We start from the raw sequence: 347,107 nt of genomic DNA on the forward strand, positions 1-347,107 counted from the left end.
GTCGCACCGACGTAGGGCTGGCCCGGGGTGTAGGTCACCCGGAACGGCTCGTAGTCCATGCAGACGTGGTTGGTGGGGACGTAGAACAGGTTGGTCTTCGGGGAGAAGGCCGCGGGCTGCTCGTCCTTCGACCCGAGGGCCGCCGGGCAGATGCCCTTGGAGTTCACGTCCTCGCCGTTCTGCTCGGTCGAGTATTTCGCCTGGACGAGCGGGCGGCCATAGTTCTTGGAGCCCTTGTCCATGTCGACCTTGGACGCCCAATTGACGGCCGGGTCGAACTTTTCGGCCACCAGCAGCTCGCCCGTGTCGCGGTTCAGCGTGTAGCCGAAGCCGTTACGGTCGAAGTGGGTCAGGAGCGGGGTCTCCTTGCCGTCGACCTTTTGATCCGTGAGGATCATCTCGTTGATGCCGTCGTAGTCCCACTCATCGTGCGGGGTCATCTGGTAGACCCACTTGGCCATGCCGGTGTCCGGGTTACGCGCCCAAATGGTCATCGACCACTTGTTGTCGCCCGGACGCTGCTTCGGGTTCCAGGTCGAGGGGTTGCCCGAGCCGTAGTACACGAGGTTCAGCTTGGGGTCGTAGGAGTACCAGCCCCAGGTGCAGCCGCCGCCGGTCTTCCACTGATCGCCTTCCCAGGTCTTCAGCGAGGAGTCCTTGCCGATGGGCTTTCCGAGCGAGGTGGTCTTCTCCGGGTCGACCAGGAGCTGGTCGTCCGGGCCTTCCGAGTAGCCGCGCCACACGCGCTTGCCGGTCTTCAGGTCGTAGGCGGTGATGGAGCACTGCACGCCGAACTCGCCGCCGGAGATGCCGACGAGGACCTTGTCCTTCACGGGGAGGACGGTGGCGGTGTTGGTCGCGCCCTTGCCCGGGTCGCCGTTCTTCACCGACCAGTTCACCTTGCCGGTCTTGGCGTCTAGCGACACGACGGTGGTGTCGGCCTGGTGCAGGATGAGGGCGCCGTCGGCGTAGGCAAGGCCGCGGTTGACCGTGTCACAGCACATGACCGGGATCACGGACGGATCCTGCTTCGGCTCGTACTTCCACAGGATCTTCTGCTCATGCTCAAGGTCGAGCGCGTAGACGATGTTCGGGAACGGCGTGTGCACGTACATCACCGAGCCGATGACGAGCGGCGCGCCTTCGTGGCCGCGCAGGACGCCGGTCGAGAAGGTCCAGGCGACCTGGAGATCCTTGACGTTCTTCGTGTTGATCTGGTCGAGCTTCGAGAAGCGGGTGTTCGAATAGTTCAGCCCCGGGAACGCCCAGTCGTTGGGGTTCTCCATCATCTTCATCAGGTCGTCGTTGGCCGAGGCCGGCAGCAGGGTGGCGGCATAGGCAACTGACGCCGCGAGGGCGATCTTTTTCATGAGCGTTCCTCCGTTCAGACGCCGCGGCCAGAATTCGGCGTGGCCACGCGTCATGTCACGCGTTATCGCCACTTTTCTATCCCTGAATTTCCTCCGTTCAGGTCGAAAGCGAGCAATGCAGGTCTATCAAGACCATTAGAGATTACAATAAGATTCTTCTAAGTGCGACAGTTTTTCTTGTGCCGTCAGCACATTTACTTGTTAAGGCATGGATAATCTACCCGGCAAGCGATGCGCTTTCCAGGACCAAGTAAAACCGGCTTTTAAAAAGATCTAAGATGCCAATTTTCTTCGATTATCGGCCTGTTACCGTTGACTCGAAGCTTGTTCTAGCTATCCTGACCTCTCCGACAAGTAAGACTGAGATCTAGCGAACGACTTAAGTTACCGCTCGGGAAGTTCGCTGGGTGCGGCGGGGTCTTCGGACCTCGCCGTTTTTTTTCGTTCGAGCACGACGAAACGCGCGCGAAATCGCGCGCGTGGGTCAGGCTCAGAGCGGCGGTTGGTGGGATCGCATCGGCACACGGCTCACGCAGGATCCCGGTGAAGGGATCGGGTTACGGGAGGTGCGCGGCCGGATGTGGGGACAGGCACAGCCCTACCCGCGCCCGGAAGCGCACGGTAGGAGCTATCGTCCGGGCGTAGGGCCCGGCAGTTGTCGGGGAGCTCCATCCCCATCCCACGTCCGGGAGAGTGGCTTAATCCACGGCGGCCGTCAATTCTGACGCAGGTGACAAGGCCGTGACGGCGCCAGTCCGCCTTTCGCGCCGCCCGGTCAGCCGTCCGTGAGCGCCGACGCGAGGAAATAGGAGCCGTAGGCGACGACCATGAAGGCAGCGGCGCCATCCAAAAGGAATGGCGGTACGCTTCGGAAAACCCCCGTTCGGCCCAACGTCGCCGCCAACGCGCCGATGATCGCGACGCCGAGCGCGACCCCGAGCGTCGCGGTCGCGGCCCCCTCACGCAGTGCGACGCCAAGCCAGACGACCAGGACTTCCAGCCCTTCCGTGACCAGCGCCCAGAACCCGACGCCGATGCCGGCCAAGTTGAGTGGACGCGGCCAGTTGCCGGAGAATACAGGCGGTTTCGGGCTGGTCCCGTCCCACTGACTAAGACCCTGGAGGAACTCCCAGAGCAGGTAGATCCCGAACGCCAGCAGCAGCGCGGCGGCGATGGCGTCGAGGAGATGCAGCGCGAACCGGTAGGCCGCAGCCTGTAACACCCAAGCCAGCACGGCGACGGCGGTTCCGCCGAGGACGCCGCCCAATAGGAGGCTCCGCCAACCGAAGCGGTAGGCTCCCGCGATCAGGACCGTGGCCGCGATGAACAGTTCGGTGAAGGTGACCTGGAAGGTGATGACCACGCCGAACCAGGAGACGTCGCCCATGCGCTCACCCCCGGAAAGCGACGAGGATCGCGCCGGCTGCGATCAGGCCGACGCCGAGCCAATTGGGTCCGGACAGCCGCTCCCCCAGGAACACGACCCCGAACACGGCGACGAGCACGACGCTGAGCTTGTCGATGGGTGCGACCCGCGCCGCATCGCCTAGCTTGAGCGCCCGGAAGTAGCACAGCCAGGAGCCCCCGGTGGCCAAGCCGGACAGGACTAGGAACAGGTAGGTCCGGCGGGAGACCGACGAGAGCGGCTCCCACTGGCCGGTCGCAATCAAGATGCCGCCGAGGACGAGCAGGATCACGGCGGTACGGACGAAGGTGGCGAAGTCCGAGCCCACCGCCTCGATGCCGACCTTGGCGAAGATCGCCGTCAGCGCCGCGAAGCCGGCCGAGAGCAGGGCCCAGGCCTGCCAGGACTGCAGCAGGCCCCTCACGGCGTTATCGGCTCGGGGCCGGCCGCCCGGTGGCGTTCCACGGCCGCCGCGATCATCGCCCGCGCCGCGGCCGCCGTGTCCCAGCCGGTGATTCGGACCCACTTGCCGGGCTCCAAGTCCTTGTAGTGCTCAAAGAAGTGGTGGATCTGGCTGCGGGTAATTTCCGGCAGGTCGGTATGCTCGTGGATGGCGTCGTAGCGGCGCGTCAGGCGTTGCGCCGGGACCGCGACGATCTTCTCATCCGGACCGTGCTCGTCTTCCATCAGCAGCACGCCGACGGGCCGGACCCGCAATACCGCACCGGGCAGAACCCCGCGGGTGTTAGCCACCAGCACGTCGCAGGGATCGCCGTCCTCCGAAAGGGTGTTCGGAATGAAGCCGTAATTGCCCGGGTAGCGCATCGGCGTGTGCAGGAATCGGTCGACCACGAGCGCGCCGGCGGCTTTGTCGAGCTCGTATTTGACCGGCTCTCCGCCGACCGGCACCTCGACCAGTACGTTGACCTCGTGGAAGGTCGGATCGCCGACTGCGATGGCTTCAAGCTTCACGTTAAAAACTCCTTCTGGGCCGGTTCAGGGTTGGGTGACGATCCAGACGGAGGCGAGCGCCAGGATCAGCAGGACGGCGACCGCGAACACGATCAGGGCGGTGCTGCCGTGACGCACGCGTGCGCTCGATCGCTTGCGCTCCCGCTCGGCGCGCCGCAGCGCGTCGACGTCGCTCAGTTCGGGGTCTGGGTCGTTGCTCTCGGGTCGATTGGTCATCGCGGCCTCCCTTGCCGGATTGTCCACGCCTCGCCGGAGGCGGCGGACGGGGTGTTGCCGGCGTACCGGCCGGGCTCACGTCGGCCCCATGCCCAGGAGGCCGCGCACCAGCGCCAGGGCCGCCAGGAGGCCGAGCAGTGCCGCGATCACGGAAGCGAGGACGTAGGCGAAGGCCGCCCCGGTCTGGCCCCGCTCGTAAAGCGTGATCGCGTCGAGCGAGAAGGTCGAAAAGGTCGTGAAGCCGCCGAGCACCCCGGTGGTCAGCAGCAGGCGCAGGGGATGCCCGCCGGAGCCGCGGAGCACGAAGCTCTCGGCGATGATGCCCATCAGGAACGAGCCAAGGACGTTGATGAACAGCGTGGCGACGGGGAACGTGACGCCGGGCAAGAGGCGCGACGTGGCGAGGTTGATTCCGTGGCGGATGGCTCCGCCGACACCCGCACCCAGGAATACGATCAAGAAGTTCACAGGTCGCCTCTCGTCACATCGAGCGAGGGCAACAAAAAACCCGCCTTGCGGCGGGTTGCGTCGGAAACGCTCCCGCCGCGAGCGGGCACGCGGTGCCCTCGCAGCAGGAGCCATCAGCCCTCACGGGCGGTTGTCGGGAAGCTCCATTCCCATCACACGCTAGCCCTTTAACAGCGGGCGATGCGAAGGGTCAATGACTTTCGGTCGCGGTTCGAAATCCCAGCATCCAACACTGCTCATCCAGTCCGCACGAGCGGCCGCTTTCCCCCTGCCTCTGCTCAAACGGACAAGCGGCTTTCGGCCAGCTTCGGCCTCGCCGTTAGGCGATCGGGATGACTGGGGTGGGTGGGACGCAGCTTGGCTGCTTTCGGTCGCAAGACGTTCTAAAGCGGACCTAGGATGAATCGCCGTCTCCGGATGGACGGTCCAACCCATCTCAGGGTCGAAGTTCGTTAAAGCCGGATGCCGTTTTCATCAGAGGCGATGCGACCGACGCGAAAGTGCGTTGCCTTGGGAGACAGAGTGATTCACGATCGCAAAGCCCCAATCACGCGACGTCTCGTGCTGGTCCGGCATGGCCAGAGCGTAGCCAACCGATCCGGTCTGTTCACGGGATTGCTGGACTCGCCCTTGACCGAGCAGGGTCGGATAGAAGCCGTGGCAGCCGGGCGGCGTTTGGCCGAGCGCAGCTGGCGCTTTTCCGATGCCTTCACCTCGACGCTGACGCGGGCCGTCGTGAGCGGCCGGCTTATCCTCGATACGCTCGGGCAACCCGGATTAATCCCTCAACGCTTCGCCGCGCTCGACGAGCGAGACTACGGCGACCTCAGCGGGCTCGACAAGACCGCCGCCGATGCGCGCTGGGGGGCGGAGCGGATCGAGACCTGGCGGCGCTCCTACGCCGAGGCGCCGCCGAACGGTGAGAGCCTGCGCGATACCGTCGCCCGCATCGTGCCATGCTACCTCCGATCCATCCTACCGGCGGTCATGGGCGGGGACGTGCTCGTCGTCGCCCACGGTAATTGCCTGCGGGCGCTCGTTATGGCGCTCGACGACCTCAGCCCGGCGGAGGTCGAGCAACTCGAACTCGCGACGGGCTCCGTCAGGATCTATGAGTTTGCTGCGGACACGACGATCGAGGCCCGCTGGATCGACGGTTGAATCCGCCTGTAGGCCCCCAAGAATGGGTCGCCTCACGCTTCGAGGGGATCCCCATTTGATCTAATTAAGTGATTGGAATTATCTAATCATTCCGTTGGAGTGAATGAAAGGGAAGTGGGATTCTCCGGCATCACATCGGAGCCACCCATGTCCGCCCCCAGACTTGTCTCCCACCCTCGATCGATGCGTGCCCTGGCCGGCACGAGAGCCATCCTTCCAGGACTGGGCCTCTGCGTGGCAGTTACCGCCGCAGCGGTCGGCTTCGAAGCCGTCGAGACGCACCTGTTCGGTCGCGCTTGGCTCGAAGCCCTGGTGCTGGCGATCCTCCTCGGGAGCGCGATCCGCACCGCCTGGACCCCGTCGCAGCGTTTCTTTCCCGGCATCGCCTTCGGGGCCAAGACCGTGCTGGAGATCGCGGTCGTAATGCTAGGCGCGTCGCTCAGCCTCGCGACGATCCTCGCCGCCGGCCCGGGCCTGCTCTTCGGCATCGCGGGCGTCGTCGTGGTCGCGATCCTGTCGAGCTACGGCATCGGCCGGGCGCTCGGACTGCATTCGCGCATGGCGATCCTCGTCGCCTGCGGCAACTCGATCTGCGGCAACTCGGCGATCGCCGCCACCGCCCCGGTGATCGGCGCCGACGGCGAGGACGTCGCCGCCTCCATCGCCTTCACCGCGGTGCTGGGCGTGCTGGTGGTGCTCGGCCTGCCGCTGCTGGTGCCGCTGCTCGGCCTGTCGCCGATGCAGTACGGCGTGCTCGCCGGCCTCACCGTCTACGCCGTGCCGCAGGTCCTCGCCGCCACCGCGCCGGTCGCGGCGCTCAGCGTCCAGGTCGGAACCCTGGTGAAGCTCGTCCGGGTGCTGATGCTCGGGCCGGTCGTTCTGATGCTCTCCCTCGGCGCGAGCCGGCTGCGCGAGGAGACCGACGAGGCCGCCCCCGGCGTCACAACCGGCGACCGCCCGGCCCCCGGCGGCCTCGCGATCCACCGCCTGGTGCCGTGGTTCATCCTCGCCTTCCTGGCGCTCGCGGGACTCCGCTCGGCCGGGCTGATCCCGCAAGTCGCGCTCGCGCCGATGTCGGAGACCGCCAACGTGCTGACCGTAGTCTCGATGGCGGCACTCGGCCTCGGGGTCGACGTGCGCAGCGTCGCCAAGGCCGGGGCGCGGGTGACCCTCGCTGTGGTCGCCTCGCTCCTTGCCCTCGGCGCCGTCAGCCTCGGCCTGATCCATGTGCTCGGCCTCGTCTGATCCACGCTATGGCATCGATCCGACCCCTTGATGGAAGAATTGCCGTGACACGTTCGTCCCAATCTTCATCCGAGGCAGTCGCGCAGGCGACGGGATGGTTGATGGGGCCGGGTCGCGAAGCGGTGGACGCGGCAGCCCTTCTCGATGGGTTCAGTGCGTGCCTCTCGGGGCTTGGCCTGCCGCTGGCCCGCGCCACCACCCACGCGCCGACCCTGCATCCGTCGTTCCGGTGGGTGATGCGCGTCTGGCATCCAGGAACGTCGAGCCTAGCCCTGCGTCGCCGCCACGGCATCGAGGGCACGCCGACCTTCCACGGCAACACCGTCGAGCACGTGGTCGAGACGCGGACCCCACTCCAATGCCGTCTCGACGGGGATGGGCCGCTGCCGTTTCCCGTGCTTGGCGAGCTTCGCAACGAGGGTCTGACCGACTACCTCATCGCGCCGCTGCATGCCGCGCGTGGACGCATGGGTGCCGCCTCCTGGGCCACGGCGAGACCGGGCGGCTTCACGCCGATCGAGATCGAGACGTTGCTAGCGCTGGTCGAGCCGTTCTCGCTGCTGTTCGAAATCAAGGCGCTCGACGACATGCTTGGCGCGGTCCTGAGCGCCTATGTCGGGCGCGACCCGGCGCGGCAAATCCTGGCCGGCACAGTGCGGCGCGGCGACGTACGCCTCATGCGGGCCGCGATGATGCTGACCGATCTGCGCGGGTTCGGTGAACTGTCCGACCGGCAAAGCCCCGACCATGTCGTGGCCGCCCTCAACCGGATGTTCGATGCCATCGTGCCGGCCGTCGAGGCGGAAGGCGGCGAGGTGCTAAAGTATATTGGTGACGGGCTGCTGGCCGTGTTCGATGCCGATCGCGACGAGGCCGAGGCGCGCCGTGCCGCCTTGCGTGCCGCCGAGGCCGCACTCGATGCGCTTGCGACCCTGCGCGACGGTGACAGGGCTGCCTTTGAGGTCGGCGTCGCACTTCATGTTGGGGAGGTCGCCTACGGCAATATCGGCGGCGGCGACCGGGTCGACTTCACGGCGATCGGCCGCGATCTCAACGTGCTCGCTCGCGTCGAGCGCCTGTGCAAGACCTACGACACGCCGCTGATCGCCACCGACACCTTCTTCCACGGCCTGGCGCATGCCCTCGAACCGCTCGGCATTGTCGCCCTTCGCGGTTTCGCCGAGCGTCACGCCTTGTTCGGGTGTCGCAGGACCGCGCCTGTCGAAGCACCGGCGGTCTGACGTCGAGACGATATCTGGCACCACCGGCGCGGAGATCCAAAATTCTCAAATCATCGCATTGGGAGATCGTTCGCATCGCGAAAGACCGTTGGTGGGAGTTAAACGCATCCCGTAGCATCTCCCTAGTCGCAAGGAATCGCCACGGGTCCGGTGCCCTCGAACGCATCGACGCCGACGAACTTTGAAGGGAGAGACCATGCACGGATTGGAAAGACCGACGAACCGCCGCCTCCTGTTGGGCGGGCTCGGGCTCGGCAGCCTTGCCGCCGCGATGCCGGCCTGGGCCGCGGGCTCGGTGAAGCTGCCGCTACCCGGCGGCCCGGATGTGCGGGATCTCACGACGGCCTTTCCCGGCAAGGGCGAGATGATCCTCCAGCGTACCCATCCGCCGCTGCTGGAGACGCCGTTTGCGGTGTTCGATGAGGGCGTGTTCACCCCCAACGACCGCTTCTACGTGCGCTGGCACTGGGCCTCGATCCCAACCGAGGTTGATGCCGGCACCTTCCGTCTCAAGGTCCACGGTCATGTCGAGAAGGAGCTCTCGCTCTCCCTCGATGCCATCGCCGGCCTGCCGCGCTTCGAGATCGCCGCGGTCAACCAGTGCTCGGGCAACTCCCGCGGGCTGTTCGAGCCGCGGGTTCCCGGCGCGCAATGGGCCAACGGCTCGATGGGAAACGCCCGCTGGACCGGGGTGCGCCTCAAGGACGTGCTCGAAAAGGCCGGGGTGAAGGCCGGTGCCGTGCAGGTGCGCTTCAGCGGCCTCGATGAGCCGGTCGTGGACGACGCGCCGGACTTCAAGAAGTCGCTCGATCTCGACCACGCCAACGACGGTGAGGTGATGATCGCCTACGCGATGAACGGCGAGCAATTGCCGCTTCTCAACGGCTTCCCGCTTCGCCTCGTGGTGCCGGGCTGGTACTCGACCTACTGGGTCAAGATGTTGTCGGAGATCGAGGTGCTGGACAAGCCCGACGACCAGTACTGGATGAAGACCGCCTACCGCATCCCGGACGTGCCGGGCGCCAACATCAAGCCCGGCCAGACCGGCTTCAAGACGGTGCCGATCAACAAGATGGTACCGCGCTCGTTCGTCACCAACCTGCAGGATGGCGCCAAGGTGACGGCCGGCGCGCCGGTGGCGTTGCGCGGCATCGCTTTCGGCGGCGATTGCGGGGTGAAGGCGGTCGACTTCTCCGGCGACGGCGGCGCGACGTGGTTTCCAGCACAGCTCGGCGCGGACGAGGGCCCCTACAGCTTCCGCCGCTTCGAGGGCAGCCTGCCGGCGTTGGCCGCCGGCACCCACACGGTGAAGGTCCGCTGCACCAACACCAACGGCGTCGCGCAGCCCACGGACCGGGTCTGGAACGGGGCCGGCTTCATGCAGAACGGTATAGAAACCGTGTCCTTCCAGGCCGCTTGAGGAGAACAGCCATGACCCCGATCCGCTCTGCAGCCCTCAGCGTCGCGCTCATACTGTCTCCCCTGGTGGCGCTCGCCGCCCCGGCTCCCGAGCCGATGCGCTTCACCTCGCAATCGATCGAGATGCCGACCTCCGACCGGATCTTCCCCGACGGGCCCGGGGCCGAGGCGGTCAACAACAACTGCCTCGCCTGCCATTCGGCCGGGATGGTGTTGACCCAGCCCAAGCTCACGAAGGCGCAGTGGACCGAGACCGTGAACAAGATGGTCCACATCTACAAGGCTCCGGTCGATCAGGCCGACGTGCAGACCATCGTCGACTACCTCACGGCGTTGAAGCCGACCCCCTGAACTCCCGAATCCCGAGGCCGCCGCGTTTTTTCGCCGGCCTCGGGGAATAGACCGCCCTCGCTGGCATCTCCTTAAGGCGATGCATGGCCGGACCGGTCCCGCACGACGCAATCCGATTTCGAACCCGCCCGCACGGCTGGCCCCGGCCGCCGAACGAGCGCGCATGCCCAAGAGACCCGCTTCATGACCCATATCCGCACCAGTCTCCGCGCCTTCCTCGCCGGAGCTGCCTTGCTTCTCGCCCAGGGCCAGCCCGGGTCCGCCGCTGGTTTCGACGGCGCGATCAAGAACAACGCCTTGGCGCTGAACGCTGCCGGGACCGTCGCCGCTGTATCGAACAGCGAGGAGAGCGCCGTCGTCGTCTACGACGTCGCCAAGGGCACGGTGCTGCGCCGCCTCGACGGCTTCGTCACGCCGCGCAACATCGTGTTCGCGCCGGACGGCGCCCGCTTCTACGTCTCCGACAGCGGCACCGGCCGGATCACGGTCTACGAGACCGGCACCGGCAAGGAAGCCGGCGTTCTCGCCGCCGGGCCCGGGGTCTTCGGCACCGTGCTCTCGGCCGACGGGGGCAAGCTCTACGTCAACAACGAGGCCGCGAGCACGCTGACCGTGTTCGACACCAAGACTATGCTGGCAGATGCCGTGATTCCCGGCTTCGCGCAGCCGCGCCAGGGCGTGAAGCTGTCGCCCGACGGCAAGACCGTGTTCGTGACGAACTTCCTCGGCGACAAAATCACGTTGGTCGATACCGCCACCAACAAGATCACCGGCGAGATCGCTGGGTTCGACAAGCTGCGCGCCATCTCGATCACCAAGGACGGCAAGACGCTGTTTGCCGCCAACAGCGGCCGCAATACCATCGGCGTGGTCGATATCGCCGCCCGCAAAGTCACCTCCGAGGTGGAGGTGGGCAAGGACCCCTACGGAGCCGCACTGACACCGGACGGTCGCTTCGTCTATTCCGGCAACCTCAAGGACAACTCACTCTCAGTGATCGACACCGGCACCCTCAAGGTTGTCGCCACGGTGACCGGCCTGAACGAGCCGCGCCAGGCGATCGCGTTCTCGGCCGACAACGCCCGCGCCTACGTCCTCAACCGCGATCTCAGCGTCGCCGTGGTCGATCGCGCGAAGAATGCGGTGGTCTCGACAATGAAGCCCTGAGGCGACGCGCGCCGGGGGCCTTATCGCCCCCGGCGCGTTCTCGTCGTCGACATGTCAAGTACGCAGGACAAAGACCCCATGCTCCGCCTGTTCCAGCGCAAGGACCGCCTCATCGTCCACGGAAAGGCGCCCTACAACGCCGAGCCGCCGCTCGATCGCCTGCGGGCGGCGTTCCTCACCGAACAGGCCGACTTCTACGTCCGCAGCCACGGCGACATCCCGGACCTCGACGCCGACAGCTACCGCCTGACGGTAGATGGCATGGTCACCATGCCGCTCGAACTCTCCCTCGCGGAACTCAAGGCGCGCTTTGCGCACGCCACCGTCACGGCGGTGATGCAATGCGCCGGCAACAGACGGGCCGACATGCTGGCGGTGGCGCCGGTCTCCGGTGACCCGTGGGCGCCCGGTGCCATCGGCAACGCGGAATGGACCGGCGTGCGGCTCGCCGAGGTGCTGCGCGCGGCCGGCATCGATGCAGATGAAGAGCGCTACGTCGCCTTCGAGAGCCACGACCGGATCGCGGACACGGACACGCGCTTCGGCGCCTCGATCCCGCTCGCCAAGGCGCTGGCGCCCGAGACGCTGCTTGCCTTCGCGATGAACGGCGAGCCTCTCGCCCCCGAGCACGGCCATCCGTTGCGCGTGGTGGTGCCGGGATTTGCCGGCATCCGCAGCCCGAAATGGCTCGCCCGGATCACGGTGCAGGACCGGCCCTCCGACAACCCGATGCAGGCCGACGACTACAAGCTGTTTCCGCCCGACGTGACGGCCGAGACCGCGGACCCCGCCCACGGCATCACCATCGAGGCGATGCCGCTCAACAGCGCGATCTGCGAGCCCGCCCGCGGCGCGGCGTTGAAGGCCGGCCGGCACGCGATCCGCGGCTATGCCATCGCCAGCGACCGCGCGGTCGCCCGCGTCGACGTCTCGACGGATGGCGGCCGCAGCTGGGCGCAGGCCCGGATCGACCGCGATGCCGACGCGCCCTACGCGTGGACATTCTGGGAGATCGAGCGCGAGCTGACGGCCGGCGAGCACGAACTTGCGGTGCGGGCCTGGGACTCCGCCGGCCAGACCCAGCCGGCCGCCCCCGACGACACCTGGAACTACAAGGGCTACCTTAGCGCCGCATGGCACCGGGTGCGGGTCACCGTGGCCTGATCATCACGCCCAGAGCAAGGCGGTGGCCGCGAGGCCCGAGATCGCGATCAGCAAGGCCGCGATCCCGATGGTGAGGATGCGCGGCATCATCGGGATCTCGGCATGGGCGAGACGCGCCCGGATCGCCCGGTCCCGCCATGCGGCGCCGGCGAACGAGGCAAGCGCGCAGCCGATCAACGTGAGCGACAGCACCTTCAGCGGCCAGACCGCCAGCACCTCCCGCAGGAAGCGCTGCGCGGCCAAGCCGACGCCCAGAAAGGCGAGCCCGGTTCGAAGCCACGCCACGAACGTACGCTCGGCTGCCAGCACCGTCCGGTCCTCGGCGAGCCTCACCCGCGGGTCGTCGGGGGGCACTGGTTTCGCGGGCTCGCTCATTTGATGTTCGCCGTCGCGATCAGGTCGAGAAGCGCGTCGGCGGCCCGGCTGCGGTAGCGCTCCTTGTGGCGCAGCACCCGGAACGGCCGGCTCGGTAAGTCGAACGCCGCCCGCACCAGGGTCCCGGTTCGAAGCGCTGCGGCGACCACGGTCTCGGACAGGACGGCGGCCCCGCCCCCGGCCTCGACGGCGGCGCGCACTGCCTCGTTCGAGGGCAGTTCGAGCATGACCCGGAGCTGGGCCGCGGCAAGGCCGGCCGCACCCAGGGTCGCCTCGAAGGCCGAGCGGGTTCCCGATCCCGCTTCGCGCAGCACCCAGTCGGCCCCGGCGAGGTCTTCGGGTGCGAGTGCAGCCGCCCCGGCGAAGGGATGGTTTGGGGCGACCACGAGGACGAGTTTGTCCTGGGCGATGGTCGTGCTTGCGAGCGTCGGGTCGTCCAGCGCCCCCTCGACGAAGCCGAGTTCGGCCTGCCCCGCGCGCACCGCGTCGGCGGCGTCGGTGGTGTTGCCCACCGCCAACCGGATAGCGATCTCAGGGTAGGCCCGGCGGAAGGCGACGAGGTGGCGAGGCAGCCAGTCGCTGGCGATGGTCTGGCTGGCAAAAAGCGCCAGCGTCCCGCGTCGTAGGCCGCTGAGGTCGGCGAGCACAAGTTCGGCGGCCTCGGCCCGGGCGAGCACGGCGCGGGCCTCGACGAGGAACACGCGCCCTGCTTCGGTCAGCTCGATCCCGCGGCCAACCCGGTGAAACAGCTTCGTCGCGTGCCGCCCCTCGATGTTGGCGATCGCCGTGCTGACCGCCGACTGGACGAGGTTCAGCGCCTCGGCGGCCCGCGTCACGTGCTGTCGCTCGGCCACCGCCACGAAGATGCGAAGCTGATCGAGGGTCATGGCTGCCGACGATCCGGCGCGAGGCCGCGGACGTGCGCATCGACCGCCTGCGCGACGGAGAGCAGCCGGGCCTCGTCGGTGCGGCCGGTGACGACGTATGACATGCCACCATCGACCCAGGAGAAGGCAGCGATGTCGCCCTCGCGGGCGAAGCGGAAGAGCGTGCGGCCGTCGCCGTCACCGACGCGGCTGTAGAGCGTCAGCCGGGTGCCGCGGTCGTCGTCGTACATCAACATCGCCGCGGGCTCGGTGCCGGCCGGCAACAGGCGCCCGCCCATCAGCCGGAAGCCCTGCGCCGAGAGGTCGGGGGCCGCGACCGCGTGACCGAGACGCTTCGAGAGCCACGTCACGAGGTGGGGCTTCTCGTCGGCGCGCACCTCCACCGGATGCACCGCCTCGACCACGAAGGTGCGGAAGGCTGCGACCGCGTCCTGCGTCGCCGGTGCCTCCGCCACCGCCGCCGCCGCGGGCACACCGTGCAGGGCATGGCCAACCCAGCCGCCGGCACTGCCGAGCGCGAGGCAGAGCACGGCCGCAGCCGCCATGGGGAACCAGCGTGCGCCAGGGTACAGGTGTCGCGAGCGGATGTTGGCCACCCGCAGTCGCGCCGGGATCGCCTCCTCGGCGATCGGCGCGAGGCGGGCGCGCAGGCGCTCGCGCAGAACTCGGTCCGTCGAGACTTCAGCCGCACGCGCGGGGTTCCCCACGAGCCACGCCTCGACCAGCGCCTGCCGCTCCGGTTCAAGGCGGCCGTCGATCAGGCCGTGCAGATCGTCCTCGCCGACCGGGCGCGGATCCCCGCTCATTTAACCCTCCTCAGCAGGCCTGTCCGGCCCGTCTCCACAAATCCGCGCATCCGCGTGCGCGCCCGGCTCAATCGTGACATCACCGTGCCGAGCGGCACCCCGAGCACCTGTGCCGCTTCGGCATAGGACAGGTCCTCCACCGCCACGAGGAGCAACACCGAGCGCTGCTCCTCGGGCAGGGTGTCGAGCCCTGCGAGTACGTCACGGGCTCCCAAAGCTGCCCCCGGGTCGGCGCTCGGATCGGGCACCTGCTCCAACGCTTCCGCGCCGAGATCGGCGCCGCGCCGGCCCCGGCGTCGGACGGCGGCGAGGAACAGGTTGCGCTCGATCGTGAACAACCACGCCCGCAGGTCGCCGTCGCGGCGACGCCCGGACCAGGCGGACAATGCCCGCTCCAGGGTGTCCTGGACGAGGTCGTCCGCCGCTTCGCGATCCCGAAGAAGCGCGACCGCGTAGCGCCGCAGGGCCGGGATCTGCGGTTCGATCAGGGGGGCGATCTCGTCCAACGACGTGTCCCAATCAGAGGGAGCCGATCCGGGCATTCACCGATCAGGGCTTTGCGATGTGCCACGCACCGTTGAGGAAGCCGTCACCGGTGGTGTCGCCCGGCTTGGTGTCCTTGGCGAAGGTGTAGAGCGGCTTGCCCTTGTAGGCCCACTGCATCGTGCCGTCGTCCCGGGTCACCGTCGTCCAATCGCCGGAGGCCGCCGATCCGGAGGCAGCCGTCAGGGCCGGCCAGTTGGCGGCGCAGGGGCCGTTGCACATCGACTTGCCGCCCATGTCCTTGTCAAAGGTGTAGAGGGTCATGCTCTTGGCATCCACGAGCGCCGGCCCCTTGGCGGTCTCGGCCGTCATGGCGGGCGCGGCGGCCTGGGCGGCCACGGCGGAGAAGGCGATAGCCGCGAAGGCGGTGCGGATCAGCAGATTGCGCATGGGTGAAGTCTCCCGCGGTCGAGCATGACCGCATCGGGAGGGATGCGAAACGGGCGCCTTTATTCCGCTGACACACGAAAAAAGGCGATCCCATCGGCGCGAACGCTTTTTCGGCCCCGCCGCGGAATAAAGGCGGTCCTCTGGCATCCCTTCCATTGATACCGGATCGCGAGGAGGCCGCATGCGCGGAGCACTGGGATTTGCCGTGACGTCGGCGCTGATGGCGAGCGGCCTCGTCGGCGGCCGGATGATGATGCGCCCGACGCTGGCCGCCAGCGAGCCTCCGGCCGCGTCGTCAACGTCGTTCGACGCGATGATGGCGCAGTCGATGACGCGGATGCACGCCGACATGATGGTCCCGCCCTCGGGCGATCCCGACCGCGATTTCGCCGCGATGATGATCCCCCACCACGAGGGCGCGATCGCGATGGCCAAGGCGGAGCTGCTCTACGGCAAGGATCCGGTCCTGCGTCGCCTCGCGCAGGGAATCGTCGTCGAGCAGGGCCAGGAGATCGATGTGATGCGCCGTGCGCTCGCCAGTCTTCCTAAAGCGCCGCAGCCATCGACTGGTGCGGCCCATTCCCACGACCACAGTGCAGCCCCCGCCGCCATGCCCTCGGAGACCCGCCGATGAAGACCGCCCTGACTATCCTCGCCCTCGCGCTGCTCTCCGGCCCGGCGCTCGCCGGGCAGGCCCCGGGCGCAGCTTCCGCCCCGGACGTGCCGGTTAGCGGCAAGGATCGGTTCTACACCTCCGACCAGTTCTCCAACACGGTCTCGGTGGTCGATCCCGCCGCCAACACCCTGCTCGGGGTGATCCGGCTCGGCGACCCGACGCCGATGAACCTGAGCCCGCTCTATCGCGGGCAGCTTCTGGTTCACGGCATGGGCTTCTCGCCGGACCACAGGACCCTGCTCGCGGTCTCGATCGGTTCGAACTCCGTGAGCTTCATAGACACGGCGACCAACGCGGTCCGCCACACCGCCTATGTCGGCCGCTCGCCGCACGAAGCCTTCTTCACGCCGGACGGCCGAGAGGTTTGGGTGAGCGTGCGCGGCGAGGACCATATCGCGGTGCTCGATGCCGCCACCGCCAAGGAGACCCGCCGGATCACCGTACCGAACGGGCCCGGCATGACGATCTTCTCGCCGGACGGCGCCTACGGCTACGTCTGCTCCAGCTTCAGCCCCGAGACCGTCGTCATCGACACCAAGACCCACACCATCGTCGGCCGCGTGAAGCAAGAGAGCCCGTTCTGCCCCGACATCGCCGCGACGCCGGACGGCAAGCAGGTGTGGTTCACCCTTAAGGATGTCGGCCGCACCCAAGTGTTTTCGGCGCGTCCGCCCTTCGCGCCGCTGAAGACGATCGAGACCGGGCCGATCACCAACCACGTCAACATCGTCTCGACCAAGGCCGGCCAGTTCGCCTACGTGACGATCGGCGGCCTGAACCAGCTCAAGGTGTTCCGCACCGACGACTTCTCTCAGGTCGCCACCATCGCGACCGGCGCCCTGCCGCACGGGCTCTGGCCCTCGGGCGACGGCAGCCGCGTCTATGTCGGCCTGGAGAACGCCGACATGGCGGCGGTGATCGACACGGCGTCGAACACGGTGATCGCTGAGGTGCCGATCGGGCAGGGTCCGCAGGGCGTCGCCTACGTCCCGAACGCCGTGCCGGAGGGCGACGGAAAGCAGAACCTCCAGCCGCTGGGTGCTGCCGGCAAGACCAGCGCGCTGACGCTCACCGGTTCCGATGACAAGCCGGCGACGCAGGTCACCCTGTTCGACCAAGGCGTGCTGCAAACGCTACAGGCCGCGGTCACAGGACTGCCCGCGAAAATGCCCTTCGTGCTGGCGCTCGCCGCCAATCCGAAGGGAGCGACCGGCCTGGAGCCGCTCGCCGCCTTCATGACCAACCCGGCCGGCGCGGCCATCGTCAACGCGATCGGCCCGATCCGACAGGTCACCCGCACGGATGCCGGCGCTAGCCGGCGCTACCTCGTGGTGGTCTCGGGCAAGCCCGGTGAACTCGGCAGTGTCGTCCAGATGCAGACTGTGGATTGATCGAGTGGGGGGCGCTAGTTCGGAAGGCGAACACTCATAAGAGTACCTTGGCGGCGCGAGCCCAGTTTCGATGTCTGCTTTCGAGAACGACGTCGGACTGCTTCTACGGCGCAGTTGGGTCGATAGGAGGCTGTCCGCTTTTCCAGCGGGCCTACTCCAAAGCGGTCATTCCGTTTTCGGCCACAACCGGGCATGACAACTGTCCGTAACGGGATCGCTCTACGGACACCCGTCAGGCACTGCCGCGATCTCTGCCCGTCCAGGGAAGTCGCCGTCTCATAGGACCCGTACGCTGATCCTTTCGATGAGGGAGCCCTAAACGTACACTTCCGGTCATGACGACGATTCTGATCGGCTACGCCCGCTGCTCGACCGACAGGCAGGACCTCGCGGCTCAACGCGCTGCGTTGGAGGCGTTGGGCGTCGAGCCGGACAGGATCTACACCGACCATGGGCTCACCGGCACGAACCGGTCCCGTCCCGGTCTGGACCAGGCGCTGGCCGCAACGCGGACAGGCGACACGCTCGTGGTGCCGAAGCTCGACCGCTTGGCCAGGTCGGTGCCGGACGCGCGGGCGATCGCCGACGCACTCGTCGCTCGCGGGGTGAGGCTGGCCCTCGGCGGGAGCGTCTACGATCCGGCGGACCCGATGGGGAAGATGTTCTTCAACGTGCTGGCGACCTTCGCTGAGTTCGAGAGCGACCTGATCAGGCTGCGTACGAAGGAGGGCATGGCGATCGCCCGCTCCAGGGGCAAGCTGCGGGGCAAGCAGCCCAAGCTGTCGGCGAAGCAGCAGCGCGAAGTCCGACGCATGCACGGCGCCGGGGAGCACACGATCGGCGACCTGGCCGACTTGTTCTCGGTATCCCGCCCAACGATCTACCGAACCTTGGAAAGGTCATTGCCCGAGGGGTGATAAGGAGCGACTTCCCGGTCTGTGCCGGACCGCAATTCGAGGTTGTGCCGGGGACGGACGTCCGGTATCGCCGACGACCGGTCAAGCTTCGTCATTCGCACCATGCCAGCACCCCTCGGCCACCACCCCGGCGCGGTATGGATCAAGCTCGACTTCCAGTGTCACACGCCGCGGGACCGCGGATGGATTGGCTCCCCGGGATTGGCTGGGGGCACACCCGAGCTTGAAGCCGGACGGCATGCGTGGGCGGACGCCTTCGTCGCGGAGGCGGTCCGCCGGGGCCTCGGGGCCGTGGCTGTCACCGATCATCACGACGTCGCGTTCCTGCCCTACGTCATCGCGGCCGCCGCACGGCTCGGGCCTGACCCCGGGCTCATCGTGTTTCCCGGCATCGAGGTCACGTGCAGCGATAACGTCCAGTGTCTGGCGATCTTCGAGCCTGGTACGGAGCAAGCGGACTGGAGCCGGCTTCTGGCGCGGCTCGACGCCGTGACCGAGACGCCGGCCGAGTCGCCCAAGACCGACCAGATCAGGCACTGCGGCCTTACCGTCGAGGCCCTCTTCGCCGTTGCGGCCGCAGACGCCATGCTCGCCACGCGCATGATGCTGGTGCCACACTTCTCCAACGAGGGGGCGCACAAATCGCTCAACGCCGACGGATTCGGCCCGCGCTTCGCCGCGCTCCCATGCGACGGCGTCTACATCGAATGCCCCCATGCCGATCTCGATCGGGTGACGCTCGAAAAGGCGCAGGGCAAAATCGACGAGTGGGGGCGGCGCCGGCGCGCCGTTCTCGCGACGGGTGACAACCGGAACGCGTCTTGGGAGCGGCTCGGCGCGCACGATTGTTGGGCTCGCCTTGGCGAACCCACGTTGGAGGCGCTGCGCCAGGCGTTCCTGGCGGACGAGGCGCGCATCGCGCATGTGCCGCCACAGCTGCCGGCCAACCGTGTCGTCAAGCTCGCGATCCAGTCCCGCATCACCGGTCCCGCCCCCATGGAGATCCTCATCAATGAGGGCTTCACGGCGCTGATTGGTGGCCGGGGATCGGGCAAGAGCGCCGCGTTGGAGTTCCTGCGCTTCGGGCTCGGCAAGGCCGACGTCGACATCGGTCAGGAGGAGCTTACCGGTCGCAAGGCCCGTGACCGGGAACGGACCCTCATCGAGGAAACGCTCGTCGGCGGCTGGGTCGCCGTGGACCTTGACCGTGGGGGCCTGCTTGAACGGTGGATGCGGACCGGCGACGCGTCGGCGACGATCACCGTAACGACCGCGGCTGGTGACGAGGTTATCACCATTGCGGATGCGCAGCGCCGTTTCCCGGCGCGGGCCTTCCACCAGAAGGAACTGTCGACGACGATGGTCGACCCGGCAGCGGCGGCCGAGAACATCACCGGCATCGCGGCGGCAGAGGTCATAGAGGAGCGCCGGCGCCTCGACCGCGAGATCACCGCGGTCAAGCGCGAGGTGACCTCCGCGCTTCAGGACCTTGCCGCGCATTGGCAAGCGGAGCTTGAGCTGCAGAGGGCGCGTGGGCAGTCCGCAGACGTGCGCCGTCGACTGGAAGCCATCCGGGACCGGATGACCCAGGGTGGCGTCCGGCAGGCCGACCTGGAGATCATCCGCGAGGCGCCGCGCTACGCCCGCGCCCGCAACTACCTTGATGACGTGGAGCGCCGCGTCGTCGCTGACGCCGAACGGATCCGGACCAGCCTGGCGACCGTCCTCCGATTTGACCGTGAACGTCACGCGGAGGCACTGGCCTTCCCACCCATTGCTGAGCTCGACGCTCGTGCAAGCGCCGTCCGTGCCTCCGTCGTCGGTCGTCTCGACGAGGTCCTGCGTGAGCTCGGCGAACTCACGGTTGCCCACGAAGCTGGACAGGCAGCCTTCGAAGCACTGCGCCAGGTCTTCGAGGTCGATTACACGGCCGCGAAGGAGCGGCAGGCGGCGCACGGTGCGCTTATCAAGGAAGCAGAGGCATTGGCCCGGCAAGCGGCCGAGGCCGAGGTTCAAGTCTCGCAGTGCCAGGATCGGTACAACTTGAGTTTGGCCGCCCCGGTGGGGTTACAGGACGCCAGGGCACGCCTTGACGGCCTAATCGAGGGACGGCGTGCCCTTCTCGCACGTGCATCCGAGGAGGTCGCCGTCAAGTCGAATGGGACACTCCTCGCCCGTGTCTCGCGGGATCGGAAGCCCGTCGAGTGCGTCCAATCACTCTGCGCCTGGATGGAAGGATCGATGATCCGTCATTCGGATCGTGGCTGCTCGGAATGGGTCGCTGATACGTGCCGCGACGGAGGGCGAGGATGGCCGGACCTCTGCGATGCGGTCCTGGCCGTATACCGCGCCAAGATCATGGCCGGCAGCCCGCAGGACCCAGGTCCCGACGCGGTCGCCACGCTGAACGGCCTCGTGTTCGGCGGTGCGGGCATCACCGACAACCAGGCCGGGCGGCTGTATGCTCGCCTGACCGACCAGACCGTCGAGGTCATGCTCTCGGCGGTGCCACGAGATTCGATCGCGTTGACGTACGTCAGCGAGGGACAGCGCATCGCCTTTCATAGAGCGTCGCCGGGCCAGCAGGCATCGGCGCTGCTTGAGCTGCTGCTCCGGCAAGAGGCGGGAACGCTCATCGTCGACCAGCCCGAGGACGACCTCGATAACCGCGTGATCATGCGGATCGTCGAGGGGATCCGCACCTCCAAGTCGGCCCGGCAGATCATCTTCGCCACCCACAACGCCAACCTCGTCGTGAACGGCGACGCCGACAAAGTCGTCACTATGGCATCGACCGTCGCGGAGGACCGGGAGCCGGAAGGGACGGTCCGCATACGGGTGGCGATCGATGGCGCGATCGAAACGCCGGCTGTGCGCGGGGAAGTGACGCGCATCATGGAAGGAGGCATGGAAGCCTTCGACCTACGCGCTCGCAAGTACGGGTTCGACGGGATCTAAAAAAATTCTAGACCCAAGCGATGGTATAGGTTGGTAGGGCGGACTTGGAATATAAATGGACGTTGATTCGAAGACCACAGGCGGATCCGTGCAAGCATACGCATCCGATCGCTGACGAACTCAGTCATTGACGCAGCGAATTTGGCCGACGCAGCAATTGTGCAACAGAGCGAACAGACGACATGCCAAGATCGTCACCGCGGACGACCACTACGCGTGAGTATTTTCCGTTCGTACGCTGGCCTGACTTGCTAGACAGTGTAGCCGTCGGCCAAGTGGTCCGAGACCATCCTATTTCGAGAGATAGCGAGCGATGAAAACCAGTTCGTTTCCAAACTCGGCAACTACCTGACGGGCCATCTTCTTTACGTATCGGCAGGAAACGTAGGGTCCCGACCGCCCCCGGGGGAGGGGGGTCCCGGGGGGCAGGCTCCCCTCGTCGAGGCAGGGTCACCCTCCGCCGACGGCGGCCGTCCACTCCACGCGCGCATGCCCTCGACCCCGGCTTCCCTGACCACGGGGCCGACCGTGCCGGGCGAGGCGTGTCCCGATCCAGGTCACGGCGCGCCTGGCTGACGGGCGCGCCGATTCGCGCGCGGGATGGCCCCTGTCGGGGTGGGGCAGCCCCCATCCATGGGGCGCCTCCTAGGGCGGGCAGGCCTCGGTAGTCCCCCGCAAGCCCGGCTGTTTGGTGGTTTCCAGCGACGCGCGTACCTTCATGGCGTCGGCGGGTGTGCTGCCCCGGCGACGACCAGACCCTCGCTGTAGATGACCGCCACCATCCTCCCGTTCCCCGACCGTCTCGCTCTAGCCGAGGCCCATCTCAACCGGCTGCACCCTGTTGGGTCGCCGGGGCTGCTCGCGACTGCGCGACAGTCGGCCGACGGCGTCTGGGACGAGGGCATGATTCCGGCCACGACGCGCGCCATCGCCAGGCAGGTCGCCGAGGCCGAGGTCCAGTACGTCTCGATGAACCGGTTTACCCGGCGCCGGCACAGCTCGCTCGTCAGGTCGATCCGTGCTGGCTTCCTCGACCTCGACTACACGCGGGATGGCCTGCCCCATGCGCACAGGCCGCACGCCGAGGTGGTGTTCCTCGTCCTCGCCGCGCTTGAGTCCGCTGGCATCCCGAAGCCGTCGTGGATCACGTACAGCGGCCGGGGCATCCACATCGTATGGACGTTCGACGGCGTGTCAGGGCAGGCCTTGTGTCGCTGGCAGCGCGCCATGAAGGGCCTGCGCGGCCCCCGGCTCGATGCCGACGGCAACCTACCCAAGCGCAAGGTCGAGCCCCGCGTCCAGGATTTCCAGCAGAGGCTGCTGCCCCTCTGGCAACTGCTGAAGGGCCTCGGCCTTGACCGCGGCTGCTGCGATGCCGCCCGCGTCCTGCGGGTGTGGGGCAGCATCAATCATAAGAGCGGCGAGATGTGCCGGCCGGCGTGGCCCGCCTCGATCGCGGACATCAGCACCGTCCCGTTCGACGCTTGGGCCGACGCGACTTGTCCCTACACCCGGCGCGAGATCGCCGAGATCCGCGACGCCCGAAAGTTCGAGCCGACCCAGGTCAAAACTGACACGGCTGTACCCCGCAGGCCTCGGCCGTTCGCCGCCAACAAGTGGCGCCTGGTCCTCGACGACTTAATGGCTCTCCTCGACCACCGTGGGTTCATCGCTCGCGGCAGGCGCATGCTGTGGGCCGTGTTTGCAGCGACTGCCATGTCCCAGACCGATGGCGGCGACGCTGAGATCTGGGCCGAGCGCATCGCGCCCCTGTGCGGCCTGCCCGAGCGCGAGCTCGTCATGGCGTTCTCCGGTGTCGAGGCGGGCATGCACGCCCATGCCGCCGGCGAGAAGCGGGAGTACGAGGGGAAAGAGAGGCCGGCCTACTACGACTGGTCCTACGCGCGCATGGTCGACGAACTCGGCATTAGCCAGGACGAAGCGGACGCGGCGGCCGTCCTGGTCCTGCGACCCGACGGGTCCAAAGCCGGGCGCTCCGCCGCCGAGCGCCAGCGCGACAGCCGAGATGCCCGCGAACCGGACCGCATGACGCGCGACATCGCCCTGCAGCAGAAGGCGCAGGACGGGATCACCGCGATCGAGGCTCTTGCGTCCGGCCTGACACTGACGCAGATCTGCGCGGGGCTGCGCGCAGCCGGCCGGCCCTCGTCCCTGAACTGGCTGAAGCAGGCCATCTTCTTGGCCGAGGGCGAACTCGTCCGCATCGCCGCCATCGAGGCAGCCTCTATCCCCGCCTCGGCTCCCGTTCCGGCCGAGGACGCCCTCCCGGCCTGTCACGGAAAGTCACGGCGTATAGTGGCCTCTGGCCCGGGAGGCTCCTCCACCTCTGCCGATGCCTCCGGTTCGGTTCCCGAGGGCGAGGTTCGCGTCCGCCGGTACAGCCCACGCTTGGCGGAGTACCGCACGTCGACGGCGCATTGGACGATCCTCCGCATTGGCGAGGGACGGTGGACCGACGAGATCCGAGAGGACCTGCCCCTCGATGCGCCCGACCTGGTCCCGGAGGGTATCGGTCACCGCATCCAGGCGTCGGATGCAGGCCTCATCGACGCCGTCCTGGCCGATCTTGCCCGCGAGGCTGCCAGGGACCGTCGGCGGGGTGGGCGGGCCTCTTCGGGCCGTTCCCGGGCCCGCATTGCCCTGGCTCCGCTAGATCCCGCCCGCGAGGCCGAGGCCTATCTCGACGCATCGGGCGGGAGCACCCGTCACCGGCGTGCCCTTGTCGCTGCCTAGGGTGGACGGTATAACTGGAGTGCCTTCAGCGAGGCGGATGCAGCACATCCGACACGCCCGTCCTGGTCCGCCGGGGCGGGCGTTGTCATGTCGGGCCCATGCGTGGCGCTGAACGGGACACGGGCCCCGTGGCAGCCTCCCCGGCATGGCACGCAAGCGGCAGAACAGCTCCGGCTTTAACCTCGACGGCTTCGACGGCGTCGACCTCGCCGTCGACCTCGGCGAGGCCATCGACCGCTGGAGGGATGAGTTCGTCCGCACCGTCGGCATGACGGACCCGAACCGGGGCATGGCCAGGTCCGCAGGGCGGCTGGCTGGGCGGTCGACGAGGTCGCCAAGACGGCTGTCCAAGGCCGAGCTGAACGCCCTGGAGCGGGGCGAGCGCAACGCCGAGGACGTCTACGCCCAGGTCTTCGTGAAGGCCAAGCAGTCGGCGTACCTGAAGTACCTCTTCGGCACGGAGCCGAACATCCGCCTCCCGGGCGACGTCGGGCTCGCGCAGAACCGGATCCTCATCCCCTGGTGGGACAAGATCACCCGCACCCAGGGCGTCAGGCCCACGAAGGACGGCGGAGTGCCGAGGGCATTCCTGTCCCGGCTGGCACGCGAGGTCTCGGCCGACCGGGCGCCGAAGAAGTCCGGCACGCAGGGCCGCTGGGGCGTGTATTACGGGGCCATCACGATCCATGGGCAGGCCCACGAGGGCTACATCGCCCGGTCGCCGCGGGTGCCCGTGACGGATCAGGACGTCCTCCATCGGGGGCACTCGGCGCTGGACCAGGTCATCCAGACCCGGGGCGGGGACCTCAAGCGCATCGGGCGTCGGCTCAAGGACGTCGATCACCCCCGCGTCCTGTTCCTCGCGGTCGACAAAGCCCGATACAGGCCGATCCTGCAGAAGCCGTGGACGGAGGCCTGCGAGGACGCGGCGGCGCGGATCCCCGAGATCATGGGGCAGCAGCTTAACGAGAACCTGGCGTACATGATGAAGAAGGGCACCTACCTCCGCTGAGCCCCCCCGGCCGGGACCGGGACGCCCACGACATGGGGAACCCGGGCTATCCGAATACCGCGGCCGGGGGGACGCTCGGGGCACAGGAGCGATCCCCGTGCCGCCAGCCCCTACATCCGTCTCAGCCTCCTCCACCTTCGTCAGCCAGCCCCAGTGCGGCAACCCGCGCGGGATCCACGCCCGGGCCACCGACCATGCCGTCAGACGCTTCGCCAAGCGCACCGTCGGCGTCATCGTCGACGAGGGCATGGACGACACCGCGGCGCTGGCCGAGCTCGGCCGCCGCGGCGTGAACGTCCGCTGGGTCCGACAGACCCTCTCAAAGTTCGGTGGCATCGGCGTCGCGAACCAGGCGCAGGCCGTCATCGTCAACGGCTTGAAGCTCGTCATCCGGAGCGGCGCCGTCGTGACGGTGCTGGCGAAGAACCAGATGCGCGAACCTAGGGCCCCGGACGAGGCCCCGGCCCCGACGGCCCGGTGCGTGCTCCACGCGGACTACAGGCCATGACGGACGCTCCCTTCAACTTCGAGGGCTGCGCCGACGCGGCCGCCTGCCGGGACGGGATCCGTCCCCTGCTCGCCACGGGCATGGACTGGAGCGAGGTCCACTGCGGCCGCTGCGGCCAGCGCGGCATCGTCCGCCACGCCGACCTCGACTCGGCCGAGCCCGCCAAGCCCGCGGCCGCTGCGAAGGCGAAGCCCGCCCCGGTCGCCGAGCCCGAGGCACCGGCCGCGGCCCCCGCCGTCGAGTCCGAGGCTAAGCCATGACGTGGGGCCCCTACAACCCGCACCGCATCCCGCACGTGTCGCGCGAGGGCGAGTGGCTCTCGGCCGCGATCCTCGCGGCTTTCGCCACGGCCCTGCTGCTGCCCGGGCCGACCTTCGCCCGGCCGATCTTCGTCAACCTCGCCGCCGTGGCGCCCCAGGGCACCTGGGGCATGGCCCTGATGCTTGTGGCCGTCGTGCGCGACATCGGCCTGTGGGTGAACGGCAACTGGCGGCGCAGCCCGACGCTCCGCTTCGCCGGGGCCGCGGCCGGAGCCCTCATCTGGTTCACGCTCGTTCGGATGTTCTCCGACGACGGGTACCCGGGCCTGAACACGGCCTGCCTCGTCTACGCGGCTCTCGGCACCTTCGACGTCCTCGCCGCCGGACGCTCCCTCCTCGACCAGGGCCGCAACGACCAGCGCGCCGCCATCCACCGCCGGGAGACCGTTTGATGCTGGCCGATGCGTACGCGCTGCTCGTCGCCATCCCTGCCGACGTCCTGAACGCGCTCGGCGTCGTCGCCGGCGGGATCGGCACGGCAGTCTTCCACCTGTGAGGCCGGTTCCGGAAGCTCCCGGCCGCCGCGACCGCGGAGCCACCGCGCGCCGCCCTGTCCGAGACCGACCGCGAGCTCGGCTTCACCTTGGTCCGGACCGGCACCGACCTGACCCGCGCCCTCCACGAGCGCGGCGACCTGCTGCGCGACGCGCTGCCGGCACAGTCCGGCCGCCGGAACCGCCCGAGGACCTGACATGGCCCGCAACACCTTCAACCCGGCGATCGAGTACGTCCTCGCCCACGAGGGCGGGTACGTGAACGACCCGAAGGACAAGGGCGGGCCGACCAATCTCGGCATCACGCAGGCGACCCTCGCCGCGTGGGTCGGTCACGCGGTTTCGGCCGACGATGTCCGTCACCTGACCCGCTGGGACGCCACGGCCATCTACAGGGCCGGGTTCTGGGACCGAATCCGCGGCGACCTGCTGCCGGCCGGGCTCGACTACGCGCTGTTCGATTTCGCGGTGAACTCGGGCGCCGGGCGTGCCGCACGGTTCCTGCAGACGCTCCTCAAGGCCCGCGGGCTGTACGCCGGGGACATCGACGGCGGCATCGGGGCCAAGAGCCTCGACGCGCTGCGCAGTGTGAACGACATCGCCCGCTTGGTCGATGACCTTTCGGCCATGCGCCTGAAGTACCTCCGCACGCTCGACGGCTGGGGCCGGTACGGCAAGGGCTGGTCCCGGCGCGTGGCCGAGGTCCAAGCTGATGGTGATGCTGTGCGAGGCGTTCCGCGCGAACCCCGGCCTCTTCACCGCCGGGTCCCGCCCCGCCAAGGGCGTGGCGTTCTACTCCCGCACCCACGACCTGGACGGCTGGATCGAGCTCGCCGACGGCCGCGTCCTGCCCTGGCTCTACGCCCCCGGCGGCGTCGGGAAGTCCGCCATCGCCAAGGCCAGCCGGTACGTCGATGGCACGCCCGGTGTCGACCGCGCCCTCGTCGTCGGGACGCACGTGCGCGCCGGATTCCTGCTCCCCGACGAGCTGACCTTTATCTGCCTCGCCGTCGACACCGTCGCCCCCGTCACCCCCGTCACCCCCGGTCCGAAGGTCGCCTGACATGAACGCGCTGACCCCTGCCCTGATGGGCGCCCCCGTCGCCACTCCCGCCGTGTCCGAGGCCGATGTCGAGCGCTTCCGGCTTGAGGTCCGGGACGGTGTCCCGCGCCTTGACAGCCGCGTCATCGCCGAGCGGTTCGAGAAGAGGCACTCGGACGTCCTCCGGAGCGTCGACCTGCTCATCCAGCGCCGCCCAAAGCTAGCCCTCCGCAATTTTGCGGAGGGGTCCTACACGACACCGCTGACCGGTCGGCAGCTCCACCGGTGCTACCTTGTCGATCGAGATGGCTTCGCCCTGCTCGTCATGGGCTTCACCGGCGACGCGGCGCTGGCCTGGAAGCTGGACTACTTGGAGGCCTTCAACAGGATGGAGGCGATGATCTGGAGCCGCCAGGCGCCGGCGCTCGACGTCGACGACAACCAGCTCTTACGCCGCATGCTGGTCAGCAAGATCGATGAGGTCGACAGCCTCCGCGCCGTAGCCGAGGCCGAGCGCCGCGCCCGCATCGAGGCCGAGGACATCGCCTCGCTGTCGGATCAGGAAATGTTTGACATGGGGCGCGCGCTCACGGTCGTGACGCACCGCGCGGAGGCCTCGGCCGCCCGCGTCGACTCCCTTCAGCTTAAGGCGCTCGCCTATGACAGGATCTCCGCGGCGCGGACATCGAGGGTCATATCCGAGTACGCCAAGGACATCCGGATGCAGCCCAAGGCGCTGTTCGAGCTGCTCGACAGCTGGGACTGGATTTTCCAGCGCGGGTCCCGCGACGTCGGGTCCCGGAAGGGGCGTTGGGTCGGCGGCTACCGTGGCCTCAGCCGCGGCTACGTGGAGCACGACACGGGCACGGTGAAGACAGCCGCCGGGACCGTCGAATCCCGGCAGGTTATGATCACGGCTGCCGGGCAGAAGGTCATCGAGAACATGCTCGCGCAGGGCCGTCTCAACCTGCGCCGGCCGATCAAGGCCTGAACCACGCTTGGGGGCGGCCCCGCGCCGCCCCCGCCGACCGATGCAGCGAAATGATACCGAAGCGAACTTCGCTTCCTTTGCCCTCGATACCGCCAGCCTCCGCGAGGCCTCCAAGGGCTAGAATCCCACGAACCCGTCGGGCGTAGAGATCCCGACATCGGGCAATTCATGCCGGTCCGGGACAGGCTCGGGCGTGCCGTCATCGGCCTCGGGCTTCGTTGGGATCCGGAGAGGGTCCCGGGTCGCGTAAAACCGCGACTCCGTGCGGATCCAGCCCGGCCCCCTGGCGAGGATCGGGCTCGTCGTCATTGGCCCCGGGGGCAGAAGGGGATGCCCGCTGACGTAGCCGTATAGGCATGGCGTGTCCGTGCCGGGATACGTCGTCTCTACGTAGTCCGAGAGGATCGGCGCTTCGGCGAGCGTGCGCGCGTCCGGCCTCCAGCCCGAGCTGAGCAGGTCGATGTCGCGGCTGGCATCCGCCCGGCGCCGGGCGAGGTCACGAATGGATAGGGGACGCATAAGGATCTCCTGCGCGGATCTTCTGCTCGGGTCCTGAGAGGCACCAGAGGCCTCAATTCGCGTGGCACATGCCGGGATGGGGCACCCGCCGGAACAGCGTGCCGTAGCGGCTGAGCTCGCCGGTTGGCAGGACCTCCAGATCCAGGGCGTATGAGCCGCCCGTGTCGCTTGCGCTGTTCGTAAAACAGGTTGCCCGGATCTTGCCGTCGACCTTGCGCGCATCATGGCAATCCATCCCATCGATCGCGAGGTCGCGCGGGCCTGGGCCGACGAAAATCGGCCCGTAGCCCTCGCCGACCGGGCAGAACATCCCGGGGGCGGGGAGCGGGCCAGAGGAGGCGATGGCGACGGCGAGGGCGAGGATACGCATCACTGGATCTCCGAACAGGGGGACAGGCACCACGCGCGGCCGTCCTGATCGAACCAGGCGGCGGCCGCGGCGGTGAGGATGGTGCCGTCCGGGAGGCGGAAGCCCGGGCGGTCGAGTCGGTACGTGAATGGGATGGCCGCAGACGGTCGGGGCACGCCGACGAGTGGGATGCCTCGGGCCCAGGCGTGGACGTCCCGGGCTCCGGTCCGGAGGCAGTGCAGGCGGGCCGCCTCCGAGGCACGGACCGTCACGCCCGCGAGGGCAATTTCCGCGACGTGGTCGACGACTCGACCGCCCTCGCGGACTGACCAGCAGCGGCGACGAAGGTTGCGATAGACATCAGCCACCCTTCTTCGACTTGTTCTTGGCCGCCTTGCGCTCGGCCTCGCGTACTTCATGGCAGGCGTCGCACAGAATGATGTGCCACCCCCCGGGGCGGTGGAGCCCGGGCGCACCGCAATGCTCGCAGACCACGACAGAGAGCGTCTCCAGCGCAGAGCGGATCAAATCAAGCATTTCGCCGTCGACATGGTTCTTGCCGCTCATGTACCAGCGCAAGGATGCGAACTTGCTCTTGAGCTGCAATGTCACGATGCCGTTCAGGACACCGTGAAACCGCATGGTAGATGCGCCGGCGCAGGCAAGTTCTTGCCACGGCACACCGACTTCGACGGTGCCTGGCGGGAATAGCTCACCGAATTCCACCCACATGTGCTCGCACATGCCAGCGTGATCTTCGGATGCGAGGCCGCCCCCGGGGAGGTACCTGTCCGATCGAATCGCCACGTACCGCTCGGCGATCTGCGCGACGAGGTCCATGTGCTGCTTCGTGTAGGCCCCGGCCGGGCCCCCATACGTCTGGCCGTCGTCCCCTGTGTCGCCCGGCATGGGCACCGTCAGCCCTGTGCATGAGAGCCGAATGAAGGTCTGGCCCTCCAGGCTGGGGTTCTGCACGATGCGCAGCGCTGGCTGAGTGCCGTAGCGCCGTTCCAGGTAGCCGCGCAGTTCGCGCGCGGCCCGACGGGCGCGGTGATCCATTTCGGCCTCCTCAGTGCGCGAAGCGGCGATTGGAACGGAGCGCGACAAGGTGCTCGATGGCGCGGCGGAGGGGTCGGATCGAGCCGCCGCGCCATGACGCGAGGGAGTTGATCTCAGCCTCGTCCAGGTCTCCAAGCCATCGTCCATCGGCCATTTCCTGGCGCATCTTGTCCATGACGCCGCGGGCGACAACCGGAAGGTCTTGGCGACGTGGGCCGGGGATCTCGACGACCATAAAGCGGTCGAGCAGGGCACCCCTAAGCTGGCTCACGTCGTTCGCGGTCGCGATCAGGCTCACTCCACTGATGTCAACCTGACCATCAAGCCCCAAATCGAAGAAACGACGCCGGGCAGAAAGTTCGCCCACAGCGACGATGGCCTCCCTGAGGGATCCATTGTGCCCACCGGTTGCACCTGACTTGTCGAGCTCATCAAGGACGATGACGCCGTCAGCGCTCTCGTTGTCCACGAGAAGCTGCGTGAAGACCGAGTAACGAGCTGAGGACCATTGCTTGCTGGTGCCCTGGATACTTGAGTCCGCGATCCCGGCGCAACCATAGACCATATTGGGCAGGCGAAGACCTTCGGCGAGGTCGCAGGCTAGCTCGGTCTTGCCAGTGCCAGGTGGACCGACAAACAGCATGTTAGGAACAGCTGCGGTCTCGCGTCCGGCGAGCGTGCCCATGATCCGAGAGATCTGAGGCACGAGCCAGGGCCGCCGCGCGACCAAGCGCTCGCCGAGCGCGGCGAGGTCCGGCATCGGGTGAAGGGGGAGGCCCTTGCCGATGAGCGGCTTCGCGGCGCCGGTCGGCTTCTTCGATTCGAGCGCCTGGGGCAGCACGACCCGTGTGGGATGCCGGGCGTCCGCAAACCCAAGCGCGGGGCCGTCATTTGGATCGGGGATGACCCGAGCGTCCGCGTACTTGTCCTCAAGGGGCCCGGCCGCACGGAGCAGCTCCTCCGGCGGGGCGGCCACGCTGGCGATCATCTCCAGGACGCGGCGTGCCGTTGAGCGCGTCAGCTGCCACGATGGAACCAGCTCCAGGTTGATCGGCGGGACGACGTCACGCTGGCAGAGCGCAACGCACTGGAGCATCGTGACGACGATCTCGCGTACCGCGACGGGATCGCTCTGCGCCACGTGGGCGTAGCTCTGCAGTGTGTCGCTTAGCAGAGCGACAGCCCGTCCTGCTGCCTGCGGGTCGCCAAGCATGGCGCCGTAGAGCGTCGCCCGATCTGCGATCTCGCCACACATATCCTCGACGGCGATGTTCGGATTGAACGTCGCGCCTTCCTGTAGCGCAAGGGCCTCGACTTCTTCAGCATAACGGGGGCAGGCCTCGGATCCGAGCAGCTCCAGGGCGTCCTTGAGCGCGTCGGACAGCTGCTGGCCAGTGGGTGACCTCAGCAGGTCTGAGGTCCAGCGTCGGGCGTCTTCCGTCACCGTCCCGTCTGCGGGCATCGCGCCGGCGAACAGCTGTCCCAGCGTAGGGAAGCCATTCGACGCGTAGACGATGTCGCGCCGGTAGTGCTCCTCGCTATCCTTGAATGCGGCCTGTCGGGCAGCACGCCGGGCGAGGCGCTGATAGTCGTCTGAAGTCGTCACGGGGAGGCTCGCTGGAAACGGGGGGCACGCGCAGGCGGGCGCCGAGCAGGGCTCAGGCGGGGCGGCGGGCTATCCGTTTTAAGCAGCGAGCGAGGTTCACGGGGGCGATCCCTTCGGTGAGGCTCCACCATGCCCGGGGAGGCCCGGACGTGCAATCGGAAGCCTCGGAAAAGGTTAGCTTATCCCTGGGCGATGGGTTGCCGCGCCGTGCCATTCCGAATCGGCCAGAGTGCTACCATCGCGGGTAAGCGGCGGAGGACGGCTATGGCCAAAAAGATCGAGGCGCGGCGGCACGGCAGGGCGATGCATGCCCTCCCGCTCGCGGCGAAGTCCCATTTCCGGCGCCGCGTCGCCGAAGCGCGCTGGGGGCGAGAGCAAAGCTGCGCCGCCTTTGCGGCGGTCGGTGTCGATGACGTGGTCGTGCACACGCTGGACCTGTTCGACCGCGTCGCCGAGGGTATCGGCAGGCTCCCTTGGCAGGACCGCGCCGAGGCCGAGGTCGTGCTGTTCGGGCAGGCGTTGCCGACCGGGCTGGCCCCTTTGGTCTACCAGGTCCTCGACCGGGGACGCGCCGACGGTCTCGACGATCGCCAGCTCGCTGGTGCCCTCACGATCGTCCTGGAGAGCCACGGGCTCCCGCAGAGGGACCCAGCCTGGTGCGCGAACTCACCGCTATGGAGAAGTACCGTCTGGCCGAGGTGGACAGGGGCGGCATGAAGGCCGCCTTCGCCGGTGGTCTCGTCGGCTGCCGGAAGTCTGACAAGGTCTTGCTCAAGTACATGGCAACCGCCTTGGTCGATGCGATCCAGAGCCCGGATGATCCCTTCGCAGCGGCTTGCTTGGTGTCTTTCGAGAAGGCGATCGCCTTCAGGGTGTCGCTGGGCGCCAGGACCGGGAAGGGGGACGGCCCAGAGGCCCTGTCTGAGCGGTACGCGAAGGTTGTCGCCAAGAAGTTCAGCAAGGCCGGCATCCGGCTTGGGGACGTCGGCTGATGGGCGAGCTCACCACCTTCGTATGCTCGGCCGGGTCGGCTGTCCTGCTGCTGAGCGTCCTCGCGACGGGGATCCTTTCGGCCCTGGACCGCGCGGTCGAGGCCCAGCCATGATCCGGCCCGCGCCCTCGGCCGACCTACTCGCGCGGCTCGCCCGGCAGACGGGCCCGGATCACCGACTCGACGGCGGCCGCGGCGACGTCGGCCTCTCGGCCGTGCGGGAGGACCTCGTGGGTCAGGGCGCGCCCGGTCACCGGGTCGACGACTAGAACGGTGGACCGCTCCATGCCGACGAGCACGCGCACGCTGAGCTCGACCCGGGTGCTGGATCCGGGGCCGTCCTCGACGGGGTAGCGGGCCTCTCCGTCGGGCAAGCCGTCAAGGGAATAATCCGGCCCCACGAGACGGCTGGCCATGATCATGGTCATCTCCGCGTCAGTGAGGTCCTCGACGGTCAGGGCGACGCGCTCGCCCGGGCGGGGGGCGCCGGACTTGGGCAGGCCCAGAAACTCTTGGGACCACCGCACGATCGGGTCGGAGGGATCCCTGACCGGAGGCTCCATCCCGGCGAGAATTCGGACGCTGTCGGGGTCGTACTCGTCGTCGGGCATGCTTCGGACTCTCGGCCGGCCCCCTCGGGGAAGCAAGCCCGACACGTGCCGCGGCACGTGCCAGAGCACGTAGACGGCGAGGCGGGATCCCCGGCCCCGCGGGGCGGGCACACGGAGCTGGCGCTGTAGCGCCTAGCCGTCAGGGACGCTCGAACCCGGACGGGGACGAACCTTTCGGCGGTCTGGTCGGCCTACAGCTGAGAGGAGGGGACGGATGTCAAAGTCGAGCACCGAAGCGAGGATCGCCGCCGCCCGGGACGCCGTCGAGAAGGCGGCCTGCCTGCTGCTCGATCACGCCGAAGGTATCGGCCTGCTAGCGATGATGGCACGTTACGCCGAACCGTCGGGTCCCGCCACGATCTCCTTCGAGGATGCCGGGCGGGCGACGATCCGTGATTGGCCGGCCGAGCAGGCTTTCTGGCAGGCCGCGGTTGCGGCCGCCACGTTCGCCGGGCGCTTCGAGACGTTCCGCGAAACGCGGGACCGCCTGTGGCCCACTAACCGCGAGACGGCAATGCGGGATGCGGTGGAGCGGCTCGTCGGGCCCGACGGCGGCTTCCCACCACCTTTAGAAAGCATGCCGGAGAAGATCGGCGATGGTCGATCAGGGCTTACCCCGGCGCGCGTCCACGCCCAAGCCTGGCGATCCCACTTGGCGGCTTCCGCCTCGAAGGCGACCATGGCGAGACTGTTCTGAGGATCGGCGATGCGGATCTACACCGAGACGCCGCTTCGCCTGGTGCCGCCCCGCGGCGTGGTCATCGCGCCGGAACGGGACCGCCCGACGCCGCCGGCGCACCGGCCCGACGACGTTGCGGACGTCCGGAGCCGGCTGGTCGCCGCCTTTGCGGTGGAGGTCATTCGGATGCTGGCGGGTTGGGTGTCGGAGTGCGAGCCGGCGATCGTGCACGGGCTTTACGGCCTGATGCGCGGCCTGGCGCTCGCCGGGGATCCGGAGGCCCGGATCGTGGTGCCGTCCCGGCGCTCGACCCTGGAGGCCTGCGCGGCCGCGATCGCTGGCGGGGTGGTGCCAGACTAAGGCAAAGTCCGAAATTGCCTTAGACAAGTGCCCTGAAGCGCTTCGCCTCGCTGTAGGCGGCGCGGAACCTAAGGTAGGTGTCAGGTCACACGGGTGCGGCGTTCCTTCGTGTGGTTCTTGATTAGGGGCTTTCTCGCCTCTTCGAACAGACGCTCGACGCGCTCGGCGTGCTCGTAGCCGAACGCGCCGCGGACGAGCTCGGGCCACAGGATCACGTAGGGATGGATGAGGGAACGCCTGGTGGTGTCATGCAACTTGGCCAGCAGCTGGCACATCGCCAGCACATGCCGGTTCGTGATGCGCACGCCCTCCTCGATCGGCTCGCCATGGCCGAATCTCGCCAGCTCCCGGCGCCACGTGGGGCGCATGGGGTCGATTGGATCGTCGCGCTGGTCCCTTACTCCCTTCAAGGCCTCCTTCATTCGCTTGCGGTCCTCGCTCGTCAGGTGCCCGAAGACCCGACGGCCGATGGCCTCGTAGTCGGCAGGCCCGAACAGATCGTCGATGGCGTCGAGGTAGAGGCCCGACACGCGTTCGCGATGGAGAAGTCCGAACGCCCGAATTGCCCGATCAAAGTCGCGGTGACTCAGCAGGGGGACGAGGGCCACGCACGTCTCGCGCAGGTCGTCGTCCGTGACCTCCTCGTCCCGCTTGCCGAGGCCCGGCAGGTCGATCCGGTTCTGCAGCATGCAGCACAACCAGTCGTCGGACTGCTCGCCGTAGTACGAGGCCCTGGCCGTCCGGATGGACCGGGCGAGCATGGCCCGCTCGTCGTCCGTGAGCGCCGCGTATACGGCGCCGCCGATGTCGTAGGGTGGAGTAGGCATGGGTGAAAACCTCGCGCGTTGCGTTGCGCCCGAGGTTCGTCACTGGCGGCCGAAAGTCGATGGAGAATAGGGTCCGTGGTTAACGGGGGAAGCCTTCATCCACACGGTTGAGCATCGTCATGAGGCGGCGGCGGGCCATGTCCTCCTGCGCGGCGCCCCGGCCGTCGGACCACCCGGCCGCCCCGCGCGCGAGCCCACGCCTTGAGCGCATCTTTTCTTCAGGGCTTCTGGGCGTGGGCCGGCGCTCGCCCGGGACGTCCCTTGGATCGCTCGACGGCGTTCGCGCCACGTTCCCCGGGCCACAGGTCGGCCACAGGTTGGGGGTTTCGGGCCACGGATTGCGGAGGACGGCGGGCCACTGGCGACCACGGCCGGCGAACTTGCTTCAGAGCGGAAACGGGCCTACCAGGGCGCGGCGTACCCGTTCGTCCCCCCGTTCGGGACGTGGGGGTCGCAGGTTCAAATCCTGCCACTCCGACCAAAATTCCCGCGATCTCAAGCTCGGTGAGAACGGAAAGCTGCCCTGCGTCCGCGTGCAGGTGATGCGCGACCGTCCAGCTCAGATCGCGCGACGATGCCACTGCTCCGAAGTGCTCGCGAACGCGGCCATCGGCAAAGGTCCGAGGGCGTCGAGGCTCGCCGGTACCGCGTCATTCCGGATCAGGTGTGCCGGGACCAGCCGGGCCGCGTTTCTGAGACGGCACTTCGTCGACCTCCGCAATTCTTGGGATCCTCTCCGGCGGCGTGAGCGGCGCGATGGGCACGCTCTCCACGAGAAGCGCTATCATCTCGGACCGCGAATTCAGGAGAATGGCCGGCGGCTCGCCGGTGATCTGCCGCCATCGCCTGACGAAATCGCCCGCCGGCAACTCGGCGAGGGTGTCCTGGTCGGTTGCGGGGTGGTCCGTTCTGGGCAACGCGGACTGGTCCATGCGCCTCAACGGCGCGGACCACGATTCGGCCTCAGCGTCTGCCCGGGATGGTGAAGCGCGCGTTGCCCCGATCGGGGAAAAATGTGCCCGCCACGGCGAACCGGGCGGGCGAGGTCAGGGGCGCTCGATGCGTTGGCGAGCACCGCGACTCTTCCCAACAGCGACAGGCGAACCGGTAAGCCCGTCGGCGTGACAGATCGGGGCGCTTGACGGCGGGTCTCTCACGATTGCGGCTCCGAGAGCTGTCATCGGTCTCGCGCGGCACATTTCACGCGCTCCCACGCGGGCCTGAGCGCGGTCAGGCTGCGCACTGGTGCCCGCTGCCGCGGACGCTGCGAGGCACGACCATCGACCTGTCCCGAGGCGGCAGCAGGTCCATCTGCGAGCAGTGCAGCGCCAGGACGGTCTGCTCTTCCGCCAGGGCGCGCGCCGCGACGCTGAAGCGGCCGTTGGCCATCACGCACGCCTCGGCCGATCCGGCACGCGCCGCCGCCGCCGCGTCGCCCGAGATCGGGAGGTACGCGACGTCGCGATCCGCCGATTGCAGGCACACCCCGACGCGCGTCCGGGCCCGGAGGAGGACGAAGGACTTTTGATCCTGGTACTCCACACCCCAGGCCGCCGCTTTCAGGCGCCGCAGCATCGGCGCCTGGTAGCCTGCTTGCGCGGAGCTGGCGCGGTCGACAAAGGTCCAGGACGCGATCCCGGCCGGCAGGAAGGACGCGAATTCCGCCCGGACCAGCCGTCCGAAGCTGCCGATCCGGACGACGGCGCGGAGCGGCCGCGAGAGATGGGCGCGGTGCAGCCGGACCAGTACCCGTTACCAGAGCGCCTCGAACGCGGCCGCATCCCGGGCAAGGCGCTCCATCCAACGGTTCTCGACGAGCAGGCGCTCAATCTGCGTTCGGGTCGTGCGGCGACACCGCTCCCTCACGCGCACGCGAAGATGCGGCCAAGCAAGCAGAAGCAGGATGGCTGTCACCCACAGAGCGACGCTCGTCGCGAACACGACTGCGGGACTTCGCGAAATAAGGATGATGCTGCGATTCACTCGCCGCAGTAATCAAGCGGACATCGCTGATCAGGTTCGTGGTAGCCCGGGTGGCGCAAGTCTTCGTGGATAGGAAGCTCAGAATCGACGCGGGCGACTGCGCCGCTCAGGTCCGCATGGCCACGAACATGCCTCGGCCCTGCTGGTGGTAGTAGCCACTCTCCATCGAACCGCGGATGTCGAGCCCGAGCATGTCGTACTGCTCGTAGATCATGTCGAAGCCGCACGCCTTCAGGAGCTGGATCAGGGCCGGCTTGGTCGGCCAGAAGGAGCGCTTGTTGCTCCACGAGGTCCATTTGTGAGCTTCGAGCTGGCTGGTGTCGTCGAGATCGTGCTCGTGCATCCAGCGGCCGGGCAGGCCTTCGTTCTCCGCCGGCGGCGAGAGCTGGAACAGGTCTCGGTTCTCGTCAGTCGCGAAATGCGTGTGCAGGATGATCACGTCGCGCACGCAGTCAGCCATGAGGCGGATGAAGGCGGCCGGTCTGTCGAGGTGGTAGAGCAGCCCGCAGCAGAACGCGGCATCGAAGGGACCGTGGGCCGCGAGGTTCCAAACATCGTCGTTGACGAAGCCGAGGTCCGGGACGCCGGCCCCATCTTTGACCCGTAGGCAGTTCTCGAAATTGGAGCGGCGCACCTCGACACCCGTGGCGCGCATTCCGGCGCGGGCGAACTCGAGCGTGTACCCGCCCTCGAGGCAGCCCAGATCGACGATCGAGCGGCCGGCCAGCCTGTGCCCGTAGAACAGCCGGAGCGAGCGCAGCGCCGCCTGGGTCCAGGGGCTGTCGGCGATCAACCAGCCCGCCTCTGGCAAGGTCTCGGACCCGTCTGCGAGGCGGATGTTGTGTGCCGTGAACGTCATGCCGCCTTTCCACGCCGCACACCCTCACCGAGCGGGGACGCCCTGAGTCTATATGGGCCGCGGCCGATCGGTTCACGTGGTTTGTCGATTTGCCCGTGTGGAACGGCCCGCGCGCGGATTCGAAATGCGCGCGCGGCGGCGCGCGTTAGCGGCGCGCCCGTTCGAAGAAGCGACGGATGGGATTTCGGGCCAGGAACTCTCTTCCGGCCTGCGAAGGCTCCTGAGAAGCTGCTGCCGCCAGCGCTGCATCCTCCGGCTCGGCGGTCCAGCCATCCTGCCAGCGCAGATGCCGGATTGTGCCCCTGGCGGTACCGGCCCGCTGTCTCAGCGCCAGCGTGTTGAGGAAGCGGCTGGCGCGATGGCTGAACGTGTTCCCGTCGCGAACGACCCGCGCGGCTGCCGCCGCGAGCTTCTGTCTCAGCCGACTACTGCCGTCGAGCTCCCGATGTAGATGAAGCGCCTCGGCAGGGTTATTAAAGTACAGGGCCGCCTCACCGTGCGGGAAGAGGGCGGTGCAGTCGCGGTTATATTGGGACAGGCACGGGACGCCGTGCGAAGCGGCGTCGAAGCTTCTGAAGTTCGGGCCACCGTTCATATTCTGAATGTGAAAGATATTCAGGCAGATGCGGTAGCGGGCCATGTAGGCCCGCATCTCCCGCTCGCCGGCGACGCTGTTCACGGAAAACTTGTGAAGGAGGTGAGGGGCTGCCGTCCAGAGTTCCTTGTACCAGCTCGGCGGTCCCTGGATCTCCAGATCGGTCGCCGAGAAGTAGGAGAGGAGTTCCAGTCGGTGCATCGATGACTGGAAATTGAAGTACTCCATCGCGTTGACCGGCGTGCCGTCGGGTAGACTCCACGTCTCGTCGATCATGAAGAATGGCGAACGCATACGATCACGGAGCTCGACCCCCACCGGGAGAGGGCCGGTGCGGGAACCGACGAGGCCGTCCTGCGAGCGCGCCGCGTAGAGCGCGATGTGATGCAGCGACCCGAGGAAGCCGACCGAGGTCGCGGCTCGGTTCTGGGATGGCCGGGGCTCGAAGCCCGCGAAGGGCAGCCAGTCGGCCCGGGTCGCCTGCGGATGCTCTGCGAAGTTGCTGCACGCGACGCTCAGCAATACGCTCTCGGGGATCTCAAGGCCGGAGAAGTAAAAGGGGCTGTCGACGAACCACGCCGCGTGCGCCGCGCCGCGCCGCGCGAGACCCTCATAGATCGGCGCGGAAAGCCCGACCGCATTGATGCTCAGGGCGCCGTCGATCGCAACGCCGTCGGCCTCCAAGAAGGCGAGCAGGGTCTCGGAAAGCTCCTCCGACTGGCTGAGGTGGGTATAGGCAAAGTTCGCGACGACGACGTCGCATCCGGCCGCCGCGAAGGCGTCGATAAGCCCGCTGCGGCTCGCATCGAGGATGCCGAAGACATCCATCAGCAACAGGGTGGGCTTCGACATGCGCTCAGGCATCTTCTTCTGTCTGTCTGAAGATCAGGATCCGGTCGCGCGTCGTCACGGTCAGCGGATCGCTCTGCACTACCAGACCGGGTTTGCGATCCGTGCAGCGCGCGCCGACCTCCGGAGGCTGCAAGACCCGGAAGCGCCGATCGCTGACCGTGATACGCGCGTACAGGTTGGGCGGGAACAGGTAGGCGCGCACGTGCCGGTCGATCTGGGCCGCCGTTCGGTTGAAGTCGATCTCTGTCCGCGCGTAGTCGATATCCGTCTTGCTGAAATAGGTCGCCGCCGCGTCGTCTTGGACGGCGGCCATACCCGACAGGCCGCGCGTCGCGGTAACGGCCCCGAATATGGCCGCGTTCCGCTCGATCAGTCGCACGCCGGCCTGCTCGCAGAGGCTGTAGACCTCGCGATTGGATCGGCCCTCGATCGCGAAGGTCTCCTGATCCACGAGGGCTCCCGTGTCGATCCCGGCATCGATGATGTGGAGCGACACGCCGAAGGTCGCGTCGCCGTTAAGGATGGCGAGCGTGATGGGCGCCATCCCGCGGTAGCGCGGTAACGGCGAGAAGTGGAGGTTGATGAGTCGGTCGCCGCCGTGCTCGATGATGTCGTGTCTCAAGATGATCGAGAACTGAACCGACAGGAGCAGAGTGGGATCGATCTCGAAATAGGTGCGTGCGAAGGCCTCGGCATTTCGGACGCCGCGGCTCTCGATCCCGAGGCGGTGCGCCACGTCGCGCGCGACCCGCGCGGAAGTCTCATCCTTGTCGGCGAAAACGTACACGATCGTGTGATCTGGCAGCTTACGACGAAGGACCTCGAGTGTGTCGGCGCATACCTTGTTTTTCCCGCACACGAGGATCGACGGCGTCTTCGACATCGCTACTGGATCACTGAGTGTCGTTGCTAGATTGTTCGCGCGGGCTGCGTGCCGTGATCATCATCAATTTCATCGAAATCAAATCGTCAAGCGCCGGCAATCGACCCGTACTCATATACATAGCAGCAGAAGTGCAGGAAGCGCTGTCGCGCCGGAACAACATGTTTCCGTTGCCCTTTTGTCGCAGGCTCTACACCCAGCCGTTGTATCAGGGGTCTGCGCACGGTGTCTGGCGCCCGGCCGGTTGCGCGCCTGCGACGTGGCCGGCCAAACGGCGTATGAAGCCGCCCGATGGATTCGCCTTCACACGGTCAAGCCGGCTCCCGGCCCGCAGGATGGGTCGGCTTCGCGCGCAGCTTCCTCGTCAGCGCCGTCAGCATGGGCGTGGCGCTGGCCGTTTTCGTGGCCGCGGTCGATCCCTACGGTCTGCGGGCGGCGCCCGGGCATCCGCCGGGACCGATCATGGACGCCAATCAGCGGCTCTCCTATCCGCAGATCGCCCGCGGCGGGCCGTTCGACGCGGCGGTCTTCGGCACTTCGACCGCGCGGCTGCTCGACCCGCAGGCGCTCGACGCGGCCTTCGGCGTCCGGTTCGCCAATCTGGCGGTGAATGCCGCGACGCCCGATGAGCAGGCTCGCCTCGCAGCGCTGTTCCTGGCCCGCCGGCCGGTCCGCGCGGTCCTGTTCGGCCTCGACGCCTCCTGGTGCGCCGCCGATCCGCCGGCCCGAACCGCCCACGCCTTCCCCGACTGGCTCTATGCGGACCCGGCGCCCGGCGACGTCCTGCGGCAGGTCAGCCTGCGCGCGGTCACGACGGCCGTCCGAATCGGGCTCGCCGATCTCGGACTGGCGCAGGCGCGGATCCGCGGCGACGGCTACGCGGTGTTCACGCCACCTGAGGCGCACTACGATCTCGTTCGCGCCCAGGCCCACATCCGCGCCGGTGCCGTCGATTCGTCGGCCGCGGAACCGCCCGACGCGCCGATGCCGGCCCTCGACCGCCTGGACGATCTTCTCGGACGCGTGCCCGTCGAGGCCCTGAAGATCGTGGCCTTCATGCCGGTTCACGCGGCGGCGCAGGGATCACCGGGCTCGGCGGTCGGCTTGCGCGAGGAAGCATGCAAGGCGCGCGCCGCGATGATCGGGACGCGTCACGGCGCGGTCGTGGTGGATTTCCGCCGAATCTCGCCGCTCACGACCCGGGACGCGAATTACTGGGACGCGCTGCACTACCGCCTGCCCGTGGCGGCGCGCATCGTCTCGGATCTCGCGAGCGCCGTCGCCACCGGCCGCGACGATCCGGATGGGGTCTACCGGGTGCTCGCCCACCCGTGATGCCCGGTCAAGCGGCGGCGCGCTCGGCGCTGGCCCAGCCCGCACGGGTCGAGGCGCAGTAATCCGCGTAGCGGCCGTCGCGGATCGCCGCGCGGGCGCCGGCCATCAGGTCCTGGTAGTAGGCGAGGTTGTTCCACGTCAGCAGCATCATCCCGAGAATCTCGTTCGAGCGCACGAGGTGGTGCAAGTAGGCCCGGGAATAGTCCCGCGCGGCCGGACAGGTCGAGGCCACGTCGAGCGGCGCGGTGTCTTCCGCGTGGCGGGCGTTGCGCAGGTTGACCCGTCCGTGGCGCGTGTAGGCGAGGCCGTGCCGGCCGGCGCGGGTCGGCATCACGCAGTCGAACATGTCGATGCCGCGCCCCACCGCGCCGAGGATGTCGTCCGGCGTGCCGACGCCCATCAGGTAGCGGGGCTTCGCGGTCGGCAGGTGCGGCTCCACCGTCTCGATCATGGCGAACATGACGGCCTGGGGCTCGCCCACGGCGAGGCCGCCCACCGCGTAGCCCTTGAGATCGAGATCGGTCAGCGCGCGGGCGCTCTCGACGCGCAGGGCCGGCACGTCCCCGCCCTGGACGATGCCGAACAGGGCTCGCCCGGGCTGGTCGCCGAACGCGACGCGGCAGCGCTCGGCCCAGCGCAGGGACAGGTGCATGGCCTTCTCGATGGCCGCGTGATCCGCCGGCAGGCGGACGCACTCGTCGAGCTGCATCTGGATGTCGGAGCCGAGCAGACCCTGGATCTCGATGGAGCGCTCCGGGCTCATGTGGTGCGCTGTGCCGTCGATGTGTGAGCGGAAGGTCACGCCCTGCTCGTCGATCTTCCGCAGGGCGGAGAGCGACATCACTTGGAAGCCGCCGGAATCCGTCAGGATCGGCCGGTCCCAGTTCATGAAGCGGTGCAGGCCGCCGAGCCGGGCCATGCGCTCCGGGCCGGGCCGCAGCATCAGGTGATAGGTGTTGCCCAGCACCACGTCGGCGCCGAGGTCACGGACCTGGCCGGGATACATCGCCTTGACCGTCGCGGCGGTGCCCACCGGCATGAAGGCCGGGGTCCGGATCTCGCCGCGCGGCGTCGCGATCATGCCGGTCCGGGCGGTGCCGTCCCGGGCCAGCAGGTCGAAGCGGAAGGGAGCGCTGTCGGTCATGGGGTGTCCGCGCGCGGGCCCGGGAAGAGCAGGCTGGCGTCGCCGTAGGAGTAGAACCGGTACCCGGCGCCGATCGCGTGCGCGTAGGCCGCGCGCATCGTCTCGAGGCCCGAGAAGGCTGAGACCAGCATGAACAGCGTCGAGCGTGGCAGGTGGAAGTTGGTCACGAGAGCGTCGACCGCCCGGAACTGGTAGCCCGGGGTGATGAAGATCTCGGTCGGTCCGGAAAAGGGTGCGAGTGTCCCGTCCGGGCGGGCCGCGCTCTCCAGCAGGCGCAGAGCCGTGGTTCCGACCGCGACGATCCGGCCGCCGGCGGCCCGCGCGGCATTCAGGGCGTCCGCCGTGGCGGCGTCGAGGATGCCGATCTCCGCGTGCATGCGGTGCCCGTCGGTGTCCTCGGCCTTGACCGGCAGAAAGGTCCCGGCGCCGACATGCAACGTGACGTGATGGCGCTGCAGACCGGCGGCGTCGAGATCGGCCAGCAGGGCGTCCGAGAAGTGCAGGCCGGCCGTAGGGGCCGCCACCGCCCCGGGATTGCGGGCGTAGACCGTCTGGTAATCAGTGGCGTCGCGGGCATCCGTGGCGCGCTTGCCCGCGATGTAGGGGGGCAGCGGCAGGGCGCCCTCCGCGGCGATGGCCGCGTCGAGCTCGGGCCCGGCCCGGTCGAAGGCCAGGACGATCTCGCCGGCCTCGGCCTTCTCGAGAACGGTCGCCGTCAGATCGCCGAAGCGCAGCGCGTCGCCCGCCGTGAGCCGCTTGGCCGGACGCGCGAAGGCGCGCCACCGGTCGGGGGCCTCGCGCAGGTGGAGCATCACCTCCGTGCGCTGGCCGGGGGCGCCGGGGCGGGTGCGCACGCCGTTCAACCGGGCGGGGATCACCCGCGTGTCGTTGAAGACCAGGGCGTCGCCCGCCCGGAGGGCGTCCGGCAGGTCGCGCACGGTCCGGTCGGCCAGCGGGGCGCCGGGGCGGACCACGAGCATCCGCCCGGCATCGCGCGGCTCGGCCGGGCGCAGGGCGATGCTGGTCTCCGGCAGCTCGAAATCGAAGAGGTCCACGCGCATCGCCGGCTGCCTGCACCGAACAGCACGCGGTTTCAACCGCGGAACCGCCGGGGAGCGCGTCCGTTTCCAGCGTCACCGAGACGCGAGGCCCCCGATCCATGCCCTGGTACGCCGTTCGCCCCCGTGACGTCGCCGATCCCCGCTGGCCGCTCCCCGGCACGTCCGAGATCGTGCTGAAGGCCGAGGATCCCGACACCGCCCGCGCGAAGTTCGAATCGGCCTATCCGAGCCAGCCCTTCGGCAGCCCCGGAATCCCGGTGCCGAATACCGGCGCCGGCAGCTTCCGCGGCGATCCGGACGCCCTGGTCGTGGCCGAGACGGGCGTGCCGCCGGCGCCGCGGGGGAGCGACGCGTGACGCCCCGCGGTCGCCCCCGGCGGGTCACCCTCGACGGGCAGCTCCTCGGGTTCTGGGAGCGCGAGGCCGCCCGGCTGGAGACCCTCGCCGCCGGAGCGCGCTTCGCCTGGCAGCGCCGTCGCTACCTGCGCAAGGCGGAGGCCGCGCGCGCCAGGGCGGAGCCGAGCCGCCGACGCGAAGCCGCCCGGGACAACGGTGGTTCGTCGGAGACTTAGCCGCGGCTAACACGTTTTCGACGGCGTCGAACCTTTGCCGTGGCCTTGCCCATGGCCGGTGCCGTATGGGCGCGGCGACACCCCAACGGCGCGAACCATGGACCGCACCCAGAAAGCTGCCCTCTTCAGCGCGGGCATCGGCCTCGCCGTCACGGCGATGAAGTTCTACGCGGCGTGGCTCACCGGCAGCCTCGCCCTCTACTCCGACGCGCTGGAGAGCATCATCAACGTGGTCGCCGCGGTGGGCGCCTTCGTGGCCCTGAAGGTCGCCGCGCGACCGGCCGACGAGGACCACCCCTACGGTCACCACAAGGCCGAGTTCTTCTCGGCGGTGATCGAGGGCGCGCTGATCGTGGTGGCGGCGCTGCTGATCCTGCGCGAATCCTATTTCGGCCTGCTCGCCCCGAAGCCCCTCGACGCGCCCGCGATCGGCCTCGCGATCAACTTCGCGGCCGGGATCGTCAACGCGGTCTGGGCGGCGGCGCTGATGCGCTGGGGCCGGCGGTGGCGGTCGCCGGCCCTGATCGCAGACGCGCGCCACGTCTTCGCCGACGTGGTCACGTCCTGCGGCGTGCTTGCCGGCGTCTGCGCCGTCGTGCTGACGGGCTACCCCGTCCTCGATCCCGTGGTGGCCGGGCTGGTCGCCCTGAACATCCTGTGGTCCGGCTTCCGCATGGTTCGGGAGTCGGTGGACGGCCTCATGGACAGGGCCGCCCCGGCCGAGATGGTGAGCCAGATTCGGTCGCTCATCTCCCAGCACGGCGAGGGCGCGCTGGAGGCGCACGACGTGCGCACGCGCTCTGCCGGTCAGGCGACCTTCATCGACTTCCACCTCGTCGTCCCCGGCGCGATGACCGTCGAGGATTCGCACGCGATCTGCGACCGGCTCGAGACCGCCCTGGAGACGACGATCCCCGGGGCGGTGGTGACCATCCATGTCGAGCCCGGCGAGGAGGCCAAGGCGCGGGGATTGCCGGTGCTGTAGGCCGCCGATCAGCTCCAGGCGTGGAGCGGCGGGTTCACGCCGTTGAGGGCGTGGTTGCCGACGATCGCGTATTTCCAGCGGACCGGGTCGTGCAGCGTGTGCGTGCGCGCGTTCCGCCAGTGACGGTCGAGATTCTCCGCCGCCAGGGTCGAGCGGGTCCCCGACAGCTCGAACAGCTTGTTCGACGCCGCCAGGGCGACCTCGGTGGTCAGCACCTTCGCCTCGGCGACCGCGATCTGCGCCGCCGCGACCGTCTCGGCGTCCGGCCGCGCGACGGCCGCGTCGAGGGCGAGTCCGGCCCGGTCGAGCAGCGCCTCGGCGGCGTGCTGCCGGATGGTCAGGTCGCCGATCGCCTGGATCGTGTAGGGATCGTCGGCGGCCCGCTCCAGCCCGCTGTCGATCCAGGGCCGGGCCTTCTCGCGGACGAAGCCGATGGTGTCGTCGAGGGCCTCGCGGCCGATCCCGGCATCGACCGCCGCCTGGATGATCTGGAACACGGCGCCGTCGGCGCTGGGCGCCGCGTAGCCCTTCCAGGCGGGCACGAGATGCGTCCTGGGCACGCGCACGTCGTCGATCAGCACGGTCCCGCTCGCGGTCCCGCGCTGGCCGAAGCTCGACCAGTCGTCGATCACAGTGAGCCCGGGCGCGTCCCGCTCGGCGATGGCATACCAGGCGCGCCCATCCTCATCGAGGGCGACGATCGGTACCAGATGCGCGAGGAGGGCGCCCGTGGCGTAGAACTTCTGACCCCGGACCACGACGTGGTCGCCGTGATCGGTGAAGCGGGTATCGAAATCGGCGGCCCGCTTGGTGCCGCGCTCCGAGAAGGCGTTCCCGAAGCGCGCGCCGCGCAGCACCTCGCCGAACAGCAGGTGCTTCTGCGCCTCGTCCGACACCGTCCGGATGGCTGCCAGGATGCCGAGATGGTTCTGGGCGATCTGCGCGATGGCCGGATCGGCGGCCGCCACGATGGCGATCACCTGCGCGAGGGTCCGGTAGGAGACCTCGGGGCCGCCATAGGCTCGCGGCACGTTGATCGACCAGAGCCCGCTCTGCGAGAAGGCGTCGAGCTCCGCCAGCGGCCGCACGGCGTGGCGGTCCCGCTCCGAGGCGCCGGCGCGGAAATCGGCCGCGAGCCGGTGAGCCGCGGCCAGCGCCTCGGCGTCGTCACGGATCACGTGGGCGGGGGAGGGCGGCCGCGCGGGGCCGGGGGCGCCCGGGCGGCGCTCCGGCTCGAGTGCGCGCGCATCCACGGCGATGTTCATGGCTCACTCCGGTCAGGCAAGTTTCGATCGAGTCTGCGGCGCTCAGGCCGCCTCGGCACGCCGGTCGCGGGCGGCCTCGAGGGCGCGGACCCGCGGGATCACGTGCGCGCCGAAATACGCGACCTCCTCCTGGAAATGCAGGAATGCCAGCAGGGCGAGGTCGGCACCGGCATCCTTCAGCGCGAGGATCCGCTCGGCGATCTGGTCGGGCGTGCCGATCAGATTGGTCTTGAAGCCGTCGTTGTACTGGACGAGATCCTCGAAGCTCGATTTCGCCCAGTTGCCTTCACCTTCGGGAGAGGCCTTGCCGGCATTCTTCACCTCGTGGCCGAAGGCCTTCACGGCGTCCGGATCGGCGTTGTCGATGATCTCTTGGAGAACGGCGCGGGCCTCCTCCTCGGTGTCGCGGGCGATCACGAAGGCGTTCACGCCGATCCGCGGATGATTGCCCGTCTCGGCCGACTTGGCGCGGATGTCGTCCACTTGGGCGCGGATGGTCTCCGGCGTGCCGCCGTTGGTGAAGTACCAGTCGGAGACCCGGGCCGCCATGTCGCGCGCGGCGCGCGACGAGCCGCCCTGGAAGATCTCGGGCAGCGGATCGACGGGCTTGGGTTTCAGCGTGTAGTCGCTGTAGCGGTAGAAGTCGCCGCGGAAGGTGAAATTGTCCCGCGTCCAGATCCCGCGCAGGCTCCGGATGAACTCCTCAGACCGGCGGTAACGCTCGTCGTGGTCCAGCCATGGCTCGCCGATCGCCCGGAATTCGCCCGAGAACCAGCCAGAGACGATGTTCACCGCGATGCGGCCCTCGGTGAGCTGTGAGATCGTTGCGATCTGCTTGGCGGCGAGCGTGGGATGCCACGGCCCGGGCAGGAGGGCGGCGATCACCTTGAGCTTGGTGGTCGCGGCCAGCAGATCGTGGCTGAAAGCGACCGATTCGTGCTGGTGCTCGGCGCCGTAACCCGCGGTGAACCGGATCTGCGTCAGCCCGTAATCGAAGCCCGCTTCCTCGGCGATCTGGGCTAGCTTCCGATTGTACGCGGCGTCCCAACTCGTGCGCTGGGGGATCTTACTGATCACGAGGCCCCCGGAGACGTTGGGCACCCAGTAGGCGAAGCGGATCGGCGCGCGCGCCGCCGAGTTGGCGAGATGGCTGGTCATCCGGCGTTACCTCAGTTGCACGGCGGTCAGGCGCCGTGACGTCTTCGGATGATCGCCGCGAACTGAATACACTATGCAGAGCGCGGCCGATCGCTCAAGAACACAGAAAGTATTCCGGGGCGATGGCCGTCGGTCAAAGGAACGGGTTGCCTTTTTTGGGCTGATCCCGGCGAGACTCTTCTTCGCCGAGATCCTGCGCGTGCGGCTTTATTCTAGGCGGCGCGCACCGCGGGCGAATCGTGCAGGCGACGCCACGCGAAGACCGAGAACACGCCGATCAGGCAGGCGGCGAGGCCGAACCACGTGAACGCGTATTGCAGGTGGTTGTTCGGCAGGTCGACCCGCAGCTGGCCGCCGCGCGGCCAAGTCGTCTGTCCGGGAACGGCGTCCGCCTCGATCAGGTAGGGCTCGACCGTTCCGAGACCGCGCGCCGCCGCGATGCCGGTGATATCCCGGTTGAACCACTCCCCGCGTGCGGGATCCGGCTCCGGCACGAACATCCCCCGGGCCTCGCTCGCGCGAAGGATACCGGTGACCGTCGTCGGCCCGTCGATCAGGCCGTCCTGGCGATCGCCCTGCGCCTTCAGTTCCGTGGGAACGAAGCCCCGGTTGACCAGCACGAGCCTGCCATCCTCGCGGCGGAACGGCGTCAGCACGTAGTACCCCTGCAGGGCGCGCCCCGGCGTCTCGCCGGGCGCCAATCCGTGGACCAGGGTCTCACGATCGTTGAGGAACTGGCCGGCGACCCGGACATGGCGAAACTCGTCGCGTGCCGGATCCCAGGACTCCGCGGCCGGCGGCGCTACCGGCTCCGCGCGGGTCTGACGGACGAGCCGGAGGATGAGATCTTCCTTCCAGGCCTTGCGCTCGAGCTGCCACGTTCCGAGGCCCAGCAAGATGGCCAGCGCGATCAGCGAGGCGAGTCCCGGCGCGACGAGGTCGCGCCAGGCAGCCCGTTGCGGTTCGGTCGCGGTCACGGCTTGAAGCGCCCTTCTTCGGCCCGGTTGCTGAACTGCAGGGCGATCAGCAGACCCTTGAGGGGCCGCACCAGGATCAGGCTCAGTCCGACCGAGAGCGTCAGCGCCACGAGGGCGTGGACCCAGATCGGCGGCTCGTAGGTGATCTCCAGCCACAGGGCGAGGCCGACGACGACCAGGCCGACGATCGACATGACGAAGAAGGCTGGCCCGTCCGCCGAGTCGAAATGCGCGTAGTCGAGGCCGCAGGCCTCGCAGGACGGGCGCAGGGTCAGGAAGCCCTTGAACAGATGACCCTCGCCGCAGCGCGGGCAGCGGCCGCGCAGGCCGGTGGGGATCGGCGGCGGCGGCGAATAGGTTCGGTCGTCCACGGGCACACTCCAGACCTGTTCCGCGCGGGCGCCATGCCCCGCGTCGGGGCCGCCCCCTCGATATGGGGATCGCGCGGCGTCGGAAATGCAGAAGGGCGGCCTGAGCCGCCCTTCGCAGGTCCGCCATGCAGCGGCGAGATGGTTCCGCTCAGTGAGCGCCGCCGCCGTGGAACACGCCGGAGCCCCACACGTAGATGGCGGCGAACAGGAACAGCCACACGACATCGACGAAGTGCCAGTACCAGGCGGCGAACTCGAAGCCGAGGTGCTGACGGGGCGTGAACTGGCCCGCGTAGGCGCGGAACAGGCACACTGCCAGGAAGATCGTGCCGATGATCACGTGGGCGCCGTGGAAGCCCGTCGCCATGAAGAAGGTCGACGAGTAGATGCTGCCCGAGAAGCCGAATTCGGCGTGGCTGTACTCGTAGGCTTGGCAGGCGGTGAACAGGACGCCGAGGATGATGGTCAGCCACAGGCCGTACTTCAGGCCCTTGCGGTCGCCCTCGATCAGCGCGTGGTGCGCCCAGGTCACGGTGGTGCCCGAGGTCAGCAGGATCAGCGTGTTGAGGAGCGGCAGGTGCCAGGGATCGAACGCCTCGATGCCTTTCGGCGGCCAGACACCGCCGGTGAACTCCACGCGCGAGACCTGGATCGGGTCGGCGGTGTAGAGGGCGGCCTCGAAGTAGGCCCAGAACCACGCGACGAAGAACATCACCTCGGAGGCGATGAACATCATCATGCCGTAGCGGTGGTGCAACTGCACGACGCGGGTATGGTCGCCGGAATTGGCCTCGTGCGCGACGTCCTTCCACCACGCGTACATGGTGTAGAGAACGCCGATCGTGCCGGCCCCGAAGATGTAGGGTCCCGGGCTCAGGGTGCCGATCTGGAGGCTCTTCATCCAGAACACAGCGCCGAACGCCATGAGGAAGCCCGAGAAGGCCCCGAGCAACGGCCACGGGCTCGGATTCAGGATGTGAAAGTCGTGATTCTTGGCGTGCGCCTCGGCCATCGTCCCGTCGCTCCTCACCCTCGCGCCCTGCGCCGTTCCCGGCCTTACGCTGTTCGTTGCTTGCTCTTGGCCGGGCGCGGCACGCACCACACCCAAGCTTGCCCGCAGCTTTAGTCGGTGCAGCCCCGTGTTGTCACGAGGCCGCGATCAGAAATCGCCCTTCGTGCCCGGAGAAGACGATTTCGCCACCGTCGCCTTGACCGGCTGGCCGTTCTTGGAGGCGAAGTACGTGTAGGATAGCGTCATCTCCGAGAGATGCGCGGTGTTCGAGTCGTCCCGCACGGCCGGATCGACGTAGAAGACCACCGGCACGTCCAACGTCTCGCCCGGCTGGAGCGTCTGCTCGTTGAAGCAGAAGCAGGCGATCTTGACAAAATAGCCGCCCATCAGCCCCGGCTGGACGTTGAAGGTGGCGACCCCCGCCGAGGGCGTGCTGCCGGTATTCTGCACACGGAAGAAGACCGTCTTGGTCTCGCCGAGCTTCGCCTCGACGCTGCTCACCTCCGGGATGAACTTCCAGGGCAGGCCCGGCGCGACGTTCGTGTCGAAGTGGACGACCATGCTGTCGTCGGTCCGCGCCGCTGAGGCCGAGAGCGCCGGCCCCTGCCGGGGCGTGCCGTCGTAGCCGGTTGCCTTGCAGAAGGCGTCGTAGAGCGGCACCGACGCGAAGGCGAGGCCGACCATGCCGATGGCGAGACCCGCGCAGGCGAGGGCTGTTCGCGTCGCGGCCCGGCTCGGTCCTGAAGGAGGAAGTGTCATCGCGAACGCCTCAGATCGGCCGGCTCAGGATCTGCGGTCCGAGCTTGACGATCGTCAGCACGAAGAACAGCAGAACCCAGGCACCGAGGGCCAGCGCGATCGCGATCGACCGCTTGCGGCGCCGCGCCTCCTGCTCGGGCGTGAGCGGCCGGTACTGGATCTCGGGATCCGCCATGGCGCTCAACCCAGGACCGGGCGGAACAGGCCGAAGCTCTGCTCGGCCAGGAGCGCCGAGAACAGCGCGAACAGGTAGAGGATCGAGAAGCCGAACATGCCCATGGCGGCGCGCCGCTCGGCATCGCCCTCCGGGTTCCGAAGCACCCGGATGCTGAAGGCCACCATGCCGAGGCCGCCCACCAGGCCGACCACAGCGTAGACGAGCCCGCCGAAGCCCAGCGCCACCGGGACGAGGCCGAGCGGCGCGAGGAGCAGCGAGTACCACACGATCTGGCGGCGGGTGGAGGCCGGGCCGGCCACGTTGGGCATCATCGGGATGCCGGCGCGGGCGTACTCGTCGGCCTTGATCAGGGCGAGCGCCCAGAAGTGCGGCGGGGTCCAGATGAAGATGATGGCGAACAGGATCAGCGACTCGATGCCGATCGACCCGGTCACCACCGCCTGGCCGATGACCGGCGGCAGGGCGCCCGCGGCGCCGCCGATGACGATGTTCTGAGCGGTCGCCCGCTTCAGCCACATCGAGTACACCACCGCGTAGAACACGATGGTGAAGGCGAGGAGCGCGGCGGCCAGGAGATTGGCGGCGAGCCCGAGCACGACCACCGAGGCGACCGACAGGAACAGCCCGAAGCCCAGCGCCTCCTCCGAGGTGATCCGGCCCGACGGGATCGGCCGGGTGGCGGTCCGGCTCATGACCGCATCGATGTCGGCGTCCCACCACATGTTCAGGCAGCCGGACGCCCCGGCTCCGACCGCGATGGCGAGGAGCGAGATCGCGCCGATGGCCGGCTGCACGTGGCCCTGCGAGACCACCATGCCGACCAGCGCGGTGAAGATGACGAGGACCATCACCCGGGGCTTCAGCAGGGCGAAGTAGTCCGGAACGTCGCCGCCGGCGGTCGTGAGGGCCGGACCCGGAACGTCCGGTCCGATCGTGTTCGTCAGGCTCGTCATCGCGTCTGCCGCTGCTGTGTCGGCGCCCGGCCGCGCGCGTCACGGCCGAGTCGTGTCTCGAATTCGACGTGTTCCAAGGATCGGCGTGAGCGGGGCCCAGGGAGTCTACCTCGGCCCGTGCGGATCGCCCTCATCGCTCGCCCTTGCCGGGAGGTCGGCCGACCGGCCTCCGGGTAAGGGCGAGGGCCGCGGATGCGGCCCTCGCGGGGTGTCTATCAGTGCGCGCCGGGCTCGTCGACGATGCGGGGCAGCGTCTCGAACTGGTGGAACGGGGGCGGCGAGGAGAGCGTCCACTCGAGGGTGGTGGCGCCTTCACCCCACGGGTTGTCCGCGGCCCGCTCCTTCGAGCGGAAGGCCAGGACCACGCCGATCACGAACACGAACATGCCGAGACCGAAGATGTGGCCGCCGTAGGTCGACACCTTGTGCCACTGGGCGAAGGCGTCCGGGTAGTCGGCGTAGCGGCGCGGCATGCCGGCCAGTCCGAGGAAGTGCATCGGGAAGAACAGGATGTTCGCGCCGATGAAGGCCAGCCAGAAGTGCAGCTTGCCGGCCCATTCCGGGATGATGTGGCCGGTCATCTTCGGGAACCAGTAGTAGATACCGGCGAAGATGATGAACACGGCGCCGAGAGACAGGACGTAGTGGAAGTGCGCCACCACATAATAGGTGTCGTGCAGGTACTTATCGACCGCCGAGTTGGCGAGCACGACGCCGGTGACGCCGCCGACCGTGAAGAGGAAGATGAAGCCCACCGCCCAGTGCATCGCGGCGGTGAAGCGGATGGAGCCGCCCCACATGGTGGCGATCCACGAGAAGATCTTCACGCCGGTCGGGACGGCGATCACCATCGTGGCGAACACGAAGTAGGACTGCGTCTGCAGCGACAGACCGACGGTGTACATGTGGTGGGCCCACACGACGAAGCCGACCACGCCGATCGCCACCATGGCGTAGGCCATCGCGAGGTAGCCGAAGACCGGCTTGCGCGAGAAGGTAGCGATGATGTGCGACACGATGCCGAAGGCCGGCAGGATCATGATGTACACTTCGGGGTGACCGAAGAACCAGAACAGGTGCTGGTACAGGATCGGGTCACCGCCGCCGGCCGGATCGAAGAAGGTCGTTCCGAAATTGCGGTCGGTCAGCAGCATCGTGATGGCGCCCGCGAGCACCGGCAGCGACAGCAGCAGGAGGAACGCGGTCACCAGCTCGGCCCAGGCGAAGAGCGGCATCTTGTGCAGCGTCATGCCCGGGGCGCGCATGTTCAGGATGGTCGTGATGAAGTTGATCGCGCCGAGGATCGAGCCCGCGCCCGACAGGTGCAGGGCGAAGATGGCGAAGTCGACGGCCGGGCCGGGATGGCCGGCGGTCGAGAGCGGCGGGTAGACGGTCCAGCCGGTGCCGGCGCCGGACGCGCCGGGAGCGCCCTCGACGAACAGCGAGCAGAGCAGCGAGCAGAAACCCGCGACCGTGAGCCAGAACGAGATGTTGTTCATGCGCGGGAACGCCATGTCGGGCGCGCCGATCATGAGGGGCACGAACCAGTTGCCGAAGCCGCCGATCAGCGCCGGCATCACCATGAAGAACACCATGATGAGCCCGTGGCCCGTGACGAAGACGTTGTAGGTCGCGGGATTCGAGAAGTACTGCAGGCCGGGCGCCTCCATCTCCATCCGGATGCCGAAGGAGAGGAACGCACCGATCATGCCGGCGCAGAAGGCGAAGAGCAGGTAGAGCGTGCCGATGTCCTTGTGGTTCGTCGACAGGAACCAGCGGGCGAAGAACGACGGCTTATGGTCGTGGACCTCGTGGGCCTCTGCATGGGCTGCGGCTGTAGCCATGGATTCGGATGCCTTGTGGATCTGATGGGTTCGGGTCGGTCAGCCGGGGCTCAGCGCGCCTCGGCGACGCTCGTGCCGGTGTCGATGCGGGCGTACTTGGTCTTCGCCTCCTTCAGCCAGTCGGCGTAGGCCTGCTCGCTGACCACGCGAACCACGATCGGCATGTAGGCGTGGCGCTGTCCGCACAGCTCCGAGCACTGGCCGTGGAACGTGCCCTCCTTGTCGGCCTTGAACCACATCTGGTTCAGCCGGCCGGGGACGGCGTCGATCTTGAAGCCGAAGGCCGGCATCGCCCAGGAATGCAGCACGTCGGCGGCGGTGACCTGGATCTTCACGATCTTGTTGACCGGAACGACCATCTCGTTGTCGGTCTGGAGCAGGCGCGGCTGCTTGTCCTCGTCGAGGTTGGCATCGAACGTGAAGCCGCCGCCGGCCTCCGTCTGCGGGTACTCGTACGACCAGTACCAGGCATGGCCGATGACCTTGACGATCATGTCGGCCTTCGGATCCGAGAGCTGCGTGCGCAGCAGGCGGAAGGACGGGATCGCCACGGCGACCAGGATCAGCACCGGCACGATCGTCCAGGCGATCTCGATGGCGGTGTTGTGCGTGGTCCGCGAGGGCGTCGGGTTCCGCTTCTCGCCGAAGCGGTAGACGCACCAGAGGATGAGTCCGAGGACGAAGACCGAGATGGCAAGGGACAGCCAGTGCAGTCCGATCTCGAAGTTCAGGATGTCGCGCGCGTTCTCGGTGACCGGGATCTGCCGGTCCATCTCCCACGGCACGGGCTGACCGAAGCCCGCGGCCTGCGCGCCGGATATCGGGAAGAGCAGGGCGCCGAGAGCGGCGAGGCTCCAGAGTGACCGGTTGATCGTCCGCACCGTCCGCATCTGCCTCTCGTGGCTCCCCTGAACTATCTGGCTGCCGCCGGACCTTCCCGTCTTGACCGCGTGCGGGATTGTACCGACGTGACGGAGTACCGGTTGTGTTACCCGGCATTATCCGACCGGCGCTTCAGACCACAAGGGCCGGCCACGTGCAACCGCACAAGCGTCGCATCGCGCGCTTTCCAGCCAGTTGACGGCGCCTCGTGGCGTCGGCGCACTAGGGGGGCGGCAAAATTGTTCCCCGTCGCGTCGCGCCGGGGATGAAGCGTCGCGACGCGTTCGTGTCACGCCTGCGGAGTCCACGATGTCCACGCAAACCGGCAGCCTCACGTCCGGTCCTCTGCCCTGCGCGGTGCCGGCGCCCATGCAGGTGATGCCCTATACGGCTTCGGCGCCGAGATCGGGCACGCGGCCGCTCGCCGTCGAAGCGCCGGTCAACCTCGTCTACGGCAGCGTGCCGCACGCCGTGATGATGGCGACGCCCGCTGACCTCGAGGATTTCGCCTACGGGTTCAGCCTGACGGAGGGCATCGTGGACAGCGCGGAGGAGATCCGCGCGACCCGGGTGGAGGCCGGGCCGGACGGACTTCGCCTCCACGTCGATCTCGCGCCGGGACGGCTCCGCGAGCATCTGGCACGCAAGCGCGCCATCAGCGGCCGGACCGGCTGTGGGGTCTGCGGCATCGAGGATCTGGCGCAGCTGCCGCGGGCCGGAGGCCGGGCGGCCTCCGAGGTCCGGGTCGCGCTGCCGGCCATCGCGCGCGCCCTGGCGGACCTCGACGGCGCACAGCGGCTCGGTGCGGAGACCCGCGCGGTCCACGCCGCGGCCTGGGCTCGCCTCGACGGCGGCCTCGCCGCGGTCCGCGAGGATGTCGGCCGCCACAACGCCCTGGACAAGCTGATCGGCGCCCTGATGCGGACGGACACGGCCGTGGACGCCGGGTTCCTGGTCATCACCAGCCGCTGCTCGTTCGAGATGGTCGAGAAGGCCGCGCGCCTCGGGGCGGCCGTCATCGTCGCCATCTCGGCGCCGACGTCCCTGGCCCTGGAGCGCGCCCGCTCCTACGGCATGACGCTCTGCGCCATCGCGCGGGCCGACACGGTCACGGTGTTCACGGGCGCCGAGCGGCTGACCGACGGCGCGTGACGCGCTCGCCTCGGTCTCCGAGACTACTCGGCCTGGCCCGGGACGACGGTCGCGCCCCCGATCACCCGGACCGGCTTCTTGTCGGTGGGCGGGTCCTTCCAGTCCTTCGCGGCCGGCTTGGGCGCTCCTGCCACGGCGGCGTCGGCCGGCTTCGACGGCGTGGCGGACGGTGGCGCGGGAGCCGCGGCGGGCGTCTTCTCGATCGACGCCGCCTTGGTCTCGGGCGCCGGCCCGGCATTCGGATCCGCCTTGGCCGCATCGGCCGGCGCGAGCTTGGGGGCCGGCGCCTGGGGGGAGGTTCGGGGCGGCGGCTTCAACTCCGGGGTCCTGGCGAGCGCCCCGCGCGCGACCCGCTTCGGCGGAGCGGTCCGGCCGACATTGTCAGGATTCACGCCTTCCGGGTTGGCGTCAGGCCGCAGCGCCTCGCCGGCCGGCCGGCGCTGCGGCCGCGCCACCGGGCCGTCCTCGGAGGGGACGGGGCGCATCGCGCGACGGGGCACCACCTCGTCCTCGGTCCAGCCGAATCCCGGTGCGGGCCGCTCCAGCCGCGCGACCGTCTCGGGCGCGCCGATCGGGCGGCGGCCCACGATTGCACCCGTCATGGGATCGACGAACAGCCGGACGGGCGCGCCGGCGGGACCGACGGCGTCGACCACGTAGACCCGCCCGTCGAAGCGCGGACGGCTCAGGCCGCTGAACCCGCGGTCGGCGAGGCGCCAGGCCACGACGCGCGGCGGAAGGACTTCGTCCTCGAAGGCGAACTGCGCGCGCGCGTCGGCGCTCGCTCCCACGAGAGCGAGCGCCGACATGAAGCCGGCGCGAAGCGTTCTGATCAACGGGGATTGAAGGCGTGCAGCGACTCTGCTCGTCATCGTCACTCTTGTGCGTTCTGGGTTTGGAGACCCGGCAGAGTGTCCGGTTCCGGCATGGTCCGGGCCGGTGGACCCGGACCTCGACCATGCCGGCGAGGTCGTTGCCCCGCATGCCGCTTGTGCTCGGCCTGCCCGGTAGACCCCGCGATTCGGGCGAGATTGCGGAGGCGCGATGCGTGCCGCGACCCGTCGTCCAGAGCGGCGACACCGTGCCCGCCGGCTGTCTCTTGCTGAAAACATTTCAATCTGGCAGTTTCGCGACTTAGGACAGCACAACTGTCCCATCGGCCGTGCATCCCGGCCGTCGCCGTCTCGCGCGCGGGCGAGAGAGAACGGTAGACGGACACGGGCGCGCCAGCGCGCCGCTCCTCGAGCGGTCCGGGTCCTCGATGAACGCGAGCCGACGGACGGGTCTTCCGGGACCGGCCGGATGGCCTGCGGCAAGAGGCCGAGCGCGGGGCGCCGACGGCTTGCGGGCATGAAACATGCTCGCGGGTTCTTGGCTGCGGACGGGTTCGAGGGAAGGACGAGACGAAGCATGTCACAACGCAGACCCGCCGACGAGTTTGCTGCGTCCACGGCCCAGGCTGCCGCCCCCCGCGGCGGCGCCATGCCGCTCATCGTGCGCGACCCCGCCCTTCCGAAAGCCCAGGGTTCCTACGATCCGGCTCACGAGCGCGACGCGTGCGGTGTCGGCTTCATCGCCGATATGCACGACCGCCGCACCCACGCGATCGTCGAGCAGGGTCTGAAGATCCTGGAGAACCTCGATCACCGCGGCGCGGTGGGCGCCGATCCCAAGATGGGTGACGGCTGCGGCATCCTCACGCAGATCCCGCACGGCTTCTTCGCGGAGGAGTGCTCGCGTCTCGGCTTCGAGCTTCCGCCCGCGGGCTCGTACGCCATCGGGCAGTTCTTCATGCCGAAGGCGGAGGAGCCCCGGGCGATCATTCAGGAGATCGTCGAATCGGCCCTGGCCGCCGAGGGCCTTCCGCTCCTCGGCTGGCGCGACGTGCCGGTGGACCCGGAGGATCTCGGCGACGCCGTGAAGGCCACCGAGCCGCATCACCGTCAGGTGTTCATCGGCCGGCCCGCCTCGGTCACCGACCAGGACGCGTTCGAGCGCCGGGTCTACGTCGCCCGCAAGGTGATCTCCAACAAGGTCTACGGCCTCGACGACCCGCGGGTGAAGGAGTTCTACCCGGTCTCCGTGTCGACCCGGACCATCGTCTACAAGGGCATGGTGCTGGTCACGCAGCTCGGCGGCTACTTCCTCGACCTGAAGGACGACCGGTTCGTCTCGGCGATCGCCCTCGTCCACCAGCGCTTCGCCACCAACACCTTCCCGACCTGGCGGCTGTCGCATCCCTACCGGATGGTCGCGCATAACGGCGAGATCAACACGCTGCGCGGCAACGTCAACTGGATGGCGGCCCGCCAGGCGAGCGTCGATTCCGACCTGTTCGGCAACGACATCTCGAAGCTGTGGCCGATCTCGTACGAGGGCCAGTCCGACACCGCCTGCTTCGACAACGCCCTCGAGTTCCTCGTGCAGGGCGGCTACCCGCTCGCCCACGCGATGATGATGCTCATCCCGGAGGCCTGGGCCGGCAACCCGCTGATGAGCGAGGAGCGGCGCGCCTTCTACGAGTATCACGCTGCCCTGATGGAGCCGTGGGACGGCCCGGCCGCCGTGGCCTTCACGGACGGCCGCCAGATCGGCGCGACCCTGGACCGCAACGGCCTGCGCCCGGCGCGGTACATCGTGACCGACGACGGCCTCGTGGTGCTCGCTTCCGAGATGGGCACCCTGCCGATCCCGGACGAGAAGATCGTCCAGTCCTGGCGCCTCCAGCCGGGCCGCATGCTGCTGATCGACCTCCAGAAGGGCCGCATCGTCTCCGACGAGGAGATCAAGGGCGAGCTGGCCGCCGCGCACCCCTACGCCGACTGGGTGAAGAACACCCAGATCGTGCTGGAGGATCTGCGCCCGGTGCAGCCGCGCGAGTCGCGGGGCGACGTCAGCCTGCTCGATCGCCAGCAGGCCTTCGGCTACACGCAGGAAGACCTCAAGCTGCTCATGCAGCCCATGGCCGTCACCGGCCAGGAGGCGGTCGGCTCGATGGGCACGGACACGCCGCTCTCGGCGCTCTCCGAGAAGTCGAAGCTCCTCTACACCTACTTCAAGCAGAACTTCGCGCAGGTCACGAACCCGCCGATCGACCCGATCCGCGAGGAGGCCGTCATGAGCCTCGTCTCGTTCATCGGGCCGCGGCCGAACCTGCTCGACATGGAGGGCGCGTCCCGGCGCAAGCGCCTGGAGGTCCGCCAGCCGATCCTGACCAACGCGGATCTGGAGAAGATCCGCTCGATCGGGCATTTCGAGGACCGGTTCGACACCAAGACACTCGACATGACCTACCCGGCCGAGACCGGCGCGGCGGCCATGGACGGGGCGCTCGACCGGCTCTGCGACCGCGCCGAGGCGGCGGTGCGCGGCGGCTACAACATCATCGTGCTCACCGACCGGGCGGTCGGGCCGGACCGGATCCCGATCCCGGCGCTGCTGGCCACGGCCTCCGTGCATAACTACCTGATCCGCAAGGGACTTCGGACCTCGGTCGGCCTCGTGGTCGAGTCCGGCGAGCCGCGCGAGGTGCACCACTTCGCGTGCCTCGCCGGCTACGGCGCCGAGGCGGTCAACCCGTACCTCGCCTTCGAGACGCTGCTCGACATGAAGGACGAGTTCCCGCCGGACCTCACCGACGACGAGATCATCTACCGCTACATCAAGGCGATCGATAAGGGCCTGCTGAAGGTGATGTCCAAGATGGGCATCTCCACCTACCAGTCCTACTGTGGCGCGCAGATCTTCGACGCGGTCGGCCTGAACTCGACCTTCGTCGGCCGCGACTTCTTCGGCACGGCCACGACCATCGAGGGCGTCGGCATGGCGGAGATTGCGGAGGAGACCGCGCGCCGTCACCGCGACGCCTTCGGCGACGCGCCGGTCTACCGCAACGCCCTCGATGTCGGCGGCGAGTACGCCTACCGCCTGCGCGGCGAGACCCACACCTGGACGCCCGACACGGTGGCTACGCTGCAGCACGCCGTGCGCCTCAACGTGCCTGAGCGCTACCGGGAATACGCCGAGCTGGTGAACCGCCAGGAGCACCAGCTGAAGACGCTGCGCGGCCTGTTCCGGATCAAGTCCGCCACCGAGATCGGCCGCGTGCCGGTCCCGCTGGACGCGGTCGAGCCGGCCTCCGAGATCGTCAAGCGCTTCGCCACGGGCGCCATGTCGTACGGCTCCATCTCCAAGGAGGCGCACGAGACGCTCGCCATCGCGCTCAACTCCTTCGGCGGCCGCTCGAACTCGGGCGAGGGCGGCGAGGAGGTCGAGCGGTTCAAGCCCCTGCCGGACGGGCGCTCGCGCCGGTCGTCGATCAAGCAGGTCGCCTCCGGGCGGTTCGGCGTCACGACGGAATACCTCGTCAATTCCGACATGATGCAGATCAAGGTCGCGCAGGGCGCCAAGCCCGGCGAGGGCGGTCAGCTGCCCGGCCACAAGGTCGACGCCAAGATCGCCAAGGTCCGCTACGCGACCCCGGGCGTCGGCCTGATCTCCCCGCCGCCGCACCACGACATCTACTCGATCGAGGATCTGGCCCAGCTGATCTTCGACCTGAAGAACGTGAACCCGTCGGCGGACGTGTCGGTGAAGCTCGTCTCCGAGGTCGGCGTCGGCACGGTCGCGGCCGGCGTCGCCAAGGCGCGCGCCGACCACATCACGATCTCCGGCTTCGACGGCGGCACCGGCGCGGCGCCGCTGACCTCCCTCAAGCACGCGGGCGGTCCCTGGGAGACCGGGCTGGCTGAGACCCAGCAGACACTGGTGCTCAACGGCCTGCGCGGCCGCGTCGCCCTCCAGGCCGACGGCGGCATCCGGACCGGGCGCGACGTGATGATCGCGGCGCTGCTCGGCGCCGACCAGATGGGCTTCTCGACGGCGCCGCTGATCGCCGCCGGCTGCATCATGATGCGCAAGTGCCACCTGAACACCTGCCCGGTGGGCGTCGCCACCCAGGATCCGGTGCTGCGCAAGCGCTTCAAGGGCACGCCCGAGCACGTGGTGAACTACTTCTTCTTCGTGGCCGAGGAGGTGCGGGAGATCCTGGCGTCGCTCGGCTTCACGAAGCTGGAGGAGGCGGTCGGCCGCTCCGACGTGCTCGACAAGGTCGAGGCCATCGCCCACTGGAAGGCGCGCGGGCTCGACTTCACGAAGCTGTTCCACCGGCCCAAGGTGGCCGAGGGCACGGCGATCCGCCACGTGGAGGTGCAGCACCACCCGATCGACACGGTCCTCGACCGGCGCCTGATCGAGAAGGCGCAGCGCGCCATCGAGACCGGTGAGCCGGTGGTGATCACCGACACCATCCGGAACTCGGACCGGGCCGCGGGCGCGATGCTCTCCGGCGCGGTGGCGAAGGCGCACGGCCACGAGGGCCTGCCCGACGACACGATCGTGGTGAGGCTCGCCGGCACGGCAGGCCAGAGCTTCGGCGCGTGGGTCGCTGCCGGCGTGACCGTCGAGCTGACCGGTCACGGCAACGACTACGTCGGCAAGGGCCTGTCGGGCGGCAAGCTGATCATCCGGCCGAGCGACGCGCTGAAGTCGCCGCAGGACCGGACCATCATGGTCGGCAACACCGTGCTGTACGGGGCGATCGCCGGCGAGTGCTACATCCGCGGCTCCGCGGGCGAGCGCTTCGCGGTGCGCAATTCGGGCGCCATCACGGTGGTCGAGGGCATGGGCGATCACGGCTGCGAGTACATGACCGGCGGCGTGGTCGTGTCGATCGGCGAGACCGGGCGCAACTTCGCGGCCGGCATGTCCGGCGGCATCGCCTACGTGCTCGACGAGGACGGCTCGTTCTCGGCGCGCTGCAACCTGTCGATGGTCGACTTGGAGCCGGTCGAGGAGGAGGACGACCTGATGCGTCGCTTCCACCAGGACGGCGATCTGGAGACCAAGGGGCGGGTCGACATCCTGGCCGACATGTCCGGGCACGACGAGGAGCGGCTGACGCAGCTCATCACCAACCATCTCAAGTACACGGGCAGCCCCCGCGCCAAGGCGATCCTCGACGACTGGAGCGGCTACCGCACCAAGTTCGTGAAGGTGATGCCGGTGGAGTACCGCCGGGCCCTGCGCGAGATGGAGATGGCGCGGATGCCGGTGGCCGCCGAGTAGGCAGCTTCCTCAGACCGGGCGGTCTGCCGCCCGGTCACGCACTGACACGAGACGACGACGCGGGCAGCGCAGTCAGAGACTGGCCGGCCCAGGGGCTGACCAATGGGCAAGATCACAGGCTTCCTCGAGTTCGACCGGCAGGAGCAGAAGTACCAGCTCGCTGCCGACCGGGTCCGGCACTTCCGCGAGTTCACGCTGCCGCTCGATGAGCACGACCTGACGAAACAGGCCGCCCGCTGCATGGATTGCGGCATCCCGTTCTGCCACGGGCCGACGGGCTGCCCGGTCCACAACCAGATCCCGGACTGGAACGACCTCGTGTTCCAGTCGGATTGGGAGGAGGCGTCCCGCAACCTCCACTCCACGAACAATTTCCCGGAGTTTACCGGCCGCGTCTGCCCCGCGCCCTGCGAGGAGGCCTGCACGCTGAACCTCGAGAACCAGCCGGTCGCCATCAAGACGATCGAGCAGGCGATCGCCGACCGGGCGTGGAACATGGGCTGGGTGAAGCCCGAGCCGGCACAGGCCCGCACCGGCAAGCGCGTCGCGATCGTGGGCTCCGGCCCCGCCGGGATGGCGGCGGCCCAGCAGCTCGCCCGTGCCGGGCACGACGTCCACGTGTTCGAGCGCGAGCCGAAGGCGGGCGGCCTGCTCCGCTACGGCATCCCGGACTTCAAGATGGAGAAGCGCCACATCGACCGGCGCGTGCGCCAGATGGAGGCCGAGGGCGTCGTCTTCCACTACAACCAGAACATCGGCGTGACGAAGTCGGTGGACGAGCTCAAGGCCGAGTTCGACGCCGTGATGTTCTGCGGCGGCGCCGAGGATCCCCGCAACCCGCAGCTGCCCGGCCAGGACCTCGAGGGCGTGCACTACGCGATGCCCTACCTCGTCCAGTCCAATCGGCGCGTGAGCGCCGAGCCGATGCGCGGCAACGGCGAGCAGCCGATCCTGGCCTCGGGCAAGAACGTGGTCGTCATCGGCGGCGGCGACACCGCCTCCGACTGCGTCGGCACCGCCTTCCGCCAGGGGGCGCTGTCGGTGACGCAGCTCGACATCCGCCCGCGCCCGCCCGAGCGGGAGGACAAGCTCACCGTATGGCCCTACTGGCCGACCAAGATGCGGACCTCGTCGAGCCAGGCCGAGGGTGCGGAGCGCGAGTTCCAGGCCGCGACCCTGCGGCTCGAGGGCAACAAGAAGGGCCAGCTCACCGGCGTGGTCTGCGCCCGGGTCGATGCCAAGCGCCAGCCGATCGCCGGGACAGAGTTTGTGCTGCCCGCCGACCTCGTCTTCATGGCGATCGGCTTCGCCGGCTCGGTGCAGAAGGGGCTCCTCGAGCAATCCGGGATCGGCGTCAGCAAGCGCGGCAATGTCGAGGCGAACGAGGAGGACTACCGCACCTCGGACGCGAAGATCTGGGCCGCGGGCGATATGCGGCGCGGCCAGTCCCTGGTGGTCTGGGCGATCCGCGAGGGACGTCAGGCGGCGCGCGCCATCGACGAGACCCTGATGGGCGCCAGCGTCCTGCCGCGCTGAGGGCGCACGGAGGATCCACCCGGCTTAGCCGGGCGGCCAGCGGAAATCGTCGGCGCGGCCGGGCTGCGGCATCGGTGCGTTGCCGCGCAGCAGCGTCCGCTCCACGGTCCCGGAATTGTCGGGGTCGCGCGGCCGTCCGTTGAGCAGCGCGCCGCCGGGCGACACCTCGCTCCGGCTCAGCGGCACCACGGGGCCGGCCGCGGGCTTCACCGGAAGCGCCGGCACGCCGGGCGGCTCGGGCAGGCTCGGCAGCATCGCGGTGATCTGACGATCGATCGCCGCGGTGTCGGTGGCCGGCGCGGTACCGTCGAGGCTGGGCCCGGGGGTCGAGGACGGCGCGGTCGGCGCCACGGTCGCGGTCGGCGACGGCTCGGTCGTGCCCGGCACCGCGCCCATCAGCCGCTTCAGCTCGACATCGGCGAAGTGGGCGAGCTTCCGGTCGCCCGCTTTGGTGAAATGCACGCCGTCCGCGGTGCGGAGCTTGGCGATCTGGCCCTCCGGATCCGGGCCCGACGCGGCGTACCGGTCCCGGTCGTCGACGAAGCCCGGCCAGATGTCGACGTAGGTCCCGCCGGCCTTGCCGACGGTGTCGCGGACAATGTCGTTCAAGGACGCGAGATCCCGGCTGAGCGTCTCGCTCTGGACGGGCGGCAACCCGACCCAGATCAGCGGGATCTTGCGGTCGGTGAAGACCTTCACGAGCGCCTCCACCCGCGCGCGGTAGAGCGCGCGCCAGCGGTCCGTGAGGGGCTCGGCCGTCTCGTCGCCCTCGCGGATCGGCTGTCGGTCGTTCGCACCCATCATCACCAGGGCGTAGCGCACCTTCCCGTTGCTCTGGAGGTAGTCTTGCGCGACCTTCGGCCAGTCGACGACGTCCTTGCGCACCAGACCGCTGTCGCCCTTCGCGCGGTCGATCACGGCGACGTCGGCATTGTCCTCGAACACGTCGTCGAGGCCCTTGGCGAGGTGGTCGGCCAGGGAATCGCCGAAGACGGCGATCTGGACGTTCGGCTCGGTCTTGGCGACCGCGGGTTTCGGCGGCGTCGGTGCCCGGGCCGGACGGACCCGCCGTTTCACCGCGGGGGCCGGTCGCTGCGCCTCGCCGGTCGCGTAGGGATTGCGCTGGCGCGGCGCCCGGTAGGTGCGCTCCGGCTGCGGCGCCACCGGCTGCGGCCTGTCCTCCCAGGGCCAGTAGAACTGGCGCGGCGCCTCCTGCTGCGGCGCGTAACGGGGCTGACGCCCGTACGTCCCGTCGTCGCGGTAATAGGCGTCCCGCGGCCGCCGACGCGGCGGTGCCTCGTAGTAGGTGCCGCCCTGCTGCTGCTGGTAGCTGTCGCCCCATTGCGCGCGGGCCGGACCGCCGATGGCCGCCAGCCCCGCCAGCCCCAGCAGGGCTGCGAGCCCGAGGAGCAGCGGACGCTCCGAGTGACGCCGACGAGCGAGGACCATGCGCATTCCGTACGCTTCACGCCGAACCGGACCCGTTCGGAACGCGGCCACTATAGGCGGAAGCAGCACGCGGGTCTAAACCTCTCGACGGGCTCAGCGTCGCCGTGCCGCCTTGCCGGTGACGCGGTCGAGCAGGGCCGGCGTGGCGTAGCCGTCGGCCGGCAATCCGGCGCTGATCTGGTAGCGCCGCACCGCCTCGCGCAGCTTCGGGCCGGCCCGTCCATCCGTCGGCCCGTCGTAGAAGCCGGCCGCCGCGAGGCCGGTTTGCAGGGCGCGGAGGCCCGGCCCGTCGAGGCGGGCGCCGGCGGCTGGCCAAGGCGCGGCCAGCGGCGGACCGCCGGCGAGTCGGTCTGCGAGGTGTCCCACCGCCAGCGCGTAGGAATCCGAGGTGTTGTAGCCTCGGATCACCTCGAAATTGTCGGTGATCAGGAAGACCGGCGCCCCCAGGCCACCGGGCAGGAACAGGCTGGCACGTCCGGTCCCCGGCAGCGGCTTCCCGTCGGTGCGGCGAACGCCTCGCTCGGCGAAGCTGCCGAGATCGCCCGCGTAGCGGCTCAGGTCGAAGTCCTTCGGCAGGAGCACCTCGTAGCCCCAAGAGAGCGCCGGATTCCAGCCGAGATCCTTGAGGTAGGCCGCGATCGATGCCAGCGAGTCCGGCTCGCTGGTCCAGATGTCGCGGCGGCCGTCGCCGTCGAAGTCGACCGCGTGGGCCAGGTAGGTGGAGGGCAGGAACTGCACCTGACCCATCGCGCCGGCCCAGCTGCCGCTCATCCGGTCCGGCGCGATGTCGCCGCGCTGCAGGATCGTGAGCGCGGCCAGGAGCTCGTCGCGGAACAGGCCGCCGCGGTGCCGCGCCTCGGCGAGCGTCGCCAGCGCCCGGACCGTCGGAACGCTGCCCGCGCTCGCTCCGAAGTCCGATTCGACGCCCCAGAACGCCATCGCCATCCGCCCCGGAACGCCGTAGCGGCCCTCGATTGCCGTCAGGGTCGACGCGAGGGCCGCCGCACGGGCGCGTCCGCGCGCGATGCGGCCGGCCGAGACCGCGCCGACGAGGTACTCCCAGACCGGCCGGACGAACTCGCTTTGGCGGCGGGTGCGCGCCAGAATGCCGGCATCGGGTCCCGTGATCCCGCGAAACGCCGCGTCGAAAGTCGCCGCGGTGACACCCCGCGCCGCCGCGTCCGGACGCAGGGCCTCGATGAACGCCCGGAAGGCGTCCTCGGCGCGGGCCTCCCCGGTGGCGAGGGACGCCGCCGCGGCCAGAAACCATCGGCGGGAGAGCATCCGGTCAGATCCGATTGCGCTTCTCCAGGCGCTGTTCCCAGGCGAGCGCCTGGTCGACGATGGCGTCGAGGTCGTCGTGCCGGGGCTGCCACCCCAGGCGCTCGCGGATGCGCGCCGCCTCGGCGACGATCTGGGCCGGATCGCCGGCTCGGCGCGGGCACAGGCGCACCTCGAAATCGCGGCCGGAGATCCGCTTCACGACTTCGACCACCTCGAGCACCGAGTAGCCGCGCCCGTAGCCGCAGTTCAGCGTCAGGCTCTCGCCGCCGGAGCGCAGGTGGTCGAGGGCGAGGCGATGCGCCTCGGCGAGGTCCGACACCTGGATGTAGTCGCGCAGGCACGACCCGTCCGGGGTCGGGTAGTCGGTCCCGAAGACGTCGAGCCGGGCGCGCTGTCCGAGCGCCGCCTGGGTGGCCACCTTGATGAGGTGTGTGGCATTCGGCGTCGACTGGCCGGACCGCCCCTCCGGATCTGCGCCGGCGACGTTGAAGTAGCGCAGGACCACGTAGGAGAAGCCGTGCGCCGCGGCGGCGTCGGCGATCATCCACTCGCTCATCAGCTTCGAGCGGCCGTAGGGGTTGATCGGGTTGAGCGGCAGATCCTCGGGAACCGGCGTGACGTCGGGCTCGCCGTAGACGGCCGCGGTCGAGGAGAAGATCACGTGCTTGACGCCGGCGCGTACCGCGGCCTCGATCAGCGAGCGGGTCTTCACCGTGTTGGCCAGGTAGTAGCCCAGGGGATCGGCCACGGAATCGGGCACGACGATCTTGGCGGCGAAATGGGCCAGGGCGTCGATGCGGTGCTGGAGGATCGTCTGCGTCACGAGGGCTTGGTCGGCCACGTCGCCGACGACGAGCTTCACGCCCTCCGGGACCGCCCAGTCGAAACCGGTGGACAGATCGTCCAGGACGACGACCTCCTCATGGCCGGCGTCGAGGAGCGCCAGCACCATGTGGCTGCCGATGTAGCCGGCACCACCCGTCACCAGAACCGCCATCTCACCCCCTCTGCCGCCACCCCGGCACCGGCATACGCTTTTGCAGACGGGAAATTTACGCCCCGCCACCTCATACTATCGACGTACATGCTTGCGACGGCTCGCGTTAAGCTATCTCACTGACCGCACAGCTGACCACGTCGTTCCATCCAGTTCCGGGGTTACCGCTCGATGAAACCGATCCGCAAGGCCGTCCTCCCCGTCGCGGGCCTCGGCACGCGCTTCCTGCCCGCCACCAAGGCGGTCCCGAAGGAGATGCTTACGGTCGTCGACCGGCCGGTGGTGCAGCACGTCGTCGACGAGGCCCGCGCGGCGGGGATCGAGCACTTCATCTTCGTCACTGGCCGCGGCAAGGCGGTCATCGAGGACCACTTCGACGTCGCGTTCGAACTGGACCACACCCTGCAGGAGCGGGGGAAGACGGCCGCCTATGAGGAGCTCAAGAAGGACCTGCCGAAGGCCGGCCAGACCAGCTTCACCCGCCAGCAGGCGCCGCTCGGCCTCGGCCACGCGGTGTGGTGTGCCCGCGAGATCGTCGGCGACGAGCCGTTCGCGGTGCTGCTCCCCGACATGCTGAGCCGCGGCTGCATGCAGCAGATGCTGGCCGCCTACGATCGCCACGGCGGCAACATCATCGCGGTCGAGGAGGTGGCCCCCGAGGAGACTCACCAGTACGGCATCGTCAGCGTCGGCGAGACCTACGGCCAGTCGTTCCAGATCACCGGGATGGTCGAGAAGCCCAAGCAGGGCACGGCGCCGTCGAACTTCATCATTTCCGGGCGCTACATCCTGCAGCCCGAGATCTTCGGGATCCTGGAGCACGGCAAGAAGGGCGCGGGCGGCGAGATCCAGCTCACCGACGCCATGATCGACCTGATGGAGACGCAGGCGTTCTTCGGCATGCGCTACGAGGGCCGGACCTACGACACCGGCTCGAAGCTCGGCTTCCTCACGGCGAACCTCGCCTACGCTCTGGAGCGGAACGATCTCGCGGGTCCCCTACGGGCCGAGATCGAGAAGCTGCTGAAGCATCACGGCTGAGCGGCACGCCGGGCGCAGGTCCGACGATTGCGGGCCCGCCGCCGGCACGTTCCGGCGACAGCTCCGACGGTTCAGAACCCCGGTCGCCGGCCGCGGCGGTCAGGGTTCTTCACTATCGATCGAAAGATCAGCCCGCTCTTCGCGGCGTCGGGGGCGACGCTCACGGCGAACGCGGTTCAGGTATGCGCGCAGTGCGGCCGGTCCGGACGTTTTGCGCTTGCTTCTTGTGCGGCGCACTTTAATTTGTGCGTTGCGAGATCGCGATGGCGTCGCGGTCTCGTTGCCCTTCTTGGGCGTTTCCTCCCTAGACTTCGGGCCGCTCCTTCGGGAGTGGCCTTTTTTCTGTCCGGTACAGCGTCACTCTTCTCTAGGAGCGGGTGGGCCGGGACCGCTATTCCGCGGCCATTTGGCGAGGGACCAGCTCGTCGAGCTCCCTGGCGACGTCGGTGATGACAGCGCGCAGGGCTTCGACCAGGCCCGGGAATCCGGCCGTCGTCGCGAGGCTGGCCTCGTTCATGTAGAGGCCCCGGTTCACCTCGATCTGGAGCGCGTGGCGGTCGAGGTTCGGCTCGCCGTAATGCTCCGTGATGAAGCCGCCGGCGTAGGGCTTGTTGCGCACCACGCGGAAACCCCGCGCCCGGAACGCAGCCTCGAACCCGTCGATCAGGACGGGGGCGCACGCCGTTCCGTAGCGGTCGCCCAGGACTACGTCCGCCTTCATGTCTGGATCGCGGCCCAGGCTCGAGGACGGCATCGAGTGGCAGTCGACGAGCATGCAGTGGCCGTGGGTGCGCGCCGTGCGCTGGACCAGTCCGCGCAGCGCGCGGTGATACGGCTTGTACAGATTCTCAATCCGGGCGGTCGCCTCGGCGACCGGCAGGCGGCGGGCGTAGATCTCCTGGCCGTCGGCGACGACTCGCGGCACCGTCCCGAGGCCACCGGCGACGCGCATCGACCGGGTATTGGCGAAGGGTGGAAGACGCCCTTCGAACATGCGCGGGTCCAGCTCGTAGGGCTCGCGGTTCACGTCGAGGAAGGCGCGGGGGAAGTTGGCACGCAGGAGCGGCGCCCCCAACTCGACGACCGACGCGAACAGGCGCTCGACGTGGGCGTCCTCGGAGCGGCGCAGGGTCAGCGCGTCGAGCCGCGAGGCCGCGATGAAGTCGGGGGGGTAGACGGCCCCGGAATGACCGGTATTGAAGACGAAAGGCAGGGTGTGCGCCGCGGGCTCGTCGACCGCGAAGGCCGGGGCAAATCCGAAGGCGTCTGGCTGTACCGGTTCGGTTGCAGTCATCGGCTGTTGGGCACCCCAGCGGTTGAACGAGGACGGCAGGCGCTCACTGTGGTGCGCGAACGATCGCCTGTCCACTCCGCACCGGCGGCTGACGCAGTCGCCCGGGAGACACGCGGCGCCGGCTGCGCGCTCCATCCTAACACCTTGTTTACCATCGCCTCCCTTTATGGGATCAACTTCTCGACTCGAAGGCTCGGATCCGGCCGATGAAAATCCTGCTGGCGGAAGACGACAACGATATGCGCCGGTTTCTGGCCAAGGCGCTGCAGAACGCGGGCTATGATGTCCTGTCCTTCGACAATGGCCTCTCCGCCTACAACCGGCTGCGCGAGGAGCCGTTCGAGCTGCTGCTGACCGATATCGTGATGCCCGAGATGGACGGCATCGAGCTGGCCCGCCGCGCCACCGAACTCGATCCCGACATCAAGGTGATGTTCATCACCGGCTTCGCGGCCGTCGCCCTCAACCCGGATTCGAAGGCCCCGAAGGACGCCAAGGTCCTGTCGAAGCCCTTCCACCTCCGCGACCTCGTGAACGAGGTCGAGAAGCTCCTGGCCGCCTGATCCTGCCCGCGCGTCGCCGACGGCGCGCGCGTTGCCCTGTGACCACAGGGGCATAGGCAAGCCGCGCCCCGCGCTCCTATATGTCGGGCGTTCACGGGCGGGGCGACGATCGCGATGCAGCCGGTCACAATCTACACCACGGCTTGGTGTCCCTACTGCTCGGCGGCCAAGAGCCTGCTGAAGGAGAAGGGCGCCGCCTTCCAGGAGATCGACGTCGAGCGCGTTCAGGGCGCCCGGACCGCGATGGTCGAGCGCGCCGGCGGCCGCACCAGCGTTCCCCAGATCTTCATCGGCGCCACGCATGTCGGCGGCTGCGACGACCTCTACGCCCTGGACCGGGCCGGCAAGCTCGACCCGCTGCTCAAGGACACGGCCGATGCCTGAGTCCCGCTTCACGGCGGCCTGCGTGCAGATGCGGTCGGGGCGGGACCCGGTCGCCAACCGCGACGCGGCCGTGGCGGGCGTGCGCGAGGCGGCGGCCCGGGGCGCCGCCTACGTGCAGACCCCCGAGATGACCTCCCTGGTCGAGCGGAGCCGCGAGCGCCTGTTCGCGCACGTCACCACCGAGGAGGAGGACCAGACCCTGGCGGCGCTCCGCGAGGCCGCGCGTCAGACCGGGACACTCGTCCAGATCGGCTCGATCGCGGTCAAGTCCGGCGACAAGATCGCCAACCGCGCCTACCTGATCGGCGCCGACGGCGAGATCCTGGCGTCGTACGACAAGCTGCATCTCTTCGACGTCGACCTGCCGAGCGGCGAGCGCTGGCGGGAATCGGCGACCTATTCCGGGGGCGCCTGCGCGGTGCTCGCCGAGACGCCTTGGGCCACGCTCGGCCTGACGATCTGCTACGACATCCGTTTCCCGGCCCTGTACCGTGCCCTCGCCGAAGCGGGCGCCGACGTTCTGACGGCCCCCGCCTGCTTCACCCGGCAGACCGGCGAGGCTCACTGGCACGTGCTCCAGCGGGCCCGGGCCATCGAGACCGGCGCCTTCGTGATCTCTGCGGCGCAGGGCGGACAGCATGAGGACGGGCGCGAGACCTACGGGCACTCGCTGATCGTCGATCCCTGGGGCCGCGTCCTCGCCGATGCCGGCGGGGCGGAGCCCGGGATCATCCTGGCGGAAATCGACCTCGCGCAGGTCGCCGAGGCCCGCGCCCGCATCCCCGCGCTGCAGCACGCCCGGCCGTTCACCGTCGACCGCGTGGGTCCGCGCGTTCAGGCCGCGCAATAGGCACCCCAGCAAGCAACAGAATGATCCGGTACAGTCTCGTCTGCGACACCGGGCACGGCTTCGAGAGCTGGTTCCCGTCCTCCGATTCCTACGACACCCAGGTCGCACGCGGCCTCGTGACGTGTCCGGTCTGCGACAGCGCCAAGGTCAGCAAGGCCCTGATGGTGCCGAGCGTCGCCCGCACGGATCGGGACCGCGCGCCCGCGCCGGTTCCCAGGGCGGACGCACCCGTGACCATGGTCGCCGAGCCGGAGCGTCAGATGCGGGCGATGCTGCGCGCGTTCCGGGAGCACGTCGTGGCGAATTCCGAGCATGTCGGGGCGCGCTTTCCCGAGGAAGCGCGCAAGATCCACTACGGCGAGGCGGAGGGGCGTTCGATCTACGGCGAGGCGAGCCCCGCGGAGGCGCGCGCCCTGATCGACGAGGGCATCGAGGTGGCGGCGATCCCGATCCTGCCCGACGACCGGAACTGAGCGGTTCCGCCGGCCGGGACGCGTCAGGGACGCAGGGCGGCGGTCCCCGCGAACGAGGCCAGCACGGCCGAGATCACGGCGCTCCAGCCGGCGAGCGACACGCCCAGCACCCGGAGCGCGGCCACCGAGCAGTCGACGACCTTCGTGGTCTGCAGGCTGTTGAGGAAGTCGCCGATCTGACCCGGATTGGCGCCGGTGCCGCCGCCGCAATCGGCGGGTCCGGGCCAGAAGCCCCATTCCGCGCCGGCGTGGTAGACCCCGATCCCGGCCCCGTAGAGGAGGCCGAGAGCGGCGAGCCCGAGGGCGATCCGCGCCAGACGCTCCGGCAGGAACAGGGCCAGCAGGCCCAGCGGTACGGCGGCGTAGTAGGGCAGACGCTCGGTCAGGCAGAGCTTGCACGGCGCGTAGCCGTATCCGTACTGGAGCACGAGCGCGGCCCCGACCGTGAGGGCGGAGGCGATCGCGAGCCAGAGGCCAGCGGTCTTGAGGCGCAGGGCAGCCGCCGTGTTCATCGCTACAGGATTACCTTAAAGAGCAGGAAGCCGAGGACGATGACGGCGACGGAGATCGCCGCGACCGCGTTCAGGTGTCGGTCGAGCACGCCGCGGATCTGCACACCGTAGCGCCCGAGCAATCCGGCGAGAATGAAGAAGCGGGCGCCGCGGGTCACGATCGACAGGATCGTGAACCAGAACAGGCTGTAGTGCGCGAAGCCCGACGTGATCGTGACGAGCTTGTAGGGGATCGGCGTGAGTCCCTTCAGCAGGATCACCCAGTGGCCGTAGCGCGCGTAGGAATCCTGGAACGTCGCGGCCGAGTTCTGCAGGCCGTAGAGGCGGATGAGCCACTCGCCGACGGAGTCGAACAGCAGGGCCCCGATGGCGTAGCCGACGAGGCCGCCGAGGACCGAGGCGACCGTCGTGATCGTGGCGTAGAGCCAGACCCGGTCCGGCCGGGCAACCGCCATCGGCACCAGCATCACGTCCGGCGGAACCGGGAAGAAGGAGCTTTCTGCGAAGGCCACGGCGCCGAGCGCGTAGGGCGCGGACGGCCGGTCACTGAGGGCCAGGATCCACGCGTAGAGCCGGCGGAGCATTCAAGGTCCCGATTTGAGCGATCGGCCGCCCTTTGAGCATAGGTGCGAGACCTTGGCCAGATCGACGACCCGCGCAAAAACAACACTTGGCCGGAGCTGCCGACCTATGCGAAGAGCCCCTGGCACGCGGGTATGGCGGAATTGGTAGACGCGGGCGACTCAAAATCGCCAGCCGCAAGGCGTGGGGGTTCGATTCCCTCTACCCGCACCAGAGCGCCACCGATCGACGCGGGACGCTGTCGGACTTCTCGACCGGATCCGCGTCGCGACGCATCGATCGATCCGTCGTGCAGCGCGATTCCGTCGCTCTGACGTCGCGCATCGCGTCCTCTATCTTCGCCGCCGCGCGGTCGTCAGGGCCGTTCGGCGAGGCGGGGCAGGGCGTGAACCAGCACGGAATTGTCGCGGTCCTCGGCGCCGGCATGGCCGGCGCGGCCGCAGCGCGCCGGCTCTCTCAGGCAGGGCTCCGCGTCCAGGTCCTCGATAAAGGGCGCGGGGTCGGGGGGCGCATGGCGACCCGGCGGGCCGGTGACATGCAGTTTGATCATGGCGCGCAGTTCATGCGGGCGCGCGGTCCCGCCTTCGCGGCTCAGCTCGAATGCTGGGCGCAGCGGGGCATCGTCAAGCCCTGGGCCGGCGCCGACCGGTATGTGGGTGTGCCCGGTATGACCGAGCCCGTCCGCGCCCTGCTCAGGGGGCTTCCGGTCTCGAGCGCCACGACCGTCGTGCGGCTTCGACGCGCGGGCCCGCGCTGGCACGTCGAGGACGCGTCCGGCACCGTCCACGGCCCGTTCGACGGCATCGCGATCACCTTCCCGGCCCCTCAGGTCGCGACGCTGCTCGACGCGTCGGGTGTCGCCTTGCCCGGCATCGGCCGCGCCTCCTACGCGCCTTGCTGGTCCCTCATGGTGGCAACGGACGCGTCGCCGCCGGATGTCCTGATCGAGCCCCGGACAGATCCGATCGGCCTGATCGCGCACGATGCCTCGAAGCCCGGGCGACCTGCCGGTTGCCGGCTGACGGTGCACGCGACGCCGGAATGGTCCCGCCGACACCTCGAGGCCGCGCGCGAGGCGGTCGTCGCCGAACTTCTCGAGGCGGCCGAGGACGTTCTCGGTACCGGGCTCCGGCCGTCGCACGCGGAGGCGCATCGCTGGCGCTACGCCCAGGTCGAGACGGCGCTCCAGAAGCCCTGCCTGTACGATCCGGACCTGCGCGTCGGCGCGGCCGGGGATTGGTGCCTCGGAGCCCGGATCGAGGCGGCCTACGACAGCGGCGAGGCGCTGGCCCGGGGCCTCATGGCCGATCTGGGCTGCCCCGCGTGATTCCGCCGATCGCCTTTCACCCGGCCTACGAGGCGCCGCTCCCGTCCGGCCACCGCTTCCCGATGCGCAAGTACGGTCTGCTCGCCGAGACGCTGGTCGCCAAGGGCCTGGCACCCCTGGGCTTCGTCACGCCGGAGCCGGCCAGCGCGGACATCCTGCTGCGCGCGCACGATCCCGCCTACGTGGACGCGGTGCTCGCCTGCGATGTCGGCCGCGAGATCGAACGGGCCATCGGCCTGCCGGTCGACGCCGCCCTGGTCCGTCGCGCGCGCGCGTCGGTGGGCGGCACACTCCTGGCCGGGCGCCTCGCCCTCGCGGAAGGGCTGGCGGGCAGCGCCGCCGGCGGCAGCCACCACGCGCGGCGCCAGCAGGGCGCCGGCTTCTGCGTGCTGAACGATGTCGCGGTGGCGGCCCGCACCCTCCAGGCCGAAGGTCTGGTCCGGCGCGTCCTCGTGGTGGATCTGGACGTGCATCAGGGCGATGGGACCGCGGATTGCCTCGCGCTCAGTCCCGACCTGTTCACGCTCTCGATCCATTGCGAGAACAATTATCCCGCCCAGAAGATCGCCGGCGACCTCGACATCGGTCTGCCCGACCGGCTCGACGATGCCGGCTACCTCGATGTCCTGCGCGCCCGACTGCCGCCGCTCCTCGACGCGTTCGCGCCGGATCTCGTCTTCTACAATGCGGGCGTCGATCCCCATCGCGACGACCGCCTCGGCCGTCTCTGCCTCACCGATGACGGCCTGCTCGCCCGCGATCGGTTCGTCGTGGCCCAGGCTCGTGCCCGCGGGATCGCCCTCGCCGCGGTGATCGGCGGCGGTTACACGCACGATGTCGATGCTCTGGCGCGGCGCCACGCCCTGGTCTTCGAGGCTCTGGCCGCCGAGGCGGCCGCGGAGTCGACTGTCGGGTGAGACCCCGCGCCTGGCGCCTGCGTGAGATGTGGAGTGAGACCCGATTGCATCACGCGATGGTCGATATGCAGTCTCCGGCTCCGCGAGAAAGGTTTTGGGAAGGGCTGCGGTCGAGGATGCAGGTCGGGCGGATAGATGAGGCGGATCCGCCGCTCGCATTCGATGACGCCGTTGAGGTTCGACCATGCTGGCGCGGGTCTGGGATGTGGTGAAGGCGACGCTGGCAGTGTCGGCCCTGATCGCTGCCGCGCTCGTCTCGGCGGACAAGCTCGATCGTCAGAAAACACAGGCGGTCGTCGGCGCAGCTCTGGTCGAGCCCGCGACGACCGGAGCGATCCTACCGGCCGGACGGCCGTGAGGGTGCCGGTCCCGGGCCACTGGCGACGCCCTGCGTCAGATTGAAACAAGCACGACGGGATATCTTCTCCGGCCTCGGCGTTCTCGCCGGACGCCGAGGCTTGGCCGCTCGCTGCACCCGATCCGCTCAGGAGACCTACCGCGATGAAATCTGCCCCCTTCGCTCTGGTCGCCGTCCTCGTCGGCGCGTCACCGACGCTGGCGGAGACGAGCGCCGACCGGGCTGCCTGCACGCCGGACGTGATGCGCCTGTGCGCGGCACAGATCCCGAACGCGGGAGCGATCACCCTCTGCCTGCGCGAGAAGCGGGGGGCGCTGAGCGGTGCCTGCCGGACGGTCGTCGACCGGTCCGAGCGGCCGGCACGCGAGATCGCGAATCGCCGATAGCGCGGCGCCTCTCCTGCCGGCGACGTGGCCGACCGCGACCGGTTATCACTGATCCTTCGATAGACCCGTCGCGCAGGCGTGTTCGGGCGGCTGCGACCGTACGAGCCGACCTTCGGGCGGACAGCCGACCGTGTTCTCAGATCGAGCGCTCGAACGCCGCCACGTAGGTCGCGGCGTCGCGGGCGACGTCGGCCGCCGCTTTGCCGGGCCGGTACAGATTGGACCCGAGCCCGAATCCGTCGGCACCCGCCTGCCGCCAGCCCGCGATGCTCTCGGGCATCACCCCGCCGACGGCCAGGACCCGCGTGTCCGGCGGCAGGACCGCGCGATGCGCCTTGAGCGCCAGCGGCGTCGCGACGTCCGCCGGAAACAGTTTCAGCGCGGTGGCGCCGGCCGCCAGGGCCGCGAAGGCCTCGGTGGGGGTCTGATAGCCCGGTAGCGAGACGAGTCCCGCCGCGACCGTCGCGCCGATGACGGCCGGATCGACGTTCGGCGACACCACGAGGGTCCCGCCGGCGGCGGCGACCTCGCCGATCTGCGACGGGGTCAGGACCGTGCCGGCCCCGACCAGCGCCCGCCCGTGCAGGCGCTCGGCGAGCACGGCGATGCTCCGCAGCGGGTCGGGCGAGTTGAGGGGCACCTCGACGAGGGTGAACCCGGCTCCGACCAGGGCCTCGCCGACATCCGGTGCCTCGTCCGGCGTGAGGCCTCGCAGGATCGCGACGAGCGGGCAGGCCACGAAGGCCGCCTCGAACCGCTCGAGGATCGTCATGCCCGCAGACTCCAGATGGCGTGGATACCGGCCGTGGTTGAACCGTCGGGGACGATCACCGGATCCCCGTTCGCTTCGGTGATGGCGGCCGCGTAGAGCGCCGCGAGGTGGCCGCCGCCCAGCAGGTGGACCGGGCGCCGCTGCAGGTCGTCCCGGGTGCCGAGATCGGCGCCGATCAGGATGCCGCTGGCATGGGCGGCGGCATCGCCGGGCCCGAGCCGTTCGAGCAGCAGGCCCGAGCGGACCTCGAACAGGGTAGCGGCGAGGTTCCGGGACGCGAGACCGCGGCGGACGCCCGCGCGGAAGCTCGTCCCGTCCTCGACGGCGCCGTCGAGGGTTCCCGCCAGGATGCCGTGTGTCCGGAGGAGGGCGAAGAATTCCCCGGTCATCACGGTGGTGAAATCGGTGATGGCCCCGTCGACCGTCTCGATCCACTTGTTGTGCGTGCCGGGCTGGCAGAACAGGGCCGTCGCGGGCGCCGCCCCCGCTCCGATCGCTCCGAAGACCTGGATCTCCTCGCCCCGCATGACGTCGGGACGCGCACCGTCCCGCAGGGCCACCCCCGGAACGATCCGGACGTCGGGGGCGGGCTCCAGGCAGGCATCGACCAGGGCGGCCAGGGTCGCCGGCGCGGCCACGTAGGGCGCCGCCTGCCAGCCGCGGTTGGAGCCGACCATGCCGACGGCGATGATGGGAAGCGCCCCGAACCGCGCGCGCAGGGCCGCGATCTCCCCCGGATACGCGTCGGGCGTCAGGGCAAGGATGCCGCGGTCGTCGCCCAAACTGTCGAGGACGGTTCCCGCTTCCGACATGGCGAAGGCCCGCCGGTTCGTCGTGCCCCAGTCGACGGCGATGTAGGCCGCGCGACCGACCATGCTGAAATCCCTCTAACGACCATGGTCTCGAATTGTCTGAGTTAAGTGGGAGCCGCGGCGCGGTCAAGCACGGTCCCGCCGACCGCATGACACGGGCCGCGACTGATATCACTCCCGGGGGATTGTCGCGCCGCCACGAGCGTTTGCGATGGACTGTGCCGTCGCGGATCGGCGATATGGCGGCAAGAAATCAAACCCGGGAGGGACACGCTTGGCACGGGATGTAATCCTGGCGACCGATGGCCTGACGATGGAATTCCGCGGATTCCGGGCCGTCAACGGCGTGGCGTTGCAGGTGGAACGCGGCACCATCCACGCCCTCATCGGGCCGAACGGCGCCGGCAAGACCACCTGCTTCAACTTGCTGACCAAGTTCCTGATCCCCACCGCGGGCACGATCCGCTACAAGGATCGCGACATCACCGGTCTGAAGGCGGCCGACGTCGCCCGTCTCGGTCTCGTGCGTTCCTTCCAGATCTCGGCGGTGTTCCCGCACCTGACGGTGATGGAGAATGTCCGCATCGCCCTGCAGCGGCGGCGGCGCGGCGATTCCTTCGACTTCTGGCGGGCCGAGCGGGTCCTGCGCGCGCTGAACGGCGAGGCGCTCGCCCTCGTCGAGGCGGTGGGCCTCTCGGACTTCGCCGACGTGCTGGCGGTCGAACTCTCCTACGGGCGCAAGCGCGCGCTGGAGATCGCCACGACGCTCGCCCTCGATCCCGAGATGCTGCTGCTCGACGAGCCGATGGCCGGCATGGGCCACGAGGACGTTGACCGGACCGCGGCCCTCATCCGCCGGGTCTCGAAGGATCGGACGATCCTGATGGTGGAGCACAACCTCTCCGTGGTCGCCTCCCTGTCGGATCGGATCACCGTGCTGGCCCGCGGCCAGGTGCTGGCCGAGGGCGACTACGCCACGGTCTCGAAGGACCCGCGCGTGGTCGAAGCGTATATCGGGGCGGGACATGCCTGAGGCGGCTCTCAAGGTACCTCCGGCGGCCGCGACCGGCGCGCTGCTGACCGTCCGCGGCCTCGAAGGCTGGTACGGCGAGAGCCACGTCCTCCACGGCATCGACATCGACGTGCGCGCAGGGGAGGTGATCACGCTGCTCGGCCGCAACGGCGCCGGCAAGACCACGACCCTGCGGGCGATCATCGGCATCCTCGGCAAGCGTTCGGGCTCGATCGTCTACGACGGCGTCGAGACGGTCCGAATGGCCTCGCGCAACATCGCGCGGCTCGGAATCGGTTACGTGCCGGAGGAGCGCGGCATCTTCGCGAGCCTGACGGTCCACGAGAACCTGATGCTGCCGCCGCGGGTGAAGCCCGGCGGCATGTCGGTGGCGGAGATCCACACGCTGTTCCCGAATCTCAAGGAGCGCGCCGGCAGCCAGGGCACCAAGCTCTCGGGCGGCGAGCAGCAGATGCTGGCGATCGGACGCATCCTGCGCACCGGCGCCAAGCTGATCCTGCTCGACGAGCCGACGGAAGGTCTGGCGCCGGTCATCGTCCAGCAGATCGGCCGGACCATCCAGCAATTGAAGTCCCAGGGCTATACCATCGTTCTGGTGGAGCAGAATTTCCGCTTCGCCCAGACTTTGGCGGACCGGCATTTCGTGATCGAGCAGGGACGGGTGGTCGACATGATCCCCAATGCCGAGCTTGACGCCAATATCGACAAGCTGCACGCCTATCTCGGCGTCTGAATCCCGTACGCGAAAACCGTAGAAGCGCCAGAAAACGGCGCCCCGATACTCGGCCGGCGGAGATCCGCCGCGCCGCTGGAGGATGGAAACGAAATGTTCGGACGCATCGCCCGGCCCGTGACCCTCGCTGCCCTCGCAGGTGCCCTGATGATGAGTACTGCGGCCGCGCAGACGAACGTGAAGATCGGCATCCTGGGCGACCGCTCGGGCGCCTATTCGGACATCAGCGGCGAGGGCTCGGTGGTCGCCGCGAAGCTGGCCGTCGAGGATTTCAAGCCGGAGCAGCACGGTCTGAAGGTCGAGATCGTCTCCGCCGACCACCAGAACAAGCCGGATGTCGGCGCGGCGATCGCCCGCCAATGGTACGACCGCGACGCCGTCGACATGATCACCGACGGGGTGACCTCCTCGGTGGCGCTGGCGATCAGCCAGGTCACCAAGGAGAAGAACAAGGTCTTCATCGACACCGGCGCCGGCACGGCGGATCTCACCGGGCCGCAATGCACGCCGAACACGGTCCACTGGGTCTACGACACCGTGGCGCTCGCCAACGGCACCGGCGGCGCGATGGTCAAGCGCGGCGGCAACACGTGGTTCTTCCTCACCGCCGACTACGTCTTCGGCCAGACCCTTCAGCGCGACACCAGCGCGGTGATCACCAAGAACGGCGGCAAGGTCATCGGCTCGGTGAAGACGCCCTTCCCGACCTCCGACTTCTCGTCCTTCCTGCTGCAGGCGCAGGGGTCGGGCGCCAAGGTGATCGGGCTGGCGAATGCCGGTACCGACACGATCAACGCGATCAAGCAGGCGGGTGAGTTCGGCATCACCGAGGGCGGGCAGGCACTCGCCGGCCTCCTGGTCTTCTCGTCGGATGTGCACTCGCTGGGTACCAAGGTCGCCCAGGGTTTGGTCCTGACGGAGCCGTTCTACTGGGACCTGAACGATCAGACCCGCGCCTTCTCGGACCGGTTCGCCAAGCAGATGAAGAACGCCTCGAAGCCGACCGCGAACCACGCGGGCGTCTACTCGGACGTGCTCCATTACCTGAAAGCGGTGGCCGAGCTGAAGTCGACCGCCGACGGGGCCGCCACGGTCGCCAAGATGAAGGCGATGCCGACCGACGACCCGCTCTTCGGCAAGGGCGTGATCCGCGCGGACGGCCGCAAGATCCACGACATGTACCTGTTCGAGGTCAAGAAGCCCGCCGAGTCGAAGGGCGAATGGGACCTCTACAAGAAGCTCGAGACCATCCCGGGCGACCAGGTCTTCCGGCCGCTCAACGAGGGCAACTGCCCGCTGGTGAAGGGCTGACGGTGGGATCGGGGCGCGGAGAACGGCCATGACCACGATCTTCGGTGTGCCGACGCAGGCCCTCTTCGGGCAATTGCTGCTCGGCCTGATCAACGGCTCGTTCTACGCGATCCTGTCGCTGGGGCTCGCGATCATCTTCGGGCTCCTCAACATCATCAACTTCGCCCACGGCGCGCTCTACATGATGGGCGCGTTCGTGGCCTGGATGCTGCTCACCTACGTCGGACTCGGCTACTGGTGGGCGCTGGGGCTCGCCCCGATCGTGGTGGGCGCGTTCGGCATCGTGCTGGAGCGGGTGCTGATCGCCCGGCTCTACAAGCTCGATCACCTCTACGGCCTGCTGCTCACCTTCGGTCTCGCGCTGATCATCCAGGGCCTCTTCCGCAACCAGTACGGCGTCTCGGGTCTGCCCTACGCGATCCCGGCCGAGCTGTCCGGCGGTCAGCGCCTGCCCTTCATGTTCCTGCCGAACTACCGGGCCTGGGTGGTGGTGGCGTCGCTCACCGTCTGCATCGCCACCTGGCTCGTCATCGAGAAGACCAAGCTGGGCGCCTACCTCCGGGCCGCCACCGAGAACCCGACCCTGGTCCAGGCCTTCGGGGTGAACGTGCCGCTGTTCCTGACGCTGACCTACGGGTTCGGCGTCGCGCTCGCGGGCTTCGCCGGGGTGCTGGCGGCGCCGATCTACTCGGTCAATCCCAACATGGGCGCCGACATCATCATCGTGGTCTTCGCCGTGGTGGTGATCGGCGGCATGGGCTCGATCATCGGCTCGGTGATCACGGGCTTCACCCTGGGCCTCGTCGAGGGGCTCACCAAGGTGTTCTATCCGGAGGCGTCGGCCACCGTGATCTTCGTGATCATGGTGCTGGTGCTGCTCGTCAAACCCGCCGGCCTGTTCGGGCGCACGGCCTGATCGCGATCTGAGGCACCCCCATGGCCGACACCGCCGCCCTCGACGCCGCCCCGATCGCCGCCGCCTTGCCGACGAGCCGGGACGACAAGGCGCTCCACCGCCTCATCTTCGTCGGTATCGCCGTGCTGCTCGTCGTAGCACCGCTGGTCCTCTACCCCGTCTACCTGATGAAGGTGCTGTGCTTCGCGCTGTTCGCGCTCGCCTTCAACCTGCTGCTCGGCTACGGCGGCCTGCTCTCCTTCGGCCACGCCGCCTATTTCGGCATGGCGAGCTACCTCTGCGCCTACACGGCTAAGAGCCTGGGCTTCACGCCCGAGCTGGCGATCCTCGCCGGCACGGTCACGGCCGCGCTGCTTGGGCTGGTCTTCGGCGCCCTGGCGATCCGCCGGCAGGGCATCTACTTCTCGATGATCACCCTGGCGCTCGCCCAGATGGTGTTCTTCTTCTCCCTGCAGGCGAAGTTCACCGGCGGCGAGGACGGCATCCAGGCGGTGCCGCGCGGCAACCTGTTCGGCGCGATCAGCCTCGCGGACGACCGGGTGATGTACGCGGTCGTGGCCGTGGTGTTCATGGCCGGGATGCTGCTGATCTACCGGATCATCCACTCGCCCTTCGGGCAGGTGCTGAAGGCGATCCGCGACAACGAGCCGAGGGCGATCTCGCTGGGCTACCGCGCCAGCCAGTACAAGCTCGCCGTGTTCGTCCTCTCGGCGACGCTCGCCGGGCTCGCGGGCTCCACCAAGGCGATCGTCTTCCAGCTCGCCTCGCTCACCGACGTGCACTGGTCGATGTCGGGCGAGGTGGTGCTCATGACCCTCGTCGGTGGCATGGGGACGGTGTTCGGTCCGATCGTCGGCGCGCTGGTGATCGTCACGATGGAGACGTACCTCGCGCAGTTCGGGGCCTGGGTGACGATCATCCAGGGCTGCGTCTTCGTGCTCTGCGTGCTGCTGTTCCGCGAGGGCATCGTCGGACTGATCGCCCGGATGATCCGCCGGCCGCTCTAGGGTCGGGCTTCCGGGCAGGTGCCGGTTGCACCGCCGCAACGCCGCTGTCGAGACCTGCACCAGGGTATGAAGGCTCACAACCCCTGGTGAGCTTTCGTTAACCAAGACTGCCCACCCTGACGGCTCCGCACTGTCAGGGGCTGCCATGAACCAGGATCGAACGCTCAGCATCGACGATCCCGCCCTCGACTGTCCGGTCGAGCCGGACGTGGTGGGCCGCCTGATCAAGGCCGATCCGGAGGGGGCCGCGTTCCTGCTCGACGGGATCCCGGAGGCGACCCGCGCCCGACTCGCCGTCTGGCTCTACGGCCGCAGCCACACCCACGCGATCGGCGTCCGCGTCGCCGCGACCTGCGAGGGCGCGACCCTGCGGCGGACCGCGGGCCTCGTCGGAAACGTCCTCTACGACCTGTCCCGCCGTCCCGTGGCGGCGGCGAGCCGCGGCGCGCGCGGCGGCACCGGCCGCATCTCCCTGGGCGGGTCGCAGCGCCGCGCCTGAAGAGACGGCTCGGCCGCCGCGATTGGATCGTCGCCGCGCAGGGACTATCCTGCGCGCCGATGACATCCCTGTCCGCGCCGTCCGTCCGCCGCCTCGATCCCGTGCTCGTCGACCGCATCGCCGCGGGCGAAGTGGTCGAGCGCCCGGCCTCGGCCGTGAAGGAGCTGGTCGAGAACGCGATCGATGCCGGGGCCCGGGCGATCGAGGTCACCGTCGAGGCCGGAGGGCGCCGGCTGATCCGGGTCGTCGACGACGGCCGCGGCATGACCCCGGACGATCTCGACCTCGCGGTCGAGCGGCACGCCACCTCCAAGCTCCCGGGCGGCGACCTCACGGCGATCGACACCCTCGGTTTCCGCGGCGAGGCCCTGCCGTCGATCGGCGCGGTGTCGCGGCTCGCCATCGTCACGCGGACGCCGGAGGCCGAGGCGGGGGCGAGCCTGACGGTCGAGGCGGGGCTGAAGGGTCAGGCCCTCCCGGCGCCGGCCCAGCGCGGCACCCGGATCGAGGTGACCGAACTCTTCGCCGCCACTCCGGCGCGGCTCAAGTTCCTCAAGTCGGACCGGGCCGAGAACGCCGCCATCGCCGAGACGCTGCGCCGCCTCGCCGCGACGCAGCCCGGAATCCGCTTCACCCTGAGGGCGGATGCCGGGCAGCCCCTGGTCCTGCCGGCCGAGACCGGAGCCGAAGCGGAGCTGCGCCGGCTCGCCGCGGTGCTGGGACAGGACTTCCTCGCCAACGCCCTGCCGGTTTCCCTGGCCCGGGAGGGCTTCGCGGTGACCGGCCATGTCGGCCTGCCGACCTACCACCGCGGCGCGGCGACCCACATCCACCTCGCGGTGAACGGCCGCCCGGTGCGCGACCGGCTCCTGCTCGGGGCGATCCGCGGCGCCTACGCCGATACCCTGGCGTCCGACCGGCACCCGGTCCTCGGCCTGACCGTCGCGTGCGACCCGGGCCTCGTCGACGTCAACGTCCACCCGGCCAAGACCGAGGTGCGTTTCCGCGAGCCGGGCCTCGTGCGGGCGCTGATCGTGAGCGCGATCCACGACGCCCTGCGCCGCGGTGGTGCCCGCTCGGCCACCACGGGCGCCGCGCGGACACTCGACGCCCTGCGGCCGGCCGGCCCACCGCTCGCGACCCACAGCGGCGCCACCGCACCGAGCCTGTTCCGGCCGACCCGTCCCGGCCCGTTCCCCAGCGGCGCGCCCTCGGTCGCGGCGCCGTCCGGTTACCGTCCGTCCACAGCGTGGCGGCCGGCGCCGCAGCCGGCGCGGGTCGAGCCGGCCGGCTTCGGCGAGTCCGCTCAGGCCGTCTGGAGCGGGCCTGAGTCCGTCGCCGTGGCGGCCCCGCCCCAGGCCGATACCCGCGTCGCCGACGAGGTCGCGGAGGCGCTCGATCATCCACTGGGCGCCGCCCGCGCGCAGATCCACGAGACCTACATCCTCGCCCAGACCCGCGACGGCCTCGTGATCGTCGATCAGCACGCCGCCCACGAGCGCCTCGTCTACGAGCGGATGAAGACTGAGCGGGAAGCCGGCGGCATCGCCCGGCAGGGGCTCCTGATCCCGGACGTCGTCGAGATGAGCCCCGAGGAGGCCGACCGGCTCGTCGCGGCCGCCCCGGATCTCGACCGGCTGGGCCTGTCCATCGAGGCGTTCGGGCCGGGGGCGGTGCTCGTGCGCGAGGTGCCGGCCGCGCTGATCGGTGCCTCGACGCGCGATCTCGTCACAGACATTCTCGACGCCCTGCAGGCCAGCGGCGACGAGGAGAGCGGCGTCGCCGCGACGGAGGGCGGCCCGCTCGGGCGGCGTCTCGACGCGATCCTGTCGCGCATGAGCTGCCACGGCTCGATCCGGGCCGGGCGCCGCCTCCGGCCGGAGGAGATGAACGCCCTCCTGCGCGAGATGGAGGCGACGCCCAATTCCGGACAGTGCAATCACGGGCGCCCGACCTCGATCGAGCTGAAGCTCGCTGACATCGAGCGGCTGTTCGGACGTCGTTGAGCGGGCGGGCGCACCGGCCCGGCTGGCGGACCGGACGGCGCCGGTCCACAACAGGTTTCGACGCCGCAGTCCAAGGGCGGCGGCGCGTTCAGGGGGGGGCAGAGCCATGACCGATCCCGTCATCACCGGCGCGTGCCGGGCCGCCACGCGGCGCGTCGCCTCGGCCCTCGCCGCGGTGCGCTGAGATGGCGGGCCCGTTCGACCTCGCCGGCCGCCACGTCCTCGTCACCGGCGCCTCCAGCGGCCTCGGCCGTCACTTCGCAGGAACCCTGGCACGCGCCGGTGCGCGCCTGTCGCTCGGCGCCCGCCGGGCCGATGCCCTCGCCGAGACCGTCGCCCGCGTCGCGTCGGCGGGCGGTGAAGCCCACGCCGTCGTCATGGACGTCACCGACGCCGCGAGCGTCGAGCGCNCGCCGAGGAACGGTTCGGACCGGTGGCGGTGCTGGTGAACAATGCCGGCGTGACGGCGACGAAGCCGGCCCTCGACCTTGCCGAGTCCGACTGGGACGCGGTGCTCGACACCAACCTCAAGGGCGTGTGGCAGGTCGCCCAGGCCACCGGCCGGCGCATGGTCCGGCACGGCGCGGGCGGCAGCATCGTCAACATCGCGTCGATCCTCGGGCTGCGCGTCACCGGCGGGCTCGCGCCCTACGCCACGTCGAAGGCGGCTGTGGTCCAGCTCACCAAGAGCCTCGCGCTCGAATGGGCCCGCTACGGGATCCGGGTGAACGCCCTCGCGCCGGGCTACATCAAGACCGAGCTGAACGACGCCTTCTTCGAGTCCGATGCCGGCCGGGCGCTGATCAGGCGCATCCCGCAGCGCCGGCTCGGGGAGGCGGCCGAGCTCGACGGACCGCTCCTGCTCCTGGCCTCGGAGGCCGGCGCCTACATGACCGGCAGCGTCCTGGCGGTCGACGGCGGCCACCTCGTCTCCGGCCTATAGCGATCGCCCCGGACGAGCTCGTCCTCGGGTCCGACGCGGGTCAGAGATCCCGCGCCTGCTCGCGCAGGACGAATTTCTGGATCTTGCCGGTCGAAGTCTTCGGCAACGGCCCGAACACGACCGTCTTCGGCACCTTGAACCGCGCCATGTGCTCGCGACAGAACGCGATCAACTCCTGCTCGCTCGGCACGCTCGTGCCGGGCTTCACCTCCAGGAACGCGCACGGGCTCTCGCCCCAGGTCGGATCCGGCCGCGCCACGACGGCCGCCAGCATCACTGCGGGGTGGCGCATGAGCACCTCCTCCACCTCCAGGCTGGAGATATTCTCGCCGCCCGAGATGATGATGTCCTTCGCCCGGTCCTTGATCTCCACCGACCCGTCGGGATGCCACACCGCGAGGTCGCCGGTCCGGTACCAGCCGTCGGCGAGGGCCGCCTCGGTCGCCCCCGGGTTGCCGAGGTAGCCCTTCATCACCGTGTTGCCGCGCAGACGGATCTCGCCGACCGTCGTGCCGTCCCGCGGCACCGGCACGTCGGTCGCGGTGTCGGCCACGCTCACCGCCTCGAGGGTCGCCAGGGGCACGCCCTGCCGGGCCATGCGGGCGTAGCGCTCGGTATCGGGGAGGTCGGTCCAGTCCGGCTGCGCCAGGCAGACCGTCGCGGGACCGTAACTCTCGGTGGCGCCGTAGAGATGAGTCACCTGGAAGCCCAGCTCCTCCATGGTGCGGATGATCGTGGAGGACGGCGCCGCGCCGCCGACCGCGCAGCGCACCCGCTGTGGGAACGGCACCCGGTCCTGGGCCGGGGCGTGCGCGATCATCGAGAGGACGATCGGCGCCCCGCACAGATGCGTCACCCCGTGCTCGGCGATCAGCCGGAAGATCGCCGCCGGCTCGACCTTGCGGAGGCAAACCTGCGTGGCGCAGGCCGCGACGCTCGCCCAGGGGTAGGACCAGCCGCTGCAGTGGAACATCGGCAGCGTCCAGAGATACACGCTCTCGCCGGTCAGGCCGAAGGTCACGGCGTTGCCCAGGGCCTGAAGATAGCCGCCGCGATGGCTGTAGACGGCGCCTTTCGGGTCGCCGGTCGTCCCCGACGTGTAGAGCAGGCAGAGCGACTGCCACTCGTCCTCGGGGCCGGCCCAGGCGTAGTCCGGATCGCCCTCCGCCAGCAGATCCCCGTAGGACAGCGCCCCGTCGATCCCGGAATCGCCGATCGCCACGACGAGGATCGGCTCGGCGAGATCCGCCAGGGCGCGCGCGGCCAGACCGGCATACTCGGCCTCGACGAGGAGCGCCCGGGCGCCCCCGTGCCGCAGCGAGAACGCGATCGTCGCTGCGTCGAGGCGGGTGTTGAGCGGGTTCAGTACCGCGCCGAGCATCGGCACGGCGAAATGCGCCTCGATCATCTCCGGGACGTTCGGCGCAAGGATCGCCACGGTGTCGAGCGGCCCGATCCCCCGGGCCGCGAGGCCCGCGGCCAGGCGCCGGCAGCGCGCGTAGAGGTCCGCGTAGGTGAGGCGCCGGTCGCCGTCGATCACGGCGGTCCGCGCGCCCGCCGCGGCGGCGGCCCGCGCCAGCAGGCTCACGGGGGTCAGGGGCACGTAGTTGGCCGCCCGGCGCGCGAGCCCGGCCTCGAACGGGTGGGAGCCGTTCTCACGGAGTTCGGCTCGGGTCGGACGGGTTCCCGTCATCGTGCAGCCTTCTGATCGGGCGGCGGGCGTGGCGTGCGCTCCGCGCGACGATGATTTCGCGGCCGCCCCGCCTGTCAATCGCGGTCGCCGGGACGATGTGGGCCGGGGGCGGATTCTGTTACAGGGCCCGGTTGACGGGGGAACGGCGCTGGCGGATGCCCGTATCCCAGCCATGCGTCGTCGAGGCCGCGTGCGACCGGCCCATCCGGGAGACCATTGTGGGGAACGACAACCTGCCGACGATTTCCGGGGAGACCGGCCGCGCCGTGGCCGAGAGCGGCGTCGCCCGCGCGCGCGAGGCGTACGAGCGCTTCGCCGAGGCGGGCGAGATGGCTCTGAATGCCTTCGAGGCGTCGATGGCGCAGAGCTTCGAGGGCTGGCGCTCGGTGATGGGATCCAGCCGCGAGACCGCGCACCAGCTCACCGACAGCAACGTGGCGGGTGCTCGCCGGATGCGCGAGCAGTGGGATGCCGCCGGCGCCCGGCTCTACAACGCCTTCGAGGACAACGCCGTCCATGCCATGGCTGCGATGCGCGAGATCGGTCACCGGATGCTCGTCGCGTCCGACACCAATGTCCGCGCGAGCCTGGACTTCGCGGACCGCGTCGCCAAGGCGGCCGACGCCCGCGAGGTCGCGGCGCTGAACATCGCGTTCCTGCAGGAGCAGGCCCGTCGGCTGACCGACCAGATGGTCGACCTCCACCAGACGACCGGCCGTCTCGCCCGCGAGGCTGCCGCGCGCATGGAGACCCCGTGACCGCCGGCACCGCGGCGCCGGATACCGGACCCGAGACCATGCCGCGGCTCGACGACCTGAGCCGCGCCGACGTGCCGTTCCGGACCGGCCATTTCCAGGCCTACGCACCCCACGATTTCCACCGCATCGCCTACGTGGAGTGGGGCGACCCGGACAGCCCGCACGTCGTCGTCTGCGTCCACGGCCTCAGTCGCCAGGGCCGCGATTTCGACGCCCTGGGCTACCGGCTGGCGAAGCTCGGCTACCGGGTGATCTGCCCGGACCTGCCCGGGCGCGGCCTGAGCGGCTGGTTGAAGGATCCGGAACTCTACGGCCTGCCGCAATACGCCGCCGACATGGCCGCGCTCATCGCCCATCTCCGGGTTCCCGGGAAGATCGACTGGGTCGGCACCTCCCTCGGTGGCCTGACCGGCATGGTCCTGGCCGCCGCCGCCCGGTCCCCGATCCGCCGCATGGTGATCAACGATATCGGCCCGTTCCTGCCCTGGGCGCCGATCCGCGAGATCGGATCGCGCCTGCGCGACGCGCCCCGGCTCCACCACAACCTCGCATCGGGCGAGTCGCGCCTGCGCACGGTGCTGGGTGCCTTCGGGCCGCTCACCGACGAGCAGTGGCGACACATCGCCAAGCACAGCTTCTTCCAGGAGCCGAACGGCGGCTGGCGGCCCCACTACGATCCCGGCATCGGCGACGCGTTCCGTCCGGGCCGCGTCTACAGCGTGAGCATGTGGCGCGACTGGGACGCGATCACCTGTCCGGTCCTGCTCCTGCGCGGTGCGCACTCGGAACTGCTCCTCGCCTCGACCGCCGACGAGATGACCCGGCGGGGACCGCCGACGCGGCGTGTCGAGATCCCCGATTGCGGCCACGCGCCGGCGCTGCTCGACGACGAGCAGTTGCGAATCGTCGCCGACTGGCTCGGCCCGGCGGCGTAAGTCCGCCGGCATCGCGCGGCGTCGCGCCGTGAATCGACCGTTTCCCATCACGCAGGCTTCGAAGGGATCGGCGCCATGGGCGAGCGCGGCGTAGGCAACCCGATCGCGCCCTACAGTCTTAGAAAGTGATTTTTTGGCCGATCCCACTCACTTATATTTGACTAGGCATGGTATTTGAGTTGTTCCGCTGGCGGGCATTGGAGGGCCCGGATCGCGGTCTTCCGGACCTAAGATTTCGAAAGCGTAACCATTCGTTGCGCGCGCGTCTGACCTGTGGCACTAACAGATGTCAGGTCTGGATCTTGGCCGCGCAATGTTGCACCTGTCGGTTGTGATTGGCGCCCCGGATCCGGGCGAGCAAGCCTGCCAACAGCAAGAACATCCGGACTACCAACTATGGCGAACCCAACCCCCAAGCCGAAGCAGACCACAGCCATCGATCACGGGGTCGGCAGCCGCATCGCGTTCCTTCGGGCGGCGAACGGGCTGAGCCAGTCCGCGCTGGCCAGCGCGCTGGGCGTCAGCTTCCAGCAGGTCCAGAAATACGAGACCGGTAAGAATCGTGTCGGTGCCGGTCGCCTCCAGGCCATCGCCGAGCGGCTCGGGGTTCCGGTCTCGAGCTTCTTCGAGCCGGAGCCCGAGGCGACGACCGATAGCGGTCCTGCGCTCCTGCGCGTTGCCGGCGCCGTCGAGTTGCTCCGGGCGTACAATCAGATTGCCGACGATCAGATGCGCCGCGACGTGCTCTCGCTCGTGAAGTCCGCGGCGCGGATCGGCCATACCCGGTCGGCGGACGAGGCGGCAGCGCAGGCGCCCGGCCCGTCGCGCAGCGCATGACATGCGGCGTCGCCTGGCGCCGAACCGGCGTCACGCGAGCCCTCCAGGCGGGGTCATGGATCCACTCCCGACACGCGTGACCCGTCTGCTCGCCGATCTGCCGCTCCGGGCGGACGACGAGATCGTGTCGGTCCTGGTCTCGGATGCGGGCCTGCGGGTGGAGCGCATCGTCTCAACCGGTCAGGCGAGCCCGCCGGGCTTCTACTACGACCAGCCGCATGCCGAATGGGTCGCTGTCCTGACGGGCGCGGCCGACTTGCGGTTCGCCGATGAGGCTCAGGCCCGTCGCCTGGTCGCGGGCGACGCCGTGCTGATCACGCCCCATCGTCGGCACCGTGTCGAGTGGACCGACTCGCCCACCGTCTGGCTGGCGATCCATTTCGGGCCCCAGGTCGGCGCTGCGGATCCGACCCCGAGCATTCGGGACTAGGGGCAATTCAGGCGGCGAATCGGGCGATCGCTACGGCCGTGTCGCCGTAGACGCGCCGCTCCAGCTCCGCGAAGCCGGCCGGCCAGACGAGCTGAGCGGCCTCGACTTCCTCGACGACGATGAGAGCCCCCGGCGCGAGCCACGCGCCCTCGGCGGCGCTTCTCAGGGCGCGGGGCGCGAGATCGCGGCCGTAGGGCGGATCGCAGAAGACCAGCGAGAAGGTGCCCGCTGTGGAAGCCGGGCCGAGGCGGGTCGCGTCCCGCCGGAACAGGCGCGTCACGCCTTCGGCACCGAGGGCCTCGATATTCTCGCGGATCACCGCGCGCGCCTCGGCGCCCTCGTCGACGAGGAGGGCGTAGGTCGCGCCCCGCGACAGCGCCTCGAAGCCGAGGGCGCCCGTGCCGGCGAACAGGTCGAGGACCCGGGCGCCGGCCACGGCGTCGTCATAGGCGTGCGCGAGCACGTTGAACACCGACTCGCGCAGCCGGTCCGAGGTCGGCCGGATGGCGTCGGTGCGCGGCGCGGCAAGCCGGCGGCCCCGCCACGCGCCGCCGACGATCCTCATCGCGTCCCGCGGGGCGGCCTGCCGCCGCCGGGCCGGGCGCCGCCGCGCGGCGCACCGGGACGGCCGCCCGCGCTCGGGCCGCCGCCCGGGCCGCTGCGCGTGCCCTGGCCGCCCGCCTTACCGGTGAATCCGCCGGGCTTGCCACCGGGGCGACTTCCGCCGGGACGCGGCGCCCCCGTCTTCGGGCCGCCGAACGCGGGCTTGCCCCCAGCGCCGGCCGGCTTCGAGCCGCGGAACCCGCCCGGCTTGCGCGACGTCCCCTCGGTCGGCCCGGCCTCGAACGTCCGTTCGCGCCGTCCTCCGGACTTGCCGCCGCGCTCGTCGAATCGCCGCTCGTCACGCGGTGCGTCGCTCCGCGCGGTCTCGCGACGCGGGCGCTCGTCGCCGCGGCGCTCGTTGCGCGGACCGGCGGGGCGTTCCTGTCGCTCCGGCGCTCCGCGGTCGGCGAAGCGGCGCTTCGGCTTGGCGACGGGGGCCGGCTCCGCCGGTGTGGCGGACAGCCGCTCGACGACGACCCGGCGCTCACCGGCGCGGATCGAGCCGACGCGCTCGCGGCCGCGTTCCGCCGCGGCCGCCTGTGCGGTCCGGGGATCCGCGCCGCGCCGGGGCACGCGCGTGCCCCGGGGCTTCGCCGCGTCCTCATCGCGCCACGTGGAGCTACGCGGTCCGGGACCGGCGCCTCCGGTCGAAACGCGCGGCGCCGGCGCGGGACGCGCGGCGTTGCGCCGGGCCGGCGCCGGCTGCGCGGACTTGGCATCGCGATCCGCCGGGCGGGTGCCGCCGAACGGCGCGATCGGCTCGCGGACCGGGCTGTCGAAATCCACGCCGGCCTGCTCGGCGAGGCTCTTGCCGAGCTGATCCTTGAGCACGCGGGTCCGCACCTCCTCGACCAGACCGACTTCTAGGTCGCCGAGCTGGAACGGCCCGAAGGAGAGCCGGATCAGCCGGTTCACCGAGAGCCCGAGATGCTCCAGGATGCGCTTGACTTCGCGGTTCTTGCCCTCGCGCAGGCCGAGTGTCAGCCAGACGTTGTCGCCCTGCACCCGGTCGAGCGTCGCCTCGACGGGGCCGTACTCCATCCCGTCGATGGTGACGCCCTTGGCCAGCCGGTCGAGTTGGGCCTGATCGGTGTCGCCGTGGGCGCGGACCCGGTAGCGGCGCAGCCAGCCCGTGTCAGGATGCGCGATCACCTTGGCGAGCCCACCATCGTTGGTGAGGAGCAGCAGCCCCTCGGTGTTGATGTCGAGCCGTCCGACAGCCACGACCCGGGGTAGATCCTCCGGGAGCACGTCGAACACCGTCTGCCGGCCCTCCGGATCCCGGGCGGTCGTCACCACGCCCCGCGGCTTGTGGAAGATCCACAGGCGGCTGCGCTCCCGCGACGGCATCGGCTCGCCATCGATCAGGATGCGGTCGTTCTCGGTGACGTTGCGGGCGGGGGACGTCAGCGTCTCGCCGTTGACGCTCACGCGTCCGGCCACAATCATCGTCTCGGCGTCGCGCCGCGAGGCGATGCCAGCCCGAGCCATCGCCTTCGCGATGCGCTCGCCGGGCGGCGTCTCGATCAGGCCCTCGGTGTCGGCGGACGAGGCGGGTTCGGGCTCCGGCGCAGGGACCGTCTGCTGAGGAGGCTGCGGCTTGGCCTTTCGGGCGGCCTTCTTCGCGGCGGACTTGGCGGACCCGTCGCCCTCGGTGTCGGCGCGGCCCGCATCGGTCGGCGGCGCCCAACCCTCGGTGCGCGCTGACTCGGGGGCCGGACGGGCGGTCCCCTCCGGCTTATCGTCGTTCGGCAAGTCGCTCATGCTTGCCGCTTATCAGAGCCGGTCTCGACAGGCGAGACGGGTTGTGCACGGGGGCAGGTGCCCTCAACGCAAAGAGGCGGCCCGCTGGGACCGCCTCGAAGACCGGATCGCGGGTCGGGGACCCGTCGGCGTCAGAGCCTGGGCGAACGCCCGCGCATCACACCGAACACGGCGGAGATCAGGAACAGCGCGATCGCCACGAAGAAGACGATCTTGGCCGCCTCCATCGCCGTGCCGGCGATGCCGCCGAAACCGAGGAGCGCCGCCACGAGAGCGACGACGAGAAACGTGACAGCCCAACCGATCATGGCATCCTCGCGTTATTCGGGTCGGTTCAGTTGTGGAACCCGCGCGCGGCGGGTTCCGTTCCGGTCGCGCTCGACGATCAGAGCTTGTCGGTGGCGGACTTCACCGCGCTCTTGGCGTCGCCGACCGTGCCCTGGGCCTTGCCCTTGAGCTCCTGAGCGGCGCCCTCGGCCTTGAGCTTGTCGTTGCCGGTCACGTCGCCGATGCCCTGCTTGGCCTTGCCGAGGGCCTCGTTGGCGACGCCCTTGATCTTGTCGGTGGTGCTGCTCATGGCGTTGTCCTCTTGCTCGATCTGCGGCGACGCCGCACTGGTTCCTGAAACGGTCACGGTCGGCGGAATGTTCCAGGCCTTAACATTGACCTGGATCAGGCGAGCCCGCTGCCCGATGCCCGTCGCGTCAGTGGGATGAGAACAGCTTGGCTGCCGATCCGATCCATCCGGCCAGGGCGGAAGCGTCCGGAAGCCTGACCGCGCTCGATCACGCTTTCGCGGCCGCCCGCGCCGCGGCCGCGGCCGGGGAGGTCCCGGTCGGCGCCGCGGTGGTCCGGGACGGGACCGTCCTGGCGGTCGCCCACAATCGGCCGCGCGAACTGCACGATCCGACGGCGCATGCGGAGATCCTGGCGATCCGCGCGGCCTGCGCCACGCTCGGCACCGAGCGCCTCGTCGGCTGCGATCTCTACGTCACCCTGGAACCGTGCCCGATGTGTGCCGGCGCGATATCCTTCGCCCGGATCCGGCGGCTCTACTACGGCGCGGCCGATCCGAAGGGGGGCGGGGTCGAGCACGGGCCGCGCGTCTTCGACCAGCCGACCTGTCACCACGCGCCGGAAGTCTACGGCGGTTTCCGCGAGCGCGAGGCGGCGGCCCTGCTCAGGGCGTTCTTCGCGCAACGCCGGGACTGACGTGATGACCGGCGACCGAAAAGGTTCCTATCGGCCCGGGGCGGGCCAGCGGAGGAGGGCACGATGATCCCGACCTATTCAAGAGCCCTGATCGTCGGGGCAGGCTCCGGCCTCAGCGCGTCGCTCGCGCGCGTGCTTGCGGCCGACGGCATGGCGGTCGGCCTCGCCGCCCGGAACGTCGACAAGCTCGCCGCGCTGGCGGCCGAGACGGGCGCGGCGGTCCACGCCTGCGACGCCAGCCAGCCCGCGGAGGTCGAGGCCCTGTTCGCCCGCCTCGAACCCGCGCTCGGCGGCCCCCCGGACGTCGTCGTCTACAACGCGAGCGGCCGCCTCCGCGGCCCGGTCGCCGACCTCGATCCGGACGCGGTTGCCCGGGCCCTGATGGTGTCGGCGTATGGCGGATTCCTGGTGGCGCAGGCCGCGGCGCGCCGGATGCTGCCGCGCCGCCACGGCGCGATCCTGCTGACCGGCGCGTCGGCGAGCGTGAAGGGCTTCGCCGAGTCGTCGCCGTTCGCCATGGGGAAGTTCGCCCTGCGGGGACTCGGCCAGAGCCTCGCTCGCGAACTGCAGCCCCGGGGCATTCACGTCGCCCACATCGTGATCGACGGCGCGATCCGCAATCCGGCCCGCGGCGGCGAGCCGCCGGAGGCGCCCGACAGCCACCTCGATCCCGACGCCATCGCCCGGGCCTATCGCGACCTCCTGCGTCAGGACCGAAGCGTCTGGACCTCCGAGCTGGAACTGCGTCCCTGGACGGAACGGTTCTGACGCCGCCTCAGGGGTTCACCCGCAGGCCGAGCAGGAAGGTGTTCTCCCGGAAGCTGGATCCGGCGACCGTGCTGTCAAACTTCTGATAGATGTAAGTGCCGCGCAGGGTCAGCCAGCGGGTGAAGTGGTAGTCGAGCCGCGCGGTCGCCGAGAAGCCGTTCTCGCGGATGCTGCTGCTCTGGTAGTCGTTCCGGAGATACGATCCGCCGAGGACAATCGAGAGGTTGCGCAGCAGGTCATGCTGCACTTCCAGCGTGGCGACCTCGGTGAGCACGCCGCTGGAGCCCGGGATCGTCGTCTCGGTGACGCCGGTCGCGGCGGTGAACCGCACGGTGGTGAGCGGGCTCGCCGCCCAGACGAGGGCCGCGTTGAGCAGCGGGGCGTTGATGTCGCGCAGGCTCGGATCGACGTAGGTCCGGTGCTGGATGCCGGCCGAGATCTCGCCCGTCACCGAGCGCGCGAGGCCGATGCTCGTTCCGAAGGCGACCGCGATGCCGTCCGAATCCCGTCGGATGCCCGTCGCGTCGAAGCGCTGGTCGTAGACGCGCGTATCGCCGAGCAGATCGATGAACGGGCTGAAATCCGGATTGATCTCGTAGGCCGTGCGCAGTTGCAGGCTGTACTGGTTCAGGTTGCGGTCGGACTGGTTGACGATCGTCCCGTCCGCCAGGCGCGCATTGTCGAACTCGGAGCGGTCGACGGACCCGCGCAGGGTGACCGACAGGCGGTTGAACGTCTCCGTGGCCCCGAGCGAACCGCCGTACACGGCCAGGAGCGGCCGCGTCGTGGCGGTGGCGGCCTGGAGGTTGGCGCTCGAAGTCCGCTGCGTGTCCACCAGGAACCGCCCCTCCGCGTCGATGCGCAGGTCCCGGTTGGCGTCGATGCGCAGCCGGACCACGCCGTCGGCCGCGGGGCGGCTCGCCGCCTCGTTCTGCGGCGTCTCCAGGTAGGATCCCCGGAGAGAGCCCTGGAGCGAGCTGGAGGCCCAGTTGCTGCGGAAGTCGACCGTGGCGTCGGTGCGCAGCGCGACCGAGCCCTTGGCGATCTGGCGGGTGGTCTGGTCCGGATTCGTGTCGTAGCCGACGCTCTGCGCGAAGGTCGGGAGCACCGTGAAGGTCCCGACCTGATAGCCGATCGGCGCGTAGGCCGGGTCGGTCGGGATCGCGCGCGCCAGGTCGGTGCCAAGGATGAAGCCCGGGGTCAGGAGCCCGAGAGCCGGCGCGATGGACTGGAACGGGAGGGTCGGCCGGATCGGCGTCACGACCTGCGGGTTCGGAACGCCGACCACTGCCTGTTGGACCACCGGCGTCAGCCGCAGCGCCGGCGGCGGGATCTGCGTCACGTCCTGGGTCACTCGCCGCGTCGCGGAGCCGATCCGCCGCGGCGGCGCGGCCCGCGTGCGCAGGAGGGTCGACGGCGCGAGGTTGGCCGGCGCCGTCGAGGATCCGCCGGTGCGCCGTCCCCCCGTGGTGACGCGGGTGCTGAGCTGGGACAAGCCGGGCTGACCCGGGATCTGCGTCGGCGCGGGGGGCGAGAGCGGTGATCGGAGGCTGTCGCCGCCGGTCTGCTCGCCGCCGGTCGCGTCGCCGCCGAGCGCGCCGCGGGTCTGGTCGCGGTGCAGGCCGTCCGGGATGCTGCGCTTGAGCGCGGGCAGACCGTTCGGGGCCGTGTCCTGGCCGATACCGGGATTGTCGGGCTGCCCGGTGACAGGGCTCGTCGCATCGAACCGCTGGGCTGCCGCGGGCGCCGCGAGCGCGACACCGAGCGCCGCCGCGACGAGCCGCATCCTCCGCCGTTCCCACCGGTCAGCCGCCGTCCGCACCTGATCCCGGTCTCCGCCAAAGTCCCCGGCACCCGCGTGCGGAGATCACAGGTCACGCCGCCCCAGAACAGGTTGCCGGCATGGTTAACGAACCCTAGCGGCGACGTGGTTAATGGCCCGTCAACGGCCTCGTGGCGGCAGGATCCGGCAGCGACGCAGCGATCTGACTTGTCCATCACGAATACGATTGAGATTTCGCGTATACTATGCTAAAGACGCTCAGACTTCGATCGCATCCGATAGGGATTGATCGACCCGAACAACTGTAACTCCTGAGGTTTGACGTGAGTGAGAACGCAGGCAGCGAGCACGGCCCGGCGATCGGGCTCGCAGTCGATATCGTCGCCGCTTACGTGTCGAACAATTCCGTTCCGGTGTCGGAACTTCCCGGATTGATCGGCGGGATCCACGCGGCGCTGAACGGTTTGACAACTCAAGGTCGCGCCGCGAATTCGGCGGTTGAAAAATTAAGTCCGTCCCAGATCCGCAAGTCGGTCACGACTGATCATATTGTCAGCTTCGAGGACGGGAAGCCGTACAAGACGCTCCGGCGGCACCTGACGCTGCGCGGCCTGACGCCCGAGGCCTACCGCGAGAAGTGGGGTTTGCCGCGGGACTATCCGATGACCGCGGCGAGCTATTCGGCGCAGCGATCCGAGCTGGCCCGCGCCCTCGGCCTCGGACAGCAGCGCCGCAAGACCCGCGGCGGGACCGCGGCCGCACCCGAGGCGCCGCCCGCGCCGGCCGCCAAATCGCGGGGCCGGAAGAAGGTGCTGGCCGAGTAAGGGGACGACCAGGAACTGGGCTGTTCCGCGTTCCCGGCGCGCCGCTCGACCGATCGGCAGCACCCTGATCGGGCCGCGGCGGTGGACGCGCACCGACGTCCCGTGCCCCTGCGCGTCGCGCAACTGTGCGCCGCGCCCCCGACGCTATCCAACGGCGACCGCGCTGCGATGCTGCTCTGCACCATCGGAACCCGCCCGCGCCGAAGGACGTCCCCGTGCCGCCTCTGCCGATCCTCGCCCTCGCCGTCGCCTCGTTCGGGATCGGCACCACCGAATTCGTCATCATGGGCCTGCTCCCGGAGGTGGCGCAGAGCTTCGGCGTCACCATTCCGCAGGCGGGCTATCTGGTCTCGGGCTACGCCATGGGCGTGGTCGTCGGCGCGCCGATCGTGGCCATCGCTACCGCGGGACTGCCGCGCAAGACCGCGCTCCTCGCGCTGATGGCCGTGTTCCTCGCGGGCAACCTCGGTTGCGCGCTGGCACCCAGCTACGGCCTCCTGATGGCCGCGCGGATCCTGACGGCCTTCGCCCACGGCGCGTTCTTCGGCATCGGCGCCGTCGTGGCGCGGGATCTCGTGCCGCGGGAGAAGCGGACGCAGGCGGTCTCGCTGATGTTCGCGGGCCTCACCCTCGCCAACGTGCTCGGCGTGCCGCTCGGCACCGCCCTCGGGCAGGAGGCGGGCTGGCGCTCGACCTTCTGGGCGGTGGTCGTGATCGGGCTCGCGGCGGGGCTCGCGATCCAGCTCTGCGTGCCGGATGGGCTCCCCGGGACGCGCGGCCGGCTCGTGAGCGAGTTCCGCGCGCTCGGGCGCTGGCCGGTGCTGCGGCCGATGCTGATCTCGACCCTGTCCTCGGTGAGCTTCTTCACGGTGTTCACCTATGTCACGCCGTTCCTGACCGGGGTGACCGGATTCACGCCGCAGGGCGTGACCGGCGTGCTGTTCGCCGCCGGCACGGGCCTGACCGTCGGCAATCTGCTGGGCGGCCATCTGGCCGACCGGGGTCCGATGGCGACGATCATCGGCAGTTTCCTGGGCATCGTGGCGGCCCTGCTGGTGCTCGCCGCGGTCGCGCACCATCCCGCGCTCACGGTGGCGGTGGTGGTGCTCTGGTCGGGGCTGGTCTTCGCCCTCGTCTCGCCCCTGCAGATCTGGGTCGTGGAGGCGGCCAGCGACGCCCCGAACCTCGCCTCCACGTTGAACCAGGGCGCCTTCAATCTCGGCAACGCAGCCGGCGCCTGGATCGGCGGCACGGCGCTGACGCTCGGGGCCGGTTACGGCCAGCTGCCGCTGATCGCCGCGGCGGTGTCGCTCGCCGGCCTCGGGCTAGTGCTCACCGCGGTCAGTCGCGGGCGCCAGGGCGCCGCCCCGGCATCCGCGCCCGGGGCCTGATCGCTCAGTCGGTCCGGACGAGGTCGCCGAGCAGGCTCGCCGCCACGGTCGCCTTGGACACCGTCAGGCCGGACGCACTGATCGCGTCGACGGCCTCGCGGATCCGCGCGAGCGGTGCGCCGCGCGCCCGGATCCAGGCCTCTACCGCGTCCGGCCCGGCGCCGAGATCCGCCACCACCTCGGCCGTCAGCTTTCGGTGCGCGGCGGCGATGCTGGCGCCCGCCCGCTCCAGGGCGACGCGGTCGAACGTGTCGGCCACCGGCACGGTCCGGGCCGCGGCGGCGAGATCGTCCAGGCGGAAGGCGTGTTCCAGGGCGAAATGCGTCGCCGCGACCTCCTCGACCGGCCGGCCGCTGGCCTCGGCGACCCGGACGATGTCGGGGCCGGAGACCAGCGCCCCGAGCGAGGCGAGGCGCCGCGCCTGGGCCGGCGCCATGCCGTGCCCGGTCAGCTCAGACTCGCGGGTGCCGATCGTCGCCAGCGCCTCGTCGCCGAGCACCTTGGGCAGGGCCGCCTCCACGGCGGCGATGCCGTCCCTATAGCGGGCGACCACCGGCGCGAGTCCGCCGCTCAGGTCGAGGTTGCGGATGAACCACACGATGCGGTTCGTCAGCAGATCCTGCACCTCCGCGTAGAGGTCGAGCTGCCCCGTGCCGGAGACCCGGCCCGCGAGGCCGTCGATGGCGAGGTTCAGCTCCATCAGGCCGAACGCGTCGCGGGTCACCGCGTAGGCCTTGGCGATGGTCGCGGCGTCGGCCCCGGTGCCGTCGACGAGGCGCGTCACCAGCGACGGGCCGCCGCGGTTGACGATGATGTTGGCGAGTGCCGTGGCGATGATCTCGCGGCGCAGCCGATGGCCCTTGACGGCGTCCGGGAAGCGATCGCGCAGGGCCTTCGGGAAGTAGCGCTGCAGCTCGCGGTCGAAATACGGGTCGTTCGGCACGGCGCTCTCGAGGATCGCGTCGTGCAGCGACAGCTTCGCGTAGGCGAGCAGCACCGCGTATTCCGGCCGGGTCAGCCCCTCGTTCCGCCGCATGCGCTCGGCGAGCGTGCCGTCGTCCGGCAGGAACTCCACCGCCCGGTCGAGCCGCCCCTCCGCCTCCAGCGCCTGCATCGTCCGCATCGCGAAGCCGGTCTCGCCGAGGCCGCCGCGCTGGGCGAGGGACAGGGCGAGCGTCTGCAACTCGTTGTTGCGCAGCACGAGGCGCCCCACCTCGTCGGTCATGTCGGCGAGAAGGGCGTTGCGCGCCTCGTAGCTGAGCCTCCCGTCCCGCTCCGGCGTCATGAGCGCGATCTTGATATTGACCTCGACGTCCGAGGTGTTCACGCCGGCCGAGTTGTCGATGGCGTCGGTGTTGAGCCGGACGCCCGCGCGCGCCGCCTCGATGCGTCCGCGCTGCGTCAGGCCGAGATTCGCGCCCTCGCCGACGACCTTCGCGCGCAGCTCCGGCCCGGTGATGCGCAGGGCATCGTTGGCGCGGTCGCCGGCATCCTCGTCGGTCTCGGTGGTGGCCCGGACATAGGTGCCGATACCGCCGAACCAGAGCAGATCGGCGGGCGCCTTCAGGATCGCCTGCATCAATTCGGTAGGCGTCGCTTCGGACTGATCGAAGCCCAGTGCGGACCGAATCGCGTCCGAGAGCGGCACGGTCTTCAGGCTGCGCGAGAACACGCCGCCGCCGTCCGAGATCAGGCTCCTGTCGTAGTCCGCCCAGGAGGACCGCCCCAGGTCGAACAGACGCCGCCGCTCGGCGAAGCTGCGCGCGGCGTCCGGGTTCGGGTCGAGGAAGATGTCGCGGTGGTCGAAGGCCGCGATCAGGCGGAGGCTCGCGGAGAGCAGCATGCCGTTGCCGAACACGTCGCCCGACATGTCGCCGACGCCGACCGTGACGATGGGGTCGGTCTGCACGTCGACATCGATCTCGCGGAAGTGCCGGCGCACCGCCTCCCAGGCGCCGCGGGCAGTGATGCCCATGCCCTTGTGGTCGTAGCCCTGGCTGCCGCCGGACGCGAACGCGTCGCCCAGCCAGTGGCCCTTCTCCAGCGAGAGGGCGTTGGCGATGTCCGAGAAGGTGGCCGTACCCTTGTCGGCCGCCACCACCAGATAGGCGTCGTCGGGATCGTGCCGCACCGTCTCGGGCGGCGGCACGATGGCGTTGTCGACGATGTTGTCGGTCAGCTCGAGGAGCGTGCGGATGAAGATCCGGTAGCTCTCGGTCCCCTCCTGCATCCAGGCGGCCCGGTCGGAGGCCGGCGGCAGCCGCTTCGGGAAGAAGCCGCCCTTCGCGCCGACCGGCACGATCACGGCGTTCTTCACCTGCTGGGCCTTCACGAGGCCGAGGATCTCGGTGCGGAAATCCTCCGGCCGGTCGGACCAGCGCAGCCCACCACGGGCGACGTAGCCGAAGCGCAGGTGCACGCCCTCGACGCGGGGCGCGTAGACGAAGATCTCGAAGAACGGCCGCGGCAGCGGCATCGCCGTCACCTTCGCGCAGGCGAACTTGAAGCTGATCGTCTCCCGGGGCTGCCCGTCGGCGCCGGTCTGGTAGAAGTTCGTCCGCACCGCCGCCTCGACGAGATTGACGAACCGACGCAGGATCCGGTCGTCGTCGAGGCTCGTGACACCTGCGAGCGCCGTCTCGATGCCGGCGCGCACCTCCGCCTCCTGGGCTGTCCGGTCGCCGGCGAGGGCGGGGTCGAACCGGGCGCGGAACAGGGCCACGATCGCGCGCGCGATCCCGGTGTGGCGGCTCAGCGTGCCCGCGAGGTAGTCCTGCCCGTAGCGTATGCGCAGCTGGCGCAGGTAGCGGCCGAGGGCCCGGAGGAGGGCCGCCTCCCGCCAGGGCAGGGCAGCCTCCAGGACGAGCCGATTGTAGCCGTCGGACTCGGCGATGCCGTCCGCGATGGCGAGCATCGCCGCCTCCAGCGGCCGCTCCAGCGCCGCGAGGTCGATCGGGGCGCCGGTGGCGCGCTCGATCAGCATGTCGTGCAGCCAGACCCGCGCGGCCTCCTCCGTGCCGGACGGCGCGATCTGGTACGTGCGCTCGTTGAGGACGCGGAAGCCGAGATTCTCCAGCGCCGGGACCCGGTCGGACAGCGCGATCGCCGTGCCGCGCGAGAACGCCTTCAGGCGGACCTGCGCGGCGGCGTCGCTGGGGCGCCGATCGAGATGGACAGCCCGCGGCTGCGTCTCACCGAGGCCGTCGAGGATCAGCACGTCCGCGACGGCGCTCTCGGGCTGGAAATCGTCCCGGTAGGCGGCCGAGAACGCGTCGCCGTATCGGGCGGCCAGCCGGCGCGCTCGGTCGCCGCCCTCGGATTCGGCCAGCGCCGCTCGCAGCGCGTCGCCCCAGGTCCGGACCAGGGCGACGATCCCGGCCTCGAGGGAGGCGGGATCGTGCTCGGGGCTGCCCTGATCGGGCAGGCCGATGATGTAGTGGATCCGGGCCAGCGAGCCTTCCGGATAGTCGGGGTAAGCCGCGCTGAGCCGCCCGCCGTAGGTCTCGGCCAGATAGCTGCCGATCCGGCCGCGAACCGCGGAATCGTAGCGGTCCTTCGGGACGTAGACGAGAAGCGAGACGAACCGGCCGAACCGGTCGGGGCGGGACAGCACGCGGACCCGCGGCCGGTCGGCCAGCGCGGCGATCGCCAGGGTGAACCGGTAGAGCCGCTCGCTGTCGATCTGGAAGAGCTCGTCCCGCGGGTAGCCCTCCAGCACGGCGAGGAGGCTCCGGCCGGCATGGCTCGTCGGGTCCAGGCCGGCGCGATCGACCACGGCCTCCACCTTCCGGCGCAGCACGGGCACCTCGCGGGCCGGGCTCGTGTAGGCGGAGGCGGTGAACAGGCCGACGATCCGCACCTCGCCCGAGAGTTTGCCGAGGCCGGAGAACAGCTTGACGCCGACATAGTCCAGGTAGGCCGAGCGGTGGACCCGCGACTTCACGCTGGCCTTGGTGATGATCAGCGGCTGCGGCTCCTCCAGGAATGCGAGGATCTCCGGCGTGTAGTCCACCGGCGTCCGGCCCCGGCGCAGGGGCGTGGCGCCGGGATCGCGGAGCACGCCGAGGCTCGACCCCTCGACCAGTGGGTGGGCTTCGCCGGCGATGCCGTGCTCCTGCATGCCGAGGATGAGGAACTGGCCGTCCGTCAGCCATTCGAGGAAGGCGCGCGCCTCCTCGGTCTCCGTTTCCGGCATCGGCGTCGGCCCGCGCCCGAGATCGGCGGCGAGGTCGGTGAGGCGCGCCAGCATGGCGTCGCGGTCGTCACCCGCCAGGGCGACGTCGCGGTAGACGGCCGCGAGGGCGTTCAGGAGCCGCTCGCCGGTCTCAACCGCCAGGCGGTCGAGATGGATGTGGATGAAGCTCTCGCGCGCGAGACTCCCCTGCGCGTCCGCGGTCGTCTCTCCGACCACCCGGATGAGCCCGCCCGCGCCGTCCCGCTCCACGCCGAGGATCGGGTGCGCGACGAGCTGCGGAGCGAGGCCCTGCTCGGTCAGTTCGGCCAGGGTCGAGTCCAGCAGGAATCGCCGGTTGTCGTTGATGACCTCGAGGACCGTCGTCTCGCGCGGACGGCCGTCGCGCACCAGCTCGCGGTCGCTCAGGCGCATCCGCGCCGGGTCGCCGGGCCTGCGGGGCTCGGACAGGAAGGCGCGGGCGCGGGCGGCGAGGTCCGCCAGGACCGAGGCGTCGTAGGGGGCGAGATCCTCCGGTGTCACGCGGCCGAACAGGTCGCGGACGAAGCCGCCCGGGCCGCCCTGCTCGGTGACGATGTCGGCGGCCGCCTCTATCAGCCCGGTGCGGGCCGTCTTCTGCTCCGAGGAGGACAACGCCGTCGCGGTCTCGAGTGTCATCGCGCTTCTCCCGAACCGGGTCACTCGCCCCAGCGATAGCAGCGTGACCGGCCGTGTCGATGACGGCGCCCGGCCGTTTCCGCGCCGACGGGTGTCGATCGTCGCGAACCGTCAGCGTCGGCTTGCCGGGCGCGCGATGCGTGCATATACACCTATGCCATGAGCGCCCCGTCGCCCGAGCCGTGCACCTGCTCCGCCCTGCGTCGCGCCACGCGGGCGCTGACGGCGAGCTACGACGCCGCCCTGAAGCCGACCGGCCTCCGGGTGACGCAATTCGCGATCCTGCGTCATCTGGACCGGCTCGGGCCAGTCCCGGTCTCGCGCCTCGCTGCCGAGGCGGCGCTGGAGCGGACCACGATGGGCCGCAACCTCGACCCGCTCAAGCGCCGCGGCCTCGTCGCGATCACCCCCGGCGCGGCGGATCCGCGCGAGCGCCGCGTGTCCCTGACCGCGTCGGGCCGGGAGGCTCTCGCGGCCGCGACGCCCTACTGGCGCGAGGCGCAGAGCCGCATCAATGCCCGGGTCGATCCCGCGACCGTCTCCGCGGTGGCGGAGGCCCTGATCTCCGCCGCCTGACCGATCCGCACCGCTTCCGGAGCCCGTCCATGACCGCCCTGACAGAGACGCGCCCCGGCTCGCGCCTGCACTATGCCTGGATCGTCGTCGCGGTGACCTTCCTGGTCCTGCTCGTCGGGGCCGGGGTCCGCGCCACGCCGAGCGTGCTGATCGTCCCCTGGGAGCGGGAGTTCGGCTGGACGGCGGCCACGATCGGCGTCGGCATCGCGCTCAATATCTTCCTCTACGGGATGATCGGCCCGTTCGCGGTGGCGATCATCGAGCGGTTCGGCCTGCGGCGCTCGGTCTGCGGCGCGCTGCTGATCCTGGCGATCGGCACCGCCGCCACGAGCCTGATGACCGCGCCGTGGCAGATGGTCCTGCTCTGGGGCCTGGTCGTCGGATCCGGATCCGGCATGGTGGCCAACGTGCTCGGCGCCACCGTGGCAGGTCGCTGGTTCGCCAAGCGCCGGGGCCTCGTGCTCGGCCTGCTGACCGCGAGCAGCGCCACGGGGCAGCTCGTCTTCCTGCCGATGCTGGCCTCGATCGCGGTGGGGCAGGGGTGGCGGTCCGTCTCCCTTGTGGTCGCCGGCGCGACCCTGGCGTTGATCCCGCTGGCCGCTCTGTTCCTGCGCGACCGACCGGCAGATCTCGGGCTACCCCGCTACGGCGAGGACGCGGTGACGCCGACGCCGGTTCTGACCGAGAACCCGGCCGTGCGGGCGCTTCGCGGTCTGCGCATCGGCCTGCGCTCCCGGGATTTCTGGCTGCTCGCCGGGACGTTCTTCATCTGCGGCGCCTCGACCAACGGGCTGATCGGCACCCACCTGATCCCGGCCTGCATCGATCACGGCATCGCCGAGGTCACGGCCGCCGGCCTTCTGGCGCTGATGGGGATCTGCGACCTGATCGGCACCACGGCGTCGGGCTGGCTCACCGACCGGTTCGACTCGCGCAAGCTCCTCGCCTGGTACTACGGGCTGCGCGGCCTCTCGCTGATCTTCCTGCCCTACTCGTTCGACTACAGCTTCTACGGATTGTCGCTGTTCGCGGTCTTCTACGGGCTCGACTGGATCGCCACGGTTCCGCCCACCGTCCAGCTCGCGGGCAAATCCTTCGGGGAGGAGAACGCCGCGCTGATGTTCGGCTGGATCGCGGCCGCGCACCAGATCGGCGCGGCGTCCGCGGCGTGGCTCGCCGGCATGGTCCGGACCGAGAGCGGCACCTATCTCGGTGCCTTCGTGTCGGCCGGCCTGCTCTGCCTGGTCGCCGCCCTGATGGCCGCCTTCGTCGGTCGGAGACCGAGCGAGCCGGTCCTGCGCCCGCTGCCGGCCTGAACTGTGCGGCGCGGGCAGGGTTGTCACAACTGCGCCGCGAAGGACGAGCCCTGGTCGGCGCGTTCCAGCGCATTCCGAGAGCCCGCCGTGACCATCGCGATTCGGCCCGTCCCGCCGGTCCAGGACGTCCGCGCCCCGCGACCCTGGTCGGGGCCGGGCTTCGCCGAGTTCGTCGCCATCATCGCCCTGATGATGGCGGTGACGGCGATCTCCATCGACAACCTGCTGCCCGCGTTCCCGGCCATCGAGGCGCGCTTCGCCGTGCCCGATCCCAACCGGCTGCAGCTCCTCGTCTACGTCTACATGATCGGCTTCGGCTTCGCGCAGATCGTCTACGGACCGGTCTCCGACGCCCTCGGGCGCCGGCCGGTGCTGCTGGCGAGCCTCGCCATCTACGTGGTCGGCTGCGGCCTCGCCATGGTGGCGCCGAGCTTCGGCTGGCTGCTCGCCGCGCGGATCATCCAGGGCATCGGCGCCGCCGGCGGGCGGGTGCTGTCGGTGGCGATCGTGCGCGACCGGTTCGCCGGCCGCGAGATGGCGAGCGTGATGTCGCTCACCATGATGGTTTTCCTGATCGTCCCGATGATCGCGCCGGCGATCGGCGGCATGATGCTGGCGCTGGGCTCGTGGGTCTACGTCTTCGTCTCGATGCTGGTCCTCGCCTTCTGGCTGACGCTCTGGTTCTCCCTGCGGATGCCCGAGACCCTGCACCCGGAGTACCGCCGGCCGCTCTCGCCGGCCGCGACCTGGGAGGCGATCCGGCTGACGCTGAAGACCCGCGTCGCCGTCGGCTACGCCACCGCGCTCGGGCTGATGACCGGCTGCATCATGGGCTACGTCGGCTCGGCCCAGCAGGTCTTCGATACCGGCCTGTACCACCTCGGGCCGCTCTTCCCGCTGGCCTTCGGGCTCGTGGCCGGCGCCATGGGCGCGGCGACGCTGATCAACGCCCGCGTGGTCCGGCGGCTCGGGATGCGGGCGATGTCGCACAGCGGCGTCATCGCGTTCACGCTGGTCGGCTTGGTGCAGGTCGGCGTCGGCCTCGCCTATCGCGGCCACCCGCCGCTGGCGCTGTTCCTCTCGATCCTCGCGGTGAACCAGTTCCTGATCAGCTTCGCGATGCCGAATTTCAACGCCCTCGCGCTGGAGCCCCTCGGCGCCATCGCCGGCACGGCCTCGTCGTTCCTGGGTTTCTACACGACGATCCTGGGCGCGCTCTGCGGCTTCCTGATCGGCCAGTCCTTCGACGGCACGGTGCTTCCCGTGGCGATCGGCTACGCCAGTCTGGGCGCCCTGGCGCTCCTCGTGGTCGCGTGGACCGAGCGCGGCCGACTCTTCCGCGGCGGCGTCGGCGGTTGAACGGGCGCCCTTAACGCGGTCTTCAGCGGAAAGTTGCAAAGCTCCGGTCCTGATCCCCGCCGACCGGACATGCCGATGCTCGCCCGCGCCCAGGACGGAACCCTCCTCGTCGCGCGCCTGCTGCTGGCCGCCGCGCTCCTGCCGACCGGGATCGCCCGGGCGCTCAACGTGTCGGGATTCGCGCTGACGCTCGCGGGGGCCGGGATGCCGTTTCCCAATGGCGTCGCCACCGCCGCCGTGCTGGTCCAGGTATTCGGACCGCTCGCCCTGATCCTCGGGGTCCTGCCCGGGCTCACCGGCTTGGCGCTCGCGCTGTTCGCCGCCGTGACGGCCTTCGTGCTCCACCCGTTCTGGTACTATGTGGGACCCGCCGCGGTCGCCGAGCGCGCGCTGATGCTGGCCGATCTCGGCCTCGCGGGCGGGTTCCTCATGTACGCCCTGAGCGGTCCGGGCGCCCTCAGCTGGCAGGGCTGGCGCGCCGGAACCCGCGCGGCGGCGCCGAGCGCGAAGCCCGCCGCCGCGAAGGCGTCCGGCAAGGGCAGCGCGCCGCGGAACGGCGGCAAGCGCGCTGCCGGCAGGCCGCCGGCCCGCGCCGCGGCCTGATCAGCCGTGCCGCGGCCTCATCTCGGTCGTCGGGGCGGGCGGCGCGGCAGCCATCTTCCGCCCGGAGATCTCCGCGCCGGCATCCGGCGACAGGTTGCGGAAGGCCAGTGCCGAGGCCGCCGAGATCACGGCGACGGCGAAGAAGGCGGGCCCGAAATCCGAGGCCTGGATCTCCGTTCGACCGTGGAGCCCGGCGGTCCCCTCGAGCGCCAGCGCGCCCAGCGTGACGCCGAGGCTCAGCGACAGCTGCTGGCAGACGCTGGCGAAGCTCGTGGCCGCGCTCATCTCCTTCGATTCGAGATCGGCGTACGCGATGGCGTTGACGCAGGTGAACTGGATGGAGCGCGAGCAGCCGCCGACGAACAGCAGGATCACCATGATCCAGTGGGACGTCTGCGCGGTGTAGAACCCGTTGACCGCCAGGAAGGCCGAGGCGAGCAGCGCGTTCCAGACCATCAGCGCGCGGAAGCCGGTGCGGCGCAGGATTCGCGGACCCAGGGTCTTCACGAACATCGCGCCGGCCGCCGCCGCGAAGGTGATCAGGCCGGACTGCAGCGCGTCGAGCCCGAAGCCGACCTGCAGCATCAGCGGCAGCAGGAACGGGATGGCACCGGTGCCGATCCGGAACAGGCTGCCGCCGAGCACCGCGACCCGGAAGGTCGGCCGCTGCATCAGGTCGAGCCGGACGATCGGGTAGGCCACCCGCCGGGCATGCGCCCAGTAGAGGGGCAGGAGCACCGCGCCCGCGGCGAGGCAGCCCCACGAGACGGCCGCCGGCAGCAGGTGGCGGCCGAGGGAGGCGAGGCCGAGCATCAGGGCGGCGAGGCCGGTCCCGAGCAGCACGAAGCCGAGGAGATCGAGGGGCGGCCGCTCCGGCTCGCGCACATCCTCGAAGTACAGGCTCGCCAGGACGATTCCGGCGCAGCCGATCGGCAGGTTGATGAAGAAGATCCAGCGCCAGTCGAACCACGTGGTGATCAGGCCGCCCACCGGCGGACCCAGCACCGGGCCGACGAGGGCCGGGAAGGTCAGGTAGGCCAGCGCCGTGACGAGCTGCGATTTCGGCACGCTGCGCAGCACCACGAGCCGTCCGACCGGCACCATCATGGCGCCGCCCATGCCCTGGAGGAACCGCGCGGCGACGAACCACGCGAGCCCGTTCGCGGCCGCGCAGGCGAGCGAGCCCGCCATGAACACCACGAGGGCCGCGCGGAACACGGTCCGCGACCCGTACCGGTCCGCCATCCAGCCGCTCACGGGGATGAAGATCGCGAGGCTGACCAGGTAGGAGGTCAGCGCGAGCTTGAGGGCGATCGGGTCCTCGTGAAGGCTCGCCGCGATGCTCGGGAGCGCCGTGGCGATCACCGTGGAATCGGTGTTCTCCATGAACAGCGCGGTGGCGACCGTCAGGGGGACGATCCAGAGCGGTCTTTGGGCGGTGGCAGGCATCACACAGCAGACGCATGGCGCGCCGCCGCGGTTGCACGGCAGCGCGGCCACCTCGCACCCTCGTGTTTCGCGAATGTATCCATCGTGCAACAGAGGTTGAGCAGCGGCGCGGAGCCACCTTTTTCGCGGGTGCTCCAATGGCTAAGTTTCCATCACGCGTCCGTGAGGCCGCTTCAGCCGGCCCGGGGCCGGCGCGCGAGGAACTCGATGCAGTCCAGCCCCAGCAAGATCCGCTCCCTGCCGCGGATCGCCGCCGGCGTCGCCCTCCTGTCGATGGTGGCCGCCTGCGGCACCGTCCTGCTCAACGATCGCGGCTCGCTCACGCGCTACGACCGGCTGAAGTCCAGCGATCAGGTCGCCTCGGCCTCGCGGATCTACGTCGACCGGCCGGCCCTGGCGAAGGCCCGCACGGTGCGCATCATCCCGACGGCGTTCCACGCGGACGTGTCCGGTGCCGCCCCGCTGACCGCGGCCGAGCGGCGCCTCATCGCGAACGCCGCCGACCGGGCGCTCTGCTACGACCTGTCGCTGAAGTACGACATCGTCACGAGCCGTGATGCCGACCTGACCGTGCGGGCGCAGGTCACCCGCGTCGAGCCGACCGATCTCCTCGGGGCCGGCGCGACCATCGCGGGCTCCGCGGGCGTGACCGTGGCGTCGCAGCTCGGCCTGAGCTTCGCCGAGGGCGTCGGGCGCGTGCCGATCCCGCGCGTGCCGATCGGGCTCGGCAGCCTGACCGTCGAGGCCGAGGCGCTGGACCGGCGTCGCGAGCAGCGGGCCGCCATGGTGTGGGGCGGCGCGGCGAACTCCTTCACCAGCCAGCCGCGCTTCTCCCGCGCCAGCGACGCCTACGACCTCGCCGGCGAGTTCGGCCAGGATTTCGGCTACATGCTGGCGACCGGCGACGACCCGTTCACGGCCCCCAACACGATCCCGACCTGGGACCGGATCCGCATCACGACCCTCGGCGAGGCGCCCCTCGACCCCGACTGCGAGGCGTTCGGCCGCGCTCCGGGCATCGACGGCATGCTCGGCGACTATATCGGCCTGCCGCCCGAGTACACCGACAAGGGCCCGGCCGCGCCGGCGATGCGCTAGGCCGCTCGCCGCCGTGCCCGCTCCCCTCGGTAGACGGCGGGGGGCCTCGGTCCTGACGGCTGAGATCCCGTCAGGACGCCGCCGCGCGCCTCGACCGGGCGTGGATAAGCCCCGAGCCATGCGCGTTTTCGCGCTGCGACGCATCAACCGCGCATTGGCGCCCTCGCGGAGCCCGTGATACTGGCACTTGCCAACCCGATCCCGTAGCGCGACCCCCAACGCGCCGCCGTCCGAGGAAAGTTGGCACATGGCCCGAGTAGAAACCGCATCGATCATCGAGGGCCTCACCTTCGACGACGTGCTCCTGCGGCCCGCCGCCTCCTCGGTGATGCCGACCGAGGTCAGCGTCGCCTCGCGGCTGACCCGCACGATCCCCCTGAACCTGCCGATCCTCGCCTCGGCGATGGACACCGTCACCGAGGCGCCGATGGCCATCGCCATGGCGGCCAACGGCGGCATGGGCGTCATCCACCGCAACCTCGAGCCGCCGGAGCAGGCCGAGCAGGTCCGCCTCGTCAAGAAGTACGAGTCCGGCATGGTGATGAACCCCATCACCATCCACCCCGACGAAACCCTCGCCGACGCCTTCGAGGTGATGAAGCTCAATCGCATCTCGGGGATCCCGGTGGTCGAGCGCGGCCCCAACGGCTCGCGGGGCAAGCTCGTCGGCATCCTGACCAACCGCGACGTCCGCTTCGCGACGAACTCCAACCAGCCGGTCGCCGAGCTGATGACCCGCGACCGCCTGATCACGGTCCGCGAGGGCGTGACGCAGGACGAGGCCAAGCGGCTGCTCCACCAGTTCCGGATCGAGAAGCTGCTGGTCGTCGACGACCATTACCGCTGCATCGGCCTGATCACCGTCAAGGACATCGAGAAACGCGTCGCCTACCCGAACGCCGTCAAGGACGAGCAGGGCCGCCTGCGCGTCGCCGCCGCCACGACGACGGGCGACAGCGGCTTCGAGCGGGCCGAGCGCCTGATCGACGCCGGCTGCGACGTCATCGTGGTCGACACCGCCCACGGCCACTCGATCAAGGTGCTCGACGCCGTCGCCCGGGTGAAGCAGCTCTCGAACGCCGTGCAGGTCGTGGCCGGCAACGTCGCGACGCGGGACGGCGCCAAGGCGCTGATCGATGCCGGCGCCGACGCCATCAAGGTCGGCATCGGCCCGGGCTCGATCTGCACGACCCGCATCGTTGCGGGCGTCGGCGTGCCGCAGCTCACCGCGCTGATGGAGGCCGTCGAGGCGGCCGGCGAGGCCGACATCCCGGTCATCGCCGACGGCGGCATCAAGTATTCCGGCGATCTCGCCAAGGCGATCGCGGCCGGCGCCTCGGTGGCGATGCTCGGCTCGCTGCTCGCCGGGACCGACGAGGCGCCCGGCGAGGTGTTCCTCTACCAGGGCCGTTCGTACAAGTCGTACCGCGGCATGGGCTCGGTGGGCGCCATGGCCCGCGGCTCGGCCGACCGCTACTTCCAGGCCGAGGTGAACGACACCCACAAGCTCGTGCCGGAGGGAATCGAGGGGCAGGTCCCCTACAAGGGCCCGGTGGGCAACGTCCTTCACCAGCTCGCCGGCGGCCTGCGCGCCGCCATGGGCTACGTCGGCGGCGCCACGATCCCCGAGTTCCAGGAGCGGGCGCAGTTCATCCGCATCACCAATGCCGGCCTGCGCGAGAGCCACGTCCACGACGTGACGATCACCCGCGAGAGCCCGAACTACCCGTCGCGGACCTGAGGGACCGATGCGCACGCTGATCGTCGGGGCCGGCGCGACCGGCGGCTATTACGGGGCGCGCCTCGCCGAGGCGGGCGCCGACGTGACCTTCCTGGTGCGGCCGGCGCGGGCGGCGAAGCTGGCGGCGGACGGCCTGAACGTCCGCTCGCCGCTCGGCGACCTGCACCTGCCCGATCCGCCCACCGTCACGGCCGATAAGCTGGCCGGGGCCGGGCGGTTCGACCTGATCCTGCTGTCGTGCAAGGCCTACGACCTCGACAGCGCCGTCGCGGACCTGGCGCCGGCCGTCGGGCCCGACACCGCGATCCTGCCCGTGCTCAACGGCATGTCGCATCTCGACGTCCTCGACGCCCGGTTCGGCGCCGAGCGGGTGCTCGGCGGCTCCTGCGCGATCGCCGCGACGCTCGCGCCGGACGGCGCGATCCGCCACATGAGCGAGCTGTGCAGCATCACCTACGGCGAGCGCGACGGGTCGCGCTCGTCGCGCATCGAGGCGGTCGACGCGCTGATGCGCGGCCTCAAGTTCCAGCCGCGCCTGAGCGACGTGATCCTGCAGGAGATGTGGGAGAAGTGGGTGTTCCTGGCGACGCTCGCCGGGGCGACCACGCTCATGCGCGCCGCGGTCGGCGACATCGTGGCGGCGCCCGGGGGCACCGCGCTGATCACCGCGCTGCACGCGGAGTGCACGAGCGTCGCGGCGGCGAGCGGTTTCGAGCCGCGGGCCGTCGTGGCGGAGCGGGCGCGGGCGCAACTGACGGCGGCGGGTTCGACCTTCACGGCCTCGATGCTGCGCGACATCGAGAACAGGGGCCGGATCGAGGCGGACCACGTGATCGGCGACCTGATCGCCCGCGGCGAGCGGCTGGCACCGGAAGTGCCGTTCCCGCTCCTGACCGCGGTCTACACGGGCCTCAAGGCGTACGAGGCCCGCCGGGCGCGGGAAGCGGCCTGAACCGCACCCCCGCGCGGACGTCTCAGTAGCGGCCGGGCGGCGGGGGCGGGTTGCCGTATTCCAGCTGCGTCTTGGCATCGACGCGCGGACGCGGCACCGGCGTCAGCTCCGGCTGGGCGGCGGGCGCACTCGCGCAGGCGGCGAGCGTGGCGGTGACCAGGGCCGCGAGGGCGACGCGAACGGTGGACGTCATGGGCTGGGTACTCCCGGGATGCGCCCGGCGACGGACCGGTCTGGTCCGGCGCGGGCGGATGCCATACGACACGCGGCGGCCCGCACGGCGAGCCGCCCGCAGCACGGTCTGCGCCGCGAAGGTGCAGGAAGCTCGGCCGTAACGTGGCGGCATCGTGGGCCAAGCGTGGCCGTTTCACGTCGTCGTCGACGCATTCCGAAGGATCTGACCCCTGACTCCCGCCGCTCGCTGCTCTGCCGCCATCGAAGTCCTGACCGATATCGCCGAGCGCCGTCGACCGGCCGCCGACGCCCTCAAGGATTGGGGCCTCGCCCACCGCTTCGCCGGCTCGGGCGACCGCGCGGGCATCGCCAGCCTCGTCTACGACGCCCTGCGGCGGCGGGCCTCGGCGGCCTGGATCATGGGCGCGGACACGCCGCGCGCCATCCTGATCGGGACGCTGCGCCTCCAGCAGGGACTCGCCGCCGCTTCGGTCGCGGACCTGTTCACCGGCGAGCGCTTCGCGCCGGCCCCCCTCAGTGGCGACGAGCGCGCGCGCCTCGACGGCGGGTCGCTGCAGGACGCGCCTCCGGAAGTGGCGGGGGACGCCCCGGCCTTCGTGCTCACGGACCTCACGGCCACGCTCGGCGAAGACCTCGTCCCGGAGCTGAAGGCGCTGGCGCGGCGGGCGCCCCTCGATATCCGGGTGAACGCCCTGCGCGGCGACCGCGACGCGATCCTGCCGGCGCTCGCGGCCTTCGACGCGGCGCCGACACCGCACGCGCCGGCGGGCCTCCGCGTCCCGATCGGCGCCGACGGCCGCGGTCCGGCGCTCCACGTCGAGGCGGAGTTCCTTGAGGGCTGGTACGAGATCCAGGACGAGGGTTCGCAGCTCGCCGCGCTCCTCGCCGCGCCCCGCGCCGGGGAGACCATCGTCGACCTCTGCGCGGGCGGCGGCGGCAAGACCCTGGCGCTCGCGGCTGAGACCGGGAACGGCGCCCGCCTCATCGCCACCGACGGCGATCCGCGCCGGCTCGCGCCGATCCACGAGCGCCTGCGCCGGTCCGGTGCGCAGGCCGAGGTGCGGACCCCGCGCAGCGGCAAGGCGCGGACCGATGTCCTCGCGGATCTCGACGGCAAGGTCGACCGGGTCGTGGTCGACGCGCCCTGCACCGGGTCCGGCACGTGGCGCCGGAATCCCGATGCCAAGTGGCGGCTGCGGCCCGGGAGCCTCGCGCTGCGGACCACCGAGCAGGCCCAGGTCCTCGATCGGGCGGCGCGGCTGGTCAGGCCCGGCGGGCGGATCGTCTATATCACCTGCTCGCTGCTCTCGGCCGAGAACGACGCGGCCGTCTCCGGCCTCCTGTCGGGCTGGCGCGGCCGCTTCGACGTCGTCCCCGCCGATGAGGTGCTGACGGCAGGACCGGATTCGCTCCGGGCAGCGGTGCGGAAGACGGCCCACGGGATCCAGATGAGCCCGCTGCGGACCGGGACCGACGGCTTCTACGTCGCGGTCATCGCGCGGAAGGGCTGAGGCGCGCCGCCGCGACGGAACCCGTGCCGCTCCGACGGGCGTTGCACCCGCGCTCCTGCGGGAGCCGGGTTCGCCGCGCGGCGGTCCCGCTCGCGGCCGCATCCGGGAGATGCCCTTGCGCCTCGACCGCCGTTTCCTGCTCGCCGGTCTCGGAAGCGCCCTCGGGCTGCGCGGTACCGGGGCGCGAGGGGCCGCGGAGACGGCACCGCCGCCCCTCCCGCACGAGTCGGTCCGGGCGCTGCCACGCTCGCTCCCCGGCGCGGATCTGCAGGTGATCGAGCTGTGGCCCGGCGCGCCGCCGGGCGGCGGTGACGGACCGCACGCGGACGGCTACCGCTACGTCGAGGGGACGTTCGGCGACATCACGCGCGTGTCGCGACCCTGTCTGCTGGTCATGCGGCCGGCCAATCCCAACGGCGCCGCGATGATCGTCGCGGCCGGCGGCGGGTACGAGTTCATCGCCATCGGCAACGAGGGCGTCCCGGTCGGCCGCGTCCTGAACGCCGCCGGCGTCACCGTCTTCCTCCTCGTCTACCGCCTGCCGGCGGAGGGGTGGGGCTCGGGACCGGACGCACCGCGTCAGGACGCACAGCGCGCCCTCCGGCTGGTCCGGGCACGTGGCGCGGAGTTCGGCATCGATCCCGCGCGGGTCGGCGTCCTCGGCTTCTCGGCGGGCGGCCACCTGATGGGCGAGACCGCGGTCGGGAGCGCCCGGGACCTGTACGCGGGCGTCGACGCGACCGACGCCCAGCCGATCCGGCCCGCGCTGGCTGGTCTGATCTACCCGGTCATCACCATGCGCAAGCCGTTCGACCGGACCGCGACCCGCCGCATCCTGGTCGGCGACGACGTCACCCCCGACGAGATGAAGACCTACTCGGTGGACCTGCAGGTCGGGCCGGAGACGCCGCCGACCTTCCTGGTCCAGGCGATCGACGATCCCGTCGCCGTGGCCGACCATCCGCTGCTGATGTTCTCGGCGCTGCGGAAGGCGCGCGTCCCGGCCGAGCTGCACCTGTTCGAGCGCGGCGGCCACGGCTTCGGCCTCGGCGCGCCCGGCACACCCGCGGCGGCGTGGCCCGGCCTGTTCCTGGCCTGGATCCGCCTGCACGGCTTCCTGCGCGCCTGACCGCTCACTCCCCCCGCGTCTGCAGGCGGTGCAGCTTGGCGACCTTCGGCCGACTGGTCCGGAACTGGCCGCGCTCCACCGCGACGAAGACCACGATGGCGATGGCGAGGGTGGTCAGCCACCACACCGCGGTCAGCCCCACGCTCAGGCAGGCCACCGTGAAGGCGGCCGCGAAGCAGCCCATCGCGCCGGGCACCAGGGCCGGGCCGTCCCGGCCGGCCCGCCGGATCGAGGCGTAGAGGGCGAAGGCGGCGGCGAGCGCGCCGACGATGCCGAGCTCGTACCAGAACTCGAAGAGCGCCGTGGTCGGCGCGTTGGCCGGCAGCAGGCCGACCAGCCGTCCGCGCAGGGCCGTCTCGAAGCCGTGCCCGGTGATCAGCCGCACCGGATCGGAGGTCACGACCTTCTGCCAGCTCTTCAGCGACAGCACCGCGGGGGCGACCGGCCCGAGCAGCGCGGCCCCCACCGGCCGCGCCAGGAAGGGCAGCAGCGGCGCCGCGGCCAGCAGGGCGGCCGAGAGGGTGGCGGTGAGCATCACGCCGAGCCCCTGGCGGTAGCTCGTCAGCGCGAAGGCGACGGCGCCGACCGACAGGGCGGCGATCTGAGTCCCGTCCGGCTGGACCGTGAGGGCGAGGGCGACCAGCAGCGCGAGGCCCAGCGCCTCCCGGTCCCGGCGGCGGGATCGCAGCCACGCGAGGGCCGGCCAGAGCAGCAGGATGAGCAGGACAAGGCCGCGATCGAGCGCGCCGTCATCCTCGACGCCGGACGGCGCGAGGTGGGCGCCGAACAGCCCGAGCATGATCGCCACGATCGCCCCCGCCACGACGCCGAGCGGCAGGAGGTAGAGATTCGCCGAGCGCATCCGGTCGGGGAGGGCGAGGTAGCCCAGGAGGGCGAGGCCGATCGTTGCGCCGAGATTGGCGAGCCGCTCCAGCGCGGGCCCGAGGAAGGGCGTCCAAGTGAGCGACAGGGCCGACCACAGCACGACCAGCATGCCGGCCAGGAAGGCCGGAGCGGTCAGGAGACGGTAGGTCGCCGGGCGGACCGGGCGCTGCCGCCGGTCGATGACGCTGGCGATGATCAGGAGGATCACGGCGATCGGCGCGAGGATCACCGAGGCGCGGCGCGCGACCTGCGCCAGGACCGGGAGAACCACGAACAGGCCGAAGAAGCCGATACGCCGCAGCAGCGCGGCGGCGTCGAGCGCCGGATCGATGGTGGTGGAGTTCGACGCGCGCGGCATCTTGCGCCTTCTCCCGGACCGGGACGGCCGGATCCCTGCTCGATACGCAAGGCTCGCGCAAGCCGCTGTAGACGTTGCGCCACAGTCTTGCCCGCGCGAACCGCGCTCACGCCGCGGTCGCGGATTCCCGCGGGCGCCGACGGACCGCTCGTCGGCCGAAATCCGAGGCGACGCGCCAGCTACCCCACGCCACGAAAAACCCGATCAGACCCGCGGCGAGGCCGTCGGCGCTCGTGGGTACGGCCGGGCGGAACTCGCGGTAGGCGGCCTCGGCCACCGGCAGGTCGGGATCGCGCAGCATCGCCACCACCCGGCCGAGGGGGCTCGTCGCCGCGGCCAGGGCCTGCTGCTGGGCGCTCAGGCGGGCGAGACGGGCGATGTCGGCCTGGGCGGCCTCACCGCGGCGGGCGACGAGCTGGTCCGGGCTGGCGCGCAGCCGGTCGACGGCGCCCTCGCGCGTCGTGCCGGTGGCCTGCGCGTCGAGTTCGAGGACCGCCACCTGCCGACGGAGTTCGTCGGCGGCGCCGCCGAGGCGCTGCGCGTACTGCTGCGCGAATTCGGGGGCCTGCGCGGCGACCACGCCTCCGAGCAGGCCGAGGGCGAGGCCGAAGGTGCGGAACACGCGAAACATGTCTGGCCTCCGGCGGGAAATCGACCCCCGACAAAGAGCACGCACGGGGCCCCGGTTCCAGCCGCGGGCGCGACGACGCTCGCCTCCGTGGTCAGCCCGGCAGCGTCAGGAGACCGGCCTTGCCGTCGGTGCAGCCGAACAGCAGCCGGCCGCCGCGCGCGTCCCAGCCGAGCGCCGTCACGCCGCTTCCCTGGACGGCGGGGCGCACCAGCAGCTCGGCCGCGTCGGTGAAGCGGACGAGCAGGATGCAGCCGTCCTCGTAGCCCATGGCCAGCACCGGCGCCTTCGGGTGGAAAGCCACGCGGGAGACGCGGGCGGGGCGGACGCCGCATTCGCGCGGCGCCTTGCCGGTCGGCCCCTCCTTGGAGTCGAACGGCCACACGATCGCCGCCTCGGCCCCGCTCGTGGCGAGCCAGTTGCCGTCGAACGACCACGACATGGAGCGGACCTTGCCGGGATAGCCCGACATCCGCATGTGGCCGCGGTCCGGCTGCAGGCGCCAGCCGTGCAGGCTGTTCTCCTGCATGGTCGACACCACGAAGCGCCCGTCCGGCGACCACGTCACGTCGATATGCGAGCCCTTCCAGGTGACCACCTCGGCGGGCGTCTCCAGATTGGGGTACCAGAGGCTCACGCCGTTGTAGTGGGCGACACCCAGCCGGTACCCCTTGGGCGCGAAGACGAGGCCGCGCGCGGAGGACGGCGCCTCGAAGGTCTTCTCGCGGCCCTTGGCGTCCCGGGCCACGACGGAGCGGCCGGCCGACCACGCCACGCCACCGTCGGGATGGACCGCCAGCGCGTCGATCCAGGCACCGCCCTTGGCGAGGCCGAGCTGCTCCATCCCCCCGTCGGCGCGGATCGCCACCACGCGCCCGTCGTCGCCCCCCGTGACCAGCCGGTCGACACCGCCGGCCGTGACGAGGATCCCGCTGTCGGGATGCGCGGCGACGCGCGCGATCCCGTCCGCCCGCACCAGCGCGACCGTGCCGTCGCTGAGCGCCAGGGCCGGCACGTCCTTGAGGAAGTGCGCGGCGAGCACGTGCTCGCCGGGCTCCAGCGCGGCGACGTGACTGGTGAGGGACGGGTTGCTGACGGGGCTGCTCATGTCGGGGGGACCTTCGCGGCCGGCGGCGCGGTGCGCAAGACCAGGAACGCGGTAATCAACGCCAGCCCGCCCGAGATCGCCGCCGGGGCGATCAGCGCGTACAGGCCGACCTGCTGGTAGGCGTGCGCGCCCAGATAGGCGCCGAACAGCAGCGAGATCCAGACGGAGGCGTCGCCGAGCCAGCCGAGAGGATCCCCGGTGCGTGTCAGGGCCTGCGCGATCTTCTGGCCGAGGCTGAAGAGCGCGCCGGTCACGAAGGTCGTGCCGGCCCTGAACCCCTTCACCTGCGCCAGCACCGCGTTCTGGGATCCCATCGCCACGGCGACGAAGAAGGCCGCGAGGCCGAGCTCGGGCGACTGGAGGCCGAGTCCCAGACCGGCGAGGATCAGCAGGGACTCGTAGGCGAGGACCGCCGGCGTCGTCCACCGCGGCGGCACGAGGATCGCCAGCCCGCTCCCCAGGACCGATCCCGTGAGGAACGCGAGGATCAGGATCGCGGGGAGGATCATGCGGTGCAGCTCGACCTGGGCGCCGAGAACGGCGAGCTGCGTGGTGTTGCCGCTCATGAACGACGTGTAGAGGCCGCCCAGTCTCACGAAGCCGAGGGCGTCGACGTAGCCCGCCATACCGGTGAGGAGCAGGCCGACGCCCAGCTGCCAGCGGCGGTTCACCGTTCGGCCTCGCCGTCGCGGGCCGGTAACGCTCCGTTAACCATTCGAACGCCTTCGTTCACGGACGCCGGGCCGCGGTTAACGCGCCGCTCACCAAACCCGAGCAATTCGATGCAAACACGGTGAACGCCGCGTCGGAAGGGGCCGTTGCCCCAGCGATCCGGCTCGGGGACATCGTGCCCCCGCCGGGTGAGTGGGAGTTGCGTCATGGTTCCGTTCGCCGCCGCTTTCGTCTGCCCGACCCTGCCCGTCCCGGACCGGGGCGTCGCCACGATCCTGGTCGTCGAGGATGAGCCGACCGTGTGCGAGCTGGCCGCCGAGGCGCTCCTCGACGAGGGGTACCGGGTGCTCACCGCCGCCGATGCCTGGGAGGCCGAGGCGATCCTGTCCCGGGAGAGCGTCGACCTGCTCTTCACCGATATCGATCTGGCCCGCAACACGGACGGCCTGTCGCTCGCCCGGTGCGCCCGCCGGCTCTCGCCCGATCTCCCGGTGGTCTACACCTCCGGGGGCCGGGCTTCCCTGGCAACCTGCGAGGCGGTTCCGGGCTCGGTCTTCGTGCCGAAGCCCTACCGTCCGAGCCAGCTCGTGGCGCTGACGCAGGATGTCCTGCGCACCGCGCCCCTCCGATCCTTCTGAACCGGACCTCCGAGGATACCCGCCATGTGGCGCTCTCTTCCCGCAATCGGCCTCGCGCTCGCCGCCGCGGTCGCCGCATCGCCGGCCCGGGCGGCCTGCGACGTGAAGGGCGCGCAGATCGAGGAGGCGATCGCCAAGAAGAGCGAGCTCCGTGAGGACGCTAACGCGCAGCTGGTCCGCGACCTCCGGACCCTGCGCGACGCCGCCATCGTCCTCGAGAGCTACAAGTTTCCGGGCGAGTGCGAGGTCCTGCTCGGGATCGTGCGCTCCCTCCTGGCCAATCCGAGCAAGACCATCGAGCAGAGCGGCGACACCGACGAGGAGAAGGCCGAGGACCTGATCGAGGCGCGCGAGCCCAAGGACGCGGCGGGCGCCCCGAAGGCGAAGTAGCGAGCCGCGGCCGTCCGGGGCGCGGCGCCCGTCAGCGCTCCTCGCCGGCGCTGGCGCCGATCTTGGCGCGCGCCAGCGCGCGGCTGAGCTTGGCGGCGATCTGCTCGCGCAGCATGTCGGCCATCTCGATATCCACGAGGCGCCAGCTCAGGCCGCGCAGCCGCAGCCGGATCCGCGTGCGTTCCGGGCGGGGCCCCTCCGGCGGGATCGGGATCACGACCGCGCGGAAGCCGCGCATCTCCAGAGCCGCGTAGTAGGGTATGAGCCGCCCGAGGCCGCGGATGACCAAGCCCTCAGGCCGGGTGCCGTCCGGCCGCTCGACGTCGAGCTTGTCGGGCCAGCCGTTGGCCAGCAGATCCATCACCGTCTCCGGCGTCACCATCGTCTCGGCGAGCGCCAGGGCGAGCCCGTAGGCGGCGTCGTTCAGGCGCTGGCGGTCGCGCGGCTCCAGGTCGGGATCGCTCTCAGAGGCCGCGCGCATCGCGGCGGTGATCTGCCGGACCAGCGACAGCCGCAGCGTCCTGAAGTTCACGTGACTCTCGACATAGGTGGCGTCGTGCCGACGCACCGCCTGAGCGAGGTCGTAGAGCGACCAGAGCGGGCTCATCGTGAAGGCGAGCCACGCCAGGGCGAGGACGACCGGGACCGCGAGCCAGCGCACGGCCTCAGCGCCCCGTCCGCGCGGTCATGACCGCGCCGCCCAGCGATCGAGGCCGGAGAAGGCCGCGACGACCCGCTCGTAGACCGGCCGCTTGAAGGGGACGATCAGGTCCGGAAGTTCGGAGAGTTGCGCCCAGCGCCAAGCGTCGAATTCCGCCTTGTGAGCGCCGCCGCCGGGCCGGAGCACGTCGATCAGGTCCTCGCTGCCGACGAAGCCGTAGGCGAACCATTTCTGCGTCTGGCCACGGTAGCGGCCCTTCCAGGCCTGCTTCATCACCGCCGGGGGCAGGTCGTAGGGCAGCCAGTCCGGGATCTCGGCGAGGAGCTTCACCGCCTCCGGCGGGACGTTGGTCTCCTCGTAGAGCTCGCGCCGTGCGGCGGCTTCCGCATCCTCACCGGGATCGATGCCGCCCTGCGGCATCTGCCACATGTGCGGACCGTCGACGTGCTCGGGACCCGCCTCCTTGCTGCGACGCCCGACGAAGACGCCGCCCGAAGGCGCGATCAGGGCGATGCCCACGCAGGGGCGATAGGGCAGGGCAGTGCCCGGGTCCGAATCCGTTACCATCGCGGCGACCATAGGTCAGGGGTGGGCGAGGCGGCAACGTCGACCAAGTCTTCACCGATCCGGACGGTGCCGGATCTACTTGCGCTGACTTTCGACACGGTCGCGTTCAATCAGCCGTGGAGACTCGCTTGTCGCGGGCGCCGCGCAGCGCCACGCTCGCCGGCACGAGGCGCAGCCCGCGGGACTCGATCTCCTTCGCCCAGCGCGCGATCCGATCGACGCTCAGCGGTGTCCCGGTCGCCGAGACCAGGGCGAAGCCGTTGGCGCGGGCCCGAGCCTCGGCCTGGGCGAGTGCGGCGTCGATCGCGTCGGCGCGCGGCGTGGCGTCGAGGACGATCTCGGCGCGGGCGACCGGCGTCTTCCCCTTGTTGGCGGGCGCGACCGCGGGCTTCGGAGCCGTGCCGTCGTCGAGGAACCCCAGACCGCGGGCGCCGATCTCGCGCAGGACTGGCTCGAACGCCGCATCGGCCATGAGCTTCGAGCCCATGTAGTTCACCACGCCGACATAGCCCGGGAAGCGCGCCATCGCCCAGGCCTGCCGATCGGCATTCTCCAGCCCCTTCAACGCGGTGAGCAGCGTCTGCGGGCCCGGGTCGCTGTCGGGATAGTCGAAGGGCTCCATCGGGAGTTGCAGGAATACTTCGTGGCCCGCGTCCCTGGCGCGCGCGGCGGCGCGCTCGACCTCGCCACCGTAGGGCAGGAAGGCGAGACTCACGGCGGCGGGCAGGCGCGCGGTGGCGCCGGCGGTGGCGGCCTGGCCGACACCGAGACCGGTCACCACGATCGCGATGCGCGGCCCCGAGCCGGCCTCTTCCGATCGGGCGTACACGTCGAGGGCGCGGATGCGGCCCTCGCCCAGCTTCGGCATGAGACCGTGGCGGCCGGATTCGCTGATCCGCGGATCCGGGGCCTTGGCGAGACGGGGGGCGCTCGGCGGCGGCACACGGATCACCACCGCCTCGCTCGGCCCGCTGCCGGCCGGGCGCACGACCGTGACGCCGGAGGCGGTCTCGACCTCCTCGGCACTGCGCTGGAGCGGCGCGGTTCCGGGTTCCGTCGTGATCACCTGGGGCTGCTGTGCGGCTGGCGCCTGCGCGGCCGGGCGGGCCGCGGGTTCGCGCATCGTGATCGCCACCTGGACGCGGGGCTCACCGCCGTGCGGGTCCCCCAGCGCGAGCACCAGGCCGGCCGCCACCACGAAGCTGGCCGCGAGCGCGGCGGCCGCGACCCGGGGCCGGCGGCCAGCCGCGACGAGGCGTCCGATCCGGCCTTCGGGCTGCGCCGGCGCCGCCTCCGGCACCCCGAGGGGGCGCGTGAGGATATCGTCGGTGGACTCGGTCAAGCGGCTCTCGATACGGGATCGCGGTTCCTGCGCCGGTCGGCGCGGTCCCAACCCTCGGATCCATTGCGGCCGGGTATGGTTAACGTTCCGCTAATGCCCGGTCCCAGAACGGGAAATCCCGCCCGGGGGTGGCCGGGCGGGATCTGGTCCTGGCGCAGCGCGAGGCCGCGTGATCAGTTCGGCAGGCTCGGCTTCTGCTGCTGCGGCGCGGGCGTCCCGTTGGCGGCGCCCTTCTGGATGCCGTGGAGGAAGTCGACGGCCGAGATCAGCTGCTTGTCCTTGGCCGGGTCCGGCGGGACGTAGGCGGAGGATCCGCCGCGCTCGTCGGTGTCCTTCTGCTTCAGGTGGCCCTTGAGCCCGGCCTCACCCTTCGTCTCGTCCTTGCCCTTGAGCTCGTCCGGCACGTCCTGCGTGACCTCGACGTCCGGCTCGATGCCCTTGGCCTGGATCGAGCGGCCCGACGGCGTGTAGTAGCGCGCCGTGGTGAGCCGGAGGGCGCCTGAGCCGCCGAGCGGGATGATCGACTGCACCGAGCCCTTGCCGAAGGAGCGCGTCCCCATGATGGTCGCGCGCTTGTGATCCTGGAGGGCGCCGGCCACGATCTCGGAGGCCGAGGCGGAGCCGCCGTTGACCAGCACCACGATGGGCTTGCCCTTGGTCAGATCCCCCGCCTTGGCGGAGAAGCGCTGGGTCTCGTCCGGGTTGCGGCCGCGGGTGGAGACGATCTCGCCGCGATCGAGGAAGGCGTCCGAGACCATCACGGCCTGATCGAGCAGGCCGCCCGGGTTGTTGCGCAGGTCGACGATGTAGCCTTTGATCTTGTCGGCACCGATCTCGCCGGTGAGCTTGTCGATCGCGGCCCGCATGCCGTCGAAGGTCTGCTCGTTGAACTGGGTGAGGCGGATATAGGCGACGTCGCCGCCCTCGATCTTCGAGCGCACCGGCTTGATCTTGATGACGTCGCGGGTGAGCGTGACGTCGATCGGATCCTTCGATTCCTTGCGGGTGATCTTGAGCTTCACGCTCGAGTTCACCGGGCCGCGCATCTTGTCGACCGCCTGGTTCAGGGTGAGGCCCTGGACCTGGTCGTCATCGATCTGCGTGATGATGTCGTTCGCGAGCAGGCCCGCCTTCGCCGCGGGGGTGTCGTCGATCGGCGTGACGACCTTGATCAGGCCGTCCTCCATCGTGACCTCGATGCCGAGCCCGCCGAACTCGCCGCGGGTGGTGGTCTGCATGTCGCGGAACGCCTTGGCGTCCATGTAGCTCGAGTGCGGATCGAGCGACGTCAGCATGCCGTTGACGGCCGCCTCGATCATCTTCGACTCGTCCGGCTTCTCGACGTAGTCGGTGCGGACCTTCTCGAAGACGTCGCCGAACAGGCTGAGCTGGCGGTAGGTCTCGGCCGAGGCGGCCACGGCCCGCGGACCCGACAGGAAGTCGGTCTGGGTCGCCACCATGGACGTTCCGGCACCGAGGAAGGCGCCGAGCATGATCAGGGAAGTCTTGCGCATCAGCCGCGAACCTTCTCGCCAAGTACCGTATTATTCGGGCTCTTCGCCCACCACGGCTCCGGATCGATGGAGCCGCCGTCCTTCTTGAACTCGACGTAGAGCGTGGGATCACCCTCGGACCCGCCGGGACCCGCACCCTTGTCGCCCATGCTGCCGACCGGTTCGCCCGCGAGCACGAACTGACCGACCTCGACGCTGATCTGGTCCATTCCCGCGAGCAGAAGATAGTAGCCGTCGCCCGCGTTGATGATCAAGAGTTGGCCATAGGACCGAAACGGCCCGGCGAACTGCACCCACCCGTCGGCCGGGGAGGAGACCGAAGCCTTCGGGCGGGTCGTGAACGACACGCCGCGCGTCGTCCCCCCATTGCCATCGGGCTGGTTGAATCCTCGTGCGACGCGACCGCTCACCGGCCGCGGCACTTCGCCCCGTGCCTCGGCGAAGTGCACTTTGGGGGCCAGCCGCGCGGGATCGCGGAAGCCGGCCGCGGCGAACCGCTCCTGGGTGATGCGCACTTCGCGCTCCGCGGCGGCCTTGGCCTCCTCGGCGGAGCGCTTCGCCGCCGCGACCTCCGCCTCCGTGCGGTCGAGCAGATCCTTCAGGGTCTTGGCCTGCGCGCCGAGCTCGGTGGCCCGGCGCCGTTCGGCGGTCAGGCCGCTCTCAACCTCCGCCTGCCGTGCGCGCCGGGCCGCGACGAGGGCCTGGAGGCGCTGCTGCTCCCTCGCCCAGCCGGCGAGATCGCTCGAGAGCCCTTCCTTGTCCTGCGCGATCAAACCGCGCAGCCTGATCATCTCCGCGAGATCGGCCGCGAGCGTGTCGACCTCACCGCGCAGTTCCGGCACCACCGCGCCGAGCAGCATCGAGGTCCGGATCGCGGCCAGCACGTCCTCGGGACTCACCAGCACGGCCGGTGGCGGACGACGGCCCATGCGCTGGAGCGCCGCCAGGATCTCGGCGACGATGCCGCGCCGACCCTGCAGCGAGTGCCGGATCGCGGCCTCGCTCTCGCTCATCGCCTTCAGGCGCTCCTCGAGGCGGCTCAGGCGATCTTCCGTCGCCTGCGCCTGCCGGTTCGCGTCGAGGAGGGCTGTGTCGAGCTTCGCGCGGTCAGACCCGATCGCGGCGATCTCGGCCTCGAACTGCGCGCGCTGTCCGGCGCTGGCGGCCAGGGCGTCCTGCACGCGTTTCAGGTTCTCGGCCCGGCGCTCCCGCTCCTCGTTGGCCCGCTGTATCGCCTCGGAGTCCGTGGGCTTCGGGGCCTCGGCGCGCGCGGCCACGGTGATCGACAGCACGGCCAGCAGGGCGAATGCCGCGCGTCCGCGCCGCGGCACGGGGTTGGACTCGGCCTCGGTCTCGGACTTCCCCACGGCCGTTCAGCCCGCCTCACCGCGATGGTAGGGGTGTCCGGCCAGGATCGTGAGGCTGCGATAGAGTTGTTCGAGGGCGAGCACGCGAACGAGTCCGTGGGGCAGGGTGGCGGCCCCGAACGACAGGATCAACTCGGCCCGCGTCCGAATTGAGGCGTCCAGCCCGTCCGGCCCACCGATCGTCACGACCAGAGCCGGCCGGGCCGCATCGCGCCAGCCGGCGACGCGTTCTGCCAGGGCCTCGCTGCCGAGATCGGCCCGGCCGCGCTCGTCGTAGGCGACGAGGACTCCGCCGGAGGGCAGATAGGTCGCGAGCGCCGCCGCCTCCTCGGCGCACCGGTCGGGCGCGCGACGGGCCCGGGATTCCGGAATCTCGACGTTGTCGCAGGACGGGAAGCCGAGGCCGCGTCCGAGTTGTGCGGCGCGGTCGCGATATCGTGATGCGAGCTCGCGCTCCGGCCCGGCCTTCAGCCGTCCGACCGCGGCCAGGATCAGGCGCATGGACCTCGGTCCGGCCTAGCCGGCCGCGAGCCCGACGGGACGGTCGGCGCCCCACATCTTCTCGAGATTGTAGAAGCCGCGGACTTCGGGGCGGAAGATGTGCACCAGCACGTCGCCGGCGTCGATCAGCACCCAGTCGCAGGCCGGCATGCCCTCGACCCGGGCATTGCCGAAGCCGCGGTTCTTCATCTCCTGGATGATCTTGTCGGCGATCGACCCGACGTGCCGCTGCGAGCGACCCGACGTGATGATCATCGTGTCGGCGAGCGAGGTCTTGCCGGCCAGATCGATCGCGATCGTCTCCTCGGCCTTCATGTCGTCGAGGCATTCGAGGGCGAGTGCCTTCAGATCGTCCGAGCGCGCCTGACCGGCTTCGACCGGGGCTTGGACGGGGGTGCGGATCGTCTCCGTGCGACTGGTCTCGGGCAGAGTCCTGGTTCCTCGTTCTGCCGCACGGCGACGTCGGGCCTTGCGGGATCAGGTGAAATTGGCGGTATCGCGCCCCGATTGCAACCGCGCAGGCTGCGGTCGCGGCGTCGGCGCGCCCGCGCGCGCGCGGATCTGCGTGGACGAGAGGGTCGAGCGGGGCCCGTGGAGGAACACCCAGGCCGGCGGCGACCGTAGCGCGAGCGTCGATGCCGCCGCCTCGGGGACCCGGGCGTCGGCGAGGCGTTGCGCGGCCCGGGCGCTCAGCGGCGTCATGGTGAAGCCGGGCCGGTCGATGACGGCGATCGGCACGAGTCGCGCGATCTCGGCGAAACCCTTCCAGCGATGGAAGGTGTCGAGGGAATCGGCCCCCATGATCCAGACGAAGTGGACGCCCGGACACCGGCGCGTGAGGAACCGCAGCGTCTGGACCGTGAAGCGGACGCCGAGCGCCGCCTCGATCCCTGTCACGGCGATCCGGGGGTGCCGGGCGATCTCGCGCGCCTGGGCGCACCGCGCTGCGACGGAGGGGAGGGCGCTCCGGCTCTTGAGCGGATTGCCCGGGCTCACCAGCCACCAGACGCGATCGAGCCCGAGCCGCCGCAGGGCCGATAGGGTCACGTGCCGGTGGCCCAGATGGGCCGGATTGAAGGATCCGCCGTAGAGGCCGATCCGCATGCCGGGGGCGCTCGGCGGCAGGGTCAGCCGCACGCCGGACCTTCAGGTCGGATCACGGGCGGATCTGGCCGGTGCCGTGGACCCGGTACTTGAACGTGGTGAGCTGCTCGACGCCCACCGGCCCGCGCGCGTGCATCCGCCCCGTGGCGATGCCGATCTCGGCCCCGAAGCCGAACTCGCCGCCGTCGGCGAACTGCGTGGAGGCGTTGTGCGTGACGATCGCCGAGTCGACTTCGGCCAGGAAACGGGTCGCCTCGGCGTCGTTCTCGGTGATGATCGCGTCCGTGTGATGCGACCCGTAGGTCTCGATGTGCTCGATGGCGGCCTCGATCCCGTCCACCACCCGCACCGCGATGATCGCGTCGAGGTACTCGGTGTGCCAATCCTCCTCGGAGGCGGCCGTCACGCGCGGATCGACCGCGCGCGTCGCGGCATCGCCCCGGACCGCGCAGCCGGCATCGAGCAGGGCCTGGACCAGCGGCGCGAGGTGCGTCGCCGCGCAGGCACGGTCGACCAGCAGGGTCTCGGCGGCGCCGCAGACGCTGGTCCGGCGCATCTTGCTGTTGAGCAGCACGGTGCGGGCCATGTCGAGGTCGGCCGCCGCGGCGACGTAGACGTGGTTGATGCCGTCGAGATGGGCGAAGACCGGAACGCGCGCCTCGGCCTGGACGCGCTCCACGAGGCCGCGGCCGCCGCGCGGGACGATCACGTCCACGCAGCCGTCGAGGCCGGCGAGCATCAGCCCGACCGCGGCGCGGTCGCGGGTCGGCACCAGCTGGATCGCGTCCTCCGGCAGGCCGGCATCGGCGAGCCCGCGGCTCATGGCCCTCGCGATCGCCATGGCGCTGCGATGGCTGTCCGAACCGGCGCGAAGGATCGCCGCGTTGCCGGCCTTGAGGCAGAGCGCTCCGGCATCCGCCGTCACGTTGGGCCGCGCCTCGAAGATCACGCCGACGACCCCGAGCGGCACCGCGATGCGCTCGATCAGCAGGCCGTTCGGCCGCTCGATCGCGGCGAGCTGGCGACCGACCGGGTCGGCCAGCGACCCGACCTTCTCGACGGCGTCCGCGATGGCCGCGAGGCGCCCAGGGTCGAGGGTGAGCCGGTCGATCAGCGCGGCGGTCTGACCCGCGCTCCGGGCCGCGGCCACGTCCCGCGCGTTCTCGCTCAAGATCTCGTCGCGGCTCGCACGGATCCGCTCGGCGATCAGCTTGAGCGCCGCGTCCTTGGTCCGCGCCGAGGCCAGCGCCATGCGCCGCGCCGCCGCCCGGGCGCGACGGCCGATCGCCCCCATCTGCTCCGGGAGGGCATCGGCCTCGGCGAAGTCCGATCTCAGGTTCAGGACGGGCACGCTGGCGTCCTCGGTTGTCGACGGCCGCACGCGCGACCCGGACGGGGGAAAGTGCCGTATTTGCACATCGAGCGCCGTCCCGACAAGAGTGCCGGGCCGGGAATTGTGACGGTAATTGAGAGGAAAAATTGTATATAGACTAGCTTATGTCCGCGACTTCTAGAACAATGCCAAGTCATCGCGGTGCACCATCCAGGCGCGACCGGGATAGTTGAGCAGTTCCGGAATGCGCGCGCTCGGATGACCGATGATCAGCGCGGCCTCGGCGCTGTCGTACGCCACCAGGCCGCGGCCCAGGATCCGGCCCTCCGGATCGCGGATCATCACGGCGTCGCCGCGCGAGAAGCTGCCCTCGATCGCCCGCACGCCCACCGGGAGCAGGCTGGCCCCGCTCCGGAGCGCCTGCTCGGCACCCGCGTCGATCGTCAGCGTGCCGCGTGGCTCGAGGGAGCCGGCGATCCAGGTCTTCCGGGCGGCCGTCGGCGTGGAGCCCGACAGGAACCACGTGCAGCGCGCGCCGTCCCGCACGGCCTTGAGCGGGTTCTTCCCGCGTCCGTCCGCGATGACCAGGTGCGTGCCGCCCGAGGCGGCGATCTTGGCGGCCTCGACCTTGGTGCGCATGCCGCCCCGCGACAGCTCGGAGGCCGGGCCGCCGGCCATCGCCTCGATCTCCGGGGTGATGCGCTCGACCACGGCGAGGTGGCGGGCGTCCGGATCGCTCTTGGGCGGCGCGGTGTAGAGGCCGTCGATGTCCGAGAACAGCACCAGCACGTCGGCGTCGATCATGGTGGCGACCCGGGCGGCGAGCCGGTCGTTGTCGCCGTAGCGGATCTCCGAGGTCGCCACCGTGTCGTTCTCGTTCACGACCGGGACCGCGCGCATCTCCAGGAGCTTCAGCACGGTGGCGCGGGCGTTGAGGTAGCGGCGACGCTCCTCGGTGTCCTGCGGCGTCACGAGGATCTGGCCGGCGACGATGCCGTGATGGCCCAGAGCTTCGGCCCAGTGGCGCGCCAGCGTGATCTGCCCCACCGAGGCCGCGCCCTGGCTCTCCTCCAGGCGCAGGACGCCGGGCGGCAAACCCAGCACCGTCCGGCCGAGGGCGATGCTGCCGGACGACACGACCAGAACGTCGACGCCGCGCCCGTGCAACTCCGCGATGTCCTCGGCCAGCGCCGCGAGCCAGGCATGGCGCAGGCGGCCAGCACTGCGGTCGACCAGCAGGGCCGAGCCGACCTTGATGACCACACGGCGAAATTCTTCGAGGACAGGGATCATGATTCTTGCGGGACGGCGCGTCGACGGCGGGTGTGAACCAAGAGCCGCCCTTTGAACAGTCGGTCGAGGGCTACGGCTGCCAGGCGGCTACCGGCTTCCGCTCGGCCTCGGCGCTGGCGTCGATCTCGGTTTGGAGCGCCCGCAGCGCCTCGGGTACGCCCTTGCGGCTCGCCGAGGACAGGATCAGCGGCGCGCGGCCGGCGGCGCGCTTCAGCTTCGCCACCTGGCTCTTGAGCGTGTCGGCGTCGAGGGCGTCGGCCTTCGAGAGCGCCACGATCTCGGGCTTCTCCGCGAGGCCGTTGCCGTAGGCCTCGATCTCGCCGCGGACCAGCTTGTAGGTCTTGCCGGCATGCTCGCTCGTGCCGTCCACCAAGTGCAGCAGCACCCGGCAGCGCTCGACATGGGCGAGGAACTTGTCGCCGAGGCCGACGCCCTCGTGGGCACCCTCGATCAGGCCCGGGATGTCGGCGAGCACGAACTCGCGCCCGTCCGACCGCACCACGCCGAGGCCGGGATGCAGGGTCGTGAACGGGTAGTCGGCGATCTTCGGCTTCGCCGCGGTGACGCTCGCCAGGAAGGTCGACTTTCCGGCATTCGGGAGGCCGACGAGGCCGGCATCGGCGATCAGCTTGAGCCGCAGCCAGATCCACATCTCCTGGCCTTCCTGGCCGGGGTTGGCGTGCTTCGGGGCGCGATTGGTGGACGTCGTGAAGTAGGCGTTGCCGAAGCCGCCGTTGCCGCCCTTCGCGAGACGGATCTTCTGGCCGACCTCGGTCAGGTCGGCGAGAAGCGTCTCGCCGTCTTCGGAGAAGATCTGCGTGCCGGCCGGGACCTTCAGGACCGTGTCGGCGCCGTTGGCGCCGTGGCAGTTCGAGCCCATGCCGTGCTCGCCCTTCTTGGCCTTGAAGTGCTGCTGGTAGCGGTAGTCGATCAGGGTGTTGAGACCCTCGACGCATTCCACCCAGACATCGCCGCCCCGGCCGCCGTCGCCGCCGTTCGGTCCTCCGAACTCGATGAACTTCTCGCGCCGGAACGAGACGCAGCCGGGACCGCCATCACCGGAGCGGACATAGACCTTGGCTTCGTCGAGGAACTTCACGACCTGAATCCTTTGTCGGGCGCGGATTCGCGACCCGCACCATCACCCTGTGAGCGGCCGCCGGCCAGCCCCGGCGCCGCGGGACCGCCTCAGGCGGCCCGCGTCATCGCCGGCTCCGACGGCGAAGCCTGCCAGCGCCGCCGGTCGAGGCTGAAGAGATCGACCGGCAGATCCGCGCCGCGCGCCGGGAACGGCCGGGTCGCGCTGCCGGCCTGCACGAAGCCGCAGGTCTCCAGCACGCGCCGGGACGCCGGGTTGACCGTGCGGGCGGACGCGGCGAGTTCCGTCCCGCCGGTATAGGCGAAGAAGGCGTGGCACAGGGCCGTGACGGCCTCGGCCATCAGGCCGCTGCCCCAGTAGGGCTGCCCGAGCCAGTAGCCGAGCTCCGGGGCCGCGTCGGTCCGCTCCTCGATGCTGATGACACCGATGAGGCTGCCCGGCGCCGCCCGAGGCGCGAGGGCGAGCGTGAGCGCCGACCCGGCGGCGTTCTGCGAGCGTGCCTGCAGCAGGAACGCGTCCACCGCCGGGGCCGGGAGCGGGTGCGGCACCCGCGCCAGCATCGCGGCCACAGACGGGTCGCCGGCCAGCTTCAGGATCGCGTCCCTGTCCTTGGCTGTCGGCCAGCGCAGCCACAGCCGCCGTGTCTCGATCCGGAAAACGTCATCGCGGGTCAGATCGGGGAACATCGTGCCCTCGCAGGGCGGCGTTCCCGGCTCCGGGCCACCGCCTCAAGACGACGAAGGGGAGGATGGCGTCCCATCCTCCCCGGTGTTCCGTCCGACCTGGCCCGTCAGGGGCTCGGCAACGACGTCTCCGGTCCGGTGTGGGACACCGGGCGGGACGCCAGCTTCGCCACTCAGGGCGCCCGCCTCTTATTCCGCGGCCTCGGCCAGCGGGGTAACACCTACGAAGGCGCGTCCGCGGCGCTTCTCGAAGCGGACATGGCCCGGTACCAGCGCGAAGATCGTGTGGTCCTTGCCCATGCCGACATTGGCGCCGGGATGCCATTTGGTGCCGCGCTGACGCACGATGATGTTGCCCGGAATCACGGCCTCCGAGCCGAACTTCTTGACGCCGAGGCGCCGGCCTTCCGAGTCGCGACCGTTGCGGGACGAGCCGCCAGCCTTCTTGTGTGCCATGGGATGAGCTCCGAATTCTGAGTGGCTTGGATGCGGTCGCGGATCGATCCCTCTCAGGGGACCGTACGCGCCCAGCGTCTGGCGTGCGTCAGGCCGAAATGCCGGTGATGCGCACGACCGTGTGGTCCTGGCGATGGCCGCGCTTGCGGCGGGAGTTCTGCCGGCGGCGCTTCTTGAAGGCGATGACCTTCTTGTCGCGGCCGTGGCGCACGATCTCGCCCGTGACGCTGATGCCCGACAGGGTCGGGGCGCCGACCTGGGTCGCGCCCGCGCCGTCGGCGAACAGGAGGACCTCGCCGAAGGTCACGGCCTCGCCGGCCTCGCCTGCCAGGGAGGCGATCGTGATGGTGTCGTTGGCGGCGACGCGGTACTGCTTACCGCCCGTCTTGATGACTGCGAACATCGTTCTCTCGTGTTCTCGAACGGCCTCCGGGACGGCTGCCCCTGGACCGGCTTCTTGTTTGAAGTCATTGCGCGGGCGTTCGGCCCGGACAACGCGAAACGCGCGGACCCCAGCAGAGGCCGCGCGCCGTGCGAGGTCAGTACGGGCGCGGCGGCGCCGTGTCAATCCGCTGCGGCCTGCCGGGCGGTGTCAGCGGATCGGCGCGCCGGTCGCCAGGATGCCCTTCGCGACGCTTCCCTCCGGGCCGAAGGCGGCGAGCGCCTGCGCGCACCAGGTGTCCCGGCCGTCGGCGGCGAGCTGCTGGCGCACCTGCGTGGCGCGGGTCCGCAGCTTCTCCTCCAGCATCGCCTCCTGCCCGGCATTGACCCGGGCCGCGAGGCGGAGCGTCGTCAGCTGCCCGGCCCGGACCTGTACGCCCGGACAGGCCTGCTCGGCGATGATGGTCGTTGCCGCCGCCGACGCGTAATTGTCGAGGGGCGAGGGCGCCGCCGGCACCTGCGCGGCGGCCGTCCCCGCGAGACACAGCGTCAGGGCAAGAGTGGGGACACCGACACGCCGCACGGCTCTGGCCTCCAGGGTGAGCATCGATCGGCGCGGTGGCGCGCCCCGCTCGGGACAATGTCGGGCGTCGCCCGTGAGGAACGAGGACCTGTGAGGGCCGCCCCCTTGCCGCGGCGCCGCGACGGCGGCTGACTACACCCCCGGCGCCGGGGCGTCACCCGCCGCCCCGGCTCGCATCCGCTGTCCGGCACCGCCGCGGACGCCGCGGGACGCCGGCGCCCCCGGCATCGCCACCCGGGAGAACTCGCGGCCGGCCGGCGGACCGGCCGTCAGGGCGTGGCCTTGAACTCGCCCTCGATGCGCAGGCTGACCTCGTCGCCGAGCTGCGGCAGGTAGGCGTTGATGCCGAAATCCGAGCGCTTGACGACGGCGCGCCCGTCGAAGCCCACCGTGTAGCGCTGATCCACCGGATGGATGCCGGCCTGGTTGAAGGTGGCATCGATCGCGAACGGCCGGACCGTCCCGCGCAGGTTGAGGTCGCCGGTGATCCGCGCGGTCGTCGGGCTGGTCGGCTCGACCTTGGTGGCGGTGAAGGTGGCGGTCGGGAACTTGGCCGTGTCGAAGAAGTCCGGGGCCGCGAGGTGCTCGTTCAGCCGCGCGCTGCCGGTGATGACGCCGCCGAGCGGCACGGTCACCTCGAGGCGGCTCTTCTCCGGCGCCTTCGGGTCGAGCTGGAGCGTGCCGCTGAGTCCGGTGAACTGGCCGTAATAGGTCGAGTAGCCGAGATGCGAGACCGACCACGTGACCTTGCCGTGATCCGGATCGAGGACGTAGCTGCCGGGCCGGACCTGGGTCGGATCGGCACTCGGGGCGACCTGTGCGGGCGGGGCCGCCGGGTTGTCCGCCGCCCGGGCCGGCCCGGCGCAGAGCAGGCCGATCAGGACAAGAAGTGGCGCGCGCATGTCATCCCCCCGTGACCGGCCAAGCTCGACCGGCGCGGGCCCGTGATTTCATGATCTCCCTGCGCGCTCAAGCACGTCTGGCGGAGGCCGCCGCGGTTCTGTAGGCAACCCGGGACAGCGGCAGGCGTGGCATGATCGGCAAGCTCAAGGGCGTCGTGGACTCGTTCGGCGAGGATTTCGTGATCCTCGACGTGTCGGGAGTCGGCTACATCGTGCACTGCTCGGCGCGGACCCTGCAGCGCATGCCCAAGGTCGGCGAGCCCGCGGAGCTGTCGATCGAGACTCACGTCCGCGAGGACATGATCCGCCTCTACGGCTTCCGCTCGGACGCCGAGCGGGAGTGGTTCCGCCTGCTCCAGACCGTCCAGGGCGTCGGCGCCCGGGTGGCGCTCGGCGTGCTCTCGGTGCTCGAGCCCGAGGCGCTGGCGAGCGCCATCGCCACCGGCGACAAGGGTTCGATCAGCCGGGCCCCGGGGGTCGGGCCGCGCCTCGCCGCCCGGCTCGCCGCCGAGCTCAAGGACAAGGCCCCGGCCTTCGCGCCCGTCGACCCGGCGCTGGTCGCCCTCGCGGGCGCCGTCGAGGAGGGCGCCGCCCCGCAGCCGGTGACGGACGCCGTCTCGGCCCTGGTCAATCTCGGCTACCCGCAGGTCCAGGCCGCCGCCGCCATCGCGGCCGCGCTGAAGGGCGCGGGGGAGGGCGCCGAGGCCAAGGTGCTCATCCGGCTCGGCCTGCGCGAGCTCGCCCGCTAAAGGCCCGCCTGACAGTTGGGGCGCACTTAGATCGCACGCCCTTGACCCGCGCGACCCGCGGTGCCATGTCGACCGCGGTCAATAAGGTATTGAAAAGCCAGCTACTTTTCAACTCTTCTAAACTGGCGCGGGTGCTCCGGACGGTCGTCGACGACCGCGGCGGGCACGGGGATGACGGGATTTGCGGCGCGCATGATCGTCTGTTCTTGTAACGTCATATCGGACGGCGCGGTCCGCGGCTGCCTGGCGCCCGGACCCGGCTGCCCGCGCACGCCCGCGCAGGTCTATGCCTGCCTCGGCTGCAGCCCGAAATGCGGGCGCTGCGCCCGCACGATCCGGGCGATCATGCAGAACGCGTTGGGCGAGGCCGCGGCGGCGGAGAGCAGCCATGCTTGCACGACGGCTTGCGCCAGCGCGTGTAGTTTGGTGAAGTTCCAAACTGCGGATGAGGGAGTCGCGGCCTGATGCTTCTACCCCCCGCCTGAGAGCACGGTAAGGAGTACGGGGGCATGAAGGGCGACACCAAGGTCATCGAGTATCTGAATCGCGGCCTGCGCAGCGAGCTGACCGCCGTCAGCCAGTACTGGCTGCATTTCCGCATGCTCAATGACTGGGGCTACGTCGAGCTGGCGAAGTTCTGGCGCAAGGAATCGATCGAGGAGATGAACCACGCCGATCGGTTCATCGACCGGATCCTGTTCCTCGACGGGTTCCCGAACCTACAGGAACTCGACCCGCTGCGGATCGGCCAGAATGTCCAGGAGATCCTGGAATCCGATCTCGCCGCCGAGAACGAGGCCCGCAGCCTCTACCTCGAGGCCGCGAAGTACTGCGACTCGATCAACGACCGCGTGTCCAAGCGCCTCTTCGAGGATCTGGCCGAGGACGAGGAGGGTCACATCGACTTCCTCGAGACCCAGCTGGAGTTGATCAAGCAGATCGGCCTGCCGCTCTACGCGCAGAAGCATATCGGCGGGCTCGAGCAGATCGCTCCCGAGAAGGAGTGAGAGCGACCGGGCTCCCGCCGCCCGTGCGGCGGAGCGGGCGCCCGGACAGCGTGGCGGGCAGGGGCGGGGCCGGCGCGGTCCTGTTCCCGCCTGCGTGTGACGGCTAGCTGGGGAACGGAATGCGGCTCGTGGTAGTCGGCGCCGACGGGCGCATGGGGCGAATGCTGATCCGCGCGGTGGCGCAGGCCGAGGGCTGCACGCTCTCAGCGGCGATCGAGCGCGACGGCTCGCCGGCGCTCGGCCAGGACGCCGGCGTGCTCGCCGGCCTGCCGCCCCTCGACGTACCCGTCACCGACGACGCTCTGACGGCCTTCGCGGCCGCCGACGGCGTCCTCGACTTCACCGCGCCGGCCGCCACGGTGGCCTTCGCCGAACTCGCCGCCCAGGCGCGCATCGTGCACGTCGTCGGCACGACCGGTCTATCGGAGGAGGACTTCGCCAAGCTGAAGGCGGCCTCCTACCACGCCCGCATCGTGCAGTCCGGCAACATGTCGCTCGGCATCAACCTGATGGCCGCCCTGGTCCGCCGGGTGGCCAAGGCCCTGGGCGACGAGTTCGACATCGAGATCGCCGAGATGCACCACCGCATGAAGGTGGACGCTCCCTCCGGCACCGCGCTGATGCTGGGCGAGGCCGCCGCCGAGGGCCGCGGCGTCGACCTGAAGGCGGTCCGGGTCTCGACCCGGGACGGGCATACCGGTGCCCGCCGGCCGGGCGACATCGGCTTCGCTACCCTGCGGGGCGGCAGCGTCGTGGGCGATCACAGCGTGATCTTCGCCGGCACCGGCGAGAGCCTGACGATCAGCCACCACGCCGCCGACCGGGGCCTGTTCGCCACGGGCGCCGTCAAGGCCGCGCTCTGGGCCCATCCCAAGCCGCCGGGGCTCTACACCATGACCGACGTGCTCGACCTGTGACCGGCGGCGCGACGGCGATGGAGCGGCTCCTCGTCCTCGTCCGGCACGGCCAGAGCGAGTGGAACCTCCGGAACCTGTTCACGGGCTGGCGCGACCCGGACCTGACCGAGCGCGGCGTCGCCGAGGCGCGGGCCGCCGGCCGTGGTCTGAAGCGGGACGGCTACGGCTTCGACGTGGCCTTCACCTCCGCACTGATCCGGGCGCAGCGCACCTGCGCGCTGGTGCTGGAGGAGATGGGCCTCTCCGAGATCCCCATCCTGCGCGAGCGCGCCCTGAACGAGCGCGATTACGGCGACCTTTCCGGCCTCAACAAGGACGAGGCCCGCGCCCGCTGGGGCGACGCGCAGGTCCACGCCTGGCGCCGGGGCTACGACGTGCGGCCGCCCGGCGGCGAGAGCTTGAAGGACACGGCCGCGCGGGTGCTGCCCTGCTACGTGGCGACGATCCTCCCGCGCGTGATGGCCGGCCAGCGGGTCCTCGTGGCGGCCCACGGCAACTCGCTGCGCGCCCTCGTCATGGTCCTCGACGGCCTGACCGAGGCGCAGGTGCCGGACCTCCAGATCCGGACCGGCGTGCCGCTGGTCTACCGCCTGAACGCCGACACCACGGTCGCGTCGAAGACCGTGCTGGACCAGGACGTCGACGCGGGCCGCTGAGTGGCGACGGAACTCGCTCCGGGCCTGATGCACCACCCCGGCTTCCTCGACGCGACGGCCCGTGCGCGGCTCGCCTCCGAGATCGCCGCGATCCTCGCCGAGGCACCGCCCGTCACGCCGCGCATGCCCCGCACCGGAAAGCCATTCTCGGTCCGGATGTCCAATGCCGGCCCGCTCGGCTGGGTCTCGGACGTCGCGGGCTACCGCTACCAGCCGGACCATCCCGAGACCGGGCGGCCATGGCCGGCCCTGCCGCCGACCGCCCGCGCGGCGTGGGCGGCGCTCGCGGCCTACCCGGCACCGCCGGAAGCCTGCCTCATCAACCTCTACGCCCCGGGCACCCGCATGGGCCTCCACCAGGATCGCGACGAGGCGGATCTCGCGGCGCCGGTCGTGTCGCTGTCCCTCGGCGCGGCGGCCCTGTTCCGGTACGGCGGCTTGAGCCGGTCGGGCCCGACCCGCTCGATCCGCCTGCAGGCCGGCGACGCGCTGGTGATGGGCGGCGCGTCGCGGCTGGTCTTCCACGGCATCGACCGGCTCTACGCGGACGGCGACCTGCTGGCTGCGGCGGACGGCCCCGCGTTCCTGCCGCCGGGCGGCCGCTGCAATCTCACCCTGCGGCGCGTCACGGTGCCGGGCCCGGCATGACGCGCGAGCGAGACCCGGACGCGGAGCCGTCCGTAACGCCGGTCCCGATCCCGCGCGCGCGCGACAGTGCGGCGGCGCAGTGGCCGGCGCTCGCCGGCTTCGTCGCGGCCGAGGGCCGCCTCCAGGAGGCGGCGCTTGCGCGCGGCCGCGCCGCGGCCGGGCTCTACGAATTCGTCCGATTCGGGCTCAAGCAGGGCTGGGCCTGCCTGTTCGGGGGCCTGCTTCTGGCGCTGATGCTCGGCACGCGCCTCGTCTGGCCGGCCCACGCGCCGATCGCCCGCTACGACGCGCTGTTCCTCGCCGCCCTCTTGCTCCAGATCGCGATGCTGCGGCTTCGGATGGAGACGTGGTCGGAGGCCCGTGTGATCCTGGTCTTCCACGTCATCGGCACGGCGATGGAGATCCACAAGACCGCGATCGGCAGCTGGGTCTACCCGGAGGCGAACCTGTTCCGGCTCGGCGGCGTCCCGCTGTTCACGGGCTTCATGTACGCGGCCGTCGGCAGCTATCTTGCCCGCGTCTGGCGCCTGTTCGATTTCCGTTTCACCCGGCACCCGAGCCTGCGCCTGCTCGCGGTCCTGTCAGTGGCGATCTACGTCAACTTCCTCATCGATCACCGCGGCATCGACCTGCGCGCCGGCCTCATCGCGGTCGCGTTCGCGGCCTTCGCCCCCGCGACCGTGTACTTCAAGGTCTGGCGGGAACACCGCACCATGCCGCTGCTGCTCGGCCTGCTGCTCGTCGCGCTGTTCATCTGGTTCGCCGAGAATCTCGGCACGCTCTCCGGCACGTGGCTCTACCCGAGTCAGCGGCAGCACTGGTCGGTCGTCCCGGTGGCCAAGCTCTCGTCCTGGTTCCTGCTGATGATCGTGTCCTACACCCTGGTCGCCCGGGCGAACGGCATCGCGACCTGGCCGATCGCGCCGACGGCGCCGGCGCGGCGGACTCTGCCGCTGGCGCGGGCGACCCATCTCGGCCTCGCGGCCGCGGTGATCGCCCTGGGATTGCTGCTGCGCGTGCCGCCCTGGCGCCTGCCGCTCGCGATCCACCATTACGGTGGCGGCCTCCTGTGGGGGGCGATGCTGTTCCTTCTGGTCGCGGCCCTGCGACCCGGCAGCTGGGGCCTGCGCACCTGCCTGATCGCCGCCTTCGCGGCCGCCGCGCTCATCGAGACCAGCCGGCTCGTCCATACGCCGGCCCTGGACGCCTTCCGGACGCCCCTGCCGGGTCAGCTCCTCCTCGGCTCCATCTTCTCGCCGTGGAATCTCCTCGCCTACGGCGTCGGAATCGCCGCCGCCGCCGCGCTCGCGCTTTCCCTTCATCGTGAACGCAGGCGCGCCGCGTTGCCGGCTTGACAGAACAGGTCGCCCGGCAGACCCATCGGGTGCGGACTAACCCAAAGTTGGGTCCATCAGGAGAACCGGTTTTCGATGCGGATGCGCAACCTGACGCTGCGTCTCGGACGGGTTCTGTGCGCAGCCGCGCTCGCGGCCAGCCTCGGCTCGGCCGCCCGGGCCGGCGATCCCGTCTATTCCGCGGGCTCGCGCTTCGGCTTCGACCCGCCCGCCGACATGTCGCTGTCGCGGCGCTTCTCGGGCTTCGAGCGGAAGGAGGGCGGCGCGACCGTGTCGGTCGTCGAACTGCCCGCGAACGCCTTCGCGGAGCTCGTCAGCGGCTTCACCGACGCCAACCTCCTCAGCCAGGGCTTCGCGGTCGAGAAGCGCGAGGAGGTCAAGATCGGCGACAACGAGGGCATGCTCTACACCGGTGAGCAGCCCGCCGATCCCGGCTCGTCCGCGCCGGCGATCCGGAAGTGGATCCTCGTCGTCGGCACGCCGACCGTGACCGGGCTGATCATCGCCCAGGCACTGCCCGACGCCGAGACCGAGGCCTCGATGCGCAAGATGGTGACCGGCGTCACGCTCCGGCCGGCCCTCTCGCTGACCCAGCAGGTCGACGCGCTGCCTTTCCGCATCGCCGACATGGCGGGCTTCCGGCCGGTGCGAGTGATGGCCGGCAACTCGGTCCTCCTCACCAGCGGGCCCAAGGACCAGATGCAGAATCTGGAGCAGCCGATCCTGGTCCTGGCGCAGGCGGTGCAGCAGCCGCCCGGGGCCGAGCAGCGCGACGGCTTCGCCCGCGCCGCCCTGGCGTCCAATCAGACCCTCAAGGACTTCGTCATCGAGCGGGCGCAGAGCTACCGCTCGAACGGTGTCGACTGGCACGAGATCGTGGCCCGCGCCCTCGACCAGCCGACCAATCAGCCGGTGGTGGTGATGCAGACCATCCGGTTCGCACCGGACGGCTACATCCGCGCCCTCGGCGTCGTGCGGCAGGATCAGCGCGACGGCGTCCTCGCCAAGTTCCGGCAAGTGGTGGACAGCGTGCAGGTCAAGTAGCGCGTCACCAGACGACGGCCTGCCCGTCGCGGCGCGGGTCGCTCGCGGCCACGTAGCCCTCGACGGCGGGATCGCCCATCCGCCAGATGAACTGGCCGGCGCCGAAATCCTGGTAGCTGTCCTCGATCACCTCGAGTTGGTGGCCGAGGGCCTTCAGGCGCTCCAGCGTCGCGCCCGGCATCGCCGCCTCGACGTTGATGTCGAGGCCCTCGTTGACCCGCCAGCGCGGCGCGTCGCAGGCCGCCTGCGGGTTCTGGCCGTGGTCGATCATCCGCACCAGCGTCTGGACGTGCCCCTGCGGCTGCATGTTGCCGCCCATCACGCCGAAGCTCATCACCGGCGCACCGTCCTTCGTGAGGAAGCCCGGGATGATGGTGTGGAACGGCCGCTTGCCGGGCGCCACCACGTTCGGGCTCTCCGCATCGAGCACGAAGCCGTAGCCGCGGTTCTGCAGGGAGATGCCCCAGCCCGGGAGGACGACGCCCGAGCCGAAGCCCATGAAGTTCGACTGGATGAAGCTCACCATCATGCCGGATTCGTCGGCCGCGGTGAGATAGATCGTGCCGCCCGCGGGCGGCTTGCCCGGCCCGAAGACCTGGGCGCGGTTCCGGTCGATCAGCTTGGCGCGCTCCGCGAGGTAGGCGGGGTCGAGCATGGCCTCCGGCGTCACCTCCATCCCGCGCGGGTCGGCGACGTACCGGTAGGTGTCGCTGAAGGCGAGCTTCATCGCCTCGATCTGCAGGTGCTGCGACTCCGGCCCGTCGACCGGCAGGCCGCCGAGGTCGAACTGCTCCAGGAGACCCAGCGCGATCTGCGCCGCGATGCCCTGGCCGTTCGGCGGGATCTCGTGCAGCGTGTAGCCGTGGTAATCCTTCGCGGTCGGCGTGACCCATTCGGGGCGGAACGCCGCGAGGTCGGCGGCGGTCATCGCGCCGCCGTTGGCCCGCGCGTGCGCGGCGATCGCCTCGGCGATCTCACCCCGGTAGAAGGCCTCGCCCTTGGTCTCGCCGATCAGCCGCAGGGTCTTCTCGGCGCCCGGGAAGGTCACCAGCTCGCCGACATCCGGTGCCCGGCCCCGCGGCAGGAAGAACTCCGAGAAGCCCGGCTGGCGGGTGATCGCCTCGATCCGGGCCGCGGCCGCCCATTTCTGCTGGACCACGACCGGGGCGAGGTAGCCGCGCTCGGCGATGCGGATCGCGGGCTGCATCAGGTCGGCGAAGGGGAGCCGGCCGAAGCGCTCGCTCAGCGCCGCCCAGGCGGCGACCGCGCCCGGCACGGTGACCGAGTCCCAGCCGCGCATCGGCGGCCGCTCGGCGGCGCCGTACTTCTGCAGGAAGTAGTCCCGGCTCCAGGCGGCCGGAGCCCCGCCCGAAGCGTTGAGGCCGTGCAACGCCTTCCCGTCCCACAGGATGCAGAAGGCATCGGAGCCGAGACCGTTGCTGCACGGCTCGGTGACGGTCTTGGCGGCCGCCGTGGCGATCGCCGCGTCGACGGCGTTGCCGCCGGCCTGGAGCATCTGGATGCCGGCCTGCGCTGCCAGCGCGTGCGAGGTCGCCACGCAGTTGCGCCCGAACATCGGCATCCGCAGCGACGGATACCCGGTCACCCAGTCGAACGGCTTCATCGCTCAGTTCCCGGCCTCGGCAGCCCACGCGCTCCCGCGGCACTTGGCATACAGGATATCCGGCCCCGGTGAAGGCGTGGGCGGGCATGCCCGCCAACGAAAAACGCGGGCCCGAGGACCCGCGCTTCGCGAACGTGATCTTATCTGGTCGGGCCGCTCAGTAGGGGCGACCGTAGAGCGGCGAGGTCGGATCCAGCCGGTCGACGAAGGAGAGGTCGACGTTGCGGATGGCCGAGGAGCGGGCGCCGATGAACGGTCCGTTGGTGATCGGGTCCGGAAGGATGCCGCGGCCGAAGCGGTCGGTCGGGCCGTAGGGCGGGGTCAGCTGGTTCGACGCCGCGATCAGGTAGGGGTTCAGGGCCGGGTTACGCGAGCCGCCGGCGCCCGGAACGTTCGAGGTCAGCGGCACGTTGCCGGCGTCGAGCCAGCTGCGCGGACGCACGCGGATCGGCAGGGGCCGGCTGACCCGGTAGATCGGGCCGGTGATGTAGCCATCCTGAGCCTGGGCGGGCGCGGAGGCCAGAGCGCCGAGGCCGGTGGCGGCGACGACGCCGAGAAGGGCGATCTTGAGCGAGCGCATGGCCAACCTTGTCCTTGAGTGCCATCAGTATGGCGACCGAAGCTTAACAGTTCGCCGCCTTTGACGATAAGACGCTTGGGCGAGGCTGTTGTTCCGCCCTTATGGCTGAGCTTGTGCGTTTTGCCACACTCCGGCCTCATTTTTTATTTTGCGGCCGCCGGATTAACGATCCGGCCCTCCCGGGCGGCTCTGTCCCGAACGATGCCGGGCACGCGCCCGCCGGATCGGGCGCGACCGAGAAGGCCGCCGTCGTGGCGGCATCGGCGAGGTCGACGAGGCTCAGCGCGTCGAGCATGCAGCCGAGGGCCTGCGGCTCCGGCGGGCGCGCGAGGGGCGCGCAGAGCCATCCGTCGAGCTGGAACGCCGTGTCGCGGGTGACGAAGCCGGTGCAGGTCCGCTGCGCGGGGCCCGCGAAGGTCACCTCCAGGGTCTCGACCGCACCGAACTTGGTTCGGATCTGGTCGCGGGCGCCGGTCCGGGCCACGGCCAGGGCTGGCCGGTCGAGGGCCGGACCGTTCGCGGCGCGCCGGGCCATGAGGACGAAGAGCGTCGGCGGTGCGCCGGAGCGGAACCCGCGGGTGAGCTGGACCCGCAGCGCCGGCGCCTCGATCGCCGCGACGTCGCCGCGGATCAGGGTGTCCTCGCGCAGCCCGGTCCGCGGATCGACGCGGGCGGACACACGCACCGGATCGAGCCCCGGCTCCGCGAGGCCGAACTGGGCGACCGAGGCCGCGGGCGGCGCCGGCGAGGCCTGCACGGAGGGGACGAAGGCGGTCTCCGCGGCGACCGGCGCGGCGGGCGCGACCCCCGGGGTCTCAGCGGTCCAGCGGGGGAGGGCCCACAGCAGCGTGATCGCCGCGGAGGCCAGGACAATGCGTGCGCCCAGAGAGCCCGGAGAGCCCGGGGTGTCCGGCCCGCGCGCGGCCCGGCCGCCCGGCACGCCGAGCCCGATCCGATCGACGAGGTGCGCTGTTCCGGTCAGGGGCGTGCTCCGTGGCGGCGGGAGGCCGCGGGGATGGGCGGTCAGGGTCGCGCCGAAGGATTGAATTCCCTCTCCCGGCTGGAGGCCGTCACCGGGTTTCCGGAGGCAGGGTGAATCGAGTGTTGCGCTGTCGGCGGCCTTGACAGCGCGCGCCCTTGCGCGCCTTGCTCGACCCGGCCGTCGCCCCCACCTCTGCGGAGGACGGGGTCTGCGGCCGCGCCCGTTTGGCGGGCGCATCCGGCACGAACGATCCTTCGGCCGATTGTACTGGCACAGGCGCGGCACCCGGATCGGTCGGGGTTTTCCGCGCGGAGACGAGAGATGGGTTACAAGGTCGCCGTCGTCGGCGCCACGGGCAACGTGGGCCGCGAGATGCTCGATATCCTGGCCGAGCGGGCGTTCCCCGCCGACGAAGTCGTGGCGCTGGCCTCGCGCCGCAGCCAGGGTCAGGAAGTCTCCTACGGCGACAAGACGCTCAAGGTCAAAACGCTGGACACGTACGACTTCTCCGACACCGACATCTGCCTGATGTCGGCCGGCGGCGAGGCGTCGAAGGAGTGGTCGCCCCGCATCGGCCAGCAGGGCTGCGTGGTCATCGATAACTCGTCGGCGTTCCGCTACGACGCCGACGTGCCGCTGATCGTGCCCGAGGTGAACGCCGACGCGGTCGTGGGCTTCACCAAGCGCAACATCATCGCCAACCCGAACTGCTCGACCGCGCAGCTGGTCGTCGCGCTCAAGCCCCTCCACGAGGCGGCCACGATCAGGCGCGTCGTCGTGTCGACCTACCAGTCGGTCTCCGGCGCCGGCAAGGAGGCGATGGACGAGCTGTTCAACCAGACCCGCGCCGTGTTCACCGCCGGCGAGATCAAGCAGGGCGGCAAGTTCACCAAGCGCATCGCCTTCAACGTCATCCCCCACATCGACGTGTTCATGGAGGATGGCTACACGAAGGAAGAGTGGAAGATGGTCGCCGAGACCAAGAAGATGCTCGACCCGAAGATCAAGCTGACGGCGACCGCCGTTCGCGTTCCGGTCTTCATCGGTCACGCGGAATCGGTGAACATCGAGTTTGAGCAGCCGCTCTCGGCCGAGAAGGCCACCGAGATCCTGCGCGCCGCCCCCGGCGTGCTGGTGATCGATAAGCGCGAGAACGGCGGCTACATGACCCCCCACGAGGCGGCCGGCGAGGACGCGACCTACATCTCGCGCATCCGCGAGGACGCGACGGTGGAGAACGGCCTGAACTTCTGGTGCGTCTCGGACAACCTCCGCAAGGGCGCGGCCCTCAACGCGGTGCAGATCGCCGAGGTGCTGGTCAACCGCAAGCTGCTGAACCGGGCCAAGCGCGCGGCCTGAGACCGGTCCCTCTCCCGGCGGGAGGGGGATCCTTCGAACGGATCCTCGGGATACGATCCTTGGGATCCGTCAGGCGCCTGTCAGTGTCGGGGCTCATGCCGTGGATCGGATGCCGCGCGCTTCCGTCCGCGACGTGAATGCGCGGTGTGCTCGACCAGCAGTCTGCACGGCAGCCCCTCGAGCGTCGCGACCTAGCCGATCATCGACGACCCGAGGCGGGGCGGGGCGCGGTTCACCGACACCCACTCGCTGTCCCCGGCCGTCACCGCGTCGGACACCATCGCGCCGGTGAGCGGCCGGATGGTGGTCGAGGCCGGCCACGTCGGGACACGATCGACATTGCCGTGCAGGTTCCGGCTACCGCTGCGGTGCGGTCCTGTCGGAAGCGGGGCTGCAGATCGGGTGGCCGCTTCGCCGCCCGGTCCGGCTACGCCATGCCGAGGGCCTGCATGTAGAGCTCGAGGATCGCCTCCTGCTCCTGGCGCTCGCTGTGGTCCTGCTTGCGGATGCGCAGGATCGTGCGGACCGCCTTCGCGTCGAAGCCCCGGCCCTTGAGCTCGGCGAACACCTCCTTGATGTCGCCCATGATGCCGGCCTTCTCCTCCTCGAGACGCTCCAGGCGCTCGATGAACTGCTTCAGCTCGTCCGCGGCCACGCCCTCGGCCGACGAGACGTCGCCGCCGGGCCGCTGCGCGGCGGTGGGCATCGAATGGGCGTTCATGGGGCTCTCCCGAATGCACGGCGCGGTTGCGCCCTGGACCCGTGGTTAACGGGCCGGCCTTACCGGAAGCTTAGCCGATTCGCCGCGACGCGGGCGCAGCCTCAGTGGTCCTTGGGCTGCGCGGCCGCGAAGCCGGCCTGCTGCTCCGGACTCGCCTCTGTCTGGAAGCGCGCCTTCCACTCGGCGTAGGGCATCCCGTAGACCGCCTCGCGGCTCTCGTCCTTGGTCAGGGCCACGCCCGCGCCGTCGGCGGCGTCCTTGAGCCAGTTCGACAGGCAGTTCCGGCAGAAGCCCGCCAGATTCATCAGGTCGATGTTCTGCACGTCCGGCCGCTCGCGCAGATGCGCGACGAGGCGGCGGAATACCGCGGCCTCGAGTTCCGTCTGGGTCCGGGGATCGATCTCGCTCATTCGTCGCAACTCTCTTCAGGTCTGGCGGGCCGCTCCCGATTTCGGGACCGGCCGGCCGGAGATCAAGCCGCGAGCAGCGGGCGCAGGATGCGGGCGAAGCGCGCGGCCCACTCGGCCTGACCGTCGGCGCCGGCGATCAGGTCCTGCCGGATCTCGACGAGGGCGTTCGCGAGGCCGCGGGCGGTGGCGTGGCGGTCGATCGTGTCGCCCGGCAGGCCGCCGCCGTAGGGCTGGTTGTCGCCGACGGTGAGCCCGGCCGGATCGGCCTCCAGCGCGCGGATGAGCGGGCGGGCGAAGCGCTCGTCCCGGTCGTACAGGATGCCGACCTGCCAGGGCCGCGCGATCCCGCGCCAGTAGGGCGTGAAGCTGTGCATGGTCAGGAGCACCGGCGGCCGGCCGGCTGACTGGGCGGCGGCGATCGCGTCGTCGATGGCCGCGTCGAACGGCGCGTAGAAGCGGGCGATCCGGGCCTGCTTCCCGGCCTCGTCGATCCGGGCGTTGCCCGGCACGACGGCACCGTCGGACAGGCGCATCACCAGGGTCGGATCGGCGCGCCCGCGGTTCGGGTCGATGATGAGGCGGGAGAAGTTCGTCAGGATCGCCGGGGCGCCGAGCTGCGCCGCGAGGCTGCGCGTTACCGCCGCCGCGCCGATGTCGTAGGCGATGTGCCGGGCATATTCCGACGCGGGCACGCCGAGCGCGATGTCCGGCGGGACGAAGTTCGAGGCGTGATCGCAGGCGATGACGAGGCCGCAGGCGGGATCGCCGGGAATGATCTCGCAGGGATGCGCGGGCGCGACGGCCGTTTCTGTCTCCGGACGGGTCACGGGGCTCCGAGGTCTTGCGAGAGGTCTTCAGATCTGTGCGAGGGCGCCGATGGCGCTTGCCGTCGCGCGGCCGCTCGGGCAGATCACCTATCAAGGATCGTGCGCTCACGGCAAGAAACGGGCCCGCCGCCCTGGGAAGAAACGGGCGGGGATCGCGCGACACAATGGAGAGAGGAGCCCGTTCAACGCCATGACCGAGACCGTTCCGCCCGTCGCCGACGCGGCCACCCGGGACCAGCGCGCGCTTCTCGATTCGATCCTCACGGCCGCGATCCGCGCCGCCCACCCGGATCTCTGCCTGCCGCCGCACCTGCCGGAGCCGAGCCCGGGCCGTCTGATCATCCTGGCCGCCGGCAAGGCCGCCGGCAGCATGAGCGCCGTAGCGAGCCGCTTCTACCGCCAGAAGCACGGCCTCGGGGATGACCGGATCGTCGGCCTCGCGGTGGCGCGCCACGGCTACGGACAGGACGCGCCGGGCATCCACATGGTCGAGGCGGGCCACCCGGTCCCCGACGAGGCCGGCATCTCGGCGACCCGGGAGGCGCTGCGGCTCGCCACCGAGGCCGGCCCGGACGACGAGGTGCTGGTGCTGCTCTCGGGCGGCGGCTCGGCCAACTGGATCGCCCCGGCCGGCGACCTGACCCTCGTGGAGAAGCAGGCGATCACCCGGGCGATGCTCCGTTCCGGCGCGCCGATCGGCGAGATCAACACGGTGCGCAAGCACATCTCGCGGATCAAGGGCGGCCGCCTGGCGGTCGCGGCCCGCAACGCCCGGCGCGTCCTGACCCTGGCGATCTCCGACGTGCCCTTCGACGATCCGGCGGTGATCGCCTCCGGGCCGACCGTGCCCGATCCGTCGACCCTGGCCGATGCCCGGGCCATCTGCGAGAAGCGCGGCATTCCGCTGCCCGAGGAGGCGGTGCGCCTCCTGAACGACCCCAACAACGAGACGCCGAAGGCCGGCGATCCCGCCTTCGCCCGCGCCGAGTACCGCATCATCGCCCGGCCGATCGACGCCCTGAACGCCGCCGCCGAGGCGGCCCGCGCGGCCGGCTACGAGCCGATCCTGCTGGGCGCCGACCTGGAGGGCGAGGCCCGTGAGGTCGCGGCCGAGCACGCGGCCGAGGCCAAGCGCCACAAGGCGGCCGGCCGGCGCGTCGCGCTGATCTCCGGCGGCGAGCTCACCGTCACCATCCGCGGCGAGGGCCATGGCGGCCCGAACCAGGAATACGCCCTGGCGCTGGCGGTGGCGCTCGACGGCGAGCCCGGCATCTTCGGCATCAGCGCCGACACCGACGGGACCGACGGCGGGCGGGGCCTCGCCACCGACCCGGCGGGCGGCCTCGTCGACCCCACGACCCTCGAACGGGCCAGGGCCGCCGGCCTCAACCCGGCCGCGATGCTGGAGCAGAACGACTCCACCGCCTTCTTCGCGGCCCTCGGCGACCTCGTGAACCCCGGTCCGACCTGCACCAATGTCAACGACTGCCGCATCATCCTCGTCAACTAGGTCTCGCGTCTCGGCGGCTCAGCTCCTCCCGGCAGTCACGGTCCTCGGCCTCGCGCTCCTCGGCGCGAGTCCCGCCCGGGCGGACCTGCGCCTATGCAACCAGACCGCCAGCAAGGTCGGGATCTCGCTGGGTTACCGCGACCCGCAGGGGTGGGTGACGGAGGGCTGGTGGGATCTGGCGCCGAAAGCCTGCGAGACGCTGCTCAAGGGCGCGTTGGCGGCGCGGTTCTACTACGTCTTCGCGGTCGATTACACGCGCGGCGGCGAGTGGAGTGGCCGTTCGCTGATGTGCACCCGCGATTCGGAGTTTACGATTCGCGGGATCGAGGATTGTCTCGCCCGTGGCTACGACCGGAACGGCTTCTTCGAAGTCGACACCGGCGAGCAGAAGAGCTGGACCATCCAGCTCACGGATCCGAACCGGGCAGACGCGCCGGCAAAACCGTAATGTGACGACGGCGGCCGTGACTGCGGCCTTGACGCTGTCCGGCCGGGGATGCTCACAGCCGATCGGCGCTCCCTGAGCCAGATCTTCTAACCGCCGGCGCTCGACGCTGCGCGGCAACGAGAACACGGAGGAAATACGCTTGAAACGGTCACGCCGCACGAAGATCGTCGCCACCCTCGGTCCGGCCTCCGATTCGCCGGAGATGATCGAACGGCTGTTCCGCGCGGGCGTCGACGTATTCCGGCTCAACATGAGCCACCTGCCGCGCGAGAAGCTGCCCGAGAAGGTCGAGGCGATCCGCACCATCGAGCGCGAGGCGAAGCGGCCGATCGGCATTCTGGTCGACCTGCAGGGGCCGAAGCTGCGGCTCGGCACCTTCGCGGAGGGCGCCGCGATGATCGAGGCCGGGGGCACCTTCGTGCTCGACGGCGACCCGACGCCCGGCGACGCCGCACGCTGCCACCTGCCGCATCCCGAGATCCTGGAGGCGCTGGAGCCGGGCCACGCGATCTTGGTCGACGACGGCAAGCTGCGGCTGACCGTGCTCGAGACGGCGCACAATCGCGCCGTGACCCGCGTCGAGGTCGGTGGCCGGATCTCGAACCGGAAGGGCGTGTCCCTGCCGCACACCGTGATCCCGGTGCCGGCGATGACCGACAAGGATCGGGCGGATCTCGATGCCGGCCTGAACGCCGGCGCCGACTGGATCGCCGTGTCGTTCGTCCAGCGCCCCGAGGACGTGGCCGAGGTGAAGAAGGTCTGCGCCGGCCGCGCCCTGGTGATGGCCAAGATCGAGAAGCCGCAGGCGCTGGCACGCCTCGACGAGATCATCGAGATCTCCGACGGGCTGATGGTCGCCCGCGGCGATCTCGGCGTGGAGATGCCCCTGGAGCAGGTGCCGGGCGTGCAGAAGCGCATCACCCGCGGCGCTCGGCGCTACGGCAAGCCGGTGGTCGTCGCCACCCAGATGCTCGAATCGATGATCACCGCGCCGGTGCCGACCCGGGCCGAGGTCTCCGACGTCGCCACGGCGGTCTACGAGGGGGCGGACGCCGTGATGCTCTCCGCGGAGAGCGCCTCGGGCGCCCACCCGATCGGGGCGGTCGAGACCATGAACCGGATCGCCGAGCAGGTGGAGCGGGACGCGATCTACTGGTCGATCATCCGGGCGCAGAGCGCGACCCCGGACGAGACGGCCGCCGACGCCATCGCGGCGGCGGCGCACCAGATGGTCGACGCGCTGAGTCTCGACGCGATCATGGCCTGGACCAATTCCGGCTCGACGGCCCTGCGCCTGTCGCGCGAGCGCCCGAACGCCACCGTGATCGCCCTGACGCCGCGGCGCGAGACCGCCCGGCGCCTCGCCCTGGCCTGGGGCACGCACCCGATCGTCACCAAGGACGCCAGCGACGTGGACGACATGTCGTTCCGCGCCGCCAAGTTCGCCGTGCGCGAGAAGTTCGCCGCCGTGGGGGACCGGGTGATCGTCGTGGCCGGCCTGCCGTTCGGCACGCCGGGCGCCACCAACCTCGTGCGGCTGACCTTCATCACCCGCGAGCACGCCGAGAAGGCCTGACGGCACCGGGATACGAGAGCGGGACCGGCCGGCGTGTCAGTGCGCGACGGCCGGCTCCGGGCCGGCCGCGCTCGTCGCGCCGGCCAGCCGGGCCACCTCCTCGGTGACTCGATCGGCGGCGACGTACTGGAGCATGTGGCCGATGCCCGGCAGCAGCACCAGCCGCGCGCCGGGGATCGCGCGGGCCAGCGGCACCGCCTGCGTGTCGGCGCGGACGATCGGGTCCGCCTCGCCGGAGATCACCAGGGTGGGCACGCGGATCGCGCCGTAGCGCGGGCTCTGCGCCGCGAGGGCGCGCGGCAAACCGAGCAGGTCCTGGACGTTGGCGAGCAGCGTTCCAGGCCGCAGGACCAGGTCCGACCGCGCCAGGTCCGGGTAATCCGCCCGCGGCGGTTGCGGCTGGAAGACCCGGCGCGCCGCCTCGGGCAGGAAGTGCTGCGCGATGGGCGGCCCGACCGTCCAGCTGAGTAGCCACGCCACCGGCGGGGTCACGGCGAGCCGCCAGTACCAGGGCAGATCGGGCATCCGGTCCGGCATGGGCATCGCCACCGGCGCCGCGAGGGCGAGGGCCGACACCCGGTCCGGGTGGTCCAGGGCGAGGGCCAGGGCGAGGGCGCCGGCCCAGGAATGGCCGAAGACGAGCGCCGGGCCGACACCCATCCGTTCCAGTGCCTCGGCGATCAAGGCGGCTTGCGCCGCGGGAGGCGCGGCATCGCCGCCGCCGATCCGGTCGCTCCAGCCGAAACCCGGCCGGTCGAAGGCGATGACCCGGAACCCCCGCGCGGCGAGATGGCGGCCGATCCCCTCCATCGGATCCGACGCGTTGGCCGAGGCGCCGTGGAGGAGCACGACGGGTGGCCCGTCGACCGGGCCGTCCTGCAGAGTCGCGAGCCGCCCGCCGGTCAGCGTCACGAACGGGCCCGCGGGCGGGTTGGCGGCGCCGACCCGGAGGGTGATGACCAGCGTCGCCAGCGCGCCGGCCGCGAGGACGAGCCCGGCGAGGGCGAAGGGCAGGGCCAAGAGGGTGAGGAGGACGGCGGTCACCCGGCTCACAGGTCGCGGCCGTCGACCTCCGGAGTGAGGCGGTTGATCGCCTCGCCGATCTTCTCCATCTGCGGGTAGAGCGCCCGCGCCCGCCGGAAGGCGGCGAGCGCCCGCGCCTTGTCGTCGAGCGATTCGTAGATCCGGCCCATCGCGGCCCAGGCCTCGAAGTGGCGCGGCTCCAGCACCAGGGCTCGCTGAAGATCCGCCAGGGCGTCGTCCTTGTCGGACAGGAGCCAGAACACCGTCGCGCGCCGGTTCCAGCCCTCCGACCAGTTCGGCTCGAGGGCGGTGACGCGGTCCATCAGCTCGGCCGCCAGCGGGAAGTCGTGGGCGGTGACCGCCTGCCGGGCACGGTCGGTGAGGAGGTCGGCGGTCGGGCTGCCCGACCCGGCCATGCGCCGCTCGATCAGCCGGGCGACGCCCTTGGCCTCGGCCGGATCCTCGCTGGCGCGCAGGCGCGCGAACAGGTCGTCGAGGCTCGGCGGCTTGGGGGCTGGCTTCCCCTCGGGGGCGGCGCGGCCGGGACGTCCGGCCTCCGGAGCCGCCCGCGCCGCCGGGATGTCCAGGGCGAGGCCCGACAGGCAGACCAGGGCGGCGAGGAGGCGGGTCGGCGTCATGCGGCCAGACTGTGCCCCGGCCCGGGATCCGTCAACGTGCCGCGGTGCCGCGCGCATGCGGAAACGGCCGCGCCCCTTCGGGTACGGCCGTCCCAACGTCGATCGTCGTCCGACCCGGCCTGACCGGGCGGAGCGGCCTCAGCCCTGGCGGGCCTTGAAGCGCTTCTGGGTCTTGTTGATCACGTAGACCCGGCCCTTGCGGCGCACGAGCTGGTTGTCGCGGTGGCGGCCACGCAGGGACTTGAGGGAGTTGCGGATCTTCATGGGTCTCTCGAGCCCGGAGGGCCGTCCGTTGTGTAGGGTGTCGGGAACGTGGTCACGAGGCTGGACGCGGCGTCGCGTCCGGCGATCACGGCTCACGCATCGCGGGATGGCGCGGCCATATCAGGATTCGCCCCCGGAAGGCAAGGCGCGACGGGCATCAAGCGGAGGCGGGGCGGCTCAGTGAACCTTGTCGAGATCCGGCACGGCCGGCGCGAACACGAGCTGCCGGCCGATCTCGTGCAGCAGCACGTCGAGCAGCGGCTTCAGGCGCTCGAACCCCGGCCGGGGCAGGCCGTCCTCGGCGGCGTTGTAGAGAGCCAGGGCCATCTCGGCCACGCGGTCGATGCCGCCGGCCGCCACGTCGGTCGCGCAGAAGGCGGATTCGTCGAGGAAACCGTCGCGGCCGCACTCGGTCACGTCGATGACGATCCCGTGCGCCTCGCTGACGCCGCCCTCCGGGTCCAGGATGAAGCGGCTGCGCGCGAGGATCCACCGGACCTCGCCCGGCTCCGGAACCGTCCGGTACTGCGCGATGTACAGGCCGCCCTGCCGGCGGAGGTCGTCGAGGATCGACGCGATCCGCCGCTGATCCTCCGGGTGGATGCGGTCGAGGAAGGCCCCGAAAGTCGTCCCGCTGCCGCTCTTCGTTCGGGGCAGGCCCAGCATCGTCGCCGCGACGGGGTCGCACCGGAGAACATCGTCGGCGATGTGCCAGGTCCAAGTCCCGACATCCGACACAGCGAGCGCGCGCGCCACACTGCTGCCGCCCCGCCGCTTCGTGCGCACGCCGACGCCCACAGGCCCGATCTCCAGCCATTTTCAGGCGGTCTGCCCAGACCGCTTCGTTGATCGACACAATACTGAGATCACGAATGCGGCACAACGCGCGAGTTCTGCAGGGCTGAGCTGTATCGCATCGGTATCGGCCGGATCAGGGACGATGGTAAACGCCGGTCAATATCCCCTTCGCGAGGACCTGACCGCGCATGGCCTCGATCAGCGCGCCGCGGCCCGGCGCCTCGGCGAGGGCGAGGGGATGCCGCAGCGCGTAGATCTGGAAGAGGTATGGGTGAGGCCCGTGGCCGGTGGGCGGGTCCGGCGGCAGCCATTCCGCGCGCAGGAAGCTGTTCCGGCCCACGGCCTTCACGGTGCCCGCGTGGCCGGGACCCGGCAGCGCACCCTCCAACAGGCCGGCGGGTTCCGGCGGGACCGACCAGGCTATGAGATGGACCAGCGGCCGGGGCGTCGGGCTGCCCGCATCCTCCACGAGGAGGACGAGGGCGGCGGTGCCCGCCGGCAGCCCGCTCCAGGCGAGGGGCGGCGACACGCCCGCGCCGTCGGCCGTGAAGCGGGCGGGCAAGTCCGCCCCGTCGGCGAAGGCCGGGCTCGACAGCGTCACGGTCTCGGGCACGTCGGGGAAGTCAGCGCGGGACGTCGTCTTGTCCAGGCCCGCCTTCAGCCCCGACAGCGCCTCGCCGAGCACACCGGGAATCTTCTCGAGCATCGCCGCGTCCTCCGCCGCGATGGCAACGGCGGCGGACGCGACCGGTTCACGCCGACCGCTCGGCCGCGACCATGTAGTTCACCGCCTTGTCTCGGCCGGTGCGCCACCCGTCCGTCAGCGGGTTGTAGACGACGCCGACCGTGTCGGTGACGTCGAGGCCGCCGGCCCGGATCGCGCGGGCGAGCTCGTCCGGCGTCACGAACTTCTCCCAGTCGTGCGTGCCGCGCGGCAGCCAGCCGAGCACGTACTCGGCGCCGACGATGGCGAGCGCGAAGGAGCGCAGCGTCCGGTTGAGGGTGGCCCCGAACAGCATGCCGCCGGGCTTCACCGCCGCGCAGGCGGTCCGCACGAAGGCCGGCATGTCGGAGACGTGCTCGACGACCTCCATGATCAGCACCGCGTCGAAGCTCTCGCCGCCGGCGACCACCGCCTCGATGGTCTGCCCGCGGTAATCCACCGGCACCCCGGCCGCCTCGGCATGGGTTCGGGCGACCGCGACGTTCTGCTCGGCCGGGTCGAGCCCGGTCACCCGGGCGCCGAGACGGGCCAGCGGCTCCGAGAGAACTCCGCCGCCGCAGCCGACGTCGCAGATCGTCAGCCCGTCGAGCGGGAAGGGGGCTTTCGGGTCGCGACCGAAGCGCCGGCAGAGGGCGTCGCGGATGTAGGCGAGCCGCACCGGGTTGAACCGGTGCAGGACGCGCATCGGGCCGGTCTCGTCCCACCACGTGGCGGCGAGCGCGTCGAAGCGCGCGACCTCGGCGCGGTCGACGAAGCCTTCCGTGACCCGGTCCGTGGCTGACCTGTCCATGCGTGTTCCGTCCTCATGCCGGCGGCCGGGATCCGCCGCGCGGTTTCGTGGCTGCGTCGTGCCCGCGCTCTAGCACGGCGATCGCCCGGAAGTCGCCGCGGCGCGCGGGCGCCATGCTTGGCCGGTTGTTGACACTCCCCCGGGCCGCTTGTACCCGCCGGGCACCGTCCGGACGGGGCTGCAGCGGCCCGTTCAATCGCCACCGGGAACCCGCGACCGAGAGACCATGCCCCGTCTGGTGATGAAATTCGGCGGCACCTCCGTCGCCAACGTCGACCGTATCCGCAACGTGGCGCGCCACGTCGCCCGCGAGGTCGCGGCCGGCTACGACGTCGCCGTGATCGTCTCGGCCATGTCGGGCAAGACCAACGAGCTGGTCGACTGGGTCAAGGACGCGAACCCGCTCTACGATCCGCGCGAGTACGACGCCGTCGTGGCGTCCGGCGAGCTCGTCACCGCCGGCCTCCTGGCGATCGCCCTGCAGAAGGACGGGATCAAGGCCCGCTCCTGGCAGGGCTGGCAGATCCCGGTCGTGACGTCGGACGCGCACGGCTCGGCCCGCATCGCCGAGATCGACCCGAGCAACCTCGAGGCGGGCTTCGCCAAGGGGGAGGTCGCGGTCATCGCCGGCTTCCAGGGCGTCCACGACGAGACCGGCCGGGTGACGACGCTGGGCCGCGGCGGCTCCGACACCTCCGCGGTGGCCGTGGCGGCCGCGATCGGGGCCGAGCGCTGCGACATCTACACGGACGTGGACGGCGTCTACACCACGGACCCGCGCATCGTCCCGAAGGCCCGCCGCATGGAGCGGGTGACCTTCGAGGAGATGCTGGAGATGGCCTCGCTCGGCGCCAAGGTGCTGCAGGTCCGCTCGGTGGAGCTCGCCATGGTCCACCGGGTGCCGACCACGGTCCGGTCCTCCTTCGATCCGCCGGACGCCGCGCGTCCCGGTACCCTCATCTGCGACGAGGACGACATCGTGGAACAGCAGATCATCACCGGGATCGCCTTCTCCCGGGACGAGGCGCAGATCACCCTGCGCAAGGTCAAGGACAGCCCGGGCGTCGCGGCCGCGATCTTCGGGCCGCTGGCCGACGCCAACATCAACGTCGACATGATCATCCAGACCGTGTCGGGTGACCAGTCGACCACCGACATGACCTTCACGGTTCCGTCCGCCGAGTACGAGCGTGCCCGGAAGATCCTCGACGAGGCCCGCGCGCAGATCGGCTACGCGCAGATCGAGGGTGCCACCGACGTGGTGAAGGTGTCGGCGATCGGCGTCGGGATGCGCAGCCACGCGGGTGTCGCCGCGAAGGCGTTCCGGGCGCTCGCCGAGAAGGGTATCAACATCCGCGCGATCACCACCTCGGAGATCAAGTTCTCCGTGCTGATCGACGCCGCCTATACGGAGCTTGCCGTGCGCACGCTTCACTCGCTATACGGCCTGGATCAGGCCTGAGCCTGGGACGCGGGTTCGAGCGGGGCGCGTGGTGTGAACTGAACAGTCACGGGCCGATCCGCCGATCCCAGAACGCCTCTGGGATCAGCGGTCCGGTCCATCCGGCGCCGGCCCGTCCCGGGTTTGGCGCCAAGGTTGCAGGGTGGTCGACGCCAAGGCCACTCACCGACGCTGGAACGACGAACCGATGCCCGCTGCGCCCGGAGGCCCGCGCCTGCTGCTGCGCCGCCTCCGCGAAGCGATGGCGGAGCCGGTCAGCCCCCAGGCGCGCCTCGACCGCATCGTCGTCCTGATCGCCGCCAACGTGGTGGCCGAGGTCTGCTCGGTCTACGTGCTGCGCGACGACAACACGCTCGAGCTGTTCGCCACGGAAGGTCTGAACCGCGAGGCGGTGCACCAGACCCGCATGCGCACCGACGAGGGCCTCGTCGGCCTCATCGCGCGCACGGCGGAGCCGCTCTCCCTCTCGGACGCCCAGAACCACCCGGCCTTCTCGTACCGGCCTGAGACGGGCGAGGAGGCCTACCACGCCTTCCTGGGCGTGCCGCTGCTGCGCGCCGGCAACACGCTCGGCGTCCTGACGGTCCAGAACAAGACCTACCGCGTCTACTCCGAGGAAGAGATCGAGGCGCTCCAGACCACCGCGATGGTGCTCTCGGAGATGATCGCCTCGGGCGAGCTGGAGGGCTTGGCGCCGGACGCCGGCACCGCGGCCCGGCGCCCGGTCCTGGCCCGGGGCATCGCCCTCGCGGACGGGATCGGCCTGGGCTACGTGGTGCTCCACGAGCCCCGCGTCGTGGTGAAGACGCTGATCGCCGAGAACGTCGAGCGCGAGGTCGCCCGCCTCGACGCGGCGATCGAGGAGGTCCGCTCGGCGATCGACGCGCTGGTGGAGCGCGGCGACCGGATCGGCACCGCCGAATCCCGTGAGGTCCTCGAGACCGTCCGGATGTTCGCCCACGACAAGGGCTGGCTCCGCCGGATGCGCGAGGCCGTAGGCTCCGGCCTGACCGCGGAGGCCGCGGTCGAGCGGGTCCAGTCGGACAACCGCGCCCGCATGATGCGGCAGTCGGATCCCTACCTGCGCGAGCGGCTGCACGATCTAGACGACCTCGCCAACCGCGTCCTGCGCACCCTGATCGGTCCCGAGGCGGCCGGCGCCCTGGTCCTGCCCGAGAACGCCATCCTGGTGGCGCGCACCATGGGGCCGGCGGCGCTCCTCGACTACGAGGCGTCGACCCTGCGCGGCATCGTCCTCGAGGAGGGCGGTCCGACGAGCCACGTGGCGATCGTCGCCCGGGCGCTCGGTATCCCGGCGGTGGGCGAGGTGGAGAACGCCGCCGCCCTGTGCGACGCGGGCGACGCCATCATCGTCGACGGCGTGGCCGGCGAGATCCATGTCCGGCCCGGCCCCGAGGTCGAGGCCGCCTACGCCGAGATGGTGCGCCTGCGCGCCCGCCGGCAGGAGCAGTACCGCGCGCTGCGCGACGTCCCGGCCCAGACCCGCGACGGCGTGCGGGTCGGCCTGCACCTCAACGCCGGCCTGCTGGTCGATTTCAGCCACCTGCAGGAGACCGGGGCCGAGGGAGTCGGGCTGTTCCGCACCGAACTGCAGTTCATGGTGGCGCAGCGCATGCCGTCGGCGGCCGAGCAGGAGGAGCTGTACCGCAAGGTCTTCGCGGCCTCGGCGGGCAAGTCCGTCACGGTCCGCACCCTCGACATCGGGGGCGACAAGATCCTGCCCTACATGGCCAAGCTCGAGGAGGAGAACCCGGCACTCGGCTGGCGGGCCATCCGCATCGGCCTCGACCGGCCGGCGCTGCTGCGCATGCAGTTGCGCGCGCTCCTCAAGGCCGCCGACGGCGACCCGCTCAAGATCATGTTCCCGATGGTCGCCACGGTGGACGAGTTCGTGCGCGCCCGCGGCATCGTCGAGCGCGAGAAGGCCTACCTGCGACGCCACGGCTACCGGCTCCCGACCGATTGCCGCCTCGGCGCGATGATCGAGGTGCCCTCGCTCCTGTTCCAGATCGACGAGATCGCCAAGGAGGCCGATTTCCTCTCGGTCGGGTCGAACGACCTGATGCAGTTCCTGTTCGCGGTGGACCGCGAGAACCGGCGGGTCGCCGACCGGTTCGATCCGCTGAGTGTCGCGGCGCTGCGCGCGTTCCGGCTGATCGCCGAGCGGGCCAACGCGGCCTCCTGCCCGGTGACGGTCTGCGGCGAGATCGGCGGCCGGCCCCTCGACGCCATGGCGCTGATCGGCCTCGGCTACCGCCAGCTGTCGATGTCGCCGGCCGCGATCGGCCCCGTCAAGGCGATGGTGCTGAGCCTCGACGCGGCCGCCGTCGCCGAGCTCATCGACGCCGAGATGGCGCGGATGCACGACGGCGACTCCCTGCGCCCGGCGCTCACGGCCTTCGCGCACGCGCACGGCATCCCTATCTAAGCGCGAACGCGACCCTTGCCGAACATTCGGCCGGGGTTGTACGGCAACGCCACGACGATTTCGGTCGACGCGCCGCGGCTTCCGCTCTCGGACGGACGAGGCGTGGATTTGGGGGACGTCCTACCGGGTCCTACACCCTCGAAGCCACGCGTCTCCGTCCCCGGGACGAGACCCGCGCCCGGCCCGGAACGGCGCGCGCAGACCTGCAGAAACACGGGCGATGATCCCCTTTCCCACCGAGCGCCTCGACGCCATCCTGGCGCGGCACGACATCGTCACCGCGCAGCTCGCCTCCGGCGAGATCGATCCCGAGACGGTGGTCCAGCTCTCCCGCGAGCTGTCCGACCTCGACCCGGTCGTGGCGGCGATCCGCGCCTACCGCGCCGCGCTGGAGAACCTCGCGGGCGTCGAGGCCCTGATCGACGAGCCCGGCACGGATCCGGAGATGCGCGCGCTCGCCGCCGAGGAGAAGCCGGAGGCGCTGGCGGCGCTCGAGACCGCCCACCGGGCCCTCCAGCTCCTGCTCCTGCCCAAGGACGCCGCCGACGAGAAGAGCGCGATCCTGGAAGTCCGCGCCGGCACCGGCGGCGACGAGGCCGCCCTCTTCGCCGGCGACCTGTTCCGGATGTACGCGAAATACGCCGAGTCGAAGGGCTGGCGGGTCGAGGTGATCTCCGAGAGCGAGGGCACCGTCGGCGGCTTCCGCGAGGTGGTGGCCGAGGTGAAGGGACGTGGCGTCTTCGCCCGCCTCAAGTTCGAGAGCGGTGCTCACCGGGTGCAGAGGGTGCCCGACACCGAGACGCAGGGCCGGATCCACACCTCGGCCGCCACCGTGGCGGTGCTGCCCGAGGCCGAGGAGGTCGACATCCACGTCAACGACGCCGACCTGAAGATCGACACGATGCGGGCCCAGGGCGCGGGCGGCCAGCACGTCAACAAGACGGAATCGGCGATCCGCATCACCCACCTGCCGACCGGCATCGTCGTCTTCGTCCAGGAGGAGCGGTCGCAGCACAAGAACCGGGCCCGCGCCATGGCGCTCCTGCGGGCGCGGCTCTACGAGGCCGAGCGCAACGCCAAGGATTCGGCGCGCGCGGCCGACCGCAAGGCGCAGGTCGGCTCCGGCGACCGCAGCGAGCGGATCCGGACCTACAACTTTCCGCAGGGTCGCGTGACCGATCACCGGATCAACCTGACCCTCTACAAGCTCGAGGAGGTGATGGCCGGGACCGCCCTCGACGAGGTGGTGGACGCCCTCATCACCGAGCACCAGGCTGAGCTCCTGGCCGCCGAGGGCATGGCCTGATCCGCGCCGTGAAGCCGGACGCGCTCCAGGATCTGTCGCGCCGCGAGGCGCTCCGCGCGCTGACGGCGCGTTTGCACGCCGGCGGCGTTGCCGAAGCCGCGGGCGACGCCCGGTTCCTCCTGCTCGGCATCCTGGGCCTGGAGACAAGAGACCTGCTGATCGAGGGGGGCCGGCGCCTGGGCCCAGCGGACGCCGCGTCCCTCGCGGCGGCGCTGGCCCGGCGGCTCGCCGGCGAGCCGGTCGCCCGCATCCTGGGCGCCTGGGAGTTCTGGGGCCTGCCGTTCCGGCTGGGGCCCGACACGCTCGTGCCGCGCCCGGACACCGAGATCCTGGTCGAGGTCGCGCTGGCGGCGCGGCCCGACCGCGCCGCTCCGCTCCGCTGCCTGGACCTGGGGACCGGGTCGGGCTGCATCCTGACGGCCCTCCTGTCCGAGCGACCCCGCGCCACCGGCGTCGGGCTCGATCGTTCCGAGGGCGCCCTGCGCGTTGCCCGGGACAACGCCGTCACGAACGGCGTCGGCGACCGGGCGCGCTTCGTGGCCGGTGACTGGTGCGACGCCCTATGGGGCTGCTTCGACCTCGTGGTCTCGAACCCGCCCTACATCGCCCGCGCCGTCATCGGGACCCTGGATCGCGAGGTCCGCGGGCACGACCCGGCCGCTGCCCTCGACGGCGGTGCCGACGGCCTCGAGGCATACCGGCGGATCCTGGGCGGCGCGGGGGCGTGTCTCGCCCCGGGCGGCCTGCTCGTGCTCGAGATCGGCTACGATCAGGCGGCGGCCGTGACGGATCTGGCGCGCGCCGCAGGCTACCGCGCCCGCGGATTGACCCGCGACCTCGCCGGTCACGACCGGGTGCTGAGTTTCGATCGGCCGGAGGGTCTTTTTTCCGGCCACAGGGATGCCTAAGTCAGGGTCAACCATCCCGGCACCGAAAAATTGCTTGTTGCATCAACCGGGGAACGCTAGAGTCGGCTTGAAGATCGCGAACCGTCCGTTAAGACGGACGGCTGTAAGGTCGGTGGTGACCGTGGGTCGCCGGCTGGTTCGCTGATCCCCCTAGACCGTCGAACCAGAACGCGCCGGTGCCAGCGCGGCGGGACGACACATTCGAACCTGACAATCGACTGAGGATCGGCGGCTTTCACCGGGCGCCTGGTTCGAGGGATGGTCAGGCAGACGCGCGGACCGAAGAGCGGTCCTACGCGCGGCGCCGCCGGATGCGCTTGGCCGGACTGCGCCACGAGATCCGCCCGGGCGCCTCCGTAGACAGTCGTTTGCGTGAACGAGGGTCATTACAGACCGATGAGACCAAACCAGAATCGACGGATGCGCGGCCGGAATCGGCCGAAGGGTCCGAATCCGCTGACGCGCTCCTACGAATCCAACGGTCCCGACGTCAAAATCCGCGGCACCGCGCAGCACATCGCCGACAAGTACGCGCAGCTCGCGCGGGATGCTCTGGCGGCCGGCGACCCGGTGGCGGCCGAGAATTACTTTCAGCACGGCGAGCACTACTTCCGTATTGTCTCTGGCGCTCAGGACCAGAATCGCCCGGCCAACACCGGCGGCTATGCCAGTCGTCCGTACGACGATGACATGGACGAGGGCGACGACGACGCCCAGGGCAACGGCGGATCCCAGAACGGTCACGCCTACAATGGCTACGACGACAACGATCCCGGCCAGCAGCCGCAGCCCTACGAGAGCCGTCCGGACGGGAATCAGGACGGCCGCCAGGGCCGTGACCGGTTCCAGAACCGCGACCAGCGCCGGTTCGACAACAACGGTCGTCAGGACTACCGGCGCCAGGACCAGCCGCGTCAGGATTATCAGCGCCAGGACTACCAGCGGCAGGATTATCGCCAGGAGAACCGGCAGGATCGTCAGGAACGCCAGGATTACGGCCGTCCGGATTACCGCCAGGAGCGGCACGAGGGTCGGCCGGATCGCCAGGACCGTCCGGACAATCGGCAGGATGGCCGCCAGGACGCGCGTCAGGACAACCGTCAGGACAATCGCGGCGACCAGGGCCGCTACGAGAACGGGCGCGGCGATGCCCCGCGCGCCGAGGGCCGGCAGGAGACCCGTCCCGAGGCTCGCCCGGAGCGGGCCCCCCGTGCCGAGGCCGCGCCGCGCCGCGAGCGCCGCCGCGAGGCCGCGCCCGCGGCGGAGGCCGAGGAGCCCACAGGCCTGCCGGCCTTCCTGATGGCCCCCGCGCGCCCCGCGCCCGCGGTCGAGCCGTCGAGCGCTCCCGAGCCCGAGGCGGCGGCCGACGAGGCTCCGGCCGCCAAGCCCCGCCGCCGTCGGCGCCCGCGCTTCGAGAGCGCCGCGGACGAGGGCGGCGCGACCACGCCGGCGGCGGACGTGCCGACCGAGTGATTTGACATCCCGGATGAGACTGAAACGAGGCCGTTCCGGGAAACCGGGGCGGCCTTCTTCGTTCGCGGCTCAGCGCGCGGACCGCCGCGCGGCCTTCCAGTCCGGGTAGGCGTGCATGCGGTGGATCAGGCGGCGACGCCGGCCGATCTCGCCGAACGGCGCGATCTCCCAGTCCCAGGCTTCCGGCGCGGGCGGCAGCGCGATCCCGAACAGCAGGTCGGCGCTGTCGACGGTCCGGCCCGCCCGGTCTTCCTCGCGCTGCACCGTGTCGGTGATCAGGCAGACTCGCTCGGCGCGCCCGGCGAGCGCGTCGAGCGCCGCCAAGTGAGTCTCGACGAGGTGCGCGCCGAGCCGCGGGGGCGCCTCGCGGCCCCGGGTCTCGTGGGCCTCGATCGGGAGGAGCGGGATCTGCGACAGCAGATTCGCCGAGACGATCAGGTCGGCCTCCGCGCAGAGCTCGGCCCAGGCCCCGGCGAGACCGGCGCTGATCTCCGCGGTCACCAGCGCGACGTTCGGATATCGGCGGGCGGCGAGGCGCGCCGGCCAGGGATGGACGGCGTCCACGAGGCTGACCCGGTCGAACAGGCGGGCGAGGGCGTCGAGCGGCACGTCGTCGAGCAGGCCCGAGCCCAGCACCACCGCGTGCCGGCGCTGCCGGGTCGCTCCGGCCGCCGCCGCGATCACGGACCGCGCCCGCGCGAGGTGTGGCGCCCAGGCCGCCCGGCAGCGGCGCGAGCGGGCGTGGAGCAGGCCGCTCTGGCGGACATAGCCGAGCCGGCGCAGGGGAAGCGGCGCCGGGTTGAGGGCGGACAGGGCCCAGGCGAGGAGCATCGCCGGGCGGCTCAGCCCTCGTCGACGGACGCCGCCCGGCCCGGCGCGCCCCGGTAGCCGGTCGCCAGGACGTAGAGCTCGCTCGAATCGGCCCGGCTCGCGGCCGGCTTGACGTGCCGGACCGTGGCGAAGTCGCGCTTCAGGTCGGTGAGCAGCGCGCCCTCGGTGCCGCCCTGGAGCACCTTGGCGAGGTAGGCGCCTCCGGGGCCCAGGATCTCGCGGGCGAACTCCGCCGCCGTCTCGGCGAGGCCGATGATCCGCAGGTGGTCGGTCTTCTTGTGACCGGTGGCGTTGGCGGCCATGTCGGACATGACGAGGTCGGCGGGGCCGCCGAGCATCCCGGTCAGACGGTCAGGCGCCTCGGGGTCGAGGAAGTCGAGGGTGATGAACTCGACCCCGGCCATCGGCTCGATCTCCAGGAGATCGATGCCCACGACGCGGCCCGTCGGCCCGACCACCCGCGCGGCCACCTGCGACCAGCCCCCCGGCGCGGCGCCGAGATCGACGATCTTCTGGCCGGGGCGCAGGAGCTTGTAGCGCTCGTCGATCTCCAGGAGCTTGTAGGCCGCCCGGGACCGGTAGCCCTCGCGCTTGGCGCGGGCCACGTAGGGATCGTTGAGCTGGCGCTCGAGCCAGCGCTTCTGGGACAGGGTCCGTCCGCGGCCGGTCTTCACCCGCTGCTTCAGTTCGCCCCGGACACCGCCGCCGGAACTCGCGCCGCCGCGCCGGTCGCTCATCGCGCCGCCCTCATCGGACCGCCTTCCGGTTCCAGACCCCGTCCTCCCGCATCATGTTCATCAGCAATCCTTCGCGCAGGCCGCGATCGGCGATGCGCAGGCGCTCCGAGGGAAAGGCCCGGCGGATCGCCTCGAGGATCGCGCAGCCCGCGAGCACGAGATCGGCGCGGTCGCGGCCGATACAGGGGTTGTCGGCGCGCTGCTCGAGCCGCGTGTCGAGCAGGTCGTCGATGGCGGTCGAGACCGCGTCGTCGCTCATCCACAAGCCGTCGACGCGCCGGCGCTCGTAGCGGGCGAGGCGCAGATGCATCGCCGCGATGGTCGTGACGGTGCCGGACGTTCCGAGCAGGTGAAAGTGCGGCGCCGTCGCCGCCGGGGCGGCCCGGAGCGCGAAGGCCGAGAGCTTCTCGGCCACCTCCTCGACCATGCCCTCGAACATCCGTCGGGTGACCTCGGCGCCGCCGTGGCGCTCGGCCAGCGTCACCACGCCCACCGGAAGAGAATCCCAGGCCCGAATCCGCAGAGTCGGGTCGGTCGACGGGTTGGCGGCCGCCCCGTCCAGCCACGCGATCTCGGTCGAGCCGCCGCCGATGTCGAAGATGATGACCGATTCGGCGAGCGGATCCGCGAGCGCCGCGCAGCCGGTGACCGCGAGATAGGCCTCGGTCTGCCGGTCGACGATCTCGAGGTCGAGGCCGACGCCGCGGCGGACGCGCTCCACGAAGGCGGCGCCGTTCACCGCGAGGCGGCAGGCTTCCGTGGCGATGATCTTGGCCCGCTGCACCCCGCGCGCCTGCATCTTGGCCCGGCAGATCCGCAGGGCCTCCACGGTCCGCTCGATCGCCGCCTCGCTCAGGCGGTCGGACGTGCCGAGTCCCTCGCCGAGGCGCACGATCCGCGAGAACGCGTCGATCACGCGGAAGCCGCTGAAGGTCGGCTCCGCGACCAGCAGGCGGCAATTGTTGGTGCCCAGGTCGAGCGCCGCGTAGGCGGCGCGCCGACGCTCACGGCCCGGTATAGGAGCTTGCGTCTGAAGCGGCACCGCGCCGGTCTGAATTCGGGACGGCGCGGCCGCGGCGGTCTCGTCCCTCATCGGCGCGGCCGTCGATCCTTCGGGTCGGCCTTGAGCAGCGCGCTCGGCCTTCGCTGATCTGCGACCCTACAGGCTCGGCGGCGAACTGCAATGTCCCATCGCGGTCGCGGTCAGGCCACGGCCTTCATCGCGCTGGCCCGGCGCGGGATCGGGCGCAGGAGGCTCTTCACCTGCGAGTAGGGGCGGGGCCGGTTGATCACCTCGTCCAGCCGCGACCACAGCGTCTTGGGCGAGAACGGCTTGGCGATGATCTCGTTGACGCCGAGCGCCACCGCCCGGTCGACCACGTTCCGGCGCGGCTGGGCCAGCATCAGGATGATCGGGATCGTGGGGCAGGGGGAAGTGGTCGGCGTCCGCGCCAGCCGGATGAACTCCTCGCCCGACAGGATCGACAGGTCCCAGTCGATGATGCTGATGTCGGGCTTGCTCTCGGCGAGCACGCCGAGCGCCTCGGCCCCGTCCGGCGCCTCGAGCACCCGCTTGATCCCGACGCGCATCAGCATGTCGCGCACGATTCGGCGGATGTAGAGACTCTCGTCGACCACGAGAGCGGAGAGATCGGGGAAAGTCGGTGTCGCGATCATGGCCGGCCGAGTCTGCGGGGCGCGGGGCCGAGTGTAGCCGGACAGCCTTTGCGTTTCGCTAACGCCTTCCCTCGAATGGGAAAGGGCCGGCCCGGCGGCGGGGTCGGGCTCCGTTGTTTGCCGCAAGAAAGTAACGAAACGGGCGCCTCTGGGCCAAGAAGGTCCTTGCGGTCAAGGCCCGATTGCGTCAGGACTGGGGCGTTATTCTTGGTTACCGCGACCTGGGGTAATGATAGTGCGGGGCGTGGGCTGTCTGGGATGGCGCGCACGCGGTATTCGAGACAAGGGCGGCGGACGGTTTTTGCGAGCTTTCTATGGGACGTGGTCGTGATTTCAGAGGGCCGCAGAAGCGCGGCTTCGACGAGAGTGGCGAGCCGAGATGGCCTGATCAGGCTCCCCCCAGCGGCGGATACGGCGGCGGCGGTTTCGGCGGTGGCGGCGGTGGTTTCGGCGGGGGCGGTTTCGATCGCGGCCCGTCGCGTGGCGCGGCTCCGGTCGCGTCCGGGCCGGAGCGCGATGCGACGGTCAAGTGGTTCAACAAGGAGAAGGGCTTCGGCTTCGTCGAACTCGGCGACGGTTCGGGCGATGCCTTCCTCCACATCCGCGCTGTCGAGGCGGCCGGCCACGACGATCTGATGCCGGGCACCCGGCTGACGGTCACGACGGCCCAGGGCCAGAAGGGCCCGCAGGTCACGAGCGTCACCAGCGTTGACACCTCCACGGCCGAGGCGCCCGCGCCCCGGCGTGAGTTCCGCCCGCGCACCGGCGGCTACGGCGCCGGTGCCGGCGGCTACGGCGACCGCGACCGCGGTGGTTACGGCGGCGGTGGCGGCGGCTACGGCGGTGGTGGCGGCGGCGGTGGCCGTTTCGCCAGCGGCCCGTCGGTGGAGATGAGCGGCACCGTGAAGTGGTACGATCCCGCGAAGGGCTTCGGCTTCGTCTCGGTCAACGACGGCGGCAAGGACGTGTTCGTGCACCGCTCGGCGCTGTCCCGCGCCGGTCTCGACTCGCTCGCCGAAGGTCAGCAGGTCACGCTCGGCGTGGTCGAGGGCCAGAAGGGCCGCGAGGCCCAGAGCATCAACGTCGAGGATTGAGGATCGCGCGGCGGCCTCTCTGCCGCCGCGATCCGCGCGAAGACTGCGAGGCGGCGGCTCCCTGCGGGGCCGCCGCCTTCCTCGTTTCGGGACGATCCATGCGCCGCCTGCTGCTGTCCACGGCCCTGATGTTGCTCGCGGGGAGTGCCCGGGCGGAGGACTTCACGGGCTTCTACGCCGGGATCAACGCGGGCTACGGATGGGGACACGCGCGCGACGGCCGTGCCGCCGGTCCGGTGCCCGGGTCCGCCGCGGCCTCGACCAAACCGGACCCCGGAGCCGACCTGCCGCCGAGCGCCCGGAACGCGGCCGTGGCAATCCGCAGGTCCGGACGCGACGGCGCACCGGGAGCCGCCGGCTTCTGAGACGAGGCTCCGAGCGCGGGAGAGCATCGCCGCGCGCGCGGCCGAAGTCCGTTCTAAACACCTCGTTTCACACTGGAATCGTTCCGGAACATAGGCGTTGCACCGCGGCCTCGGCCGCTGCTAGGTCCCGCCATGGGCTCACGGGAACGAGAGGTGGCGCCATGAGCGCCCGCACCATGCCGACGCTGGCCGATCGCGCGGCAGTCGCCGGGCGGGTGCTGCTCGCGACGCTCGGCGGCTACGCGGTCGCCGCCCTGGCAAGCGCGCTGCTGGCGCTGATTCTTCCCGTCCAACGCGCCGAGGCGGTCTCGGCCGGAACGCTGGCGAGCTTCGCCATCATGGCGGGCGCGGTGATCTGGGTGTTCGCCGCCCCTACGCTCGGTCGCGCGGCCCTGGTCCTCGGCCTGATCGCCCTCCTGCTGATCGGCGCCCTGTGGCTCGCCGGCGCCTTCGTGTCCGGAGCGGCCGCGTGAGCCCTGCCCGGAGCTTCCGCCAGAAGATGGCGTGGCTGCACACGTGGTCCGGCCTGGTGGTCGGCTGGGTGCTGTTCGCCATCTTCGTCACCGGTACCGCCAGCTATTACCGCACCGACATCTCGGACTGGATGCGGCCGGAGCTGTCCGCGGCAGCCCCCGATCCCGCCGCGGCGGCGACGCGGGCCGGCGCGTTCCTGCGCAGGACAATGCCGGACGCGGCCGGTTGGTCGATCAAGCTGCCGAACGCCGAGACCTCGGCCGTCGAGGTCTACTGGTGGCCGAACTTCAGCGGCCCGTTCCACCACGCGCTGCTCGATCCCGCCACGGGCGAGCCCGCGCGCGTCCGCGACACGCGCGGCGGCGACTTCCTGTACCGCTTCCACTTCGAGCTGAGCCTGCCGCCGATCTGGGGGCGCTGGATCGTGTCGGCCTGCGCCATGGTCCTGCTGATCGCGCTGATCTCCGGTATCGTGACGCATCGGCGCATCTTCGCCGACTTCTTCACCTTTCGCCGCGACCGCTCGGCGCAGCGCGGCTGGCTGGACGCCCACAACGTGGTCGGCGTGCTGGCGCTGCCCTTCCACCTGATGATCGTCTACACGGGCCTCGTCACACTGTCGGCGACGCTGATGCCCTGGGGTATGAAGGCCGTCTACGGCGACGACATACTGCGCTACTACGCCGAGGCCGGCCTCGCGACGCCGGGCACGGCCCCGGTTGGCCGTCCCGGCAGGCCGCTGCCGCTCGGCGAGATCGTCGCCCGCGCCGCGGCTGCCGGCGGCGAGGCGCCCGAGGTGATACTCGTCTCCCATCCGGGCGATGCCGGCGCCACCGTGACGGCGTATTTCGAGGAGCCGCACGGGCTCGCGCACCTGCATCCGCAGATCGCCTACGTGGCCGATACCGGTGCGGAGATCGCCCGGGTCGGCGAGGCCGGCGCGGCGACCCGCACCGGGGCCGTGATGGCGGGTCTGCACGAGGCGCACTTCGCCGCCGCGCCGCTGCGCCTCCTGTTCTTCCTCTGCGGCGTGATGGGTGCCGCCACGGTCGCGAGCGGCCTCGTCCTCTGGACGGTGGCGCGGGCGCCGAAGGGCGCGGATCCCGAGGGCTTCGGCCTGCGCCTCGTGCGATTCCTCAACCTCGGGACCATCGCGGGCCTGCCGGTGGGCCTCGCCGCGTATCTCCTCGCGAACCGGCTGCTGCCCGACGGGCTCGGGGCCCGGGCGGACTGGGAGGTGCGCGCGTTCTTCGCGGCCTGGGTCGCCGCCGCCCTCGCCGCGGCCCTGTATCCGCGGCAGCGGGCGTGGTCGCTCGCTCTGGCCGTGCCGGCCTGCGCCTTCCTGGCGATAGCCTTCGTGGACGCGATCCTCGTCGGCCAGCAGCGCTTCCTCGCCTTCGACGTCGCCCTGGTGGCCGTGGGCGTCACTCTCGGCGTCGGATCCCGGCTGGCGGCGCGGCGTAAGCTGGCGACCGCGCGCCCCGCCAAAGCCAGTCTGTCACGGACGGTCGAAGCATGACATCCGCCGCGCTGATCCTCAGCCTGCTCCTCAGCTTCTCGGGCTTCGCGGCCCTCGCCCTCAGCCTCGACCGGCATCACCGGGCCGCCTACCGCGTCGGTGTGCCGAAGGCGCGGGTCGGAAGCTTGCGGATGGCGGGCTGGTGCGGACTCGGCCTCTCGTTCGCGGCGGCCGTTGCGGCGGCGGGCTGGAATTTCGGACCGGTGCAGTGGATCGGATCGCTGACGGGCTCCGCCCTGGCCGTGGTGGCGATCGTCGCCTATCGGCCGACCTGGCTGCGGATTGCGGCCCTGGCGGCGCTCCCGCTCGCGGCGGCGACCGTTCCGCTCGCCCTGCTCGGCTGAGCGACGGGGCCGACTCTCGGCGCGCACGGTGATTCGGCCGTCCGGACGTCCCAAACGCCGCTCGTCGCGGGAGTACGGTCCGGGCTGGGAATTTTTGCCCGCTCGCGGTGACGGCGGGAAGCGCGTAGGATCGCCCCACTCGCGCACTGGCCAAAAGTCCACCTTGATTCGACAGGCCAAAAGCCATTGGCTGCGAACAGAGCGGAAGCGGATGCGGCCCCCACGATCGGTCGTCCGAGCGCCAGCTTAAGCCCAAGAGCCGCGGTTCGCGAGGCCGGGGCCCACGGAGGGAACATAGCCATGAACAAGCCGGAATTCCTCGGCGACTCGAAGGTCAAGTCGCCCTTCTCGGCCCGCTACGACAACTTCATCGGCGGCCAGTGGGTCGCCCCCGCGGCCGGCCGCTACTTCGAGAACACCTCGCCGATCACCGGCAAGGTGGTGTGCGAGGTGGCCCGGTCGGACGCGCAGGACGTCGAGAAGGCCCTCGACGCCGCCCACGCGGCCCGGGAGGCCTGGGGCCGCACGGCGCCGGCCGAGCGCGCCCGCATCCTCCTCAAGATGGCCGACCGGATGGAGGAGAACCTCGACCTGCTCGCGCTGGCCGAGACCTGGGACAACGGCAAGCCGATCCGCGAGACGACTCACGCCGACATCCCGCTGGCCATCGACCATTTCCGCTACTTCGCCGGCTGCGTGCGGGCGCAGGAGGGCTCGATCTCCGAGATCGACCACGACACGGTTGCCTACCACTTCCACGAGCCGCTGGGCGTCGTCGGCCAGATCATCCCGTGGAACTTCCCGATCCTGATGGCGGTGTGGAAGCTCGCCCCGGCGCTCGCCGCCGGCAACTGCGTGGTCCTGAAGCCGGCCGAGCAGACCCCGGCCTCGGTCCTCGTGCTGGCCGAGATCATCGGCGATCTGCTGCCGCCGGGCGTGCTCAACATCGTCAACGGTTTCGGCCTCGAGGCCGGCAAGCCGCTCGCCTCGTCGCCGCGAATCGCCAAGATCGCCTTCACGGGTGAGACGACCACCGGCCGCCTCATCATGCAGTACGCGTCGCAGAACCTGATCCCGGTGACGCTGGAGCTCGGCGGCAAGTCGCCGAACATCTTCTTCGCTGACGTGGCGAACGAGGACGACGACTTCTTCGACAAGGCCCTCGAGGGCTTCACGATGTTCGCCCTCAACCAGGGCGAGGTCTGCACCTGCCCGAGCCGCGCGCTCGTGCACGAGTCCATCTACGACCGGTTCATGGAGCGCGCGGTGAAGCGCGTCGAGGCGATCACCCAGGGCTCGCCGCTCGATCCGGCCACGATGATCGGCGCCCAGGCCTCGGGCGAGCAGATGGAGAAGATCCTCTCCTACATCGACATCGGCCGCCAGGAGGGCGCGCAGCTCCTCACGGGCGGCGAGCGCAACGTCAAGGACGGCGAGTTCGCCGAGGGCTTCTACGTGAAGCCGACCGTGTTCCGCGGCCACAACAAGATGCGCATTTTCCAGGAGGAGATCTTCGGGCCGGTCCTGTCGGTCACGACCTTCAAGGACGATGCCGAGGCGCTCTCCATCGCCAACGACACGCTCTACGGCCTCGGCGCCGGCGTCTGGACCCGCGACGGGACCCGCGCCTACCGCTTCGGCCGGGCGATCCAGGCCGGTCGCGTCTGGACGAACTGCTACCACGCCTACCCGGCCCACGCGGCCTTCGGCGGCTACAAGCAGTCCGGCATCGGCCGCGAGACCCACAAGATGATGCTCGATCACTACCAGCAGACCAAGAATATGCTGGTCAGCTACTCGGCCAAGAAGCTCGGGTTCTTCTGAGTTTCTCCCCGGGTCAACCCCCGAGACAACTTCAGCCCCGGCCGAGAGGCCGGGGCTTTTTCGATCCCGGATCGCGCGGTCAGTAGAGGCCGAAGCCGTAGCCTTCGAACGGCGCGTTGACGATGGAGCCTGGAGCCAGCGGCCCGGCATCGCCGCTGACGCTCGGCACGTCGTCCGGCGGGCCGTCCCAGCCGACCACGCCCATCGGGTTATCGGGAGTGACGTTGGGATTCCCCGCCACGCGCCACGCGTGCTGCACGAACAGGGGGTGCTCGCGGGGTTGAACGCGCAGGACGAGCGGCTCGGCGGCGGCGGGCCCTGCGAGACCGGCCACGGCCAGGATGAGGCAGGCAGCGCGTGTGCGAACCGACATGGTGCGGGCTCCTGATCGGTCGGGCGGTGTCCGCCGCCCTCCGGCGACACAACGCGCGACGCGACCGTTCGGCGCCGGCATCCGGCGCGATGCGCAGTGGAAACCGGCCGGGAACACAGCATATTCAGACATCGACAGGGAGGACGGCATGACTTCGGACCAGGTTATCGACGCCAACGTCGCCGAGCAGGCCGGCGTCGACGGGACACCCCTGCGGGTCACCGCCACCCCGGCGGCGCTCGCCCTGATCGATGAGCTGAGGCGCGAGTACGGTCCGGTCATGTTCCACCAGTCGGGCGGCTGCTGCGACGGCTCCTCGCCCATGTGCTACCCGGTGGGCGACTTTCTGGTGAGCGACGGCGACGTGAATCTCGGCACGGTGGGGGGCGCGGACTTCTTCATCAGCCGGTCGCAGTTCGAAGTCTGGAAGCACACGCACCTGATCCTCGACGTGGTGCCGGGCCGCGGCGGCATGTTCTCGCTGGAGAACGGCCGGGAGAAGCGTTTCCATATCCGCTCGCGCCTGTTCTCCGAGGCGGAGAACCGTGCGCTCGAGGGCGCGTGCAAGCTCTGAGGACGGGCTGAGCGGGGAGGCGATTGCCGTGGCGACCGTGAAACTCTGGTCCGATGCCGAGGCCGAGGCCGACGCGCGCGTCAGCGCGGTCTTCGCGGACATCCGGGCGACCCGGGGATCCGACGTCGTCAACAATTTCTGGCGCGGCCTCGCCAACGATCCCGCGCTGCTCGAGCGGACTTGGTCCGCCCTGAAGACCGTCATGGGGCCGGGGACCCTCGATCCCCTGACCAAGGAACTGGTCTACATCGCGGTCTCGATCGCCAATGGCTGCCCGTACTGCATCCACTCCCACACCGCGGCTGCGCGGGCCAAGGGCTTGACGGAGGGCCAGCACGGCGAATTCCTGGCGGTGGTCGGGATGGCCAACCAGACGAACGCGCTGGTCAACGGTATGCAGATCCCCATCGATGCCGCCTTCAGAGTGGAGGAAGGTTCATGAGTTCCGCGTCCGGCACGGAGAAGCAGGGGTTCCGGGTGGTGCACGAGAGTGCGCCGTTCCGCGGCAAGCAGGGACACATCTACCGGCCGGCGATCTCGGCCGAGGCCGTGGGTTCGCGGGCGCTGCACATGCAGCTCCTGGAGATCCCGCCCGGTGAGCGGGCCCACGCCCACAAGCACGAGCACCACGAGACGGCGATCTACGTGCTGTCGGGCGTGTCGGGCTGCTTCTGGGGGGAGCGGCTGGAGAACCACGCGATCGCGGGCGCCGGCGAGTTCGTCTACATCGCCGCCGACGTGCCGCACCTGCCCTACAACCGCAGCCAGACGGAGCCGGTCACGGCCGTGATCGCCCGGACGGACCCGAACGAGCAGGAGAGCGTCGTCCTGCTGCCGCACCTCGAGGCGGGCGTCGACTGGTCGAAGGCCGAGGCCTAGCGTCTCAGCGCTGCTCGATCCGCTCGTTGGCGAGACGCTCCGCCCGGGTGCGCTCGTCGGCCGAGAGACCGGAGAGGGTCTGATCGAGCCACGCGTCGGACAGGCCCTGTCCGGCGGCCGCGAGGTTCCAGGCGGCCGCCTCCACGGGGTTCTTGGCAACGCCGCGGCCCACCGCGTACAGCCGCGCGACGCGGTTCTGCGCGATGGCGTTGCCGCGCGAGGCCGCGTGCAGGAAGTACCGGGCGGCCGCACGCTCGTCCTTGGTGACGCCGGTGCCGTTGAAGAGAAGGATCGCGTACTCGACCTCGCTGGCGAGATCGCCGTTGTCGGCGCCGCGCCGGAACAGCTCCGCGGCCTTCGACGGATCCTTCGGCACGCCGCGCCCCTGCAGGTAGAGCACGCCCAGGTCGTGCTGGGCCGGGCCGATCTCGGCGTCTGACGCCTTGCGGAACTGCGCGGCGGCCGCCGCCTCGTCGGCCGTGGCGCCGGTGCCGATCAGGATCAGGCCGAGATTGTAGGCCGCGGTCGGTGAGCCGTGGGCCGTGGCCTGCTCGAGCCAGCGCCGCCCGGCTTTCGGGTCCTTCGGCATGCCGCGACCGTCGAGGGCCATCAGCCCCAGGGAGGCCATGGCGGACGCGTCGTTCTGCGCGGCCGCCAAGCGATACCAGTCGGCCGCCTTGACCGGATCCTGCTTCACGCCGAGGCCCTGATTGTACAGCTCGCCGAGCAGCGTCATGGCGGCGGCATCCTTCGGATTCGCCTCGATGCGCTTCGTCGCCTCGCGGAAGGCGGTGACGTACTGGCCCTTCTGATAGGCGCCGTAGGCAAAGTCCGGTGGCTGGCCGCCCGCTGGCGGCACGGCGCCGCGCGAGTAGTTCGGCGTGTAGGGGCTCGGCAGTTCCGGCATCGGCGTCTTGCCGGTCTGCGCCGCGGGGCCGATCGCGCCGGGCGCCGCGGTCCGGGCCGGATCGGCCGGTCCCGAGGCCGCCCAGGCCGGCAGCGCCAGCAGCGCCGCGCCGGCGACGGCCGCCAGACGACGGACGTCGCGGCCTCTCACGCCTCGGACTCCCGGACGGCGCGCTGGGCCCGCTCGACCGCGCCCGGATCCGGCAGCCAGAGGCCGCTCTCCAGGCCGACGAACTCGGCACCCGTCGCGGCGAGAGGCGCGATCTCATCGGCGGCAGCCGCCACCGCGATGCACGGTGTCTCGAAGATCTCGGCCCACCACGCGGCGCGGGCCCGCACGGTCTCCGCCTCGGGCGCGACGCCGTCCGGGTACAGACCACCGAACATCAGGTAGTCGATCCCGGCCTCGCCGGCCTCCATCGCGCCGTGCTTGGTCTCGAGGCCGCCGGCGCCGAGGATTCGCCCCTCCCGGAGCCGGCCGCGCAGGTCCTTCAGGTCGCGCGGCTTGTCGACGTGGATGCCGTCGGCGCCGCCCCGGATCGCCACCGCGGCGAGATCGCCGGCGAAACCCGGACAGGCGACGACCAGGGCCGCGCCGCGCTCCTGCACGAGCGGAGCGACCGATTTGACGCGGGCCGTCAGCCCGCGCTCGTCGGTGGCAGCCAGCCGCAGAATCACGGCGGCGACATCGCCGGCTTCGCACGCAACCTTCAGGGCCGTCACGAAAGCGGCGATGCCATCCGCTTCGAGACCGTGCGGTCCGAGCAGGGCGAGACGGGCGCTATTGCTCATCGAAACCGGCAACCCGCGCCCTACTGCGGCCCGATCTTCGGGTCGAGGGCGCCGCTGGCGTAGCGCTTGGCCATCTCGGCGACGGAGATCGGGCGGATCTTCGAGCCCTTGCCGGCGGTGTTGAACTCCTCGAAGCGCTGCTTGCAGAGCTTCGTCATCGCCTCCATGGCGGGCTTGAGGTACTTGCGCGGGTCGAACTCGGACGGGTTCTCGGTGAGCACCTTCCGGATCTGGCCGGTCATCGCCATGCGATTGTCGGTGTCGATGTTGATCTTGCGCACGCCGTGCTTGATGCCGCGCTGGATCTCCTCGACCGGGACGCCCCAGGTCGGCTTCATCTGGCCGCCGTACTGGTTGATGATGTCCTGCAGGTCCTGCGGCACCGACGACGAGCCGTGCATGACGAGGTGGGTCGTCGGCAGGCGGCGGTGGATCTCCTCGATCACGTTCATCGCCAGCACCTCGCCGTCGGGCTTGCGGGTGAACTTGTAGGCGCCGTGGCTCGTGCCCATGGCGACGGCCAGCGCGTCCACCTTCGTGGCCTCGACGAACTTCACCGCTTCGTCCGGGTCGGTCAGGAGCTGGTCGTGGCTGAGGGTGCCCTCGGCGCCGTGGCCGTCCTCGGCCTCGCCCTGGCCGCTCTCCAACGAGCCGAGCACGCCCAGCTCGCCCTCGACCGAGACACCGGCCCAGTGGGCCATCTTGGTGACGTTGCGGGTGATCTCGACGTTGTAGGTGTAGTCGGCCGGGGTCTTGCCGTCGGCCTTCAGCGAGCCGTCCATCATCACGGAGGTGAAGCCGTACTGGATGGCGGTGGCGCAGGTGGCTTCGTTGTTGCCGTGGTCGAGATGCATGCAGACCGGAATGTGCGGGTAGATCTCGACGAGGCCGTCGATCAGCTTGGCCAGCACGACGTCGTTGGCGTAGGCCCGGGCGCCGCGGCTCGCCTGGAGGATCACCGGCGAGTCGGTGGCGTCGGCGGCCGCCATGATGGCGAGGCCCTGCTCCATGTTGTTCAGGTTGAAGGCGGGCACGCCGTACTCGTACTCAGCGGCGTGATCGAGGAGCTGCCGGAGGGTGATGCGTGCCATCGTGCGTGTCTTCCCGTTTCCCGTTTCGTCGTCCGCCGGATCGCCGGGGGTATCAAGAAACCCTCAGCTGCGCTGTATCGTGTCGCTCTGCCGGGTGCCTCGCTTTCGGTCAATCTCCGGCAGGGCGCAGGACATTCTTTCGGCGGATGATCCTCACCCGGTCCGGTTCACCGGTGCCACGACGCGTTCCTCGCCCTCGCTGACTCGCGCGACGAAGTCACGGCCGTAACCCGCGATGTCGCGCGCATCCCGGCCGCGTTCCGCCCCTCTTCGCGCATGCCGAGATCGAGGCGGTCGATCCGCCCGTCGAGGCGCGTCACCGTCCCGGTCCGCAGATGCGCCAGGCTCGCCTGGACGCCCTTCGGGATCTCGAAGGCTGCGATCTCCACGTGGTCACCCCTGGCCTCGGCCCCCCGGCCGACGACGGCCGGCCATGTAGATAGGGTCGTGTCGCAGGCGGAGGAGAGCAAGGCGACCCTCTCAGCCTTTCGCCCGCAGCGCCTCGACGCCCGGGAGGGCCTTGCCTTCCAGCCACTCGAGGAAGGCGCCGCCGGCGGTCGAGACGTAGGTGAAGTCCTGCCCCACGCCGGCATGGTTGAGCGCGGCCACGGTGTCGCCGCCGCCCGCGACCGAGACGAGCTGGCCGTCCTTCGTCCGCGCGGCCGCGTGCTTGGCGGCGGCCACGGTCGCGGCGTCGAACGGGGCGAGCTCGAAGGCGCCCAGCGGGCCGTTCCACACCAGGGTCTTGGCCCCGTCGATGGCGGCGTTGATCTCGGCGACCGAGCGCGAACCGGCATCGAGGATCATGCTGGCGTCCGGCACGGCGTCCACCGGTACGGTCTCGTGGGGGGCCTGCGCCTTGAACTCGCTCGCGGCGACCGCGTCGACCGGCAGGATGATCCGGCAGCCGGCCTTCTCGGCCGCCGCCAGGATCCGCGTGGCGGTCTCGGCGAGATCCTTCTCGCAGAGGGACTTGCCCACCGCCTTCCCCTGCGCGTGCAGGAAGGTGTTGGCCATGCCGCCGCCGATCACCAGCATGTCGACCTTGGCGACGAGGTTCTCCAGCAGATCGATCTTGGACGAGACCTTGGCCCCTCCGACCAGCGCGATCACCGGGCGCTGGGGCGATTCCAGGCCCTTGGTCAGCGCATCGAGCTCGGCCTGCATCTCGCGGCCGGCATAGGCCGGCAACCGGTGCGCCAGACCCTCGGTGGAGGCGTGCGCGCGGTGGGCCGCCGAGAAGGCCTCGTTGACGTAGACGTCGCCGTTCGCCGCCAGGGCGTCCGCGAAGGCCGCGTCGTTCTTCTCCTCACCCGCGTGGTAGCGGGTGTTCTCGAGGAGGAGGACGTCGCCGTCCTTGAGGGCCGCCACCGCCTGCGCGGCGGCGTCGCCGACGCAGTCAGCCGCGAAGGCGACATCGCGTCCGAGGGCCGCGCCGAGGGCGGGAACAACCGGCTCGAGCGAATCCTTCGGCTCGCGCTTGCCCTTCGGTCGACCGAAATGGGCGAGCAGGATCACCTTGGCGCCCTGCTCGGCGACCTCGCGGATCGTCGGTGCGACGCGCTCGATGCGGGTCGCGTCGGTCACGCGCCCGCTCTCCATGGGCACGTTCAGGTCGACGCGCATGAGGACCCGCTTGCCCTTGAGGGAGCCGGCATCGTCGAGGGTGCGGAAGGCGCTCATGCGGTCTGGTGCGGTCCTGTGCGAGGCGGGGCGATTACTGCGCGGTGGTGCCGATGGTGGCCCGCTGCGGCAGCAGACGGTCGAGGTTGAGCCGCTGGACGGCCACCATCAGGACCACGGTCAGGATGGCGGTGATCACGGCGGTGAGGACGAGGGCGCCGGTCCCGGGCAGGCGCCGGGTGCGCTCGGCGAGGCCGCGCATCTCCGTCCGGAGCGCCGCGAGGTCGGATTGCCGCGCGGATTCGTTCATCCGGCTCGCGGCGTTCTCGACCTTGTCCTCGACCCGCGACAGGAGCGCCTCGGAGCGGGCGTACTTGTCCTCGATGCGCGAGCACTTATCCTCGATCCGCGCGAGCTGATCGAAGAGCTGATTGGCCGGGAGCGTGTGGGACGGGACCGCGGAGGCGGCGGGTGCGGCGGTCGGTGCCACGGCGGGTGCGTTGGGCGGCGGCGGAGCCGGCCTGGGGGCGGGCGGCACGGCTGCCGGCCCGCTCGACGTGCCCTGCGAAGCGTCGGTCATCCCTGAAGAGTCCCTGGTTCGAAGATAGGCCGTCCGAAGAGAAGTGCGGCCGCCGGCCTCTCAGGAGGCGGCGACCGCTGCAGTCCAGCTCAGATGAGCTTGGCCATCGCGACGGCCGTGTCGGCCATGCGGTTCGAGAAGCCCCACTCGTTGTCGTACCAGGTCAGGATGCGCACCAGAACGCCGTCCATGACCTTGGTCTGGTCGAGGTGGAAGGTCGACGAATGCGGGTCGTGGTTGAAGTCGATCGAGACGTTCGGCCGGTCGGTGACGCCGAGGACGCCCTTCAGCGGACCGGAAGCGGCGGCCTTGATCGCGTCGTTGATCTCCTGGACCGTGGTCGCGCGCTTGGCCGTGAAGACGAGATCCACCGCCGAGACGTTCGGGGTCGGCACGCGGATCGCGGTGCCGTCGAGCTTGCCCTTGAGCTCCGGAAGCACGAGGCCGACGGCCTTCGCGGCGCCGGTCGAGGTCGGGATCATCGAGAGCGCCGCGGCGCGGGCCCGGTAAAGATCCTTGTGCATCTGGTCCAGCGACGGCTGGTCGTTGGTGTAGGAATGGATCGTGGTCATGAAGCCGCGCTCGATGCCGACGGCCTCGTCCAGCACCTTCGCCACCGGGGCGAGGCAGTTCGTGGTGCAGGAGGCGTTCGACACGACGTGGTGCTCGCCCGTGAGCTTGTCGTGATTCACGCCGTAGACCACCGTCAGGTCGGCGCCGTCGGCCGGGGCCGAGACGAGGACGCGCTTGGCGCCGGCGTCGAGATGGGCCTTCGCCTTGTCCTTCGACGTGAAGATGCCGGTGCACTCGAGCGCGATGTCGACGCCGAGGTCGCGGTGCGGCAGCTCGGCCGGGTTGCGCACGGCCGTGACCTTGATGCGCTTGCCGTTCACCACCAGGAACTCGCCGTCGACCGCGACCTCGCCAGGGAAGCGGCCGTGCACGGAATCGTAGCGGAGCAGGTGGGCGTTGGTCTCCACCGGGCCGAGATCGTTGATCGCCACGACCTCGATGTCGCTGCGGCCGGCTTCCGCGATCGCCCGCAGGACGTTGCGGCCGATGCGTCCGAATCCGTTGATGGCAACCTTCGTCACGGCGTGACTCCTTCCTGATGCGGCTCGCCGCGCGCCGGACCTCGGGAGCGGTCCGCGAAGCGGTCTCGGCGGCCCGCCATACCGTCCGGGCCGGGCCGGACGGGATCTGGGCGGGCGGGTTTGAACCTGCGATGAACCGGACCGGGAGAGGCCGGGCTTCGACGCCCGTGACCGTCGGATCGGACGGTGCTGGCTGAGGCCTCGGAACTGTCGCGGACCGGCCCTCCGGCATGTCTCGCGCGGTCCCTCTCGGGATCGCGCGGCTGTCTAGCATGGAGCCTCGACCTGTCAAACGCGTCGCTGTGACAAAGACCTTCGATCCACCGACCAATAAACAGGGATTGCCAGGATCCATTCGGTCAGCGGGCGGATCGGGGATCGAACGCGATTTCGCGCTGGAATTCCGCCTGCATTCGACCGAAAGCTTCGCGTCGGGGTAGACGAAGAACCATGGCCGACGAGACCGAGACCCTTTCCATCGACGACGCGCTCAGCCGGCTCGAAGCGGCGATCACCCGCCTCGACGCCGTCGTCCAGCACCGCCTCGAGACCGACGCGCAGCCCGACGACCGGGACGCGGAGCTCGCCCTGATGGACGAGGATCGAGCCCGGCTGGCCGCCGCCCTCGACGCGGCGAGCGCCCGCCTCGCCGCGGTCTCGGCGACGACCGGGGAGGTCGGGCACCGGCTCGACCGGGCCATCGAGACCGTTCAGGATGTGCTCGGACGCGCCTGACCCCACCGCCCCCGCCTGTCGGAGCGACCAGCGGAGCCATCCTTGCCGCAGATCAACGTGACCATCGACGGCCGCAGCTACCGCATGGCCTGCGGCGAGGGGGAGGAGGCGCATCTGACGGGCCTCGCCGCCACCCTGGACGGGCGCATCGCCGAGATGCGCAAGAGCTTCGGCGAGATCGGCGACATGCGCCTGCAGGTCATGGCGGCGCTGACCATCGCCGACGAGCTCGCGGAGCTGCGGTCGCGGATCGCGACGCTGGAAGGCAACGTCGCGGAGCTGCGCGCCGCCGCCGAGACCGCGGAGCGGGGGCGGACGGAAGATGCCGAGCGCGCGGCGTTCGGGATCGGTCGGGCGGCCGAGCATATCGGGCGGCTCGCCGACGCCCTCGGCGCGTCGGCGCCGCGGGCCTGATCCGCGGCGCCCGGACGTGCCTCGCGAGGACCGACGTCCCCATGAATCAGAGACAGGCCGTGAGCGCCTGTCCTAGGAAGGCGCGGCGTCGAACCGGGTCCGCGCCGCCTGGATCGCGCCGTGGCTCTCCTCGGCCCATCGGACGAGGCGCGCCAGCGGCTCGAGCAGGGCGACCCCGAGGTCCGTGAGCCGGTACTCGACGCTGGGCGGCTTCGTCGGGAACACCGTCCGCGCCACGAACCCGTCCCGCTCGAGATCCCGGAGCGTCTGCGTCAGCATCCGCTTGGAGATGTCGGGCAGCGTGCGGAGCAGGGCGCTGAACCGGAGCGGCCCGTCGGCCAGGGCGATCAGGAGCAGCATCGACCACTTGTCGCCCACCCGATCCAGCACGTCCCGGACCGGGCACGCCGCCGGATCGAGGGTGCCGGCCCGCCACACCGCGTACTTGGCCGCCAGCTCGGCGCGGGCGGGCGGCAGCGCGGTCTCCTTCGCGTAACCTGGTCCCAAAATCCTGCCTCCTTCACCGCCCCAGTGGTCTCATCTAGTGACCATGTCCCGGAATTGAACCATGGGAGACAGGCATGACGCGGACCGATCATCCGAGCTACTTCGTGACCGGCGCCACGGGCCAGCTGGGCCGACAGGTCATCGCGGCGCTCCTGGAGCGCGTGCCGGCCGGCGCGGTGATGGCCGGCGCGCGGGACACCGAGGGCGAGGCGGCTCTGAGCCTGCGAAGCCTGGGCGTGGCGGTCCGCCGGGCCGACTACGCCGATCCGACGAGTCTGGACGCGGCGTTCCAGGGCATCCAGCGCCTCCTGCTGATCTCGTCGAGCGAGATCGGCCGGCGCGTGGCGCAGCATCGCAACGTCATCGACAGTGCCGGACGGACCGGTGTCGGTCTGATCGCCTACACGAGCGTCCTGCACGCCGACACGTCGGCCCTCGCCCTGGCCGAGGAGCATCGCCAGACCGAGCGGCTGCTCGCGGATTCCGGCGTGCCGTTCGTCGTGCTGCGCAACGGCTGGTACACGGAGAACTACGCCGCCGGCATCGCGCCGGCGCTCGCCCACGGCGCCGTCCTCGGCTGCGCGGGCGACGGGCGGATCGCCTCGGCCGCGCGGGTCGATTACGCGGCGGCGGCGGCGGCTGTTCTCACCGCCGAGGGGCAGGGCGGCCGCATCTACGAGCTGGCGGGCGACGAGTCCTACACGCTGACCGAGTTCGCGGCGGCGATCGCCGCCGCGGCAGGCAGACCGGTCGCGTACCGCGATCTGCCGCAGGCGGAGTACCGGGCGGCGCTCGTGGCCGCCGGGATACCGTCAGACTTCGCCGCGCTGCTCGCCGACTCGGACGCGGCCGCGGCCCGCGGCGCGCTAGACGACGACACGCGTCAGCTGAGCGCGCTGATCGGCAGGCCGACGACGCCCTACAGGTCCACGGTGCACGACGCCGTCGCGCGCCTCTGAATCCCGTGCGCGACTGTCCGCATCGTCACTCCGTCTCGGCGATGTAGCGCCCCAGCGCCGCCGCGGCCCGGAGCATGTGGGCGCGCATGCGCCGGGCGGCCGTCTCGCCGTCGCCCTCGGCGATCGCCGCCAGGATCTCGCCGTGCTCCTCCCGCGAGCGGCGGATCCGGTCGGCATGGCGGAGCTGCGTGCGCCGGAACGCGGCCAGCCGCTCGCGGATCGCCAGGGCCTGCTCGGCCATGAAGCCGTTATGGGTCGCCGTGTAGAGCGCCTCGTGGAAGGCACGGTTGAATCGGTCGTAGGCGTCGACGTCGCCCGCCTCGACCGCCTGGGCGGACTCCTCGTGGAGCTCCATCAGCTCCCCGCGCTCGAGGGGCGTCATCCGGTAGGTCGCGAGTCGAGCGCACATCGCCTCGATCTCGGCGGTCGTCTCGAACATGTCGGCGATCCGCTGCGGCGTCAGGCGCGCCACCACCACGCCCCGGCGGGGCCGGATCTCCACGAGCCCGGAGGCGGCGAGCTGGCGTAACGCCTCCCGGACGGGCGTGCGCGACGCGCCGTAGCGATCGGCCAGGTTCTGCTCGTCGAGGGCCGTACCGGCCGCGATCGTCCCCGACGCGATGGCGTCGGTGAGCGCGTCGCGGATCCGGTCCGAGAGCAGCCCGCTGTCGATCTTCCGGAAGTCTCCGTGCATCCGCCGTTCCTCGATGTCCCGTCAGCGGCGCCTGCCAGTCCTCGGGAAGACGATGAGGAACAATACCCTAATCCGCGCGCGCGCACCCGCATTTCGACCGGGCGCACCGGGAGACCGCCGCTTCAGTCGACCAAAGCCTGGACCGTGAGGAACAGGATCGACGGTCCGACGAGGCAGCCGATGCCGGTGTGGAACGTCGCCGTCAGCGCGCCGTAGGGAACGAGCTTCGGATCGGTCGCCGCGAGGCCACCATACGCCATGGCCGAGCGCGGGTTGTCGAGGCCGATCAGCCGGGCCCCCCAGGGGCGTCCCGACATCACCATGATCGCTTCGGTCACGCCGGTGGCGATGGACAGCGCCATCACGGTGGAATCCGCGTCGACGCGTGCGTCGGGGAGCGTTTCTTTCCCGGATCGGCCTTTGAGCTGTCGCGGAAGGTATGCAAGAGGTTGGCGGAACAGCAATCCCGTATACGAAACTGTCAATGGCACGGGTTTTAAAATACCGAACTGGGGGCTATGTAAAGTCCGGTACACCGATTGGAGCACGCGGATGGGCGACTGGCGCGGTGAGAGGCAGGCACGCGACGCGCGGATCGCGGCCGGGCGCGCCCACGCGGACGGCAAGGTCGTGCCGGCCGCGGCCGTGGTCGACCTGCTGGAGGCGATCCTGCGGCCCGGCGACCGCGTCTGCCTCGAGGGCGACAACCAGAAGCAGGCCGACTGCCTCGCCCGCGGCCTGAGCGCCTGCGATCCCGCCAAGATCCACGACCTGCACATGGTCCAGTCGGGAATCGTTCTGCCCGAGCACCTCGACGTGTTCGAGACCGGGATCGCCAAGCGGCTCGACTACTCGTACTCGGGCCCGCAGGGCGCCCGCATCGCCAAGATGCTCTACGGCGGCCAGATCGAGCTCGGGGCGGTCCATACCTACCTCGAGCTGTTCGCCCGCTATTTCGTCGACCTGACGCCCAACGTGGCGCTGATCGCCGGCGTCTCGGCCGACCGGAACGGCAACCTGTATACGGGGCCGAACACCGAGGACACGCCGACCGTCGTGGAGGCGACCGCCTTCAAGAACGGCGTCGTGGTCGCGCAGGTCAACGAGATCGTCGACACGGTCCCGCGGGTCGACATCCCGGGCGACCGAATCGACTTCGTGGTCGAGGCCGACAAGCCCTTCTACGTGGAGCCGCTCTTCACCCGCGACCCGGCGGCGATGACCGAGACGCAGATCCTGATCGCCATGATGGCGATCAAGGGGATCTACGCCGAGTACGGCATCAGGCGGCTCAACCACGGCATCGGGTTCGGCACGGCGGCGATCGAGCTGCTGCTGCCGACCTACGGCGAGAAGCTCGGCCTCAAGGGCAAGATCGCCACCCACTGGGCGCTCAACCCGCACCCGACCCTCATCCCGGCGATCGAGTCGGGCTGGGTCAAGCAGGTCCACTGCTTCGGCTCCGAGGTCGGGATGGATCGCTACATCCGCGAGCGGCCCGACGTCTTCTTCACCGGCGCCGACGGGAGCCTGCGCTCGAACCGGGCGTTCTGCCAGACGGCCGGCCTCTACGCCTGCGACATGTTCATCGGCGCGACGCTCCAGATCGACCTGATGGGCCATTCCTCGACCATCACCCAGTCGCGGGTGGCAGGCTTCGGGGGCGCGCCCAACATGGGCTCGGACCCGCACGGCCGCCGCCACCCCTCCGATGCCTGGATGAAGGCCGGCCGCGAGGGCCAGATCGTCGGCGATCCGGCGCTGATGCGCGGGCGCAAGCTCGTGGTGCAGCTGGTCGAAACCTTCGGGGACAAGCTGGTCCCGACCTTCGTGGAGAAGCTCGACGCTCTCGAACTGGCGAAGAAGATCGGACTCGAGCTGGCACCGGTGATGATCTACGCCGACGATGTCACCCACATCGTCACCGAGGAGGGCATCGCCAACCTGCTGCTCTGCCGGGACGCCGACGAGCGCGAGCAGGCGATCCGGGGCGTTGCGGGCTACACCGGGGTCGGTCGCGGCCGCGACCGCGCGAAGGTCGAGGAACTGCGCGCCCGCGGCGTCATCCGCCGCCCGGAGGATCTCGGCATCGAGCCGCTCGACGCGGACCGCGCGCTGCTCGCCGCGAAGTCGATCAAGGATCTCGTGCACTGGTCGGGCGGCCTTTACGAGCCGCCGGCCCGGTTCCGGAACTGGTGAGCGTCGCGCGATGACGGATCCGCACGCGAGGAGACGGCGATGGAATCCCTGACCTTCCGCCACACCACCGAGAAGCCGCTCTCCGGCTCGGCGCCGAGCGCGATCACCGGCGTCGTGGCGTCCGGCAACCTGGAGATCCTGCTCGAGCGGGTCCTGCCGCCGGATACCTGCGAGGTGGCCATCGAGACCCCGATCGCCGGGTACGGCGGCGTCTGGGAGGCGGTGGTGGCCGATTTCGTTGCCCGGGCGCAGCCGGGCGGCCTCCGCATCAGCATCAACGACGGCGGCGCCCGCCCTGACACCGTGTCGCTGCGCCTGCTCCAGGGCGCGCGGCTGATGGAGGCCTGACCATGGCTGGCGACCGCGCCGCGCGCCCCGATCCGGACGCCCTGAGCTGGTACGAGGCCACCGCCCGCCAGCGCGTGCTGGCGCTCACCGATCCGGGAAGCTTCCGCGAGTTCCTGCCGCCGACGGAGCGGCGGATGAGCCCGCACCTGCCGCTCTTCGATCTGCCCCGCGCCTTCGACGACGGCATCGTGGTCGGCCGCGCGCGCCTGGACGGCGAGCCGGTCCTGATAGCCGCCCAGGAGGGCCGGTTCATGGGAGGCGCCTTCGGCGAGGTGCACGGGGGCAAGCTCGTCGGCCTGCTCCGAGCGGCCCTGGAGCTGAGGCCGAAGGCGGTCCTGATCCTGTTCGACACCGGCGGCGTCCGCCTGCAGGAGGCCAATGCCGGCGAGACGGCCATCGCCGAGACCATGCGGGCCATCGTCGAGGCCCGCGCGGCCGGCATCCCCGTCGTCGGGCTGATCGGCGGCCGGGCCGGCTGCTACGGTGGCGGCGGTCTGATCGCCGGCACCTGCTCGCGGCTCGCCGTGTCGGAAGGCGGGCGGATCTCGGTGTCCGGCCCCGAGGTGATCGAGACCAACAAGGGCGCCGAAGAGTTCGATTCCCGCGACCGAGCCCTGGTCTGGCGGACCATGGGCGGCAAGCACCGCCGCCTGATCGGCGGCGCCGACGCCTTCTGCGCCGACACGGTGTTGGCCTTCCGCGCGGCCGCCCGCGACCTCGTCGGCCGCGCCCCGCCCTTCGACCTGGACACCCTGGAAGCCGAGCAGGCGCGCCTGGAGGCCCGCATCGAGCGGTTCGGCGACTGTCGCGACGCGACCGATGTCTGGGCGCGCCTCGGAGTGAACGATCCCGAGGCCGTGCCCGCGATGGACACGGCCGCCTTCGACGAGACCGTGGCCCGGAGTCCAGAGGCCGACCATGACGCTCGCTGAGATCCTCGCCTCCCTGTTCCCGCAGGGTCACGCGGTGGCGGTGCGCGACGGTCTCGTGTCCGGCACCGGACCGTTCGCGGGCGGCCGGATGCACGTGGTCGGCGTCGACGGCGACACGCCGCTGGGCACCGACGGGGCACTGGTCCTGTCGCGGGCCGTGCTCGACGCCGTGCGGTCCGGCGACCGCGCGCCGATCCTCGTGACTGTGGATTCCGACAGTCAGCGCATGAGCCGCCGCGACGAGCTGCTTGGCCTCAACGAGTGCCTCGCGCACCTCGCCAAGGCGCTGCTCCTGGCGGACCGGTCGGGCCATCCGACGATCGGGCTGATCTACGGCCACTCGGCCGCTGGCGCCTTCATCGCGACGGCCCTTGCGACGCGGGTCCTCGCGGCACTGCCCGGGGCGAATCCGAGCGTGATGGACCTGCCGTCCGTCGCCCGGGTGACCAAGCTGCCCCTCGAGAAGCTGCAGGACATGGCGAAGACGACGCCGGTCTTCGCGCCCGGCCTCGACAACATGGTCGCGACGGGCGCCGTCCACGTGGTCCTGGACCCGGACCAGCCCCTCGAGGGCCAGATCCGCGGGGCGATCGACACGATGCAGGCGCAGGACATCCGCGACCGTCTGGGCGCCGAGCGCGGCGGCCGCCCGGTCGCCCGCGCCGTCGCGGCGGCCGTCGCCGACCAGGCCCGCCTTGGCTGAGCCTTTCCGACGCCACGACCTCGTCCGGGCCGACCCGGCGGCCTGGGCGGCGTGGCGCGTTGGCCGGCCCAATCTCAGCGCCGTCCCGCATCTGGAGCACTGGGCCGCTTCGGGCCGACCGCTGATCGTCCGCCGCCGCATCCCCGGGGAGACCGGCGACGCGGTGCCGCTCGGCCTGCCGCTGCCGCCCGCGGACGGCAAGCGGCGGATCGGGCTCGCCCTGCCGGCATCCGCGCTGTCGCCGGCGCCGGTGGTGAGCCTCGCCGAGGCCGCCGCCCACGCGCCGGTGCCCTGGAGCGCGACCCTCGACGCGCTGACGGAGCTCGGCCGACGGCACGGCCTCGCGCCGCGGCCCTTCGGCAGCCTCCTGTGGCAGGCGGTCACGGGCCTCACCTACCTCAGCGCCAACTCCGACCTCGACCTGCTCTGGCCGTGCCGACCTCCGGTGCCGGTCGGCCTGCTCGACGGCATCGCCGCGGTGGCGGAGGCGGCGCCGATGGGCATCGACGGGGAGATCCTGCTGCCGGACGGCGCGGGTCTGCACTGGCGCGAGCTGCGCGCGGCGCCCGAGGACGGCTCGGTGCTCGCCAAGAGCCTGGAGCGGCTGCTCCTGCGGCCGGTCGCGGGCCTGCGGGGCCCGGGCCCCGCATGACCCTCGCGATCCTCCTTCCGGGCCAGGGTGGCCAGCACCCGGCGATGTTCGACCTGACGGCCGATCATCCGGCGGCCCAGGACGCGTTCGCGGCCGCCAGGCCGCTCCTCGGCGGCGCCGACCCGCGCGACCTGGCCCGAGCGGGCGGCGACAACCTGCACGCGAATCGGACCGGCCAGATCCTGTGCTGCGTCGCCGCCCTGACGGCGTGGCGGGCGCTGGAGGAGGCGGCGCCGGACCGGTCGATCGTGGCCGGCTACAGCATCGGCGATCTCGCGGCCTGGGGCGTCGCCGGACGGCTCGATCCCGCCGACGTGCTCGCCCTGGCGGCCCGACGGGCGGAGGCCATGGACGCCGCTTCCGGCACGGGGTTCGGGCTTGCGGGGATCCGCGGCCTGAGCCTCGACGCGCTCACGGATCTCGCGGACCGCCACGGCTGCCACCTCGCCATCCGCAACGCGGCCGACAGCGGTGTCGTCGGCGGTCCGCGCGCGACGCTGGAGACGCTGTGCCGGGAGGCGACCGGCTCGGGCGCCCAGAGGGCGGTGGTCCTGCCCGTCCACACGCCGTCGCACACGCCGCTGCTCCACGCCGCGACGGCGGCCTTCCGGGACGCGCTCGCCGCAGTGCCGCCGCGTCGGCCGCCGCTCCGCGCGCCGCGGCTGGTCAGCGGGCTGGACGGGAGCACGGTGTTCCGCGACGCCGACGGCCGCGAGAATCTGGCGCTCCAGATCTCGCGCACGATCGACTGGGCCGCCTGCCTCGACGCGTGCCGCGAGTACGGCGCGGACCGCGTGCTCGAACTCGGGCCAGGCCACGCCCTCGCCACGATGGCCCGGGCCGCCCTCCCGGCGGCGCGCGTTCACGCCATCGAGGAATTCCGCTCGCTCGGCGGCGTGGCGGACTGGCTCGCGCGACCTTAGCGGCGCCGCACAGATGCCGCACAACCCTTGCGGATGGTTGTCCCCGGGCGGCGCTAGTCTGGTGATGTGCCCTTCCGGCTCCGCTTGCTTGGCACAATACTGATGTCGACACCTCGCCTTGACGCGCGGCCCGTTGCGGTCGTAGCAGCCGGGCATCTTCGGGACGGGACGGGTTCATGACGGCCAAGCGAGCGCTGATCACGGGAGTGACGGGCCAGGACGGCGCGTATCTGGCGCAGCTGCTCCTGCAGAAGGGCTACGCCGTCACCGGCATCGTGCGGCGCTCCAGCCATGCCGGCGTGTTCGATCACCGGTTGAAATGGCTCGGCATCCTCGACGATGTCGAGCTGGTCGACGGCAACCTGCTCGACCAGTCCGCCCTGCTGCGCATCGTCCAGGCGGCCAAGCCCGACGAGATCTACAACCTCGCGGCCCAGTCGTTCGTGACCTCGTCCTGGCAGCAGCCGCTGCTGACCGGGCAGGTCACCGGCCTCGGCGCGGTGCACATGCTGGAATGCCTGCGCTCGGCGGCGCCCCAGGCGCGCTACTACCAGGCCTCGACCTCGGAGATGTTCGGCCTGATCCAGGAGGCCAAGCAGAGCGAGTCGACGCCGTTCTACCCGCGCTCGCCCTACGGCGTGGCCAAGCTGTACGCGCACTGGATGACCATCAACTACCGCGAGAGCTTCGGGCTGCACGCGTCGAACGGCATCCTGTTCAACCACGAGAGCCCACTGCGCGGCGTCGAGTTCGTCACCCGCAAGGTCACCGACGCGGTGGCGCGGATCAAGCTCGGCCGGCAGAAGGAGCTGCGGCTGGGCAACATCGACGCCAAGCGCGACTGGGGCCACGCCCGCGACTACGTGAAGGCGATGTGGCTCATGCTGCAGCAGGACCGCCCCGACGATTACGTGATCGCCACCGGCCGGACCACGACGGTGCGCGACATGTGCGAGATCGCGTTCAAGCACGTCGGCCTGAAGGTGGACGACCACCTGATCGTCGACCCGGCGCTGTTCCGGCCGGCAGAGGTCGAAGTGCTGCTGGGCAACCCCGCCAAGGCCAAGGCGACCTTCGGCTGGGAGGCCGAGACCAGCCTCGAGGCGCTGATCACCGAGATGGTCGACGCCGACATCAAGCGCCTCAGCGCCAACGCCTGAGCCGTCGGGCTCGCCGCCGGCGGGCTCCGGGTCCATATGGCGCGCATCCCTGAACGGAGAGGCGCGCCGTGAAGACCTACCAGCTCTACATCGACGGGCAATCGGTCGATCCGGTCGAGGGCTCGTGGTTCGAGTCCATCGACCCCTATCGCGGCGAGCCCTGGGCCCGCATCCCGCGCGCCGGGCGCGCCGACGTCGACCGGGCGGTGGCCGCCGCCAAGCGCGCCATGTGGGACGGCCCCTGGGCCACCATGACGGCCTCGGCCCGCGGCAAGGTCCTGCGCCGGATCGGCGATCTCGTCGAGCGCGAAGCCAGGGCACTCGCCGAAGTCGAGGTCCGCGACAACGGCAAGCTCTTCGCGGAGATGTACGGCCAGACCCGCTACCAGCCGGAATGGTGGTGGTACTACGCGGGTCTCGCCGACAAGGTCGAGGGCGCGCAGGTGCCGATCGACAAGCCCGAGACCTTCGCGTTCACCCGGCACGAGCCGGTGGGCGTGGTCGGGGCGCTGACGGCGTGGAACTCGCCGCTCCTGTTCGTCGCCTGGAAATGCGCCCCCGCGCTCGCGGCCGGCTGCGCGGTCGTGGTGAAGCCGTCCGAGTTCGCGTCCGCGAGCACGCTGGAATTCGCCCGCCTGACCAAGGAGGCCGGGCTGCCCGACGGCATGTTCAACGTCGTCACCGGCTTCGGCGGTGAGGCCGGCACCGCCATCGTCGAGCATCCCGACGTCGCCAAGATCACCTTCACGGGCTCCGACGTCACCGGGGCGAAAGTCTACGAAGCGGCCGCGCGGCAGATCAAGCGCGTATCCCTGGAGCTCGGCGGGAAGTCGCCCAACATCGTCTTCGCCGATGCCGACCTGAAGGCCGCCGCCGCGGGAGCGATCTCGGGCATCTTCGCGGCCACCGGGCAGACCTGCATCGCGGGATCGCGCCTGCTGGTGCAGAACAGCATCCGCCAGGAATTCACCGAGCGCCTGATCGAGCTCGCCCGCACCGCCAAGCTCGGCGACCCGATGCAGGCCGACACCAACATCGGGCCGATCACGACGCCGCCCCAGTACACGAAGGTGCTCGACTACATCGCGCTCGCCAAGAGCGAGGGTGCGCGCTGCGTGTTCGGCGGCAATCCCGCCTCCGGTCCCGGCGTGCTCGGCGGCCAGTTCGTCGAGCCGACGATCTTCACGGGCGTCACCAACGATATGCGCATCGCCCAGGAGGAGGTGTTCGGCCCGGTGCTGTCGATCATCGGCTTCGAGGACGAGGCCGAGGCGCTGAAGGTCGGCAACGACGTGATCTACGGGCTCGCGGCGGGCGTCTGGACCCAGGATATCGGTCGCGCGATGCGCATGTCGAAGGGGCTCCGCGCCGGCACCGTCTGGGTGAACACCTACCGGGCGGTGAGCTACATGATGCCGTTCGGCGGCATGAAACGCTCGGGCATCGGCCGCGAGAGCGGGATCGAGTCGATCCGCGAGTATCTGGAGACCAAGAGCGTCTGGATCTCCACGAGCCGCGACGCGCCGGAGAACCCCTTCGTCATGCGGTGACCGAGCGGGCCGCGCCGCGGTACGGCGCGGCCCGCCCTAATTCGTGGCCGATGGCGCGCGGTCCGGCGGCAGCGCGAGGGACGCCAGAATGAAACCCATGAAGAAGAGGAAGTACTGGTTGACCGACAGCTCCTCGAACATCAGCGACGGGATCAGGAACACCGCGCTGTAGGTCAGGAACGGCCCGAAGGCGGCGGGCGCCAGCAGGATCCGCCCGAGGCCTGCGATGAGCAGCAGCGCCGTGGCGATGCCGCTCTGGAGCGCCAGAGACACGAAGCCGTTATGGGGCGTGACGAGGCCGGTCAGCGCCTGCAGCTCCTCCCGCCTAGCGACCTCGCCGACGCCGAACGGGTATTCGGCGACGAGCTGGAGCGCGGTCACGCCGGACAGGAACCGCTCGTCGAAATTGCCCGTGACGTTGTGGTCCCCGGCGAAGCGCCGCTCGATCGCCTGGGACAGGGTTCCCGGCAGCGGGATCTCCCCCGTCACTGCCCAGGCCACGAGCAGGACGCCCAGGACGCCGAGCGCAACCAGCACGGCCGGCGCCCTGAGGTTCCGCCGCATCACCAGGCCGAGGAACAGGAGCGGCATGAACAGGCCGGCGCGGTTGTTGGTGAACGGGAAGCTCGCCAGGAGGGCCGCGACGTAGGCGAGGTAGATGATCTTGAGGTGATAGCGCAGGCTGAGCAGCAGAGCCGCGGCCCCGGCCAGCGCGAAGACGTGGCCGGTCTCGTTGCCGGAGGCCCAGAGGCCGCCCTGCTTGTCCTGCACGAACAGCTTCAGCTCCTCGTCGAGCCCGTCCGTCGGGACCGCGAGCCCGAACCGGTCGAGCTGGGTGCCGGAGGCGGCGAGCAGCAGCGCGGCGAGGGAGGCGAGCATGCCGGCGAGCAGGCCGACGCAGAACGCGTCCTCGACGCGCCGGTCGCGGAACATCACCAGCAGGATGAACGCCTGGACCACGTAGAGCAGCAGGACGAGGGTCAGGTAGACGTCGCCCGCCTGCTTGTGCGCCTTCAGCACCAGCGAGGCCGCGATCAGCGCCAGGATTCCGGACAGCGGCGCGGCCTGCCGCACCGCCTCTGCCACGACGGCCCGGCGTAGACCCAGCCAGGGGATGAGCAGGAACGGCAGCAGGTCGGACAGGCGCTGGAACGGAAGCCCGAAGGTCGAGGTCAGGACGTTGAAGTTCAGGGCGGCGCCGAGCAGGAACACAGCGACGCGGTCCGCGAAGAGGGACGCGGCCGGCGCACTCGTTCCGATCGGCAACGCCTGTCCCGCCATCGCCCCGCACCGTCTCCCGTACCCGCCGCCGATGCCGCCTGCCGGCCGCGGGGTCTCCGGCAGGCAGTGTCGCCCACAATCGTTGGCGGAGGGTGCAGATCAGGCCGGGCGCCGCAGAAAGAGGCCGACGGCCGTGCGGAGCGTGTCGCGCATGAAGATCCAGGCGAGACTCACGTAGGCCGCGATCCCGATACCGACGGCCGCGACGAGGCCGAGCCGGTCCCCGAAGGCGGCGTGGATCGGGGTCTGGACGAGCAGCACGAGCCCGGCCATCGCGCCGGCGCAGAGCGTGATCGGCGCGAGGAGCCGCACGAGCCGCCCGTTGGTGACCGGGACGACGCGCCCGGCGCTGGCGACGATCGCGGGCGTGAACAGGTAGGCCCGCACCACGTGCCCGGCGACGAGTGCGGCGAGGCCGAAGGGCGCGCTCACGAGCGCCGCCACGGCGCCCAGGCCGAACTGCGCGCCGGCGAGCCGCAGGGCGGTGCCGTTGCGGCCCAGAGCCGTGAAGACCATCCACAGCATCGAGGTCGCGACGAATTCGGGGGCGAGGAGGGCTAGCGTCCGCAGCACCGGCGCCGCGTCGTGCCACTGGTCGCCGAACAGGAACGGGATGAGGGTCGGGGCCACGGCCGCCATGCCGAAGAAGGCGGGCACCGCGAGGAACGCCGAGGCCTCGGCGAATCGGTGAAAGGCCGCGGCCAACTCGCCCGGCCGGTCCTGGAGGCGCGCGTAGGTTGTCAGCCCGACCGTGGTGAGCGGGATCACTGCCACTTGGCTCACGAGGTCGATGCAGCGCCACGCGAGGCGCAGATAGCCGACCTCGGTCGCGGAGAGGAAGTAGGCCGCGATCACCTCCTGGCTCCGGATCGAGGCGACGAGCAGCAGGTAGGTGCAGAACAGCCGCGAGCCGAAGGCGATCTGCTCGCGCACGGAGGCGAGGTGGAGCCGCAGGGGCGGGATCCAGCGGGCCGCCGCCCAGGTCAGGAGCGTGGTCGCGGTCGCGGCGACGAGCCGCTGCACCACGAGGCTCCAGACGCCGTAGCCGTCGAGGGCCAGGACGAGGGCCGCGGCCCCGCCGAGGATGTTGGCGCCGAGCGCGCGCAGCGCGAGCTTGCGGAAGCCGAAGCTCCGCTGGAGCCGCGCCTCGTGGATCGCGCCTGCGGCGGTGATCACGAAACAGGCGGAGAGCGCGCACAGGACCGGCTGCAGCGTGGGCAGGTCGAAGATCCAGGCGATCGGGCCTGACAGCGCCGCGAGGCCGGCGGCGCAGACGGCGCCCGTGGCAAGCATCACCCAGAAGGCGGTGGCGGCGAAGTCCTCGTCGAGGTCGGCGCGCTGGACCACCGCGTCGGGCAGCCCGCAGCGGGCGACGATCTGCAGGATGTCGATGAAGACCGCCGCGATCGCCACCATTCCGAACTCGGCGGGCCCGATCAGGCGGGCGAGCACGAGGAAAACCCCGAAGCTCAAGGTCACATTGCCGACGGAGGCGACCGCCACCCAGCGCGCGGCGTCGAACGAGCGGCGCGTCACGGCGGCGCCGGAGGCGAGCCCCGGCTCCTCCTCGGCGGCGGCGGCCTCCGACAGGACCGGCGCGGCGGCGGTCACGGGCGGCTCGCCCGACGCTCGGCGACGAGTTCGGCGTAGAGGTCGAGATACTTCTCGGCGACGCGCTCCGAGGTCGATTCGCGGATGACGTGCTGGAAGGCGCGCTCGTCCGGCAGGTTCCCGCGGCCACGGTCGATCACCGTCCGCAACCGCGCGGCGAGGTCGGCGTCGTCGCCCGGCGTGAACAGCCAGTCGGCGTTGTCCTCGCCGATCAGTTCGGGGATCCCGCCGGAGGCCGCCCCGATGACCGGAACGCCCATCGTGTAGGCCTCGTAGATCGTCCGGGGCGACGGCTCGGCCCAGAAGGAGGGGACGATCAGCACGTCGACGGCGCTGAGGAACTCGGCGGGCTTCGCCCAGCCGACGAACTCGATCGGCAGATCCTCGGCCCGCGCCTTGAAGCGCTCGATGGAGTCGTCCATCGCGTGGCCGGCGACGAGGCACCGCCAGTCGCCGGGACCGATCCGCCGGAAGGCATCGATCATCGTGCCGACCCCCTTCTCGGTGTTGATCCGGCCGAGATATCCGAACGTCATCGGCCTGCCGGTCCGGTCGATCCGGCGCCGTGCCTCCGGGTCGCCCCCGGGAACCGTGCAGGAATAGAAGATCACCCGGCGCCGCTCGGGCGCGAGATGCGCGAACAACCCGTGGTCGACATGGGTCTTGAGGATCTCGGTGCCGACGCTGACGACGGCGTCCACCGACCGGTTGGTGATCTGCTTGGCGGCGTTGACCACCTTGCAGCCGAGGTGCCAGCGGTCGCACGGCTTGCCGTCCTTGAACATCGCGGCGTTGCCACAGATCAGGTCGTACTCGCAGACCGTGTGGACGATCGGGATCCCGCGCTTGGCCGCCTCGCGCCAGACGAGGGTCGAGACGTCGAGCAGCGAGTGCGTGTTGACGATGTCGGGCCGGAAGTCGTCGAGGACGCGGCCGAACTCGGCCGCCACGGCGAAATTCCACTGCTGCTTGAGCTTGGCCCAGGCGCGGCCGAACCGGCTCGCCTGGGGCCAGTCCTCCAGCCAGAAATCGTTGTGGTGGGCCATGCGGTAGACCGTGACGCCGCCGCGCACGCTCTTGGGCTCCGGCTCCCGCGCGATGCAGGCCGCTGCCACCGTGTGGCCGGCCGCGACGAGTTCCTCGGCGAGATGCTCTACCGAGCGCTCGGCGCCGCCCACGATGTAGGGCGGATAGAGGGCGCTCAGATGCAGGATCCGCAGCGGTCCGGTCACCGCGCGCGCGGTGGCCTGATCCCTCGGCCGGTCCTGGCCCTGAGCGCGCGGCTCCTCGGTCAGGAGCCGGGCGTAGTTCGACGACAGGGAGGGGGTCATCATGGACGGCACTCGCTGAAATGCGGGCGCTCCGCGCGGGCGGAAAGCTCGGGAAGCGGTTCGGTGCGGGTCGCGGCGTAGAGGTCGAGGAAGGCGGTCGCGACGGCGACCGGATCGGTGCCGGCGCGGATCCGGGCGGCGCGGGCGAGACCTTCGGCGAGGCGGGCCGGCTCCGCGACGATCCGGGTCATCGCGGCGGCGAGCGCCGACGCGTCGCCCGGCGGGACCAGCCAGGGGCCCGGCCCGACCTGCTCGCCGATGCCGCCGGTGGCGGTGCCGATCACCGGGACGCCGCGCCCGTAGGCCTCCGCCACCGTCCGGCCGAAGGGCTCGGGCCAGACTGGCGGGACCACGAGGCAGTCGAGACCGTCGAGGAAGGCGTCGCGCTCCACGTAGCCCAGGAAGTTGACGGGCAGGCCCTCGGCCAGGGTGCGGTAACGGTCCAGCCCGTCCACGGCGCGGCCCGCGACGGCGAGGCGCCAGCCCGCCTCCGGCAGGCGTCGGCAGGCCTCGAGGAGCACGTCGAAGCCCTTCGCGCCCTCGATCCGGCCCAGATAGCCGAACCGGACCGGCGCGCCGGGCGCGCGCTGCCTCCGCGCCACGGGTGAACCGGGCCGGATCGGGTTCCAGATCACTCGGCGCAGCGACGGCGGCACGTGGGCGAAGAGGCCGGCGGCGACGTGACGGTCGAGGATGTCCGAGCCCACGGCGGTGACGGCCGTCACGGCGAGCTGGCAGCGCCGGTGCGGCGCCGCGTAGAGGCGGCACTTGAGATGCTGGCCGGCACAGGAACGCCCGTGGCGCACCATGGCGCCGTTGGTGCAGAGGCTGGTGAAGTCGTGCAGCGTGTGCACGACCGGCACCCCGAGTCGCCGCAGCAGCGGCCATAGCGCTGGCGGCAGTTCGGAGATGGAGTGGGTGTTGACGAGGTCGGGGGCGAAGTCCCCGACCGCCCGCATCATCCGGTCGAGGGCGTGGCGGTTCCACTGCGCCGCGAGCTTGTAGCGGAGGCGGTCGACCCGCCCGCGCTGGGACCAGTCGAGGATGTGGAACGGCGTTCCGTACCCGGTCCGGTAGACGGTGACGCCGTCCTGCAGGACCGGTCCGCCCTCGGTCCGCGCCGCGCAGGCGACGGCGACGTTGTGGCCGAGCTCCGCCTGGGTCCGGGCGAGAGTCTCGACCATCAGTTCGGCGCCGCCGACCTGCTCGGGCGCGTAGAGTGAGCTAAGGTGCAGGATGCGCATGCGGCACCTCCCGGGCGGTACGCGCCGTCGCGCCGTCCCGCAGCGCGTCGAGCAGCAGTGTCTCGTAGCGGCGGGCGGTCTCGGCCCAGTCGTAGCGCCGGACATTGTCGCGACCGCGGGCGATCAGCGCGGTCCGGAGCCCGGGTTCGTCCAGCAGGCGCCGCAGGCACGCGGTCAGCGCCGCCGCGTCGGCGGGATCGAAGGTGAGGGCGCCGGCGCCCGCGATCTCCGGCGTGGCGGAGCGGTCCGAGCAGATCACCGGGCAGTCGAGGGCCTGCGCCTCCAGAACGGGCAGGCAGAATCCCTCGGCGAAGGACGGGACGCACAGGCACAGCGCGCCGCGATAGAGGGCCGCCAGCCTGTCGTCGCCGATGTGCGACAGGCGTGTCAGCGGGACCGGCGCGCCGCCGAGCGCGCCTGCGATCGCCTCGTCGTGATCCTCGCCGACGTGGACGATCCCGAGTCCCGGCCGCCCGAGCCCGACCACGGCGCGCGCGAGCGTCGCGAAGTTCTTGTTGTACAGGGCGTTGCCGACCGCGAGCACGTACGGCCCCGCGGGGATCTCGGCGGCGGAGCCACCCGCCGTCGGGTCGAGCATGGCCGCGGACGGCACGGTCCGCGTCCGGGCGCGGAGTCGCGGGTAGTGGTGCTCCAGATCGCGCCGCGTCGCCTCCGAGACGGCGATCACCCGGGCGCTGCTGCCGAGGACCAGGCGGAAGATCGGGTCGGTGGTCAGGGCCTCGCGGGAGCGGATGCGCCCGGGCAGCGTGCGGAAATAGAGGTCGTGCACGACGCTGACGCGGGCGCGGCCGCCGAACGCCGCCCCGTAGGGATCGATGTTCAGCACCACGTCGATGGCGCGGGCGCGGCACAGCCGCGGGACGGTGAGGCACTGGCGCAGGACGTCGAGCAGCATGATCCGCGGCCGCTTCACCGTCACGACCTCGACGCAGTCGCGGATCGCCGCCGGCAGCTGATCGCGACGCCAGGGGGAGCGCAGCACCACCGCGAAGGTGCCGCGCGCGACGAGGCCGGCGATCACCCGGAAGGCGACGAGCGCGACGCCCGACGGCCGACCGGCATGCTGGCTCGGCATGTTGACGAGGACGCGCGGCATGGCGGGTCTGACGGCTCCGAACGGGAAAGGGAAACGCGGGCCCGTCAGGCCCGGCCGGCGACCTGGAGGATGATGTCGGTGAGATCGCGCTGCATGCGGTCCGCGCCGTAACGGGACAGCGCCCGCTCGCGCGCGAGCGCCGTGCGCGCCCTGAAGGCGTCGGGAGCGGCGAACAGCGCCGACAGGGCCGCCGCGAGGCGGTCCGGCCGCCGCGGCGGCACCAGGGTTCCGGCCGCGCCGCCGTCGAGGATCTCGGCGGACGCGCCGGCGTCGGTGGCGATCACCGGCACGCCGACCAGCATGGCCTCGACGAGGGTACGGCCGAACGGTTCGGGATCGACCGAGGAGTGCACGACCGCGTCGACCGCCTGCATCAGCCTGGGGACATCGTCGCGCTGGCCGAGGAACAGGACCCGGTCCGACAGGCCGCGCCGCGCCGCGAGGTCGCGCAGATGCGCCGCGTAGGCATCCTCGCCGAAAAGGGGCGCCCCCACCACGACGCAGCGCAGGCCGGGCAGGGTCGCCAGCGCGTCGATCAGGACGTCCTGCCCCTTCCACGGCGCGAGGCGGCTGAAGACGCCGACGAGGGGACCGTCCGGCAGGCCGAGCTCCGCGCGCAGGGCGGCGGCACCGCAGGGCACCGGGTCGACGTCGAGGCCGTTCGGCACGACGCGGATCAGGGACCGGCGCCCGCCGGCCTCGACGAAGGCCCGCGCGGCGGCCTCGGAGGGCACGATCACCCGGGCGGCGCAGAGATTGGCGAGCCGGACCTGCAGGACGCGCTGCGCCCGGCCGAAATGCGCGCTGTCGAGGATGTCGTGCAGGTGCCAGATCAGGGGACGCCCGGCGGCGCGGGCCGCCGGGGCGGAGAGCAGGAAGGCCTTCTGCGAGTTGGCGTAGACCACGTCGCAAACACGGGCACCCCGGGCGATCTCGAGAGCCAGGGCGCCGAGCTGGCCCAGGACCGGCAGCGCGCTCAGGGGGGAGACATCGCGCCGGAGGCCCGCCAGGGCGGACCGTCGGCGCGCGAGGCGGATCTCCAGGCCCTGATCGCGCAGGGCCTCGGTGAGGGCGCCGTCCTCGAACAGGAACGCGGTCGAGCCCGGCCACGGCCGGACGGCGTCGCGGAGCACCAGCTCGGCTCCCGACATGGTGCCGGTGTGGCTCACGAACAGGACGCGCGGCCGAGCGGCGACGTCGGACCGGGTGGCCCGCACCCGGTCAAGGAGGCCGCGCTCGGCGAGCGCTTCGGCGGGAAGCACGTCGTTCATCGCGCGCTCGCGGCCGCCCGGGGATCGGGAAGCGGCATCACGTCGTAGGTCGACTGGATACCCGGGCGGACCATGGTCATGGCGATCCCGAGGACGTGTCCGCCGGCGCGGCGCAGGTTCGCCACGGTCTCGACGGTGTCGGAGAGCTGCGAGCGGCCGTAGCGGGCGCAGCAGAGCACGCCGTCGACTTGGCGGGCGAGCATCGGCGCGTCCATCAGGAGACTCGTGGGCGGCGTGTCGAGGAGGACGAGGTCGTAGCGGCGGCTCCACTTGAGGAAGTCCGCCATCCGGTCGCCCATCAGGAGCTCGGTCGAGTCGGCCGTCGGCGTTCCCGCGGGGATGACGTCGAAGCGTCCGGCCCGGACAACGGCCTCGGCCGGGTCGATCTCGCCGCGGAGCACGCCGCCGAGGCCCGCGCCGCGGCCGAGCCCGAGGGAGGCCTCGAAGTTCGGGCGCCGCAGGTCGCACTCGACCACGAGCACCCGTCGGCCGCTGGCGGCGCCGATCCCGGCGAGTGCGAAGGCCGTGAAGGATTTGCCCTCCCGCGGCTTCGCCGAGGTGACCAGGATGACGCGGGACTTGCCGGCGCCGGCCAGCACGAGATGGGCGTGCAGGTTGCGCAGGACGTTCTGCATCACCGGATAGACCCGCGCCCGCGCCAGGGCCTCCGCGAGGTCGAGCTCGCGCTGGCGCTCAGAGAAGCGGCCGACGAGGCCGGCGGTCTCCAGGCTCGGCAATTGCGCGAAGACCGGTGCGCCGGTGCCCGCCATCAGCTGCGCCGAGGTGCGCACGCGCCGGTCGGTGTAGTCGCGCAGCAGCGCGGCGGCGGCGGCGAGCACGCCGGCGAGCACGAGGCCGCCCGCCAGGAACGGCACGGCCTTGGGCGAGAACGGCTCCTGCGGCAGCTCGGCGAGGCTGACCAGCCGCGTGCTGCCGGTGAGGATCCGCCGCTCGGTCTCGAGCTCGCCCGCGCGCTTCACCAGATCGGCGTAGCGGGTGCGCTTGATCTCGGCGTTGCGCACCATGCCCTCGATCGAGGCCTCGTCGTCCATGGCGGCGGCGGCGTCCGTCTTCGCGGTCTCGAGTTGGGCGCGCAGCGACTTGGCGAGGGTGCTCGAGGCCTCGTAGGACTTGCGCAGGCCCCGCGCGACGTTCCCGATCTCCTGCTCGATCCGCGCGCGCAGGCTCGCCTGCTCGGTCTCGAGCGCCCGGATGACCGGATGATTCGCGCCCAGCAGGGTGCTCTGGTTGGCGAGCTGCGCGCTGACACCGCTGAGCTGCTGCTTCAGCGAGACGATGGTCGGGCTCGCCAGGACTGCCGGGGCGCTGTCGGCGCCGCGGGCGCCCCTGGCCTCGATCTCGCTCAGCCGCGCGGCGGCGTCCGCTTTGGCGGTCTCGGCCGCGGCGAGCTGCTGGCTGATGCTGGTGAGCCGCTCGGCGCTGATCGGGGCCAGCGAGCCCTTCAGCAGGCCCTTGCGGCGCCGGAAGGTTTGGATGCGGGTCTCGTCGGCCCGGATCGACGCGTCCAGCTGGCTGATCTCGGTGTGCAGCCAGTCGGCCGCCGCCTTGCGGCTCGAGGCCTGCGCCTCGCGCTGGTCTTCCAGGAAGGCGTTGATCAGGCCGTTGGCCATGGTCTGCGCCGTCTCGGGCAGCGGCGACTTGTAGCCGATGGTGATGATGCGCGAGCGGCCGGAGCTCAGGACCGTGTAGCGCCTCTGCAGATACTCGACGAGCGCGTTGCGGTCGGTCGTGAGCTTCGTGCAGGCGGCGTCCTTCTTGTCGCTGATCCGGTCGGGATGACCGCCGGTCGCCGCGTAGCGGCACTCGGCGAGGACCGCGGCGATGAGGTTGTCGTCGATGGCGAGGCGCAGGAGCCGTGGCGAGCGGATCACCAGGATCTGGCTCTCGATGTCCGCCGGGTCGCCGATCTTCTGGATCCAGGCCATCGAGGCGTTGTTGGCGCCCGGCTCGGCCTCGGCGACGATCACCGAGCCGCTCGCCACGTATTGCGGCTGGATCATCAGCAGCGCGGTGACGGCGAGGCCGAGGACCGCGGCGAACACCGCCAGGAACAGGGTCCGGCGATGCCAGATCCGCGCGAGGGCGGCGGCCAGCGGACCGCCGCGCGCCGGCTCCTGGGGGAGGGCGCGGACCGGCGCCCGGTCGGCCAGATCGACAGTCAGGAAGGACATGCGATCTGCCCTCAGCCGACGGCTTCGAGGCGCGGCACGATCCGCGGGCGCGTCTCGCAGGCGGCCCGGTGCAGGGCCATCTGGTCATCGACGAAGTTCGAGAACCGGCTGCGGAACAGCTCGGCCGAGAACGTCTCGGCCTGCGCCCAGCAGGCCTCACGGGTGAAGTGGCTCTCCTGCAGCAGGAAGCGCCGGACGCACTCGGCGATCGCCTCGGGCTCGGGCACGTCGAAGAACATCCCGGTGCGCTGCGGGCCGCGGGTCTGGACCGTCTCGCGGGCACCGCCGCGGCCCAGCGCGAGGACGGGCGTGCCCTCCGACGTGGCCTCGACCACGATGATCCCGAAATCCTCTTCGGCCGCGAAGATGAAGGCGCGGGCCGTGGCCATGAGGTGGCGCAGCTCCGCGTCGGGCACGAAGCCCGAGAATGTCACGTTGGGCCCCGCGATCTCGCGCAGCCGCGCGGCATCCGGCCCGGAGCCCGCCACCACGAGTTCGAGATCGGGAAGCAGCGCGAAGGCGCGGATCACCGCCTCGACGTTCTTGTAGGGCACGAGGCGGCTGGCCACGAGGAAGTGGTTCGCGCGCGGGCCGTCGTACCGCAGGGTCGGCAGCGTGATCGGCGGGTGGATGACCTCGGCGGTGCGGCCGTAGACCTTGTGGATGCGGCGGGCGACGAAGGCCGAGTTGGCCACGATCGCGTTGGGACCGGCCGCCGTGCGGAAATCCCAGACGCGCATCCGGTGCAGGATCAGCCGGGCGAGCAGGCTCTTCATGCCCGCGTCGCAGCCGCTCTCCCGCAGGTAGGTGTGCTGCATGTCCCAGGCGTAACGCATGGGCGAGTGGATGTAGGAGACGTGGAGCTGGTCGGGCCCGGTCAGGACGCCCTTCGCCACCGCGTAGCTGCTCGAGATGACCAGATCGTAGGCCGACAGATCGAACTGCTCGATCGCGAGCGGCATCAGCGGCAGGTAGTTGCGGTGCCGCGTCCGCGCGAAGGGCATGCGCTGGATGAAGCTCGTCCGCGCCTGCGTGTAGCCCAGCCGCGCCCGGTCTGCGTCGGGCAGGAAGTCGAAGAGGGCGAAGACGTCCGCGTCCGGATAGATCCGCAGCAGCTGCTCGAGGACACGCTCGGCGCCACCGACGATATACAACCAGTCGTGAACAATCGCGACGCGCATCACAGCTTCCTCGTCGGTGCGCCGGACGCTGGAAAATGCATTCCGTCCTGCCGGCCCCGCCTCTGACAGCGAGCGTAGGCACACACGTGAGGGTAATAGAGACGTGATCTCTAAAAAAGGGGTCACCGCGCCAGCAACTATCGAAAATAGTGCTGATTCGAGCCTTAAACCTGACGTGTAAACTTAATTTTTGCGAACGATTAACGTTAAGGTCAGGAGCTCGCCGCGCCGCCGGAATGGGGTTGCCTGCGGACTCGACGCCGCGATCTACGAGGCGATCGGGGCGGGCAGGGGGCCCGGCGAGGGGCGCCGGTCGAGCCGGCGCCGCAGGGCCGCGATCACCGGCGCCTCGACATACCGGAACAGCAACTCCCCCGCGGCCACCGCCGCTGGGAACGCGATCGCGAAGATCAGGAGAGCGCGCGCGATGCCGGGCGCGACGACGAGCGCCGCGATCTTGGCGGCGCTGTGCAGCAGCAGATTGTGAACCAGATAGAAGGAGTAGCTGGCATTGCCCTGCGAGAGCAGCCAGCGCGACTTCAACACGATGCCGGCCCGCTCCAGCAGCAGCATCGCGCCCACGATCAGGACGGCCGCGAAACCCCAGACCAGCGGGCGGGCGAACCCCGACAGTTCGGGGCTGGCGCCGAGCGCCTCGGTGACGACCTGGCCGCCGAGGATGAGCAGCACCGCGGCCGCGACGACCGCGCCGGCGGCGCGGCGGGCGGGGAAGCCTGCGGGCAACACTCCGAGCCTCAGGTAGGCGTAGCCCAGCCCGATGCCGGCAGCGAACTCGATCAGGATCGGCTTGGTGTAGTACGCCCAGTAGAGGCCCGACGCCGGCAGCAATCCGAGCAGGATCAGCGCGAGGAAGACCGCGGCTGCGCCGAGCGCCCGGACGGCGGGCTTGGGCACCAGCAGCAATCCCGCGAAAACCACGTAGAAGAACATCTCGTAATTGAGGGTCCAGCCTACGGAGTTCAGCGGCTCGATGAAACCACCCCGCGAGAACGGCAGGAACAGCAGGGACTGAACGACGTAATCCGTCCGGATCTCCACGATCCCGATGGGCCTCAGCCCGGTGAGCGCGATCAACGTCAGGCCGATCGTCACGATCCAGTAGACCGGGACGACGCGAGAGGCGCGGCGGAGCAGGAACTCCCCCGGGCTCTCGCGGCGCCCGCTCGTGCTCACGAACATGATGAACCCGGAGAGCACGAAGAACACGTCGACGCCGCTCGCCCCGAAGGCGAGGAGGTCAGGCCGCGGCAGGACGGGGCCGACATAGAGGCCGAAATGCGTGAGGAAGACGAGGTACGAGGCGACGGCGCGCAGGATTTGAAGGTTGTAGATCATCGCGCGCCGGCTGATCGCTGGGCCCGCCCGGGACGGGCGACATCGCGCCCTTATGGCCGAGATGGCCCCACTGCGTCACGACGAGTCCCGAAACGTCCTAAATGGCTCCGGGTCTCGAATTAAGCTCAGGCGGAGCGATTACACGCATGAGTTGCTAGATCCGCGAAATCTCTGGACGGAAGATCACGAAATCAAGAGCTGGAAAGTGATCGTAAAGAGGCGGCCGTCAAATGTGGGACGCCGGCCGCACGGAGCTCCCGCTTGCACAGTGCGCCACCCCGTTCTGCCCAGTGCCAGCCGCTATTTACTATTAATCATTAGATAATTTGACGCCGGGCCGATCGGTTCAATAGCGTCTCGACAACTGGAATAAGGAGTTCCGCCTTGAACATCGCTCAGGACATCCGTGAGATTCTCGGCTCGAACGAAGCCTTCGCAGGGAAGGCGGATCACCTCTCCGAGGATGACAGCCTGTTCGATCTCGGCCTGGACTCGTTCGGTTCGGTTCAGCTGATGCTGGGCCTCGAGGAGCGTTTCGGCATCGAGTTCCCCGACGAGCTCCTGAATCGGAAGTCGTTCTCGTCCATCCGCGCCATCCGCGAGGCCGTCTCCTCCCTGATTCAGCAGGAAGCCGCATGAGCACGCTCGCCGCGCGCGCCGAGCGGGCCGCGGCGGTGGCGGCGCGCCACGCCGACGCCGTCGACCGCGAAGGCCGCTTCCCCGTGGAGGCTGTCGCCGCCATGAAGGCCGAGCGCCTGCTCGGCCTCCAGATCCCGGGTCAGCTCGGCGGCGAGGGGGCCGGGCTGGTGCAGATCGCCGAGCTGTGCAGCACGCTCGGGCAGGCCTGCAGCGCGGCGGCGATGACCTTCGCGATGCACCACATCAAGGTGTCCAGCCTCGTGACCCACGGCCTGGACAGCCCCTGGCACGGACGCCTGATGGAGCGGATCGCGCGGGAGCAACTGCTGGTCGCCTCCTCGACCACCGAGGCGGGCATCGGCGGCGACCTCCGGAACAGCCTCTGCGCGGTGGAAACCAACGGCGAGGTCTTCGCCCTCGGCAAGGACGCGTCGGTGATCTCCTACGGCGCCCACGCCGACCTGATCCTCGCCACGGCGCGGCGCCATCCGGACGCGGCGACGTCCGATCAGGTCCTCGTCGCGCTGATGGCCGACCAGGTCTCCCTCGTGCGCACGGGCGACTGGGACACCCTCGGCATGCGCGGGACCTGCAGCGAGGGCTTCCGCCTGGAGGCCCGGAACGTCCCGGTCGAGCAGATCCTGCCGAAGCCGTTCGCGGAGATCGCCGCCCAGTCGATGCTGGCCTCCTCGCACCTGCTGTGGAGCAGCGTCTGGTACGGGATCGCGACCTACGCGGTCGATCGCGCCCGCGCCTTCGTGCAGGCCGAGGCGCGGCGCCGGCCCGGGCAGGTACCGCCGACGGCGACGCGCCTCGCCGAGGTCTCCAACGCGCACCAGGCCATGCGCGGCACCATCGCGTCGGCCCTACGCCGTTTCGAGGACGCCCACGGGGACGCCGACACGATCGGCTCCGTCGGCTTCTGCGTGATGCTCAACAATCTGAAGGTCACCGTCTCCGACATGGCGGTCGACATCGTGCGGCGGGCGCTCGCGATCGTCGGTCTCGCCGGCTACCGGAACGACACGCCCTTCAGCCTGGGACGGCCGCTGCGCGACGTCCTCTCCGCGCCGCTGATGATCGGCAACGACCGCATCCTCGCCAACACCGCCAAGCTCCTGCTCGTGCAGAAGGGCAGCGGCCAGCTCATGAGTGCGTGATGGAATCGATCTCCTCTCCCGCCGGCGACGTCGTCCTGCTCGAGGACGAGCCGGCCGGCGGCCCGACCTTCCTCGACCGCCTGTTCGACCGCGGCCTGCTCGTCCGGACCGGCGTCGACGGCCTCTACGGCCGCAGCGGCGGCTTCGAGAGCGTCGTCGACGCCCTCGACCGGATGATCACGCGCCTCGGGGCCGCCGAGGGGGCCGAGGTGCTGCGGTTCCCGCCGGCCATGAGCCGCCCGGCCTTCGAGCGCAGCGGCTATCTCAAGGGCTTCCCGAACCTCGCCGGGACCGTGCATAGCTTCTGCGGCGACGCGCGCGGACACGCCGAGATCCTCGCCTGCCTCGAGGCCGGGACCGACTGGACCGGCCAGCAGGAGGCCACCGACGTCGTGCTGACGCCCGCGGCCTGCTACCCGGTCTATCCGGTCGCCGCCGCGCGGGGCGCGCTGCCGACCGAGGGTCGCCTGTTCGACCTGCAATCCTACTGCTTCCGGCGCGAGCCGTCACTGGAGCCGACCCGGATGCAGCTCTTCCGGATGCGCGAGTACGTGCGCATGGGCAGCCCCGAGCAGGTTCTGGCCTTCCGCGAAACCTGGCTCGAGCGCGGCACGGCCATGATGCGCGCCCTCGGTCTGCCCCTCGCCATCGACGCGGCCAACGACCCGTTCTTCGGCCGCGCCGGCCGGATGCTCGCCAACAACCAGCGGGCTCAGGGGCTGAAGTTCGAGCTGAACGTCCCGGTCAACAGCGTCGACAAGCCGACGGCCTGCCTCAGCTTCAACTATCACCAGGACCATTTCGGCAGCACATGGGAGCTGCGCCAGGCGGACGGCGCGGTTGCTCACACGGCCTGCGTCGGATTCGGCCTGGAGCGGATCACCCTGGCGCTCCTGCGCCACCACGGGCTTGATCTCGCCGCCTGGCCGGAGGCCGTGCGCGCCGAGCTGTGGGATTGAGGCGGTGACCGCCGCTCTGCGCCTGCCGGTCGGTCTCGGAGCCGCGGGACCCCACGTCCCGCACCCGCTCCACGATTCCGGCCGCGACTGGCCGGAGACGAACTGCTACGTCGACCTCTGGATCGAGCTCCTGCACGGCCGCGGCCTCGTGCCGGAGGCGATGCTGGGCTTCACCCTGCGGCAGGATTTCGAGGGCGACCAGTTCACCTTCTTCAAGCCGCCGACCGGCGATATCGAGCGTCTCTACGGTCTGGAAGTGCTGGAACTCGCGGTCTACGGCGGCCTCGAGAACCACGCGGAGATCCAGGCCGCCGCCGGCCGGCCGGTCCTGGTCGAAGTCGACGCGATCTACCTGCCCGACACGCAGGGGACCACCTACGGCCGCGAGCACGGCAAGACCACGATCGGCATCCTGGCCCTCGATCCGGCGGCCCGGGAACTCGATTACCTGCACAATGCGGGTCGTTTCCGGCTCTCGGGGGACGATTACGGCGGCATCTTCGGGCCGGCGACGCTGCCGCCCTATGCCGAGTTCGTGAAGACTGTCGCCCCGCCGCTCGGCACGGCCGAGCTGCCGACGGTGGCGCGCGAACTGCTCGTCCGGCATCGCGCACGCGCACCCCGGCGCAACCCCGTCCTGGCGTTCCGCGACGCCCTCGCGGCGACCGCCGGGGATCTGGTCGTCCGGCCGCTCAGCGTGTTCCACGCCTACGCCTTCAACACGACGCGCCAGCTCGGCGCCAATTTCGAGATGCTCGCCAGCCATCTCACGTGGCTCGAAGACCGGGAGGCCGGCGGATTCGCGCCGGCCGCCGCGGCCGCGGCGGATCTGAGCCGCGAGGCCAAGGCCTTCCAGTTCCAGCTCGCCCGCGCCTTCCACCGCCGCTCGGCCGACGGCTTGGCGCCGCGCCTCGACCGCCTCGCTGCGACCTACGACCGCGTCTTCGCGGATCTCGACCGCGCGCTGGACCGCTGAGCGCCGCGATGGCCCGCATCCGCAGCCTCGACGACCGGGCGCCGGAGGTCCAGCTGGGGCCGTGGCGGCTCGCCGTGACGCCGCCGGGCGCCTGCGCGGGCCCCGGCGACCTCGACGGGGTCACCGACTGGATCGCGGCCGAGGTTCCCGGCACTGCCGCGTCCGCCCTGCGGGCGGCCGGACGCTGGAGCGAGGCGACGCCGGAGCCGATCCACGATCACGACGTCTGGTATCGGACACGCATCACCGGTTCCGGCCCGGCCCGGCTGCGCTTCGCGGGTCTCGCCACGATCGCCGAGGTCTGGCTCGACGGCGTCCCGCTCCTGTGCGTGCGCTCGATGTTCGAGGAACACGCCGTCGACGCGGTCCTCGGCGACGTCTCCGATCTCGTCCTCTGCTTCCGCGCGCTCGGGTCGGAGCTCGACCGTCCGGCCAAGCGCGGGCGCTGGCGGCCGCGGATGATCACGCCCGGGTCGCTGCGCCATGTGCGCACGAGCGTCCTCGGCTTCATGCCGGGCTGGTGCCCCGGGATCGACCTCGTCGGTCCCTACCGCCCGCTGACAGTCGAGCCTGTCCGCCCCCGCGCGAGCGCCGCGGATGTGCGTTCCACGCTCGACGGCGACGTCGGGCGCCTCGCCGTGCGCTTGCGGGTCGACGGGCCGGTCGGCCCCGTGATCCTCCGGTGCGGCGGCGAGGAAACCCCGCTCGCCGCGGTCGAGCCGGGGCTGTTCGCGGGCGAGCTGGCGCTGCCGGGCATCGCGCCCTGGTGGCCGCATACTCACGGCGCGCCGAACCTCCACCCGGTGGAGATTCGCGTCGACGGTGCGCGGATCGACCTGGGCCGCGTCGGCTTCCGGACCCTGTCGCTCGCGCGGCCCTTCGAGGAGGGCCTCGCGCTGGCCGTGAACGGCGTGACGGTCTTCTGCCGGGGTGCCATCTGGACGCCGCCGGACCTCGTCGGGCTGGGCTCGGACGGCACTGAGACGCTGCTCCGGCTGGCGCGCGAGGCCGGCATGAACATGCTGCGCGTCCCGGGGACGACGCTCTATCCGGCCCCGGACTTCTACGACCTCTGCGACGAGCTCGGCATCCTGGTCTGGCAGGATCTGATGCTCGCCAACTTCGACTACCCGCACGACGATCCGGCCTTCGCGGCCGCGCTCGAGCGCGAGCTGTCGGCATTCCTCGACCGGACGCAGACCGCACCGTCGCTCTGCGTGGTCTGCGGCGGCAGCGAGGTCTGGCAGCAGGCGGCGATGCTCGGTGCTCCGCGCCCCGTCTGGGCCGACACCTTCTGCGCGGAGACGCTTCCGCAACGCGTCGCGGAGCGGCGCCCCGATCTCGTCGTGACGCCGAACTCCCCCTCGGGTGGCGACTTGCCCTTCTCGCCGCGCGCGGGCTGCACCCACTATTTCGGCGTCGGCGCCTATCGTCGTCCGCTCGAGGATGCCCGCCGGGCCGAGGTCGGGTTCGCCAGCGAGTGCCTCGCCTTCGCCAACCCGCCGGATCCCGGCACGCCGGGGCCGACCGGGCCGGCCGATCCGCTCTGGCAGGCCGGCATCCCCCGGGATCGGGGTGCCGACTGGGACTTCGAGGGGGTGCGCGACCATTACGTCGCCGCGCTCTACGGCGTCGATCCGGCCGCGCTGCGCGCCGACGACCCGGACCGCTACCTCGATCTCGGCCGCGCCGCGGTGGCCGAGGTCATGGAGGCGACCTTCGCGGAGTGGCGCCGCCCGCGCTCGCCGACGGCCGGCGGCCTCGTCCTGATGCTGCGCGACCTCGCGCCGGGCGCCGGCTGGGGCGTGATCGACTGGACGCAGCGGCCGAAATTCGCCTGGTACGCGCTGAAGCGCGCCTTCCGCCCGGTCCAGGTCCTCCTCGCCGACGAGGGCCTCGACGGCCTGCACGTCCACGTCCTCAACGAGACGGCCGCGGCGCGGGCGCTGACCCTGACGCTGACCTTCTGCGATGTCGCGGGCCGCGTCGCGGCGCGCGCCGAGCGCGACCTTCTGGTCGGCTCGCGGGCGGCGCTCACGCTCACCTCTGCCGCCCTGCTCGGCCGCTTCTTCGACGCCACCGACAGCTATTGTTTCGGACCGCGCATCCACGATCTCGCGCACGCGCGGCTGAGCGACGCCGACGGGCGCGCGATCGCCGAGAGCTTCTACTTCCCCGGCGCGCGGCCGGTCGACCAATCGGCCGTCGGGCTCAGGGCCGAGCCGGTGGCGACCGGGGCAGGACCGGGTCTGCGGATCAGCACCGAGCGCTTCGCCCTCGGCGTTCAGGTTCTGGCCCCCGGAGCGCGGCCGGATGACAGCGGCTTCCATCTCGCGCCCGGGTCGAGCCGGATCATCAGGTTCGCGGAAGCCGCCCGGCTTCCGCGCGGGTGCGTGCGGGCGATCAACAGCGGCGAGATCGTGGACTTCGGTCATGACAGGTGAGGTCCGGTCCGAGGCCGCGGTGCCGGTGACGTTCGAGGGGCTGTTCGGGTGGCTTCATCCGGCGGCCGGGATGCGCGGCGTGGTCCTCTGCGGGGCCTACGGATTCGAGCAGATGGCCGCGCATCGGCCCTGGCGCTCGCTGGCCGAAGGCCTCGCCGCGGCAGGTTGCCCGACGCTGCGCTTCGACTATCCGGGCGAGGGGGACTCGGCCGATCCCGGGGAGGCCCGGGTCGATGCCTGCGTCGCGGCGGTCTGGCGGGCGGTCCGCTTCCTGCGCGCGACAACCGGCGTCACCGAGATCGTCGTCGTCGGCCTGCGCCTCGGCGCGACCTTCGCGGCGCTGGCCGCAGAGGGCGAGGCCGTGGACCGCCTCGTCCTGCTGGCGCCGGTCACCACCGGACGCGCCTATCTCCGCGAGATGCGGCTGCGGGCGCAGACGATCGGCCGCCTGCCGGACGGGTCCGCCCCGGCGCAGGACCCGGATTGCCTCACCGTCGGCGGCTTCCGGATGGAAGCCGCGTTCCTGGCCGATCTCGCCGACTTGAATCTCGCGCGGCTCCGGCGGGCGCCTGCCGGACACGCGCTGCTCCTCGCGGCCGAGACCAAGGCGCTGGCCGCCCGCCTCGGCGCCCTCGGTTGCGACGTGGCGACGGGCGCGTTCCCGGGTCTCGCGGCGCTCGTCGCCGACCCGATCTTCTCCGATGTCCCGGACGCGGACTTCGCCCGCGTGATCGGCTTCGCGACCGAAGGCATGCCGGTCGCCGGGCCGCGATCCGGCGGCACCGCCGCCGTCGGCCGGCTCGCGAACGGTCTGACCGGGCCGGGCTGGGCGGAGGTGCCGGTCCGCTTCGGCCACGGCCTGCTCGGCATCCGGTGCCGGCCGGACCGAGGGGAGGGAGCGGCGCCGACGATCCTGTTCGTCTCGACCGGCATGAGCGTGCATTCCGGCTGGGGGCGCCAGACCACGGATCTGGCCCGGCGCCTCGCCGCTGAGGGGGTCGCGTCGTTCCGGTTCGACCTGCGCGGCATCGGCGACAGCGACGACCGGTCGGACGGCCGCAAGCCCCTCTTCGCCGCGGACGGCTTCTCCGACGTCGCGGCGGCGATCGACGCGATCGCCGGAACGGGCGGCCCGATCCTGCTCGTGGGCGGGTGCAGCGGCGCCTACGCGGCCTTCCACGCGCTCTGTCGGGACCGCCGGGTCGACGGGGCGCTGCTGCTCAACCTCTACTGCTTCGACTGGGATCCGGATCAGGACCTCGACCAGGTCATCCGGCAGACCTTCGGCAGCGCGTCCACCTACGCGGCTCTGCTCAAGCGTGGTGCGACGTGGCGCCGGCTGATCCGCGGCGAGATCCGGGTCCTGGCGATCGCCGCCGCCCTGGCCCGGCGCGGAATCGTGGCCGCGTTTCGCAGGATCCGACGGGCTCTCCGCCCCGGACCGCCCGGGGGCTCGCCCGCCCGGCGGATCGCCGCCCTGCGTCGCAGGGGGGCCGAGATGCGCCTGCTCTACAGCGCGGGCGACCCCGGGCTCGCGGCCGTCCGCCGCCATCTCGGACGCTCGCCCGGCGCAGCGGACCGCCGCGTCGGCGCACCCGTGACGGTGGTGCCGGGCGTGGACCACAATTTCGGCTCCCGCGAGGCCCAGGCCCGCGTCACCGAGGCGCTGCTCGATCTCCTGCGGGCTGTCCGGCGCGCCCACGCGACGCGCGTCACCGCGGCCGCCGCCCCGCCGCGAGGCGAGCTGACCCTGGCGGGCCGGACGTGACCCGGCTCACGCGCCGGTCGGCCCTCGCCCTGGCGGCGGGCGCCCTCGCGTCCGGTCGCGCCGCCGCGGCCGAGCCGCTGCACCGCTGCGAGGCGCTGATCGACTCGATCGGCGTCAACGTGCATCTCGGCCATCGCGGCAGCCCCTACGTCGACCGCTTCGCCGCCTGCGCCCAGGCCCTCGACGAACTCGGGATCCGGCACCTGCGCGACGACATCGTGCTGATCGGTGACGAGCCGGCCGGGCAGTTCGAGCGGATCGCCGATCTTGCCGACCGGGGCTACCGCTTCAGCCTGATCTTCTACGACGGGCTCACGCCCGGGCCGCGGGTGCCACCCGAGCGCTTCGCCGAGATCGCCGGCTGGGCCGGCGACGGGCTCCTCGTGGCGGAGGGCGGCAACGAGCCGCCGGTAGCGGCGCGGCCGGGCCTCGCACGGCTGTCGGCCGATCACCAGGCGGCCCTGTTCCGCGCGGTGCGGGCGGATGACCGGGCCCGGGCCGTCCGCGTTGCCGGACCGAGCTACATCCAGGGCAACGTCGCGGCGGCGCAGAACCTCGCCGCGGTGGTCGACCTCGCGAACATCCACGCCTATCCGGGGGCCGAGCACCCGGAAACCGACGGTGGGGGCAGCCTCGCGCGCTTCGTCGCGGCCGCGCGCCCGGTCTTCGGTGACGCGCCGGTGATCGCGACCGAGAACGGCTATCACACGGCGCTCGCCACCGGCAGCGCCCACCTGCCGATCTCGCCGGGCCTGCGCGCCCGATACCTCCCGCGGATGCTGCTCTGGAGCTACCTTCAAGGTGTGCGGCGGACTTACCTGTACGAGCTGATCTCCAGTTTCGACCGCGGCGACGCGGATCCCGAGAGCCGTTTCGGCCTCCTCGCCCACGATGGCCGGCCGACGCCCGCCTTCGCGGCGGTGCGCAACCTCGTCCGGCTGTTCGGCGCCCCCGCCGCGGAGATCGCCGCGGTTCCGGCCGACCGCGACGTCACGCTCGCCGCCCCCGTTCCCGATCTCGTCACCGCGCGCTTCGCGCGGCGGGACGGGGCGACGCTCGTCCCGATCTGGCTCGGCCTCGACGGCTGGGACCGGCGCGGCCGGGCAGCGCGGCCGGACATGCCGGCGCGCACCGCAGAGCTCTGCCTGTCACGGCAGCCCCGGCGGGCGCGCCTCCATCGCTTCGACGACGACGGCGCCGTGAGCGTGGTGGATCTTCCCGCGGGCAGGCGGGTGCCGATCCCGGTCACGGACCGCCTCGGCGTCGTCGAGCTGACGTAGAGCGACCGCCCACGCGGCCCGTTCAGAGACGCGCCTGAACTCCGACCCGACGGAGGCCGAGTCCATGCTGAGCTACCTGGGTGACACGATTGTCGGCCTGACCCTCGCGGTCCTGAACGCGCTCGCGCCGCTGGACGTGCACGTCGACAAGGGCGTCCCCTACGCTGCCGGGAGCGAGCACCGGGCCGACATCTACCGGCCACCCGCGGGGAAGCCGCGGCCGGTCGCCGTGTTCCTGTACGGCGGCGGGTGGCGGACCGGATCCAAGGACGAGGTCGCCTATGTCGGCGCGGCCTTCGCGCGCAGGGGTGTCGTCGCGGTCATCCCCGAGTACCGCCACGTCCCGGCGGCGACCCTCCCCGACATCCTCGCGGACAACGCCGCCGCGGTCGCCTGGACCATCGCGCACGCGGCCGCGTACGGCGGCGATCCCGCCCGCGTCACCGTCGTGGGGCATTCCTCGGGGGCCTGGGCCGCCGCGATGCTGGGTCTCGACCGGACCTGGCTCGACAGGGCCGGCTCCAGTCCCGCGAAGCTCGCCGGCATCGTCGGTCTGGCCGGGCCCTACGCGACGTCGGCTCTGACCGATCCGCTGGATCGCCAGGTGTTCGTGGGCAGCGACCCGGCTCTGCAGCCGATCAACCACGCCGCGGGTTCCCATCCCGCGATGCTGCTGGCCACCGGGGCGGCGGATCTCGACGTCAACCCTGCCGGAACCCTCGCGCTCGACCGCGCGCTGCGGGGCTTCGACGGCAAGGAGACCGTGAAGATCTACCCCGATCTCGGCCACGGGCAGATCGTTCACGCGATGAGCTTCCCGTTCAATCTCCGGTTCTCGGTCGCGGACGACGTCGCGCGCTTCGTCAAGGGCGCCCACGCCGGCCCGTGACCCGGAGCGCGAGTGGGCGGGGATCGGCGCGGCCCGCGCCGATCCCCGCCGCCCACGCCCGCGACGGGCCGCGGCCTCAGTGATAGCCCGGCGCGCCCGCCGCGACCTTGCCGCGGAACAGCCAGTAGACGTAGCCCGTGTAGGCCAGGACCATCGGCACCAGGACCACCGCGCCGGCCAGCAGGAAGGCTTGGCTGCTCGGGTGGGTCGCCGCGTCCCAGATCGAGATCGCGGGCGGGACGATCATCGGCCACAGGCTGATCCCGAGCCCGACATACGACATCAGGAACAGCCCCAGGGCGCAGAGGAACGGCGTCACCTCGGCCCGTCGATCGAGCGCGACGAAGAAGCGCCACGCCAGCAGCGCGACCAGAGCCGGCACCGGCGCGGCCAGGGCGAGGTTCGGCCAGGACAGCCAGCGCGCCCGGAACGCCTCGCTCAGGATCGGCATCGCGGCCGAGACGACCACGATGGCCGCCAGGGTGACGAGGCCGAGCCGGCGCGCGAGCCGGTAGGCCCGGAGCTGGAGGTCGCCCTGCGTCTTCCAGATCAGCCAGCAGGCGCCGAGCAGGCCGTAGCCGGCCACGAGGGCGGCGCCGGTCAGCACCGAGAACGGCGTCAGCCAGTCCCACCAGCCGCCTGCGTAGGCGCGGCCCTCGACCCGGATGCCCTGGACCAGGGCGCCGAGGCAGATGCCCTGGCAGAAGGTCGCCACGTAGCTGCCCCACGAGAAGGACCGGTCCCAGGTCCGCTGGCTCCCGGGCGAGGCCGCGCGGAACCGCATCTCGAAGGCGACGCCGCGGAACACCAGCGCCAGGAGCATCAGGATCAGCGGCATGTAGAGCGCCGGCAGGATCGTGGCGTAGGCGAGCGGAAACACCGCGAAGAGCCCGCCGCCGCCGAGGATCAGCCAAGTCTCGTTGCCGTCCCAGACCGGCGCAACGGTGTTGACCATGACGTCCCGGTCCGCCTTGCCGCGGACCGCCGGGAACAGGATGCCGACCCCGAGGTCGAAGCCATCCATCACCACGTAGAGGAAGACCGCGGTGGCGATGAGGAGCGCCCAGATGAGCGTGAGATCGAGGGACATCGGGACTACTCCGCGGGCTGCGCGAGGGGGCGGCCGGCATCCTGCGCGCCGGCGACGAGGGCGGGGGCGGGCGTGATGCCGGCGGTGCGGATCGGCTGTCCGGGCGGCGGCCCGGGCTCGTGGGCATGCGGCGCTTGGTTGAACAGGTGCAGGAGGTACCAGATGCCCGCGCCGAACACCGCGAGGTACACCGCCGCGAAGGCCGCCAGCGACGCCGCGACGGCCGGGGCCGCCACCGGGGACACGCTGTCGATCGTGCGCAGCGCGCCGTAGACCGTGAAGGGCTGACGGCCGGCCTCCGTCACCGTCCAGCCGGCCGTGACGGCGATCAGGCCGGACGGTCCCATGCCGACGGCGAAGCGGTGCAGCCAGGGGGTGTCATAGAGCCGCCCCCGATGGCGCAACCACAGCGCGGCGAGGCCGAGGGCGATCATCAGCAGGCCGAGGCCGACCATGATCCGGAACGACCAGAAGACCAGGGGGAGGTTGGTCGGCCAGAGGTCGCGCGGCATGTCGTTGAGCCCGCGGACCTCACCGTCGAGCTCGTGGGTCAGGTAAAGGCTGGCGAGGCCGGGAATCCCGATCCGGTCGCGCACCTCACCCGCCTCCGCGTCCGGCCAGCCGAACAGGATCGCGGGGGCCCGGCGCTCCGTCCGGAAGTGCCCCTCCATGGCCGCGACCTTGGCGGGCTGGTGCGCGTAGGAATTGCCACCGTGCAGGTCGCCGATCACAAGCTGGGCCGGCGCCACCGCGGCGGCCATCCACATGGCCATCGAGAACATCAGCCGGGCCCGGGGATTGGCCCGGTCCCGCAGCAGGTGCCACGCGCCCACGGCGCCGACGATCATCGCGGTGGTGAGGTAGGCGCCCGTGACCGTGTGGGCGAAGCGGTAGGGGAAGGACGGGTTGAAGACGATCGCCCACCAGTCGGCCGGGTTGAAGCGGCCGTCCGGCCCGACGACGTGGCCGGTGGGCGTCTGCATCCAGGAATTGGCCGAGAGGATCCAGAACGCCGAGGTCAGGGTGCCGACGGCGACGAGGCAGGTCGCCAGGAAGTGCAGTCCCTTGCCGACCCGTTCCAAGCCGAACAGCATGACGCCGAGGAAGCCGGCTTCCAGGAAGAAGGCCGTGAGCACCTCGTAGCCGAGGAGCGGCCCGAGCACCGGCGCCGTCCGGTCGGCGAAGACCGACCAGTTCGTGCCGAACTGGTAGCTCATGACCAGGCCCGACACGACGCCCATCGCGAAGGCGACGGCGAAGATGCGGAGCCAGTAGCGGTAGGTGTCGAGATAGACGGCCTTGCCCGTCCGCAGCCAGAAGCCTTCGAGCACGGCGAGATAGCTCGCGAGCCCGATGGTGAAGGCCGGGAACAGGAAGTGCCAGACGACGGTGAGCGCGAATTGGGCTCGCGCGAGGTTGACTGCACTCGGCAGTTCGAGGGCGGACATCGCGGTCTCCAGGGGGGACAAACGCGGCAGCTCTGCCGCGGCCCGGACGCGGACGCGTTGATTCAGCTCAAGGCCGGGGCCGCGATTCTGAGCGCGGCGAGGCGATTGCGCTGGATCAAGGCCGCCGCTCGCGCGTCCGCCGACAGTGGCGCGGGGGTTCGGTCACGGCCCGCGAGGAGACCGCCATGTCCTACGCCAACATCTTGGTATCCGTGGATTTCGCCGAGGCGACGGCCGACCGCGTCCGGCTCGCGGCCGCGCTGGCGCGCCGCTTCGACGCGACGCTGACCGGCGCCGCCGCCGCCGAGGTGCCGGCGCCGCTCTTCGCCCACGACATCCGGGATGCGCAGGCCCAGTACGAGCGCTCGAAAGCGAAGATCCTGCAGGAGGTGGAGCGCGCGGAGGCCGTCTTCGCCCGCTGCGCCGGCGCGGCGCCCCGCACCGCCTGGCGGGGCGGCACGGAGCGGTCGTTCGCCCATCTCGTTGAGCGGGGCCGCGCCGCCGACCTGATCGTGGTGGGCGGGGCCGGCGAGACCGAGATCGATCCGAGCCCGTTCGGCGTGGCGGTCGCACCCGTCCTGATGGAGGCGGGACGCCCCGTCCTGGTCGTCCCGCAGCACCATGCCGGGGAACCGGGCCGCCGGATCGTCGTGGCCTGGAAGGATACGCCGGAGGCCCGGCGGGCGGTGTCGGGCGCCCTGCCGTTCCTGCGCTCCGCCGGCCAGGTCTTCGTCGTTACGACCGGTCAGGGCGCCCGTCTCGAAGGGGCCGAGGAGGTCGCCGCCCATCTCAAGCTCCACGGCGCGGCGGTCACGACCCACCTGCTGACCACGGCGGTGAGCGACGGGGAGGAGATCCTGCGCTTCGCCCGCGAGCAGCAGGCCGACCTGATCGTCATGGGTGCCTACGGCCACTCGCGCCTTCGGGAATGGGCTTTCGGTGGCGCTACCCGCGACATCCTGCAGGCGAACAGTCTCTGCTGCCTGATGGCGCATTGATGGGCTGAACCGGCGCGGCGGCCGACCGAATCGTCGACCAGCCGCCCGAGGCTTGCCCGGGCGGAGCGGTCCTAGCGCGAGAAATGGGTGGTCGACATGCGGTCCGTGACGAGTTCGGACGGCACCCAGTCGTATTGCGGAACCGGCTCGCGCCGGATCAGTCCCAGAGCGTCGTCGATCGCGCGACGGCTCTGGGTGCCGGCGTCTTGGTAGATCGTCACGGCGAGGCGCTTGTCCTGCATCGCCTGCATGCCGTCCGCAGTTGCATCCGCGCCGCCGATGAGGATTCGGCCTACGGGGATCCCGGCCGCCTCGATCGCATCGGCGGCGCCGAGCGCCATCTCGTCACTGCCGGCGGCGATCGCATCGATGCCGATGCCGCGGGCGATCCACCCGCCGACGACGACCCGCGCCGACGCGCGGCTTCCATCCGCGGTCGTCTCCGCGACGAGACGGAGGCCCGGGCTCACCGAGAGCACCTCCCCGGCGCCCCTCTGGCGGAGCACTGAGCCGGGGTCGGAGAGGCTGCCCGCGATGATCGCGACGCGCCCGGCCCCGCCCAGCATCTGGGCGAGCTTGCGCATCTGCAGGCGCCCGGCAACGAGGTCGTTCGGAACGACATGCGTGACGCGTCCGGCAAACCAGTCCGTGCGCGGGCCCTGGCCGATGAGGACCAGCGGGACATCCATCCCCAGGGCCAGCCGGGTGATCTCCTCGCGGGCCGTCGGGTCGACCGGCATCACCACGAGGGCGTCGACCTTCTCGGCGATGAACCGCCGCGCCTGCGCGATCTGCACCTCGCCCGCATCTTCGGGCGCGTAGGCGAAGCGGGCGGCCACCCCGCGCGCCTGCGCCTGCTCGCCGAGGCCGTCGTGCAGGCGCCGGGCGAGGGCAGGCGGCGGCATCAGGATCGCGATGGTGGTAGCCGAGGCCGGCAGCGTCCAAGCCACGAGGACGAGGACGAGGGCTGCCCTCCGGAGCGACCGGCCGGTGAAGCGGCCGCGCACCCACACGGTCCAGGTCATCAGGCCTGTTCCGTCCCGCTCGCCGCGCTATGCAATTCAGGCCGCACGAAGGCTCTCCAAGATGCCGGCGATCTCGTCGCCGAGACGCGCGGCGTCCTGCTTCAGGCTCTCCGCCGCGGTGAGCACGGCGGTCGCGGCCGGATCGACCGTCTCCGGCGTGTCGGCGACGCCCGCGCTGTCGGTGTCCAACTGGTCGGTGCCGTCGGCCGCCGCCGCGATGCTCTGCGCGATCTCCCGCGCGGCCGCGCCCTGCCGCGCCACGGCATCCACGATGGCACGCGCCGCGCGGCTCATGCCCTCGATCCGCGCCGCGACGCCCGCGATCGCTGATACCACCTCCGCGGTGGAGCCGCGGATCTCGGCCACGTGCTGGCCGATGGTGTCGGTGGCGTCCTTGGTCTGCGCGGCCAGGGCCTTCACTTCGGAAGCGACCACGGCGAAGCCGCGGCCCGCGTCGCCGGCCCGCGCGGCCTCGATCGTGGCATTGAGCGCCAGAAGATCCGTCTGAGCGGTGACCTTCGCGAGGAGGCGGACTCCGTCGCCGATCCGGTCCGCGACGCCGCTGAGCGCCCGCACACGGGCGGTCGACTGCTCCGCCTCCGCCGCGGCTGTCTCGGCCAGGGTTGCGGCGGCCTCCGCCTGCGCGCCGACCTCGCCGACCGCCGCGCCGAGCGCACCGGCGGAGTCGGCGACCCGCCGGACGCTGGATCGCGTCTGCGCGAGCAGGGCGTTCATCATCGTCGATCGACGTGCCGTCTCGCAGATCGAACGGCCGACGCCGTCGGCGGTGCCGCGCAGCGCCGCGGCGCTGGAACTCACGGTCTCGACGATGCCGGCGATCGCGCTCTCGACCCGCACGGTCGCTTCTTCGACCACGATGCGGCGCTTCTCGCCCTGACTTTGCAACCGAGCAGCCTCCGCTTCGCGCCGCCCCGCGTGCCGCAAGGTCTCCTGAACGGCTCTCGTCGCGGCCGCCATGACGCCGAGTTCGGCGGGACGCGACGTCGAAGGGATCGAAACCGTGAGGTCGTTGTCGGCCAGTCGCTGCAGGGCTGAGGCCAGCGCGGTCATCGGGTGCGCGACGCGGCGCAGGGCGAGACGCATCAGCCCCAGGGCAGCGAGGGCGGCGCCCCACGAGCCGATCGCGAGCGCCAGACGATAGGTCGTGCCGGCGGCGTCGACAGCATCGATCAGCGCCGTGATCCCTGCCTCGTGGTCGCTCAGCACCGCGTCGGCCGCCTGCGTGAAGGCCGCCGCGTCGGCCTGCGACACTGTCATCAGGACCGTCTCGGCGAGATCGCGCTCCCCGGCTCGGTCGAAAGCGGCTGCTTCGGCCTCCGCGGTCAGGAAGTGCTGCCAGGCTTCCCACAGACCTTGCGCCCGCTTCCGCTCATCCGCCGTCCGGACGGTCGGCGCATAGGCGCTCCAGGCCCGTGTGAATGCGTCGCGCACCTGCGCAGTCCGGGCGGCCTCGTCGCGGCGCGCCTGATCGGTCGATGCGGCGTGCGCCAGATGGTCGAGCGCGCGAAGTTCCTGAGTCAGCTGCTTCATGGTGCCGAGAAGCCTGACAGCTTTGATCTCTCTGACCAGAGACCGACTGGAGGAGTCGATGGTGCCGAATTGAAATGCCGAAACGCAACCGAAAGCGAAGGGAATACACAACAACGAGGCCGTGAAGCCGATCACGAAGGACCTGAAACCCAAATCATAGTGATAATTGCGCCGAATAGGGAAAGAAACCATAGATGCGGTCCGAGGCATGACCTCGAGACCGCGTCTATTTTACGAGCCGCAGAAAATCAATCGCTCACGACAATTACACGCGTCAGCGCGACAGATCGAATTCACGAAAATCGAGATTATTTATCGAAAGTTATCATGTTTTCACTTCGAGCAGGCGCGCATCTAATGTATCTCGACCGCCCGCTTGACCATCAGAGATCAATATCGATGGGCAGCAGTGTTGAGACGCGCGATGTCGGGAGCCGGGCAACTGGGCGGCGGTCGAGCTGGATGTGCTGTCCCGCTTCACCGTACCGAACGAGAACGACTCGGCGGTACTGGTGCGCCTCGCGGAGACCGTGACTGGAACGGAACCGGTCACCGGCCTCGCTCGTCAGCGCGCGGTACGCGCGGAAGTGCAGGCCGGACCCCTCTCTGTCCCCTCGCGGAAGGCCTGAGCCCAGGTCGGGAGCACGGGGCATCCGCTCCCCGGTCCGCGGGCGGTGTGGACGCACCCTGTGGCGCGCCCCCGGAGCGGACGCGTCGACGGAAGAATCTTGCCAGCGATCATCGCGGAGCGCCGCCGCGACGAGGGCCCGATCAGAGCGGCTTGGCCTGCTGGGCGCGCAGCCACAGCAGACCGGCGACGCCCATCCAGGGACAGACGAAGACGATGAAAGCGACCAGTCCCATGGGACCTCCCGGCAGGGCGCAGTGAACGTCAGGAAACGCTCGGGGATTTTGCCGGATCCCGCTCAGCGGACGCGGCGCGGGCTTGCCGCGCCATAGCGATCAACTCCGAGGCCGTGAGGCTTCGGAGCGGTGGCGGTTCGGGAAGGAGGGCGGGTCCCGGCGGGCGCGGTGCAGGCGGAAGGGCGGCCGAGCGCCCGGGCCAGAGCCGCTTCAGCCGTCCCGCCTTCCGCAAGCTACGTTCCGCCACGCATCTGTCTCCCGCGCATCAAAGGCGGTCACGGGTAGGCGAGGGCTTCGGAGATGGTTAGCGGGGCCGAAACAAGGGTCGGACGCCGGCCCGGCGTCGGGCGTATGCGAGCCCCCCTGGGCAGGCGCACCCGTCGCCCTACCGCTCACGATTTCGCGTCTCTCGGCGGATCGGCCGGATCGCGCAGGGTGCGGCCGTAGCCCTGGATTCTCACGCAACCGGCGCTCGCTCGTCGGCGGATTTGCAGGACCAGGAGTATCGAGAGGCCGGCGCGTCGGGCCCAAAGGGCGTCGCCAGTGCTTCTTCAGCGAAGGTCACGTCGTCGCCGGGCATACCCGATGTTACCGCGAGCATTCCGGTGCGTCATGTTGGCGCGATGCTTGCCACGTTGTTCGGAGGTCTGAGAATTCTGGACCAGCTGGAAGAACCATCGCCGGTCCGCGTGCCCTGATCGGATCAGGCTCCGGCAACGCGGTGAATAGCTGCGCCGATCGTCCGGGCTCGCGGCCTAGCCGGCTGCCGGTCCCGCATGACTCTGACGCGTCGGCCCGTGTTCAGATCGGCTGGTCTGGTGCCGGCCTCGCCGGTCCGGTTGAGCAAAAATCTCCGGCCTGTGATGCTGGCGCAGGACCGTCACACGTTATCTGAGGTACACGAATCCTCCCGGCTTTCGGCGCTGAGAGAGCGAATATGGCAGAGCCTGAAGCAACGGACGCGCGCCTCGCGCAGCTCGAAGCGGACAACGCCCGTCTGCGCCGCCTCCTGGACGAGACCGGGACACCGGACGGTCTGCGTCACGGCCTGCGCGACACGTTGGCGATGCTGCGGGCCGTCCTGCGGCTCTCCGCCGAGACCGCGGAGACCGTCGACGGCTACGCGACGCACCTCGAAGGTCGGCTCGATGCTATCGCGCGCGTGCGGGTCGCGGCCGACACCTTCGGCGAGGTCAGCCTGCACACGCTGATCTCCGACGAGTTGATGGTTCACCTGATCCGCGAAGGCGAGCAGGCGACGCTGGAGGGCCCGTCCGTGCGCCTCAGGCCGAAGGCCGCGCAGCTGATGGCCCTGGCGGTCCACGAACTCTGCAGCAACGCGGTCGAGCACGGCGCCTTCGGTCTCTCGAAGGGCGGTGTCGACGTTACCTGGGCGGTCGCGGGGGACGGGACGAGCGCGCCCGGAGACTTGACGCTCGTCTGGAAGGAAACGGGCGGCACGGGCGTCACGCCGCCGAGCCGGCGCGGCTTCGGCATGCAGGTGCTCACCGAGATGTTGAGCTACGAGCTGCGCGCGACCGTCGCGCTCGCTTTCGAGCCCGACGGGTTGCGCTGCACGGTCGACTGCCCGCTGATCCCTCGGATCGGGCGCTTGGTCGAGGACGAGCGCGCGGACGAAGGCGCCGAACCGCCCTGAGCCGGCGTCGACCGCCCGGATCGCCTCACCCGAAGGCCCGGGCGGTCTCCCGGACCTGCCGCGCCGCTCGGTCCGCCCGGCCGCTCGCCTGCGCGATCGTGGTCATCCCGCCGGAAATCGCCGAGACGTCCTCCGCGGCGGTCTGCATGCTGCCCGACATCTCGCGCATCACCGCGGATTGCTCCTCTACCGCCGCCGCGATGGTCGACGAGACCGCGTTCAATGTCCGGATCGTGCCCTGGATCGCGTCGATGGCGTCGACGGCTTCGCGGGTCGCCGCCTGGGTCGAGGCGATCTGGTGGCGGATCTGATCCGTCGCGCGGCCGGTCTGCGCCGCCAGAATCTTCACCTCCGACGCCACCACCGCGAAGCCGCGACCGGCCTCGCCGGCGCGGGCCGCCTCGATGGTGGCGTTGAGCGCGAGCAGGTTCGTCTGCGCGGCGATGCCGGAGATGAGGCCCAGAACCTCGCCGATCTGCGCGGCCTGGTCGCTGAGGCCCGTCACGATCCGGCCGGTGCGCTGCGCCTGCTCCACGGCTTGCCCGGCCGTCTCGGCGGCGTGGCTCACTTGCTGGCTGATCTCGTCCACCGAGGCCGACAGCTGCTCAGCGCCGGTGGCCACCGACCGGATGTCGCCGGACACGCGGCCCACGCGCGCGACCGCCGCGTCGGCTTGCCGGGTCACGTCCGCCACGGCGTCGCCGATGGCGTCCAGCTCCGCGCCGATGGCGCGCTGCGCGGCGGCGCGCTGCTGCCGTTCGTGGACCTGGGCGGTGATGTCTGTGGCGAACTTGACGACCCGGACGGGCCGTCCATCCGCGTCCGTGATCGGGTTGTAGGTCGCCTGGATCCAGATCTCGCGACCGCCTTTGCCGGTGCGCCTGAACGCGCCGGACTGGAACTCCCCTCGCGCGAGTGCGGCCCAGAACATCCGGTACTCCTCGCCGACGCGCTCCGCCTCGCCGACGAACAGGCTGTGATGCCGACCGACGATCTCGTCGAGCCGATAGCCCACGGCGTCGAGGAAATTGGCGTTGGCGGTCAGGATCGTGCCGTCGAGCGAGAAGGCGATCACCGCCTGCGAGCGGTGCAGCGCGCTGATCTGCCCTTCGAGATCGAGGGCGCGGAGCTTCTGGTCAGTGATGTCCGTGGCGAACTTGACGATCTTCACCGGCTTGCCGCTGGCGTCGAGCACCGGGTTGTAGGAGGCCTGGATCCAGACCTCCCGTCCACCCTTGGCGAGCCGCTTGTACTCGGCACTGGCGAAGGTGCCGCGTCGCAGGCTGTCCCAGAACTCCCGATAGGCGTCGCTCCCCAGCTCGGACGGCGGAACGAAGAGGCTGTGATGCCGGCCACGGATCTCCTCGAGCGTGTAGCCCACCGTCGCCAGGAAATTCGGGTTCGCGTCGAGGATCGTGCCGTCCAACGCGAATTCGATCGTGGCCAGGGACCGGCTGAGGGCCGCGAGCTTGGCAGCCTGATCTCTCCGAACCTTCGCGCCCTCGAACATCGATTCCTCCGCATCCCGTGATGAGGGTGCGGCCGAAACGCGCACCTGGGCGGTCAGATCAAGATCTTCTTGACCGAGTCCGCCTTCTATCGGGCTGGGCGACGTCAGATGTCTGTCGAGGCCCTGCTATAGCGATGTCTGGCATAGGACGACACCGTTGCGCGGCCGTTAAGATGGTTCGCCTCCTGACCAAAAAGCGTGGAGTGGGACGATGCGTGCAGCGATGTTCGATAAAGACCACAAACACAGCTGTAAGGCGCAGCGAAACAGCCTTGATCAAGGGCGCCACTATTTTAGGTTGTGTGTGGCCGACGCCACCCGGGAGGCCTTCCGGCCCGCCTTTGTAGGATCTGCGCGAAGCGCCGCATCTCGCCCGGCGACGCCGCACGATGACGTGCGGAGTCCGGTCGGTCCGACGCGCCCGCCGCGGGACGAGGCCGGCGTCGGTGCCCGCGTCAGCCCGTCCGGCCGATCGTCGCCTCGATGCGGCCGTAGGGCTCGTCGGTCGGCAGGAAGACCGTGCCCGGGTTGTCGAGGCCGAACGGCGCGAGGTCGATCGGCAGGTAGTGCTTGTTGGGCATGACGAAGCCGATCTCGGCCAGTTCGGGGACGGCGGCCAGGGCCGCCTCGCCCATCCGGTACATGCTGTCCTGAATCCCGCGGCTGTAGGTGGTGCCGAACACAGTCAGCAGCGTCGCGAGGATCCGCGCATTGGCCGCGCCGTGATCCTGCGGGGCCGAGTCCCAGGTCCAGGTCGCGTCCATGCTGGTGGCGGCGATGCGGTCGGTCGTGTCTGCCAGGGTCCGGTACTGGTCCGCCACAAAGCCCGTCCAGCCCGACTGCGTGGTCTTCATGAAGGTGTACCCGCGCAGACCGGAGCGCAGGGTCGAGCCGCTCCGATCGGCGGTGAGACCCGCGAAGCCGGCGCCGTTCCCGTCGCGCGTGAAGGTATGGCCGTGCGGCGCGTCGGCGATCGCGTGCCGCAGCCAGCGGACCTCCTCCGCCTCGATCGCCACCGTCTCGACCTGGGGATAGGTCTCGAGCAGCACCCGCGCGACCGCGGCGACGAATCCCTCGGCGTCGAGTGCGAGGTTCCGCGCCGCGGTGACGTTGACGATGTTCCGGATGCTGTCGGTGGCGATGGAAGCGCGGTTGTCACCCCCGGTCCAGGCGGCCTCGAAGCGCCCGGTCAGCATGACCGACAGGGTCACTTCGCGCGGCGTGTGGTGGTCGCCGTCACGGGCGAGGCGCAGCACCCGGACCCGTTCCTTGCCGTACCGCGATGCCGTCAGGGCCATGGGGATCTCCGACCGGACCGTCGCCGGCCATCTCACGCAAATCTGATTCATCCTAGGCCGACGCGCGTGGGGGCGCCAAGGTTCGAACGTGTCGGTGCGGCTTGACCGAGGCCTCATGGAAACCGGCATAGTGCAGGGCCGGGCCGAACCGGCCTCGGACCGGCGAGCGGGCATGGACCTCCACACGATCGAGACCGTCGTCCGGCCGAAGAAACGTTCCGAGCTCCCCGCCTGGGCGGACGGCGATGCCTGCTTGGGGGGCGGGACGTGGCTGTTCTCCGAGCCGCAGGTCGGGACGCGGCGCCTCGTCGACCTCGCGGCCCTGGAATGGACTCCGCACGCGATCGACGCGCACGGCCTCACCCTCGCGGCGACCTGCACCATCGCGCAGCTCGACCGGCTCGAGCTGCCGTCGGGCTGGAACGCGGCGCCGCTTGTCGGCCAGTGCTGCCGCGCCCTGCTCGGCTCCTTCAAGATCTGGAACGTGGCCACGGTCGGCGGGAATATCTGCCTCGCCCTCCCGGCCGGCCCGATGATCGCCCTCGCGACGGCCCTGGACGCCACCTGCACGATCTGGTCCCCAAACGGAGCTGAGCGCACCGTCTCCATCCTCGACTTCGTCCTCGCGCCGCAGCGGAACGCGCTCGCGCCGGGGGAGATCCTGCGGAGCCTGTCGATGCCGGCCGCCGCACTCGCGCGGCGCACGGCCTTCCGCCGCGTCAGCCTCAGCCCGAACGGCCGCTCCGGCGCGCTGCTGATCGGGACGCGCGGCGCGGACGGCGCGTTCGCGCTCACGGTCACGGCCTCGGTCAAGCGGCCGCTCCGCCTCGCCTTCGAGGGGCTTCCGGGTCGGGCCGAGCTGGTGCGGGCGCTCGACGACGCGGTCCCGGAGGCCCTCTACCATGACGATGTTCACGGGCGGCCCGACTGGCGCCGCCACATGACCCGTCACTTCGCCGAGGAGATCCGCGGGTCGCTCGACGCGGCGCCGTCGCCGGGAGCCGCGTCATGAAGCTCACGATCAACGGTGCCGCGCACGAGGGTGCGCCGCGGGCGGGGCAATGCCTCAGGACCTACCTGCGCGAGGCCGGATGGTTCGGCGTGAAGAAAGGCTGCGACGCCGGCGATTGCGGCGCCTGCACGATCCATCTGGACGGCGAGCCCGTGCACAGCTGCCTGATGCCGGCCTTCCGCGCCGAGGGGCGGAGCGTGACCACCATCGAGGGGTTGGCCGGTCCCTGCCGTGCCGACGCGGCCGAGCCGACGTCGCTCCACCCGATGCAGGAGGCGTTCCTGGCGGCCCAGGGCTTCCAGTGCGGCTTCTGCACGCCCGGCATGATCATGACGGCCGCGAGCCTCAACCAGGGCCAGAAGCAGGATCTCGGCACCGCCCTGAAGGGCAATCTCTGCCGCTGCACCGGCTACCGGGCCGTGCGCGAGGCCATCGTGGGCGGCACGCATCCGGTCGAGAGCGGGGCGTGCGGCGATCCCGTGGGCCGCAACCTCGCGGCGCCGGCCGCGCCGCTGGTGGTGTCCGGGCGCGCCCGATTCACGATGGACCTGCCGCCCGGCGACACGCTCCATCTCAAGGTGCTGCGCTCGCCGCACGCCCATGCCCGGATCGTCGCGGTCGACGCGTCGGCGGCCCGCGCCGTGCCGGGCGTGGTCGCCGTGCTGACCCACGCCGACGCACCGCCGCGCCGGTTCTCGACCGCCCGCCACGAGGATCCGCGGGACGACGCCTCCGACACGCGGGTGCTCGACCCGATCCTGCGGTTCGTCGGCCAGCGCGTCGCCGCCGTTGTGGCGGAGACGGAGGCGGCCGCGGAGGCCGGATGTCGCGCCCTGCGAGTGACCTACGAGGTCCGACCGGCGCTCCTCGATCCGGAGCGCGCCCTCGAGGCCGACGCGCCCCGCGTTCACGACCCCCGCGACTGCCCGGGCGAGGACGCACCGCCCCTCGGGCGCCATCCCAACCTCGCCGGAGAGGTGCACGGCGCCGTCGGCGACGTGGACGGGGGCTTCGCCGAGGCGGACTTCGTCTACGCGGGGACGTTCCGGTCGCAGCGCGTCCAGCACGCTGCCATGGAGACCCACGGCTGCATCGGCTGGTGCGCCGAGGACGGCCGCCTGACGCTGCGCACCAGCACCCAGGTGCCGTTCCTGACCCGGGACGCGCTGGCGGACCTGTTCGGCTTGGAGAAGGACGCGGTGCGCGTCGTCTGCGCCCGGGTCGGGGGCGGCTTCGGCGGCAAGCAGGAGATGCTGACCGAGGACCTCGTCGCCCTGGCGGTCCTGTACACCGGGCGGCCCGTGCGCTGGGAGCTGACCCGCGAGGAGCAGTTCGTCGGGACGACGACGCGCCACCCGATGCGGGTGGACGTGAAAGTCGGCGCCCGCCGGGACGGCACCCTCACGGCGCTCAGCCTCGATGTCCTGTCCGAGACCGGCGCCTACGGGAATCACGCGGGCGGCGTGATCCACCACGCCTGCCACGAGGTGCTGGCCGCCTATGTCTGCCCGAACAAGCAGGTGAGCGGCCGCGCCGTCTACACCAACACGGTGCCGGCGGGGGCCTTCCGGGGCTACGGGCTGAGCCAGACGATCTTCGCGCTCGAATCCGCCCTGGACGAGGTCGCCCGCGGAGTCGGCCTCGACCCCTTCGCCCTGCGACGGCGCAACGCCGTCAAGCCGGGCGACGCCATGGTGTCGAACAGCCTGGAACCGCACGACGTGATCTTCGGCAGTTACGGGCTCGACCAGTGCCTGACCCTGGTCGAGGAGGCGCTGCGGGCCGATCCGGGCCCCGATCCGGAGGCCGGCTGGCGCGCCGGGACCGGCATGGCCATGGCGATGATCGACACGATCCCGCCGCGCGGCCACCACGCCGACGCGCGGGTCAGCCTGGACGCCGACGGGCACTTCACGGTGCGCGTGGGGACGGCGGAGTTCGGCAACGGCACCAGCACGGTGCATCGGCAGATCGCCGCATCGGCGCTCGGTGCCGCGCCGGAGCGTGTCCGCATCGCGGGCGCGGATACGGATATCGTCGGACACGACACGGGCGCCTACGGGAGCACCGGCACCGTGGTGGCGGGTCTGGCGACCCTGCGCGCGGCCGAGGCGCTCGCGTTGCGAATTTGCGCGCGGGCGGCGGAGATCGCGGGCGCGCCCCCAGCTTCGTGCCGCCTGAACGGGGAGCAGGTCGAGACGCCGGCGGGGCCGGTGACGCTGGCGGCGGTCGGTCCCCTCGACGCGACCGGCCGGGCTGACGGCAGCCCGCGCTCGGTGGCGTTCAACGTCCACGCCTTCCGTGTGGCGGTCGACCCGGTCAGCGGCGCGGTGCGGATTCTCAGGAGCGTCCACGCCGCCGATGCCGGGCGGGTGATCAACCCGATGCAGTGCCGCGGTCAGGTCGAGGGCGGCATCGCGCAGGCGCTCGGCGCAGCTCTCTACGAGGACGTCCGCATCGCCGCGGACGGGAGCCTCGTCACGCAGACGTTCCGCGACTACCACATCCCCGCCTGCGCCGACGTGCCCGACACCGAGGTCCTGTTCGCCGACACCCACGACAGCGTCGGCCCCCTCGGGGCCAAGTCCATGAGCGAGTCGCCGTTCAACCCGGTGGCGGCGGCGCTCGGCAACGCCATCCGGGACGCGACCGGGGCCCGCCTGACCGCGACTCCCTTCACGCCCGACAGGATCTACCGGGCCGTGGCGGCCGGCCGGGCCGGGCTCCCGTGATGGATCGCGCGCGGGACACGATGCCGACGGCGAAGCCGGGTTTCCTGGAGCGGACCTTCCGCCTCGCCGAGCACGGCACCAGCGTGCGCACGGAGCTGCTGGCGGGGCTGACCACCTTCCTGACGATGGCCTACATCGTCTTCATCAATCCGAGCATCCTGGGGGATGCCGGCATGCCGCGCGGCGCGGTGTTCGTGGCGACCTGCCTCGTCGCGGCGCTCGGCTCGCTGATCATGGCGCTCTACGCCAATTACCCGATCGCCCTAGCGCCCGGGATGGGGCTCAACGCGTACTTCACCTACGTGGTGGTCCAGCAGCTCGGCTACAGCTGGCAGGCGGCCCTCGGCGCTGTGTTCATCTCGGGCGTGTGCTTCCTGATCGTGACGCTGACGGGCCTGCGCGCGCTCATCGTCGACGGGATCCCGCGATCCATGCGCATCGCCATCACGGTGGGGATCGGCCTGTTCCTGGCGATCATCGCGCTCAAGAACGCCGGCCTCGTCGCGGCGAGCCCGGCGACCTTCGTCACGCTCGGCGACCTGCACAAGCCCGAGGCGATCCTGGCGGTGATCGGCTTCCTGATCGTGGCGGTCCTCTCCGCCCGGAAGGTCCGGGCGGCGCTGCTCTCCAGCATCCTCACCGTCACGGCATTGAGCTTCATCTTCGCCGGCAACACCTTTCAGGGCATCGTCTCCCTTCCGCCCTCGATCGCCCCGACGCTGTTCGCCCTCGACATTCCGGGCGCCCTCTCCGCGGGCCTGCTCAACGTGATCTTGGTCCTGTTCCTGGTGGAGCTGTTCGACGCCACCGGCACGCTGATGGGCGTGGCGAACCGGGCCGGGCTACTGACCGACGGGCGGATGCGCCGCCTCGACCGGGCCCTGATGGCCGATTCCGTCTCGGTCTTCGCGGGCTCGCTCCTCGGCACGTCGAGCACCACGGCGTATCTGGAGAGCGCCTCCGGCGTCGAGGAGGGCGGCCGCACCGGGCTCACGGCCGCCACCGTGGCGGTACTGTTCCTCGCCTGTCTGTTCTTCGCGCCCCTGGCGGGCGCGGTGCCTGCCTACGCCACGGCGCCGGCCTTGTTCTACGTCGCCTGCCTGATGCTGCGCGAGCTGACGGAGCTCGACTGGGACGACCTCACCGAAGTCGTGCCGGCCTGCGTCACAGCCCTGCTGATGCCCTTCACCTACTCGATCGCCACCGGCGTCTCGTGCGGCTTCATCACCTACGCCGCGCTCAAGCTGTTCGCGGGCCGCGCCCGGGAGGTGAAGCCGATCGTCTGGGTGATCGCCGCGGTCTTCCTGTTCAAGTTCGTGGAGACCGGCGGCGCGCATTGACGCCCGCGCGGCGCCCCTAACGGCCCGTCGCGGCCGCGTGGAGCGCCGCCGCGTCCCGCGCGCCGCGCATCGCCGCAGCGGCCCCCGGGTCGCGCAGGCGCCGCGCCACGCAGGCCAGCGCGTTCAGCGTCTCGCCCTCGGCGGCGGTCGGGAGCAGGAGCAGAGCGACGAGGTCCACCGGCCGGTCGTCGACCGCATCGAACTCGATCGGGTCGCGGAGCCGGGCCAGGATCCCGTACGGGCGCGCGACAGCCTCGAGCCGCGCATGCGGCAGGGCGATGCCGTCGCCGATCCCGGTCGAGCCCAGGGTCTCGCGCCGGATCAGCGCCGAGAGGACCGTCTCCACGGCGAGGCCGAGGGCGCTGGCCGCGCGGCACGCCATCTCCTCGAGCAGCGCCTTCTTGCTGGCGGCGCGCAGGCCGACGAGTACGTCGGCGGGCGCGAGGATCCGATCCATCGTCATCGCGCGGGATCGCGGGCGCTGCGAAGCATCAACTCGTCCTCGGAATCAGTGGGCGGTCGCGCCGTCGGCGCCGCGGGAATGCGGGGCCGGCTCGTCGTCCGGCGCGCGCAGGCGGTAGCCGACGCCGGTCTCGGTCAGCAAGATCCGCGGCCGCTCGGGATCCGCCTCCAGCTTCTGGCGGAGCTGGCGCACGTAGACGCGCAGGTATTGCGGGTCGGACGAGGACGGCACGGAGCGCATCAGCTGCGCGTGGGTCAGCACCTTGCCGGCGTGCAGGACCAGGACGCGCAGGAAGTCGTACTCGCGCGGCGTGAGCTTCACCTCGGCCTCGTCGACCTTCACGATCCGGCGGACCAGATCGACCGACAGGTTGTCGACGCGGAAGATCGGCCGCTCGCCCCGCGCGGCGAGCTGGTGTCGCATGGCGGCCCGCAGGCGCGCCAGCAGCTCCGCCATGCCGAACGGCTTGGTCACGTAGTCGTTGGCGCCGAGATCGAGCGCCTCGACCTTGCCGCCCTCGTCGTCGCGGCTCGACAGGACGACCACGGGGAGGTCCGGATGGCTCGCCCGCACCGACCGCAGCAGGTCGTGGCCGCGCATGTCGGGCAGTCCGAGGTCGAGGATGACGAGATCCACCCCCTCGCGGCCGAGCAGCGCCAGGGCGGTTCGCGCATCGGGCGCCTCCAGGACGGCGTAGCCCTGGGTGGCCAGGCCCATGCGCAGGAGCTTGCGGATCGGCGGCTCGTCGTCGACGACCAGGACGGCGGGGCTCATGCGGCGATGTCCCTGGGTGCATTCCGGGCCGGAACCGGCAGGCTCACGGTGAAGCAGGCCCCGCCGCGGTCGCGGCGATTCTCGGCCGTGACGGTGCCGCCCATCGCCTCGACGAAGCCCCGGGAGATCGCGAGGCCCAGGCCGGTGCCGGCCCGGACCCGGTCGCCTTTCCGGACGCGGTAGAACTTGTCGAAGACCCGCTCGACATCGGCGTCGGGCAGGCCGTCGCCCTCGTCCAGCACGGCGATCCGGACCCGGTCGCCCGCGCGTCGCGCCCGGACCGTCACGGTCGAGCCCTCGGGCGCGTACTTGGCCGCGTTGTCGAGGAGGTTGACCAGGACCTGCTCGAACAGGACCGGGTCGAGCGCCAGGGCCGGCAGGTCGGCCTCGACCTCCACGGCCACGCGGTGGTCGGCCAGGATCTTCTGGGTGCGGCGCAGAGCGGTGTCGACCGTCTCGGCCACGTCCTGGGCGGAGAGGTTCGGCGCCACCGCGCCGGCTTCCAGCCGGGTCATGTCGAGGAGGTTGGCGATGAAGCGGTTGAGCCGCTCCGACTCCTCGATGATCGTCGCCAGCAGCTCCGCCTTGGCTTCGGCGGGAAGCGCCGCGTCGAGGTCGCGCAGCGTGCTGGCCGCGCCCAGCACCGAGGCGAGCGGCGTGCGCAGGTCGTGGCTGATCGAGGTGAGCAGCGCCTGCCGCAGGCGGTCGGTCTCGGCGGCGCGCTCGGCCCGGTCGAGATCCTCCACGAGCCGGACCCGCTCGATGGCGAGGGCGCCCATGTCGGCCAGGGCGTCGAGGAGGCGGCGGCCTTCCGGCGACAGGATCGGCCCGGTGCCGTCGGAATCGAGGCCGATCACCCCGATCGTGCCGCGCCCGGTCCGCATCGGCAGGAACAGGCGCTTGGCACCGGGCAGCGTGTCGGCGCCCCGGCCCGCGGGCCGGTCGTTGTCGAAGGCCCACTGCGCGGCCGCGAGGTCGGCCTCGTCGAGCATGTCCTCGGGCGGGTAGCCGGCCCTGACCGTCACGGCTTGGCCGTCGGGCAGCAGCAGGACGACGCGCACCTTCAGCATCGCGGCGACCTGGGCGCAGGTGGCCCAGAGCACGTCGTCGAGGGTGCCGCAGGCGGCGAGCTTCCGCGAGAAGCCGAACAGCCGCTCGGTCGCCCGCGCGCGGCCCTGGCTGACCACCGCCACGCGGCGCGCGCGCGAGGCGAGGTTCGAGACCAGGACGGCCACCAGGGTGAAGAGCAGGAAGGCCGCGACGTTGGTCGGGTCGGCGATGGTGAGCGTGTAGACCGGCGGCAGGAAGAAGAAGTTGTAGGCGAGCGAGGCCGCCACGACCGCGGCGAGCGCCGGCCCGAGACCCCAGCGCACCGCCACCGCCACGACGGCGGTGAGCAGGAACAGGTCGGCGTTCTCGACGCCCGCGTAGGGCTCCGCGACGATGGCCGCGCCGAGCCCCGCGGCGATCGCCGCCAGGGCGATCGCGTAGGGCCGCGCGTCGAATCCCGGCCGCGGCGCGGTCACCGCCACGGCGCGGCGCGGCGGCGTCTCGTCGGGGACGGCCTCGCCGGGGACGACGTGCACGCTGATGGCGCCGCTCCGCCGCACGAGGTCGTGCACCACCGAGCCGTTGAGCAGCTCGAACAGCCAGGACCGGTGCGCCTTGCCCACGACGATGTGGTTGACGTTGGCCGAGCGCGCGTAGTCGAGCACGTCGTCGGCGATCCGGCGCCCGCCGGGCAGGGTGACGGCGTCGCCGCCGAGCCGGTCGGCGAGCCGAAGGGCCTCGGCGATCCGGTCGCGCTCCGCCTCGCTCAGGGCCGCCGCCCGCGCGCCCTCGATGGAGAGCGCCGTCCAGGGGGCGTGCAGGCGGTCGGCCAGCCGCTTGGCGTAGCGCACCAGGCCGGAGGAGCGGGGATCCTCGTTCACGCAGACCAGCACGCGCTCGCCCGCCGCCCAGGGACCGGCGATGGCGTTGGCCCGCATGTGGCCGAGCAACTCGTCGTCGACCCGGTCGGCGGTGCGCCGGAGGGCCAGCTCGCGGAGCGCCGTCAGGTTACCGCGGGAGAAGTAGTGCTTGAGCGCGCGCTCGGCGTGGGTCGGGACGTAGACCTTACCGTCCTTCAGGCGCTGGATCAGGTCGTCGGGATTGAGGTCCACCACCTCGATGTCGTCGGCGCGGTCGAGGACGCCGTCCGGGACCGTCTCGCGCACCCGGATGCGGGTGATCGACGCGACCACGTCGTTGAGGCTCTCGACGTGCTGGATGTTGAGCGTCGTGAGCACGTCGATGCCGGCGTCGAGCAACTCCTCGACGTCCTGGTAGCGCTTCGGGTGGCGCGAGCCCGGGGCGTTGGTGTGCGCGAGCTCGTCGACCAGCGCGAGGGCCGGCCGGCGGGCGAGCAGGGCGTCGAGGTCCATCTCCTGGAGGACGGTGCCGTGATACGGCACCGACCGCCGGGGAACCGTCTCGAAGCCGTCGAGGAGGGCCTCCGTCTCGACCCGGCCGTGCGTCTCGACGACGCCGACCACGACGTCGATCCCCGCCTTGAGGCGCGCCCGGCCGATGGTCAGCATCTCGTAGGTCTTGCCGACGCCGGGGGCGGCCCCGAGGAACACCTTGAGACGGCCGCGCGTCCGCTCTTCCCGGCGCGCCGCTTCGAGCAGGGCGTCGGGCGAGGGGCGGGTCGGGTCGCGGCCGGTCTCGGGCATGATCCCTCTACTTAGCGCCGTTCAGCGACGGGCGAGATCGTCGACGGCGAGGTTCAGCGCCAGCACGTTGACGCGCGGCTCCCCCAGGATGCCCAGGGTGCGGCCCACGATGCGGGCGGTCACGAGGTCGCGCAGCTTGTCCTGCGGGATGTTGCGGGCCTTGGCGACGCGGGGAACCTGGAAGTAGGCGGCCTCGGGCGAGATGTCCGGGTCGAGGCCGGACCCGCTGGTCGTCACGAGATCGACGGGCACCGGGGCGCCCGGATTCTCGGCCTTCAAGGCCTCGACATCGGCCTTCACCCGCTCGGCCAACGCCGCGCTGGTCGGCCCGAGATTCGAGCCCGAGGAATTGGCCGCGTTGTAGGGCGCCGGCACCGTCTTCGAGGCGTCGGCGGGGTCCGGCGCCGTGGTCGCCGAAGGCCGGCCGTGGAAGTAGCCGGCACCGGTGAAGTTCTGGCCGATCAGGCTGGAGCCGATGACCGTGCCGTCGCGCTCGATCAGGCTGCCGGCGGCCTTGGCGGGGAAGATGGCGCCGGCGAGGCCGGTCATCGCGAGGGGATAGGCGAGGCCGGTGATCGCCGTCAGGGCGGTGAGCAGGACAAGGGCAGGGCGAAGCTGTTTCAGCATGGCGGGTCTCCGAGGGACCGGTTCAGACGAGGTGGAGGGCGCTGACGGCGAGGTCGATGGCCTTGATGCCCACGAAGGGCACGAGGACGCCCCCGAGGCCGTAGATCAGGAGGTTCCGGCGCAGCAGCGCGGCCGCGCCGACGGCCCGGTAGGTGACGCCGCGCAGGGCCAGCGGGATCAGCGCCACGATGATCAGCGCGTTGAAGATGATCGCCGACAGGATCGCGCTCTGCGGCGAGGCGAGGCCCATGATGTTGAGCGCCTGGAGCTGCGGGTAGAGCCCGAGGAACATCGCCGGGATGATGGCGAAGTACTTGGCCACGTCGTTGGCGATCGAGAAGGTCGTCAGCGCGCCGCGGGTCATCAGCAGCTGCTTGCCGATGCCGACGATCTCGATGAGCTTCGTCGGGTCGCTGTCGAGATCGACCATGTTGCCGGCCTCGCGGGCGGCCACCGTGCCGGTGTTCATGGCGACACCGACATCGGCCTGGGCCAGCGCTGGAGCGTCGTTGGTGCCGTCGCCGCACATGGCGACGAGCTTGCCGTCCGCCTGCTCCTTGCGGATCAGCGCGAGCTTGTCCTCAGGCGTGGCCTGGGCGAGGAAGTCGTCGACGCCGGCCTCGGCCGCGATCGCCGCCGCGGTCATCGGGTTGTCGCCGGTGATCATCACCGTGCGGATGCCCATCTGGCGCAGCTCGGCGAAGCGCTCGCGGATGCCGCCTTTCACGATGTCCTTCAGGTAGACGACGCCGAGCAGGCGGCCGTTTTTGGCGACGGCCAGCGGCGTGCCGCCGACCTTGGCGATCTCCTCGGCGATGGCGCGGGTCTCCTTGACGGCGGCCGTCTCCGGAGCCGGCTGAAAGGCCAGGGCGGCGCTCGAGCCCCGGCTCGCCACCGGCTGACCGGACAGCGACGCGATCACGGCGTCGACGGCGCCCTTGCGGATCGAGGCGCTCTCCAAGTCGACGCCCGACATCCGCGACTGTGCGGTGAACGGCACGAAGGTGGCGTTGAGCGCGGCCATGTCGCGGGCGCGGATGCCGTACTTCTCCTTGGCCAGCACCACGATCGAGCGGCCCTCCGGCGTCTCGTCGGCGAGCGAGGCGAGCTGCGCCGCGTCGCCGAGTTCCTGCGCGCTCACGCCGGAGACCGGACGGAACTCGGTGGCCTGCCGGTTGCCGAGCGTGATCGTGCCGGTCTTGTCGAGGAGGAGGGTGTCGACGTCGCCCGCCGCCTCGACGGCGCGGCCCGACATGGCGAGCACGTTGAAGCGGACCAGCCGGTCCATGCCGGCGATGCCGATCGCCGAGAGCAGCGCGCCGATCGTCGTGGGGATCAGGGTCACGAACAGCGCGACGAGGACGATCACCGGGATCGCGCCGCCCGCGTAGCTCGCGAAGCTCGGGATCGAGGCTACCGCGAAGACGAACACGATGGTGAGCCCGGCGAGCAGGATGTTCAGGGCGATCTCGTTCGGCGTCTTCTGTCGCGAGGCGCCCTCGACCAGCGCGATCATCCGGTCCACGAAGGTCGAGCCGGCCGCGGCGGTGATCCGGACCTTGATCTCGTCCGAGAGCACCTGCGTGCCGCCGGTCACCGCCGAGCGGTCGCCGCCGGATTCGCGGATCACTGGCGCGGATTCACCCGTGATGGCGGCCTCGTTCACGGAGGCCACGCCCTCGATCACTTCGCCGTCGGAGGGGATCAGGTCGCCGGCCTCGACCAGCACGACGTCGCCGACCTTGAGGGCGGTGCCCGGCACCGTCTCGTAGGCGCGGCCCGGTCCCTTGAGGCGCTTCGCCGTCATCTCGGTCCGGGTGCGCCGCAGGCTGTCGGCCTGGGCCTTGCCGCGCCCCTCCGCGAGGGCCTCGGCGAAGTTGGCGAAGATCAGGGTGAACCACAGCCAGAGGATGATCTGGCCGGAGAAGGCGAGATCGCTGCCGCCGGTGATGAGGTCGCGGGCGAACAGGATCGTGGTGAGCACCGCCACGACCTCGACCACGAACATGACCGGGTTGCGGATCATGGCGCGGGGATCGAGCTTCCCGACGGAGCCTATGAGGGCCGGCCCGATCAGGGCGGCACTGAACAGGGATGACGTCTGGCGAGACATGGAAAATGTCCGGAGGAGAGATGGAAGTGGGGCTGCCGTCCTCGCGGGCGGAGCGATGCGATCCAGGGCCGCGCTGCGCTCGCGAGGACGGTTGCGGAGGGGTTCAGCCCGCGACGCCGAGGGTCAGCGCGTAGGCCGCCAGCAGGGCGAAGCCGCCGAGGAGGACGACGCCGAGAAGCGCCAGCACGAGGTCCGACGTCCGCGGGGGCGGGGCTCCGGCACGGCCGGCGCGATGCGGCTGCCGGTGCAGCACGAGGTGGTGGCGCGCGACGCGCCGGGCGGGGAGGGCGCGCGGCATCTCAGCCCCCCGTCGCGAAGGTCTGGCCGGCGGCGCCCGCGAGGTGCTCGACCACGGGGCCCAGCGCCAGCGAGGGGAAGAAGGTCAGGCCGCCGATGATCAGGATCACCCCGACGAGCAGCCCGACGAACAGGCCGCCGTGGGTCGGGAACGTGCCTGCCGAGGCCGGGACCGTCTTCTTGGCGGCGAGCGAGCCCGCGATGGCGAGCACGGGGATCTTCACGAAGAACCGGCCGACCAGCATGCCGATGGCGAGCGTGCTGTTGTAGAACAGCGTGTTGGCCGTCAGCCCGCCGAAGGCCGAGCCGTTGTTGGCCGCCGCCGACGTGTAGGCGTAGAGGATCTCGGTGAAGCCGTGCGGGCCGGCATTGGCCGGGCCGGCGAGGCCCGCCGGCACCACCGTCGCCAGCGCCGTGAAGCCCAGCATCATCAGCGGCAGGCAGAGGATGCCGAGCATGGCCATCTTCACCTCCTTCGCCTCGATCTTCTTGCCGAGGTACTCGGGGGTGCGGCCGACCATCAGACCCGCCACGAAGATCGCCACGATCACGAAGATCAGCATGCCGTAGAGGCCGGCGCCGACGCCGCCGATGATGATCTCGCCGAGTTGCATGTTGAGCAGCGGGATCAGGCCGCCGAGCGCCGTGAACGAGTCGTGCATGGCGTTGACGGCACCGCAGGAGGCCGCCGTGGTGATCACCGCGAACAGCGCCGAGGCGGCGATGCCGAAGCGGGTCTCCTTGCCCTCCATGTTGCCGCCGGTCAGCCCGAAGCTGTTCAGGACGGAGCTTCCGTGGGCCTCGGCCCAGTAGGTGACGAGGACGCCCGCGAGGAACAGGATCCCCATGGCGCCGAGGATGGCCCAGCCCTGCCGCTCGTCGCCGACCATGCGGCCGAAGACGTTGGTGAGGGCGGCGCCGATCGCGAAGATCGAGACCATCTGGACGAGGTTCGACAGCGCGGTCGGATTCTCGAACGGGTGCGCGGCGTTGGCGTTGAAGAAGCCGCCACCGTTGGTGCCGAGCATCTTGATCGCCACCTGGCTCGCCACCGGTCCGAGCGCGATGGTCTGCTTGGCGCCTTCCAGCGTCGTGGCGTCGGCGTAGGCGCCGAGCGTCTGAGGTATGCCCTGCCAGACCAGGAACAGCGTGTAGGGCACGCAGATCGGCAGGAGGACGTAGAGGGTGGCGCGGGTCACATCGACCCAGAACGAGCCGATCGTGCCGGAGGACGCGCGCGCGAACCCGCGGATCAGCGCCACCGCCACCGCGATGCCGGTCGCCGCCGACAGGAAGTTCTGGTGCGTCAGACCCAGCATCTGGGACAGGTACGAGAGCGTGGTCTCGCCGCCGTAGGACTGCCAGTTCGTGTTGGTGATGAAGCTGGTCGACGTGTTGAAGGCGAGGTCCGGCGCCACCGCGGTCTGGTCGGCCGGGTTCAGCGGCAGCACCGCCTGCAGCCGCAGGATCGCGTAGAGGACCGCGAAGCCTAGCACGTGGAACAGGATGACCGCACCCGTGTAGGCCAGCCAGTGCTGCTCCTGGCGGTCATCGATGCCGGACACACGGTAGAGACCGCGCTCGATCGGTCCGAGCACGGGCGAGAGGAAGGTGCGCTCTCCGGTGAAGACGCGGGTCATGTACGACCCGAGGGGCTTCACGAGCGCCAGAACGATCGCGCCGTAGAGCGCGATCTGGATCCAGCCGTTGAGGGTCATGGGGGAGATCCTGCGGGCCGCTCAGAACCGCTCGGGGCGGACGAGGGCGTAGGTGAGGTAGACGAGGAGGCCGGCGGTCACGCAGGCGCCGAGGGCGAGGTCGAGGGTCATGGCGGCCTCTCTCACAGCCGGTCGCAGGCGGCCGCGTAGCCGGCCGCCGCGACGAAGAAGGCGAGCCCTCCGGCCAGGAAGACGATGTCGAGCATGGGGGTCAGGTCCGGTTCGGCGGACCGGCCGCGGAGGCTCCGCGACCGGGCTTGGCCGACCATCAGTGTCGCCGGGAACCGCGTTAGGGTTCGAGCGAGGACCGAGCCGGAACATATAAGGGTCGCGTTAGGATCGGGTGCGTCGGCCGAAGCTCGCCTGGAGGCCCGCGCAGGCTGCCGGAACGGTCAGCCAAGCCGCCCCCGGGCAGAGGGCGCGCCACCGGGCGCGGTCCAGGCGGATCACCCCGGCCTCTCGGCCGAGGATCCCGCCGTAACCGAGGCCGCAGACGCCGCAGCGTCCGGCGAGCGGCTCGATGGGGCAGGGCGAGGGTGACGCGTCGGCCGGCGACGCAGCGGCGCCGCGACAGGCGGGGCAGACTCCGGCGCTCACCGGACCTGCAGGGGTTCGAAGAGGTTCAGTGCGAGCAGCGCGAGGGACACGGCGGACCACCCGCCGAGCGCGACCACCATCAGCGCGAAGACGTGGTCGGCCCTGCACTCGGCGAGGATGTGGCGGACGATTCGCATGCGGAGGCTCCATCCGGGCTGTTGCCCGATGGCGTGACCACGTCCGCATCGGCCGTGAGGGACCAAGACGCGTGCGAGGCGTCCGGCATAGGGATGTCATCAGGACCGGGCGGCGGCGCGTCCGCAAGGCCCAGGAAGCTCGGGTCGAGCTCGTGCAGGAAGCAGGGCGGCGAGCTGTAGGCGCCGAAGTCCGGCTCGTCGCGGCTCGGCGACGCGGGGACACCCTCGGGCGCGCGGGTCGGGTCTGACGGCATGACGCGGTCCCTCCGGAAGCGTCCTGTCCGCGGCCGGCCGTCAGGCCGGGCGCCGCGTCGGACGCCGGATGTCGGACCCGGCCGCGACGCGGCCGGGCGCGGTTCTAGACCGTCGCGGCTTATGGCTGCTCGGTCGAGTTGAACACGACCTCGCCGGTCCGCTCGCAGACCACGCTGACCGAGGTCGCCCCGTTCTCGCGCTGCTGCACGGGGAGCTGCGCGAGCGCGTAGGCCGTCGCCGCCTCGAGATCGCACGGCCACAGTTTGGTGAAGCTCTCGCGCTTCCCGCGGCGAAAAGTGATTTTGTAAGCCATCGTTTCCTCCGTTTTCACGGAAGATACACCTTCTCGGCGTGCCGCCACGTCGCGCCGAGACATGGCACCGATGCGTTTCGGGCGGGAACGGCGGCGACATACGGGTAGATCGGTCAGAAACGGTCAACCCGTGACTGGAGCGGGACAGCAGTCTCCGTACAGCTTGATCCGCAAAATAGACCATGCGACGGTGCCGAATAATGAATTGCGCAGCCTCGGGCATCGCGCAGATCAGGCCTTCTAGGGCAGGGCGTCACGCCATGGCGCATCGGTGTCGGAGTGGTTCGAGTCATGTCCCACACGCCGGCCGGGTCACTTGACGGAGCGGGCCGGGCCGCGGACGCCGCCCCGGTCCGGAACGCCGGGCCGCTCGACGAGGTCGGGGTCGCCAAGCAGAAGCTCATCGAGGCGATCGAGTGCAGCTCCGAGGGCTTCGCACTGTTCGATTCGGACGATCGCCTCGTCATATGCAACGGGCACTTCCAGGATCTCCATCCCGGCCTGTCGACGATCATCGTGCCGGGCGTAGCTTTCGAGGCCATCGCCCGCGCCGTCGCCGAGACCTGCGTCGTTCGCCCGAACGGCATGACCGTCGAGGGCTGGCTTGCCGAGCGGATCGCCCACTACCGCGCGCCGGGAGGCCCGCTTCTCCAGCAGCGCGTCGACGGCCGCTGGGTCCAGGTCAACGAGCGCAAGACCAACGACGGCGGCGTCGTCGCCGTCTACACCGACGTGACCGAGATCAAGCGCGCCGAGCAGGTGCTCCAAGCGACGCAGGGGCGGCTGACCTACCTGCTCACCGCGTCCCCGTCGATGATCTGCAGCTTCGAGGTCGGCGGCAGGAACGCGCCGACCTTCATCAGCGAGAACGTGCGCGATCTCCTGGGCTACGAGCCGGGCGATTACCTGGCCGGGCCGGAATTCTGGCTGGAGCGGCTTCATCCCGACGACCGCGACCGCGTGCTCGCCGAGTTCCCGCGCCTGCTCGCCGACGGGCACAACGTCATCGAGTACCGGTTCCAGCACGCGAACGGCACCTATCGCTGGGTCCGGGACGAGCAGCGCCTCCTGCGGGATTTGGGCGGACAGCCCGTCGAGGTGGTCGAGTCCTGGAGCGACATCACCGAGCGCAAAGAAGCCGAGCTGGCGCTGCAGAAGCAGACCGCCTTCGTCGAGCTGCTCCAGGCCGCCGCCGCGGCCGCCAACGAGGCGCCGACGGTCGAGGACGCCCTGCGCTTCTGCCTCGAGCGCGTCGCGCAGCACGCCGGCTGGCCTGTCGGTCACGCCCATATCCTGGCCCGGGACGGGACGCGGACGCTGCTCCCGACCGGCATCTGGCACTGCGATCCCGGCGCGGATGTCGCGCGATTCCAGGCCGCCACGGCCGCCACGTTGCTGGCCGCCGGATCGGGCCTGGCCGGCCGCGTTCTCGTCTCGGGCGCGCCGGAATGGAGCGTCGGGGACCCGACGCTGGCCGCGGACCCGCGCGCGCCGGCGGCGGTCGAGCACGGCATCCGGGCGGGATTCGGCTTTCCGGTGACGGTGGGGCGCGACGTCGTCGCGGTGCTGGAGTTCTTCGCCCGCGACGCGTCCCCGCCGGACGCCTCGCTGCTCCGGGTCATGAGCAACATCGGCGCGCAGCTCGGCCGCGTGATCGAGCGCAAGCAGGCCGAGGAGAGCCTGCGTCAGGCGAAGGAGGCGGCCGAGGAGGCGAGCCGCGCCAAGAGCAGCTTCCTCGCCAACATGAGCCACGAGTTGCGGACCCCGCTCAACGCGATCATCGGCTTCACCCGGCTGGTGATGCGGCGGGCGAAGGATGTCCTGCCGGTCAAGCAGTTCGAGAATCTCGAGAAGATCCTGGCGAGTTCCGAGCACCTGCTCTCGCTGATCAACAGTATCCTCGACCTCGCCAAGGTCGAGGCGGGGCGCATGGAGGTGAAGCCCTCGGACTTCGCCCTGGAGCCGGTCCTCGACCTGTGCCTCCGCACCGTCGAGCCCCTCGTCAAGAACGAGGGCGTGCGCCTCGTCCGGGACGTCCGGGACCCGCCCCCGATGCTGCGCACGGACGAGGAGAAGCTGCGGCAGATCCTGATCAACCTGCTCAGCAACGCCATCAAGTTCACCGAGGCCGGATCGGTCACGCTCCGCGTCCGCTCGGTCGATGAGGGCATCGAGTTCGCCGTGATGGATACCGGCATCGGCATCCCGGCGGGCGCCCTGAGCGCGATCTTCGAGGAGTTCCATCAGGTCGACAACAGCGCGACCCGGTCCCACAGCGGCACCGGGCTCGGGCTCGCGATCAGCCACCGGCTCGCGCGCCTGCTCGGCGGCCGGATCGACGTCGAGAGCCGCGAGGGCGAGGGCTCGACCTTCACCCTCACCATCCCGCCGCGGATCGCCGGCGGCGCCGAGGCGCCGCCCCCGAAGCCGGCGCCCGCCACCGTCACCGCGCCGCGCTCGGGCGCCAAGGTCGTGCTGGCGATCGACGACGATCCCAACGTCGTCTACCTGCTGAAGGAGAATCTCGCCGATGCCGGCTACACGGTCGTCGGCGCGGCGAGCGGCCAGGAAGGTCTGACGAAGGCCCGGGAGCTGCAGCCGCGGGCGATCACACTCGACATCATGATGCCCGGCACCGACGGCTGGCAGGTGCTGCACGCGCTGAAGACCGATCCGCTGACCCGCGACATCCCGGTGGTGCTGATCTCGATCGTCGACCAGAAGGAGCTCGGCTTCCGGCTCGGCGCGACCGACTACATCGTGAAGCCGTTCGAGCGGGAGGCCCTGATCGGCGCCCTCGCGCGGATCGCCCCCGACAACGAGCGCGTCCTCGTGATCGACGACGATCCGAACGTGCCCGACCTCGTGCGCCAGCTGCTCGACTCGGAGCACTGCACCGTCGACTGGGTGGCCGACGGCGCGGCTGGCCTGGAGCGCATCGCGCAGGCCCGGCCGAGCGTCATCCTCCTCGACCTGCTCATGCCGCGGATGGACGGCCTGGCCTTCCTGGATGCCCTGCAGGCGGACCCCGCCGCCCGATCGATCCCTGTCGTGGTCCTGACCGCCGCGTCGCTTGATTCAGCCGATCGCGGCATGCTGCGGGAGCGTGTGCTCGGGCTGATCGACAAGGGCGGGCTCGACCGCGCCGCCCTGATTCGCGAGGTCCGCCGCGTGCTGCCGGTCCTGGAGACTGAGACCGCCGACGGTGGCCGATGAGGCTCGGGACAACCTGGGCGCGGCGGCCCGCAACGCCCGGGACCGGCCCATGAAGCGGATTCTCATCGTCGAGGACGTCGCGCTCAACCGCGATCTGCTGACCCAGTTGCTCGAGGACGAGTACGAGATCCTGATCGCCGTCGACGGGGCCGACGGCGTGGACATGGCGATCGCGCACCGGCCGGATCTCATCCTCATGGACCTGTCGCTGCCGCTCGTCGACGGCTGGGAGGCGACGCGCCGCATCAAGGCGAACGCGACCACCTCCGCCATTCCGGTGATGGCGATCACCGCCAACGCGATGTCCGGCGACGAGGACCGCGCGCGGGCTGCCGGCTGCGACGACTTCATGACCAAGCCCGTCGACGAGGACCTCCTCTTCGCCAAGCTGCAGCACTGGCTCGGCTGAGCGCGGCCGTCGCACGCCAGGAAGGGAGGACCCGTGGAGCCAGCCCGCATCCTCATCGTCGACGACGAGCCGTTCAACCTCGACCTGCTGGAGCAGGAGCTGGAGCTCCTCGGACATACCAGCGTGCGGGCCGCGAACGGGCGGGCAGCCCTCGACCGGCTGAGCGAGGAGCCGTTCGACCTCGTCCTGCTCGACGTGATGATGCCGGCCCTGGACGGCTACGCCGTGCTCGAGCGCATGAAAGCCCACGAGGCTTGGCGCCACACGCCCGTCGTGATGATCTCCGCCCTGATGGAGATCGGCAGCATTGTCCGGTGCATCGAGCTCGGCGCGTTCGACTACCTGCCGAAGCCCTTCGAGCCGGTGATCCTGGAGGCCCGCATCCGATCCTGCCTGGAGCGGAAGCGGGCGCATGACCGTGAAGTCGCGCATCTGCGGACCATCGAGCGCGAGCGCAAGCGCGCCGACGAGCTGCTCCACGCCATCCTGCCGGTCTCGGCGGTGGCGGAGCTGATGGAGACCGGGCAGGTCAAGCCGCGGCTGTTCGACGACGTCGCGGTCCTGTTCATCGACCTCGTCGGCTTCACCACGTGGTGCCACGACCAGGGCCCGGACGTCGTCGTCGCGGAGATCCAGCGCCTGGCGGAAGCCTTCGAAGTGGTCACGCAGGCGCGGGGCCTGGAGAACATCAAGACGATCGGCGACGCCTTCATGGCCACGGCCAACCTGCTGCGGCCCCACGACGACCCGGTCTCCGCCGCCATCCGCTGCGCCGCCGACATGGTGGCGATCGCCGCGGCGGGCGAGCCGGGCTGGCGGATCCGCGGCGGCATCCACATCGGGCCGGTGGTCGGCGGTATCGTCGGCCGGACGAAGTTCACCTTCGACCTGTGGGGCGACACCGTGAACGTCGCCGCGCGCCTCGCCGGCCTCGGCGACGGGTGCGCGCTGCACCTGTCGCGCGAGGCCTTCGACCGATTGGCCGATCCGCGCGACGTCCGGCCGATCGGCGCCGTGACGCTGAAGGGCAAGGGCGCGGTCGACGTGTACTGCCACGCCCTCGCGGCCGGCGACGCGGACCCGGCCTGAGACGGCCTCGGCGGCCGCGGAGCGTTCCGGATTGCGCAGCAAGAAGCGGGATGCGGCGGGCCGGGGCGGGGCCTAGGGCCCGTCCCGGAGGTGCACCATGACCCGTTTCCGATGCGTTCCGATCCCGACGGAGACCGCCGATCGCTTCCGCAGCGCCGGCCTGGACGACCGGGGCAACCCAATCCGGCGGGTCGCTGCGACGGCGGACGGAGGCTTTCCGTGCCGCCACTGCCTGCGACTCGGCCAGCCCGGCGAGTCCATGCTGCTCGGATCCTACGATCTGCCGGAGCCCCGCGGCATTTACTGGACCCCGAGCCCGATCTTCCTGCACGCGCGAGACTGCCCGCGCGCCGAGACGGTCGACGAACTCGCGCCGATCGTCCGCGCGAACGCGCTCGTGTCGGTTCGCGCCTACGACGCGGAGCATCTCTGTCTCTACGATCTCGGACAGGTCTGTGCCGGGAGCGAGGCCGAGGGTCCGCTCCGCCGCGCCCTCGCCGACCCGCGCACCCGGTTCGTCAACGTCCACACGGCCCGACCCGGGTGCCTGCTCGTGCGCGTGGAGCGCGTGCCCGGCTGACCGCGGTCCTCCGCGCCGTTCCGCGCAAGCCGTGCCTGCGCCCCGTCAGGCCGCGACGTGGAGATGCTGCTGCGCTGTGATGAAGGCGGCCACGCCGGCAGCCGGGATCGGCTTGCTCAGCAGGTAGCCCTGGACCTCCGAGAAGCCGCTCGCTCGCAGCCGGGCCAGCTGCTCGGGGGTCTCGACACCCTCGGCCGTCGTCGTGATCTTCAGGCTGCGGCCGAGTTCTGCCACGACGTGGACGATGGCCGCGGCCTCGTCCTTCTCGAGCAGGTTCCGGACGAAGGACTGGTCCAGCTTGATCTTGTCGAAGCGGAACGTGTTCAGCGAGCTGAGGGACGAGTAGCCGGTCCCGAAATCGTCCATCGAGAACCGCACGCCGAGGCGGCGCAGGCGGCTCAGCATGTCGAAACTCGCCTGATCCTGGCTCAGGATCACCGACTCGGTGATCTCCAGCTCGAGCCTGTGGCTCGGCAGCCGGGTCTTGCGCAGGACCTCCTCGACGAAGCGGTCGAGATTGCCCTCGCGGAACTGGATCGGCGAGATGTTGACGGCCACCCGCAGGGAGCCGGGCCACGTCATGGCATCCGCGCAGGCCCGCTCGAGCACGTAGGCGCCGAGGGCGTCGATCAGCCCCGTCGCCTCGGCGACCGGGATGAACTCGCCGGGCGAGATCATCCCGCGTTCCGGGTGATGCCACCGGGCCAGCGCCTCGAAGCTCGTCACCGCGTTCGTCGCCAGATCGAAGAGCGGTTGATAGTGCAGCTCGATCTGCGCGGTGCCGATCGCCAGCCGCAGCTCGCGTTCCAGCCAGCGCCGCTGGTTCTGGCGCTCCTCCATCTCCTGCTCGAAGACGCGGACGCGCCGACCGCCGTCGGCCTTGGCGGCGTAGAGGGCGACGTCGGCGCGCCGCAGGAGATCGTCGCCGTCGGCATCCTCCGTGCCGGAGACGGCGATGCCGAGGCTCCCGTCCACGGAAACGAACTGGCCAGCGAGGAAGAACGGCCGCCTGAGCTGGGTCAGGATCTGCTCGGCGAGGACGAGGACTCCGTCCGGCAGATCCGCCTCACAGAGGACCATCGCGAACTCGTCGCCGCCAAGGCGCGCCACCGTGCCGCCGGGCGGGCACAGGGCGGTGAGGCGACGCCCGACCTGCCGGAGAAGCTCGTCGCCGGCCGGATGCCCGAGGGTGTCGTTGATGCCCTTGAAGTCGTCGAGGTCGAGGCAGATCACCGTCACTGCCCGGCCGCCGCCCGCATGGTCCGCGAAGGCGGCCGCCAGACGCTCGGCCAGCAGGGCCCGGTTCGACAGGCCGGTCAGCGCGTCGTGGGTCGCGAGATGCGCGATCCGCGCCTGCGCGGTGACGCTCGCGGTGACGTCCTCGTGGGTCTCCACCCAGCCGCCATCGGCCATCGGCTCGACCGTGATCTCGACGCAGCGGCCGTCGGAGAGCGTCCGGGTGAGGGTCCGGCGGCTCGGCCCGCTCTCCGCGTCCGGCCAGTCCGCGAGACCGGCGAGCCGGCGAACCTCTGCCTGCGCCGGTTCGGTATCGAGCGCGCCCGGGGCGATGCCGTAGATCCGGCAGAACTGGGCATTGTAGACCTTGAGCCGGCCGTGACCCCCGAACATGCACAGGCCCTGGGACATGTTGTTCAGGGCCGCGTCGAACCGCTCGTTCTGCTCCTGGAGCTGCCGCTCGCGCTCCGTCAGGATCGTGTTCTGCCGGAACACGTCGTCGCGCAGCTGATCGCGCTCCGAGAGGGAGTGCTCGAGCACGACGACGGCGCGCGCGATATCGCCGACCTCGTCGGCGCGATCGGTATCCGGCACGCTCACGTGCCAGTTGCCGCGCGCGACCTCGGAGACCGTCTGGGTGATGCGCACCAGGGGTCGGGTGATCCGGCTCGACAGGAAGAGCAGGACGACCGCGACCAGGCACAGGGTCAGACCCGCCACGACGCTGAGCGTCCGCAGGAGCGAGCGCGAGCTCTCCTCGCCGATGCCCACCACCTTGCCGGTGAGCTGCTGCAGCTCCTTGAGCGGCGCCGCGACGCAGAGGCGAATGTCGGCAGGCTGGGCGATGCAGCGCGCCACCTTCTCGGCCCCCACCACGGCGTGAAGCTCAGCACCCGACGCGGGTCCGAGCTGGGCGTGGGAGACCTCCGCGCCCGCCGAGGAGAGCAGACTCTGGCCGGAGAGGATGAGGACGTCGCGTCCGCTGAGCGACGCGAAGGCCGTCAGGGTCGGCTCGTGCGGACGCAGGACCCGGTATCCGACGAGGCCGCCGATCACCTCGCCGAAATCGTCGAAGAGCGGCTGGCCGAAGATGTCGGCGACCGTGCCGCTCTCGTTCGCGGCGAGCGCGCGCGCCAGCGCGTCGTCCCAGCGCAGCGACAGCACGAACCCGTCCGCGCGCTCCCTATCGTTGCGGGCGAGCACCGCCCGGAGGGCCGTCGCGACGGGTGACGTCCCGAACGCCCCGTTGGCGGCGAGGAGATCCGCGTCGACGCGGTCGGCCGTCAGAGCGCGGAGATTGAGGTCGAAGGCGATGGCACCGTCGAGGTCCGCAAGCGCCAGCGCCGGCCGGAGCAGCTCCGAGGCCGCCACCGTGTTGCCGGAGAAGACCGCCTTGGCGACGTCCCAGCGCTTGGCCATGGTGGCGAAGCGCCGCTCGACGTCCTCGCGCTGCATCTGGAGCCGGGCGGCGGCGAGCTTGGCGTCGCTGAACAGGCGGTCGGAGAGCTGCGCCTCGGACCAAGTCGAGACCTCTCGCTCTTGCTCGCGGAGCGTCTGCCCGGAGCGCAGGACCACCAGGAAGACCAGGGCCGCCAGCGCGACCGCGGCCGTCGAGAGCGTCGCGCCGACGAGGCGCGCGCGCAGGGAACGCGAGAAGACGGTGCCCGTCACGGCCTGAGCGGGGCACCGCCCCGCTCCGCCATGACCTGACCCGCGCGATCGGACGTCGCGAAGGCGAGGAACGCGGATGCCGCGGCGTCGCGCGTGGCGGCCTTGTAGATCAGCGCGAGGGTCACGGCGCTCGGATAGGCCGGATCGCGCGGCGCCCTACCGTCGATCGTCAGCACTGTCAGATCGCCCGCGAGCGCCGGGGAGTACGGACCGAAGCCGATCGCGCCGGGCGTCTCGCGCACCGTGGCGATCGCGTCCTGGGTCGTGGTCGCGGTCTTGGAGCGGCTGGTCAGGACGAGGTCGCGCCAGCCCGGCATGGTCGCCCGAAGCACCGACAGCGTGCTGTCCGTCTCCTCGCGGCGGACGACGCGGATCTTGAGATCGGGTCCGCCGAGGGCGCTCCAATTGTCGGTCGTGCCCGCGAAGATGGCCGCGACCTGCGCGCTCGTCAGGTTCGTGACGCCGGCGCCCCGGTGGACGAAGATGGCCGAGGGGATGCGGGCGAGCGGCACCTCTACCAGGCCCTGGGCCTTCTCGGCCTCGGTGAGCGGGCGCGCCACCCGTCCGAGCCGCTGGCGCTCGCCGCCCACGGCCGCGACGGCGCCGCCGGAGCCGATGCTCGGAGGAACCGAGACGCGGGCGTCGCCGCCCTCGGCATTGTAGGCGGCCGCGACCGCCTGGAGCATCTCGATCCCGTCACCCGTGCCGACGATCGGGAGATCGTCCGCCCGGACGCCGCCCGACTGGGCGAGGAGGATGATTCCACCCGCGATGACGCGCCGAAGATTCGAGAATGACAGTGCCATGACCGGAGAATGCGCCTTGAGTGCTTAACTCGAGGTCACCGGATACCGTACATTGAAGGTGTGGTTGACGATCTGCTAGGCGACGGGCTCCGTTTTAGCGGTCCGATGGCCCGCCACGCGCTGCAGGAAGCGCTGCAGGAAATTCGTGTCGGACGGCGGGTTCTCCTCCGCGCCGCGCGCGGCCGCGTAGAAGGGATCGGCGTAGCAGGTCGCACCGGTGGCCGCGGCCAGGAATTGGACCGCTGCGACCATCTCCGGGGCGCCGGCCGCGAGGACGATGTCGTCCCGCGTGAGCATCGGCATGTGGAGGGTCGGTCGCCCCGCCCGGGCATCCGGAGGTGGGTTACTGCCGCTGCAGGTCAGGATCGTCGTTGCCCCGCGCTCGCGCAGCCAGTCGAGCGCCGGGCGCATGTAGAGGTTCTGCGGGTGCCGCGCGCCGGCCACGACGAGCAGCTCGCGCTCCGGCTCGCGCAGCCGGCTCGCGCGTGCGACCGCCCAGGCCGGCGCCCAACCGACGCCGGACGAGACGACGACGAGGCGACCGCGTCCGAGCCGGTGGAAGGCGGCCCCGAACGGACCCTCGACCTTCACCGCCGTTCCCGGTCCGACCTTGTTGCCGAGCAGCGGCGAGACCGCGCCGTCGGGCTGCCGGCGGATCTGGAAGATCAACTCGTTCAGTTCGCCCGATCCATCCGAGCGCAGGGTCGGGCTGTAGTCCCGTGCCGGCAGCCCGGCGAAGGAGACCCGGACATACTGGCCCGGCAGGTAGATCAGCCGCTTGCGCAGCGCGACCGTGACTTCGACGATCTCGGCGGTGAGATCGACCACGCGGTCCACAGTGCCGGCGCGCCGGACGGTCTCGGGAACCTCGTCGAACTCGATGACCGTGTCGCTGGTCAGGCGCGCCCGGCAGGCCTGCACGGTCTCGCCGATGCGCGTCCCCGCATCGTCCACCGAGCCCGAATGGATCCGGACGCGGCAGGTGTCGCACTGACCGGTGGCGCAGTCGTGCGGGATCGCGCGTCCGGCCGCCAGACCCGCGTCGAGCAGGGTCTGTCCCGCGACGGCGCTGACGCGCCGTCCGTTGATGATGAGGTCGACGCGATCGGCCATGGCGCGCTCTCGCCTCAGCGCAACAGGACTTCGACCGGCCGCATGTGCCGCGTGTGGCGGGTCTGCGTGTGATCGAAGGCCGAGACGTACAGGTAGAAGGTGTTGCCGGGCAGGAAATCGACGTCGTACTTGCTGCCGGTCGCGATCTTGCGGGAGGCGACCAGGGTCCAGTGGTCGTCGGCCCAGTCGGCTGCCGCCGAGATCCCGGCGCGATCCCCCGTATAGCCGTCGGTCATGAGGACGCCCGGCATGACGGTCCCGACCGGGATCTCCGCGTCTGCGGCCGCCGTGTACGGCACCGTGTCGGTCTTCTCGACCATCCACCATTCCGAGCCCGGCGAGGTGCTGGCGTCGAAGGCGAGATCCACGGTGCCGAGCTTGGCCACCGTCGCGCGCCAGTCCTTGGGAAGCCGCAGCGGCTCGACCGCGCCCGCGTAACCGCCGGGACCCTCGAACTTGAAGTTGTAGCGGTACGCGCTGGTGCCGGGATCGCCCCAGTAGCCGGCCTGGTAGCGGCCCTTCACGGCCCGCTCGGCGGCGGTCGGCTCGGTGGGCGGCCCGATATGCATGTCCTCGACGACGCCGAGCATGCCGCCCCGGGCCGCCTTCCACTGCCACATGTCGATGTAGCTGCCGTCCGTGGTGTAGTGGTAGCCGCGGCCGTTGAGCGGGGCGGGGGCGTCGGGCAGGGGCCGGGCGCCGAGATGGGTCGACCCGCCGCTGCCGAAGGCGTCGGATCGCGAGAAGATCACCGCCAGCTTGTCCTCGTAGTAGGCGGTCACGTCCGCGCGCGCGGCGTCCGCGTCGAGGAGGTGCCAGCCGTCCGCCTTCTTGATCATCGGGACGCGCTTCAGTGAGCGCGACGGATCCCACCAGCGGAAGGCGAAGTACACGTTCGCGTCGTCGCGGACCGCGCGGATCTCGACGGTCGTCTCGCCGGTCCCGCCGAAATTGGCGCCCTGCATCGTCCGGACCGAGACCGGCCGCGCCGTGCGCCAGACCGGGTCTTCGAGGAGCTTGGACAGGTCCGGTCCGGCCGACACCTTGTCGACGACGAGTGTGGAGCGGCCCTTCACGTCCGCGAAGGCCAGGCCGCCGACGACGGGGAGACCGATCACGGCGGCCGCCAGGAGCGGCCGCCGCCGCCGCGCCGCGCCGTCCGCCAGGGCCGCGGGACGGAACAACCGCAGGAGCTGCCAGAGCCCGCCGTACATGAAGTGCGCGAGGGTATGGACCGCGATGTAGGCCAGGGCCACCAGCGCGCAGGTGGCGTGCAGCCACACCACCCAGCCGCCGTAGCCCAGGTAGAGCGCGACCCCTGTGCCTGTCAGGATGAGCGTGACCGCGTAGATCAGCCAGTGCAGCGCGACGTTGATGCCGCCCCACCGGGCCTTCCGGGCCGCCTTCGTCCGCCCGCTGACGCGGAGGGCGCGGAGCCGCGAGAGGCCGTTGCGGTCGGTGAGACGCCCGCGCACGAGGTAGACGAGATAGGCCGTGATGCCGAAGAACAGGGTCAGGCCGGCCACGAAATGGACGGTCCAGACCTCTCCCTGCGGGAGCATCGGCGCCAGGAACTTCGCGGTCCGCGCCACGGGCGCGTCGGCCGAGATGCGCAGGCCGGTGAGCAGGCTCGCCACCATGGCGATAGCGACGATCCAGTGGATGACGATCGTCCCGACATCGGAGCGAGGATGCCGGTCGGCCCGCGCGGCGGGCGTGCTGCGCCAACCGGAGGCGGCGTCGGGTCCGCCGGGCGGGTGCGGCGAGAGGGTCAGCGGTTCCGACATTCGTTTCTCCGCACCGTCGCCGCAAATTGGACTCGCTACGTTAGAACTTTGTAAATCACGATGACGGCTCGCGGATATAGCCGAGCTTTGCAATCTTGAACTCTTGAGGAACATGCTTAACGGGCGCGATCGTCCGCGCGCGTCGGGCGGGCCCGCGGCGTTGCCGCCCCGCCGCAGCGCCGGCAGGACAAGGCGCGCCGACGGCGCACATCGTCAGACGAGGCCGATAGGCCTCGCTATCCGCGCGATAGCGGACCCGTACGCGGCAGCGGCCTCTTCTTCGTGGCCGTTTCGGAACGCGTTCTCCGAGGCCGCCCCCAACTCTGTCGTCGGATCAGTTGTCCCCTGATGGGTGGCGGACGGTCGCTCGCCGCTGCCCGCAACGGGCAGCGCGGCGGGTCTCGGTCCGCGCCACTTCAACATCGAGATCTGAACACGATCCGGCCCGCGAGGTCCTCTTGCAGGGCGGCTCCTCTCGTGCGGCCCGACCCGTTCCGCCAATCCGACGCGGCCGCGATGGCCGAAATGCGCCGAACGCGCGCTCACCTTCTCGCGATCGCTTAAGATACCGAAACAAATTTCATGAAGTCAATTCTCGTTGAATTATAGAAGTGCAATTTATTTGTAAAATGAATCCTTGACGGATACGGTCAAGCTGTCTCTAGATAGAGCGGCCAATTCTCTAAACCACTGCGACGTCGCATCGTGTCGGCACCCGAACACGTGCGTGAACGCGGATTGTTGGGTTGACGCCTGCAGTGGCACGTCCACGGCGTCGGATGCGGGGTTATGATGACCAGAATCAAGGCGCTGCTACTGGGCTGCTCGGCCCTGATGATCCCGATCGGCGGTGCGTACGCCGCCGATCTCCCGACATTCAAGGCGGCGCCGGTCGAGTTCGTACGCGTCTGCAACGCCTATGGCGCCGGATTCTTCTACATCCCAGGGACCGATACCTGCATCCGGCTGTCCGGAAGAGCGCGGTATGACTTCCTGTATCAGACCAGCAAGGTTCGTACGGGCGGCGGCGGCGACCTCACCGGCTATCTCGGCCTGATGCGGTTGAATCTCGATTCGCGGACCCAGACCGATTACGGAACCCTGCGCGCGTTCCTGCGCATCGACGTCGCCAACCGCAGCGGGCCGTTCCTGACCTCGGGATCCCGGCAGCGCGAGAGCTTGGCCATTGCGGGCCTCGGCGCCGACGCCTTCGGCCGCACACAGACCTACGTCAATGCCGACAAGGCCTTCATCCAGTTCGCCGGACTCACCGCAGGCCGTGCGTCCTCGTTCTTCGACTTCTACGCGCACGATTTCGAGCTGATCGGCGGTACAGCCGGCTCCGATACGTTCAGCACGAACCTGCTCGCCTACTCGGCAGTCTTCGGAAACGGCATCACGCTGACCGCCTCGATGGAGGACCCGACCTACCGGCGCTTTCCGATCTTCGGCACGGGCTCGGCGGTCGGTGCGTTCACGGCGGGCGGCGGGTTTGCCGGCTACAGCAACGCTTTCAACCCGTTCACCCCGTCGACCTGGCTCGCGCCGATCGTCGTCGGTGCGGGCAACGTCGCCTTCGTCGATGTCACGCAGAAGAGCCGCATGCCGGACTTCATCGGCGTGGCCCGCATCGACCAAGCCTGGGGCTCGGCACAGCTTTCCGCCGCCGTTCACGAGATCAATGCCGGCGACGCCGGCAGCACGGTCGCGGGCATTACCACCGCGACGGCCGGTCTTGGCATCTCGCCCACGGGACGCGCCTCCAACGCCTACGGCTGGGCAGTTCAGGGCGGCCTGAAGGTCAACCTGCCGTTCATCGCGACGGGCGACACGCTCTACCTGCAGGGCGCCTACGGGCAGGGTGCCATCGCCTACACGGGCATCTCGAACTACACGGCGCCGTACGACGCTCTCGGTGCGGCGCCGGTCGGCGGTGGCTCGTTCGCGCAATACTATGCGGACGCGGTGCTGAACCCGACGACCGGTCGACTCGAGCTATCGACCTCGTTCTCCGCCGTGGCGTCCCTGCTCCACTACTGGTCGCCCGCTTGGCGATCTGCCTTCTTCGGCAGCTACGCGCAGATCGACTACAACTCCAAAGGCCGCAACGCGCTGGGTCTGCTGGGCTTCGGCTTCGCCCCGGCAGGGGCCAGCGCGTCCAACGCCTTGGCCTTCGCCACGAGCCCCATCCTGCGGGGCAACAACCAGATGATCACCGGCGCCAGCCTGATCTGGACCCCGGTGAAGGACCTCGATATCGGCGTCGAGGGCGAGTACATCCGCACGGCGCTGAATAGCGGCGTCACGCCGGACATCTCGAAGAACGCGCTGCGCTACGTCAATTCGCAGGACGCGGCCCAATTCCGGTTCCGCGTGCAGCGAGATTTCTGAACCGATGTGAAGCTTCATTACAAACGCACGATCTAATCTTGAGCCCGACCGCGAGGTCGGGCTTTTATCATTGGCTGCGGACATACATCGTTGAATGAATTCGAGTACATTAAACAAATAAAAGATCTTTTGCTTGCGCATCGCGCGGAATCATCTACAAAGAGGGCAGCTCTTCAGCGGCCTGCTTCGCCGCCGAGCGAGCGGATGCTATGGTTTCAGAGTGGCTGTCCCGGGTACCAGGGCATGGCCCGTCTGACCCAGAGCTTCAGACCCATAAGACTTCGCCGACCGGGCAACCGGTCGGCTTTTTCATGTCCGCTGCACGCTCCCGCCTTGCGCGGCAGTCCGCGAGACTCGAGCGGCGCAGCCCCACACGCGGTCGCGGTGGTCGCGATCCTGGCGGATCTGTACCACTGCACCCGGGAAAACAAAAATATTTGTAATATTGAAAACTACCCGAAGAGTAGAAGAATTATTATTCAATAAAATATAGAGTTTAAATCAGTCATGCGGCATCTTGCAGGCACGTCGTCGTTGGGCGACAGCTCGAGAAGCGGGAAAACATCATGAAGAACATCGTCCTGGCCTGCTCGATGGGCGCAGTGCTGGTCGCGGGTCCTGCCTTCGCCCAGGACGCGGGCGCGGCGATCGATCCGAGCCTCATCATCCGGACGAACGGCAGCGGCCTCGACCCATGGTCCGCGTCCGAGGGCAACGACAAGGCGGGCGGCATGTGGGAAGGCGCGACCGGCTACAGCGCCGCGGTCCAGCGGCCCAGCGCGATCGAGACCGTCCCGGCCAATCGGCAGTGGAGCCGCCTCAACAGCCGCGAGCGTCGGCGCGGTCAGCCGTCCTACTGAGACCCCTCCGAGGCCATGCGCCCGGCCGATCCCGCGGGACGGGATCGGCCGGGCGCGACGGCGTCAGTGGGACGCGGCGGGCAGGAGATCGACGGACGGATCAGTCCCGACCGTGTGGGTCCAGCTGAGGGTCACGCGGCAGCCGGTCCCGTCGGAGGCGATGTCGAAGGCGGCGCTGTGCAGCCGCGCGATGGAGTCGACCAGGCTCAGGCCGATCCCGAAGCCGCTCTTGTCGGTCTTCAGCGCCCCGCGGCGGTACCGGGCCCGGACGGCACTCAGCTCCTCGGCCGGGATGCCGCAGCCCGTGTCCGTGACTTGGATGCCCAGCGGATTCCGGATCAGCGCGACCGTCACCACTCCTCCGGCCGGCGTGAACTTCAGGGCATTGTCGATCAGGTTGCTCGCCGCCTCGAAGATCAGGCTGCGGTCGCCCTCGATCGCACAGGTGTCTTCCGGGCGGTCCCAGAGGAGTTCGATGCCGCGCTCGTTGGCGAGGGGTTCGTAATACTCCACCGCGTCCTCGAGCAGCCGACCGAGATCGACCTGCGTGAAGCCCGACCGGCGCAGACGGTCTTCCATTTCGGAGATGCGCAAGAGGGCCGAGAACCGGACGACGATGGTCTTGACCTCGGCGAGGACGTCCTCGTTGAAGGTGCGAAAGGTCTCCACGCTGTCGGCCTTGCGGAGCGAGCGCTCCAGCGTGCCGACCACCCGGGTCAGCGGCGTGCGCAGGTCGTGGGCGATGTTCTCGTTGACGCCCTTGATCTCCAGCATCAGCCGCTCGAGCTGATCCAGCATGTCGTTGACGACGCGGGTCAGGTGGGCGAGGTCGGCCGAGACGCCGCGCGTCGGCAGGCGCTCGCTCAGGTCGCCGCGCATGATGCGCTCGACCGCCTTGGTGATCGCATCGTTCTGCCGCAGTGAGCCGGCGCCGAAGACCACGGCACCGATCAGGCCGATGACGATGGTGGCGGCCATCCCCCAGACGAAGGTCTCGACCAGCGCCTTCTCGAGAGCCTGAAGATCCTGGGCCGAGCGGCTGACCAGGACGTATTCGCCGCTCGGGAGCTCGGTGAGCTGGCTGAACAGCGTGCGGCTGCGGTGGTCCATCGGCTGCGACAGGATGAACGGCCTCCCGATCGGCGCCTGATCGGGAAAGTCGATCGGCGCGCCCGCCCGGCGCACGTGGTCTGGTCCGAACAGGACGAGCGGACGGCCGCCTTCGGCGAAATCCTCGGAGGCGTCGATGCGCTCGCGCAGCGCCCGCGGCGACAGGCTCAGGAGGTGCTTCGACTCCCATCCGACCCACTCGAACGCGGCCTTGCGGCCGTAGCTGCGCGTGTCGACGTACAGGAAGCCCGACAGCGCGAGCGACGCGGTCCCGAAGGTCGCGAAGAACAGGCAGGCGACCCGGAAGCCGCTGGTGCGCCGGATCTCAAGAAGGCGCACGGAGAATGAAGCCGGTGTTGCGCACCGTGTGGATCCGCGGGTTCAGCCCGTCGGGATCCAACTTCTTGCGGATCTTGCCGATATGGACGTCGATGACGCTGGACTGGTGGTTGAAGCTGTAGCCCCAGACGGATTCGAAGATCATCTTCCGGCTGACCAGCGTGCCGGCGTTCTGCATCAGAAACTCGATGATCGCGAACTCCTTGGGCAGGAGCTCGATCTCGCGCCCCGCGCAGTAGAGGACGCGCTCGATCAGGTCAAGGCGGAGATCGCCGACCACCAGCTCGTTCACCGCCTCGGCCGCCATCTTGCGCCGGGCGAGCGCGTCGACGCGCGCCGTCAGCTCGATGAACTCGAACGGCTTGGCGAGGTAGTCGTCGCCGCCGGCGCGCAGCCCGTCGACGCGCTCGTTGACGGCCGAAAGGGCGCTGAGGATCAGGACCGGCGTCGAGACCTTGGCGGCGCGCAGCTCGGTGAGCAGCGACAGGCCGTCGATCTCCGGGAGCATCCGATCGAGCACGATCACGTCAAAGTTACCGTCGAGGGCCTTGCGTAGTCCGATGCTACCGCTCGGCGCTTCGTCTACCTGAAATCCGTATTCCGCGAGGGCCGACCCGATCTCGGCGGCGACCCGCCGGTCGTCCTCGACTACCAATACGTTGGCCATTCGTTTTTCCTTCTTATTTTGTATTCGCCGGCCCTGTCTAGTCTCCTGCGGCTCGGAGGGAGGAGTGCAATTATCCTCTTCGGTCCCGGAGTCAAATGGGGTCCGATCGCGGCCGGCGGTCTGCATCATCGGGGCGGCGAAGCTTACGGGAGAGCGGGGGATCTGGACCATGCGCCTCACTCCGCGCTCGCCTGCTCTGAGAGCTTGGCTGTCGGGGTCTGCGAGGCGACGGAACTCCTGGGGTTGACGCGGCTGCCGTCCTGGAGGCCGGCGGGCGGGTTGAGGACCACGGTGTCGCCGCTCTCGAGGCCGCTGCGCAATTCGAGGCGCGTGCCGAGATCGCGCGCGATCGTGATCGGGCGCAGCCGGACGGTGCCGTCGGCCCCGACCACGGCGACCCGCGTCCCGTCCGCGTCGAAGATCAGCGCCTCGGACGGCACGATCACGCGCGGATGCGTGCGCGGCACCGCGAAGGTGACGGCGACGTAGAGACCGGGCCGGAGAACCCCGTCCGGGTTGGCGACGTCGACCTCGGTGTCGAGCGTCCGCACCGAGGATCGGAGAGCGACCGAGCTGCGCGACACCGAGCCGGAGAACGCGCGGTCCGGGATCTGCGCGACCTGAACGCGCGCCTTCACCCCGTCGCGGATGCCCACGGCGGCCGATTGCGGCACCTGCACCGCGACGCGCAGCACATCGGTGCTGTCGATCGTGAAGAGCGGCGTCCCGGAGCCGGCATCGCCGTGGACGAGATCGCCGACATCGACTTTGCGGGCGGTCACGATGCCGTCGAACGGCGCGACGACGTTCTCGAATGTGGTCAGCGTGCGGAGCCGGTCGACGGTCGCCTGCTGGGCGGTGATGTTGGCCTCCGCGACCTTCACCTTCGCCTGCGCGGCGGCGAGTGACGCGGTGGCGGTTAGCATCCCGGCCCGGGTCTGGTCGGCATTCTGCTTCGAGGCCCAGCCTTGCCCGGCCAGGGTCGCGGTGCGGGCATCGGTGACATTCGCGAGCGTCACGCTGGCCTTGGCCTGCTCCACGTCGGCCCGCGCGACCGCGAGCTGCGCCTCGAACTGGCCGAGTTGGGCCTCGGCCTGCCGGGCCTGCTGATCGAGGTCGGGCGCGGTGATCCGGACCAGGAGATCGCCCTTCTTCACCCGCGACCCGATGTCGACCCGGCGCTCGGCGATGTAGCCGGTGGCGCGGGCGAAGATGTCGGCATGGTCGAAGGCCTCGGTCTGGCCCGGCAGGGTCAGCATCATCGGCCCGTCATCCACCTGCGCCGGCCCGGTGCGGACGTTGGGAACGAAGTTCACGGCCTCCGACTGCGTCACTAGAGAGGCCTGATAGGTTTCCCAGTGGCGCCACGCGCCGAGCCCGAGGGCGCTTCCGAGCGCCAGGAGCGCCACGAGGAACGGGCGCTTGCGCGGCGGCGGCGGCACGGCGTGGACCAGCACCTCGCCGGCCTGGTCCTGCCGCAGCGGGTCGATCTCGACCGCGTGCCGGTGCGCCCGCGCGGCGGCTTCGGCGCCGCTCCCGGGAGCGTCGTTGAAGTCGGTCATCAATAATCCTCGAGGGGCTTGATCGGGTTGCGGCGGAGCAGGGTGTAGAGAAGGGGGACGAACAGCAGGGTCGAGACGGTGCCCATCCCGATCCCGCCCATCACCGCGCGGGCGAGGGCGGCATTCTGCTCGGCGCCTTCGCCCGCCCCGATCGCCATCGGGATCAGGCCCAGGAACATGGCGGAGGCTGTCATGAGCACCGGCCGGAGGCGGGTGTGGCCGGCCATCAGGGCGGCCTCGCTGGCCGAGCAGCCGGTGGCTTCGCGATGCTCCTTGGCGAAGGTGACGAGCAGGATCGAGTTCGCGCTCGCCACGCCGACCGACATGATCGCGCCGAACAGGGCGGGGATCGAGAACGCCGTGCTGGTGATGAACAGGCTCATCACGATGCCGCAGAAGGCCAGCGGCAGGGCGGCGATGACCACGAAGGGATCGACCCAGGTCTGGTAGTTCAGGACGAGCAGCAGGTAGACCGCGACCAGCGCGATCCCGAGCCCGATCTCGATGCGCGAGAAGGCGCTCTCCATGCTCTCGATCTGGCCGCGCACGAGAATCTTGTCCGGAGCCGGGAGCCGGACCTGCTCCTCGGCGACGATCCGGTCGACGGCATTGCGGACGCTGCCGAGATCGGCGTTCTGGACATTGGCGAGGATGTCGTAGGTCGGCTGCTGATTGACGTGGTTGATCACCGTCTGCTCGGGACGCCGCTGCATGGTGGCGATGTTCGACAGCAGGATCGGGATGCCGGGCCTGTCATGCGCGGTCGCGTGCACGGAGACCGGCGTGTTCATCAGCTGCGCGATGTCGGCGTTGCGCCATTCCGGCGTCTGGACCCAGAGCTGATACGGCATGCCGGACTTGGGATCGGCCCAGAAGTTCGGGCTGACCTGGAAGGAGCCGGAGAGCGAGACGTTGAGGTTCTGCGCGATGGACTGTTCGCTCACGCCCATCTCCGAGGCGAGCCTGCGGTCGACGTTCACGTACATCTGCGGGGCGTCGACGATCTGATGCAGGTGGACGTCGACCGCACCCCGGACCGCCCCGATGCGGCGGACGAGGTCCTGCGCTAGCGCGAGGTCCTCGGCATCGTGACGCCCAGACACCTGCACGTCGATCTGCGCGACCGTCCCGAAATTCAGGATCTGCGTGATGATGTCGGACGGCTGGAAATAGAAGGTATCGTCCGGGAAGGCCTCGTGCAGGATCTGGCGCAGCCGCTTCTCGTAGTAGGAGATCGGTTTGTGCTCGCCCTTCAGGTTGATCAGCATCTGTCCGTCATTGTACGCGACGAAAGAGGCGTCCATGAAGGCGAAATTGTAGTTCGAGGCGGGTAGGCCGATATTGTCCAGGATGAGCCCGAGCTCGTCCTTCGGGACGACCTGTCGGACGACGTCCTCGACCTGCGCGAAGGTCTTCTCCGCCTGCTCGATTCGCTCACCCGGCCGCGTGCGGATGTGCAGGGTCATCTGGCTGGATTCGATCTGCGGGAAGTAGTCCTGCCCGACGAAGGGGAAGATCGCAGCTGTCACCGCGACGACGGCGAGCGCGCCGCACAGCGCGCGGGCGGGATGGCCGAGCACAGCGGAGAGGAGGCCGACATAGCCGGCGTGGAAGCGCGCGAAAGCGCGCTCGAACGCGTTGCGGAAGGCGAGGGCGCCGCGCAGCGGATACCGGAGGATCCAGGCGAGGGGCCGAGTCACGCCGCCGCGAATCCGGCCGAGGACGGAGCGGCGGGGCGACGCCCCTTCGGTCTCAGCGATCGGGCCGCCGTGGTGCCGTGCGTATTCCGGGGCGACGAGGACGTCGATGAGGATCGCCACGAGCGTCCGCGACAGCAGGTAGGAGGTCAGCATCGCGAAGACCACAGCCTCGGCCTGCGGGACGAAGAGGTAGCGGGGCGCGTCGGTGAGGAAGAAGACGGCCGAGAAGGCCGAGCAGATCGCGAGCGTGGAGGTCAGGGCCGGCTTGGCGATGCCGGCGACGCCCTCCACCACCGAGCGCCGGAACGAGAAGCCTTCCTCGAACATCCGGTAGGTGTTCTCGATGGCCACCGTCGCGTCGTCCACCAGGATCCCGACGGCCAGGGCGAGGCCTCCTAGGGTCATCACGTTGATGGTCTGGCCCAGGGCGACGAGGATCGACAGGGAGGTCAGGATGCAGAGCGGGATCGAGACCAGCACCACGATGGTCGAGCGCCAGGAGCCCAGGAACAGCAGGATGGCGAGACCGGTGAGCCCTGCCGCGATCACCGCCTCGCGCACCACGTCGGAGATGGCGTCGGAGACGAAGACCGACTGATCGAACAGCGGCGTGATGGTCATCCCCTTCGGCGCGGCGGCGTGGATGTCCGGCAGGGCGGCCTTGACAGCGTTGACGACGTCCAGGGTCGAGGCCGCGCCGTTCTTGAGGACCTGCAGCAGGACGGAGTGGTGGCCGTCGGCGCGGACGACGTTGATCTGCGGGGGCGCGCCGTCCCGGACGTGGGCGACATCGCGCAGCAGGACCGGCTGGTTGTTCTCGACCTTGATCGGGATGCGGTTGAGCTGATCGATCAGCTGCGGGCTCGAATTCAGCCGCACCGTGTATTGCTGCGTCCCGATCTTCGCGAGACCCGAGGGAACCACGAGATTCTGCGTGAGGACCGCGTTCAGGACATCGAGCGGTGTCATGCCGATCGCGCGCAGCTTGGCGAGGTCGAGATCGACCATGACCTGACGCGGCGCCCCGCCGTAGGGCGACGGCAGCGTGGAGCCCGGCACCTCAGCGAGCCGCCGGCGGGTCCGGTACTGGGCGTAGTCGAAGACCTCGGTGAGCGGCAGCTTGGAGGACGACAGCGCCATCTGGATGACGGGCACCGAGGACGCGGAGAAGCGCATGATGACCGGGGGCTGCACGCCCGGCGGCATGCGCGAGCGGATCGTGTTCATCGCCGAGTCGACCTGGGTCATCGCCAAGTCGATGCTGACGGCAGAGTCGAAGTAGATCCGCTCGGTGACCGTGCCCTGGATCGACGTCGACTCGATCCGCCGGATGTTGTTCACGTTGCTCGACAGCGAGAACTCGCTGTAGTTCGTGATGCGCTGGACCATGTCGGTCGCGTCGAGACCGTTGTAGGTCCACACCACGATCACCATCGGGATGTCGACGGCGGGCAGCACATCCTTCGGCGCGACGGCGATCGAGCCGAGCCCCGTGAGGAACATGAGGACGGCGAGAACATAGAAGCTCTTGCGAAATTTCAGGGCGAACCGGACGAGTTCCATGAGATCAGTCGGATGTCCTGCCGTGGCCTGACCTCGTTCCGCGCGGCGTGTCCGCTGGACAACGAGCCGATCGAGCCTCGTTTGCGAAGAGAAGCCTGGGCAATAGCCCGGCACGACGCAGATATAGCCTTCGTAAAATCGCTGTTCGAATGAATTCGGCACGACAAACTGAAGCGGTTTTAAGAAACTTAAAACGACACGGGTTCTCTGAAGTGTGAGACTGATCCGCCACCGGCCCATCCTGCGCAGCGGATCGCTATCGCCGTTTCTCGCACCGGGTATTGAAAAAAGATTTTGAAAAGAAATTCGATCTTTGCTGGCGTAAATCTTATTTTCTTGCGGCCCGAGGTCATCTTGTACGATCTTCCCGAAAACGGGACTGTCCGATCCGGCGAAGGCGGTCGGGGCGGGGGGGCGGTCATGCTGAATGCGCAGCGGAAAGCTGTCCCTGGAATGCCCGCGTGACGGTGGTCCCTCCTGAATAGAGCGGCCGCCGATCTCGCGGCGGCGACGTCATTCCAGCCCGAGAAATCCGGCGACCGGCCTGCGCGCTGCCGATCACGCGCGCTCGGGGAGAAACGCGCCCATGGTCAGACGATGTTCACGGCTCCTCGTCTTGGCGCTGTCGCTTCCGCTGCAGATCGGCCCGGCGCTGTCCGAGAGCGAGATGCCGGCGGGCGGTGCGTTCATGAGCAGCTACACCGCGGATCCCTATTTCGATCCGCGATCGCGGTACGCGCAGGTCCACTCCGCCGGAGACATCCGCGGACAGCCGATGCTGGCTGAGCCGGGCGACGCTCAGCCGCCCTGCAAGCTGTTCGACACCGCCTGCGCGGACGCCTTCGAGCGCTCTCGCCCGCACGCGTATCGCTAGAGCCGTTCGTCGAGGGGCCGAGAGCGGGCGACGAGCCCGCGCCGAGCGCGCGACAGACCCCGCCGGACCGAAGGCGATCGGGTCAGAGAGTCGTGCAGCCCCTCGCCGTAGCGGGGCGCGAAACCGGCGCTCGGGTGCCGCCCGCGCGCGATCCGGCGCACCGGACGGTCCGCGCCCCGGCAATCGACGTGCGGGATAGGGTCCAGCCGAGCACGCCATCCCGGGCGCCGTGGTCGACATGGTCGCCGTTGCGGTGGCCGACGACACGCGCGGGGCCGGACATCGCGTCCCTACCGCGACCGGCCCAGTCGGAGCCGCTGCGAAACCCCGCGACGGCGGCGCGCAACCTGGGAACCGACGCGCTGTCCCGCGCGACCACGCGGCGGCCGCCGAAAACTGTGAATCCTTGTACCAGGTTATATCTCGTCGCCACTGTGCACTCTATTTCATCGAACATTGCACGCTGATCGCGCGCTGGATGAGCGATGATTGAACAGGCCCCACGGATCGCGCGCGAATTCCATGTCGGTGTCGGCGGCGACCGCTGGGCGCTGATGCGCGACGGCCAGTCCGGGCAGCCCTACGTCTCCCATCGCCCCGGTGATGACGCGCCGGAGGTGCAGCTGGATCTCGGCTCGTTCCTCGTGCTGTTCACCGGGGAGGAGCGGGAGAAGCTGCTCGATCTGATCGCGTCGCTGCTTCCGGACGAGGCGCACGGTGATGCCGGCACCCGGTCCGGGGCGGTGCGGCCGCTACCCTTCGTCTCCCGGTGGCTTCCCAACCGGCAACCGAAAGCCCCAGGATGAGGCGGCCCGACGCGGGTTCTAAGCGCAATTGGCGTCAGTTTGTGAACGGCTTATTGAACTGTGGCGGTCTAGTCTTCGGCGCTTGAGCGCGGAGTACTTATGGATAACCAGCGCAACGCCCGGCGCGTATCCGTCAACTTGAACGGACGCATCTCGGTGGCCGGCCACCCCGCCATCCCCTGCGTGGTGCACGACATGTCGCGGTGGGGCGTCCGCCTCAGGCTCGTGGGGACCGATCGGGTTCCCTCCGCGTTCACGCTGACCATCGACGCCACCGACAAGGTCATCGGCTGCGAGACGGTCTGGAAGAATGCCGACGAGATCGGGGCTCTGACCGACCTGATGGAGTGACCGCCGGCCGGTGCCGACGGCTCCACTGGGGCGCGATCGATCAGCCGAGATCGAAGAAGCCGGGGCTCCGGGCGATCGGCGCCCGCCCGGCCAGTCCAGCGAGGTCGGGTCTCGGACGGGTCAGCTCCGGTCGGCCGGCGCAGTGGGCCTCGATGGCCGCCGCCGCCGCGAGCAGGTCGGCGTCGCCGCCGCGCCGGGCCACGACCTGTACGCCGAATGGCAGGCCGGCCTCGTCGACACCGAGCGGCAGGCTGATCGCCGGGTGGCCTGCGAGGGTCACGCCGTAGGCCAGGGCCAGCCAGTGGAAGTACGAGCGGGTGGCGGCACCGTCGATCTCTGTCGGGTACAGCTCGGTCCAGGGGCGGGGCGAGAGCGTGATGGTCGGGCTGATCAGCAGGTCGTACCGACGGAAGAAGTCCACGAAAGTCCGGTAGATGGCGGTCTGGACGCTCGCCGCCCGGGCATAGTCAGCGAGCGTGTAGCCGAGGCCTTCCTCGACGTTCGTGCGGACATTCGGTCCGAGAAGGTGCGGCCGGGTGCGGTAATTGTCGAGGTGGAGCGCGAGGAACTGCGCGGCCCGGAGGATCGCGAAGGCCTCATCCGCCCCCGCGCAGTCCGGTGTCGCCGTCTCGGCGGTGGCGAAGAGCGGCGACAGGGAGGCGACCCGGTGACGGAACACGCGCCGGACGTGCTGCTCGGTCGGCGCGAAGCCGAAATCCTCCGTGAACGCGACGCGGAGGGCGCCGAGGTCGAGCGCGCGGTGCGGGTCGTAGCGATCCGCGCGCCCGCGCACCGGCTCGCCCGGCAGCGTGTAGGCGAGGGGATCGCGCGGATCATCGTCGGCCATCGCGCCGAGCATGAGGGCGGCATCGCCCACCGTCCGGGCCATCGGCCCGTTCACCGGAAGATTGGCCCAACCGAGCCCGCGACGCTCGTTCGGGACCAGTCCGGAGGACGGGCGCATCCCGACGATCCCGGCGTAGGCGGCCGGGTTGCGCAGCGACCCCCCGGTATCCGAGCCGGACGCGAGCGGGACCATGCCGCAGGCGAGGGCGACCGCCGAGCCACCCGATGACCCCGCCGCGGAGCGCGTCGGATCGAAGGCGTTGCCGGTGGCACCGTAGACGGTGTTGCGCGTGTTCGCGCCGGCCGCGAATTCGGGCGTGTTGGTCTTGGCCAGCACGATGGCTCCGGCCTCGCGCAGCCGCGCGACGACGCCGAGGTCCCGCGCCGGGACGTTGTCGGCGTGGATCGGGCTGCCGTAGGTCGTGCGCAGCCCGGCCGTGTCCTCCGTATCCTTGATGCCGACCGGGATGCCGTGGAGCGGGCCAAGGGGCTCGCCGACGCGGACCGCGGCCTCGGCTCTCCGCGCCGCGGCCCGCGCCCGCTCGGTATCGAGGGCGACGACCGCGTTCACTGCCGGGTTGATCCGGGCGATCCGGTCGAGACACGAGTCCATGAGTTCGACGGGGGAGACATCCCCGCGCCCGATGAGGCGGCGCAGGTCCACCGCGGACATGTCGCAAAGGTCGGTCACGGCGTCATCTCCGTCAGAATTCGGCACGCGGATCGATGGGAACGTCGTCAGGCCGCCTGCGGCACGGCGGCGGTGGAGCGGGTCCGGATGGTCAATGCGACCAGGGTCGCGACGGCGGCGGCGGTCAGCAGGAAGTCGAACGCGGCGTCGTAGGTGCCGTAGTGATCGACCAGCAGGCCCATCACCAGGGGCGCGACGAAGCCGGCGCACTGGCCTCCCAGATTGACCATGCCGATGCTGGTGCCGATCTGATCGTCCCGCATGAGCTTGGTCGGGAGGGCGAAGGCCGCGGCGAAGACGAACGATTTGAAGAAGTAGGTGATCGACTGGAAGGTGATCACGCCCGCGATCGTCGGTGCCTGGTACATCAGATAGAGGAAGATTCCGGTCAGCATCGTGCTGACCACGATCATGTACTTTTCCCGGCCATCGAAGAATCGAATCATGACCCAGCCGCCGATCGCCGTCGCGATGCTCGCCATGATGAAGGGGAGGGGCGTCAGCAGGCCGACCGCCTTGAGGTCGAGACCGCGCGCCTGAAGCAGGTAGGTCGGCATCCACGCGTCGAGGCCCTTGTTGATGCAGCCGAGGCCGAACCAGACGAGCATCAGCTGCCACAGGAGCGGGTTGCGCAGGAGTTCGCGCGCCGGAGCCGACGGGCCGCGTCCGGCGCGGGCTGCGCCGGGGACCTCTGCGGGGGGGCGGTGCGGGATCATGCGGTCATAGACGAGCCCGAAGATGAGGCCCGCGGCGCCGACGATGAAGAAGGCGTGGCGCCAGCCGAAATAGATCAGCAGCGGGGCCATCACCAGGGGCGCGAGCAGGCTTCCGACGTAGTTCGACGAGATCATCAGCGACGACATCTTCGGGCGTGCCGGTCCGGTGAACTGCTCCGAGACCGCCTTGATGCAGGCCGCCGGAAAGCCGCCCTCGGCCAGACCGAAGATCAGCCGGATGACGATCAGGGACGTGAACGACCACGCGAGCCCGGTCAGCGCGGTGAAGATCGACCACGCGACGGCCGTGCCGATGACGACGTATTTCGACCCGAACCGGTCCGCCAGCCAGCCGCCGGGCAGCTGCATCAGCGAGTAACCGAAGAAGAAGACGCTCAGGACCACGCCGTACTCGGTCGGACTGAGGCCGAACTCCCGCCCGATCTGGGTCAGGGCCAGCGCGATCGCGGCGCGGTCCACGTAGGAGATGCAGTAGGCGGCGTACAGCAGCGCGAAACCCAGATAGGGTCGGCCCGGTCGCGCGGGCTGGGCGGGGTCCATGGTCTGGCTCCGGTTCGATAAAGCGCGCGCGGAGCCGAATCCCCGCGCAGGTTGCCGAGTCGGGCTCGGCCGCCCGTGCACGCGGCGCCGAGGGCCGCGCGTTCTCCGATCCTCAGCCGGCATCGATGTGCCGGCTCGCGCCTCAGCCGCGGGCGAGGGCCCCCTCGAACTCCTCGGCCGGGAGGTGCGCGCCGCCCGTCGTCCAAATCACGTGGGTGGCGTCGGCGCGCGCCTCCGCGGGCAGTGTGGCGGCGAAGCGCCCGGCAGCCGCGAAGCCGGCCGCCGCCGAAGGCTCCAGGCGAACGGCGGCCTCGGTCCACATCACCTTGAGCCAGTGATAGAGCGCGTCGTCGGGCACCGTGACCACGGCCGCGACGAGCTTCTCCAGCGTCCGGGCGACGAGCATCGACGCGGAGGCGCAGGCCAGCCCGTCCGCCGCGGTGCGATTGTCGAGGCCGACATCGTAGACGCTGACCGAGCGGTCGAGGCCGGCGGCCAGCTGGACCAGCATGCACGGGGACGCGACCGGCTCGACGAAAACCGGGTGCACCACGTCGCCGAACAGCAGCTTCAGCCCGAAGGCGACGCCGCCCGGCGCACCGCCGACGCCGCAGGGCAGGTAGACGAACAGGGGATGCGCCGGCCCCACCGCGATACCGGCCTCCGCGAGCTGCCGCTGCAGGTCGAGGGCCGCGGCCGCGTAGCCGAGGAACAGATCGACCGAATCCTCGTCGTCGACGAAATGGGCGTCGGCCCGGCCGGCAAAGGCGCCGCGCGCCGCCGCGACCGCGGCGCCGTAATCGCCGCGATGCTCGACGACGCGGGCGCCGAGTTCGCGCAGGCGCTGCTTCTTCCACGCCTTGGCGTCGTGGGACATGTGGACCTCGACCGCGAAGCCGAGCGCCCGGCCCATCAGGCCGACGCTGAATCCGAGGTTGCCGGTGCTGCCGACCGCGATGATGTGGCGGGCGAACAGGGCGCGGAAGTCCGGATCGGCGAAGGCCGCGTAGGTTTGCCCCTCGCCGAGCAGGCCGGCCCGTAGGGCCAGTTCCTCGGCGTAGGCCAGGACCTCGTAGACGCCGCCGCGCGCCTTGATGCAGCCGGTTACCGGCAGCGCGTGGTCGGCCTTCACGAGCACGCGCCCGGCGGCCCCGTCCAGGATGTCCCGGGCCAGCGGTCCGTCGAGCGGGACGAGCGGCGAGTCGATCCGGCCGGCACCCTCTTCAGGGAACAGCCGGCCGAGAAGCGGTGCGAACCGGTTCCAGCGCGCCACGGCCCCGTCCACGTCGGCGCGGCCGATCGCCAGATCGGGCAGCACGGAGGCGGTGGCGGTCAGCGACGGGTTCGTCCAGATCGCGGGGCTGGCATGCCTGACGGCCTCCGGGATCCGGTCGCCCCACTGTCGGGACTGCATCTCGACGGCCGCTGCCATGGCGCTTCCGATCCTGCTGGGTTCGTGCGCGCCGAACCTGCGCGAAAGACCAAGGGGCGGCCAATTATATTCTCTGGTGCAGCCTATTAGGCCAGCTTATGATCGCGCATGCCCGTAAGGCTCGACGCGCGCCTGGTCGGCGACCTGTTCTTCTTCCGCGCCCTGGTCGAGGCGGGCGGGTTCGCCAGGGCGGGCGACCGCCTGGCGGTGACGCAGAGCGCGGTCACGCAGCGGATCCAGCGGCTGGAGCAGCGCCTCGGCTACCCGTTGCTGGAGCGGGGCGCCCGCGAGATCCGCCTGACTGCCGAGGGCCACGACCTGTTCGCCGCGGCGCGGAACGGCTTCGACGGGATGGGCGACGCCCTGCTCCGGGCGGAGCGGCGCGAGGGCCGGGAGACGCTCCGGATCAGCTGCATACCCTCCCTGGCTTCGGAGTGGCTCGCGCCCCGATTGAGAGCCTTCAGCGACAGGCATCCCGGCATCGACGTCGCCGTCTTCGGGGAGACCCACGACCTGGACCCGGACCGCATGGCGCAGTCCGGCATCGACGTCGCGATCCGCTACGGCCCGGCGCCGCCCCCCGGTGCGACGGTCGTCTTCGACCATCCCGAGCCCGTCTACCCGGTCTGCGCCCCGGCCTACCGGGATGCGGCCGCGACGCCCGGCGGGGCCGTCGTCCTGCTCCACGACGCGACACCGTGGGAGGCCGCGGCGACCGTCTCGGAGGAGTGGGATCGCTGGTTGCGCGTCCACGGGGCGCCCTGGGACGGCCGGATCCAGAACCTCTACTTCAACCTCGCGCAACTGGCGCTGCGGGCCTCGCTCGGCGGATCGGGCATCGCGCTCGGACGGTCACTGATCGTCGCGCCCTATCGCGCCGACGGGCGCCTGGTGCCCGCCTGCGGCGAGGCCGTCATGAGCGGGCTCCGGTACTTCGTTCTCGTGCGTGCCCTGCCGCCCGCGGGGCCGGCGGCAGCCTTCGTCGACTGGCTCGGCCAGAGCATGGCGGGGCCGCCGGGCTCGCCCGAACCGTTCCGCCCGGACGGCGCGCTGAACCGCGAATAGGGACGCGTCCGGCACGCGCGACGGCCTTGCCCGGCGCTCCCTCATCCCGGACGGAAGCTCTATCGGTTGGCGGACAGATCCGTCGACAGCGCGGTCGCCACGTGGGCCACGAAGGCGGTCACCTTGGGGCTGACCAGACGTCGGGACGTGTGGAGCGCCCACAGCTCCGTCGGCGGCCCCTCGAGCCAGCCCCAACAGGCCAGCCGTCCGGCCGCCACGTCACCCCCGACCAGCGAGCGCGGCAGCAGGGCGGCGCCGGCGCCCGCCACCACCGCGTCGCGCAGCGTCGGCAGCGAGGACAGCCGCAGGACCGGCACGGGCGCGAAGGCGCGGCGTGTCCGGCCATCATGGACCTGCCACGCCTCCTCCGGACGCGGCGTCCAGCGGACCGCCGCCGGCACAGGCGTCACGTCGCTCGCGGCCGACGTATCGGGGCGCGGGAGATCCGGCGGCGCCACCAGCCAGAGCTCGTCCCGCAGGACGCAGCGCCCGACGAGCCGCTCGTCCGGCTTCGGATTGACCCGGATGATCACGTCGAAACCCTCCTCGATCGGATCGACGAACCGGTCCTCGGCGCAGATCTCCAGCTCGACTTCGGGATAGGCGCGGGCGAAGTCGGCGGCGACGCGGCCGAGCTGCGTGTCGGACAGGAGGAGCGGAGCACTCACCCGAAGGCGCCCACGGGGCCGGTCCAGGCCGCCGCCCACCACCGCGCCGGCCTCCGCGATCTCGCTGAGCAGCGGCCCCGTCCGGGCATGGAGGAGCGCGCCCGCCTCGGTCAGGCGCAGGCTGCGCTCGCCCCGCTCGATCAACCGCGCCCCGAGGCTCGCCTCGAGCTCGGACACGCGGCGCGACAGCGTCGCCTTCGCCCGCCCGCTCGCCCGGGCGGCGCGGCCGAAGCCGCCGTGAGCGGCGACGAGGTTGAAGTCGGCGAGCGCCGAGAGGTCCATAAGCTGTTCCATATGCGGGACACCCAGTCCCGATCCTGCCATCTATGGCTCAGAATAGGAACGGCGCATCTTCGGGACATCGGCGGCCCGCCCCGGGCCTCCGCGCTTCAAGGAGATCCGTCATGACCATCCTCGTCACTGGTGCCACGGGCCGCATCGGCTCCGCCGTCGTCGATCACCTCGTGGCGGAGGGCGCCGCCGTGCGCGCCCTGACACGCGCGCCCGAGACGGCGCGTTTCCCGACGGGCGTCGAGGCCGTCCGCGGCGATCCCGCCGACATCGACGCGATGCGCGCGGCGCTGTCGGGTGTCGATACCCTGTTTCTCCTCGTCGCCAACGTGCCGGACGAGCTGACCCAGGCGATCACGACGCTCAGCCTCGCCCGAGACGCGGGCGTGCGCGGCATCGTCTATCTCTCGGTCTTCAAGAGCGAGGCCTACGTCGACGCCCCGCACTTCACCGGCAAGCACGCCGTCGAGCGGATGATCGCGGCCCTCGACCTGCCCGCCACGGTGCTGCGGCCCTCTTACTTCATGCAGAATGACCTCGCCCAGAAGGAGCCGCTCCTCGGGCCGGGAATCTTCGGCGTGCCCGTCGGGCAGGCCGGCGTCTCGATGGTCGACGTGCGCGATATCGCCGAGGCGGCCGCCATCGCGCTGCTGCACCGCGAGCGCGCGCCGGAGAGGTTGCCGGCCGAGACCTACGACGTCGTCGGGCCGGATGCCCTGACGGGCGACGCGCTGGCGGAGATCTGGACTCAGGCCCTCGGGCGCGCGGTGCGCTACGGCGGCGACGATCTCGACGGGCTGGAGCAGCGGCTCCGCGGCTTCGCGCCCGCCTGGCTCGCCTATGACCTGCGGGTGATGATGCGCCGCTACCAGGAGGACGGCGCCGTCGCGACCGAGGTCGAGGTGGAGCGCTTCGCCACCCTGCTCGGCCGCAGGCCCCGCAGCTACCGCGCCTTCGCGGCCGAGGTCGCTCGCGACTGGCGGGGCGCCTGACCGCCGAGCCGCAGGCCCGCCTCGACGAGGCCGCCGGTCCGCCGAAGCTCAGCCCCTGCTTCATCTTCGAGCTCCCGACCGCGCGCATCTTCGGCGGTCAGCGCGTCGAGGCTCGGTCGGCGGGGAACGGGGAGCGACGCCGCGCTCCCCGGTGTTCCCCTCACTCCGAACGCGCGACCTGCGCGCGGAACAGCGTCGCGAGGCTCCGCAACGTCCTGTTGTGCGGCTCGGCGAGCGACACCGTGTAGGCGCCCGGATCGATGTGGGGGACGGCGGCGGTGATGCGCACCGTCCGCTCGTCGATCTGGAGGACGGGCGCCCGCCACGTCTGACCGTTGGCGGCCCGGAACACCGCCAGCGTGTCCTTGCCGAGTTTGGGCGCGGTTCCCGGAAACGCGACTTCCGCGGCCCAGAGCTGCCCCGGCGAGACCTGGGGTGCCTCGTCGGTGTCCGGGAGACTGTGGTGCAGGGTCAGACTGTGCGGCGGCCCGCCGACGAGTTGGCGCGGCTCCGGAACGAAGCGCGCCGGCGGCTCGGTGTCGGGTGCGATGAAGATCGACGCGACGTCGTCCAGGGTTCGGAGGCAGCCGTCGGCGACCTGGACAATGGCGAGCGCGTAGCGGCCGAACGTCATTCCCGCGACGTCGATCTGGCCGGTGAAGCCGGACGTCGCGGCGGTGGGTTCGCCATACCACTTGGCCACGTCCGGACGCAGATCGCTCTGAAGCGCGACCCACGATGTCCCGCTGCGGCCCGTCAGCCGCAGGTAGATCGCCGTCGGCGCCGGTCCCGAGACGTGCAGCCACCCGCGCAGGAACACGGAGGCCCGCGCGACGACCGACGAGAGATCCAGGCTTCGGTTGAGGCGCTCGTCCGTGCGCAGCACGTCGAGGCTCCATCCGCACTCGCTGCGCCGGATCGGCCTCGATGTCAGGCGCCGGACTTCGTCGGGCAGATCCGGCAGCGGGCGCGCCCGTGCGCCCGCCGTCGCGGTGGACGGCGCGGCCGGAGGACGAGCGGCCTCGTCCCACTGGATCGCGGCGCTGGTCCACGAGGCGGCGTTCGTCCGCACCCCCAAGGTCTCGAGCCGGAGGTCGAACCCGTGCCGCAGGTGGCTCGGTACCCGTCCGTGGCGGACGGGCCGGGCCTCGATCAGGCGCTCGTAGAGGGCGCGTACCGATACGAGGTGGCTGCCGACGTCGGGGAAGGATTTGCGGCCGATGAGGGCCTGCATCCGGCCCAGGCGTGCGCGATCGTAGTGTAGCTCGATGAGACGCGCCCTGACGGCGCCGGCATCGTCAGGCGGCACCTTGAATCCGTCGATCCCGTCCTCGACGCGCTCGGCAAGGGCGCCGATATCGGCGACGATCGGGACGAGGCCCGCCTGCCACGCTTCGGTCAGCGCGATGACGAACGTCTCGGGCCAGGTGGAGAGGTGCAGCGAGACATCGCACCCGGCCAGCAGGCCGCCGATCGCGTGCTGCTCGTAGGCGCCGGTGACGCTCACCTGATCCGGTCCGAAGCCCGCGACCGCGTCGCGGTATGGGTCGTCGATCCGGCCGATCACCTTGAAGTGGATGGGATAGGCCTCGCAGCTGCGGATCAGGTTGATCGCCTGCTGCCCGCCCTTGTGGGCCGCGAGGTTGCCGAGGATCGCCACGGTCAGCCGATCGGCGTCGCGCTTGCGCCGGGCGACCGACCGCACCTCGGCGGCCGCGGGGCTCGGCGCCACCATCGGAATCGCGACGATCCGCTCGGCGGGAATGGCGGGATAGTAGCGCCTGAGGTATCGCGCCGTCTCCGGTGTGCTCGTGACGAACGCGTCGATCGCGTCGGTCACCAGGGTCATCATGCCGTCGCGGCGCGCCTTCGAGCCGGGCGGATAGTTGTTGCCCGAGATCAGGCACGCGTCGCACTGGTCCGCGCCGCGATTGACGACGTCGCAGAACCGGCCGGTGTGATCGAGCAGCAGCCAGCGCTCGCAGATGAGGAAGTGATCGTGCAGGTGATAGACGGTGGGTATGCCGCAGGCCCGCGCGATGAGGGGCAGGGACAGCGGGACGTGCATCAGATGATGGATGTGGACGAGATCGACCTGATGTTCGAACAGCAATCGCTGGAAGAGCCCCTCCACGAACGGGTCCGTTGAGAGCGGCGGCGTGACGGCGCCGCAGGCGAAGCTCTCCGCGATCCCCGGACCCTCGAGCCGCAGCGCCCAGCGCCCGTCGCCGAAGACGGGGAACAGGAACAGGATCCGGTACGGCTCGCCGAGTTCGGTCAGCAGTTCCTGATAGACCTCGACCCCGCCCCCGTGCCGATGCCCCAGGCGGTTGTGGGTGAGCATCAGGACCGTGCGGATCGCGGTCGCCGCCCGGTGCGGCCGACGCGTCTGCGTCTGCCGGTGGTCGATGACCGCGTCCAGGATGGTCGCCACGCGGTGGTCGTAGAGGTGCTCGGCGCGGGTCCGGGCCTGCGCGGCGCGGGCGCGCGCGATGCGGGTTTCCGGGTCAGTCAGGGCCGCCAGGATCGCGTCGACCGAGGCGGCCTCGTCGCCGCAGAGGGCGATCTCGGCGCCGGGCGCGTAGTACGCGGCCGTCTCCGGCTCGGGCGAGACGACGACTTGGTAGCCCCCGGCGAGTGCGGTCTCGAACAGCCGCGGTGGCGGCGTCGAGCCGGTCGCCTGATCGGCGCGCGCCGACGAGAAGATCCGGGGCAGGGTCAGCACGACGCGACTGCGGTTCGCCAGAAGGGCGAAGTCCCGGTTGCCGCAGCGCCAGTCCGTGACGAGCGCCTCGTCCTCCAGTTCGGGCGGCCCGATATGCTCGTTCCACGGCAGCGCCAGCTTGAACTTCACGTCCCGCGGCAGCTTCGCCGACAGCGCGTTCAGGGTCGCGACCCGGTTCGGCCACGCCGTTCCGATGAAGAGCAGATCGTAGCGGTAGCGCGCGTCGTCCTCGATCACCGCGAGATCGTGGAAGAGCGACGAGGCGCCCAGCGCGAGGTGGTTGGCCCGACCTCCATAGGCCGCGACCGTGGCCCGGTCGTTCGTGAAGACCAGATCGAAGGCCGCCGACCCGCGCACGTTCGCCTCGCGCTCGTACGGATCCTCCGTGGTCCAGAGCACGCTGGTGCGGGCGAGCCCTGCGAGCCGCCCGACGAGGGGCGCGTGCGCGCGGGCGCCGCCGAACGCGATCAGCGTGTCGAGGCCCTGCTCGACGAAGGTGACCATGGCATCGCCATGCCCGCCGACCTGGACCCGGCCGACCGCCGGATGGCGCCGCAGCGCGTCCGCGATGGCGAGCACGAGGTAGCGGTTGTGCGTCTGCGGCTCGGTGTCCAGCAACAGGATCGACAGGTCGGACATGGTCGGTCGGGTCTGCTCTGTGGCGACGTGTTCAGGCCATGACCGTCAGGTGGCTGAGATCGAGCAGGCGGGCCGCGCGGTGCCGGTAGGTGTGGTCGCGCAGCGCCCGCGCCTGCGCCCGGCGCGCGATCGCCTCGATGCCGGCGGGCTCGTCGAGCGACCGCTCGATGGCGCGCGCGATGTCGGCCGCGCCGTCCACCAGCAGGATTTCCGTATCCGGCTCGAAATGCTCGCAGACTTCCAGGCCCGTGACGAAGAAGGCCTGCGCCGAGCCCGACAGGGCGACCTCGAAGGTCCGCGGGCCCGGCGTCGCCTGCGGGAGCGACAGCCGGCGATTGGCCACGTCGAGGTCGCGACCGATATTGAGCGTCAGCCGGGCCGCCGCGGCGTAGTCGGCCATCTGCGCCGGCGTGAGGCGGCGGTTCACCGCGCACCGGAGCGTGTCCGGCCACCCGGCGCCCAGGATCTCCACGACGTGGCGGCACAGGAGATCGTCGATCCGACGCATCAGGGCGATACGGTTCGGGTAGGCGACGCCGCAGAAGAACAGGACGGTCTCCCGCTCCGCGACCGGGACGATCGGTCGGAAGTGCCGGTTGGGCGCGGCCGCCAGGGGCAGGTGATGGACGTCCGGGTGACGGTAATGCTGCGCCGCCCAGGAATCGTTGCTCACGACGATGTCGGCGTAGAGTTCCGCCTTGAAGGCGTAGTCGAACTCGTACGGGTCATCGGTCAGCCAGAAGATCAGCACGCCACCGACGGCGTCCACCGCCCGGCGAAGCGCGCGCAGATCCGCCAGGTCAGGCACGAGGCTTCCGACCGCGACCACGACATCCGGGCGAGACGCGCGGATTGCCGCGTCCGCGAGTTCCAGAGGCGTCTGCGCGACCCGCTCAGCACCGAGAAGTTCGGCAAAGCCCTCGGCCAGATCGCTCCGGATCCCGGGATTTCGATTGAGCGCATCGGGGAAGGTGCTCGTGACCAGCACGTGCGGCCCGGCCAACGAGATCGCGCTGACGAAATTCATCCCTATTGACCTCGGCGAGACAGGCCAGTTTTGTTTGCAGGTTAACGCCAATTGTAAGTAGACACGCAACTGTCGCGTGTCCATTTCGGACATTAATTTCCCCCACTCTCCTGTCGCGCGGGAAATTCCGGGCAGTCTACTGTTGGCAATTAGGAAGTATGGAACGGGATAAACTGGCAATAGGCGCGCCGACCCCACCGGGTGAGCCGTGCGCGGAGGTGCTGCACCCCTTCCTGCCGTGGTTGACCGGCAGCCTTCTGCTGGTGGGACCGAGGCCCGACGCGGGGAGCAGGGCGCGCTGGGCACCCACCGCCGCGGTGGTCCACACGGCGGATGGCGCCGACCTTCCGGCCTCGACGCGCTTCGATGCCGTCGTTCTGCTGGGTCTCCTGTTCCGACGAGACGACGGGGGCGGGTGCGCGCTCGACGCGACGATCGCCTGGGCTCAGGAGCGGCTGCGACCCGGCGGGCGGCTGATCCTCGTCGTCGACAACGCGCTGTCGCTCCACGGCCTCGCCTCGGGGTCCGAGACGGCGGGGGAACGCGGCTTCCCGAGCCTCGAAGGGCGCCCCCGATCCGACGGCGCCCGGCTGCCGACGCGGGCAGGTCTGAAGCGGTCCCTGGGGGCCCGCGGCCTGGTCCATCAGGACTGGTGGTTCCCGTTTCCGGACCAGGGGCGACCCCTGAGCCTCGTCGCCGAGCGCGGATTGGCGCGGCCGGGTGGGTTCGACCCCGGAATGCTCGCGATCGGCGCAGCCGGCCCGGAACCCGCAGCCTGCGCGGGCGCACTTTTCTCGCCCCGGCGCGCCTGGGGGCCGGTGGCGGATCTGGGGCTCACCGGCGATCTGGCGCCGGCCTTCGCGGTCGCGGCGTCGGAAGCGCCGCTGCCGCCGGATGACCGGCTGGCGATCCACCTCGGACTGCGCCGCCGCCCGGAATTCGAGCGTCTGGTGACCTTCGCGGATGCCGGGTCGCGGATCGCGGTGCGCCGCGCGCGCGTGAACCCTGATCTTCCCGCCGCGGTCGCAGGGGTGACGAACCTGTTGCCATCGGAGACCTACGCGCCCGGTTCCCTCTGGTCGGCGGATCTCGAGGCGCGGCTCGCGCGGGAGGGCTGGTGCCCGGACGCGGTCGCCTCCTGGGCCGGGACGTGGCTGGAGGCCGTCTCCCGCTGCTTCGCGGCCGGGGCGCGGATGGGACCGGACACGTTCCTCCCAGCACGGGCGCTCGACGCGATCCCGAAGAACCTCGTCTCGGGTACAAACCGGACGTTCATAGACCTGGAATGGGACCTCGGCGTCCCTCTGGACGCGGGTCATCTCGCCGTGCGCGGCCTCGTCAACGCGCTGACCGACGCGCCGGACTGGCGGCCCGGCGGAGGGTCCGGCCTGATCCTGCTGGACGCCCTGCGCACCCTGTTGCCGAGGCTCGGATACGCCCTGGACGATGCGCAGCTCGCCGACCGGCTGGCCCGGGAGAGCCGGTTCCAGTCCATCGTCAGCGACCGCGTGATCGAGCGCGGTCTGGGCTGGGCGGCGGCGACGCGCCTGCCGGCCGGCGGTCCGGCCCGCAGCGGCGCGAATCCGCGCGCGGCGCTCGTCGAGGCGTCCGCCGAGATCGCCCGGCTGCGCGAGGAGAATGCGGCCCTGCGCGCCGCGCGCACCGCCGACGCCGCCGCGCATGCGGACACCGAGCGCGAGAGCGCCCGTCGCACCGACCGCGTGATCGCCTACGCGGCCGAACTGCACCGCGCGCGCGACCACCTCCAAAACACGCTCGACGCCCGCCGCGCTTCGTCCGCCTACGGGCGCCGTCTGCCCCTTCGCCTCCTGCGCCTGCTCAGAGGGACCCCGTGATGCGGCTGCTCGTGGCCTGTGACCACCTCGCGCTGACGGGCGGCCTCCTGCGCTTCGAGCGGGTCGGGCGCGTGCTCGCGCGTCGCGGGCACACGTTCTCTTTCCTCACGTTCGGCACGGGCGAGGACGGGTTCGAGACGCGTCACCGCGTCCTGCACCCCGAGGAAGCCGCGCGCGAGAGCTGGGACGCCGTCATGGTGCCGGGCGGCGGTTTCCCGGATGCCACGATCGAGGGTTTCGCGGACCTGCGGGCCCCGAACTTCGGCGCCCGGATTCAGCACTTCCTCAACGCCCCGGCGCGACGGGACGCCTACGCGCGCGTCACGCGGACCTTCGCGCCCGACCTCGTCGTGGCGAACAACGCCCACTGGGACGATGCGGCCCTCGACGCCCTCGGCCTGCCGTGGCGCCGACTCGTCGGTGCAGTCGATGCCGGCCTGTTCGCGCCGCCCGTCTCGAGGCCGGCGCGCGGCGCGCGGCACCGGCTCGGCGGCATCGCCAACAAGCGCCCCGCCGCGCAGCTCGCCGCGCTCGACAGGCTCGGCGACGCGTGGGCGCTGCACTGGTTCGGACGGCCGGATTGGGGGCTCGTGGGCGCGCGCGCCGATCTGGTGGCCTCGGGCCGCCTCGTCGTCCACGGGCCGCTGGTCGAGGCCGACCTGCCCGCGTGGTACCACGGGCTCGACGCGTTCTGCAGCGCGGAGGCGCATGCCGGCTGGTGCAACCCGGCCGCGGAGGCGATGGCCTGCGGCACGCCGCTCGTCACGACCGTGCACGGCACGCTGGCTTTCGCCGAGGACGCCGTGACCGCCCTGGTGGTGCCGGACGGTCCGGACGCGGCGCTCGGTGCCGCCGTCGCGCTGGCCGCGGACCGGATCGTCACCGATCCCGCCGCCGCCGCGTCCCGCGCCGAGGCGGGACGGGCGCGGATCCGGGCGCTCGACTGGGACACCTACGCGGACGGGCTGCTCGCCGCCGTCGCAGAGGCGATCGCGCTGCGGGCCGACCGGGCCACGGCGGCGCGCCCGTCCGGCACGCCGCCCCGCGAGACCGTGCTGCGCCTCGCCGACCTCGCCCGCCGGGACGGGGCGCTGCCGGAGGACTTCGACGCGCTCGGCTATATCCGGCTGCATCCGGACCTCGCGGCGCTGTTCGAGCACGCGTGGCAGGGGCAGTTGCACTACCTCGAGCACGGCCGGCGGGAGGGCCGGATCTACCCCTCGAACCTGACGCGGGCGCAGCAGAAGGCCGCCCAGGCATCGCGGATCGCGCTCGCGGTCGACGGGCTCGACGGCTCCGGCAAGTCGAGCATCGCGCGTCGCGTCGCCGAGGCGCTCGGTGCGACAGTGCTCAATCCCTTCAGCGGTCAGGTCGGCGCGATCCTGGTCCATCTGGCCCGGACGGGGCAGCACGCGCTCGCCGACGACGTAGCGCACGCGGCCGTCGCGGCGGCGATCGCCAACGCGCCGCCGGGACCGGTCGTCTTCGATCGGCACTGGTTCACCGCCTCGCAGCTCCTGTCGCCGGCCTATCGTCCGGGATGGGAGCCGCGCCCGTTCACCGTCATGTGCTGGGCCGACCGTCCCACCACCATCGCCCGCATGGTCGCGCGCGGCGTCCCCAACCCGTCGGAGCACATGACCGAGGACCGGATCGCCGGCTACCGGACGCTCGCGGAGGAGCTGAGGCTGCCGCTCCTCGACACGTCCCGCATCGCCCCGGAGGAGGGGGCCGCGCAGGTGCTGGCGATGTTGGGCGCGAACGGCGACGCGGCACGGCGCGCGTGAGTGCGGCCTCGCGGAGCGGCGTGCGAGATCGGCGCGAAGCGCGAGAGGCTGCGGGGCGACAGCCTCCGCGGGACCGGGAATTGCCGGACCCGCTCCGATATGGTCGCTTTCCGGAATCCGGTGGCGACGGCAGGCCACGGGTTTCGCGGGAGGACATGGCGTTCGTGTTGGAACAAGCGCGCGGCGACCGCGGCCGGAACCTCGTGCTGCTCGGCATCAGCCTCCTCTTCGTCGCCGCCGGTCTCGGGATGATCGTCACCGGCGCGGATGGCGGCGTCGCGACGACGGTGTTCTTCGGCGTCTGCGCGGCCGTCGCCGTCTGGCAGCTGCGGCCGGACCTCCTCGAATCGGAGAGCCGGTCGGCGGGGTCACTGGCGGCCCAGTTTCCTGGCCCAGTGACCTTGCGCGCCTCGTTGCGGAGACTCCTGTTCCTCGCCCTGATGGCCGCCGGCTTCGGCGGGGTGACGCTCTGGATCCTGCTGCACGAGACGCGTTCAACCACGATGCACCTGCTGCTGTGGCCGGGTGTCGTGCTCTTCCTCGGAGGCGTCCCGGTCCTCATCCTCACGGCGATCCGCGGCTCGGCGCTGCACCTCGACGAGACCGGATTCACCGTCGTGCAGTTGGGCCGGTCGCGGCGCGTACGGTGGCATGACGTGAGCGAATTCGCGGCGGTCGCCGCGGCCGGCTCGGGCCAACGTCTCGTCACGTTCGACGACGCGAGCGCGATCACGACCCGCCTCGGGGCAATGAACCGTCGCCTGATCGGGCGCAACGCGGTGCTGCCGGAGAACTATGGACTGGATCCCGACACGCTCGCTACGCTCCTCACGGCCTGGCGCAAGCGGGCCCTGCAGACGGAGGCCGGTCGGCTCTGAGGCGATCCGGCCAACGCGGCGGCGGTGCCGGCGCACCGTCGACGGCGCCCGGTCGACGGGCGGGGCGCGCGCGCCGGCGGCGGACGACACCGCCTGCCCGCGCCTTGACCATCGTCTCTCCAGCGTGGCCTGATCGGCGCGATGGAACCGCTGACCGACCCGATCGCGCGCGCTCGCTCTCCCGGTACGGGTCAGCCCCCGGAGGGCGGATTCGCCGCCCTGACCCCCGAGCTGAGCGTCCGGGACCTCGATGTGAGCCTGCGTTTCTGGTGCGATCTGCTCGGCTTCACGGTCGCCTACGATCGACCGGCCGCGCGCTTCGCTTATCTGACGCGAGGCGGCGCGCAGATCATGCTGTGCCAGCACAACGGCCGCTGGAGCACGGGCCCGCTGGATCCGCCCTGCGGCCGCGGGGTCAACTTCCAGATCATGGTCGATCGGCTGGATCCGATCCTCTCGGCGCTCGCCGGCGCGCGATGGCCGCTGTTCGAGGCGCCGCGGGAGGCCTGGTACCGGACGGGTGCGGTCGAGGGCGGCCAGCGGGAATTCCTCGTCCAGGATCCCGACGGGTACCTCGTGCGCCTCGCCGAGGATCTCGGTCACCGACAACCCGCGTAGCCCCCGCCCGTCCGGACCGGGAGACGGCACCGTCGCGGCCGCAGGGGCCGCGTCAGCGCGTGACGATGCTCGGCTCCTGTCGGCCAGGACGGGGTTGAACCACGAGGAGGCCGGCCGAGTAGACCAGCGAGACGAGGAGCGCGACCGTCAGCGCGAGCGCGGCACCGAACGGTTCGATCATCACGTGGAGCGTCAGCAGGGTCAGGCCGAAGCCGAACACCCCGCGGATCGCGACGCTCGCCAAGCGCGCCATCGCCGCGCCTCCGATTCGGCGATGAAGGATGACGAAGGCGCTCGTCATCGTAACCGGGAAGGCGGCGATCACCCCGGTCCGGGCAGGGCCGAGGGCGGTGCTGAGCGCCAGCAGGGCCGCGACGAACAGCGCGACGGCACTCGCGCGGATGAGCAGATCCAGCGGGCGCGGCCTCGCCACGACGGCGCTCCGCACAAGGGTCGCGCGCACCACGTACCGGGTCGAGACGGCGCCGGCCCCGTAGACGAGGGCATTGAGCAGGAACGCCGTCGTCGGCGTCCACGCGAGCGCCGAGACCGGCAGGGCCGCCGCGAGCCACGCCAGGATCGCCGGCCCGAGGGTGGCGATCATGTCGCGACCGGCCGCCCGGTGGGCGTAGACGATCAGGAACAGGCCCGTCGCGGCGTTCGCCGCGAAGCCGTTGAGGGCCGCCCCGGCGACGAACGCGGCGTCATGCTCCATCGCCATGAACACGTAGGCCGGCCCGGCCGACACCGGCAGGCTGACGACGAGCGCGCCCCAGACCGGCCCCAGCCATTCGGCCAGGACGGAGGCGAGCACCACCACGGTCCCGGAGGTCAGCGCCCGGATCAGGGCCGTCAGCCAAATCGCCGCCAAGGTCGTTTCCCGCGCGTCGCGTCGCCGACCCGGGTCGGCATCGGAGCCGCGCCCTCGCTATCACGGGCGACCGGTCCCGGCCAAAGCGGCCGGCTCGCGAATCCGCGCTTACGAAACCGGCCGGGGCGACCTGCTCGTCGGCCCGCGCGACCGCCGCCGTGCCGCCCGCGATGGTCCGGACGCAGCGGGCGGCCGTGTTTTGCGAGCGCGATAGACTTTCACCCAATTCTCGACTTCAATGACCGAGATTGATGCAGTCGAGAGCACGGATTTCGGCTTCGAGAGCCGGCCACGGTGTACCTTCCGTGGCGCTTGGCAACACCGATCCGCCGGATAGGACTTCGGATCTCCACGGCCGGCTCGGCGCACCGCCCGCGCGACGCGAGGTGGACGCGACGCGCCGGAAAGATTCTGCCGACCACGATCCTTGGGCGTGGGAACGCGGCCGGGCGGCTCAGATGTAGGTCGAGGCGAGCGCCGGCGAGCCGTCCAGGGCGTGGGCCAGTCTCTCCAGGCCGTGGGCGATCTGCTGTCGGGTCGAGGGGCCTCCGAGGCAGAGCCGGACGGCCTCGGGTGGCGCTCCGGCGACGCAGAAGGGATCGCTGCCGACCACCCCGAGACCCGCCGCGCGGCCCTGGCTGGCGAAGGCCGAGCGCGTCCATCCAGCCGGCAGGGTGATCCAGACGTGGAAGGCGTGCGGGTCCGCGACGTAGGCCTCGGCGGGCAGCAGCGCGGCCGCGAGGCTCTGGCGCGCGGCCGACTCGGCGCGGACGAAGTCCACGATGGCGTCCGCCGTCCCGTCCACGATCCAGCGCGTGGTCAGCGCGGTCGAGATCGGCGACGCCATCACGGTCGCAGCGCGCAGGGCATCGCCGAGGGGCAGGGCGGCCCGCGCGTTCGGCGCGACCAGGAAGGCCAGGCGGAGCCCCGCGCCCAGGCACTTCGCGACGCCCGCCACATAGTAGGTGATCTCGGGCGCCAGTTCGGCGAAGCTCGGCGGCGGTGCCGGGCAGATCCGCGCGTAGGCGTCGTCCTCGATGATGGTGACCGCGTAGCGGCGGGCTGTGGCCACGATGGCGTCGCGCCGCGCGCGGGATAGGGTCGCCGTGGTCGGGTTCTGAAGGAGCGGATTGAGGTAGAGGGCCTTCGGCGCGCCGCGGGTACAGGCGGCCGCGAAGGCGTCGGGGTCGATCCCGTGGCGGTCCATCGGCAGGCCGACGAGGCGCAGGCCCCGATGCGCCGCGAGGGTCCGGATGCCCGGATAGGTGATGCGCTCGGCGCAGATGGTATCGCCGGCCTGCGCGACCTGTCCCAGGATGCTGGAGAGGGCGCTGTGCGTGCCCGGGCAGATCAGGAGGCGCTCGCGCGCCGCGACGATCCCGCGACCCCCGAGCCAGCGCAGCGCGGCCTCCTTGTCCGCCTCCGTCCCGCCGAAGCCCTGGTAGCGCAGCAGGTCGGCGAGATTGCCGGACAGCTCCGCGAAGGACGACCGCATGCGGGCCTGCAGGCCCGGCAGGTCGGGCTCCGGGGGCAGGTTCATGGTGAAGTCGACCGGTCCGGGCCGCCGGGCGTGCGCGGCCTCAGCGGGACGGGTCGTGTCCGCCGGGTCGACCACGAAGGTGCCCCGGCCGACCCGCCCCTCGATCAGGCCGCGCCTGTGAGCCTCGACATAGCCGCGGGACACGGTCGTGAAGTTGAGGTCGAGCGTGGCGGCGAGCGCGCGCTGGGTCGGCAGGCGCGTGCCCGGCAGCAGGTGACCGGTCCGGATATCGTCCGCCAGCGCGTCCGCGATAGCGAGGTAATGGGGCTTGCCCCAGCGCTTGAGGTCGGGCGTCCAGACATTGTCCGCGCCGCCCCTATCGACGGACCGAACTCCCCGCCCGCTCGCCCTCATCCGTCCTGCACCCGCGTCGTGAAAAGCGATCAATGATCGATTGTATGGCTTGCAAGCACCGTACCGGGCGCCGCATCGCGTGTCACGGCTCATACGATCCGTTCAATGCGTACAATATTCGACGCCGAAACAGGCGTCGATTGACCACGTGATGCGCACGACTTGGTGATGAAATGTGCGAGCTGAAATAGATCTGCGCCGGTTACCGACTGTCCATTGATCGCAATATTGCATGTATCGCAGGGCAGCGCATTGACCGGATCCATGATCGCGCTGTTCTGGCACACCGCTTGCCATTCCCTCGGCTGATCGCGCGTAGCGCCGGCTGCAGCGGTCCAGATCACCGAGGAGCGAGAGCAATGCCTGCCGTGAATCGCGAGCCGCACAAGAAGGGCGACGTCCTGGTCGACTACGAGGAGAAGGTCTTCGAGGACGTGAAGGCCGAACCGGGTCAGAAGGCGCTCGTCACCTTCCACACCGTCGCGTTCGAGGGCTCGATCGGCCTCGTCAACCTGCTCCAGGCCACGCGCCTGCAGCGCAAAGGCTTCGAGACCTCGATCCTGCTCTACGGCCCCGGCATCACTCTCGGTGTCCAGCGGGGCTTCCCGCGGCTCGGCGACGAGGCCTTCCCGGGCCATCTCAACTTCAACAACCAGCTCGAGAAGTTCATGGCTGAGGGCGGCAAGGTCTACGCCTGCCGCTTCTCGACACAGGCCCTGTACGGGCACGGCGAGGCGGCCTTCATCGAGGGCATCCGCATGATCAACCCCCTCGACGTGCTCGACTGCATCCTCCTGCACAAGCGCGACAACGCGGTGATCATCGACACCTGGACCGTCTGACGACCGCGCCAACGCTCCCGGCGGCCGCGCGGGACGCGCGCGGCCGCTGGCTCAGCCGGAGGACCACCCATGTCAGAGACCCGGATCGTGCGGGCTGCCGCGGTCCAGATCGCGCCGGACCTCGACCGCCCGGACGGCACCCTGGAGCGCGTGCTCAACGCGGTCGACGAGGCCGCCGCCAAGGGCGCGCGCTTCATGGTCTTCCCCGAGACCTTCCTGCCCTACTACCCCTACTTCGCGTTCGTCCTCCCGCCCGCGCTCCAGGGGGCCGAGCACCTGCGCCTCTACGAGCGCGCGGTCGCCGTGCCGGGCCCGGTGACGCAGGCGGTCGCGGCGGCCGCGCGGCGCCACGGTGCGGTGATCGTGCTGGGCGTGAACGAGCGCGACCACGGCTCGCTCTACAACGCGCAGCTGATCTTCGACGCGGACGGCGCCCTGAAGCTCAAGCGCCGGAAGATCACACCGACCTACCACGAGCGCATGATCTGGGGTCAGGGCGACGGCGCCGGCCTCGCCGTGGTCGAGACGGCGGTCGGCCGCGTGGGGGCGCTGGCCTGCTGGGAGCACTACAATCCGCTCGCCCGCTACGCCCTCATGGCGCGCCACGAGGAGATCCACGCCGCTCAGTTCCCGGGCTCCCTGGTCGGCCAGATCTTCGCCGACCAGATGGAGGTGACGATCCGTCACCACGCCCTGGAGGCGGCCTGCTTCGTGGTCAACGCCACGGGGTGGCTCACCGACGAGCAGGTCGCGCAGGTCTGTCCGGACGAGCGCCTGCGCGGCGCCTGCCGGGGCGGCAACTGCACCGCCATCGTGTCGCCCGAGGGCAAGCACCTCGCTGATCCTCTCGGGCCGGGCGAGGGCATCCTCATCGCCGACATGGACCTCGCGCTGGTGACCAAGCGCAAGCGGATGATGGACTCGGTCGGCCACTACGCGCGGCCCGAACTCCTCAGCCTGCTCCACGACGACCGCCCGGCCGCCTCCGTGCAGCGGCCGGCCCGTTCGCAGCCCGCCCACCGGAGCCTCGACCATGAGCAGCAGCCCGCTTCCGACGAGTCGTCGCGCGTCCCCGCCGGTCCCGACGGGCCTCATCGGGATGCCGACGGAGCGCCTGATCAACGCGTTGCAATCCTACGGCGTTAGGCTCGCCGACAGCCGCGCCGGGGCGCCGAGCCGCCGCGGCGGCGCCGGGCCGTCGGATCACAAGGCGATGACCATCGCGGGCCGCACCGTGATGGTGCCGGTCCATACCGAGGCCGCCTTCGACTCGCCCTTCCTCGTGCGCCCGCCGGACGCGGACGGGATCGCGGTGATCGAGCACGCGGGCGTCGTGGTCGGCCGCGTCACCTTCCCGGGGCGCCCGCGCTTCTACGCCCTCTCCACCTTCGACGGCGTGCCCTACGCGAAGATCGCGGTGCTGCACGGGCGCGACGTCCTCGCCACGACGGTGCTGCAGACCTGCATCCGCTACCAGAGCCGCGCCAAGACCTGCCAGTTCTGTTCGATCGGCCAGTCGCTGGCCGCCGGGCGGACCGTGGCGCGCAAGACGCCCGAGCAGCTCGCCGAGGTCGCCCGCGCCGCCGTGCTGCTCGACGGCGTGAAGCACATGGTCATGACCACCGGCACGCCGAACGCCACCGACCGCGGCGCGGCGATCCTGTGCGAGAGCGCCTTCGCGGTGAAGGCCGCCGTCGACCTGCCGATCCAGGCCCAGTGCGAGCCGCCCGACGACGACCGCTGGTTCGAGCGGATGCGGGCGTCCGGCGTCGACGCGCTCGGCATGCACCTGGAGGCCGTCACGCCCGAGGTGCGGGCGCGGATCATGCCCGGCAAGGCGAGCGTGCCGCTGGAGCGCTACTTCGACGCCTTCGCGGCGGCCGTGCCGGTCTTCGGGCGCGGCCAGGTCTCCACCTACATCCTCGCCGGCCTCGGCGACGCGCCGGACGCGATCCTGGCGACGGCCGACCGTCTGATCGGGATGGGCGTCTACCCGTTCGTGGTGCCCTTCGTGCCGATCTCCGGCACGCCGCTGGAGAGCCATCCGGCCCCCGGGCCCGACTTCATGCACGCCGTCCTGAAGCCGCTCGCGGAGATGCTGGGCCGGGCGGACCTGCGCTCCGCCGACATCAAGGCCGGCTGCGGGCGGTGCGGCGCCTGCTCGGCGCTCTCCACCTACGAGCGCGCGGGCGGGGCGACGTGATGTTCGACCCCGTGCCGCCGTACCGGCCCAGCCACTTCCGGGTGAAGTTCGCGGTCTCGCCCTGGGAGCGGCGCGCCTGCGCGGCCCTGCGCCGGCAGGTCTTCTGCGCGGAGCAGGGGATCTTCGCCGAGGACGATTGCGACGCGATCGACGCGCACGCCCTCCCGATCTGCGCCCTCTCGACGCTCGGCGGCGACGCGGACGCCGTCGTCGGCACCGTGCGGATCCACGAGGACCGCGCGCGTCCGGGAACGTGGTGGGGCTCGCGCCTCGCCGTCGCCAAGCCCTTCCGCAGCGCCGCCGCCCTCGGGACCGGGCTCATCCGGGTCGCGGTGTCCTCGGCCCGCGCGCGGGGCTGCACCCGCTTCCTCGCGCACGTGCAGGAGGGCAACGTCGCGCTGTTCGAGGCCCTGCACTGGGAGAGCCTCGACGCCCTGGACCTGCACGGGCGGCCCCACCGCCTGATGGAGGCGGATCTCGCGGCCTACCCGCCGATGCACGATCCCGAGAACGGGCTCCTCACCTTCCGCAGGGCCGCGTGACCGCCGCGGTCGACACACGGGCGCTGGCCCTCCAGATCCGCGAGGCCCGCGGGGTCGGCCACAAGCGCGACATCGACGCGGTCGTGCGGCGGCTCGGTCTCGGAAGCCGGCACGCGGCCGTGCCGGTCGGCGACGACTGCGCGGCGATCCCCGACGGCGACGGGCACCTCCTGCTGGCCATCGAGGGCTTCCTCGACAGCTTCGTGGCGGACGACCCCTACTTCGCCGGCTACTGCGGGATCATGGTCAACCTGAGCGACGTCGCCGCCATGGGCGGCCGCCCGCTCGCCGTGGTCGACGCCCTCTGGAGCCCGGATGGAGCGGCCGCCGATCCGGTCCTGGCCGGCCTGTCCGACGCCGCCGCGCTCTACGGCGTCCCGGTGGTCGGTGGCCACACCAACACGCGCGCGGCCGCCGGCAACCTCGCGGTCGCGGTGCTCGGCCGGGCGGGGCCGCGCCTTCTGACGAGCTTCGACGCCGCGCCCGGCGACGACCTCGTCGCCGCCATCGACTTGCGCGGTCGCTTCCGCGACCCGCACCCGTACTGGGACGCCTCCACCGGCGCGCCGGGCGCGCGGCTGCGCGGTGACCTCGCGCTGCTGCCGGGCCTCGCCGAGGACGGCCTGGCCCACGCCGCGAAGGACATCAGCATGGCCGGCATCGTCGGCACGGCGCTGATGCTGCTCGAGTGCTCGGGGGTGGGCGGCGTCATCGACCTCGACGCGATCCCGCGTCCCGACCACGTCCCGCTGCCGCGCTGGGTGAACGCCTTCCCGAGCTTCGGCTACCTCGTGAGCGTCCGACCCGACCGCACGGCGGCCGTGGTGGCGCGCTTCGCCGCGCGCGGCATCGCGGCGGCGCGGATCGGGCGCCTCGACGGCAGCCGGGTCGCCCGGGTGCGCGACCGGACGGGCGACGAGGCCGTCGTCTGGGACTTCGCTGCCGACGCGCTGACCGGCTGCGGCCGCGAAAGCGCGGGGGCCGTGCCGTGACGGGCCTGCGCGTCGCGATCCTGACCCATTCCACGAACCCGCGCGGCGGCGTCGCCCACAGCCTCGCGCTCGCCGAGGCCCTGTGCGCCCTCGGCCACGAGGCGGTGGTGCACGCGCCCGACCCGGCGGGCCGCGGCTTCTACCGGGACGCGGCCTGTTTCACGGTGGCGGTGGCGGCCGAGCCGGTCGAGGGCGCGACGGTCGATCTCGTGCGGGCCCGCATCCACGACTACCTGCGCCACTTCGCGACGCCGGCCGCCTGCGACTTCGACGTCTTCCACGCCCATGACGGGATCGGCGGCAACGCCCTCGCGACGCTCAGGCACCGGCGCCTGATCCCGGGCTTCGTCCGCACCGTGCATCACGTCGACAGCTTCGCCGATCCCGTGCTCGCGTCGTGGCAGGACCGCGCGATCCGCGAGGCCGATCGGCTGCTCTGTGTCAGCCGCCTCTGGGCCGACTGGATCCGGGACACGCTCGGCGCGGAGGCCGGGATCGTCGGCAACGGGGTCGACCTGTCGGTCTACCGGCCCGCGCCGACCGGGGCGGACGCCGCGTTCCGGGACCGGTGGGGTCTCGGCGGGGGGCCCATTATCCTGAGCGTCGGCGGCTTCGAGGCGCGCAAGAACGCGCTCGGCATCGTCGGGGCCTTCGCGCGCCTGCGGGCGCGCCACCCCGGCGCGCAGCTCGTCGTCGCCGGCGGCGCCTCGCTCCTCGACCACGCCGCCTATCGCGACCGCTGCCGCGCGGCCCTGACCGCCGCGGGCCTCGAGGTCGGTCGCGGCCTCGCGGTCGTCGCGACGGGCCCGGTCCCGCAGGCCGACATGCCGGCGCTCTACCGAGCCGCGGACCTGCTGGCCTTCCCGTCGTGGACGGAGGGGTTCGGCCTGTGCGTGCTTGAGGCCATGGCCTGCGGAACGCCCGCGATCGTCTCCGACCGCCCCCCCTTCACCGAGTACCTCGCGCCGACCGACGCGCTGTTCGTCGATCCCGCCGACCCGGACGCCATCGCGGACGCCATGGCGGCGGCGCTGGAGCCGCGGACCCGCGCCCGCCTGCGAGCGGCGGGGCTGGCGCGTGCGGCCACCCATTCCTGGCGCGCCTGCGCCGCGCGCCACCTCGACGCCTACGCCGGGTGCGCCCGCGGCGCGGCCGCCGGGCGCTCCCAGTCTCTCGCCGGTCCGGCAGCCCTCACGGAGTTGGAGCCATGACGTCCACGACCCGTCACGTTCCCGTCGCCATCGTCGGCGGGGGGCAGGCTGGCCTCTCGGTCAGCTACCACCTCAAGCAGCGGGGCATCGCGCACCTCGTGTTCGAGAAGCACACGGCCGCGCATACCTGGGCGACGCAGCGCTGGGACACGTTCTGCCTCGTCACGCCGAACTGGCAGTGCGACTTGCCGGGCCACCGCTACGATGGACCGGATCCGGACGGGTTCATGAGGAAGGATGAGATCGTCGCCTACCTCGAAGCCTTCGTCGCCAAGGTGAGGCCGCCGATCCGCGAGGGTGTGGCGGTCACGCGCGTGGCGCGGCGCGACGACGGTCTGTTCGCGGTCCAGACCTCGGAGGGCGACTACACCGCGGACGAGATCGTGGTGGCCTCCGGCGGCTACCACACGCCGATCATCCCGCGCCTGGCCGAGAGGCTTCCGCCCGCGATCACCCAGATTCACTCGAACGCGTACCGCAATCCGGCGCAGCTGCCCGACGGCGCGGTCCTGGTCGTCGGCTCCGGGCAGTCCGGCGCGCAGATCGCCGAGGACCTGCATCTCGCCGGTCGGCAGGTGCACCTCGCCGTCGGCGACGCGCCCCGCTGCGCCCGATTCTACCGCGGCCGCGACGTCGTCGCGTGGCTCGCCGACATGGGCTACTACGAGAAGACCGTCGACGATCACCCGCTGCGCGACGGCGTCCGGGACAACACCAACCACTACGTGACTGGTCGCGACGGTGGCCGGGACATCGACTTGCGCCGCTTCGCCCTGGAGGGCATGGCGCTGCACGGCATTCTCGACGACTACGCCGACGGCGCGCTCCGCTTCCGCGACAACCTGCGGCGCTCGCTCGACCAAGCCGACCGGACCTACAACGGCATCAACGCGGCCATCGACGCCTACATCGCCGAGGCCGGCATCGCGGCGCCTGTCCAGGCGCCCTACAGCCCGGTCTGGGAGCCGGGCGAGCCCGTCACCGCGCTTCCCCTCGAAGGATCCGGCATCACCAGCATCGTCTGGTGCATCGGCTTCGCGCCGGATTTCCGGTGGCTCGACGCGTCCGTGTTCAACGGCGCCGGGCGGCCGAAGCACCGGCGCGGCGTCACGCAAGAGGCGGGCATCTCCTTCGTCGGCCTGCCCTGGCTGAACACCTGGGGTTCGGGGCGCTTCGGCGCGGTCGGCCGGGACGCCGAGTACATCGTGCAGGTGATCCAGGCGCGTCTCGGCGCCGGCGCGGTCGGTCTGAAGCGGGCGGTGTGAGCCGGGTTCTCGTCGGGGCAAAGTTGCGCCGGCGCGCGTCGCAGATATTGCGGCTATTCGGGCCGGACATGCGGGGTATCCGCAGCACCGAAGCGCCGTTGGGATCCAGTGTTCGGCGTCGTACCTCGTTCAGATCCCGGCTTGTTCGCCTGTATCGCATCGGTTAGCCAAGCGCCGTTGCGGCGTCTGAGCCGCGTAGACCCAGGAATTATCCATGCGAGGACGTATCGTCGGTGTCGGGATCGCGACGGCTCTATCGGTGATGACCGGCGCGGCATCCGCCGAAACGTTGCCGGCACGCAAGGCCGGCTTGTGGGAGAGCAAGACCACCTCGACCGACGGCAACACGACGGCGCGCCAATGCATCGATGAGAAGACCGATCAGATCGCGCAGGCCGCGTTCGGCGGTGGGCAGAACTGCTCGAAGCGCACCATCGTGAAGACGAGCACCGGCTACAAGGGCGAGACGGAGTGCAAGCTCGGCCCGATCTCGGCCGCGGGCAACACCGTCATCACCGGTGACTTCAACAGCAAGATCCACATGGAGGTGGATACGACGCTGACGGGCCTGCCGAACGCCAAGGAGCCCATGCGGCGCCAGATGGTCATCGACGCCACCTATATCGGTCCCTGTGAGGCTGGACAGAGCCCCGGCGACATCATCCTGCCCGACGGCAAGATCGTGAAGATGCCCCAGCCGGCGCCCCGATAGGCGTCTCGACAGGCTCGTCGGGCGTGGGAGAGGCTGTGGGAGCTCCGCACACGCCGCACGCGCGTCGCACCCCGTCCTAATCTCTGCGGCGCGCGCCACGGCGTCCGAGTGGCTCCGATCCGCGGCGAGGATCCATGCCGCGAGGCCGGCGCCGGCCCACACCGGCGAGCAAGCTCAATTTATGGGATATTAAATACACTCGGCTAATCGTGCGCCCTGCAGCCGCAGAATTGTTCTATTCGGCTGCCGCGAGGCCGCCGTGTCGCTACAGAGTGTCTCAATTCGCACAAAACTCGTGGTCGCATTCTCGATTCTGACCGTCTTCGTGGTCGGACTCGGCATGCTCGGGCTCATGAGTACGCGCAAGCTCCGCGAGCAGGCGGTCGAGATCGATACGAACTGGATGCCGAGCATCCGCGCGCTGGGCGAGATCGACACGCTCACCGCACGCAGCAGCGGTCTCCTGCTGCGTCACACACAGGCGACCGATCCGGCGCTGCTCGCCACCATCGAGAAGGACATGGACAGCTTCGATCGGAAGCTGGCCGACCGGATCGCCGTCTACAAGGGGCTGATCAGCTCCCCCGACGAGCGGACGCTCTTCGATGCGTTCAACCAGGAGTCCCAGACCTTCAAGACGGTGCGCAACGACGTCGTCGACCTGTCGCGGGCGGGGAAGAAGGCCGAGGCCTATCAGCTCTACGAGACGAAGGGACTGATCCCGCGTCGCGCCGCGTCCAAGGCCCTGGAGAAGCTGATCGCCATCAACAACGCCGGCGCCGACGCCGCGCAGGCTCAGAGCACCGCGATCTTCAACGAGACCTGGACGCTGAGCCTCGTCGCCATCGGTCTCGCCGTGGCTGTCTCGGTGCTGTCGGGCGTGATCATCGTCCTCGGCGTCACCCGCGGCATCGCCTCGGTGGTGCGGCCGATGCAGGCGCTGATCGCCGGCGACCTGTCGGCCGAGATCCCGTACCAGGGCGAGAAGACCGAGATCGGCACCATCGCGTCCGCCGTCGCGGTGTTCAAGCAGGGGCTCGTCCAGATGAAGGCGCTGGAGGCCGAGACCGCCCAGGCGCGCCTCGCCGCCGAAGAGCAGCGCCGGATCGGCATGCGCCAGATGGCCGACAGCTTCGAGGCCGCGGTTGGCGGCATCGTCGGGCAAGTCTCCGCCTCCGCGACGGAGTTGCAGGCCACCGCCGGCTCCATGTCGGCCATGGCGGGGCAGACCTCGGCGCAGTCCGGTGCGGTCGCGGCCGCCGCCGAGGAGGCGGCCTCGAATGTCAGCACCGTCGCGGCGGCCGCCGAGGAACTCGGCGCATCGGTCCAGGAGATCGGACGTCAGGTCCAGGGCTCGGCCGAGCTGGCCCGTTCCGCCGCCGGCGAGGCGGACGAGACCGGGGCCCTCGTGCAGGAACTCAGCACCGCCGTCGCCAAGATCGGCGACGTGGTCGGCCTGATCTCCTCGATCGCCGGTCAGACCAACCTCCTGGCGCTGAACGCCACGATCGAGGCCGCCCGCGCGGGCGCGGCGGGCCGCGGCTTCGCGGTGGTGGCCTCGGAGGTGAAGGCCCTCGCGGAGCAGACGGCCCGGGCGACCGGGGAGATCTCCACCCAGATCGGCCGGATCCAGGGCGTCACCGGGCAGGCGGTCTCCGCCATCGGGACGATCACCGGGCGCATCCGCGAGATCAACGGCGTCGCCACCTCGATCGCGGCCGCCGTCGAGGAGCAGGGTGCGGCGACGCAGGAGATCGTCCGCAACGTCACCCAGGCCGCGCAGGGCACGGGCGAGGTGACGAGCAACATCGCCGGCGTGGCCGGTGCCGCCGAGGAGACCGGCGCCGCGGCGAGCCAGGTTCTGGGCGCCGCCTCCGAGCTGTCTCGCCAGTCCGAACACCTGTCGGCCGAGGTCGGACGGTTCCTCGCCACCGTGCGCGCGGCCTGACGCGCCGCGCGACGAGGGCAGCGCTCGATAGTCAATCGCCGGGGTGTGCCGCAGCACCTCGGCGGGGAAAGCTTGAGCTTACATCAGGGTCACACCGCGAACACAGTCGCGGACCTGATGGAGACTTCGATGACCCGCGTTGCCCGCTTCACCCTCGCCGCTGCCGCTGCCGCCGCCACCGTCGCGGTTCTCGCCGGCACCTACGTCGAGATCCTGGACCGCGCCCTCCCGATGCACTTCGTCTGAGACGGCGGGTGCGAAGCGGATGAAGACCGCATCCCGGGACGCCGCCGTCCGGCGACGGCGCCCCGGGATGCGGGAGGGAGGTGGCCGATGAATCGATTCCTGACTTCCGTCGTCGACGGCGCCGAGTGGGTCGCCGACACTCTCGACGACATTCTCGTCGAGGCCGCCCTCGGTTTCGGCGCGGCCGTGCCGCTGATCGTCGACCCGTCCGGCGATCCGCCCGCGAGCTCGAATACCGGCACGCCCGAGACCGGCGCAAATGCGATCCGAGCGTGAGCGCGCCTAGCGCTTCTGCGTGTTCGGTGCCGACTGGTCGGTCTGCGGCTCCATCTTAGTGGAGTCGGGCTTGGTCGGCGTGCTGTTCTGGGCCTGCTTGTCATCGCAGCAAGCGAGACTGAGCAGCAGTAGCCCGGCGAGCGCGATGCGCGTTCCTACCGTCATGGATCCTCCCTGCGGCGTGTGAGCGGCGCCCGTCCGCGGGCGGGACAGCGCCGCTCGCGCCGTGACGCGGTCCCGTCAGCGGCTGCCGGCCGGCGGCTTGGAACCGGATCCGGCATCGTTCGGGCCGGTGCTGTTCGTCGTGCCGGAGCGGCTCATCGAGCCGGTCGACGGTCCGCTCCCGGCGGCGCCCGGCGTGGAGCCGGACCCCGCATCGCTCGGTCCGGTGCTGTTGGCCGTGCCCGACCGGCTGGTCGCACCGCCGGTATTCTCCGCGGCCGCTGCGGGGATGGCGGCCGCGAGAAGGGCGGCGATGGCGAGACTCGTGAGCTTCATGGCGGATCTCCCTCTGGTCCGGCAATCGCGCTCACGGAGCCGTTACCGGTCATCCGGGCAACCGCACGCCGCCGCGCCTGTTCCGGCCACGTCTTCGACGCGCCCGCGCGGGTGCCGGATCAGGATGCCTCCGGCGGCGCGTCCGGCCGGACTGCCGCCGGGGTAGCTACACGCGCCTGCTCGTCCGGCATCCGGTAGCCCCGATCCCAGGTGGCCCAGGCCTCCGTGTCCGGCGGATAGGGGTTCGCGGTGATCGGATCGCCGCGGTCGCGGGCGTGGCGCCCCTCGTCGCTGATCGCGGCGGGTGAACGGGTCGATGGCGTCATCGGCACTTCTCCAGCACTGACATCTCGATCGTGGACCGGGTCAGCGGACGATCGGGGCCGGCTCGGCCCGCGTCTGCGAGCCGGAGGCGGTGACGCGCCACACGGCGCCGCCGGCATCGTCGGCGATGAGCAGCGCGCCGTGACCGTCCATCGCCAGCCCGACCGGGCGCCCGCGAGCGTGTCCGTCATCCGTGAGGAAGCCGGTCACCACGTCCTGGGCCTTACCGGCCGGCCGGCCGTTCTCGAAGGGGATGTAGACCACCTTGTAGCCGTTCAGCGGCTCACGGTTCCAGCTGCCGTGCTCGCCCACGAAGGCGCCGGCACGATAGGCCTGCGGCAGACCCGCGCCGCTGGAGAAGGTCATTCCCAGGGGCGCCACGTGCGAACTCAGCGCGTAGTCGGGCATGAGTGCGGCGGCGACCAGGTCCGGACGCTGCGGCATCACCCGCGGATCGACGTGGTTGCCCCAGTAGCTGTAGGGCCAGCCGTAGAAGCCGCCATCCTTCACCGAGGTCATGTAGTCGGGCACGAGGTCGGGCCCGAGCTCGTCGCGCTCGTTGACCACGCACCACAGGGTCTCGGTCTGCGGCTCGACGGTCAGGCCGTTGGGATTGCGCAGGCCCGTGGCGTAGAGCCGGTGCGCGCCGGATGTCCGGTCGATCTCCCAGATTGCGGCCCGGTCCTTCTCCTCGTCCAGCCCGTTCTCCGTGATGTTGCTGTTCGATCCGACGCCGGCGTAGAGCTTGGAGCCGTCCGGGCTCGCGGTCAGGCTCTTGGTCCAGTGGTGATTGATGCGGCCCGCCGGCAGGTCCACGAGCTTCACGCCCGGCTCGGTGATCGCGGTGTCGCCGGACTTGTAGGGGTAGCGCACGACCGCGTCGGTCTCCGCGACGTAGAGGTCGCCGCCGACCAGCACCATGCCGAAGGGCGCGTTCTGCTTGTCGAGCAGCACGGTCCGCTGCTCGGCGACGCCGTCGCCGTCGGCATCCCGCAGCAGGGTGATGCGCTGACCCGGGGTCTCCGCGGAATGGGACTTCCGCTCGAGCCAGCCCATGATGATCTCCTTGGGCCGGTTGATCGGCGGCGTCGGGCCGCCGCTCTCCGCCACCAGGACATCGCCGTTGGGCAGGACGAGGAGCGAGCGCGGGTTCTTCAGGCCCGTTGCGAGGGCCTTCACTTGCAGCCCGGATGCGCCCTCGGGCGTCTCGCCGTCCTTCCAGCCGACCGCGCTCGAGACGTGCATCGGCTGCAGCAGGTACTGATGCAGATCGGGCAGTGGCGGGTTCGGTCCGACCTGGGTCTGCGGGTCGATGGGATCGGGCCCGCAGGCGGCGAGCGGAAGCAGAACGCCGGCGGCGAGGAGCGGGACGCGCCGGATCATGCCGGCTCCTCCGTTCGCACGCCGACACCGTGCCGGTGCACCAGCGCGGCGCCGCTCCAGCCAGTGACCAGCAGGATCAGCACGACGACGGTCGACAGGATCAGACCGGTCGGCACGACCGACGTGTAGGCGTCGCGACTGTGCACCAAGACGTTGATGAGGCTCAGGACCAGAGCCACCGCGTTGCCGGCGGCGTGGATCCAGGCCGGCCGAAGGCGGCGGATACCGCGATCGCCGAGAAAGTCGATGAGCCCCGCCACCGCGGCCAAGGTCGACGCGATCAGGCCGACGCTGAGGAGCCAGGCCGAGAAATTCGCCCACTGCATGTTGGCCGTGAGCCAGTAGGCGATGTCGGTCACCAGCGTCCCCACGAAGCAGACGACCGGGATCGGGACCAGCATCACGTGGACGGGGTGACCTGCGATTCGGGCCGTCGCTTGCGGGGTCTTCGGGATCAAGCCGGGATCCTCGGCGGACGGAGCTGCTTCGATGCAGGATGTACCGGCGGCCGGAGCCGAATGTTCCCGGCTCCGGCCGCCAGGCGAGGTCCTACGCTCTCGCGTGGCCGAGCGATGTCGGTCGGTATGAGGTCGTTCTGTCGACGACCTGTGCAGAGGGATGGGCGGTGGTTAAAGCAGAGCCGCCCGGCCCGATCTGCCGGAACGCCCGCTCGCCGATCTGCACGCGCTTCCGCTGACGCCTGCGGTCACGGGCGTGCGCCAGGCCGTATGCCCGCCGCTCCCGCGTCAGTGCGATCGATCGGCGCGATCCGGTGCTCGGCCTTTCGTGCTGTGGGTATGGTGGCTGTCCCGCTCGCCGCCCCCACCGGAGACGTGGGACTTCGAGTCGTTGGTCGGGCTTCCCGGCGCGGGCCCGTGTTCCGCCGCGTCGTGCGGCTTCGTGGCATCCTGATGGCTGCTGCCCGGTCCGCCGTGATGACGGTCGGCTGCGGGGGTCTTCTTCGATGTGCTCATACCGTTCCTGCTGATGCGCCCGCCGCGCTGACCGTCTCTCCGAAGATCCGCGCGGCACGAAACCGGTCGGCGATGTCTGGCCAACCCTGCGGGTCCGACGGTGTTCCTGCGGGAGCGGTGCCGCGGCGGCACGTTCGGGCTCGGGAACAGGCCGATCCGCCGTTCATTAAAGCGGCGGGTTCGGCGCAGAGGAGGATTCTCTTGGACGGCTCGTCGCGTGTCGCCGCGCTGACGGCAGGAGCCGTCACGCTCGCAGCCGTCGGCCTCGTCGCCTGGGCCCGGCGTTCCCGGGTCAGCGTCCGTGCCAAGCTGGTGAACGACGTGGCGCTGCCGCTGAGCGGCATGAAGCGCAGGGCGCGCGACGCGCAGGGGCTGCGGCGCGAGATCGCCCGGCACCGGCGGATCGAGCCCGCACGGCCGACCCTCTGGCAGCGCCGCGAGCGCAGCGTCCGAACCGACTTACTGGACGGCGCGGAGGTGATCACGGTCAGCCCGCGCGGCGGAAGCTCGGACATCACGATCCTCTACCTTCACGGCGGCGCCTGGGTGTTCGACGTTCTCGGTCCGCATTGGCGGATCGTCGACGCCCTCATCGCGCGCACCGGTGCCCGGGTGATCCTCCCGCGCTACCCGCTGGCGCCCGAGAGCACCTGGCGCCAAACTTACGCGTTCCTCGAGGAGCTCCTGGGCTCGATCGGCGCTGAGGCGCGCGACCGGCTGATCGTCGCGGGCGATTCGGCGGGAGGCTGCCTGTCCCTCGGAATCGCGCAGCGGCTGCGCGCGCGGGGCGAGCCGCTCCCCGCAGGTCTGCTGCTGTTCTCACCCGCGCTCGACCTGACGTTCTCGGATCCCGGGGTGGCGGCCATCGCGCCGCGAGATCCGATGCTGGCGGTGCCCGGCTGCCGCGAGGCGGCGCGCCTCTGGGCGGGCGGCACGCCGCTGACGGATCCGCGGATCAGCCCGCTGTTCGGGTCCCTCGAGGGGCTCCCACCGACGGCGATCGTCACCGGCACGCGGGACATCCTTCATCCGGATGCCCTGCGCCTGTCAGACGGCTTGGCGCGGGCGGGGCGCGAGGTGGCGCTGTACCGGTATCCCGGCCAGTGCCACGTCTTCGTCGGGGCGCCGATCCCCGAGGCGACCCGCGCCCTCGACGAGGCCGGCGCCTTCATCCGACGTCGTGTCAGCGCGTCCGACGCACGCCGTCAGCGACCTGTATACCCCGAAGCTACGGCCGCCTCTTTCAGGCGCTCGAACGCCGTGGCGTAGCGCTCGCGCAGGAACGCGGCGTTGGGCGGGATCCGGCTCGGACAGAGATTGTCCTCGGTATCGGACATCTTGATCAGCAGCGCCGCGAAATTGCCGGCGGCGATCAGAGCCGTGACCCGCTCGGAATAGGCGGTCCGGCTCGGCGGCTTGGTGAGAAGCGTCACCGTCTCGACGATGTCCGCCTCGAAGCCGGCGGCGCGGAGGTCGGCTGCCGTGCGCGGCGTGTCCTCCAGCACATCGTGCAGGAGCGCGGCCTGCATGACTCGCATCGGGTCGATGTCGAACCCGTCGATGAGTCGGGCGTGACCGGCCCGGGCCTGGGCGGCGTTCGCGACGCGTTCCAAGTGCCGCATGCACGGCTCGCCACCCTTGTCGAGCTGGCCCGCATGCGCGGTGAGGGCGAAGGTATGGGCATCGAAGATCGTCGGCACGCACCCGGCTCCCCAGATCGACCGACCCGAAGCTACGCCGCGCCGGCCTTCCGCTCCGGGAAATCGCGTGCCCGCCGCGGCGTTCCCGCTCAACCGGCCGCCGCGCCCGCCGCGCGGCGCCGTGACGCCGTACGCTTCGTGGCGGCGCGCTTACCCCATTTCGTGGATGCGCAGTCTTCGCTGTCGATTCAAAAGTTCAGGTTGGCAACACTATTGCCCAGCTCCCGTGGAATCGCCATCTCTTGTTCCGTAATCGGACAAGCGGCGGGTCGCGCTTCAGGATCGAGACAATGACGTCCGGGACACTCGAGAAGCCGCTGGATGTCGGTGGGCCGCTGAGCCGCCGGGCGGCGGCGCTGGCCAACGTCCGGTGGTTCCGCGCGCTGGCGTGGCGGGCCCTGCGCGACGGCGGTCCGCGGGCCGAATTGCGCGCGTCCAACGCGCGAGCCGCGGCGCGGATCGTGCTGCGTCAGGCCAAGCGCGAGGCCCTGGTCGCCCGGCTGGCGCGTCAGGCCCTCGACACACCCCTCTAGGCGCGGTCGCGCTGCGTCGGGGCCGCGGGACCGCTGGATCGGCCGGGCACTGCGCCCGGCCGCGGCGTTGGTGAGCGTCAGCGCTTGAACTTGCCCTCGTACTTGAACTCGGGCGCCGCCTTCAGCTGATCCTTGCTGGCGCCGATAATGGCCTTCCACTTCTTGGCGTCGGCGTCGTAGCCGATCGCGATCGAGCTCGGGGCCACCGCGACGTAGCGCTCGCCCATACCGAGGAAGCCGCCGACGGAGACGATGTATCCGGCCAGCTTCTCGTGATCGATCACGAGGTCCTTGATCTCGCCGACCGTGTTGTTCTGCGCGTCGGTGACGTTGAGGCCGATCAGGTTGTAGCTGAGCACCGCGTCCTGCGGGACGGTCTCGAATTTCGGCGCGACCGTCGCGGGCGCCTCGTTGGCGGCGAAGGCGGGGCCGGCGAGGGCGGCGGATGCGAGGGCAGCGAGGACGAGGCGGCGCATAGTGAACTCCAATGGCCCGGTATGGGTGCTCGGAAATCGTCGCCTCGATCGCATCGTTCCGCGACAACACGGAAATGTTAATGCGCGGAACATGGAACCTTCGCCCGGTGCGCGGGCAGGGTGGCAACGCGGCCACGCCGTGGGCGAAGCGGCAACTGTATTGAAGATCGGCCGGGACAGATCGCCCGACTGCGCGCCGATCGTTCCTGGCCGACCTTACCCCGGGACGGCATGCCGGGACTCGCAGAGGTCGGGAGGAGACACCGTGGCGGGAGGAGTGCTCGAGACGAGGCGCGGATCGGCGACCGGCGCCTGGGTGGACGGCCTCATCGGCGTCACGATCTTCAGCGCCTCGCTCGTGGCGACACGCCTCGCGCTGACCGGCATGGACGCGCTGTTCCTCAGCGCGGCCCGGGCTGCGCTCGCGGGCCTCGCCGGCGCAACCGCTCTGCTGGCGCTCCGACAGGCCCGCCCGCGACGAACCGATCTCCCGGCGCTCGCCATCGTGGCCGCGGGCGTCGTGGTCGGCTTCCCGCTCCTCACCGCCCTGGCCCTACGGACGGTCGGCGCCGCGCACGGCACCGTCTTCGTCGGCCTGCTGCCCCTTTCCACCGCCCTGTTCGGTGCGCTGCGCTCCGGCGAACGGCCGTCGCCGATCTTCTGGCTGCTCTCGATCACCGGCGCGCTGGTGACGGTCGGCTTCGCCGCGCGCGGGCTCGACGGACCACCCGGTGCCGGCGACGCCTTCATGCTGGCCGCGATCCTGCTCTGCGGGCTCGGCTACGCCGAGGGCGGCGTCCTGGCCCGCAGGCTGGGCGGCTGGCAGGTGATCGCCTGGGCCACCGTCCTGTCGCTGCCGGTCAGCCTGCCCCTCGCCCTGCTGCTCCGGCCTGCCGAGCTGGCCGCGATCCCGCTGCCGGCCTGGGCGGGCCTCGGCTACGTCGCCCTGTTCAGCATGCTGATCGGATTCGTGTTCTGGTACAGGGCTCTGGCGCGCGGCGGCATCGCGTCGGTCGGACAGCTCCAGCTGCTGCAGCCCTTCCTGGGCCTCGGCGTCGCCGCGCTGATCCTGGGCGAGCGGATCGAGCCCGCGATGATCGGCGCCGCCCTGGCAGTGGCGGCCTGCGTGGCGCTGGCGCGGCGCTTCGCTTGAGAGCGGGCCGGGCGCCGTCGGCCGGCCCTCGTCAGCCGGACTTGGCCACCACCTCGATGTCGCGGTCGAGGCCGCTCTCGACCTTGAACTCCCGGGTGTAGACCTGTCCGTCGTGGCGGGCGATCAGCACGTAGTCGCCCTCCGCGAGAGTCACCTGTGGGAAGGCGCCGATCGCCTCGCGGATCGTGTCACCGCCGGGGGTCAGGACCGAGAAGGCGGTGCCCGCGAAGGCCTCGGCGCCGGGAGCGGCCACAAGCTTCAGGGTCACCGTCGCGGCGCGGTGGTTGAGCGTCGCCTCCGTGACCTTGCCGTTCTCGACGCGCAGGTCCGCGCGCTGGATCGCGTTCGACTCACCGTAGGTCGAGACCACGTGATACGTACCCTCCGGCAGGCGCAGCAGCTCGCCGGTCTTGATGCCGGCGCGCACGAGCCGGCCCTCGGAGTTGGTCCCGACCGGGACGAAAACCGAGAACGTCACCTGCCCGGGCGGGATCTTCTGGTCGCCCACCGCGCCCGCGAGCTTGAGGGCGCCTGCGGCCACCCGGAGCGTGTCGGTCGTCGGCTGACCGCCCATCACGATCCGCTTCGACGCGCTTGCGAAACCGTAGGTTACGGTCGCCACGTAGGCGCCCGGCGCGAGGGTGAAGTGCGGCTCGGCCTCGGTCGAGCGGGCGACGATCGACGGGCGCGTGCCGTCACCGCGATCCTCGTAGATCCGCCACGCGAGCCCCTGGCGCAGGGCCGTGCCAGGGCCCGACAGGAGCGCGGACAGGGACAGCTGCGCCTCCGGCTCGGCGGGGGGAAGAGACGGCGGCAGGTTCGGGGTGGTGATCGACGGCGACGGCAGAGCGCCGCCGAGCCGGTTCTGGAACGGGTCCTGCTGCGCGCGCGCGGCCGGCGGGCCGGCGGCGAGAATCGCCAGCGCGGTCGCTGCAAGCCTCATGCGCATCGGTCGGCCCTTCTCTGCTCGTCACGCCGGTCGCGACACCGGATCGTCCAGGTCCGCCTCTGACCCCCGACCATGGCGGCGGCAAGGCCGCTCTTCCACAGGCGGCCCGCGCATGCCACATCCCGGTCGGGACGCGATACCGGGACGGAGCGCATGACCGCCACCCTCGATCTCCTGAAGACCCGCCGCTCGGTGCCGCCGGTGCTGCTGGACGAGCCCGGGCCAGACCGGGCGCAGCTGGACACCATCCTGACCGCCGCCGCGCGCGTACCCGACCACGGCAAGCTGGCGCCCTGGCGCTTCATCGTCATCGCCGGCGACGCCCGGGCCAAGGTGGGCGAGGTCATCGCGGCGACCTTCGCGGCCGACAATCCCGACGCCGGACCCGAGCGGCTCGCCCAGGAACGGGCCCGCCTGACCCACGCTCCGGTCGCCATCGCGGTGGTCTCGCGGGCGGGGCCGCACGTGAAGATCCCGGAATGGGAGCAGGTGCTCTCCGCCGGCGCCGCGACCATGAACCTCCTGATCGCCGCGAACGCCGCCGGTTTCGCCACGTCCTGGCTGACCGAATGGTTCGCCTACGACCGCCGCGTCCTCGACGCCCTCGGCCTCGCGCCCACCGAGAAACTCGCGGGCTTCGTCCATATCGGCCGGGCGCGCGAGGTGCCCTCCGACCGGCCGCGGCCGGCGCTCGACGAGATCGTCACCTACCTCTGAAGGGACCGGCCGTGCACTACGATCTCGACCTGCCGCGCGAGGCGCGCGCCCTCCCGCACAACCCGCTCAAGGCCATCGTCGCGCCGCGTCCGATCGGCTGGATCAGCGCCATGAATCACGACGGCGCGCTCAACCTCGCGCCCTACTCGTTCTTCAACGCCGTGGCCGACAATATGGTCGCGTTCTCGTCCTCTGGCCGGAAGGACGCGATGACTTTCGCCGAGGAGGGCCGGGAATTCGTCTGCAGCCTCGCCACCTGGGACCTGCGCGACGGGATGAACGATTCCTCGGCGCCGCTGCCGCGGGGAACGAGCGAGTTCGCCTTCGCCAATCTGGAGACCGCCCCCTCGCGGAAGGTGCGGCCGCCGCGTGTGGCCGCCTCACCGGCGGCTCTGGAGTGCCGCTGGCTTCAGACCGTGCCGCTGGTGCCTCTCGGGGGCGGCGAGGCGGAGAATTTCCTGGTGATCGGACAGGTGGTGTCGATCTACGTCGACGAACGTTTCGTGACGGACGGCATGGTCGATACGGCGGCGATGCATCCGATCATGCGGGGCGGATACTTCGACTACTTCCACGCGACCGCCGACACGCGCTTCCAGATGCGCCGGCCGAAGGGCGCGGGCGAGTTCACCGGGTCCTGAAACAGGAACCGGTTGTGCGCGGCCGATTGAGGACTTGTTTACCATAGCGGGCGCAGGTTCGGGCGGTCTCCAGCACCGTGCCCGCCCGGATGTTCCTGTTCACCACGCCGTCGAGCCCACCGGAGAACCCGCCGCCCCAGGCGCGGGCGCTGCCGGGCACGCCCGCCTCCGGGCCGGTGGTCCAGGCCATCCGTGACGGGGCGACGGCGAGCGGCGTCGGCTTCGACTATCTCCTCGCCACGGCGCGGCGCGAATCCGCCCTCGATCCCGCGGCCAAGGCCGGGACCTCCTCGGCCACCGGCCTGTTCCAGTTCATCGAGCAGACTTGGCTCGGGGTGATGAAGAATGCCGGGCCGCGGCTCGGGCTGCAGGCGCAGGCCGACGCCATCACCCGGCAGTCGGACGGCACCTACACGGTGCCCGACGCGAGCCAGCGGCAGGCGATCCTCGACCTGCGCCGCGATCCCAAGATCTCCGCGACGCTGGCCGGCGCCCTGACCCAGCAGAACGCCGACGCCCTCACGAGCGCCCTCGGCCGTGAGCCGACCGCGGGCGATCTCTACGCGGCGCACGTGCTGGGCGCGAAGGGCGCGGCCGCCCTGATCTCGACCGCCCGCGCCTTTCCGGAGCGCGCCGCCGCCCTCGACCTTCCGGAGGCGGCCGGCGCCAACCGGGCGCTGTTCTACGACCGCGCCGGCCGGCCGCGAAGCGCCGCCGAACTCTATGCCAGCCTCGCGGCGGCGGCCCAGGGCGCCGCCGCCACCGACCTGACCGGCCTGCGCCAGGACGGCGCCGCGGCGCCGCAGGCCGTGTCGGCCTACGCCAGCGCGGCGACCGCCTTCGGCGGGACCTCGGATCTGCGCAGCCTCTTCCAGACGGACCAGCGCGGCGCGGCCTCCGACGCCGCGGCCCGACTCTGGCAGGCGCGCAACGGCGCTGCGCCGGTGCAGCACGCGGCGCCCACCTACTTCCCGCGCTCCGACTCGGAACCGCCGCCGCGCGTCGCCGCCGTGGAGCCCGACGTCACGGGCGCCCTCAGCGAACCGGCGACGCCGCCGGGCGCCGCCCTCCTCAATCCGCCGCTGCCGCCCCGCCGACCCGCGGAACTCGCGGCCGCAGCGTCCATGTCCGGCAACAGGACCAGCCTGTTCGCGCCCCGGAGCGGTCGATGATCATCCGCGACTTTCTGGCCTGGACTCAGGACGCCTCGGCCGAGCGCCGGGCCGAGGCGACCGCGACGCTGGCCCGGACCTACCTGTACGGCGACCTGGGCGCCGAGGCGGCCTGGGAGGCCAAGACCGCGCTGCTCGCGCTCCTCGACGACCCGTCGCCCCGGGTGCGCCGGGCGCTCGCCGAGACCTGCGCCGCCTCGGCGCGGACACCGCGGCCGCTGGTCGTCGCCCTGTCCTGCGACGTTCCGGAAGTGGCGCGGCCGGTGCTCGCGCGGTCGCCGGTCCTCACCGATGCCGACCTCGTGGACGCGGCCGCCCTCGGCGACGAATCGACCCGCGCGGTGATCGCCGCCCGGCACCACCTGTCCCACGCGGTCGCGGGCGCGCTCTCCGAGATCGGCGAGACCGACACGCTGGTCGTGCTCGCGGCCAATCCGACGGCGAAGATCACCGCGGGCCGGATGCTGCGCATGATCGAGCGGCGGGGCGACGAGGCCGCCTTGCGCGAGGCACTCCTCACCCGCGCCGACCTGCCTCCGGAAGTGCGCCACGCCCTCGGGATCGCGGTGGCGCGGGCGCTGACGGGGTTCGTCACCGACCGCGCCTGGCTCGGCGCCGAGCGCTGCGACCGGATGAGCCGCGAGGCCGGCGAGCGGGTGGCGCTCGAGGCCTGCGACGGCTTCGGCGCGGCCGCCGTCACGCGGCTGGTGACGCACCTGCGCGCGACCCGCCAGCTGACCGCGGGCCTGATCCTGCGCGCCGTGCTGTCCGGCCGGACGGACTTCGCCCTGGCCGCCCTGGCCGACCTGTCGGGCCAGGATCATGCCGGCGTCGCCCGGGCCATGCGCGACCCGCGCCTGCTTGCCGACCTGCACGACCGCGCCGGGCTGCCCGGCGCGCTCCTGCCGGCGATGCAGGCGGCGCTGTCCGCGTGGCAGGATCTCGTCCGCGAGGCGGCCCCCGTTCGCGGGACCGGCCTGTCCCGGCGCCTCATCGAGTCCGCCATCGCGGCCTGCGGTGACCTGTCGGATCCGGACATGCATCCGGTGATCGCGCTGCTCAACCGCTACGAGGCCGAGGCGGCGCGCGACGAGGCCCGCGAGGTGGCGCGCGCCATCGCCGCCCAGGCGCTGGCGCGCGAGACGGCCCGCCGGGAGGCCGAGGCCGCCGACGCCGCGTGGCGCGCCGCCCTGGAGACCCAGCGCTCGACCGCCTTCGCGAAGGAGGCCGATACGGAAGCCCCGCTCGTCGTCGCGGTCCCCGAAACCGCGGACGTCCCGCCCGAGGTCGAGCCGGTCAACCCGGTCGGCGCGATCCTCGACGCGCTGCCCGAACAGATCCTGGCCTGGTATCGCCCGGAGGGGTTGGACCCGGAGGTCCAGGCCGCGACCGACCTCGTGCTCGACGGCCTCGGCGACAGCCTCCTCGATCATTTCCGCGCCAGCCAAGGCCGCGCGGAGCCGGAGCCCGACGCGAGCGCGGACAAGCCGGAGCGCATCGCCGCCTGATCGTCGCGGCGCCGGCCGCACGGGGGCTTCCGAGCCCCGCGTCCCGTCCAGCAACGTCAGGTCTCGCGGTGGGGTGATAGCACCGGACATGTCCCGATACCGTCGGCTCCCGGGAGCGGAGCCGCGCTACGTCCTGGCGGCGGCACGGACGCTGATCGCGGAGCGCGCCTACCGGTTCAGCCTCTACGCGGTCGACGTGGCCGCTTCCGACGGTCAGACCGGCCGCCACGTTCTCGCCGTGCCGGTCGCGATCGGCGCGGTCTCGATCACGGTGGGCCTCGTCCTCACCGAAGAGGATTCGCGTCGGGCCGACCGGGGCGATCTCGAGGGCATCGCGGCCGTCGCCCAGGCCGTGCAGAGCGGATACCGGCGCTTCCGCACCTTCCCGGCCAACGAGCTGGGGCGTTTCGTGCTCTGATGACGCAGTCCGGCAGGCTCAATTGGGCGGCCGATAGGCCTCCGGCGGCAGGTCGCGGAAGAACGTCTCGCCGGGGGCTTGCCCCGGGGCAGGCTTGGGCGCGATCCCGCTGCCGCTCCCCTCCGTGATGTAGCGCTGGCCGCCCGGCTCCGGCAGGACCGCCGCGGGGGCCTGGGGGGTTGGCGGTACGATGTACCGCTTCTGATCCGGCGTCGCGGCGCTGGGAGGGGGTGCGACGGGCGGCGCGACGGGCGGCGCCACCGGCGTCTGCGGCGGTGGCGCGGCGGGCGCCCGGGGCGGCGGGGCCTCGTCCTTCCGCGCCTCGGCCGCGGCCGGTCGGCTCGGGCGCCGGACGACGGTTCGGGGCACGGCCCGGCGCGGCCGCTCGCGCACGACGGCCGGCGGCGGGCGGGTGCCCGGCAAGGTGATCCGGAGGCTCTCCACCGACCGCACGAGGTCCCCGAGGCTCGCGTCGGCGGTGCGGCACAGCCGGATCCGCAGGGAGATCGCGCGGCGCGCGGTCGGCTCCGCCTGGAACAGAGCGGGCGGCTGCCCGCCGGCGACAGCGGCGCCGCGGCCGCCCCCGATCCACTGCCACGCGTAGAGGCAGTCGGCACCCAGCGCGATGCCCACCGGGCCGTAGGCGTTCCGGAGCGGCGGCCGCACCGTCATCGCCTGCCCGGGGAACCGGACGGCGATCTCACCCGCGATCCCGAACTCGCTGGGCTTGGCCAGCCGCGGCGGGAAGGCGAGGAGCAGGTCCGCCGTCTCCCGCCGCAGGGCGATCTCGGCGTGATTGCGACCGTCGCCGCCGGCGTAGCGCAACCGCTGGTCGAACCCGTCGCGCTCGCGGGTCTCGATCACCGCGGTCAGCGCCCCGGCGCCGGGCAGCGTCAGGACCGGCACCGTCTGCGCCCGCGCGCCGGCAGGCAGCAGGAGCCACGCCACGGCAAAGAGCCGGACCGAGCGGATCGCCGCGCGCCTCACGGGGTGGTCCGCTCGGTCGTGGCGGATGTGTCGTAGGCCGAGCGGCCGGGCATCTGGAACCGCTTCCCTTCCGAGTTCTCGGACCGCCCGCGCTCGGCCTGCTGGTCCTGCCACAGGGTCCCGGCGGCAGGCGGCGACAGGAATTCCGGTTTATCGATGCCACGATAGTCGGGCAGCAGGGCGTAGCCGAACCGCTCGTAGGGCATCGGCCCCGCGCCGGGTACGCGCCGGGCCACGAGGGGCGGCGCCTGGGTCGCGGGCTCACGGACGTAGGTCCCCGCGGGGACGGGCTCGGCCAGGGCGCGCACGAGCCCCGGCGGCGGGTAGCGGAGCGCGTTCTCCAAGGAGACCGCCAGGGGAAATTCGCCGCGCTGGACGGCGAGCGGTTTGGTGTCCGCCGCGACCGAAGGCAGGTCCGGCCGCGGCACCCGGTTGGCCGTCGGCGTCTCGGCACGCGTCGCGGGAGCCGCGTGCCGCCCGGGCGCGGCCGCGGCGGTCGAGGACGCGGGTTCGCAGGGCAGCGGCGGCCCGCCTGTCGTCTCGCGGAACAGCAGGTCGACCACCTTCGGAAAGAGGCCGTCGTAGCGGTTCACGACCTCTAAAAAGGGCCGCTGCCGCTTCAGCCGCTGCAGCGTGAGGGCGTAGCCGAAAACGGTTCCCTCGCTGGGCATCCAGGCGACGGCCCGCTGGAACCATTCCAGCGCCGTGTCGAACTGGCAGGAATTGTAGGCGTACCACGCGAGCCCCTGGGCGCCTTCGCCCGAGGTGGAGGCCGTCACGACCTGGGCGTAGCGCGCGATGCGCGCCGGCTCGATCGCGGGCGGGCGAGGCAGCGTCAGCTTCTGCTCCAGGATGTCGATGTAGAGCAGCTCGTTGCCAACGAACCGGTCGCGCCAGGCGTAAGCGACCTCCTCGGCCTCGCGCGGCATGTCGAGCTGGCGCAGGGTCAGGGCGAGACCGTGGGCGACCATGGCGTCACCGCCCCGGGCAATCGCCTGCTTGAACCACTCGAGCGCCTCCCGGAACTGGCGGCGCTTGTAGGCGTACCAGCCGAGCAGGCTGGTCTGGCTCGGATCTCCGCTCTTGCGCGCGACGGCCTGGAAAGCCGCGAGATCGGCCGGGGACGGGGTCTCGGCGCTCTCCTCGTGCAGGAAGGCGGCGATCCGCGCGCGGGTGATGTCGAGGCGGATCGCGTCGAACTCCGAGGCCCCGTTCGCGCCGCGGTGACCCATCTCGATCAGGCGCTCCGCCTGCGCCAGGCGCAGATGCGCCATCGCCTTCTGGATGGTGGCGAGGCGCACCCCGGAATCGGCGCTGCCGTCGAGGATCGACTTATAGAGCTCGAACGCCTCGTCGCCCGAGCCGGAATCGCCCAGGGCGTCCGCGACCGTCCAGATGCTCTGGACGTCGAGGGGGTCGAGGGCGCCGGGATCGGCCCGGTAGAGGTCGATGATCGCGTCGGCCTCCTTGCCGGTGAGCGCCGTGATCCGGGAGCGGAATTCGGCCCGGCGAAGCTTGCGCGCCAGCTCCTCGGAGGGCTGCCACGCGGGATCGATCGAGCGGCGTGCGGCGATCGCCGTGCGGAGGTCGTCGAACCGCCCCGCGGTGAAGAGATCCCACAGGGGCGCCTCCTCGGGCGGGCTCGGCTGCAGCGCGTCGAGGTCCGGCGGCTCGTTCCAGCCCGGATAGAGACGCTTCAGGCGGGCGATCTCGGCCTTCATCCGCGCCGTCTGCTTCTGGGCCGCGTAGTAGCGGAGCGCGCTCTCGTCGACCATGTTGGTCGTGCGGGACGTGGCCGGGTCGGCCAGGATCGCCGGCGCGCGCGGGCCGTCGCCGTAGACGATCCGGGGCTCGGTCCGCGTCGGCGCGGCGGAGGGCTGCGGCGGTTGTCCGGAACGCGCGTCGACCTGCGCCGCGGCCGGCGAGGCGGCGAGCGCGAGGAGTAGGAGGCAGGGGGCGGCCGGTCGCACCCGGGCCGGCGGAGGGCCCTTCAGGACTTCAGGCATGACGGGTAGCGCATGCGGGCCGCGGTCAGGGCGAGGAGGCTCAGGGTCGCCGGATAATAGTTCTGGTTGCCGATGTCGCCCCGGGCATCCTCCGGAAAGGGCGTGCCGTCGAGGGCGCAGGCCACCAGGGCGGGGATCCCCATGTAGCCGGCCTCGGTGAGCCACTCGACCTTCCGCCCGTCGCCGGTGTCGACGATCGGCAGCCGCTCCCGGTCAGAACTCGACCACAGGGCCTGGAACGGCGCGAGGTCGTCGGGCCGCACCAGCCCAGCCCAGGCGAGATAGAGCGGGACGCGGATGGCGTTGTAGGAGAACAGGGGCGGGAAGCCGGTTGCGGGGTGCGGAGCGTCCTTGGCGGAGATCCACTCGGTGGGCAGGTTGCTCGGACCGAAGCGGGACTGCCGCAGCAGGGAGAGGCCGCTGCGCGTCAGGGCCGCCCAGTCGTATTCCGGCGCCACCAGGGCGAGGCGCGGGAAGGCCGGGAAGATCCAGTAGGAGAGGTTGACCAGCGGGCCGTCCGGGCGCTCGCGGGCCGAGAAGCCCGAGACCGCGGGGAGCAGCAGCGCCCCGTGCGGGTCACGGAACAGGATGGTCTTGCGCCCGAACTCGATGGCGATCCGACGGGCCGCGGTGCGGTAGCTCGGCTCGTTCCAGGCCTCGGCCGCCTCGGTGAGGGCCCAGGCGACGAGGATGTCCCCGTCGGTGGCGTTGTTCATGTCGCTCACCGCCGGCCGCTTGTCGGGCGACCAGCGCCACGCCAGCAATTCGTCGCCGCGGACCATCAGGTTGGCGCGGGTCCAGCCCCAGATCCGCTCGAAGCTGACCCGGTCGCCCGCCGCCACGGCGAGCAGCATGCCGTAGCCCTGGCCCTCGCTGTGGCTGATCAGACCGTTGGCGGTGTCCACCACGCGACCCTGATCGGTGATGAACCGGGAGCGGTAGGCGCGCCATGCGGCGTCATTGCCGAGCTTGCCGGCGAGGCCGGGGCTCGCCGCCCTGGCGGTTTGAGCGGGCTGCGTGCCCGGTTGCGCGGTACTCGGTGGCACGGCAGGCTCGTCCTGCGTCGAGGCCGCCGCCGCGGGCAGCATCGCCGCGACGAGGAAGGCCGCGGCGAGAGGGGCGCGGTCGCGGCGGCTCATGAGTTCTTCCTGCCGACGTTGCGCACGAGGCTCGTGGTCGCGAGGCCGAGGCAGAGGGCCATCGCGAGGGTCATGCCGACGTAGTATTCCGTGTTGATCGACAGCCACGCCGCGGACACGAGGCGCAGGTTGGCCAGGGATCGCGGCTGCGTCTCGACGATCTCGATCCGCTCGGACCGGGACGTCACCAGCGTGCCGTTCGACGCGTCGAGGAAGGCGGCGCTGCCGCCGAGCCTCGCCCAGACCACGGGGTCGACGAGGCAGGAGACGGACGCCTTCAGCAGGGACGCGTTCGGCGCGGTGACGATCACGGTGTTGCTCGACTGGACCGGCGGACCCTCGGCGATGAGCAGCGAGGCCGTGGCCGGGACCTCCACTGTCTCGTCCGGCTTCACCTGCGCCGTCACCGTCTGGCGCAGGGAGCGCGCCGTCCCGGTGATCTCGTTCCAGACGGAGTCGAGGGCGGCCCAGATCTGGCGCGAGCCGCGCGTCGACGCCTCCCAGCGGTCGATGAGCTCACGGTCCGAGGAGGAGCCTGGAGCGGTGGCCGGGACGGTAGCCGAGGTCGATGTCGGCGCGGGCGCGGCGCTCGCCTCGCTCTGGGACGCCGGTGCCTGAGCGGGCTGAGCCGGGCGCACCTGCGGGATCAGGGTGGGCAGGGCGCAGCGCATCGGCAGGTTGCGACGCAGGCGATCGAGGGTGAGCACGCCCTCGGGGCCGAACTGGCCCGGTGTGGCGACCATATCGGCGCGGCCTTCCCAGACTCGCTGAACCTGCTGCGGATCGAAACCGACCGCCTCGAGGAGCGCGGGGTCGAGGGCGCGGGCGGGCGCGACGACGAGCTGGCTGGTATCGGACGCCACCTGCTGCTGGGTCACCACCTCGAAATCGATGACCCGCTCGGCGGCCATGGCCAGCCGGGCCGCGAGAGTCGCGGCCGCGTCGGCGCTGTCGCGGTCGGGCGTCGGCAGCACGAGGCGCGGGCGCCGTCCCGGGACGACGAACGGCACGGCGCCGCCCTTGATCGCCGCGAGGTCGGGGCTGCGCGCCGCCCTAGCGAAGTGCGGGATCTCGATCCGGGAGCGGTCGAGGAACAGGAAGCGCGCCTGCTTGGCCGCGGGGCTCAGGGTGTCGCAGACCTGGTCGGCGGCGTTCGGCAGCTGCGCCGAGATCTCCACGTGGTTCACCCCGGGACGCCACAGGCTGAAGGGCAGGGGTATCGCGCTGTCGTCGAACACCTCGCCGCGCGCGTCGGGGAGCGGGACGCTGGCCGCGTTGCGTCCGTTGATGTCGATGACGATGCGGGCGTCTGAGGAGAGCCCGGCCACGTACGCCCCAGCGAGGTGCAGCATGACCTTGCCGTAATCGGCCGGAACAAAATCACCGGGAAAGCGAAGGGCGAAGCCGACATGGAGCAGCCGGCCCGAGAACTCGCGGGACGTCGCGCCGAGCCGGTCGAGCGTCAGGTTCTCGCCGCCCTGTACCATGTAGCCGCGGAAGAGTTGCACCGCCTTCAGCCCGTTCGGCGTCCCGGTGTCGGCCGGGACGGCGAGATTGGTGATGGCCTGACGGACGTCCTCATCGCGGGCCCCGGTGACCACCAGGGTCGGCGGAGTGTTCGGCCGCGTGGGCAGCATGGCGAGGCGGGGCCCGGTGATCGGGCCGAGTTCGGAGACGCCTTCGACGCCGGCGATCTCGGAGGCGGTGCCGACGACGAGGTTGATGCCGTTGCGGCCCTGCAGGGGCGGCCCGAAGGTCACGGTCGGCCGGGCGACCCGCCCCACGAGCGCGAGGGCCTGCGCCGCCTCGATCATGCGCTCCAGGCGAGCCAGGTTCGGACGCTCATTCAGGATGACCTGGATCGGCAGGGCGCCGCTCTCGTCGGGCTCCGCGGCAGCGAGTGACCGGACGTCCATGTCGGTCGCCGTTCCCACCACGAGGCCGGACCGCGACGGGTCGATCTGCGTCCACAATTCGTAGGTCGCGCCGACCGAGCAGTCGACCCGGTGGCGCTGGCTGGCGGTGAAGGTCACGGCGTTGAAGCCGGCCTTCAGCACGCCGTCGGGAATGGCGAACTCCACCACCTTCACGGCGCCGGGCGCCTGGATGCGGGTCCAGCCGACCTTCGCGCCGTTGACGAAGGCGGCGAGCTCGGAGCTCTCCGGCGCCACCGAGATCGCCGAGAGATACGAGAGGCGCAGCCTCACCGGTCCCCGCGTCTGCGCGTCGGTGAGGTAGACCGGGTAGCGCAGGGAATCCTCCTCGCCGGTCAGGCGGAAGCCGCGCGGGCCGGACGGAAGCCGCCGCGCCGGCGCGATCGTCGACTGGATCACCGCGCGCGGCACCGTCTGCGGCGCGGCGGCCCGCGGCGGCTCGGGCGGTCGCGGCGTCGATTTCGGCTCCGCCGCCGCGGCGTCCGGCCGGCGCGCGGGGCTTGCCCCATCCTCGGACGGCGCGCGCAGGGCGTTGCCGCTGGGCGGGACCGTCAGCCGCTCCGCGGGGCCCGTGCCCAGGAAGCTTTGGCCGAGGGCCGGCCCGCTCGCGAGACAGACCAGCAGCCCCAGCACGGGGAGGCGCAGCCGGGTCGCCATCGCCGTCACGCCGCGCTCGTGCGCCGGCCGCGAAGCTCGGCCAGGGTGCGCTCGTTCTCGTAATCCATCATCAGCCGGACCCAGTCGTCCCCGCTCTCGACGTCGGTGGGTTTGGCGGCCGTGGGCAGTGTCGGCGCCGCACCGGCCGTCGCCGCGGCCGGGACGGACGGCGTCGGGGCGACGGCCGCCGACGGCGCGTCGTAGACCGGAGCCTCCTCGATCTCGACGGGCCGCGGGCGCCGGCTGGCCAGGAGATAGCGCAGGGCGCGGAACGGCTCGACGAGACCCCACCACGCGAATTGCAGCGTGCCGGTGGGGATGTCCTTGTGCCGCCGCCGCCGCAGCTGGAAACGGCGCATCGCCTCGGCGTCGCCGTACATGAGGCCCGCGAGCGCCGGGTAGTCGCGAACCGCCAGCGTGCCGAAATTCACCCGCATGACGAGCTCAGGGCCGTCGCGCGTCGCATGCTCCAGATGGACCGGCAGCGGCGCGGCCCGGCGTGCCCCGGCCGTCGGCTCGACGCTGAGCGCGCCCCGCAGCGGCGGGCGGGTGAGACCCGGATCGAGGGCGCCGCTGAGGAGGCGCAGGGTGCAGGCGTCCGCGGAGACCCGCTCGATCGCCACGTCGACGCTGTGCCCGGAGAGGCTGAGGACCCCGCGGCGATCGATCGCCAGCGACGGCGTGCGTTCGAGCTGGCGCCGCTCGGCGCAGACCCCGAGCGACGCGCCCGCGGTGAGCAGGTTGAAGAAGTTCCAGAGCCCGACCACCAGCATCAGGTTGGTCACGCCGGGCTCGTACAGGTAGCGCCACGCCGCGACCGCGCAGCCGAGCATCAGGAGCAGGTAGATCAGGAAGAACGGCAGGGCGAGCGACGAGATATGGTCGTGGTCGAGGGTCGCGCCCTTGTTGGTGACATTGAAGGTCGGCTTGCGCGGCGAGGCGATGACCGAGACGATCGCCTTGGCCAAGTAGACGCCCTGAATGTACTCGTAGAGCTCCGACACGAACGGCCAGCGGAATTTGCCGTAGACGTAGTTCTGGATCATCAGGTTGATGACGATGTAGGTCAGCGTGTAGGCGATCGATTCGTCCACGCTGGCCACGAAGATCTTCAGGTCGAAGAAGATGTGCAGCAGCGGCGCGAACATGAAGATCAGCCGCGGGATCGGGAAGAACCAGAAGGTCATGCTGGAGAGGTAGGCGATCTTCTGGATGGGCTTGAGGCCCTTCTGGAAGACCGGGTTCTTCAGGAGCAGGATCTGGAACATCCCCTGGCACCAGCGCGAGCGCTGGCCGATGAAGTCCGCCAGCGTGTCCGGCTGAAGGCCGGCGATCAGCGGCTTGTCGACGTAGGCGCTGGTCCAATTGCGCGAGTGCAGCTCGAAAGCGGTCTCGCAATCCTCCGTGATGGTGATGCCCGAGAAGCCGCCGGCTTCGTCGAGAGCGGTGCGCCGCAGCAGGGCCGCCGACCCGCAGAAGAACGAGCCGTTCCACTTGTCGAGGCCGCGCTGCGTGACCGCGTAGAACATCTCGTTCTCCGAGGGCATGCGCTCGAAGGTTCGCAGGTTGCGCTCGACCGGGTCGGGGTTGAGGAACGCGTGCGGCGTCTGGACGAGGAACAGGCGCGGGTCCTGCGCGAAGTAGCCGACGGTCTCGGTCAGGAACGAGCGGAACGGGACGTGGTCGGCGTCGAGCACCGCCACGAGGTCGCCCCGGGCCTGGGCGAGGCCGTTGTTGAGGTTGCCCGCCTTCGCGTGCTCGTTGCGGGCGCGGGTGAGGTAGCGGGCGCCGAGCTCGTCGCACAGCGCTTGCAGCTCGCCCCGGCGGGCGCGCGCCGCCGCGGCCTTGGCCGGGTCGGCATCGCTGCACTTCTGGTCAGTGCCACCGTCATCAAGCAACCACACGGTGAGCTTGTCGGGCGGGTAGTTCAGCTGCCGCGCCGCCGCCAGGGTCATGGCGAGGATCGAAGTGTCCTCATTGTAGCTCGGCACGAACACGTCGACCGCGGGAAGGTCGGCCGCCGGGGCCGCCGGCGGCGGGTCGCGCCGCAGCGGGTCCGCGTTGATGATCAGACTGACGAACAGGATGAAGACGCAGTAGAGCTCGGCCACCAGCAGGATCAGGCCGAACCCGAAGCTGACCGGGTCGCCCGGCGAGGGCAGGGTGTTGGTGAGCCTCCACAGGATGTAGCGCAGCACCACGAGGCTGCCGAGCGCCATGAAGACGAACCGCGTTCGCGGCCCGTCGAGCACCGCCCACAGCACGATCATCACCGCCATGGCGGCGAGGCTCATGGCGAGCTGGGCCTGCGTCCCGACGGGCTGGCTGAGCAAGGCGAGGCTGGCGACTGTCGCCCCAACCCAGGCCAGCCAACGCAACGCCTGCCTCACGCTACAGCCTCCCGGGCCAACAATCCCTCGGATCGAGGTGCAACGGCTCTAAGGCCGGCTTTGTACAGCGACGAAGGTCAATGAACAAACCCATTCGCAATATCCGGCAAGATGCACTTGATCGAAAATTACAGTTAACTAACGAATGCGGCCAGCCCAGTCGAGAGCCGGCGTCACGAAGTGGATCTGGCTGCAGCAGCGGACTTGAGGCGCGCCGCCACGCTGAATACATTAACGATCCGTTCGTAAACTTCTCGATAATCGGTGATGGCCCGGCGCATGCGAGGAAGAGCGCCACAAATAGTCGTTGCGATTTAGGCGTTCCGGCCGGCCGGCTGGGCCTGGACCCGGTGCCGCCGTCTCGGTGCGTCGCGGGCCTTAATCGACCCTTAACGAAAATCGAGCCTCGCTCGGGACCGACCCCCGGGCGTACGGATGACCGCGAAGCCGCAGAAGATCTCCCTCGGATTGCTCAACGCGCTGCAGGTGGCGATTGCCGCCGCGGCGGGGTTCGCGGCCGCCCTCCTGATCGTGGTGCCGGCCGCCCAACCCGGAACCGCCTCGTCCCCGCAGGAGATGGTCGACTCGGCCTCGCGCGCCTACGTCGCCGCCATCGCGGCGCGGCTGCGGCAGACCGTGGGCGAGGCGCGCAACGCTGCTCTGACGCTCCGCGACGACGACGGCCTGCTCTCCGCCGACCAGCGCGCCGCGCGCCTGCGCGCGTGGCTCGCCCTGAACCCGGCCTACCGGGACGCGGTGCTCGTCGCGCCCGACGGCACCGTGCTGGCGGCCCGAGACGAGCACCGCATCGGCAGCAGCGTCGCGCGGCAGACCTGGTTCCTGCGCGGCCGCGCGGCCGGGGTCATCGTGGTCAGCGACGGTACGGAGGCCGACGCGCCGTTCGGGGCGGCCGTCGCGCTGGGCGAGCGCGGACAGGACGGCCTGCTGCGCCTCGACGCCGACCCGAGCTACTTCACCAAGGTCGAGGAGGACGTGCGGCGCGCCGGGGCGCTGCCCGAGACGCTCGCGTTCCTCGTCGCCACCCCGGACAGTCGGGTTCTCTCCGGGACCCCGAGCCCGTTCCGGACAACGGGCGCCTCGGCCACGACGCCGATGCGCGTCGCGGCCGAGATCGGCTCCCCGGGATGGCTGGTGACAGCGCAAGCCGTCCCCTCCGGCGCGGCGCGGACCGCGCCGCCGGACTGGCGGATGCTCGGCATCGGCCTCGTCCTCGTGGCCTGCGCGGCGGCCCTCGGCTACGTCGCGGGGGAGCGGCTGACGCGACCGCTGCGCCGCCTCATGAAGGGGGAGGGCGGGACAGCCGCGGGCGAATCCGAGGCGCCACTGCCGTGGATCAGCGAGTTCGCGGCGCTCTCGGACGTCCTCGCGGGTCATCGCCGGAGCGCCGGGCTGATGATGGCCGGTGCCGGGTCCGAGGTCGCGCGGCTCAAGGCGCGGCTGACCACCTTCGAGGCGGTCTCCGGCTGGGCCTGCTGCGAGATCGATCCCGACACCGGCCGGACCCTCCTGGATGCCCGGACCGCGCTCGGCAGCGACGGAAACCCGTCCGCCGCCCCGTTCGCCGCCTGTTTCGTTGCCGACGACCGCCCCGTTCTCGACCGGGCGCGCGCTGCCGCCCTGGGAGCCGACGGCCCGCACGACGTGGTCCTGCACCTGCGCGACTGGCCGGAGCAGCAGGTTCAGGTGAGGCTGCTGAGCCTCGCCGATGCCCGGGGCGACCGACGGCTCTTCGCCCTCATGCGCAAGCTCCCGGGCGGCGAGGCGGCGCCCCTGCCGCAGCAGGTCGAGCCGCGCCGCAATCTCGTTCTGCGGCGGGTGACCGACGGCATCGTCCACGAGTTCAACGATGTCCTCACCGTCGTTCTGACGAATCTCACGCTGCTGACGCGCCGCCACGCCCTCGCGCCGGAGCAGGATCGGCTGGTCGGGCGGGCCACGGCCGGCGCGCGCCGGGGCGCGGCGCTGACCCGCCGGATGCTGCACCTCGTGCGCGGCGACGAGACCGGCATCACCCTGGCCGAGACCGACCTCGCCACCACCTTCGAAGGCTACCTGCCGTTCCTGTCCGCGAACGCCCTCGGCGAGATGCCGGTCCTCAATCGCATCCCCGCCGGGTTGCCGCCCGTCCTGTGCAGCGAGCGCGTGCTGGAACTGCTGCTCCTCAACCTGGCCTTCCATATCCGCGACGCCGGCCTCGCCGGCTTCGCCATCGCGGCGGTCGAGGGCGCGCCCGAGGATGCGGGCGCCGAGACGGCGTTTGCATCCTACGTGCGGGTGCTCGTCAGCAGCGGTCGCCGCTCCGAGGCCGCGCCGCTGCCGGCCGGGACCGGACCGACCCTGACGTCGGCCGCCGCCCTCGTGACCGAGAGCGGGGGCCTCTGGCGCCTGATCCGCGACGGGACCGACTCCGAGCCCTTCCTGGCCGAGTTCTGGCTGCCCGCCGCGTCCCCGGCCGTCGCCAAGCTCCCGCCGGCCCGCGCGGCGGGCCTGAAGATCCTGCTCGTCGAGAGCGACGGTCTCGTGCGGGCCAGCGTCGCCGAGGTGCTCGCCGATCTCGGCCACGCGGTGGTGCAGGCCGCCTCAGGCGCGCACGCCCTGGAGATTCTCGCCCGCGACCCCGCCTTCGACGCGATGATCGTCGACCAATCCATGCCGGTGATGGCCGGCCTCCAGCTCGCCGCCACGGTGGTCGAGCGGTATCCGGAGATTCGGATCATCCTCGCCAGCCCGCACGGCCAGCTGCCGCAATCCGCCGACGCCTTCCTGCGGATCGACAAGCCTTTCCGCAACGAGGACCTGCAGGTCGTCCTCGACGCCGCGGCGAGCCGCGCCCGCGCGGCCTGACCGCGGCGCGCTCCGGCACGCCACGCGCGGTTCGCGAGCGCGCGTCGCCCGACCTCGATGACGCCGCCGATATCGAGAAGCAGTCACCACAAAATCGGATGTTAACCATTGTCGCCGAGTGTTGGTTAAAGCGTAAATCGTACCTGAACGGAGCCGGCGAATATGGGCGGGACTGCGGAACCGACTGCCCGACGTCCTTTCACGCCGTTCACGACTGCTCTCGCTCTCTCGTGCGCCTGCGCCGCCGCATCGGTCACGCATGCGACCGCCGCCGACCTGCCGGCCCGGGGGGCGAGCGCCGATTGGTACACGGGTGCCTCGCAGCAGGCGGTCGACGACAGCTGGGCCGTCGCGGTCGACGGGTCGACCAGCGTCACGTCGAACAGCTCGGCCTTCGGCTCCGTGACCGTCACCGCCGCACCCAACGGCTCCCCCACCCGGGACGGCCTGCGGGTCCGCGTCGACGCCATCGGGGGAACTTACTCGTATCCCGGCAGGTCCGTCGCGACGCGGGTGACCGGCTACCAGCAGGAAGGCGCCCTTCAGGCGGGTTACGAGTGGGTCTGGAAGGACGCCGCTCTCGCCGGATTTATCGGCTTCAACGTCCGCAGCAATCAGCTGTCCATCCCCGACCCGGGCAACCCGGTCGTCGGTACGGGCGTCGGGCTCAAGGTCGCTGGCAACTTCTACGCGACGCCGACCGACCGGACCATGATCTCGGCCTACGGCTCCTACTCGACCAAATTCAACGCCTACTACTCACGCCTGCGTGTGGGCTACATGCTCGCGGACGGCGTCTATATCGGGCCTGAAGCGCTGTTCCTAGGCGACGACTTCTTCCGCCAGTACCGCATCGGTGCCCATCTGACCGGCGTCCGCTTCGGACCCGTCCAGATGTCGGTGGCCGCCGGGTACGTCCGGGATCGGGTGCAGGGCTCCGGCTACTATTCCAGCATCGAGGCGCGCTCGACCTTCTAGGGTGATGCGCGGGCTCTCGAGAGCGACCCGCGCGCTGCCACTGCGACCGCGCTGACCGGCGACCTTACCGCGACGTCGTCAGGAGGCGGCCGGGCCTCAGCGGGTCCCAGACGCCCTCGAAAACCGGCTGCATCGCGTCGTTGAGCGCGTTCACCCGTGACAACGGCGACGGGGCCACCCTGGGCTGACTGCCGATGAGCGTGGCGGACGCGCCGGCGAGACCGATCAGGCACAGACCGGCGATCGCCCAGCGCGGCACGCCCCAGGTGTGGAGCACTCCGGCCAGTGTCACGAAGATGGCGAATAGGCCGATAAACTGATGCATCAGACACCTCTGAGCGGTGTCAAAAGCGAGAATAGCGCCAAGAACTTTGTTCCATATCGGAACAAGAACTCATACAGGCGCGGATACGGCCGGCCCAATCTCGGACCTGGTCCGAGGTTCTCGCGGCTGTCGCCGACGTTTGCTCGAGCCCCGATCTGTCCCTGCGCCGGAGGCCGGCGCGGACGCCGCACCGGCAAGATCGTCCGAGCGGCGTTGAGGGGCGCTTCCGAAGGGGCGACTTGGGAGTAGGAGAGATGTGCCTGCGCCCGCTAAAGCCGCTTCCGATCCTGTCGCAACGGAATGGAAAGCCGGCGACCCCGGTCGAGGCATTCGCGCCGTGCCTCATGCGTGAGGGAGAGGGCTGGGGTCAGAGCGAAGACGCTTCCCGATCGCGCGCCGTCGCGGGCTCGATCAGGCCATCCTCCTTCGGCACGAATTGATCCCTCACCCTGTCCCGGCCCCGCAGGCGATGGGGCATCCGCGCCACAGACGGCAGGGGCTCGGCCAAGGCCTCGGTCCCAACCCGATCGCGAACGGCGCTACCATCTCGGACAGGGCCGCGCGCCGCTATCCCCTCGACGCGGAGCCGACGGCGGCGCGCGGGGATCGGCGTCAGAGACGGCTGACCAGGAAGCCGAGCCCGAAGCCGACGAGACCGGCCAAGATCAGGGAGGCGTGAGGCCACGCGACGGATGCCTGATGGCCTTCCCACGCGGCGTGCCGGCTCCGGTCGTAGGCCTCGGCAGCCCGGTCCGAGACCTCGTCGGCCGCGTGCCGCACGGCGTCCTTGGCCTGGCCGTAGAGAGTCTCGGCGGTGCCTTGCGCCTCGCGCAGGCGCCCCTCGACCGAGTGTCGGTTCGAGCCGACCGCGTCGCCGACTGCGCCCTGTACCTTGCCGCCGAGCTCGCGTGCGGCGCCCGTGATCCTGTCGGTGTCGACCATTGCCATGCTCTCCGAATCCGTCGCGGACCGGTGTCGGAGCCGCGGCGGCCGAACACCCATCCCTTTGTGGCGACTGGGGCAACAGCGGTCGCCTCCGCCCGTTCCCGAGATCGCTCGCGATCACCGGTCGATTCGCTTGGGGCCCCCGTTCCGTCGCCTATTGAAGCGACGACTTCGTCGCTCACGGGCCGTCGCTGTGCCGTCGACGCGACGCGCGGCGATCACTCGCCCCGTCGGGCTGTCCGGCATCGCGACTTCCGAGACCTCGTGCGGCCGGTCCTGGACCCGTCGGGGGGGGCTCGGCGCCCCCGGCCGCGTGCGCGGCGGTCGTCCCGGAATCCGCTGCCTTCAACCCGGTCGGAGGCGAGGCCAGGCCGTGGCGCCGTGGACCCGAGCACCGGGAAACCCAGGCATGCGCATGGCCGGCGGACGATGGCGTCAGGCGCGTTCCGCAGCCTCATTCAGGCCGCACTCACCGCCGAAGCGGCAAGCTTGAGTGTGAGGGGACCGGATGAACCAGGGCGGACGAGCACCGCGCGGCGAGCTGCCCATACTGCACCGGTCCCTGCTGAGCAGCGCTACCGCGCCGCCGGCTGACGGCGCGACGCCGCTCGACCGGCGACGCCTGAATCGGCGCTGGCTCTGCGCCAGCTCTCTGATCGCTACTTGCGGCGCGGCCCTGATGGGGGCGGCGCTCCGCATGTCCGTGGACACCGATCTCAGGCCCGCCCCGCCGACGTTCCGCAAGGGTCCCGCCCAGGTGGCGGAAGGGCAGGGTGTGGCCGGACGGCGCGGCGACCGCCTCGTACGGCACCAGCTCGTCGCCTCGGACCGGGAGGAGTTCTCCGCGCCGGTGGCTCACCAAGTCGGCGCGCGCGAGATCATCCGGACCCAGCCCTTCGTGCGGCTCGTGACCAGCCTGTCCTCCGGCGACGAGGTCGACGGGCAGATCCCGCCCTTCGATCCCACGCGCCAGCTCGCCGAGGACGGGCAGGTCGCCGCGGTTTCCGACGAACCGGAGGACGATCCGTCCGGCACCATGGTCACGATCACGCGCTCCGATCTCGCGGGCACGCCGGTCCCGGACGACGCGCCCGGCCTGAGCGACGAGGATGTCACCGCTCTCGTGGAGACGCGGGCGCAGGTCGCGCGGGAGGCGGGTTCGCGGATCGCCGTGCCGTTCGCGTCGCAGAGGCAGCTCTCCCAGATCCTGGTCGCCGCGCCGGACGACGGGGCCGCGAAGGCCGCCGGCGCGGATGCGGGCCATGACCCGTTTCACGCGATCGAGGTGCGGGTCGTTCCGGAGAACATCACGGACCTCGCCGAGACCGAGCCCGCCTCCGGCCTGAGCCTCACCGAGACCCGCGACGTCGTGCTCAAGCGCGGCGAGACCCTGGCCGACACGCTGGCGGCGAACGGCGCCGAGCCCGCGCGCGTGAAGGCCATCCTCGCCGCCTTCAGCGACCACGCCCGCACCGGCCTCTCCGAGGGGCAGCATGTGGACCTGCTCCTCATCCGGTCGCGCGCCGGCCAGTCCGCGCGGCAGATCAGCCGCGTGACGCTCTACGGCGCGGGGGGCGTCGAGGAGATCGTCGCGGAACGGGATTCCGGCGGCTTCGTCACGGTCGCGCCGCCGTCCGCGCAGTTCGCGGCGGCGCGCACGGGCGACGATGGCGACGGCTCCGGCGCGACCCTCTACAGGAGCATCTACGAGGCGGTCCTGCGCAACGGACTGCCCGGCATCCTGGCCGAGCGCATCGTCGGAATCTTCGCATTCGGCCTGGACATGCAGCACCGGGTCAACCCGTCCGACCGGCTAGAGGTGCTGTTCAGTCCGAGCGAGAAGGCGGGTGGACCGCCCGAGGTCCGCTACGTTGCCCTGACGCTCGACGGCGTGAAACACCGCGCCTACCGGTTCGAGGCGCCCGAGGCCGGGGCGGCCAGCTACTTCAGCGAGACGGGCAGCTCGCTCCGCAAGTTCCTCATGCGCATGCCGATCGCGGAGGGGCGGATCACCTCGCCGTTCGGCACGCGCGTTCACCCGATCCTGCACTACGCCCGCTTCCACAATGGCGTCGACTGGGCCAACAAGGCCGGCACGCCGATCATGGCGACGGGCGACGGAACGGTGGCGTATGCGGGTCCGCGCGGCGGCTACGGCAACCGCGTCGAGATCCACCACGCCAACGGCTACGTGACGGCCTACAATCACCTGCAGCGGCTCGCGCACGGCGTTCAGGCCGGCGCCGCCGTCCATCAGGGGCAGGTGATTGCCTATATGGGCTCGACCGGGCTCTCGACGGGGCCCCACGTCCACTACGAGGTGAGCGTCAACGGCCACTTCCTGGATCCGATGGCGATCCGCCTGCCCGACAGCCAGGGGGTATCGGCCAAGCTGATGACGGCCTTCGAGCGGCAGGTAGCGGCCACGAACACACTTCGCCACCACGGAGCCCTGGCGATGTCCGCACTGCCGCTCTGAGCCGGTCGTCCGCGCCAGTCAGACGGCCTGTGCCCGCCGCTTGGCCTTCTTCAGGCGCCGCAGACCGCGGATCGCGCGGACGAGGCGCTTGGCTTGCCGCTTCTCGCACGTCTCCGTGACAGCGCGGCCAGCGACCTTGACCATGAAGTGCCCGTCGGCAGCCTTCTCCTTGGTGACGTAGTGCATGGCGGGAACTCCTGCTGTCCGAGGTTCGGTTGCCGAACGGCCTGTCTCCGGAATTCGCGAGCGCGGCCCGCGTCTCTCGAGGAAGAAACGCGGTACCGGCGGGAAATAACGGCGTCGGGCGGCCTCGCAACCCGCCTCCCGCCTTCGTGATCCGGCCGAAGCAACCTCGCCGTCATCGCGCGGAGGCGGCGCCGGCCGCCGCGATCTCGGCCCTGGCGCGCCCGAGATCTTGCTGGAAACGGGGATCGCGCAGCAGTGCTTCCGCGATCACGGCCGCGGCGATCCGCCCGGCCTCCAGATCGGACGGGAAATGGGTCCCGGCGATCATCCGGTTGGCGCCGTAGCCGACCGCGAACGCGAACAGGGCCCGGCGCTTGGCCGGGACGAGCTGCGCCAGCACCGTCGCCGCGAGGTGGCCGAAGGTCGCGTGGCCGCTCGGGTAGGACGTGCTGTCGGAGCGGTGCCCGTACGTCGCGAGATCGGGCTCGAGCGTGTAGGGACGTGGCCGGCCGATGGCGGTCTTGGCGGCGAGCACGGCCAGTTCGCCGTCTTGGAACACGCGCTCGATCAGCGCGGCTGTGACGGGCATCGCCCGTGCCGTGAAGGCCGGTCCAAGAACCTCGGTGAAGCGGTCGAGCGTGCAGGGCAGGTTCGCCGTGATGCGGCGCTCGTCGTCAGGGGTGCGGGCACCGACGGCGGCCTCGACAGCCCGAAGATCCGCCCGCTGCATCTCGGAGTCCGCCTCGGGCGGCGGCGGCAAGACCCGCTGCAGCGCCAGCGCCTCCGGGTCGATGTAGGTGCTGTGCAGGGTGCCGGCGGCCGCCGGGGCAACCGCTGGGAGGGCGAACACGACGAGACCGGCGAGGCAGGCAGCCCGCGCGCGGCGCTCCGCACCGGTGATTCGACGCCTCATGATTCCTCCCTACGCGCCTCTCGACACGCCGCCGGGCACGAGACCCCGCAGCCACGCGCCCGGGCTGCCGCGCGGCGCGTCGGGGGCGCTCTCCGGCATCAGCAGCACCAGCACCGCGAGCGCCGCAACGGCCACCGCGGCGCAGGCGAGGTAGGCCGCGTGGAATCCGGCCGCCTGGACGAGGCTCCCGGCGATGACGAAGGACAGCGCCGCGCCCGCGCCCTGTAGGGTCCCGATCAGTCCGTGGGCGGCGTTGTAGCGGCCGGTCCCGCGGGTGATGTCGGCCATCACCAGGGGTTTGACCGCGCTCAGCAGCCCGGCGCCGACGCCGTCGAGGCATTGGACGGCGATGAGCCAGAACGGGTCGCGCCAGACGAGATAGAGCAGGGCCCGCGCGGGCAGGGCGGCGAAGCCGATCACCAGCAGCGGCTTGCGGCCCCAGCGCTCGGCCAGGCGGCCGACGAGGAGGCCCATCGGCACCATCACCGCCTGCGCGCCGATGATGCAGACGGAGACGATGACGGACGACCAGTCCGGCCGGGTCTGGCCGATCTCCTGCGCCACCAGCGTCAGCAGCGGCGCGTTGGCGAAGTGGAACAGCATCACGCAGACCGCGAAGACCATCAGCGGACGGCAGGTCAGCAGCGTCCGCCAGCGCGTCGGCGCCGCGTCCGCCCCGCCTTCGCCGCCCCCGCGGGCCCGCCGCGCGTCGATCGCCCGGCGGGGTATCGCGTAGAGCGCTGCAGCGGAGACGATCGCGCAGGCCGGGACGAGCAGGAAGACGGCGCGGTCCGGGAACAGCCAGCCCACGAGGCCGATCAGTCCCGCGATGGCCACGTTCCCTGTCCGCTCTAAGGCCGCGTTGCGGCCGAAGCGCCGGGGCAGTTTCCCGGCCGGGAACAGCCCGAGGGTCAGCGTCGCGATCGTCGGGCTGAGCATCCCGCCGACCGCGGCGAGGACGCAGGAGGCGGCGAGGACGGGCCAGAAGTGCGGCGCCACGGCGACGAGCACGGTGGCGAGTGACAGGGCCACGAGCGCCCCGAGCAGGATCCGCCGCTTGTCGCCCACGGCGTCGATGGCGGTCCCGATCGGCGTCTGCGCCGCGATGCCGATGATCCCCGACACCGTGCCGACGAGCCCGACCGCGGCGTCGTCCCAGCCGCGATGCACAAAGAGGTACACGTTCAGATAGGGCTTGATCGCCCCATTGACGTCGATGAGCAGGAGATTGAGCAGATCGAGGGCTCGGGCGACGGACGGTTCCCGCGGGGCCGGATCCGTCCCTCCTCGCTCGCTCATGTCCTGCGTCAACCGGCTGGCTCCCTTTTCAGCCAACCTAGGGCACCGGGCGCCGGCCCGGAGGGGGCGGCCCACTTCCGGACGGTCACCGGGAGGGCCCGTCGCCGCGAACGCGGCTCAGCGCGACGTCTCCGGCGTTCCTGGGGCGCCCGCCCGCGCGCCGCCATCCGCCGGACTCGGGGCGGTGCGGGCGCCCATGGCCCGGGCGATCAGCACGTAGAAGAGCGGCGTGGCGAACACGGCCAGCACGGTCGCGGTGACCATGCCGCCGAGCACGCCCGTGCCGATGGCGCGCTGGCTGTTCATGCTCGCGCCGTTGGCGACCGCGAGGGGCACTACGCCGAGGATGAAGGCGAACGAAGTCATGATGATCGGCCGGAAGCGCAGCTCGCAGGCCTCCAGCGCCGCCGCCTGGACGGGGCGGCCCCGCGCCACGAGGTCCTTGGCCACCTCGATGATCAGGATCGCGTTCTTCGCGGTCAGGCCGATCACGGTGATCAGGCCGACCTTGAAATAGACGTCGTTCGGCATGTCGCGGACGAGCATGGCGAAGATCGCCCCGACCACGCCCGTCGGCACCACGAGCAGCACCGCCAGCGGGATGGCCCAGCTCTCGTATAGCGCCGCGAGGCAGAGGAAGACGCAGACCAGCGCCAGGGCCAGCAGGTAGGTCGCTTGGCTGCCCGAGAGCTTCTCCTGCAGCGACTGACCGGTCCAGGCGAAGTCGAAGCCCGGCGGCAATTGCGCGGCGAGGCGCTCCATCTCGGCCATGGCGTCGCCGCTGGCGTAGCCCGGCGCGGCGCTGCCGGAGATCTTGATGCTCGGGTAGCCGTTGAAGCCGACGATCTGCGACGGCCCCATCGTCCAGGCAATTCGTGCGAAGGACTGGAGCGGCACCATCTGCCCCTTGGCGTTGCGCACGTTGAGGTCGAGCAGGTCCTCGGCCCTCATGCGGCGCCCGGCCTCCGCCTGCACGATCACGCGCTGCATGCGCGCTTGGTTCGGGAAGTCGTTCACGTAGGCCGAGCCGAGGCTCGTCGAGAGCGCGTCGTTGATGTCGGCGAAGGTGACGCCGAGCGCGTTCGCCTTCTGACGATCCAGGGTCAGCTCGATCTGCGGGGCGGTCGGCAGGCCCTCGACGTAGACGCCCTGGAGGATCGGGCTCTGCTGGGCCGCCTTGAGCAGCTGGTCGCGCGCGGCGGCCAGTGCGGCCTGCCCCTGCTGCGCCCTGTCCTGCAGGCGGAAGGCGAAGCCGCTCGAATTGCCCAGGGCCTCGATGGCCGGCGGCGACAGCGCCATGGCGATGGCGTCCGGCAGGCCGCCGAGCACCGCGTTGGCCCGGGCGCTGACCGCCTCGGCGCCGTTGCCGGGACCGCGCTCCGCCCAGTCCTTCAAGGTGACGAAGGCGATGGCGGCGTTCTGGCCCTGGCCCGAGAAGCCGTAGCCGAGCAGCGTCGTCCGCGCTGCCACCGCCGGCTCGGCTCCGAAATGGTCCTCGATCCGCCGGACCACGTCGAGGGTGCGCCCCGCGGCCGATTCCGGTGGCGTCTGCGCGTCGACGATGACGTAGCCCTGGTCCTCGATGGGCAGGAAGCTCGTGGGCATGCGCAGGTAGCCCCAGCCGAGGGCCGCTACGAGGGCCGCGTAGACGAGGAGCGCTCGCACGGGCCGGCGCAGCATCCCGGCGACGCCGGACCGGTAGGCCCGCGTGCCAGCCTGGAACCGGCGGTTGAACCAGCCGAAGAAGCCGCTCTCGGCGTGGCCCTGGCCGGCCTCGACGGGCCTGAGCAGCGTCGCGCAGAGCGCGGGCGTCAGCGACAGCGCCAGGAAGGCCGAGAAGGCGATCGAGGTCGCCATGCTGACCGCGAACTGGCGGTAGATCACCCCGACCGAACCGGGGAAAAAGGCGAGCGGCACGAACACGGCGACTAGCACCGCGGTGATTCCGACGATGGCGCCGGTGATCTGGCCCATGGCCTTGCGGGTCGCCGCCGTCGGAGGCAACCCCTCCTCGGCCATGATCCGCTCGACATTCTCGACGACCACGATGGCGTCGTCCACGAGGATGCCGATGGCCAGCACCATGCCGAACATCGTCAGCACGTTGATCGAGAAGCCGGCGACGAGCAGCGCGCCGCAGGTTCCGAGCAGCGCCACCGGCACGACGATGGTCGGGATCAGGGTGTAGCGGATGTTCTGCAGGAACAGGAACATCACCGCGAAGACCAGCGCCATCGCCTCGGCGAGCGTCATCAGCACCTTCCGGATCGACACCTCGACGAAGGGCGTCGTGTCGTAGGGCACCGTCACGCTGACATTGGCCGGCAGCGTGCGCTGGAGCTTCGCGATCCGCGCCTTCACGCCGGTCGCGGCCGCGAGGGCGTTGCCGCCGGGCGCGAGCTGGATGCCGATGCCGGCGGCCGGGCGGCCGTCCTGGCGAGTCTGCATCGCGTAGGACTGGCCGCCGAGCTCGACCTCCGCCACGTCGCGCAGGCGCACGAGCGAGCCGTCCGGGTTGGCGCGCAGCACGATCTCGGCGAACTCGGCCACCGTGGTCAGCTGGCCCTTGACCAGTACGTTCGCGGCGATGCGCTGGCCCTCCGCCGCCGGCTGGGCGCCGACGGTCCCCGAGGCGACCTGGGCGTTCTGCGCCTGGACCGCGGCCGTGACGTCGCCCGGCACCATGCCGAGCCCGACGAGCTTCACCGGATCGACCCAGATCCGCAGTGCCTTCTCGGACGAGAACAGGGTCGCGCGCCCGACGCCGGGCACGCGCCGCAGCTCGCCCAGGATGCGCCGCGCGGCGAGGTCGCCGAGATCGCTCTCACTCAGGGATCCGTCGCGGGAACTGACCACGACGAACTGCAGGAAGCTCGTGCTGGCCTCCTCGACGATGATGCCCTGCTGGGTGACCGCCCGGGGCAGGCGCGCCTCGACGCGCTTGATGCGGTTCTGGACCGCCACGGTGGCTCTCGACGGGTCCGAGCCAGGCGCGAAGGACGCGAGGATCTGCGCCTGCCCCGACGTGTCGCTCGTGGACTCGAAGTACATCAGCCCGGGGATGCCGTTCAGCTCCTCCTCGATGATCCGGGTGACGCCGTCGTAGAGCCGCTCGGGCGGCGCGCCCGGGTAGATGGCCGTCGTCTGGATCGTGACCGGGGCGACGTCCGGGTACTGCGAGATCGGCAGGAAGACGATCGAGATCGCGCCGACCAGCACGATGAAGATGGAGATCGCCCAGGCGAAGATCGGGCGCTCGATGAAGAAGCGGGTCATGGCGGGTCGAGCCTGCGTGACGGAGTCAGGGCTGCGGGGCGGCGGTGGCCGTGCGGCCGCCCGCCCACGGCACCGGATTGACCGCCAGGCCGGGATGGATCTTCTGGAAGCCCTCGACGACGACGGTCTCGCCGGGCTTCAGCCCGTCCTCGACGATCCAGCCGACCTCGGTCATCGCGCCGGTGCGCAGGGGCCGCAGGGCCAGCACCCGGTCGGCGCCGACCACGAAGGCCTGGGCCTCGCCGGCGCTGGAGCGCTGGATCGCCTGCGCGGGCACGATGACGGCGCCCGGCTGCACCCCGCGCGCGACGCGGATCCGAACATAGGCGCCGGGCAGCAGGGAGAGACGCGGGTTTGCGAAGGCGGCGCGCAGGCTGACCTGACCGGTGCCCGGATCGACGCTCACGTCCGAGAACAGGAGCTTGCCGGGATCGGCGTGCAGGGTGCCGTCCGCGTGGACCAGCCGGACCTCGGCGCCTCCGGCCCCACCGCGGTCCGCCAGCAACCCGTAATCGGACGCGGAGGCGTTGAAGTCGGCGAAGATCGGGTCGACCTGCTGGATGACCGCGAGCTTCGTCGCCTCGCCCTGGCCGACGAGCGCGCCCTCCGTCACGAGCGCCCGCCCGATCCGCCCGCCGATGGGTGCTCGAACGGTGGCGAAGTCCAGGTCGATCCGGGCCCGGTCAAGCTGCGCCCTGGCACTCGCCACGTCGGCCTCGGCCTGTCGCAGGGTCGCGACGGCGACGTCGTGCTGGGCGGTGCTGGCCGCCTGCCGCTCCAGCAGCGTCTCGGTCCGCTCCGACTGCTTCAGCGCCTGCACCCGCGACGCCTCCGCTCGGGCGAGGGACGCGGCCTTCGCGTCGACCTCGGCCTTGTAGACGGCCGGGTCGATGCGGAAGAGGACGTCGTCCTTCTCGACGAGGCTGCCTTCCTCGAACGCGCGCTCCCGGATGATGCCCGAAACCTGGGCCCGGACCTCCGCCACCCGCGTCGAGGCGAGGCGCCCCGGCAGGTCGAAGAGGCGCGGCACGGTCGCGGGCGTCACGGTCGCGACCGACACGTCCGGCGGTGGCGTCTCGACCGCGGCCGTGTCGGTGGCGGCGGGCTTGCAGCCGCTCAGCGACGCGCTCACCACGAGCGCGACGAGGGTCGGGCGCCGGAAGCCGCGCGCGGTCGAGATCGACATGGACCAAAATGCTCCTTCCACTGAGCGGGATCCGGCACACCGGTCCGCCGGCCCCTGAAATCCGGCCCGCGTCGGCGCCACGAGGGTGTCGCACCGCTTCGGCGCTTGCGCCTTGGCGGCCGGCTGTTTAATTCCATCCGTATGGATTGAAAAGGGGAAAGGTCTGGATGGGGCGGCCGCGGAGCATCGACCGGGACAAGGTCCTCGACATCGCCGAGCGGATCGTGCGCGAGGAGGGGGCGACGGCGTTGACCTTCGACGCCGTGGCGCGGGCGGCCGGGATCACCAAGGGTGGCCTGCAATACTGCTTCGGCAGCAAGGACGATCTGGTCGCCGCCATGGCCGACCGCTGGCTGGCGGGCTTCGACGCGGAGGTCGCCCGCCACACACCGGCCGACGGGACCCGCGTGGACCACGTGCGCGGCTACGTGACGGCGTCGGCACGGATCGACGAGGCCACACAGACCAAGATCGCCGGCATGCTCGTGAGCTTGCTGCAATCGCCGAAACATCGGGAGCAGGCGCGCGGCTGGTACGCGGCGTGGCTGACGCGCCTCGAACCCGGCTCCGAGGCGGAGCGGAGGGCCCGCGCGGCCTTCTTCGCCGCCGAGGGCGCCTTCTTCCTGCGCAGTCTCGGCCTCGTGGCGTTGGACCAGGGCCAATGGGACGCCGTCTTCGACGACATCCTCGCGCTCCTCTGAACCTCCGGGATCCGGAGCGACGACCGGACCGCACCGCTCTAGACTCGCGGGCAAGGTGGCTGCCGCTGAGGAACACCTCCCGGGCCGGCTGATCCGGCCGCTCGATCCCCTCGAACAGCAGGCGCATCGCCTGGTGCCGATCTCGGCGACTGGCTGCTCGATCACGGTGAGGGCCGGCCCAGCGAGCTCGGTCAGGGCTCGTTGCCGAAGCCGTTAGGTGCGAGGTGGCGCGGGAGCACGAGGTTCACGGCCTTGGCCGCCCGCACGGCGCTCGTCGGGATGAGCCCGTTCGGGACGACGCGCGCCACCGGCTGGCCGGGCTCCTCGAGCCAGCGCGTTGCCTCCTCCCTCGCGGCCGCCGCGTTCGGGGCGACACTCCGGACCTGCAACGCCAGACCGTGCCGCCCCATGGCCTCCAGATAGGCGGCGCGGCGCTCCTGCGCGGCCGAATTCGACGATCCGAACAGGCTGTCGATCCGACGCGGGTTGTGACCGGGCGTGCCGCGGTGCTCAGCGGCCTGTCGGCGATGATCCGGTTCGGCCGCTCGGGCATAGCCCGGTTCGACCAGATCGTGTGGCGGCCGCATCCCGGGGAGATCTGTGGCCTGACGCCGCTCCGCGTCGCGATGGCCGGCACATCGGGCCGGCCCGTCGGGGAGCCCTCCCTGGAGATCGGCGCCCGGTAGACCGGCACCTTCGCGGGCCGGCCGCTCGACGCGGTCGCTGTCGTCTTCGAGAGGCGAGCCTGCGGCCCGCTCGCCCTGTCCAGCATCGCCCGGACGCGGAGCGCGCCGGGACCGGTCCACGAGATCCCGAGCAGGCCATGATGGAGCTGGATCCGGGGATCCAGATCAACCCGGGGCTCCGGCTGCCACCGAAGCGCCAATACATCGACGATCCGGATCAGACCCGATTTCCATTGCGCCACAGAAACATACCGGACACCTCCGTGGTCGGCGCCAAACCGTCGGTTGATCTCTTCTCCCTCGTGAGGCTCGCGGGGACCTGGCAGCTCGTGACCGCTGGCCGGACGTCAGCTGGCCGCGGAGGGCCGGGGGCCGGCCTCCGGTCGGGCGCCCGCGCCGATCATCCGGCGGTCGACGGCGGCGAGGGTATCGAGCAGGCGCTTCCGGAGCCGCGCCGCACCCTCCAACTCGAGCGCGTCCACGTCGACGTAGAAGTCGATCCCCCGGGCGTGCTCGGAGAAGATCGTCTCGGTCGCCTCGGCGGTGAGGTCGCCCTCGACGGCGTAGGGGACGACCTCGCGGCTGATGCCCTTCATGCGGATCGGCTCCTGCGGGCTCGCCTGGACGATATCGCTCACCAGCGCGTAGGTCTCGTAGCTCAGGGTGATGCCGCCCGGCATCGCGGCCGCCTGGAGGCGGGCGGCGAGGTTCGCTTCCGCGCCGATGATCGTGTAGTCCATCCGCTCGTCGCTGCCGAAGTTGCCGACGTTGCAGTAGCCCGTGTTGATCCCGATCCGCGCCTGGAACGGGCGCTCGATGCCGGACCGCCGCCAGCGGGCATTGAGCTGGCCGAGGCGCGTCTGCATCTCGATCGCCATCCGGACGCAGGCCTGCGCGTCCTCGCGGACGCCCCGGCTCTCCGGATCGCCGAAGAAGACCAGCATCGCGTCCCCGATATACTTGTCCACCGTGCCGCCGTGCTTGACCGCGATGGCGGTCATCTCGGTCAGGTACTCGTTGAGGAGTGCGGTCAGCTCCTCGGGCTGCAGGCGCTCGGTGGTGGCGGTGAAGTCCTTGATGTCGGAGAAGAAGATCGTCAGCTTCTTGCGCTCGGTCGCCACCGACACGTCCCGCTCGCCGCTGAAGATGCTCTTGTAGACCTGGGGCGAGATGTACTTCGCGATCTGCACCGAGACCGACGCCAGAAAGCCGTTGGACTCGGTCAGCTCGCGATTCATCCGGTCGATGAGGCGCGACTGTCGCGCCTGCAGCAGCAGGACGGTGGTGCCGGCGAGCGCCGCCAGGATGAAGTAGCCGAGCAGGTACTTGAAGGCGAAGACGTTGGCGGCGATCGGCTGGTGCAGGACGATCTCTTGGATGCCGCGGACGTCGCCGACCTTCCAGTCCGTCTTCGGGCTCAGGGGATGGGCGTTGTGGCAGCGCACGCAGGCGGATTCCATGCGGATCGGCGCCGCGATGCGCACCTGCCGATCGAAGATCGATCCCGTCGTCTCGCTGACAAATCCGGTCTGGGGACGGGCCCGGAGGTCCGCCAGCGCCTGGACCTCGAACGCGTCGAGATCGTGCGGCTTGCGGTCCTTGAACGGGAGATCGGAGACGAAGCGATACTTCACCGCGCCGTCCCCGCCGCTGATCCGCTCGCCGAGCTCCAGGGAGAGCGTCGCGGGGATCGGGATCGCGTTCGGTACGCCCTTGTAATCGTGCCGCGTCTCGACCCGGCCCGTCGCCGCGTTGACCGCCTGGACCACGTCACTGGCGTAGAAGCTGCGCATCTGATCGATGATCCGGCCGGTCTCGATCGCCTGCGTGGCGAGCATGCGCTCGGACAGGCCGCGCAGGTCGAGCCACACCGCGACCGGCAGCCCGACCAGGCCGAACAGGATCGCCGCCACGAGGAGCGGCCCCATGAATCGCTGCTGGCGCGCGACCGACTCGTCAAAACCCGACATCACCCACAACCCCGAGGCACCACCACATAGCCCCTTGCTTGGCTCCTTCCATATACAGGCAATTCTTTGCCGGGACGTATTTACTTTCCGTCCGCGACGCGGACCGCGGCGCCAATTCAGTGTCTGTGAGACATGAAGTCAACAGAGTCTATCAACCACAAGATGTCGTGCTGCGCGTGGACAGCCGCGCCGGACACCGAGACCTGGCGCCAGGCCGATCGCCGCCGGCTCGGCACACCGTCGTCCGGTTCGCTCAGATCGCTCCGGGCCCTCCCAGCATGGGATTTCGCGAACGGCCCCTATAGTCGGCGCCTCGAGTGTCTGATCGCGAGGACGCGGGACCGGACGGAGAACCGTGTCGCTGCAGCGTCGACCCGGGGAGGGTGCGATGGCGGATGTTCCGATCGTCGGGGCCGGACCGGTCGGCCTGCCCCTCGCCTGCGAACTCGCCCGGCACGGGGCGCGCTGCCGGATCGTCGACGGCGCGGCGCAGCCGTCGCCCTATTGCCGCGCGATCGGGGTCACCCCGCGCACCCTCGAAGTCTGGGAGGACATGGGCCTCGCCCGCGAGATGATCGACGCGGGTCTCTGGCTCACGGGTCTGCGCACGGTTCTCTACGGCCAGCCGCCGGTCGACGCGCTCAGTCCGCCCCTGGACCTGCCCTACGCGTCGCTCGAACTTCCGCAGTCCGAGACCGAGCGTGTCCTGACCCGCCACCTGGAGCGCTGCGGCCTGCGGGTCGAGCGCGGCCTGCGCCTGACCGCCCTGGAGCAGGACGATGCCGGTGTCCGCGTGCGACTGCAGGATGACGGCGGAGCGGTCGCGGAGGCGGGCTTCTGCTACGTCGTCGGCTGCGACGGCGCCCACAGCACGGTCCGGCGCCCTCTGGCTGACTTGCAGGGGGGGCGGAGCCGACACGGGCTATGTCGCCGATACAGACGTATCGCTCGGTCCAGCCTGTCGCCGCGACGTTCTCGCCGAGAGCGCCCAGTGGGGAGCGCGGCGGATGATCGCCGATCTCCGAGGCCAAGGCGGCGTGATTGTCCTGCGGATACGGATGGAGCGTCTTATCAGAGTCGCCACGGTAGCGGAGGTCGGACGCTTGCCGGGCCGGCTTCTGCGACCGTCCCTAGAGGCTCCACGAGGCTCTGGGGCTCCGCGGCAACCGCCGCATCCGGCGGAGCGAGGGGCGAGACAGGTGTTCCGCCGAGGCGCGCGATCGCCGTCACCCTCGGCAAGGTCGGCGTCGTCCCGGTTCGGTGCTCGATCTCATCGGAGCGCGGCGACACCGCGGCCTCGGTCCGGGGGCGATCGTTGAGGCAGGCACGTGCGATGGAGGCTCGTCCTGTTCCGATGCTTGGAGAGGATCATCCGGCGGTTCGGCGATGGCCGGAACGGTCGTGTCGCAGGTGCATTCTCTTCCGGATCGAAGAGGAGCATCAGCATGCGCATCATTGGACAAGCATCCGTCATCGCTCTCGTGACACTCATGAGCGTCGGCGCGGCTGAGGCGAAGGGCTGCATCAAGGGCGCGATCATCGGCGGTCTGGCGGGCCATTACCTGGCCGAGCGCGGCGTCGTCGGCGCCGTCGCCGGCTGTCTCGGCGGCCGCTACCTCGCCAACCGGCAGGCGCGACGCAGGGAGATCGAGTACGGCTCGCGGGTCCAGCCGCGCGACACCGGTTACGGCGCGCCCCAGGCCTACCCGCGCCGGTCCTACAGCTACTGATAGACAGCGGGGGCGGCTCGGGCCGCCCCCGCACCCCTCGTGGTCGAACCGGCACGTTCCGTGCGCGGCGGGAACTCCGTCAGACCATCGGAAGGCTGATCCCATGCACCGAGACGAGCCGACGGCGTGCCGGTTCGCCCAGCGCGGAGGCGCGGTCACCCCGGTGAGGGCAGCCGCTCCGGTCTTCGAGTTCCGACCGGTCGGTTCGGTCAGCCCTTCTTGCCCTGCTTGTAGCTCTGAATAGCGCCCTGGCAGCCCGGCGAGAGTTTCGCCATGTTCTTCTCGAAACAGGCCTGCGTCTCGGCCCCCTCGTCGGGCGGCATGTCACCGCAGAAGGTCGTAAAGTCGCCCATGCATTGCTGCTGAAGCGTCGCCTTGTCGTCGGCCGACATAGGGGCGGCGAGAGCCGCCGTGGCCGCCACGGACAGAAGCAGGGCGGTCGTAATCAGACGTACCGGCATGGTGATGCTGTTCCTCGCGTCGATGAACCGCTCAGAAAGCCGAAGGGGCGGGAAACCGTTGCATGCGATGAACCGATCGCGACCATAAAAAACGAAGGGGCGCCCGGCTGGGCGCCCCTCTGAGCCACTTGTGTTCCAGTCCGATCAGTCGTCCCAGTCGCCATCGTGGTGGCCGTAGCCGTACCCGCGACGCTCGATCACGCGAACACCCGGACGATCCCAGTCACGGTGGCCGAAGCGGACGCCGCGATAGCCGTCGCGGTAGCCCTCGCGCACGATCACGCGGGAATGGCCGTAACCCGGTTCGTAGCCGTAGCCGCTACCCCACTCGTGGGCCTGAGCGGCGGAGGCGGCGCCCAGGACCGCCGCGCCGGCGGTCAAGGTCATGACGAGCTTGTTCATGATCAATCCTCTAGCTGCGATTTCAGCAAAAAATGCAGAAGGCACTTATCGCGTTCCATCGAGGGCAATTTTCATCATCCAGCGTTGTTCATCCGAAATTCATGTTCATCCGCGTCCCGGTTCCGAGCCCAAGCTCGGCCACGCGTGTTCGAAATCTTCACGTGACCGGTCTCTGCTCAGGCCGACCCAGCCGGCCGAAAGCTCCGGACGGGACGAAGTCTCTGTCAGCGACGGGTGACGGTCGTGTCGCTTCCGACGCTGCCAGCCCCGCCGCCGCCGCTCTGCGTGGTCAAGCCGGTCGACTACGTTCCGCCGAATTTCGTCTCGTGGCCGGCTGCGCAGCCGGACGCGCCGGATCTTCCGGCAAAGCGCCCACGATGCTGCATCTCGCGGCCTGGAGACGTGGACGATGCGCCCTGTTTCGTAGCGCCTGCGCTGGCCCCGAGAGCCAGGGTAGCGAGGACGATAATCGGCAAGCGTGGCATCGCGCATCTCCTGTTCTGGAGGCACTCACGGCAGCTTCGCCGAGACCGTTCCAGGGACCCGCGCCACCTTCGATGTCGTGAAAGCACGCAGTCACGCTCAGCACGCGCGTTTCGGGCATCGCGATGCGGGTAGACCGCGGTCCGGATCTGCGCTCGGTCTCGCGTGATGCCAAATACTGCAGCGTTGCTCGCGGGAATGCCGGGCTTTAGCCACGCCTTCGTTACGCCCGGGAACGGTTCGGTGCCGGACGCCGTATCTGGACTGACGCGGGGCAATCCCCGCTACGAGGGAGCCATCCATGATCCGCACGCCAACGTTGATCCTCCTCGGCACACTGGCGCTGGCCGGGGGTATTCTCGGGTCCTCGTCGGCCGCCATGGCCGATCCGCCCTGGGCCCGCGGGGAGCGCGGCTTCCGGCACGGCGGCCCGCCACCCTGGGCGCCCGCTCACGGCTATCGCCGCCAGCACGAATTCGGCGGGTACGGCCGCCGGGATGCGCGGTTCTACGAAGGGCGACGCTACGGCGGTTACCGCTACGATCGTTACTGAGCGACGGGCCGCTCGCGCGGCGGTGCTGCCCGGAGCATCCAGCCTCGCCTGGCCGCGTCGACCAGACGATTGCACACCAGCGCTGCGTCGTAAAACGCTGACGGGACGAGGCGAGCACCGTCGCTTCGGCCGTCTTCGAGCCGCGCGGGCACGCCCTCTGGCAAAGGGCGCTCGTCGAGCGCTTCGGCGAGACCCGCTCCGGCCTCGGCTCGGACTTCGACGGGGCCGTCGTCTCGAACGCCATCCGCTCGATGGCCGGCACGCAGGCGACCTTCCGGGCCCTCGCCGCGTGAGGATTCGGGCGGGCCCTGATGGGGAACCCCGCGCTCGGGATCTGGATGCGCGTCTTGGAGCGGATGATCGGCTGATCGTCAGGCGACGGCCGGGTGGACTAACGGGGCGAGCGCCGCACTCTCCTCAACCCGACGACCCGCGCTCACGCCGTCCCGGTCAGCGCCCGCCCCGGCAATCGGGTGGCCAGGACCTTGTCGATGCGACGGCCGTCCATATCGACCACCTCGAGGCGCCAACCCTCCGCGACGAGGGCGTCGCCCGCCGCCGGGATGCGGCCGAGCTGGAAGATGACGTAGCCGGCCAGCGTCGTGTAGTCGTCCGTGTCGGGCGGGTCGGTGAAGGCGAGGCGCTCGAACGCGTCCTCGGCCGGCATCATGCCGTCGATGAGGAGCGAGCCGTCCTCGCGCTCGACCACGGCCGGATCCTCCCCGATCTCGGGAATGTCGCCCGCGATGGCCTCGAGGAGATCCGTCTGCGTGACGAGCCCCTCCAGGCTGCCGTACTCGTCGACGATCACCGCCAGCTGCACGGGGTTGCGCTGGAAGCTCTCCAGCGCCGTGAGGACCGTCATGCCCTCGTGGACGACGTTCGGCGGCCGCATGGCGGCGGCGATGTCGAGGGGCTGCCCGTCGAGGATCTGATCGAGCAGATCCTGCTTGCGCAGCACGCCGACGACCTCGTCGATGCCGCCGCGGCTCACCAAGACATGGGCGTGGCTGCAGGCGCGGACCGCCCGCGTGATCTCCTCGGGCGATCCGTCGAGGTCGACCCACTCGACCTCGTGGCGCGGCGTCATGATCTCGCGGACCCGCCGATCTCCCAATCGGAAGATGCGCTCGACCGCTTCCTGCTGCGCCTCGCGGATGAGGCCGGCCTCGCGGCTCGCCTCGACCAGAAGATTGAGCTCCGCCGTCGAATGGTGCCCACCTTCGCCGTGGCCGGGCTGCAATCCGCACAGGCGCAGGACGCCGTTGCCGAGGCCGTTCAGGAACAGGATGGCCGGGCGGAACACGAACAGGAATACGCTGAGCGGGCGGATCACCGCGAGGGCCGTGCGCTCGCTGCGCTGGAGCGCGAGGCTCTTCGGTGCCAGCTCACCCAGCACGATGTGCAGCGCCGTTATGATGACGAACGAGATCACCACCGCGACCGTGTGCGCGGCCGCCGTGGAGAGCATGTCCGGCAGCCACGTCAGGGCGGGCAAGATCAGGTGGGCCAGCGCCGGCTCGCCGACCCAGCCCAGCGCGAGGGACGAGATGGTGATGCCGAGCTGAGTCGCCGCGAGGTGGGCGTCGAGGTGGTCAGTGGCCCAGAGCAGCGCCTTCGCGTTCACGCGCCGCTCGGCGACGAGTTCGGCCACGCGGCTCCTGCGCACCGCGACCAGGGCGAATTCCGCTGCCACGAAGAAGCCGTTCGCCAGAACCAGGGCGAGGACGGCAAACAACCCTAAGGCAGTCGCCCAACCGTCGTCCAAAATCGACACCTCCCTTGTGGCCATCGTGCCGCCAGCGTCCCGACGGTCTGTACAGGAGAGAGGCCGCGCGGCCTACGGGCTTCCGGGCCCGAGCGGCCTCGGCGTTGTCGCCGACGAACCACGGGACACCTCGGCGGGCTGCCTCTGGCCCAGACCGATCCTGCAGGTGATCGAGAGCGCACCTATCAGCGGGGTGATGCGGCCGGTCGCGAGGCGGCTTCGAGCTTCGCAGACGGCGGTGCGCCGGGCATCGCCCGCCGGCTCCGGGGATCGGTTCATCCCCGCGCGCCGAGACTCGGGGCGCCCTTGCCCCGCGGCACGAGCCCGCCCCTCGCGGTGTCAGTGGCTGCCGCCGAGATACGCCGCCCGCACGGCCGGATCGTTGCGCATCTGCTGGGCCGGGCCCTGGAAGCGGATCCGCCCGTTCTCCAGCACGTAGGCGTGGTCGGCGACGCCGAGCGCCGCCATGGCGAACTGCTCGACGAGCAGCATCGTCACCTGCTCGGCCTTGAGCAGCCGGATGATCCGGAAGACCTCCTCCACGAGCTTCGGGGCGAGACCCATCGAGGGCTCGTCCAGCAGGAGGATCTCGGGCCGCAGCATCAGGGCCCGGCCCATGGCGAGCATCTGCTGCTCGCCGCCGGATAGGGTACCGGCGAGCTGCGTGCGCCGCTCCTTCAGCCGCGGGAACATCTCGAAGGCGCGCTCGCGGTCGGCCGCGACGTCGCCCTTCGGGCGCGAGCCGGTGAGCCGCGGGAAGGCGCCGAGCGTCAGGTTGTCCTCGACCGAGAGCGTCGGGAAGACCCGCCGGCCCTCCGGCGAGTGCGCGAGGCCGAACCGGGCGACATCGTGGCTGTCGAGGCCGCCGATCTCGCGCCCGTTCAGGCGGATCGAGCCCGCCCGCGGACGGATCATGCCCGAGAGGGCGCGCATCGTGGTGGTCTTGCCGGCGCCGTTGGAGCCGATCAGCGCCACGACCTGACCCTTCGGAACCTGGAAGTCGAGGCCGTGCAGGACCTCGACCTGGCCGTAGCCGGCCGACAGACCCGTGACCTCAAGCATGGGTCATCTCCTCGTCGGCGACGGGACTGCCGAGATAGGCCTCGACCACCTTCGGATCGGCCTGGACCTCGCGGGCGCTGCCCTCGGCGATCTTGTGGCCGAAATCGAGGACGCTGACGCGGTCGCAGAGCCCCATGACGACATCCATGTGGTGCTCGATCAGGATGACGGTGATCCCGGCGTCGCGGATCTTGCGGATGATCGCCGTCAGCTCGGCGATGTCGGGGGCGGTCAGGCCCGCGGCGGGCTCGTCGAGGAGAAGGAGCACCGGGTCGAGGGCGAGCGCCCGCCCGATCTCGAGGAGGCGCTGCTTGCCGTAGGGCAGGTTGCGCGCCTCTACCTGTGCCAGGGCGCCGAGGCCGACGAAGTCGAGGATCGCCATGGCGCGGGCGCGCTGCTCCCGCTCCTCCCGGCGCCGGCGGGGCGTGCCGAGGATCGCGTCCAACAAGGTGCCGCGGAAGCTGTGGTGGAGCCCGACCAGCACGTTCTCCAGAGCCGTCATCTCGCGGAAGAGCTGCACGTTCTGGAAGGTGCGGGCGACGCCGGCGGCGGCGATCTCGGAAGGCGTGCGCCCGTCGAGGCGCTTCGTCCCCTGGCCGCGCGCGAGCGTCACGCTGCCGCCGGTCGGCCGGTAGATGCCGGTGAGCACGTTCATCATCGTGCTCTTGCCGGAGCCGTTGGGGCCGATCAGGCCGTGGATCGTGCCCGGCCGCACGGTGAGGTCGACGCCCGCCAGGGCCTTGAGGCCACCGAACTGCATCAGGGCCTGCTCGACGGAGAGGAGCGGGTCGGCGCCCCGGTCGCCGCTCTGCACGCTGAGCGCCGCGCCCTCGGCGTGGAGGCTCTTGCCCTCGGCGGTGTGGGCCGGGCGCAGGGCGGGGATCTTCTCGCGGAGGAAGCCCACGATCCCGTCCGGCAGGTAGTAGACCACGAACAGGATCATCAGGCCGAACACGGTCAGCCGGAAGTCGGTGACGGATTCGAGCGCGAGCGTCGCCGGGAAGAAGGCGAGGCAGAGTCCGACCGGCACCAACAGGGCGTACCGGTTCTCCCGGCGGCGCAGGAAGGCGAGCCCGCCCACCACCAGCGCCGCGGCGGCGATGATCCCCGCCATGATCCGGACGAGGCCGATATCGGCGAGCACGTTCGGCATCATCACGATGATTGCCGAGCCGATGATCGGCCCTGCCCGCGATTTGCGGCCGCCCATCGTCACGGCCAGCAGGAACAGCACGGTCAGCTCGAACCCGTAGGAGTTCGGCGCCACGTAGCGCTCCGACCACGCGAACAGCGCGCCAGCGAGGCCCGCCAGCGCCGCCGAGATCACGAAGGCGTAGACCTTGTAGCGGTAGACGCTCACGCCCATGCAGTCGCAGGCGATCGGCGAGTCGCGCAGAGCCTCGAAGGCGCGACCATAGGGCGAGCGCACCACCCGATTGACCACCAGGATGGTGGCCAGCAGCGCCAAGCAGACGAGATAGTAGAACTCGAGCTTGCGCCCGGCCGCGCCCCAGGGGGCCTGCAGGCCGAGGAGCGAGAAGTCGAGGACGCGGGCCGGGGGCAGGGTGATGCCCAGCGGGCCGTTGGTCAGCGGCGTCAGCTCATTGATGAAGATCTGGACGATCGTGCCGAAGGCCAGCGTCACCATGGCGAGGTACGGGCCGGTCACCCGCAGGGCCGGCACGGCCAGCAGCACGCCGAAGGCGGAGGTCACGCCGATCCCGGCCAGGATGCCCCACCAGATCCCGAGCTTGAAGTGCAGGAACAGCACCGCCGCCGAGTAGGCACCGACACCGAACAGTCCGGCATGGCCGAGGCTCACCTGGCCGGTATAGCCGACCACGATGTCGAGCCCGAGGATCAGGATCGCGTAGATGGCGATCACCACCATCAGGTGGATGTAGTACGAGCTCGTGACCACGTGCGGGAACACGGCGAGGCCGACGACCAGCAGCACGGCACCGAGGACGCCCATGTGGCGCGACAGGCTGGGGGCGGCGGCCGGGATCGGCGCGTCGGTGGGGGCGAGAGTCTGCGCCATGGCTCAGGCTGCCGTGAGGGTTGCGCGGGCGGTCACGGTCAGACCTTCTTGATGACGGCCTTGCCGAACAGGCCGACCGGGCGGATGGAGAGGACGACGAGAAGCAGGATCAGGCCCGGCACGTCCTTGTAGCCGGTCGAGATGTAGAAGCCGGTCAGCGTCTCCGCGACGCCGAGGATCAGGCCGCCGACGATGACGCCGAGGCCGGATTCGAGACCGCCGATGATCGCCACCGCGAAGGCCTTGAGGGCCAGGACCGAGCCCATGGTGGCGCCGGTCAGGGTGACGGGCGCCACCAGCACGCCCGCGAAGGCCGCCGTCATGGCGCTGATCGAGTAGGAGAGGGTGATTACCTTCTGGGTGTTGATGCCCATCAGCCCGGCGGCGTCGATGTCGTTGGAGGTGGCGACCACCGCCTTTCCCCAGATCGACTTGCGGTTGAAGATCTCCACCGCGAGCATCATCAGCAGTGCGCCGGCGACGATCAGCAGCTCCATCGGCAGGATGCGCACACCGCCGACCTGCAGCGCCGTCTCGGGGAGCGGGGAGGGGAACTTCAAGTCGTCGCGACCCCAGATGTTCTCGGCGACGTTCTTGAAGATGATGCCGAGCGCGATGGTCGCCATGATCCACCCGTACTCGGACTTGATCTTCACGGCGGGACGCACGCCGAGGCGCTCGACCACCGCACCGAGGGCGAAGCCGAAGACCAGGACCAGCGGGATCATCAGCCAGTAGCCGACGAACGGTACCAGGGTGAGCCCGAACAGGGCCCCGAGCGCCAGGGCCTCGCCCTGGCCGAAATTGAGCGTCTTCGAAGTCGCGAAGGTGAGCTGATAGCCGAAGGCAATGGCGGCGTAGATCATGCCGACCGCGACGCCGGAGGCGATGAGCTGGAGCAGGATTTCCATGGGATCGCTGTCACCGGAGGGACGTCCGGTCGCGCGGCGAGGGCCGCGCAACCGTGCTGCGTAGCGGCGGCCGCGCCTGGGAAGGCGCGGCCTCACCGGAGCCTCAGTTCGAGGACTTCTCCTTGACGCGGACCACGCCCGCGTTCTTGGCGTCCTCGTCCTTCGCGTAGACGATCTTGCCGTCCTGCACCTTCCCGAACACGACCATGTTGCGCGAGATCGCGTTGTGGTCCTTGGCGGTGAAGGGCTTGTCGTAGGTAGTGACGACGCCCTCGACCTTCTCGTTCAAATTCTCCAGCGCCGTGCGGATCTTCGCGCCGTCGGTGCCGCCGGCCTGCTTGATCGCCGCGGCCAGCAGGTAGATCGAGTCGTAACCCTGGGCGCCGGCCACGGGTGTCGGGATCTTCGTCACGCCGTAGGTCTTGTAGTAGTTCTCCAGGAACGCCTTGCGCTTCGGCAGGGTCTGATCCTCGATGAAGGTCTGCGGCATGATCACGCCGTTGCCGTTCGTGCCGGCGATGTCGATGAAGCTCTGCATCGAGGACGGCCAGCTGGTGATCATCGGGACCTTCCAGCCGAGCTTGGCCATGCCGTTGGCGATCTGGGCCAGCTCCGGCCCGATGCCGTAGGCGAGGATCACCTCGGCGCCGGCCTGCTGCGCCTTCAGCAGCTGGGCCGTCATGTCGACGTCCTTGATGTTGAACTTCTCGACCGCGACGGGCTTCACGTTCTTGGTCGCGAGGTACTTCTCGATGTCCTCGCGGCCTAGCTGACCGTAATTGGTCGAGTCGGCGAGGATCGCGATCTTCTTGTGGCCCTGGGCGAGCGCCTCGTCGACCATCAGGCCGGCCTGGAGCACGTCGTAGGCGGAGTTCCGGAAGACGTAGTTCGCGTCGTAATCCGGCTCCTTGAACTGGTTGGTGATGATCGTCCCGGTCGCGACGTTGTTGAAGACGGGAATCTCGGCTTCCTGGTAGAAGCGCTGGGCGGCCAGCGCGACGCCGGTGTTGATGAACCCGACGGTGGCGACCACCTTCTCCTTGTTGATCAGCTCCTGAGCGACCTGCGCACCGACCTCGTTCTTGGCCTCGTCGTCGCGCTCCACGAGCTGGATCGGCCGGCCGAGCACGCCGCCGGCCTTGTTGATCTCGGCGGCGGCGAGCTTGGCGCCGTCCCGCATCGAGACACCCATCGAAGACGACCCACCCGTGAAGGGGCCGCTCAGCCCGATCTTGATCGGGTCCGCGGCCCGCGCCGGGGCCGACACCATCGTCAATAACAGCACCGCGGCTGCAGCGCGACCTGCGAAGACCATCGTTTCCTCTCCAAGATTCCGCACGCGCGGTGTGCCCTTCGACGTGGCACTCTGGAAGGCTGATCTCCCGACTCAGGTCGAGCCGTCAAGCTACCATTTTGCTGGATCCCAGACGATTAATACAGATTGTCGGTCTGGGACGACCGAAAAGCTGCAGGTGAGCAAATTTACGGCAGGTCGTCGCTGACGGCGGATTAAGCGCGGAGGGCGTACGTGATGGAGGCGCCGCCGGCCGGGGTGATCTACTCTCAGAGGCGTCTCACGCTTCGGGCGCTCGCTCATGGACGCGCTCGCTCCGCCTGGGTCAGCCCATCGTATCCCCAGCTGTCCTTCGGCACCTCGTGGATGACGATATAGGACACTTCGGTCAGATCGGCCCCGAGAACAGTCTTCAGAAGCCTGTTCGCCTCGGCGATGAAGCGCGATTTCTCGTCGGCCGTGTTCGTGCCGGCGCTGACGGTGGCATCCACCTGCGCGACGCGGGAAACCGGCTCGCCGCCGACGCGCCATCCCGCCAGGGGTACTTCTTCGACCAGCACCCCGACGAGAGGGCCGACCTTGTGCAGGATGTCGACCATCAGTCGGGTGATGCCCGCCTGGATCGACGCGATCTGGTCTCGCGCCAGCGGCCGGCCCGCGATTTTGACGTTGATGAAGGGCATGGACGCCGCTCTCGCTGTTCGAGACCGCCCGAGCGGTCCGCGACGCAGGTCTAGCGGACAGGTCGAGTTCGGAAAATTCGGAATTTCTCTGGAGATACTTCGGCAAAATCGAACGCTACGACATCGAGCCGGAGCGTCGCGACGCGGGCTGACAGCGGTGCACCGGTGAACGAGCGGGCCCCTTCCAACCGATCGATACGCGATCCGTCGTCGCGATCCGGGTCCGCGACCGCGCTGGGACGGATCACCTCCACCGAAGGTCGATCTCTCCGTTGACACCCGTCACGACGGCGATTCCCGATTTCCCGGGAGCAGCCGCTATTCTCGGCGAGGACTGAGCGAAGGAAGTCTCCGCCTCACGCCACGTGAGCGCCGATCGTTTCGAGAAGGATATCGGTCAAGCGCGCGACGGCCGGCGACAGCTCGGCTTCCGCCTGATGGAGCGTCAGAGCGGCGTCCGGGAGGGGTGGCAGGCCGGTCGCGGCGGGGTCGAGGACGCTCAGCGTCTTCGGCAGGCCGACCGCGGTGCGCGCGGTGATGCCGAGGCCACCCTCGGCTGCGGCCCAGAGGCCCGAGAGGCTGGGGCTCGTGAAGACCAGCCGCCAGGGCAGGCCGCGAGCGTCCAGGGCAGACACGGCCGCGGACCTGAAGGTGCACGGCGGGGCGAAGGCCGCGAGGGGAACGGGTTCCCGCCCGAGACCTGCGAGACCCGGCCAGTCCGGCGGACCGATCCAGCGGATCGGCACGTCCGCAACCCGCTGCGCGTGAGGGGCGCCGCCGCCGTCGCCCCAGACCAGCGCCACGTCGAGCTCGTCCTTCAGGGCCTTCTCGATGAGCTGCGCGCCGAGCCCGACCTGCACCTCGATGCGCACCCTCGGATAGGCCCGCGAGAACCGCTTGAGCACGGCCGGGAGCCAGCTCTCGGCGAAATCCTGCGCGAGGCCCAGCCGCGCCCAGCCTTCGAGTTCCGTTCCGCGCAGTCGGTCGACCGCCTCGTCGTTGAGCTCCAGAAGCCGCTTCGCGTAGCCGAGCATGCTCTCGCCGGCGGCTGTCAGCGCGAGGCCGCGTCCGGCCTTCTGCACGAGCGGCCGCCCGACCTGCTCCTCCAGCTTCCGGAGCTGGGTGCTGACGGCGGATTGTGACCGTCCCAGCCGCTCGGCCGCGCGGGCGAAGCTGCCGAGCTCGAACCCGGTCACGAAGGTTCTGAGCACGTCCATGTCGAGATTGGTGCGCGCGGCCATCGTTCGGTTTTACGGAAGGTTCAATTTCGAAGATTCAAATATTCCGGACGATGATGGGCAGGTATCGGGGAGGCGTCAAGCCGGCCGGATCGTGCCGAGAGACGTCGCTGGAGACCGTCATCTATGCCTCTCGTTCGGATCTCACTCATAAAGGGCAAGTCATCGGAGCATATCCGCGCCCTCTCCGACGGCGTTCATCGCGGGCTGCGCGACGCCTACGGCGTACCGGCTGACGACCGCTTCCACCTCATCCACCGGCACGCGCCGGACGAGCTGATCTACGATTCCGAGTATCTCGGGCTGCACCGCACGGACGACGTGGTGATCATCCACATCGTCGCGGGGAACTGGCGGGACACGGCGCAGAAGAAGGCGCTCTACAGGGCGATCACCGACAACCTCGTCGCCGATCCAGGCCTGCGTCCGGAAGACGTGCTCATCGTCTTGTCGCCGAACGCGCGCGACGAGTGGTCCTTCGGCAACGGCTTGGCGTCCTACGTCCAGAACGACGTGCGCTGACCCGACCGGCGCGCCGCGCGGTGTAGGGGAGGGATGCCGTCTCGTTGGCTGGACTGCGGCGGTCTTCACACAGGCCGCCGCCGCACCCGCGGATGCCGCGGTCGAGGTCGCGATCGCCGCGTTCGCGAGGCACAGCTGCGCCGAGCATCTCGCGCCACCCTCCGCGATTGCGCCGACGGCGACGGCAGGCTCGCGGTCTCGGAGGCGACCGAGTCGCGG

The 347,107-nt window shown here is 70.7% G+C and carries 326 protein-coding genes, 1 tRNA gene, 5 pseudogenes and 2 riboswitches; of the genes and pseudogenes, 158 read left to right on the forward strand and 174 right to left on the reverse strand.

From position 1 onward, the window contains the following. The 6 genes from ACTJK8_RS00005 to crcB form a co-directional block, all read right to left on the reverse strand. The coding region (locus tag ACTJK8_RS00005; RefSeq protein ID WP_440761324.1) for a PQQ-dependent dehydrogenase, methanol/ethanol family at nt 1–1,370 on the reverse strand (1,370 nt) is incomplete at its 3' end. Nucleotides 1,371–1,985: 615 nt separating this feature from the next. Beyond that, nucleotides 1,986–2,055, reverse strand: a riboswitch (Fluoride riboswitch). Nucleotides 2,056–2,145: 90 nt separating this feature from the next. Continuing rightward, nucleotides 2,146–2,757 carry a hypothetical protein gene (locus tag ACTJK8_RS00010; RefSeq protein WP_210033473.1) on the reverse strand — a complete coding sequence of 204 codons (612 nt, stop codon included), beginning with the start codon at nt 2,755–2,757 and terminating at the stop codon, nt 2,146–2,148. A gap of 4 nt (nt 2,758–2,761) precedes the next feature. After that, nucleotides 2,762–3,199 (reverse strand): EamA family transporter, encoded by a 438-nt coding sequence (locus ACTJK8_RS00015; RefSeq protein ID WP_210033468.1) that lies wholly within the window; start codon nt 3,197–3,199, stop codon nt 2,762–2,764. Continuing rightward, on the reverse strand, nt 3,196–3,747 hold the full coding sequence (gene ppa, locus ACTJK8_RS00020) for an inorganic diphosphatase (RefSeq protein WP_210033466.1): 552 nt from the start codon (nt 3,745–3,747) through the stop codon (nt 3,196–3,198). The genes ACTJK8_RS00015 and ppa overlap by 4 nt, the downstream gene beginning before the upstream one ends. 24 nt (nt 3,748–3,771) lie before the next feature. Further along, a complete protein-coding gene (locus ACTJK8_RS00025) occupies nt 3,772–3,963 on the reverse strand; it encodes a hypothetical protein (RefSeq protein WP_210033464.1) in 192 nt (63 codons plus the stop codon). A 75-nt stretch (nt 3,964–4,038) separates the two neighbouring features. After that, nucleotides 4,039–4,431, reverse strand: a complete 393-nt coding sequence (crcB, locus tag ACTJK8_RS00030) for a fluoride efflux transporter CrcB (RefSeq protein ID WP_210033462.1) — start codon at nt 4,429–4,431, stop codon at nt 4,039–4,041. Nucleotides 4,432–4,528: 97 nt separating this feature from the next. After that, a riboswitch (Fluoride riboswitch) is annotated at nt 4,529–4,591 on the reverse strand. A gap of 386 nt (nt 4,592–4,977) precedes the next feature. Here crcB and ACTJK8_RS00035 point away from each other — a divergent pair. The 7 genes from ACTJK8_RS00035 to ACTJK8_RS00065 all read left to right on the forward strand — a co-directional run bounded on the left by ACTJK8_RS00035 (nt 4,978) and on the right by ACTJK8_RS00065 (nt 12,179). Continuing rightward, complete coding sequence (locus ACTJK8_RS00035; RefSeq protein ID WP_193375331.1) at nt 4,978–5,592, forward strand: 2,3-bisphosphoglycerate-dependent phosphoglycerate mutase; 615 nt, start codon at nt 4,978–4,980, stop codon at nt 5,590–5,592. 183 nt (nt 5,593–5,775) lie between these two features. After that, a complete protein-coding gene (locus ACTJK8_RS00040) occupies nt 5,776–6,837 on the forward strand; it encodes a YeiH family protein (protein ID WP_047170696.1) in 1,062 nt (353 codons plus the stop codon). 101 nt (nt 6,838–6,938) lie between these two features. After that, a complete protein-coding gene (locus tag ACTJK8_RS00045; RefSeq protein ID WP_440761325.1) occupies nt 6,939–8,078 on the forward strand; it encodes an adenylate/guanylate cyclase domain-containing protein in 1,140 nt (379 codons plus the stop codon). A 196-nt stretch (nt 8,079–8,274) separates the two neighbouring features. Next, complete coding sequence (locus ACTJK8_RS00050) at nt 8,275–9,498, forward strand: molybdopterin-dependent oxidoreductase (RefSeq protein ID WP_007557757.1); 1,224 nt, start codon at nt 8,275–8,277, stop codon at nt 9,496–9,498. 11 nt (nt 9,499–9,509) lie between these two features. Then, the gene (locus ACTJK8_RS00055) at nt 9,510–9,848 is read left to right on the forward strand and encodes a c-type cytochrome (RefSeq protein ID WP_007557755.1); all 339 of its coding nucleotides are present in this window, start codon (nt 9,510–9,512) and stop codon (nt 9,846–9,848) included. A gap of 183 nt (nt 9,849–10,031) precedes the next feature. Next, a complete protein-coding gene (locus ACTJK8_RS00060; RefSeq protein ID WP_210033460.1) occupies nt 10,032–11,015 on the forward strand; it encodes a beta-propeller fold lactonase family protein in 984 nt (327 codons plus the stop codon). 78 nt (nt 11,016–11,093) lie between these two features. Further along, entirely contained in the window at nt 11,094–12,179 is a 1,086-nt protein-coding gene (locus ACTJK8_RS00065; RefSeq protein ID WP_007557751.1) for a sulfite oxidase, read from the forward strand. Between the two features lie 3 nt (nt 12,180–12,182). Here ACTJK8_RS00065 and ACTJK8_RS00070 read toward each other — a convergent pair whose 3' ends face one another. From ACTJK8_RS00070 to ACTJK8_RS00090, 5 genes are read right to left on the reverse strand one after another with little or no spacing between them, the layout of a single operon-like run. Continuing rightward, complete coding sequence (locus ACTJK8_RS00070; RefSeq protein ID WP_007557749.1) at nt 12,183–12,554, reverse strand: YidH family protein; 372 nt, start codon at nt 12,552–12,554, stop codon at nt 12,183–12,185. Then, nucleotides 12,551–13,441, reverse strand: a complete 891-nt coding sequence (locus tag ACTJK8_RS00075; RefSeq protein ID WP_007557747.1) for a LysR family transcriptional regulator — start codon at nt 13,439–13,441, stop codon at nt 12,551–12,553. Before ACTJK8_RS00075 ends, ACTJK8_RS00070 begins: the two co-directional genes overlap by 4 nt. Beyond that, nucleotides 13,438–14,247 carry an anti-sigma factor family protein gene (locus ACTJK8_RS00080; protein ID WP_007557745.1) on the reverse strand — a complete coding sequence of 270 codons (810 nt, stop codon included), beginning with the start codon at nt 14,245–14,247 and terminating at the stop codon, nt 13,438–13,440. The genes ACTJK8_RS00075 and ACTJK8_RS00080 overlap by 4 nt, the downstream gene beginning before the upstream one ends. Beyond that, nucleotides 14,244–14,753 (reverse strand): RNA polymerase sigma factor, encoded by a 510-nt coding sequence (locus tag ACTJK8_RS00085; RefSeq protein WP_007557743.1) that lies wholly within the window; start codon nt 14,751–14,753, stop codon nt 14,244–14,246. Before ACTJK8_RS00085 ends, ACTJK8_RS00080 begins: the two co-directional genes overlap by 4 nt. A 43-nt stretch (nt 14,754–14,796) precedes the next feature. Further along, nucleotides 14,797–15,180: a COG4315 family predicted lipoprotein gene (locus tag ACTJK8_RS00090; RefSeq protein ID WP_007557741.1), complete on the reverse strand. Its 384-nt coding sequence runs from the start codon at nt 15,178–15,180 to the stop codon at nt 14,797–14,799. A gap of 181 nt (nt 15,181–15,361) precedes the next feature. Here ACTJK8_RS00090 and copM point away from each other — a divergent pair, with 181 nt between their 5' ends. From copM to ACTJK8_RS00150, 12 genes and pseudogenes are all read left to right on the forward strand, one after another. Further along, nucleotides 15,362–15,814 carry a CopM family metallochaperone gene (gene copM / locus ACTJK8_RS00095; protein WP_007557739.1) on the forward strand — a complete coding sequence of 151 codons (453 nt, stop codon included), beginning with the start codon at nt 15,362–15,364 and terminating at the stop codon, nt 15,812–15,814. After that, the gene (locus ACTJK8_RS00100) at nt 15,811–17,247 is read left to right on the forward strand and encodes a YncE family protein (protein WP_007557737.1); all 1,437 of its coding nucleotides are present in this window, start codon (nt 15,811–15,813) and stop codon (nt 17,245–17,247) included. Before copM ends, ACTJK8_RS00100 begins: the two co-directional genes overlap by 4 nt. Nucleotides 17,248–17,582: 335 nt before the next feature. Next, complete coding sequence (locus ACTJK8_RS00105) at nt 17,583–18,164, forward strand: recombinase family protein (RefSeq protein WP_440761326.1); 582 nt, start codon at nt 17,583–17,585, stop codon at nt 18,162–18,164. 102 nt (nt 18,165–18,266) lie between these two features. Beyond that, nucleotides 18,267–21,122, forward strand: coding sequence for a TrlF family AAA-like ATPase (locus tag ACTJK8_RS00110; RefSeq protein ID WP_440761327.1), 2,856 nt, complete (start codon nt 18,267–18,269; stop codon nt 21,120–21,122). A gap of 768 nt (nt 21,123–21,890) precedes the next feature. Next, nucleotides 21,891–23,876: a hypothetical protein gene (locus ACTJK8_RS00115; RefSeq protein WP_440761328.1), complete on the forward strand. Its 1,986-nt coding sequence runs from the start codon at nt 21,891–21,893 to the stop codon at nt 23,874–23,876. A 145-nt stretch (nt 23,877–24,021) separates the two neighbouring features. Further along, nucleotides 24,022–24,888, forward strand: a complete 867-nt coding sequence (locus tag ACTJK8_RS00120; protein ID WP_440761329.1) for a hypothetical protein — start codon at nt 24,022–24,024, stop codon at nt 24,886–24,888. 97 nt (nt 24,889–24,985) lie between these two features. Beyond that, complete coding sequence (locus tag ACTJK8_RS00125; RefSeq protein WP_440761330.1) at nt 24,986–25,396, forward strand: hypothetical protein; 411 nt, start codon at nt 24,986–24,988, stop codon at nt 25,394–25,396. Next, a complete protein-coding gene (locus ACTJK8_RS00130; RefSeq protein WP_440761331.1) occupies nt 25,393–25,656 on the forward strand; it encodes a hypothetical protein in 264 nt (87 codons plus the stop codon). The genes ACTJK8_RS00125 and ACTJK8_RS00130 overlap by 4 nt, the downstream gene beginning before the upstream one ends. Beyond that, nucleotides 25,653–26,108, forward strand: coding sequence for a hypothetical protein (locus tag ACTJK8_RS00135; protein WP_440761332.1), 456 nt, complete (start codon nt 25,653–25,655; stop codon nt 26,106–26,108). The genes ACTJK8_RS00130 and ACTJK8_RS00135 overlap by 4 nt, the downstream gene beginning before the upstream one ends. Nucleotides 26,109–26,408: 300 nt before the next feature. Further along, nucleotides 26,409–26,678 (forward strand): annotated as a pseudogene (locus ACTJK8_RS00140) (glycoside hydrolase family 108 protein); the annotation flags it as partial. A 244-nt stretch (nt 26,679–26,922) separates the two neighbouring features. Next, a complete protein-coding gene (locus ACTJK8_RS00145; protein WP_440761471.1) occupies nt 26,923–27,273 on the forward strand; it encodes a hypothetical protein in 351 nt (116 codons plus the stop codon). Nucleotide 27,274: 1 nt separating this feature from the next. Continuing rightward, the gene (locus ACTJK8_RS00150) at nt 27,275–28,243 is read left to right on the forward strand and encodes a Rha family transcriptional regulator (RefSeq protein ID WP_440761333.1); all 969 of its coding nucleotides are present in this window, start codon (nt 27,275–27,277) and stop codon (nt 28,241–28,243) included. 117 nt (nt 28,244–28,360) lie between these two features. On the opposite strand, the gene ACTJK8_RS00155 is transcribed toward ACTJK8_RS00150, so the two are convergent. The 4 genes from ACTJK8_RS00155 to ACTJK8_RS00170 all read right to left on the reverse strand — a co-directional run bounded on the left by ACTJK8_RS00155 (nt 28,361) and on the right by ACTJK8_RS00170 (nt 31,776). After that, nucleotides 28,361–28,762: a DUF6634 family protein gene (locus tag ACTJK8_RS00155; protein ID WP_440761334.1), complete on the reverse strand. Its 402-nt coding sequence runs from the start codon at nt 28,760–28,762 to the stop codon at nt 28,361–28,363. A gap of 52 nt (nt 28,763–28,814) precedes the next feature. Next, on the reverse strand, nt 28,815–29,132 hold the full coding sequence (locus ACTJK8_RS00160; RefSeq protein WP_440761335.1) for a hypothetical protein: 318 nt from the start codon (nt 29,130–29,132) through the stop codon (nt 28,815–28,817). 339 nt (nt 29,133–29,471) lie between these two features. Next, nucleotides 29,472–30,170, reverse strand: coding sequence for a hypothetical protein (locus tag ACTJK8_RS00165; RefSeq protein ID WP_440761336.1), 699 nt, complete (start codon nt 30,168–30,170; stop codon nt 29,472–29,474). Between the two features lie 10 nt (nt 30,171–30,180). Further along, complete coding sequence (locus tag ACTJK8_RS00170) at nt 30,181–31,776, reverse strand: AAA family ATPase (RefSeq protein WP_440761337.1); 1,596 nt, start codon at nt 31,774–31,776, stop codon at nt 30,181–30,183. Nucleotides 31,777–32,040: 264 nt separating this feature from the next. Here ACTJK8_RS00170 and ACTJK8_RS00175 point away from each other — a divergent pair, with 264 nt between their 5' ends. Then, nucleotides 32,041–32,493: a hypothetical protein gene (locus tag ACTJK8_RS00175; RefSeq protein WP_440761338.1), complete on the forward strand. Its 453-nt coding sequence runs from the start codon at nt 32,041–32,043 to the stop codon at nt 32,491–32,493. Further along, on the forward strand, nt 32,490–32,768 hold the full coding sequence (locus ACTJK8_RS00180) for a hypothetical protein (RefSeq protein WP_440761339.1): 279 nt from the start codon (nt 32,490–32,492) through the stop codon (nt 32,766–32,768). Before ACTJK8_RS00175 ends, ACTJK8_RS00180 begins: the two co-directional genes overlap by 4 nt. A 136-nt stretch (nt 32,769–32,904) precedes the next feature. Here ACTJK8_RS00180 and ACTJK8_RS00185 read toward each other — a convergent pair whose 3' ends face one another. Beyond that, nucleotides 32,905–33,378 carry a hypothetical protein gene (locus tag ACTJK8_RS00185; RefSeq protein ID WP_440761340.1) on the reverse strand — a complete coding sequence of 158 codons (474 nt, stop codon included), beginning with the start codon at nt 33,376–33,378 and terminating at the stop codon, nt 32,905–32,907. Between the two features lie 214 nt (nt 33,379–33,592). Here ACTJK8_RS00185 and ACTJK8_RS00190 point away from each other — a divergent pair, with 214 nt between their 5' ends. Both ACTJK8_RS00190 and ACTJK8_RS00195 read left to right on the forward strand, forming a co-directional pair. Then, nucleotides 33,593–34,075 carry a hypothetical protein gene (locus tag ACTJK8_RS00190; RefSeq protein ID WP_440761341.1) on the forward strand — a complete coding sequence of 161 codons (483 nt, stop codon included), beginning with the start codon at nt 33,593–33,595 and terminating at the stop codon, nt 34,073–34,075. A 9-nt stretch (nt 34,076–34,084) separates the two neighbouring features. Continuing rightward, nucleotides 34,085–34,417 (forward strand): hypothetical protein, encoded by a 333-nt coding sequence (locus ACTJK8_RS00195; protein WP_440761342.1) that lies wholly within the window; start codon nt 34,085–34,087, stop codon nt 34,415–34,417. Nucleotides 34,418–34,497: 80 nt separating this feature from the next. On the opposite strand, the gene ACTJK8_RS00200 is transcribed toward ACTJK8_RS00195, so the two are convergent. The 6 genes from ACTJK8_RS00200 to ACTJK8_RS00225 form a co-directional block, all read right to left on the reverse strand. Next, entirely contained in the window at nt 34,498–35,244 is a 747-nt protein-coding gene (locus tag ACTJK8_RS00200; protein ID WP_440761343.1) for a hypothetical protein, read from the reverse strand. Nucleotides 35,245–35,894: 650 nt separating this feature from the next. Beyond that, entirely contained in the window at nt 35,895–36,176 is a 282-nt protein-coding gene (locus tag ACTJK8_RS00205; RefSeq protein WP_024827918.1) for a hypothetical protein, read from the reverse strand. A gap of 298 nt (nt 36,177–36,474) precedes the next feature. Further along, nucleotides 36,475–36,819: a hypothetical protein gene (locus ACTJK8_RS00210; RefSeq protein WP_143739318.1), complete on the reverse strand. Its 345-nt coding sequence runs from the start codon at nt 36,817–36,819 to the stop codon at nt 36,475–36,477. Nucleotides 36,820–37,333: 514 nt separating this feature from the next. Then, entirely contained in the window at nt 37,334–38,086 is a 753-nt protein-coding gene (locus ACTJK8_RS00215) for a class I SAM-dependent methyltransferase (RefSeq protein WP_043072881.1), read from the reverse strand. Between the two features lie 145 nt (nt 38,087–38,231). After that, nucleotides 38,232–39,533, reverse strand: coding sequence for a glycosyltransferase family protein (locus tag ACTJK8_RS00220; protein WP_179240046.1), 1,302 nt, complete (start codon nt 39,531–39,533; stop codon nt 38,232–38,234). A 4-nt stretch (nt 39,534–39,537) separates the two neighbouring features. After that, nucleotides 39,538–40,416, reverse strand: a complete 879-nt coding sequence (locus ACTJK8_RS00225) for a methionyl-tRNA formyltransferase (RefSeq protein WP_083374250.1) — start codon at nt 40,414–40,416, stop codon at nt 39,538–39,540. Between the two features lie 291 nt (nt 40,417–40,707). Here ACTJK8_RS00225 and ACTJK8_RS00230 point away from each other — a divergent pair, with 291 nt between their 5' ends. Continuing rightward, the gene (locus ACTJK8_RS00230) at nt 40,708–41,751 is read left to right on the forward strand and encodes a hypothetical protein (protein WP_440761344.1); all 1,044 of its coding nucleotides are present in this window, start codon (nt 40,708–40,710) and stop codon (nt 41,749–41,751) included. 7 nt (nt 41,752–41,758) lie between these two features. On the opposite strand, the gene tgt is transcribed toward ACTJK8_RS00230, so the two are convergent. Together tgt and queA are read right to left on the reverse strand one after the other, a co-directional pair. Further along, the gene (tgt, locus tag ACTJK8_RS00235; RefSeq protein WP_440761345.1) at nt 41,759–42,895 is read right to left on the reverse strand and encodes a tRNA guanosine(34) transglycosylase Tgt; all 1,137 of its coding nucleotides are present in this window, start codon (nt 42,893–42,895) and stop codon (nt 41,759–41,761) included. Further along, nucleotides 42,892–43,956 carry a tRNA preQ1(34) S-adenosylmethionine ribosyltransferase-isomerase QueA gene (queA, locus tag ACTJK8_RS00240; RefSeq protein WP_059409004.1) on the reverse strand — a complete coding sequence of 355 codons (1,065 nt, stop codon included), beginning with the start codon at nt 43,954–43,956 and terminating at the stop codon, nt 42,892–42,894. Before queA ends, tgt begins: the two co-directional genes overlap by 4 nt. A gap of 98 nt (nt 43,957–44,054) precedes the next feature. Here queA and ACTJK8_RS00245 point away from each other — a divergent pair, with 98 nt between their 5' ends. From ACTJK8_RS00245 to ACTJK8_RS00255, 3 genes are all read left to right on the forward strand, one after another. Continuing rightward, entirely contained in the window at nt 44,055–44,312 is a 258-nt protein-coding gene (locus ACTJK8_RS00245) for a hypothetical protein (protein ID WP_024827911.1), read from the forward strand. Then, the gene (locus ACTJK8_RS00250; protein ID WP_012317050.1) at nt 44,309–44,527 is read left to right on the forward strand and encodes a hypothetical protein; all 219 of its coding nucleotides are present in this window, start codon (nt 44,309–44,311) and stop codon (nt 44,525–44,527) included. The genes ACTJK8_RS00245 and ACTJK8_RS00250 overlap by 4 nt, the downstream gene beginning before the upstream one ends. Before the next feature lie 97 nt (nt 44,528–44,624). Further along, the gene (locus ACTJK8_RS00255; RefSeq protein WP_024827910.1) at nt 44,625–45,512 is read left to right on the forward strand and encodes a cation diffusion facilitator family transporter; all 888 of its coding nucleotides are present in this window, start codon (nt 44,625–44,627) and stop codon (nt 45,510–45,512) included. 8 nt (nt 45,513–45,520) lie between these two features. Here ACTJK8_RS00255 and ACTJK8_RS00260 read toward each other — a convergent pair whose 3' ends face one another. The 10 genes from ACTJK8_RS00260 to coxB form a co-directional block, all read right to left on the reverse strand. After that, a complete protein-coding gene (locus tag ACTJK8_RS00260; protein ID WP_063111078.1) occupies nt 45,521–46,777 on the reverse strand; it encodes an SfnB family sulfur acquisition oxidoreductase in 1,257 nt (418 codons plus the stop codon). Nucleotides 46,778–46,819: 42 nt separating this feature from the next. Next, nucleotides 46,820–47,935 (reverse strand): dimethylsulfone monooxygenase SfnG, encoded by a 1,116-nt coding sequence (gene sfnG, locus ACTJK8_RS00265; RefSeq protein ID WP_440761346.1) that lies wholly within the window; start codon nt 47,933–47,935, stop codon nt 46,820–46,822. 212 nt (nt 47,936–48,147) lie between these two features. Beyond that, a complete protein-coding gene (locus ACTJK8_RS00270) occupies nt 48,148–48,912 on the reverse strand; it encodes an SURF1 family protein (protein WP_440761347.1) in 765 nt (254 codons plus the stop codon). Next, nucleotides 48,909–49,283: a DUF983 domain-containing protein gene (locus ACTJK8_RS00275; protein WP_012317055.1), complete on the reverse strand. Its 375-nt coding sequence runs from the start codon at nt 49,281–49,283 to the stop codon at nt 48,909–48,911. Before ACTJK8_RS00275 ends, ACTJK8_RS00270 begins: the two co-directional genes overlap by 4 nt. Nucleotides 49,284–49,431: 148 nt before the next feature. After that, entirely contained in the window at nt 49,432–50,295 is an 864-nt protein-coding gene (locus ACTJK8_RS00280) for a cytochrome c oxidase subunit 3 (protein ID WP_012317056.1), read from the reverse strand. Between the two features lie 147 nt (nt 50,296–50,442). Then, the gene (locus tag ACTJK8_RS00285; RefSeq protein WP_012317057.1) at nt 50,443–51,054 is read right to left on the reverse strand and encodes a cytochrome c oxidase assembly protein; all 612 of its coding nucleotides are present in this window, start codon (nt 51,052–51,054) and stop codon (nt 50,443–50,445) included. A gap of 10 nt (nt 51,055–51,064) precedes the next feature. Further along, nucleotides 51,065–51,229, reverse strand: coding sequence for a hypothetical protein (locus ACTJK8_RS00290; protein WP_012317058.1), 165 nt, complete (start codon nt 51,227–51,229; stop codon nt 51,065–51,067). Nucleotides 51,230–51,234: 5 nt separating this feature from the next. Continuing rightward, entirely contained in the window at nt 51,235–52,185 is a 951-nt protein-coding gene (locus tag ACTJK8_RS00295) for a heme o synthase (protein ID WP_012317059.1), read from the reverse strand. Between the two features lie 215 nt (nt 52,186–52,400). Further along, a complete protein-coding gene (ctaD, locus tag ACTJK8_RS00300) occupies nt 52,401–54,029 on the reverse strand; it encodes a cytochrome c oxidase subunit I (RefSeq protein WP_012317060.1) in 1,629 nt (542 codons plus the stop codon). A 50-nt stretch (nt 54,030–54,079) separates the two neighbouring features. Further along, nucleotides 54,080–54,919, reverse strand: coding sequence for a cytochrome c oxidase subunit II (gene coxB, locus ACTJK8_RS00305; RefSeq protein WP_012317061.1), 840 nt, complete (start codon nt 54,917–54,919; stop codon nt 54,080–54,082). Between the two features lie 301 nt (nt 54,920–55,220). On the opposite strand from coxB, the gene fdhD reads away from it, so the two are divergent. Then, a complete protein-coding gene (gene fdhD / locus ACTJK8_RS00310) occupies nt 55,221–56,063 on the forward strand; it encodes a formate dehydrogenase accessory sulfurtransferase FdhD (protein ID WP_440761348.1) in 843 nt (280 codons plus the stop codon). A 23-nt stretch (nt 56,064–56,086) separates the two neighbouring features. Here the strand turns inward: fdhD and ACTJK8_RS00315 are convergent, their stop codons facing one another. Next, a complete protein-coding gene (locus ACTJK8_RS00315) occupies nt 56,087–56,872 on the reverse strand; it encodes a hypothetical protein (protein WP_440761349.1) in 786 nt (261 codons plus the stop codon). A gap of 601 nt (nt 56,873–57,473) precedes the next feature. Between ACTJK8_RS00315 and gltB the strand changes: the two genes are divergently transcribed. Both gltB and ACTJK8_RS00325 read left to right on the forward strand, forming a co-directional pair. Further along, on the forward strand, nt 57,474–62,189 hold the full coding sequence (gltB, locus tag ACTJK8_RS00320) for a glutamate synthase large subunit (protein WP_440761350.1): 4,716 nt from the start codon (nt 57,474–57,476) through the stop codon (nt 62,187–62,189). Between the two features lie 102 nt (nt 62,190–62,291). After that, nucleotides 62,292–63,725 (forward strand): glutamate synthase subunit beta, encoded by a 1,434-nt coding sequence (locus ACTJK8_RS00325; RefSeq protein ID WP_012317065.1) that lies wholly within the window; start codon nt 62,292–62,294, stop codon nt 63,723–63,725. A 24-nt stretch (nt 63,726–63,749) separates the two neighbouring features. On the opposite strand, the gene ACTJK8_RS00330 is transcribed toward ACTJK8_RS00325, so the two are convergent. The 3 genes from ACTJK8_RS00330 to galE form a co-directional block, all read right to left on the reverse strand. Next, nucleotides 63,750–65,180 carry an SGNH/GDSL hydrolase family protein gene (locus tag ACTJK8_RS00330; protein ID WP_029359140.1) on the reverse strand — a complete coding sequence of 477 codons (1,431 nt, stop codon included), beginning with the start codon at nt 65,178–65,180 and terminating at the stop codon, nt 63,750–63,752. Nucleotides 65,181–65,267: 87 nt separating this feature from the next. Further along, the gene (locus ACTJK8_RS00335) at nt 65,268–66,458 is read right to left on the reverse strand and encodes a lytic murein transglycosylase (RefSeq protein WP_440761351.1); all 1,191 of its coding nucleotides are present in this window, start codon (nt 66,456–66,458) and stop codon (nt 65,268–65,270) included. Nucleotides 66,459–66,462: 4 nt separating this feature from the next. After that, nucleotides 66,463–67,455, reverse strand: a complete 993-nt coding sequence (gene galE / locus ACTJK8_RS00340; protein WP_012317068.1) for a UDP-glucose 4-epimerase GalE — start codon at nt 67,453–67,455, stop codon at nt 66,463–66,465. 171 nt (nt 67,456–67,626) lie between these two features. On the opposite strand from galE, the gene galU reads away from it, so the two are divergent. After that, the gene (galU, locus tag ACTJK8_RS00345; protein ID WP_440761352.1) at nt 67,627–68,496 is read left to right on the forward strand and encodes a UTP--glucose-1-phosphate uridylyltransferase GalU; all 870 of its coding nucleotides are present in this window, start codon (nt 67,627–67,629) and stop codon (nt 68,494–68,496) included. A gap of 391 nt (nt 68,497–68,887) precedes the next feature. Here galU and ACTJK8_RS00350 read toward each other — a convergent pair whose 3' ends face one another. Next, complete coding sequence (locus ACTJK8_RS00350) at nt 68,888–69,790, reverse strand: N-formylglutamate amidohydrolase (protein WP_012317070.1); 903 nt, start codon at nt 69,788–69,790, stop codon at nt 68,888–68,890. Nucleotides 69,791–69,996: 206 nt separating this feature from the next. Between ACTJK8_RS00350 and cpdR the strand changes: the two genes are divergently transcribed. The 4 genes from cpdR (at nt 69,997) to ACTJK8_RS00370 (ending at nt 72,060) form a co-directional block, all read left to right on the forward strand. After that, nucleotides 69,997–70,353 (forward strand): cell cycle two-component system response regulator CpdR, encoded by a 357-nt coding sequence (cpdR, locus tag ACTJK8_RS00355; RefSeq protein WP_003603128.1) that lies wholly within the window; start codon nt 69,997–69,999, stop codon nt 70,351–70,353. Between the two features lie 114 nt (nt 70,354–70,467). Beyond that, the gene (gene grxC / locus ACTJK8_RS00360) at nt 70,468–70,737 is read left to right on the forward strand and encodes a glutaredoxin 3 (protein WP_012317071.1); all 270 of its coding nucleotides are present in this window, start codon (nt 70,468–70,470) and stop codon (nt 70,735–70,737) included. Continuing rightward, entirely contained in the window at nt 70,730–71,587 is an 858-nt protein-coding gene (locus tag ACTJK8_RS00365) for a carbon-nitrogen hydrolase family protein (RefSeq protein ID WP_012317072.1), read from the forward strand. The genes grxC and ACTJK8_RS00365 overlap by 8 nt, the downstream gene beginning before the upstream one ends. A gap of 20 nt (nt 71,588–71,607) precedes the next feature. After that, entirely contained in the window at nt 71,608–72,060 is a 453-nt protein-coding gene (locus ACTJK8_RS00370) for a DUF1178 family protein (RefSeq protein ID WP_012317073.1), read from the forward strand. A gap of 23 nt (nt 72,061–72,083) precedes the next feature. Here the strand turns inward: ACTJK8_RS00370 and ACTJK8_RS00375 are convergent, their stop codons facing one another. Further along, a complete protein-coding gene (locus ACTJK8_RS00375; protein WP_012317074.1) occupies nt 72,084–72,572 on the reverse strand; it encodes a disulfide bond formation protein B in 489 nt (162 codons plus the stop codon). Nucleotides 72,573–72,574: 2 nt separating this feature from the next. Next, nucleotides 72,575–73,156 (reverse strand): YqaA family protein, encoded by a 582-nt coding sequence (locus ACTJK8_RS00380; RefSeq protein ID WP_012317075.1) that lies wholly within the window; start codon nt 73,154–73,156, stop codon nt 72,575–72,577. Nucleotides 73,157–73,282: 126 nt separating this feature from the next. Here ACTJK8_RS00380 and ACTJK8_RS00385 point away from each other — a divergent pair. The 5 genes from ACTJK8_RS00385 to ACTJK8_RS00405 all read left to right on the forward strand — a co-directional run bounded on the left by ACTJK8_RS00385 (nt 73,283) and on the right by ACTJK8_RS00405 (nt 76,142). Then, a tRNA-Leu gene (locus tag ACTJK8_RS00385) sits at nt 73,283–73,367 on the forward strand. A gap of 211 nt (nt 73,368–73,578) precedes the next feature. Further along, nucleotides 73,579–74,481, forward strand: a complete 903-nt coding sequence (locus ACTJK8_RS00390; RefSeq protein WP_043342882.1) for an NAD(P)/FAD-dependent oxidoreductase — start codon at nt 73,579–73,581, stop codon at nt 74,479–74,481. Then, nucleotides 74,481–75,398 (forward strand): histone deacetylase family protein, encoded by a 918-nt coding sequence (locus ACTJK8_RS00395; protein WP_440761466.1) that lies wholly within the window; start codon nt 74,481–74,483, stop codon nt 75,396–75,398. The genes ACTJK8_RS00390 and ACTJK8_RS00395 overlap by 1 nt, the downstream gene beginning before the upstream one ends. A 184-nt stretch (nt 75,399–75,582) precedes the next feature. Next, on the forward strand, nt 75,583–75,756 hold the full coding sequence (locus ACTJK8_RS00400) for a hypothetical protein (RefSeq protein WP_012317078.1): 174 nt from the start codon (nt 75,583–75,585) through the stop codon (nt 75,754–75,756). A gap of 143 nt (nt 75,757–75,899) precedes the next feature. Next, nucleotides 75,900–76,142 carry a hypothetical protein gene (locus ACTJK8_RS00405; RefSeq protein ID WP_012317079.1) on the forward strand — a complete coding sequence of 81 codons (243 nt, stop codon included), beginning with the start codon at nt 75,900–75,902 and terminating at the stop codon, nt 76,140–76,142. 136 nt (nt 76,143–76,278) lie between these two features. Here ACTJK8_RS00405 and ACTJK8_RS00410 read toward each other — a convergent pair whose 3' ends face one another. Further along, entirely contained in the window at nt 76,279–76,914 is a 636-nt protein-coding gene (locus ACTJK8_RS00410) for a 2-dehydro-3-deoxy-6-phosphogalactonate aldolase (RefSeq protein WP_029359143.1), read from the reverse strand. Further along, nucleotides 76,911–77,789, reverse strand: a complete 879-nt coding sequence (locus ACTJK8_RS00415; RefSeq protein WP_024827898.1) for a 2-dehydro-3-deoxygalactonokinase — start codon at nt 77,787–77,789, stop codon at nt 76,911–76,913. Before ACTJK8_RS00415 ends, ACTJK8_RS00410 begins: the two co-directional genes overlap by 4 nt. Before the next feature lie 250 nt (nt 77,790–78,039). Between ACTJK8_RS00415 and ACTJK8_RS00420 the strand changes: the two genes are divergently transcribed. From ACTJK8_RS00420 to ACTJK8_RS00455, 8 genes and pseudogenes are all read left to right on the forward strand, one after another. Then, a complete protein-coding gene (locus ACTJK8_RS00420; protein ID WP_373866298.1) occupies nt 78,040–78,759 on the forward strand; it encodes an ABC transporter ATP-binding protein in 720 nt (239 codons plus the stop codon). Next, complete coding sequence (locus ACTJK8_RS00425; protein ID WP_440761353.1) at nt 78,752–79,492, forward strand: ABC transporter ATP-binding protein; 741 nt, start codon at nt 78,752–78,754, stop codon at nt 79,490–79,492. Before ACTJK8_RS00420 ends, ACTJK8_RS00425 begins: the two co-directional genes overlap by 8 nt. A gap of 93 nt (nt 79,493–79,585) precedes the next feature. Then, complete coding sequence (locus tag ACTJK8_RS00430) at nt 79,586–80,803, forward strand: ABC transporter substrate-binding protein (RefSeq protein ID WP_440761354.1); 1,218 nt, start codon at nt 79,586–79,588, stop codon at nt 80,801–80,803. A gap of 28 nt (nt 80,804–80,831) precedes the next feature. Then, nucleotides 80,832–81,719, forward strand: a complete 888-nt coding sequence (locus tag ACTJK8_RS00435; protein ID WP_012317085.1) for a branched-chain amino acid ABC transporter permease — start codon at nt 80,832–80,834, stop codon at nt 81,717–81,719. 20 nt (nt 81,720–81,739) lie between these two features. Further along, entirely contained in the window at nt 81,740–82,726 is a 987-nt protein-coding gene (locus ACTJK8_RS00440) for a branched-chain amino acid ABC transporter permease (RefSeq protein ID WP_024827894.1), read from the forward strand. Nucleotides 82,727–82,871: 145 nt separating this feature from the next. Continuing rightward, nucleotides 82,872–83,225, forward strand: coding sequence for a hypothetical protein (locus ACTJK8_RS00445; RefSeq protein WP_012317087.1), 354 nt, complete (start codon nt 82,872–82,874; stop codon nt 83,223–83,225). A 59-nt stretch (nt 83,226–83,284) separates the two neighbouring features. Continuing rightward, nucleotides 83,285–85,231 (forward strand): DNA mismatch repair endonuclease MutL, encoded by a 1,947-nt coding sequence (gene mutL, locus ACTJK8_RS00450; RefSeq protein WP_076729226.1) that lies wholly within the window; start codon nt 83,285–83,287, stop codon nt 85,229–85,231. Nucleotides 85,232–85,416: 185 nt separating this feature from the next. Beyond that, nucleotides 85,417–86,174: pseudogene (locus ACTJK8_RS00455) on the forward strand (SDR family NAD(P)-dependent oxidoreductase). 40 nt (nt 86,175–86,214) lie between these two features. Here the strand turns inward: ACTJK8_RS00455 and ACTJK8_RS00460 are convergent. Continuing rightward, nucleotides 86,215–87,867 carry an AMP-binding protein gene (locus tag ACTJK8_RS00460; protein ID WP_012317090.1) on the reverse strand — a complete coding sequence of 551 codons (1,653 nt, stop codon included), beginning with the start codon at nt 87,865–87,867 and terminating at the stop codon, nt 86,215–86,217. Between the two features lie 218 nt (nt 87,868–88,085). Here ACTJK8_RS00460 and ACTJK8_RS00465 point away from each other — a divergent pair, with 218 nt between their 5' ends. From ACTJK8_RS00465 to ACTJK8_RS00480, 4 genes are all read left to right on the forward strand, one after another. Then, nucleotides 88,086–88,625: a phasin family protein gene (locus ACTJK8_RS00465; protein ID WP_440761355.1), complete on the forward strand. Its 540-nt coding sequence runs from the start codon at nt 88,086–88,088 to the stop codon at nt 88,623–88,625. Beyond that, a complete protein-coding gene (locus ACTJK8_RS00470; RefSeq protein WP_012317092.1) occupies nt 88,622–89,560 on the forward strand; it encodes an alpha/beta fold hydrolase in 939 nt (312 codons plus the stop codon). Before ACTJK8_RS00465 ends, ACTJK8_RS00470 begins: the two co-directional genes overlap by 4 nt. Nucleotides 89,561–89,956: 396 nt before the next feature. Continuing rightward, the gene (locus ACTJK8_RS00475) at nt 89,957–90,397 is read left to right on the forward strand and encodes a helix-turn-helix domain-containing protein (protein ID WP_043072899.1); all 441 of its coding nucleotides are present in this window, start codon (nt 89,957–89,959) and stop codon (nt 90,395–90,397) included. A gap of 55 nt (nt 90,398–90,452) precedes the next feature. Next, the gene (locus ACTJK8_RS00480) at nt 90,453–90,827 is read left to right on the forward strand and encodes a cupin domain-containing protein (RefSeq protein ID WP_043072900.1); all 375 of its coding nucleotides are present in this window, start codon (nt 90,453–90,455) and stop codon (nt 90,825–90,827) included. 7 nt (nt 90,828–90,834) lie between these two features. Here the strand turns inward: ACTJK8_RS00480 and rsmD are convergent, their stop codons facing one another. The 4 genes from rsmD to ACTJK8_RS00500 all read right to left on the reverse strand — a co-directional run bounded on the left by rsmD (nt 90,835) and on the right by ACTJK8_RS00500 (nt 93,771). Then, nucleotides 90,835–91,392: a 16S rRNA (guanine(966)-N(2))-methyltransferase RsmD gene (gene rsmD / locus ACTJK8_RS00485; protein ID WP_012317095.1), complete on the reverse strand. Its 558-nt coding sequence runs from the start codon at nt 91,390–91,392 to the stop codon at nt 90,835–90,837. After that, a complete protein-coding gene (locus tag ACTJK8_RS00490) occupies nt 91,389–93,194 on the reverse strand; it encodes a pseudouridine synthase (RefSeq protein ID WP_012317096.1) in 1,806 nt (601 codons plus the stop codon). The genes rsmD and ACTJK8_RS00490 overlap by 4 nt, the downstream gene beginning before the upstream one ends. A 131-nt stretch (nt 93,195–93,325) precedes the next feature. After that, the gene (locus ACTJK8_RS00495; protein WP_012317097.1) at nt 93,326–93,502 is read right to left on the reverse strand and encodes a DUF1328 domain-containing protein; all 177 of its coding nucleotides are present in this window, start codon (nt 93,500–93,502) and stop codon (nt 93,326–93,328) included. A gap of 77 nt (nt 93,503–93,579) precedes the next feature. After that, nucleotides 93,580–93,771 (reverse strand): CsbD family protein, encoded by a 192-nt coding sequence (locus ACTJK8_RS00500; protein ID WP_012317098.1) that lies wholly within the window; start codon nt 93,769–93,771, stop codon nt 93,580–93,582. 146 nt (nt 93,772–93,917) lie between these two features. On the opposite strand from ACTJK8_RS00500, the gene ACTJK8_RS00505 reads away from it, so the two are divergent. Beyond that, a complete protein-coding gene (locus ACTJK8_RS00505; RefSeq protein WP_012317099.1) occupies nt 93,918–94,406 on the forward strand; it encodes a nucleoside deaminase in 489 nt (162 codons plus the stop codon). 63 nt (nt 94,407–94,469) lie between these two features. Beyond that, complete coding sequence (locus ACTJK8_RS00510) at nt 94,470–95,174, forward strand: SDR family NAD(P)-dependent oxidoreductase (RefSeq protein ID WP_024827889.1); 705 nt, start codon at nt 94,470–94,472, stop codon at nt 95,172–95,174. Between the two features lie 7 nt (nt 95,175–95,181). On the opposite strand, the gene ACTJK8_RS00515 is transcribed toward ACTJK8_RS00510, so the two are convergent. Continuing rightward, nucleotides 95,182–96,960, reverse strand: coding sequence for an outer membrane beta-barrel protein (locus tag ACTJK8_RS00515; protein ID WP_043072907.1), 1,779 nt, complete (start codon nt 96,958–96,960; stop codon nt 95,182–95,184). A gap of 320 nt (nt 96,961–97,280) precedes the next feature. Between ACTJK8_RS00515 and ACTJK8_RS00520 the strand changes: the two genes are divergently transcribed. Together ACTJK8_RS00520 and ACTJK8_RS00525 are read left to right on the forward strand one after the other, a co-directional pair. Next, on the forward strand, nt 97,281–97,781 hold the full coding sequence (locus ACTJK8_RS00520; RefSeq protein ID WP_024827887.1) for a MucR family transcriptional regulator: 501 nt from the start codon (nt 97,281–97,283) through the stop codon (nt 97,779–97,781). A gap of 215 nt (nt 97,782–97,996) precedes the next feature. Continuing rightward, nucleotides 97,997–99,172: an MFS transporter gene (locus ACTJK8_RS00525; RefSeq protein ID WP_440761356.1), complete on the forward strand. Its 1,176-nt coding sequence runs from the start codon at nt 97,997–97,999 to the stop codon at nt 99,170–99,172. 4 nt (nt 99,173–99,176) lie between these two features. On the opposite strand, the gene ACTJK8_RS00530 is transcribed toward ACTJK8_RS00525, so the two are convergent. Continuing rightward, nucleotides 99,177–104,021 (reverse strand): NAD-glutamate dehydrogenase, encoded by a 4,845-nt coding sequence (locus ACTJK8_RS00530; RefSeq protein ID WP_440761357.1) that lies wholly within the window; start codon nt 104,019–104,021, stop codon nt 99,177–99,179. Between the two features lie 159 nt (nt 104,022–104,180). On the opposite strand from ACTJK8_RS00530, the gene ACTJK8_RS00535 reads away from it, so the two are divergent. The 4 genes from ACTJK8_RS00535 (at nt 104,181) to ACTJK8_RS00550 (ending at nt 107,875) form a co-directional block, all read left to right on the forward strand. Then, nucleotides 104,181–104,597: a MarR family winged helix-turn-helix transcriptional regulator gene (locus ACTJK8_RS00535; RefSeq protein WP_012317105.1), complete on the forward strand. Its 417-nt coding sequence runs from the start codon at nt 104,181–104,183 to the stop codon at nt 104,595–104,597. A gap of 29 nt (nt 104,598–104,626) precedes the next feature. After that, nucleotides 104,627–105,913, forward strand: a complete 1,287-nt coding sequence (locus ACTJK8_RS00540; protein ID WP_440761358.1) for an MFS transporter — start codon at nt 104,627–104,629, stop codon at nt 105,911–105,913. Between the two features lie 192 nt (nt 105,914–106,105). Then, nucleotides 106,106–107,272, forward strand: coding sequence for a multidrug effflux MFS transporter (locus tag ACTJK8_RS00545; protein WP_041372450.1), 1,167 nt, complete (start codon nt 106,106–106,108; stop codon nt 107,270–107,272). Nucleotides 107,273–107,347: 75 nt separating this feature from the next. Continuing rightward, nucleotides 107,348–107,875, forward strand: a complete 528-nt coding sequence (locus tag ACTJK8_RS00550) for a DoxX family protein (RefSeq protein WP_012317108.1) — start codon at nt 107,348–107,350, stop codon at nt 107,873–107,875. Here the strand turns inward: ACTJK8_RS00550 and ACTJK8_RS00555 are convergent, their stop codons facing one another. Then, on the reverse strand, nt 107,876–109,324 hold the full coding sequence (locus ACTJK8_RS00555; protein ID WP_024827884.1) for an MFS transporter: 1,449 nt from the start codon (nt 109,322–109,324) through the stop codon (nt 107,876–107,878). It lies immediately after the preceding gene. A gap of 207 nt (nt 109,325–109,531) precedes the next feature. On the opposite strand from ACTJK8_RS00555, the gene ACTJK8_RS00560 reads away from it, so the two are divergent. The 3 genes from ACTJK8_RS00560 (at nt 109,532) to panE (ending at nt 113,115) form a co-directional block, all read left to right on the forward strand. Then, a complete protein-coding gene (locus tag ACTJK8_RS00560; RefSeq protein WP_012317110.1) occupies nt 109,532–110,422 on the forward strand; it encodes a DUF3313 domain-containing protein in 891 nt (296 codons plus the stop codon). A 247-nt stretch (nt 110,423–110,669) separates the two neighbouring features. Continuing rightward, complete coding sequence (gene guaB / locus ACTJK8_RS00565; RefSeq protein WP_012317111.1) at nt 110,670–112,163, forward strand: IMP dehydrogenase; 1,494 nt, start codon at nt 110,670–110,672, stop codon at nt 112,161–112,163. Nucleotides 112,164–112,170: 7 nt separating this feature from the next. Further along, nucleotides 112,171–113,115, forward strand: a complete 945-nt coding sequence (gene panE / locus ACTJK8_RS00570) for a 2-dehydropantoate 2-reductase (RefSeq protein WP_024827883.1) — start codon at nt 112,171–112,173, stop codon at nt 113,113–113,115. 22 nt (nt 113,116–113,137) lie between these two features. Here the strand turns inward: panE and ACTJK8_RS00575 are convergent, their stop codons facing one another. After that, entirely contained in the window at nt 113,138–113,308 is a 171-nt protein-coding gene (locus ACTJK8_RS00575) for a hypothetical protein (protein WP_012317113.1), read from the reverse strand. A 211-nt stretch (nt 113,309–113,519) separates the two neighbouring features. Here ACTJK8_RS00575 and ACTJK8_RS00580 point away from each other — a divergent pair, with 211 nt between their 5' ends. Beyond that, nucleotides 113,520–114,821 carry an RsmB/NOP family class I SAM-dependent RNA methyltransferase gene (locus tag ACTJK8_RS00580; RefSeq protein WP_053620433.1) on the forward strand — a complete coding sequence of 434 codons (1,302 nt, stop codon included), beginning with the start codon at nt 113,520–113,522 and terminating at the stop codon, nt 114,819–114,821. 115 nt (nt 114,822–114,936) lie between these two features. Beyond that, nucleotides 114,937–115,950 (forward strand): alpha/beta hydrolase, encoded by a 1,014-nt coding sequence (locus ACTJK8_RS00585; RefSeq protein ID WP_012317115.1) that lies wholly within the window; start codon nt 114,937–114,939, stop codon nt 115,948–115,950. 4 nt (nt 115,951–115,954) lie between these two features. On the opposite strand, the gene ACTJK8_RS00590 is transcribed toward ACTJK8_RS00585, so the two are convergent. From ACTJK8_RS00590 to ACTJK8_RS00605, 4 genes are all read right to left on the reverse strand, one after another. Continuing rightward, nucleotides 115,955–117,193 (reverse strand): hypothetical protein, encoded by a 1,239-nt coding sequence (locus tag ACTJK8_RS00590; RefSeq protein WP_058607565.1) that lies wholly within the window; start codon nt 117,191–117,193, stop codon nt 115,955–115,957. A 106-nt stretch (nt 117,194–117,299) separates the two neighbouring features. Continuing rightward, nucleotides 117,300–117,824 (reverse strand): DUF2937 family protein, encoded by a 525-nt coding sequence (locus tag ACTJK8_RS00595; RefSeq protein ID WP_440761359.1) that lies wholly within the window; start codon nt 117,822–117,824, stop codon nt 117,300–117,302. A gap of 91 nt (nt 117,825–117,915) precedes the next feature. After that, complete coding sequence (locus tag ACTJK8_RS00600; RefSeq protein ID WP_012317118.1) at nt 117,916–118,929, reverse strand: WD40 repeat domain-containing protein; 1,014 nt, start codon at nt 118,927–118,929, stop codon at nt 117,916–117,918. Beyond that, complete coding sequence (locus ACTJK8_RS00605) at nt 118,926–119,600, reverse strand: YoaK family protein (protein ID WP_012317119.1); 675 nt, start codon at nt 119,598–119,600, stop codon at nt 118,926–118,928. Before ACTJK8_RS00605 ends, ACTJK8_RS00600 begins: the two co-directional genes overlap by 4 nt. 207 nt (nt 119,601–119,807) lie before the next feature. On the opposite strand from ACTJK8_RS00605, the gene ACTJK8_RS00610 reads away from it, so the two are divergent. Together ACTJK8_RS00610 and ACTJK8_RS00615 are read left to right on the forward strand one after the other, a co-directional pair. Continuing rightward, nucleotides 119,808–120,239: a response regulator gene (locus tag ACTJK8_RS00610; RefSeq protein WP_012317120.1), complete on the forward strand. Its 432-nt coding sequence runs from the start codon at nt 119,808–119,810 to the stop codon at nt 120,237–120,239. A 24-nt stretch (nt 120,240–120,263) separates the two neighbouring features. Continuing rightward, complete coding sequence (locus ACTJK8_RS00615; RefSeq protein WP_012317121.1) at nt 120,264–120,629, forward strand: hypothetical protein; 366 nt, start codon at nt 120,264–120,266, stop codon at nt 120,627–120,629. A gap of 31 nt (nt 120,630–120,660) precedes the next feature. Here ACTJK8_RS00615 and ACTJK8_RS00620 read toward each other — a convergent pair whose 3' ends face one another. The 16 genes from ACTJK8_RS00620 to ACTJK8_RS00695 all read right to left on the reverse strand — a co-directional run bounded on the left by ACTJK8_RS00620 (nt 120,661) and on the right by ACTJK8_RS00695 (nt 134,415). Then, complete coding sequence (locus tag ACTJK8_RS00620) at nt 120,661–121,290, reverse strand: DUF2939 domain-containing protein (protein WP_440761360.1); 630 nt, start codon at nt 121,288–121,290, stop codon at nt 120,661–120,663. A 24-nt stretch (nt 121,291–121,314) separates the two neighbouring features. Next, complete coding sequence (locus tag ACTJK8_RS00625; RefSeq protein WP_012317123.1) at nt 121,315–121,869, reverse strand: RNA pyrophosphohydrolase; 555 nt, start codon at nt 121,867–121,869, stop codon at nt 121,315–121,317. A gap of 94 nt (nt 121,870–121,963) precedes the next feature. Beyond that, nucleotides 121,964–123,199, reverse strand: coding sequence for a divergent polysaccharide deacetylase family protein (locus ACTJK8_RS00630; protein WP_440761361.1), 1,236 nt, complete (start codon nt 123,197–123,199; stop codon nt 121,964–121,966). Between the two features lie 173 nt (nt 123,200–123,372). Further along, nucleotides 123,373–124,713, reverse strand: a complete 1,341-nt coding sequence (locus tag ACTJK8_RS00635) for a S41 family peptidase (protein WP_012317125.1) — start codon at nt 124,711–124,713, stop codon at nt 123,373–123,375. Then, nucleotides 124,713–126,044, reverse strand: a complete 1,332-nt coding sequence (locus ACTJK8_RS00640; RefSeq protein ID WP_440761467.1) for a murein hydrolase activator EnvC family protein — start codon at nt 126,042–126,044, stop codon at nt 124,713–124,715. Before ACTJK8_RS00640 ends, ACTJK8_RS00635 begins: the two co-directional genes overlap by 1 nt. 42 nt (nt 126,045–126,086) lie before the next feature. Next, nucleotides 126,087–126,581 (reverse strand): 23S rRNA (pseudouridine(1915)-N(3))-methyltransferase RlmH, encoded by a 495-nt coding sequence (gene rlmH, locus ACTJK8_RS00645; protein ID WP_012317127.1) that lies wholly within the window; start codon nt 126,579–126,581, stop codon nt 126,087–126,089. A 15-nt stretch (nt 126,582–126,596) separates the two neighbouring features. Continuing rightward, entirely contained in the window at nt 126,597–126,929 is a 333-nt protein-coding gene (gene rsfS, locus ACTJK8_RS00650; RefSeq protein ID WP_085985303.1) for a ribosome silencing factor, read from the reverse strand. A gap of 129 nt (nt 126,930–127,058) precedes the next feature. Next, entirely contained in the window at nt 127,059–127,718 is a 660-nt protein-coding gene (locus tag ACTJK8_RS00655) for a nicotinate-nucleotide adenylyltransferase (RefSeq protein WP_440761362.1), read from the reverse strand. Nucleotides 127,719–127,737: 19 nt separating this feature from the next. Continuing rightward, nucleotides 127,738–129,036, reverse strand: a complete 1,299-nt coding sequence (locus ACTJK8_RS00660) for a glutamate-5-semialdehyde dehydrogenase (RefSeq protein WP_043072912.1) — start codon at nt 129,034–129,036, stop codon at nt 127,738–127,740. Nucleotides 129,037–129,195: 159 nt separating this feature from the next. Next, nucleotides 129,196–130,311, reverse strand: a complete 1,116-nt coding sequence (gene proB / locus ACTJK8_RS00665) for a glutamate 5-kinase (protein WP_440761363.1) — start codon at nt 130,309–130,311, stop codon at nt 129,196–129,198. A 70-nt stretch (nt 130,312–130,381) separates the two neighbouring features. Beyond that, on the reverse strand, nt 130,382–131,410 hold the full coding sequence (gene obgE, locus ACTJK8_RS00670) for a GTPase ObgE (protein WP_012317132.1): 1,029 nt from the start codon (nt 131,408–131,410) through the stop codon (nt 130,382–130,384). Nucleotides 131,411–131,499: 89 nt separating this feature from the next. Next, the gene (locus ACTJK8_RS00675; RefSeq protein WP_012317133.1) at nt 131,500–132,096 is read right to left on the reverse strand and encodes a GNAT family N-acetyltransferase; all 597 of its coding nucleotides are present in this window, start codon (nt 132,094–132,096) and stop codon (nt 131,500–131,502) included. Nucleotides 132,097–132,282: 186 nt separating this feature from the next. After that, nucleotides 132,283–132,549: a 50S ribosomal protein L27 gene (rpmA, locus tag ACTJK8_RS00680; RefSeq protein ID WP_440761364.1), complete on the reverse strand. Its 267-nt coding sequence runs from the start codon at nt 132,547–132,549 to the stop codon at nt 132,283–132,285. An 88-nt stretch (nt 132,550–132,637) separates the two neighbouring features. After that, complete coding sequence (rplU, locus tag ACTJK8_RS00685; RefSeq protein ID WP_010683509.1) at nt 132,638–132,952, reverse strand: 50S ribosomal protein L21; 315 nt, start codon at nt 132,950–132,952, stop codon at nt 132,638–132,640. Nucleotides 132,953–133,141: 189 nt separating this feature from the next. Next, the gene (locus ACTJK8_RS00690) at nt 133,142–133,513 is read right to left on the reverse strand and encodes a hypothetical protein (RefSeq protein ID WP_244632913.1); all 372 of its coding nucleotides are present in this window, start codon (nt 133,511–133,513) and stop codon (nt 133,142–133,144) included. A gap of 269 nt (nt 133,514–133,782) precedes the next feature. Continuing rightward, nucleotides 133,783–134,415 carry a YceI family protein gene (locus tag ACTJK8_RS00695; protein WP_440761365.1) on the reverse strand — a complete coding sequence of 211 codons (633 nt, stop codon included), beginning with the start codon at nt 134,413–134,415 and terminating at the stop codon, nt 133,783–133,785. 131 nt (nt 134,416–134,546) lie between these two features. On the opposite strand from ACTJK8_RS00695, the gene ruvA reads away from it, so the two are divergent. The 8 genes from ruvA to ACTJK8_RS00735 all read left to right on the forward strand — a co-directional run bounded on the left by ruvA (nt 134,547) and on the right by ACTJK8_RS00735 (nt 140,791). Next, nucleotides 134,547–135,164 (forward strand): Holliday junction branch migration protein RuvA, encoded by a 618-nt coding sequence (ruvA, locus tag ACTJK8_RS00700; RefSeq protein WP_024827869.1) that lies wholly within the window; start codon nt 134,547–134,549, stop codon nt 135,162–135,164. Between the two features lie 192 nt (nt 135,165–135,356). Continuing rightward, nucleotides 135,357–135,629, forward strand: coding sequence for a (2Fe-2S)-binding protein (locus ACTJK8_RS00705; protein WP_076729208.1), 273 nt, complete (start codon nt 135,357–135,359; stop codon nt 135,627–135,629). A 44-nt stretch (nt 135,630–135,673) separates the two neighbouring features. Further along, the gene (gene bfr / locus ACTJK8_RS00710) at nt 135,674–136,171 is read left to right on the forward strand and encodes a bacterioferritin (RefSeq protein WP_012317139.1); all 498 of its coding nucleotides are present in this window, start codon (nt 135,674–135,676) and stop codon (nt 136,169–136,171) included. Between the two features lie 119 nt (nt 136,172–136,290). Next, a complete protein-coding gene (gene dapB, locus ACTJK8_RS00715) occupies nt 136,291–137,088 on the forward strand; it encodes a 4-hydroxy-tetrahydrodipicolinate reductase (RefSeq protein ID WP_012317140.1) in 798 nt (265 codons plus the stop codon). Between the two features lie 17 nt (nt 137,089–137,105). Next, nucleotides 137,106–137,744 (forward strand): 2,3-bisphosphoglycerate-dependent phosphoglycerate mutase, encoded by a 639-nt coding sequence (locus ACTJK8_RS00720; RefSeq protein ID WP_012317141.1) that lies wholly within the window; start codon nt 137,106–137,108, stop codon nt 137,742–137,744. After that, nucleotides 137,745–138,392: an alpha-ketoglutarate-dependent dioxygenase AlkB family protein gene (locus ACTJK8_RS00725; RefSeq protein WP_024827868.1), complete on the forward strand. Its 648-nt coding sequence runs from the start codon at nt 137,745–137,747 to the stop codon at nt 138,390–138,392. Next, nucleotides 138,389–139,747 (forward strand): DUF817 family protein, encoded by a 1,359-nt coding sequence (locus tag ACTJK8_RS00730; protein ID WP_127991859.1) that lies wholly within the window; start codon nt 138,389–138,391, stop codon nt 139,745–139,747. Before ACTJK8_RS00725 ends, ACTJK8_RS00730 begins: the two co-directional genes overlap by 4 nt. A 75-nt stretch (nt 139,748–139,822) precedes the next feature. Then, the gene (locus ACTJK8_RS00735; RefSeq protein WP_440761366.1) at nt 139,823–140,791 is read left to right on the forward strand and encodes a hypothetical protein; all 969 of its coding nucleotides are present in this window, start codon (nt 139,823–139,825) and stop codon (nt 140,789–140,791) included. 4 nt (nt 140,792–140,795) lie between these two features. Here the strand turns inward: ACTJK8_RS00735 and ACTJK8_RS00740 are convergent, their stop codons facing one another. The 3 genes from ACTJK8_RS00740 to ACTJK8_RS00750 form a co-directional block, all read right to left on the reverse strand. Beyond that, nucleotides 140,796–142,415 carry a gamma-glutamyltransferase family protein gene (locus tag ACTJK8_RS00740; protein WP_440761367.1) on the reverse strand — a complete coding sequence of 540 codons (1,620 nt, stop codon included), beginning with the start codon at nt 142,413–142,415 and terminating at the stop codon, nt 140,796–140,798. A 157-nt stretch (nt 142,416–142,572) separates the two neighbouring features. Further along, entirely contained in the window at nt 142,573–142,995 is a 423-nt protein-coding gene (locus ACTJK8_RS00745) for a hypothetical protein (RefSeq protein WP_012317146.1), read from the reverse strand. 136 nt (nt 142,996–143,131) lie between these two features. Beyond that, entirely contained in the window at nt 143,132–143,935 is an 804-nt protein-coding gene (locus ACTJK8_RS00750) for a hypothetical protein (protein WP_127991856.1), read from the reverse strand. Nucleotides 143,936–144,298: 363 nt separating this feature from the next. Between ACTJK8_RS00750 and ACTJK8_RS00755 the strand changes: the two genes are divergently transcribed. Then, nucleotides 144,299–145,336 (forward strand): aspartate-semialdehyde dehydrogenase, encoded by a 1,038-nt coding sequence (locus ACTJK8_RS00755; RefSeq protein WP_012317148.1) that lies wholly within the window; start codon nt 144,299–144,301, stop codon nt 145,334–145,336. Between the two features lie 427 nt (nt 145,337–145,763). On the opposite strand, the gene ACTJK8_RS00760 is transcribed toward ACTJK8_RS00755, so the two are convergent. From ACTJK8_RS00760 to ACTJK8_RS00770, 3 genes are all read right to left on the reverse strand, one after another. Next, on the reverse strand, nt 145,764–146,042 hold the full coding sequence (locus ACTJK8_RS00760) for a DUF2312 domain-containing protein (protein WP_026604676.1): 279 nt from the start codon (nt 146,040–146,042) through the stop codon (nt 145,764–145,766). Nucleotides 146,043–146,158: 116 nt separating this feature from the next. After that, a complete protein-coding gene (locus ACTJK8_RS00765) occupies nt 146,159–146,467 on the reverse strand; it encodes a DUF1244 domain-containing protein (protein WP_024827862.1) in 309 nt (102 codons plus the stop codon). Nucleotides 146,468–146,529: 62 nt separating this feature from the next. Continuing rightward, nucleotides 146,530–147,294, reverse strand: coding sequence for an N-formylglutamate amidohydrolase (locus ACTJK8_RS00770; RefSeq protein ID WP_012317151.1), 765 nt, complete (start codon nt 147,292–147,294; stop codon nt 146,530–146,532). A 190-nt stretch (nt 147,295–147,484) separates the two neighbouring features. Here ACTJK8_RS00770 and ACTJK8_RS00775 point away from each other — a divergent pair, with 190 nt between their 5' ends. The 3 genes from ACTJK8_RS00775 (at nt 147,485) to pyk (ending at nt 150,828) form a co-directional block, all read left to right on the forward strand. Next, complete coding sequence (locus ACTJK8_RS00775) at nt 147,485–148,804, forward strand: glycerate kinase type-2 family protein (RefSeq protein WP_127991855.1); 1,320 nt, start codon at nt 147,485–147,487, stop codon at nt 148,802–148,804. Beyond that, nucleotides 148,770–149,252 carry a DUF1036 domain-containing protein gene (locus ACTJK8_RS00780; RefSeq protein WP_012317153.1) on the forward strand — a complete coding sequence of 161 codons (483 nt, stop codon included), beginning with the start codon at nt 148,770–148,772 and terminating at the stop codon, nt 149,250–149,252. Before ACTJK8_RS00775 ends, ACTJK8_RS00780 begins: the two co-directional genes overlap by 35 nt. 139 nt (nt 149,253–149,391) lie before the next feature. Further along, nucleotides 149,392–150,828: a pyruvate kinase gene (gene pyk, locus ACTJK8_RS00785; RefSeq protein ID WP_012317154.1), complete on the forward strand. Its 1,437-nt coding sequence runs from the start codon at nt 149,392–149,394 to the stop codon at nt 150,826–150,828. A gap of 36 nt (nt 150,829–150,864) precedes the next feature. Here pyk and ACTJK8_RS00790 read toward each other — a convergent pair whose 3' ends face one another. From ACTJK8_RS00790 to ubiG, 6 genes are all read right to left on the reverse strand, one after another. Then, nucleotides 150,865–151,881: an alpha/beta fold hydrolase gene (locus ACTJK8_RS00790; protein ID WP_440761368.1), complete on the reverse strand. Its 1,017-nt coding sequence runs from the start codon at nt 151,879–151,881 to the stop codon at nt 150,865–150,867. Continuing rightward, entirely contained in the window at nt 151,878–152,489 is a 612-nt protein-coding gene (locus ACTJK8_RS00795) for a tetratricopeptide repeat protein (RefSeq protein WP_029359059.1), read from the reverse strand. The genes ACTJK8_RS00790 and ACTJK8_RS00795 overlap by 4 nt, the downstream gene beginning before the upstream one ends. A gap of 138 nt (nt 152,490–152,627) precedes the next feature. Continuing rightward, nucleotides 152,628–152,753: a type B 50S ribosomal protein L36 gene (gene ykgO, locus ACTJK8_RS00800; protein ID WP_003601867.1), complete on the reverse strand. Its 126-nt coding sequence runs from the start codon at nt 152,751–152,753 to the stop codon at nt 152,628–152,630. A gap of 177 nt (nt 152,754–152,930) precedes the next feature. Continuing rightward, nucleotides 152,931–153,551, reverse strand: coding sequence for a PAS domain-containing protein (locus ACTJK8_RS00805; RefSeq protein WP_440761369.1), 621 nt, complete (start codon nt 153,549–153,551; stop codon nt 152,931–152,933). 133 nt (nt 153,552–153,684) lie between these two features. Next, nucleotides 153,685–154,257 (reverse strand): YbhB/YbcL family Raf kinase inhibitor-like protein, encoded by a 573-nt coding sequence (locus ACTJK8_RS00810; RefSeq protein WP_182177408.1) that lies wholly within the window; start codon nt 154,255–154,257, stop codon nt 153,685–153,687. 46 nt (nt 154,258–154,303) lie between these two features. Further along, nucleotides 154,304–155,065 carry a bifunctional 2-polyprenyl-6-hydroxyphenol methylase/3-demethylubiquinol 3-O-methyltransferase UbiG gene (gene ubiG / locus ACTJK8_RS00815; RefSeq protein ID WP_020091504.1) on the reverse strand — a complete coding sequence of 254 codons (762 nt, stop codon included), beginning with the start codon at nt 155,063–155,065 and terminating at the stop codon, nt 154,304–154,306. Nucleotides 155,066–155,291: 226 nt separating this feature from the next. Between ubiG and ACTJK8_RS00820 the strand changes: the two genes are divergently transcribed. From ACTJK8_RS00820 to ACTJK8_RS00840, 5 genes are all read left to right on the forward strand, one after another. Beyond that, nucleotides 155,292–156,527 carry an aspartate kinase gene (locus tag ACTJK8_RS00820; protein ID WP_043072921.1) on the forward strand — a complete coding sequence of 412 codons (1,236 nt, stop codon included), beginning with the start codon at nt 155,292–155,294 and terminating at the stop codon, nt 156,525–156,527. Nucleotides 156,528–156,714: 187 nt separating this feature from the next. Next, nucleotides 156,715–158,976, forward strand: coding sequence for a phosphoenolpyruvate--protein phosphotransferase (gene ptsP / locus ACTJK8_RS00825; protein ID WP_012317161.1), 2,262 nt, complete (start codon nt 156,715–156,717; stop codon nt 158,974–158,976). A 220-nt stretch (nt 158,977–159,196) separates the two neighbouring features. Continuing rightward, on the forward strand, nt 159,197–160,282 hold the full coding sequence (prfA, locus tag ACTJK8_RS00830; RefSeq protein ID WP_012317162.1) for a peptide chain release factor 1: 1,086 nt from the start codon (nt 159,197–159,199) through the stop codon (nt 160,280–160,282). A gap of 8 nt (nt 160,283–160,290) precedes the next feature. Then, on the forward strand, nt 160,291–161,190 hold the full coding sequence (prmC, locus tag ACTJK8_RS00835; RefSeq protein ID WP_440761370.1) for a peptide chain release factor N(5)-glutamine methyltransferase: 900 nt from the start codon (nt 160,291–160,293) through the stop codon (nt 161,188–161,190). A gap of 420 nt (nt 161,191–161,610) precedes the next feature. After that, complete coding sequence (locus tag ACTJK8_RS00840; RefSeq protein WP_440761371.1) at nt 161,611–162,663, forward strand: DUF4167 domain-containing protein; 1,053 nt, start codon at nt 161,611–161,613, stop codon at nt 162,661–162,663. 69 nt (nt 162,664–162,732) lie between these two features. Here ACTJK8_RS00840 and ACTJK8_RS00845 read toward each other — a convergent pair whose 3' ends face one another. From ACTJK8_RS00845 to ACTJK8_RS00860, 4 genes are all read right to left on the reverse strand, one after another. After that, complete coding sequence (locus tag ACTJK8_RS00845; protein ID WP_053620451.1) at nt 162,733–163,494, reverse strand: hypothetical protein; 762 nt, start codon at nt 163,492–163,494, stop codon at nt 162,733–162,735. 11 nt (nt 163,495–163,505) lie between these two features. Then, nucleotides 163,506–164,231, reverse strand: coding sequence for an RlmE family RNA methyltransferase (locus ACTJK8_RS00850; RefSeq protein WP_012317166.1), 726 nt, complete (start codon nt 164,229–164,231; stop codon nt 163,506–163,508). Between the two features lie 10 nt (nt 164,232–164,241). Beyond that, complete coding sequence (locus tag ACTJK8_RS00855) at nt 164,242–165,324, reverse strand: Ppx/GppA phosphatase family protein (protein ID WP_012317167.1); 1,083 nt, start codon at nt 165,322–165,324, stop codon at nt 164,242–164,244. A gap of 110 nt (nt 165,325–165,434) precedes the next feature. Continuing rightward, a complete protein-coding gene (locus ACTJK8_RS00860) occupies nt 165,435–165,908 on the reverse strand; it encodes a response regulator (RefSeq protein ID WP_012317168.1) in 474 nt (157 codons plus the stop codon). A 314-nt stretch (nt 165,909–166,222) separates the two neighbouring features. Between ACTJK8_RS00860 and ACTJK8_RS00865 the strand changes: the two genes are divergently transcribed. From ACTJK8_RS00865 to adh, 6 genes are all read left to right on the forward strand, one after another. Continuing rightward, entirely contained in the window at nt 166,223–167,002 is a 780-nt protein-coding gene (locus ACTJK8_RS00865) for a cold-shock protein (protein ID WP_012317169.1), read from the forward strand. Nucleotides 167,003–167,100: 98 nt separating this feature from the next. After that, nucleotides 167,101–167,367 (forward strand): hypothetical protein, encoded by a 267-nt coding sequence (locus ACTJK8_RS00870; RefSeq protein WP_024827853.1) that lies wholly within the window; start codon nt 167,101–167,103, stop codon nt 167,365–167,367. A gap of 161 nt (nt 167,368–167,528) precedes the next feature. Continuing rightward, the gene (locus tag ACTJK8_RS00875; RefSeq protein WP_440761372.1) at nt 167,529–167,840 is read left to right on the forward strand and encodes an iron transporter; all 312 of its coding nucleotides are present in this window, start codon (nt 167,529–167,531) and stop codon (nt 167,838–167,840) included. A 26-nt stretch (nt 167,841–167,866) separates the two neighbouring features. Next, nucleotides 167,867–169,360, forward strand: coding sequence for a PepSY-associated TM helix domain-containing protein (locus tag ACTJK8_RS00880; RefSeq protein ID WP_440761468.1), 1,494 nt, complete (start codon nt 167,867–167,869; stop codon nt 169,358–169,360). Next, nucleotides 169,357–169,704 carry a DUF3325 domain-containing protein gene (locus ACTJK8_RS00885; protein ID WP_012317173.1) on the forward strand — a complete coding sequence of 116 codons (348 nt, stop codon included), beginning with the start codon at nt 169,357–169,359 and terminating at the stop codon, nt 169,702–169,704. The genes ACTJK8_RS00880 and ACTJK8_RS00885 overlap by 4 nt, the downstream gene beginning before the upstream one ends. 300 nt (nt 169,705–170,004) lie before the next feature. After that, on the forward strand, nt 170,005–171,528 hold the full coding sequence (gene adh, locus ACTJK8_RS00890; RefSeq protein WP_012317174.1) for an aldehyde dehydrogenase: 1,524 nt from the start codon (nt 170,005–170,007) through the stop codon (nt 171,526–171,528). 79 nt (nt 171,529–171,607) lie between these two features. Here adh and ACTJK8_RS00895 read toward each other — a convergent pair whose 3' ends face one another. Next, a complete protein-coding gene (locus ACTJK8_RS00895; protein WP_012317175.1) occupies nt 171,608–171,901 on the reverse strand; it encodes a hypothetical protein in 294 nt (97 codons plus the stop codon). 148 nt (nt 171,902–172,049) lie between these two features. Between ACTJK8_RS00895 and ACTJK8_RS00900 the strand changes: the two genes are divergently transcribed. From ACTJK8_RS00900 to ACTJK8_RS00910, 3 genes are read left to right on the forward strand one after another with little or no spacing between them, the layout of a single operon-like run. Continuing rightward, nucleotides 172,050–172,475, forward strand: coding sequence for a DUF779 domain-containing protein (locus tag ACTJK8_RS00900; protein ID WP_012317176.1), 426 nt, complete (start codon nt 172,050–172,052; stop codon nt 172,473–172,475). 28 nt (nt 172,476–172,503) lie between these two features. Beyond that, nucleotides 172,504–172,917, forward strand: a complete 414-nt coding sequence (locus tag ACTJK8_RS00905; RefSeq protein ID WP_029359045.1) for a carboxymuconolactone decarboxylase family protein — start codon at nt 172,504–172,506, stop codon at nt 172,915–172,917. Continuing rightward, nucleotides 172,914–173,354, forward strand: a complete 441-nt coding sequence (locus ACTJK8_RS00910) for a cupin domain-containing protein (protein WP_012317178.1) — start codon at nt 172,914–172,916, stop codon at nt 173,352–173,354. The genes ACTJK8_RS00905 and ACTJK8_RS00910 overlap by 4 nt, the downstream gene beginning before the upstream one ends. Before the next feature lie 4 nt (nt 173,355–173,358). Here the strand turns inward: ACTJK8_RS00910 and ACTJK8_RS00915 are convergent, their stop codons facing one another. The 7 genes from ACTJK8_RS00915 to gap form a co-directional block, all read right to left on the reverse strand. Continuing rightward, nucleotides 173,359–174,411: a tetratricopeptide repeat protein gene (locus ACTJK8_RS00915; RefSeq protein ID WP_024827850.1), complete on the reverse strand. Its 1,053-nt coding sequence runs from the start codon at nt 174,409–174,411 to the stop codon at nt 173,359–173,361. After that, nucleotides 174,408–175,052, reverse strand: coding sequence for a thiamine phosphate synthase (locus ACTJK8_RS00920; RefSeq protein WP_043072926.1), 645 nt, complete (start codon nt 175,050–175,052; stop codon nt 174,408–174,410). Before ACTJK8_RS00920 ends, ACTJK8_RS00915 begins: the two co-directional genes overlap by 4 nt. A 20-nt stretch (nt 175,053–175,072) precedes the next feature. After that, nucleotides 175,073–176,143 (reverse strand): class II fructose-bisphosphate aldolase, encoded by a 1,071-nt coding sequence (gene fba, locus ACTJK8_RS00925; protein ID WP_012317181.1) that lies wholly within the window; start codon nt 176,141–176,143, stop codon nt 175,073–175,075. A gap of 167 nt (nt 176,144–176,310) precedes the next feature. Continuing rightward, on the reverse strand, nt 176,311–176,613 hold the full coding sequence (locus tag ACTJK8_RS00930) for a hypothetical protein (protein WP_440761373.1): 303 nt from the start codon (nt 176,611–176,613) through the stop codon (nt 176,311–176,313). Nucleotides 176,614–176,623: 10 nt separating this feature from the next. After that, complete coding sequence (locus tag ACTJK8_RS00935; RefSeq protein WP_063111629.1) at nt 176,624–177,826, reverse strand: phosphoglycerate kinase; 1,203 nt, start codon at nt 177,824–177,826, stop codon at nt 176,624–176,626. A 34-nt stretch (nt 177,827–177,860) separates the two neighbouring features. Then, complete coding sequence (locus ACTJK8_RS00940) at nt 177,861–178,346, reverse strand: hypothetical protein (RefSeq protein ID WP_012317184.1); 486 nt, start codon at nt 178,344–178,346, stop codon at nt 177,861–177,863. Nucleotides 178,347–178,435: 89 nt separating this feature from the next. Beyond that, on the reverse strand, nt 178,436–179,440 hold the full coding sequence (gene gap / locus ACTJK8_RS00945) for a type I glyceraldehyde-3-phosphate dehydrogenase (RefSeq protein WP_012317185.1): 1,005 nt from the start codon (nt 179,438–179,440) through the stop codon (nt 178,436–178,438). A 450-nt stretch (nt 179,441–179,890) separates the two neighbouring features. Between gap and ACTJK8_RS00950 the strand changes: the two genes are divergently transcribed. Both ACTJK8_RS00950 and ACTJK8_RS00955 read left to right on the forward strand, forming a co-directional pair. Then, nucleotides 179,891–180,175 (forward strand): DUF4164 family protein, encoded by a 285-nt coding sequence (locus tag ACTJK8_RS00950; protein ID WP_024827845.1) that lies wholly within the window; start codon nt 179,891–179,893, stop codon nt 180,173–180,175. A 42-nt stretch (nt 180,176–180,217) separates the two neighbouring features. Then, the gene (locus ACTJK8_RS00955) at nt 180,218–180,589 is read left to right on the forward strand and encodes a cell division protein ZapA (RefSeq protein WP_012317187.1); all 372 of its coding nucleotides are present in this window, start codon (nt 180,218–180,220) and stop codon (nt 180,587–180,589) included. Nucleotides 180,590–180,661: 72 nt separating this feature from the next. Here the strand turns inward: ACTJK8_RS00955 and ACTJK8_RS00960 are convergent, their stop codons facing one another. After that, complete coding sequence (locus ACTJK8_RS00960; RefSeq protein WP_116655439.1) at nt 180,662–181,096, reverse strand: winged helix-turn-helix transcriptional regulator; 435 nt, start codon at nt 181,094–181,096, stop codon at nt 180,662–180,664. Nucleotides 181,097–181,170: 74 nt separating this feature from the next. On the opposite strand from ACTJK8_RS00960, the gene ACTJK8_RS00965 reads away from it, so the two are divergent. Further along, the gene (locus ACTJK8_RS00965; RefSeq protein WP_440761374.1) at nt 181,171–182,055 is read left to right on the forward strand and encodes an NmrA family NAD(P)-binding protein; all 885 of its coding nucleotides are present in this window, start codon (nt 181,171–181,173) and stop codon (nt 182,053–182,055) included. Nucleotides 182,056–182,080: 25 nt separating this feature from the next. Here the strand turns inward: ACTJK8_RS00965 and ACTJK8_RS00970 are convergent, their stop codons facing one another. Beyond that, nucleotides 182,081–182,749, reverse strand: coding sequence for a GntR family transcriptional regulator (locus ACTJK8_RS00970; protein WP_012317190.1), 669 nt, complete (start codon nt 182,747–182,749; stop codon nt 182,081–182,083). A gap of 122 nt (nt 182,750–182,871) precedes the next feature. Continuing rightward, nucleotides 182,872–183,138, reverse strand: a pseudogene (locus ACTJK8_RS00975) (malonate transporter subunit MadM); the annotation flags it as partial. Nucleotides 183,139–183,301: 163 nt separating this feature from the next. On the opposite strand from ACTJK8_RS00975, the gene mdcA reads away from it, so the two are divergent. From mdcA to ACTJK8_RS01015, 8 genes are all read left to right on the forward strand, one after another. Continuing rightward, nucleotides 183,302–184,948: a malonate decarboxylase subunit alpha gene (gene mdcA, locus ACTJK8_RS00980; RefSeq protein WP_012317191.1), complete on the forward strand. Its 1,647-nt coding sequence runs from the start codon at nt 183,302–183,304 to the stop codon at nt 184,946–184,948. A gap of 39 nt (nt 184,949–184,987) precedes the next feature. Beyond that, nucleotides 184,988–185,296: a malonate decarboxylase acyl carrier protein gene (mdcC, locus tag ACTJK8_RS00985; protein WP_012317192.1), complete on the forward strand. Its 309-nt coding sequence runs from the start codon at nt 184,988–184,990 to the stop codon at nt 185,294–185,296. 2 nt (nt 185,297–185,298) lie between these two features. Beyond that, nucleotides 185,299–186,228 carry a biotin-independent malonate decarboxylase subunit beta gene (locus ACTJK8_RS00990; protein ID WP_024827838.1) on the forward strand — a complete coding sequence of 310 codons (930 nt, stop codon included), beginning with the start codon at nt 185,299–185,301 and terminating at the stop codon, nt 186,226–186,228. After that, complete coding sequence (mdcE, locus tag ACTJK8_RS00995) at nt 186,215–186,931, forward strand: biotin-independent malonate decarboxylase subunit gamma (protein ID WP_024827837.1); 717 nt, start codon at nt 186,215–186,217, stop codon at nt 186,929–186,931. The genes ACTJK8_RS00990 and mdcE overlap by 14 nt, the downstream gene beginning before the upstream one ends. Then, nucleotides 186,924–187,583 carry a malonate decarboxylase holo-[acyl-carrier-protein] synthase gene (gene mdcG / locus ACTJK8_RS01000; protein WP_440761375.1) on the forward strand — a complete coding sequence of 220 codons (660 nt, stop codon included), beginning with the start codon at nt 186,924–186,926 and terminating at the stop codon, nt 187,581–187,583. The genes mdcE and mdcG overlap by 8 nt, the downstream gene beginning before the upstream one ends. Beyond that, on the forward strand, nt 187,580–188,506 hold the full coding sequence (locus tag ACTJK8_RS01005) for an acyltransferase domain-containing protein (protein WP_024827836.1): 927 nt from the start codon (nt 187,580–187,582) through the stop codon (nt 188,504–188,506). Before mdcG ends, ACTJK8_RS01005 begins: the two co-directional genes overlap by 4 nt. Nucleotides 188,507–188,682: 176 nt before the next feature. Next, complete coding sequence (gmd, locus tag ACTJK8_RS01010; RefSeq protein WP_012317197.1) at nt 188,683–189,666, forward strand: GDP-mannose 4,6-dehydratase; 984 nt, start codon at nt 188,683–188,685, stop codon at nt 189,664–189,666. Between the two features lie 68 nt (nt 189,667–189,734). After that, on the forward strand, nt 189,735–191,216 hold the full coding sequence (locus tag ACTJK8_RS01015; RefSeq protein WP_012317198.1) for an aldehyde dehydrogenase: 1,482 nt from the start codon (nt 189,735–189,737) through the stop codon (nt 191,214–191,216). 36 nt (nt 191,217–191,252) lie between these two features. Here the strand turns inward: ACTJK8_RS01015 and ACTJK8_RS01020 are convergent, their stop codons facing one another. The 9 genes from ACTJK8_RS01020 to ACTJK8_RS01060 all read right to left on the reverse strand — a co-directional run bounded on the left by ACTJK8_RS01020 (nt 191,253) and on the right by ACTJK8_RS01060 (nt 203,800). Continuing rightward, complete coding sequence (locus ACTJK8_RS01020; RefSeq protein ID WP_440761376.1) at nt 191,253–192,482, reverse strand: O-antigen ligase family protein; 1,230 nt, start codon at nt 192,480–192,482, stop codon at nt 191,253–191,255. 114 nt (nt 192,483–192,596) lie between these two features. After that, nucleotides 192,597–194,108 carry a lipopolysaccharide biosynthesis protein gene (locus ACTJK8_RS01025; RefSeq protein ID WP_182177398.1) on the reverse strand — a complete coding sequence of 504 codons (1,512 nt, stop codon included), beginning with the start codon at nt 194,106–194,108 and terminating at the stop codon, nt 192,597–192,599. Next, the gene (locus ACTJK8_RS01030) at nt 194,105–195,328 is read right to left on the reverse strand and encodes a glycosyltransferase family 4 protein (RefSeq protein WP_029360459.1); all 1,224 of its coding nucleotides are present in this window, start codon (nt 195,326–195,328) and stop codon (nt 194,105–194,107) included. The genes ACTJK8_RS01025 and ACTJK8_RS01030 overlap by 4 nt, the downstream gene beginning before the upstream one ends. A 110-nt stretch (nt 195,329–195,438) precedes the next feature. After that, nucleotides 195,439–196,683 (reverse strand): glycosyltransferase family 4 protein, encoded by a 1,245-nt coding sequence (locus ACTJK8_RS01035; protein WP_440761377.1) that lies wholly within the window; start codon nt 196,681–196,683, stop codon nt 195,439–195,441. Further along, nucleotides 196,664–197,800 carry a glycosyltransferase family 4 protein gene (locus ACTJK8_RS01040; RefSeq protein ID WP_440761378.1) on the reverse strand — a complete coding sequence of 379 codons (1,137 nt, stop codon included), beginning with the start codon at nt 197,798–197,800 and terminating at the stop codon, nt 196,664–196,666. The genes ACTJK8_RS01035 and ACTJK8_RS01040 overlap by 20 nt, the downstream gene beginning before the upstream one ends. A gap of 44 nt (nt 197,801–197,844) precedes the next feature. After that, nucleotides 197,845–199,071 (reverse strand): glycosyltransferase, encoded by a 1,227-nt coding sequence (locus tag ACTJK8_RS01045; RefSeq protein WP_440761379.1) that lies wholly within the window; start codon nt 199,069–199,071, stop codon nt 197,845–197,847. Further along, nucleotides 199,068–201,263 (reverse strand): GumC family protein, encoded by a 2,196-nt coding sequence (locus ACTJK8_RS01050; RefSeq protein WP_440761380.1) that lies wholly within the window; start codon nt 201,261–201,263, stop codon nt 199,068–199,070. The genes ACTJK8_RS01045 and ACTJK8_RS01050 overlap by 4 nt, the downstream gene beginning before the upstream one ends. 11 nt (nt 201,264–201,274) lie before the next feature. Further along, complete coding sequence (locus tag ACTJK8_RS01055; protein WP_053620690.1) at nt 201,275–202,444, reverse strand: glycosyltransferase; 1,170 nt, start codon at nt 202,442–202,444, stop codon at nt 201,275–201,277. 267 nt (nt 202,445–202,711) lie between these two features. Further along, nucleotides 202,712–203,800 carry an acyltransferase family protein gene (locus ACTJK8_RS01060; protein ID WP_440761381.1) on the reverse strand — a complete coding sequence of 363 codons (1,089 nt, stop codon included), beginning with the start codon at nt 203,798–203,800 and terminating at the stop codon, nt 202,712–202,714. Between the two features lie 390 nt (nt 203,801–204,190). Here ACTJK8_RS01060 and ACTJK8_RS01065 point away from each other — a divergent pair, with 390 nt between their 5' ends. The 8 genes from ACTJK8_RS01065 (at nt 204,191) to ACTJK8_RS01100 (ending at nt 213,915) form a co-directional block, all read left to right on the forward strand. Next, nucleotides 204,191–204,439: an acyl carrier protein gene (locus tag ACTJK8_RS01065; RefSeq protein WP_199825845.1), complete on the forward strand. Its 249-nt coding sequence runs from the start codon at nt 204,191–204,193 to the stop codon at nt 204,437–204,439. Then, the gene (locus tag ACTJK8_RS01070; protein ID WP_012317209.1) at nt 204,436–205,599 is read left to right on the forward strand and encodes an acyl-CoA dehydrogenase family protein; all 1,164 of its coding nucleotides are present in this window, start codon (nt 204,436–204,438) and stop codon (nt 205,597–205,599) included. Before ACTJK8_RS01065 ends, ACTJK8_RS01070 begins: the two co-directional genes overlap by 4 nt. Continuing rightward, entirely contained in the window at nt 205,599–206,558 is a 960-nt protein-coding gene (locus ACTJK8_RS01075; RefSeq protein WP_012317210.1) for an amino acid--[acyl-carrier-protein] ligase, read from the forward strand. The genes ACTJK8_RS01070 and ACTJK8_RS01075 overlap by 1 nt, the downstream gene beginning before the upstream one ends. Nucleotides 206,559–206,562: 4 nt before the next feature. Then, entirely contained in the window at nt 206,563–207,534 is a 972-nt protein-coding gene (locus ACTJK8_RS01080) for a DUF1839 family protein (protein WP_024827825.1), read from the forward strand. Nucleotides 207,535–207,542: 8 nt separating this feature from the next. Further along, nucleotides 207,543–209,978, forward strand: coding sequence for a glycosyl hydrolase 2 galactose-binding domain-containing protein (locus tag ACTJK8_RS01085; RefSeq protein ID WP_440761382.1), 2,436 nt, complete (start codon nt 207,543–207,545; stop codon nt 209,976–209,978). Then, complete coding sequence (locus tag ACTJK8_RS01090) at nt 209,968–211,746, forward strand: alpha/beta fold hydrolase (RefSeq protein ID WP_440761383.1); 1,779 nt, start codon at nt 209,968–209,970, stop codon at nt 211,744–211,746. Before ACTJK8_RS01085 ends, ACTJK8_RS01090 begins: the two co-directional genes overlap by 11 nt. Beyond that, on the forward strand, nt 211,743–213,026 hold the full coding sequence (locus ACTJK8_RS01095; protein WP_012317214.1) for a hypothetical protein: 1,284 nt from the start codon (nt 211,743–211,745) through the stop codon (nt 213,024–213,026). The genes ACTJK8_RS01090 and ACTJK8_RS01095 overlap by 4 nt, the downstream gene beginning before the upstream one ends. 64 nt (nt 213,027–213,090) lie before the next feature. Further along, nucleotides 213,091–213,915: an alpha/beta hydrolase gene (locus tag ACTJK8_RS01100; RefSeq protein ID WP_059408244.1), complete on the forward strand. Its 825-nt coding sequence runs from the start codon at nt 213,091–213,093 to the stop codon at nt 213,913–213,915. Nucleotides 213,916–213,991: 76 nt separating this feature from the next. On the opposite strand, the gene cydB is transcribed toward ACTJK8_RS01100, so the two are convergent. Together cydB and ACTJK8_RS01110 are read right to left on the reverse strand one after the other, a co-directional pair. Next, the gene (gene cydB, locus ACTJK8_RS01105; protein ID WP_012317216.1) at nt 213,992–215,005 is read right to left on the reverse strand and encodes a cytochrome d ubiquinol oxidase subunit II; all 1,014 of its coding nucleotides are present in this window, start codon (nt 215,003–215,005) and stop codon (nt 213,992–213,994) included. Nucleotides 215,006–215,010: 5 nt separating this feature from the next. Further along, nucleotides 215,011–216,453: a cytochrome ubiquinol oxidase subunit I gene (locus tag ACTJK8_RS01110; RefSeq protein ID WP_012317217.1), complete on the reverse strand. Its 1,443-nt coding sequence runs from the start codon at nt 216,451–216,453 to the stop codon at nt 215,011–215,013. Between the two features lie 185 nt (nt 216,454–216,638). On the opposite strand from ACTJK8_RS01110, the gene ACTJK8_RS01115 reads away from it, so the two are divergent. Then, the gene (locus tag ACTJK8_RS01115) at nt 216,639–217,451 is read left to right on the forward strand and encodes a universal stress protein (RefSeq protein WP_070998304.1); all 813 of its coding nucleotides are present in this window, start codon (nt 216,639–216,641) and stop codon (nt 217,449–217,451) included. Between the two features lie 71 nt (nt 217,452–217,522). Here ACTJK8_RS01115 and ACTJK8_RS01120 read toward each other — a convergent pair whose 3' ends face one another. Further along, entirely contained in the window at nt 217,523–218,476 is a 954-nt protein-coding gene (locus ACTJK8_RS01120) for a substrate-binding domain-containing protein (protein ID WP_440761384.1), read from the reverse strand. 36 nt (nt 218,477–218,512) lie between these two features. Next, complete coding sequence (locus tag ACTJK8_RS01125) at nt 218,513–220,219, reverse strand: methyl-accepting chemotaxis protein (RefSeq protein ID WP_440761385.1); 1,707 nt, start codon at nt 220,217–220,219, stop codon at nt 218,513–218,515. 1,609 nt (nt 220,220–221,828) lie between these two features. On the opposite strand from ACTJK8_RS01125, the gene ACTJK8_RS01130 reads away from it, so the two are divergent. Continuing rightward, nucleotides 221,829–222,548, forward strand: a complete 720-nt coding sequence (locus tag ACTJK8_RS01130) for a sensor histidine kinase (protein ID WP_024827816.1) — start codon at nt 221,829–221,831, stop codon at nt 222,546–222,548. A 25-nt stretch (nt 222,549–222,573) separates the two neighbouring features. On the opposite strand, the gene ACTJK8_RS01135 is transcribed toward ACTJK8_RS01130, so the two are convergent. Both ACTJK8_RS01135 and pucL read right to left on the reverse strand, forming a co-directional pair. Further along, the gene (locus tag ACTJK8_RS01135) at nt 222,574–224,058 is read right to left on the reverse strand and encodes a methyl-accepting chemotaxis protein (RefSeq protein ID WP_024827815.1); all 1,485 of its coding nucleotides are present in this window, start codon (nt 224,056–224,058) and stop codon (nt 222,574–222,576) included. Nucleotides 224,059–224,513: 455 nt separating this feature from the next. Further along, a complete protein-coding gene (gene pucL / locus ACTJK8_RS01140; protein ID WP_440761386.1) occupies nt 224,514–225,356 on the reverse strand; it encodes a factor-independent urate hydroxylase in 843 nt (280 codons plus the stop codon). A 172-nt stretch (nt 225,357–225,528) separates the two neighbouring features. Between pucL and ACTJK8_RS01145 the strand changes: the two genes are divergently transcribed. From ACTJK8_RS01145 to ACTJK8_RS01155, 3 genes are read left to right on the forward strand one after another with little or no spacing between them, the layout of a single operon-like run. Then, on the forward strand, nt 225,529–226,368 hold the full coding sequence (locus ACTJK8_RS01145; protein ID WP_440761387.1) for an FAD binding domain-containing protein: 840 nt from the start codon (nt 225,529–225,531) through the stop codon (nt 226,366–226,368). After that, a complete protein-coding gene (locus tag ACTJK8_RS01150) occupies nt 226,365–229,100 on the forward strand; it encodes a molybdopterin-dependent oxidoreductase (RefSeq protein ID WP_440761388.1) in 2,736 nt (911 codons plus the stop codon). Before ACTJK8_RS01145 ends, ACTJK8_RS01150 begins: the two co-directional genes overlap by 4 nt. Further along, nucleotides 229,100–230,440 carry an NCS2 family permease gene (locus tag ACTJK8_RS01155; protein WP_024827812.1) on the forward strand — a complete coding sequence of 447 codons (1,341 nt, stop codon included), beginning with the start codon at nt 229,100–229,102 and terminating at the stop codon, nt 230,438–230,440. The genes ACTJK8_RS01150 and ACTJK8_RS01155 overlap by 1 nt, the downstream gene beginning before the upstream one ends. Before the next feature lie 16 nt (nt 230,441–230,456). Here the strand turns inward: ACTJK8_RS01155 and ACTJK8_RS01160 are convergent, their stop codons facing one another. The 11 genes from ACTJK8_RS01160 to ACTJK8_RS01210 form a co-directional block, all read right to left on the reverse strand. Beyond that, on the reverse strand, nt 230,457–230,903 hold the full coding sequence (locus tag ACTJK8_RS01160) for a PTS sugar transporter subunit IIA (RefSeq protein WP_024827811.1): 447 nt from the start codon (nt 230,901–230,903) through the stop codon (nt 230,457–230,459). A 45-nt stretch (nt 230,904–230,948) separates the two neighbouring features. Then, nucleotides 230,949–231,677, reverse strand: a complete 729-nt coding sequence (locus tag ACTJK8_RS01165; protein WP_029358282.1) for a response regulator — start codon at nt 231,675–231,677, stop codon at nt 230,949–230,951. Further along, the gene (locus ACTJK8_RS01170; RefSeq protein ID WP_076729176.1) at nt 231,674–234,391 is read right to left on the reverse strand and encodes a sensor histidine kinase; all 2,718 of its coding nucleotides are present in this window, start codon (nt 234,389–234,391) and stop codon (nt 231,674–231,676) included. The genes ACTJK8_RS01165 and ACTJK8_RS01170 overlap by 4 nt, the downstream gene beginning before the upstream one ends. A gap of 21 nt (nt 234,392–234,412) precedes the next feature. Then, nucleotides 234,413–235,018 (reverse strand): K(+)-transporting ATPase subunit C, encoded by a 606-nt coding sequence (locus ACTJK8_RS01175; RefSeq protein WP_070998321.1) that lies wholly within the window; start codon nt 235,016–235,018, stop codon nt 234,413–234,415. A gap of 22 nt (nt 235,019–235,040) precedes the next feature. Beyond that, the gene (kdpB, locus tag ACTJK8_RS01180) at nt 235,041–237,131 is read right to left on the reverse strand and encodes a potassium-transporting ATPase subunit KdpB (RefSeq protein WP_029358286.1); all 2,091 of its coding nucleotides are present in this window, start codon (nt 237,129–237,131) and stop codon (nt 235,041–235,043) included. A 103-nt stretch (nt 237,132–237,234) separates the two neighbouring features. After that, nucleotides 237,235–237,429, reverse strand: coding sequence for a hypothetical protein (locus ACTJK8_RS01185; RefSeq protein ID WP_024827806.1), 195 nt, complete (start codon nt 237,427–237,429; stop codon nt 237,235–237,237). Between the two features lies 1 nt (nt 237,430). Then, nucleotides 237,431–239,146 carry a potassium-transporting ATPase subunit KdpA gene (kdpA, locus tag ACTJK8_RS01190; RefSeq protein ID WP_012317233.1) on the reverse strand — a complete coding sequence of 572 codons (1,716 nt, stop codon included), beginning with the start codon at nt 239,144–239,146 and terminating at the stop codon, nt 237,431–237,433. Between the two features lie 21 nt (nt 239,147–239,167). Further along, a complete protein-coding gene (locus ACTJK8_RS01195) occupies nt 239,168–239,257 on the reverse strand; it encodes a K(+)-transporting ATPase subunit F (RefSeq protein ID WP_020091582.1) in 90 nt (29 codons plus the stop codon). Between the two features lie 11 nt (nt 239,258–239,268). Then, the gene (locus ACTJK8_RS01200; RefSeq protein WP_012317234.1) at nt 239,269–239,415 is read right to left on the reverse strand and encodes a hypothetical protein; all 147 of its coding nucleotides are present in this window, start codon (nt 239,413–239,415) and stop codon (nt 239,269–239,271) included. Nucleotides 239,416–239,739: 324 nt separating this feature from the next. Beyond that, complete coding sequence (locus ACTJK8_RS01205) at nt 239,740–239,880, reverse strand: hypothetical protein (RefSeq protein WP_012317235.1); 141 nt, start codon at nt 239,878–239,880, stop codon at nt 239,740–239,742. A gap of 373 nt (nt 239,881–240,253) precedes the next feature. Further along, a complete protein-coding gene (locus ACTJK8_RS01210; protein WP_440761389.1) occupies nt 240,254–240,448 on the reverse strand; it encodes a hypothetical protein in 195 nt (64 codons plus the stop codon). A gap of 291 nt (nt 240,449–240,739) precedes the next feature. Between ACTJK8_RS01210 and ACTJK8_RS01215 the strand changes: the two genes are divergently transcribed. From ACTJK8_RS01215 to ACTJK8_RS01230, 4 genes are all read left to right on the forward strand, one after another. After that, a complete protein-coding gene (locus ACTJK8_RS01215) occupies nt 240,740–243,664 on the forward strand; it encodes a response regulator (RefSeq protein ID WP_059408233.1) in 2,925 nt (974 codons plus the stop codon). A 49-nt stretch (nt 243,665–243,713) separates the two neighbouring features. Beyond that, on the forward strand, nt 243,714–244,073 hold the full coding sequence (locus ACTJK8_RS01220) for a response regulator (protein ID WP_024827802.1): 360 nt from the start codon (nt 243,714–243,716) through the stop codon (nt 244,071–244,073). A 33-nt stretch (nt 244,074–244,106) separates the two neighbouring features. After that, nucleotides 244,107–245,162 (forward strand): adenylate/guanylate cyclase domain-containing protein, encoded by a 1,056-nt coding sequence (locus ACTJK8_RS01225; protein WP_440761390.1) that lies wholly within the window; start codon nt 244,107–244,109, stop codon nt 245,160–245,162. A gap of 97 nt (nt 245,163–245,259) precedes the next feature. Next, nucleotides 245,260–245,742: a DUF1203 domain-containing protein gene (locus ACTJK8_RS01230; RefSeq protein ID WP_440761391.1), complete on the forward strand. Its 483-nt coding sequence runs from the start codon at nt 245,260–245,262 to the stop codon at nt 245,740–245,742. Nucleotides 245,743–245,787: 45 nt separating this feature from the next. On the opposite strand, the gene ACTJK8_RS01235 is transcribed toward ACTJK8_RS01230, so the two are convergent. The 4 genes from ACTJK8_RS01235 to ACTJK8_RS01250 all read right to left on the reverse strand — a co-directional run bounded on the left by ACTJK8_RS01235 (nt 245,788) and on the right by ACTJK8_RS01250 (nt 252,355). After that, nucleotides 245,788–248,649: a putative bifunctional diguanylate cyclase/phosphodiesterase gene (locus ACTJK8_RS01235; protein ID WP_024827801.1), complete on the reverse strand. Its 2,862-nt coding sequence runs from the start codon at nt 248,647–248,649 to the stop codon at nt 245,788–245,790. Then, the gene (locus tag ACTJK8_RS01240) at nt 248,646–249,455 is read right to left on the reverse strand and encodes a PstS family phosphate ABC transporter substrate-binding protein (RefSeq protein WP_024827800.1); all 810 of its coding nucleotides are present in this window, start codon (nt 249,453–249,455) and stop codon (nt 248,646–248,648) included. Before ACTJK8_RS01240 ends, ACTJK8_RS01235 begins: the two co-directional genes overlap by 4 nt. Nucleotides 249,456–249,530: 75 nt before the next feature. Then, entirely contained in the window at nt 249,531–250,568 is a 1,038-nt protein-coding gene (locus ACTJK8_RS01245; protein ID WP_029358298.1) for a 2Fe-2S iron-sulfur cluster-binding protein, read from the reverse strand. Nucleotides 250,569–250,582: 14 nt separating this feature from the next. Further along, complete coding sequence (locus tag ACTJK8_RS01250) at nt 250,583–252,355, reverse strand: ethylbenzene dehydrogenase-related protein (RefSeq protein WP_012317244.1); 1,773 nt, start codon at nt 252,353–252,355, stop codon at nt 250,583–250,585. Nucleotides 252,356–253,147: 792 nt separating this feature from the next. Here ACTJK8_RS01250 and ACTJK8_RS01255 point away from each other — a divergent pair. Together ACTJK8_RS01255 and ACTJK8_RS01260 are read left to right on the forward strand one after the other, a co-directional pair. Further along, a complete protein-coding gene (locus ACTJK8_RS01255; RefSeq protein WP_024827797.1) occupies nt 253,148–254,746 on the forward strand; it encodes a porin in 1,599 nt (532 codons plus the stop codon). Nucleotides 254,747–255,312: 566 nt separating this feature from the next. Next, nucleotides 255,313–255,606 carry a hypothetical protein gene (locus tag ACTJK8_RS01260; RefSeq protein ID WP_012317246.1) on the forward strand — a complete coding sequence of 98 codons (294 nt, stop codon included), beginning with the start codon at nt 255,313–255,315 and terminating at the stop codon, nt 255,604–255,606. A gap of 63 nt (nt 255,607–255,669) precedes the next feature. Here ACTJK8_RS01260 and ACTJK8_RS01265 read toward each other — a convergent pair whose 3' ends face one another. The 4 genes from ACTJK8_RS01265 to ACTJK8_RS01280 form a co-directional block, all read right to left on the reverse strand. Beyond that, on the reverse strand, nt 255,670–257,055 hold the full coding sequence (locus ACTJK8_RS01265; RefSeq protein ID WP_440761392.1) for a sensor histidine kinase: 1,386 nt from the start codon (nt 257,053–257,055) through the stop codon (nt 255,670–255,672). Beyond that, on the reverse strand, nt 257,042–257,722 hold the full coding sequence (locus tag ACTJK8_RS01270; RefSeq protein ID WP_012317248.1) for a response regulator transcription factor: 681 nt from the start codon (nt 257,720–257,722) through the stop codon (nt 257,042–257,044). Before ACTJK8_RS01270 ends, ACTJK8_RS01265 begins: the two co-directional genes overlap by 14 nt. Before the next feature lie 176 nt (nt 257,723–257,898). Then, the gene (locus ACTJK8_RS01275) at nt 257,899–259,284 is read right to left on the reverse strand and encodes an efflux RND transporter periplasmic adaptor subunit (protein ID WP_440761393.1); all 1,386 of its coding nucleotides are present in this window, start codon (nt 259,282–259,284) and stop codon (nt 257,899–257,901) included. Beyond that, nucleotides 259,284–262,547, reverse strand: a complete 3,264-nt coding sequence (locus tag ACTJK8_RS01280) for an efflux RND transporter permease subunit (protein WP_440761394.1) — start codon at nt 262,545–262,547, stop codon at nt 259,284–259,286. Before ACTJK8_RS01280 ends, ACTJK8_RS01275 begins: the two co-directional genes overlap by 1 nt. Nucleotides 262,548–263,133: 586 nt before the next feature. On the opposite strand from ACTJK8_RS01280, the gene ACTJK8_RS01285 reads away from it, so the two are divergent. From ACTJK8_RS01285 to ACTJK8_RS01295, 3 genes are all read left to right on the forward strand, one after another. Further along, on the forward strand, nt 263,134–263,421 hold the full coding sequence (locus tag ACTJK8_RS01285; RefSeq protein WP_012317251.1) for a hypothetical protein: 288 nt from the start codon (nt 263,134–263,136) through the stop codon (nt 263,419–263,421). Between the two features lie 485 nt (nt 263,422–263,906). Next, nucleotides 263,907–264,227 carry a hypothetical protein gene (locus ACTJK8_RS01290; protein ID WP_012317252.1) on the forward strand — a complete coding sequence of 107 codons (321 nt, stop codon included), beginning with the start codon at nt 263,907–263,909 and terminating at the stop codon, nt 264,225–264,227. Nucleotides 264,228–264,365: 138 nt separating this feature from the next. Continuing rightward, nucleotides 264,366–264,578, forward strand: a complete 213-nt coding sequence (locus tag ACTJK8_RS01295; protein WP_245295878.1) for a PilZ domain-containing protein — start codon at nt 264,366–264,368, stop codon at nt 264,576–264,578. A 40-nt stretch (nt 264,579–264,618) separates the two neighbouring features. Here ACTJK8_RS01295 and ACTJK8_RS01300 read toward each other — a convergent pair whose 3' ends face one another. The 3 genes from ACTJK8_RS01300 to ACTJK8_RS01310 form a co-directional block, all read right to left on the reverse strand. Continuing rightward, nucleotides 264,619–266,115 carry an amidase gene (locus ACTJK8_RS01300; protein ID WP_116655406.1) on the reverse strand — a complete coding sequence of 499 codons (1,497 nt, stop codon included), beginning with the start codon at nt 266,113–266,115 and terminating at the stop codon, nt 264,619–264,621. Between the two features lie 47 nt (nt 266,116–266,162). Further along, nucleotides 266,163–267,392, reverse strand: coding sequence for an MFS transporter (locus tag ACTJK8_RS01305; RefSeq protein ID WP_440761395.1), 1,230 nt, complete (start codon nt 267,390–267,392; stop codon nt 266,163–266,165). Between the two features lie 142 nt (nt 267,393–267,534). Next, nucleotides 267,535–268,824 (reverse strand): D-serine ammonia-lyase, encoded by a 1,290-nt coding sequence (locus ACTJK8_RS01310; RefSeq protein ID WP_440761396.1) that lies wholly within the window; start codon nt 268,822–268,824, stop codon nt 267,535–267,537. Between the two features lie 108 nt (nt 268,825–268,932). On the opposite strand from ACTJK8_RS01310, the gene ACTJK8_RS01315 reads away from it, so the two are divergent. Beyond that, nucleotides 268,933–269,889: a LysR substrate-binding domain-containing protein gene (locus ACTJK8_RS01315; RefSeq protein WP_440761397.1), complete on the forward strand. Its 957-nt coding sequence runs from the start codon at nt 268,933–268,935 to the stop codon at nt 269,887–269,889. Nucleotides 269,890–269,948: 59 nt separating this feature from the next. On the opposite strand, the gene ACTJK8_RS01320 is transcribed toward ACTJK8_RS01315, so the two are convergent. Next, entirely contained in the window at nt 269,949–270,839 is an 891-nt protein-coding gene (locus ACTJK8_RS01320) for a LysR family transcriptional regulator (protein ID WP_440761469.1), read from the reverse strand. Nucleotides 270,840–270,961: 122 nt separating this feature from the next. Here ACTJK8_RS01320 and ACTJK8_RS01325 point away from each other — a divergent pair, with 122 nt between their 5' ends. Further along, complete coding sequence (locus tag ACTJK8_RS01325; protein ID WP_440761398.1) at nt 270,962–271,840, forward strand: NmrA family NAD(P)-binding protein; 879 nt, start codon at nt 270,962–270,964, stop codon at nt 271,838–271,840. A gap of 160 nt (nt 271,841–272,000) precedes the next feature. Here the strand turns inward: ACTJK8_RS01325 and ACTJK8_RS01330 are convergent, their stop codons facing one another. Both ACTJK8_RS01330 and ACTJK8_RS01335 read right to left on the reverse strand, forming a co-directional pair. Continuing rightward, complete coding sequence (locus ACTJK8_RS01330) at nt 272,001–275,204, reverse strand: glycosyltransferase family protein (protein ID WP_440761399.1); 3,204 nt, start codon at nt 275,202–275,204, stop codon at nt 272,001–272,003. Between the two features lie 31 nt (nt 275,205–275,235). Beyond that, a complete protein-coding gene (locus ACTJK8_RS01335) occupies nt 275,236–276,231 on the reverse strand; it encodes a glycosyltransferase family protein (protein WP_024827784.1) in 996 nt (331 codons plus the stop codon). Nucleotides 276,232–276,449: 218 nt separating this feature from the next. Here ACTJK8_RS01335 and ACTJK8_RS01340 point away from each other — a divergent pair, with 218 nt between their 5' ends. The 4 genes from ACTJK8_RS01340 to ACTJK8_RS01355 all read left to right on the forward strand — a co-directional run bounded on the left by ACTJK8_RS01340 (nt 276,450) and on the right by ACTJK8_RS01355 (nt 281,370). Then, nucleotides 276,450–278,087 carry a hypothetical protein gene (locus tag ACTJK8_RS01340; protein ID WP_440761400.1) on the forward strand — a complete coding sequence of 546 codons (1,638 nt, stop codon included), beginning with the start codon at nt 276,450–276,452 and terminating at the stop codon, nt 278,085–278,087. Then, nucleotides 278,087–279,874 (forward strand): glycosyltransferase, encoded by a 1,788-nt coding sequence (locus ACTJK8_RS01345; protein WP_024827782.1) that lies wholly within the window; start codon nt 278,087–278,089, stop codon nt 279,872–279,874. The genes ACTJK8_RS01340 and ACTJK8_RS01345 overlap by 1 nt, the downstream gene beginning before the upstream one ends. 80 nt (nt 279,875–279,954) lie before the next feature. Continuing rightward, a complete protein-coding gene (locus tag ACTJK8_RS01350; RefSeq protein WP_244632900.1) occupies nt 279,955–280,752 on the forward strand; it encodes a hypothetical protein in 798 nt (265 codons plus the stop codon). 141 nt (nt 280,753–280,893) lie between these two features. Continuing rightward, nucleotides 280,894–281,370 carry a bleomycin resistance protein gene (locus ACTJK8_RS01355; RefSeq protein WP_182177354.1) on the forward strand — a complete coding sequence of 159 codons (477 nt, stop codon included), beginning with the start codon at nt 280,894–280,896 and terminating at the stop codon, nt 281,368–281,370. Between the two features lie 52 nt (nt 281,371–281,422). On the opposite strand, the gene ACTJK8_RS01360 is transcribed toward ACTJK8_RS01355, so the two are convergent. Together ACTJK8_RS01360 and ACTJK8_RS01365 are read right to left on the reverse strand one after the other, a co-directional pair. Next, complete coding sequence (locus tag ACTJK8_RS01360) at nt 281,423–282,241, reverse strand: hypothetical protein (protein WP_440761401.1); 819 nt, start codon at nt 282,239–282,241, stop codon at nt 281,423–281,425. Between the two features lie 454 nt (nt 282,242–282,695). Then, entirely contained in the window at nt 282,696–284,135 is a 1,440-nt protein-coding gene (locus tag ACTJK8_RS01365; protein WP_012317267.1) for an aminotransferase-like domain-containing protein, read from the reverse strand. Between the two features lie 359 nt (nt 284,136–284,494). Between ACTJK8_RS01365 and ACTJK8_RS01370 the strand changes: the two genes are divergently transcribed. The 10 genes from ACTJK8_RS01370 (at nt 284,495) to ACTJK8_RS01415 (ending at nt 294,372) form a co-directional block, all read left to right on the forward strand. Then, nucleotides 284,495–284,977 (forward strand): MSMEG_0572/Sll0783 family nitrogen starvation response protein, encoded by a 483-nt coding sequence (locus tag ACTJK8_RS01370; protein ID WP_012317268.1) that lies wholly within the window; start codon nt 284,495–284,497, stop codon nt 284,975–284,977. Nucleotides 284,978–285,046: 69 nt separating this feature from the next. Beyond that, nucleotides 285,047–286,123, forward strand: a complete 1,077-nt coding sequence (locus tag ACTJK8_RS01375; protein WP_116655402.1) for a Nit6803 family nitrilase — start codon at nt 285,047–285,049, stop codon at nt 286,121–286,123. Then, nucleotides 286,077–287,180, forward strand: a complete 1,104-nt coding sequence (locus tag ACTJK8_RS01380; RefSeq protein ID WP_440761402.1) for an MSMEG_0568 family radical SAM protein — start codon at nt 286,077–286,079, stop codon at nt 287,178–287,180. Before ACTJK8_RS01375 ends, ACTJK8_RS01380 begins: the two co-directional genes overlap by 47 nt. Then, nucleotides 287,180–287,722, forward strand: coding sequence for an MSMEG_0567/Sll0786 family nitrogen starvation N-acetyltransferase (locus tag ACTJK8_RS01385; protein ID WP_440761403.1), 543 nt, complete (start codon nt 287,180–287,182; stop codon nt 287,720–287,722). The genes ACTJK8_RS01380 and ACTJK8_RS01385 overlap by 1 nt, the downstream gene beginning before the upstream one ends. Then, nucleotides 287,719–288,714 (forward strand): sll0787 family AIR synthase-like protein, encoded by a 996-nt coding sequence (locus ACTJK8_RS01390; protein WP_440761404.1) that lies wholly within the window; start codon nt 287,719–287,721, stop codon nt 288,712–288,714. The genes ACTJK8_RS01385 and ACTJK8_RS01390 overlap by 4 nt, the downstream gene beginning before the upstream one ends. Further along, a complete protein-coding gene (locus tag ACTJK8_RS01395; RefSeq protein ID WP_440761405.1) occupies nt 288,711–289,925 on the forward strand; it encodes an MSMEG_0565 family glycosyltransferase in 1,215 nt (404 codons plus the stop codon). Before ACTJK8_RS01390 ends, ACTJK8_RS01395 begins: the two co-directional genes overlap by 4 nt. Continuing rightward, nucleotides 289,922–291,190 (forward strand): MSMEG_0569 family flavin-dependent oxidoreductase, encoded by a 1,269-nt coding sequence (locus ACTJK8_RS01400; RefSeq protein WP_043072983.1) that lies wholly within the window; start codon nt 289,922–289,924, stop codon nt 291,188–291,190. The genes ACTJK8_RS01395 and ACTJK8_RS01400 overlap by 4 nt, the downstream gene beginning before the upstream one ends. A gap of 214 nt (nt 291,191–291,404) precedes the next feature. Further along, entirely contained in the window at nt 291,405–291,902 is a 498-nt protein-coding gene (locus ACTJK8_RS01405) for a DUF3617 domain-containing protein (protein WP_043072984.1), read from the forward strand. A 259-nt stretch (nt 291,903–292,161) separates the two neighbouring features. Continuing rightward, on the forward strand, nt 292,162–293,850 hold the full coding sequence (locus ACTJK8_RS01410) for a methyl-accepting chemotaxis protein (RefSeq protein ID WP_053620659.1): 1,689 nt from the start codon (nt 292,162–292,164) through the stop codon (nt 293,848–293,850). Nucleotides 293,851–294,183: 333 nt separating this feature from the next. Next, a complete protein-coding gene (locus ACTJK8_RS01415) occupies nt 294,184–294,372 on the forward strand; it encodes a hypothetical protein (RefSeq protein ID WP_012317278.1) in 189 nt (62 codons plus the stop codon). 6 nt (nt 294,373–294,378) lie between these two features. On the opposite strand, the gene ACTJK8_RS01420 is transcribed toward ACTJK8_RS01415, so the two are convergent. From ACTJK8_RS01420 to ACTJK8_RS01445, 6 genes are all read right to left on the reverse strand, one after another. After that, a complete protein-coding gene (locus ACTJK8_RS01420) occupies nt 294,379–294,537 on the reverse strand; it encodes a hypothetical protein (protein WP_164891328.1) in 159 nt (52 codons plus the stop codon). 75 nt (nt 294,538–294,612) lie between these two features. Next, nucleotides 294,613–294,870: a hypothetical protein gene (locus ACTJK8_RS01425; RefSeq protein ID WP_012317279.1), complete on the reverse strand. Its 258-nt coding sequence runs from the start codon at nt 294,868–294,870 to the stop codon at nt 294,613–294,615. Between the two features lie 119 nt (nt 294,871–294,989). Beyond that, nucleotides 294,990–295,196 carry a hypothetical protein gene (locus ACTJK8_RS01430; RefSeq protein ID WP_440761406.1) on the reverse strand — a complete coding sequence of 69 codons (207 nt, stop codon included), beginning with the start codon at nt 295,194–295,196 and terminating at the stop codon, nt 294,990–294,992. A 40-nt stretch (nt 295,197–295,236) separates the two neighbouring features. Next, on the reverse strand, nt 295,237–296,577 hold the full coding sequence (locus ACTJK8_RS01435; RefSeq protein ID WP_012317281.1) for a PQQ-dependent sugar dehydrogenase: 1,341 nt from the start codon (nt 296,575–296,577) through the stop codon (nt 295,237–295,239). Next, nucleotides 296,574–297,035: a DUF2231 domain-containing protein gene (locus tag ACTJK8_RS01440; protein WP_012317282.1), complete on the reverse strand. Its 462-nt coding sequence runs from the start codon at nt 297,033–297,035 to the stop codon at nt 296,574–296,576. The genes ACTJK8_RS01435 and ACTJK8_RS01440 overlap by 4 nt, the downstream gene beginning before the upstream one ends. Nucleotides 297,036–297,323: 288 nt before the next feature. Continuing rightward, complete coding sequence (locus tag ACTJK8_RS01445) at nt 297,324–297,551, reverse strand: hypothetical protein (protein WP_012317283.1); 228 nt, start codon at nt 297,549–297,551, stop codon at nt 297,324–297,326. A 201-nt stretch (nt 297,552–297,752) separates the two neighbouring features. On the opposite strand from ACTJK8_RS01445, the gene ACTJK8_RS01450 reads away from it, so the two are divergent. Next, complete coding sequence (locus ACTJK8_RS01450) at nt 297,753–298,820, forward strand: alpha/beta hydrolase (RefSeq protein ID WP_058606507.1); 1,068 nt, start codon at nt 297,753–297,755, stop codon at nt 298,818–298,820. On the opposite strand, the gene ACTJK8_RS01455 is transcribed toward ACTJK8_RS01450, so the two are convergent. Further along, nucleotides 298,757–299,251 carry an HD domain-containing protein gene (locus ACTJK8_RS01455; protein WP_058606508.1) on the reverse strand — a complete coding sequence of 165 codons (495 nt, stop codon included), beginning with the start codon at nt 299,249–299,251 and terminating at the stop codon, nt 298,757–298,759. The two genes, ACTJK8_RS01450 and ACTJK8_RS01455, sit on opposite strands and share 64 nt — an antisense overlap. Nucleotides 299,252–299,541: 290 nt before the next feature. On the opposite strand from ACTJK8_RS01455, the gene ACTJK8_RS01460 reads away from it, so the two are divergent. Next, entirely contained in the window at nt 299,542–299,784 is a 243-nt protein-coding gene (locus tag ACTJK8_RS01460; RefSeq protein ID WP_012317286.1) for a hypothetical protein, read from the forward strand. 77 nt (nt 299,785–299,861) lie between these two features. On the opposite strand, the gene ACTJK8_RS01465 is transcribed toward ACTJK8_RS01460, so the two are convergent. After that, nucleotides 299,862–300,260 (reverse strand): PRC-barrel domain-containing protein, encoded by a 399-nt coding sequence (locus ACTJK8_RS01465; protein ID WP_012317287.1) that lies wholly within the window; start codon nt 300,258–300,260, stop codon nt 299,862–299,864. Nucleotides 300,261–300,525: 265 nt separating this feature from the next. Here ACTJK8_RS01465 and ACTJK8_RS01470 point away from each other — a divergent pair, with 265 nt between their 5' ends. Then, the gene (locus ACTJK8_RS01470; protein ID WP_012317288.1) at nt 300,526–301,413 is read left to right on the forward strand and encodes a DMT family transporter; all 888 of its coding nucleotides are present in this window, start codon (nt 300,526–300,528) and stop codon (nt 301,411–301,413) included. A 31-nt stretch (nt 301,414–301,444) separates the two neighbouring features. Here the strand turns inward: ACTJK8_RS01470 and ACTJK8_RS01475 are convergent, their stop codons facing one another. Then, the gene (locus ACTJK8_RS01475) at nt 301,445–302,362 is read right to left on the reverse strand and encodes a hypothetical protein (RefSeq protein ID WP_012317289.1); all 918 of its coding nucleotides are present in this window, start codon (nt 302,360–302,362) and stop codon (nt 301,445–301,447) included. Nucleotides 302,363–302,515: 153 nt separating this feature from the next. Here ACTJK8_RS01475 and ACTJK8_RS01480 point away from each other — a divergent pair, with 153 nt between their 5' ends. The 5 genes from ACTJK8_RS01480 to ACTJK8_RS01500 all read left to right on the forward strand — a co-directional run bounded on the left by ACTJK8_RS01480 (nt 302,516) and on the right by ACTJK8_RS01500 (nt 306,818). Further along, complete coding sequence (locus ACTJK8_RS01480) at nt 302,516–303,079, forward strand: nitroreductase family protein (protein ID WP_024827764.1); 564 nt, start codon at nt 302,516–302,518, stop codon at nt 303,077–303,079. Between the two features lie 11 nt (nt 303,080–303,090). Beyond that, the gene (locus tag ACTJK8_RS01485; protein WP_012317291.1) at nt 303,091–303,720 is read left to right on the forward strand and encodes a flavin reductase family protein; all 630 of its coding nucleotides are present in this window, start codon (nt 303,091–303,093) and stop codon (nt 303,718–303,720) included. A gap of 89 nt (nt 303,721–303,809) precedes the next feature. Further along, the gene (locus tag ACTJK8_RS01490) at nt 303,810–304,892 is read left to right on the forward strand and encodes a lytic transglycosylase (protein WP_024827763.1); all 1,083 of its coding nucleotides are present in this window, start codon (nt 303,810–303,812) and stop codon (nt 304,890–304,892) included. After that, the gene (locus ACTJK8_RS01495) at nt 304,889–306,400 is read left to right on the forward strand and encodes a DUF2336 domain-containing protein (RefSeq protein ID WP_440761407.1); all 1,512 of its coding nucleotides are present in this window, start codon (nt 304,889–304,891) and stop codon (nt 306,398–306,400) included. Before ACTJK8_RS01490 ends, ACTJK8_RS01495 begins: the two co-directional genes overlap by 4 nt. Before the next feature lie 88 nt (nt 306,401–306,488). Beyond that, nucleotides 306,489–306,818: a hypothetical protein gene (locus ACTJK8_RS01500; protein WP_053620650.1), complete on the forward strand. Its 330-nt coding sequence runs from the start codon at nt 306,489–306,491 to the stop codon at nt 306,816–306,818. 18 nt (nt 306,819–306,836) lie between these two features. Here the strand turns inward: ACTJK8_RS01500 and bcsN are convergent, their stop codons facing one another. From bcsN to bcsA, 5 genes are read right to left on the reverse strand one after another with little or no spacing between them, the layout of a single operon-like run. Next, nucleotides 306,837–307,805: a cellulose biosynthesis protein BcsN gene (gene bcsN, locus ACTJK8_RS01505; protein ID WP_440761408.1), complete on the reverse strand. Its 969-nt coding sequence runs from the start codon at nt 307,803–307,805 to the stop codon at nt 306,837–306,839. After that, a complete protein-coding gene (locus ACTJK8_RS01510; RefSeq protein ID WP_440761409.1) occupies nt 307,802–309,811 on the reverse strand; it encodes a hypothetical protein in 2,010 nt (669 codons plus the stop codon). Before ACTJK8_RS01510 ends, bcsN begins: the two co-directional genes overlap by 4 nt. Beyond that, a complete protein-coding gene (locus ACTJK8_RS01515) occupies nt 309,796–310,950 on the reverse strand; it encodes a glycosyl hydrolase family 8 (RefSeq protein ID WP_012317297.1) in 1,155 nt (384 codons plus the stop codon). Before ACTJK8_RS01515 ends, ACTJK8_RS01510 begins: the two co-directional genes overlap by 16 nt. Then, complete coding sequence (locus tag ACTJK8_RS01520; protein ID WP_287080609.1) at nt 310,947–313,541, reverse strand: cellulose biosynthesis cyclic di-GMP-binding regulatory protein BcsB; 2,595 nt, start codon at nt 313,539–313,541, stop codon at nt 310,947–310,949. Before ACTJK8_RS01520 ends, ACTJK8_RS01515 begins: the two co-directional genes overlap by 4 nt. A 5-nt stretch (nt 313,542–313,546) precedes the next feature. Next, nucleotides 313,547–315,931 carry a UDP-forming cellulose synthase catalytic subunit gene (gene bcsA, locus ACTJK8_RS01525; RefSeq protein WP_440761410.1) on the reverse strand — a complete coding sequence of 795 codons (2,385 nt, stop codon included), beginning with the start codon at nt 315,929–315,931 and terminating at the stop codon, nt 313,547–313,549. 435 nt (nt 315,932–316,366) lie between these two features. Here bcsA and ACTJK8_RS01530 point away from each other — a divergent pair, with 435 nt between their 5' ends. Both ACTJK8_RS01530 and bcsS read left to right on the forward strand, forming a co-directional pair. Further along, on the forward strand, nt 316,367–318,796 hold the full coding sequence (locus ACTJK8_RS01530) for a response regulator (protein WP_440761411.1): 2,430 nt from the start codon (nt 316,367–316,369) through the stop codon (nt 318,794–318,796). A 162-nt stretch (nt 318,797–318,958) separates the two neighbouring features. Continuing rightward, on the forward strand, nt 318,959–319,774 hold the full coding sequence (gene bcsS, locus ACTJK8_RS01535) for a cellulose biosynthesis protein BcsS (protein WP_012317301.1): 816 nt from the start codon (nt 318,959–318,961) through the stop codon (nt 319,772–319,774). Between the two features lie 64 nt (nt 319,775–319,838). Here bcsS and ACTJK8_RS01540 read toward each other — a convergent pair whose 3' ends face one another. Further along, nucleotides 319,839–320,099 carry a hypothetical protein gene (locus ACTJK8_RS01540; protein WP_440761412.1) on the reverse strand — a complete coding sequence of 87 codons (261 nt, stop codon included), beginning with the start codon at nt 320,097–320,099 and terminating at the stop codon, nt 319,839–319,841. Nucleotides 320,100–320,711: 612 nt separating this feature from the next. Continuing rightward, complete coding sequence (locus ACTJK8_RS01545; protein WP_012317303.1) at nt 320,712–321,041, reverse strand: CsbD family protein; 330 nt, start codon at nt 321,039–321,041, stop codon at nt 320,712–320,714. 700 nt (nt 321,042–321,741) lie between these two features. Here ACTJK8_RS01545 and ACTJK8_RS01550 point away from each other — a divergent pair. Further along, complete coding sequence (locus ACTJK8_RS01550) at nt 321,742–323,523, forward strand: M23 family metallopeptidase (protein WP_440761413.1); 1,782 nt, start codon at nt 321,742–321,744, stop codon at nt 323,521–323,523. A gap of 18 nt (nt 323,524–323,541) precedes the next feature. Here the strand turns inward: ACTJK8_RS01550 and ACTJK8_RS01555 are convergent, their stop codons facing one another. The 5 genes from ACTJK8_RS01555 to ACTJK8_RS01575 form a co-directional block, all read right to left on the reverse strand. Further along, nucleotides 323,542–323,709 (reverse strand): hypothetical protein, encoded by a 168-nt coding sequence (locus ACTJK8_RS01555; protein WP_164891327.1) that lies wholly within the window; start codon nt 323,707–323,709, stop codon nt 323,542–323,544. Between the two features lie 172 nt (nt 323,710–323,881). Then, complete coding sequence (locus ACTJK8_RS01560; protein WP_029358525.1) at nt 323,882–324,622, reverse strand: phosphatase PAP2 family protein; 741 nt, start codon at nt 324,620–324,622, stop codon at nt 323,882–323,884. Between the two features lie 9 nt (nt 324,623–324,631). Next, nucleotides 324,632–325,921, reverse strand: coding sequence for an MFS transporter (locus tag ACTJK8_RS01565; protein ID WP_043373228.1), 1,290 nt, complete (start codon nt 325,919–325,921; stop codon nt 324,632–324,634). Nucleotides 325,922–326,038: 117 nt separating this feature from the next. Beyond that, nucleotides 326,039–329,197 (reverse strand): multidrug efflux RND transporter permease subunit, encoded by a 3,159-nt coding sequence (locus tag ACTJK8_RS01570; RefSeq protein WP_440761414.1) that lies wholly within the window; start codon nt 329,195–329,197, stop codon nt 326,039–326,041. Nucleotides 329,198–329,222: 25 nt separating this feature from the next. Beyond that, nucleotides 329,223–330,383, reverse strand: coding sequence for an efflux RND transporter periplasmic adaptor subunit (locus ACTJK8_RS01575; protein ID WP_058621131.1), 1,161 nt, complete (start codon nt 330,381–330,383; stop codon nt 329,223–329,225). A gap of 167 nt (nt 330,384–330,550) precedes the next feature. Between ACTJK8_RS01575 and ACTJK8_RS01580 the strand changes: the two genes are divergently transcribed. After that, nucleotides 330,551–331,084, forward strand: a complete 534-nt coding sequence (locus ACTJK8_RS01580; protein WP_012317310.1) for a TetR/AcrR family transcriptional regulator — start codon at nt 330,551–330,553, stop codon at nt 331,082–331,084. A gap of 191 nt (nt 331,085–331,275) precedes the next feature. Here ACTJK8_RS01580 and ACTJK8_RS01585 read toward each other — a convergent pair whose 3' ends face one another. Both ACTJK8_RS01585 and ACTJK8_RS01590 read right to left on the reverse strand, forming a co-directional pair. Continuing rightward, nucleotides 331,276–331,671 carry a hypothetical protein gene (locus ACTJK8_RS01585; protein WP_139342576.1) on the reverse strand — a complete coding sequence of 132 codons (396 nt, stop codon included), beginning with the start codon at nt 331,669–331,671 and terminating at the stop codon, nt 331,276–331,278. Between the two features lie 446 nt (nt 331,672–332,117). Next, entirely contained in the window at nt 332,118–333,740 is a 1,623-nt protein-coding gene (locus tag ACTJK8_RS01590; RefSeq protein WP_440761415.1) for an adenylate/guanylate cyclase domain-containing protein, read from the reverse strand. A gap of 388 nt (nt 333,741–334,128) precedes the next feature. On the opposite strand from ACTJK8_RS01590, the pseudogene ACTJK8_RS01595 reads away from it, so the two are divergent. Then, nucleotides 334,129–334,569, forward strand: a pseudogene (locus ACTJK8_RS01595) (FAD-dependent monooxygenase); the annotation flags it as partial. Between the two features lie 88 nt (nt 334,570–334,657). Here the strand turns inward: ACTJK8_RS01595 and ACTJK8_RS01600 are convergent. Next, nucleotides 334,658–334,822: pseudogene (locus ACTJK8_RS01600) on the reverse strand (MOSC domain-containing protein); the annotation flags it as partial. 363 nt (nt 334,823–335,185) lie between these two features. On the opposite strand from ACTJK8_RS01600, the gene ACTJK8_RS01605 reads away from it, so the two are divergent. Next, the gene (locus ACTJK8_RS01605) at nt 335,186–335,470 is read left to right on the forward strand and encodes a hypothetical protein (protein ID WP_012317313.1); all 285 of its coding nucleotides are present in this window, start codon (nt 335,186–335,188) and stop codon (nt 335,468–335,470) included. A 209-nt stretch (nt 335,471–335,679) separates the two neighbouring features. On the opposite strand, the gene ACTJK8_RS01610 is transcribed toward ACTJK8_RS01605, so the two are convergent. Further along, the gene (locus ACTJK8_RS01610; protein ID WP_012317314.1) at nt 335,680–335,931 is read right to left on the reverse strand and encodes a hypothetical protein; all 252 of its coding nucleotides are present in this window, start codon (nt 335,929–335,931) and stop codon (nt 335,680–335,682) included. A 144-nt stretch (nt 335,932–336,075) separates the two neighbouring features. Continuing rightward, nucleotides 336,076–336,333, reverse strand: coding sequence for a hypothetical protein (locus ACTJK8_RS01615; protein WP_440761416.1), 258 nt, complete (start codon nt 336,331–336,333; stop codon nt 336,076–336,078). 784 nt (nt 336,334–337,117) lie between these two features. On the opposite strand from ACTJK8_RS01615, the gene ACTJK8_RS01620 reads away from it, so the two are divergent. Beyond that, nucleotides 337,118–337,369, forward strand: a complete 252-nt coding sequence (locus tag ACTJK8_RS01620) for a hypothetical protein (RefSeq protein WP_012317316.1) — start codon at nt 337,118–337,120, stop codon at nt 337,367–337,369. Between the two features lie 436 nt (nt 337,370–337,805). On the opposite strand, the gene ACTJK8_RS01625 is transcribed toward ACTJK8_RS01620, so the two are convergent. From ACTJK8_RS01625 to ACTJK8_RS01655, 7 genes are all read right to left on the reverse strand, one after another. After that, nucleotides 337,806–339,161, reverse strand: a complete 1,356-nt coding sequence (locus tag ACTJK8_RS01625; protein ID WP_081437735.1) for a hemolysin family protein — start codon at nt 339,159–339,161, stop codon at nt 337,806–337,808. Between the two features lie 315 nt (nt 339,162–339,476). Beyond that, on the reverse strand, nt 339,477–340,199 hold the full coding sequence (locus tag ACTJK8_RS01630; protein WP_024827743.1) for an ABC transporter ATP-binding protein: 723 nt from the start codon (nt 340,197–340,199) through the stop codon (nt 339,477–339,479). Further along, the gene (locus ACTJK8_RS01635) at nt 340,192–342,240 is read right to left on the reverse strand and encodes a branched-chain amino acid ABC transporter ATP-binding protein/permease (RefSeq protein ID WP_051252236.1); all 2,049 of its coding nucleotides are present in this window, start codon (nt 342,238–342,240) and stop codon (nt 340,192–340,194) included. The genes ACTJK8_RS01630 and ACTJK8_RS01635 overlap by 8 nt, the downstream gene beginning before the upstream one ends. A gap of 38 nt (nt 342,241–342,278) precedes the next feature. Continuing rightward, nucleotides 342,279–343,151 (reverse strand): branched-chain amino acid ABC transporter permease, encoded by an 873-nt coding sequence (locus ACTJK8_RS01640; RefSeq protein WP_010682997.1) that lies wholly within the window; start codon nt 343,149–343,151, stop codon nt 342,279–342,281. Between the two features lie 103 nt (nt 343,152–343,254). Beyond that, nucleotides 343,255–344,466, reverse strand: coding sequence for an ABC transporter substrate-binding protein (locus tag ACTJK8_RS01645; RefSeq protein WP_012317321.1), 1,212 nt, complete (start codon nt 344,464–344,466; stop codon nt 343,255–343,257). Nucleotides 344,467–344,744: 278 nt separating this feature from the next. Then, complete coding sequence (locus tag ACTJK8_RS01650; RefSeq protein ID WP_127991796.1) at nt 344,745–345,128, reverse strand: tautomerase family protein; 384 nt, start codon at nt 345,126–345,128, stop codon at nt 344,745–344,747. Between the two features lie 356 nt (nt 345,129–345,484). Then, the gene (locus ACTJK8_RS01655; protein WP_440761417.1) at nt 345,485–346,369 is read right to left on the reverse strand and encodes a LysR substrate-binding domain-containing protein; all 885 of its coding nucleotides are present in this window, start codon (nt 346,367–346,369) and stop codon (nt 345,485–345,487) included. A 123-nt stretch (nt 346,370–346,492) separates the two neighbouring features. On the opposite strand from ACTJK8_RS01655, the gene ACTJK8_RS01660 reads away from it, so the two are divergent. Beyond that, the gene (locus ACTJK8_RS01660) at nt 346,493–346,888 is read left to right on the forward strand and encodes a tautomerase family protein (RefSeq protein ID WP_440761418.1); all 396 of its coding nucleotides are present in this window, start codon (nt 346,493–346,495) and stop codon (nt 346,886–346,888) included. The last annotated feature ends 219 nt before the right edge of the window (nt 346,889–347,107 follow it).

The sequence above is a fragment of the Methylobacterium sp. 22177 genome, assembly GCF_052045615.1.
In the GTDB taxonomy this organism is placed as follows: domain Bacteria; phylum Pseudomonadota; class Alphaproteobacteria; order Rhizobiales; family Beijerinckiaceae; genus Methylobacterium; species Methylobacterium radiotolerans.

Coding starts and splice junctions, on each gene's coding strand:
- ACTJK8_RS00010 (WP_210033473.1), bottom strand. CDS start 2,757: ATGGGCGACGTCTCCTGGTTCGGCGTGGTCATCACCTTCCAGGTCACC.
- ACTJK8_RS00025 (WP_210033464.1), bottom strand. CDS start 3,963: ATGACCAATCGACCCGAGAGCAACGACCCAGACCCCGAACTGAGCGAC.
- ACTJK8_RS00040 (WP_047170696.1), top strand. CDS start 5,776: ATGCGTGCCCTGGCCGGCACGAGAGCCATCCTTCCAGGACTGGGCCTC.
- ACTJK8_RS00045 (WP_440761325.1), top strand. CDS start 6,939: ATGGGGCCGGGTCGCGAAGCGGTGGACGCGGCAGCCCTTCTCGATGGG.
- ACTJK8_RS00050 (WP_007557757.1), top strand. CDS start 8,275: ATGCACGGATTGGAAAGACCGACGAACCGCCGCCTCCTGTTGGGCGGG.
- ACTJK8_RS00055 (WP_007557755.1), top strand. CDS start 9,510: ATGACCCCGATCCGCTCTGCAGCCCTCAGCGTCGCGCTCATACTGTCT.
- ACTJK8_RS00060 (WP_210033460.1), top strand. CDS start 10,032: ATGACCCATATCCGCACCAGTCTCCGCGCCTTCCTCGCCGGAGCTGCC.
- ACTJK8_RS00065 (WP_007557751.1), top strand. CDS start 11,094: ATGCTCCGCCTGTTCCAGCGCAAGGACCGCCTCATCGTCCACGGAAAG.
- ACTJK8_RS00070 (WP_007557749.1), bottom strand. CDS start 12,554: ATGAGCGAGCCCGCGAAACCAGTGCCCCCCGACGACCCGCGGGTGAGG.
- ACTJK8_RS00075 (WP_007557747.1), bottom strand. CDS start 13,441: ATGACCCTCGATCAGCTTCGCATCTTCGTGGCGGTGGCCGAGCGACAG.
- ACTJK8_RS00080 (WP_007557745.1), bottom strand. CDS start 14,247: ATGAGCGGGGATCCGCGCCCGGTCGGCGAGGACGATCTGCACGGCCTG.
- ACTJK8_RS00090 (WP_007557741.1), bottom strand. CDS start 15,180: ATGCGCAATCTGCTGATCCGCACCGCCTTCGCGGCTATCGCCTTCTCC.
- copM (WP_007557739.1), top strand. CDS start 15,362: ATGCGCGGAGCACTGGGATTTGCCGTGACGTCGGCGCTGATGGCGAGC.
- ACTJK8_RS00100 (WP_007557737.1), top strand. CDS start 15,811: ATGAAGACCGCCCTGACTATCCTCGCCCTCGCGCTGCTCTCCGGCCCG.
- ACTJK8_RS00105 (WP_440761326.1), top strand. CDS start 17,583: ATGACGACGATTCTGATCGGCTACGCCCGCTGCTCGACCGACAGGCAG.
- ACTJK8_RS00110 (WP_440761327.1), top strand. CDS start 18,267: ATGCCAGCACCCCTCGGCCACCACCCCGGCGCGGTATGGATCAAGCTC.
- ACTJK8_RS00115 (WP_440761328.1), top strand. CDS start 21,891: ATGACCGCCACCATCCTCCCGTTCCCCGACCGTCTCGCTCTAGCCGAG.
- ACTJK8_RS00120 (WP_440761329.1), top strand. CDS start 24,022: ATGGCACGCAAGCGGCAGAACAGCTCCGGCTTTAACCTCGACGGCTTC.
- ACTJK8_RS00130 (WP_440761331.1), top strand. CDS start 25,393: ATGACGGACGCTCCCTTCAACTTCGAGGGCTGCGCCGACGCGGCCGCC.
- ACTJK8_RS00135 (WP_440761332.1), top strand. CDS start 25,653: ATGACGTGGGGCCCCTACAACCCGCACCGCATCCCGCACGTGTCGCGC.
- ACTJK8_RS00145 (WP_440761471.1), top strand. CDS start 26,923: ATGGTGATGCTGTGCGAGGCGTTCCGCGCGAACCCCGGCCTCTTCACC.
- ACTJK8_RS00150 (WP_440761333.1), top strand. CDS start 27,275: ATGAACGCGCTGACCCCTGCCCTGATGGGCGCCCCCGTCGCCACTCCC.
- ACTJK8_RS00155 (WP_440761334.1), bottom strand. CDS start 28,762: ATGCGTCCCCTATCCATTCGTGACCTCGCCCGGCGCCGGGCGGATGCC.
- ACTJK8_RS00160 (WP_440761335.1), bottom strand. CDS start 29,132: ATGCGTATCCTCGCCCTCGCCGTCGCCATCGCCTCCTCTGGCCCGCTC.
- ACTJK8_RS00165 (WP_440761336.1), bottom strand. CDS start 30,170: ATGGATCACCGCGCCCGTCGGGCCGCGCGCGAACTGCGCGGCTACCTG.
- ACTJK8_RS00175 (WP_440761338.1), top strand. CDS start 32,041: ATGGCCAAAAAGATCGAGGCGCGGCGGCACGGCAGGGCGATGCATGCC.
- ACTJK8_RS00180 (WP_440761339.1), top strand. CDS start 32,490: ATGAAGGCCGCCTTCGCCGGTGGTCTCGTCGGCTGCCGGAAGTCTGAC.
- ACTJK8_RS00185 (WP_440761340.1), bottom strand. CDS start 33,378: ATGCCCGACGACGAGTACGACCCCGACAGCGTCCGAATTCTCGCCGGG.
- ACTJK8_RS00190 (WP_440761341.1), top strand. CDS start 33,593: ATGTCAAAGTCGAGCACCGAAGCGAGGATCGCCGCCGCCCGGGACGCC.
- ACTJK8_RS00195 (WP_440761342.1), top strand. CDS start 34,085: ATGCGGATCTACACCGAGACGCCGCTTCGCCTGGTGCCGCCCCGCGGC.
- ACTJK8_RS00200 (WP_440761343.1), bottom strand. CDS start 35,244: ATGCCTACTCCACCCTACGACATCGGCGGCGCCGTATACGCGGCGCTC.
- ACTJK8_RS00205 (WP_024827918.1), bottom strand. CDS start 36,176: ATGGACCAGTCCGCGTTGCCCAGAACGGACCACCCCGCAACCGACCAG.
- ACTJK8_RS00210 (WP_143739318.1), bottom strand. CDS start 36,819: ATGCTGCGGCGCCTGAAAGCGGCGGCCTGGGGTGTGGAGTACCAGGAT.
- ACTJK8_RS00215 (WP_043072881.1), bottom strand. CDS start 38,086: ATGACGTTCACGGCACACAACATCCGCCTCGCAGACGGGTCCGAGACC.
- ACTJK8_RS00220 (WP_179240046.1), bottom strand. CDS start 39,533: ATGTCGAAGCCCACCCTGTTGCTGATGGATGTCTTCGGCATCCTCGAT.
- ACTJK8_RS00225 (WP_083374250.1), bottom strand. CDS start 40,416: ATGTCGAAGACGCCGTCGATCCTCGTGTGCGGGAAAAACAAGGTATGC.
- ACTJK8_RS00230 (WP_440761344.1), top strand. CDS start 40,708: ATGGATTCGCCTTCACACGGTCAAGCCGGCTCCCGGCCCGCAGGATGG.
- tgt (WP_440761345.1), bottom strand. CDS start 42,895: ATGACCGACAGCGCTCCCTTCCGCTTCGACCTGCTGGCCCGGGACGGC.
- queA (WP_059409004.1), bottom strand. CDS start 43,956: ATGCGCGTGGACCTCTTCGATTTCGAGCTGCCGGAGACCAGCATCGCC.
- ACTJK8_RS00245 (WP_024827911.1), top strand. CDS start 44,055: ATGCCCTGGTACGCCGTTCGCCCCCGTGACGTCGCCGATCCCCGCTGG.
- ACTJK8_RS00255 (WP_024827910.1), top strand. CDS start 44,625: ATGGACCGCACCCAGAAAGCTGCCCTCTTCAGCGCGGGCATCGGCCTC.
- ACTJK8_RS00260 (WP_063111078.1), bottom strand. CDS start 46,777: ATGAACATCGCCGTGGATGCGCGCGCACTCGAGCCGGAGCGCCGCCCG.
- sfnG (WP_440761346.1), bottom strand. CDS start 47,935: ATGACCAGCCATCTCGCCAACTCGGCGGCGCGCGCGCCGATCCGCTTC.
- ACTJK8_RS00280 (WP_012317056.1), bottom strand. CDS start 50,295: ATGGCCGAGGCGCACGCCAAGAATCACGACTTTCACATCCTGAATCCG.
- ACTJK8_RS00285 (WP_012317057.1), bottom strand. CDS start 51,054: ATGACACTTCCTCCTTCAGGACCGAGCCGGGCCGCGACGCGAACAGCC.
- ACTJK8_RS00290 (WP_012317058.1), bottom strand. CDS start 51,229: ATGGCGGATCCCGAGATCCAGTACCGGCCGCTCACGCCCGAGCAGGAG.
- ACTJK8_RS00295 (WP_012317059.1), bottom strand. CDS start 52,185: ATGACGAGCCTGACGAACACGATCGGACCGGACGTTCCGGGTCCGGCC.
- ctaD (WP_012317060.1), bottom strand. CDS start 54,029: ATGGCTACAGCCGCAGCCCATGCAGAGGCCCACGAGGTCCACGACCAT.
- coxB (WP_012317061.1), bottom strand. CDS start 54,919: ATGCGGACGGTGCGGACGATCAACCGGTCACTCTGGAGCCTCGCCGCT.
- fdhD (WP_440761348.1), top strand. CDS start 55,221: ATGTCCACGCAAACCGGCAGCCTCACGTCCGGTCCTCTGCCCTGCGCG.
- ACTJK8_RS00315 (WP_440761349.1), bottom strand. CDS start 56,872: ATGTCGGCGCTCGCTCTCGTGGGAGCGAGCGCCGACGCGCGCGCGCAG.
- gltB (WP_440761350.1), top strand. CDS start 57,474: ATGTCACAACGCAGACCCGCCGACGAGTTTGCTGCGTCCACGGCCCAG.
- ACTJK8_RS00325 (WP_012317065.1), top strand. CDS start 62,292: ATGGGCAAGATCACAGGCTTCCTCGAGTTCGACCGGCAGGAGCAGAAG.
- ACTJK8_RS00330 (WP_029359140.1), bottom strand. CDS start 65,180: ATGCGCATGGTCCTCGCTCGTCGGCGTCACTCGGAGCGTCCGCTGCTC.
- ACTJK8_RS00335 (WP_440761351.1), bottom strand. CDS start 66,458: ATGCTCTCCCGCCGATGGTTTCTGGCCGCGGCGGCGTCCCTCGCCACC.
- galE (WP_012317068.1), bottom strand. CDS start 67,455: ATGGCGGTTCTGGTGACGGGTGGTGCCGGCTACATCGGCAGCCACATG.
- galU (WP_440761352.1), top strand. CDS start 67,627: ATGAAACCGATCCGCAAGGCCGTCCTCCCCGTCGCGGGCCTCGGCACG.
- ACTJK8_RS00350 (WP_012317070.1), bottom strand. CDS start 69,790: ATGACTGCAACCGAACCGGTACAGCCAGACGCCTTCGGATTTGCCCCG.
- cpdR (WP_003603128.1), top strand. CDS start 69,997: ATGAAAATCCTGCTGGCGGAAGACGACAACGATATGCGCCGGTTTCTG.
- grxC (WP_012317071.1), top strand. CDS start 70,468: ATGCAGCCGGTCACAATCTACACCACGGCTTGGTGTCCCTACTGCTCG.
- ACTJK8_RS00365 (WP_012317072.1), top strand. CDS start 70,730: ATGCCTGAGTCCCGCTTCACGGCGGCCTGCGTGCAGATGCGGTCGGGG.
- ACTJK8_RS00370 (WP_012317073.1), top strand. CDS start 71,608: ATGATCCGGTACAGTCTCGTCTGCGACACCGGGCACGGCTTCGAGAGC.
- ACTJK8_RS00375 (WP_012317074.1), bottom strand. CDS start 72,572: ATGAACACGGCGGCTGCCCTGCGCCTCAAGACCGCTGGCCTCTGGCTC.
- ACTJK8_RS00380 (WP_012317075.1), bottom strand. CDS start 73,156: ATGCTCCGCCGGCTCTACGCGTGGATCCTGGCCCTCAGTGACCGGCCG.
- ACTJK8_RS00390 (WP_043342882.1), top strand. CDS start 73,579: ATGGCCGGCGCGGCCGCAGCGCGCCGGCTCTCTCAGGCAGGGCTCCGC.
- ACTJK8_RS00400 (WP_012317078.1), top strand. CDS start 75,583: ATGCTGGCGCGGGTCTGGGATGTGGTGAAGGCGACGCTGGCAGTGTCG.
- ACTJK8_RS00405 (WP_012317079.1), top strand. CDS start 75,900: ATGAAATCTGCCCCCTTCGCTCTGGTCGCCGTCCTCGTCGGCGCGTCA.
- ACTJK8_RS00410 (WP_029359143.1), bottom strand. CDS start 76,914: ATGACGATCCTCGAGCGGTTCGAGGCGGCCTTCGTGGCCTGCCCGCTC.
- ACTJK8_RS00415 (WP_024827898.1), bottom strand. CDS start 77,789: ATGGTCGGTCGCGCGGCCTACATCGCCGTCGACTGGGGCACGACGAAC.
- ACTJK8_RS00420 (WP_373866298.1), top strand. CDS start 78,040: ATGGAATTCCGCGGATTCCGGGCCGTCAACGGCGTGGCGTTGCAGGTG.
- ACTJK8_RS00425 (WP_440761353.1), top strand. CDS start 78,752: ATGCCTGAGGCGGCTCTCAAGGTACCTCCGGCGGCCGCGACCGGCGCG.
- ACTJK8_RS00430 (WP_440761354.1), top strand. CDS start 79,586: ATGTTCGGACGCATCGCCCGGCCCGTGACCCTCGCTGCCCTCGCAGGT.
- ACTJK8_RS00435 (WP_012317085.1), top strand. CDS start 80,832: ATGACCACGATCTTCGGTGTGCCGACGCAGGCCCTCTTCGGGCAATTG.
- ACTJK8_RS00440 (WP_024827894.1), top strand. CDS start 81,740: ATGGCCGACACCGCCGCCCTCGACGCCGCCCCGATCGCCGCCGCCTTG.
- ACTJK8_RS00445 (WP_012317087.1), top strand. CDS start 82,872: ATGAACCAGGATCGAACGCTCAGCATCGACGATCCCGCCCTCGACTGT.
- mutL (WP_076729226.1), top strand. CDS start 83,285: ATGACATCCCTGTCCGCGCCGTCCGTCCGCCGCCTCGATCCCGTGCTC.
- ACTJK8_RS00460 (WP_012317090.1), bottom strand. CDS start 87,867: ATGACGGGAACCCGTCCGACCCGAGCCGAACTCCGTGAGAACGGCTCC.
- ACTJK8_RS00475 (WP_043072899.1), top strand. CDS start 89,957: ATGGCGAACCCAACCCCCAAGCCGAAGCAGACCACAGCCATCGATCAC.
- ACTJK8_RS00480 (WP_043072900.1), top strand. CDS start 90,453: ATGGATCCACTCCCGACACGCGTGACCCGTCTGCTCGCCGATCTGCCG.
- rsmD (WP_012317095.1), bottom strand. CDS start 91,392: ATGAGGATCGTCGGCGGCGCGTGGCGGGGCCGCCGGCTTGCCGCGCCG.
- ACTJK8_RS00490 (WP_012317096.1), bottom strand. CDS start 93,194: ATGAGCGACTTGCCGAACGACGATAAGCCGGAGGGGACCGCCCGTCCG.
- ACTJK8_RS00495 (WP_012317097.1), bottom strand. CDS start 93,502: ATGATCGGTTGGGCTGTCACGTTTCTCGTCGTCGCTCTCGTGGCGGCG.
- ACTJK8_RS00500 (WP_012317098.1), bottom strand. CDS start 93,771: ATGAGCAGCACCACCGACAAGATCAAGGGCGTCGCCAACGAGGCCCTC.
- ACTJK8_RS00510 (WP_024827889.1), top strand. CDS start 94,470: ATGATCCCGACCTATTCAAGAGCCCTGATCGTCGGGGCAGGCTCCGGC.
- ACTJK8_RS00515 (WP_043072907.1), bottom strand. CDS start 96,960: ATGCGGCTCGTCGCGGCGGCGCTCGGTGTCGCGCTCGCGGCGCCCGCG.
- ACTJK8_RS00530 (WP_440761357.1), bottom strand. CDS start 104,021: ATGACACTCGAGACCGCGACGGCGTTGTCCTCCTCGGAGCAGAAGACG.
- ACTJK8_RS00535 (WP_012317105.1), top strand. CDS start 104,181: ATGAGCGCCCCGTCGCCCGAGCCGTGCACCTGCTCCGCCCTGCGTCGC.
- ACTJK8_RS00540 (WP_440761358.1), top strand. CDS start 104,627: ATGACCGCCCTGACAGAGACGCGCCCCGGCTCGCGCCTGCACTATGCC.
- ACTJK8_RS00545 (WP_041372450.1), top strand. CDS start 106,106: ATGGCGGTGACGGCGATCTCCATCGACAACCTGCTGCCCGCGTTCCCG.
- ACTJK8_RS00550 (WP_012317108.1), top strand. CDS start 107,348: ATGCTCGCCCGCGCCCAGGACGGAACCCTCCTCGTCGCGCGCCTGCTG.
- ACTJK8_RS00555 (WP_024827884.1), bottom strand. CDS start 109,324: ATGCCTGCCACCGCCCAAAGACCGCTCTGGATCGTCCCCCTGACGGTC.
- ACTJK8_RS00560 (WP_012317110.1), top strand. CDS start 109,532: ATGCAGTCCAGCCCCAGCAAGATCCGCTCCCTGCCGCGGATCGCCGCC.
- guaB (WP_012317111.1), top strand. CDS start 110,670: ATGGCCCGAGTAGAAACCGCATCGATCATCGAGGGCCTCACCTTCGAC.
- panE (WP_024827883.1), top strand. CDS start 112,171: ATGCGCACGCTGATCGTCGGGGCCGGCGCGACCGGCGGCTATTACGGG.
- ACTJK8_RS00575 (WP_012317113.1), bottom strand. CDS start 113,308: ATGACGTCCACCGTTCGCGTCGCCCTCGCGGCCCTGGTCACCGCCACG.
- ACTJK8_RS00590 (WP_058607565.1), bottom strand. CDS start 117,193: ATGCCGCGCGCGTCGAACTCCACCACCATCGATCCGGCGCTCGACGCC.
- ACTJK8_RS00595 (WP_440761359.1), bottom strand. CDS start 117,824: ATGTTTCGCGTGTTCCGCACCTTCGGCCTCGCCCTCGGCCTGCTCGGA.
- ACTJK8_RS00600 (WP_012317118.1), bottom strand. CDS start 118,929: ATGAGCAGCCCCGTCAGCAACCCGTCCCTCACCAGTCACGTCGCCGCG.
- ACTJK8_RS00610 (WP_012317120.1), top strand. CDS start 119,808: ATGGTTCCGTTCGCCGCCGCTTTCGTCTGCCCGACCCTGCCCGTCCCG.
- ACTJK8_RS00615 (WP_012317121.1), top strand. CDS start 120,264: ATGTGGCGCTCTCTTCCCGCAATCGGCCTCGCGCTCGCCGCCGCGGTC.
- ACTJK8_RS00625 (WP_012317123.1), bottom strand. CDS start 121,869: ATGGTCGCCGCGATGGTAACGGATTCGGACCCGGGCACTGCCCTGCCC.
- ACTJK8_RS00635 (WP_012317125.1), bottom strand. CDS start 124,713: ATGCGCAAGACTTCCCTGATCATGCTCGGCGCCTTCCTCGGTGCCGGA.
- rlmH (WP_012317127.1), bottom strand. CDS start 126,581: ATGCGCCTGATCCTGGCCGCGGTCGGACGGCTGAAGGCCGGGCCGGAG.
- proB (WP_440761363.1), bottom strand. CDS start 130,311: ATGATCCCTGTCCTCGAAGAATTTCGCCGTGTGGTCATCAAGGTCGGC.
- ACTJK8_RS00675 (WP_012317133.1), bottom strand. CDS start 132,096: ATGTTCCCCGATCTGACCCGCGATGACGTTTTCCGGATCGAGACACGG.
- rpmA (WP_440761364.1), bottom strand. CDS start 132,549: ATGGCACACAAGAAGGCTGGCGGCTCGTCCCGCAACGGTCGCGACTCG.
- rplU (WP_010683509.1), bottom strand. CDS start 132,952: ATGTTCGCAGTCATCAAGACGGGCGGTAAGCAGTACCGCGTCGCCGCC.
- ACTJK8_RS00695 (WP_440761365.1), bottom strand. CDS start 134,415: ATGCGCGCGCCACTTCTTGTCCTGATCGGCCTGCTCTGCGCCGGGCCG.
- ruvA (WP_024827869.1), top strand. CDS start 134,547: ATGATCGGCAAGCTCAAGGGCGTCGTGGACTCGTTCGGCGAGGATTTC.
- ACTJK8_RS00705 (WP_076729208.1), top strand. CDS start 135,357: ATGATCGTCTGTTCTTGTAACGTCATATCGGACGGCGCGGTCCGCGGC.
- bfr (WP_012317139.1), top strand. CDS start 135,674: ATGAAGGGCGACACCAAGGTCATCGAGTATCTGAATCGCGGCCTGCGC.
- dapB (WP_012317140.1), top strand. CDS start 136,291: ATGCGGCTCGTGGTAGTCGGCGCCGACGGGCGCATGGGGCGAATGCTG.
- ACTJK8_RS00720 (WP_012317141.1), top strand. CDS start 137,106: ATGGAGCGGCTCCTCGTCCTCGTCCGGCACGGCCAGAGCGAGTGGAAC.
- ACTJK8_RS00730 (WP_127991859.1), top strand. CDS start 138,389: ATGACGCGCGAGCGAGACCCGGACGCGGAGCCGTCCGTAACGCCGGTC.
- ACTJK8_RS00735 (WP_440761366.1), top strand. CDS start 139,823: ATGCGGATGCGCAACCTGACGCTGCGTCTCGGACGGGTTCTGTGCGCA.
- ACTJK8_RS00740 (WP_440761367.1), bottom strand. CDS start 142,415: ATGAAGCCGTTCGACTGGGTGACCGGGTATCCGTCGCTGCGGATGCCG.
- ACTJK8_RS00745 (WP_012317146.1), bottom strand. CDS start 142,995: ATGCGCTCGCTCAAGATCGCCCTTCTCGGCGTCGTCGCCGCCACCGGC.
- ACTJK8_RS00755 (WP_012317148.1), top strand. CDS start 144,299: ATGGGTTACAAGGTCGCCGTCGTCGGCGCCACGGGCAACGTGGGCCGC.
- ACTJK8_RS00760 (WP_026604676.1), bottom strand. CDS start 146,042: ATGCCCACCGCCGCGCAGCGGCCCGGCGGCGACGTCTCGTCGGCCGAG.
- ACTJK8_RS00765 (WP_024827862.1), bottom strand. CDS start 146,467: ATGAGCGAGATCGATCCCCGGACCCAGACGGAACTCGAGGCCGCGGTA.
- ACTJK8_RS00775 (WP_127991855.1), top strand. CDS start 147,485: ATGACCGAGACCGTTCCGCCCGTCGCCGACGCGGCCACCCGGGACCAG.
- ACTJK8_RS00780 (WP_012317153.1), top strand. CDS start 148,770: ATGTCAACGACTGCCGCATCATCCTCGTCAACTAGGTCTCGCGTCTCG.
- ACTJK8_RS00795 (WP_029359059.1), bottom strand. CDS start 152,489: ATGACGCCGACCCGCCTCCTCGCCGCCCTGGTCTGCCTGTCGGGCCTC.
- ykgO (WP_003601867.1), bottom strand. CDS start 152,753: ATGAAGATCCGCAACTCCCTCAAGTCCCTGCGTGGCCGCCACCGCGAC.
- ACTJK8_RS00810 (WP_182177408.1), bottom strand. CDS start 154,257: ATGCTCGAGAAGATTCCCGGTGTGCTCGGCGAGGCGCTGTCGGGGCTG.
- ubiG (WP_020091504.1), bottom strand. CDS start 155,065: ATGGACAGGTCAGCCACGGACCGGGTCACGGAAGGCTTCGTCGACCGC.
- ACTJK8_RS00820 (WP_043072921.1), top strand. CDS start 155,292: ATGCCCCGTCTGGTGATGAAATTCGGCGGCACCTCCGTCGCCAACGTC.
- ptsP (WP_012317161.1), top strand. CDS start 156,715: ATGCCCGCTGCGCCCGGAGGCCCGCGCCTGCTGCTGCGCCGCCTCCGC.
- prfA (WP_012317162.1), top strand. CDS start 159,197: ATGATCCCCTTTCCCACCGAGCGCCTCGACGCCATCCTGGCGCGGCAC.
- ACTJK8_RS00840 (WP_440761371.1), top strand. CDS start 161,611: ATGCGCGGCCGGAATCGGCCGAAGGGTCCGAATCCGCTGACGCGCTCC.
- ACTJK8_RS00845 (WP_053620451.1), bottom strand. CDS start 163,494: ATGCTCCTCGCCTGGGCCCTGTCCGCCCTCAACCCGGCGCCGCTTCCC.
- ACTJK8_RS00850 (WP_012317166.1), bottom strand. CDS start 164,231: ATGAGCGACCGGCGCGGCGGCGCGAGTTCCGGCGGCGGTGTCCGGGGC.
- ACTJK8_RS00855 (WP_012317167.1), bottom strand. CDS start 165,324: ATGAGGGACGAGACCGCCGCGGCCGCGCCGTCCCGAATTCAGACCGGC.
- ACTJK8_RS00860 (WP_012317168.1), bottom strand. CDS start 165,908: ATGATCGCGACACCGACTTTCCCCGATCTCTCCGCTCTCGTGGTCGAC.
- ACTJK8_RS00865 (WP_012317169.1), top strand. CDS start 166,223: ATGGGACGTGGTCGTGATTTCAGAGGGCCGCAGAAGCGCGGCTTCGAC.
- ACTJK8_RS00870 (WP_024827853.1), top strand. CDS start 167,101: ATGCGCCGCCTGCTGCTGTCCACGGCCCTGATGTTGCTCGCGGGGAGT.
- ACTJK8_RS00875 (WP_440761372.1), top strand. CDS start 167,529: ATGAGCGCCCGCACCATGCCGACGCTGGCCGATCGCGCGGCAGTCGCC.
- ACTJK8_RS00880 (WP_440761468.1), top strand. CDS start 167,867: ATGGCGTGGCTGCACACGTGGTCCGGCCTGGTGGTCGGCTGGGTGCTG.
- ACTJK8_RS00885 (WP_012317173.1), top strand. CDS start 169,357: ATGACATCCGCCGCGCTGATCCTCAGCCTGCTCCTCAGCTTCTCGGGC.
- adh (WP_012317174.1), top strand. CDS start 170,005: ATGAACAAGCCGGAATTCCTCGGCGACTCGAAGGTCAAGTCGCCCTTC.
- ACTJK8_RS00895 (WP_012317175.1), bottom strand. CDS start 171,901: ATGTCGGTTCGCACACGCGCTGCCTGCCTCATCCTGGCCGTGGCCGGT.
- ACTJK8_RS00900 (WP_012317176.1), top strand. CDS start 172,050: ATGACTTCGGACCAGGTTATCGACGCCAACGTCGCCGAGCAGGCCGGC.
- ACTJK8_RS00910 (WP_012317178.1), top strand. CDS start 172,914: ATGAGTTCCGCGTCCGGCACGGAGAAGCAGGGGTTCCGGGTGGTGCAC.
- ACTJK8_RS00920 (WP_043072926.1), bottom strand. CDS start 175,052: ATGAGCAATAGCGCCCGTCTCGCCCTGCTCGGACCGCACGGTCTCGAA.
- fba (WP_012317181.1), bottom strand. CDS start 176,143: ATGGCACGCATCACCCTCCGGCAGCTCCTCGATCACGCCGCTGAGTAC.
- ACTJK8_RS00935 (WP_063111629.1), bottom strand. CDS start 177,826: ATGAGCGCCTTCCGCACCCTCGACGATGCCGGCTCCCTCAAGGGCAAG.
- ACTJK8_RS00940 (WP_012317184.1), bottom strand. CDS start 178,346: ATGACCGACGCTTCGCAGGGCACGTCGAGCGGGCCGGCAGCCGTGCCG.
- ACTJK8_RS00950 (WP_024827845.1), top strand. CDS start 179,891: ATGGCCGACGAGACCGAGACCCTTTCCATCGACGACGCGCTCAGCCGG.
- ACTJK8_RS00965 (WP_440761374.1), top strand. CDS start 181,171: ATGACGCGGACCGATCATCCGAGCTACTTCGTGACCGGCGCCACGGGC.
- ACTJK8_RS00970 (WP_012317190.1), bottom strand. CDS start 182,749: ATGCACGGAGACTTCCGGAAGATCGACAGCGGGCTGCTCTCGGACCGG.
- mdcA (WP_012317191.1), top strand. CDS start 183,302: ATGGGCGACTGGCGCGGTGAGAGGCAGGCACGCGACGCGCGGATCGCG.
- mdcC (WP_012317192.1), top strand. CDS start 184,988: ATGGAATCCCTGACCTTCCGCCACACCACCGAGAAGCCGCTCTCCGGC.
- ACTJK8_RS00990 (WP_024827838.1), top strand. CDS start 185,299: ATGGCTGGCGACCGCGCCGCGCGCCCCGATCCGGACGCCCTGAGCTGG.
- mdcE (WP_024827837.1), top strand. CDS start 186,215: ATGACGCTCGCTGAGATCCTCGCCTCCCTGTTCCCGCAGGGTCACGCG.
- ACTJK8_RS01005 (WP_024827836.1), top strand. CDS start 187,580: ATGACCCTCGCGATCCTCCTTCCGGGCCAGGGTGGCCAGCACCCGGCG.
- gmd (WP_012317197.1), top strand. CDS start 188,683: ATGACGGCCAAGCGAGCGCTGATCACGGGAGTGACGGGCCAGGACGGC.
- ACTJK8_RS01035 (WP_440761377.1), bottom strand. CDS start 196,683: ATGCGCATCCTGCACCTTAGCTCACTCTACGCGCCCGAGCAGGTCGGC.
- ACTJK8_RS01040 (WP_440761378.1), bottom strand. CDS start 197,800: ATGCCGCGCGTCCTCGTCAACATGCCGAGCCAGCATGCCGGTCGGCCG.
- ACTJK8_RS01045 (WP_440761379.1), bottom strand. CDS start 199,071: ATGAACGACGTGCTTCCCGCCGAAGCGCTCGCCGAGCGCGGCCTCCTT.
- ACTJK8_RS01050 (WP_440761380.1), bottom strand. CDS start 201,263: ATGTCCTTCCTGACTGTCGATCTGGCCGACCGGGCGCCGGTCCGCGCC.
- ACTJK8_RS01055 (WP_053620690.1), bottom strand. CDS start 202,444: ATGCGCGTCGCGATTGTTCACGACTGGTTGTATATCGTCGGTGGCGCC.
- ACTJK8_RS01060 (WP_440761381.1), bottom strand. CDS start 203,800: ATGATCTACAACCTTCAAATCCTGCGCGCCGTCGCCTCGTACCTCGTC.
- ACTJK8_RS01070 (WP_012317209.1), top strand. CDS start 204,436: ATGAGCACGCTCGCCGCGCGCGCCGAGCGGGCCGCGGCGGTGGCGGCG.
- ACTJK8_RS01075 (WP_012317210.1), top strand. CDS start 205,599: ATGGAATCGATCTCCTCTCCCGCCGGCGACGTCGTCCTGCTCGAGGAC.
- ACTJK8_RS01085 (WP_440761382.1), top strand. CDS start 207,543: ATGGCCCGCATCCGCAGCCTCGACGACCGGGCGCCGGAGGTCCAGCTG.
- ACTJK8_RS01090 (WP_440761383.1), top strand. CDS start 209,968: ATGACAGGTGAGGTCCGGTCCGAGGCCGCGGTGCCGGTGACGTTCGAG.
- ACTJK8_RS01100 (WP_059408244.1), top strand. CDS start 213,091: ATGCTGAGCTACCTGGGTGACACGATTGTCGGCCTGACCCTCGCGGTC.
- cydB (WP_012317216.1), bottom strand. CDS start 215,005: ATGTCCCTCGATCTCACGCTCATCTGGGCGCTCCTCATCGCCACCGCG.
- ACTJK8_RS01110 (WP_012317217.1), bottom strand. CDS start 216,453: ATGTCCGCCCTCGAACTGCCGAGTGCAGTCAACCTCGCGCGAGCCCAA.
- ACTJK8_RS01115 (WP_070998304.1), top strand. CDS start 216,639: ATGTCCTACGCCAACATCTTGGTATCCGTGGATTTCGCCGAGGCGACG.
- ACTJK8_RS01120 (WP_440761384.1), bottom strand. CDS start 218,476: ATGACCTGGACCGTGTGGGTGCGCGGCCGCTTCACCGGCCGGTCGCTC.
- ACTJK8_RS01125 (WP_440761385.1), bottom strand. CDS start 220,219: ATGGTTTCTTTCCCTATTCGGCGCAATTATCACTATGATTTGGGTTTC.
- ACTJK8_RS01130 (WP_024827816.1), top strand. CDS start 221,829: ATGGCAGAGCCTGAAGCAACGGACGCGCGCCTCGCGCAGCTCGAAGCG.
- ACTJK8_RS01135 (WP_024827815.1), bottom strand. CDS start 224,058: ATGTTCGAGGGCGCGAAGGTTCGGAGAGATCAGGCTGCCAAGCTCGCG.
- pucL (WP_440761386.1), bottom strand. CDS start 225,356: ATGGCCCTGACGGCATCGCGGTACGGCAAGGAACGGGTCCGGGTGCTG.
- ACTJK8_RS01145 (WP_440761387.1), top strand. CDS start 225,529: ATGGACCTCCACACGATCGAGACCGTCGTCCGGCCGAAGAAACGTTCC.
- ACTJK8_RS01150 (WP_440761388.1), top strand. CDS start 226,365: ATGAAGCTCACGATCAACGGTGCCGCGCACGAGGGTGCGCCGCGGGCG.
- ACTJK8_RS01155 (WP_024827812.1), top strand. CDS start 229,100: ATGGATCGCGCGCGGGACACGATGCCGACGGCGAAGCCGGGTTTCCTG.
- ACTJK8_RS01160 (WP_024827811.1), bottom strand. CDS start 230,903: ATGACGATGGATCGGATCCTCGCGCCCGCCGACGTACTCGTCGGCCTG.
- ACTJK8_RS01165 (WP_029358282.1), bottom strand. CDS start 231,677: ATGAGCCCCGCCGTCCTGGTCGTCGACGACGAGCCGCCGATCCGCAAG.
- ACTJK8_RS01170 (WP_076729176.1), bottom strand. CDS start 234,391: ATGCCCGAGACCGGCCGCGACCCGACCCGCCCCTCGCCCGACGCCCTG.
- ACTJK8_RS01175 (WP_070998321.1), bottom strand. CDS start 235,018: ATGCTGAAACAGCTTCGCCCTGCCCTTGTCCTGCTCACCGCCCTGACG.
- kdpB (WP_029358286.1), bottom strand. CDS start 237,131: ATGTCTCGCCAGACGTCATCCCTGTTCAGTGCCGCCCTGATCGGGCCG.
- ACTJK8_RS01185 (WP_024827806.1), bottom strand. CDS start 237,429: ATGCCGCGCGCCCTCCCCGCCCGGCGCGTCGCGCGCCACCACCTCGTG.
- kdpA (WP_012317233.1), bottom strand. CDS start 239,146: ATGACCCTCAACGGCTGGATCCAGATCGCGCTCTACGGCGCGATCGTT.
- ACTJK8_RS01195 (WP_020091582.1), bottom strand. CDS start 239,257: ATGACCCTCGACCTCGCCCTCGGCGCCTGCGTGACCGCCGGCCTCCTC.
- ACTJK8_RS01200 (WP_012317234.1), bottom strand. CDS start 239,415: ATGGTCGGCCAAGCCCGGTCGCGGAGCCTCCGCGGCCGGTCCGCCGAA.
- ACTJK8_RS01205 (WP_012317235.1), bottom strand. CDS start 239,880: ATGCGAATCGTCCGCCACATCCTCGCCGAGTGCAGGGCCGACCACGTC.
- ACTJK8_RS01210 (WP_440761389.1), bottom strand. CDS start 240,448: ATGGCTTACAAAATCACTTTTCGCCGCGGGAAGCGCGAGAGCTTCACC.
- ACTJK8_RS01215 (WP_059408233.1), top strand. CDS start 240,740: ATGTCCCACACGCCGGCCGGGTCACTTGACGGAGCGGGCCGGGCCGCG.
- ACTJK8_RS01220 (WP_024827802.1), top strand. CDS start 243,714: ATGAAGCGGATTCTCATCGTCGAGGACGTCGCGCTCAACCGCGATCTG.
- ACTJK8_RS01230 (WP_440761391.1), top strand. CDS start 245,260: ATGACCCGTTTCCGATGCGTTCCGATCCCGACGGAGACCGCCGATCGC.
- ACTJK8_RS01240 (WP_024827800.1), bottom strand. CDS start 249,455: ATGGCACTGTCATTCTCGAATCTTCGGCGCGTCATCGCGGGTGGAATC.
- ACTJK8_RS01245 (WP_029358298.1), bottom strand. CDS start 250,568: ATGGCCGATCGCGTCGACCTCATCATCAACGGACGGCGCGTCAGCGCC.
- ACTJK8_RS01250 (WP_012317244.1), bottom strand. CDS start 252,355: ATGTCGGAACCGCTGACCCTCTCGCCGCACCCGCCCGGCGGACCCGAC.
- ACTJK8_RS01255 (WP_024827797.1), top strand. CDS start 253,148: ATGACCAGAATCAAGGCGCTGCTACTGGGCTGCTCGGCCCTGATGATC.
- ACTJK8_RS01260 (WP_012317246.1), top strand. CDS start 255,313: ATGAAGAACATCGTCCTGGCCTGCTCGATGGGCGCAGTGCTGGTCGCG.
- ACTJK8_RS01270 (WP_012317248.1), bottom strand. CDS start 257,722: ATGGCCAACGTATTGGTAGTCGAGGACGACCGGCGGGTCGCCGCCGAG.
- ACTJK8_RS01275 (WP_440761393.1), bottom strand. CDS start 259,284: ATGACCGACTTCAACGACGCTCCCGGGAGCGGCGCCGAAGCCGCCGCG.
- ACTJK8_RS01280 (WP_440761394.1), bottom strand. CDS start 262,547: ATGGAACTCGTCCGGTTCGCCCTGAAATTTCGCAAGAGCTTCTATGTT.
- ACTJK8_RS01285 (WP_012317251.1), top strand. CDS start 263,134: ATGGTCAGACGATGTTCACGGCTCCTCGTCTTGGCGCTGTCGCTTCCG.
- ACTJK8_RS01290 (WP_012317252.1), top strand. CDS start 263,907: ATGATTGAACAGGCCCCACGGATCGCGCGCGAATTCCATGTCGGTGTC.
- ACTJK8_RS01305 (WP_440761395.1), bottom strand. CDS start 267,392: ATGGACCCCGCCCAGCCCGCGCGACCGGGCCGACCCTATCTGGGTTTC.
- ACTJK8_RS01310 (WP_440761396.1), bottom strand. CDS start 268,824: ATGGCAGCGGCCGTCGAGATGCAGTCCCGACAGTGGGGCGACCGGATC.
- ACTJK8_RS01315 (WP_440761397.1), top strand. CDS start 268,933: ATGCCCGTAAGGCTCGACGCGCGCCTGGTCGGCGACCTGTTCTTCTTC.
- ACTJK8_RS01320 (WP_440761469.1), bottom strand. CDS start 270,839: ATGGACCTCTCGGCGCTCGCCGACTTCAACCTCGTCGCCGCTCACGGC.
- ACTJK8_RS01325 (WP_440761398.1), top strand. CDS start 270,962: ATGACCATCCTCGTCACTGGTGCCACGGGCCGCATCGGCTCCGCCGTC.
- ACTJK8_RS01330 (WP_440761399.1), bottom strand. CDS start 275,204: ATGTCCGACCTGTCGATCCTGTTGCTGGACACCGAGCCGCAGACGCAC.
- ACTJK8_RS01335 (WP_024827784.1), bottom strand. CDS start 276,231: ATGAATTTCGTCAGCGCGATCTCGTTGGCCGGGCCGCACGTGCTGGTC.
- ACTJK8_RS01345 (WP_024827782.1), top strand. CDS start 278,087: ATGCGGCTGCTCGTGGCCTGTGACCACCTCGCGCTGACGGGCGGCCTC.
- ACTJK8_RS01355 (WP_182177354.1), top strand. CDS start 280,894: ATGGAACCGCTGACCGACCCGATCGCGCGCGCTCGCTCTCCCGGTACG.
- ACTJK8_RS01365 (WP_012317267.1), bottom strand. CDS start 284,135: ATGAGGGCGAGCGGGCGGGGAGTTCGGTCCGTCGATAGGGGCGGCGCG.
- ACTJK8_RS01370 (WP_012317268.1), top strand. CDS start 284,495: ATGCCTGCCGTGAATCGCGAGCCGCACAAGAAGGGCGACGTCCTGGTC.
- ACTJK8_RS01375 (WP_116655402.1), top strand. CDS start 285,047: ATGTCAGAGACCCGGATCGTGCGGGCTGCCGCGGTCCAGATCGCGCCG.
- ACTJK8_RS01380 (WP_440761402.1), top strand. CDS start 286,077: ATGCCGACGGAGCGCCTGATCAACGCGTTGCAATCCTACGGCGTTAGG.
- ACTJK8_RS01385 (WP_440761403.1), top strand. CDS start 287,180: ATGTTCGACCCCGTGCCGCCGTACCGGCCCAGCCACTTCCGGGTGAAG.
- ACTJK8_RS01400 (WP_043072983.1), top strand. CDS start 289,922: ATGACGTCCACGACCCGTCACGTTCCCGTCGCCATCGTCGGCGGGGGG.
- ACTJK8_RS01405 (WP_043072984.1), top strand. CDS start 291,405: ATGCGAGGACGTATCGTCGGTGTCGGGATCGCGACGGCTCTATCGGTG.
- ACTJK8_RS01415 (WP_012317278.1), top strand. CDS start 294,184: ATGAATCGATTCCTGACTTCCGTCGTCGACGGCGCCGAGTGGGTCGCC.
- ACTJK8_RS01420 (WP_164891328.1), bottom strand. CDS start 294,537: ATGACGGTAGGAACGCGCATCGCGCTCGCCGGGCTACTGCTGCTCAGT.
- ACTJK8_RS01425 (WP_012317279.1), bottom strand. CDS start 294,870: ATGAAGCTCACGAGTCTCGCCATCGCCGCCCTTCTCGCGGCCGCCATC.
- ACTJK8_RS01430 (WP_440761406.1), bottom strand. CDS start 295,196: ATGACGCCATCGACCCGTTCACCCGCCGCGATCAGCGACGAGGGGCGC.
- ACTJK8_RS01435 (WP_012317281.1), bottom strand. CDS start 296,577: ATGATCCGGCGCGTCCCGCTCCTCGCCGCCGGCGTTCTGCTTCCGCTC.
- ACTJK8_RS01445 (WP_012317283.1), bottom strand. CDS start 297,551: ATGAGCACATCGAAGAAGACCCCCGCAGCCGACCGTCATCACGGCGGA.
- ACTJK8_RS01460 (WP_012317286.1), top strand. CDS start 299,542: ATGACGTCCGGGACACTCGAGAAGCCGCTGGATGTCGGTGGGCCGCTG.
- ACTJK8_RS01465 (WP_012317287.1), bottom strand. CDS start 300,260: ATGCGCCGCCTCGTCCTCGCTGCCCTCGCATCCGCCGCCCTCGCCGGC.
- ACTJK8_RS01475 (WP_012317289.1), bottom strand. CDS start 302,362: ATGCGCATGAGGCTTGCAGCGACCGCGCTGGCGATTCTCGCCGCCGGC.
- ACTJK8_RS01480 (WP_024827764.1), top strand. CDS start 302,516: ATGACCGCCACCCTCGATCTCCTGAAGACCCGCCGCTCGGTGCCGCCG.
- ACTJK8_RS01490 (WP_024827763.1), top strand. CDS start 303,810: ATGTTCCTGTTCACCACGCCGTCGAGCCCACCGGAGAACCCGCCGCCC.
- ACTJK8_RS01495 (WP_440761407.1), top strand. CDS start 304,889: ATGATCATCCGCGACTTTCTGGCCTGGACTCAGGACGCCTCGGCCGAG.
- ACTJK8_RS01500 (WP_053620650.1), top strand. CDS start 306,489: ATGTCCCGATACCGTCGGCTCCCGGGAGCGGAGCCGCGCTACGTCCTG.
- ACTJK8_RS01510 (WP_440761409.1), bottom strand. CDS start 309,811: ATGCCTGAAGTCCTGAAGGGCCCTCCGCCGGCCCGGGTGCGACCGGCC.
- ACTJK8_RS01515 (WP_012317297.1), bottom strand. CDS start 310,950: ATGAGCCGCCGCGACCGCGCCCCTCTCGCCGCGGCCTTCCTCGTCGCG.
- ACTJK8_RS01520 (WP_287080609.1), bottom strand. CDS start 313,541: ATGGCGACCCGGCTGCGCCTCCCCGTGCTGGGGCTGCTGGTCTGTCTC.
- ACTJK8_RS01530 (WP_440761411.1), top strand. CDS start 316,367: ATGACCGCGAAGCCGCAGAAGATCTCCCTCGGATTGCTCAACGCGCTG.
- bcsS (WP_012317301.1), top strand. CDS start 318,959: ATGGGCGGGACTGCGGAACCGACTGCCCGACGTCCTTTCACGCCGTTC.
- ACTJK8_RS01540 (WP_440761412.1), bottom strand. CDS start 320,099: ATGCATCAGTTTATCGGCCTATTCGCCATCTTCGTGACACTGGCCGGA.
- ACTJK8_RS01545 (WP_012317303.1), bottom strand. CDS start 321,041: ATGGTCGACACCGACAGGATCACGGGCGCCGCACGCGAGCTCGGCGGC.
- ACTJK8_RS01550 (WP_440761413.1), top strand. CDS start 321,742: ATGTCCGTGGACACCGATCTCAGGCCCGCCCCGCCGACGTTCCGCAAG.
- ACTJK8_RS01555 (WP_164891327.1), bottom strand. CDS start 323,709: ATGCACTACGTCACCAAGGAGAAGGCTGCCGACGGGCACTTCATGGTC.
- ACTJK8_RS01560 (WP_029358525.1), bottom strand. CDS start 324,622: ATGAGGCGTCGAATCACCGGTGCGGAGCGCCGCGCGCGGGCTGCCTGC.
- ACTJK8_RS01565 (WP_043373228.1), bottom strand. CDS start 325,921: ATGAGCGAGCGAGGAGGGACGGATCCGGCCCCGCGGGAACCGTCCGTC.
- ACTJK8_RS01570 (WP_440761414.1), bottom strand. CDS start 329,197: ATGACCCGCTTCTTCATCGAGCGCCCGATCTTCGCCTGGGCGATCTCC.
- ACTJK8_RS01575 (WP_058621131.1), bottom strand. CDS start 330,383: ATGTCGATCTCGACCGCGCGCGGCTTCCGGCGCCCGACCCTCGTCGCG.
- ACTJK8_RS01580 (WP_012317310.1), top strand. CDS start 330,551: ATGGGGCGGCCGCGGAGCATCGACCGGGACAAGGTCCTCGACATCGCC.
- ACTJK8_RS01585 (WP_139342576.1), bottom strand. CDS start 331,671: ATGCGGCCGCCACACGATCTGGTCGAACCGGGCTATGCCCGAGCGGCC.
- ACTJK8_RS01590 (WP_440761415.1), bottom strand. CDS start 333,740: ATGTCGGGTTTTGACGAGTCGGTCGCGCGCCAGCAGCGATTCATGGGG.
- ACTJK8_RS01605 (WP_012317313.1), top strand. CDS start 335,186: ATGCGCATCATTGGACAAGCATCCGTCATCGCTCTCGTGACACTCATG.
- ACTJK8_RS01610 (WP_012317314.1), bottom strand. CDS start 335,931: ATGCCGGTACGTCTGATTACGACCGCCCTGCTTCTGTCCGTGGCGGCC.
- ACTJK8_RS01615 (WP_440761416.1), bottom strand. CDS start 336,333: ATGAACAAGCTCGTCATGACCTTGACCGCCGGCGCGGCGGTCCTGGGC.
- ACTJK8_RS01620 (WP_012317316.1), top strand. CDS start 337,118: ATGATCCGCACGCCAACGTTGATCCTCCTCGGCACACTGGCGCTGGCC.
- ACTJK8_RS01625 (WP_081437735.1), bottom strand. CDS start 339,161: ATGGCCACAAGGGAGGTGTCGATTTTGGACGACGGTTGGGCGACTGCC.
- ACTJK8_RS01630 (WP_024827743.1), bottom strand. CDS start 340,199: ATGCTTGAGGTCACGGGTCTGTCGGCCGGCTACGGCCAGGTCGAGGTC.
- ACTJK8_RS01635 (WP_051252236.1), bottom strand. CDS start 342,240: ATGGCGCAGACTCTCGCCCCCACCGACGCGCCGATCCCGGCCGCCGCC.
- ACTJK8_RS01640 (WP_010682997.1), bottom strand. CDS start 343,151: ATGGAAATCCTGCTCCAGCTCATCGCCTCCGGCGTCGCGGTCGGCATG.
- ACTJK8_RS01645 (WP_012317321.1), bottom strand. CDS start 344,466: ATGGTCTTCGCAGGTCGCGCTGCAGCCGCGGTGCTGTTATTGACGATG.
- ACTJK8_RS01650 (WP_127991796.1), bottom strand. CDS start 345,128: ATGCCCTTCATCAACGTCAAAATCGCGGGCCGGCCGCTGGCGCGAGAC.
- ACTJK8_RS01655 (WP_440761417.1), bottom strand. CDS start 346,369: ATGGCCGCGCGCACCAATCTCGACATGGACGTGCTCAGAACCTTCGTG.
- ACTJK8_RS01660 (WP_440761418.1), top strand. CDS start 346,493: ATGCCTCTCGTTCGGATCTCACTCATAAAGGGCAAGTCATCGGAGCAT.